Origin of the sequence: Parabacteroides sp. AD58 (assembly GCF_023744375.2) — a bacterium.
GTDB classification, from domain to species: domain Bacteria; phylum Bacteroidota; class Bacteroidia; order Bacteroidales; family Tannerellaceae; genus Parabacteroides; species Parabacteroides absconsus.
In genome coordinates this window covers 863,481-1,324,853 of record NZ_CP146284.1, presented here as the reverse complement: position 1 = coordinate 1,324,853, position 461,373 = coordinate 863,481, and the positions used below count along the sequence as shown (strand labels likewise).

The 461,373-nt window shown below is 43.0% G+C and carries 385 protein-coding genes, 10 tRNA genes and 11 pseudogenes (2 of these 406 running past the window's edge); 219 read left to right on the top strand and 187 right to left on the bottom strand.

From position 1 onward, the window contains the following. Positions 1-955, top strand: the 3' portion of a protein-coding gene (gene serS / locus NEE14_RS05650) for a serine--tRNA ligase (protein WP_251966339.1). Its footprint begins 320 nt before the window's first position; the window shows 955 of its 1,275 coding nt (coding positions 321-1,275); its start codon lies off the left edge, out of view; the stop codon is at positions 953-955. 64 nt (positions 956-1,019) lie between these two features. On the opposite strand, the gene NEE14_RS05645 is transcribed toward serS, so the two are convergent. From NEE14_RS05645 to NEE14_RS05625, 5 genes are all read right to left on the bottom strand, one after another. Beyond that, a complete protein-coding gene (locus NEE14_RS05645; RefSeq protein WP_251966340.1) occupies positions 1,020-3,104 on the bottom strand; it encodes a DNA topoisomerase 3 in 2,085 nt (694 codons plus the stop codon). Between the two features lie 49 nt (positions 3,105-3,153). Beyond that, positions 3,154-3,843, bottom strand: coding sequence for a DUF1847 domain-containing protein (locus tag NEE14_RS05640; RefSeq protein WP_251966341.1), 690 nt, complete (start codon positions 3,841-3,843; stop codon positions 3,154-3,156). 31 nt (positions 3,844-3,874) lie between these two features. Further along, on the bottom strand, positions 3,875-5,248 hold the full coding sequence (locus NEE14_RS05635; RefSeq protein ID WP_251966342.1) for an MATE family efflux transporter: 1,374 nt from the start codon (positions 5,246-5,248) through the stop codon (positions 3,875-3,877). A 140-nt stretch (positions 5,249-5,388) separates the two neighbouring features. Next, a complete protein-coding gene (locus tag NEE14_RS05630; protein WP_251966343.1) occupies positions 5,389-8,805 on the bottom strand; it encodes an AAA family ATPase in 3,417 nt (1,138 codons plus the stop codon). Positions 8,806-8,808: 3 nt separating this feature from the next. After that, the gene (locus tag NEE14_RS05625; RefSeq protein WP_251966344.1) at positions 8,809-10,023 is read right to left on the bottom strand and encodes an exonuclease SbcCD subunit D; all 1,215 of its coding nucleotides are present in this window, start codon (positions 10,021-10,023) and stop codon (positions 8,809-8,811) included. 237 nt (positions 10,024-10,260) lie between these two features. Between NEE14_RS05625 and NEE14_RS05620 the strand changes: the two genes are divergently transcribed. Both NEE14_RS05620 and NEE14_RS05615 read left to right on the top strand, forming a co-directional pair. Further along, positions 10,261-11,028: an SDR family NAD(P)-dependent oxidoreductase gene (locus NEE14_RS05620; protein ID WP_422394698.1), complete on the top strand. Its 768-nt coding sequence runs from the start codon at positions 10,261-10,263 to the stop codon at positions 11,026-11,028. Next, a complete protein-coding gene (locus NEE14_RS05615; protein ID WP_251966346.1) occupies positions 11,018-14,425 on the top strand; it encodes an ATP-dependent helicase in 3,408 nt (1,135 codons plus the stop codon). The genes NEE14_RS05620 and NEE14_RS05615 overlap by 11 nt, the downstream gene beginning before the upstream one ends. A 390-nt stretch (positions 14,426-14,815) precedes the next feature. Here NEE14_RS05615 and NEE14_RS05610 read toward each other — a convergent pair whose 3' ends face one another. The 3 genes from NEE14_RS05610 to NEE14_RS05600 all read right to left on the bottom strand — a co-directional run bounded on the left by NEE14_RS05610 (position 14,816) and on the right by NEE14_RS05600 (position 16,720). Then, positions 14,816-15,802 carry an IS3 family transposase gene (locus tag NEE14_RS05610; RefSeq protein ID WP_338578838.1) on the bottom strand — a complete coding sequence of 329 codons (987 nt, stop codon included), beginning with the start codon at positions 15,800-15,802 and terminating at the stop codon, positions 14,816-14,818. A gap of 8 nt (positions 15,803-15,810) precedes the next feature. Further along, positions 15,811-16,170, bottom strand: a complete 360-nt coding sequence (locus NEE14_RS05605; RefSeq protein ID WP_251968791.1) for a helix-turn-helix domain-containing protein — start codon at positions 16,168-16,170, stop codon at positions 15,811-15,813. A gap of 112 nt (positions 16,171-16,282) precedes the next feature. Continuing rightward, positions 16,283-16,720 (bottom strand): Hsp20/alpha crystallin family protein, encoded by a 438-nt coding sequence (locus NEE14_RS05600; RefSeq protein WP_251968787.1) that lies wholly within the window; start codon positions 16,718-16,720, stop codon positions 16,283-16,285. A gap of 602 nt (positions 16,721-17,322) precedes the next feature. Between NEE14_RS05600 and NEE14_RS05595 the strand changes: the two genes are divergently transcribed. The 8 genes from NEE14_RS05595 to NEE14_RS05560 all read left to right on the top strand — a co-directional run bounded on the left by NEE14_RS05595 (position 17,323) and on the right by NEE14_RS05560 (position 28,830). After that, positions 17,323-18,303 carry a carboxypeptidase-like regulatory domain-containing protein gene (locus NEE14_RS05595; RefSeq protein ID WP_251968786.1) on the top strand — a complete coding sequence of 327 codons (981 nt, stop codon included), beginning with the start codon at positions 17,323-17,325 and terminating at the stop codon, positions 18,301-18,303. A 5-nt stretch (positions 18,304-18,308) separates the two neighbouring features. Further along, a complete protein-coding gene (locus NEE14_RS05590) occupies positions 18,309-19,289 on the top strand; it encodes an IS982-like element IS1187 family transposase (protein ID WP_032536584.1) in 981 nt (326 codons plus the stop codon). A 16-nt stretch (positions 19,290-19,305) separates the two neighbouring features. Beyond that, complete coding sequence (locus tag NEE14_RS05585; RefSeq protein WP_251966909.1) at positions 19,306-21,459, top strand: SusC/RagA family TonB-linked outer membrane protein; 2,154 nt, start codon at positions 19,306-19,308, stop codon at positions 21,457-21,459. Positions 21,460-21,471: 12 nt separating this feature from the next. Beyond that, positions 21,472-23,325 carry a RagB/SusD family nutrient uptake outer membrane protein gene (locus NEE14_RS05580; RefSeq protein ID WP_251966908.1) on the top strand — a complete coding sequence of 618 codons (1,854 nt, stop codon included), beginning with the start codon at positions 21,472-21,474 and terminating at the stop codon, positions 23,323-23,325. A gap of 26 nt (positions 23,326-23,351) precedes the next feature. Continuing rightward, a complete protein-coding gene (locus tag NEE14_RS05575) occupies positions 23,352-24,716 on the top strand; it encodes a DUF1735 domain-containing protein (protein WP_251966907.1) in 1,365 nt (454 codons plus the stop codon). A 66-nt stretch (positions 24,717-24,782) separates the two neighbouring features. After that, positions 24,783-25,907: a hypothetical protein gene (locus NEE14_RS05570; RefSeq protein WP_251966906.1), complete on the top strand. Its 1,125-nt coding sequence runs from the start codon at positions 24,783-24,785 to the stop codon at positions 25,905-25,907. Further along, the gene (locus tag NEE14_RS05565) at positions 25,904-26,695 is read left to right on the top strand and encodes an SDR family NAD(P)-dependent oxidoreductase (RefSeq protein ID WP_251966905.1); all 792 of its coding nucleotides are present in this window, start codon (positions 25,904-25,906) and stop codon (positions 26,693-26,695) included. The genes NEE14_RS05570 and NEE14_RS05565 overlap by 4 nt, the downstream gene beginning before the upstream one ends. A gap of 29 nt (positions 26,696-26,724) precedes the next feature. Next, positions 26,725-28,830 (top strand): DPP IV N-terminal domain-containing protein, encoded by a 2,106-nt coding sequence (locus NEE14_RS05560; protein ID WP_251966904.1) that lies wholly within the window; start codon positions 26,725-26,727, stop codon positions 28,828-28,830. 250 nt (positions 28,831-29,080) lie between these two features. Here the strand turns inward: NEE14_RS05560 and NEE14_RS05555 are convergent, their stop codons facing one another. Next, the gene (locus NEE14_RS05555; RefSeq protein WP_251966903.1) at positions 29,081-30,100 is read right to left on the bottom strand and encodes a branched-chain amino acid aminotransferase; all 1,020 of its coding nucleotides are present in this window, start codon (positions 30,098-30,100) and stop codon (positions 29,081-29,083) included. Positions 30,101-30,261: 161 nt separating this feature from the next. Here NEE14_RS05555 and metF point away from each other — a divergent pair, with 161 nt between their 5' ends. The 5 genes from metF to NEE14_RS05530 all read left to right on the top strand — a co-directional run bounded on the left by metF (position 30,262) and on the right by NEE14_RS05530 (position 35,463). Continuing rightward, positions 30,262-31,212, top strand: a complete 951-nt coding sequence (gene metF, locus NEE14_RS05550) for a methylenetetrahydrofolate reductase [NAD(P)H] (RefSeq protein ID WP_251966902.1) — start codon at positions 30,262-30,264, stop codon at positions 31,210-31,212. 39 nt (positions 31,213-31,251) lie between these two features. Continuing rightward, the gene (locus NEE14_RS05545; protein ID WP_251966901.1) at positions 31,252-31,926 is read left to right on the top strand and encodes an SGNH/GDSL hydrolase family protein; all 675 of its coding nucleotides are present in this window, start codon (positions 31,252-31,254) and stop codon (positions 31,924-31,926) included. A 90-nt stretch (positions 31,927-32,016) separates the two neighbouring features. Next, positions 32,017-34,032: an AAA family ATPase gene (locus tag NEE14_RS05540; RefSeq protein ID WP_251966900.1), complete on the top strand. Its 2,016-nt coding sequence runs from the start codon at positions 32,017-32,019 to the stop codon at positions 34,030-34,032. A gap of 127 nt (positions 34,033-34,159) precedes the next feature. After that, positions 34,160-34,915, top strand: coding sequence for a 3-keto-disaccharide hydrolase (locus NEE14_RS05535; protein WP_251966899.1), 756 nt, complete (start codon positions 34,160-34,162; stop codon positions 34,913-34,915). A 155-nt stretch (positions 34,916-35,070) separates the two neighbouring features. Continuing rightward, positions 35,071-35,463: an A1S_2505 family phage non-structural protein gene (locus NEE14_RS05530; protein ID WP_251966898.1), complete on the top strand. Its 393-nt coding sequence runs from the start codon at positions 35,071-35,073 to the stop codon at positions 35,461-35,463. On the opposite strand, the gene NEE14_RS05525 is transcribed toward NEE14_RS05530, so the two are convergent. Next, positions 35,464-38,235, bottom strand: coding sequence for a family 78 glycoside hydrolase catalytic domain (locus NEE14_RS05525; protein ID WP_251966897.1), 2,772 nt, complete (start codon positions 38,233-38,235; stop codon positions 35,464-35,466). Positions 38,236-39,006: 771 nt separating this feature from the next. On the opposite strand from NEE14_RS05525, the gene NEE14_RS05520 reads away from it, so the two are divergent. Then, complete coding sequence (locus NEE14_RS05520) at positions 39,007-39,546, top strand: beta-class carbonic anhydrase (protein ID WP_251966896.1); 540 nt, start codon at positions 39,007-39,009, stop codon at positions 39,544-39,546. Between the two features lie 115 nt (positions 39,547-39,661). Here the strand turns inward: NEE14_RS05520 and NEE14_RS15850 are convergent, their stop codons facing one another. Further along, positions 39,662-39,832, bottom strand: a complete 171-nt coding sequence (locus NEE14_RS15850; protein WP_422394682.1) for an Sb-PDE family phosphodiesterase — start codon at positions 39,830-39,832, stop codon at positions 39,662-39,664. Between the two features lie 28 nt (positions 39,833-39,860). Between NEE14_RS15850 and NEE14_RS05515 the strand changes: the two genes are divergently transcribed. Continuing rightward, positions 39,861-41,300, top strand: coding sequence for a sulfatase family protein (locus NEE14_RS05515; protein ID WP_251966895.1), 1,440 nt, complete (start codon positions 39,861-39,863; stop codon positions 41,298-41,300). Positions 41,301-41,521: 221 nt separating this feature from the next. Here the strand turns inward: NEE14_RS05515 and NEE14_RS05510 are convergent, their stop codons facing one another. Then, entirely contained in the window at positions 41,522-42,433 is a 912-nt protein-coding gene (locus NEE14_RS05510; RefSeq protein WP_251966894.1) for a cation diffusion facilitator family transporter, read from the bottom strand. 75 nt (positions 42,434-42,508) lie between these two features. Beyond that, positions 42,509-43,432, bottom strand: coding sequence for a DUF5106 domain-containing protein (locus tag NEE14_RS05505; RefSeq protein WP_251966893.1), 924 nt, complete (start codon positions 43,430-43,432; stop codon positions 42,509-42,511). A gap of 123 nt (positions 43,433-43,555) precedes the next feature. Between NEE14_RS05505 and dnaG the strand changes: the two genes are divergently transcribed. The 6 genes from dnaG (at position 43,556) to NEE14_RS05475 (ending at position 49,506) form a co-directional block, all read left to right on the top strand. Then, a complete protein-coding gene (gene dnaG, locus NEE14_RS05500) occupies positions 43,556-45,670 on the top strand; it encodes a DNA primase (RefSeq protein ID WP_251966892.1) in 2,115 nt (704 codons plus the stop codon). A 39-nt stretch (positions 45,671-45,709) separates the two neighbouring features. Continuing rightward, positions 45,710-46,654, top strand: coding sequence for an ABC transporter ATP-binding protein (locus NEE14_RS05495; RefSeq protein ID WP_251966891.1), 945 nt, complete (start codon positions 45,710-45,712; stop codon positions 46,652-46,654). Further along, positions 46,647-47,963, top strand: a complete 1,317-nt coding sequence (locus tag NEE14_RS05490) for an ABC transporter permease (protein ID WP_251966890.1) — start codon at positions 46,647-46,649, stop codon at positions 47,961-47,963. Before NEE14_RS05495 ends, NEE14_RS05490 begins: the two co-directional genes overlap by 8 nt. Before the next feature lie 90 nt (positions 47,964-48,053). Continuing rightward, complete coding sequence (locus NEE14_RS05485) at positions 48,054-48,953, top strand: DnaJ C-terminal domain-containing protein (RefSeq protein WP_251966889.1); 900 nt, start codon at positions 48,054-48,056, stop codon at positions 48,951-48,953. A 17-nt stretch (positions 48,954-48,970) separates the two neighbouring features. Beyond that, positions 48,971-49,279, top strand: coding sequence for a chaperone modulator CbpM (locus NEE14_RS05480; RefSeq protein WP_022455892.1), 309 nt, complete (start codon positions 48,971-48,973; stop codon positions 49,277-49,279). Positions 49,280-49,434: 155 nt separating this feature from the next. Next, a tRNA-Met gene (locus NEE14_RS05475) sits at positions 49,435-49,506 on the top strand. Positions 49,507-49,520: 14 nt separating this feature from the next. Here the strand turns inward: NEE14_RS05475 and NEE14_RS05470 are convergent. Continuing rightward, a complete protein-coding gene (locus NEE14_RS05470) occupies positions 49,521-49,847 on the bottom strand; it encodes a hypothetical protein (RefSeq protein ID WP_251966888.1) in 327 nt (108 codons plus the stop codon). Between the two features lie 79 nt (positions 49,848-49,926). On the opposite strand from NEE14_RS05470, the gene NEE14_RS05465 reads away from it, so the two are divergent. From NEE14_RS05465 to NEE14_RS05415, 11 genes are all read left to right on the top strand, one after another. After that, positions 49,927-50,646, top strand: coding sequence for a DNA-binding domain-containing protein (locus tag NEE14_RS05465; protein ID WP_251966887.1), 720 nt, complete (start codon positions 49,927-49,929; stop codon positions 50,644-50,646). 253 nt (positions 50,647-50,899) lie between these two features. Beyond that, entirely contained in the window at positions 50,900-53,131 is a 2,232-nt protein-coding gene (locus NEE14_RS05460) for a hypothetical protein (protein ID WP_251966886.1), read from the top strand. A gap of 345 nt (positions 53,132-53,476) precedes the next feature. Continuing rightward, the gene (ffh, locus tag NEE14_RS05455) at positions 53,477-54,817 is read left to right on the top strand and encodes a signal recognition particle protein (protein ID WP_251966885.1); all 1,341 of its coding nucleotides are present in this window, start codon (positions 53,477-53,479) and stop codon (positions 54,815-54,817) included. Positions 54,818-54,831: 14 nt separating this feature from the next. Further along, on the top strand, positions 54,832-55,719 hold the full coding sequence (folD, locus tag NEE14_RS05450; RefSeq protein WP_251966884.1) for a bifunctional methylenetetrahydrofolate dehydrogenase/methenyltetrahydrofolate cyclohydrolase FolD: 888 nt from the start codon (positions 54,832-54,834) through the stop codon (positions 55,717-55,719). A 124-nt stretch (positions 55,720-55,843) separates the two neighbouring features. Beyond that, complete coding sequence (locus tag NEE14_RS05445; protein ID WP_251966883.1) at positions 55,844-57,073, top strand: DUF3667 domain-containing protein; 1,230 nt, start codon at positions 55,844-55,846, stop codon at positions 57,071-57,073. Positions 57,074-57,088: 15 nt separating this feature from the next. Next, complete coding sequence (locus NEE14_RS05440) at positions 57,089-58,258, top strand: DUF3667 domain-containing protein (protein ID WP_251966882.1); 1,170 nt, start codon at positions 57,089-57,091, stop codon at positions 58,256-58,258. An 85-nt stretch (positions 58,259-58,343) separates the two neighbouring features. After that, positions 58,344-58,419, top strand: a tRNA-His gene (locus tag NEE14_RS05435). A 32-nt stretch (positions 58,420-58,451) separates the two neighbouring features. Then, positions 58,452-58,527 (top strand) — tRNA-His (locus NEE14_RS05430). Positions 58,528-58,725: 198 nt separating this feature from the next. Beyond that, positions 58,726-59,946 carry a peptidase T gene (pepT, locus tag NEE14_RS05425; RefSeq protein ID WP_251966881.1) on the top strand — a complete coding sequence of 407 codons (1,221 nt, stop codon included), beginning with the start codon at positions 58,726-58,728 and terminating at the stop codon, positions 59,944-59,946. 47 nt (positions 59,947-59,993) lie between these two features. After that, a complete protein-coding gene (gcvT, locus tag NEE14_RS05420) occupies positions 59,994-61,079 on the top strand; it encodes a glycine cleavage system aminomethyltransferase GcvT (RefSeq protein WP_251966880.1) in 1,086 nt (361 codons plus the stop codon). A gap of 123 nt (positions 61,080-61,202) precedes the next feature. Then, entirely contained in the window at positions 61,203-62,231 is a 1,029-nt protein-coding gene (locus tag NEE14_RS05415) for a Gfo/Idh/MocA family protein (protein ID WP_251966879.1), read from the top strand. On the opposite strand, the gene NEE14_RS05410 is transcribed toward NEE14_RS05415, so the two are convergent. From NEE14_RS05410 to rfbC, 9 genes are all read right to left on the bottom strand, one after another. Further along, positions 62,232-63,356: an ATP-binding protein gene (locus NEE14_RS05410; protein WP_251966878.1), complete on the bottom strand. Its 1,125-nt coding sequence runs from the start codon at positions 63,354-63,356 to the stop codon at positions 62,232-62,234. Between the two features lie 372 nt (positions 63,357-63,728). Next, positions 63,729-64,454, bottom strand: a complete 726-nt coding sequence (locus NEE14_RS05405) for an HAD family hydrolase (protein ID WP_251966877.1) — start codon at positions 64,452-64,454, stop codon at positions 63,729-63,731. Between the two features lie 15 nt (positions 64,455-64,469). Beyond that, entirely contained in the window at positions 64,470-65,402 is a 933-nt protein-coding gene (locus tag NEE14_RS05400) for a CDP-alcohol phosphatidyltransferase family protein (RefSeq protein WP_251966876.1), read from the bottom strand. A gap of 23 nt (positions 65,403-65,425) precedes the next feature. Continuing rightward, the gene (locus NEE14_RS05395; RefSeq protein WP_251966875.1) at positions 65,426-66,283 is read right to left on the bottom strand and encodes a hypothetical protein; all 858 of its coding nucleotides are present in this window, start codon (positions 66,281-66,283) and stop codon (positions 65,426-65,428) included. Positions 66,284-66,297: 14 nt separating this feature from the next. Continuing rightward, positions 66,298-66,996, bottom strand: coding sequence for a nucleotidyltransferase family protein (locus NEE14_RS05390; RefSeq protein ID WP_251966874.1), 699 nt, complete (start codon positions 66,994-66,996; stop codon positions 66,298-66,300). Between the two features lie 220 nt (positions 66,997-67,216). Next, positions 67,217-68,263: a YeiH family protein gene (locus tag NEE14_RS05385; protein WP_251966873.1), complete on the bottom strand. Its 1,047-nt coding sequence runs from the start codon at positions 68,261-68,263 to the stop codon at positions 67,217-67,219. A 105-nt stretch (positions 68,264-68,368) separates the two neighbouring features. After that, positions 68,369-69,256: a LysR family transcriptional regulator gene (locus tag NEE14_RS05380; protein ID WP_251966872.1), complete on the bottom strand. Its 888-nt coding sequence runs from the start codon at positions 69,254-69,256 to the stop codon at positions 68,369-68,371. Positions 69,257-69,268: 12 nt separating this feature from the next. Next, complete coding sequence (rfbB, locus tag NEE14_RS05375; RefSeq protein WP_251966871.1) at positions 69,269-70,414, bottom strand: dTDP-glucose 4,6-dehydratase; 1,146 nt, start codon at positions 70,412-70,414, stop codon at positions 69,269-69,271. A gap of 12 nt (positions 70,415-70,426) precedes the next feature. Continuing rightward, positions 70,427-70,984: a dTDP-4-dehydrorhamnose 3,5-epimerase gene (gene rfbC / locus NEE14_RS05370; protein ID WP_251966870.1), complete on the bottom strand. Its 558-nt coding sequence runs from the start codon at positions 70,982-70,984 to the stop codon at positions 70,427-70,429. Between the two features lie 246 nt (positions 70,985-71,230). Between rfbC and NEE14_RS05365 the strand changes: the two genes are divergently transcribed. From NEE14_RS05365 to NEE14_RS05320, 10 genes are all read left to right on the top strand, one after another. Further along, a tRNA-Cys gene (locus NEE14_RS05365) sits at positions 71,231-71,305 on the top strand. Positions 71,306-71,345: 40 nt separating this feature from the next. Continuing rightward, positions 71,346-71,417, top strand: a tRNA-Cys gene (locus NEE14_RS05360). 84 nt (positions 71,418-71,501) lie between these two features. Beyond that, positions 71,502-72,038: a lipocalin family protein gene (locus NEE14_RS05355; protein WP_251966869.1), complete on the top strand. Its 537-nt coding sequence runs from the start codon at positions 71,502-71,504 to the stop codon at positions 72,036-72,038. A 161-nt stretch (positions 72,039-72,199) separates the two neighbouring features. Next, positions 72,200-73,237, top strand: coding sequence for an alcohol dehydrogenase (locus NEE14_RS05350; RefSeq protein WP_251966868.1), 1,038 nt, complete (start codon positions 72,200-72,202; stop codon positions 73,235-73,237). A 37-nt stretch (positions 73,238-73,274) separates the two neighbouring features. Further along, complete coding sequence (locus tag NEE14_RS05345) at positions 73,275-73,835, top strand: flavin reductase family protein (RefSeq protein WP_251966867.1); 561 nt, start codon at positions 73,275-73,277, stop codon at positions 73,833-73,835. A 60-nt stretch (positions 73,836-73,895) separates the two neighbouring features. Next, positions 73,896-74,654, top strand: coding sequence for an arginase family protein (locus NEE14_RS05340; RefSeq protein ID WP_251966866.1), 759 nt, complete (start codon positions 73,896-73,898; stop codon positions 74,652-74,654). Positions 74,655-74,745: 91 nt separating this feature from the next. Then, on the top strand, positions 74,746-75,570 hold the full coding sequence (locus NEE14_RS05335) for a helix-turn-helix domain-containing protein (protein WP_251966865.1): 825 nt from the start codon (positions 74,746-74,748) through the stop codon (positions 75,568-75,570). Positions 75,571-75,705: 135 nt separating this feature from the next. Then, entirely contained in the window at positions 75,706-76,458 is a 753-nt protein-coding gene (locus NEE14_RS05330) for an SDR family NAD(P)-dependent oxidoreductase (protein ID WP_251966864.1), read from the top strand. A 16-nt stretch (positions 76,459-76,474) separates the two neighbouring features. Further along, complete coding sequence (locus NEE14_RS05325) at positions 76,475-77,617, top strand: aldo/keto reductase (protein ID WP_251966863.1); 1,143 nt, start codon at positions 76,475-76,477, stop codon at positions 77,615-77,617. A gap of 201 nt (positions 77,618-77,818) precedes the next feature. Then, positions 77,819-79,171: an MATE family efflux transporter gene (locus NEE14_RS05320; RefSeq protein ID WP_251966862.1), complete on the top strand. Its 1,353-nt coding sequence runs from the start codon at positions 77,819-77,821 to the stop codon at positions 79,169-79,171. Positions 79,172-79,185: 14 nt separating this feature from the next. On the opposite strand, the gene NEE14_RS05315 is transcribed toward NEE14_RS05320, so the two are convergent. After that, positions 79,186-79,686 (bottom strand): 3'-5' exonuclease, encoded by a 501-nt coding sequence (locus NEE14_RS05315; RefSeq protein WP_251966861.1) that lies wholly within the window; start codon positions 79,684-79,686, stop codon positions 79,186-79,188. A gap of 52 nt (positions 79,687-79,738) precedes the next feature. Then, entirely contained in the window at positions 79,739-80,644 is a 906-nt protein-coding gene (locus tag NEE14_RS05310) for an AraC family transcriptional regulator (RefSeq protein WP_251966860.1), read from the bottom strand. A gap of 109 nt (positions 80,645-80,753) precedes the next feature. Here NEE14_RS05310 and NEE14_RS05305 point away from each other — a divergent pair, with 109 nt between their 5' ends. From NEE14_RS05305 to NEE14_RS05275, 7 genes are all read left to right on the top strand, one after another. Beyond that, the gene (locus NEE14_RS05305; protein WP_251966859.1) at positions 80,754-82,235 is read left to right on the top strand and encodes a rhamnulokinase; all 1,482 of its coding nucleotides are present in this window, start codon (positions 80,754-80,756) and stop codon (positions 82,233-82,235) included. Positions 82,236-82,242: 7 nt separating this feature from the next. Beyond that, positions 82,243-83,502, top strand: a complete 1,260-nt coding sequence (locus NEE14_RS05300) for an L-rhamnose isomerase (protein ID WP_251966858.1) — start codon at positions 82,243-82,245, stop codon at positions 83,500-83,502. Positions 83,503-83,504: 2 nt separating this feature from the next. After that, positions 83,505-84,527, top strand: coding sequence for an L-rhamnose/proton symporter RhaT (gene rhaT, locus NEE14_RS05295; protein ID WP_251966857.1), 1,023 nt, complete (start codon positions 83,505-83,507; stop codon positions 84,525-84,527). A 170-nt stretch (positions 84,528-84,697) separates the two neighbouring features. Further along, the gene (gene rhaD / locus NEE14_RS05290; RefSeq protein WP_251966856.1) at positions 84,698-85,501 is read left to right on the top strand and encodes a rhamnulose-1-phosphate aldolase; all 804 of its coding nucleotides are present in this window, start codon (positions 84,698-84,700) and stop codon (positions 85,499-85,501) included. A 13-nt stretch (positions 85,502-85,514) separates the two neighbouring features. After that, positions 85,515-87,266, top strand: coding sequence for an alpha-L-rhamnosidase (locus tag NEE14_RS05285; protein ID WP_251966855.1), 1,752 nt, complete (start codon positions 85,515-85,517; stop codon positions 87,264-87,266). A 23-nt stretch (positions 87,267-87,289) separates the two neighbouring features. Next, positions 87,290-89,869: a family 78 glycoside hydrolase catalytic domain gene (locus NEE14_RS05280; RefSeq protein ID WP_422394681.1), complete on the top strand. Its 2,580-nt coding sequence runs from the start codon at positions 87,290-87,292 to the stop codon at positions 89,867-89,869. Between the two features lie 99 nt (positions 89,870-89,968). Continuing rightward, the gene (locus tag NEE14_RS05275) at positions 89,969-90,607 is read left to right on the top strand and encodes a SagB/ThcOx family dehydrogenase (protein WP_251966920.1); all 639 of its coding nucleotides are present in this window, start codon (positions 89,969-89,971) and stop codon (positions 90,605-90,607) included. Between the two features lie 50 nt (positions 90,608-90,657). Here the strand turns inward: NEE14_RS05275 and NEE14_RS05270 are convergent, their stop codons facing one another. The 3 genes from NEE14_RS05270 to NEE14_RS05260 all read right to left on the bottom strand — a co-directional run bounded on the left by NEE14_RS05270 (position 90,658) and on the right by NEE14_RS05260 (position 95,387). Then, positions 90,658-91,329, bottom strand: a complete 672-nt coding sequence (locus tag NEE14_RS05270; protein WP_251966854.1) for a PepSY-associated TM helix domain-containing protein — start codon at positions 91,327-91,329, stop codon at positions 90,658-90,660. Between the two features lie 4 nt (positions 91,330-91,333). Further along, positions 91,334-92,746, bottom strand: coding sequence for a DUF4374 domain-containing protein (locus NEE14_RS05265; RefSeq protein WP_251966853.1), 1,413 nt, complete (start codon positions 92,744-92,746; stop codon positions 91,334-91,336). Between the two features lie 298 nt (positions 92,747-93,044). After that, positions 93,045-95,387, bottom strand: a complete 2,343-nt coding sequence (locus NEE14_RS05260; RefSeq protein WP_251966852.1) for a TonB-dependent receptor — start codon at positions 95,385-95,387, stop codon at positions 93,045-93,047. Positions 95,388-96,367: 980 nt separating this feature from the next. Between NEE14_RS05260 and NEE14_RS05255 the strand changes: the two genes are divergently transcribed. The 7 genes and pseudogenes from NEE14_RS05255 to NEE14_RS05225 form a co-directional block, all read left to right on the top strand. Beyond that, on the top strand, positions 96,368-97,411 hold the full coding sequence (locus NEE14_RS05255; protein ID WP_251966851.1) for a 6-bladed beta-propeller: 1,044 nt from the start codon (positions 96,368-96,370) through the stop codon (positions 97,409-97,411). Between the two features lie 44 nt (positions 97,412-97,455). After that, positions 97,456-98,886 (top strand): glycosyltransferase family 2 protein, encoded by a 1,431-nt coding sequence (locus tag NEE14_RS05250; RefSeq protein ID WP_251966850.1) that lies wholly within the window; start codon positions 97,456-97,458, stop codon positions 98,884-98,886. After that, positions 98,883-99,818: a DUF4922 domain-containing protein gene (locus NEE14_RS05245; protein ID WP_251966849.1), complete on the top strand. Its 936-nt coding sequence runs from the start codon at positions 98,883-98,885 to the stop codon at positions 99,816-99,818. Before NEE14_RS05250 ends, NEE14_RS05245 begins: the two co-directional genes overlap by 4 nt. Before the next feature lie 46 nt (positions 99,819-99,864). Beyond that, complete coding sequence (gene lpxK / locus NEE14_RS05240) at positions 99,865-100,968, top strand: tetraacyldisaccharide 4'-kinase (RefSeq protein ID WP_251966848.1); 1,104 nt, start codon at positions 99,865-99,867, stop codon at positions 100,966-100,968. Between the two features lie 2 nt (positions 100,969-100,970). Further along, positions 100,971-101,999 carry a thiamine-phosphate kinase gene (thiL, locus tag NEE14_RS05235; RefSeq protein WP_251966847.1) on the top strand — a complete coding sequence of 343 codons (1,029 nt, stop codon included), beginning with the start codon at positions 100,971-100,973 and terminating at the stop codon, positions 101,997-101,999. Between the two features lie 215 nt (positions 102,000-102,214). After that, a tRNA-Phe gene (locus NEE14_RS05230) sits at positions 102,215-102,287 on the top strand. A gap of 222 nt (positions 102,288-102,509) precedes the next feature. Continuing rightward, positions 102,510-103,088, top strand: a pseudogene (locus tag NEE14_RS05225) (phage integrase SAM-like domain-containing protein); the annotation flags it as partial. Positions 103,089-103,270: 182 nt separating this feature from the next. Here NEE14_RS05225 and NEE14_RS05220 read toward each other — a convergent pair. From NEE14_RS05220 to NEE14_RS05200, 5 genes and pseudogenes are all read right to left on the bottom strand, one after another. Continuing rightward, on the bottom strand, positions 103,271-106,165 hold the full coding sequence (locus NEE14_RS05220) for a TOTE conflict system archaeo-eukaryotic primase domain-containing protein (RefSeq protein ID WP_251966846.1): 2,895 nt from the start codon (positions 106,163-106,165) through the stop codon (positions 103,271-103,273). A gap of 3 nt (positions 106,166-106,168) precedes the next feature. Beyond that, on the bottom strand, positions 106,169-106,861 hold the full coding sequence (locus tag NEE14_RS05215) for a DUF3307 domain-containing protein (RefSeq protein ID WP_251966845.1): 693 nt from the start codon (positions 106,859-106,861) through the stop codon (positions 106,169-106,171). Further along, positions 106,854-107,525 (bottom strand): RNA polymerase subunit sigma-70, encoded by a 672-nt coding sequence (locus NEE14_RS05210; protein ID WP_229117911.1) that lies wholly within the window; start codon positions 107,523-107,525, stop codon positions 106,854-106,856. The genes NEE14_RS05215 and NEE14_RS05210 overlap by 8 nt, the downstream gene beginning before the upstream one ends. A 189-nt stretch (positions 107,526-107,714) precedes the next feature. Further along, positions 107,715-108,017: a helix-turn-helix domain-containing protein gene (locus NEE14_RS05205; RefSeq protein WP_251966844.1), complete on the bottom strand. Its 303-nt coding sequence runs from the start codon at positions 108,015-108,017 to the stop codon at positions 107,715-107,717. Between the two features lie 41 nt (positions 108,018-108,058). Further along, positions 108,059-108,238: pseudogene (locus NEE14_RS05200) on the bottom strand (helix-turn-helix domain-containing protein); the annotation flags it as partial. Positions 108,239-108,585: 347 nt separating this feature from the next. Here NEE14_RS05200 and NEE14_RS05195 point away from each other — a divergent pair. Beyond that, a complete protein-coding gene (locus tag NEE14_RS05195; RefSeq protein WP_338578809.1) occupies positions 108,586-108,957 on the top strand; it encodes a hypothetical protein in 372 nt (123 codons plus the stop codon). A gap of 334 nt (positions 108,958-109,291) precedes the next feature. On the opposite strand, the gene NEE14_RS05190 is transcribed toward NEE14_RS05195, so the two are convergent. The 9 genes from NEE14_RS05190 to NEE14_RS05150 all read right to left on the bottom strand — a co-directional run bounded on the left by NEE14_RS05190 (position 109,292) and on the right by NEE14_RS05150 (position 123,353). Further along, the gene (locus tag NEE14_RS05190; RefSeq protein ID WP_251966842.1) at positions 109,292-113,488 is read right to left on the bottom strand and encodes an acyl-CoA dehydratase activase-related protein; all 4,197 of its coding nucleotides are present in this window, start codon (positions 113,486-113,488) and stop codon (positions 109,292-109,294) included. 87 nt (positions 113,489-113,575) lie between these two features. Continuing rightward, positions 113,576-115,213 carry a M64 family metallopeptidase gene (locus NEE14_RS05185; RefSeq protein ID WP_251966841.1) on the bottom strand — a complete coding sequence of 546 codons (1,638 nt, stop codon included), beginning with the start codon at positions 115,211-115,213 and terminating at the stop codon, positions 113,576-113,578. A 199-nt stretch (positions 115,214-115,412) separates the two neighbouring features. Then, positions 115,413-116,870 carry a D-xylose transporter XylE gene (xylE, locus tag NEE14_RS05180; RefSeq protein WP_251966840.1) on the bottom strand — a complete coding sequence of 486 codons (1,458 nt, stop codon included), beginning with the start codon at positions 116,868-116,870 and terminating at the stop codon, positions 115,413-115,415. Next, complete coding sequence (gene xylA / locus NEE14_RS05175) at positions 116,870-118,186, bottom strand: xylose isomerase (protein WP_251966839.1); 1,317 nt, start codon at positions 118,184-118,186, stop codon at positions 116,870-116,872. Before xylA ends, xylE begins: the two co-directional genes overlap by 1 nt. Before the next feature lie 45 nt (positions 118,187-118,231). Then, complete coding sequence (locus NEE14_RS05170; RefSeq protein WP_251966838.1) at positions 118,232-119,719, bottom strand: xylulokinase; 1,488 nt, start codon at positions 119,717-119,719, stop codon at positions 118,232-118,234. Positions 119,720-120,259: 540 nt separating this feature from the next. After that, positions 120,260-121,090, bottom strand: a complete 831-nt coding sequence (locus NEE14_RS05165; protein WP_251966837.1) for a helix-turn-helix domain-containing protein — start codon at positions 121,088-121,090, stop codon at positions 120,260-120,262. 87 nt (positions 121,091-121,177) lie between these two features. Then, positions 121,178-122,200: an aldo/keto reductase gene (locus NEE14_RS05160; protein ID WP_251966836.1), complete on the bottom strand. Its 1,023-nt coding sequence runs from the start codon at positions 122,198-122,200 to the stop codon at positions 121,178-121,180. Between the two features lie 14 nt (positions 122,201-122,214). Further along, a complete protein-coding gene (locus tag NEE14_RS05155) occupies positions 122,215-122,877 on the bottom strand; it encodes an SDR family NAD(P)-dependent oxidoreductase (protein ID WP_251966835.1) in 663 nt (220 codons plus the stop codon). A gap of 23 nt (positions 122,878-122,900) precedes the next feature. Then, positions 122,901-123,353, bottom strand: coding sequence for a flavodoxin family protein (locus NEE14_RS05150; RefSeq protein WP_251966834.1), 453 nt, complete (start codon positions 123,351-123,353; stop codon positions 122,901-122,903). 240 nt (positions 123,354-123,593) lie between these two features. Between NEE14_RS05150 and NEE14_RS05145 the strand changes: the two genes are divergently transcribed. Next, positions 123,594-124,691: a phosphotransferase enzyme family protein gene (locus NEE14_RS05145; RefSeq protein WP_251966833.1), complete on the top strand. Its 1,098-nt coding sequence runs from the start codon at positions 123,594-123,596 to the stop codon at positions 124,689-124,691. A gap of 19 nt (positions 124,692-124,710) precedes the next feature. After that, the gene (locus NEE14_RS05140) at positions 124,711-125,991 is read left to right on the top strand and encodes an MFS transporter (protein ID WP_251966832.1); all 1,281 of its coding nucleotides are present in this window, start codon (positions 124,711-124,713) and stop codon (positions 125,989-125,991) included. 95 nt (positions 125,992-126,086) lie between these two features. Here the strand turns inward: NEE14_RS05140 and galB are convergent, their stop codons facing one another. Further along, positions 126,087-128,594, bottom strand: a complete 2,508-nt coding sequence (gene galB / locus NEE14_RS05135) for a beta-galactosidase GalB (protein ID WP_251966831.1) — start codon at positions 128,592-128,594, stop codon at positions 126,087-126,089. A 119-nt stretch (positions 128,595-128,713) separates the two neighbouring features. Here galB and NEE14_RS05130 point away from each other — a divergent pair, with 119 nt between their 5' ends. Together NEE14_RS05130 and NEE14_RS05125 are read left to right on the top strand one after the other, a co-directional pair. Beyond that, the gene (locus tag NEE14_RS05130; RefSeq protein WP_251966830.1) at positions 128,714-130,024 is read left to right on the top strand and encodes an anaerobic C4-dicarboxylate transporter family protein; all 1,311 of its coding nucleotides are present in this window, start codon (positions 128,714-128,716) and stop codon (positions 130,022-130,024) included. Between the two features lie 6 nt (positions 130,025-130,030). Next, a complete protein-coding gene (locus tag NEE14_RS05125; protein ID WP_251966829.1) occupies positions 130,031-130,465 on the top strand; it encodes a hypothetical protein in 435 nt (144 codons plus the stop codon). 58 nt (positions 130,466-130,523) lie between these two features. Here the strand turns inward: NEE14_RS05125 and NEE14_RS05120 are convergent, their stop codons facing one another. Beyond that, the gene (locus NEE14_RS05120; RefSeq protein WP_251966919.1) at positions 130,524-131,138 is read right to left on the bottom strand and encodes a DUF5715 family protein; all 615 of its coding nucleotides are present in this window, start codon (positions 131,136-131,138) and stop codon (positions 130,524-130,526) included. A 189-nt stretch (positions 131,139-131,327) separates the two neighbouring features. On the opposite strand from NEE14_RS05120, the gene NEE14_RS05115 reads away from it, so the two are divergent. From NEE14_RS05115 to NEE14_RS05085, 7 genes are all read left to right on the top strand, one after another. Next, entirely contained in the window at positions 131,328-133,070 is a 1,743-nt protein-coding gene (locus tag NEE14_RS05115) for a tetratricopeptide repeat protein (RefSeq protein ID WP_251966828.1), read from the top strand. Between the two features lie 162 nt (positions 133,071-133,232). Then, positions 133,233-133,583 (top strand): DUF3244 domain-containing protein, encoded by a 351-nt coding sequence (locus NEE14_RS05110; RefSeq protein ID WP_251966827.1) that lies wholly within the window; start codon positions 133,233-133,235, stop codon positions 133,581-133,583. Positions 133,584-133,604: 21 nt separating this feature from the next. Further along, the gene (locus tag NEE14_RS05105; protein ID WP_251966826.1) at positions 133,605-134,804 is read left to right on the top strand and encodes a hypothetical protein; all 1,200 of its coding nucleotides are present in this window, start codon (positions 133,605-133,607) and stop codon (positions 134,802-134,804) included. Between the two features lie 58 nt (positions 134,805-134,862). Continuing rightward, positions 134,863-135,345, top strand: a complete 483-nt coding sequence (locus NEE14_RS05100) for a porin family protein (protein WP_251966825.1) — start codon at positions 134,863-134,865, stop codon at positions 135,343-135,345. A gap of 28 nt (positions 135,346-135,373) precedes the next feature. Then, a complete protein-coding gene (locus NEE14_RS05095; RefSeq protein ID WP_251966824.1) occupies positions 135,374-136,123 on the top strand; it encodes a DUF4469 domain-containing protein in 750 nt (249 codons plus the stop codon). A gap of 245 nt (positions 136,124-136,368) precedes the next feature. Further along, the gene (locus NEE14_RS05090) at positions 136,369-138,090 is read left to right on the top strand and encodes a tetratricopeptide repeat protein (protein ID WP_251966918.1); all 1,722 of its coding nucleotides are present in this window, start codon (positions 136,369-136,371) and stop codon (positions 138,088-138,090) included. Positions 138,091-138,260: 170 nt separating this feature from the next. Beyond that, positions 138,261-138,983 (top strand): outer membrane beta-barrel protein, encoded by a 723-nt coding sequence (locus NEE14_RS05085; RefSeq protein WP_251966823.1) that lies wholly within the window; start codon positions 138,261-138,263, stop codon positions 138,981-138,983. A gap of 38 nt (positions 138,984-139,021) precedes the next feature. Here the strand turns inward: NEE14_RS05085 and NEE14_RS05080 are convergent, their stop codons facing one another. Next, the gene (locus tag NEE14_RS05080) at positions 139,022-139,243 is read right to left on the bottom strand and encodes a hypothetical protein (protein ID WP_251966822.1); all 222 of its coding nucleotides are present in this window, start codon (positions 139,241-139,243) and stop codon (positions 139,022-139,024) included. A gap of 138 nt (positions 139,244-139,381) precedes the next feature. On the opposite strand from NEE14_RS05080, the gene NEE14_RS05075 reads away from it, so the two are divergent. From NEE14_RS05075 to NEE14_RS05060, 4 genes are read left to right on the top strand one after another with little or no spacing between them, the layout of a single operon-like run. Continuing rightward, on the top strand, positions 139,382-140,371 hold the full coding sequence (locus NEE14_RS05075; RefSeq protein WP_243324267.1) for a PhoH family protein: 990 nt from the start codon (positions 139,382-139,384) through the stop codon (positions 140,369-140,371). A gap of 3 nt (positions 140,372-140,374) precedes the next feature. After that, a complete protein-coding gene (locus tag NEE14_RS05070) occupies positions 140,375-141,325 on the top strand; it encodes a phosphoribosylaminoimidazolesuccinocarboxamide synthase (RefSeq protein WP_251966821.1) in 951 nt (316 codons plus the stop codon). 12 nt (positions 141,326-141,337) lie between these two features. Further along, entirely contained in the window at positions 141,338-142,078 is a 741-nt protein-coding gene (gene ubiE, locus NEE14_RS05065; RefSeq protein ID WP_251966820.1) for a bifunctional demethylmenaquinone methyltransferase/2-methoxy-6-polyprenyl-1,4-benzoquinol methylase UbiE, read from the top strand. A 13-nt stretch (positions 142,079-142,091) separates the two neighbouring features. Further along, positions 142,092-142,835 (top strand): shikimate dehydrogenase family protein, encoded by a 744-nt coding sequence (locus NEE14_RS05060; RefSeq protein WP_251966819.1) that lies wholly within the window; start codon positions 142,092-142,094, stop codon positions 142,833-142,835. On the opposite strand, the gene NEE14_RS05055 is transcribed toward NEE14_RS05060, so the two are convergent. The 4 genes from NEE14_RS05055 to NEE14_RS05040 are packed head-to-tail and all read right to left on the bottom strand — an operon-like array spanning position 142,836 to position 145,893. Continuing rightward, entirely contained in the window at positions 142,836-143,462 is a 627-nt protein-coding gene (locus tag NEE14_RS05055) for a 4'-phosphopantetheinyl transferase family protein (RefSeq protein ID WP_251966818.1), read from the bottom strand. A gap of 2 nt (positions 143,463-143,464) precedes the next feature. After that, complete coding sequence (locus NEE14_RS05050; RefSeq protein WP_251966817.1) at positions 143,465-144,052, bottom strand: gliding motility protein GldD; 588 nt, start codon at positions 144,050-144,052, stop codon at positions 143,465-143,467. Then, a complete protein-coding gene (gene gldE / locus NEE14_RS05045) occupies positions 144,030-145,370 on the bottom strand; it encodes a gliding motility-associated protein GldE (protein ID WP_251966816.1) in 1,341 nt (446 codons plus the stop codon). Before gldE ends, NEE14_RS05050 begins: the two co-directional genes overlap by 23 nt. A 25-nt stretch (positions 145,371-145,395) precedes the next feature. Then, a complete protein-coding gene (locus tag NEE14_RS05040) occupies positions 145,396-145,893 on the bottom strand; it encodes a single-stranded DNA-binding protein (protein WP_251966815.1) in 498 nt (165 codons plus the stop codon). A 331-nt stretch (positions 145,894-146,224) separates the two neighbouring features. On the opposite strand from NEE14_RS05040, the gene NEE14_RS05035 reads away from it, so the two are divergent. Further along, positions 146,225-146,299, top strand: a tRNA-Pro gene (locus NEE14_RS05035). Between the two features lie 21 nt (positions 146,300-146,320). Here the strand turns inward: NEE14_RS05035 and NEE14_RS05030 are convergent. Further along, a complete protein-coding gene (locus NEE14_RS05030) occupies positions 146,321-146,482 on the bottom strand; it encodes a hypothetical protein (RefSeq protein WP_338578842.1) in 162 nt (53 codons plus the stop codon). A gap of 69 nt (positions 146,483-146,551) precedes the next feature. Here NEE14_RS05030 and NEE14_RS05025 point away from each other — a divergent pair, with 69 nt between their 5' ends. After that, positions 146,552-146,860, top strand: a complete 309-nt coding sequence (locus NEE14_RS05025) for a helix-turn-helix domain-containing protein (RefSeq protein ID WP_251966814.1) — start codon at positions 146,552-146,554, stop codon at positions 146,858-146,860. A 356-nt stretch (positions 146,861-147,216) separates the two neighbouring features. Here the strand turns inward: NEE14_RS05025 and NEE14_RS05020 are convergent, their stop codons facing one another. Next, positions 147,217-147,510: a helix-turn-helix domain-containing protein gene (locus tag NEE14_RS05020; RefSeq protein WP_072542224.1), complete on the bottom strand. Its 294-nt coding sequence runs from the start codon at positions 147,508-147,510 to the stop codon at positions 147,217-147,219. After that, positions 147,507-147,788 carry a helix-turn-helix domain-containing protein gene (locus NEE14_RS05015; RefSeq protein ID WP_004326371.1) on the bottom strand — a complete coding sequence of 94 codons (282 nt, stop codon included), beginning with the start codon at positions 147,786-147,788 and terminating at the stop codon, positions 147,507-147,509. The genes NEE14_RS05020 and NEE14_RS05015 overlap by 4 nt, the downstream gene beginning before the upstream one ends. 318 nt (positions 147,789-148,106) lie before the next feature. Between NEE14_RS05015 and NEE14_RS05010 the strand changes: the two genes are divergently transcribed. Beyond that, positions 148,107-148,412 (top strand): helix-turn-helix domain-containing protein, encoded by a 306-nt coding sequence (locus NEE14_RS05010; protein ID WP_251966813.1) that lies wholly within the window; start codon positions 148,107-148,109, stop codon positions 148,410-148,412. Positions 148,413-148,466: 54 nt separating this feature from the next. On the opposite strand, the gene NEE14_RS05005 is transcribed toward NEE14_RS05010, so the two are convergent. Beyond that, complete coding sequence (locus NEE14_RS05005; RefSeq protein WP_251966917.1) at positions 148,467-149,240, bottom strand: PRTRC system ThiF family protein; 774 nt, start codon at positions 149,238-149,240, stop codon at positions 148,467-148,469. 308 nt (positions 149,241-149,548) lie between these two features. On the opposite strand from NEE14_RS05005, the gene nrfH reads away from it, so the two are divergent. Genes nrfH through NEE14_RS04980 form a run of 5 tightly spaced genes read left to right on the top strand, consistent with a single transcriptional unit; the run spans position 149,549 to position 154,941 of the window. After that, positions 149,549-150,109 (top strand): cytochrome c nitrite reductase small subunit, encoded by a 561-nt coding sequence (gene nrfH / locus NEE14_RS05000; RefSeq protein WP_072530483.1) that lies wholly within the window; start codon positions 149,549-149,551, stop codon positions 150,107-150,109. Positions 150,110-150,128: 19 nt separating this feature from the next. Next, positions 150,129-151,604 carry an ammonia-forming cytochrome c nitrite reductase gene (nrfA, locus tag NEE14_RS04995; protein ID WP_072530484.1) on the top strand — a complete coding sequence of 492 codons (1,476 nt, stop codon included), beginning with the start codon at positions 150,129-150,131 and terminating at the stop codon, positions 151,602-151,604. A 5-nt stretch (positions 151,605-151,609) separates the two neighbouring features. Continuing rightward, a complete protein-coding gene (locus NEE14_RS04990) occupies positions 151,610-152,833 on the top strand; it encodes a cytochrome c biogenesis protein ResB (protein ID WP_072530485.1) in 1,224 nt (407 codons plus the stop codon). 16 nt (positions 152,834-152,849) lie between these two features. Then, entirely contained in the window at positions 152,850-153,638 is a 789-nt protein-coding gene (locus tag NEE14_RS04985; protein ID WP_072532060.1) for a cytochrome c biogenesis protein, read from the top strand. Positions 153,639-153,654: 16 nt separating this feature from the next. Then, positions 153,655-154,941, top strand: coding sequence for an alginate export family protein (locus tag NEE14_RS04980; RefSeq protein ID WP_422394680.1), 1,287 nt, complete (start codon positions 153,655-153,657; stop codon positions 154,939-154,941). Between the two features lie 201 nt (positions 154,942-155,142). Here the strand turns inward: NEE14_RS04980 and NEE14_RS04975 are convergent, their stop codons facing one another. After that, on the bottom strand, positions 155,143-155,832 hold the full coding sequence (locus NEE14_RS04975; RefSeq protein ID WP_072532061.1) for a Crp/Fnr family transcriptional regulator: 690 nt from the start codon (positions 155,830-155,832) through the stop codon (positions 155,143-155,145). A gap of 408 nt (positions 155,833-156,240) precedes the next feature. Here NEE14_RS04975 and NEE14_RS04970 point away from each other — a divergent pair, with 408 nt between their 5' ends. The 6 genes from NEE14_RS04970 (at position 156,241) to NEE14_RS04945 (ending at position 161,598) form a co-directional block, all read left to right on the top strand. After that, entirely contained in the window at positions 156,241-156,756 is a 516-nt protein-coding gene (locus tag NEE14_RS04970) for a pyridoxamine 5'-phosphate oxidase family protein (RefSeq protein ID WP_251966812.1), read from the top strand. 14 nt (positions 156,757-156,770) lie between these two features. Then, a complete protein-coding gene (locus NEE14_RS04965) occupies positions 156,771-157,919 on the top strand; it encodes an aspartate aminotransferase family protein (RefSeq protein WP_072542228.1) in 1,149 nt (382 codons plus the stop codon). Continuing rightward, the gene (gene thiD / locus NEE14_RS04960) at positions 157,912-158,784 is read left to right on the top strand and encodes a bifunctional hydroxymethylpyrimidine kinase/phosphomethylpyrimidine kinase (RefSeq protein ID WP_251966811.1); all 873 of its coding nucleotides are present in this window, start codon (positions 157,912-157,914) and stop codon (positions 158,782-158,784) included. Before NEE14_RS04965 ends, thiD begins: the two co-directional genes overlap by 8 nt. 91 nt (positions 158,785-158,875) lie before the next feature. Next, the gene (locus tag NEE14_RS04955) at positions 158,876-159,586 is read left to right on the top strand and encodes a DUF542 domain-containing protein (protein ID WP_022164058.1); all 711 of its coding nucleotides are present in this window, start codon (positions 158,876-158,878) and stop codon (positions 159,584-159,586) included. Between the two features lie 39 nt (positions 159,587-159,625). Beyond that, positions 159,626-160,129 carry an HD domain-containing protein gene (locus NEE14_RS04950; RefSeq protein ID WP_072530493.1) on the top strand — a complete coding sequence of 168 codons (504 nt, stop codon included), beginning with the start codon at positions 159,626-159,628 and terminating at the stop codon, positions 160,127-160,129. A gap of 125 nt (positions 160,130-160,254) precedes the next feature. After that, positions 160,255-161,598, top strand: a complete 1,344-nt coding sequence (locus NEE14_RS04945) for an MATE family efflux transporter (protein WP_251966915.1) — start codon at positions 160,255-160,257, stop codon at positions 161,596-161,598. Between the two features lie 97 nt (positions 161,599-161,695). Here the strand turns inward: NEE14_RS04945 and NEE14_RS04940 are convergent, their stop codons facing one another. Further along, positions 161,696-162,544, bottom strand: coding sequence for a hypothetical protein (locus tag NEE14_RS04940; RefSeq protein ID WP_251966810.1), 849 nt, complete (start codon positions 162,542-162,544; stop codon positions 161,696-161,698). Beyond that, the gene (locus NEE14_RS04935; RefSeq protein WP_251966809.1) at positions 162,493-163,227 is read right to left on the bottom strand and encodes a PepSY domain-containing protein; all 735 of its coding nucleotides are present in this window, start codon (positions 163,225-163,227) and stop codon (positions 162,493-162,495) included. Before NEE14_RS04935 ends, NEE14_RS04940 begins: the two co-directional genes overlap by 52 nt. Before the next feature lie 148 nt (positions 163,228-163,375). Between NEE14_RS04935 and NEE14_RS04930 the strand changes: the two are divergent. Further along, positions 163,376-163,591, top strand: a pseudogene (locus tag NEE14_RS04930) (helix-turn-helix transcriptional regulator); the annotation flags it as partial. A gap of 58 nt (positions 163,592-163,649) precedes the next feature. Here the strand turns inward: NEE14_RS04930 and NEE14_RS04925 are convergent. The 3 genes from NEE14_RS04925 to NEE14_RS04915 form a co-directional block, all read right to left on the bottom strand. Then, positions 163,650-164,432 carry a PRTRC system ThiF family protein gene (locus tag NEE14_RS04925; RefSeq protein ID WP_251966808.1) on the bottom strand — a complete coding sequence of 261 codons (783 nt, stop codon included), beginning with the start codon at positions 164,430-164,432 and terminating at the stop codon, positions 163,650-163,652. Then, the gene (locus NEE14_RS04920; protein ID WP_117652413.1) at positions 164,429-165,130 is read right to left on the bottom strand and encodes a prokaryotic E2 ligase family D protein; all 702 of its coding nucleotides are present in this window, start codon (positions 165,128-165,130) and stop codon (positions 164,429-164,431) included. Before NEE14_RS04920 ends, NEE14_RS04925 begins: the two co-directional genes overlap by 4 nt. A gap of 403 nt (positions 165,131-165,533) precedes the next feature. Continuing rightward, positions 165,534-165,606 (bottom strand) — tRNA-Lys (locus NEE14_RS04915). A 234-nt stretch (positions 165,607-165,840) separates the two neighbouring features. Here NEE14_RS04915 and menB point away from each other — a divergent pair. Next, positions 165,841-166,665 carry a 1,4-dihydroxy-2-naphthoyl-CoA synthase gene (gene menB, locus NEE14_RS04910; RefSeq protein WP_251966807.1) on the top strand — a complete coding sequence of 275 codons (825 nt, stop codon included), beginning with the start codon at positions 165,841-165,843 and terminating at the stop codon, positions 166,663-166,665. Between the two features lie 191 nt (positions 166,666-166,856). Here the strand turns inward: menB and NEE14_RS04905 are convergent, their stop codons facing one another. The 5 genes from NEE14_RS04905 to NEE14_RS04885 form a co-directional block, all read right to left on the bottom strand. Then, positions 166,857-167,237 carry a RidA family protein gene (locus tag NEE14_RS04905; protein ID WP_251966806.1) on the bottom strand — a complete coding sequence of 127 codons (381 nt, stop codon included), beginning with the start codon at positions 167,235-167,237 and terminating at the stop codon, positions 166,857-166,859. Between the two features lie 12 nt (positions 167,238-167,249). Continuing rightward, complete coding sequence (rlmB, locus tag NEE14_RS04900; protein ID WP_251966805.1) at positions 167,250-168,008, bottom strand: 23S rRNA (guanosine(2251)-2'-O)-methyltransferase RlmB; 759 nt, start codon at positions 168,006-168,008, stop codon at positions 167,250-167,252. A 128-nt stretch (positions 168,009-168,136) separates the two neighbouring features. After that, positions 168,137-169,885 (bottom strand): phospho-sugar mutase, encoded by a 1,749-nt coding sequence (locus NEE14_RS04895; protein ID WP_251966804.1) that lies wholly within the window; start codon positions 169,883-169,885, stop codon positions 168,137-168,139. 112 nt (positions 169,886-169,997) lie between these two features. Beyond that, positions 169,998-171,674 (bottom strand): M23 family metallopeptidase, encoded by a 1,677-nt coding sequence (locus NEE14_RS04890; protein WP_251966803.1) that lies wholly within the window; start codon positions 171,672-171,674, stop codon positions 169,998-170,000. A 145-nt stretch (positions 171,675-171,819) separates the two neighbouring features. Then, positions 171,820-171,903 (bottom strand) — tRNA-Leu (locus NEE14_RS04885). A 179-nt stretch (positions 171,904-172,082) separates the two neighbouring features. On the opposite strand from NEE14_RS04885, the gene pncB reads away from it, so the two are divergent. Further along, positions 172,083-173,249, top strand: coding sequence for a nicotinate phosphoribosyltransferase (gene pncB / locus NEE14_RS04880; RefSeq protein ID WP_251966802.1), 1,167 nt, complete (start codon positions 172,083-172,085; stop codon positions 173,247-173,249). Positions 173,250-173,320: 71 nt separating this feature from the next. On the opposite strand, the gene NEE14_RS04875 is transcribed toward pncB, so the two are convergent. Continuing rightward, positions 173,321-173,719, bottom strand: coding sequence for an FKBP-type peptidyl-prolyl cis-trans isomerase (locus NEE14_RS04875; protein ID WP_251966801.1), 399 nt, complete (start codon positions 173,717-173,719; stop codon positions 173,321-173,323). Positions 173,720-174,068: 349 nt separating this feature from the next. Between NEE14_RS04875 and NEE14_RS04870 the strand changes: the two genes are divergently transcribed. Further along, on the top strand, positions 174,069-174,878 hold the full coding sequence (locus tag NEE14_RS04870) for a hypothetical protein (protein WP_251966800.1): 810 nt from the start codon (positions 174,069-174,071) through the stop codon (positions 174,876-174,878). Between the two features lie 431 nt (positions 174,879-175,309). On the opposite strand, the gene NEE14_RS04865 is transcribed toward NEE14_RS04870, so the two are convergent. From NEE14_RS04865 to NEE14_RS04855, 3 genes are all read right to left on the bottom strand, one after another. Further along, the gene (locus NEE14_RS04865; protein ID WP_251966799.1) at positions 175,310-176,635 is read right to left on the bottom strand and encodes a M56 family metallopeptidase; all 1,326 of its coding nucleotides are present in this window, start codon (positions 176,633-176,635) and stop codon (positions 175,310-175,312) included. Positions 176,636-176,648: 13 nt separating this feature from the next. Continuing rightward, positions 176,649-177,023 (bottom strand): BlaI/MecI/CopY family transcriptional regulator, encoded by a 375-nt coding sequence (locus NEE14_RS04860; RefSeq protein WP_251966798.1) that lies wholly within the window; start codon positions 177,021-177,023, stop codon positions 176,649-176,651. A 226-nt stretch (positions 177,024-177,249) separates the two neighbouring features. After that, positions 177,250-178,689: an OmpP1/FadL family transporter gene (locus tag NEE14_RS04855; RefSeq protein WP_251966797.1), complete on the bottom strand. Its 1,440-nt coding sequence runs from the start codon at positions 178,687-178,689 to the stop codon at positions 177,250-177,252. Between the two features lie 252 nt (positions 178,690-178,941). On the opposite strand from NEE14_RS04855, the gene queC reads away from it, so the two are divergent. The 4 genes from queC to proS all read left to right on the top strand — a co-directional run bounded on the left by queC (position 178,942) and on the right by proS (position 182,716). Continuing rightward, positions 178,942-179,622 (top strand): 7-cyano-7-deazaguanine synthase QueC, encoded by a 681-nt coding sequence (gene queC / locus NEE14_RS04850; protein WP_251966796.1) that lies wholly within the window; start codon positions 178,942-178,944, stop codon positions 179,620-179,622. Positions 179,623-179,625: 3 nt separating this feature from the next. Then, positions 179,626-180,093, top strand: a complete 468-nt coding sequence (gene queF, locus NEE14_RS04845) for a preQ(1) synthase (protein ID WP_251966795.1) — start codon at positions 179,626-179,628, stop codon at positions 180,091-180,093. 117 nt (positions 180,094-180,210) lie between these two features. Next, the gene (locus tag NEE14_RS04840; RefSeq protein ID WP_251966794.1) at positions 180,211-181,020 is read left to right on the top strand and encodes a 3-keto-disaccharide hydrolase; all 810 of its coding nucleotides are present in this window, start codon (positions 180,211-180,213) and stop codon (positions 181,018-181,020) included. A gap of 214 nt (positions 181,021-181,234) precedes the next feature. Then, positions 181,235-182,716, top strand: coding sequence for a proline--tRNA ligase (gene proS, locus NEE14_RS04835; RefSeq protein WP_251966793.1), 1,482 nt, complete (start codon positions 181,235-181,237; stop codon positions 182,714-182,716). Between the two features lie 109 nt (positions 182,717-182,825). Here the strand turns inward: proS and NEE14_RS04830 are convergent, their stop codons facing one another. The 4 genes from NEE14_RS04830 to dapF all read right to left on the bottom strand — a co-directional run bounded on the left by NEE14_RS04830 (position 182,826) and on the right by dapF (position 188,317). Beyond that, positions 182,826-183,725: a PfkB family carbohydrate kinase gene (locus tag NEE14_RS04830; protein WP_251966792.1), complete on the bottom strand. Its 900-nt coding sequence runs from the start codon at positions 183,723-183,725 to the stop codon at positions 182,826-182,828. Between the two features lie 129 nt (positions 183,726-183,854). Further along, positions 183,855-186,041, bottom strand: a complete 2,187-nt coding sequence (locus tag NEE14_RS04825; RefSeq protein WP_251966791.1) for a glutamine synthetase III — start codon at positions 186,039-186,041, stop codon at positions 183,855-183,857. A gap of 196 nt (positions 186,042-186,237) precedes the next feature. After that, positions 186,238-187,467 carry an LL-diaminopimelate aminotransferase gene (locus NEE14_RS04820; protein WP_251966790.1) on the bottom strand — a complete coding sequence of 410 codons (1,230 nt, stop codon included), beginning with the start codon at positions 187,465-187,467 and terminating at the stop codon, positions 186,238-186,240. Positions 187,468-187,501: 34 nt separating this feature from the next. Then, positions 187,502-188,317: a diaminopimelate epimerase gene (dapF, locus tag NEE14_RS04815; RefSeq protein ID WP_422394697.1), complete on the bottom strand. Its 816-nt coding sequence runs from the start codon at positions 188,315-188,317 to the stop codon at positions 187,502-187,504. A 315-nt stretch (positions 188,318-188,632) separates the two neighbouring features. Here dapF and gltB point away from each other — a divergent pair, with 315 nt between their 5' ends. From gltB to NEE14_RS04785, 6 genes are all read left to right on the top strand, one after another. Next, on the top strand, positions 188,633-193,150 hold the full coding sequence (gltB, locus tag NEE14_RS04810) for a glutamate synthase large subunit (protein WP_251966789.1): 4,518 nt from the start codon (positions 188,633-188,635) through the stop codon (positions 193,148-193,150). Between the two features lie 29 nt (positions 193,151-193,179). Further along, complete coding sequence (locus tag NEE14_RS04805) at positions 193,180-194,604, top strand: glutamate synthase subunit beta (protein WP_251966788.1); 1,425 nt, start codon at positions 193,180-193,182, stop codon at positions 194,602-194,604. A 97-nt stretch (positions 194,605-194,701) separates the two neighbouring features. Beyond that, positions 194,702-196,366 carry an asparagine synthase B gene (gene asnB / locus NEE14_RS04800; protein ID WP_251966787.1) on the top strand — a complete coding sequence of 555 codons (1,665 nt, stop codon included), beginning with the start codon at positions 194,702-194,704 and terminating at the stop codon, positions 196,364-196,366. Positions 196,367-196,490: 124 nt separating this feature from the next. Next, positions 196,491-197,231, top strand: a complete 741-nt coding sequence (locus NEE14_RS04795) for an NUDIX hydrolase (protein ID WP_251966786.1) — start codon at positions 196,491-196,493, stop codon at positions 197,229-197,231. 21 nt (positions 197,232-197,252) lie between these two features. After that, positions 197,253-198,737 (top strand): xylulokinase, encoded by a 1,485-nt coding sequence (locus tag NEE14_RS04790; RefSeq protein WP_251966785.1) that lies wholly within the window; start codon positions 197,253-197,255, stop codon positions 198,735-198,737. A gap of 108 nt (positions 198,738-198,845) precedes the next feature. After that, positions 198,846-199,964, top strand: a complete 1,119-nt coding sequence (locus tag NEE14_RS04785) for a TlpA disulfide reductase family protein (RefSeq protein WP_251966784.1) — start codon at positions 198,846-198,848, stop codon at positions 199,962-199,964. A 114-nt stretch (positions 199,965-200,078) separates the two neighbouring features. Here the strand turns inward: NEE14_RS04785 and NEE14_RS04780 are convergent, their stop codons facing one another. The 3 genes from NEE14_RS04780 to NEE14_RS04770 all read right to left on the bottom strand — a co-directional run bounded on the left by NEE14_RS04780 (position 200,079) and on the right by NEE14_RS04770 (position 203,577). After that, entirely contained in the window at positions 200,079-200,807 is a 729-nt protein-coding gene (locus NEE14_RS04780; RefSeq protein ID WP_251966783.1) for a phosphatase, read from the bottom strand. Between the two features lie 86 nt (positions 200,808-200,893). Continuing rightward, positions 200,894-202,252: an MFS transporter gene (locus NEE14_RS04775; protein WP_251966782.1), complete on the bottom strand. Its 1,359-nt coding sequence runs from the start codon at positions 202,250-202,252 to the stop codon at positions 200,894-200,896. A gap of 5 nt (positions 202,253-202,257) precedes the next feature. After that, positions 202,258-203,577 (bottom strand): bifunctional folylpolyglutamate synthase/dihydrofolate synthase, encoded by a 1,320-nt coding sequence (locus NEE14_RS04770; protein ID WP_251966781.1) that lies wholly within the window; start codon positions 203,575-203,577, stop codon positions 202,258-202,260. 81 nt (positions 203,578-203,658) lie between these two features. On the opposite strand from NEE14_RS04770, the gene NEE14_RS04765 reads away from it, so the two are divergent. Continuing rightward, positions 203,659-203,913, top strand: coding sequence for a TIGR03905 family TSCPD domain-containing protein (locus NEE14_RS04765; protein ID WP_022455956.1), 255 nt, complete (start codon positions 203,659-203,661; stop codon positions 203,911-203,913). Positions 203,914-203,929: 16 nt separating this feature from the next. Here NEE14_RS04765 and NEE14_RS04760 read toward each other — a convergent pair whose 3' ends face one another. The 3 genes from NEE14_RS04760 to NEE14_RS04750 all read right to left on the bottom strand — a co-directional run bounded on the left by NEE14_RS04760 (position 203,930) and on the right by NEE14_RS04750 (position 208,006). Continuing rightward, positions 203,930-204,751 (bottom strand): hypothetical protein, encoded by an 822-nt coding sequence (locus NEE14_RS04760; protein ID WP_251966780.1) that lies wholly within the window; start codon positions 204,749-204,751, stop codon positions 203,930-203,932. Between the two features lie 112 nt (positions 204,752-204,863). Beyond that, positions 204,864-207,317, bottom strand: a complete 2,454-nt coding sequence (locus NEE14_RS04755; protein WP_251966779.1) for a heavy metal translocating P-type ATPase — start codon at positions 207,315-207,317, stop codon at positions 204,864-204,866. 149 nt (positions 207,318-207,466) lie between these two features. After that, on the bottom strand, positions 207,467-208,006 hold the full coding sequence (locus tag NEE14_RS04750) for a helix-turn-helix domain-containing protein (RefSeq protein ID WP_251966912.1): 540 nt from the start codon (positions 208,004-208,006) through the stop codon (positions 207,467-207,469). 443 nt (positions 208,007-208,449) lie between these two features. On the opposite strand from NEE14_RS04750, the gene hisH reads away from it, so the two are divergent. The 9 genes from hisH (at position 208,450) to NEE14_RS04705 (ending at position 215,886) form a co-directional block, all read left to right on the top strand. Next, on the top strand, positions 208,450-209,040 hold the full coding sequence (gene hisH, locus NEE14_RS04745; RefSeq protein ID WP_251966778.1) for an imidazole glycerol phosphate synthase subunit HisH: 591 nt from the start codon (positions 208,450-208,452) through the stop codon (positions 209,038-209,040). Between the two features lie 4 nt (positions 209,041-209,044). Then, positions 209,045-209,767: a 1-(5-phosphoribosyl)-5-[(5-phosphoribosylamino)methylideneamino]imidazole-4-carboxamide isomerase gene (gene hisA / locus NEE14_RS04740; protein WP_251966777.1), complete on the top strand. Its 723-nt coding sequence runs from the start codon at positions 209,045-209,047 to the stop codon at positions 209,765-209,767. A gap of 16 nt (positions 209,768-209,783) precedes the next feature. Continuing rightward, positions 209,784-210,539, top strand: a complete 756-nt coding sequence (hisF, locus tag NEE14_RS04735; protein ID WP_251966776.1) for an imidazole glycerol phosphate synthase subunit HisF — start codon at positions 209,784-209,786, stop codon at positions 210,537-210,539. A gap of 17 nt (positions 210,540-210,556) precedes the next feature. Further along, entirely contained in the window at positions 210,557-211,150 is a 594-nt protein-coding gene (gene hisIE, locus NEE14_RS04730) for a bifunctional phosphoribosyl-AMP cyclohydrolase/phosphoribosyl-ATP diphosphatase HisIE (protein WP_251966911.1), read from the top strand. A 5-nt stretch (positions 211,151-211,155) separates the two neighbouring features. Continuing rightward, positions 211,156-211,833 carry a cell division ATP-binding protein FtsE gene (locus tag NEE14_RS04725; RefSeq protein ID WP_251966775.1) on the top strand — a complete coding sequence of 226 codons (678 nt, stop codon included), beginning with the start codon at positions 211,156-211,158 and terminating at the stop codon, positions 211,831-211,833. A 68-nt stretch (positions 211,834-211,901) separates the two neighbouring features. Beyond that, positions 211,902-213,218, top strand: a complete 1,317-nt coding sequence (locus NEE14_RS04720) for an aspartate kinase (RefSeq protein WP_251966774.1) — start codon at positions 211,902-211,904, stop codon at positions 213,216-213,218. Between the two features lie 158 nt (positions 213,219-213,376). After that, on the top strand, positions 213,377-214,534 hold the full coding sequence (gene lysA, locus NEE14_RS04715) for a diaminopimelate decarboxylase (RefSeq protein WP_251966773.1): 1,158 nt from the start codon (positions 213,377-213,379) through the stop codon (positions 214,532-214,534). A 5-nt stretch (positions 214,535-214,539) separates the two neighbouring features. Next, a complete protein-coding gene (locus tag NEE14_RS04710) occupies positions 214,540-215,712 on the top strand; it encodes a glycosyltransferase (RefSeq protein WP_251966772.1) in 1,173 nt (390 codons plus the stop codon). Positions 215,713-215,813: 101 nt separating this feature from the next. After that, positions 215,814-215,886, top strand: a tRNA-Phe gene (locus NEE14_RS04705). Positions 215,887-216,023: 137 nt separating this feature from the next. Here the strand turns inward: NEE14_RS04705 and NEE14_RS04700 are convergent. After that, entirely contained in the window at positions 216,024-216,401 is a 378-nt protein-coding gene (locus tag NEE14_RS04700) for a winged helix-turn-helix transcriptional regulator (RefSeq protein ID WP_251966771.1), read from the bottom strand. A gap of 162 nt (positions 216,402-216,563) precedes the next feature. On the opposite strand from NEE14_RS04700, the gene NEE14_RS04695 reads away from it, so the two are divergent. From NEE14_RS04695 to NEE14_RS15845, 3 genes and pseudogenes are all read left to right on the top strand, one after another. Beyond that, a complete protein-coding gene (locus tag NEE14_RS04695; protein WP_251966770.1) occupies positions 216,564-216,947 on the top strand; it encodes a nuclear transport factor 2 family protein in 384 nt (127 codons plus the stop codon). Positions 216,948-216,963: 16 nt separating this feature from the next. Beyond that, complete coding sequence (locus tag NEE14_RS04690; protein WP_251966769.1) at positions 216,964-217,503, top strand: flavodoxin family protein; 540 nt, start codon at positions 216,964-216,966, stop codon at positions 217,501-217,503. A gap of 132 nt (positions 217,504-217,635) precedes the next feature. Next, positions 217,636-217,828 (top strand): annotated as a pseudogene (locus NEE14_RS15845) (IS1182 family transposase); the annotation flags it as partial. Between the two features lie 385 nt (positions 217,829-218,213). Here NEE14_RS15845 and NEE14_RS04680 read toward each other — a convergent pair. From NEE14_RS04680 to NEE14_RS04635, 10 genes are all read right to left on the bottom strand, one after another. Continuing rightward, positions 218,214-218,384, bottom strand: coding sequence for a hypothetical protein (locus NEE14_RS04680; RefSeq protein WP_251966768.1), 171 nt, complete (start codon positions 218,382-218,384; stop codon positions 218,214-218,216). 6 nt (positions 218,385-218,390) lie between these two features. Continuing rightward, positions 218,391-219,299 carry a permease gene (locus tag NEE14_RS04675; RefSeq protein WP_251966767.1) on the bottom strand — a complete coding sequence of 303 codons (909 nt, stop codon included), beginning with the start codon at positions 219,297-219,299 and terminating at the stop codon, positions 218,391-218,393. A 260-nt stretch (positions 219,300-219,559) separates the two neighbouring features. Then, positions 219,560-220,603 carry an ACR3 family arsenite efflux transporter gene (gene arsB / locus NEE14_RS04670; protein WP_251966766.1) on the bottom strand — a complete coding sequence of 348 codons (1,044 nt, stop codon included), beginning with the start codon at positions 220,601-220,603 and terminating at the stop codon, positions 219,560-219,562. 4 nt (positions 220,604-220,607) lie between these two features. After that, the gene (locus tag NEE14_RS04665; RefSeq protein WP_251966765.1) at positions 220,608-221,069 is read right to left on the bottom strand and encodes an arsenate reductase ArsC; all 462 of its coding nucleotides are present in this window, start codon (positions 221,067-221,069) and stop codon (positions 220,608-220,610) included. Positions 221,070-221,123: 54 nt separating this feature from the next. Continuing rightward, positions 221,124-222,134, bottom strand: a complete 1,011-nt coding sequence (locus NEE14_RS04660) for a hypothetical protein (RefSeq protein ID WP_251966764.1) — start codon at positions 222,132-222,134, stop codon at positions 221,124-221,126. A 10-nt stretch (positions 222,135-222,144) separates the two neighbouring features. Further along, positions 222,145-223,113, bottom strand: coding sequence for a permease (locus NEE14_RS04655; RefSeq protein ID WP_251966763.1), 969 nt, complete (start codon positions 223,111-223,113; stop codon positions 222,145-222,147). 111 nt (positions 223,114-223,224) lie between these two features. Next, positions 223,225-223,458, bottom strand: a complete 234-nt coding sequence (locus NEE14_RS04650; protein ID WP_021970629.1) for a thioredoxin family protein — start codon at positions 223,456-223,458, stop codon at positions 223,225-223,227. Between the two features lie 34 nt (positions 223,459-223,492). Continuing rightward, positions 223,493-224,200, bottom strand: coding sequence for an aromatic aminobenezylarsenical efflux permease ArsG family transporter (locus NEE14_RS04645; RefSeq protein ID WP_251966762.1), 708 nt, complete (start codon positions 224,198-224,200; stop codon positions 223,493-223,495). A gap of 11 nt (positions 224,201-224,211) precedes the next feature. Beyond that, a complete protein-coding gene (locus NEE14_RS04640) occupies positions 224,212-224,652 on the bottom strand; it encodes a nitrophenyl compound nitroreductase subunit ArsF family protein (protein ID WP_251966761.1) in 441 nt (146 codons plus the stop codon). A gap of 535 nt (positions 224,653-225,187) precedes the next feature. Then, positions 225,188-225,781, bottom strand: a complete 594-nt coding sequence (locus NEE14_RS04635; protein ID WP_251966760.1) for a Crp/Fnr family transcriptional regulator — start codon at positions 225,779-225,781, stop codon at positions 225,188-225,190. Positions 225,782-226,102: 321 nt separating this feature from the next. On the opposite strand from NEE14_RS04635, the gene hcp reads away from it, so the two are divergent. Continuing rightward, entirely contained in the window at positions 226,103-227,755 is a 1,653-nt protein-coding gene (gene hcp, locus NEE14_RS04630) for a hydroxylamine reductase (protein WP_251966759.1), read from the top strand. A gap of 11 nt (positions 227,756-227,766) precedes the next feature. Then, entirely contained in the window at positions 227,767-228,498 is a 732-nt protein-coding gene (ric, locus tag NEE14_RS04625) for an iron-sulfur cluster repair di-iron protein (protein ID WP_251966758.1), read from the top strand. Between the two features lie 238 nt (positions 228,499-228,736). Here ric and NEE14_RS04620 read toward each other — a convergent pair whose 3' ends face one another. The 14 genes and pseudogenes from NEE14_RS04620 to NEE14_RS04555 all read right to left on the bottom strand — a co-directional run bounded on the left by NEE14_RS04620 (position 228,737) and on the right by NEE14_RS04555 (position 249,536). Beyond that, entirely contained in the window at positions 228,737-229,555 is an 819-nt protein-coding gene (locus NEE14_RS04620) for a carboxymuconolactone decarboxylase family protein (RefSeq protein ID WP_338578802.1), read from the bottom strand. A 65-nt stretch (positions 229,556-229,620) separates the two neighbouring features. After that, on the bottom strand, positions 229,621-230,712 hold the full coding sequence (locus NEE14_RS04615; protein WP_422394679.1) for an alpha/beta hydrolase: 1,092 nt from the start codon (positions 230,710-230,712) through the stop codon (positions 229,621-229,623). A 250-nt stretch (positions 230,713-230,962) separates the two neighbouring features. Further along, positions 230,963-234,803 (bottom strand): annotated as a pseudogene (locus NEE14_RS04610) (TIM-barrel domain-containing protein). Between the two features lie 58 nt (positions 234,804-234,861). Then, positions 234,862-238,209: a transcription-repair coupling factor gene (gene mfd / locus NEE14_RS04605; RefSeq protein ID WP_251966756.1), complete on the bottom strand. Its 3,348-nt coding sequence runs from the start codon at positions 238,207-238,209 to the stop codon at positions 234,862-234,864. Between the two features lie 437 nt (positions 238,210-238,646). Continuing rightward, positions 238,647-241,013: an E3 ubiquitin protein ligase gene (locus tag NEE14_RS04600; RefSeq protein ID WP_251966755.1), complete on the bottom strand. Its 2,367-nt coding sequence runs from the start codon at positions 241,011-241,013 to the stop codon at positions 238,647-238,649. Between the two features lie 31 nt (positions 241,014-241,044). Beyond that, entirely contained in the window at positions 241,045-241,896 is an 852-nt protein-coding gene (locus NEE14_RS04595) for a hypothetical protein (protein WP_251966754.1), read from the bottom strand. Positions 241,897-241,902: 6 nt separating this feature from the next. After that, positions 241,903-243,060 (bottom strand): hypothetical protein, encoded by a 1,158-nt coding sequence (locus NEE14_RS04590; protein ID WP_251966753.1) that lies wholly within the window; start codon positions 243,058-243,060, stop codon positions 241,903-241,905. A 59-nt stretch (positions 243,061-243,119) separates the two neighbouring features. Then, entirely contained in the window at positions 243,120-243,737 is a 618-nt protein-coding gene (locus NEE14_RS04585; RefSeq protein WP_251966752.1) for a ubiquitin-conjugating enzyme E2, read from the bottom strand. Between the two features lie 10 nt (positions 243,738-243,747). Beyond that, positions 243,748-244,065: a hypothetical protein gene (locus NEE14_RS04580; RefSeq protein ID WP_251966751.1), complete on the bottom strand. Its 318-nt coding sequence runs from the start codon at positions 244,063-244,065 to the stop codon at positions 243,748-243,750. A gap of 83 nt (positions 244,066-244,148) precedes the next feature. Then, a complete protein-coding gene (locus NEE14_RS04575) occupies positions 244,149-245,852 on the bottom strand; it encodes a hypothetical protein (protein ID WP_338578796.1) in 1,704 nt (567 codons plus the stop codon). 33 nt (positions 245,853-245,885) lie between these two features. Beyond that, complete coding sequence (locus NEE14_RS04570; protein ID WP_251966749.1) at positions 245,886-246,329, bottom strand: GPW/gp25 family protein; 444 nt, start codon at positions 246,327-246,329, stop codon at positions 245,886-245,888. A gap of 6 nt (positions 246,330-246,335) precedes the next feature. Further along, positions 246,336-247,478: a type VI secretion system baseplate subunit TssK gene (locus NEE14_RS04565; protein WP_251966748.1), complete on the bottom strand. Its 1,143-nt coding sequence runs from the start codon at positions 247,476-247,478 to the stop codon at positions 246,336-246,338. Positions 247,479-247,515: 37 nt separating this feature from the next. Continuing rightward, on the bottom strand, positions 247,516-248,304 hold the full coding sequence (locus tag NEE14_RS04560) for a hypothetical protein (RefSeq protein WP_251966747.1): 789 nt from the start codon (positions 248,302-248,304) through the stop codon (positions 247,516-247,518). Continuing rightward, positions 248,301-249,536, bottom strand: coding sequence for a HesA/MoeB/ThiF family protein (locus NEE14_RS04555; protein ID WP_251966746.1), 1,236 nt, complete (start codon positions 249,534-249,536; stop codon positions 248,301-248,303). Before NEE14_RS04555 ends, NEE14_RS04560 begins: the two co-directional genes overlap by 4 nt. A gap of 240 nt (positions 249,537-249,776) precedes the next feature. Here NEE14_RS04555 and NEE14_RS04550 point away from each other — a divergent pair, with 240 nt between their 5' ends. From NEE14_RS04550 to NEE14_RS04540, 3 genes are all read left to right on the top strand, one after another. Continuing rightward, entirely contained in the window at positions 249,777-251,132 is a 1,356-nt protein-coding gene (locus NEE14_RS04550) for a PEGA domain-containing protein (protein WP_251966745.1), read from the top strand. 149 nt (positions 251,133-251,281) lie between these two features. Further along, positions 251,282-252,724 (top strand): IS4 family transposase, encoded by a 1,443-nt coding sequence (locus NEE14_RS04545; protein ID WP_338578704.1) that lies wholly within the window; start codon positions 251,282-251,284, stop codon positions 252,722-252,724. A 51-nt stretch (positions 252,725-252,775) separates the two neighbouring features. After that, the gene (locus tag NEE14_RS04540) at positions 252,776-253,504 is read left to right on the top strand and encodes a ribosome recycling factor (protein ID WP_251968801.1); all 729 of its coding nucleotides are present in this window, start codon (positions 252,776-252,778) and stop codon (positions 253,502-253,504) included. A gap of 78 nt (positions 253,505-253,582) precedes the next feature. Here NEE14_RS04540 and NEE14_RS04535 read toward each other — a convergent pair whose 3' ends face one another. The 11 genes from NEE14_RS04535 to NEE14_RS04485 all read right to left on the bottom strand — a co-directional run bounded on the left by NEE14_RS04535 (position 253,583) and on the right by NEE14_RS04485 (position 267,221). After that, positions 253,583-255,238 carry an IS1182 family transposase gene (locus tag NEE14_RS04535; protein WP_338578731.1) on the bottom strand — a complete coding sequence of 552 codons (1,656 nt, stop codon included), beginning with the start codon at positions 255,236-255,238 and terminating at the stop codon, positions 253,583-253,585. A gap of 128 nt (positions 255,239-255,366) precedes the next feature. Continuing rightward, positions 255,367-255,756 carry a DUF4280 domain-containing protein gene (locus NEE14_RS04530; RefSeq protein WP_251968517.1) on the bottom strand — a complete coding sequence of 130 codons (390 nt, stop codon included), beginning with the start codon at positions 255,754-255,756 and terminating at the stop codon, positions 255,367-255,369. A 15-nt stretch (positions 255,757-255,771) separates the two neighbouring features. Further along, positions 255,772-257,556, bottom strand: a complete 1,785-nt coding sequence (locus tag NEE14_RS04525; RefSeq protein WP_251968516.1) for a hypothetical protein — start codon at positions 257,554-257,556, stop codon at positions 255,772-255,774. An 18-nt stretch (positions 257,557-257,574) separates the two neighbouring features. Next, positions 257,575-260,922 (bottom strand): phage baseplate assembly protein V, encoded by a 3,348-nt coding sequence (locus tag NEE14_RS04520; protein WP_251968515.1) that lies wholly within the window; start codon positions 260,920-260,922, stop codon positions 257,575-257,577. A gap of 17 nt (positions 260,923-260,939) precedes the next feature. Beyond that, positions 260,940-261,428 carry a hypothetical protein gene (locus tag NEE14_RS04515; RefSeq protein ID WP_251968514.1) on the bottom strand — a complete coding sequence of 163 codons (489 nt, stop codon included), beginning with the start codon at positions 261,426-261,428 and terminating at the stop codon, positions 260,940-260,942. A gap of 27 nt (positions 261,429-261,455) precedes the next feature. Continuing rightward, a complete protein-coding gene (gene tssD, locus NEE14_RS04510; protein ID WP_251968513.1) occupies positions 261,456-261,863 on the bottom strand; it encodes a type VI secretion system tube protein TssD in 408 nt (135 codons plus the stop codon). Positions 261,864-261,969: 106 nt separating this feature from the next. Further along, entirely contained in the window at positions 261,970-262,368 is a 399-nt protein-coding gene (gene tssD / locus NEE14_RS04505; RefSeq protein ID WP_251968512.1) for a type VI secretion system tube protein TssD, read from the bottom strand. A 45-nt stretch (positions 262,369-262,413) separates the two neighbouring features. Then, positions 262,414-262,806: a type VI secretion system tube protein TssD gene (gene tssD, locus NEE14_RS04500; RefSeq protein WP_251968511.1), complete on the bottom strand. Its 393-nt coding sequence runs from the start codon at positions 262,804-262,806 to the stop codon at positions 262,414-262,416. A gap of 43 nt (positions 262,807-262,849) precedes the next feature. Beyond that, complete coding sequence (locus tag NEE14_RS04495) at positions 262,850-264,220, bottom strand: DUF5458 family protein (RefSeq protein WP_251968510.1); 1,371 nt, start codon at positions 264,218-264,220, stop codon at positions 262,850-262,852. 25 nt (positions 264,221-264,245) lie between these two features. Continuing rightward, a complete protein-coding gene (locus NEE14_RS04490) occupies positions 264,246-264,710 on the bottom strand; it encodes a hypothetical protein (RefSeq protein WP_251968509.1) in 465 nt (154 codons plus the stop codon). Positions 264,711-264,782: 72 nt separating this feature from the next. Then, positions 264,783-267,221, bottom strand: coding sequence for an AAA family ATPase (locus NEE14_RS04485; protein WP_251968508.1), 2,439 nt, complete (start codon positions 267,219-267,221; stop codon positions 264,783-264,785). 457 nt (positions 267,222-267,678) lie between these two features. Between NEE14_RS04485 and NEE14_RS04480 the strand changes: the two genes are divergently transcribed. From NEE14_RS04480 to NEE14_RS04440, 9 genes are all read left to right on the top strand, one after another. Then, positions 267,679-269,223: an agmatine deiminase family protein gene (locus tag NEE14_RS04480; protein WP_251968507.1), complete on the top strand. Its 1,545-nt coding sequence runs from the start codon at positions 267,679-267,681 to the stop codon at positions 269,221-269,223. 831 nt (positions 269,224-270,054) lie between these two features. Then, a complete protein-coding gene (locus NEE14_RS04475) occupies positions 270,055-271,335 on the top strand; it encodes an SPFH domain-containing protein (RefSeq protein ID WP_262922391.1) in 1,281 nt (426 codons plus the stop codon). Between the two features lie 21 nt (positions 271,336-271,356). Beyond that, positions 271,357-272,067, top strand: coding sequence for a hypothetical protein (locus NEE14_RS04470; RefSeq protein ID WP_251968505.1), 711 nt, complete (start codon positions 271,357-271,359; stop codon positions 272,065-272,067). Positions 272,068-272,078: 11 nt separating this feature from the next. Further along, complete coding sequence (locus NEE14_RS04465) at positions 272,079-274,019, top strand: hypothetical protein (RefSeq protein ID WP_251968504.1); 1,941 nt, start codon at positions 272,079-272,081, stop codon at positions 274,017-274,019. Between the two features lie 11 nt (positions 274,020-274,030). After that, on the top strand, positions 274,031-274,945 hold the full coding sequence (locus NEE14_RS04460) for a hypothetical protein (protein ID WP_251968503.1): 915 nt from the start codon (positions 274,031-274,033) through the stop codon (positions 274,943-274,945). Positions 274,946-274,951: 6 nt separating this feature from the next. Further along, on the top strand, positions 274,952-275,977 hold the full coding sequence (locus NEE14_RS04455) for a hypothetical protein (protein ID WP_251968502.1): 1,026 nt from the start codon (positions 274,952-274,954) through the stop codon (positions 275,975-275,977). A 3-nt stretch (positions 275,978-275,980) separates the two neighbouring features. After that, positions 275,981-276,961 carry a hypothetical protein gene (locus NEE14_RS04450; protein WP_251968501.1) on the top strand — a complete coding sequence of 327 codons (981 nt, stop codon included), beginning with the start codon at positions 275,981-275,983 and terminating at the stop codon, positions 276,959-276,961. 115 nt (positions 276,962-277,076) lie between these two features. Beyond that, positions 277,077-277,217, top strand: coding sequence for a hypothetical protein (locus tag NEE14_RS04445; protein ID WP_251968500.1), 141 nt, complete (start codon positions 277,077-277,079; stop codon positions 277,215-277,217). 15 nt (positions 277,218-277,232) lie between these two features. Then, entirely contained in the window at positions 277,233-278,141 is a 909-nt protein-coding gene (locus tag NEE14_RS04440) for an AEC family transporter (protein WP_251968499.1), read from the top strand. 2 nt (positions 278,142-278,143) lie between these two features. Here the strand turns inward: NEE14_RS04440 and NEE14_RS04435 are convergent, their stop codons facing one another. Genes NEE14_RS04435 through NEE14_RS04415 form a run of 5 tightly spaced genes read right to left on the bottom strand, consistent with a single transcriptional unit; the run spans position 278,144 to position 280,920 of the window. Further along, the gene (locus tag NEE14_RS04435; protein WP_251968498.1) at positions 278,144-278,812 is read right to left on the bottom strand and encodes an AlkZ-related protein; all 669 of its coding nucleotides are present in this window, start codon (positions 278,810-278,812) and stop codon (positions 278,144-278,146) included. An 18-nt stretch (positions 278,813-278,830) separates the two neighbouring features. Next, complete coding sequence (locus NEE14_RS04430) at positions 278,831-279,565, bottom strand: YczE/YyaS/YitT family protein (RefSeq protein WP_251968497.1); 735 nt, start codon at positions 279,563-279,565, stop codon at positions 278,831-278,833. A gap of 11 nt (positions 279,566-279,576) precedes the next feature. After that, a complete protein-coding gene (locus NEE14_RS04425; RefSeq protein ID WP_251968496.1) occupies positions 279,577-280,062 on the bottom strand; it encodes a pyridoxamine 5'-phosphate oxidase family protein in 486 nt (161 codons plus the stop codon). Positions 280,063-280,069: 7 nt separating this feature from the next. Then, positions 280,070-280,369 (bottom strand): thioredoxin, encoded by a 300-nt coding sequence (trxA, locus tag NEE14_RS04420; protein ID WP_251968495.1) that lies wholly within the window; start codon positions 280,367-280,369, stop codon positions 280,070-280,072. Between the two features lie 11 nt (positions 280,370-280,380). Then, positions 280,381-280,920 carry an HD domain-containing protein gene (locus tag NEE14_RS04415; protein WP_251968494.1) on the bottom strand — a complete coding sequence of 180 codons (540 nt, stop codon included), beginning with the start codon at positions 280,918-280,920 and terminating at the stop codon, positions 280,381-280,383. 448 nt (positions 280,921-281,368) lie between these two features. Here NEE14_RS04415 and NEE14_RS04410 point away from each other — a divergent pair, with 448 nt between their 5' ends. Together NEE14_RS04410 and NEE14_RS04405 are read left to right on the top strand one after the other, a co-directional pair. Continuing rightward, positions 281,369-281,956, top strand: a complete 588-nt coding sequence (locus NEE14_RS04410; RefSeq protein ID WP_251968493.1) for a hypothetical protein — start codon at positions 281,369-281,371, stop codon at positions 281,954-281,956. A 105-nt stretch (positions 281,957-282,061) separates the two neighbouring features. Beyond that, positions 282,062-282,739 carry a metallophosphoesterase gene (locus NEE14_RS04405; protein ID WP_251968492.1) on the top strand — a complete coding sequence of 226 codons (678 nt, stop codon included), beginning with the start codon at positions 282,062-282,064 and terminating at the stop codon, positions 282,737-282,739. A 239-nt stretch (positions 282,740-282,978) separates the two neighbouring features. On the opposite strand, the gene NEE14_RS04400 is transcribed toward NEE14_RS04405, so the two are convergent. From NEE14_RS04400 to NEE14_RS04385, 4 genes are all read right to left on the bottom strand, one after another. After that, the gene (locus NEE14_RS04400; RefSeq protein ID WP_251968491.1) at positions 282,979-284,346 is read right to left on the bottom strand and encodes an MATE family efflux transporter; all 1,368 of its coding nucleotides are present in this window, start codon (positions 284,344-284,346) and stop codon (positions 282,979-282,981) included. Between the two features lie 129 nt (positions 284,347-284,475). Further along, positions 284,476-285,036: an NAD(P)H-dependent oxidoreductase gene (locus NEE14_RS04395; RefSeq protein ID WP_251968490.1), complete on the bottom strand. Its 561-nt coding sequence runs from the start codon at positions 285,034-285,036 to the stop codon at positions 284,476-284,478. 154 nt (positions 285,037-285,190) lie between these two features. Beyond that, a complete protein-coding gene (locus NEE14_RS04390) occupies positions 285,191-287,338 on the bottom strand; it encodes an ADP-ribosylglycohydrolase family protein (protein WP_251968489.1) in 2,148 nt (715 codons plus the stop codon). Positions 287,339-287,349: 11 nt separating this feature from the next. Further along, positions 287,350-288,042, bottom strand: a complete 693-nt coding sequence (locus NEE14_RS04385) for an NUDIX hydrolase (RefSeq protein WP_251968488.1) — start codon at positions 288,040-288,042, stop codon at positions 287,350-287,352. A 426-nt stretch (positions 288,043-288,468) separates the two neighbouring features. Here NEE14_RS04385 and NEE14_RS04380 point away from each other — a divergent pair. From NEE14_RS04380 to NEE14_RS04340, 9 genes and pseudogenes are all read left to right on the top strand, one after another. Continuing rightward, a pseudogene (locus NEE14_RS04380) lies at positions 288,469-288,683 on the top strand (helix-turn-helix domain-containing protein). Positions 288,684-288,690: 7 nt separating this feature from the next. Beyond that, positions 288,691-290,031, top strand: a complete 1,341-nt coding sequence (dndC, locus tag NEE14_RS04375) for a DNA phosphorothioation system sulfurtransferase DndC (RefSeq protein ID WP_251968487.1) — start codon at positions 288,691-288,693, stop codon at positions 290,029-290,031. Further along, positions 290,022-292,169, top strand: coding sequence for an AAA family ATPase (locus NEE14_RS04370; RefSeq protein WP_251968486.1), 2,148 nt, complete (start codon positions 290,022-290,024; stop codon positions 292,167-292,169). Before dndC ends, NEE14_RS04370 begins: the two co-directional genes overlap by 10 nt. Before the next feature lie 6 nt (positions 292,170-292,175). Then, a complete protein-coding gene (locus tag NEE14_RS04365) occupies positions 292,176-292,589 on the top strand; it encodes a DndE family protein (RefSeq protein ID WP_251968485.1) in 414 nt (137 codons plus the stop codon). Beyond that, positions 292,579-295,011: a hypothetical protein gene (locus tag NEE14_RS04360; RefSeq protein ID WP_251968484.1), complete on the top strand. Its 2,433-nt coding sequence runs from the start codon at positions 292,579-292,581 to the stop codon at positions 295,009-295,011. The genes NEE14_RS04365 and NEE14_RS04360 overlap by 11 nt, the downstream gene beginning before the upstream one ends. Next, on the top strand, positions 295,004-297,148 hold the full coding sequence (locus NEE14_RS04355) for a DEAD/DEAH box helicase family protein (protein WP_251968483.1): 2,145 nt from the start codon (positions 295,004-295,006) through the stop codon (positions 297,146-297,148). Before NEE14_RS04360 ends, NEE14_RS04355 begins: the two co-directional genes overlap by 8 nt. 7 nt (positions 297,149-297,155) lie before the next feature. Next, positions 297,156-297,368 (top strand): hypothetical protein, encoded by a 213-nt coding sequence (locus NEE14_RS04350; protein WP_251968482.1) that lies wholly within the window; start codon positions 297,156-297,158, stop codon positions 297,366-297,368. 4 nt (positions 297,369-297,372) lie between these two features. After that, entirely contained in the window at positions 297,373-299,577 is a 2,205-nt protein-coding gene (locus tag NEE14_RS04345) for a hypothetical protein (protein ID WP_251968481.1), read from the top strand. A 4-nt stretch (positions 299,578-299,581) separates the two neighbouring features. Beyond that, positions 299,582-300,085, top strand: coding sequence for a hypothetical protein (locus NEE14_RS04340; RefSeq protein WP_251968480.1), 504 nt, complete (start codon positions 299,582-299,584; stop codon positions 300,083-300,085). A gap of 441 nt (positions 300,086-300,526) precedes the next feature. On the opposite strand, the gene NEE14_RS04335 is transcribed toward NEE14_RS04340, so the two are convergent. After that, positions 300,527-300,955 (bottom strand): HU family DNA-binding protein, encoded by a 429-nt coding sequence (locus tag NEE14_RS04335; RefSeq protein WP_338578793.1) that lies wholly within the window; start codon positions 300,953-300,955, stop codon positions 300,527-300,529. A 509-nt stretch (positions 300,956-301,464) separates the two neighbouring features. Between NEE14_RS04335 and NEE14_RS04330 the strand changes: the two genes are divergently transcribed. Genes NEE14_RS04330 through NEE14_RS04320 form a run of 3 tightly spaced genes read left to right on the top strand, consistent with a single transcriptional unit; the run spans position 301,465 to position 302,926 of the window. Further along, entirely contained in the window at positions 301,465-302,346 is an 882-nt protein-coding gene (locus NEE14_RS04330) for a hypothetical protein (RefSeq protein ID WP_338578792.1), read from the top strand. Next, the gene (locus NEE14_RS04325) at positions 302,347-302,619 is read left to right on the top strand and encodes a hypothetical protein (RefSeq protein ID WP_251968794.1); all 273 of its coding nucleotides are present in this window, start codon (positions 302,347-302,349) and stop codon (positions 302,617-302,619) included. Next, positions 302,594-302,926, top strand: coding sequence for a hypothetical protein (locus NEE14_RS04320; RefSeq protein ID WP_338578791.1), 333 nt, complete (start codon positions 302,594-302,596; stop codon positions 302,924-302,926). Before NEE14_RS04325 ends, NEE14_RS04320 begins: the two co-directional genes overlap by 26 nt. Before the next feature lie 56 nt (positions 302,927-302,982). On the opposite strand, the gene NEE14_RS04315 is transcribed toward NEE14_RS04320, so the two are convergent. Then, positions 302,983-304,425, bottom strand: a complete 1,443-nt coding sequence (locus tag NEE14_RS04315; protein ID WP_338578790.1) for an IS4 family transposase — start codon at positions 304,423-304,425, stop codon at positions 302,983-302,985. A 130-nt stretch (positions 304,426-304,555) separates the two neighbouring features. Here NEE14_RS04315 and NEE14_RS04310 point away from each other — a divergent pair, with 130 nt between their 5' ends. The 7 genes and pseudogenes from NEE14_RS04310 to NEE14_RS04280 all read left to right on the top strand — a co-directional run. Then, on the top strand, positions 304,556-305,518 hold the full coding sequence (locus tag NEE14_RS04310; protein WP_338578789.1) for a DUF4373 domain-containing protein: 963 nt from the start codon (positions 304,556-304,558) through the stop codon (positions 305,516-305,518). Then, positions 305,515-306,210 (top strand): hypothetical protein, encoded by a 696-nt coding sequence (locus NEE14_RS04305; RefSeq protein WP_338578788.1) that lies wholly within the window; start codon positions 305,515-305,517, stop codon positions 306,208-306,210. The genes NEE14_RS04310 and NEE14_RS04305 overlap by 4 nt, the downstream gene beginning before the upstream one ends. Before the next feature lie 196 nt (positions 306,211-306,406). Then, complete coding sequence (locus NEE14_RS04300; RefSeq protein WP_338578787.1) at positions 306,407-306,880, top strand: hypothetical protein; 474 nt, start codon at positions 306,407-306,409, stop codon at positions 306,878-306,880. Positions 306,881-306,900: 20 nt separating this feature from the next. Further along, on the top strand, positions 306,901-307,134 hold the full coding sequence (locus NEE14_RS04295; RefSeq protein WP_338578786.1) for a DUF4248 domain-containing protein: 234 nt from the start codon (positions 306,901-306,903) through the stop codon (positions 307,132-307,134). 646 nt (positions 307,135-307,780) lie between these two features. Next, on the top strand, positions 307,781-307,969 hold the full coding sequence (locus tag NEE14_RS04290) for a hypothetical protein (protein WP_338578785.1): 189 nt from the start codon (positions 307,781-307,783) through the stop codon (positions 307,967-307,969). 577 nt (positions 307,970-308,546) lie between these two features. Beyond that, positions 308,547-308,948, top strand: coding sequence for a D-Ala-D-Ala carboxypeptidase family metallohydrolase (locus tag NEE14_RS04285; protein WP_338578784.1), 402 nt, complete (start codon positions 308,547-308,549; stop codon positions 308,946-308,948). Positions 308,949-308,959: 11 nt separating this feature from the next. After that, positions 308,960-309,046 (top strand): annotated as a pseudogene (locus NEE14_RS04280) (restriction endonuclease); the annotation flags it as partial. Between the two features lie 140 nt (positions 309,047-309,186). Here the strand turns inward: NEE14_RS04280 and NEE14_RS04275 are convergent. From NEE14_RS04275 to NEE14_RS04185, 19 genes and pseudogenes are all read right to left on the bottom strand, one after another. Beyond that, positions 309,187-309,822 (bottom strand): uracil-DNA glycosylase family protein, encoded by a 636-nt coding sequence (locus tag NEE14_RS04275; RefSeq protein WP_251968519.1) that lies wholly within the window; start codon positions 309,820-309,822, stop codon positions 309,187-309,189. Positions 309,823-310,140: 318 nt separating this feature from the next. Beyond that, positions 310,141-311,529 carry a tRNA uridine-5-carboxymethylaminomethyl(34) synthesis GTPase MnmE gene (gene mnmE, locus NEE14_RS04270; protein ID WP_251968520.1) on the bottom strand — a complete coding sequence of 463 codons (1,389 nt, stop codon included), beginning with the start codon at positions 311,527-311,529 and terminating at the stop codon, positions 310,141-310,143. 15 nt (positions 311,530-311,544) lie between these two features. Further along, positions 311,545-312,666: pseudogene (locus NEE14_RS04265) on the bottom strand (DUF362 domain-containing protein). Between the two features lie 140 nt (positions 312,667-312,806). Beyond that, positions 312,807-313,829: a metallophosphoesterase gene (locus NEE14_RS04260; RefSeq protein ID WP_251968521.1), complete on the bottom strand. Its 1,023-nt coding sequence runs from the start codon at positions 313,827-313,829 to the stop codon at positions 312,807-312,809. 14 nt (positions 313,830-313,843) lie between these two features. Next, positions 313,844-315,244, bottom strand: coding sequence for a hypothetical protein (locus tag NEE14_RS04255; protein WP_251968522.1), 1,401 nt, complete (start codon positions 315,242-315,244; stop codon positions 313,844-313,846). A gap of 44 nt (positions 315,245-315,288) precedes the next feature. Next, positions 315,289-317,952 (bottom strand): TonB-dependent receptor, encoded by a 2,664-nt coding sequence (locus NEE14_RS04250; RefSeq protein ID WP_251968523.1) that lies wholly within the window; start codon positions 317,950-317,952, stop codon positions 315,289-315,291. A gap of 284 nt (positions 317,953-318,236) precedes the next feature. Beyond that, positions 318,237-319,145, bottom strand: coding sequence for a tRNA (adenosine(37)-N6)-dimethylallyltransferase MiaA (gene miaA, locus NEE14_RS04245; RefSeq protein ID WP_251968551.1), 909 nt, complete (start codon positions 319,143-319,145; stop codon positions 318,237-318,239). Positions 319,146-319,152: 7 nt separating this feature from the next. Then, positions 319,153-319,716, bottom strand: coding sequence for an IS1096 element passenger TnpR family protein (locus tag NEE14_RS04240; RefSeq protein ID WP_251968524.1), 564 nt, complete (start codon positions 319,714-319,716; stop codon positions 319,153-319,155). Between the two features lie 121 nt (positions 319,717-319,837). Next, positions 319,838-320,626, bottom strand: coding sequence for an acyl-ACP--UDP-N-acetylglucosamine O-acyltransferase (gene lpxA, locus NEE14_RS04235; protein ID WP_251968525.1), 789 nt, complete (start codon positions 320,624-320,626; stop codon positions 319,838-319,840). A gap of 13 nt (positions 320,627-320,639) precedes the next feature. Beyond that, complete coding sequence (locus tag NEE14_RS04230; RefSeq protein ID WP_251968526.1) at positions 320,640-322,025, bottom strand: bifunctional UDP-3-O-[3-hydroxymyristoyl] N-acetylglucosamine deacetylase/3-hydroxyacyl-ACP dehydratase; 1,386 nt, start codon at positions 322,023-322,025, stop codon at positions 320,640-320,642. A 5-nt stretch (positions 322,026-322,030) separates the two neighbouring features. Beyond that, positions 322,031-323,077: a UDP-3-O-(3-hydroxymyristoyl)glucosamine N-acyltransferase gene (gene lpxD, locus NEE14_RS04225; protein ID WP_251968527.1), complete on the bottom strand. Its 1,047-nt coding sequence runs from the start codon at positions 323,075-323,077 to the stop codon at positions 322,031-322,033. A gap of 85 nt (positions 323,078-323,162) precedes the next feature. Continuing rightward, entirely contained in the window at positions 323,163-323,993 is an 831-nt protein-coding gene (pyrF, locus tag NEE14_RS04220) for an orotidine-5'-phosphate decarboxylase (RefSeq protein WP_251968528.1), read from the bottom strand. A gap of 21 nt (positions 323,994-324,014) precedes the next feature. Further along, positions 324,015-325,124 (bottom strand): peptide chain release factor 1, encoded by a 1,110-nt coding sequence (gene prfA, locus NEE14_RS04215; RefSeq protein ID WP_251968529.1) that lies wholly within the window; start codon positions 325,122-325,124, stop codon positions 324,015-324,017. A gap of 65 nt (positions 325,125-325,189) precedes the next feature. Then, positions 325,190-326,359: an AIR synthase related protein gene (locus tag NEE14_RS04210; RefSeq protein ID WP_251968530.1), complete on the bottom strand. Its 1,170-nt coding sequence runs from the start codon at positions 326,357-326,359 to the stop codon at positions 325,190-325,192. A gap of 44 nt (positions 326,360-326,403) precedes the next feature. After that, the gene (locus NEE14_RS04205; RefSeq protein ID WP_251968531.1) at positions 326,404-327,297 is read right to left on the bottom strand and encodes a glucosaminidase domain-containing protein; all 894 of its coding nucleotides are present in this window, start codon (positions 327,295-327,297) and stop codon (positions 326,404-326,406) included. Between the two features lie 179 nt (positions 327,298-327,476). Then, complete coding sequence (locus tag NEE14_RS04200; protein ID WP_251968532.1) at positions 327,477-327,686, bottom strand: hypothetical protein; 210 nt, start codon at positions 327,684-327,686, stop codon at positions 327,477-327,479. A gap of 411 nt (positions 327,687-328,097) precedes the next feature. Then, positions 328,098-329,384, bottom strand: a complete 1,287-nt coding sequence (locus tag NEE14_RS04195; RefSeq protein WP_251968533.1) for a TolC family protein — start codon at positions 329,382-329,384, stop codon at positions 328,098-328,100. A gap of 31 nt (positions 329,385-329,415) precedes the next feature. Then, positions 329,416-332,523, bottom strand: a complete 3,108-nt coding sequence (locus NEE14_RS04190; RefSeq protein WP_251968534.1) for an efflux RND transporter permease subunit — start codon at positions 332,521-332,523, stop codon at positions 329,416-329,418. Between the two features lie 5 nt (positions 332,524-332,528). After that, on the bottom strand, positions 332,529-333,554 hold the full coding sequence (locus NEE14_RS04185; RefSeq protein WP_251968535.1) for an efflux RND transporter periplasmic adaptor subunit: 1,026 nt from the start codon (positions 333,552-333,554) through the stop codon (positions 332,529-332,531). Between the two features lie 199 nt (positions 333,555-333,753). Between NEE14_RS04185 and NEE14_RS04180 the strand changes: the two genes are divergently transcribed. Beyond that, the gene (locus NEE14_RS04180) at positions 333,754-334,644 is read left to right on the top strand and encodes an AraC family transcriptional regulator (protein ID WP_251968536.1); all 891 of its coding nucleotides are present in this window, start codon (positions 333,754-333,756) and stop codon (positions 334,642-334,644) included. 94 nt (positions 334,645-334,738) lie between these two features. Then, positions 334,739-335,218: a cytidine deaminase gene (cdd, locus tag NEE14_RS04175; RefSeq protein WP_251968537.1), complete on the top strand. Its 480-nt coding sequence runs from the start codon at positions 334,739-334,741 to the stop codon at positions 335,216-335,218. 84 nt (positions 335,219-335,302) lie between these two features. Here the strand turns inward: cdd and NEE14_RS04170 are convergent, their stop codons facing one another. Continuing rightward, positions 335,303-336,229 carry a hypothetical protein gene (locus NEE14_RS04170; RefSeq protein ID WP_251968538.1) on the bottom strand — a complete coding sequence of 309 codons (927 nt, stop codon included), beginning with the start codon at positions 336,227-336,229 and terminating at the stop codon, positions 335,303-335,305. A gap of 109 nt (positions 336,230-336,338) precedes the next feature. Between NEE14_RS04170 and NEE14_RS04165 the strand changes: the two genes are divergently transcribed. Further along, positions 336,339-337,229, top strand: a complete 891-nt coding sequence (locus tag NEE14_RS04165; RefSeq protein WP_251968539.1) for a LysR substrate-binding domain-containing protein — start codon at positions 336,339-336,341, stop codon at positions 337,227-337,229. 30 nt (positions 337,230-337,259) lie between these two features. Here NEE14_RS04165 and NEE14_RS04160 read toward each other — a convergent pair whose 3' ends face one another. From NEE14_RS04160 to NEE14_RS04100, 12 genes are all read right to left on the bottom strand, one after another. After that, positions 337,260-339,119 (bottom strand): ChbG/HpnK family deacetylase, encoded by a 1,860-nt coding sequence (locus NEE14_RS04160; RefSeq protein ID WP_262922392.1) that lies wholly within the window; start codon positions 339,117-339,119, stop codon positions 337,260-337,262. A 23-nt stretch (positions 339,120-339,142) separates the two neighbouring features. Continuing rightward, positions 339,143-339,559, bottom strand: coding sequence for a PaaI family thioesterase (locus tag NEE14_RS04155; RefSeq protein WP_251968540.1), 417 nt, complete (start codon positions 339,557-339,559; stop codon positions 339,143-339,145). Between the two features lie 26 nt (positions 339,560-339,585). Next, on the bottom strand, positions 339,586-342,564 hold the full coding sequence (locus NEE14_RS04150; RefSeq protein WP_251968541.1) for a PEP/pyruvate-binding domain-containing protein: 2,979 nt from the start codon (positions 342,562-342,564) through the stop codon (positions 339,586-339,588). Positions 342,565-342,570: 6 nt separating this feature from the next. Then, positions 342,571-343,308 carry a nucleotidyltransferase family protein gene (locus NEE14_RS04145; protein ID WP_251968542.1) on the bottom strand — a complete coding sequence of 246 codons (738 nt, stop codon included), beginning with the start codon at positions 343,306-343,308 and terminating at the stop codon, positions 342,571-342,573. After that, entirely contained in the window at positions 343,305-344,735 is a 1,431-nt protein-coding gene (locus NEE14_RS04140) for a RapZ C-terminal domain-containing protein (RefSeq protein WP_251968543.1), read from the bottom strand. Before NEE14_RS04140 ends, NEE14_RS04145 begins: the two co-directional genes overlap by 4 nt. A 155-nt stretch (positions 344,736-344,890) precedes the next feature. Further along, positions 344,891-346,225: an NADP-specific glutamate dehydrogenase gene (locus NEE14_RS04135; protein WP_251968544.1), complete on the bottom strand. Its 1,335-nt coding sequence runs from the start codon at positions 346,223-346,225 to the stop codon at positions 344,891-344,893. A 379-nt stretch (positions 346,226-346,604) separates the two neighbouring features. Then, positions 346,605-347,213: an HU family DNA-binding protein gene (locus NEE14_RS04125; protein ID WP_251968545.1), complete on the bottom strand. Its 609-nt coding sequence runs from the start codon at positions 347,211-347,213 to the stop codon at positions 346,605-346,607. A gap of 221 nt (positions 347,214-347,434) precedes the next feature. Beyond that, on the bottom strand, positions 347,435-348,322 hold the full coding sequence (locus tag NEE14_RS04120; RefSeq protein ID WP_251968546.1) for a hypothetical protein: 888 nt from the start codon (positions 348,320-348,322) through the stop codon (positions 347,435-347,437). 30 nt (positions 348,323-348,352) lie between these two features. Next, the gene (locus NEE14_RS04115; RefSeq protein WP_251968547.1) at positions 348,353-348,799 is read right to left on the bottom strand and encodes a DUF6108 family protein; all 447 of its coding nucleotides are present in this window, start codon (positions 348,797-348,799) and stop codon (positions 348,353-348,355) included. 10 nt (positions 348,800-348,809) lie between these two features. Next, on the bottom strand, positions 348,810-349,313 hold the full coding sequence (locus NEE14_RS04110) for a hypothetical protein (RefSeq protein WP_251968548.1): 504 nt from the start codon (positions 349,311-349,313) through the stop codon (positions 348,810-348,812). After that, positions 349,310-349,834, bottom strand: coding sequence for an RNA polymerase sigma factor (locus NEE14_RS04105; protein WP_251968549.1), 525 nt, complete (start codon positions 349,832-349,834; stop codon positions 349,310-349,312). Before NEE14_RS04105 ends, NEE14_RS04110 begins: the two co-directional genes overlap by 4 nt. A 290-nt stretch (positions 349,835-350,124) precedes the next feature. After that, complete coding sequence (locus NEE14_RS04100) at positions 350,125-352,074, bottom strand: alpha-L-arabinofuranosidase C-terminal domain-containing protein (protein ID WP_251968550.1); 1,950 nt, start codon at positions 352,072-352,074, stop codon at positions 350,125-350,127. Positions 352,075-352,367: 293 nt separating this feature from the next. On the opposite strand from NEE14_RS04100, the pseudogene NEE14_RS04095 reads away from it, so the two are divergent. Further along, positions 352,368-353,159, top strand: a pseudogene (locus NEE14_RS04095) (aldose epimerase family protein); the annotation flags it as partial. Here the strand turns inward: NEE14_RS04095 and NEE14_RS04090 are convergent. Further along, entirely contained in the window at positions 353,160-354,140 is a 981-nt protein-coding gene (locus NEE14_RS04090) for an IS30-like element IS4351 family transposase (protein ID WP_005794072.1), read from the bottom strand. Between the two features lie 168 nt (positions 354,141-354,308). On the opposite strand from NEE14_RS04090, the pseudogene NEE14_RS04085 reads away from it, so the two are divergent. The 7 genes and pseudogenes from NEE14_RS04085 to NEE14_RS04055 all read left to right on the top strand — a co-directional run. Next, positions 354,309-354,602 (top strand): annotated as a pseudogene (locus NEE14_RS04085) (galactose-1-epimerase); the annotation flags it as partial. A 37-nt stretch (positions 354,603-354,639) separates the two neighbouring features. Next, positions 354,640-355,917 carry an MFS transporter gene (locus NEE14_RS04080; RefSeq protein ID WP_251966562.1) on the top strand — a complete coding sequence of 426 codons (1,278 nt, stop codon included), beginning with the start codon at positions 354,640-354,642 and terminating at the stop codon, positions 355,915-355,917. Positions 355,918-356,011: 94 nt separating this feature from the next. Then, positions 356,012-357,163, top strand: coding sequence for a galactokinase (gene galK, locus NEE14_RS04075; RefSeq protein ID WP_251966561.1), 1,152 nt, complete (start codon positions 356,012-356,014; stop codon positions 357,161-357,163). A gap of 25 nt (positions 357,164-357,188) precedes the next feature. After that, positions 357,189-357,881 (top strand): NUDIX hydrolase, encoded by a 693-nt coding sequence (locus NEE14_RS04070; protein WP_251966560.1) that lies wholly within the window; start codon positions 357,189-357,191, stop codon positions 357,879-357,881. A 110-nt stretch (positions 357,882-357,991) separates the two neighbouring features. Then, complete coding sequence (locus NEE14_RS04065; RefSeq protein ID WP_251966559.1) at positions 357,992-360,025, top strand: transketolase family protein; 2,034 nt, start codon at positions 357,992-357,994, stop codon at positions 360,023-360,025. A gap of 7 nt (positions 360,026-360,032) precedes the next feature. After that, positions 360,033-360,467 carry a ribose 5-phosphate isomerase B gene (gene rpiB / locus NEE14_RS04060; protein WP_251966558.1) on the top strand — a complete coding sequence of 145 codons (435 nt, stop codon included), beginning with the start codon at positions 360,033-360,035 and terminating at the stop codon, positions 360,465-360,467. A 229-nt stretch (positions 360,468-360,696) separates the two neighbouring features. Further along, positions 360,697-361,329: an AAA family ATPase gene (locus tag NEE14_RS04055; RefSeq protein ID WP_251966557.1), complete on the top strand. Its 633-nt coding sequence runs from the start codon at positions 360,697-360,699 to the stop codon at positions 361,327-361,329. Between the two features lie 86 nt (positions 361,330-361,415). On the opposite strand, the gene NEE14_RS04050 is transcribed toward NEE14_RS04055, so the two are convergent. Then, positions 361,416-362,957, bottom strand: coding sequence for an alpha-N-arabinofuranosidase (locus tag NEE14_RS04050; RefSeq protein WP_251966556.1), 1,542 nt, complete (start codon positions 362,955-362,957; stop codon positions 361,416-361,418). A 331-nt stretch (positions 362,958-363,288) separates the two neighbouring features. Here NEE14_RS04050 and NEE14_RS04045 point away from each other — a divergent pair, with 331 nt between their 5' ends. Beyond that, entirely contained in the window at positions 363,289-363,843 is a 555-nt protein-coding gene (locus NEE14_RS04045) for an NADH peroxidase (protein WP_251966555.1), read from the top strand. Positions 363,844-363,933: 90 nt separating this feature from the next. Here NEE14_RS04045 and NEE14_RS04040 read toward each other — a convergent pair whose 3' ends face one another. After that, positions 363,934-364,584: a DUF2490 domain-containing protein gene (locus NEE14_RS04040; RefSeq protein ID WP_251966554.1), complete on the bottom strand. Its 651-nt coding sequence runs from the start codon at positions 364,582-364,584 to the stop codon at positions 363,934-363,936. A 339-nt stretch (positions 364,585-364,923) separates the two neighbouring features. On the opposite strand from NEE14_RS04040, the gene NEE14_RS04035 reads away from it, so the two are divergent. From NEE14_RS04035 to NEE14_RS04005, 7 genes are all read left to right on the top strand, one after another. Then, a complete protein-coding gene (locus NEE14_RS04035) occupies positions 364,924-366,105 on the top strand; it encodes an ATP-binding protein (protein WP_251966553.1) in 1,182 nt (393 codons plus the stop codon). 36 nt (positions 366,106-366,141) lie between these two features. Then, a complete protein-coding gene (nifJ, locus tag NEE14_RS04030; RefSeq protein WP_251966552.1) occupies positions 366,142-369,690 on the top strand; it encodes a pyruvate:ferredoxin (flavodoxin) oxidoreductase in 3,549 nt (1,182 codons plus the stop codon). 254 nt (positions 369,691-369,944) lie between these two features. Further along, positions 369,945-371,342 carry an undecaprenyl-phosphate glucose phosphotransferase gene (locus NEE14_RS04025; protein WP_251966551.1) on the top strand — a complete coding sequence of 466 codons (1,398 nt, stop codon included), beginning with the start codon at positions 369,945-369,947 and terminating at the stop codon, positions 371,340-371,342. 66 nt (positions 371,343-371,408) lie between these two features. Next, complete coding sequence (gene ruvX, locus NEE14_RS04020; protein WP_251966550.1) at positions 371,409-371,831, top strand: Holliday junction resolvase RuvX; 423 nt, start codon at positions 371,409-371,411, stop codon at positions 371,829-371,831. 2 nt (positions 371,832-371,833) lie between these two features. Then, positions 371,834-372,391 (top strand): peptide deformylase, encoded by a 558-nt coding sequence (gene def, locus NEE14_RS04015; protein WP_251966549.1) that lies wholly within the window; start codon positions 371,834-371,836, stop codon positions 372,389-372,391. 76 nt (positions 372,392-372,467) lie between these two features. Next, a complete protein-coding gene (locus NEE14_RS04010) occupies positions 372,468-374,015 on the top strand; it encodes an acyl-CoA carboxylase subunit beta (RefSeq protein WP_251966548.1) in 1,548 nt (515 codons plus the stop codon). Between the two features lie 10 nt (positions 374,016-374,025). Further along, a complete protein-coding gene (locus tag NEE14_RS04005; RefSeq protein WP_251966547.1) occupies positions 374,026-374,352 on the top strand; it encodes an acetyl-CoA carboxylase biotin carboxyl carrier protein subunit in 327 nt (108 codons plus the stop codon). A 109-nt stretch (positions 374,353-374,461) separates the two neighbouring features. On the opposite strand, the gene NEE14_RS04000 is transcribed toward NEE14_RS04005, so the two are convergent. Continuing rightward, complete coding sequence (locus NEE14_RS04000; protein ID WP_251966546.1) at positions 374,462-375,145, bottom strand: queuosine precursor transporter; 684 nt, start codon at positions 375,143-375,145, stop codon at positions 374,462-374,464. 218 nt (positions 375,146-375,363) lie between these two features. On the opposite strand from NEE14_RS04000, the gene NEE14_RS03995 reads away from it, so the two are divergent. Next, positions 375,364-376,899, top strand: coding sequence for a sulfatase (locus NEE14_RS03995; RefSeq protein ID WP_251966545.1), 1,536 nt, complete (start codon positions 375,364-375,366; stop codon positions 376,897-376,899). Positions 376,900-376,965: 66 nt separating this feature from the next. Here the strand turns inward: NEE14_RS03995 and NEE14_RS03990 are convergent, their stop codons facing one another. Both NEE14_RS03990 and NEE14_RS03985 read right to left on the bottom strand, forming a co-directional pair. Beyond that, positions 376,966-377,343, bottom strand: coding sequence for a VOC family protein (locus tag NEE14_RS03990; protein ID WP_251966544.1), 378 nt, complete (start codon positions 377,341-377,343; stop codon positions 376,966-376,968). 45 nt (positions 377,344-377,388) lie between these two features. After that, the gene (locus NEE14_RS03985; RefSeq protein WP_251966543.1) at positions 377,389-379,209 is read right to left on the bottom strand and encodes a YgiQ family radical SAM protein; all 1,821 of its coding nucleotides are present in this window, start codon (positions 379,207-379,209) and stop codon (positions 377,389-377,391) included. A 230-nt stretch (positions 379,210-379,439) separates the two neighbouring features. On the opposite strand from NEE14_RS03985, the gene NEE14_RS03980 reads away from it, so the two are divergent. Next, complete coding sequence (locus tag NEE14_RS03980) at positions 379,440-381,080, top strand: dipeptidase (RefSeq protein ID WP_251966542.1); 1,641 nt, start codon at positions 379,440-379,442, stop codon at positions 381,078-381,080. A 42-nt stretch (positions 381,081-381,122) separates the two neighbouring features. Next, positions 381,123-381,596, top strand: coding sequence for an outer membrane beta-barrel protein (locus NEE14_RS03975; RefSeq protein WP_251966541.1), 474 nt, complete (start codon positions 381,123-381,125; stop codon positions 381,594-381,596). A 63-nt stretch (positions 381,597-381,659) separates the two neighbouring features. Here the strand turns inward: NEE14_RS03975 and NEE14_RS03970 are convergent, their stop codons facing one another. From NEE14_RS03970 to NEE14_RS03960, 3 genes are read right to left on the bottom strand one after another with little or no spacing between them, the layout of a single operon-like run. Then, entirely contained in the window at positions 381,660-382,088 is a 429-nt protein-coding gene (locus NEE14_RS03970) for an acetolactate synthase (protein WP_251966540.1), read from the bottom strand. Positions 382,089-382,122: 34 nt separating this feature from the next. Next, the gene (locus NEE14_RS03965) at positions 382,123-383,427 is read right to left on the bottom strand and encodes a phenylacetate--CoA ligase family protein (protein WP_251966539.1); all 1,305 of its coding nucleotides are present in this window, start codon (positions 383,425-383,427) and stop codon (positions 382,123-382,125) included. Between the two features lie 21 nt (positions 383,428-383,448). Beyond that, complete coding sequence (locus NEE14_RS03960; RefSeq protein WP_251966538.1) at positions 383,449-384,771, bottom strand: Gfo/Idh/MocA family protein; 1,323 nt, start codon at positions 384,769-384,771, stop codon at positions 383,449-383,451. A gap of 188 nt (positions 384,772-384,959) precedes the next feature. Between NEE14_RS03960 and NEE14_RS03955 the strand changes: the two genes are divergently transcribed. After that, positions 384,960-385,460 carry a UpxY family transcription antiterminator gene (locus tag NEE14_RS03955; RefSeq protein ID WP_251966537.1) on the top strand — a complete coding sequence of 167 codons (501 nt, stop codon included), beginning with the start codon at positions 384,960-384,962 and terminating at the stop codon, positions 385,458-385,460. On the opposite strand, the gene NEE14_RS03950 is transcribed toward NEE14_RS03955, so the two are convergent. Further along, positions 385,444-386,961, bottom strand: coding sequence for a cobyric acid synthase (locus tag NEE14_RS03950; protein ID WP_251966536.1), 1,518 nt, complete (start codon positions 386,959-386,961; stop codon positions 385,444-385,446). The two genes, NEE14_RS03955 and NEE14_RS03950, sit on opposite strands and share 17 nt — an antisense overlap. 416 nt (positions 386,962-387,377) lie before the next feature. On the opposite strand from NEE14_RS03950, the gene NEE14_RS03945 reads away from it, so the two are divergent. The 13 genes and pseudogenes from NEE14_RS03945 to NEE14_RS03885 all read left to right on the top strand — a co-directional run. After that, the gene (locus NEE14_RS03945) at positions 387,378-388,070 is read left to right on the top strand and encodes an iron-sulfur cluster assembly scaffold protein (RefSeq protein ID WP_251966535.1); all 693 of its coding nucleotides are present in this window, start codon (positions 387,378-387,380) and stop codon (positions 388,068-388,070) included. 190 nt (positions 388,071-388,260) lie between these two features. Then, positions 388,261-389,262 (top strand): GGGtGRT protein, encoded by a 1,002-nt coding sequence (locus tag NEE14_RS03940; RefSeq protein WP_251966534.1) that lies wholly within the window; start codon positions 388,261-388,263, stop codon positions 389,260-389,262. 343 nt (positions 389,263-389,605) lie between these two features. Beyond that, the gene (locus tag NEE14_RS03935) at positions 389,606-390,823 is read left to right on the top strand and encodes a site-specific integrase (protein WP_251966533.1); all 1,218 of its coding nucleotides are present in this window, start codon (positions 389,606-389,608) and stop codon (positions 390,821-390,823) included. A gap of 81 nt (positions 390,824-390,904) precedes the next feature. Beyond that, complete coding sequence (locus NEE14_RS03930; protein WP_251966532.1) at positions 390,905-391,747, top strand: hypothetical protein; 843 nt, start codon at positions 390,905-390,907, stop codon at positions 391,745-391,747. A gap of 283 nt (positions 391,748-392,030) precedes the next feature. Then, complete coding sequence (locus tag NEE14_RS03925) at positions 392,031-393,122, top strand: hypothetical protein (protein ID WP_251966531.1); 1,092 nt, start codon at positions 392,031-392,033, stop codon at positions 393,120-393,122. A gap of 697 nt (positions 393,123-393,819) precedes the next feature. Next, complete coding sequence (locus NEE14_RS03920) at positions 393,820-394,626, top strand: hypothetical protein (RefSeq protein WP_251966530.1); 807 nt, start codon at positions 393,820-393,822, stop codon at positions 394,624-394,626. 357 nt (positions 394,627-394,983) lie between these two features. Next, entirely contained in the window at positions 394,984-396,003 is a 1,020-nt protein-coding gene (locus NEE14_RS03915; protein WP_251966529.1) for a DUF3871 family protein, read from the top strand. 87 nt (positions 396,004-396,090) lie between these two features. Further along, positions 396,091-396,537: a JAB domain-containing protein gene (locus NEE14_RS03910; protein WP_251966528.1), complete on the top strand. Its 447-nt coding sequence runs from the start codon at positions 396,091-396,093 to the stop codon at positions 396,535-396,537. Between the two features lie 150 nt (positions 396,538-396,687). Then, positions 396,688-397,275 (top strand): tyrosine-type recombinase/integrase, encoded by a 588-nt coding sequence (locus NEE14_RS03905; RefSeq protein WP_251966527.1) that lies wholly within the window; start codon positions 396,688-396,690, stop codon positions 397,273-397,275. A gap of 759 nt (positions 397,276-398,034) precedes the next feature. Next, positions 398,035-398,280, top strand: a complete 246-nt coding sequence (locus tag NEE14_RS03900; protein WP_251966526.1) for a hypothetical protein — start codon at positions 398,035-398,037, stop codon at positions 398,278-398,280. 2 nt (positions 398,281-398,282) lie between these two features. Beyond that, positions 398,283-398,693: a hypothetical protein gene (locus NEE14_RS03895; RefSeq protein ID WP_251966525.1), complete on the top strand. Its 411-nt coding sequence runs from the start codon at positions 398,283-398,285 to the stop codon at positions 398,691-398,693. A 6-nt stretch (positions 398,694-398,699) separates the two neighbouring features. Further along, positions 398,700-399,314: a hypothetical protein gene (locus NEE14_RS03890; RefSeq protein WP_251966524.1), complete on the top strand. Its 615-nt coding sequence runs from the start codon at positions 398,700-398,702 to the stop codon at positions 399,312-399,314. Positions 399,315-399,878: 564 nt separating this feature from the next. Continuing rightward, positions 399,879-400,046, top strand: a pseudogene (locus NEE14_RS03885) (GGGtGRT protein); the annotation flags it as partial. Positions 400,047-400,141: 95 nt separating this feature from the next. On the opposite strand, the gene NEE14_RS03880 reads toward NEE14_RS03885, so the two are convergent. Continuing rightward, on the bottom strand, positions 400,142-400,714 hold the full coding sequence (locus tag NEE14_RS03880) for a flavodoxin (RefSeq protein WP_251966523.1): 573 nt from the start codon (positions 400,712-400,714) through the stop codon (positions 400,142-400,144). Between the two features lie 20 nt (positions 400,715-400,734). Continuing rightward, the gene (locus tag NEE14_RS03875; protein WP_422394676.1) at positions 400,735-401,883 is read right to left on the bottom strand and encodes a carboxymuconolactone decarboxylase family protein; all 1,149 of its coding nucleotides are present in this window, start codon (positions 401,881-401,883) and stop codon (positions 400,735-400,737) included. Between the two features lie 165 nt (positions 401,884-402,048). Here NEE14_RS03875 and NEE14_RS03870 point away from each other — a divergent pair, with 165 nt between their 5' ends. Next, positions 402,049-402,969 carry a helix-turn-helix domain-containing protein gene (locus NEE14_RS03870; RefSeq protein ID WP_251966522.1) on the top strand — a complete coding sequence of 307 codons (921 nt, stop codon included), beginning with the start codon at positions 402,049-402,051 and terminating at the stop codon, positions 402,967-402,969. A gap of 111 nt (positions 402,970-403,080) precedes the next feature. Here the strand turns inward: NEE14_RS03870 and NEE14_RS03865 are convergent, their stop codons facing one another. The 6 genes from NEE14_RS03865 to NEE14_RS03840 form a co-directional block, all read right to left on the bottom strand. Beyond that, positions 403,081-403,872, bottom strand: a complete 792-nt coding sequence (locus NEE14_RS03865; RefSeq protein WP_251966521.1) for a Cof-type HAD-IIB family hydrolase — start codon at positions 403,870-403,872, stop codon at positions 403,081-403,083. Positions 403,873-404,062: 190 nt separating this feature from the next. Further along, complete coding sequence (locus NEE14_RS03860; protein ID WP_251966520.1) at positions 404,063-404,527, bottom strand: DUF4293 domain-containing protein; 465 nt, start codon at positions 404,525-404,527, stop codon at positions 404,063-404,065. 154 nt (positions 404,528-404,681) lie between these two features. After that, on the bottom strand, positions 404,682-405,014 hold the full coding sequence (locus NEE14_RS03855; protein ID WP_251966519.1) for a DNA-directed RNA polymerase subunit omega: 333 nt from the start codon (positions 405,012-405,014) through the stop codon (positions 404,682-404,684). Between the two features lie 27 nt (positions 405,015-405,041). Next, entirely contained in the window at positions 405,042-405,851 is an 810-nt protein-coding gene (locus NEE14_RS03850) for an outer membrane protein assembly factor BamD (protein WP_251966518.1), read from the bottom strand. Between the two features lie 69 nt (positions 405,852-405,920). Beyond that, the gene (locus NEE14_RS03845; protein WP_251966517.1) at positions 405,921-406,346 is read right to left on the bottom strand and encodes an amino acid-binding protein; all 426 of its coding nucleotides are present in this window, start codon (positions 406,344-406,346) and stop codon (positions 405,921-405,923) included. Between the two features lie 21 nt (positions 406,347-406,367). After that, on the bottom strand, positions 406,368-407,669 hold the full coding sequence (locus NEE14_RS03840; RefSeq protein ID WP_251966516.1) for a phenylacetate--CoA ligase family protein: 1,302 nt from the start codon (positions 407,667-407,669) through the stop codon (positions 406,368-406,370). Positions 407,670-408,135: 466 nt separating this feature from the next. Between NEE14_RS03840 and NEE14_RS03835 the strand changes: the two genes are divergently transcribed. Continuing rightward, on the top strand, positions 408,136-409,320 hold the full coding sequence (locus tag NEE14_RS03835; RefSeq protein WP_251966515.1) for an MFS transporter: 1,185 nt from the start codon (positions 408,136-408,138) through the stop codon (positions 409,318-409,320). A 2-nt stretch (positions 409,321-409,322) separates the two neighbouring features. On the opposite strand, the gene NEE14_RS03830 is transcribed toward NEE14_RS03835, so the two are convergent. From NEE14_RS03830 to NEE14_RS03780, 11 genes are all read right to left on the bottom strand, one after another. Then, positions 409,323-409,898 carry a LuxR C-terminal-related transcriptional regulator gene (locus NEE14_RS03830; protein WP_251966514.1) on the bottom strand — a complete coding sequence of 192 codons (576 nt, stop codon included), beginning with the start codon at positions 409,896-409,898 and terminating at the stop codon, positions 409,323-409,325. 14 nt (positions 409,899-409,912) lie between these two features. Then, positions 409,913-410,608, bottom strand: a complete 696-nt coding sequence (locus NEE14_RS03825; protein ID WP_251966571.1) for a helix-turn-helix transcriptional regulator — start codon at positions 410,606-410,608, stop codon at positions 409,913-409,915. A gap of 22 nt (positions 410,609-410,630) precedes the next feature. Next, positions 410,631-411,587, bottom strand: coding sequence for a sugar phosphate isomerase/epimerase family protein (locus tag NEE14_RS03820; RefSeq protein WP_251966513.1), 957 nt, complete (start codon positions 411,585-411,587; stop codon positions 410,631-410,633). 6 nt (positions 411,588-411,593) lie between these two features. Further along, positions 411,594-412,979, bottom strand: coding sequence for a Gfo/Idh/MocA family oxidoreductase (locus tag NEE14_RS03815; RefSeq protein WP_251966512.1), 1,386 nt, complete (start codon positions 412,977-412,979; stop codon positions 411,594-411,596). 46 nt (positions 412,980-413,025) lie between these two features. Beyond that, on the bottom strand, positions 413,026-414,591 hold the full coding sequence (locus tag NEE14_RS03810; RefSeq protein WP_251966511.1) for an SUMF1/EgtB/PvdO family nonheme iron enzyme: 1,566 nt from the start codon (positions 414,589-414,591) through the stop codon (positions 413,026-413,028). Between the two features lie 227 nt (positions 414,592-414,818). Next, positions 414,819-417,917 carry a glycoside hydrolase family 2 TIM barrel-domain containing protein gene (locus NEE14_RS03805; RefSeq protein WP_251966510.1) on the bottom strand — a complete coding sequence of 1,033 codons (3,099 nt, stop codon included), beginning with the start codon at positions 417,915-417,917 and terminating at the stop codon, positions 414,819-414,821. Positions 417,918-417,983: 66 nt separating this feature from the next. Then, positions 417,984-418,616, bottom strand: coding sequence for an HU family DNA-binding protein (locus NEE14_RS03800; protein ID WP_251966509.1), 633 nt, complete (start codon positions 418,614-418,616; stop codon positions 417,984-417,986). A 407-nt stretch (positions 418,617-419,023) separates the two neighbouring features. After that, positions 419,024-419,509: a ferritin gene (locus tag NEE14_RS03795; RefSeq protein ID WP_251966508.1), complete on the bottom strand. Its 486-nt coding sequence runs from the start codon at positions 419,507-419,509 to the stop codon at positions 419,024-419,026. Positions 419,510-419,559: 50 nt separating this feature from the next. After that, the gene (locus tag NEE14_RS03790) at positions 419,560-421,263 is read right to left on the bottom strand and encodes an acyl-CoA dehydrogenase family protein (protein WP_251966507.1); all 1,704 of its coding nucleotides are present in this window, start codon (positions 421,261-421,263) and stop codon (positions 419,560-419,562) included. Positions 421,264-421,266: 3 nt separating this feature from the next. Beyond that, the gene (locus NEE14_RS03785) at positions 421,267-422,286 is read right to left on the bottom strand and encodes an electron transfer flavoprotein subunit alpha/FixB family protein (protein ID WP_251966506.1); all 1,020 of its coding nucleotides are present in this window, start codon (positions 422,284-422,286) and stop codon (positions 421,267-421,269) included. A gap of 10 nt (positions 422,287-422,296) precedes the next feature. Further along, entirely contained in the window at positions 422,297-423,202 is a 906-nt protein-coding gene (locus NEE14_RS03780; RefSeq protein ID WP_251966505.1) for an electron transfer flavoprotein subunit beta/FixA family protein, read from the bottom strand. Between the two features lie 157 nt (positions 423,203-423,359). On the opposite strand from NEE14_RS03780, the gene NEE14_RS03775 reads away from it, so the two are divergent. The 10 genes from NEE14_RS03775 (at position 423,360) to NEE14_RS03730 (ending at position 437,711) form a co-directional block, all read left to right on the top strand. Further along, positions 423,360-425,660, top strand: a complete 2,301-nt coding sequence (locus NEE14_RS03775; protein WP_251966504.1) for a TonB-dependent receptor — start codon at positions 423,360-423,362, stop codon at positions 425,658-425,660. A gap of 100 nt (positions 425,661-425,760) precedes the next feature. Further along, positions 425,761-427,299: a carbon-nitrogen hydrolase family protein gene (locus NEE14_RS03770; RefSeq protein WP_251966503.1), complete on the top strand. Its 1,539-nt coding sequence runs from the start codon at positions 425,761-425,763 to the stop codon at positions 427,297-427,299. Positions 427,300-427,381: 82 nt separating this feature from the next. After that, positions 427,382-428,758 carry a DNA repair protein RadA gene (radA, locus tag NEE14_RS03765; protein WP_251966502.1) on the top strand — a complete coding sequence of 459 codons (1,377 nt, stop codon included), beginning with the start codon at positions 427,382-427,384 and terminating at the stop codon, positions 428,756-428,758. A 38-nt stretch (positions 428,759-428,796) separates the two neighbouring features. Further along, positions 428,797-430,377 carry an NAD(P)/FAD-dependent oxidoreductase gene (locus NEE14_RS03760; RefSeq protein WP_251966501.1) on the top strand — a complete coding sequence of 527 codons (1,581 nt, stop codon included), beginning with the start codon at positions 428,797-428,799 and terminating at the stop codon, positions 430,375-430,377. Positions 430,378-430,401: 24 nt separating this feature from the next. Continuing rightward, positions 430,402-431,004 carry a rhomboid family intramembrane serine protease gene (locus NEE14_RS03755; RefSeq protein ID WP_251966500.1) on the top strand — a complete coding sequence of 201 codons (603 nt, stop codon included), beginning with the start codon at positions 430,402-430,404 and terminating at the stop codon, positions 431,002-431,004. Then, positions 431,001-432,299, top strand: a complete 1,299-nt coding sequence (locus tag NEE14_RS03750; protein ID WP_251966499.1) for an MATE family efflux transporter — start codon at positions 431,001-431,003, stop codon at positions 432,297-432,299. Before NEE14_RS03755 ends, NEE14_RS03750 begins: the two co-directional genes overlap by 4 nt. A gap of 49 nt (positions 432,300-432,348) precedes the next feature. Then, positions 432,349-433,791 carry a hypothetical protein gene (locus NEE14_RS03745; protein WP_317259004.1) on the top strand — a complete coding sequence of 481 codons (1,443 nt, stop codon included), beginning with the start codon at positions 432,349-432,351 and terminating at the stop codon, positions 433,789-433,791. Continuing rightward, the gene (locus tag NEE14_RS03740; protein WP_422394696.1) at positions 433,775-435,154 is read left to right on the top strand and encodes a GDSL-type esterase/lipase family protein; all 1,380 of its coding nucleotides are present in this window, start codon (positions 433,775-433,777) and stop codon (positions 435,152-435,154) included. Before NEE14_RS03745 ends, NEE14_RS03740 begins: the two co-directional genes overlap by 17 nt. Then, the gene (locus tag NEE14_RS03735) at positions 435,151-436,710 is read left to right on the top strand and encodes an MBOAT family O-acyltransferase (protein ID WP_251966496.1); all 1,560 of its coding nucleotides are present in this window, start codon (positions 435,151-435,153) and stop codon (positions 436,708-436,710) included. Before NEE14_RS03740 ends, NEE14_RS03735 begins: the two co-directional genes overlap by 4 nt. A gap of 23 nt (positions 436,711-436,733) precedes the next feature. Further along, a complete protein-coding gene (locus tag NEE14_RS03730) occupies positions 436,734-437,711 on the top strand; it encodes a glycosyltransferase family 2 protein (protein WP_251966495.1) in 978 nt (325 codons plus the stop codon). Between the two features lie 111 nt (positions 437,712-437,822). On the opposite strand, the gene NEE14_RS03725 is transcribed toward NEE14_RS03730, so the two are convergent. Then, positions 437,823-440,951: a GH92 family glycosyl hydrolase gene (locus NEE14_RS03725; protein WP_251966494.1), complete on the bottom strand. Its 3,129-nt coding sequence runs from the start codon at positions 440,949-440,951 to the stop codon at positions 437,823-437,825. A gap of 818 nt (positions 440,952-441,769) precedes the next feature. Between NEE14_RS03725 and NEE14_RS03720 the strand changes: the two genes are divergently transcribed. The 20 genes from NEE14_RS03720 to NEE14_RS03625 all read left to right on the top strand — a co-directional run. Next, positions 441,770-442,765: an AAA family ATPase gene (locus tag NEE14_RS03720; protein ID WP_251966493.1), complete on the top strand. Its 996-nt coding sequence runs from the start codon at positions 441,770-441,772 to the stop codon at positions 442,763-442,765. Positions 442,766-442,852: 87 nt separating this feature from the next. Further along, complete coding sequence (locus NEE14_RS03715; protein WP_251966492.1) at positions 442,853-443,722, top strand: DUF58 domain-containing protein; 870 nt, start codon at positions 442,853-442,855, stop codon at positions 443,720-443,722. Positions 443,723-443,730: 8 nt separating this feature from the next. Next, complete coding sequence (locus NEE14_RS03710) at positions 443,731-444,747, top strand: hypothetical protein (protein ID WP_251966491.1); 1,017 nt, start codon at positions 443,731-443,733, stop codon at positions 444,745-444,747. A 1-nt stretch (position 444,748) separates the two neighbouring features. Beyond that, positions 444,749-445,735 (top strand): vWA domain-containing protein, encoded by a 987-nt coding sequence (locus NEE14_RS03705; RefSeq protein WP_251966490.1) that lies wholly within the window; start codon positions 444,749-444,751, stop codon positions 445,733-445,735. 12 nt (positions 445,736-445,747) lie between these two features. Next, positions 445,748-446,767 (top strand): VWA domain-containing protein, encoded by a 1,020-nt coding sequence (locus tag NEE14_RS03700; protein WP_251966489.1) that lies wholly within the window; start codon positions 445,748-445,750, stop codon positions 446,765-446,767. Between the two features lie 12 nt (positions 446,768-446,779). Then, positions 446,780-447,523: a tetratricopeptide repeat protein gene (locus NEE14_RS03695; protein ID WP_251966488.1), complete on the top strand. Its 744-nt coding sequence runs from the start codon at positions 446,780-446,782 to the stop codon at positions 447,521-447,523. A 29-nt stretch (positions 447,524-447,552) separates the two neighbouring features. Further along, on the top strand, positions 447,553-449,361 hold the full coding sequence (locus NEE14_RS03690; RefSeq protein ID WP_251966487.1) for a BatD family protein: 1,809 nt from the start codon (positions 447,553-447,555) through the stop codon (positions 449,359-449,361). Positions 449,362-449,366: 5 nt separating this feature from the next. After that, the gene (locus NEE14_RS03685) at positions 449,367-450,134 is read left to right on the top strand and encodes a tetratricopeptide repeat protein (protein WP_422394675.1); all 768 of its coding nucleotides are present in this window, start codon (positions 449,367-449,369) and stop codon (positions 450,132-450,134) included. Between the two features lie 3 nt (positions 450,135-450,137). Next, a complete protein-coding gene (locus NEE14_RS03680) occupies positions 450,138-450,839 on the top strand; it encodes a phosphatase PAP2 family protein (protein ID WP_251966486.1) in 702 nt (233 codons plus the stop codon). Positions 450,840-451,034: 195 nt separating this feature from the next. Then, positions 451,035-451,307 (top strand): DNA-binding protein, encoded by a 273-nt coding sequence (locus NEE14_RS03675; protein ID WP_251966485.1) that lies wholly within the window; start codon positions 451,035-451,037, stop codon positions 451,305-451,307. Between the two features lie 199 nt (positions 451,308-451,506). Further along, positions 451,507-452,619, top strand: coding sequence for a universal stress protein (locus tag NEE14_RS03670; protein ID WP_251966484.1), 1,113 nt, complete (start codon positions 451,507-451,509; stop codon positions 452,617-452,619). 236 nt (positions 452,620-452,855) lie between these two features. Beyond that, a complete protein-coding gene (locus tag NEE14_RS03665; RefSeq protein WP_251966483.1) occupies positions 452,856-453,254 on the top strand; it encodes a LytTR family DNA-binding domain-containing protein in 399 nt (132 codons plus the stop codon). Beyond that, positions 453,251-453,907, top strand: a complete 657-nt coding sequence (locus NEE14_RS03660; protein WP_251966482.1) for an FHA domain-containing protein — start codon at positions 453,251-453,253, stop codon at positions 453,905-453,907. Before NEE14_RS03665 ends, NEE14_RS03660 begins: the two co-directional genes overlap by 4 nt. A gap of 139 nt (positions 453,908-454,046) precedes the next feature. Next, entirely contained in the window at positions 454,047-454,298 is a 252-nt protein-coding gene (locus tag NEE14_RS03655; RefSeq protein WP_251966481.1) for a hypothetical protein, read from the top strand. After that, positions 454,295-454,807, top strand: coding sequence for an FHA domain-containing protein (locus NEE14_RS03650; RefSeq protein WP_251966480.1), 513 nt, complete (start codon positions 454,295-454,297; stop codon positions 454,805-454,807). Before NEE14_RS03655 ends, NEE14_RS03650 begins: the two co-directional genes overlap by 4 nt. Positions 454,808-454,819: 12 nt before the next feature. Beyond that, positions 454,820-455,623, top strand: coding sequence for a PP2C family protein-serine/threonine phosphatase (locus NEE14_RS03645; protein ID WP_251966479.1), 804 nt, complete (start codon positions 454,820-454,822; stop codon positions 455,621-455,623). A gap of 46 nt (positions 455,624-455,669) precedes the next feature. Then, entirely contained in the window at positions 455,670-457,562 is a 1,893-nt protein-coding gene (locus NEE14_RS03640; protein ID WP_251966478.1) for a serine/threonine protein kinase, read from the top strand. Positions 457,563-457,581: 19 nt separating this feature from the next. Further along, positions 457,582-458,526 carry a hypothetical protein gene (locus tag NEE14_RS03635; protein WP_251966477.1) on the top strand — a complete coding sequence of 315 codons (945 nt, stop codon included), beginning with the start codon at positions 457,582-457,584 and terminating at the stop codon, positions 458,524-458,526. 18 nt (positions 458,527-458,544) lie between these two features. Beyond that, a complete protein-coding gene (locus NEE14_RS03630; RefSeq protein ID WP_251966476.1) occupies positions 458,545-460,746 on the top strand; it encodes a hypothetical protein in 2,202 nt (733 codons plus the stop codon). A 7-nt stretch (positions 460,747-460,753) separates the two neighbouring features. Next, on the top strand, positions 460,754-461,373 hold the 5' portion of the coding sequence (locus NEE14_RS03625) for a serine O-acetyltransferase (protein ID WP_251966475.1). Its footprint extends 283 nt past the window's final position; the window shows 620 of its 903 coding nt (coding positions 1-620); it begins with the start codon at positions 460,754-460,756; the stop codon falls past the right edge of the window.

Sequence of the window (461,373 nt, the reverse complement as noted above, 5' to 3'; positions counted from 1 at the left end):
CATTCCGAATGTTCCTTACGATGAAGTTCCTGAAGGAAATGGAGCTGAGGATAACCTGGTTGTCAAGATGGGTGGAATGGAAACAGAATTGCCTAAGAATGCATTGCCTCATTGGGAGCTGGCTAAGAAATACAATTTGATTGATTTTGATCTGGGTGTAAAGATTACAGGAGCCGGATTCCCGGTTTATATCGGTCAGGGTGCACGGTTGCAGCGTGCGTTGATCAATTTCTTCCTGGATGAAGCTCGCAGTGCCGGTTATATTGAAGTAATGCCGCCGACGGTTGTGAATGCTGCTTCAGGTTATGGTACAGGTCAGTTACCAGATAAAGAAGGCCAGATGTATCATTGTAATCTGGATGATTTGTATCTGATCCCGACTGCCGAAGTTCCGGTTACAAATATCTATCGGGATGTTATCCTGGATGAAAAGCAGTTGCCGATCAAGAATTGTGCCTATACACAGTGTTTCCGTCGTGAAGCAGGTTCGTATGGTAAGGATGTACGTGGTTTGAATCGTCTGCATGAATTCTCAAAGGTAGAATTGGTTCGTATTGACAAGCCGGAACATTCCAGACAGTCACATCAGGAAATGTTAGATCATGTAGAAGGTCTGTTGCAGAAGCTGGAACTTCCGTATCGTATTTTACGTCTGTGTGGTGGTGATATCAGTTTTACAGCCGCTATCTGTTATGACTTTGAAGTATATTCAGAAGCCCAGAAACGCTGGTTGGAAGTCAGTTCAGTTTCTAATTTCGATACATACCAGGCTAATCGCTTGAAATGTCGTTATCGTGATGCTGATAAAAAGATCCAGTTGTGCCATACGTTGAATGGTAGTGCTTTGGCATTACCGCGTATTGTGGCTGCCTTGTTGGAAAATAACCAGACGGAAGAAGGTATCCGTATTCCGAAGGCACTGGTTCCTTATACAGGATTTGATATGATCAAATAATCGGAAATAACATAGGGAAGAAAAGAGGATGAGGTCACTCATCCTCTTTTTTATGGGTATTAAATTATGATTTTTGCTCTGAAGTATATTGATTGACGATTTGTGTTAACTGCTCATTCGTCAGGTTTTCTCCATAGGTCGCATAATCGAGCCGGAATGTACAGCCGTTTTTATATTCGGAACAACCATAGGCGGTTTTCCCCCGAAGTAACGTCCCTTTATGACAAACCGGGCAGACGGCAGGAGCATTCTCTGCCTTTTTACGAGGCTTGCGTGGTTTCTTTTCTCCAGTTTCCTTGGATGCAGAAACGGCTTTATTCTTTTTCGGCTTTTCTTCTTCTGCCTTTTTTTGTTCGATGGTAATGCTGCGCCCGCTTTGATCAGAGAGAACATTGATGACGATTTGATTGACCATCTGTTTTAATTCTTCTAAGAAGGTACGTGCTTCATACGAACCTTTTTCTATCTGGCGCAGTTTTTTCTCCCATAAGCCGGTTAGTTCTGCACTTTTCAGTAGTTCTTCTTGAATTACATGAATCAATTCCGTTCCCGTGGCTGTCGGGAACAGACTCTTGCGTTCTTTGCGAATATAATTTCGTTTGAACAGGGTTTCGATAATGGCGGCACGGGTAGACGGACGACCAATTCCGTTCTCTTTCAAAGCATCGCGTAATTCGTCATTGTCCACTAACTTACCGGCTGTTTCCATGGCCCGTAAGAGTGTCGCTTCCGTATAGGGCTTGGGTGGAGTTGTCCACGTTTCTTTCAGCAGCGGTTGATGCGGACCACTTTCTCCGATTACAAAGTCCGGTAAAACTTTTTCTTCATCCTGCTGATTCGGATCTGCATCCGGATCTTTCTGATCTGCCCCGAAAACGACACGCCAGCCTGGTTTCAGGATTTGTTTTCCGGTGACTTTGAATTCTACTTTTTCCACTTTTCCCATGACTGTTGTTGTAGAGATCTCACAGTCGGGGTAAAAAGCTGCAATAAAACGTCGTGCCACTAAGTCATATACCTTCCGTTCGTTGTCTGATAAATTCCGCGCAGGAACGCCTGTCGGAATAATGGCGTGGTGATCGGTTACCTTGGAATTATCAAAAACTCGTTTGCTTTTCGGTAACTTGATTCCTTTCAACGGAGCCACCAGTTCGCCGTAGTCCACTAAGCCGTTCAGGGTATTGGGTACCTTCGGATAAATATCATCACTTAAGAAGGTAGTATCTACACGAGGGTAGGTTGTAACTTTCTTTTCGTAGAGCGATTGGATAAGCTTCAACGTATCGTCTGCCGTGAAAGCATACTTCTTGTTACATTCCACCTGGAGAGAAGTCAGGTCGAAGAGACGCGGTGCATATTCCTTTCCTTTTTTCGTAGAAACGTCCGTCACCGTAAAGTCGGATGTCCGCACGGTTTCGAGGAATTTCTCGCCTTCTTCCTTTTGGGTGAATTTTCCTTTGGTAGCTGAGAATGTTACGTCCCTATAGACTGTCTTCAGCTCCCAATAAGGCTCCGGCTTGAAATTCTCTATTTCTTCCTGCCGGTTGACGATGAGTGCCAGCGTTGGTGTTTGAACACGCCCGATAGAAAGCACCTGTTTGTTTTGCCCGTAGCGTAATGTATAAAGACGGGTGGCATTCATTCCTAACAGCCAGTCGCCAATAGCCCGTGACAATCCTGCTTCATACAGCCGGTTAAACTCGGCTTGTTCCTTCAGCTTCTGAAAACCTTCGCGGATGGCTTCTTCTGTCAGTGAAGAAATCCATAAACGATAAACCGGACATTTGGCTCCGGCTTTTTGCATTACCCATCGTTGGATCAATTCTCCTTCCTGCCCGGCATCTCCGCAGTTGATGATCATTTCAGCCTTTTGCATCAGACCTTCGATGATCTTAAACTGTTGTTCGTAGGTTGGATTACTGATTAGTTTGATACCGAAACGTGGCGGAACCATCGGCAGAGAAGACAACGACCACCGTTTCCAGTCGGGTGTATAATCGTGCGGTTCCTTAAGGGTACACAAATGACCGAATGTCCAGGTTACCTGATATCCGTTCCCTTCGATGTATCCATTCTTCTTTTCCGTAGCCCCTAATACCTCGGCTATTTCACGAGCCACACTCGGTTTTTCGGCAATACAAACTTTCATCTTATCTTCTCTAACACGATTTAAATATGGCAAAGTTACATTTTCCGCTTTATTTGGGCAAATTTTCGTTTGAGCCCTCCGCTGACGGGTGACTTATTTTCGGCTCGTCCAGGTTGAATTTCTTCCGATAATACGAATGGGCTGTATAGAGAGGAGCTGCCGGATTATTTCCGGTGACGCGGTCTTTCGTAATCAGTGTTGTTGTATATGCCTCGGAATATTTATAGAATAAACTGTCGTGTCCGACACATAAGCCGATTACTACATTCAGGTCCGTTTGGGCTTCATTCAGCAGTCGTGCCTGAAGGATCGGGTTACACATGGCTGCCCCAATCGATTCACAGGCTTTCGGAATGCCGATAGATGATTTGGCTTTCCCTGCTACCTTACAAATAACTGAATACACTTCGAATCCGTTAGCCCGGAGGATGCGGGCAAAAATACGAGCCTCGTGGATCAGTCCGATACAATTAGCGATACCTATTTTATGAGCTTGTATCTTTCGGGCAAACTCCATGATTTCCTGTACCCGTGTCCATTTACCGTATCCTTCGTATTCCACTTCGGCACTGGCTACCATGATTTCATGATTCCGTTCTTCTTCGTAGCGTTCCAGTGCCCATTGCATATCTTCTTCTTTTAAGTTGGTGGTAAGACAGAAATCCGGATAAGTCCGGTCTTTGTATTTACAGTTCTGTGTTCCGCAGTCGACACAGGTCAGATCTTTTGTATGTTGCATGATGATGTGAATTATATAATGATGAATGAATTTAGTAGGCTTCACTTAGATTCTTTTTCATCCGTTTTAGAATCTTCGGAAATTGTACAGAGAAAATCAGTGTACAGCAGATAGCCGCTGTCGCATCCGAAAAGGCTTCGGCAGCAAAGACGCCGGTTACTCCCATGAAATGGGGGAGAATTAATGCTAAAGGTATGAGTAAAAAGACCTTTCGGAGCAGGGCTATAAAAACGGAAACCTTGGCTTGTCCTAAGGCAACGAACATGTTCTGGCAGGCTCGTTGCAAACCAAAGATTGTCATTCCTGCCAGAAAGATCGGCATGAATTGCTCAACGACAGCAATCAGTTGCGGATCACTGGTAAAGGCAGTTGCCAGGATCTCCGGAAAGAGAATCATGGCAAGTATCAGAAGCATATTGAATGAAAACATGACAATCAGTACAATCTTGAAACACGACTTGACCCGCTCTTTATAGAGATGGCCATAATTGTAACTGACAATAGGTACGAATCCTTGAGCAAATCCGGCTAACGGAACACTGACGATTAGCATGGCACTTTGCATGATAGCCAACGCGCTGACATAAATGTCTCCGAAGTGTTTTAGACTTCCGTTTAATACGAATCCGACTAAGCTTTCTGTGCTGGCCATGATGAAAGGAGAGACGCCCAAGGCTAAAATAGACAGGACAATTTCTTTCTGTAACTTCATATAACGCCTTTCCAGTTTGAGAGAAGCACGATGAGAGGTCAGGAAGGAAATCACCCAGGCGGCACTGCAGGCTTGCGATAGAATGGTTGCCAGGGCTGCTCCTTTTACCCCGAGTCCGAATACGAAAATAAACAGCGGATCTAGCAGAATGTTCAGGATGGCTCCAATCAGAACTGAATACATGGCTATGGCTGGTCGCCCTTGTGTATTGATAAATGCATTCAGACCTACCGAGAGTTCTACAAAGAGCGTACCGATCAGGTAAACGGAAAGATAATCGACCGCATATCCGATCGTCTGTTCTGAAGCTCCGGTCAAGAACAACAAAGGGCGCATGAACAGGTATGTCGTGAGCGAAGTAAGCAGTGTAAAGATGATAAGCAGAATAAATCCGTTTCCGAGGATCTTTCCGGCGCGAACCCGGTCGCCCTGCCCTAAAGCCATGGCTGCCAATGGTGAACCTCCGGCTCCTACAATGGCAGAAAAGGATGATATCAGGATAATGATTGAGCTGGTAACTCCGACGCCAGCCAAGGCGTTGGTGCCGATTTCAGGAATGTGACCGATATAAATCCGGTCTACTAGGTTATATAGAAGATTGACTAACTGAGCGGCGATAGCCGGTAATGCCATTCGGAATATCAGCGGCAACATCCGGTCGGTTCCTAATCGTTCTTCATATACATTTACCATAGACAGTAGATTTGAAATCGACGGCAAAGGTACAAAACTGTTTTTTATCCTGTTTACAAAACCCTCGAGAATCGGTTTTGACTTTCCCGGGAATCAAAACGGATTCTCGTGAGTTTCGTAAAGAGATTTCGTGAGTAAAATCATTCATCCAACAGAGTAATAATTTCACTCCGTGAATTATCGATGCGACGGACTTGTATCTGTGCCTTGATCCGTTCGCGTAGTCCGGAAACGTGACTGATGATTCCTACTTTCTTACCGCCCAGCTGATGCAGTTTTTCCAGTGTATCCATGACGGTCTGCAAGTATCCTTCGCTGAGTGTTCCAAATCCTTCGTCGATGAAAAGCGTATCTACCGATAGACTTTGCTGGCTGATCGAGGATAATCCTAAGGCTAATGCCAGCGAGACTAGGAAACTTTCGCCTCCGGAAAGCGTACTTGCCGGACGGGCTGTTCCTCCTTGATAAAAGTCACGGAGCAGAATTGTCAGTGAACCGGCCTGACATTCCAGTTCATAACGGTCGGTTAACCGCTTCAGATAGTAGTTGGCGCCATGCAACAACTCCTTTAAGACGAAACTTTGGGCAATGTTTCGGAATGTTTTTCCCTTTTCGTCTCCGAAGTAGAAACACAGGCGTTTCCATTTCTGATAGTCGAGTTCCAGTTGCTCCTCGATTTCTTTTTCTTTCCGTAGCCGCTCTTCGTTTTTGCGGTTCTCATCCAGCAGGTTTTGCTTTTGTCCGATTTGCTGGTTGAAATCTTGGATAATCCGGTTCTTTTCCTCGTATTGCTTTTTCAGTTCTTCCAGCGAAACCTCTTCTTCCAGCTCCGGCTTACTCTCCTGATGCTGCTGGATTTGCTGGATTACCAGTTCCAGTTTGGCGCGGACAGCCACACGGGATTCATTCTGTTTCTGCTGCTCTTCCCGCCAGCTTTGGATTTGTTCCGGCGGAAATGCTGCCAGTTGTTCCAGCTTCTCCTGTGTAAATTCCGGATGTTGTTGCAGAAAGTCCTGCAAGGCCTGAGTGCCTTTTTCCTGTAATTCACGGGTATGGAGTTGCGACTGGTGTAGCGTTTTGACATGCGCAAAGAGCTGACTCCAACCTTTACTTAACGCCTGGACAGGCTGCGGATGAAGCGTTCCGGTTTCCCAGTGGGGATATTCTTCCCGGGTTTGCTGCTGCAGGCTTTTCATTTCATCTACTGCCTGTTGGACTAAGTTTCGTTGATTGATGAGAGCTTCTACTCTTTTTTGCTGCTGGGCATAAACAGAAGCTTCCTGCTTCAGCTGGAGAATGAAATCGTCAGGAGAAGTATGCCAGTCCGTTTCCCACTCAGGCCAGCTTATTTGTTCACGGACTGTCTGCAGCGAACGGGTAGCACTTTCCTGGTCGCTACGGATCAGTTCCTGCAAAGTCTGTATCTTGTTGATCTGTTCGGTCCGTTTTTTCTCCGCCTGATTCAGGGCATTCAGACATTGTTCAATGGCTTTCTGCTGCTGGTCCTTCTGCTTTTGTTGTTTGGAAATGGCATCGAGACAGGTCTGTGCCTGCTTGATCTGCCGATTGACCTCCTCTTGCTTGCGATGGATTTCGTCTTGTCTTATCGGTATTTCGGATAAGATATCCGGAGAGATGACTTCATATCCGGCCAGCTTGCTCTGCTGCCTGGCTTCCGATTGCGCTTGCTGACACTTCTTTTCGGCCAAGCTTGTTTGCCGCTGGTTCTGCTGGAACAGAGTGGCAAGACTTTTTCCATAAGCCGTATTCTGTGCTACTTCTGCCAAAACTTCCTCCAGTTGTTTTTTCTTCTCCAGCAGATGTTGATGAACCGGCTCTAATAGAGAACGGAAGTTTTCGTCGGAAGGTAATTCCGTAATTCGCTGACCGCAGACCGGACAGGTATCGCCGGGCTGCAGACGGGAACGGGCTTCTGCCGCCCATTGTTCGGTACATTCCTTTTGTTTCTCGTATAGCTTCTCTGCTTCGTCAAAGGTCTTTTGGTACGAAGTCACTTTTTCTTTCAAGAGGAGATGTTGCTGTTTTGCTTCCTCTAATTTAGCCGCAGTTTCCTGTTCTGCTTTTTGTGCTTCTTGCAGGGTTTGTTGGGCGGAGAAGAAAGCCTGCAAGGTATGAACTGTTTTCGTGAGTTGCATTTCCTGTTCCGACAACCGCTTGGATTCGGCTTGCCGGGCAGGCATATCCATCTCCTGGTATTGCCGGTTCATTTGTTGGAGAAGCGCATCCTGCTGTTCTCCTTTTTCTCTTTCCAATTTCAGCCGGTCGGCTTGTCGGGTACAAGCTTCTTCCATTTGGGGTAAGCGGCTGTTTTCCTGTTCCAACCGCACTTTCCGTTCTTTCTCTTGGGCTTGTGTGTTGAGAATGTTCTGCAAATGCGTCAGGATAGTCTGACTTTGGGCAAACATGTCGGCGAAAGGCTGCTGCGATTCCAGATACTTCCGGATTGTATTTTCTTCCTGTTGCCAGGAGCGTATCTTTTCCTCTTCGTACAAGATTCCTTCGGAAAGATTGATGAATTGTTGAAGATATTGCTGCTCTTCCTGCACTTGCCGGGTGATTTCCTTGTCTCTCTCCTTGTTTTCTTTGAGGAGTTTACGGGCATCCGTTGTTACATCCCATTCTTGGATAAGGCGGCTTTGTTCCCGATATTCATCTGAATGGATTCGGGATTCGATAGCTTCCAGCTGGATTTGATGCTCCTGCCGGGTTTTATGATACTCCAGTTCTTGGCGGAGCCATTCATGTTTTCGGTTCAGTTCTTTGGCAATGACTTCCTGTTGCCGGCTGTCTTGCTTCAGTTGTTCCAACGAAGCGAGGAGAGTTTCTTTTTCTTCTTCACTGAGCAGATGTGTCGCAGCGATCCGTTGGTGCTGCAGATCGTAGGCGTCTTTCTTCTGTTTGGTGATGTCATAGATTTTCATTCCGATCCGGGAATAGATATCCGTTCCGGTGAGTTTCTCCAGGATTTCAGACTTATCTGCTTCACGGCTTTGGAGGAAACGGGTAAATTCACCTTGTGCCAATAAGGTTGTCCGGCAGAATTGTTCGAAGTTCAAGCCGATACACCGCTGGATTTCGTCTTCCACTTCCTTTACTTTCTTCAGCTCTTCACCTGTTTTCCGGTTGGTAAGTGTCCAGGCAACTTTCTGAATGTTACCATCCACTTTCTTTCGTGCTTTTGCAACATACCAGCGAGACAGGTAGGGAATCTCGTTACTTCCGATGAATGAAAGTTCCACCCATGCTTCGGCTGTGTTGCGACGCATCAGCTGGCGGACATCATCAATGTTGATTTCTTCTTTCTTATCCGAAAACGTATGTCCTACGTCTGTATATTTTTCTTTCGGCGACCGTTGCATCCGGGGCGTATCGTTGTAAAGAGCCAGACAGATGGCATCGAGAATCGTACTCTTTCCGGCGCCTGTCTCTCCGCAGATCAAGAAGATAGATTCTTCGGCCAGCGGGCCGTGCTCAAAATCAATGGTAGCTTCTTCAATCGAAGCCAGGTTCTTTATGATGAGTTGTTGTAGCTTCATAGTCTATTCGTTTGCTGATGAGTGAATCTGATTCATGGCTTCCTGCAGCAGGAGGTTCAATTCGTCGTCCATGGTGTTGCCGGTTGTCTCCTGATAATAACGGCGGGCAATTTCTAAAGGCGACTGCTGTTTGAGTTCCTGGATACTGAGGTGAGGCTGCTCCTCGCCGGTTTCCTTCTGCTGGCGGTTGAGTTTGATGTAGCAATACCGGCACGCCTTTCCGCGGGTCGCTTCGGAAGCCCGTTCCTGACAGTCGGGCGACAGATAATTTTCAGACAGGACATTGAGACGGATATAAGCCCGTTTGTCGTCGGGAAACTCTTTCAGCTGCTGCAAGGCTTCTTCAAACGGAAGCGGTTCTGGGGGCAAGGTAAGGCATGGCCACGGATTCTCGATCGGAATGATTTGGATTTCGGGCTGTTTCCCAGATTCAACGGTTACCAACGAAACCGAATGCGGATACGTTTCATCAAAGCTTACCGGATAGGGCGTACCGCAATAGCGAGCGCGTCCGTCGCTTCCTTTTAGGGTTTGCGGGCAATGAATGTGTCCTAAGGCGAGATAATCGTAACCTGTTCCCAATTGGTTCAGGGGAAAATAATCCATCCCGCCAATGAGATCGGTATGTCCGGTCGTATCGGAACCGGTAACAGCCAGATGTGCCATCAGTACGACTGGCAAACCTGTGGTGTTGATTCGTTTCGTCTCATCCAATAAGGTCTGGAAGAAATACGGCATCCGTTCTTCCCGTTTCATCTCCGGATCAGGACTCGGAAAGTTCTGCGGATAAACGTGAGGCACCGGGAGAATGTAGCCGACTGGCCGACCGTCTTTTCCGGTTACTTCGACAATGTGCCGTGTCCATTGGACTGTTTCTTCTTCCCGCTGGATGGAACCTACTACGTGCAAACCGAAACTCTCCCATAAACTTCGGGTGATTTCGAGTTTGGAACTGCTGTCGTGGTTGCCAGCCGTCACGACGATGGTCATCGATGGACACCGCCGGTGAATCTCCAACATGGCTTCGGTGTACATCTTCTGTACGGCTGCCGAAGGCGATGAATAATGGTAAACATCTCCACTTACGAGAAGAGCATCCGGCTGTTCGCGCTCCACGATTTCCGCCAATTGCAGGAGAAATGCCTGTTGCTCTTCTGTTCTGTCGTAATTATATAAGGTATGGCCCAGATGCCAGTCGCTGGTATGAATCAGTTTCATGTCTGTTGCTTTTTGGATGTCTAAAGATACATATTTTTCCGAAGTAAAACTTATTGGAGATAATTGATGCATTCAAAAAAGGTGTATAGTGATTGTGTATATGGAAGAAATGCTTCCAACGTCTGCAGTCGGGTACTTCTCATAAATTATTCGTACCTTGCATCCGTTTAAATCAAGAAAAAGATGGCAGATAATTATATTGAAAGGAAAATGGAAGAGTTGGAAGCCCGCAAGGCGATGCCGAAGAAACCGGTAAGTAATCGTGCCGGACACAAACGCCGGGTGTTTGTAACGGGTGGAGCTTCGGGTATCGGTAAAGCTATCGTGAAGGCTTTTAGTAACGAAGGTTACCGGGTGGCGTTTTGCGACCGCGATGCGGAGCGGGGAAAAGAAACGTCGAAGGAAACCGGGGCGCTTTTCTTTCCGGCGGATGTCAGTGATAAAGAGGCTTTGGAATCTTGTCTGCAGCAACTGTTTGACCGCTGGGGCGATGTGGATATCTTGATCAATAATGCCGGAATCAGCGAGTTTTCTCCTCTGACAGAAACGACGGTGGAAGAATTCGACCGGATTTTATCGATCAATCTGCGGCCGGTCTTCGTGGCTTCCCGTTATCTGGCGTTACACCGGAAGCAACAGACATTTCCAAATCCTTACGGGCGTATTATCAATCTCTGTTCGACTCGTTATTTGATGAGTGAGGCCGGCACCGAAGGATATTCAGCTTCGAAAGGAGGTATTTATTCCTTGACGCATGCGTTGGCTGTTTCTCTGGCGGAATGGCATATTACTGTCAATTCGATTTCCCCTGGCTGGATAGCGACGCATGATTATGACCAACTGACAAGTCAGGATCATTTGCAACATCCTTCAGGAAGAGTCGGGCGGCCGGAAGATATTGCCCGGATGTGTGTCTTCTTGTGTCAGGACGGAAATGACTTTATCAACGGCGAAAACATCGTGATCGATGGCGGAATGACCAAAAAGATGATCTATGTGGAATAATGCTTTCTATTCGGATTTACTGGAGCTGTGCCGGCAGGAAGCACTGGATATCCGGACGAAATATGCTAAGCTGTACCGGATTTTCCTGGAAATATTGAAAGAAAAGACACGCGACTGTTCGTTCGATTTCTCCGGTCCGTTTGCTCGGATGGATTATCTGTGTAAGGAATTGGGCTATGAGGAAGCGGACTATAAGCGGATCAATGCCTTGCGTGCTCGTTGCCGTTCCTTGCATGACGCCAATGAAGCTGTATTGGAGAAAACGTTTCTGCAAGATATGAAAGTCTTGTCGGAGTTCGTTTCCCGTTTGTATCAGGAAAAGATTCCGGAAGAACTGGTAGCATGTTTGCCTGCTACTTATCGCTATGCAGTTAAATCTGCCTCTCCGTTGGGCTCTTATTTGCGTGTGTTGGTCGATTCGTGGGACGATGAATATATTTATGGAAAGACGGAAGCCGAGGAGACCGAGTTCATACAGATACGTTACCGGCAGACCAATTACTTTGGCGACTGGAGTTATCTGCAAGACTTACTGGTGAAAGGTTCGCAACTGAACCTGATTCATCCTTATCGGGTGCAGGACGATATTTATCTGGCGGAACTGATTATCTATGAACCGGATTATCTGATCGATGTATCAGCTATCGCCAATTGTTTTGAGGCTTATGGATGCACACCGCTGACTTATCTGCTGAATAAAATCAAGCCGGCAGCCAACAGCCGGGCGATTCTCTTGGGAAACTTTGCCAGTCAGCTGTTGGATGAAGTAGTGAATGAAAAGAATCCTGATACGCCGGTTCCGTATGCCGAGAGCGTGAAACGTTTCTTTCGTGAGAATGCTCTTAAATTAGCAACGTGTCCGGATATGGATCCTTCTTTCCACGTTGATGCCCAAAAGCAGTATCACATCCTGGAGGAAATGATTCATAAACAGTTCAAGCAGGTCTGTGATTTACATCTTGACCAGATCATCCTCGAACCTTCCTTCTTCTGCGAAATGTTGGGATTGCAAGGACGTATGGACTTATTGCAGGAAGATATGCGGGTATTGATGGAGCAGAAATCTGGTAAACGGGAATACGGAACGAACCGGCATGTAGAGAAACACTATGTGCAGATGCTTTTATATCTGGCCCTTCTACATTATAATTATAACTTGCGGAATGATGAAATCTCCAGTTTCCTCTTGTATTCTAAGTATGAGGACGGACTGATGAAAGAAGGTCCGGCCCCTGAACTGTTGTTTCAAGCCATTGAAGTGCGGAATCGGATGGTTAAGCAGGATTTGTTGTGCAGTGAAGGAGGCGCGGCTGCGCTTTTTGACGGACTGACTCCGGAGGATTTGAATATAAGGCAGATTGACAATCAGCTCTGGAAACGTTACCAGCAGCCGCAATTGGCTGCTTTGCTGAAACCCATTCAGCAGGCATCCGATTTGGAACGGGCTTACTTTTACCGTTTCTTTGCCTTTATCGAGAAGGAACATATCCTATCGAAAGTCGGGACGGCCGAAAAGGAGGGGAGCGGTTTCGCCTCCGTTTGGAATAATTCTCTGGAAGAGAAGAAACAAACCGGGGATATTTTCTGTGACTTGGAAATCATTTCATTAGAGAACAGTCATGAAGCGGTCGAAGGAATCGACCGGATTACCTTGCGTATCCCGGAACAGGAAAATAATTTTTTGCCGAACTTTCGGACGGGAGATGTCGTGATTCTGTATGCTTACCCGAGAGACAAAGAACCGGATGCCCGCAAAACCATCGTCCATCGCTGCCAGGTAGAATCCATCTATTCCGATCATCTGGTATTGCGCCTGCGGGCCTTGCAGCGTAATCAGGCGGTGTTCGACAAGCCGTCAGACGATCGTTGGGCTGTCGAACATGACTTTTTGGAGTCTTCGTTTGGTTTTCTTTTCCGGGCACTGTATGCTTTTTTAGTGGCTAATGCCGACCGTCGGTCGTTGTTGTTGGGACAACGCAAACCGGTGATCGATCGGTCTGTCCGTTTGACGGGCGATTACAGCATGAACGGCGAATGTCCGGAGTTCAACGAGCTGGTATTAAAAGCCAAGCAAGCCCGGGATTATTTTCTGTTAATCGGCCCTCCGGGAACCGGAAAGACTTCTTTTGGTCTGGTCAATATCCTGAAAGAAGCCTTGAGCGAACCGGATACTTCCGTCCTGCTGGTCTCTTATACCAACCGGGCGGTCGATGAGATTTGCAGTAAGCTGGTAAAGGAAAAGATTGATTTCATCCGCATGGGCATGAGCCTTTCCTGTGACGATGCTTACAAACCCTATCTGTTGGAACGGCAGATGGAATCATGCCGGAAGGTGGAGGAAATACGGAATAAGATTCAGAATACGCGGGTTTTTGTGGGAACGACTACCAATCTCAGTTCCAATGTTTCCATCTTTACCCTGAAGAAATTTGCTTTGGCCATTGTAGATGAGGCTTCACAAATCCTGGAACCGCATTTGTTGGCTTTGCTGAGTGCGAAACATGGCGACGAAAATGCCATCGACCGTTTTGTGTTGATTGGCGATCATAAGCAGTTGCCGGCCGTTGTGCTGCAATCGGAAGCCGATTCGGCGGTGACAGATCCTCTGTTGCAGGAAATCGGATTAACCAATTGCCGCCTATCCCTGTTTGAACGGCTGCTGAAATATCAGCAGGAAGAAAACGGTTTGTCGTTTTGTCTGGAGAAACAAGGGCGAATGCATCCGGCCATTTCTTCGTTTCCCAATGAGGCTTTTTACCAGATGCGGCTTCGTCCGGTGCCTCTTCAGCATCAGCAGCAGCCGTTGCCCTGGCATGAATACCTGCCGTCCGGTTTGGAAAAACTGATGGCCACGCAGCGGATTGCCTTTGTGGTGTCTCCGCAACCACCCTTAACCCAGTCGGTGAAAACAAATCTCCCGGAGGCCTGTATGATTGCCAAGATGGTAGAAACCGTTTGGCATTTATATCAGAAGAACGGTCGCCCGTTTTCGTTGGAAAAGAGTATCGGCGTCATTGTTCCTTATCGGAATCAAATCGCTATGATTCGTCATGAGCTGGATCGCTTGGGATTAAAAGAACTGCATGACATCACGATTGATACCGTTGAGCGGTATCAGGGAAGTGAGCGGGAAGTTATCATTTACGGATTCACGATTCAGAAACGCTATCAGCTGGATTTTCTAACCGGAAACGTCTTTGAAGAAGAAGGAAATCGGATTGACCGCAAACTGAATGTCGCCCTGACCCGGGCCCGTGAACAACTGTTTCTTGTCGGAAATCCGTATTTGCTGAATCTCGATCCGCTGTTCCAGCACTTGATTTCCTTTGTGAAACAAGCAGGAATCTACTTAGATGTACCTTACATGGATTTCTGTGAAGACCACTTTCTTTATTAATCCTGAGAACAAATGATCCGGGTTGCATGCTGGCAGTTTGCTGATAACATGCAGTCCGGATCAAATCATTATTTCCGAATCCCCTTTATTTTTTACCGTTCCACCCTTGTGGAATGATCGTTTCACCTATGTGGAACGATCGTACCACCCAGGTGAAACGATCGTATCACCCGGGTGAAACGGTAAATTTGTGTCATTTAACGAATTTGGTTGACTTAAAATCTCTTTATAAATAGAAGGGGTTGACTGTAGTTTAACTTATTTATATACTGAGTTGACTCATTTTTTTGTTATTCACCCTGCAGGTTGTCTTTTCTTATTTTGGGCAAAAATAAACAAAGATCTTTTATCCTGATAAAAATAATGAAAAAACCACCGCGGTGGTTTGCCTTACGGCTGGAGGCGCGAAGCCTCCAAAGAGTTTGTCTCCACCTGGTTGGGAGAAACGAAGGCATTAGACATTTCTCCTTGGATGGCTAATTCCCGATAACTCTTCCAGCGTTTCTTTATTGTTCCCCTCATTGCGGAGGCTTCAGCAGGAGTTATACCGTCCAGACTCAAGTGAGGACGCTCATTGTTATAGAAATCGACCGCTATCCTTATAGCTGATTTAACTTCCGATACGCCGTAAAAGGATTGCCCCAAAAGGAGTTCATTCTTAATTGTATTGTTGACTCGTTCCGCCACGGCATTATCTTTGGGATTGCCGCTTTCGGTCATGCTTATCTTTATATGATGTTCCTTCAACCGGGAGATATAACTGTAACAGGCATATTGGACACCACGGTCCGAGTGATGGATCAATCCATTAAGATCCTTGCCCTTATAATAGGCCAAGGCCATGTTCAATGCGTCCAAAGGATAACGGGCTTCCAGCGTGTCGCCCACACTGTAACCGATGATTTCCTTTGTGTAGTAATCCGTTACTAAAGAAAGATAGCAGAAATCGTACTCGCCCGTTTCCGGCTTTGTCCAGTAAGGTATATAGGTGATATCGCTGACTATCAGCTGGCAGGGACGATCCGGAATGTATGTCTTAATCAGATTCGGATAGACTGGATACTCATGGTCGGAATCGGTTGTCTTGACGCGTCTTTTCCGTTTACGGACTTTCAGGCCATAACGTTCGATGATGTCATAGAAACGGTTATAACCCACGCTATGGGAACCAAACCGGCTCTGGTACATCTGCCAAAGCTTGTTCCCTCCTATGCCCGGATCTTTCCCTCGGATTTCCTTGATAAACTCCACAACGAAAGATTCTTCCATCAGACGTTGCAGTACCTTGTCCTCATGCTTATAGTAGGCTTGTTTACTCACACCAAGCAGACGGCACAGGGGAACGACCTTATACCGTTCCCTGTCCCTTTCATGCAGCCTACGGACTACTTGGTGCCAGCTTTTTTTAGCTTTATGCCATACACTTCCTCGCCATAGGCGACCATCTCTTGGTAGAAATCTGCGCGCAAACGCTCTTCGGCCAATGCTTTCTTCAGTGACGACAACTCTTCGAGGAGCTTCTTGTAGTCTTCCGGCGTCACGTCTTTTCCTTGCTTTTTCATGAGTTCTGCTTCTAGAGGATTTTCTCGTTCAAAGGTAGCTATTATTCGATAAATGCTCGAACGACTTACTCCATATTGTTGAACCACTTCCTGGATGGAGACGTTGTCTTGCTTTACCAAACGGAAAATCTCTCTTTCCTGATTCTTCCGAAACTTCTCTTGTTCATAATTGCTTTCTTTCATCTTCTTGTTTTTTAGGAGTCAACCTTATTTACAAAAAGACATTGTGTCATTTTTACATAAAAAAAGAGGGTGTCTCATTTCTGAAACACCCTCCTGAATTAGATAATATGATTTAATGAATTTCAATTACCCGATTGACTTTAGCTTTCTCTTCAGGAGTACGTTTAGGCAATTCAATAGTCAATACACCATCACTGACGTTTGCATTGATTTTATCTTTGTCAACATCGTCCGGAAGAACAAGAGCCTGCTGGAATTGAGTATAAGAGAATTCACGACGCAGATACTTTTTGTTCTCTTTGTCTTCTTCTTTCGTCTCATTCTTCTTTTCCATTGAGATAACCAATTCATTATCTTCACTCAGATGAATATTGAAATCATTCTTTGTCATACCTGGAGCCGCAACTTCAACTTTGTAATCCTTATCGCTTTCAATTACATTGATTGCAGGTGCTGTGGCATTAGCCTTAACCATCCAGTCATTATCAAAGAAATCATTGAAAATACTCGGAATCCAATTTTGATTATTATACTTTCTCATCGGTGTCATAGTTGTAATCTCCTATATTTAAATGTTTATTATTCAATTTTTCTTTGAACCCCTCCGCCTTTCGGTTTCGCGATTCACCTATGATTCTGCAAACGGCGTGCCAGAAGGAAAAATTGTCATGAGGCGGATTTGGAATTTAAACCCTCGAAAACTCTTTTAAACCTACCCCGGATGATTTTAAACTTCAGTAAAGTTCGTTGAGATAATAAGATGACATTTTGTAATGTATCGATAGACAATCTGTCATTATTTAATCTGACATACTTCGATTTTATAAGAGAGAAGACTAGTATTTGGTATCTATTTGTATGATTTGTTTTGTTTAGGAAAGAAGGATAAATCAATCCAATTTAAAAACACTGTTCTAAAACATGCAAAATGTCAACGTAAAATATCTATTGGTATGCCATTCTCTAAGTTATACTTATTTTACAAATTAAGGAATGATTTAGCCATTGTCTGCTTATTCCTAAGTTTATTGCCATTAAATACGTGCTAGTTTAACAATTATTTAGCCTCAAAATATTGAAATAAATAGAATTTTTATTTAATATTGCATTTGTTAATTCTTACCATAATGTTTAATATTTAATGCTGATAGCATGAAAAAAGTAGGGTGTTTAGTGCGAATAGGTTGCATGCTGCTATTATGTAACCTAACGGTAGATTCCGTAGTGGGGGAAATTTTACCGATAACAGAACAAGTGAAAAAAGAGACCGAGTTGAGAGGGCGAGTAACTGATGCTGCGACAGGAGAGGTTATTATTGGAGCGTCCGTTATGCTTGAAGGGACAACGATTGGTGCCATCACTGATTTGGATGGAAACTATTCTATCCCTTATCCAGGAGGAAGACATACCGTTGTTGCTTCCTATTTAGGTTATAAAGAAGCACGGGCGGTTATCACAGAGCCACAGATCTTGGATTTTAATTTGCATGCGGATGTTGTGGAATTGGAAGAAGCAGTGGTAGTAGGATATGGCTCTCAACGAAAGATGAGTGTGATTGGAGCTATTACGACGGTAGATGTGGCCGACATTAAAGTTCCGACAGGACAAATCAGTAACAGCTTGGCTGGACGTTTGGCCGGAGTGGTTGCTGTACAGCGTAGTGGAGAACCGGGGCAGAGTTCTAATTTTTGGGTTCGTGGTATCAGCACATTTGGTGAAAATAAAAATCCTTTGATATTGGTAGATGGAGTGGAGCGTAGTTTGGATTTGTTGGATCCGGAGGATATCGAGTCATTTTCCATATTAAAAGATGCGACAGCTACAGCGGTTTACGGAGTAAGAGGAGCGAATGGTGTTATTATCGTCAATACGCGTAGAGGAAAGGAAGGACAGCCCAGTGTAAATGTGAAAATACAGTCAGGAATATTGACTCCTACCAAACTTCCGCAAATGGCTAATTCTGCTACTTGGGCAAACATGTATAACATTGCAAGAACTTCCAGAGGAGCAGCTCCATTATATACAGCAGAAGAAATAGAAAAATACAGAACGCAATCCGATCCTTATTTATACCCATCTGTAGATTGGCTGGATGAATTAATGAAACCCGTTGGCGGAATTAATTTAAGTTGATAAATATGAGTAAAAAGTTGTACATGTCGCTGATTTTTAGTAACTTAGTGGTGATTAAAACATTAAGTTCAAACCATCGTATGTACAACCTTTATGCAAAATTCGTCAAAATACTTGAGATATGCAAGCAATTCTCTGAAAATCTCGTCAATGATTCGGGTAATGTTCCACGTCGTGGTCCTGTTCCCAAGTTTTCGGATTTGGAAGTGGTGGCGCTATCCCTGACGGCAGAGACCGAGAGCATTGATAGTGAGAAGTGGTTGTTCGACTATAAATTGCAAGAATACAAGGACAGCATTCCCAATCTCATATCAAGGAGACAGTTCAATGACCGCAGGAAGAAAACGTCAGGCCTGTGTGAGGAACTGCGCAAGCGGATTGCCATGGAAATGGATGGCGGAGAGGAACAATTCTTTGTTGACTCCAAGCCGATAGAGGTCTGTAGGGTTGCAAGAGGAAAACGTTGCAAGATGGGGCGTGCCGGCAATTTCTCGCAAGCTCCCGACTTCGGCTTCTGTGCTTCGCAGAACACGTATTATTTTGGTTATAAGTTACACGCTCTCTGTGGGTTAAGTGGAGTTATCCATTCCTATGATCTGTCAAAGGCAAGTGTGGCTGACCTCCATTATATGAAGGATGTAAAACATACTTATCACGACTGTAGCATCTATGGTGACAAAGGGTATATTGGAGCTGACGTACAGCTTGACTTGTTCGAAACCGCACACATAAGACTGGAGTGTCCGTATCGGCTCAACCAAAAGGATTGGAAACCGACATTCATTCCGTTTGCAAAGGCAAGAAAGAGGATTGAGACAATATTCTCACAACTTACAGACCAGTTCTTGGTCATCAGGAACTACGCGAAAATAACGAATGGTTTGTTTGCCAGAATCATTGGCAAAATTAGTGCACTTACCATTCTGCAATACGTAAACTTCATTAACGACAAGCCCATTGGCAGAATTAAGTATGCACTAAATTAATTCCGCCAACAGGTTAATGAAAGATTATACAACAGCTCAGCGTGTAAATCTGAATGTTACAGGAGGAGGTAAAGTCGCGCGGTATTACGTCTCAGGTTCATTTTATAATGAAAATGGCTTGTTTATTTCTGATCCAAGTCATGAATGGAATTCTGAAATTAATTATAAGCGTTATAATTTTATTTCAAATATTGATGTAAGTCTGCATCGGACAACAACATTAAAACTGAATGTCAATGGCGCTTTGGAAATGAAGCATCAGCCTTATTCCAGCCTTAGTGATATTTTTAGTCAGGCCGTAAGTGTCTCTCCTAATACGGTTCCTCTGTATTATCCGGATTTGGATGAATTTGGAAAGATACGCTACGCAGAAATGCCGGGAGGTACCAGTAATCCGTATAATACATTAACACAGAGCGGTTACAACGATAATTGGTGGACAAAGATCAATGCTATTATGGCATTGGAACAAGATTTCTCTGAATTGATTACTCCGGGATTAAAGGCTACTGTTAAATTCTCATTTGATTCAAACAGCTGGAATCAGATATTACGACAGGGTAGTCCACATACCTGGTATGCCAAAAACAGAGATGCCAATGGCCAGTTAATTTATGAAGAAGGTAATTTAGGCTCTAACACGCTGACATATACATCTTATGCAAATGGAGAAAGAGCTTTATACTTAGAAGGGAATATTACTTACAACCGGGTTTTTGATGATAAACATAATGTAGGAGGTTTGTTGCTCTATAATCAGAGAGACTATCAGATTGCAGCAGGATCTTCCATCGAGGCATTACCTTATAGAAGTCAGGGGTTGGCAGGTCGTTTAACTTATTCGTATGATGACCGTTATTTTATTGAAGGTAATTTCGGATATAACGGATCTGAGAATTTTGCCAGAGGACATCGTTTTGGTTTCTTCCCTGCTGCCGCTATCGGATGGGTTGTCTCCAATGAAAGTTTCATGAAAGATAAGACTCCTAATGTGGAAATGCTGAAGTTGAAAGCTTCGTTGGGTCAATCCGGTAACGATCAGATTGGTGGTGGTCGTCGATTTGTCTATTTGCCAACGATTGTGGGTGCTAATGGCACGAACTGGGGTACATCCAATACATGGGTAAATGGTATCGCTGTTGGTGAATATGCTAACGAAAATGTTTCTTGGGAGACTTCTACTAAATTTAATGTAGGTATAGAATCTCAGTTATATAATTCATTCCGTATTCAAGTGGATTATTTCCGGGAAAAGCGAGATGGCATTTTTGTTCAGAGAAAGTCTATTCCTGACTATGTCGGAGTAACAACCATGCCATGGTCGAATGTCGGAAAGATGAAGAATCAGGGTATCGATGCTACCTTGGAATATGACAAGCAGATTGGTGATTTATATCTTTCTGCACGTGGAACATTTACCTTTGCAAGGAATATACAGGTAAATGATGACCAGCCGGATTATATTGATAAATACAGAAACAGAAACGGACAACGTTATGGTCAGCAGTACGGACTGGTGGCTTTGGGCTTGTTCCGTACGCAGGAAGAAATAGATAACAGTCCTTCTCAATTTGGTGTATCTTATTTGAAGCCGGGTGACATTAAATATAAAGATATTAATGGCGATGGTGTTATCGATACAAACGATGAAGTTCCTATTGGATATTCTGATATTCCAGAAATTGTATATGGTTTTGGCCTGAGTGCTAATTATAAAGGATTTGACTTGTCTGTATTCTTCCAGGGTATAGCCAATACGACATTTTTCTTAGGTGGTGCTTATTTCCCGTTTAATTATCCGAATATTGGTCAGACTTCTTTCTTGGCTGCTTTGGATGGAAAATTCTTTGATCCGGAAAAACAGAATTTTGATGCTGAATTACCATTGTTATATAGTGAAGGATGGCATGGTAGTAATTACCAGAATTCTACCTGGTGGCAGCGGAGTGGAGCTTTCCTGCGCTTGAAAAATGCGGAAATAGGATATAGTTTGCCAAAATCGGCTACGGATAAATTATTACTTCGTTCTTTGCGCATATTCCTGAGTGGAGAAAATTTATTGACTTTTTCACCAGATATTAAATACTGGGATCCGGAGACTGGTTCACAAGATGGTCGCGGTTATCCTTTAATGCGAACAGTGAACTTAGGGTTAAATATTAATTTTTAAAGTATTAGCATGATGAAATCGAAATTTTTTATATATTTTATGTGTTGTTTAGGACTGGTTTCCTGCAATGATTACTTGGATAAGCAGCCTGATGACATGCAGACAATTGAAGGTGTTTTTGAGAAAAGATCTTCAACCGAACAATATTTGGCAAATGTATTAAGCTATTTACCACACCAATGGGATAATCTTTGTATGCAGACATATAGTACCTATGGCTGGCCTTTTACTCCAGCCAGTGATGAAGCAGAATGGGGTGCTGTACGTGCTTATGCCGTCATGCAAAATGGATCGCATTCAGCAGCTTCTCCTGCAATCAATTTCTGGACACCATTATATAGAGGTATTCGAGAGAGTAATGTCTTTCGGCAGCATGTGGGTGAGTGTGCAGAATTGTCGGAAGATGAAATAGCTTTATGGACAGCTGAAGCCAGATATGTGAATATCATGTGCCATTATTGGTTGGCAATGCTTTATGGTCCTATTATTTTGGTTAAGGATGAGGTTATAGACGTGAATGAAACAATTTATAGAGAGCGTGATTCTTGGGAAGACTGTGTCAACTGGATTACAGAAAGTTTACGGGAAGTTGCTGCTGATCTGCCAGCCAAGCAGGAAGAGATTTATGCAGGTAAACCCACGAAAGCTGCAGCATTGGCTTACAGATCAAGGATGTTGCTCTATTCGGCCAGTAAATTGATGAATGGAAATCCTTACTATGCTTCTGTAACGAAAGAAGATGGAACACCGTTGTTCTCAGTAAAGGCTGATCCGGAGAAATGGCGTATTGCTGCTGATGCCGCTAAGGAAATTATAGACATGTGTGAATCGGGTACCATGCCTTATGGACTTTATACCAGCGATTCTGAAGAAGAATGCAAAAAGGGTATTGCATACAAAAAGGTATTTACTGAAAACTGGAATATGGAACTGCTTGATGCAAAAGATTTGGGAGATGATGTTTATTTCCTTGATTTAACTCCTGCTCCTAATGGTGAAAGATTCAAAGGACATGCAACGGCTTGTGTTACACAACAACAGGTAGATGCCTATGCCATGAGTAACGGACGGTATCCTATAACTGGTTATCAGAAAGACGGAAGTCCGATTATAGATGAAACAAGCGGATATACAGAGGAAGGTTTTTCAATATTTACGGTACCTACATTTAATACGACAAATAGTGGATATACCGGAGAAGCCTATAATATGTATAAAGATCGCGAACCCCGCTTTTATGCCAGTGTTGCTTATAATGAAGGTGTCTGGCCCAATACTTCAACAGATGCTCCTATTTATCTGAATAAGTATGGTACAGAAGGCTCTTCAAACTCGGATTATAACAGAACAGGTTATTTGGTAACTAAATTTACCCATCCTTCTTCATCTGTTACGAATCCGTACGCGTTACAGTGGCGGCGCTGCTGGCCTAATTTTAGATATGCAGAAATTTTATTGAATTACGTTGAAGCGAAGATTGAATTAGGTGAAACGGCTGATGCCTTAGTTTATTGGAATATGGTTCGTAAACGTGCCGGTGTTCCTGATATTGAAAGTGTCTATCCGACGGTTACTACAGATAAAGATTTGGCTACTTTCTTAATTAGACGGGAACGTCAGGTTGAATTTGCCTTTGAAAATGTACGGTGGTTTGATTGTAACCGGTGGATGATTTCAACCGAAACAAATCATGGTAATGCTTATGGAATGAATGTAAATATTTCTTCTTTAAATAATATGCGTGCGGAATATTATAAGAGAACGGTTTTCGAAACACGCGTATTTTTGGAAAAACAATATTTACAACCGATACCTCAGTCTTCTATGACGAAGAATTTGAAATTAAAACAAAATCCGGGTTGGTAATTAGTTGTATTCTAAATTAGAAAGTTATGAAAATAAAAAATATAATTTATTTGTTATTCTTGATAGCCGGTTTTGCCTGTGAAAATGACGGTATAAATCAAGAAAATTTGGAGCAGGTGCAATCAAAAGTCTATCTATCCAAAACGGGAGAGATTGTTTATTCGACATTTGATTTTGGTGAGAGCGAATTGACATACGATGTGTATGTTAATAAAAGTGGATATTTGGATCAGGAAGTAGATGTGTATTTTGACTCTGATATTTCTTTATCAGAAAATTCAGGTGTAGACACAGAGTCTATGAAAGCTTATCCTTCTTCTGCTTATTCTTTCGACTCGGATAAGATTCATATGGATGCTGATGAGACGATTGCTAAAAATACCGTTCATATCGATTTGAATGAAGTACGGCGATTAGCAGCTGAGAATCCGCAATGGAAATATATTATTCCAATCCGGATTACAACCCAGGAAAATTCACTTGTACAGGTGAATGAAACAAAGAGCAGTTTATTTTTGAGTATCGATTTGGTTGTACCTAATGTGGAATTGGTGAATAAGGGTTCTGTTACGGACTATGCTTTTGATCCATTTAGAAATGCAGGAGAGAAAGAATTGTCACTGCCAATGGAAATAAATATACCATTTACAAATACGACATTTGATTTTAACTTTGTATCAGAGGCTGATCCTGCTTTATTGATTGCTTATAATGAACAATATGGAACAGATTATGAAATGCTTCCAGAAGGTAGTTATACCATACCTGAAGTATCAATGAGTGAAGGAGAAGAAAGTAAGAAATTCAACATAACGGTAGCTCTTGATGCTTTGGATAAAATTAATGGTGGTAAATACTATTTGTTGCCAGTTAGGATTGTTAGCAGTGGAAATGATCAGATACCGATGGAAGACGGAGCTGTTTGCTATTTCAGAATTAAACAAGCGTCTAAATGGACGGGTCGCTGGGATAATACAATTAGTGCTGGAGAGACTGGATTGTCAACAACTCCAGGAACGACGTATAGTACTGCGTTGTATTCTCGGATAGATGCTTTAGAAAATTTCACGGAGAGTACGATTGTCGCCGCATTCAATGTAATAACAGATAATGACGCTATCCTGTGTCCGGGCTGGGGTGGAACTATGTTTGAACAATGTTCTCCCATTATAAAGATTACGGATCAGGATGCCGGTAATGGAAAGAAAGTGGTAGAAATTCTAGCTGGCTGGGCAAGAGAAGGTGCTGGCTGGGAACCTGTGACTACTGCCAATAATATGAGTACTTATGATCCGGCAACGAATGAGATTTATTTGGATTATACAGGAACCTATAGTTGGGGTGACTATCATATACAACGTACATACAGTAATCAACAGGCTTTGGATTAAGTCCTTGTCGCATGGATAGAGTTTTATATCAATACAAATGGGTTTGGATAATAAAAATAGAGACAGATGATTAGGAATTTATTTTTAAGACTCAAATTCTTGTGTGCTTTGAGTTTTGTACTTGGTAGCTTTTTTATGGCTTCTTGTTCAAAAGAAACAGATGAATTTGAAGATCAGAAGGAGGTCACTGCTGACGACGAATCAGATATAGCTTCTGAACGTGATGTCTGGAGTTTTGATGTGAAAGTGATGCTGGATAGGGCAACTTATAAATTGTATTTTTCTGATGCTGATATTGTGAAAAAGAAGTTGCAGGAGCGTTTTGACGATGTGGCAGCTTTATACAAGGGGAAAAATGGCATTAACTTTTTTGATGCGGATATAAAATTTAATCCGATATTTGACGAGTCGAATGTTTATGATTCTTCTTCAGAAGATGTATTTGTGAACGGCCTAACATATCGAGGTGATTATCCATACCTTTTAATCATTGATGGTTGTATTGGCGATTATGCGGGTGAACGGGTTCATTCAGATTGGACTGGTTGGGGGCAGGAGATAGTTTGTCTGTTTGATAATGGCCTAAGTGCAGCTGATGACGGAAAGACTGTCTATGATATTTTGAGTAAATATAAAACATCTGAAGCCATAACTCATGAATTGGGTCATGCCAGAGGCGTTCCTGATATCTATGCCATGGAAGTAAAAACGAATCCTATTTGTAATTTAATTTTTTCTCCGGTAAAATGTATTATGAATGTTTGTTGGGGTGGCGATTCATGGTCTGAATATGCACAATTACTTATAAATAGGAATAAAGATTTGGTAAGAGGCGAGCCTGGCTTTTGTCCGTTAGAGGAACCTCCTTTCCCGGAGACGCTGACTTTAAAGATGTTAAAAGGTGAACAGCCGATTAGTAATGCAAAAGTGAATATATATGGATCAGTAATGTATTCGTATACTGTTGAAAATAATAGTGTGTCATCGTATACAACGGATGAAGACGGATGCATTCAGCTAAATCCCGAATCATTGTTTACAGGAACAAATGGAGATTATAAATACGGGGTTGTCTTATTAGAAATAGTCAGTTCAGAAGAAAAGTATTACGATTTTTTGCCTGTCTATGAAGTGCAAATTCCTTACTTAAAAGAAGCAAAAGATAATATACAGCTGGATATAGTTACATGAGTTATGCCGTAATAACAGGTGCTTCGTCGGGATTAGGCTTGGAGTTCGCCCGGCAGTTGGCTGAACGTGGATATGGTATTATAGTAGTCAGTAACCAGCCGGATGAGAACCGGCTGGTTGCTGAAATGCTTTGTTTGCAATATCAGGTGGATGTTCGGGTGATAGATATTGATTTAACAGTTTCTGACGCAGCTGAAGGAGTTTACCGAATGGTAAATTCTTGGGGACTTGAGGTGGAAGTTCTGGTAAGTAATGCGGGTATGCTTCTTTTTTCTACCTTGGTGCGGACTCCACTTGAACGGTTAGAACAGATTGTTCGTTTGCATTGTACAACTCCTGTTAAGTTAATCCGTCTCTTTGGTGAGGATATGCAGAAACGACAGAAAGGATATATCTTGATAACTTCTTCCTCAACAGCCTGGATGCCTTATCCGACGATTTCGCATTATGCGGCAACAAAGGCTTTCCTGAAGTCTTTTTCCCGATCGGTTTGGTATGAATTTAAGCGGTATGGAGTGGGAGTCACGGCTTTATTCCCCGGTGCCGTGGATACGCCTTTGTATCATCTAAGCGAGCAGAAGAGAAAATGGCTTAGGAGATTTGGGGTGATGCAGTCTCCTCGGGAGACAGTAGCTGTGGCTTTGCGGGCATTATTTCGGAAGCAATATAGCTGTATACCGGGTTTTTTTACGAAATTTACAGTTGTATTGTGTACATTTGTTCCCGTATGGGTGTTATTATTAATCCTGAAAGTACCTGTTATAAAACGATTGTATGAAAGTGTTTAATTGTAAGTAATTCTAATAGAAAAACATGTATGAATAAACGTATTTTTTATGTATGTTGCTTGTCACTATTACTTCCGTGGGCTGCAGCAAAGGCCCAAGTGACAAAAGCGGATTATCAGCGGTCTGATACAATCTTGAAGTTGGAAAACAAGGTGTATTCTTCTGCAGTCAAGCCGCATTGGTTGGGTGATTCACATTTCTTTTGGTATCAGAATCGGGAAAAGACAGGTACCGTCTTTTATTTGGTGGATGCTGAAACTGGAAAGAAAAATAAAGCGGTGGATAAACAGGGTCTGGCTGTTTACTTAAAAGGTAAGAATAAGCCTTTAGTAGATGAGCTGATGAAGGAAGAAGAGAGACCTCGGTGGGATTTTTGGCGAAAGAACGATAAACCGGTTGCATCGCCTGATAGTTTGTGGGAAGCGTATATCCAGGATAATAACCTCTATGTCCGTAGTCGGAAGAATAAGGAGGAAGTAACGGCACTGACGATGGACGGTATCCGGAATTATACCTATGGAAGCCGGATTATGTGGTCTCCGGATTCAAAGAAAATTGCTACAGTCAAAACTCGGGAAGTGGAAGAACGACGCATTCCGTTGTTGGAATCACGCCCGTCTACTCAGTTACAACCAATCTTGCAATGGCGGAATTATGCCAAGCCGGGAGATGTTTTGCCAGTATCAGTTCCTGTCTTGTTCGATTGGGAAAAGAAAAAACAAATTCCATTGGAAACAAATTTATATGAGAACCAGTTTGATTTATATTTGACAGGTTGGCGGAGTGACAGTAGGGCGTTTACGTTCGAGTTTAACCAGCGTGGTCATCAGCGCTATATCGTAGGTGAGGTTAATGCCGAAAATGGTAAGATTACACATTTAGTGGATGAACAGGTTCCAACCTTCTTCTATTATAATAATCGTTTCCGCTATGATTTGCAGGACGGGAAACAGATGCTTTGGATTTCCGAACGCGACGGTTGGCGTCATCTTTATCTGTTTGGCAATGACGGGCAAGTGATCCGTCAGGTAACGAAAGGTGAATGGGTTGTTCGAAACGTGGAATACATAGATGAAAATGCGGGAGTAATTTATTTCCGGGCTTCTGGTTTCCATGCTGACGAAGATCCGTATCATTTACATCTTTGCCGGATTAATTTGGACGGTACAGGTTTTAAAGACTTAACACCTGAGAATGCCAATCATGAGGTGACTTTGTCGGCCGATCATCAATATATTGTAGATGCATATTCGCGTGCAGACATGCCTTATGTATCTGTGTTGCGGAAAGTATCAGATGGATCTGTGGTGGCTTCGCTGGAAAAGAGCGATATAAGTGAATTAGTAGAATATGGATGGCAATTACCCGAAGTTTTCCATGCTAAAGGACGTGACGGAAAGACTGATATTTGGGGTAAGATCATCCGTCCTTCTACTTTTGATGCTTCCCGTTCATATCCGATTGTAGAGATGATTTATGCAGGACCACATGACTCGCATGTTGAGAAATATTTCCGGGCGACCGATCATCTTTGTTCCCGATTGGCTGAACTGGGATTCATCGTGGTTAAGATTGACGGAATGGGTACGGCCAACCGTTCTAAAGCCTTTCACGATGTCTGCTGGAAGAATCTGAAAGATGCAGGTTTCCCTGATCGTATTGCCTGGATTAAAGCTGCAGCTGCCAAATATCCGTATATGGATATCAATCGTGTCGGTATTTATGGCTGGTCTGCTGGTGGTCAGAATGCTATGGCGGCTTTGCTGTTCCATAATGATTTCTATAAGGTTGCTGTAGCTCTGTGTGGTTGCCATGATAACCGGATGGATAAAGTATGGTGGAATGAACAATGGATGGGTTATCCAATCGATGAATCTTATAGTGCCTCATCAAATGTGGATAATGCTTGGCGCTTGAAAGGAAAACTCCTGTTGATCAATGGAGAATTGGATGATAATGTCGATCCGGCTTCTACGTTGCAGGTTGTAAGTGAGTTGATGAAGGCAAATAAGAATTTCGATCAGCTCTATTTGCCGGGTAAGACACATAGTTTGGGTGGTCCGTTTGAAATGCACAAGATGCACGACTTCTTCGTTAAGAACTTGATGGGTGTTGAGCCACCGGCTTGGGATTAAGCATTTCAAAAGTGAATATTATGAAGACACGGTTTACTAATTTCGGTGAATCGTGTCTTTTTTACTATCTGTTGGGATAAATCCGTTGTGTATATAGGAAATGAAGACAAAAGTTGATTTGCGATTTCTGCATTCGTTGATAAAAAAACAGAGGCATGGAATAAATTAATCTCATGCCTCTGTAGTTTGTTAAATATAGTTGTTTCGGCACAAAACCGAAAACATATGATTTCCTCTAGTAGAAAAAGAATTATTCAATGATGGTGATCCAGCCGTAGTTATCAGGTTCGTCTCCATATTGGATAGCACGCAATTTATGATATAATGTTTCACAAACTGGACCTGGTTTGCCATCTTTAGCGATAACATACGATTTGTTTTCATCCAAGTCGTCAATCTGTGAGATCGGAGCGATCACAGCAGCTGTACCACATTCTGCTGCTTCGTCGAATGTTGCGATCTCCTCTAACGGAACAGGGCGGCATTCTACTGTCAGACCCATGTCTGCTGCCAACTGTTGCAAACTCTTGTTCGTGATAGACGGCAGGATAGAATGAGATTTCGGAGTGATATAACTGTTTCCCCGGACTCCGAAGAAGTTGGCTGGACCGCATTCGTCTAGATATTTCTTTTCTTTCGGATCCAGATACAACACAGCTGCATATCCTTTGGAATGCGCAATTTCGCCTGCTACCAAGCTGGCTGCATAGTTACCACCGACTTTGATCGTACCTGTGCCGTTAGGAGCAGCGCGGTCATATTCACGCAAGATGCAAACTTTAGACGGCTGGAAGCCTCCTTTGAAATACGGACCAACTGGTGTAACGAATACGACGAACATATATTCAGGAGCTGGCTTTACACCAACTTGTGCACCCAAGCCCAACATCAACGGACGAATATATAAAGCAGCACCGCTTTCATATGGAGGTACAAAGCGTTCATTCAGTTTTACGACTTTGCGGATTGCTTCTTCAAAGAGTTCAATTGGCAATTCTGCCATTTTAATTCCTCTACTGGAAGATTGCATACGTTTTGCATTCTCATCCATGCGAAAGACACGAATCTTTCCGTCTTTTCCGCGGAAAGCTTTCAAGCCTTCGAATGATTCCTGTCCGTAATGCAGGCAAGTAGCAGCCATGTGGATATTCAATATTTCAGAAGAACAAACTTCTAATTCTCCCCATTTTCCATTCCGATAATAACATCTGATGTTATAATCCGTTCTGATGTAACCGAACCCAAGTTCAGACCAGTTTAAATTTTCCATGATTTCTTAGTATTTGATTTTGTTGCAAAGGTATTATTAAATAGTATAAATTGTTCTTTTTCGCTTACGTTTTTTAAGTCTTTGGGCATTTTATAGGAATTTGTTTTACGATGTAGCTGAAAACGGATACAAATTCGTATTTTTGTGAAAAAAAAGAGAAGATGAACGTAGTAGATTTGATTAATAACCATCAAGGGACAGCATTTACCTTTGAAATTCTGCCTCCATTGAAAGGTAATAGTATACAGAAAGTTTATCAAGTTATTGATAAGCTGCGCGAGTTCGATCCGAAGTATATCAATATAACTTCACATCATAGCGAATACATTTACAAGCCTCAGCCAGATGGAAGTCTGCGAAAGGTGAACATCCGTAAACGTCCGGGGTCAGTGGCTATCGCTTCTGCTATTCAAAATAAATATGGAATACCGGCTGTGCCTCATATTATATGTAAGGGCTTTACAAAAGATGAGACAGAATATGCGTTGATCGATTTGAATTTTTTAGGTGTGCATAATCTACTGCTTTTGCGGGGTGATATTAAAACATTGGAAGTCGAACAGCATCCGGAACAGTATCATGAGCATGCTACCGACTTGCAGCAGCAGGTAAACCGCTTTAATGAAGGAATTGCATTAGACGGTTCACGGATTGAAGGCATTGATACGCCATTTTCGTATGGTATGGCTTGTTATCCTGAAAAGCATGAAGAAGCGCCCAATATGGATTCTGATATTTATTACTTGAAGGAAAAAGTAAAGAATGGCGCCAGTTACTTAGTAACGCAGATGTTCTTTGACAATGAAAAGTTCTATGCTTTTGAGAGTCGTTGCCGAAAAGAAGGGATAAATGTACCGATTATACCAGGAATTAAACCTATTGTGTTCCGAAACCAATTGACGGTGCTTCCTCGTGTGTTCCGTTCCGATATTCCTGAGCCATTTGCTGCCGAATTACGGAAGTGCAAAACTGATGATGAAGCGAAGGAAGTTGGTGTAGAGTGGTGTATTCAGCAGTGTAAGGATTTGATTGCCCACGGTGTTCCAAGCTTGCATTTTTATACGATGATGGCTTCAGAAAGTGTGCGTCGGGTGGCGAAAGAAATTTATTAAATGAATTAGTTGACAAAGTTTTCTTTAAATAATAACATCATGAAACATTTATTTATTGCAGCCTTGTGTATAGCGGGCTGCTTGCAGTTAGCAGCTCAAGAGCCATTGAAAGATTGGGCTAATTTTGGAAGATATCAGGAGGCTAATGCTTCTATTCAGCAACCTGTAAAAGCTGTGTTTATGGGAAATTCTATTACCGACGGCTGGCCAGTGGCTGATCCGGATTTCTTTACGAAGAACGGCTATGTAGGAAGAGGAATCGGAGGACAGGTTTCTGCTCAGATGTTAATGCGTTTCCGTCAGGACGTTATTAATCTGAAACCTCAGGCCGTTGTTATTTTGGCTGGAACAAATGATTTAGCCCATAATGATTATGCTGTGACTCCTGAACAGACATTTGATAATGTAGTTTCTATGATTCAGTTAGCTCAGGCTAATGATATCAAGGTAATATTATGTTCCACTTTACCTGCTTATCAGTTTGGATGGCGTCCGGAGTTGAAACCGGCAGAAGGAATCAAGGCATTGAATGCGAAGATGAAAGCGTATGCCGATGCTCATAATATTCTCTATGTAGATTATCATTCAGCAATGAAAGATGAACGAGATGGTTTGCCTGAGAAATATTCAAAAGACGGTGTGCATCCAACTTTGGAAGGTTATAAAGTCATGGAAAAATTGGTACAAGAGGCTTTACAGAAAGTTGTTAAATAAAGAGTTAACAAGATTTGGTCTACAAGGTTTCAGGGTTTGTTATACTTGAGACCTTGTTATTTTTTACTTGTCAACTAAACTCATAATATTGTGGATTTTACTATAGACACGAACAATAAGGAATTTCAAGAAGCCCTTCAGCTGATTTCATATACTCGTCAGTCTGTTTTTCTTACAGGGAAAGCCGGAACGGGAAAATCTACGTTCTTGAAGTACATCTGTCAGCATACAAAGAAAAAACATGTTGTACTGGCACCGACTGGTATTGCAGCCATTAATGCAGGAGGAATGACATTGCATTCATTTTTCAAACTGCCTTTTCGCCCGATGTTACCTGACGATCCGGACTTGAGTTTGAAGAATGGAAGGATTTTTGACTTCTTCAAATATAATAAAGAGCGGAAGAAGATTATAGAGGAGGTCGAATTGGTAATCATTGATGAAATTTCAATGGTGCGGGCTGATATTATTGATTGTGTCGATCGGATCTTGCGGGTATATTCGGGTAACATGCGTTTGCCTTTTGGTGGTAAACAGCTTCTTTTTGTAGGTGATGTTTTCCAGTTAGAACCTGTTGTTCCGTCTGATCAGCGTGAAATCTTGAATCTTTTTTATCCGAATCCTTTTTTCTTTTCTGCTCGTGTGTTCCATGAGATTCATCTGGTCCCAATTGAATTACAGAAAGTTTATCGTCAGCGCGATCCGGTATTTATTGATATTTTAGATAAGATTCGGACAAACGTGGTGCGTCCGTTGGATTTAAATGTTCTGAATGAACGTTGTTTTCCGCAGTTTGAACCGAAGAATGAAGATATGTACATTACTTTGGCAACCCGACGTGATCAGGTTGATTATATTAATGAGCGGAAACTGGAAGAACTGCCTGGTGAAGAGTTTGTTTCGAAAGGAGTAATTAATGGGGATTTTCCGGAGTCTTCATTGCCTACAGCCTTGAATCTTTCTATTAAGGAAAAAGCCCAAGTAATTTTTATAGAGAATGATCGGGACAAGCGATGGGTGAATGGAACGATTGGCATGGTCTCAGGTATTGATGAAGATGGGAATGTATATGTCCTTTTGGAGAATGGGAAAGAATATCTGGTAGAACGTTCTTCGTGGGAGAATTGTAAGTATAAATATAATGAGAAAGAGAAACGGATTGAAGAGGAAGTTATAGGTACGTTTGAACAGCTTCCTATTCGTCTGGCTTGGGCAATTACGGTACACAAGAGTCAGGGCTTGACTTTCAGTCGTGTTGTTGTGGACCTGAGTGGTGGCGTTTTTGCCGGAGGTCAGACTTATGTGGCTTTGAGCCGGTGCACTTCTCTTGAGGGTTTAGTATTGAAAGCACCTGTTGTTCTTCGGAATATTTTTATCAGAAAAGAAATAGTAGATTTCAGTCGTCAGTTCAATGATCGTCGGCTTATAGAACAAAGCCTTCGGGAAAGTGAAGCTGAGATGCTTTATGTAAAAGCCGCGCAGAGCTTTGATAAACGGAACATGCAGGAAGCTGTTGAGGCATTTGCTTCAGCTCTCAAAAAGCGGAATGAAATGGATAGTCCTTCCGTGCAGCGCTTGATCCGTTTGAAGCTTCAACGACTTGTGAACCAAAAGGAGAAAATCAAGGCATTACAGGAAGAACTGCATGAGATGAGAGCTGTTATGAAAGAATATGCTCACGAATATTATCTGATGGGGAATGAATGTGTCACCAAGGTTCATGATTTGGAAGCAGGTCTCCGGTGTTTTAATAAAGCTCTTAAGATGAATCCGACTTATGTGGATGCCTGGGTACGAAAAGGTGTGACATTATTCGATATGGGTGACGACTATGAAGCGTTGGTCTGCTTTAATAAGGCAATAACCTTAGATTCGCAGTCATTCAAGGCTCGCTATAACCGGGGAAAGACATTTTACTATCAAAGACATTATGAAGAAGCATTAGCCGATTTTATTAAAGCATCTCAAGTAAAGCCGGAACATATTGCAACACATGAATATCTAGCTGATTTATTTCATCTAGCTGGCGATGAGGACATGGCAGAACGTCATTCTCTCTTGGCAGAGAAATTGCGCTTGAAGGGAAAAAAGAAAAAAAGTAAATGATCAATCGTGTAGAAAACATTTGGCTATTTGGAAAGTTTTGTATTATTTTGTTATCAGATTCCATGAAAAATGCCTTATAAAAACGGAATTTATTATTTAATTTATTGCTAACTAAATATTTTATTGTATGAAAAAAGTACTTATGCTAATCAGCTTGATTTGCGCTTTTACGACAATGAGTGCGCAAGAAGGAGGACATGTTGCTCCAGAATGTACAGAATGGTATTCTCCGCAGCCTCCTAAAGTTCAACCGGGTGACAAACCAGGAAATCCGCCTTCAGATGCGATCGTCTTGTTTGATGGTAAAGATTTGTCTAAATGGGTTTCTTTGGATAAAGACGGAAAGGAAGTAGATGCCAAATGGAAAGTAGAAGACGGAGCTATGGTTGTCGTTCCTGGAACTGGCACAATTCAGACAAAAGAATATTTTGGAGATTGCCAGCTGCATATTGAATTCAAGACTCCGAAGCCAGGTCCTAATAATACTTTACAGATGAAAGGTAATAGTGGTATCTTCTTACAGAGTATTTATGAAGTACAAGTCTTGGACGGCGAAGATAATCCGACATATGTCAATGGTATGGTTGGAAGTATTTATAAACAGCAGGCTCCGGCTGCTAATGCATTCACTGGAACAGAAAAATGGCAGGTATATGATATCTATTGGAAAGCTCCTCGTTTTGGGACAGATGGTGTAATGGAGTCTCCGGCTATGATCACAGTGGTATTAAACGGTATTTTAGTTCAGAACAATTATATTTTGAAAGGAAATACTCCATATATTGGTTTCCCGACATACAAGCCTCACGGACGTTTGCCGCTTTTGTTGCAGGATCATGGTGTTCCTGTTGCTTATCGGAATATTTGGATTCGTAATTTATAAATCAGATGAGGCAGCCGTCAGGTGCGGCTGTTGAATCTTTTTCAGAGTATGTTACAAATAGTATGCTTGGATTGGCTATATTTGTAACATACTTTTTTGTTATAGATGTACCTGGCTGAAAGCAGAAGGGCTCAAAAACTTATAAACTTAAATATATGGATACTCAACGCATAACAAGTAATTGGATTCAGGAACTGAAGCCGAATGAAATCTTTGTGTTTGGCAGTAATCTGGAAGGACAACACGGCGGTGGTGCTGCTTTATTGGCATATCGGAAATGGGGTGCTGTCTGGGGACAAGGCACAGGCTTGCAAGGTCAGACTTATGGTATTCCAACGATGCATGGTGGAGTAGAGGCTATTCGTCCGTATGTAGATGAATTTATAGCTTTTGCCAAAGCTCATCCTGAATACACATTCTTGGTAACTGAGATAGGTTGTGGCATTGCCGGTTTTAAGCCAGAGGAAATTGCTCCTTTGTTTCGGGATGCCATTTCCGTTGGGAATATTTGTCTTCCCGAACGGTTCTGGCAAATCCTGAATGCTTGATTAGTTCTTTGGTGGAATTGGGCAACTGAACAAATAGGTTCCGGATGGAATTTCTATCCAGCAGTGGTCCGATTCTTCCCGTATGATTTGTATGAGGGAAGAAGAAGCGATACTTTCTCCGCTTTCTTTTATGAATGAAGATTTATTAGGAATAAATACTTGAGCTTTTGTATTGGCGGGAATATGTACCTGAAGCGTATAAGTTCCATTTTCTTTTTTCCATTGACAGGTGATTTTCCCGCGTGATGATTCATAGCTACTATTAACCCATTGTAGATCACCACTTGCCTGAGGATGAATACTTATCTGTTTAAACCCGGGAGACAAAGCTTTAATTCCAGCCAGTGACTGATACATCCATTCGCCGACACTACCGAACATCGGGTGATTATGAGAGAATACGTTGTCTGAATACTTCCATGTTTCCCATAAAGTTGTTGCGCCGGAAGATAACATATGGCCCCAGCCTGGAAAATCTGTTTGTGTAGCCATCTGATAGGCGATGTCATTTAAGTTCAAATCACTTAAGACGGTAAGGACGATCGGTGTACCGAAAATACCAGAGGTTATGTGGTTGTTCCGGTCGGAAATGGCCTGAAGTAATTGTTGGATTACTTTTGTTCTTATGTCTTCAGGGATAAGTCCGTAGTATAAACCGAAGGCCTGTTCTGCAGGTGTTCCGTTGCCAATCTTTCCTGTGCTGGTTTGAACAAACTTTTGGATGAATGCTGTTTTGATCTGCCGAGCAAGTGACTCATATTGCTGCTGGTCGGCTTTCCGATTTGTCAGTTGGGCAAATTCCGTTATCAAAAGGACGTGGTGATAAAAGTGTGCCGTGGCAAACAAGGCTGGAATACGCTGGTCCAGGCTTTCGTGATCGTTGATACAACGGTCAATAATATAGTTCTCCGCTTTTGACGCCAGGAAGTCTACTTGCCTTTTGAGTTGAGGATAATAATTCTCTATGATTTGTTTGTCTCCGTAATATTCGTAAAGCTGTTTTTGCAGGAATGCAAACGCCAGTTGCCAGCCAATCGGACCGGAACCGTCTCCCAAACCTTGATCGGCTATACCATTATAAGGTGCTGTTTCCGTGAATCCTCCTAAAGGACGTTGATCGTTGGCAAAGTCCCGAATCGCTTTTGCATAGAAATTATGCATGTCATAGAAATAACAGAATGTACGTGAAACACCTACGATGTCACCACCATATCCAAACTTTTCACGAGCCGGGCAATCTGATTCTACACTGAAGACGTTACTGAGAAATGTATAGTCCAAAACCCGGTGTAAGCGATTAAGCAATTCGTTTGATGAGGTGAACTGCCCTGTGGTTTGCAGGTCTGCACTTAATCGGATTCCTTCAATGTTATCTAATGTAGGTCTTCCGGGCCAGCCTGTAATTTCAATATATCGAAATCCGTGGAAGGTGAATCGCGGCATCCAGATTTCCTCACCTTCTCCTTTTAATATATAGGTATCTTCCTGCCAGGCAGTAGGTGGAGCTCCGGCCGCTTCCTGATTGGCATTCCAGACAGTTTTATGTTGTCCGGCAACAGATGTCATCACATTAAGGCTTCCATCGGAATAGACATCTTCTCCATACCGGATGGTAACACGTGTTCCTTTCGGGCCTTTTACTTTAATTCGGGCAACTCCCGCCATGTTTTGCCCGAGGTCAAAGACAAATTCTCCTCGTCGTGTTTCCGTCATACGGGTTGGATGTATGATTTCACGGATACGGATGGGTGGTTGCATTTGAGCTGTCAGTTTTCCTTGTGGCGGTGTTGGTACAGGAACTGCCTGTTTCCATTGATCATCATTGTAAGTAGGCTTATCCCAATCTCTGATTTCTTTTCGGGCATCGTATTTCTCGCCTAAATAAACATTATTACGCAGGACAGGACTATCGGCATAGGTCCAACTGGAATCAGAATAAATCCATTCTTGTTTTCCATTTTCATAAGTGATCAGTAATTGGGCTTTCAAACAGGGTTGACCGATCGTCAGATATTCACGCAGATTCTTGAATATCGGCATGGGAATCGGATTATAAAAGCCATTACCCAACACAACGCCCAGGCAATTTGTCCCAGTTTGAATCATGTCGGTAATATCATACGTGCTGTATAGAATTTCTTTGTCATAGTTCGTCCATCCGGGATCCAGCAATCTGTCACCGATCCGTTGACCATTCAGGCTGGCTTCGTAATATCCGATACCGGCTATGTACAAGCGGGCTGATAGAATTCCTGTTTTGGCTTGGAAGGTTTTCCGGAATAGGGGAGCTGGATTGTCTTTATAGAAGTCATTCGGATCAGACGGAGCCTGGCTTCCATCATAGATCCACGCTGCTTTCCAATCGTCGGCTTTTAACATGGCGGTTTCCCACCAGGCCGTTTCACTCCAATCGGATGCTTCTCCCTGTTGGTTATAAACCCTCACTTTCCAATAATAACGGGTAAATGATTTCAGCTTCTTTCCAGTGTAGGGAATCAGAATGGTTTCATCGCTTTTTATCCGTCCGCTGTTCCAGATATCAGCTTTCCCTTTTTCCAGTTTTTCTCGGTCGGTCGAAACCAGAATCTCGTAAGCAGACTGGTATTGATTTCGCTCGTCTGATTCCAGCTTCCAGCTTAGCCGCGGTTGTAGCTGGTCGGTTCCCAATGGATTTTGGATATGTTCGCAAGTCAGATGATATACTTTTAGTGGGGCAGCATAACTGATGCAGTTATAAATTAGCCAACCGATAAGCAGACAGAATTTTTTCATATGAGTATACGATTAGATGATTCTATACAAAGAAATGGAAAATAAAGAAATTGGACTTTATAAATTTGATAGAAGATTTATCAAAAATGGGCTTGGCATCATCTGTAATTCAGAGAATTTGAATGGCTGGTAACTGTATTCGGTAAGAAAGGCATAAATAAAAAAAGGGATATGATCAATAACTGCCATATCCCCATTTCATCAGTTCCAGTCTGCCGATTACTGTCAACCAGCTGGAAGAGAGTTTCATCCATTTTGAAACCAACCTTTTCATACTTTTAATTTTAAACAACCTTTTGACGTTTGTAAAGAAGATTCAGTCAAAATAAAACCTAAAATACAATATGAATCAACCAATATTAAAATCGAAAACCTACCTACTAAAAACCTTTCCGAATCTTCTTTCTCCTGTCAATTATCCTAAACAATCTTTTTGCTCTTTACTAAAGTCAAGAATCAACTCAGAATTTCTAAGCTATCCTTGACTGGTTCTTTGCAATGACGCTTCATTGTTGTTATGAAAGAAACCTATTCTAACTTTTCCTTTGTGCTTAACGGTTATGTTTTACGACACAAAAGTACGACTGATTTTTATATGATGTATGCTTGTTTCGTGTTTTTTTTATGGTAAAAAAGTTTTCTTGATTTAAGGCAAAAAATATGGCCGTTAAAATGTTTTAGTACAGAAGAAATACAGTCAAGCTGAAATCTCGCTAATTTTGAACGGTTTTCACCTCATACTTATTGTAGAATCAAACAGACGAAAAATCCATGTTAGAAGATATTTTAAAGTATAACCGGGAATTTGTGGAACGGAAAGGATACGAAAAGTATATAACCAACAAATATCCGGATAAGAAGATTGCCATTGTTTCGTGTATGGATACGCGATTGACAGAACTGCTGCCGGCAGCATTAGGGTTGAAGAACGGTGATGTTAAAATCATTAAGAATGCTGGAGGAACAATTTCTCAACCGTTCGATAGTGTAATCCGTAGTTTATTGGTGGCAATTTATGAATTAGGAGTAAAGGAAGTGATGATTATTGGTCATACTGATTGCGGTGTTCAACACATGGACAGCGACGTGATGATTCATCATATGATGGAACGCGGCATATCGAAAGACCATATTGATATGATGCGTTATTGCGGGATAGATTTCGAATCGTGGCTGAGTGGATTCGACGATACCGAGAAGGCTGTTCACGAGTCTGTTGAGCTGGTACAGCATCATCCGTTGATTCCTTCTGATATTGTGGTGCGTGGTTTTATCATGAATTCTGTTACCGGGGAACTGACTCAGTTGTAACAGTTCTGTTTATAGAGGATAAAAGAATAAGGCTGTCTGATTATAGGTTTGTTTTCAGACAGCCTTGCTTATTGAATATATAAGAAAAGAGTTGACGTTACTTATAACGAATTGCTTAAATGTCGTAAGAGTAGGGCAGGCCTTTGTTTGGAGCAATCCATAAATTGGTAACTTCGAAGTTGACTTTCCCGGATTTTACTCCCTCATTGAGCTGGATGGTGATTGTATGTTTGTTGCTTTTATTCGAATACTTTTTTACTTTCGTATGCAAAAGAAGAATATACATTATATTATTAACGTAAAATCTATATATCATGAATAGGAAATGGCTTTTGGGTACGTTGCTTTCTGCCGGAATGATACCAGTGTTAGCGGCGGATTATACGAATATTATTCTGGTGAATCTGGATGATGTGGGGTACGGTGACTTTTCTTGTAACGGAGCTTATGGTTACAAGACACCGCAAATTGACTTACTGGCGGCGCAGGGAGTCCGCTTTACGCATTTCCTGGCTGCCCAGCCTATCAGCGGAGCTTCGCGGGCCGGATTGCTGACGGGTTGCTATCCGAACCGTATTGGCTTTTCAGGTGCTCCCGGTCCTGATTCCGATTATGGAATTCATCCGGATGAAATGACATTGGGTGAAGTCTTAAAGCAGAAAGGATATAGTACGGCTATCTTCGGAAAATGGCATTTGGGAAGCCAGCGTGCTTTTCTTCCGTTACAGAATGGCTTTGACGAATATTATGGTTTGCCTTACTCGAATGACATGTGGCCGTTTCATCCGCAGCAGGGTGAGATATTCAATTTCCCGGATCTTCCTACTTACGACGGGAATGAGGTGGTAGGTTACAATACAGACCAAAGCTGTTTTACTACCGACTATACGACGCGTTCCGTTCAGTTTATCCGGAAGAACAAGAATAAGCCTTTCTTTCTTTACCTGGCACATAGTATGCCTCATGTCCCTCTAGCTGTATCTGATAAATTTAAAGGTAAGAGTGAGCAGGGCCTTTTTGGGGATGTGATGATGGAAATAGACTGGAGTATTGGTGAAGTCTGGAAGACGGTGAAGGAACTGGGTTTGGAAGAACAGACACTGATTGTCATTACTTCCGACAATGGTCCGTGGGCGAATTACGGAAATCATGCCGGTTCGGCTGGCGGATTGCGGGAAGCTAAGGCCACAACTTTCGACGGTGGAAACCGTGTCCCTTGTATTATGTATTGGAAAGGCCATACGAAAGCCGGAACGATTTGCAACAAACTGGCCTCGAACATTGATTTGCTTCCTACTTTTGCCGAGATTGCTGAAGCATCGTTACCTCCCAGGAAGATTGATGGTGTCAGTATCCTGCCTTTGATTGAAGGTGATGAACAGGCAAATCCACGGGAATCGTTTGTGTATTATTATAATCGGAATGATTTGGAGGCAGTTACCGATGGTGAATTTAAACTGGTTTTCCCACATAAGTATGTAACCTACGGAGCTTATGCCCCGGGCAACGACGGAAAACCCGGTAACCTGGCAACGGTCGAACTGCGTGCTAGCGAGCTGTATGATTTGCGTCGTGATCCCGGAGAGCGTTACAATGTGTTGCATCAGTATCCGGAGCGGGCCGTCAAGCTGATGAAGATCGCCGACGAAAAGCGTAAGGAATTAGGCGATAACCTGACGCGTGCCAAAGGAACTGAGGTGCGTGAACCGGGATTGGTATCAGTTTTAGATGGAAAAGACGGGCAACAGAAATAGATTGTCGTTAGAAATTAATTCAATTCTCATTAGAAATTAATTCGATTCACGTTAGAAAGTAATTGTTTGACAGATGTGGTAAAGCTTTTTCATATAGGTCAAAAAGCTTTACCACATATATGGAAAAGCTTTACGACTACTGTCAAACAATTAAAAAGTAACGAGATTCGTATTAGAAAGTCACGAGTTTATGATCAAGAGGTCATATAGAAAGAATTGAATTATGAGCATTCCTGTTCATGGCACTGGCAGGAGGCCGATTCAAACTCGATGGTGCTGTGTGAGATTCCGGCAGAGCTGAAAATCTGCTTGATACGGGGTTTGACCGTCTCCATTTCTGCAATATTGTTCAAAACAATATGGACCGTGGCCGCATTTTCGGTAGTACTGATTCCCCAGATATGCAGGTGATGCCAGCTTTTTACTTGAGGAAGAGCTTCGATTTCCTGCTGGATGGTTTCCAGATGAACTGAAGCCGGGACAGCATCCATAGAAAGGAAGAGACTTTCTTTCAATAGTCCGAAAGTAGATATAAGAATGACTGCGGCAATGAGCAGACTGATAATCGAATCAATCCAGTTCCAGCCGGTGAAACTGATTAAAATACCTGAGATTACAACTCCTACGGAAACCAATGTATCCATCATCATGTGGAGAAATGCTCCTTGTACATTCAGGTCTTTCTTCCGGTCTCGCATCAATAGCCAGGTAGTCAGTCCGTTGATGAGAATACCTATACCTGCTGTCCAGCTGATGGCTTCGCCCGATACTGGCTCAGGGTTTTTTAGTTTATAAATACTTTCAATCAGAATGGCACCTACGGCAACCAGCAATATCATGGCATTTGCTAATGAAATCAGAATGGTCGCTTTTTTGTATCCATAGGTAAAATGATGGGTGGCATGGAGCTTTGCCATCCGAAACGCCACGAGTGCGAGCAGCAGACTGAATACATCGCTCAGGTTGTGACCGGCATCAGACAGTAATCCCAATGAATTGTAGATAAATCCGACGCCAGCTTCGATTATGACGAACAGCAAGTTAAGCGCGATGCAAAAGATGAATATTTTGTTCAGGGAAGCCGGCACTAAGTGGTGCTCGTGATGATGTGAATGTTCGTGATGGTTTGCCATTTCTCGTTTGTTTAATATTATATATTTGTTTCTGACCCAAGCAAAAGTAGAAAGACCTTCGTCGTTTTACAATACCTATTTATGTGTATTTTCGTTGGCCCCGAAGTATTCTTCTAAAGCTGTCAGACTGGCATCTTTGAGTATGACAGTTTTGTGCTGGTCCAACAGATACATGGACGGGAAACCCAGAATATCATACAGCTCTTTGTTGTAGATCGTCTGTGATTCGTCCATTCCTATTTCCCATGTCGGAAGCATATGCTGTGCCATGGTTTGCCATAAGCGTTTGTTTTCTCCCGGATAAACGGCCAAAACGGTTAATTGCCTGTCGGCAGTCAACAGGTTAAGCACATCAGTTTTCTCCAGTCGCATAATGACCTGATGGCAATCGTCGCATTCCGGATCGAAGAAAAGGAGCAGGATGAGTGGAGTCTGCAGTTCGGAAAGCCGGTGCCGGCTGCCATCGGGCTTCGTATAACTGAAGTCGGCTGCCATACTGCCTACTTTGTTTTTGCTGACCGACTTCAACAGCATGGCAGGTCGCAGCTTGTCGTCATCACTCAGCTTGTTTGAAGCCATCATCTTTTGGAGAACCGGAATAAAAAGTGCCTCGTTCCGCATCGGCGAAGTCGCATCGTAAAGATATTTCTCCAAAGTATTGTAAAAGAATAAGAATCCGTTGAGAGTAACGGATGCCTGATCCATCAGAGCCGACAACGAGTTTTCGGCTTCTGCTGCCGGAACCAGGCGGAAAAGATCTACATAGTCGACCACAGCCTGCTCGACCATTTCCGGCTGGTTCATGAATTGCAGGCTGTCGGCAAACGAGAAACGGTCCCAGTAGTGCGCTACCAGATAAGAAGAACGCGACTCAACTGTCTGAAGTGTATCCGGAATGGCAGGAAGTGTAAAGCCGTTTGTTGCCGACTGGGCCATTAAATCAGAGGAAATAAACAAATGGCCGACAATCCCGATTAATAGGGGTAATAGCTTATTCATAGAAGTCGAGTTTATATGTTGTTTTTGCTTGTATGTTTATAGTTCCGACAAAAGTAATATTAAAACGGTTTGTTTGTCAAATAATATCGTACATTTGTCTATAAAATAAGGAAACAGTAAAAGATGATAGATCAACCTACCATAGACCGGATATTGGATGCTGCGAACATAGTGGACGTAGTTTCTGAATTCGTTACACTTCGGAAGAGAGGAGTTAATTATGTAGGGCTTTGTCCTTTTCACGATGATAAGTCTCCGTCGTTTTATGTTTCTCCGGCTAAGAATATATGTAAATGTTTTGCTTGTGGAGAAGGTGGAACGGCTGTTCATTTCATTATGAAGCATGAGCAGCTGGGGTATTTTGACGCGCTTCGTTTCCTGGCGAAGAAATATAATATAGAGATACAGGAGCGGGAATTGAGCGATGAAGAGAAACGCATCCGCAGCGACCGCGAAAGTATGTTCATTGTGAATGCCTGGGCACAGCAGTATTTCTCGCAGATGCTGCATGAACATGTGGAAGGTAAGACAGTCGGCATGCGGTATTTCATCGAGCGTGGTTTCCGCGAAGAAACCATTCGGAAGTTTCAGTTGGGATATAGTCTGGACCAGCGGGACGCTTTATACCAGCAAGCCATACGGAAGGGATATAAGAAAGAATATCTGGAGAAAACCGGACTCGTAATTGCCTACGAGAACGGGAATGTGAACGACCGTTTCCGCGGACGTGTTATCTTTCCGGTCCATTCATTGAGTGGAAAAGTCGTTGCTTTTGGCGGACGCGTTTTAAAGAAAGATGAGAAGACAGCCAAGTATGTCAATTCGCCCGAAAGTCCGATTTATCATAAAAGCAATGAACTGTATGGTATTTATTTTGCCAAGCAGGCCATTGTGAAAGCCGACCGCTGTTATCTGGTGGAAGGTTATACGGATGTGATCTCCATGCACCAGTCGGGTGTCGAAAACGTGGTGGCTTCGTCGGGAACCGCCTTGACACATGGACAGATTCGCCTGATTCATCGGTTTACCAATAATATTACGGTATTATATGATGGCGATGCTGCCGGTATTAAAGCAGCCATTCGTGGTATTGATTTGTTGCTCGACGAAGGGATGAACGTAAAAGTCGTCTTGTTGCCCGACGGAGAAGATCCCGATTCGTTTGCCCGCTCGCATACAGCAACGGAGTTTGCTGAATTTATCCGTCAGCACGAAACCGATTTTATCCGCTTCAAGACGAAACTGCTGTTGGCAGATGCAGGGAACGATCCGGTCAAACGGGCTGCCTTGATTGGGGATATTATCCGGACCATTTCGATTGTACCCGATGATATAACCCGTACGATTTATATCCGGGAATGCAGTGCCATGATGGAGATTGATGAGCAGGTTGTTCTGAATCAGGTGAACAAATTGCGCTTGTCGAAGAACGAACAGGCTCAGCCGTTACCTGTCACAAACCGGGCTGCTACAGAGATTTTGCCTCCTGATTATTCAATTACGGGAGCTTCGGAGCCGATACAGGAAAAGCCGGTGGCTGAGGCAGAGGCTGTTTCCGAACAGTTACCTCCTGATTTTCCGCCACCTCCAGAGGAAGATTATCCAAGTTCCAGCGAAATGCCGGAGATGCCGCCTTCGGCTCCGGTGGAAGAGACGCAGGTAGTCAGCCGGCAGCGTTCGCCGTATGAAGCATTTGAAATTGCTTTATTGCGCTATGTCGTACGTTATGGAGAGCGGATTTTATATGATTATGTGGATGAAGAGACGAAAGAACATGTCGTGATCCGGGTAGCTGAATTTATTCGGGATGATCTGGAACGGGATGATTTGTCGTTTTATACACCGATATTCAAGCAGATGCTGGATGAGGCTGCCAATCGCTGTGGTGAGGAATCGTTTATTGCCCATCGTTACTTCCTGGCGCATCCCGATCCGTTGGTGAGCCGGATAGCAGCCAATCTGATGAGTGAGAAATACCAGTTGAGCAAATATCATTTCAAGTTCCGGGAAGTAGAGCAGGAAGAAGATAAACTGGATCAGTTGGTGGTACGTGATTTATTTGCCTTTAAAGAGGCCTACATTCTGCGTCGGATAAAGGATAAACAAGAACAGTTGAAGCAGCTTTCGTCTGCTGATTCTGAGCAGATTCTGGCAATCATGAAAGAAATTGCCCAGCTGAATGAAATCAAAAAGGTCCTTTCGAAAGAATTAGGAGAGCGGATTGTATTGAAAATGTAATGGATAGAGAAGAATAAACTATAAAAGTAAAAGATAAAGATGGAGTATTTATTAGAGACCCAAGAGGTGGTCAAGCAATATGCCAATCATCTGGCGCTCGACCACGTCAGCATTCAAGTGCCAGAAGGTCAGATATTCGGATTGTTGGGGCCGAACGGAGCCGGAAAAACAACACTGATCCGAATCATTAACCGTATTACGGCACCCGACAGCGGTACTGTATTGTTCAACGGTCGCCCCTCTGTGCAGGATGATATTTATCAGATCGGCTATTTACCGGAAGAACGCGGTTTGTACAAGAAAATGAAAGTAGGAGAGCAGGCTATTTATCTGGCTCAGCTGAAAGGTCTTTCCTATCAGGAAGCCAAGAAACGTCTGCAAGCCTGGTTTGAGAAGTTTGACATCATGCCCTGGTGGAACAAGAAACTGGAAGAACTGTCTAAAGGAATGCAACAGAAGGTTCAGTTTATTATAACAGTTGTTCATGAGCCCAAGCTTCTGATTTTGGACGAACCTTTCAGTGGTTTCGATCCGGTGAATGCAGAATTGCTGAAACAGGAAATCCTTGAACTGAAAGATAAAGGACATACGATTATTTTCTCAACCCACAACATGGGTTCGGTAGAAGAAATATGTGACCATATCGCACTGATCAATCATTCGCATGTAGTATTGAATGGTTCAGTGCAGGAAGTTCGCGAGCAGTTCAAGTCTTATCAATATGCCTTACGGGTAAAACAGGGGGCGGAAGCCTTGCCGACACTGAATTCTTCCCTGTTTGAAGAGCAAGGCCGGAAAGAACTGACAGGCGGTGAATTGGAAATCCGTATAAAAAAGCAGAAAGGAGTTACCAATTCCGAGTTGCTCCGTCAGCTGGCCGATCAGCTGGAGATTGTTTCTTTCCAGGAAGAAATTCCGTCAATGCACGATATTTTTATTCAAGTAGTAGCCAATCATCCTTTAACATCAACCGATCATGAGTAAATTAGGACTAATCATCAAACGTGAGTATTTACAGCGTGTAAGTAAGAAGTCTTTCCTTTTATTGACTTTTTTGGCGCCTGTTCTTTTTGCGGCCATGGTGTTTGTGCCGCTTTGGTTGGCAAACCTGAAAAGTGATGAGGTGAAGAATATTGTGGTGTTGGACCAGGTCGGTAAATATGCCCCGGCATTCAAGAATACCGATGAATACCGGTTTGTTCCGGCAGAAGGCGACATGGAAGAATACCGGAAGAGTGATGACAAGGAAGTGGAAGCATTTCTCTTTATTACGGATGATCTGCTGAAACAGCCTCATGCAGCCACCTTGTATTCCAAGAAACAGATTCCAATGGGATTGAAGCGGGAAGTAAACAGTCAGCTGTCGGCTATGCTGGAACAGGAAAAGCTGGATTCCTATCAGATACCGGATTTGAAGCAAATCATCGATGACTGTAAGGTATCGTTCGATGTCCAGACAGTCAAGTGGGATGATGATGGCTCGGAAAGCAGTTCTTCTGTAGAGGTTATGACTGTGATCGGGTTTGTGTCTACCTTCCTGATTTATATGTTTATCCTGATGTATGGTTCGATGGTGATGCAGGGCGTGATGGAAGAGAAGACCAACCGTATTGTCGAGCTGATGGTTTCGTCGGTGAGACCTATTGAGCTGATGATGGGTAAGATTGTCGGTATCGGCATGGTCGGGTTGACTCAGGTCTTTCTGTGGGCTGTCTTGACGACAGTGCTGGTATCAGGCAGTTTGTTCCTCTTTGGCGGAGATGCTACACAAACGGCCGACATGATGATGTCGGGCAACATGAATCAGGCGGCTATGATGACTTCGGTTGATCCGACGGTGTTGAAGATACAGGATATCATTCATTCTATTCCGATTGCTACCTTGGGCATCAACTTCCTGCTGTACTTTATCGGTGGTTATATTTTGTATGCTTCTCTGTTTGCGGCTATCGGTAGTGCCATCAACCAGCCGGAAGATGCCAACCAGTTTATGACTCCGATGATGATCTTTATCCTGTTCGGTTTCTATGCCGGTATTTACAGTGTGGAGAATCCTGACGGCCCGTTGGCTTTCTGGTGTTCACTGATTCCTTTCACGTCGCCGATCGTGATGATGGTGCGTCTGCCTTATGACATCCCTTTGTGGGAGCACATTCTCTCGTTGGTCTTGCTGTTTGTGACCGCCTATGGATGTGTTTGGGTTTCCGGCAAGGTCTATCGGACGGGCATATTGATGTACGGAAAGAAGCCGTCTGTGGCAGAAATTATCCGTTGGATTAAGTATAAAGCCTGAAGCTGGTCCTCTTTAACGATATTTATACGGCCGGACGATGCATTTGGAATATTTCTTGTAGAAGTTATTTAATAAATAATTGATTTGAGTATGGCTTATATAGATTATTACAACATTCTTGGTGTGAGCAAAGATGCTTCTCAGGAAGACATTAAAAAGGCTTTCAAGAAGCTGGCTCGTCGGTATCATCCGGATTTGAATCCGAATGATCCGGATGCACATCGGAAGTTCCAGGAAATAAATGAAGCCAACGAGGTCTTAAGTGATCCCGAAAAACGGAAAAAATATGATGAATATGGCCAAAACTGGAAACATGCCGATGAATATGAAGCTCAAAAGCAGGCTTATGGTAATCAGCAGAATGGAGGATTCCATACTTCGTTCTGGTCATCTTCAGGAGAGAATGAGGGCGAATTTTCTGATTTCTTTGAATCATTGTTCGGTTCGCGTAGAGGCGGCAGGCGGCAAGCCAATTATGGATTTCGTGGACAAGACTATACGGCTGAGTTACATCTGACTTTGCGTGAGGCTGCAGAAACGCATAAACAGATTCTGACAGTAAATGGAAAGAATCTGCGGATTACGGTTCCGGCAGGTGTAGCCGATGGGCAGACCATTAAGTTGGCTGGCCAAGGTGGACCGGGTGTAAATGGTGGTCCGGCAGGTGATTTGTACATTACTTTTGTCATTACACCGGATGCTCAGTTTAAACGTGAGGGCAATGATTTGTACACTACCGTATCACTGGATTTGTTCACAGCCATTTTGGGGGGAGAACAGATTGTAGATACGTTGAATGGAAAGGTTAAGTTGGCAATCAAGCCGGGTACGCAGAATAATGCGAAAGTCCGCTTGAAAGGAAAAGGATTCCCTGTCTACAAGCAGGAGGGTTCGTTTGGTGATTTGATTGTTACCTATACCGTCAACATTCCGACAAACTTGAGCGAAGAACAGAAGAACCTGTTCCGTCAGATACAACATCTTTCATAACTTAATACGTAGGAATTATGGATACAGAATATGTTATTGTCAGTGAATACTGCCAGAAATGTCATATCGATCCGGAGTTTATCCTGTTGCTGGATGAAGGCGGACTGATTGATTTAAATGTTGTGAATGATGAATCATACTTGCCAGTTTCACAATTGAAAGATGTTGAACAATACACGCGGATGTATTATGATCTGTCCATTAATCTGGAAGGTATAGATGCCATTCACCATCTGTTAAAGCGGGTTGAACAACTGCAAGATGAGATCTTCAGACTGAAAAACCGCTTGCATTTGTATGAATCGGATGAATATCCTGATTATTGATAATATTTAACACGGATATAAGTGTTTGATAGCATGGTTGTTGATTTCTTGATTGCGGTGGATGAGAAGAAAAAATACGTGAAATACTTGACAAAGTAAAAAATGTTTTCTACTTTTGCACCCGTAATCAAGAAACAATGATTACAAGGTGTGATCGCGGAGTGGAGCAGTGGTAGCTCGTTGGGCTCATAACCCAAAGGTCGTCTGTTCGAATCAGGCCTCCGCAACTAAGGAAGAGGATTCACATTGAATCCTCTTTTTTTATGTCTTTTCTTTTTCCGGCAAGTTCCGTTTTTCGGAACACATTTTTTCTCTCGTTTTTTTGCCTTCTCTGATAAAACCTTATATTTGCGACAGACAACAAAAAGAAAATGACAATGCCGCTTTTGAATACCACAAATATTCCTCGAAGATTAACATCTTTTACCGCTAATGATTTGGTGGTGCGAGATAATTGTGTAGCAAGCAAGCAAGCAAGCAAGCAAGCAAGCAAGCAAGCAAGCAAGCAAGCAAGCAAGCATAGTCTATAATAGAGAAATAGTTCGAGCGAAAGCCCGGCTGGTTTCATTTGCCGTGGGATGTATCCCATGGCCGATGAAGCCGGCCGGGCTTTTTGCGTTTTTATTCATTCTTAAAATTAAAATGCCATGGCAAATGTATTGAAAGGTTGGTTGGCCGACAATACCGTCACGACCGACAACAAAGACGACAAAATCCTGGTGCTGGAATCGGCAGGTAGTTTAACCGAGAAAGACATCCTCGAACGGATGATGCACGAAATCACGGGTCTGAAAGAAGAAACCCTCAACCATGCGGTGACCCTCTACAACCGGATCATTATGGAAAGCCTCCTCAATGGCTACACCGTCAACACGGGGCTGTTCTACGCTTCGCCTTCGTTTCAGGGGGTGATCGACGGGGGTACCTGGAACAAGGAAAAGAATTCCATCAAGGTGAATTTCCAGCAAGGCAAGACTTTGCGTGAGGAAATTGCCCAGACGAAGGTCGAAATACTGGGCGAAAAGGCGGATATCATGTACGTGATCGAAGTGGAAGACAAGAAGACCGGTCTGAAAGACGGTACAGCCTCTCCCGGGTTCGGCTTTGTCATCAAGGGACGCAACCTCAAGGTGGGTGGCACCGACGAGGCCGTGGGTGTTTACCTGATCAGCGAATCACAGTCGGCCGAGAAACTGCCCGACTACCAGATCATCAAGAACATGCCGTCCGAACTGATTATCCAGATCCCGACCGGTTTGCTGGACGGGCCTTACACCCTGCGCATTACGACGCAATATAGCAGTTCGAATGCCAAGCTGAAAGTCCCCAAGACGCTCGATTATCCGTTGACGCTTGTCAATGAATAGTTGTCAAAAAACGTCCCTCAGCTCTAAGGGAGAACCTCCCTCCGGGTTGATGGACGCTTTTCCTTCGGGCTGAGAGACATCTTCCCTTAGAGTTAAGGGAGACTCTCCCTTAGGGCGGAGGGTGATTGCTCTTCAAAACGAAGAAGAGAATAAAACCACAGAAACAAGCGGTCTTTGAAAGAAGGTATTCTTTCTCTTACGCTTTGTTTCTGGGTTTAAAACAGAATACTAACAATTAAACTTAGAAACACGTATGAAGAAAAGATTTTTACAAATGGTAAAGAAGCGGGTACTTTCCTTGCGGTTGTTCCCGCTTTTGGTATGTTTAGGCTTTTTGATCCCAACAGTGGGCTGGGGGCAAGCAGGGACTCCAGAGGGTGTTTGGACGGATTATGCCGCCAGTAGTTTTGCCGGAGGTGCCGGAACAGAAGATGAACCGTATCAGATCGCCACTGCGGAGCAGCTTGCCAAGCTATCCAAAGACGTCAGCGAAGGAACTTCGTATCAAGGGAACTATTTTATTCTGACAGCTGACATTGATTTGAGCGCCTACCGTTGGGTTCCTATCGGAATTTACAAATGGATGTCTAACGGTACTTCTATCGAGAAAAGTTTTTGGGGCTATCTTGACGGAAGTAATAAGACCATTAGCGGAATGGTTGTAGATGAAAGAGGAGATCAGAACAGTGCGGGTTTTTTTGGAAGTATCAGAAATGGACAAGCAGGAAACATAGTGGGGGCAAAAGATCTAACTATTTCTGGTGCGACTGTTTATTTGAGCGAAGACGGACTGATGGAGTGTAGTGGTGGTATCTTGGGAGGTGATATTATAGGAAATGAAAACTCCATGGTTGTGTTTGAAAATATTCGCGTGTCCGGTTCTGTTGAAGTAAACAGTACCTATGGTAACAACAAAATCGGTGGTATGCTCGGATATGCAAGCTGGGTAAAAGCGATAAACTGTCATGCAGAGAATGTTTCTATTTCCGGTGCAAGCAACAGCGGTGGTTTTGTAGGGAATGACAACGGTTCTGTTTTTGAAAATTGCACTACATCGGGTACGGTATCCGGCAGATGGGGGTTAGGCGGATTTGTGGGATATACAACTAGCACTGTTTTAAATGAAGCTGTCGGTGTTTCTACCTATACCAATTGTTCTGCTGATGTAGATGTGAGCGGAAATGATTGGAGGCTGGGAGGTTTTGTCGGCTATGCAGAATATGGCGAGTTCAATAACTGTGTTGCCTACGGAGATGTGGATAGCAGCGTTGACGGATGGGATCCGAAAGTCGGCGGCTTTATGGGCGAAGACAACAGTGATGTAATCACAACTGCCTGTCATGCGGCGGGTACTGTAACCTCTGCATCTTCTGATTATGAGGCTGGCGGTTTTATCGGCGCTTATTCCGGAGGTACTCTTACGGACTGTTCCTTTGACAAAGAAAAGAATCCTGGCTTGAACGCCGCAGGAGAAGGAAATCTTGATTCTGGTGTAACAGGAGAAGAAAGCTCTGTGGTGCTGGGAAACATCTGTGAAGATTATTACGGTAGTCATCAGTTGACCAAGACAGAAAAGAAAGCTGCCACGTGTATCGAGGATGGTAACATTGAATATTGGACTTGCGAAAGGTGCGGTAAGCATTTCAGTGATGCTGAGGGTAAGAATGAAATCACGGAAGTGGCAATTTCTGCCCTTGGCCACAACTGGGGCGAACCTGTTTACACATGGAGCGATGACAACACGACTTGCACAGCTAAGCGGGTATGTAAAAATGACGCATCGCATACCGAGACTGCGACTGCGACCGTGACAAGCGAGCAAACCAAAGCCCCTACTTGTACTGAAATGGGCGAAATGACCTATACAGCGACATTCACTGAGGAATGGGTCGTGGAGCAGACAAAGACGGAGGGTATTCCTGCCACTGGGCACCACTATGTGAATGGCTATTGTACGGAGTGCGGTCATCGTGATCCCAATTATGTAGATCCCATCAGCTATTACAACATCTATGTAGAAGACGTGTGCGACGGGGTGGAAGTCACCACCAGCAAGAATGTGGTGCGCGAAGGCGGTTCTATCAGCCTTTATGTCGAGAAAGACACAGCCAACTATACCTTCGATAACTTCAAAGTCTATTACAAACGCAGCTACTATGGCTATTGGGAAGAATTGAAGGAAGGCACGCAACCTGGCGAATATTCTATTAATAATATCTGGACCCACATCTACATCAAGGCCCAGGGAGCTGAAGAAAAGGAAGACCCGACAGGAATCGAATCTATTGAGGGCGTGAAGGTCTATACGAAGGATGGAAGTCTCTATGTCCAGACCCCGCAGCGCGAGCAAGTCATCATCGTCAGCATGAGCGGCGCGGTAGTGATGAACGAAGAGCAGATAGGCCTGAAGCAATACCACGGCCTGCAACCCGGCATCTACATCGTGCGGGTAGGAGACAAGGCGTACAAACTACGATTGAATTGACAATTGATAATTGACGATTGACAGACAATAAATATTAGGCACGGAATTCACGGAAAACACGGTTTAAAATAAATATTTACCTTGTTAATCCGCGAAATCCGTGCCTATTTATTAATTTTCAATTTTCATTGATTTGTATGAATTTATATATTCGTCTGTTCTTACTGAATCTGTTTTCTGATTTTGAATGTTCGACTTTTTGTAGAAAGGCTGGCATGAATTTAGGAAAAGGTAGGCATGATTTTGTGTTTTTTTGTACCTTTGTTCCCTATTAATGAAATAGAAGCGGATGAAGGTCTTTCCTGAAACGCATTTTTGTTGGATAATCGAAAAATAGATATTTATATGTTTGACAATCTGAGTGAACGCCTCGAGCGTTCGTTTAAGTTGCTGAAAGGTGAGGGTAAAATCACCGAAATCAATGTTGCGGAAACATTAAAGGATGTACGTCGTGCGTTATTGGATGCCGATGTTAATTATAAGGTTGCCAAGACGTTTACGGATAAAGTAAAGGAAAAGGCTTTAGGACAGAATGTGCTGACTTCGGTTAAACCAAGCCAGCTGATGGTAAAGATCGTCCATGATGAACTGGCTCAGTTGATGGGTGGAACTACTGCAGAACTGAATCTGGAAGGCCGTCCGGCTGTTATCCTGATGTCGGGTTTGCAAGGTTCAGGTAAAACCACATTCTCAGGCAAGCTGGCCAATATGTTGAAGACCAAGAAAAACAAGAAACCGTTGCTGGTTGCCTGCGACGTTTACCGTCCGGCAGCTATCGAGCAGTTACGGGTGCTGGGAGAACAAATTGGTGTACCGGTTTATCTGGAAGAAGAAAATAAGAATCCGGTTGAAATTGCCCAGCATGCCATTGTGGAAGCAAAGGCTAAAGGCAATGACCTGGTGATTGTCGATACAGCCGGTCGTCTGGCTATCGACGAGCAGATGATGAAGGAAATCGCCGCAATCAAGGCTGCTATCAATCCGAATGAAACTTTGTTTGTTGTGGATGCTATGACCGGTCAGGATGCTGTCAATACAGCGAAGGAATTCAATGATCGGTTAGACTTCGACGGCGTTGTCTTGACTAAGTTAGATGGTGATACTCGTGGAGGTGCGGCATTGTCTATCCGTACAGTTGTAGACAAACCGATTAAATTCGTCGGAACCGGTGAAAAGATGGATGCGCTGGATATATTCCATCCTGAACGTATGGCCGATCGTATCTTGGGAATGGGTGATATCGTTTCGTTGGTAGAACGTGCCCAGGAACAATATGATGAAGAAGAGGCTAAGCGTCTGCAGAAGAAAATCGCCAAGAATCAGTTTGACTTCAATGATTTTATTGCCCAGATCCAGCAGATCAAGAAGATGGGTAACCTGAAAGAACTGGCATCCATGATTCCGGGTGTTGGAAAAGCCCTGAAAGATGTGGATATCGATGATAATGCATTCAAGAGTATTGAAGCGATTATCTATTCAATGACTCCTGAAGAACGGAAAAACCCGGCTATCCTGAATGGTTCGCGCCGTCAGCGTATTGCCAAAGGTAGTGGTACTTCCATCCAGGAAGTAAATAAATTGCTGAAGCAGTTTGACGAGACTCGCAAGATGATGCGTATGCTGACCAATGCGAAGTCTGGAAATATGAAACTCCCGAAAATGCCGGGATTTGGATTCAGAAGATAAATTAATCAGATATCATGGAATATAAATTGTTAGACGGAAAGGCTACTGCTGCCCAGATGAAGCAGGAGATGGCCGAAGAAGTGGCCCGCATCAAGGCAGAAGGTGGCAAAGTACCGCATTTGGCTGCGATTCTGGTAGGACATGATGGCGGGAGCGAGACGTATGTGGCCAGCAAAGTGAAGACTTGTGGTGAGATTGGCTTCAAGTCAACCTTGATCCGTTACGAAGCGGATGTAACGGAGGAAGAATTACTTCGTAAGGTGGATGAACTGAATAATGATCCGGATATAGATGGTTTTATTGTCCAGTTACCTTTGCCGAAACATATTTCTGAACAGAAGGTGATCGAAGCTATTGATTACCGCAAGGATGTGGACGGTTTCCATCCGATCAATGTCGGACGTATGTCGATTGGTCTGCCTTGCTTCGTTTCAGCTACACCGGCCGGTATTTTGGAGTTGCTGAAGCGTTATCATATTGAAACCCAAGGAAAGCATTGTGTCGTATTAGGACGTAGTAATATTGTAGGCAAGCCGATGGCTTCGCTGATGATGCAGAAGGCTTATCCTGGTGATTGTACGGTAACGGTTTGCCACAGCCGCTCGAAGAATCTGAAAGAGATGTGTCTGCAGGCAGATATTATCATCGTAGCTTTGGGTGTTCCTGAATTCCTGAAGGGCGATATGGTGAAAGAAGGAGTAGTGGTTGTGGATGTTGGTACAACACGTGTGCCTGATCCAACCCGTAAGAGTGGTTTCCGTCTTTGCGGAGATGTGAAATTCGATGAAGTCGCTCCAAAATGTTCGTATATTAGTCCGGTTCCGGGCGGAGTAGGACCGATGACGATTATTTCACTGATGCGAAACACCTTGCTGGCAGGAAAAAAAGAGATTTATAAGTAAATACGAGCTGTAGTAAGTTTTAATCGGTGATTTTTCTGTGTAAAGAGAGTATGGAAAGATTGCCGATTAAAACTTTTTCATGTATTGGTTACCATGAAAATATAAATCTAAGTTGATTTTAACAATGAAAGGCAAAACGCTCTTCTCTAAATTGCAAAAGCACAAAGAGAAAATTCTCCGCCAGATCGAATACAGGCGTTTGAGGCGTGTACGGCGGAAGAAAACTCCCCAATATACCTATTGTAAGAATTGCGGAACCAAACTGGACGGCATGTATTGTTACCAGTGCGGGCAATACGCCTTGGATATCGAGCAACCCTTTTGGAAATACATCCTTCAATACTTCGAGAATGTTTATCAATTCGACAGCAAGGTTTGGCTTACCTTATATTATCTCTTTACCCGTCCCGGTTTTCTGACGCGTGAGTTCAATGCTGGTAAGATCAATTCTTATGTGCATCCGTTGCGTTTGTTCATGTTTCTGTCGTGCTTGTTTTTCCTGTTTTTCTTTGCCTTGATCCCCAGTTCGCTGGATAGTATAAATTGGTCTGTCGAAGGAGAAGTAGGAGAACCATCTGAAGTATCTGCCGGTGATGTGATTACTCAGATGGAATTATCAGAAGATGTAATAGATTTCTGGTATGACGATTTGAGTGCTGAGGATCGTGCCGCTGCTGTAGATACCACCATTTATTTCTGTGGAGATTCGGTCATGCAGAAGACGATGCGACGCGTAAGCAAGCCGTTGCCGTCAGAATTGGGTGATACCTTGCGTTTTTCGGTTCCGAAAATCCTGCTGGAGAAAGGATATCTGTTACCGATAACGGCTGAAGATAGCGTATATGCTTTGGCTGAAGACGAGACTTATTTCGGTTCAGAACCAGATGAGGTGAAAAAAGAACTGAATAAGATCGAGACAGAGATGAACTTCGGCGCTTTTGTGTCGTGGTACTCAACTTATCTGCCTATTATCCTGCTGCTCTTGATTCCGGTCTTTGCCCTTTTGCTGAAGCTGTTCTTCCGAAAAGAGAAAATGACTTATATGAAACATTATGCCTTTGCCCTGCATTTGCATTCCGTGCTATTGTTGCTGGTAGCGGTAAATCTGTTGTGGGCTTATTATGTCAAGACTCCTTATACGAAGGAAGTATCACTCGGTCTGATGAATCTTTTCCTGTTGTATATGTGGATTGCTATTCATCAGGTTTATGAACAGACCGGTTGGGTGAAAGCATTCATAAAAACGGGTTTGCTTTATGTGCTTTATATGGTAATTTTAGGCAGTGTGTTTATCGGTACTTTAGTTTGGTGTGCCGTCCATCTGTTCCATGTGGATTTTACAGAGTATATGTAAAGGGAGGAAAGTGAAATGAAGTTAGCTATTTGGAAAGAGAAAATCCGGAAGCGGAAAGAGGCATTGTCCCGTCAGATTGAATACCGTCGCCTGAAACGTGTCCGTCGGAAACGGACTCCGGCTTATTCCTATTGTAAGAACTGCGGAAAGAAACTGAAAGGAATGTATTGTTCGCAATGTGGCCAGTATGCGTTGGATATCGAGCAACCTTTCTGGAAATACCTGCAGCAATACGTTGAGAATGTCTATCAGTTCGACAGTAAAGTCTGGCTCACCTTATATTATTTATTCCGTCGTCCGGGCTTCTTGACCCGCGAGTTTAATGCCGGAAAGATTAATTCGTATGTGCATCCGTTGCGCCTGTTCATGTTCTTATCTTGTTTGTTCTTCATCTTTGCCTTTTCGCTGCTCGATGACTGGAAAGAGATGCAGACACATACCGAGAAAATGGCAGAATGGGAGATCCTGAAAAATGCGGAAGAAGCGGGAAATAGGACTTCGTATGAAACCGTTATGGCTCAGTCTGGTCTGGAAGATACGATTATCTGGACTGTAACAGATACGGCTATGCTGTCAGTATATAAGCCTGTGCTCCGTACATTGGAATCTCCTTATAAGGATACGTTTCGGATACAGTTGGCCCAAGTGGTTTTTCAGGAAGACTTTCAGGCCTGGGAGAAATCGGACACCATTTTTGTGTTGGAAAAAGATTCGCTTCACCAGGCACGTGTTGATGTAGCCAAGCAACAAAAGCGGGAGCTGAAAGATCTGCGCTCGGAATGGAAATACAACCGTCTGGTTTCCTGGTATTCCTCTAATTGGCCATTGATTGCCTTACTTCTGATTCCGGTCTTTGCCCTGCTGTTGAAGTTGTCTTTCCGAAAAGAGAAGTTAGGCTACATGTCACATTTGGTATTTGCCTTGCATCTGCATTCGGTATTGCTGATTATTATGGCGGTCATGCTATTCCTTTGGTGGTTAGGTTGTCATTGGGGAACACTCTATGGGCTTTTATGGATTTACTTCCTGGTATATAGCATCATGGCTGTTCGCCGGGTTTATTCACGGAGCAGTTGGGGCAAAGCTGTCCTTAAGACATTTCTGCTTTATGGCAGTTATGGGATTGTCTGGCTTACCGTGTTTATTTTGTCTTTGGTTTGGATTTCGGAGCATGTATTAGAATAAAAAATACGCGAAATATTTGCAGAATTAAAAAATATACTTACCTTTGCACCGTCTTAAAGAAACAGCGTCTGCTGAAGACCAATATGGTGAATGTAGCTCAGTTGGTTAGAGCATTGGATTGTGGTTCCAAGGGTCGTGGGTTCGAGCCCCATCTTTCACCCCGCAGGCGGCGAGGTTCATTTAAGATTAATATGGTGAATGTAGCTCAGTTGGTTAGAGCATTGGATTGTGGTTCCAAGGGTCGTGGGTTCGAGCCCCATCTTTCACCCTGCAATAAAAAGGATCTTCAGCTGAAGATCCTTTTTTTGTTTGTATCAGTTTGTCCGCTTTCTGTTGCCTTCCTTTATCTTTTCTTAATTTTCCTCTTTTCGCTCGAGCTGTCATTCGGTTTATTTGGTTAATTCATCCGCTTTTTCTAATTTTAGCCCTGATAATGAAAATCGATAAATATTTAATACCGAATAAAGATGACAGTAGTAGATAGATTTCTAAAATATGTAACTTTTGCCACCCAGTCGGATGAAGAAACAGGTGTGACGCCGAGTACTTCCGGACAACGTGTGTTTGCAGAAGCACTGGTAAAAGAACTGGAAACTCTGGGCCTGGAAGACATTTCACTGGACGATAATTGTTATTTGATGGCAACTTTACCGTCGAATATGGGAAATAATGAAGTGCCGACAATTGGTTTTATTTCTCATTTGGATACAAGTCCTGATATGTCGGGCGAAGGGGTTAAACCACGGATCGTTGCATATGCAGGTGGCGACATCGTATTGAATGAAGCCGAGAATATTGTTCTTTCACCGCGTATGTTTCCGGAAATGGAACAATACATCGGACAGGACTTGATTGTTACCGACGGAACGACTTTATTAGGCGCCGATGATAAGGCCGGAGTGGCTGCCATTATCTCAGCCGTGGCTTATTTGAAGGAACATCCGGAGATCAAGCATGGCAAGATTCGGATTGGTTTTACGCCGGATGAAGAGATTGGTGCCGGAGCCGATCATTTTGATGTAGCAAAGTTCGGTTGTGAATTTGCCTATACGGTTGATGGAGGAGAAATCGGAGAGTTGGAATACGAGAACTTTAATGCGGCAGCAGCTAAAATAGTTTTCAGCGGACGGAATGTACATCCGGGAACAGCAAAAGACAAGATGGTGAATGCTTCTTTGCTGGCGGTCGAGTTTGCTTCGCAGTTGCCGGCCAACCAACGTCCGGAAACAACCGACGGTTATGAAGGATTTTTCCATCTGACTACGATGGTCGGTAGTGTGGAACAAGCCGTTTTGCAGTACATTGTCCGGGATCATTCCCGTGAGTTGTTCGAACAGAAGAAGCAGTTGTTGGAGCAGATCACCGCACAGCTGAATAAAAAGTATCCGGGCATGGTATCTTTGGAAATGCACGATCAGTATTATAACATGCGCGAAATCGTGGAACCGAAGAAATACATCGTAGATCTGGCTTCGGAAGCGATGGAAGCTGTCGGTGTGAAACCGCAGATCAAGCCGATTCGTGGCGGAACCGATGGCGCACGCCTGTCGTTTATGGGCTTGCCTTGTCCGAATCTGTTTACCGGAGGTCATAATTTCCACGGACGTTATGAATATATTCCTATTCCTTCTTTGCAGAAGAGCATGGAAACGGTTGTCAAGATTGCAGAATTGGTGGCAACGAAGTAATTTTGTAAACAATATTATCTATTAGAATAAATCTAAATCGTGAAAGAATGAAAACAACTCCTTTTACAGACGTGCATATTGCACTGGGTGCTAAGATGCATGAATTTGCAGGCTACAATATGCCGATTGAATATACAGGTATTATCGACGAACACATGACGGTTGTAAACGGTGTCGGTGTGTTTGACGTATCTCACATGGGTGAATTTTGGGTAAAAGGCCCGAATGCCTTGGCGTTTATTCAGTCGGTTACTTCCAACGATGCTTCTGTTCTTCCTATCGGTAAGGCACAATATACTTGTTTCCCGAACGAACAGGGCGGTATCGTTGATGATTTGCTGGTTTATCATTATGAGCCGGAGAAATATATGCTGGTAGTAAATGCGGCCAACATTGAAAAAGACTGGAACTGGTGTGTCAGCCATAATACAGTAGGCGCCGAATTGGAAAATGCCTCTGACAACATTGCTCAGTTGGCTATTCAGGGACCGAAGGCTTTGCAGGTATTGCAGCGTCTGACTCCGGTTGATTTGTCGGCTATTCCGTATTATGCCTTTACGACAGGTGAATTTGCCGGATGTAAGCAGGTGATCATTTCGAATACAGGTTATACTGGAGCTGGCGGCTTTGAGCTTTACTTCTATCCGAGTGATGCGATGACGATCTGGAATGCCATCTTTGAAGCTGGCAAGCCGGAAGGAATCAAGCCGATTGGTTTGGGTGCTCGTGATACACTTCGTCTGGAAATGGGCTTCTGCCTGTATGGCAATGACCTGGATGATACAACTTCTCCGATTGAAGCTGGTTTAGGCTGGATCACGAAGTTTGTCGATGGCAAGAACTTCACGAACCGGGCTGAACTGGAGCGTCAGAAGAAAGAAGGCGTTACCCGTAAGTTGTGTGCCTTTGAATTGGTAGACAAAGGTATTCCTCGTCATGGTTATCCCATCGTGGATGCTGAAGGCAAAGTCATTGGTACGGTTACTTCCGGAACGATGTCGCCGGTATTGAAGAAAGGTATCGGTATGGGATATGTTCAGACTGCTTATTCGAAGGTCGGTTCTGAGATTTATATTCAGGTTCGTAACCGTAACTTAAAGGCTCAGGTAGTGAAAGCTCCTTTCCGTAAATAATCAGTTTGACGATAAGATACGGTGAAAATAGGTAAACCAGGTTGTTAGATAGATCCTGTCTAAAGCCTGGTTTACTTGTTCTTGTATGTCATTGTCTGTAAAATCCTATTAATTGTTGTATCTATGAATAAGATTCGTTTTGGTGTCGTTGGTACGAATTTTATAACCGACTGGGTGATTGCCGGAGCAAAGCAGGACGAGCGCTTCGAACTGACGGCTGTTTGTTCTCGTACGCAGGAGAGAGCAAATGAGTTTGCGGCCAAGTATGATATTCCCTATACATTTACTTCGCTGGAAGAGATGGCGGCAAGTCCGCTGATCGACGCCGTTTATATTGCCACTCCGAATTATCTACATGCGGCTCAAAGTATCTTGTGCATGAAGCATGGGAAACATGTCTTGTGTGAAAAGCCGATGGCTTCGAATGCCTACGAAGTGAAACAGATGATCGCCGCTTCCCGCCAATATGGTGTTACTTTGATGGAAGCCATGAAACCGACTCTGACTCCAAACTTCCAGGTATTGCGTGAGGCGTTGCCGAAGGCTGGTGTGATCCGGCGTTACTTCGCTTCTTACTGCCAGTATTCTTCCCGTTATGATAAGTTTAAGGAAGGAATTGTTCTGAATGCCTTTAAACCTGAGTTGTCGAATGGAGCGATGATGGATATCGGCGTTTATACGGTCTATCCGATGGTGGTCTTGTTCGGTAGGCCGAAGAAGGTAAGTGCTTCGGGTGTTGTCCTTTCTACCGGAACCGACGGACAAGGTGCCGTGAACTTTGAATATGAAGGGATGAATGCAACGATTCTGTATTCGAAGATTGCCAATTCGTCTTTACCGACGGAAATAGAAGGGGAGGACGGGAATTTCATGCTGGATAAGATCAACCAGATCAGTCGCGTCACCTGGCAGGCCCGCCCGGTAGCTTCGTCGGGAAAAGGCCCGTTGACACCGGTTGAAGATATTTCGGCTGTAACGGACAAAGACGAGTATTATTATGAAGTGGCCGAGTTTATCAGTCTGGTGCAGGCCGGAAAGCTGGAATCAGAAATAAACAGTCACGAAAATTCCCTGATTACGATCGAGATTATCGACGAGGTTCGCCGTCAGTTAGGAATTGTATATCCGGCTGATCATACGAAGACCGTCTGATCAGCGGCGGATCAATACCGTTATTTTCAAGGCAAGGTCGAAGAAGACCATCTTGGGATTGACGTTTTGGGTGATGTGCAGCTCAGCTTTCGCCAGTTCGTCCATCATGTCAATGACATTGCGTTCGTTGACGTAAGGGGAGAACTTGACGGCGAAAGCCGCCTCATCCCGGTTCATGTAGTTCAGTTCGGGTGCCTGGAAACGATAGACAAAGTTTTCACGCACCAGCCGTTGGCAGTAAGCTAAGTAATTCTTTTGTTTTTCCCTTCCGATTGAGGCCAGTACATCGGCCTGTTCCTTCATGGCCTTTACATTACGGGCCCACGAGTTTCGCATCACGGTCTTGAATTGCTCGAGGAAGAATTGTGTTTCTTCGTTGACACTGATGGCTTCGACCGCCTTCAGAAAACTTCCGTTGGCTAAATGCGAGACATAGTGGGCATCTTCGGCTGACAGACCGTAGCGGCTTTGCATGGCTTTTGCCAAGTCTTCCGGCAGAATCCGCGGGATATTTATGCGCTGCGTACGCGACTGAATGGTTCCGAGAATCAGATCCGGCTGTTCTGATACCATCAGAATGATTGTATGAGCTGGCGGCTCTTCAATGATCTTCAGAAGTTTGTTGGCACAACTCAAGTGCAGCTTTTCCGGAAGCCAGACCAATAAGACCCGATATTCGGCTTCATAGATTTTCAGACTCAGTTTATGGATGATTTCATCGCTCTCTTTCGAGTAAATGAGGGCCTGCGAATTGCCGGCATCTATGAAGTCCAGCCATTGATCCAGGTTGAAATAGGTATGTTCGTGCAGAAAAGCCCGCCATTCCTGCAGGTAGTCGTCGCAGATTTCTTTTTTCTTCTCTTTCTTGGCTACGATCGGAAAGACAAAGTGCAGGTCGGGATGAGCCAGTTCATCGTATTTCAAGCATGACGGACAATGTCCGCAAGCGTCGGTATCCGTCCGGTTCGGGCAGTTCAGGTAACGGGCGTAAGCCAGTGCCAACGCAAAGGCCCCCGTTCCGCCTTGTTCGGTAAACAACTGGGCATGAGGCAATACTCCCGATTGTACCGTCTGTATCAAATGCTTCTTGATTTCCTCTTGTCCGATGATATCCTTGAAATACATATCTTCCCCGTTTTACAAATTCTTACCCATGCAGGCAAACAAAGGTACATTATTTTGTGGAGAATACCAAGCTTGTCTGTTCTTCCCGGCAGAAGACTAAGGCTTGTCTGCCGAGGCATTAGCAGCAAACTGACGACTTATTATCTTTCCTACAGCCGGAGGATGACTTTCCGACGATCGGAGGAAACTATTCCGCTGATCGAAGGATATCCTTCCTCCGACCGTCGGAATGATAATAAGTCGGATGCTTGTGATTAGTTTCCCGTTGGAAAAGAGTTAGTCTTTCGGAAGAAGACATAAAAAACGGGCTGATGGGAGAATGCCAATCAGTCCGGATTTATCTTATATAGAGAGGATTTGTTCTTGATGCCTTTATCGGAGGGAGAAGACCGTTTTTAGTTCCTGGAAATCGGTGATAACGACATCGGCGGTTTCTTTGCCGGTGTACGGATTCCAGCCGATACTTTTCAACCAGATCGTCTGACAACCTAAGGTCGTTGCCGGGACGATGTCTTTATCGTATGAATCGCCTATAACTACGATCTCATCGGCTTTTGCGTGCAAGGCGTCTATACCCAACTGGAAAATAGCCGGGTCCGGTTTTCGGATTCCTACGACAGCCGATTCAATGATCGTCTGAAAAAGATGATCCAGCCGGAAGTCTTTCAGGACGGATGCGATGTTTCCGTAGAAGTTCGATACCAGGACTAACGGATATCTTTGTGCCAATTGTTCCAGAATGGGGCGAGCCGTGTCGATATATTTCCGTGCATAGGCATAACTCCATCGGGCAATATCTTCCTTCTTCTGCGGAGAGGCGTTGGCAGGAGAGATGAATCCTTCATCTTTCAGCCATTCCAGTTGCAGGTCGATCTTGATACGCAGCATATCGAGGAACGTATGTTCGGGTTTGACCAGTGGATTTTTCCCCATCGTCCGTTCGCCGTAAACGAATGCGTTTCGGAAGTCGGCTTTCCCGACTGTTACTTTTTCTGCTTCATAAGCTTTCCAGATGACTTCAGCCCAGTGCAGGCCGTTGCTGTCGATGGTTCCTCCGTAATCGAAGATGATTCCTTTTATCTTATCTGTTGTAAGCATAACCATTCTTTTTTATCATGAGTTTGTTTGACAACGCTCTTTTAATTCTTGGGTAAACCCTTGGCAAATGTGTTCGTGACGCCTGATCATATAGACCAGCATCGCATTCAGAACGATGATCTCGAAAGTGAAGTAAAGCCACGGCATATCGATGAACAAGGAGACGAACAAAGCAATGACACGCGTATTAAACGACAGCATATTGGTATATTTCATGAGCGGCAGACTCTTTTCCCGGAAGGCTGTCCGAAACCATTCAGGAGCCTGGTCATGATAATCCTGACGAATGATCTGCATCATACGCTGGAACTTCGGTGTCAGCCGCTCCTGTCCGACGGTGTAATTGATATAGAAGGTTTCGAACAACTTGTAGATGAAGTCTTTTTTCCAGCTCATCTTTTTGTAGTTCTCTTTCAGAACAGGTGAATGAGACAGCTCGCTTCCGGCCTTTCCTTTCAGGAAGAGCAGATGAATGTTCCGGTAATAGTCGGCCATCGCCGCCTGTTTGCTGTGGAAGAAACCGGTTAACAAGGCGAAAATCCAGATCCAGATGCCCCATTGTGGTGTGAGTCGTGCACAAATAGCCGCATAAATGGAGATAAACCAGATATCGCCTGCTGTTCCATCCAAGATACGTCCGAGCGGAGTCTTCTTACCCGTCATTCGTGCCAGCTGACCGTCGGCGCTATCATACGAATTGGCCCAGATCAGCAGTAGCATACCTATGATATTCATCGTCAGGTTATGCGGATAAAAACAGATACCAGCTGCCGCTCCGATAAAGATACTGGCAATGGTAACAGTGTTGGGTGAGATACCCAATTTGTTGAAGAACAAAGCCCATCGGTATCCGATTGGCCGGTAAAAATGTATATCGATAAACTCCTCAGTATCCATCGACTTGAGTGTCGATTCGAGGGTCGGTTTTTGTTTTGTTTGGGTTGCCATGATTATATGATTTGTCTTCCGGTTTATTTCGTGATTAATTCGTAAATCCGACGGGCGATATAAGGCGCCGCTTCTTCCCGGCATGGGGCAAAGCTGGGCCAATCGTTGAAATCGATGATATGGATTTCTCCTTCTTCCGATATGATGCAGTCGCCTCCGTAGATATGGACGTTCAGAACGCGGGCTGCTTCATTACAGATTTGTTGCATATCGTCCTGACTGAACGGAATGCCATGGGCTGTCCCGTTGATGGTTTCCAATCCGAACTTACTGTAATGCCTGTTGGAAGGATAGAACCAGTAAAAGAAATCCGTTCCGGTAACTCCGTAAAATTTCACTAGGTCGCCTACAAGATGTTCGTTGATAACCACCGATGGAATCCCACGGATGGCATATTCTTTCAGTATGCTTTTAGCTTCTTCCCGGTTGCGTACATACGTTACATCTTCGCGATGGATCGCGTGGAAGTCGCCCCGTTTGATCCAGCAATGATCCAGTCCAGCTTCTTCAATTGCTTCAGTCGGATCTGCCTGAGTTGATAGGAATAAACTGGTAGGATGCGGAATATGATGGTCAAGCAGAAGGCGCGTCATCTTCTCGCGTGTACAGTTCTCAATCCCGTAACCCGAATTGATTACAATATGTCCCTGATCTTCCAGTTCCTGCAGTTTGTAAATCGATTTCCAGTCACGGACCATATTGAAGATGGCCTTCTCTTTCAGGTCATGCAATAATAAGTCTGATTCAATGTATTCGTTGACTTGGCAACCTGATTCCCTTAAGTGTTCTGCAGTCAGACTGAAGATGGCCGCATCGTTTCCGATATGGTTGGGCGAAAGACGGTTTCCCCGACGGATACCGGCAATGGTCATTTCCTCCATGTTTTTGTAATCTTTTATTTGGATGTTACAAACTGTTCGGCTTTTCGGATGTCGTCGGCATGATCAACATCAATGATTTTACTGAAAGGATACGCTTTGATCGCCAGTCCTTCTGCAATGAGTTGGCGCTGGTAGTTACGCATTCTCGACATGCCCTGCTCGATGCAGCGGGATAAAACCTGAATGGCCGGACGTCTCAGGCAATAGATTCCACCAGAGACATATTGAGGCGTTTCTGTCTGATCCAGAAATGCCTGGATGAACATGTTGCCGTCAGTTTTTACATGCAACGGCTTTTCGTCGTCGATATAATCGGTAACGGCCATCAGTCCGTCTAATTCCGAAGCTAATTGGAACTCACGAATATATTGGGAAAATTCATCTTCAAGGAAGATCGTATCAACCGTTGTGAGACAAAGTTCTTCTGTTCCAAAATGACGGCTTAATTCATAGAAACTGTGCATTGAACTGGGGGTCGACTTAATCAGCAGATGAAAAGGAACCGGCAGTTCCAGTCTTTTCAGATGTTCTTGAACTTCAGTCATCTCTTCATTGACAATGATGCGGATTGAAGATGCATCATTCTTCAAGAATATGTTGATTAGTCTGTCGATTAGAGGTATGCCGTTTAACCGGACAAGCGGTTTGGGCCATTTAATACCTTCTTGTACTAAGCGAGAACCTTCGCCAGCAGCTATAATTGCATAATCCATAACTTTCCTTTTAACGTAAAAAAAGACCAAAATCATAGATAGTTACTATCTGAATTTTGGCCGACTTGAAGTTTTACAAAGGTATGTCAATTTATTAATATGCCGGAACAGTTTTATGGAACTTAAATGGTTCGTTTGGTAGTTTTATTGTTCAAAAAGGAGAATAAAGGTTGTTTTGTCCCTTATTCCCCTTTTCTGAATATCTCTTGTAACAGACTGTTTATCCTAAAATAGGTGTCACATATTTAGCCAGCAAGTAGCCACCGCCAAGTAACCAGATATACAACAGGGCTGCCAGCAGGAAGGGTTTGGCTCCGGCCTTCTTGAATTTCTCGATGCTGGTTTCAGTTCCGAGTGCCGTCATAGCCATCGTCAGCATAAATGTATCAATGTTATTGATGGTCGTAACAACCGGAGTCGGCAGCAGATCCAATGAATTGAAACCGATAACTGCCAGGAAACCGAAGGCAAACCAGGGAATGGTGATCTTGCGTCGTTCGTTGGTTGCCTTGCCTGCATTGCTGACTGCTTTAACAGCCGTACGGGCCAGCATGAAACTCATCACTACCAATACCGGCGCCAACATCATGACACGGATCATTTTTACAATGATGGCTGCATCAGAGATTTCTTTTCCCATCGCGTTTCCTGCACCTACTACGTGTGCTACTTCGTGTAAGGTAGAACCGGTGTAAATACCCATCTGTTCAGGAGTCAGGTCGATGATGCCGGCACGATATAAGGCCGGATAGATAAACATAGAGATGGTACCGAAGATAACTACGGTAGATACAGCAACGGCCGTTTTATGTGCTTCGCTTTTGACTACGGGTTCGGCACCGAGGACAGCTGCTGCTCCACAAATGGCACTACCGGTTGATGTCAGCAAGGCCAGGTCTTTATCCATTTTTAATACGCGGCCCAGGAAGATTCCCAACAGGATTGTAGCGATAACGATGATGGAATCAATCAGGATCGCCGGCAGACCGATGGCCAGGACACTTTGGAAAGTCAGTTTAAATCCGTAGAGTACGATACCGGCACGCAGGATTTGTTTGGTACAAAACTGAATACCCGGAACCCAAGTCTCCGGTAAATGGTTTCGCAGGCTGTTAGCATACAGCATACCCAAGATGATACCTACGATCAGTGGACTGAAAGAAAGATTCTTGATGAAATCAAATTCTGCAATGTAGAATGCTGAGCAGGAGAATAGGGCGATCAGCAAAATTCCGTGAAGTACGTTTCCTCTTTTTTCGCTAAACATATCTTTTTACTTTTATGATGTTACTTGTTTTCGGGAGACAAAGGTACAGTAACTTATTCATAAAAGCGAACGGTAAATTTTTATAGCTTATAACTTCAGGTTATATCACGTGGCGTTACGGAGGACAAAGCGGATAAAGTTCTCGTCTAATCCGCTGTTCCGTCCTAAAGGCCGTACAAAACTGAATTCGCGTTCCATCTTTAAGTCCGGAACATCAATGACTTTAAAATCTCCGGCTACGATTTCACGGGCTACGGAACGGATGGATACAACACTGAGGGTATCTGAATTGGCCAGGAATAATTTGATGCTTTCCGTACTTCCTAACTGGATTAGGATATTCAGCTGTGATAATTTTATTTTATGATCAGACAGAACTGATTCCAAAACCTGCAAGGTACCGGAACCGTTTTCCCGCAATACAAAGGGAAGTGAACGGAATTGGTCGAGCGTAAGCTTGTCGTGGATAGCCAAAGAAGAAGAGGTATGCGTAATCACAACGAGCTCGTCTTTCATAAACGGTTCGTAGTGCAGGGTATTTAAATGAGCACAGCCTTCCACGAGTCCTACATCTATTTTTCCTTCAGTTAGGGCGCGCTCGATGTCATTGCTGTTCCCGTTTAAAAGAGACAGCTTGATGTCTGGGAATTTCTTCATGAATTTAGCCAACAACGGAGGCAATACGTACTGCGAAATCGTAGTACTGGCTCCTAAACGGAGTTCTCCGGAAAAATGATTGGTCAGCAGATTCATTTCGAAGTTCAACTGCCGGTAAGCTGCCAACAGCGACTGGGCATGCGAGAGCAGTAATTCTCCCGCACGCGTCAGTTGTATTTTGTTTCCATTACGTTCAAACAAAGGTGTCTCAAAACGTTGCTCCAGTTCCCGGATATGCTTGCTGATAGCCGGCTGACTGATGAACAGCTCATGCGAAGCCTTGGTAAAGCTCAGATTGGTAGCTACACTGTAAAACACCTTTAATCGGAAGTCCATGGTAATTTGTTTTTAGAGTTCGCGTCCTTTATACATCCGTTCGTAATATTGCATATAATCGCCTCCGGTGATATCTTCCACCCATGCCTGGTTTTCCAGATACCAGCGGATAGTCTTGACAATACCTGTCTCGAAGCTGGTTTCCGGAAGCCAACCCAGTTCTCTCTGGATTTTGGAAGGATCAATGGCATATCGCTGGTCATGTCCCAAGCGGTCTTTGACGAATGTGATCAGGTCATCATTGATCCAGTCAATAGAAAGCTGTCCGTCTGCACCCATTTCCTTTTTCTTCAGTACATTCCGATATTGAGGTTCCTCTTCCATTAACTGGCGGATGGTACGAATAGTCAATTTAACAATTTCCAGGTTGGTCTTCTCGTTGTGTCCGCCTACATTATAAACTTCACCGGCTTTGCCTTTATGGATCACCAGATCGATGGCTTTACAATGGTCTTCTACATACAGCCAGTCGCGGACATTCGAACCGTCTCCATAAACCGGCAGTTTCTTTCCTTCCAGAATATTCTTGATAATAAGCGGAATCAGTTTTTCAGGGAAATGATAAGGACCGTAATTGTTGGAGCAGCGTGTAATGCTGACTGGCATTTTGTAGGTATCGGCATAAGCCTGTACAAACAAATCTGCGCTCGTCTTGGAAGCACTGTACGGACTATGCGGATTAAGAGGTGTCGTTTCCGTAAAATATCCGGTAGCACCTAAGCTGCCATATACTTCATCGGTAGAAACCTGGTGGAAACGAACATCGGTACGCCATGTCGGATATCCGGTCGCATCCTTGCCTGTTGTCCAGGCTTGGCGGGCAGCATCCAGCAGATTCTGTGTACCTAAGATATTGGTTTGCAGGAAGAGCTGCGGATTCTCAATACTACGGTCTACATGACTTTCAGCGGCAAAATTGACTACATAATTAAATGCGTATTTGGCAAACAGCTGATCAGCCAATTCGCGGTCGCAGATATTTCCTTTGACAAAAAAGCAACGCTTGTTGTCGATGTCGCTGGCAATGGTTCCTAAATTGCCGGCATACGTTAACAAATCAAGTACAACAATTTGGATATCGTCGTACTTAGCCAGCATATATTTGATAAAGTTGGCACCGATAAAACCGGCGGCACCTGTCACTAAATAAGTCTTCATCTGGATTGTTTCTTAAAAGGTGAAATTAATATCGGCGTCTTTCAGCCACGGAGCTTTCATGTCTTTTTCTGAAAGATTGACTTCCTCAGGTGATTGAATTCCCCAGTTAATCTGAATGTCGGGGTCATCATACCGGATGCTTCTCTCTACCGATGGCGTATATGGATTATCCACTTTGTATGTAAAGATGGCTTCATCGCTCAAGACATGGAATCCGTGGGCAAAACCCTGTGGAATAAAAAGCTGACGTTTGTTTTCGTCTGACAGCTCTACGGCTACGTGTTTACCAAATGTTGGAGATCCTTTTCGGATATCGACAGCTACATCCAGCACACATCCTTTAATGACGCGTACCAGTTTGGCCTGTGAATAAGGAGCCTGCTGATAATGCAGTCCGCGTAATACACCTTTAGATGAGCAGGATTCATTATCCTGTATAAAGCGGGTAGGACCAATATGCGCGTCAAATTCTTCTTGTTTGAATGCTTCCATAAAATAACCGCGGGCGTCTTTGAATACTTTCGGTTCAATGATCCACACGCCTGGAATTTCCGTTTCTGTATAAGTCATGATTCTTTTTATCCATTAAAAATATACGATTGCAAATTAACTCTTTTTTTTCTACTTATTCAAATAATCGGGTTAGTATAATGCTTTTATCAGTTCAGAACCGTTGAGCCTGCAAAATGCTAAAAGCTACAAAAAGAGCGTAGAATGAGTCAGTAGATAAAAATATCAAGGAAAAATTTGGCAGATTCAAAACAATTTCGTTCCTTTGCAATCGCAAAAGAAAAACAACAGGGTTGTTGGTGATTTGGTTCCTTGGATGAGTGGCTTAGTCAGCGGTCTGCAAAACCGTTTACGGCGGTTCGAATCCGCCAGGAACCTCCAGTTTGAGGTGATAGTCTTTTGTGTAAATTAAAATATAATTGGTTCCTTGGATGAGTGGCTTAGTCAGCGGTCTGCAAAACCGTTTACGGCGGTTCGAATCCGCCAGGAACCTCTAAGAAAAGATCTTGTTACAGGATGAAGTAGCAAGATCTTTTTTTATATTTGCCAGTACTGAATCCTGTTTAAATCATTGCTTATGAAAAATCTGCTTCTTTTATTTTGTGCTTGCTTCAGCATAAGTGCCTGTGGCTTTTCTAAAAGTAATCCGATGGATACGATTGATAACCATACAGTACAGTCGTTAGATCTGAATCGTTTTATGGGGCGCTGGTATGAAATAGCCCGTTATGATCATCGTTTTGAGAAGGAAATGACTCATGTTTCGGCAACATATTCTTTGCGGGAAGATGGAAAAATAGAAGTACTGAATGAAGGTTGGAAGGACGGAGAACTGAAACAGATCAAGGGAAAAGCCAAGCAACCTGATCCGAATGATCCCGGAAAACTGAAAGTATCGTTTTTCCTTTGGTTCTATGCCGATTATTATGTGTTGGAAATAGATCCCGACTATCAATATGTATTGATTGGGAGCAGTTCGGATAAATATCTTTGGATTATGAGCCGCAACAAGACAATACCCGATACGCTCCGGGATGAATTGCTCCGTAAATTACAAGCCAGAGGTTATGATACCGATCGCCTGGTTTTTGTTGACCAGCAAACTGCGAAGTAAAATCTAACGGGATTTGAAAGTAATTCTCGTGAGAATCGAAAACGAAACTCACGAGAATTATTTTTAGGTCTCATGGCTTATCCAGGAAAGTAATAAAGAGTTGTATTATCCGTGTAGCTGTATTATCTTTGTTCGTAGGATACAAATAAGAAAATGTAATTATGTTAGCTTATACTTATTTGGAGCAAGGCAGATTTGCCTTGTGTGAGAAGCCGAAGCCTCAAATACAAGATAGCCGGGATGCCTTGGTCCGTGTTACGTTGGGAAGTATTTGTACCAGCGATTTACACATCAAACATGGAAGCGTTCCGCGGGCTGTTCCAGGCATTACGGTTGGACATGAAATGGTCGGTGTCGTGGAACAAGTAGGTTCGGATGTGGTTTCGGTAAAACCGGGTGACCGGGTAACGGTAAATGTCGAGACATTCTGCGGTCATTGTTTCTTTTGTCGTCATGGTTATGTCAATAACTGTGAGGATCCGAACGGGGGCTGGGCATTGGGTTGCCGTATTGATGGCGGACAAGCTGAATATGTTCGGGTGCCGTATGCCGATCAGGGCCTGAATCGTATTCCGGATAAAGTAACTGATGAACAGGCTTTGTTTGTAGGTGATATCTTAGCCACTGGATTTTGGGCTGCCCGTATTTCGGAAATCAAACCGGAAGATACGGTTCTGATCATCGGAGCAGGACCAACGGGTATCTGTACGCTGCTTTGTGTGATGTTGAAACATCCGCGCCGGATTATCGTTTGTGAGAAATCGGAAGAACGCATTCGTTTTGTGCAGGAACATTATCCGGAGGTACTTGTTGTTGAACCAGACAATTGTCAGTCGTTTGTTGGTGAGCAAAGTGAGCATGGAGGAGCCGATGTGGTGATTGAAGTAGCCGGATCTGATGATTCTTTTACGTTGGCGTGGAAATGTGCCCGACCGAATGCCATAGTAACGGTCGTTGCCTTGTACGATCGTCCACAGGTATTACCGTTGCCAGACATGTATGGAAAGAATCTTACCTTCAAGACCGGCGGAGTTGACGGATGCGATTGTGCGGAAATCCTGCGTTTGATCGCGGAAGGGAAGATAGATACAACACCTTTAATTACGCATCGTTTTCCGTTGCGTGAAATAGAAGAAGCCTATCACATCTTTGAGAATCGGAAAGATGGCGTAATCAAGGTGGCAATCGAAGGATGTTGAAAATATATATAACCAGAAAAAGAAAGGAGAAATAGAGATGAGAACGAATTTTGGTGTTAAAACATGGTTGTATCCTATGCCGGTTTTCATCGTGGCAGCTTATAATGAAGAAGGAAAACCTAATGCCATGAATGCAGCCTGGGGTGGTATTTATACGGACGATATGGTGTGTCTCTGTCTGGCTAAAGAGCATCAGACGACACATAATATTCTTACATCTAAGGCCTTTACAATAAGTATGGCGACAGCTGATCAGGTAAAGGCCTGTGATTATGTGGGTCTCGTATCGGGTAAGAAAGAACCGGATAAAGTAATGAAAGCGGGTTTTCATACGACGAAGGCTGAATTTGTCAATGCTCCGGTAATAAACGAGTTACCTATGACTCTGGAATGTGAGCTGGTGTCGTATGATCCCGAAACTTGCCATTTGGTAGGACGTATTGTCAATGTATCGGCAGACGACTCAATCTTGTCTGAAGATGGAAAGATTGATCCGTCTAAACTGAAACCAATTACTTATGATCCGATTCATCATCATTATCTGGTGATTGGAGAGAAGGTTGGAAATGCATTTTCGGAAGGAAAATCTTTGAAGTAATGAATCCTATGCCTGTAGAAACAAAACTGCAGGCATATTTTGTAATAGGCATATAATAAGATGAAACCGAATATTCTTTTGATGAATTTCACGCATGTGTACGAACAGGAGCGTTTTATTCGGAATCAGCGTTTCCAGTGGCTTGATTGTACAGACTTAAATGGTACGGATTGCTATTGCGATGAAGAAGCCGCCTTGAAACTAAGGCAACGAATGGATCCATTTGCTCCAGATGGTATTCATTTCATTGATTCCGGGAATTATCATTATGTCAGTAAGTTCTGGACCGACAAAATCAAACAGCCTTTTTCCTTGGTTGTCTTTGATCATCATCCGGATATGCAGCCTTCCTTATTTGAAGAAATGCTTTCATGTGGTTCATGGGTAAAGGAGGTTATTGATACGAATCTTTTTCTTCAGAAGGTATTGATTGTCGGGGCAGACGAACGTCTTATACAGGCCATACCTGAGGCTTATTCTTCTCGGGTAAAGTGTTACAGCGAGGCAAGCTTCTCCCACGAAGAAACATGGCGTAACTTTTCACGAGAGCATGTTAACGAGCCCGTTTACGTTTCTGTTGATAAAGATATACTGAATAAGAAAGCCGCTGTTACGAATTGGGATCAAGGAAAGTTTTCATTAGCAGAATTGGAGCAGCTGCTGGCTATTATCTTCCGGCAGGAAAAGGTTATCGGCGTTGATGTCTGTGGAGAAACATCTTATTCGTTAGATCTTTTTGAAGTACAGCATGATTTGCAGATAGATGGGGAAGCAAACCGGGAGCTGTTAAACTGGTTTTTGTCGCAAACAGACCATTAACATTCAAGTCAGGAATTATGAACTTTATAGCAAAATAAACTTATTTTCCTTTTTCTAAATTTGTCTTTAATGTCAAGACGATCGGTAGCTTATGGAAGAGTTGAAGGTACATAATTATTCAAATGTTTTTATAGCCAGTTATTTTACTGATAACTGTGAGTGTTCACATGCAAATAGTGAACATACTCTGTTATATCTTTGCTCTGGAGAATTGGAAATAGATCAATATGGTAAGAAAAGTATATTACATCAGAATGAATGTGCTTTTATGCGCCGTGATAATCGGATGTTACTGCAGAAACGAGTAAAAGAAGGAGTTCCTTATCGTTCGGTAGTACTCAAATTTTCCAGGGATTTTTTGCGGATGTTTTATCAGAAACTGGATAAAAACAAGCTTCCTCGATATGCACAACGAGACAAAAGCAGTTTATATATGTTACCGGCTGGACGCCCCGACATTAAAAGCTTGTTTGAATCAATTTTACCTTATTTTGATTCAACAGTACAACCTGCTGAAGAAGTTCTGCAGCTCAAAATGGTGGAAGGTTTGTATATATTATTGAATACCGACATAAACTTATATGCTTCCTTATTTGATTTTGTAGATCCATGGAAAATAGATCTCATGGATTTTATGGAACATAACTACATGAATGATCTTTCTTTGGAAGAAATGGCCGGTTATACGGGCAGAAGTCTTTCGACATTCAAGAGAGACTTTAAGAAGTATAGTAATCTTTCTCCTCAAAAATGGATTATCAAGCGCAGGCTGGAAGCCGCTTATGAGCAATTAAGTAGCAAGAAAAAGAAAGTATCGGAAGTGTGCATGGATGTAGGCTTTAAGAATTTATCTCATTTTTCCCGTATCTATAAAGAAATGTATGGCCTTACTCCAACTGAAATGTTGGTAGAATAAATGGTTCTTGTTTTTGTTGAAAACATCATTCTTTCATTTGGGCTTCAGAGAAAAATCATTTGAACTTTACAGAAAAGTTGTTAACGTATATCACTTGTATTTTTGTTCTCGAAAAATCAATTAAATGAATAGAAGATGGGAACAACAGAAACAAAAGTAGCACTTGTAACGGGTTCTGCGATGGGTATAGGATTGGCTTGTGCGAAGGCTTTTGCACAGGCTGGTTATACAACAGTCCTGGCAGATATTAAAGAACCTTCTGAGCAGGCTTTAGAATTGAAAGAGAAAGGCTTTCTTGCCGAATCTTATTGTTGTGATGTCTCGGATGTGCAGGCCGTTAAGGAAATGTTAGATTGGGTTTCAACTCGTTATGGACGATTAGATGCAGCTTTAAACAATGCGGGCATACAAACACCGCAACGTCCGATGGCAGAAATAACTGATGAGGAATTTGAACGCACTGTCGCTGTCGATTTGAAAGGTGTATGGAATTGTATGCGTTATGAAATTCAACTGATGCTGAAACAAAATGAAGGAGCCATTGTCAATACATCTTCGCAAGGAGGAGTAACCGGATTTCCTGGTCAGGCGGCTTATATAGCTTGTAAACATGCGGTAATAGGCTTGACACGTACAGCTGCCATTGATTATGCAGCTAAAGGAATACGGATTAATGCTATATGTCCCGGAGTAATTCTTACTCCGATGGCCGAAGAATTAATACGTCGCAATCCTTCTCTAAAACAGGAATTGTTGCGGGATATTCCAGCTGGACGAATGGGACGACCGGAAGAAATCGCAAATGCAGTTTTATGGTTATGCAGTCCGCAGGCAAGTTTCGTAGATGGACATGCCCTTTTGGTTGATGGTGCATTTTCTATACATTAATTAAACTGAAAGCCATATGAATCGCCGGGGATTTTTACAGACATCTATGACTTTGGGAGCAGCATGGAGTATTTCTTCAGCAAATGAGCAAATACAGGCAATAACACCATCTGCTGTCTCATTGAATCACGTTGAAAGTAAGGAAAATATTTCTGTTTCTACTCATCGTGTATTAGGTTCTGGAGAAAATGCGTTAGAAGTTTCAGCTTTAGGATTAGGGTTGATGGGTATGACTTATAACCGGAGTCAGCATCCGGATAAGAATCAATGTATCCGTCTGATACATCAAGCTGTAGATCGTGGAGTCACTCTTTTTGATACAGCTATTATTTATGGTCCTCTTAACAATGAGTTGTTAGCTGGAGAAGCACTTGCACCTTTTAAAGGACAAGTGAATGTGACGACAAAATTTGGTCATGAAGTGATTGACGGAAAAGCAACTGGACGGCAGGATAGTCGTCCAGCTACTATTCGGCGGTTCTGTGAAGACTCATTGAAACGCCTGCGTATAGACTGTATTTCTTTGTTTTATCAACATCGTTTTGATCCGACGGTGCCTGTAGAAGATGTGGCTGGAACAATCTCGGACTTGATAAAAGAAGGAAAAGTATTGCATTGGGGTATGTGTGAAGTGAGTGCGGATACGATTCGGAAGGCTCATGCTGTTTGTCCGCTGACCGCCATTCAAAGTGAATACCATCTGATGCATCGGTTGGTTGAAGAAAATGGAGTATTGGATGTGTGTCAGGAATTAGGAATTGGTTTCGTTCCTTACAGTCCGCTGAATCGGGGATTTTTAGGTGGGTGTATTAATGAATATACCCGTTTCGATACTCAGAATGATAATCGTCAGACGCTTCCTCGTTTTACTCCGGAAGCCATTCGGTCCAATTTAAGAATTGTGAATGAGTTACAGCAATTCGGACGGACGCGAGGCATGACTTCTTCGCAAGTAGCTTTGGGCTGGTTATTGCAAAAATCACCATCGGTTGTACCAATTCCGGGAACTACTAAATTAGCTCATTTAGAAGAAAATCTTCGTACATTGGATTTTGAACTACGGCCTGAAGAATGGATGGATTTGGAAAATACAGTGGCAACGATACCTATAATAGGTGATCGTTATAATAAGGAACAGCAGAAACAAGTCGGTTTCTAAATAAAATGGACTGAAAGAAACCAACTGGATTATTTGATTACTTCCTCGATTCATTATACATTTGCAGGACATAAGAAAAAGGAGCGTTTTGTAATCCTCATCGGAGGGCGAGATAGGAGCCGGATAAGATGACTGGGTAAAACCAATCAGCTTATCCGGCTTTCTGTTTGCTCATGTGTTTTTATTAATAACTTGAGATGTATGAAAGAGCTGGACTTGACGCAAGGAAATGTGATTAACGTATTATTCCAATTTGCTTTGCCGTATTTGTTGGCAAACGTGTTGCAAGCCTTATATGGTGGAGCCGATCTTTTTGTGGTTGGGCAGTTTGATGATGCGGCAAGTGTGTCGGGTGTGGCCATCGGCAGCCAGGTTATGCAAACCGTTACCGGCATCATCTTAGGATTGACAACCGGAATAACAGTCCTTATAGGTATTGCTACCGGTGCCCGAAATTATAAGGAGCAGGCTGCTATTATAGGCTCGTCCGTCTGGTTGTTTGCTATGATTGGCATCATACTTACTTGCATAATGTCGGTGTGTCATAATCCGATTGCTTCTGTTATGCATACACCAGTTGAGGCCATGCGAGACACACGGGCGTATTTGCTGATTTGTTCATTAGGCATACCTTTTATTATAGGTTATAATGTGGTATGTGGCATTTTACGAGGGTTAGGAGATTCTCGTACACCTCTTTATTTTGTGGCATTGGCTTGTGTCATAAATATCCTATTAGACTTTCTACTGGTTGGCGGTTTACATTTACGGGCAGCAGGTGCTGCATTGGCAACAGTTTCATCTCAAGGAATTAGTTTCATGACGGCCTTATGGTTCCTGCATCGTAGAGGCTTCAGTTTTCCATTTACCCGAAAAGATATCCGTTTAAATGGTATTTTATCGCAACGTATTGTTACCTTGGGAGCTCCGATAGCGTTACAAGATGCGTTGGTGAATATCTCTTTTCTGATAATAACAATACTTGTAAACCAGATGGGTGTCATTGCGTCGGCTGCTTTGGGTGTGGTGGAAAAGATAATCGTTTTTGCCATGTTGCCGCCAGTAGCTATTTCGTCGGCTGTTGCTGCCATGACGGCGCAGAATTACGGAGCCGGACTGATAGAGCGTATGAATCGTTGTCTGTATGCCGGAATAGGCATGGCCTTGATTTTTGGCGTTTCTATGTGTATTTATTCTCAATTTCTCCCGGAAACATTGATTCGTATATTTACTGGAAATGAGGCTGTCGTTGCGATGGGGGCAGATTATTTACGAGGCTACAGCATTGATTGTATTTTGGTGAGCTTTGTTTTCTGCATGAACTCCTATTTTAGCGGACAGGGAAATTCCTGGTTCCCCATGCTGCACAGTCTGATTGCCACCTTTGTGTTCCGTATTCCGTTATCCTGGTTATTCAGTCATATTGATACGACATCACTTGTCTGGATGGGATATGCATCACCATTAGCTACAACTGTGTCCTTATTGATATGTATTATCTATTTGTCCCGCTGGAAAAAGAAATTATCGTCCCGGAAGTTACTCAGCGTCTGAACAGGGATCCGGCATTAGGGGTTGATGATTTGTAAGGCAATCCATGCACAGGCTTCTGCATCTGCCAGCGCATGATGATGTTGTCTCAGGTCGTAACCACAATGGGCTGCAACTGTTTGCAGCTGATGGTTGGGTAACTTTTTCCCAAATACACGTCGGGAAGCTCTGCAGGTGCATAGAAAAGTATAATTGGGATAATCCATTTCATATTTCTGAAAAACAGCTTTCAGGCAACCCTCATCGAATGGTGAGTTATGAGCAACGAGTGGGAGATCGCCGATATGTGGTGCTATTTCAGCCCAGACTTCAGGAAATGCTGGTGACTGGGCTGTATCAACTGCGGTTAATCCATGGATTTTAGTATTCCAATAGCTATAATAGTTGGGTATCGGGTGGATCAGACGATACAGCCGTTCCTGTATTTTCCCGTCTTTTACAATGACAATGCCAACACTGCAAACGCTGGAAGGTTCACGGTTGGCCGTTTCAAAATCAATGGCAGCAAAATTGTTCATTTTAATTCCTAATAAATAATAGGTCGTATCGAAGCTCGGATTGGCTGCTGATTTATTCTTTTGAGTTAGCAGCAGAAATCCAGTCTCTGTATTCTTTCGGTGTCAGTCCTTCTCTTTTCTTGAAAAAGGTAGAAAATTGTCCGCCGTTTTCGAAATGTAACTGATAGGCAATTTCTGTAATATTCAGAGAAGTCTGACTTAATAACTCTTTGGCCCGGATTAAACGTAGCTGAATCTGGTATTGGGCTGGTGAAACACCTGTATAGTCTTTGAATGTCCGGCGAAACCAGGAATAGCTTAATCCTAATTGAGCCGCTATGTCTTCCGGAGATGAAGGATGTTCAATTTCAGCTTTCATGATTCTGCGGGCTTCTGCCAATTTCTCCAGAATATAGGCATCCGCAAATGACTGGTTTTTATTCTTGTAGTAGATCGTGCTGGTGATGTGTTGCAAGATACCTGCCAGCATAATTTGGAAACCTGCTTTTTCGTTGTTGGCTGTTTGCAGCAAATCTTCATACAAACTGACGAGAGAACAGCTGATGCCTAATTCTAAAACAGGATTTTCCGGAGAAAAGAAGTGTTTGTTCATCAGGTAATCCATATAAGCGCCTTTAAATCCTACCCAATATTCATCCCAGCCGGAATCCACATCCGGGTAGTAATTGTGCCACTCACCCGGAAAGAGGATTAACAGATCTCCGGTTTTGACAGCCTGCTTCTTTTTATGGTTAGAAACGAATTGTCCGCTACCTTTTACAATATAGACAAACTGATATTCATTTAGAATGCGTCCGTTTTGCGGACAGAAGTTATAACTCTTGGGATGTTGCGATGGTGGATATACGGCGTGCGGTGAAATCCGTTGGAAACCAGCTGTCGTAATAATGGTTCCCCAAGCTTCATCATTGGCACTGTATGTCAAATAACATAGCTGATTGTTTATCTGAGTATTCATTTGTATCAGAATTGAAAGGTTTAAAATCAATATCTATATATGTTTTCTCCGGAAACCGGATAAATTTGTCCAAAAATAAGAAAAAACTTCAAGTAACGGATAAATTATCATGGAAGTAAACACATTTTTATCATTCGACATAGGTGCTACGAGTGGCCGGGCTGTTTTAATGACTATTTTAAAAGATCAATTTGAAATGAAGGAAATTCACCGGTTTTCAAATAAGATTCTGGAAATACAAGGCCGCTATTATTGGGATATCTACCATATATATCAGGAACTGAAGGAAGCTTTATGTTATTGTGGAAAAGAAAAGATTTCGTTGAGATCAATCGGTATTGATACCTGGGGAGTTGATTTTGGATTGCTGGGTGCAGACGGGGTTTTGTTGAGTTTACCTCGTGCCTATCGGGATCCTTTTACGGAAGGCGTACCCGAACATTTTTTCCAGCAGCAGATATCGCAACAGGATGTATATAAGAAAACTGGTATTCAGATAATGAACTTCAATAGCCTGTTTCAGCTTTATCAGATGAAACAGGAAAAATATTCACCGCTGGAGCAAGCCGACAAAGCGTTGTTTATTCCGGATTTGCTTTCTTATTTACTTACAGGCAACCGGGTTTGTGAATATACAGATGCTTCTACTGCCCAATTGGTAAATCCGTATACGAAAACAATGGATCCGGATTTGTTGTCTGCTGCCGGCGTTTCTCCGTCTCTCTTTGAGAAAATTGTATATCCAGGAACAGTCGTTGGTACGCTCACTGAATCATTAGGTAGAGAAACTGGTGTCGGGCCTGTTCCTGTTGTTGCTGTAGCCGGGCATGATACCGCTTCGGCTGTGGCTGCTGTACCGACAACAGACCGGAATTTTGCTTATTTGAGTAGTGGAACATGGAGCCTGATGGGTATTGAAACCGACGAACCCATTATCTCGGAAGAATCTTTTCAGGAAAATTTTACCAATGAAGGTGGTATTGATGGAACGATCCGTTTCTTGAAGAATATAACAGGCATGTGGCTATTGGAACGTTGTCGGGAAGAGTGGAAGCGGGAAGGCAATGATTATTCATATGCTGAGCTGTTGAGTTTGATGGAGAAGGCTACTCCTTTCCGGAATTTGGTAAATCCGAATGCCCCTTGTTTCTCAAATCCCCTGGATATGCGAAATGCTATTTGTCAGTATTGTCAGGAAAACGGTCAGCAAAAGCCTTCTTCAGTGGGTCAGTATGTCCGGTGTATCTTTGAAAGCCTGGCTTTTAGTTACCGTAAAGTACTTGGCTTTTTGGAACACGTCGCTCCATTTCCTATTCATCGGCTACACGTTATCGGTGGAGGAGCAAAGAATGATTTCTTGAATCAATTGATAGCAAATGTAATACAATTGCCCGTAGTTGCCGGCCCTTCTGAAGCAACGGCTGTGGGCAACGGATTGATACAGGCTCGGACTGCAGGTTTCATTCATGACCGTTGGGAAATGAGGCGGTTGATTCTGTCGAGTGCGGCACCCAAAGTGTTTGTTCCCCAAGTTCCTTTTTCAACCTATGAACGGGCTTATAAGAAGTTTTTAAGTTTAACCTCAAAATAATTTCATCATGACGAACGAAAAAAATATAAGACAGAGTTACGAAATTGCAAAAGAAAGATATGCTTCTTTAGGTGTGGATACAGAAAAAGCGATGGCTCAGCTTCAGCAGATAGCCTTGTCATTGCATTGCTGGCAAACAGATGATGTCATGGGATTTGAAAACCAGGCTGGTGCATTGACCGGTGGTATTCAGGTGACTGGTAATTATCCGGGTCGGGCGCGAACCATTGACGAAGTCCGTTCTGATATTATAGAGGCTACATCATTAATTCCGGGGAAACACCGCTTGAGTCTGCATGCAATATATGGTGATTTTCAAGGAAAGGTAGTCGACCGGGATGAAATAGAACCTTGTCATTTCCAGAGCTGGATGGAATGGGCGAAAGAACAGGGCATGAAGCTGGATTTTAACAGTACATCGTTCTCTCATCCGAAAAGTGGAAACCTGACATTGGCCAATCCGAAGGATGAGATCCGTAATTTCTGGATTGAACATACCAAGCGTTGTCGCTGGATTAGTGAAGAGATGGGTAAATTCCAGGAAGATCCGTGTATCATGAACCTCTGGATTCATGATGGTAGCAAGGAAGTTCCTGCCAGCCGGTTGAAATATCGCCAGATTTTGGAACGGTCATTGGATGAGATATTTTCCGTTGACTATAAAAATATGAAAGATTGTATCGAAGCAAAACTTTTTGGTATTGGCCTGGAAAATTATACGGTCGGTTCGTATGACTTTTATTTGGGTTACGGGGTGAAGAATCAGAAGATAGTGACTTTGGATACAGGACATTTCCATCTGTCGGAAAGCATTGCTGATAAAATATCTTCTTTGCTGTTGTTCACTCCCGAGATTATGCTGCATGTCAGTCGCCCGGTACGTTGGGACAGTGACCATGTAGTCATCCTGAATGATGAATTGCTGGATCTTTCGCGTGAGCTGGTCCGTTCGAATGCCTTGAATAGAATCCATATTGGTCTGGATTATTTTGATGCAACCATTAATCGGATCGGGGCATATGTCATTGGTGTCCGGGCTACTCAGAAAGCATTGTTACAGGCATTGTTGGAACCTTCGGCATTATTGCAGGAATATGAAGAGAAAGATCTGCTGTTCCAGCGCTTGGCTTTGCAGGAAGAAGCCAAAAGCTTGCCCTGGAATGCTGTCTGGGATATGTTCTGCCTGAAGAATGATGTTCCCGTAGGTGAAAGTTATATGGCAGACATTGAGAAATATGAAGCCGATGTAACCAGTAAGCGAGGATAATTATGGATATTCTTGTTGGCTTGCTGATCATTGCTATAGGTAGTCTGGGACAGAGCAGTTCGTATGTTCCAATCAACAAGATTCAATCTTGGAGTTGGGAAAGTTTCTGGCTCGTTCAGGGTATCTTTGCTTGGCTGGTTTTTCCGCTGTTAGGTACATTTTTAGCTCTTCCAGAAGGAATTGGACTGATGGATCTGTTTCAGATGGAGGGCAGTTTGAAGGCGATTGTATATGGTATGCTGTGGGGCGTTGGAGGATTGACCTTCGGTCTGAGCATGCGATATCTTGGAGTGGCCTTAGGACAGAGTATCTCTTTGGGAACCTGTGCCGGATTCGGTACACTCTTTCCGGCCATTTTAGGTGGACAAGATTTACTGCATGGCGAAGGTCTTATCCTGTTATTAGGCGTTTGTATCACCTTGGCGGGTATTGCCATTATCGGATATGCCGGAAGCTTACGGGCCCGGAACATGACAGACGAGGAGAAAAAAGCGGCTGTTAAAGATTTTGCACTGACCAAGGGACTGGCCGTGGCTTTATTGGCCGGTGTTATGAGTGCCTGTTTTAATTTAGGGCTGGAAGCGGGTTCTCCCATTTCCGATTTCGTACGAAGCCGTGGCGCTAACGAATTGTTTGTGCTTAATCCTGTTATCTTGCTGGTAACTACCGGTGGGTTTCTGACGAATGCCGTGTATTGTCTGTTTCAGAATAAGCGAAATCATACTGGAGGTGAATATTTTTCAGTTTCGACTGGAGTTTTGTGGAATAATGTCTTATTTTGTGCTTTAGCCGGACTTTTATGGTATTCACAATTCTTCGGTTTGGGAATGGGGAAGAGTTTCTTTGCCGATTCTCCGGTGATGTTGGCTTTTTCATGGAGTATTCTGATGTCGTTAAATGTGATTTTTAGTAATATTTGGGGAATCTTATTGAAGGAATGGCAAGGCGTTGACCGAAAAACGATTGTCGTTTTGATTTTGGGAATGTGTGTATTAATCCTTTCACTAATTTTCCCCAATTTATAAGGCTTTTGACAAGGGCCAAAAAGCCGGCGTATTTTATGGAAAAGCTGGCGTATTTTAGTAAAAAGCCGGCGTATTTTGAATAAAAACTGGCGTATATGAAAAAAGATCCCGTCTGTCGTTAAAAACAGACGGGATAAAAGATAAATGCAAAAACTATAAACTGATTGAAAATGGAACAATTAAGAAGCAATGTCGCTTTAATGGAAGAAATAGGTCGTATAGCCGAAGTTGCAGGTTATTTGTGGACGAAAGGCTGGGCTGAACGTAATGGTGGTAATATTTCTGTCAATGTAACTTCTTTGTTGACTTCGGCCGATTTGGCTTTGCCTGCACTGGCTTCGGCCAAACCATTGCCTGAAAAAATGGAAGCTTTGGCCGGTCATGTATTTTATGTGACGGGCACAGGAAAACGGATGCGCTATGTCGCTCAGGCTCCGTTTGAGAATGGTTCACTGATTCGTGTAACCACTGATGGGTTAAGCTATGAGATAATAGCAGAACAACCCATTCAACCGACCTCTGAACTGCCATCTCACCTGATGATGCATAATTATGTCCGTTCGACAGGACGCGATAATCGGGTCGTTTTACATACCCATCCGACAGATTTGATCGGTATGACTCATTGCAAGCGGTTCCTGAATTCGGATTATCTGACAAACGTTCTGTGGAGCATGATTCCTGAATGTCGGATTATTGTTCCGAAAGGAATCGGTGTTGTTCCGTATGAAATACCTGGTACTGTCGAATTGGCTCATGCTACTATCAAACAGCTCGAGAAGCATGATGTAGTTTTTTGGGAGAAACATGGAATCCTGGCTGTAGGAGAAGATGTGATAGAATGTTTCGATGCTATCGATACGTTGAGTAAATCGGCTCAGATATATTTCAGTGCCCGTCTGGCTTCTGGTGAAGATCCGGAAGGAATGACTCAACAGCAGCTGGATGATCTGGTACCTGCTTTTGGACTTTAAAACAAAGTTAGATATGAGGAAAAGCTGGTTATTAGGTGTAATGTCGCTGTGTTTTACAGCGGCATTCGCCCAACAGCGAGATAGTCGGATTCGCGAATATTTATCTCCTGTTCGGATTGTATGGCAGCAAGACAGTGTCCAAATTGAAAATGAACATTATTTGTTGTTGCCCGGAAACGGACAGGCTGATTTATCGAATAGCCGGGTATGTGTGATTAGAAGTACTGACACTCGGCATCCGGCATTATTGTTGGATTTCGGAAAAGAAATACAAGGAGGAATACAGTTTGTGACGGGTATGCCGGCGAGTCAGAAGCCTGTACGCATCCGGGTACGTTTTGGTGAATCGGTTAGTGAAGCAATGTGTGAAATCGACGGAAAGAACGGGGCGACAAACGATCATGCTGTCCGCGATTTCCAGTTGTCTTTGCCGTGGTTGGGAGTAGCCGAAGTGGGGAATTCAGGATTTCGCTTTGTTCGGATCGATTTGCCGGATGATTCAGTTGAGTTGCAGCTGAAAGAGGTGCGGGCGATTGCTACGTATCGGGATATTCCATATAAAGGTTCGTTCCGGTGCAGCGATGAACGGTTAAATCAGATTTGGCAAACGGGAGCATATACGGTTCATCTGAATTTACAGGAGTATTTGTGGGACGGCATTAAGCGGGATCGTCTGGTATGGATTGGAGACATGCATCCGGAAGTTATGACCGTGAATACCGTCTTTGGATATAATGAGGCGGTTCCTAAAAGCCTGGATCTAACTCGGGATATTACTCCGCTGCCAAACTGGATGAACGGGATTAGTTCGTATTCAATCTGGTGGCTGTTGATTCAGCGGGACTGGTTCCGTTATCAGGGCGACTGGACTTACCTGCAGTCGCAGAAAGACTATCTGATCGGTTTGCTGAAAGTCTTGATCTCGAAAGTAGATGCTTCTGGTCGGGAACACCTGGACGGAATGCGTTTCTTGGACTGGCCTTCTAATGAGAATCCGGAAGCGATCAATGCCGGCTTGCAGGCTTTGATGGTGCAGGCTATGAAATATGGAGCTGAACTTTGTTCTTTATTGCAGGAACCGGAATTAGCGGATACTTGCAGGGAAACAGAGGCCCGTTTGCGGAAAGCAGCACCTGAAGTAGTGAAACCGTTTTTGGCATTGAAGAAGAAACCGACGGAGCCGGGCATGAAACAGGCGGCTGCCTTGTTGGCTTGGGCCGGACTGATGGATGCGAAAGAGGCAGACCAAAAATATCTGTCACAGGAAGGTGGTCATGGTTTTTCTACGTTCTATGGATATTATATGTTGAGGTCGATGGCTTTGGCTGATAATTATTCCGGGGCGTTGGATATTATCCGTTCTTACTGGGGCGCGATGCTGGATATGGGAGCAACTACTTTCTGGGAAGACTTTAATTTAGACTGGTTGCCGAATGCAGCTCCTATAGACGAACTGGTGCCGGATGGCAAGAAAGACATTCATGGAGATTTTGGAGCCTACTGTTATAAAGGTTTCCGCCACAGTCTGTGCCATGGCTGGGCTTCCGGACCTACTTCCTGGCTGACGGAATATGTGTTGGGCGTTCAGGTCATGGAACCGGGATGTCGGGTACTTCGGATAGTTCCACATTTGGCCGATCTGGATTGGGTGGAAGGAACTTTCCCCACGCCAAAGGGTATTGTCAAGATCCGACATGAAAAGCAACCGGATGGTTCAATCTCCTCGAAGATCGAAGCGCCGGAAGGTATTGTTATTAATAAATAAGTAATACAAGATTAGTTCTCAATATGAAAAGGAATATATTGCTGATTATGACGGCAACAGCCGGATTACTGGCAAGCTGTGTGCAGACCAATGAAAGAATTGTGCCAGTCGGTTTGCGAACTGAATACCTGGAAAATCCGATCGGTATTGATACGAAGGCCCCACGATTCACATGGACGTATGCGGGTGAAGATACGACGTTTGTTCCGTCTCGTTATGAAATCCGGATCGGAACGTCGCCGACAGATTTGAAAGTATATAATGAACAGACCGAATTGAAGCCGGAAACCCGCTATTATTGGCAGGTGACTGTCTGGGATCAGGATGGAAATCCCTGTCGGACTTCCGAAGTGGCAAGCTTTGAGTTAGGAAAAGGGGAGAATGCCGACTGGCAGGCCAAGTGGATTACCGACGATAATGACAAGGAATACGAACCGGCTCCCATGTTCCGTAAAGGATTTGTGATAGATAAACCGGTCAAGGAGGCAAGGTTGTATGTGTCGGCTGCCGGATATTATGAAATTTTCCTCAATGGAAAACGGGTAGGAGAGAATTTCCTGGATCCCGGATATACACATTTTGATAAGCGGAACTTGTATGTGACGCACGATGTTACTTCTCTCTTGCAGAAAGGTGATAATGCCGTAGCAGCAGTCTTGGGCAATGGATGGTATAACGAACAGTCGGTGGCTGTATGGAATTTCCACGAGGCCCGTTGGCGTGATCGTCCGCGTATGTTGTGTGAACTGCGGATTGACTATGAAGATGGCACACAACAAACGGTAGTATCTGATAATTCCTGGAGAACGGCATGTGGCCCATATACTTATAATAATATTTATAGTGGCGACCGTTACGATGCCCGTCTGGAACCGGAAGGCTGGAAGCTCGCGTCGTTTGACGACAGTGCTTGGCAAACCGCAGTAGAAGTAGCCACGCCTTCGGCTTTACTGGTAGCACAGGAAATGCCGGGAATCCATGCAACAGAAGAATTGAAACCGGTCTCAATGAAAGCCTTCAGTGACCGATTGTATGTTTATGCTTTTCCGAAGAATATGGCTGGTCTGTGCCGACTGAAAGTAAAAGGCGAAGCCGGTACACATATCACATTGAAACATGGTGAACTGTTGAAGAAAGACGGGCGACTGGAACAGGGAAATATCAACGTGTATTATCATCCTGTGAAACCGGGTGAAGTATTCCAGATGGATGAATATTACCTGAAAGGGACGGGAGAGGAAGAAACCTTTGTTCCTTCGTTTACTTATCATGGCTTCCAATATGTTGAAGTAGAGAGTGACAAGCCTATTCAGCTGACGGAAGAAAGCCTGACGGCTCTTTTCGTGCATACGGATCTGAAACCGGTGGGTTCATTCAGTTGTTCGAATGAGACGTTGAATAAGATCTGGAATGCAACTATGCAGGCATACCAGAGCAATTTGCATAGTATACCGACAGATTGCCCTCAGCGGGAAAAGAATGGCTGGACAGCTGATGCACACATTGCCATTGATTTGGGGTTGCTGGGCTTCGATGGCATTACGTTCTACGAGAAATGGATGGACGACATTATCGATAACCAACGGGCTGAAGGCGACATCTCCGGCATCATTCCTTCGAGTGGCTGGGGATATGGCGAATTCCCTGGTCCGGTGTGGGACGCCGTGATGTTCATCATTCCGAATGCGTTGTATAATTATTATGGTACAACAGAAAGCATCGAGAAACTGTATCCTACGATGGAGCGTTATTTAGCCTATCTTCAGACAAAAGAGAAGGATGGATTCCTAACCTTTGGGTTGAGCGACTGGGTGTACTGGAAGTCGACAACCAACAACGAATACACTTCTACGGCCTACTATTATTTGGATAATCAGCTGATGGCTCGTTTTGCTTCTCTCTTGGGGAAAGATCCGAAACCGTATGCCGAGAAAGCGGAAGCATTAAAGGAACGTATCAATCAGAAGTTCTTCCATCCTGAAACTGCTACGTATGCTGAAGGTACACAGGCAGCACAGGCTCTGGCGTTGTATTTGGGTCTGGTTCCTGAAGGAAAAGAACAGGCTGTAGCAGATAAGTTGCATCAGCTGGTAGCCGATAATAATTATTTCCTTGACTTTGGTCTGATCGGAACAAAGACGGTTCCGGCTATGCTGACTCGTTATGGCTATTTGGAAGATGCGATGAAGATGATTACAAAACGGGAAGCTCCTTCGTGGGGATATTGGGTAGAAACAATGGGTTATACTACGTTACCCGAAACTTGGACGTTGAGTCCGGAGTTCCGAGATGCTTCGTTGAACCATGTCTTTATGGGCGATGTCTCTGCCTGGATGATGAATCAGTTGGCAGGTATCAATTATGACGAACAGCAACCCGGGTTCCATCATATCCGTTTCACTCCGTATTTCCCGGCAGATATGCAGTGGGCGAAAGGTTCCTATGATTCTGTAGCCGGTGAAATCAGCAGTGAATGGAAACGAACCGAGGATGGCAGGATCCAGCTGACAGTAAAGGTTCCATTGGGTTGTACGGCCGATTTAATCCTTGATGGAAAGACGGTGGCTTTAACGGCTGGCACGCATCAATTGTATGTACAATAATCTGATATAAACTTGAAGGTGAATCTGGGCTAATACAAGTTTTTGTGTTATCTTTACGACGAACAAAAACCAGTTTTAATCATGAAAAAGAAGAACACAATGAAAAACTTTGTATTTGCCATGATGGCAGCTTGCTCCATTTTCGGGGCAAGTGCCCAGGACTTGCATGGAATCTCGCTGAATGCTCCGAGTAAACAGTGTGGCACAGACGTGATGACTGCTTTTGCTAACCGTCAGTCGTGCCGTTCGTATGCCGATAAGGAGCTTTCTCTGCAACAGCTTTCGGATTTGCTTTGGGCTGCCAATGGCGTAAATCGCCCGGAGAAGGGAATGCGTACGGCGCCCAGTGCATTGAATTATCAGGATGTTGATATTTATGTATGTACGGCAAAAGGTGCTTATTTGTACGATGCCAAAGCTAACAAATTGGTACCGGTGACGGCTGAGGACCTGAGAAAAGATGTTGCGAAAGGACAGGACTTTGCTGCTGTTGCTCCTGTTTCGTTGGTTTTGGTAAGCGACTTGTCGAAGATGCGGGGTGGCGATACACCGCAGAACCGCTTGACGGGAGCGCTGGATGCAGGAATCGTTTCACAGAATATTTCGATCGCTTGTGCCGGAATGGGATTGGCTACGGTGCCACGCGGGACAATGGACAAGGAAGTTCTCGCCCAAAAGTTGAAATTGAAAGCAACACAGGTGCCGTTCTTGAATCATCCGGTCGGTTTTGCTAAATAATAAAAGGGGCGAAAAGCCCCTTTTGTATTGTAAATAGATTGTGAAGTCAATTATTTCCGTTTCTGTTTCTTCCACCACAAATAATAACCGCTCAGCGGTAATATTCCTCCAATCAAAGCCGCGAGGAAATAGAGAATCCGCGTTGTCAATCCGCCCCATGTGCCTGTATGCAGAGAATAGAAGAATCGTCGGAGATTATCTACCGGCAGGCCGGAGAAAAGATCGTACATGAAAGTCCGATAACCGGAAAAAGACCAGGTCAGGCCTGTCAGTGCCATAATGAGTAGAAACAGTGTACTGTAAAAGCCCAAGGCTACGTGACTGTCGTACCAAAAACGACGCCAGCCTTTCGTGCAGGATATTTGTAGTCGGTTCTTCAGTGTACGACGGTTTCGCGGAAACCAGATAATCACCCCGCTGATCAGGATGACGGTCATTGCTACGGTAGTGATACCCACTACTGTTTTCCCGGCAGATGACTCACCCTTTTTGGCTGGCGCGTCGAGTAACCAGCGATGCAGGGCGCGTACCTGTCGGAAAAATTCAGGGCGTTGTTTCCTGCCATGTTGCCCTTCAACCTGGGTTGTCCGGGTTTCAGGATACATTATCTGTGTAATTTCCTTCTCGAACACTAAGATTGCACCAGTCAGACAAATCACCGAGATCAGTATTCCTAACGGGATGGACAACCAGAGATGAATCTGATGAAAAAACTTACGCATCGGATTATTCAGTTACATAGTATGTCAATTTTCCAACACCCGAGATCTGTTCCGATTCAACAGTCAATCCTTTGGTGGCTGTCGCAGAAGTAGGATCAATCTGGTAAATGGCCGGTTGGCTGCCATCGGTAGTAGTTACAGCGACATAAACCATTCCGTTTTCTGTATAAGGTGTATTCCCGAATCCGGAGATTACGCTGGCTTTAGGCATACCGCTTACGTAGGTCAGTTTCTTGTCTTCTCCCTTGAAGATAGCCATTTCTTTGGCGGCGAATCCGGATTCAGTGAGTGGACGGTCATACATCAGGAGCAGAAAATAATCGTCGGAGATATGCCAGCAGCGCAAGAACGACTTTCCACCGGTCTGTTCTTCCAGATTGCAATAATAATCGTCATCGAATGTATCTGTTCCCGCTTTTATGCGCACGACACCTGCCGGCAACGTCGTCTGCTGGCGCGGATCGGTCATTGTTTTGGCATAGCTGGGTGAGAAGACATATATATCGCCATTATCGGCAGACCAAATAGTCTGATAATACTGTGATTTATTCCGTCCGCAGGCGTAGCTGATCTTGTCGGTCTTGATCAACGTCTTGTTCTGGAATGATTCATCACCGAAGATTGCTACCCAGCATTCGTTCGGGTATTGCGTCCATTGCAGTTCGCCCTTTTCATAGGAGCTGCTGCCGCTTCCTCCCGATTCCTGTTTAACCAGATCGGGATAAATGACATATTTCCCACCTTCCGCTTTAACTCCATACTGGCTCAATCCCATCGGAACGGCCACACTGTAAATCTTATCGTTGGCTTCGAGGATACCGGCCAGTGTTACGTATTCTCCGTTGCCTAAAAAGTTCTCCGAGTAGCTCACGTCGCTGTTTGTCTTAAAGGTCTCATTTTCTACATCCAGATAAGAGAAAAGAAAACCTTTGGGCAGATAGCCGTTCTCATCCGCATATGCTTGAGACAGATCGCCGGCTGAGGCAGTGATGATATAATTCTTATAAGTACCATACGAAGTGAAACGTTTGATCTCGTAAGTATTGTCACGTTCTTCCACTTTACCTGCCGCATTCAGGATATAAGAAGAAGTGACACCGGCATTTCCCTGGTTGTAAACCAGCCGGTAGAGATATTTATCCTGATAGAAAATCCATTGGGTTCCGCTTTCGGTCGTCAATCCGTTATTCTTGGCAGAGATGGTGCCTTCTGTCAGCGTATCAGCTGTCAGCAGATAATTGGCATTGCTTACGGAAGCCGCTACTACATAGTTTGAGATAACTTCGGTGGTGGATGTGCCGTTGTTGTTATCTCCGTTGTTACCCGGAGTTACCGGATCATCTTCGCTACAAGAGGTCAACACAAATCCGCACATACATACGGCAGCGCAACTTACGGTTAGAAGTCTTCTTTTCATATTGTTCTGTTTTAATGATTGTTTATCTTGAAATGTTTGATTGTTGTTTATTTCTAATTTATTGGGTTCCAATATCCTATATGTACGACTTATGATTCCTGAAAAAGCTAGGCAGGTTTTCCTAAAAAGGTAGGCAGCTTTTAGTCAAAATACGCCGGCTTTTTAGAAAAAGATAGGCAGCTTTTCAGATGAAACCAACGAGAACCGATTTTGATTCCTACTGGTTTCGTTTTCGATTCTGCTTAATTTCGTTTAGCCTCCTTTTATGGTATCTGAAATCCATCTGTCGAATGCCTGATTAATTCCCGAAGCAAACCCGGATCTTGCCATAGAAAGCTCTTCCAGCCTTTTGCAGACTGAAGTTGTCATACAGTTTCTCGTTGGTGAAGTTCCGGCATTCTACCGAGAAATTATACCGTCCGTTCTGCAGGCTGTAGGTGAGAGTCAGGTTGTGCGAGAATTGTGTCGGCACCACATAATCTGATTCACTACCCAAAGCTTCCGAATAAAGCGGGAAACTGTGCATATACAGGTTGTCGTACGTCAGCGTCAGTTTGTTTCTTTTCTGGAGCAGGTTGTTCCAATAAAAGGAAATATCCGAGTTGGCAAACTGATAAGGTAAGTTCGGCATACGGGCGCCGTATGTCAGACTTTCCTGGCTGGAGCCGCTGTCGACGGTCTTGACATTGTCGCGGACGTTCATTTGGGTAAAGTTTCCTCCTAGGCTCAGCCATTCACCAAATCCATAACGGACAGAAAGATTATAACCTTTTGTCAGAACCTTTCCATGATTCACATAGGTTGCTCCGTATTTTCCGCCACTCAGGTCGGTAAGGCTGCGCTGGATATAGTCTTGGGTATTCCGGTAAACCACGCCTCCTTCCGCATATACCGAATGCCGTCCGAAAGTCTGATTATAACTCAGGTTGAGGTTTACGTTGTCACTCTTTTCCGGCTTCAGCGATATATCACCGGTTTCGAGGTCTTCGTCTCCAAACATCTCTTCATTGGTAGGCAGACGATATGCTTTTTCATACGATAACTTTGCCTGGAAACCTTTTCCGATGAAGTAGGTGCCGGCTGCTCCATATCCTAAGGCACTGACTGAATTGGTTGTCTTTACATAATTGTCCTGTGCTGTAGACGTCGCTACCGGGCCCGCATTATACTGGTTGTAATACTTCCCGAATACCGACACATTCCATTTCTCGTTTGGCATCAGGCGGTAAGAGAGTCCGCTGATGTTTTTATGCGTTTCTTTCGGGATGGCATTAGCTTCTGAGTCTTCATACAGCATAGACTGGTTGGTTCGCGTAAACATATTCAGTACATGGTTGAAGGTAAACGTATGGGCTTTTCCCAACCGATAATTCAACGTCACAGAGCCGTTCCAGTTCTGATTGTCAGAGCGGGTATGCTGATAGGATTGTTCTCCGGGCGACTTCAGTGGACGCATTTCTCCCCGCCAGTTATATTCATAGGTCGATGTATCGACGTTGTGCGTGATGTTCTTGTTATAATTGGCTGTCAATGTAACATCCAGCCCCTGGGTGAAGAGGTTCTGTTTGCGGTATTCAAGAGAAGGCATCAGGGAATGACCTTTCTGGTATTTACCTCCGAACACGACTTCCTGCCGGACTCCTGTCTGGATGTCCTTGTACATATTCGACCAGGTAAAGCCGAACATCAGCCGGTCGGCCCAGGGCTTATCGGTAATGCCGACCTTGGCAACTACCGCTTCGTTATGGTACATATCGTGGAAACGACGGACATGCTCAATCTTCTTCTTGTTGATGGCGCCGGTCTCAAAGTCTTTTACGGGTGTATCCACATAATAATCGTTGTCCGAATAGTTCTGAAAAGCATTAATCGAATAAGTCAGCCCATTCTTGAAGGTTTGTCCGAAGTTGATGTATGATTTGTGCGTATTGAACGAACCATACGAATAAGAAGCATCGGCAAACCAGCGGTCGCGGTTCTTCCGGGTAATGATATTGATGACACCACCAATCGCATCGGTTCCGAAACCAACGGGTACGACACCTTTGTAAATTTCAATCCGGTCGGCATAATTCACCGGAATGTTATTTAATCCGAAAGAACTGCCAACGCCTTCCTGAGGCACACCGTCAATAAATATCTTGATATGTTTGCCGCTGAATCCGTCCATCATCAGTTGCATGTCTGAACCGACACCTCCTGATTCACGCAGTTTCATGCCCGGAGCCTGAGCCAAGGCTTCACTCAGGTTTTGAGTGGAATTCTGCAGGATTTTTGTATCTAAGGCAATGGCATTGAATGCCGACTTTTTCACCCGGCTTACTCCATTAGACACAACGACAACCTCATCCAGTTCCTTTGTATCCGTTGAAAGGCGAATGCGCAACCGCTGTTTCTCTCCACTTTTGGCCTGGATCGTCTGTTCGGCCGTCTGATAACCCACAGCCGAGACAACTAAGGTATATTCTCCTTCGGGAACTTTCAGGTGGAAAAGACCTTTATCATCGGTCGTGCATCCGATATTTGTTCCTTTCAAATAGACAGATGCAAAATCAACTATGCCCTGGTCGGACGAAATGACTTTCCCCGACAGCACAGCCAGGGATTGCGCCCAAAGCGTACTGGTACAGATTAGCCACATAAACACAACATAAACAGCTCTTATTGTCTTACTCTGATTCATTTTATTTTTAGCGTTATTTTTCGTTTGCAAAAGTACCGGTTGGACGAAAAAGTCGCAATCACCATTTTTTGGTAACTTAAACCTTGATATTTCCTTTCGTTTAATCATTTGTAGGTATTCAGGAATCATCTTGTGGATAATAAAAGAGGAGAAAGACCAAGATCTTTCTCCTCCGACTTCTTTTTTCTCGAGTTTCTCAACGGGAGAAAAACATTCATATACTAAAAAACATTCACAAAAAAGCCTGTTAGACTTTCTTGCAGGTATTCTTTCGTTTCTCAACGTGGAAATACCTTGTGTATAAAAAAGAAATATTAATTATAAAAATAGATTCTATCCAATGCATCATCATTTATAGCCTGAGTTCTTGTAAGACTTTTTCTATTTGATACAGATTTCTTGCACATTTCATCCCCATCTTAAGCAGATGAAAAATGAGTGTATTTTACCCATGCTAAGCATCCTGCACCCAACAATAAGGCCTTTTTTTGAAAAACACGCTTTTATTGGCAGATCAATGGGATGATTGTGTTTATTTACATGTTTCATCAGGAAACAAAAGGAAGGTTCAGGCTACAATTGTGAATTCGCCTGATAACAAAACCTTCGTTTAGAGGAGAATAATCCTTTTGTCGGTTACTGGAAAAGGTATTTTTGTAACAACTATCGTATTGTCTGCTGACAAAAACATAATCTCCTCATCAACCTTACTTTAGCAACATGCAGAAACAAAAATTGTCAAATATCGCCTTTGTATTTTGAAAAACTAACGTAGTCTTACAAGAACTACCCATCGTCTCTCAGATGAATACACGACAAAATAAGTAAAAATAATTGAGAATAGATGTATCCTGGCACTGTTTTTTTTCATCTTTATCTGTGATTAGATATACTAAATCTGTTTTCTTACCGTTTTTTATATGTAAAATCTGACGAAAATGAAACAGATCACTTGTATCATATTAGCGGCTATGCTGCTGCTTTGTGGAGGTTTCGGTTATGAACATCTATTGGCGGGAAGAAGTACAGATATAAATCGGAATGGAGAACTTTCGGATATTGCCGAGTCGGTTACTGCTATTCCGTTGAAACCGATTAACGGCCGGTCTCTGACAGAAGCCCATGATATCCAAAAGGAAGGGAATGATTTGTTTCTCATCAGCCAAGGTGTGTTGTACCGTTTCAACCGGCAAGGTGAGCTGATCTGCCAGATAACAGATCCGGAGGAAATCCAGGTAGCTGGTTATCTGGTTCATTCGCTGAAGAGACAGCTGATTGTATTGGGAAATGTAAACGACATTTATTATTATACGTTTGATGGGGAATTACTTTTCAAAAAGAAACTCCGGAAAGATTTCAATGAAGAACAGCTGATGTCGGCCGTACTGCACCGAGGAAAGATATATACAGCCGAACGGGTGATGGCTACTGATACGCTACGGCGTCCGTGTATCAAACAGCAGGTGCAGGTATATGACACCTATTTTCGTCCGCTCGAATCTCATCCCATTGTTGAAACCGCTTTATCACATCCTGTCTTATCGCCTAATACACAGTCTGTCTGTCTGCGGGTATCGCCAGGCGGACGTATCTATGCCTATAGCGCTCCTTGTGAGTCGGAACATTTATTGCGTGATTCACTGTATCTTCATCAGCAGGGTGAAATGATGGGTGTCAATGAAGATGACGTTCCGCTGTTGCCTGTCAGTTTGGGAAGTCGGTATTGGCTGGCAGTCAACCAGCATGCTGAAGAAGCTGACCGGCGGTATGTATTCTGCTGGGACTGTTATGATAATCAGGCCTGGGAGCTGAATGATGGATTTACCGACGACTTTTTCCAGACCGGCTCGGTGGCAGCATTAGAGCCGATGGACTTGTATGGACACACCTATTCGTTTACAAAGCGGGGCGAAACGTTGCGACATGCTTTTCCGGAGGCGGCCGATTCGACTGTCGTATTCATTGTGCGGATGAAAGCCTGAAAAGTCAAAATCCTTTCTTATTTTTGCCTTAAAAATAGAAATTCATGGAAAAACGTATCACCTGTTTTGTCATGCGGCAAGATCCGGCTGTTGCCCGGATGAACGAAGACGCGTTTCTGTCGCAGGCATTGGTAAGCAATGTAGTTGTTTTTGATATGCCTCAAGGACCGTCGGCCTGGAGCCGCGAGTTGCTGAACGATCTTGCCGTTTCGGCGCAATCTGATTATATATTATTGAGTTTATCACCAGACAGGTTTGTTTTGGGTGCGTGGGCATTGGAACGTATGTGTGAGATTGCCGATTCAACCGGAGCTGATTGTCTGTATGCGGATTATTATGACGAGAAAGACGGCCAGCTGATTCCTCATCCACTGATTGCCTGTCAGACAGGAAGTCTGCGGAATGACTTTGATTTTGGAAAGTTGCTGTTCATCCGCTCTTCTGCCTTTGTTCAGGCTGTGAAAGCAATTCAGCAAGACTGGCAGTATGCGGCACTTTATGCCTTACGCCTCAATCTTTCGGAGAAAACTCCGCTTGTACATGTGAATGAGTTTCTGTATCGGGCAGAGGAACACGACTGGCGGAAAAGCGGTGACAAGATATTTGATTATGTAGATCCGCGGAATCGGGCTGTTCAGCTGGAAATGGAGCAGGTGTGTACCGGATATCTGAAACGCATCGGTGCGTATCTGAAGCCCGAGTTCAAGGCGATAGATTTTTCAGAAGAATCGTTCCCGGTAGAAGCATCGGTGATCATTCCGGTTCGTAACCGGGTGCGCACGATTGAAGACGCCATCCGTTCCGTCTTGAATCAGCAGACAAATTTCCCGTTCAATTTGATTGTTATTGATAACCATTCAACTGACGGAACTACGGAGGTGGTCGATCGCTATCAGTCGGATTCCCGTTTGATTCATCTGATTCCGCAGCGGACGGATTTGGGTATTGGCGGATGCTGGAATGAGGGAATCCATCATCCTCGATGTGGAAAATTCGCTGTTCAATTAGATAGTGATGATTTGTATAGCAGTGAATCTACTCTGCAGCAGATCGTAGATACATTTTACCAGCAGCAATGTGCGATGGTGGTTGGTACGTACCGGATGACAAACTTCAAGCTGGAAGAGATTCCGCCGGGAGTGATTGATCATCGGGAGTGGACACCAGAGAATGGTCGTAACAACGCTCTTCGGATTAATGGCCTGGGCGCTCCGCGTGCCTTTTATACACCGCTTATCCGTCAGATTAATTTCCCGAATACCAGTTATGGTGAAGATTATGCCGTTGGTCTGCGGATCAGTCGTGAATATCAGATAGGACGTATTTATAATGTCCTGTATCTGTGCCGCCGCTGGGAAGATAATTCGGATGCGATGCTGAGCCGGGAGAAGATGAATCAGTATAATGTATATAAAGACCGTATTCGAACCTGGGAACTGGAAGCCCGTATACGGAAAAACCGGCAGAGCCTATGAGTGCCTTACAAGATGAAGTCCTGCGTATGCTGGAGCGGCAGCTGAAGGAATGGAGCCTGGCTGCCCAGAATTATGAAGCCCTGAACCAGGTTATGACACACGAAGTGTCGCTGGGCGATACGACGGTTCGTGTGCAGTTCAATCCGGCACGGAGTGTATTGACGGCGGCGAAGGTCGACAAGGAAAGTATCAGGCTGCGGCCCTGTTTCCTGTGTCCGGATCATTTGCCTTCCGAGCAGTTGCGCCTGTCGTTTCAGAACCGTTATCTGATTTTGTGTAATCCTTATGCGATATTCCACAAGCATCTGACGATACCTGCCTGCGAACATGCTCCGCAGCGCATTCAGACTCGCTTGGCTGATATGTTGGAGCTGTCTCGACTGTTGCCTGATTTTACTCTCTTTTATAACGGTCCGCGTTGTGGAGCTTCTGCTCCGGATCATGCCCATTTCCAGGCAGCTTCTTGGGGCGACATGCCGATTGACCGAGAAACGGATACTCACACCCGGCTTTTATTGGAGAGGAAAGATGCTTCCTTATATGCCTTGCATCTGGGCAGCCGGAATGGTTTTGTCATTCGTTCTTCTTCCATACCGGAAGCCGTCGGCCTGTTTGACAGCCTCTGTTCGTGGCTGCCTGTTCCGGCCGAAGGAGAAGAACCGATGATGAATCTGTTTGCGCATGCAGACGAATCGGGCTGGCGGCTGACGGTGCTTGTCCGCCGATGTCACCGTCCGTGGCAATATACAGCCGCAGAGCCTGGACGTTTTTTATCAAGTCCGGGTGCCGCCGATTTGGGTGGCGTATTCATTACCGTTCGTGAATCTGATTTTCGTCGGGCTGATGCCACGATGATCGACGACATTTATCAGCAGGTCTGTTTTCGTGCGGAAGAGCTGGAAAGGCAAATAGCAGAGAAAATTGGCAAATGAATATATAATTACTTACCTTTGCGCAAGATAGTTGTAATATGTATATATGTCAGATAATTTTTCTACTAATAAATATGCTTTCTGGTTGTGGCCTTTTACTTTTCTCTACGGAATAGGGGTTTTCGTTCGGAATCAGTTGTTCGACTGGGGAATCAAGAAAAGCCATAGATATCCTGTGCCGGTTATCTGTGTGGGTAATTTGGCTGTTGGAGGAACAGGAAAGACACCGCATATTGAATACCTTGTGCGGCTGCTGAAAGAGAAATACCGGGTGGCTGTTGTCAGCCGGGGATATAAACGTACAAGCAAGGGGTTTGTATTGGCTGCCCCGCAACATACCTACCGGGAAATAGGCGATGAGCCGTATCAGATCTACCATAAATATCCCGATATCTTGGTCGCTGTAGACGGAAACCGTTGCCGGGCTATCGAAAAGCTGTTAGCTTTGCCCGATCATCAGCGGCCGGAGGTAATTTTGCTGGATGATGCCTTCCAACACCGGTATGTAAAACCTTCATTTTCAATTTTGCTGACAGACTATAACCGGATGTTCTATCAGGATCGTCTGTTACCGGCAGGGCGTTTGCGTGAGCCTGCCTCGGGCCGTGAACGGGCGGATGCCGTAGTTGTGACCAAGACTCTGCCTGATTTAAAGCCGCTTGAATTTCGGATAACGGAGACAAACATGCAGCTTCAGGCACATCAGCAGGTCTTTTTTTCATACGTGGGTTATGATCCGGTCTGTTCCCTGTTGTCGGCGTCGCAAAAACTTCCTTTTATCCCCACTGCCGATGATGCGGTATTGGTGGTAAGTGGTATAGCGAATCCGGAACCTTTTGTGGCCGAAGTACGGAAATGGAAATGGCAGGTTGAAACACTGTCTTTCCCGGATCACCATGATTTTAAGGAAGCGGATGTCCGTTCTATTATGCAGTCTTTTCAGCGTCTGAAAGGAAAGCATAAAATCATTTTGACGACCGAGAAGGATGCTGTCCGGCTATTGCATAACAAATACATAACCAGGGAACAGAAAAAATGGATTTATTTTCTTCCGATCGCCATTTCTTTTTCAGACAAAGAAAAGGAAGCTTTTGATAATATGATAATAAAACATATACAAACATTCCAACAGAATAAAATTTTGTGGTAATTATGAGTGCAAGAACAGAAATAGCAACATTGGGCGAATTTGGATTGATTCGTCATCTGACTGAAAATATAAAACTGAAGAATGACAGTACGTTAAAAGGCGTTGGTGACGATGCGGCGGTACTGGATTATGGGGATAAACTGACGTTGGTGACAACAGATCTGTTGCTCGAAGGCGTTCATTTTGATTTAACGTATGTCCCGTTGAAACACTTGGGATACAAATCGGCGGTAGTCAACTTCTCCGATATTTATGCCATGAATGGCCGTCCACGGCAGATTACGGTGTCAATCGGTCTGTCTAAGCGTTTTTCTGTTGAAGACATGGAAGAACTGTACAGTGGCATTCGTCTGGCCTGCGATGTATATGGCGTTGATCTGGTTGGTGGTGATACTTCTGCGTCGCTGACAGGCTTGAGCATCAGCATTACATGCATCGGCGAGGGCGAGAAAGGCAAGGTGGTGTATCGGAATGGAGCGCATGAAACCGATTTGATCTGCGTTTCGGGCGATTTAGGCGCTGCTTATATGGGACTTCAGTTATTGGAGCGTGAAAAGCGCGTTTTCCAGGGAGAAAAAGATTTTACTCCTGATTTTTCAGGAAAGGAATATTTGCTGGAGCGTCAGTTAAAACCCGAAGCCCGCAAGGATATCATTGAAAAACTGCGGGAGGCGAATGTCCTGCCGACGGCCATGATGGATGTCTCTGACGGCCTGTCTTCCGAATTGCTGCATATTTCGAAGGAAAGCCATGTTGGCTGCCGGGTTTATGAGGATCGGATACCGATTGATTATCAGACAGCTGTGATGGCAGAACAGTTTAATATGAATCTGGTTACGGCTGCTTTGAACGGGGGAGAAGATTATGAACTGCTCTTCACCGTGCCTTTGACAGATCATGAAAAGGTATCTGAGATGGAAGGTATAAAGGTGATAGGTCATATTACAAAGCCGGAACTGGGGAGTTATCTGGTAGGTCGTGACGACGGTGAAGTGGAACTGAAGGCCCAGGGTTGGAATTCCCTGAGCTGATAAACGGAAATTATGCTTGAAACTGAAAAATCAGGCATAATTTCTTTATATTTTAAATCTTTGTGATGCAGTTGTTTATGCAATTATTTCAAGCTGTTCTGAAAAAATAGATGCATTTTTCTGCAAAAAAAGTTGATCGAACTATTGCATATTCAAAAAAAGTCCCTACCTTTGCACCCGTAATCGAAACGATAACGGTTACAACAACAAAAAAAGGTGCCATAGCTCAGTTGGTAGAGCAAAGGACTGAAAATCCTTGTGTCCCCGGTTCGATTCCTGGTGGCACCACATAGAATCCTGATTTCCAAGCGAAATCGGGATTTTTTGTTTTCCCCAGGCTCGTAAAAAACGGCAAAATATTACCGTTCGAGGTGGAGCAAAAGGTGGAGATAAAAGGTGGAGCAAAAATCTCCACCGAATAAGAGTCTTTCTCGCTGATTTGCAATATTTTGCGTATCAAGAAAACGTGGTCGGTTTCCTACTTTTGTCCAAACTAAAAACTGTAGGAAAATGAAAAGAAGTTCATTCAATGTGCTTTTCTTCTTGAAGAAGACCAAGCTGCTGAAAAACGGAGAAGCATCCGTGTGTATGCGTATCACTGTAGATGGTACGCGAGTAGAAAACAACATCCGCAAAAGCATTGACCCGTCTCTTTGGAGTCAGGCAAAGGAATCAGCCAGAGGTAAAAGCCGCAAATCATGCGACCTGAATGCCTACATCGAAAATGCGAGAATCAAGTTACATCAGATTTTTTGTGAGCTGGAAGAACAGAACCAGTCTATAACGGCACGTCTGTTACAGGAAATATTTTTCGGACAGGACAAAGAACCGGAAGCGGTCCGCACCCTCATTGGCACCATGCAGAAACACAATGACCAATGCCGTGCCCTGATCGGTAAAGACTACGCCCTGATTACCGTTCGCCGTTATGAAAGCTGCAAGCGCTATCTTGCCAAACTTATCAGACAGAAATACGGAAAGGATGATCTGCCGCTAGCGGAAGTCAACGGTGAGCTGGTACGTGCCTTTAAATTTTATCTGAAGGCGGAAAAAGAATGTCAGCAGAATACCGTCATCCGTTATATGAAAGAAGGATATTTTTTAGAAATGCAATAAAATGGGCAGACGGTAAACTGCGCTCCCTCCAGAAAAATCAATTTTTGTTTTCTGCGACTTTGGCTGTTATTCTCATCTGTTCGGCAAGAGTCATCATATTTGGGATACTGTCATGCGAGAGTAAAACGATGATTTTTTCCACTTATTTGTTTTTTCTATTTTCCGCTATTGTAAATGACATCAAGTAGCTCATTTGCAAGTTTCACATCTGTGATTTTAATTATATTGTCTTCCTCTGTTACATAGCCAAGTATATTGATACTGCCATACCAGACTGTGGACTTATCTATGACGCACGAGGATAATGATAGTTTCGGTACAATCTTTACATATAATCCCAAACTTTTTAGATAATCCGTCTGACTGTTTTCCTCTGATGTGAGAATTGATACTTGAATACCACTCGCATGAAACTCTCTGAGTGTTTTAACAAATGTGTTTCGTTCTGTACGATAGAGTTTTGGAGAGGATATGACAATAGATTGTCTTAAACTTTTCAAATTTTCCATAAATGCCAAGCGGAACGTACTGCCATTGAAAATCTGTCCTTCACATGACGATGTGTACAAGTTTTCTGTGTCATCAAACAATGTCGGATTATCTTTTGACAGTACACGATAACCGATGGCAGAGTATCCTTTCAGGCGTTTACGATACATGCTCTCACAAACAGGTTCGTGTATATCAATATAGTCGTAAATACGGACATCTTTTTTCCCCTCATTCTCACGGTGCAAACGTCCGGCATATTGTGCCACCAATCCTTTCCATGAGATTGGCAGTGCCAAAAACAGTGTATCAAGTCGTGGATAGTCAAATCCCTCTCCTACATATTTTCCCGTGGCTACTATTACAAGAGGGGCATCTTTGGGTATATCCTGTAACTTTTGTAGCGTTTCTCTCCTATTTTTTGCAGTCCCTTTTCCTGTGAGTTGTATGATGTTGGCTACATGCTGCTTCAACATTTCGGCAAGCAATTCTACATGAGAAGTTCTGGCAGTAAGTATTATAGGTGTTCGGCCTGCAGCCACGACATTAAGAACATCCTCTATTATAAGATTATTCCGTATTTTCGATTCAACGAGGGATTGTGATAGTGCCGTAAACGATTGTTTATCATCGGTAACAGGTCTATAAGATGTAAATCTCGGCACAAGATAACGTTGGAGCGACTGCTTCTGTATCTGTGCCTTGGCATCGGCAGAAAAACGAATCGGACCGCATTGCATAAAGATAATAGGCTGCAAACCATCTTTACGGATTGGAGTGGCAGTAAGTCCATAGACATAATGTGCCGTAACGTGTTTTAATACATTCTCAAATGTTATGGAAGATACGTGATGACACTCGTCTACAATGACCATCCCGTATCCTTTTACAAAAGGCTTGACTTCGTCATTTTCAAAACACGACTGCATAAGGGCTATATCAATAACACCATGCAACGTGTTAGAGGTAGAATCAAGACACCCGACTGGAGAAAATGCCTTCTTCCTTCCTCGGTTCTTGGAAATCTCATCTTCTGTAAAATCTATGTCAAGAAATTCTGACAGACGTTCATGCCATTGCATAAGCAATGCCTTGGAGTGTACCAGAATAAGTGTATTTGTCTTTCTTCGGGCAATCAGAGCCGCGGCTGTAATAGTCTTTCCAAAGGCTGTCGTTGCAGACAACACACCGTTGGAAAATGGCATGAGGGCATTGATAGCGTCCAACTGTTCATCGCGTTCCTTTCCTTTGAATGTTACGCCAATAGGTTTACCATGATTTGTATTATCAACTATTTCATAATCAATTTTGAGAGAATACAGCATGTTGATAATGGCATCCTCACACCCCCGAGGCATTGCAAGATATTCATCGGTAAAATCTGCACGGCAGATAATACGAGGAATGTTATATGTGGAAATACGCATCGCCTGTTTGCTGTAGAATTCAGGATTTTTGAACGCCGCAATATGTTTCAAATGATTACTAACCTTATCTGAAATAGATTTTAAAGGAATATATATCCTGTCTGATTTATGTATTATAAGTCTGCCGTTAAAGTCTTCCTGGGTCACATCTTGTATGACTGGTATTTCCCACAGTTTATTTTCCGAAGATGTGGCCAATGTTCCAAAATCTTCCTGCTGATGCTGTGTCAATAATGCATCTACGGTACCTTCATCTATTTTTCTTACATTGTATAGGTATGCCCATTGATCGTGGAACGGAAGAAACTGCTCATCTACAAAAACGCTGTTTCCTGCTTTCCTGGCTTTTCCCTGCAATGGTAACGCAATGAGATTGCCGAATCTGCCTTCCGGTACTTTATCCTGATTGGGAAAGAAACGATCGTATGAATCGAATGTAATCCGTCCATTGCGCTTCATGGCTTCCGTAAGAATTGTATTGCCTAATTTCCTTACTTTACAGGCCGGTATGGGTTCATTAAAGAAAATCCACACATGCGCACCATTTCCAGAGCGTGAGCGTTCTATACTGAACGGAATTCTCCACTCTCTACAAATGGAAATAAATGCCAATACATCGTTCTTATATCCATGAGTGCAATTTTTGTCATCAAAATCAGCACACAGGAAAGAACATTTATGATCAGAAGTAACGACGTACAGACCGATAACATCGCATCCGTTCTCATCCTTGCCTTCCAGATGTCGGTATATGTCTTGATGGGTTAACGGGGCAAAATTGCGGTTAGGACACTCTGCACATTTATGCTTTTTCTTGTCACATATTCCTCTGCGCCATTCGTTGATACATACTGGTTGGTAACCACCCTTTTCTGTGGCTTTGTTGAACCATCGTCGTGCAAATACATCATCTCGTCCCTTGAAAAAGTTACGGAACAATGCTATTTTCTCATCAAGAGATAGTTTGATTGGAGGATATATTATGGAAGAAAATACTGTACTTTCATCAGCACGTTTGATGGAGGAATACACTATACCATGCTGTGAAAGTATTGACTTCAGTTCTTCATTTTCGGCAAGCAGGGCATTGTATTTAATGACAAGCGCATTGTATTTCTCTTGAAAATTGTCCATCTGTTATTTTGTTGCCATTAAACCACACAGCAATGCAATTCCAAAACTCAGAAACGTTCCGGCAAGGACATATTCTGTTTTTGCTGTATCCGTGTCTTTGAATCGAAGTATGGATTTTGCCGCTATAATAAAACCGATTGCTTCATATTGTCCAATGATAACGAATATGATTGTAAGAATACGCTCTAAATTTCCAATTAACGCTCCTGCATTTTTGATATTTTCACAAGACGGTGTCTCTCCAACTTGATATTTCTTTAAGACCAACTTAATCAGGATGTTTGCAGGCTTGATGCACAATAGTAACGCCAATATGAACAGAGGTATAGAGTAACTGCCATTGTAATCCATTGATTGGATTGGCAACTTTGTTGTAGTGTCAAAGGAAAATGTTACTATAATCAGTATCGCCAAATGAGAAATCTGATCAATCACAAAATTCCATAATCCTTTGGGGCTATATGTTTTGATAACATCTATCACCAGATGAGAAAAAGCAATGGCAAGGGCATAAAATCTGAATTCATAAACAGGAACAGCTGCCCATGACACCCCGCCTATGATAAGCGAATGCACATACAGAAACCAGCTTTTGAATTTCCTTTCCTCTTTCTGTGCACAGTATTTATCATTTTGCAGGTAAAAATCACCTATAACATGTGCCAATAACAGACTTAAAAACAACCAACTATTCATATTCTTCAAAATTTATCTGTTCAAAATATTTTATGGATTCTTCTATACAATACCATTTTGTAGCTGTAGAAGCATTATTTACACTGGCTTGGGATATACCCAGTTTCTTGGCAATGTCTGCCTCTTTGAAACCAAGTAGTTTATAGTAAACGACTTCACTTTGGCGCATAGTCATATCATTTAATATGGCATCGGTCAATAGGGCTATAGTTTGTAAAGGGGCAGATAATTGCTTTTTACTTGTATGAACAGACATCGTTCCCTTATTCAGGGAACTCATTTCCTCAAGCGCACGTCCTGATAGATATATGGCCTCACCATCCCAAATGCCTTGTTCGGTATTCACGATTCTCATACCTCCGATACCAATGGCTATCCGTATTCCGTATGTATGGAAATTTTTCGTCTTTTCATTTTTAGCTGTGGAAAAAGATTTGATGCAGGATTTGATTATAAAGGCTATCCGGAATACGTTTGATACATTTTGCATTACACACTCTATATAGTCCCCTTTTATTTGGCGACCTTCAAAATCAGGATAACTCACTTTTAGCAAGCCAAATAATGATTCTATCCTTTGCTTTAATCCTATAGTTTCATTCACAGACAAGGAAGTGGATGCTACTATATCCGCTGAAATTGTTGCAAACATATTATAGTTCATTGATTTGATGACGAATGTATGAATTTTCTTTTATTTCGCCAAAATTATAGATTAAATAGTCTATAATTATAGAATATAGATAAATTAATCTATAGTAGCGATTTATATATAATATGAGCTATAGCAAAAATCTGCACCATTTCATAGACAAATGATGCAGATTATACAGCAAGACAAACATATCCATTATTACCTGTTCCTGTATGTCTCCTTGTATCCTTTCATCAGTGTCTTTTCTATGTCGGAAGCCCGGTAGAGAATCTTACCGCCTACTTGTGTGTAAGGCAGAATACCGTTGTTGCGGTAGTCCTGCAAAGTCCTCCGGCTCACTTTCAGCAGGTATGCCACTTCCTTGTCCGTCAGCAGTTCATCGCCATAGGCAGACGGTTGCCGTTTCTCCAACAACTTCTCGAGCAGAGCCAACAGTCTGTCGAAATTCGAGTGGAACGCCTTTACCCACTCATGGTCCTTTTCTCTGATTTCATTACTCATACATGTTTGATATTGGGTTATACACTATTCTTGAAACTCACTCAAATGGTCTTGCCTTTCCAACGGGCTTCCTTGCGTTTATCTTCCACGTTTCCGACCACATGCTCTACGTCATCGGGACGGTAGTAAGTCCGGTTTCCGATTTTGGTAAAGGCAAGCGTTCCGTTATCCCTCAGGGTCTGCAAGGTTCTCGGACTGATACGCAACCTGCGGCAGACACTTCTAGGTGGAGCAAAGGTCTCTTCTGCTAAACACTCCAGCAAGAGAATGGGTGGTTGGGATTTTCAGGCAAGAATCCGGTCATTCAAGTCCGAAAAGTTCAAAAAGTTCAAAAAGTTCACTGTGCCCTCCACGGATGAACCGAAGTGTAAGCAGGCATTCATGGCAGCAAGGATGTGGAAGCGTATGCAAGCCTGCTTTGCCCAGGGGATTATTAATCGTGCTTGTGGCCTGTCACTTGCGAAAGTTTTCATGAGTGATAGATTATTCTTCCCCTGATTTTTGTAGCTTTGCGGCCGAATTAAATTAAGCGAAAAACAAGATGAAAACTAAAGATGTGTTTAAGAGAATGGCTCTGCTTGTATGGGTAATGGCTTTGGCTATTGGCTTCACGGCATGTTCAAGCGATGATGATGAGCTGTATGTGGTAACTTATGATACTGCAACGTCCTTGACAGCGTCGGGAGAGGATGCTTTATCAGCTCCCGTAAAAGCTATTTCAGATTATAGTACTGCGCTCAAGCAAGTGATGGGTGGTAGCTTCTGTACGGCAGACAAGGATGCTGAAGTTATAGAGGCTTGCGATAAGGTGTTCGAAAAGCATCAGGCCCTGTATCCTTCTTTGAAAGGCTATGTTGAAATCAGAAAGACTGTTGGTACCACGTCTTCACCTGATGAGGAACTCCCGAGCACAGTTGTAAAAACTTATACTTATGAATAATTCAGGCTTTGTAGCTGCATTTTGAGTGCGATAATCTTGATTATTCCGCCAGGGGCACAGTGAACTTTTTGAACTTTTTGAACTTTTCGGGCTTTTTGGAACCTTTTCCGTCTGAAATCACCTTGTGAATTGTTCATTTCATAGGCAGAAAAAGAGAAAAATGCGCCGGCTTTTGAAGAAAAGAACCGACCTTTTTCAACTGGATTTTTGTGGGTACTTCTTGGGGTGAAAAGGAAGGAGAGAAGAAGTCTGGATATAAAAAACCGGTCCGCTATTCGATAAAAACGGCGGTCCGGTTTTTTTATGGTGAACAGTTCTGTTCTGGAGAGCTGTCCTATTTCAAATGATCGATGAACAGCAGCAAGCGGTTGGTGATGTTAACATCGCTCACGCCGCTGTCGAAGTCTAATGACAGCATGTTCATCTCGGGATAGAATGATTTGATCCGCTTCTCAATACCTTTCGATACAATGTGATTGGCAATACATCCAAACGGTTGCAGGCTGATGACGTTGTAAATGCCCTGGCGTGCATACGACATGATTTCGGCCGGGAGCAGCCAGCCTTCTCCGAACTGGGCATTGAGCGAGATGACTTTTTGCGCTTCGTCTGCTTCTTCAAAGATATCTTTGAATGGCAGGAAGTAGCGGAATTCCTTACCCACCTGATTGAATTTCTCGATCTGTTTGCCGACAATCTTATAAGCAGATTTATAGACAAAGTCGGGCAGGAATTGCTGTTGGATACACGATTCTACTCTGACTTTCCGGTTGACGAAGTTCTGCATGAAGAAATCGGTCAGTACCGAGGGCACGACTTCTATGCCCTGTTCAGTGAGCCATTCAATGACGTTTTTCTGGGCAAACGGATTGAATTTGAGGAAAATTTCTCCTACGACACCTACTTTCGGGCATTCCCGTTCCTGGCAGATTTCGTTGAACTGTCTGGCCGCAGCCGATAAACAGGCGCGCAGGTCTTTTGTCCGGTACGCCCGGATCAGTTTTTCCCCTTCCTGCAGGTAGAAATCGCGCAAGCGGGCTGCCTGTCCGGGTTCTTTTTCTCGTACGGCAGCGGCATAATAGAATTTTGAAATACAGTCGCTATAAAGTACCGAACGCAAGGCTACGGGCAGTATCTTCAGCCAGTTGACTTTGAATCCGGGCTGGCGGCCGTCCAACGAGCCACCGAAGGTGAGTGAAATCACCGGTGTTGAAGGATAGCCGGCCTCTTCAAGGGCTTTCTTGATGAGCGAAATATAATTGCTGGCACGGCATTGTCCGCCGGTCTGCGTCATGGCTACCACGGTTTCATCCGGATTGTATTTGCCACTCTTGAAGGCCTTGATCACGTCGCCCACGATCAGCGTAGCCGGATAGCAGACTTCATTGTTGGCGTATTTCAGTCCCCATTCACATGACTCCGTATTGCTGAGGGCCAGATTCTCGGCGTCATAACCTGCCAGGCTCATGATGGCCGGTATCAGCGGCGAGATGAATGGCGTGAAGAACGGAATCAGGATTTTCTTGTGCCGCAGATCGGAGCGGCTGGTCAGCAGACCTGTCGCTTCTTTCTTCTCTTTGGGAGCACTGTTGTGTTCGTGGAACAGTTTCATGCTTTCAATCAGTGAGCGGACACGCAGTTTCATGGAGCCGATGTTGTTGATATCATCGAGTTTGAGCAGCGTAAATGTCTTGCCGTTGCGGATGAGGACATCGCGCACTTCATCTACCAGAAAGGCATCAGGACCGCAGCCGAACGACGTCATTTCGATGAACTGCACATCCTGTCCCTGTTCGATGCTCCATTGGGCTGCTTTCAGAATCCGGTTCGGATACGACCATTGTGCCAGGAAATGGACATCGTCTTCAAGCGGTTGAGTCTGTTCGCGCACCACATCGTCGGTGATGACATCGATTCCCATTTCAGCCAGGATCTCCGAGATTTTGTGCTGGATGAGCATATCCGTATGATAAGGGCGACCGGCCAGCAAGACAGCCCAGCGCCCTTTCTTGCGTGTCTGTTCCAGCAATTGCCGGTTATGTTCGGCCAGGGTGTGACCGAATGATTCCTGTTCGCGGGTAGCTTTCTCGAAAGCTGCCTTGATTGTATTTTCATCCACACCCAATTTGGTGAGGTATTTGCTGCATTGTTTATAAAGTAATTTCCGGTTCTTGAATGAGATAGCCGGCGAGTCGATTGGGATTCCTTCAGCCTGTACGCTTTTCACCACTTCCGAGTAACCGGTTACAACCGGGCAGTTATAGCTGTTTTGTTCATCTCCTTTGCGTTCGAAGATGACGAAAGGCAGGAAGATCCGATCTACTTTCTGTTCAATCAGGTTCTGTACATGGGCATGTACCAGTTTGGCAGGGAAGCAGATATTATCCGACATGACCATACGGGCATTCCGTTCGTAGGCCGCATAATCAGATTCGGCGGAAAGCTGAACCTGAATACCGCAGGCGGTGAATAAGGTATGCCAGAACGGGAAATTCTCATACATATTCAGACTCCGCGGAATACCGAGTGTCAGCAGCGGATGTTCCACTTGCGTCTGTGCCCGGCCGAAGAGGAGTTCGTTCTTAAACCGGTAGGCATTTTCGCCGGGCTGTTCTTTGGCACCATTGGTAAACACCTTTTCGCATCGGTTACCCGAGTAATAACTCTGTCCGTTGGCAAACCGGTAGCGGAACACCTGGCACTGGTTGTTACAACCTTTGCAGTGCAGTTCGTGTGTCGTATATTCGGCCTGCGACAAGATATTGTCTAAAGAGATATCGGTATGATGATATTTCTGGGCATACAGCGCACACCCAAAAGCTCCCATCAGTTCAGGCAGGTCACATCGGGTCACTTCGGCGCCCGTCAGTTGTTCGAGAGCACGTACCACCGCATCATTCCGCATGGTTCCACCCTGTACAACAATGTGACGGCCCAGTTCGGATACATCCTTCAGCTTCAATACCTTATACAGGCAGTTCTTCACGACCGAATAAGCCAGTCCGGCTGCAATATCATCTACTGTTGCTCCTTCACGCAGCACTTGTTTCACCTTCGAATTCATAAAGACGGTACAGCGCGAGCCCAAGTTGCAGGGCTGAGTAGAACGGCAGGCCGCCTGTGCAAAATCGCGGGCCGTATAGCCCAATGTGTTGGCAAAGGTCTCAATAAAAGAACCGCAGCCCGACGAGCAGGCTTCATTGATTTCAATCCGGTTGATGATGCCTTCCTCTACGAAGATGGCTTTCATATCTTGTCCGCCGATATCGAGAATAAAAGAAACATCTTTGTCGAGATAATGAGCCGCCATGTAGTGAGCCATGGTCTCTACGATGCCTCCATCCAGCTGGAATGCTGCCTTGATCAGGTCTTCGCCATAACCGGTTGAGCAGCTGCCCTGGATGTTCAGGATGGTTTGAGACTGACGGCACTGTTCCTTGAGCTGGTTCAGACCTTCCGCTACGGTTTCAATTGCATGTCCTCCGTTGGGTTTATAGAAAGTGAAAAGGATGCGGTTATCCGGATCGATGGCTACAATCTTGGTTGTAGTTGAACCCGAGTCGATACCAATAAAAACATCCTGTTTCCCCGGTTTGAAAACTGACTTCTGGAGCTGATGGCTCGAAATCCGTTTTTCCCAGTTCTCATAATCAGCAGCACTGCTGAAAATAGGTTGCAATCCATACGAATGATACGTCGTATTTGTTTCTGTTGTCAGTCGGGTAATTAAGTCAGACAACCGGCAGGTCGGGTCTTTCTCTGTTCTTGACAGAGCAGCTCCGGTAGCCGGCAGGAGTGTGCCGTTGGCAGGCAATATCAGATCATTCTCCTGTAAATGAAGATACTCCACAAAAGCCTTGCGAAGAGCCGGGATGAATGTCAGCGGTCCGCCACAGAAGAGAACTGGCGGCTTGATGTCCCAGCCGTGCGCCAGTGTGACCACGGTCTGCACAGCAACGGCATGGAAAATAGAAGCGGCAATGTCTTCCCGGCTTACATTCTTGGCAATCAGATTCTGGATATCTGTTTTACAGAATACGCCGCAGCGAGAAGCGATCGGATAAATCCGTTGGGCTTTCAGAGCCATCCGGTTCAGTTCATCCACATCTGTTCCTAAAATAACGGCCATCTGGTCGATGAAAGCACCTGTACCGCCGGCACAGTTTCCGTTCATACGCAAGTCGGCCGCTTCTCCTTTTTCAAAGAATACGATTTTGGCGTCTTCTCCACCGATATCAATCATAGAAGCCACCTGTGGATAGTCCTTCTGAATAGCGCGGGTTGCTGCCACGACTTCCTGAATAAACGGAAGTGAATACCGTTCCGACATTCCCATTCCTACAGAACCGGTGATACAGACGCTGACGTCGGCATCACCTTTTTCTTCCAAAAGCTCTTTCAGCAGGCTGGCTACTACTTCGCCAGCCTTCGCATGGTGCCTTTTATATCTTGAAAACAAACTGTTACCTTGTTCATCCAATACGACCACCTTGACGGTTGTCGATCCTACATCAATTCCTATCTTGAACATGTTTTTACGTCTTTACACTCTTGCACGATGCAAAAGTAGAGAACATGTTTGATCTGAAGATTACGGATAAAAAACAATTAACATAATTTATTCCTTAGTAGAAAGCTGTTTGTTGACGAATCGCGGACGTGGCAACGGACGGGTCATGGCCGACGAGGCACGCGTGGTATACTTCGCTTGAGCCTGTATGGGCAGATCGAATGCTACAAAATCCTCGTATGTCGGTTCCTGCTGCATGGCCCGCTTCATGACCATATCATACATTGCTTTCCGGGAAGGCGCGTTGAACCCATTGACATTGCTGTTCATCATACTTTCGTAAGTCGGACGATATACACCGGAAATGTACGTACAGGCACCTTCGTAAATGCCAATTCCTTCAGAGGCATAACGGCTGTCGTGCAGGAAATCACTCCACAGCACTTCATTTTCATCCGTCGTAAAATCGACATTCAGTGCCCAGTTCAAGGCTTGCAGCTCTTGCACTTTTTTGATTTCTGAGGCCGGAATACTGCCGTTTTCCTCATAGCTGTATTCATCTTCCAGTTTCGTAAATCCGTGCCCCACTGCTTCGTGTACCAGTACTTGACGGAAGCTTTCACTTTCCAGATTATCGATGACCGGGCAATAGGCGACAGCAAATTCAATAGCATTTGAATTATTGCTGTAACCAAAGTAGGTGGTACCTGCGTAATCGGATGAATTAAGGATGACAACAGCCAGTGTCTCTTCCAGATCAACCCCATCAATGCTTCCGGCATATTCCATAACAGCCTCGTCGTCGCCAGAGATTCCGGTGCTTGTACCACCTTCTAATTCACAGCTGAAGGCTGTTTCGAATCCGTTGCCGAAATTATTATTCTTGGATACAGCCGTAATGGCATAGACATTGAAGTAATCACGTAATGACTTGAGCGGTTCTTCGGTGAATAGATTCTCCATGGCTTTGTCCATGACTTGGTCGTACGTGCCGTCAGCAATTTCTGTATCGATAAATCCGTCTCCCATAATGACGATGGGCAGCCCTTTTCCCAAAGTTGCCTGTTGCAAGATGCGTACTTGCTTGTCTGCCGAATAATCAGTAGATGTACCCGAAGACGTACCTTTCTGTACAATGGTGACGGTGTTCAATAATGTCTGTTTTCCATCGGCTTCTTTATAGAAGAGCACATAGGCTGTTCGGGAACTTTTTTCTGTGTTGGGCAAAGCGCGCAGACTGATGATATATGAATTGGTGGAACGAGTTCTTGTATCTTGTACCAGCCAGTCGGCTGCAGTTCCATAAATACTCAGTTCGTCATCCTCTACATTGGTCAAAAACTGAATATTTACTATATCACCGGCTGCCGGAATTTGATACGTTTCTTGTTCGAGTGCCACAAAATCGCTGGCCGATTGCTTGACAGTGATTTCATGTGTCAGTGTTAAAGAAGTCAGCAGCACGGTAGCACTTCGTGTTGTGCCTGTCGCATTTTCGCTTGTTGCTGTCAGCGTGATCCGCTGGGAACCGGCTTCACCTGAAGAGGGAGAGATGCTCAGCCAGTTGCTGGTAGTTGTTGCTTCCCATTCCCGGCTACTTGAAAAGCTGAAAGTGGTTTCGGAGTTGGCATCTCCTTCCAAAGTAATCTCTTCCTGTTCGTTGGTAAAAGAAAAATTAGGTTCGATTTCTTCCTGGCAACTCAAGGTAAAAAGAAGGAGGAAGAAAAACACGATAGTCTGTTTCATACTTACTCTATTAAATCATTCATTCAAAATAAGGTAAGATTTTTGAAGTTTACAAGAAAAATCGACTAATTAGGAAAAAATATCTATGAAACTGATTGTCCGGATTCTCTCTTTTGGTATTGTGGTGAGTATAAAAAATAACAAAGTAGGGTTTCCACTCGGGGCAGAAACTCTACTTTGAAACTTTACTTATATGTCCTTATTTTTTCTTCCAGAGCGCATTCATTTCTTCCAATGTCTTGCCTTTGGTTTCCGGAACACAACGCCAGACAAACAGGGCAGCGATGACGCAGACAATGCCGTAGAGGCTGTATGCAAACATCGGACTAAAATCATACAATGCCGGGAAGGTCGACGATACCAGATAATTGAAGACCCATTGGAAGGCAACGGCAATTGCTACAGCCTGGCCACGAATCGTATTGGGGAAAATCTCGGCTATCAGCACCCAGCAGATCGGCCCCCACGACATCATGAAGAAGGCCGCATAGACGATGATCGACAAGACTGGAATGATTCCTTTGATTCCCCAGTTATCGCAGATGGCAACCAGGAAGGCTCCGACGGCCATGCCGATGGAACCGATGATCAGCAGCGGCTTGCGTCCGAAGCGGTCGACGGTAACAATCGCTACGACGGTAAAGATGATGTTGACAATTCCCATGATGACTGTCTGCATCATGCCTCCACCTTCAGCTCCGGCGCTTTCAAAGATACGCGGGGCATAGTATAGAACGGCATTGATACCAATTGCCTGCTGGAACACAGAAAGCATGATACCGATGAAGATAACGGCAAATCCGTAGGTAAACAGCTTCTCAGTCTTTTCTGTGGCTGTAGCCTTGATCTCGGTCAGGATTTCTCTTGCTTTATTGACTCCGTTGATCCGTTCAAGAATAGACAGTGCTGTCTGGTGTTGTCCGGTCATAACCAGGTAGCGCGGTGTCTTCGGAACCGTAAAGAGCAATAAGCCGAAGACGGCTGCCGGAATGGCTTCCGAACCGAACATATAGCGCCAGCCCTGCTGAACGGTCCACATATCCGATTCCGGGCTTAATGAATAAAGTCCTGTGGCCGCATCTTTCAGAACAATCGGGTTGGTGTGATCTCCTAAAATCAGGTAATTCACAAAGTAGACAACCAGCATACCGAAGATAATGGCAAACTGGTTGCAGGAGACGAGTGTTCCTCGTATTTCAGAAGGGGCAATCTCTGCAATATACATCGGGCAGATGGCCGATGCCAGACCGACACCAATACCGCCGATGATACGATAGAAATTGAAGGCTAACAGCAAATTCATGTTGGCTTTCCCATATTCCAGAAACGGGAATTCCGGATAATAGGAACCTAAAGCCGAAAGGAAAAACAGGACGGCTGCCACACGCAACGAGTTCCGTCGTCCTAACCAGGTGGCAAAGTAACCGGAAATGGCTCCACCGATTACGCATCCGATCAGGGCGCTCGATGAAGTAATGCCGTGCATTACTTTGTCGTAGTGGAAATCGGTTGCGGTCAGGAAGAAACCTTCCAGTCCTTTTTCGGCTCCGGATATAACGGCTGTATCATATCCAAACAACAGGCCGCCGATGACGGCGACCAGTGTAATGGAGTACAGATACAGTTTGTTTCCTTCTGTAGTTGAATGCGCAGTCATCAGCAATACATATTGACGATTGCTTCATACAATTCCTGCTTACCGCTGATCTGCTTCGGTTCGCCTTGAGTCTTGGCATAATCTACCAGTTCTTCCAAGGTCATCTTGCCTTCTTCAAATTCTTTGCCTTTGCCGCTGTCGAATGAAGCATACCGGTCGGCCAGCATCTGTTTGTAAGGTGATTCTTCCAACAGACGGGCTGCATTTTCCAAAGCGCGTGCCATGGCATCCATGCCGGCAATATGAGCGATGAAGATATCTTCCAGATCTGTTGAGTTACGGCGAGTCTTGGCATCGAAGTTGGTACCGCCGTTACCCAGTCCGCCGTTGCGGATGATCTGCATCATGGCCTGGATCAATTCGAAGTTGTCGATCGGGAACTGGTCGGTATCCCAGCCATTCTGATAATCACCACGGTTGGCATCAATAGAACCTAACATGCCATTATCAACGGCAACTGCCAGTTCGTGTTCGAAAGTATGACCCGCCAAAGTAGCATGGTTCACTTCGATATTTACCTTGAAGTCTTTATCCAGATTGTGTGCTTTCAGAAAGCCGATAACGGTTTCTGTATCGACGTCGTACTGATGCTTCGTCGGTTCCATGGGCTTTGGTTCAACCAGGAATGTGCCGGTGAAACCTTTGGCACGGGCATAGTCGCGGGCCATGGTCAGCATCTGAGCCAGATGTTCCTTTTCGCGTTTCTGATCCGTATTCAGGAGGGAAGAATATCCTTCACGGCCGCCCCAGAATACATAGTTCGTTCCACCTAATTCAATGGTAGCATCCATGGCATTCTTGATCTGAACAGCTGCACGGGCAACGACATTGAAGTCAGGATTCGTAGCTGCTCCGTTCATATAGCGGGCATGACCGAATACATTGGCTGTGCCCCACAACAGTTTGATACCTGTTTCAGCCTGTTTCTGTTTGGCATATGCGACGATTTCCTTCAGATTAGCTTCATATTCTTCGATGGTATCGGCTTCGTCACATAAATCTACGTCGTGGAAGCAATAATATTCGATACCTATTTTCTGCATGAATTCGAATCCGGCATCCATCTTTTCTTTGGCAGCCTGCAATTTGTCGGGATTACCTTTCCAAGGGAATTTCTTGGTGCCGCCACCAAACTGGTCGCTTCCTTCTGCACAGAGTGTATGCCACCAGGCCATCGAGAATTTCAACCAGTCTTTCATCTTCTTGCCCATGATGACTTTATCAGCATCATAGTAGCGGAATGCCATTGGGTTCTTACTGTCTTTACCTTCAAATTTGATTTTTCCTATGCCAGGAAAATATTCTTTTGTTTCCATGATATAAAATGTTTTTATGATTGTGTTTAAATAATTGATTCCTGTTTATTTGACGCGGGCATCCAGTTCTTGCTTCCAGTGTGCATAAGCCTCCTGATAAGCGTCTGCCTTTGATGCGTCGGGCTCGATAACTGCGATGCGTTCAAGGTTTGAAAAAGCCTCTTCGGTGCTGTGGTAGATACCGGCACCCAAACCGCTTCCACGGGCTGCTCCGGCAGCACCGTCGGTATCAAAAAGCTCGATGGTGGCGCCTGTAACTCCGGCTAATGTATCCCGGAAGACGGGACTCAGGAACATATTCGCGTGGCCCGCATGAATTTTCTTAACAGGTATGCCCATGCTCTCCATGATGTCAATGCCGTATTTGAATGAAAAGACGATGCCTTCCTGGGCTGCGCGTATCAAGTGGCGCCGGTCATGCCGGTTGAAGTTGACATTCAGTAACGAACATCCGGTGTCTTTATTCTCGAGCATCCGTTCAGAACCATTGCCGAAAGGCAGGATACATACTCCTTCGCTGCCTACCGGTATTTGATCAGCCAGCGCATTCATGGCTGTATAGGAAAGACCGTCGGCTCCAACCATTTTTCGAATCCAGGAATTCAGAATACCCGTTCCGTTGATGCAGAGAAGCACACCCAAGCGCGGGTTTTCGGCGGTATGGTTGACGTGGGCAAATGTATTTACCCTTGATTTCGGATCGTAATTGATCTGTCCGTTAACTCCGTAGACGACTCCCGATGTTCCTGCGGTCGAAGCAATTTCTCCCGGATTGAATACATTCAATGACAAGGCGTTGTTCGGCTGATCGCCAGCCCTATACGTAATCGGAGTGCCGGCTTTCAGTCCGAGTTCAGCCGCCGCGGTCCTAGAGACTTCGCCCTGCAGACCGAAGGTCGGCTTTACATCGGCTATCAAAGATGGGTCTATGCCATAGTAATTCAGCAATTCAGCAGCCAGGGCATTGTTCTGGAAATCCCAGAACATGCCTTCTGACAAGCCAGAGATGGTTGTACAGATATCACCGCTTAACCGCATGGCGATGTAGTCGCCCGGAAGCATGATTTTGTATATGTGAGTAAATAAGTTAGGTTCGTTTTGTTTTACCCAGGCCAGTTTGGATGCCGTGAAATTCCCCGGCGAATTGAGCAGGTGAGACAGACAATAGGTCTCACCTAAATCCTGGAAGGCTTTCTGACCGATGGCAACGGCCCGTGAATCGCACCAGATAATTGACGGCCGCAATACTTGCTGGTTTTTATCTACACATACCAGTCCGTGCATCTGGTAGGAGATGCCAATGGAGCGGATGTCGGCCGGCGTAATTTTTGATTCATTCAGCACAGCAGCAGTTGCCAGTTTGAGGTATTCCCACCAGCTTTCGGGGTTTTGTTCTGCCCAGCCGGAACGGACGGCGATAATTTCTGCTTCTGTTTTGGGATAAAACGCTGAAGCAACGCATTTCCCTGTTTCGGCATTTATTAAACTCGCTTTCACCGACGAGCTGCCAATATCATATCCTAATAAATACATAGCATTATATTTAAGTTTATACGGATTTTTCAGAGGTTTGTCAGCCTATACAAAAATCATCATTCATGCTAACAAAGATAAAAGATATGCTGGCAAATTGTACTTTGTACAAATATGTTATTGAGCACACTCGCTGTAATTTGTTGTTATATATATAATTAATATTGGCTGTCAAGGTATTTGTCGGGCTTGATCAGTATCCTAAGTGCATGATTCAAAACAGATTTCTGTGCTGTCTGACTGAAAAAGAAAGCTCGTTCCGGTGCCAATTGATGATTTGGTGAGGAAAAATTAATCATTTTCTTATTCATAATTAATTGATTCATATTAGTGAATTAATTAAATCATATAGGTGAATTGATTGCATTACAATTGTGATTTAATTAATTCACGAATGTGATGTAATTAATAATTATATTGTTTTTTATTTGTTTTAGTAACCTATGGCAAAAAATTAAACCAGTCCGAAAAGAAAATGATACAGATTCTTTTAAGACTGGTCAAATAAAGTGCTATGGCGGGATATTCCATTTAAAACTTTCAAAAACAGATTGTACTAATTTCTCCCGGCGATATTCCAAACTGCCGCTTGAATGCGCTGAAGAAATGTGATCGGTTCTTGAATCCTACCGCTGCATATACATCGGAAGGCCTGATGTTTCCTTTTGATAACAGTTCGTATGCCTTGTCGAGCCTCTTTTTTATAAGCCATTTTTCAGGCGAAAGATCGCTTACCTTGGCGAAGTCACGCTTAAATGTAGAGAGGCTGCGCCCCGTATAGGTGGCAAATTCGTCGAGTGTCATATCCTCTGTGTAGTTTGCTTCCATAAAGGGCAGCAAGTCTATCTTCCACGACTCGTTGAAGTCGAACAATGTAGGGTAGAACCGTTCGTCTGTATCAAGCAGGCAATAAAGAGCCTCTTGCATCTTCAAGTGAATGATTTCGTCTTTCGGTTTGACATGGGCATCGGTATATGGAAAGAGTGAAAGAAATAAGCTTTGCAATGCTGGTGTTTGAGGCAGCAGAAAGGCTGATTCGCGGATACGTCTCACATCATTAGGCAGCGCTTTCTTGTTCAATGTACCAAAGAAGTTACGCAAGAAATTACGCTCAAAACGGATGCTGATGGCTTTGTAAGGAGCATCTTCCACGGCATGCTTCAGTAGTTTTACTTGATGGTCACGTTTGAGGAAGACGTAATTCCCTTCTCCAACTTTCAGTGTATGTCCGTTTTCGTCTACTTCCATTTCTCCTGAATAGACGTAAATAAGAACATGGACGGGCATCCGGTATTCCGACAGTATCTCGTGCGGCACGAAACAGCTGTACACAATGTCCCAATAGCTATATACTTGTGATTCTTTTAGCATGACGGTACAAAATTAAGTCTTTACCACCAGTTAAACAAATTGGCTTCTCTGCCAGGCAATGCTCAAAAACACCCATGTGGAAAACTGCTACAGCTTGGGTACACCTGAACTGCCATAAAGCTTGGTGCGTAATGCTCCCAATTCAGCAATCTGTTTATCCGTACGGTTTCCATACACTTTCAGTTTGTTCAGTTCGGCGGTGAGTATGCCATATTCTTCATCAGTAAGCAAAACATCGGCTGCCCCTAAATTTTCCGCAATACGGGCATCACTCCGCATACCGGGAATGGGCACGATATGTTCCTGTTTCATTACCCATGCCAAGGAAATTTGTGCCGGTGTACATTGTTTTTCTTTGGCATAACGCATCACAAGATCAACAATAGGCTGGTTGGCCGTGACATTTTCAGGCTTGTAACGCGAAATGACCCGACGGATGTCATCGCCTTCGTAGTGTTGTTGCGCTGTATATTTGCCACTTAGCAGCCCTCCGGCCATCGGAGAGTAAGCGACAAAACCTATCCCTAACTCCCGGCATAGTGGAATCACATCGTTTTCCCACTGCCGTGCCATCATGGAATATTCACTTTGTACGGCTGTGATCGGCGTTATGGCATTGGCTTTACGCACCTGTCCGACAGTAGCTTCCGATACGCCCCAAGCTAGGATTTTACCCTCACGGATAAGTTCTCCAAACCACCCTGCCATTTCTTCCACATCTGCTTCCTTGGGCACACGGTGTGCGTAGTAAAGCTCCACATGATCAGTCTGCAATCGTTTCAGACTGTTCTCAATGGCAAAACGTAGTCCGTTCCTGCTGAGTTTTCCTCCTTCGATATGTTCTTGTCCCATAAGGGCTGACGGTGAATACTTCGTGCTTAGTATGATCTCGTTGCGGATAGGTTTCAAGGCTTTTCCCACGAGTTCCTCGTTTCGGTAAGTGGCATATATTTCTGCCGTGTCGTAAAAGTTGCAGCCCCGGTCGTGTGCCTCACGCATCAGCCGAATTGATTCTTTTTCTTCGGGTATTTTACCGTAAGCTGTGCTGAATCCCATGCAGCCCATGCCGATGGCTGATACCTCCAAATTTCTAAGTCGCCTCGTTTTCATGATAGCCTCCTTTCTTATTTGTTTGTTTCTACGTAAACAATTTCACATTCACTTCGTTCGTTGTACATCTTCCAATAGCTCTCAGCGATGCGTGAGGGTGCAAAGAAACCGTCTCCACCGATAGCTCCGCAAACTGTAACGGTACCGACAAAAATACCTTGTGATTGCAATTCTTTATGCAAGGCATACGCCATCGCCCGAAGTGTAGCTTTGTCGAGCGATAAAGTCAGGTAAGCCGCACTTGGATAAAGGGCAAGTCCGCCGCCGGTTAGGATGATGGTGCCATTCTTCCGTCCGAATTCCTCATTGGCTGCTTGGCGGATACAATGGTAAGCACTTGCTACATCTACTTGATAATGGTGCATCAGTTCCTGATTCTCTATTTTTCCCGGTTCGTCGGGTGTCGTGATTCCTACATTATAAATCAAGACATCCGGCGCATCGAATGTCCTTTGCACCCATTGGAGAGCTTCCGTGAGCGTTTCCGGTTTGGCCGCATCCACAGCATAGGTATAGGTTTCAATCCCTTCGGTTGTAAACTGCTGTTTGTAGTCTTGTAATGACTGTTCGTTGCGTGCCATCAGTACTGCACGAAAACCTTCTTTTCCAAATCGCTTGGCTATGTGGTTGCCCAGACCTTGTCCGGCGCCTACCACCACGATTGTCTTTTTATCCATAATCTGGTTGATATTTATATGCGTTATAAGTTTATCCCTAACTTTTCTGCTTCATTACTATTGGTAGCCATGCCATAATAGTGCAGACCGAACAGACGACAAAAGACACTCATCGTATAGTTCCCTGCCTCAAGCATGGCTGATGACGGCCCGGCACCTTGGAAGATGAAATAAAGGTCTTTCTCTTTTAACTGATGTTTCAGGGGAGTTGCATAAATGCGGTCAAGCAACGTGCGGAACTGCCCGGTCATGGAGTGCCAATAAACAGGACTACCCATGACAAGTACATCTGCTTCCAGTATCCGTTGCATAACTTCGCTGAATTGGTCATCATCGAAAGATTGTCCCAAGGGATAAATCTTGTAATCAACGAGATTCAATGTTTCATATTTTTTGCCTGCGAGCATTTGCTTTGCCATAGCCGTGGTATTACCATTACGATTAGGGCTTCCATTGATGAATAATATTCGTTTCATATCTTTCTGTTCTTTTGAGTTTTACGGTTGCAAATGTATGGCAGAAATAAAATAGAGGAGTTGTTATCCGGCTCAAATGGATGTTGCCTTATAGCTCATTTTAGGGTATGTAACAGTAACAGATAGTAATTATCCTAACTTTCTAATTATTAAGTCTTGTTGTATTAATCTCCAGCAAATCGGCGGTTATTCCAGATTTTTTCTGTAAGTTTGTCCCTATAATGTATAAAATCAAATATCATGGCAAAAACAAAGGAAGAATTGCTGGCCATCTTGAGTCAGTTCGACTTGCAGGAAAAAGTCGTTTCTGCAGAGCCTTTTGGTAATGGACATATCAATGATACGTTAAAAGTTACAACCGAAAAAGGAGAAATCAAATATGTATTGCAGCGGATCAATCATTTGGTATTTACCAATGTGGATATGTTGCAGCACAATATTCATGTCGTAACAACGCATATTCGTGAGAAGCTGGTGGCGAAAGGAGAAACCGATATCGACCGGAAAGTGCTTACTTTTTTGCCGACTAAGGATGGCAAGAATTATTATTTCGACGGCGACAGCTATTGGCGTGTGTGCCTGTTTATCCCGAGAAGCAAGAGCTACGAAGAGGTTACTCCGGAATTATCCTACGAAGCAGGTAAGGCTTTCGGTGATTTTCAGCTGATGCTGTCAGACCTGCCGGAAGGAACGTTGGGTGAAACGATTCCGAATTTCCACAATATGGAATTCCGCCTGCAACAGTTCCATGAAGCGGTTGAAGCAAATACCGCCGGACGTCTGGATGAGGTGAAAGATTTGGTAGACGAGATTGAGAAACGGGCTGAGGCCATGTGTATCCAGGAACGTCTGTATCGGGAAGGGAAACTGAAGAAACGTACCAACCATTGTGATACGAAAGTGAACAATATGTTGTTTGATGCGGATACCGACAAGGTGTTGTGCGTGATCGATCTGGATACCGTAATGCCTGGGTTTGTGCTGTCTGATATCGGCGACTTTATCCGTACGGCGGCAAATACAGGAGCTGAAGATGATGAAAATCTGGATCATGTAAATGTAAATCTGCCTATTTTCGAGGCTTATACCCGTGGATATATGGAAAAGGCCAAGGATTTTCTGACTCCGTTGGAGATCAAAATGTTGCCTTACGGTGGCCGGTTGCTGACTTATATGCAGACCGTCCGCTTCCTGACAGATTATCTGAACGGCGATACGTATTACAAGATTCACAGTCCGAAGCATAACCTGATTCGTACAAAAGCACAGTTTAAGCTGTTGCAGAGCCTGGAAGCACATGCGGCAGAAATGGATGGATTTATGAACCAGTGGCTATAAACTCTAAACAAAAACAACGATGAATACGAATCAGCCAAAACATAAAATATCACCGGTGGCTTGGGTGCCGACCGTATATTTTGCAATGGGAATGCCCTTTGTGGTATTGAATATGGTGACAGCCCTGATGTTTAAAGGGCTGGGTGTTTCGGATGCCAAGATTGCCTTCTGGACATCGGTGATTATGTTTCCATGGACGATCAAGCCTTTATGGAGCCCGTTCCTGGAAATGTTCAAAACAAAAAAATTCTTTGTCGTACTGACACAGTTCTGTTCAGGTATCTTTTTCGGATTGGTGGCATTGTCTTTGCAGTTGCCTAACTTCTTTGCGATATCCATTGCTTTACTGGCTGTGATTGCCTTCAGCGGGGCCACGCACGATGTGGCTACCGATGGTGTCTACATGGCCGTTTTGGATAAAGACGAACAAGCCAAGTACATCGGCTGGCAAGGGGCGTTTTACAATGTGGCCAAACTGGCAGCGACGGGTGGTCTGGTTTATCTGGCCGGTTATCTGATTGAACGTGTCGGAGTCGTAGATGCCTGGATGCTGATCATGGGTTGCTGTGGCGCGATCATGGTCTTGTTAGGCTTGTATCACTGGAAGATGCTTCCGAGCGATAAGGCCGTATCTGAAAACCGTGTAACTTCAATATCGGATACATGGAAAGCTTTGAAAGAAGTGATTCTTACGTTCTTCCAGAAGAAGTATATCGCCTTATATATTATCTTCATCATTCTGTATCGCTTTGCCGAAGGATTGGTGATGAAGATCGTTCCTCTGTTCCTCAAAGCTCCTTTGGCAGATGGCGGATTGGGCTTGACCGAACAACAGATCGGATTGTATTACGGTTCGTTCGGGGCAGCAGCCTTCGTGCTGGGCTCTTTCCTGGCAGGTTATTATATTTCCCATAACGGCTTGAAGAAGACCTTGTTCGTTTTGTGCTGTGTCTTTAACTTTCCTTTCGTGGTATATCCGCTGCTGGCCTTCTATCAGCCGGATTCTCCGCTTCTGATCGGTGGTGCCATCACGTTTGAATACTTCGGATACGGATTCGGTTTCGTCGGACTGACGTTGTTTATGATGCAGCAGGTAGCTCCCGGAAAACATCAGATGGCGCATTATGCCTTTGCTTCGGGAATTATGAACTTAGGCGTAATGATTCCGGGAATGATCAGTGGTTTCTTGAGTGACTGGTTAGGATATGCGCAGTACTTCATTGTCGTGCTGTTTGCGGCTATACCGGTTTTGGTGCTGGTTCGTTTCCTCCCGTTTACCTATCCTGATGAAAAGAAGTAAATAATCAAAAGGGAATTATCTGGTTCCCGGATATAATTCAGGCACGAATTTCACCCGTTTTTGCGCGTGAAGTTCGTGCCTTTTCTGTTAAAACCTTATTCGGCTTTCAGGGTCAGTTTCGCACTCTTTACGCCGGGTGCAGAAGCTTCGAATGTAATTGTTCCGGCTTCTTCCGCCGACTGTACGATGGCGGTGAGCTGTCCGCTGAATAACTTCATCTGTGGCTCCTGGAACGATTCCAGACTGACGCTGTTTCCGTTGGCTACAGCCCGGAAGGTTCCGGCGCCTTTCACCTTGAATTTGATTTGTCGGGTTTCGTTTGGACAGAAGTTTCCGTCTTTGTCCACAATCTTGACATTGATGAACGACAGGTCTTTTCCATCAGCCTGAAGCTGGTTGCGGTCGGCTGTCAGGACGATATGATGCGGTTTGCCGGCAGTATGGATTTCTGCTTCATCTACGGCCTTTCCATTTTCATCATAAGCAACCACCTTTACGGTGCCCGGTTCGTATTTCGTATCCATCCACATCAGGCGATAGCGTTTCTGCCGTTCGAAGCTCTTTTGAGCCGCTTCGGTATAACTGCTGTCTATTTCAACGCTGAGGTCTTTTGTCCGTTTGCCCTGGCTCTTTCCGTTGATGAACAGTTCAGCCGAAGGATAATTGGTATAGACAAAGACAGGTGTTATTTCGCCTTCGCGTCCTTCCCAGTTCCAGTGAGGCAGGATGTGCAACGTCTTTTCGTCTTTATTCCAATGAGAGCGGTACAGGTAATAGCGGTCTTTTGGAATACCGGCCAGGTCGATAATACCGAACAAAGAGCTGTGGCTGGGCCAGTTGGTATAATACGGAGTCGGTTCACCCAGGTAATCAAATCCGGTCCATACAAATTCGCCCATGCAATAGGGCAGGTCTTCGTGCTGGATAAAGTCATCTTCCGGCAGGTTTGACCAGCTGCAATGTTCTACGTCGTACGACGAACTCTGATGGTCATCATAAACGGCCATGGCTTTCCGTTCAACCGGGAATTTATAGACGCCTCTTGAGCTGACGGTCGAAGCCGTTTCACTTCCCAAAATGACTTGTTGCGGCAGTTTGGCGTAATTGGTCTGATAACGGAACGGACGGTAATTGAAGCCCGGGACATCCATGACGGCGGCAAAGTTGTTGTTAACGACAGCATCCGGAGCATCCATGCCTTGCGTAACCGGTCGGGTCGGGTCTTCCCGGTGACAGATATCTTGCAGGAAGCGGGCCGTTTTACAGCCACCTTCATCCCATTGAGTCGGGACTTCATTGCCGATACACCACATCACGACACTCGGGTTGTTCCGGTAATGATGGATCAGGTTTGTCAGGTCTTTTTCGGCCCATTCATCAAACACGGTGTGATAACCGTTGGCACACTTCGCCTTATCCCATTCGTCGAAGCTTTCGGCCATCAGCATGATTCCCATCTCGTCGCAGGCGCGGACCAGTTCGGGTGCCGGCATGTTGTGGGAAGTACGGATCGCATTACAACCCATGTCTTTCAGCATCCGGATTTGCCGGCGGATGGCTGCGTCGTTGACCGCAGCTCCTAACGGACCTAAGTCGTGATGATTACAAACGCCTTTGAATACGGTACGTTGTCCGTTCAGGAAGAAACCTTTGTTGGGGATGATTTCGATCGAGCGGATACCGAACCGTGTCGTATATTCATCCTTCAGCTGATCTTCTCCTTTATATATATTCGAAACGGCTGTGTATAAAGTAGGATGTTCGGGCGACCAGAGTTCCGGATCTTCGACGATGAACTCCTGCACCATCACGCCTTTGTTGTAAACGATATCGGTGAGAGGCTGCATCTTCTCTGGCAACCGGCTTCCGTCAGGTTTGCATAAGATGGTCTTGATACGGTATTGGCTCGGATCGGCCTGCTCCGGCAGATTGACTTTTGTCTCTACTCTGACGCGGGCAAACTTATCATTCACCTGCGGAGTCGTGATGTAAGTTCCCCAGATGGGAATATAAGCATCTTCCGTTACGACCACATGTACGTTCCGATATAAACCGGCGCCCGGATACCAACGGGAAGATTCCGGCATGTTTTCCAGACGGACCGCTAAGGTATTGCTTTGTCCGGCCTGGATGTAGGGCGTGATGTCGAACCAGAACGAATTATATCCGTAAGGCCAATAGCCTACTTTCTTTCCATTGATATATACTTGGGCATGACTCATTGCCCCGTCGAAGAGGATAAAAGCCTTTTTACCGGAAGTAAACTGAGGAATATCCAATGTGGTCCGGTACCAGCCGACGCCGACAAAAGGCAGACCGCCGGTTCGCCCGGCATGTTCCATGGCTTCCTTTTGCCCGTCTTGCGAGATTGCCACATGCTGTTTGTCATTCTGACTGCTGAAAGGACCGTAAATGGCCCAGTCGTGCGGAACGGTAACCGACTGCCACTGGCTGTCGTCAAATGCGGGTTGGACGGATTCCGGGTTATCTTCACGGGTAAATTTCCATCCTTTTTCCAGCAGGAACTCCGTTCTTACCTGGGCGGAAACGCTGGTCAGAAAACCGGCGATTCCCAACAGGGATAGCATACAAGTTCTTTTCATACGAGAGTTGAGTTAATTAGTTTATTTGTCTATCCTACAAATATAGCGTATATTTGCATACTCGCAACACAAATGTGGCATTTCGCCCGGTTGCATGCAATGCTTAAATCATTATTTATATGCTGTTACAATTATTTTTCGTGCTGGTGGCCATCGTGATTGGTGCCCGGATCGGTGGAATTGGATTAGGTGTGATGGGTGGAATCGGACTGGCTGTCCTGACGTTTGTCTTTGGATTGGCTCCAACGGCTCCTCCGATTGACGTGATGTTGATGATTGTTGCCGTCATTGCGGCAGCCAGTTGTATGCAGGCGGCCGGAGGTCTGGACCTGATGGTGAAATGGGCCGAGAAGTTGCTCCGGAAGAATCCGCAGCAGATTACGCTGTTGAGTCCGCTGGTGACCTACTTCTTCACCTTCGTGGCGGGAACCGGACATGTAGCTTATTCAGTTCTTCCGGTGATAGCCGAGGTGGCACGAGATACAAAAATACGTCCCGAACGGCCGATGGCGATAGCGGTGATCGCTTCGCAGCAGGCTATTACAGCCAGTCCGATCTCGGCGGCGACTGTCGCTTTGCTGAGTTTGCTGGCCGGCTATGATATTTCATTGATGGATATCTTGAAGATCTCGGTGCCTTGCACGTTGTTGGGTGTTTTGGCAGGCGCCTTGTATTCACTGCGGGTAGGAAAAGAGTTGAAAGACGATCCGGAATACCAGCGCCGGTTGGCCAATGGCGAATTGTCGTCGGGTCATTATAAGGCCAAGGAAGTGACCGATCCGAAGAAAGCGGGTTGGGCTGTGGCGTTGTTCCTGCTGGCTACTTTGGGTATTGTCTTATTTGGTTCGATGGAATCCTTGCGCCCCCGGTTTGAACTCGAATCGGGTGTTGTAGTCATGGAAATGTCGCATATTATAGAAATCCTGATGCTGACGGCTGCTGCACTGATTTTGTTGGTGACGCGGACGGATGGAATCAAGGCGGCACAAGGCTCGGTCTTTTCGGCCGGTATGCAGGCAGTCGTGGCGATCTTCGGTATTGCCTGGATGGGCGATACTTTCATTGCCGGTAATATGGCAGAACTGAAGAGCGGAATTGTCGATATCGTGACGCAGATGCCCTGGTTATTTGGCCTGGCCCTGTTTGTCATGTCCATCCTGTTGTTCAGTCAGGCGGCAACAATCCGGGCGATGCTGCCGTTGGGCATAGCCTTAGGTATTTCGCCGATGATGCTGATCGCCTTGTTTCCGGCTGTGAACGGTTATTTCTTTATCCCGAACTATCCGACCGTAGTGGCTGCCATCAACTTCGATCAGACCGGAACCACGCGGATCGGGAAGTACGTGTTGAATCACTCTTTTATGATGCCGGGATTAATTTCCACGCTGGTATCGGTTGTTTTAGGCTTATTGTTTATCCAGCTGTTTTAACGAAGTATGCCCTATCGAGTAAGCAGAAATACATTATTGCTTTGCGCCGGCCTTTTCTGGGTGGTGGCGGGAGCCAATGTATTGCGTATCGGAATCCGGTATTGGATGGCCAATCCGGATTATTTCCTGTTCAAGCTCTCTGAAATGCTGGTGATTTTCTTTGTCTTTTTAGGATTTATCTTTCATAATCTGTTTCGGAAGCATTCGGTACGGATCATCCACAAACCGGAAAAGAATCCTTTCTTTGCGTTCTTTGACTGGAAAAGCTGGCTGATTGTCGCCGTCATGATTTCATTGGGCATAAGCGTGCGGATGTTTGAATTGCTGCCCGGTTCGTTTATTGCTGTTTTCTATACCGGCTTATCGTTGGCACTGATTGTGACCGGCTTCCGTTTCCTGTTGTTCTGGTGGTTTTACCGGAACCGCCGGGGCGAAGGTTGAAAAGCCGGCGAATCAGGATAACTCGAATCCTGAAATGCCGGTCTGTCGTTTTGCTTTTTTACTCTCCGTCTTTTACGGTAATGTGGAAACAGCCCTGTCGGCGTTCGTGCTTGACGTAGCAGCGGTCTTCCCGTTTCAAGTCACGTAAGACCATGGCCAATACCATTTTCAGCTCGTCTTTATCGATATTCAGGGTGTCTTTTTCATCTACCTTCGTATAGCGGACCCACGAAATATCGAATGTCGTACCATACTGGTGGGTAGAATTGACCGACGAATTGGAGTTCCTTTTCTTTAGTTTCTTGACGTCTGTAATAGTGCGGGTAACGCTGGTTACTTTGACCTTGTAGAGAGACGCATTCAGGTTAGTCAGCGAGTCCTGGAAGTTTTTCCCGATGTCGTGCAACAGTTCGGCGGCTTGCGGAATCAGGTACGGAATCGAGTGGGTGAGTTCTTCTACCTCGTAATACTCATTGGTCTTGATCTCTTCCATTTCGTGTTTTACCTCTTCGGCTTCTTCGCGGGTTGTGGCAGGCTTGATTCCTATCTTCTTGGCCATTTCCAGTTGTACATCGTTCAAGTCGTTGAAGTCGCGGTTATAACTTCCGTTGTACCAGATACGTTTCAATGGGCCTCGTTCTTCCTTACAAGCCGGCAGGAGCAGGCAAATCATAATACCTGCCGAGAGCGCCCATAAACATGCTTTCAAGTTCTTCATTTTGTCATTCATTATTCAGTTATACCCTGCAAAAATAAGAAATAAGTTTTAAGTTTTTGAGTTTTTACTTTTTGAGCTTGCTGCCTGTCGTGCGAAAACTATCCTCTTTCGTATTTAGGAAATCGGGAAAAACGCTCTATCTTTGTGCCCATGAGAATCTTCCTGGCACTTTTAGTCATTGCTCTGGGCTGGATCATGCAAGGCTGTACGAATGAAGCAGACCGTAATGCTATCCGGCAGATGGAACAGGCAGCTCCTTTGATGCAGTCTGATCCCGAGGCGGCTCATGTCTTGTTGGCAGACAGTGTTGCCCATCCGGAGCTGTTAAGCCCGGAAGTCAATGCCCGCTGGTGCCTGATGTTATGCCAACTGGCCGATTCGATTGGCACGCCGTTGCCCCTTATGGATGATTTGGATCGGGCCCGGTATTATTGGGAAAGGAAAGGGAATTCTCATAAACAAGCTTTAGCCAACTACTATCTGGGCAGGAAACTAAAGGAGGAAAAATTGATAAAACCAGCTTTGAAGATTCTATTGGATGCAGTCAAATTCTGCTCTGAAGGAAACGACATAGAGCTATTAGGTTTTATCTATACCTATATTGCAGAGTTATACTATGAGCAATATGATTTCCAGTTGGCAAAAGATAAGTTCTTAGAAGCTGCATCTTATTTTGAGAAAGCGGGAAATAAAAGAAGTAAAGCTTTTGCCAAAGTAAATGCAGCCCACATGTATGCGGCAATGGATTCCATGCAGATTGCGTTTGCATATATGCACCAGGCGGATTCAGTCTTGTGTGCATTGGGAGATTCGAGCGATTTATCAACATTGTATAATAATTGGGGAAATATCTATGCGATGCAAGGCGAACTGGATATAGCCAAGGCATATTTACAGAAATCGATTGCTTACAGTCCGGAAGAATCGGCACATACATATTCCGCGCTAGGCAGACTTTCTTTAGAAACAGATAGTATCGAACAAGCCGAACAGTATTTTGAAAAAGCGAAGGGGCCAACAGAAAACCCTTATACGCATACCGAGTTATACTATCATTTGTCGGAATTAGAAGAAAAGAAAGGAAATATAAACCAGGCATTGGCATATATGAGGCAATATGCAGATTCTACCGAAGCAGATATCTTAGCAAGAAAAGAGATAAATTTGCAGGAAGTAGAAACCTTGTTCGACCGTAAACAAATGATGTATGAGAACAAACGATTGCAAGACAAGTATCATCAAGTTCGAAATGGGCTGGTCGTGATGGCTTTTCTTTTATTGATATCGATTTCGCTCTATCAATATAGATTGGATCGTAAAAACAAGAAGATGAACCAGCAGACTCACGAACTCTTGGAAAAGAAAATGCGGATGTCGAAATTAGAATCCGATTTACAGAATTTGGATGAACAATTAAAGATTACGCAGGAATCCAACCAAGAAAGGATCAAACAATTGCAACAAGAGCATGCACAAAAACAGCTAGAAGTGAACGAATTGAACCAACAATATGCGAAACAATCCCTGTTTGTCTTTCTTCACTCTGATTTATACAATAAGATAGGAAAATTAGCCGCCAAACCACCACGCCCCGATGGAAAAGGGTTGCTGACCGAAAAAATGTGGAATGAAATATTTGCTTATTTGGATATTTTGTATCCAAATCTGGAAGCTTTTCTATCAATCAAGGGAATTACCCCTGCCGAGAAACGATATTGTTATTTATCCTTCTTCCGTCTGGAAGCAAAGCAGGAAGCCCTGCTGTTGGGGGTACAAGTGGATACTCCTCACAAGAACCACACACGTATCCGACAAATGCTATCTGTGACGGGTTCTGACAAGAGATTATATGAGGTTTTATTAGAAAAAGAACTTAATCGTCTGTAAACCATTGTATTTCTTATATATTTTCAAAACTGCTTGTCCTGATTGATATTTGTAACTTATTGATTATCAATTAGGCTTGTCCTGCATAAAAAACAAGATTTCTTTGCGTTATATCCGAAAAGGCTATTCCTTTGCCCCCGAAATTTAAAAAGAATAAATGATATGACAAAGAAATTTTTGGTGGCGATAGCCTTGATGTTATGTCCTTGGTCTGCATTTTCCAAGGGTATTCATTGGATAGGAGAATGGGGAATCGGGCGTTCTGTAAGTTCCATCATACCGATTATCGGAAATGTAGAAGAAACAACCAAAGAACTTACGTTAGAGTTTGCAGAAGATTTGGGCGATGTAGTAGTAACTGTGACGGATGCGTCTGGAAAAATTGTTTATCAGGAAACAGTATCTACCGGCAATACGCCTACTTGGACGGTATTCTTAGATGAGTCTGTTCAGAATGGCACTGTTTCTATAACGGATGGAATAAATTTAGTGTATGGAGAGATTAGTTTTTAATAATGTAAAATGAAAGTAAAAATGAAATTATTCAAGGTTTTAACAATGGTTGCTTTTGCAGGATCAATAGTATCTTGCTCAAAAGAAATGTCAACAGAGGATATTCAACAAATCAATGGGAAAGTTGAAACAAAATCTATTTCAAATCCATTAAATGTTTTAGAAATATCAAAATTGGTGTCATATATAGAAAAGGATGATGCTATTTTAGAGGAAGTGAGAACAGGAGTTGAACGTTCTTTAAAATATGGTTTAGGAGAAACTTATCGTTTTAATGATATTTTAGAACCCCAAGAGAGCAAATTAGTTCGGACTTTAGATTTATCTAGTTCTTTTGCAGATGCGTTAAAAAATACTTATTCAAATTTAAGAGAAGAACAATCGATTGCTATGTCCAATGACGATTTTTTCACTATTTTGGGTAATAGCAATTTTATGATCAGATGGCCATATTTTGAGAATTGGAATGGTGTGGATAAACCTATTGTTGGTTTTGCTTCAGAAGACGGAACAGAATTATATAGTCCAAAATTAAATTTAAATGGAACGTTTTCTATTGATACAATACTTGTTTCTGATGAGTATTTAAAAGAAAATCCAGTTTGGCTTATTACTGAAAGTAGTTTATCTTACGATGAACTTCCTGATTTTGAAAATGGTGAATTTGTAAATAAAAATGGAACATTTTTTTATAGTGATTATGCTGTAGAAAAACGGAAATCAAAAAGGACTACTTTGGAAAGAAAAGGGTTATATATAGAAAATATATGTTTTAAAGAAACATACGAAAGTGCGATAAAAGGAAATGGCGAAATAGAATTTTTATGGCAATCTTTACCTAATGGCATTGGTAGATCTCAAAATATAATGCATTACACTATTACTTCTGGGAAATTAAATGATGAACTACAAGTAGATTGGAGTGTGTCTAATGCTTGGACTGATAATCAAGAGTTGGACAATGGCCTAGTTGTACTTGAAAAAGATGGAGGGAAAGATAAAACAGGAGTTCAACATTTACGTTATGGTAATTTGTTGAGTGGTAATGTTAGAACTATAGAGGTCTCCTTTTCTTATGAAAAAAGAGATGAAATCATAATGAATTATGGATGGGGTAAAGATTTACTCTGTACTGATTCAAATATAGCTGGCGATGGAAAACCTAAAAAATATTATGGCTTACATGATAATTTTTGGATTACATTTCGATTCTATGAATAATTAATAACTATCACGAGATAAGTGTTAATAAATTATTCTCTCCAAAAATATATCAAAAATGAAACAGATAAAATATGCAGTAGTCTTAATCCTTTTATCCATAATAGAAATAAATATGGTTTCTGCCCAAGAAAAAAGTATTGAATTTATACCGAGAATAGGTTTTTCAATAGGAAATTCTGATATATCAAATGAATTAGGATTAAATCTTGGAGGTCAATTATCTATTCCTATTGTTCAACGCTTTTCTATTGATCCTGGTGTGTCATTTATATGTATGAAATCCAGCGCTGAAAACATGAATACATTATTAATTCCAGTTTATGCTTCATACAAAATTCCTATTCAACAAGTAAATTTAGATTTGAAAGTTGGACCTTGTGCTCAATTTACTCATTCTATGGATGTGGGTGCATCTGCAGAAATAGGAGTAGTATACCAAAAATGGGTTATGGCTGTCAATGGATATTTAAATTTTATTGATGGCAAGAATCCATCTGTATTTAGTTTATCCTTTGGATATAAATTCTCTCTAAAATAATTTATTAACTTTCTAAATCCATTCTATTATGGCTGACGAAAACAAAAAACAAGAGTATGTTTGGCCCGTGGAGCTGCGGGAAAACAAGATTACGGAACGGACGGACGATTATACCGCTTCCGTCAAGACATTCAGTGATACCAAGTCGCTGGAGTACATCGCCAAAGAGATTGTACGCGAACGTACTGAATATCGAGAGGATACCATCCTCAGCATCATGAAGCTGGTGGAAGAGAAGATCCGCCACGTCCTCTATTCCGGCTATCCGGTCATGACCGAGAACGTGCGTTTCTCGCCCACCATCACCGGCTCGTTCGACTCGCACGGAGAGGTGCTGGACGACAAAGGCATGAAATGCGGGGTGAATGTAACCGTCAACCAGATTGTAAAAGATGGATTGGCCGGCGTGAAGCTTTACATTGACAGCGTGCAGGAACTGGGCGGCGCGAAGATCGACCGCGTGAAAGACCTCACCACCGGTAAGACCGACGGAACCGTCACACCGGGCGGCATGGTGGAAGTTACCGGCTCGAAGATCAAATGCCTCAACGAGGATGGTAGCGGTATCGGCCATTTCCGCTTGTATAATGAAAGTGAATCAGCCGAAGAAGTGAAAGTATTAGGAGTGAATGATCCGTCGAAAATCATCTTCATCTTCCCGACCGGTTTATTGGCAGGCAATTACCGGCTGGAGATTGAGACCTATTTCTCAAACACATCCACTATGTTGAAAAATCCACGCACACTGGTTTGTCCGGTGACATTGAAAGTCGAATAAAAACCACGCTACATAGCGTTGGGTGTCGACGTAGTATTGCGTCGATGCCCGACGCACCATTGCGCTAACACCCGACGCACCATTGCGCTAACACTCGACGCAACGTTACGCTAACACCCGACGCACTATTGCGCTAACACTCGACACAACGTTGCGTTTACACTCCAAAAGTTATTTCGAACGATAAAATGTTTTTCAAGTTTTACAAACTAAGATAGATAAAGAAAGTTTCTATCTTTGTGCCCATGAGAATCTTCCTGGCACTTTTAGTCATCACTCTGGGCTGGATCATGCAAGGCTGCACGAATGAAGCTGACCGCAACGCCATCCGGCAAATGGAACAGGCAGCACCTTTGATGCAGTCTGATCCTGAGGCGGCTCATGTCCTGTTGACAGACAGTGTTGCCCATCCGGAATTATTAAGCCCAGAAGTCAATGCCCGATGGTGCCTTATGCTATGCCAACTGGCCGATTCGATTGACACGCCGCTACCCTATGTGCCCCAAATGAAGCGGACATACCGGTATGTGAAACGACACGGCACAGTAGATGAACAACTGCAAACCGCCCTTTATTTAGGCCGTACCTATATGGACGATCTGGATCAGGAAGCTGCCTTGCGGACTTACACCGAAGCCCTGCAACAAAGTATTCTGGAAAACAAGCCGAACCAGTCGGGTTATATCTCCAGTTATATGGGCGATGTGTATCAGTTTCAAGGCATGTACCAGCAGGCTGTCGAGAAATACCTAACGGCTTCCCGTTATTTCCAGCAAGCCGAAAACTATCGAAGCCAAGGTATTGCATATATAGATGCCAGCCGGAATTATACATTACTAGACTCGCTGGATATCGCTTTGAAGTATATGCTACGTGCAGATTCGATGGTGGTTTTGTATGGGGATTCTGTGGATAGGGTAGGCACATTGAACGGATTGGGGAATATTTATAGGGAAAAAGGTGAATATCCAGTTGCTGAATCTTATTTGAAAAGGGCGATTCAGTTGGATTCAACATGTTGGGTTCCCAATAACTTGGCGTTAGCTGACCTTTATTTGGAACAAAGTAATTTAAAAGACGCTCGTAAATGTCTGGAGCGTATTTCTCATTTGTCTTCCGATCAGCATGTTCCTGTTGACTGGTTCTATCTGTCTTTTTTATTGAACAAAGAAGAAGGCAGTTTACAAGGGGCTTTGGATGCTTTAGAGCAATATGTGGATACATCTTATAGTCTTTTAGATGCTCGCAATAAAGTACAAATACAAGGATTGGAAGAAAAGTACGCATACACAAGAGTTCTTTCTGAGAACATGCATCTGCGGGAAGTCCGTTCAAATCAATTCAAACTTTTGCTCATTGCCTTATTGATTATTTTATGTATGGCTTTAGCTTATCGATTATTAATTGTCCGCAAGAATCTGAAAATAGCTCAGCAAGCTGATGAATTGCAGGAGCAGAAAAGTCATTTGCTCGAACAACAAATGGCGTTGGATAGTCTTTCCCGCCAACTAAAAGCTGCCCAACAGGACAATCAGGAAGAGCTACGCCAGAAACAAAGTGAATACGATCAGAAAGCACAAGAAGTGGAAATGCTGAAGCAGCAATATATTCAACAACGGCAATATTTACTACAGGAATCAACTATCTACAAGAAGATACAAAAATCGGTATCTACACCAAATCCCGATCATAAAGAACTATTGACTGACAAAGACTGGAAAGCCCTTTATAAATGTATAGACACGATGTATCCCAGTTTGTCCGAACGTCTGGTTCTGGCCGGTATTACCCCGACCGAAAAGAAATATTGCTACCTGTCGTTTTTCCAACTAGACTCCAAGCAAGAGGCTTTCCTCTTAAACGTAAACATTGATACACCCTATAAAAACCGCACGCGTATCCGCCAGAAGCTGAAAATAACCGGTTCGGAAGAAAAATTGTACGAACATTTAGCCTTATGGGGATAACGCTTTGATAACTAACTGATCTTAACGAAAGAAGAAGAATACGTTGTCCTGCATCTTTCTTTTAACTTCTTGATAATCAAACATACCTTGTCCTGTATAAAAATACAGAAAACTTTGGCTGTATGCGGATAGAATTGTTCTTTTGCCATCGAATTTTAAAACAAAAATGTATGTGTAAGATGAGAGGATTAGTTATTGCGGCATTAGTCGGATTCATGGCCACTTCTATTTATGCTCAAATCCAAATAACACCTGAAGTTGGTACGAGCATCTATAAAGAAGGAAACTCAAAAGAGAAAGCTGCAATTTCTCCGCGGATAGGCGTTGGAGTTGATTATTTCTTCAATCAACAAAAAAGCGGGTGGGGATTAATGTCCGGTCTGTATTTCTATCAAAAAAAGGATGATTATACATTGGTGTGGAGCACCTATCAGAATGAGAAAGGAGACAGATTTGATTTTCCAACGGGTTTATACGATGAGTTGAAACCGACGGATGAGATGACATTAAAGAAAGTAACCTCCGATGATACCTATACACGCCGCGACTATTTACAACTCCCCGTAATGGTTAAATACAAGTGGCAGCTCAACGATACGTATGCCATCTCGGCGGCAGTGGGCGGTTACGTGGCTTTAGGTATAAGCGGTAAACATCAAATTGATGAATATAGTTTCTCGGTCGACGAAAAGAAACAGGATTATCAACACATTCAATACGACTCGCCGTATGAACTGTGGATGTATGACCGTTTTGACGCCGGGCTTAGTTCTCGTCTTTCGGTCCATGCCAAGAATTTGTCAATCAACCTCAACTACGAGATGAATCTGTATCACCGCAATCAGAATGTCCACGAGAATCTGATTTCTCTCACAGCCGGTTATACATTTTAAAGATTGATAAAGAATAAGGTATCTCGTTTGCTGATACCTTATTCTAAATTCTCATATTCTTGTTTGCCCGGTGCCATTGAAAGTTGAATAACCACTAAGTAAGCGAAGGCGGTCTTCGCCCCATTGCGAACGATGTCTTCGCTTAATTGCGAACGGTGTTTTCGCTTAATTGCGCTATGGGTTGACGCAACACTGCGTCTCCTTATAAAAATGCTAATTGCTTCTCTTTCTTCCAAAACTCTTATTTCTTTCTCTGCCATAAATCCTTATCCGAACCACATCGGCGACACTACGGAATATTCCATCCGGAAGCGACTAATTTTGGAAATTTATTTTTAATTTTGCCTATTCAAAAAAGAAAGCAACGTGCATTTCTTTCTAACTAAAATAAAAACTGAATGATTGAACGAATTTATATTCTTGAGACGGTTGATCCGGTCATATTTTATGGTGTGAATAACAGCAATATGCAGCTCATCAAGACGCTGTTTCCCAAACTTCGGATTGTGGCCAGAGGCAACGTGATGAAAGTAATTGGTGATGAAGAGGAATCGGAACTGTTTTTAAAGAAGATTCGTGAAATTGAAAAGTACTGCGAAGAATTCAACTCGCTGAGCGAGGAAGTCATCATCGACATTATTAAGGGAAAAGGACCGACCGTAGTCAAACAGGAAAATCTGATTATCCACGGGATGAATGGCAAACCCATTACCGCACGGACCGAAAACCAGCAACTGCTGGTCAAGGCATTCGAGGAAAACGACCTGGTCTTTGCGACGGGGCCTGCCGGATCGGGAAAAACCTTTGTGGCCATAGCCCTTGCCGTGAAAGCCCTGAAGAATAAGGAAGTGCGCAAGATCATCCTGAGCCGTCCGGCGGTGGAAGCGGGAGAGAAGCTGGGATTCCTGCCCGGAGAGATGAAAGACAAACTCGATCCGTACTTGCAACCGCTCTATGATGCCTTGCAAGATATGATTCCGGCTGTCAAGCTGAAGGAATATATGGAAAACAATGTCATCCAGATTGCCCCTTTGGCTTTTATGCGTGGGCGAACCCTTAATGATGCCGTCATTATCCTGGACGAAGCCCAGAACACGACCACCCATCAGATCAAGATGTTTCTGACACGTCTCGGCATGAATGCCAAGATGATTGTGACGGGCGATATGACACAGATCGATTTGCCGGCCTCGGTTACTTCCGGATTGAAGGAAGCGATGGGCGTGTTGAAGAATGTGCCGGGCATCGGACGGGTAGAATTCAACAAGAAAGATATTGTACGGCACAAGCTGGTACAGCGTATTGTGGAGGCTTACGACAAGTTTGACAAGAGTAAGCTTCGTGCTGCAAAAAAGGATACAAGTCATACAGAAAATAAAATAGATTAAGTTATGAAAACAGCTTTAGTAAAAACAGATTTTCACTTTCCAGGTCAGAAGAGTGTTTATCATGGTAAAGTACGTGATGTGTACAGTGTAGGTGACGATTTACTGGTCATGGTAGCTACCGACCGTATTTCGGCATTCGACGTTATTCTGCCTGAAGGTATTCCGTTCAAGGGACAGATGTTGAACCAGATTGCTGCCAAGTTCCTGGATGCAACAACGGATATTTGCCCGAACTGGAAGTTGGCTACTCCCGATCCGATGGTAACAGTCGGTGTACGTTGCGAAGGATTCCCGGTAGAAATGATTGTCCGTGGTTATTTGTGCGGAAGCGCCTGGCGTGCTTACAAGAGTGGTGTGCGTGAAATCTGCGGCGTAAAGCTTCCGGAAGGCATGCGTGAGAACCAGCGTTTCCCGGAACCGATCATTACCCCGACTACCAAAGCTGAAATCGGAGAGCACGATCAGGATATCTCGAAGGAAGAAATCCTGGCCCGTGGTTTGGCTACACCGGAAGAATATGCTTTGTTGGAAAAATATACTTTGGCTTTATTCAAGAGAGGTAGTGAAATCGCTGAAAAACGCGGCTTGATTCTGGTTGATACCAAATACGAATTCGGTAAGCACAACGGTGAAATCTATCTGATGGACGAAATCCATACACCGGACTCTTCTCGTTACTTCTACCTGGAAGGATACGAAGACCGCTTTGCCAAAGGCGAACCGCAGAAGCAGCTTTCAAAAGAATTCGTTCGTGAATGGTTGATGGATAACGGATTCCAGGGCAAGGCCGGACAGACAGTTCCGGAAATGACTCCTGAAATTGTAGAAGGCATCAGCAATCGTTACATTGAGTTGTATGAACACATTACCGGTGAAACTTTCGTGAAGGAAGATACCGATAACCTGGCTCAGCGTATCGAAAAGAATGTAACTGAATATTTGAACAAACGATAAGAAAATGACGATATGACACAGTACGGTTCGGAAAAGATTTTACCCTACAATCAGGATGAACATAAAGGAGTACAGGTCAGACGTATGTTTGACGCGATCGCCGGAAAATATGATTTGCTGAACCATACATTGTCATTCGGTTTTGATAAAGGGTGGCGCAGAAAGGGGATTCACTTTCTGCGCCCTTATTCACCGAAGCAGATCTTGGATATTGCGACGGGAACTGGGGATTTGGCTATTGCGATGCAGAAACAACTGCACGCAGAAACAATTATCGGTGCAGATATATCGGAAGGTATGATGGAAGTAGGACGGCAGAAGGTGAAAGAGGCCGGCTTGCAAGATCATGTCTCATTCGAATACCAGGATTGCACCGCATTGACATTTGCTGATAATACATTTGATGCAGTGACGGCTGCCTTCGGTGTACGGAACTTCGAGGACATAGAAAAAGGATTGCGGGAAATGTACCGGGTAACGAAACCCGGAGGGCACCTGATGATTCTCGAACTTTCCACACCCGAATCATTGCCGATGAAGCAGCTTTATCAGCTTTATTCGAAGGTGGTCATCCCGACGGTCGGTCGGTTTGTCTCGAAGGAAAAGGCTGCATACGATTATTTACCAGCGTCAATACAAGTAGTTCCGCAAGGTAAGGTAATGACTGATTTGTTAACCAGAGTCGGATACAAAGAGGCGAAAGCGCGTACTTTAACTTTCGGAATATGTTCGTTATACACAGGAACTAAATAATAATAGATTAGTTATGCAGAAGTATGGTTTGATAGGATATCCGTTGGGACATTCTTTTTCCTGCAACTACTTTAACCAGAAGTTTGAATCGGAGAAAATCGATGCCCGATACCTTAATTTCGAAATTCCGACGATTAAGGACTTTAAAGAAGTATTGAAAGAAAATCCGGAACTGAACGGTCTGAATGTGACGATACCTTATAAAGAACAAGTAATACCGTATTTGGATGATCTGGATGAAGACGCCCGTCTGATAGGCGCCGTAAACGTGATCAAGTTTACGAAAGGTCTTTTTGGAAAGACCAAACTGGTGGGTTATAATTCGGATATTATCGGTTTCAAGCAGTCTATTGAACCACTGCTGACAGAAAAGCACACGAAAGCCTTGATTTTGGGAACAGGAGGTGCTTCCAAAGCTGTAGCTCAGGGTTTGAAGCAATTGGGCGTTGGCTCTACTTTCGTTTCTCGTACCAAGAAGGAATATTGCATTACGTATGAAGAGATTACTCCGGAAGTCATGGAGCAGTATAAGGTTATTGTCAATACAACTCCGTTAGGCATGTTTCCGAATGTAGATGCTTGTCCGAATATCCCGTATGAATTACTGACACCGGATCATCTGTTGTATGATTTACTCTATAATCCGGATGAAACCTTGTTCATGCGTAAAGGAAAGGAACAGGGTGCTGTCGTTAAGAATGGTTTGGAGATGCTGCTGCTGCAAGCCTTTGCCGCTTGGGAAATCTGGCAGCGCTGATCAGGAATTCTTTACCCAAGTAATGACGAAATCTTTCTCTACGCGATACTGAAGAACAACGTGCTTGGGCGATTCACTACAGGTATCGAAGGCAATCAGTGTGCCTTGTTCTGCGTAGGAGAAAGGCTGAATATGTAAATGCCGGCAGGAGTCCACTTCCTGCCGGTTTATTATTTTGTATAAGGTCTCTTTCGCACACCAGCAGATAAGCAGATGTTCTGTTTCGTGAGCCGGATCAATGAATAGTTCTTCTTCGGCATTGAGAAACCGGCTTCTGACTTTCCGGACGCGCTCTGACCGGTATTCGATATCAATCCCTGCTATGTGGGTGACATCTGTTAGCATGATGGCAACAAAATCTTTGGTGTGCGAGATACTGATCTGCTTCTTTTCCGTTTCAGATAGGAAAGGAGCTCCGTTCGGATGATGATGAATAATGGCTTCGTGTCCGAGCATTTCTTTCAGCAACAAGCGGGTGGCGAGCCATTCCTTCTGGCGCTGTTCCGCTTTAAGCCGACTGAATTCCAGCTGATACCAGGCTTGGTGCTGGAGGAGATACCACATTTCTTCGGTCGTTTCTTCCATCTTCCAAATGCCAACGGGCGGTACAATTGATAAAACGGACATATCTATTCTTTCCAATTAAAAGTTTCCATCAGGTGCATGACATCCTGAATCAGATATTGGGTAACCGGAGCAATGGAATCGGCTTTTGGTTCGAATGCGTAATACACGGCGCCTCGGAAAAAATGACTGGTGCTGTCTGTCAGATGGAACTGAATAGGAGAGATACAGTCTCCTTTTAAGAGGAACAACGAACCATATACCTGTTTCTCCGGATTTTCGAAGACTTTTTCTTGCATATCCTGGATGCGCTGTTGCCTGTCGACCAGCTTATAACTGTCCTGCAGGAATTGTTCAACAGGTTTTCCTTCCTCGTAACTGCAATAAATCGTGGCATGCAGCTCGGGATACATGAGGTTCATCCATCCTTTTCTTTCCTTCAGGGCAGTTGAATCAACCTTCGCTTCTTGGGAACACTCGAAAGAATAGGGCAGGTCTGGCATTTCCAACGGCGTATAAACTGCCTTTTGCGGTTCAATCCGAAAATATCCCCGTGGCTTTGGGCTGTAGTTGGTACAACCGGCCAGCAAAATCAAAGATAAATACAGTCCTGCGGCCGTTACCGCGCTCTTATTTCTCTTCTTCTTTGCCATCTTCTGCCGGATTGATCAGGTTGAATTTTACTTTCAGAATGCGGCGATTGTCCATCTCCAATATTTGGAAACGATAGTTCTTGTATTCAATAACTTCCCGCCGACGTGGAAAGTCTCCTTTGATTTCAAGCAGTAATCCAGCCAAAGTCTCCACTTCTTCAGTGATCTTTTCGAAGTCGGCCGGATCCGTATCAGTAGCCCGGAAGAAATCCGTAAGCTGGATTTTTGCTTCAAAGATATAACTGCCGTCGGCCAGTCGGATGTACTGTTTTTCATCCTCATCATATTCGTCTGAAATTTCACCGACAATTTCTTCCAGAATATCTTCCATGGTTACGATACCCGAAGTACCTCCAAACTCATCCACTACGATGGCCATGTGTATTTTATTGGTCCGGAACTCTTCCAGCAGGTCGTCAATCTTTTTCGTCTCGGGCACAAAGTAGGCCGGTCTGATCAGACTTTGCCACCGGAAGGTTTCAGGCTTTTCCAGATAGGGCAGGAGGTCTTTGATGTACAAGATACCTTTGATATTGTCTTCCGTTCCGGAATAAACCGGAATACGTGAATAACCGCATTTGATAATCGTATCGATGACTTCCTTGAAATTGGCCTTGATATCGAGATCTTCCATGTCCAGGCGCGAAGTCATGATCTCATCGGCAGTCTTGTTATAGAACTTGATGATTTCAGCCAGCATCTCTTTTTCTTCCGGAATAGCTTTGGAAGTCAGTTCAAGAGCTTTGCTTAATTCGTCTACCGAAATATCATATTTCTTTTTGCCTAATGATTTGTTGATAGTAGAAGTTGAATGAACCAGTAATGCAGCCAGAGGTTTACAGAACTTGCGAAGAGTCAGCAAGGTAGGAGCAGCCTTATGGATGAAAGACAAGGCATTTTGCTTTGCGTATATTTTAGGCATGATCTCCCCGAATAGCAGCAAGAGAAATGTCAGGACAATTGTTTCCAAGATAAATCCAAGCATGGGTACATTCGAGAAGTCCAGCCATTCATTAATACCATACGTACATAACATGACAATGGCCACGTTGACAAAATTATTGGCTATCAGGATGGTCGCCAACAGATACTCGGATTTGTTGAGTAAATCGAGGATTACGGAATCAGAAGGATGATTTCCTTCTTTGATCCGGTTGATGTCGTTGGGTTCTAAGGAGAAAAAAGCAACTTCGGAGGCCGAAATGAAGCCAGAGGCAAATAAAAGTAATATTGCCAGTGCCAGGGCAATGGCAGGACCTGTTGTCAAATCCTGCACATTCACCTGGCGGAATAATTCTGATATATAATCTGAGTCCAAGGAATACAGTTTTAGTTAAACATGATCAAAATGGCAGGTCATCCGCTTCATTTGATTCTGAAAAAGGTGCAGTGGGCGACTGAAGTGTCGTTCCTCCTTGCTGATAACCGGTGTTAGGTTGTACGGGTTGAGTCATATTGTTTCCCGTATTGGTACTTGCCTGCGTTGTTGATGAATCGGCAGGACGCGAACCATTGTTGTAAAACTCAATACGATCAGCATGGATTTCGGTTACATAGCGCTTGATGCCATTCTGGTCATCATAGTTTCTTGTCCGTATTTTCCCTTCTACGTAAAGACCGGAGCCTTTTTTTACCCATTTTTCAACGAAAGAGACTAAATCTCTTCTTACTACGATATTGTGCCACTCCGTACGTTCAGGAATAACAGTTCCATTAGCTAAGGTGTATCCTCTTTCAGAGGTGGCGAGTGGGAAGCTGGCTATGGCAGCACCGCTGTCGAAGTAACGGACATCCGGATCTTTTCCCACATTTCCGATAAGAATAACTTTGTTTAAAGACATATTGTTACTTTAGATTTAATGAATGTACAAAGAAACACAAATTTGGTTAGTTTGACAAATCTAACGAATGAAAAACACAGCCCTTTTCTTGAAGAAAGTGCTACTTCTATTATGGAAAGACGGAGTAAGCCGGTAGCTGTGATATCACTTGAAATTAGAAGATAGTTTTCCATGAAAATAAATATATTTTTTATTCTTCTGATTTATAGATTATTACTAAGAATGATAGAAAGTATTTCAAAAAAAGTTGGTCAAAAGTTTGGAGGTTCAAAAATAAGTCGTACCTTTGCATCGCAATTGAGAAACAAACAAACACTCAATGAAAGCAAAACGGGGTGTAGCGCAGTCCGGTTAGCGCACCTGCTTTGGGAGCAGGGGGTCCCAGGTTCGAATCCTGGTACCCCGACTTATAAGGCTCAACTATTAATTAGTTGGGCCTTTTCTCTTCCAGGAAAATGACAATGTCGGTACTACTTTCCTTTATATCTGAGATGATGAAATAATCCAATGTCCCTTCCGGAAGAAGGAAACGATAACCGTTGGTTTCCATAACTGATAATGATTTGATTTTATCGAATTTACCCCTCATATTTTTACGTTGATCCAAAAACGCCCGAGAATGAAATAGAGAAAGCGTTAAATCTAAAAAAAGAGTATTATGCAAGCAAATCCAGATGTACATAGTATGGATGCCGTATTGGATAAATTGTATGGCGAAGTCGGATCTCCTGAGCGTGAAGCATTCCGCCAAGAAGCATATTCTTATTGCATAGGGCAACTTATACAGGAAGCCCGCAAACAAGAAAAAATAACCCAAAGTGAGCTGGCTAAAAGGGTAGGAACGAATAAGTCTTATATCTCAAAAATAATGAATGGCACTGTAGAGCCAGGAGTTAATTTGTTCCTTCGTATTGTTAATGCTCTTGGCCTTAAGTTTGACATAGTAAAGCCAATCGTCCAGATGTGATAAAATTTTGATTTTGTCAGGGGTACGAATAAGCCACTATTTTTTGTCTGTCAGTGACCTTTTCGTGGCAGTTAGGGTAGCCAAAAGGTAATAAAAAAAGTCCTACAAAATATTGATTTTGTAGGACTTGTCTTTTTGTTGTCGCCTTTTGGCTTTTCTTCTGGTGATCCGCTTGGGGGCGGAACCTTATATTTTTTTATCGCTAATAATCAGTTACTTATCTTGCTGTTTATCATTTAGTCCACCTATTTCACCTCGATTGAACTTCTTTGTTCTGCACTGATATACAACTCTTTGTCAGTACTGCAAAGATACGGATTTTTGCTTTGAAAATCAACGAAAATTCCAAGAAATGTTTAACGGAATGCTTCCTGTCTGTTTTTCTCAAGAAGTTCTTCTATATCAGATTCCCGATATAAAATTTTACCTCCAATCTGATAATAGGATAAGATTCCATTATTTCTATATTCTTGTAAAGTGCGTCTTGATACTTTAAGGTAATTTGCCAATTCTGCATCATTCATATATCTATGCCCATTAAGTGTTGGGTTGTTGCTCTTCAGAATATTTTCGAGTCTTGTTAGCGTATCTTTTAACCTATTGTATATCTGAATAACTTGCTCATTATCTTGGGTAATTACTTTGCTCATAATTTTCTGTTGTGTTTTTCAATGAACTTCTGAATATCTTCTTTTTTATAATAAATCTTTTTTCCAATTTGAGAATAAGAGATTTGGTCTGTATCTCTAAGATTCTGTAATGTTCTGGGAGAAATTTTGAGAATCAGACAAACTTCTTGGTTATCCAACCATTCCCCTATTGTTTTCTGCGAAGAAGCTGTTATCAATTTATCAATGGTATCAAGGAAGTTTTCAATTTCCTTTAATGTCTTTTCATATGTAGCTGTTTCAATTCCAATGATTTCCATATCCAAAAAAGTTGAGTTTGTACAAATGTATTTTGAATATGTATATGATACAAAATGTTGTCATTAGGTGTCGTCAGGTAGCATCAGATGTCATTGTTGGTGCCTGTGTTAACCGGTTTCCAATTCTTTATTATATAGTTTACACTTTTAGTTTATACTAAATATTAAGTAATGAATTTTATGCACCTGATTATCAGCGGTTAGCAAACTTATTAATCTTTATCTCAGATTTAGGCATACTATTTTCACTACTATAAGTATATACTCTTGAGTGCGCACGAAAAGAGTATCGATTTATTCACTTATAATATTGGAATTATGTCATATATAGATAATGAGATACTCGAAAGACTGATAGGAACCATGGTAGAGGGATTTGCCCGCATTGAAAAGAAACTGGATCAGATGAACCGTCTGAAAGAATGTATGAATGGGGATAAACTGCTTGATAATGTGGATCTGGCAGAACTCCTTGGTGTGTCACAAAGAACTCTGGCACGTTACAGGCAAGAGGGCAAGATTAAATATTACTCGGTTGAAAAGAACGGGAAATCATTCTATCTCGCCTCAGAGATACAGAGTTTCCTGCTCCAGCGTGGTAAGAACGTAGTAAATAGCAAGTAGCTAATGGAATAAGTGGCCGTATTCTGATGGAAAGATGATACGGTCACTTATGCATTATACCGGGATTGAGGTCACTTTCAATGTATCCAGATTGACATAGGCACCGCGATACAGTGTCTTTCCTTCCTTGAACATTCTCCATAAAATGTCACATCCGATATGTGCCAGTGTAGAGTTAATGAACAAATCCTGTTTTTCCAGGGCTTCCGCCAGAGAACAGCTTGGTCCTGATTCTTTTTCCTTGATTTTTGCATAGTCCACTTCCTCGGTGATGACATTCATTTTAGGCATAGGAATATATTCCTGTGAAGAAGGTTGGAGAACTTTCTCACGTACTGTTCCGATGATGACCTGTCCTTTTGTCTGGCTGTTCCCGAAATCCATCCAATATATGGGAGCCGAATGGTCACTGAAGTTTTCTTTGCGGACTTTCTTCAGGAACTTCCAAAGCGTAAGACGTGAACGTATATTGTCCGTACAGGTAATGATGATATTTGCTGTGCTGTCTTCAGAAAAATTCCTGGTAGGAAAACATTGCGGTTCTGCAGTCCATGCGTATCCGAAGAAACGGTTGATGCGTGTGACAAGTGATACGGCCTTGTTCAGTCCCAGTTCCGTCTCGCTGAAAAGCTGGCGTCCTATATTGGCCTGGCTTACTGTGTCGGGATCGAATACGGTGACATGCAGTCCGGGATGGCCCAATGCTTGAAGTGCCATACTCATGCTTGCCAGATTGGTTATCACTTGTGAGCCGGTACCTCCGGCTCCGATGACGAATACCGTTACCGGATGATGCGGATTGAGCAGATAGCGGTCGGTAAAATGTATTGGTTAAAATTATAGTGTTATATAACGATAGCCTCCTTTTGATTATACGGCTAGCATCATGTTGCTTGTAGTTAATTCCTATAATCTTCATTTTAATTTTAATCAGTTTACTACCACATTTTTTCAGATGAATTTTCAAGGCGATAGTCATAAAGAAAATTCTCCTTAAGAAAGGAACAAATACGATTATAAAGCAGTATTGGAATTTATCTTTAATGGAATAGATAACTTAAAAAATAATGCAAGTGTCATATTTCTTACACTGATTATTTCGATAAAATGTTTTTTTTGCAAAAAAATGTATATATATGATATTATCTAAAAGGCAGAAAATAATAACAGCCATCATGGCTGGAACTATAGTAGGAGGTGGATTATTTTTCCTTTATATGTTGAGGGCGCATACTTATCTTACTGATGAACCTTCAGCTTGTGTGAATTGTCATATTATGTCCCCTTATTACGCTACATGGATGCACAGTTCTCATTCAATAAATGCTACTTGTAATGATTGTCACGTTCCTCATGAGAACTTTGTAAAGAAATGGACTTTTAAGGGAATGGATGGAATGAAGCATGTTGCAGCTTTTCTGACAAGTTCTGAACCACAGGTCATACAGGCACATCCTGCAAGCTCACAAGTAATAATGAATAACTGTATACGATGCCACCAGCAACTTAATACTGAATTTGTGGAAACAGGACGTATAGACTATATGATGTCTGAAGTTGGAAAAGGGAAAGCATGTTGGGATTGCCATAGGGAGGTACCTCATGGAGGTAAAAACAGTCTCTCTTCCACTCCCAATGCGATAGTTCCACTACCTGAATCACCCGTACCGGAATGGCTTAAGAAAATGAAGAAATAATAAAATAAAACTATAGTATATGAACAATAATTTTAAATCTTGGCATGGATGGTTGTTGTTTGGTGTTTCAATGACCGTTGTTTTTTGTTTGGGACTTGCTGTTTCTGCATTGTCTGAACGCAGGGCAGAAGTGGTAAGCATATTTAATAACAGAAAAAATCCTATGAAGGGTATTGTACCTCAGAATGAGAAGTTCCAGAGTGATTTCCCGAGAGAATATCAGACTTGGACAGAAACTGCCAATACTGATTTTCAGAGTGAATTTAATGGAAACGTAATGGTTGACGTCCTAGAACAACGTCCTGAAATGGTCATTCTTTGGGCTGGTTATGCTTTCTCAAAGGACTATTCTACACCGCGTGGACATATGCATGCAATAGAGGATATACGAGCAACATTACGTACTGGTTCTCCGGAAAACGAAAATGACGGTCCCCAGCCTTCTACATGCTGGACATGCAAGAGTCCTGATGTCCCACGTATGATGCAGGAAATAGGTGTTGATTCATTCTATAATAATAAGTGGGCTGCTTTTGGCTCTGAGATTGTAAATCCTATAGGATGTTCAGACTGTCACGATGCAGAGACTATGGATCTTCATATAAGCCGTCCGGCTTTGATTGAAGCATTTGCACGTCAGGGAAAAGATATAACAAAGGCAACACCGCAGGAAATGCGTTCTTTGGTCTGTGCGCAGTGCCATGTGGAATATTACTTCAAAGGGGATGGAAAATATCTGACATTTCCTTGGGACAAGGGTATGACAGTGGAAACAATAGAACAATATTATGATGAGAACAATTTCTCTGACTATACACATGCCTTAAGCCGTGCTCCTATTATCAAGGCACAACATCCTGATTATGAAATATCCCAGATGGGAATTCATGGACAGCGTGGGGTATCATGTGCAGACTGCCACATGCCGTATAAGAGTGAAGGTGGTATGAAGTTCAGTGACCATCATATCCAGAGCCCTCTTGCCATGATAGACCGTACATGTCAGGTTTGCCACCGTGAAAGTGAGGAAACTTTGCGTAATAATGTTTATGAACGTCAGCGTAAGGCTAATGAAATAAGAAACCGTCTGGAAGAAGAACTGGCTTCTGCACATATTGAAGCCAAATTTGCATGGGACAAGGGAGCTACGGATAATGAAATGAAGCCTGTTCTAAAGCTTCTTCGCGAGGCACAGTGGAGATGGGACTTTGGAGTAGCATCACACGGAGCAGCATTTCATGCGCCTCAGGAAATACAGAGAATCCTTTCGCATGGACTTGACAGAGCCTTACAAGCGAGATTGTCTATTTCCAGGATATTGGCAAAGCATGGATATACGGACAATGTACCTATGCCTGATATTTCAACCAAGGAAAAGGCTCAGAAATTTATCGGATTGGATATTCCAGCAGAGAAAGCTGCAAAGGAGCGTTTTATGAATAAGACTGTACCAGGTTGGTTGAAAGAGGCAAAGTCTAACGGACGTATTATTTGATATTTATGTGGAAGAATACTTGGGGAGTAAAAGAAGGAATAATGACCTGTGGCGGATTGATAGCCATAGGTCTTATTTTGCATCTATTTACGGGGGCTGTTGACTGGAGCAGTTTTGCTTGGCCACTTAATATCTGTATTTTAACAGTGTATGTAGTGGTTTTGATAATGCTTTATATTTTAAGGAAAAAGCTATATTTTGTTCGTTGGACAATGTCGTATAATGCAGCTGTACCATCATTGATAGCAGTTGTATTTCTGACATTCCTTATGGGGATGATAAAACAGATGCCGTCTTCTGTTTCTTCGGACGGATTTTCCATATTTAACAGTATGCTTTCTTTTTGGCCTTTCATTCTGGTTTATATTTGGATGACTTCAATAGTGGGGCTAGTTTCTATAAAATATTTGTTCTCATTTCGTGTTGCCAGAATACCATTTCTGCTAAATCATTTAGGGTTGTTTATAGCTTTGGTTTCAGCTACTTTGGGAAGTGCTGACATGAAGAGGCTGACTATGAATACCCGTATTGGTCAGACTGAATGGCGTGCTACAGACATTAACGGGAATTTACATGAATTGCCGTTAGCCATAGAACTAAAGGACTTCAGTATAGACGAATACCCACCGAAACTGATGCTGATAGATAATTCTACAGGAAAGGCTTTACCATATGATAAACCTGAACACCTTTTGCTGGAAGATGGGGTAAATTCAGGTAAGCTGTCAGAGTGGAAGTTTGAAATATTGGACAGAATAGAAATGGCTGCATCAGTATCAGGAGAAGATACTGTAAGGTATGTTGAATGGCCAAGTACCGGAGCCACTTATGCTGTAAACGTGAAGGCTGTTTCCTGTGATGGGAAACGAACTGCAAGTGGTTGGGTAAGCTGTGGAAGTTTTCTGTTCCCATATCAGGCTCTTCGCCTTGATAGTATTTGCAGTCTGGTAATGCCGGATAGAGAACCCAGACGTTTCTCTTCAGATGTAGTTATATATACAGAAAGCGGAAAAAAACAGGAAAAAACAATAGAAGTAAACAAACCTGCAGATATAGAAAACTGGAAGATTTATCAGTTGAGTTATGATGAAAGCAAAGGACGTTGGAGTGATATAAGTGTTTTTGAACTGGTTTTAGATCCTTGGCTTCCGGCTGTTTATGTAGGAATTATAATGATGATGTTTGGTGCTGTGTGTATGTTTGTCACTGCCCAAAAGAAAAATAATTAGAAAATAGGGAAATATGATGAGTTGGGACTGGTTTATATATTTTGCCATAGCGTCTGTATTGTTCTGGATTATAGGTTCATGGAATGCTTTTAAAGAATTCAAAATACGAGCATGTACATTTACTTTTATAGGACTTCTTGTCTTTGGAACATTTATAGTCTTGTTGTGGTATTCATTGGAGAGACCTCCTTTGCGCACAATGGGAGAGACCCGTCTGTGGTATTCTTTTTTCCTGCCATTTGCTGGGTTGATTACCTATATGAGATGGAGGTATAAATGGATACTTGGATTCAGTACTATACTGTCTGTAGTATTCATTTGTGTAAACATTCTTAAACCTGAAATTCACAATAAGGCTTTGATGCCTGCGTTGCAAAGCCCATGGTTTGCTCCTCATGTCATTATATACATGTTTGCTTATGCTATGCTTGGGGCTTCGGCCATAATGGGAATTTATCTTTTATGGATAAAGAAAAATCAAGGCGATGTCAAAGAAATGGCCTTGTGTGATAACCTGGTATATGTCGGATTGTCATTCATGACTCTAGGTATGTTGACCGGAGCATTATGGGCAAAGGAAGCATGGGGACATTACTGGTCATGGGACCCAAAAGAAACATGGGCTGCAGTTACATGGTTTTCATATCTCACATATATACATATGAGGATAGGAATGCATAATAAACGGAAAGCATCCTTGTATGTTTTACTGTTATCGTTTGTGTTTCTGCAGATGTGCTGGTGGGGAATAAATTATTTGCCGTCTGCACAAGGTAGCAGTATACATACTTATAATATGAACTGATTAAACCTTATGATTTATGAGAAGAAGAAACTTATCTATGTTGATAGCATTCTTATTTATAGGAAATGTATCAATCTCTTATGCCCAGGAAGAAAATAACGAAAAAGACAAATTTTTTGTTTCGGCCCAGATTCGTACAAGAGGTGAATACCGTAATGGAGCATTGTATCCGCGTAATGAAAGTGATTTGCCGTCCGGTTTTATAAATGAACGTGCCAGACTTTCATTGGGATATGAACGTCAACGCCTTTCTCTGAAATTCTCTGCTCAGCATGTAGGTGTATGGGGACAGGATGCCTTGGTGGATAAGAACGGCCGTTTCATATTGAATGAAGCATGGGCTGCATTTGAATTTAATGATTATTGGTTTATGCAGTTGGGAAGACAGGCTCTTTCGTATGACGATGAGCGTATTCTCGGAGGGTTGGACTGGAATGTAGCCGGACGTTATCACGATGCTCTGAAAATTGGATATAGAAAAAATGGGCATCAGCTTCATGGTATATTTGCATTTAATCAGAATGACGAGAATGTTATAGGAGGAACATTCTATGATAGCAGCAAGACAAAGCTGTATAAGAATATGCAGACTTTATGGTATCATTATGATTTTGCTTCAACCCCTTTACAGTTTTCAATTATGGCAATGAATCTTGGCCAGGAGGGAGGCGATGCTGAGTCAAGAAAATCTGACACTCAATATATGCAGACATTCGGAACATACATTAAATATGCTCCCGGCCAATGGAATTTATCCGGTGCATTTTATTATCAGTTCGGCAAGAATGTATCATCACGTTCAGTATCAGCTTTTATGGGTAGTGCACGTGCTTCATATAATATAAATAAAAGCTGGTCTGTAAATGTTGGAACTGATTACTTGAGTGGAAATGATAAGTCTGACGGAACATATAAGGCTTTCAACCCATTATATGGAACACACCATAAGTTTTATGGGGCAATGGATTATTTCTATGCTTCTGATTTTATTGGAGGTTATAACCCAGGGCTTTCCGATACTCAGATTGGAGTTGGTTATAAGGTGTCTTCTTCAGTATCGATGGGAATGAATTATCATTATTTTGCTACAGCTGTGAAACTTGAAAATCTGGAACGTTCATTAGGATCTGAAATTGATTATCAGCTGGACTGGAAGATAATGAAGGATGTAAGTTTGTCTTTAGGCTATTCTGTAATGTTCGGGACTTCAACAATGGATATTGTAAAAGGAGGTAACCATAACAGCTGGCAAGACTGGGGATGGATATCACTGAATATAAACCCACAAATCTTTTGTAAGTGACGATTCCTGTATGAGTTTTGGTGGTAATTATTCTGAATTCAAGTTTCGATAATAAAATGTATATTAAACAGAACGCTCAATTGAGTAAATTACATATAATTTACTGTAAGTAGAAAATAGAAGACCTGGCAAATAGTCATGAAATAAAAGTAAATGAGCTATTTGTCAGGTCTTCTATTATAATTGAAATTAATCTTGATATTATATGGGCCTTTTAATTTTAGCCAAGTTTAATTCTATGTTACCATTAGGTATTCTTTTTATTAATCCTTCCTTTTCCATTTTATTGAATTCAGTTGATAATGCAGGTCTTGTAACATTCAAATATTCAGCCAGCTGCGTTAAAGTATGAGGCATCTTAATGATATTAGAGTCTTTAGCCTGCTTTTTAAACAGATATACTAGGATACGTTCTCTAATTGTTTTTCTGGATAAAACATCCAAACGTACAGTTGTACATATATTACATTTTCCGGATACACAAAGAAAACTTCTTAAAATATCAGGACATTCACTGATGAGACGGAATGTGGAATCCTTTGTAGCTGTCAGAAGTATAGATTCTTCAATCGTTTTAAATGTTGCGGGGAATCTGTTGTCTTCTTTAAACAAATGAGGAGTTGCAAATGCACGTGGGGCCACAATATTTTCGATTAGAACCTCATTGCCATTTGCATCAATAATATTGACCTCTAATTCTCCTTTTAATAAGATATATAGCCTGGAACAGGCTTCTCCTTGTTCTGCAATTATTTCATTATTTTGAATCTTGAATAAATTAAAATCAAGTTCCTGAATGAGTCTCTTTTTTAATATAGTATTTAAATCACGGAATAGTGGTATTGAGAATAATATATCTTTATAATAGTCATTAAATTCAATTGTCTCCATAATCTTATTCTTTTTGAAAATGTACAAAGTTAGTATTTTCTGCCGACATTATGAAACTTTATCCGGACTAATATCCAATCTGATTATCAGATTACTGAGGATTATGTGAACATAGTGTTTTATTCATAGATGAAGTTTCATGTATGTATATTATATGCTTTTCAAAAGTTTAGATTTGAAATATTCGCTGAATAAAACATACAGTTAAGAATGAAAATGTATTGGATTGATTATTTCATCAGGTATTTTCTCTAATAAATATCAATGGTGTCATTTTTATTACATCGTATTTTTTTCATCTAAGGTAATTTTGTCGTATAGTTATAGAATATTTTATACCTAGGTAATAGAACAGAGGTTGTTCTTACCTGTAATATTAGGCAAATATTTAAGCATATTTAGAACTTTATGAGAAAAGTAAGTAGGGAAATGGACAGCAACTGGGCATTGGAAATAATGCGCAAAGCTCCATATATAACGGTTAGTTTTACAAGACCGGACGGTACTGCATATGGAGTACCATTATCTTTGGCCAGTAATGGTGATGATATTTGGTATTTTCATTGTGCTCCAGAAGGTGATAAACTTGATGCTATAGCAGTAAATCCAGAAGTATGTCTTTCTGCTGTTACAAAATGCCAACCTACGGTTGGTCCTAAAGATGGAACTTTCACTCTTCAGTACCGTTCGGCTATTGCATTTGGAAAAGCTGAGGTTGTTACTGATAATGAAGAAAAGATTTTGGCATTGAGATTAATTAGCCAACGCTTTCTGCCAAAACACATGGACGCTTTTGAGGAAGCAGTTAAAAGAAGCCTTCATCGTACAGCTGTAGTCAAAGTAACCTTGTCGACTCCTCCAACAGGCAAGCGTAAACAATACGATAAGAATGGCGATGAAATGAAGTATGGAAGGATGGAGTAGTAAAATATTAGATTATGAATTTGTTTGATGTTTATTCTATATTCCCTATAAATATTGTTAGGGGTTCTGGTTGTTATGTTTACGATGACAACGGTAATTCATATTTGGATTTTTATGGTGGACATGCTGTAATATCAATAGGGCATTCTCATCCGTACCTTGTAAAATGTATGTATGAGCAGATGCAGAATCTGATGTTTTACTCTAACTCAGTAGTTAATAAACTTCAGGAGAAGCTTGCATATGAATTGGGGGAAATCTCCGGGTATTCTGATTATAGTGCATTTTTTGTAAATTCTGGAGCTGAGGCAAATGAGAATGCCCTTAAACTAGCCTCGTTCCATACCGGAAAGAAAAAGGTGATAGCATTCAGAAACTCTTTTCATGGTCGTACATCAGCAGCAGTAGAGGTAACAGACAATCCTTTGATCACAGCTCCTCTTAATTGCAATGATAATGTATATTTTTCAGGAATGGATATAGCTGAGGTGGAAAGTGTATTGCGTAGCGGAGATGTTTGTGCTGTAATAATAGAAGGTATTTCTGGGGTTGGTGGAATAAGAGTTCCAGAGGATGATTTTCTTAAAGAATTGCGTAAGCTGACTATACAATATGGCGCAATTCTAATTATGGATGAAATACAGTCTGGCTACGGGCGTACAGGAAAGTTCTTTGCTCATCAATGGAGTGGCATTAAACCGGATATCATTACTGTAGCCAAAGGTATAGCCAACGGCTTTCCATTTTCAGGTGTTCTGATAAGTGACGTTTTCAAACCTCGTAAGGGAATGCTTGGAACTACATTTGGCGGTAATCATCTTGGGTGTGCTGCTGCATTGTCGGTGATACAGGTCATGAAAACTGAAAACCTGATAGAAAATGCAAATAATGTGGGAGATTATTTCATACACAAACTGCGTTCTATTGAATCGCCATTAATCACTGATGTTAGAGGACGTGGGCTAATGATAGGAGTTGAGTTTGCCATATCTGTGTCAAAGATCCGAGAGATGCTTCTGTTCAATCACCATATCTTTACCGGATATTCTGGTAGGAATATTCTGAGAATATTGCCTCCATTATGTATTACAAAGTCGGAAGTTGATTATTTCATTGATAAGTTAGTATGTTGTTTGGATAAATTAGGATGTAAGAATGATTAAGGAAGGAAAGGTCTCTTACAGGGTTTTTGTTATAGCAGGTAGTGAACCTCTTGGCTCTGCAGGGATACAGGCAGATGTCAAGGCAATATCTGCATGTGGAGGATACGCTGCAGGGGCTATCACATGTGTTGTTGATGAAGATACAGAGCATGTAAAGGATGTTTGTTTAATACCTGTTGATATGGTAGTGTCTCAAATACAGTCTTTTATGGAGGATGTCGAGGCCGACTGTATTAAGACTGGAATGCTGTATTCGAAAGATTTGGTATTGAAAGTCTCTGAGACGATAAAAAACTATGCTGGTATACCGTTGGTGGTAGATCCTGTTATGGTTAGTTCCTCGGGTGATCAACTTCTTGAAGATGAAGCTATTTTTTGTTATAAAAAGAAACTGATGCCACTAGCCACTATCATTACACCTAATATGCGAGAGGCAGAGATTCTACTCGGGCGAAAATTGAATATACATGGGATTCTAGACGACTTGAAGGAACTTTCTATTTGGGGTAATTCTGTGATAATAAAATCTGTGCCATATAAAGATAAACTTGCAGATTATTTTTATTGTCCACAAAATGGTGATTTTAGGGAATATATTAAACCTATAATTAAAACAAAGAATGTGAATGGAACGGGTGATATGTTCGCATCATCTATTGCTACTTATTTAGCAAGAGGATGGAATATTATTGATGCAATAGATAAATCTGAAGATTTTATTCATAAGGCCATAAGTTATGGAGCAAAATTTTCTTTCGGGACAGGTTTTGGGCCGGTTTTTCCATTCTACAAGAATTATACTAAATTACAGAAAGAAAATCTCAGATATAGAATGAATATCTCTCAAGACAGAAATAATAGGTGATATATTGTTTGATGTTATTAATTATCTAGAGTGTGAAATCTTGATATATAAAATGATTATTGCATAATATTTTAAAGTAGATATTGATTTTATGGAACTTAGATGTAAGAAAGTAAAGGATATTGTCTTAGAAAACTCTGCAAGTGCGTCTGTTTTCTTCAGATATGGGATAGACTATTGCAATGGAAATATGAGTTTGGAAGATTTATCTGGAGAAAATAGCGCTAATATAGATGAAGTCCTCCACGATTTGGAAAATATATCACATCAGGGAACACCATTTTATTTATGGCCTTTAGATTTGCTTTTAGATTATATTATAAAGTATCATCACAGGAATACAAAGGAAAAAGGGGCTTATCTTCTTTCTATGATTGAGAATGTGAAGGACAATTATGGAATGGAATATCCTGAATTAAATGAATTGTTTAATCAGGTTAAGTTGTCAATGCACGACTTGGAATCGCATTTTCAGAAAGAAGAGAGTGTGTTATTCCCATATTTGTATGAATTGTTCGATGCTTCACATAATGAAGAATATATAGAGACTATGCATTGTGGAACAATTTCAAATCCTATCAGAGTAATGACAATGGAGCATGAAAATGAAAGGATGCGCTATATGCATTTGAGAAAGATTACAAACGGTTTTAGAGTACCGGATGAAAATCTTTGTATAAATTATGAACAGATGATGGTTGAACTGGAAACGTTTGTAGAGGATTTATTTGAGCATATATTCATTGAAAATAATATTCTATTTCCTCAATTTGAGAAATTGGAGAGAGAATGGGTAAGATGATTAATTATGACGTAAATCCTATTTTTACAGAATGAAATTATGAATACAACACATTTGCAGCTAATTTCCTCTATGATAGAATACTATCGGGGTGATGCTAAACGAATACAACATTTTATCAAAGTATATAATTTTGCTTCATTGCTTGGAAGACAAGAACAATTGGACGAAGAAACTCTTTTTATTCTTGAAACAGCAGCAATTGTTCATGATATTGGCATACGTATATGTGAACAGAAGTATGGAGTTTGTGATGGAAAACACCAGGAACTTGAAGGTCCGGCAGAAGCGGAGAAACTCTTGATAAAAACAGGTAATTATACATGTGAACAGATAGAACGGGTTTGTTGGTTAGTCGGTCATCATCACACATATACAAATATCAGTGGAATAGATTATCAGTTGCTTGTTGAAGCAGACTTTCTTGTTAATATATTCGAGGATGGATTCTCTGCTGAAATGATTGAGAATGTAAGAAATAAGATATTTAGAACACAATCAGGAATACAATGTTTAGAAGATATGTATTTGAAAGCTAACTGATTTTATGATATAGCTTGAGAATACTGTTTTTATATTGTAGTAAGATCTAAATGAAGGAATCCCCTGTCTGGGGGATTTTTTATTTAGTAGTCATTTTTAAGTATATAAATTCTGGTATGTTGAAAATAGCAAGTAATAGAGATATGACATCTGGATCTCCATTGACTGTTTTGATTAATTTTACAGTCCCTCTTTTGTTGGGCAATCTTCTCCAGCAGACATACTCTATAGTTGATGCAGTAATAGTTGGTAAATTTTTAGGTATAAACTCTCTTGCGGCTGTTGGTGCAGGTACTTCTGTGATAACCCTTATATTGGGATTTTGTACAGGCTGTTGTTGTGGTTTTGGAATCCCTATGGCTCAGAAATTTGGTGCACATGATTATTTGACATTGCGTAGATATATTTTTATTAGTCTGAAGATTTCAGCAGTAATGTCTATAATGATTGCCATAATAACAAGCCTGTTGTGCTCGGATATATTGGGTTGGATGAAAACTCCTGAAAAGATAATGAATAAAGCTTATATATATTTGCTCATTACATTTTTGGGTATTCCATTTACTTTCTTCTATAATCTTTTTTCAAGTATTCTACGTGCTATTGGAGATAGTAGAACACCTTTTTTGTTTTTGGCTTTATCAACTCTGATAAATATATTATTGGATTTATTGACTATTCTCTTATTGGATTGGGGTGTAACTGGTGCAGCTATTGCAACGGTGCTTTCACAAGGAATATCAGCCTTACTTTGTTATATATACATTTACAGAAAGTATGATATACTTAAGGGTTCCAAACACGATAAAAAATTTGATTTAAGAATTGCAAGGCAGTTATTGTATATAGGTATTCCTATGGGACTGCAGGTTTCAATAATAGCTATAGGGATGATTATGCTGCAAAGTGCCAATAATTCTCTTGGAACTGTTTATATTGCTGCATATACTTCCGCAATGAGAATTAAAATATTTTTTGTCTGTTTGCTTGAAAGTCTTGGTATAGCTATGGCTACTTATAGTGGACAGAACTATGGTGCCGGAAAACCTGAAAGAATATGGTTAGGAATAAAATCAGCTTTAAAAATAGTAATAGTATATGTTTTAATATTGAATATAATTGTTTGGAGTTTCTCAAAAGAATTGGTTCTGTTGTTTATTGATTCCTCAGAGATTGATGTTATTGAGAATGCAGCTTTGTTCATAAGGATTTCTGCAATATTCTTTATTGTATTGGGAGTTTCATTTATATTCAGATATACTATCCAAGGGGTAGGTTATACTCGACTGGCTTTGTTTTCCGGAATATCAGAAATGCTGGCAAGGACATTTGTTAGTGTTTTTGCAGTCCCCATATTCAAATTCTGGGCTATTTGTTTTGGAGACCCCATTGCTTGGACGTTTGCTGTATTATTTCTTTTACCTGCATTTAAGTTTGTTAATAGAAAATCGTTGTTAATAAATAACTGAATTTTATATCCATTATACGGAACAAGTATTGTCTATTATAAAAAGCATAAACAATACTTAATTCCGTATATCCCTATTTATATGATAAACTTTAAAATTATTTATATACTTTCTTTATATAAGAAGTTGCACTCCTAATAAAGCATTTTAATTTACTTATTTTCCAACCGCTTATAAGAATTATAATAATTGTGATACCTAATATGCATGGTATTAGTAATGTCATGATTCCTAAAAAGGTAACAATTCTGCCAGTATGTATTTCTAAAGACAGATTCCATAGTGACATTGGCCTTGTTTTGTATTTGTCTGGCATTTTGATAAAACCATTTTTAGATTCGATTGTGCTAGCTCCATTATTATAATCAAATAGTATTGTTTGCTCATTGTTGTAGAAAACAAGACCTGATACTTGATTATTAGAGAAAGGTAAACCATAACTTTGAGCTTCTATATTGTTGTTTAAAGCATCATAATATGTTTCAAAAGTTTTATTCCATATATACAGGCCACTAAAGGAGCCTATAATCCATTCATCTTCATTGATTTGCTCCATTACGTTTAATCCCATGACGCTTATGGGTGGAGTATTTAGTCTTGATATTCTTTCTGAGGTCCATAAGTCTTTAAATTCATACATTCCATCTGAAGTATATATTAACCAACTATTGTTATACTTGTCATATCTAATAGCCCTAAGCAGATCCTTCCATTTGTTTTCTGATTCCATGTTTGTTCCTGGTATAGGAGCTATTGATGAGTTTGCAACAAATAGCAGAAATGGAGGTCTTAAGAATGTTCCTGAAATTGTAATTATTATAAATGGAATAAGTAACCAATATCCCCATTTGTCGTGGTATTTATAATACCAGGCAAAACGTTTCCGTACATCTTTTAGGCTTCTATTATTTGATTTATTTCTTTTGATTTTTTTTTGTATAACCAAATCATAAATCCTGAGAAACTTATAAAAAGAAATAATAGTCCGATAATATCAATAACAATTCTTCCGGTTATCCCCCATAAAGATCCAGAATGCAAATCCCATATAAATTTAAAAAGAGAATGTTGTCTTTCATATTTTGTAGTAGGATGTAAATCATGAACAGTAAATGATAATTTTTGTTGCTGATCATTCACTAATCCCACATAATAGTTTGAACGCGACAATATAACTAAAGTATCTGCTTTTGACTCAATGTCAATAAATAAATCTTCAGATTCGGGCAAATCAACTTTCGCCCATTGCATTTCACCCATCTTAAATCGGTATAAATGATATGAAGAAATAGCAAATATTTGATTATTGGATGTGCGAATGATGCGATGTATTTTTCTTTGATCTGCATTTGGATCAATTCCCTGGTTACACTCTGATATAACCGAATCACGATTTGATATCCATACACCTTCTGTTCCATACAACAAGATTCTGTTAGAATCTAAAGGCAATCCATTTTTAAAGAAGCCATAATTCCAATTTGAATATTTATATGAATCTGGAAGTATACTGCGTGGTACATCAAATTTACTAAACTGTTTTCGATGATTTAGAACAATCCCACTACAAACAAGTAGAAAAATGATTGGAAATAAAAAGAGCCCTAAATATTTGTGGATATTACGCATAATTTAATTTTTGTGCAAAGAAACTGCTTAATGTTTAAAGTTGCTGTAAGATTAATGACAGATGAAATAAATCTTGTTAATTAAATTTGTATTTAAACATACAAAAATCTCAATCTCAGTGATTAATATAATATATAGAAGTCTTAATAACTGTCTGAAAGAATGTATGAACGGAGACAGACTGCTTGATAATGTGGATCTGGCAGAACTCCTCGGTGTGTCACAAAGAACCCTGGCACGTTACAGGCAAGAGGGCAAGATTAAATATTACTCGGTGGAAAAGAACAGGAAATCATTCTATCTTGCCTCAGAGATACAGAGTTTCCTTCTTCAGCGTGGTAAGAACGTAGTAAATAATAAGTAGCAAATAGAATAAGTGACCGTATTCTGATGGAAAGATGATACATACGGTCACTTATGCATTATACCGGGATTGCGGTCACTTTCAATGTTTCCAGATTGACATAGGCACCGCGATATAGTGTTTTTCCTTCCTTAAACATTCTCCATAATATGTCACATCCGATATGTGCCAGTGTGGAGTTAATGAACAGATCCTGTTTTTCCAAAGCTTCCGCCAGTGAGCAGCTTGGTCCCGATTCCTTTTCCTTGATTTTTGCATAGTCCACTTCCTCGGTGATGACATTCATTTTAGGCATGGGAATATATTCCTGTGAAGAAGGTTGGAGAACTTTCTCACGTACCGTCCCGATGATGACCTGTCCTTTTGTCTGGCTGTTCCCAAAATCCATCCAGTATATGGGAGCCGAATGGTCACTGAAATTTTCTTTGCGAACTTTCTTCAGGAACTTCCAAAGTGTAAGACGTGAACGTATATTATCCGTACAGGTAATGATGATATTTGCTGTGCTATCTTTAGAAAAATTCCTGGTAGGAAAACATTGCGGTTCGGCAGTCCATGCGTATCCGAAGAAACGGTTGATACGTGTGACTAGTGATACGGCCTTGTTCAGTCCCAGTTCCGTCTCACTGAAAAGCTGGCGTCCTATATTGGCCTGGCTTACTGTGTCGGGATCGAATACGGTGACATGCAGTCCGGGATGGCCCAATGCCTGAAGTGCCATGCTCATGCGTGCCAGATTGGTTATCACTTGTGAACCGGTACCTCCGGCTCCGATGACAAATACCGTTACCGGATGACGCGGATTGAGCAGGTAGCGGTCGGTAAAATGTATCTTTTTCATGGAAGTATGTCTTTAAGTTTTTTATTCATGGGCTTGAGTTCGTTCATGTCGAACGGATTGTTTCTTATGTTCTCGGTAACGATGACAAGATTTGAAACGGTAGGATTCACATTTCCTCCCAGATGGGAGAATTCAGTCAGCCAGAACCGTTTTTCCCAGTATTCCAGCAGGGAAAGGAAAGTCGGGTTCTGTGGTTTTTCCAGAGAACTGCTGCCAAGGCAGACACTTGATCCGGTCACGTTGAAGAACGGGGCACGGAACAGCGGAGTTGTCTCCACCGGACGTTTTCCCTTGAAGGCGAATACGTCCATGCTTCCGTTTTTTACATGGTAGACAATTCCCGGCAGATTGAACATGCCGTCCTGTATATTGAGATCCTTGTGAAAGAACATCTGTCTCTTTCCGGGCGGATTGTACCAGATATATTCTTCCTGTCCTTTTCTTGGATTGCAGGCCAGCATGTTTTCGGGGACTCTGCCTGCCGGTATCCCGCTCATTTCCTCCGTATAGGATTCCAGCAGGGTATTCATGAATTCGTATGTGACGGGGATACCTGCTCCCATCTGTCCGTTTTTTCCGATGGGACGCAATTCTATGAAGTACCTGGTATCAAAATTTCTTCTGTCTTCATATTTGTAGGCTATGATAGCCGCCTTCGGTACCATCATTTTCTGTATGTTTTTTGTCAGTTCATTCATGATGTTTATAAATTATAGGTAACATGTTCTACAAATTTCTCAAACCAACTGGAGAAACGCTCCGGATAGTTGTCCGGTTTGAAAAGTTCCTCTGTTTCCGGTGTGATGAAGGTAAATGATACGGGAGTCTGGTTATATGTCTCCTGACAGTCAGTACTGAAACTTTGTTTTTTAGTTGGTGTAAAATTACATGTTTTGAAAAGAGTTTGCATTATGCAAAACACAGAGAATCAGTGAAATATGATACATATAGGTGGACTTTTTTTTAAGTGAAAATCAAGTCCACCTATTTCACCTCCTTTGGGATGGCGTATTCTGCCTCAATTTGCAGTATGGATAAAAAGAAAAACCGCTGATAATGATTGATTATCAGCGGTTTTCGTTGTTTTGCTTTTTGTTTGAGTGATCCGCCTGGGGCTCGAACCCAGGACCCCAACATTAAAAGTGTTGTGCTCTACCTGCTGAGCTAGCGAATCAAACCTTTGTGCAATTGTTTCCTGATTGCGAGTGCAAAGATATAGACTATTTTTGAAAGGACCAAATTTTATCGTTAATTTTCTTTGTCTGCATTTGAATATTGTTCCTATCGCATAAGACTTCTCCGGCTTTTTAGGGTTATATGGAAAAATAAAACGGTGTTTTGCCGGGTTGGGAAGGCTTTCCGAAGAAAAGCATTATCTTTGTCTACAGCTAATAAAATGAGAAATAGTATGGAGCAGAAACGAGAATGGAAACCGATAAAAGAGTATAAAGAGATTCTTTTTGAGTTGTATAATGGAATCGCCAAGATCACAATCAATCGGGAGCGGTACCGGAATGCTTTTACGCCGACTACAACGACGGAGATGAGTGATGCGTTGTATATCTGCCGGGAACGCCAGGATATCAATGTGGTTGTCCTGACGGGCGCTGGCGACAAGGCTTTTTGTGCCGGCGGTGATATGCATGTGAAAGGTCGAGGCGGCTATGTCGGAACAGATGGTGTTCCGCGCTTGAATGTGCTGGATGTACAGAAACAGATCCGCTCGCTGCCGAAGCCGGTGATTGCCATGGTAAACGGATATGCTATCGGTGGCGGACATGTATTGCATGTGGTTTGCGACCTGACGATTGCTTCCGAGAATGCGCGCTTCGGACAAACGGGTCCGCGTGTGGGAAGTTTTGATGCCGGTTTTGGTTCTTCTTATCTGGCTCGTTGCGTCGGACAGAAACGGGCTCGTGAGATCTGGTTCATGTGCCGCCAGTACACAGCGCAGGAAGCCTATGAAATGGGCATGGTGAATAAGGTAGTGCCTCTGGAAAGACTGGAAGATGAAGTGGTGGAATGGGCAGAAACGATGATGCAGCACAGCCCGTTGGCTTTGCGAATGATCAAGGCCGGATTGAATGCCGAGCTGGATGGCCAGGCCGGTATTCAGGAATTGGCCGGTGATGCCACGATGTTGTATTACCTCACGGATGAAGCACAGGAAGGCGGAAAAGCATTCCTGGAAAAGCGTCGTCCGCGGTTTGAAGATTATCCTAAGTTCCCCTGATGCGTTTCCGGCGAAGCCTGGAATCAAAAGATACGGGAATTGATTGGGAAACTCCCGGGAATCGCTTTTGAAACCAGTGAGTTTGGAATGCCGGTCATGATAGGAGAGAAGATTGTATAAAAAAGGCGTGCCCTAAGAATCGGAATTATTCTTGTGGCACGCCTTTTTCCTATGAGGAGCGATGTTTGCTATTATGCTTTAACAGCTATCACTTCTACTTCTACCAAAGCGTTTTTCGGCAGTGTCTTTACGGCTACAGCCGAGCGGGCTGGGAAATCACCTTCAAACTGAGAAGCATAGATTTCGTTCATTGCGGCAAAATCAGCCATGTCGGCCAGATATACCGTTGTCTTTACCACGTCGTTGATCGAGAAACCGGCTTCTTCCAAGATTGCCTTTACGTTCTGGAATGACTGGATGGTCTGCTCTTTTACACCGCCTTCGGGAAAATTGCCTGTGGCCGGATCCAAGCCGAGTTGGCCTGAAGCGAACAACATGTTTCCTACCTGAATAGCCTGATTATACGGACCGATAGCTGCCGGTGCCTTGGTTGTTGCAATTACTTTTTTCATTGTTGTCTATATTTATGATTGTTCATGTTCTGTTTTGTTCATTCGCTGGCGTACAACTTCATATATCAGGATGGATGAAGCCACGGATACATTCAGTGAACCGATCGTTCCGAATTGCGGTATCTTGATCATGGCATCGCAGATACGGAGATTCTCGTAGGATACACCGGTGTCTTCAGCTCCCATGACGATGGCTGTCGGACCGTCGTAGGCGATATGTGTATAATTCTCGGCCGCTTTTTCGGAAGCCGCATAGACTTTCACTCCGCTTTGTTGCAGGAAGCGGATGGCCTGGTTGATGCTTTTCTCCTTGCATACCGGCAATACGTGCAAAGCTCCTGCCGAAGTCTTGATGGCGTCGGCATTGACGCTTACACTTCCTTTGGCCGGAATGACGATGGCGTCTACGCCGGCACATTCACACGTGCGGGCAATGGCGCCGAAGTTACGGACATCCGTCACGCCGTCGAGCAAGACAATGAAAGGATCGCGGCCCTGTTCGTAGACAAAAGGAACGATATCTTCCAGCTTTTGGTAAGTAACGGCTGATATAAACGCAATTACGCCCTGATGATTCTTACGGGTATAACGATCCAGCCGTTCTTGCGGCACCCGTTGTACCTGAATGGCTGTCCCGTGCAATACGTCAAACAGTTCTTTGGCCAATTCTCCTTGCAGATCTCTTCTGATCAGGATTTTGTCTATTTCCTTGTCTGCTTGTATGGCTTCAATCACGGCACGAATGCCGAATATCATTTCATTCTCTTTCATAAAATAGGATTACGGTTGAAATACTGTCATTCGACATTGCAAACTTACGGAAATTCGGCGGAATAATCTAATAAAAAAGCCGGAAGAAGAACTCCCGGCTTTTCTTTATAAGAGATGATCTTTGGTTATCAGATACCTAAAGAAGCTTTGATGGCTTCAATCTTTTCGGTAGCTGCCTTGTCGGCTGCCGGCAGTTCATCTACGCTGTTTACTTTAGAATGTACTTCGCAGTAGAACTTGATCTTCGGTTCTGTTCCGGAAGGACGGATAGAAACCTTGGTTCCGTCTTCGGTGAAGAACTGCAGTACGTTCGAAGTAACCGGCATATCCAGTGTCAGTGTTTCGTTTTCCAGATAATCAAATCCTTTCAGGGTAGAATAATCATGGAATAAAATCACTTTAGAACCGGCTATTTCCTTCAGCGGGTTTTCGCGGAAATGCTTCATCATCGCTTCGATTTCTTCAGCACCGCTCTTACCTTTCTTCACGACAGAAATACCTTTTTCCTTTGAGAATCCGTATTCAACATAGATCTTCTGCAGCAACTGATACATTGACATGCCTTGATCTTTTGCCCAGGCAGCGATTTCAGCCAATACGGCACAAGCTGAAACGGCGTCTTTATCACGAACGAAATCTTCGCACAAGAATCCGTAGCTTTCTTCACCTCCACCGATATATTTCAACTTGCCTTCGTTCTGCTTCATGACGTTGGCAATCCATTTGAATCCGGTATACACATCATAGAAACCAACACCGTTGCGGTCGGCAATAGTCTTGATCGTTTCTGTTGTTACAATCGTCTTAACGATGTATTCCTTACCTTGGATCTTACCCAGTTCTTTCCAGCGGGTGATCAGATAATACACGAACATCAGGGCTGTCTGGTTACCGTTCAGCAATACCCATTCGCCTTCGTTGTTCTTGACTGCGGCACCTACACGGTCGGCATCCGGGTCAGAAGCCAATACCAGTTCTGCGTCAGTTTCTTTGGCTTTTGCAACAGCCATGGCCAAAGCTGCCGGTTCTTCCGGATTCGGAGAAACAACAGTCGGGAAGTCACCACTGACAACATCCTGTTCCGGAACATGGATAATATTCGTGAATCCAAAAGCCGCCAGGGCACGCGGGATCAGTTTGACACCTGTTCCGTGGATCGGTGTATAGACAATCTTCATGTCATGATGGCGCTGGATCGATTCTTTTGACAGAGACAAAGTCGTCAGGTCATTGATGAATGCGCTGTCGATTTCTTCGCCGATGATTTCAATCAGCTCCTTGTTGCCATTGAATTTGATATCAGCGGCTGAACGGATTTTATTTACTTCAGCAATTGTATTCTTGTCGTGCGGAGATATCATCTGAGCTCCGTCATCCCAATAGGCTTTGTAACCGTTGTATTCTTTCGGGTTATGAGAAGCTGTCAGGATAATACCGCTCTGGCATCCTAACTTGCGGATTGCGTAAGACATTTCAGGTGTCGGACGCAGGCTCTCGAATAAATACACTTTGATGCCGTTGGCAGAGAAGATGTCTGCTGATATTTCAGCAAACTTGCGACTGTTATTACGGCAATCATGGCCGATAACGACTTTAATCAGGCCAAGATCTGCAAATTCCTTCTTCAGGTAATTGGATAATCCCTGGGTAGCTGCACCTACTGTGTAGATATTCATACGGTTAGAACCTACACCCATAATACCACGCAGACCTCCGGTTCCAAATTCCAGATCCTTGTAGAATGCTTCAATCAGATCCGTCGGATCTTCTTTGTCTAATAAAGCTTGTACAGCTGCTCTTGTTTCAGCGTCATAACTGTCAGTAAGCCATCCTTGTGCCTTACTTCTTACTGTTTGTAATAATTCATTGTTTTCCATGTCTTGCACAATGTTATTTTGATTGAATTTCCTTTCTAAATTTATAGAGAAACAAATGTACAAATTTTTCAGTCATCTCCAATCTTTTTCGTGAAAAACTGTATCTATTTCTTTACCAGGCAAAGGAATAGTTATATTCCGACGTGTTTCCGCAAGCGTCGGTTACGACCAGGTGTAACTGATGTTTTCCCGGCTTGACCTGTTCCTTGTTGAGCTGGCAGCTGATGACGGAGCGGTTGTTCATCGAGAAGAGCACGAATTTCCCGTCGATAGTTCCTTTATATGTATTTACACCACTCAGGTTGTCGGTCAGCTGGAAGCGGATGGTGCGCTGTTTGCTCCATTGGGCGGGCTGTACTGGTTTGATTCCCGGCGCCTGGGTATCGGCCGCAATGGTGTAAGTGCCCAGCTCGCGGATGTTTCCGTCTATCCATCCGTTTCTGTATGTGCCGCCAATCCATGCGCCCCGTTTTCCTTTCCATTGTACGATGCCGTATTGTTTTTTGTCGGCGATAGTATCGCGTAAGATCCGTAAAGACAGTTTGGCATTTTGATGCAGCGGAACGGGTTCGTTATGCAGGATGTGGATGTCGGCCAGTCGGCCGGCTTCTTCTTTGGCCCGGTAGACGAAGTTCAGGTCTGTATACAGATTTCCCTTCGGGATGAACAGCCGGATACCCTTGGCGCCAAACTGGTTGCTGCAGTGCCAGTGAAACACTTCGCTTGCGGCAGTCTTCGTTTCGGGAATGTCTTGTTTTTTCCCGACGACTTTCATGTTTAACTGGGTCTGATTACCGAAATCGTCTGTCAGGGTGAAAGTAAAGGTATATGTCTTTTCTTCCTGTATATCGATGATTCCCCGGTTCTTGGCCGAGAGGAACCGCAGCCGGTTGCCCGGATCGATATAGCATTTGGTGTAAAACGAACGGTGTTTGTTCCAGTAAGAATAATCGATGAGGCTGTTGAGGTAACGCGTTTCTGAAAAGGCAAAACGGTCCAGGTCAGAAAGAAAGAGGGTTTCGTCGCCTTCCGACAGCCTGATTCGGCGGACACCGTACACATTGCCTGTTTCGTTCATGTAGTCGTTGGCTTTGACGGCAAAACCGATTTTTCCCCAGGCGGTAATCTGGGCATTGATCACCGGGTGCTGTTTGGCGTCGTAAGTGACCTTCACCTCGGTTTTCCCGGTTTTCCCGTTCGCAATGCCGCTGCCGGGTTGCGGACAGATCAGGATGCCGGCAAACTTGGGCGGTTTGTTGTCTTTGATCAGGTGCTTGTAATAGGGCAGCGGGTCCATGACTTCTTCTGTTTCTGTATCGCGGATTTCGAAATGGACGTGCGGTCCTCCCGAACTTCCGGTGTTTCCGCTGTAAGCAACGATCTCGCCTTCTTTGACCGGTATCTGATCGGGTGTGAGGGTTAAATCTACCTGAAACCGTTCGAGCTTGTATTGCTGCTGATGAATGTAATCGGCTATCTTCGGAATGAAATGATCGAGATGTCCGTAAACAGTCGTCGTTCCGTCGGGATGAGACAGATACAGGGCGTTTCCGTATCCCCACGGACTGACCGACAGGCGCGAGACATATCCGTCTTGTACGGCATGAACGGCTTTTCCCGTTACGCCTTGTGTTTTCATATCGATGCCTGAATGAAAATGATTGGCCCGGAGCTCGCCGAAATTACCGGCCAGGTAGAGGGGAAATTCCAGCGGATTCTTCCATTTTTCCTGGCTCCAGCCCAAGGTAGTACAGCAGGCCATTAAAAGAATGAGATAGGGTTTGTACATGTTGCGTTTTATTTTTGCCGGCAAACTTACGGAATTTTTGGGATTCTGTTTCTACGTGTGCCTATGGATTCTGGAAGGAAAACGGATAAAACAGGCGGGTGAGGAAATAAAAAAAGGCCGATTCTCGTGAACCGACCTTTTTGTGTGCCCAGAACAGGACTCGAACCTGCACGACCGCAAAGCCACTCGCACCTGAAACGAGCGCGTCTACCAATTCCGCCACCTGGGCAACAATGTTGTATTGTTTAGCATTTTCTCTCAAATGCGCTGCAAAGGTAATGCTTTTATTTGTTTCTGCAAATGTTTTGGTATGTTTTTTTGTTTGGAAGGTGAATTTTTATCGGAAAATGAACAACCATAAAGAAACTTGAAGTATTTTTACAAAAAGAATAAAAATTTCATTGGATTATGATTATAAACAGTCTTTTGGATACAGATTTATACAAGTTTACCACATCTTATGCATATGTGAAGCTATTCCCCAACGCCTGGGGTACATTTACTTTTAAAGACCGCGACGAAACCATTTGCTCGGATAAATTCGTTTCCCGACTCAAGGCAGAAGTGCACGACTTGGCTTGGGTACATTTACGGCCGGAAGAACTCGAGTATATGAGTTCGCACTGTCGCTTTGTGCCTCGTGTCTACTGGGAATGGCTTTCATCATTCCGCTTTGATCCGGAAAAGATTCAGATTTTTCTGGACGAGGAAAAGCATCTTCATATTGAAGTGACCGATTATTTATATAAGGTAACGCTGTATGAGGTTCCTCTGCTGGCAATTGTCACTGAAATACAGAATCTGATCTCGGGCAATGTGGCCGATAAGGAACAGATGCTGGCCAAGTTGTATGAGAAGGTAGAGCTTTCCAATAAGAATCACTTATCATTTTCAGAGTTCGGCACGCGCCGCCGTTTTTCACTGGAAGTTCAGGATGCCGTGATTAATTATCTGAATGAGAATTCTTTCTATTGTACGGGTACTTCCAACTGCCATTTCGCCATGAAGTATAACATGAAAATGATGGGTACGCATCCGCATGAATGGTTTATGTTCCACGGGGCTCAGTTTGGGTACAAGCATGCCAATTACATGGCGCTCGAAAACTGGGTGAATGTATATGACGGCGATCTGGGAACGGCTTTGGCCGATACATATACGTCGGAATCCTTCCTGACAAACCTGAGCCGTAAGCAGGCCAAGTTGTTTGATGGTGTCAGGTGTGATTCGGGTGATGAATATACCTTCGTAGATGAACTGGTGCGCCGCTATCGGGAGTTTGGCATCGATTCGACTACCAAAACGATCATCTTCAGTAACGCCCTCGATTTCGACAAGGCCCTGCGTATCCAGCAATATTGTAAAGGAAAAATCCGCTGTGCTTTCGGAATCGGAACGAATCTGACCAACGACGCGGGTTACAAGCCGTCGAATGTCGTCATGAAACTGGCCCGCTGCAAGATGAACGTAAACCAGCCGTGGCGCGAATGCGTGAAGCTTTCCGACGATATGGGCAAACACATGGGCAGTGACCGCGAAGTGGAAGCCTGTCTGTATGAACTGGGACTGAAATAATATCAGACGGGATAGAAACCATCCCGATTGTCTGTCAGGGGAAATAAGTGGGGAAAATATTATTTCCCCTTTCAGGCAATGCCCAATAATTCGATCTCGAAAATGAGGGTTGAACCTCCGGGAATGCCCGGTTGCGAGAATTTCCCGTATCCCATTTCGGCCGGAAGATAGATTTCCCATTTGTCGCCGATGCACATCTGCTGCATGGCAATGATCCATCCTTCAATCAAATCGCTCAGGCGGAAAGCAATCGGTGTGCCGCCCCGGCTGCTGTCAAATTCCTTCCCGTCGATCGTCCATCCGGTATAATGGGCCGTGATGATGCTTCTCGGCGTAGGATGTTTTCCATCGGCCTTGCCGCTCGACAACACTTTATAATAAATACCTTTCGGAAGTGCCTGAACGCCTTCTTCGTGTGCCTTTGCCGCCAGCCATTCCTGGTTGGCCTGGATATATTCTTTCTTATTCATCGTGATATAGGATTGTTTACGGGATAAAATTAACGGATTTTCCGGAAATAAGCCGAAGGATCTTCTTTTAATTTATGTTTGAAACGAAACATACGAGGATCGGAACTGAAACCAATAGGAATCTATTTTAAAACCGACGGGAATCCATTTTCAAACCTATAGGCTTTTCCTTGAAAAGCCGGCGTAAATTGATGAAAAGCCGGCACGAATGAAGAAAAAGCCGGCGTGTTTTCAGGAATTGGCAGGCATGAATTTTTTTTGCGTGACTGCCACTTTTCTTCCTCAAATAATTGCCAGATTAAAAAAATGTTTTTATTTTTACTTATTGTTTAATTAAAAATAAGTAACTATGAAAGCACTGGAGACTGATGAAGCGCCAGCTTGTCCTCTATGCACGAACGTATTACGCGTGCATGATTATTTGTTGTCACCCGACGAATTGATTATTTTTGATTCTTTGGTCGTGAAAGCCATATCATTTCATTATAAAAGATTCTTTTATTCCCAGAAACGGATCGAGAAGGAGACGCGTGTGAAACGGACCCGTTATGAGGCAATCATCAAGAAGTTTGAGGAAATGGGGTTTCTGCAAACCTATGTTGACAAGATGCCGAATTCGGAAGGACAGATCCGTTATTTTTATGTGAATTTCCAGAAACTGACTGAAGAAGAGGTGCTGACTAAGTTGGTTCGGGAAAAATCGACGTTGCTCGAGGCGATGCGTGCTTATATGGAATATCATGCTGATGAGGAGTTTAAAGTTCTGTGTCCTTCGGCTGTTAAGGAAAAACCCAAGAAAAATCAGGAGGAAAAACGGATTGAAGAAATCCGGGAGATGCTGGAAAAGACATTGAATGAACGGCGGGAAATGTATAATAAAGGAGAGCTGGATATAAAGCCGACCCGTAAGCTGCATCCGACAACAGTGGCATTGACGAACCAGCAGAAACGAGGTTTTCTGGATCTGGAAACCCGTTATGGGATCGAATCGATTCATCAGGCTTTTATTGCTTATTGTGACGAAGTGCTGGAAGGGGTGTGTAAACCCAAGAATTTATTCAATTATTTCCTGACGCGAGACCGCTTTCACCGTGATTACTCGATTTTTATCAATAGTTTAAACAGCTATATGATAAAATATTCCTCTCCACTCAAATAAAAGTTGTCATCATAAGTGGCTTTCAGCTGTACTTATTACGGTTTTTTGCATTCAAAATTGCCATTTTTGTAGACATAATGGGCGTTTTTGCGGTAATAATCCGGGTTTCTACAGTAATAATGTAGGTTTTTACCGTGAAAATGCCCATGTGTGGTTGTCTTCATGGCCGTTTTTAGGGGAAAAAGTAGTTGTTTTCAGCAAAGGGTATGTTGATTCCGACAAAGCCACCTGTTGAATTCAGCAAGGGATGTGTAGTTTCCTGCAAGTAAAGTATATTAAAAGAATCATTTATATATAAACAAGATCTATAAAAAAGAATAAGAAACTCGGAACAGAGTCGTACCGAATTTCTTTTTCGTGTGAGAGAGAGATCAAATCATATCAATAAAAATGAATTTTCGATCTTACCCGTTTGCCGCAATAGCGTTGTTTTACTCCTCATTGGATTGAGGTCCATATCCCACAATAACGATATCGGTATCTGATTCTGTTTGTACATGTAAATCACTACCTTCAACTTTAAATATGAAGCCTAGAGGAATTTTGTATTCAACCGCTTTTCCGGCAAGTTTTGCCGGCTCCCATTTCGGCGTCTTTTTAATGACACGGATTACTTCTGCATCTAGTGCAGGATCCACACTCTGGGTGATTTCAACCTCTTTTATTGTTCCGTCTTCCCCAATAGTTGCGAGGCATGCAACACGACCTTGTTTACCAGCTTCCAGCGCGAGAGTCGGATATTTTACGTTACGGGCCAGAAATTGGAAAAAAGCATCATCGCCGCCCGGAAACTGTGCTTTCACTTCCGGGGTTTTTTCTTGTGGAATTGTCCACAAATCTGTAACTTTGGCTTTTGTTAGGACGGCTGATACGTCTGATACTTCGGGACGGGCAAATGCCATCACCGATAAGGCTGCCAGTGGAAGTATATAGATGTACTTCGCACGAGCCTGCGGGCTTGATTTTTCTTTTAACATCATAGTAATACGTTTTTTTAGTGAACTGTGATTGAAGCTGTTGGCCATAGTGTAGCGACTGGTGCCGACAGCTTTTTTAATAAGCAATAACTGATAGGACTTGGCATCGATCCCGGCGGCAAGCACGGCATTATCGGCTTCGTATTCGTGTACCGACTGCATTTCCTGTTTGAGTAACCAGGCGGCCGGATTAAACCATTGCAGCAGAATGCCGATGTCTGCCAATAACAGATCCCATGAATGGTGATGGCGGATGTGTGCCATCTCGTGCGTTAAGATTTCCGTCGGATTTTCCCGGTAATCTTTTTCTGACAAGACGATGTAATGCATCCAGCTGAATGGAGGTTGATTTCCTTCGGTCAGAATCAGATGAAAAGGTTTGTTTTCAATACGCCGCCCTCGCCGGATGAGTAAATAAAGTCGGGTCCACGAAACAAGCTGTTTACTTGCGATCAAGACAACACCTACTATATATCCTGTACAGATCAGCCACGCTAAAATAAGGGCGTGATGATCGGTATTGGTTTCCGCAGAAAGAGAAATGTTCGTCAGTGAATTCAAGATTGCCTGCCGATTTACATCCAATCCTGCATACAAATCCGTGTTTCCCCATTTGATTAGCGGGATGGCCGGAAGCAGGAATGCTAAAACCCAGAAACCAAGCAGCATGATCCGGTTCACTCGGAAAAAGGTCTCTTTTGCCAGTTGCCATTTATATAATAGGTAGAACAATAGCAGGCAAAAGCCGGATTTAATCATATACGCAATGAAAATTCCCATGGCATGAATCGTTTTATGGGTTGGATGTGCGATGTGCGTCTTCCACTTCCTGAATAAGCTGTTTCAATTCTTCTACCGAAATTTCTTCTTTCTTGACCAGCGTAGAAACGGCGCTGAGGTAGGAGTTATTGAAGTATTTACTGATCACACCCTTGAGTGTTTTGGATCGGAACTCATCTTGCGAGACAGCCGCAAAATACCGGTATGTATTCCCAAAAGCTTCGTGTGCCAGATATCCTTTTTCTTCCAATCCTCTCACAATAGTCGACAAAGTATTGAAATGCGGCTTCGGATCATCGTAGAAAGCCAGTAATTCTTTTACGAACAAGGGACCTTTCTCCCAGAAGAATCCCATGATTTCTTCTTCTTTTGCTGTTAATCCTTTCATGACTTTTCTCTTTTTCTGTAAATAACGAGAAAATATAGTTTATGAACTAATTTTTATAGTTAACATAAACTAAAGGTTTTAGTTTGATAGGATAATCTATGTGCGTTTTTTATGATAATAGCCTTATTATAAGTATGATATATTGCTAAGTAGCAGAAATAAAAAAAGGACAACTCGCGGCGAGCTGTCCTTTCGTTTGTCCGATTTTGGAAGAATCGGCATTATTTTAAAAATTGTATGAAATTCCGATAGCGGGCATCAGGGCATAGGCATTATAGTGGCCGCTGAAAGTACGCGGCAAACCTAACAGGTCGGTATCCGTGTACGAACCGTCACGGCCGAAGCCTGTCACATACGAGAAGGCGAAATCAACAGACAGCGGCTGGATCGGTCGGAAGCTCAATCCGGCTGTGATTCCCAATTTGTTCATACTGGGCGTTTCCGGATTCAGATATTCATCTTTTACCGGAGATTCGTCATAATACGCTCCGAAACGTACATCCAACCGGTTGGTGGCGGCAAATTGCGTACCGATACGGTAGATGCGCGTATTCTTGTATTCTTTGGCCGCCTTGATGTTATACTGACCTAATTCGGCTGCCGGCTCAAAGTTGACATCCAAAGACTTATAGGCACTCCATCCAACAAACTGTACTTCTCCGGAAACCGTCCAACGGTTGGTGGGGCGATAAGTTAAACCCACATTCCAGTTGTCGGGCAAAGGCAATTCGGCCGAGAAAGTACCGCTTTCCAGCGGAGGCACATGAATGCCGTTCTGAGGCAAATTCGGAATGCCCATGGCAGCAGCCGTCTGAATCAATTGATTGACATTGCCCAACAAGGCTTCCAGATGTTCTTTGTTGGCATACCGCAGGCTGATATCTCCTTCTTTTACTTTCGCCGTTACTTTGGAACGATAGGAGAGACCCACGGTAAATTTATCGTTGATGTCGAACATGGCGCCTACATTGAAACCTAACCGCAGTCCGGCTTTACCTTCCAAAGAAACCGAAGCTGCCGAAGCATCATCGTAGCGTTGCATTTCAGTCAGGATCGGTTCAACCATCGGCTTGAACATCGGATATTTTTCCAAAACCGGTCCCATCATGCTGTTGGCCATATTCGTCATGGCACCCGGACCGATCAATGCACGGTTGAGGGTGATGTTACCAAACTCCATCATCAAACCGGCACCGATGCTTAACCGGTCTGTGATTTTCCAGGAAACCGTAGGCTGTACATTGAAGGCTTTCAAGGCAATATCCTGTACCAGATGAGCACCGGCCCAGTCGTTACCCCAGTTGATGCTGCTGCCGTACGGTGTATTGATCATAATACCCGCAGCTAAGTTATCATAAATCTTGAAACCAGCATTGATGTAAAGCGGTGTACTCGGTGTATTATTTGATTTATAGGTCTCATTTCCCGTCTGGCATTTAGCATAGGCAAATACTCCCGAAACGCCGGCCGACAATTCGACGGCATTATTCATATAAACCAGTCCGGCTGGGTTGAAATGCATACTTTCTGCTCCTAATTTTAAGGCAGCACCTACGTGTCCCATACCGGCCTGCTTTGTACTCTGGGCATTTACTTGGAAGCCTTCGGCAGCTACCTGCGAAAAAGGCAGCAGGGCAAGGCTGGCTAATGCGATAATTTGCTTCATAAAAATATGTTATTAGTTTGTAAAAAAGTTCCTCATACGTGAAAAACGGTGGCAAAGATAAGCGACTTTTTCGAATATCTGCACATTATGGCCAAAAATGTGCGGCACAAAATGCGAGAATTTGTGCAATCTGCTTGATTTCTAAACCATACAACCGGTTTTATTTTATAAAACTTTGTATCTTTGTCTCCCGAAAAGAATCGTTTTCTTTTCCGTGTGCTTGCTAAACCACGTATTAAAAACAAGAATTTTATGAAGAAAGAAGAAGCAGCAATGGTATGCTTTTCCGGCGGACAAGACTCTACCACTTGTCTTTTCTGGGCCAAAAAGCATTTCTCGCATGTCGAGGCGGTGTGTTTCACGTATGGGCAGAAACACGCATTGGAAGTAGAAGTAGCTAAAAAGATAGCAGCCGATGCCCAAGTTCCCTTTCATTTACTGGATGTTTCCCTGCTGAGTCAGTTAGATTCGAATTGTTCGTTGGTGAATGACCAGATTGTCATGGATCAGGAAAAACCAGCCGATACTTATCCGAATACATTTGTTCCGGGTCGGAATATGGTTTTTCTGACCTTCGCGGCTATTCTGGCACGGAGCAAAGGAATTCATCACCTGGTAACTGGTGTGTCGGAAGCCGATTATAGCGGTTATCCGGACTGTCGGGATACGTTTATCCGGTCTCTGAATGTAACGCTTAACCTGGGCATGGACGATCAGTTTGTCATTCACACACCGTTGATGAACCGTGACAAGAGCGAAGTATGGGAATTATCCGATGAATTAGGCGTGTTTGATCTGGTCCGTACCCAGACACTAACGTGTTATAATGGAGTGATGGCCGATGGCTGCGGGCATTGTCCGTCGTGCCGGTTGAGAAAGGCCGGGCTGGAAAAATACCTGGAACGGAAAGCGGGAAAACATCACAACGATTGAGATATGGATACAAGAAAAGAAGAGCACGAATTGCATTTGCTGGGTGGAAACACCGTATATCGCCAGGATTATGCGCCGGAGGTACTGGAAGCCTTCACCAACAAACATCAGGAAAATGACTACTGGGTGCATTTCAATTGTCCGGAATTCACGAGCTTATGCCCGATTACCGGTCAGCCTGATTTTGCAACCATCTACATCGATTATATTCCGGATGTGAAAATGGTGGAAAGCAAGAGCCTGAAGTTATATTTGTTCAGTTACCGGAATCACGGCGATTTTCATGAAGACTGTGTCAACAAAATCATGAAAGACCTGATCAAGCTGATGGACCCGAAATACATTGAGGTGACAGGTATCTTTACGCCTCGTGGAGGAATCAGTATTTATCCTTACTGTAATTATGGGCGTCCGGGTACAAAATTCGAGAAATTGGCAGAACAGCGTCTGTTTAATCATCAGATAAAATAATTCATTGGGGAAGCGGGGGTGTTAAATTGTGATAATTTATGCCCCGCTTTGTACATTTATTAAATAATAATTCTACATTTGCGCATAATAAAAGTGCTATAAAAATCTTTATTTACCATGAAAGGAAAAAAACTTACAGTAAAAATGATGTTGGCAGCGTTCGCCTTTGCTGCCTGTATGAGTGCTCAGGCACAAGATAAGAAACAAGAGTTTGTCATGCCAAAAGGTTATGCCGGAATCACGCATGAAATGTCAGAATTCTATGAACCTGTTCCTCCAGTAGTAACGCCAGGAACTGATTTGGCCGGTGGTGGTTTTACCGCTCCCTCTGACGCTATTGTCCTGTTTGACGGCAAAGATCTTTCACAATGGGAAAGTGCCAAAGGCGGACCTGCAGAATGGGATGTGCATGATGGCGTTTTCACCGTCAATAAAAAGAAAGGCGATATCCAGACCAAGCAGAAGTTTGACAGCTTCCAGCTGCATATTGAATGGCGCGTTCCGGAAAATATCACCGGTGAAAGCCAGTTAAGAGGTAATAGTGGTGTTTATCTGCAGGGAATGTATGAAGTGCAGATTCTTGACTGCTACAACAATCCTACGTATGTAAATGGTCAGACCGGTAGCATCTATAAGCAGACGGCTCCATTAGTTAATGCCATGCGTAAACCGGGTGAATGGAATGTGTACGATATCATCTATAATGCACCGACGTTCAAAAAAGATGGCAGTTACCGGACACATCCGACTGTAACCATCATCCAGAACGGTGTCGTTTTACAGAATAATACAACCATATTGGGAACAACAGAATGGATAGGTTTCCCACAGGTAAAAGCACATGGCGCAGGCCCGATCCTGCTGCAGAGCCACGGCGATCCAAGCGAACCGATCAGCTTCCGGAATATCTGGATTCGTGAATTATAAACATCTCTTTTTAGGAAAACAAATTATAAAAAATATATAAAAGGAGGCACAAACAGACGGTGGCACACAGTGCCGTTTGTTTGTGCCTTTTCGCATTTTGTCAGGATAAGAACGGTTGTTACGCAAAAGCTAAGTCTGCAGGCATGGATTCTGCAATATATTTTATACCTTTGCAAGCTGAATGACAAGAATAATACAATAAATAGAATATACAATGGCAAAAGAACTGAAAGAACTGACTCCGAGGAGTGAAAACTATTCACAGTGGTATCAGGATTTGGTAATCAAGGCTGATCTGGCTGAAAACTCTGCTGTGCGCGGATGTATGGTCATCAAGCCTTACGGATATGCAATCTGGGAGAAGATGCAGCGTATTCTGGATGATAAATTCAAAGAAACAGGACATGTGAATGCTTATTTCCCGTTGCTGATCCCGAAATCTTTTTTGAGTAAGGAGGCCGAACATGTAGAAGGTTTCGCTAAAGAATGTGCGGTGGTTACTCACTATCGTCTGAAAACCAACCACGATGGTACAGGCGTAGTAGTGGATCCGGAAGCCAAGCTGGAAGAAGAACTGATTATCCGTCCGACATCAGAAACAATTATCTGGAATACTTATCGTAACTGGATTCAGTCTTATCGTGATCTGCCTATTCTGTGCAACCAGTGGGCCAATGTGATGCGTTGGGAAATGCGTACCCGTCTGTTCCTGCGTACGGCTGAGTTCTTGTGGCAGGAAGGTCACACAGCTCATGCAACCCGTGAAGAAGCAGAAGCAGAAGCTAAGAAGATGCAGGGTGTTTATGCTGATTTTGCCGAGAATTACATGGCAATGCCGGTGATCCGTGGTGTGAAATCAGAGAGCGAACGCTTTGCCGGTGCTTTGGATACATATACCATCGAAGCGATGATGCAGGATGGAAAAGCACTGCAGGCCGGTACTTCTCACTTCTTAGGTCAGAACTTTGGAAAGGCTTTTGATGTAACATTTGTAGATAAAGAAGGAAAGACCGATTATGCCTGGGCTACTTCGTGGGGTGTTTCAACCCGTCTGATCGGTGCGCTGATCATGTCTCATTCAGACGACAATGGTCTGGTATTGCCTCCGCATCTGGCTCCGATCCAGGTCGTTATTATTCCGATTTATCGGAGCGAAGAACAGCTGAACCAGATTCGTCAGAAGGTAGACGGCATTGTGGCAAACCTGAAGAAGCTGGGTATTTCAGTCAAGTTTGACGATGCTGATAACCGCAAGCCGGGATGGAAGTTCGCCAATTATGAATTGAAGGGTGTTCCGGTACGTCTGGCGATGGGCGGACGAGATCTGGAAAATAATACCATTGAAGTGATGCGCCGTGATACCTTGGAAAAAGAAACTGTTTCATGTGATGGCATCGAAACCTATGTACAGAATCTGCTGGAAGAAATCCAGAAGAACATTTTCCTGAAAGCGTTGAAGCGGAGAGAAGAGAGAACCATCACGGTGGATACTTATGATGAGTTCAAGGAAAAGATCGAACAGGGTTATTTCATCATGGCTCATTGGGACGGAACGCCGGAAACAGAAGAACGGGTTAAAAATGAAACAAAAGCAACCATCCGTTGTCTGCCTTTGAATGGGGATATGACACCGGGCAAGTGTATGGTGACAGGCAAGCCTTCTGCCCGCCGGGTGCTGTTTGCTCGTGCTTATTGATTTAGGTGACGTTACTATATAAAAAAGACAGCCTGTAAAACCAGTCTCAGAACTGAGTTTTACAGGCTGTTCTGTTATTCTATCATTCTATCCGAGTAGACCGTATGTATTATAAACTGGGAAATGTCTGTTCTGCTTCAACCATACAACGCTCGATGTCTGAACGGCTTCCGGCAAAAGGACCCATGGCTTCGATCTTCAAGGTCGAAATGGCGGCAGCAAAACGTCCGGCTTCATCAATACTTTTATTTTTAGCCCGACAATATAAGTAGCCTGTCATATATGTATCACCACAACCTGTGGCGTCGACAACTTCTTTGGGTTTATAGGCTGGGATCAGATGGAACTGTGTACCGTCGAAGATAACCGAACCATTACTTCCTAACGTCAGTAAGACTTCTTTTACTCCCCAGCTGTAAAGTTCTTTGGCTGCTTTCTCAACGTCATTGTAGCCTGTGAGGGAAAACATTTCCTGTTCGTTGGCTTTCAGGAAAGTGGCATATTTCAGGAATTCATGTTTCTGCTCCCAGTCAACCGGGAAAACATCCGTGCCGCGTACTTCCCGTAAATAACCCTGAGAATCGATGGAGAGTTTTCCTTTTCCAGACAGATATTCTACGACTTCAAGCGAGAAATCGTCGGCCAGTAAACTTCCCAAGTGGAAAATATTGGCTTCAATATTCTGCAGGTAGTCGATGGTAAACGGATCTGCCTTAGCCAAAACACGCTGTGTCCGGTTATCCTGGTTCTCTCCGTAAATATTCTCAAAATAGACCGACTGCCGGCTTGGCATGACTTCCACCTGCAAGCCAGACTGGCGCATTTCGTCTACCACATGCATATCTTCTTCTCCCAGCGCTGTAATCAATGCGTAATCGATGTCATCAAACTGCTTGATGGCATGCGAAAAATAAAAGGAAGTGCCACCAGGCATATGCGCCGTTCTTTTGGGCGTAACGATTTTATCGTGTGTAATGTGCCCGATGCAACAAAGTTCGTGTTTATTCATTTTGTCATATTTATTTCATGCGTGCAAAAGTAGGAAAAGAATTGTAAATGACAAAAAAAGAGGACGCTTCTCAACGTCCTCTTCCCCTTTAAGAAACAAAACAATCGATAAAACAACTGTTATAATATATTAGCGAATAAATAACAGCTCTCTGTATTTAGGTAATGTCCAGATCTGATCATCGACTGTCAATTCCAGTTTGTCGATGTGATAGCGGATAGCTTCCATCAACGGAATGATATTGTCGTGATAAGCGATGGCTTTTTCCCGTTCTTCCGGGATCTTGTTGGCCACTTTGCGCTTTTCGATCATTTCATCTACTTTCTCCTTGATAAAGATGGTATGGTTGGCGATCTCTTCGATAATTTCCATGTTTTTCGAAGACAGATGCTCTGCTTTATCTGCAGGGAAAAGACCTTTCATCTTGTACACATTGTCAATCAGAGATGACTGGTACTTGATAGCCATCGGGATGATATGGTTCATAGCCAGATCACCTAAGACACGTGCTTCGATCTGTACTTTCTTGGTGTACATTTCCCATTTCACTTCATTGCGGGCAACCAGTTCTTTCCGGTTCATGACGCCTGTTGATTCGAACATGCGGATGCTACTTTCTTTCAAGTAAGCATCGAAGATACGCGGAACGCTTGTCTCACAATCCAGACCACGGCGGGCAGCTTCAGCTTTCCATTCTTCGCTGTAACCGTTGCCATCAAAGTGGATAGCCTTACATTCTTTTGTTACCTGACGCAATACTTCAACAATAGCAGCAAACTTATCCATACCGGATGCGATCTTGGCATCGACAGCCACCTTGAAATTCTTTAATTGTTCGGCTACAGCAGCATTTAATACCAGCATGGCAGAAGCGCAGTTGGCTGATGAGCCGACAGCACGGAACTCAAAGCGGTTGCCGGTGAAGGCGAAAGGAGAAGTACGGTTACGGTCCGTATTATCGATCAGCAGTTCAGGAATACGGGCGATATCGAGCTTCATGCCTTGCTTTCCTGCCAATATAAAGTTTTCTGTATCACTGTTCTCTAAGTGTTCCAAGACGGCAGAAAGCTGAGTTCCCAAGAAGCAGGAAATAATTGCTGGAGGAGCCTCATTCGCACCCAGACGATGAGCGTTGGTTGCTGATGAGATGCTGGCTTTCAGCAATGCGTTATGTGTATGAACAGCTTTCAGGACATTGACAACGAAAGTAACGAAACGCAGGTTTTCTTCCGGAGTCTTGCCCGGTGCCATCAGCAATGTTCCTGTATCAGTACCCAATGACCAGTTGTTGTGTTTACCTGATCCATTTACACCTTTGAAAGGCTTTTCATGCAACAGTACACGGAAACCATGCTTACGGGCAATGTTTCTCATCAGAGCCATTACAAGCAGGTTGTGGTCGTTGGCTAAGTTACATTCTTCGAATACCGGAGCCAGCTCGAACTGATTAGGAGCTACTTCATTGTGACGGGTCTTCAAAGGAATACCTAATTTGAGTGATTCGATTTCCAGTTCTTTCATGAATTCAAGAACACGTGGAGGAATAGCGCCAAAGTAATGGTCTTCCAGCTGCTGGTTCTTTGAACTTTCATGTCCCATCAGGGTACGACCTGTCATTAGTAAGTCTGGACGTGCTGCATATAATCCTTCATCCACCAAGAAGTATTCCTGTTCCCAGCCTAAATAAGAATAGACCTTTTTCACAGCCGGGTCGAAGTAATGGCATACATCAACAGCTGCTTTGTTGACAGCTTCCAATGATTTCAGTAAAGGAGTTTTATAGTCAAGTGATTCACCAGTATAGGCAATGAAAATAGTTGGAATACACAGCGTGTCTCCTACGATAAATGCTGGAGATGACGGATCCCATGCCGAATAACCGCGTGCTTCAAATGTATTACGGATACCACCGTTCGGGAAACTGGAAGCATCAGGTTCCTGCTGAATAAGTAATTTTCCATCAAATTCTTCAATGACACCCCCTTTTCCATCAGGTTGAATAAAGGCGTCATGTTTTTCAGCTGTGCCTTCAGTCAGGGGATGAAACCAGTGTGTATAGTGTGTAACACCCATTTCAAGAGCCCAGCGTTTCATGCCGGCAGCTACAGCATTGGCCGTTTCACGATCAAGCGGTGTATTGTTATCAATACAATCGGTTAGTTTCTCATATACCTTTTCAGGAAGATATTTGAACATCTTCTCCCGATTGAATACCAAAGACCCGAAATATTCAGAAGGTTTTTCGGTGGGTTCGGTAACCGCGATCGTCTTCTTTTCGAAGGCCGATTCCACAACTTTAAATCTTAACTTAGACATAATACCTATAATATAATATTTAATAGTTACTTTATTCTTTCTTGAAAAGATGCGAGTAGTGTGTGTTATTCAGCAAGTGTTGCCTGACAAACCTGGGATAACAGGTGAAACATTTTATATAAGTACCGGTTAAAGTTATGGGTATGAATAAACGACACAACTATCGCATCTTCCTATTTCTTGTTTATTATTGTTTTTATCTCATCCAGTGTTGAATACGTTGGATCGCTTCGAGGGTATCTTTATGATCACCAAAAGCCGTTAATCTCAGATATCCTTCACCGCTCGGTCCGAATCCGACACCAGGTGTACTGACGATATATACTTCATAGAGTAATTTCTCGAAGAATTTCCACGATGATAATCCGTCGGGAGTCTTAACCCACAGATAAGGAGCATTTTCTCCTCCATATACTTGCAGGCCACAGGCTTCAAGACCTTCTTTCATCAACCGTGCATTGTTCATGTAGTAATTGATGGTCTGACGGACCTGTTCTTTGCCTTCCGGACTATATACCGCTTCAGCTCCTCGTTGAGTAATGTAACTTGTTCCGTTGAACTTCGTACATTGACGGCGAAGCCACAGCTTGTTCAGAAAAACCCGTTCGCCCTTCAACGTTGTTGCGCTGACTTCTTTCGGAACTACAGTATATCCGCAGCGGACGCCTGTAAAACCAGCTGTTTTTGAAAAGCTCCGGAACTCAATGGCTACTTTTTTAGCTCCTTTGATCTCATAGATGGAATGAGGAATGTTAGGATCCTGAATATAGGCCTCATAAGCTGAGTCATACATGATGATGGCATCATTCGCTAATGCGTAATTGACCCACTTTTTCAGCTCTTCTTTCGTCAGTGTCGTTCCTGTCGGATTATTGGGATAGCATAAATAAATGATATCGACACGACGGGAAGGTAATTCTGGTATGAACTTATTTTCCGCTGTACAAGGAATATAGACAACATCACTCCAGGTTCCGTTTTCCCATGTTCCCGTTCTACCGGCCATTACGTTTGAGTCAATATATACCGGATAAACAGGGTCAGTCACACCGATACTGTTGTCATGACGTAATAGATCTCCGATATTTCCGCAGTCACTTTTAGCTCCGTCACTGATAAAAACTTCGCTTGGCTCTAAAGATACACCTATACTTTCATAATCATTTTTGATGATGGTATCAATCAGGAAAGGATAACCTTGTTCGGGACCATATCCATGAAAGGTCTCACGCGAAGCCATTTCATCAACCGCTTTGTGCATGGCTTCAATCACGGCCGGTGCTAACGGCTGAGTTACATCACCAATACCCATTCGGATGATTTTCTGTTTCGGATGTGTCACTTTGAAGCTGTTAACCTTCTTTGCAATGTCCGAAAACAGATAATTACTTTGTAATTTCAGAAAATGTTCATTCACTAATGCCATAATTCGATTGTTTTATTGTTTTGTTTGTTCATTCCTAAAGTTCAATGGTTCCTTCGAATACTGTCACGGCATTACCCGTCATATATATATGGCCGTTTTCAGGATTCCAATCAATGGATAATGTTCCGCCATCCATGTGAATCAATATTTTTTCGCCTTTTTGTGCTTTTTTGTGTGCGATTAAGGCCACAGCAGAAGCACAGGCTCCCGTACCACAAGCTTGGGTAATTCCGGAACCACGTTCCCAAACTCTCATCCGGGCATTTCCTTCAGACAGTAATTGTACAAATTCGATATTCGCTCTATCCGGAAAATGATTATGATGTTCAAGCTGAGGCCCTACGATAGGCAGATTCACTTGATTCATATCATCAACAAATGTTACAAAATGTGGATTGCCCATTGATACGAATGTTCCTGTATAAGTACCATCGGCGATAGACAAATCCAATGATTCTTCCAGGATTTCCGGCATACCCATATCTACGGTAACTTCTTGTACTTTTCCGTTTTTGACATGCAATTCAAGGTATTTTATACCTGATAAAGTTTCCAAAGATATCTGCGTTTTCTGTGTCAGCTTTTTGTCGTACAAGTACTTACCGATACAACGGGAGGCATTTCCACACATTTTCGCTTCTGAGCCGTCGGCGTTAAAAATGCGCATACTGAAATCTGCAATCTTTGACGGTCCAATTAGAACCAAGCCGTCGGATCCGATTCCTGTATGGTAGGCACTCCATTGAATAGCTAATTCTTTTGGGTTTTTCACAGGTTGATTAATTGTATTTACATATATATAATCATTACCCGCACCTTGCATCTTTGTGAATTGGAATGTCATTTTGATTAATATTTCGTTGTTTGTTTAACTATCTGATTTAATTTTCTGCAAATATATATCATTATTACAATAAACGTAGGTGAATGAGTGTTTATTCTGAATTTATTTTTGCTAACTTATAATTATAAATGAAAATAGATTGTTGTGCTTACACTTTTATATATATTGAGACTTAAATGTTTTAGATTGTTATATTGAAACTTTTCTGATAAAGAAAAAAGTAAATATTTTACTTATTTGTTTGACTATATGAAAGCATTATTTATTTTTGCGAGACAATTTGATATTAATAAAAGACAATTGCAAAACAATAGATAATATATGAGACGAATAGATGAACTATTGCAAGACAAAAAAGGCTTGTATGATTCAGCCTATGAACACGATGCTTGTGGCGTTGGAATGTTAGTGGATATTCATGGGCGGAAATCTCACCAAATTGTTGATTCTGCATTGACTGTACTGGAAAATATGAGACACCGTGGTGCAGAAGGTGCGGATAATAAGAGTGGTGATGGTGCAGGTATTATGGTACAAATACCTCATGAGTTTATTTTATTACAAGGTATTCCGGTCCCAGAAAAGGGCCGTTATGGAACGGGGTTAGTCTTTTTACCTAAAGACCAGGAAGCTCAAAAAGCTTTTTTGCAAGTAATTAAGGAAGAAGTAGAAGCTAAAGGTCTTTCTTTTTTATGTATACGTGATGTTCCTGTCTGCTCCGAAATCTTAGGCGAAGAAGCTTTGTCAACCGAGCCTGCCGTTAAGCAGTTGTTTATTGTCGGTGGCGAAGATCAGCAGGAACTTGAGCTAAAACTCTATTTGGTACGCAAAAGAATTGAAAAGAGGATTAGTGAATCGTCCTTAACGGGGAAGAAAGACTTTTATGTCGTGTCCTTATCTACTCGCAGGTTGATATATAAGGGTATGCTGGAATCCATGCAGCTTCGGAAATATTTTCCGGATTTAACCAATGAATATTTTACAACTGCTTTGGCATTGGTTCATTCCCGTTTTAGTACGAATACGTTTCCAACGTGGAGTTTAGCCCAGCCTTTCCGCTTATTGGCTCATAATGGTGAAATTAATACAATCAGAGGAAATCGAGCATGGCTGGCAGCTCGTGAAAGTGTCTTAACATCTCCACGCTTACAGAATATGGAAGAGCTCAATCCTATTATTCAGCCGGATATGAGTGATAGTGCATCGTTAGATAACGCATTGGAATTCTTATTGGCCTCGGGACTGAGTTTGCCTCATGCAATGGCTATGTTGGTTCCCGAAAGCTTCAATGAAAAGAATCCGATCTCTGATGATCTGAAAGCTTTTTATGAATACCATTCTATTTTGATGGAACCGTGGGATGGACCTGCAGCTTTATTGTTCAGCGATGGCCGTTATGCAGGTGGAATGTTAGACCGAAACGGTTTGCGTCCTGCCCGGTACATGGTAACTAAAAAAGGCTGGGTGTTGGTTGCATCAGAAGTAGGTGTTTTGGATATCGATCCGGAGGAAATTCAGGAAAAGGGCCGTTTGCAACCTGGAAAGATTTTATTGGTTGATACAGAAGCCGGGAAAATATATAGAGATCAGGAATTAAAGCAACAGTTGGCAGATGCTCATCCGTATAGAAAGTGGATTCAGGATAACTGTATTGAATTGGATGAGTTGAAATCAGGAAGAAAAGTATCTAGCAAGGTTGACGATTTTGAACGTAAATTGCGGGTATTTGGATATACAAGAGAAGATATTGACCGGATTATGGTTCCTATGTGTACGAGTGGTGCTGAACCAGTTGCTTCAATGGGTAATGATACGCCATTGGCAGTCCTTTCTACACGGCCGCATTTGTTATTCGATTATTTCCGTCAGCAGTTTGCACAAGTAACCAATCCGCCTATTGATCCTATTCGCGAAGCTTTGGTAATGAGTTTGGTTGAATATATCGGTGCTGTTGGAAACCATATATTAGTACCGGATGAGTCGCATTGTAAAATGGTACGTTTGCAGTGTCCGATTCTGACAAATACCCAGTTGGATATTTTGTGTAATATCCGATATAAAGGATTTAAGACCGTAAAGCTTCCGATGTTGTTTGATGCTTCAAAAGGTGAAGCCGGTTTGAAAGAGGCGTTAGACCATTTGTGTAAGGAAGCTGCTCAGGCAGTAACAGAAGGCGCTAATTATTTAGTGTTGACAGACAGACAGGTGGATGCTTCGATGGCTGTTATTCCTTCTGTTTTGGCAGTAAGTGCAGTTCATCATTATCTGATTTCTGTTAAGAAACGTGTACAGACAGCTCTGGTTGTTGAAACAGGTGAAATGCGCGAGGTCATGCATGCAGCCTTGCTGTTAGGATTTGGTGCCAGTGCGGTGAATCCATATATGGCATTTGCAGTTCTGGAAAATTTGGTGGCAAAACAATCTGTCCAATTGAATTATGAAACCGCCGAGAAGAATTATGTCAAGTCTTTATGCAAAGGATTGCTGAAGGTTTTGAGTAAGATGGGTATTAGTACCATCCGTAGTTACCGAGGTGCTAAGTTATTTGAAGCCGTAGGTCTGAGTGAAGATCTGGCTACGAATTATTTCGGAGGCATATCCAGCAAAGTTGGCGGAATCGGTTTAAAGGAAATTGCTGAGGATGCTGTACGCATGCATGAAGCCGGATATGAACATGAACTTTCTGCTGTATTGGAACATAAAGGTATCTATTCTTATCGAAAAGACGGCGAAAAGCATGCTTGGAATCCGGAAACAATTTCTGCACTGCAATTGGCAACCCGTTTAGGCAGTTATAAAAAATTCAAGGAATATACAAAATTGGTTGATGAGAAAGAGGAGCCTCTCTTTTTGCGTGATTTCTTGGATTTCAAACGGCAGTCGCCAATTCCTCTGGAGGAAGTAGAACCAGCGTCGGATATAATGAAGCGGTTTGTTACCGGAGCCATGAGTTTTGGATCTATTAGTAAAGAAGCTCATGAAACGATGGCAATGGCCATGAACAAGATTCACGGACGCAGCAATACGGGTGAAGGTGGTGAAGACGCTGATCGTTTTACGGAAAAGATCGACGGATTGTCATTGCGTTCTGCAATCAAGCAAGTGGCTTCCGGTCGTTTTGGTGTTACAACCAACTATTTGGTAAATGCTGATGAAATACAGATCAAGGTTGCTCAAGGAGCAAAACCTGGTGAAGGTGGTCAGTTACCAGGTTATAAAGTAAATGATATTATTGCTAAAACTCGTCATTCAATACCAGGTATCTCTCTGATTTCTCCTCCACCTCATCATGATATCTATTCTATTGAAGATTTGGCTCAGCTGATATTTGACTTGAGAAATGTCAATCCGAAGGCTGAGATTAGCGTGAAGTTGGTATCTGAAAGTGGTGTGGGTACCATTGCCGCAGGTGTAGCGAAGGCAAAGGCAGACCGGATTGTGATTTCTGGTGCAGAGGGAGGAACAGGAGCGTCTCCGATGAGTTCTATCCGTTATGCGGGACTGCCTCCTGAGATTGGTTTGTCAGAAACACAACAAACATTAGTATTAAATAATTTGCGCGGTCAGGTTCGTGTACAGACTGATGGACAGTTAAAGACAGGACGTGATATTTTGCTGATGGCCTTGTTAGGGGCAGAGGAATTTGGTTTTGCCACATCCGCTTTGATTGTTTTGGGATGCGTGATGATGCGCAAATGCCACATGAATACGTGTCCGGTAGGAGTCGCTACGCAAGATGAGACTTTGCGTAAGCGTTTTCATGGTCGCTATGAATATTTAGTAAATTTCTTCACTTTCTTAGCTGAAGAGGTTCGTGAATATCTGGCAGAAATGGGATTCCATAAATTAGATGAAGTGATTGGCCGTACCGATTTGATTGTACGTAAACCAAGTGACGGCATTCATAAACATGATTTATTGGATTTCTCTAAGATTGTATATTTCCCAGAAGCGTTCAAGGATCATCTGTTGCATCATGCGGGCGAGTTGATTCATTTAACAGCAGGAGTAAAAGATCAGCAACTGATTCAGGATGCTAAATTGGCGCTTGATGGTAAGCAAGATTTGTTATTGAGTTATCCAATTCTAAATACGGATCGTTCGGTAGGAGCTATGCTTTCTGGAATGATAGCTCAACGGTATGGGGAAGCCGGTTTGCCGGAACATGCCTTGAAAGTCCGTTTCAATGGATCTGCCGGCCAAAGTTTTGGAGCCTTCTTGGTACATGGGGTTGATTTCCGTTTGGAGGGCGATACCAATGACTATTTAGGAAAAGGATTAAGCGGTGGACGTATTGTGGTTGTTCCTCCGGTACGTTCCGATTTTAAACCAGAAGATAATATCATTGCAGGTAATACATTGTTGTATGGAGCAACAAGTGGTGAAGTCTATTTGAACGGTCGGGCTGGTGAACGATTCTGTGTCCGGAATTCTGGTGCAATAGCCGTCGTAGAAGGTGTTGGTGACCACTGCTGTGAATATATGACAGGAGGACGGGTTGTTGTCTTAGGGCCGACCGGACGAAACTTTGCTGCAGGAATGAGTGGTGGTGTTGCCTATGTATGGAATCCATCGGGAAACTTTGATTTCTACTGCAATATGGAGATGGTAGAACTTTCATTAGTGGAAGACAGTAGTTCGCGGAAGGAATTGCATGAATTAATCCGTAAACATTATCATTATACGGGTAGTCCATTAGCCGGGCGTATGCTTGACCATTGGGATCGCTTCGTGGATGAATTTATAGAAGTCGTTCCGATTGAGTACAAGAAAGTTCTTCAGGAAGAGCAGATGAAGAAATGGCAACAGAAGATTGCCGCAATGCAGAGAGATTATTGATGGTTATACAATTTCAAATGAATTAGAAAATGGGAGATCCAAGAGCATTCCTAACGATACACCGCAAAGAAGCGGGATATAGACCGGTTCATGAACGAATCGATGATTTTAGTGAAGTAGAACAGACTTTAAGTACAGGCGACCGCCGTATACAGGCGTCACGATGTATGGATTGTGGCGTTCCGTTTTGTCATTGGGCCTGTCCGCTTGGAAACAAGCAGCCGGAGTGGCAGGATATGTTATATAAGGGTAATTGGCAGGATGCCTATCTGGTATTGTCCGCCACATGTGATTTTCCGGAATTTACCGGACGCATATGTCCTGCATTATGTGAGAAAAGCTGTGTGTTGAAATTAAGTTGTGATGAGCCTGTAACAATTCGGGAGAATGAAGCCTCTATTGTTGAAGTCGCTTTTCGGGAAGGATATATTAAGCCGGTACATCCGGTTCGCAATGGCAAGCGGGTAGCCGTTGTTGGCAGTGGTCCTGCCGGATTGGTAGCCGCTAATCGTCTGAATCATAAAGGTTATGAAGTAACTGTATTTGATAAGCATGAGAAACCGGGTGGATTACTCCGTTTTGGTATTCCTAATTTTAAGTTAGGGAAAAATATTATCGACCGCCGCATCCGTCTGTTGGAAGATGAAGGAATTATTTTCCGCATGAATACTTGTGTAGGGCTGGATATTACTACTCGGGAACTGATTGATCAATTTGATGCGGTATGTTTGGCAATTGGTTCTGAAGTTCCTCGAGATTTACCGATTGAAGGCCGTTCTTTGAAAGGCGTACATTTTGCATTAGAACTTTTAGCTAATCAGAATCGTCTGTTGGAGGGAATTTCCGTACCTGAAGAGGAACGCATTTCTTGTAAAGGGAAAAAGGTTCTTGTCATTGGCGGTGGTGATACCGGTAGCGATTGCGTGGGAACAGCCAATCGTCATCATGCTGCTCAGGTCATGCAGATTGAAATTATGCCACAGCCGCCAGTTGGATATAATCCGGCAACGCCATGGCCGATGTATCCTCAAGTACTGAAAACAAGTAGTAGTCACGAAGAGGGTTGTATTCGCCGCTGGAATCTGGCTTCCAACCGTTTTATTGGAGAAAATGGAGTGTTAAAAGGAGTGGAAGTCGAGGAAGTTGAATGGATTCCGGCAGTCGATGGCGGACGGCCACAGATGAAGAAGACTGGGCGTACGGAAATTATAGAAGCCGATCTGGTCTTTTTGGCCATGGGATTTGTTCACCCGGTGCAAGAAGGCATAATAGCCGAGCTTAATTTATCGGTCGACGGCAGGCAGGATATAGCCGTTGATGCTTGTTCGAAAACGTCGGTTGATAAAGTTTTTGCTTGTGGTGATGCCGTAAGCGGCGCGAGTCTGGTTGTCAAGGCTATGGCATCTGGCAAAAAAACTGCAGCAGAAATAGATCGCTATTTGTCTGGGAAATAATCTCTTTCAAAGAGAATAATCTTGCCAGTTCTTATAATTCTATTAATATAAAATAAAAGAGACATTAATTAAAAGAAATTTAGAAAGGAAATAAAATATGTGTGGTATTACAGCAATATTTAATATTCATGAAGGTGCAGAAGCTATGCGTCGCCAAGCGTTGATTATGAGTAAAAGAATTCGTCACCGCGGACCGGATTGGAGTGGAATATATCAAGGAAAAACTGCTATTCTGGCGCATGAGCGTCTTTCTATTGTCGATCCAGCTTCTGGAGGACAACCATTAAAGAGTAAAGATGGAAAACTCATTCTTACTGTCAACGGAGAAATTTATAATCATCAGGCTATTCGCGAAGAGTTAAAAGGTGAATATGAATTTCAGACAGGATCAGATTGTGAAGTAATTTTAGCTTTATATCGGAAGAAAGGAGTACATTTCCTGGATGATCTGAATGGTATCTTTGCTTTTGCTCTGTATGACGAAGAAAAAGATGTATTCTTGATAGCACGTGATCCGATTGGAGTGATTCCTTTGTATATCGGATACGATAATGCAGGTCATTTGATGGTTTCTTCTGAATTAAAAGGTTTGGAAGGTTATGCTGTACATTACGAGCAGTTTAAGCCGGGTCATTATTACTATAGCGAAGATAAGGAACTGACCCGTTGGTACAAACGTGATTGGATGTCATATGATGCCGTTAAAGATAATCCGGCATCAGTGGAAGAGCTGCATGATGCATTGGAAGCTGCTGTAAAGCGTCAGTTGATGTGTGATGTTCCTTATGGTGTATTGCTGTCTGGAGGTTTGGATTCATCTATCACATCAGCCGTAGCTAAGAAATATTCATCCAAACGTGTGGAGACAGGCAGTCAGTCTGAAGCCTGGTGGCCACAGCTTCATTCATTTGCTGTCGGTTTGAAAGGTGCTCCTGATTTAGCTGCAGCCCGGAAAGTAGCTGAAGCTATTGGAACTGTTCATCATGAAATCAATTATACAATTCAGGAAGGACTGGATGCTATCCGTGACGTGATTTATTACATTGAGACGTATGATGTAACAACCGTTCGAGCTTCGACTCCGATGTATCTGTTGGCCCGTGTTATCAAGAGTATGGGTATTAAGATGGTATTGAGTGGTGAAGGAGCTGATGAAGTATTCGGAGGATATCTGTATTTTCATAAGGCTCCGGATGCGAGAGCATTCCATGAGGAAACACTTCGTAAGTTAAGCAAGTTGTATTTGTATGACTGCTTGCGTGCCAATAAGAGTCTTTGTGCTTGGGGTGTAGAGGGTCGTGTTCCTTTCTTGGATAAAGAGTTTTTGGATGTAGCCATGCGTTTGAATCCGGCAGCCAAGATGTGTCCAGGCAAGACAATTGAAAAGAAGATCTTGCGTGAAGCCTTCCAAGGTATGCTGCCTGATGAAATCTTGTGGCGCCAGAAGGAACAGTTCTCCGATGGCGTAGGTTACAGCTGGATTGATACACTGAAGAAGGTTACTTCTGAAGCTGTTACCGATGAAATGATGGCACATGCTGCTGAGCGTTTCCCGATTAATACTCCGATGAATAAGGAAGAGTATTATTATCGTTCCATTTTCGAAGAACATTTCCCAAGTGAAAGTGCTGCACGTTCTGTCCCGTCTGTACCGAGCGTTGCTTGTTCTACTGCTGAGGCTTTGGCGTGGGATGCTTCTTTCAAGAATATGAATGATCCAAGTGGTCGTGCTGTGCGGGATGTCCATGAAGCCGCATATTAAAAAGATTCATTGATAGAAACCGAAAAGGAGAAGAATACAGTCTGGTAAAAAATCAAACGAAAGTGTGTTCGTTTTGAGAAAATATGCCATAAATAAGTTATCTTTGCAAAAAGTTAAAATATATATGGAGAACCAGAAAGAATGTATTTCTTCTCCTTTTTGTCCTTATGTGTCAGTTGACTGCGTTTTACTAGGGATTAATGAGGATAAACTTTCGGTTCTATTGGTAGAACGGAAGTTATTAGAAAATAATGCGGTGGGATATAAACTACCAGGTAGTTTGATATATGAAACCGAAGAGTTGGATGATGCTGCTCTTCGTGTAATGAAAGAGGCTGTCGGACATACTCAAATGTCGTTGAGACAATTCCATACATTCGGTTCTGTTGCCCGTACAGCTAAAAAGGAAGATGTCTTGTGGCTCGAGAAAGAGTCACACATCAAGGTATCAAGAATTGTTACTGTTGTTTATCTGGCTTTAAGTAAAAAGGGCAAAACTGTTTCGGGACTGGATAAGAATGAAACTTTACGCTGGTTCCCTGTAGAAGACTTGCCCGATCTGCCATTCGATCATAAATCGATTGTTGAGGAATCTGTGAATGAGATTCGGAATTGGGTCGAGCGCGAACCGGCCATTGTCTATGAGTATTTGCCTTCTAAATTTACAGCTTTCCAATTGCGTCGGACCTATGAAATTATTTATAATAAGAAATTTGATGTCCGGAATTTCCAGAAAAAGATGAACCTGTTGGGCTACATTGTGCCTACAGATGAAATGGAAGTTGGCGTGCCTCATCGGGCTGCCCGTTATTACCGTTTTAATAAAATCAAGTATAACAAGCTGCGTTCAAGCTTGAATAAATAAAGAAAGGGTGAAAGGTGCGATATGTATTTGTTGGGTTGTGATATAGGTTGTTCGTCAGTAAAGGTCTCTATTGTGGATGCAGAAACAGGTTTGCCTGTTGGCTCCGATTTTTATCCGAAAGAAGAGGCTCCCATTCTTGCAGAACGTCCCGGCTGGGCAGAGCAGAATCCGGACGACTGGTGGCTTTATGTGAAGAAAGCTATTCAGGGTGCACTGGGAAAGTCTGGTGTGAAAGGAGATGATATAAAGGCAATAGGAATTGCTTATCAGATGCATGGCCTGGTAGTTGTTGATAAGAATAAAGTAGCTTTACGACCTTCTATTATTTGGTGTGACAGTCGGGCTGTCATCTATGGAGAGCGGGCTTTCCATGCGATAGGAGAGAAACGGTGTTTGTCACATTTGTTGAATTCTCCTGGTAATTTTACAGTTGCCCGACTGGCATGGCTTAAAGAGTATGAACCGCAAACTTATAATCTGATTTATAAGGTTATGTTGCCGGGTGATTATATTGCTATGCGTATGACTGGCGAGATACATACCACCATACCAGGCCTTTCTGAAGGAATAGCGTGGGATTTTCAGGATAATTGTTTGTCGGAAGACTTACTTCGCTATTTTGGCATATCAAAAGACTTGGTTGCTGATGTGGTCCCGACTTTTGGTTTGCAGGGCGAATTACTGGGAAGTGTAGCTACCGAGCTTGGGCTGAAAAAAGGAACGCCGGTGACCTATCGTATGGGTGACCAAAGCAATAATGCCTTGGCTCTAAATGTGCTTCGTCCCGGAGAAGTGGCTGCTACGGCAAGGACTTCGGGCGTTGTCTATGGTGTTAACAGCAAGTTGAACTATGATGTCCGTTCGCGTGTAAATGTTTTTGCCCATGTTAATCATACGGCTGAGCATCCGCGTTTGGGTGTTCTGTTATGCATCAATGGAGTCGGTATTCTCAATGCGTGGGTAAAAAAGACGATTGCCCGCAATGGCATCACGTATGACCAGCTGAATGACCTGGCTGCAAGTGTTCCGATTGGTTCCGAAGGATTGTCAATCCTGCCGTTTGGAAATGGTGCGGAGAGAATGTTGGAAAACAAGCAGGTTGATTGTTCTATCTTCGGGTTGAATTTCAATATCCACCATGCGGCTCATATTGCCCGTGCTGCTCAGGAAGGCATTGTGTTTGCATTCAAGTACGGCATGGATATTATGAGTGAGATGGGAATCGATATTGAAGTGATCCGTGCCGCTCATTCGAGTATGTTCCTGAGTCCGATTTTACGAGAGGCTTTAGCTGGCGTAACAGGTACTTATATTGAGCTTTATGATACGAATGGAGCAATTGGAGCCGCAAAAGGTGCGGGCATTGGAGCCGGTATTTATGCTTCTTTTGAGGAGGCTTTTTCTTCATTGAAAAAGATTGCTGAAATTGAACCTGATGGACTGAAAGCTGATAAGTATTGCGGAGCATACGAAGTCTGGAAAGAAAGATTGGAAAAAATATTATAGATTTGAATAGGTAGAAAACTTGTTGAGTTTTGGTTTGGATGCATACCGTAACTTATAAACTTAAAAACTTAAAAACTCAAAAACTCAAGAACTTAATAACTGATTTATATGAAGAAAATGTTAGTCTTGGCAACTTCAGCGTTGATGCTGGTTGCATGTAGTGAAAAACCTGGGTATGAAATCACAGGTACAGTCAATAATCCGGCACTCGAAGGTAAGTGCGTTTATATGTATCCGTATGGTGACGCCGAAGCTGCACCGATCGACAGTGCAGTTGTAACGAATGGTTCTTTTGCATTCAAGGGGACACAGGATTCAGCCGTATTGCGTACCTTGAAGTTTTCTGAAGAAGTTGTGCCTCGTTCGTATGGACCTGCTGGTGAAAGCGGAATCTTTACTGCTACATTTGTATTGAGTAATGCCAAATTGCAGGCGACATTAGATTCTCTGTCTGATGTAACAGGAACACCTGATAATGATGCTGTAGCTGCATTCCGGAAAGAAATCCGTTCCATGCGTGCTGAGCAGGAAACGTTAGTGGCTGCATTGAAATCGGAAGATGAGGCTGCTAAGCGTGAGGCTGAACAGAAATATGATGCTATCGACCGGGCCGTAGTTGATAAAGCGGAAGCATTTATTGGGGAAAATATCAATAATGCCTTGTCTGGTGTTGTTTTCTATTCTTTCCGTTATGAACTTCCGGAAGATGCACAGAATCAATTAGTGGCAAAAGCAGGTGATGTATTCAAGTCTGTTCCGGGTATCAGCCAGATTATGGAACGTCTGGAGAATCTGAAGACAGTGGCTGTGGGCAAGAAGTTTACAGATTTCCCAATGAAGGACGTGAACGGAAAAGACAGAAAACTGTCTGATTATGTAGGTAAGGGCAAAGTCGTGTTGATCGATTTCTGGGCCAGCTGGTGTCCTCCTTGCCGCCGGGAAATGCCGAACCTGGTAGAAGTTTACAAGCAGTATAAAGCTAAAGGTTTCGAGATTGTCGGTGTCTCATTAGACAGCAAACAGGAGGCTTGGGAAAAAGGTATCAATGATTTGAACATCACTTGGCCGCAGCTGTCTGACTTGCAGGGTTGGAAGAACAGTGGTGCTGCACTGTATTATGTCAACAGCATTCCTCACACGATTTTGGTTGATAAAGATGGAACAATCGTTGCTAAGAACCTGCATGGTGAGGATATTGAAGCGAAGGTGGCTGAACTCTTGAAATAATCCTTTGGAAATAATCTTTCCGAATAAATTCGGAATGGTAGGTAAAAGGGAAGAACGTGGACTGTTGTCTGAAGTTCTTCCCTTTTATTATGAATAGCAAATAATAGGTTTGTATCAGGCTGGCAGCGGTTTTAGAAGCTGTTTGAATAAGTTGGGTTTGTCATTTACAATCAGCCTATCTGGAAAGTCAACTTCTTGCAGTAGCGGATAGATATGATCATATTGAGCAATGGAAAATGAAATGTGCGCGTCACTTCCTAAAATAACCGGTATCTCATATTGTTTGCAGAGTCGGAGGATTTCAAGATTGTTGTCGTGCGCCTTGACTTTGTGTCGAACCGGATTCAGTGAGCTGTTATTAATTTCCAATAACGTCCCTGTTTCTTTAGCTGCCTGGACGATGGGTTCAAACAGCAAATCGGCTGTTCCGTCGCCGGGGTGACTGATGATCTGTACATACGGATGGTGAATCGCTCCTAACATGGCCGCTGTATTTTGCTCTACTGTTCCGTTCTGGTAACATAAGGAATGGATTCCGGCAATACGGATGTCGAGCATCTTCCAATAAAACTCTTCCAGATCGATATGGCCTTCGTAGTCCAGAATATTCAGTTCGGCTCCTAACAGCAATTCGACGCCATACATGTGCCGGGGTACGACGTGCAGGTTTCGGAAGTAAATCGGAGCACATGTTCCCGGAATACCTGGTGCATGTTCTGTAATTCCCAGTATCTTCAATCCTTTGTCTGCAGCAGCATGTACCATTTCCTGCAGGCTGCTGAAAGCATGTCCACTGGCAATGGTGTGCGTATGGACATCCAAAAGTATCTGTTCAGGTTTCATTTCTTTTGAGTTAAAATGGCAGACGCAGGCCTATGTGTTTCATGGCCTGCGTCTTAATATAATCGGAATAAAGTAAAATCAGTAGGTTATTGCTTGATATTGGGTAATTCCAAACCGTAACCTTTTTTCTTGTCTTCCCGTTTCAGCATTACGGCAATGAACAAAGCCACGATACCGAAGCAACAGAAAATAATCATCGGCAGCGTATAATCGTAGGCCGGACCTCCGTTGGTGGTATCAAGCTTGCAGTAGGTATCCAATACCCAGCCAATCAATGCCGGAACGCCCATCAGTCCCCAGTTCTGTACCCAGAAGATCAAGGCATAAGCTGTTCCTAATTGCTTTTCCGGAATGATTTTTGGAACTGAAGGCCACATAGCCGACGGAACCAGTGAGAAAGCTATACCCAATACGATCATTACCAGTGTAGCAAACCACCATTCATTCAGGATTGGTAGGGCAAACAGCAGATGCACACCGATTAGCATAACCGCACCGATGATCATGATGGTTGCTCCTTTTCCTTTCCGGTCATACAGATTACCGAAGAACGGCGTAAGGAAAAGTGTTCCCAGTGGCAACAGACTCGGGATAAATCCGGCCAGTTCCTGTTCGACGTGGTATTTGTTGACCATCAGGTCCGTCGCATATTTGATGAATGGGAAAACAGCTGAATAGAACAAAACGCACAACAAGGCAATCAGCCAGAATCCTTTGTTCTTGATGATGAGGAATACATCCGACATACGGAACGGTTCTTCTTTTTCTTCCTCTTCGGCACTCATCGAAGCTTCCAGCTTGCGGTCCATTACAATGTAAACCATGTATGAAATCGTACCGATACAAAGCATGATCAGACAAAGCAATACCGGTGCAGAAACACTCTGGAAGTATTTGGCGAAAGGAACGGTTACTGCCATGGCCAACATGGTTCCGATACGGGCCGTTGCCATTTCCAGTCCCATAGCTAATGCCAGTTCTTTCCCTTTAAACCATTTTACGATGACTTTGGATACGGTGATTCCTGCAATTTCTACACCGACACCAAAGATTGCATAACCTAAAGAGGCGAGAGCAACTTGGGATTTCCATCCGAAGATTGTTCCTTCAGCACCAATATATCCGGCTACAGCAGCGTATTTTATGGCACATCCGATCAGCATCAAGCAGCAAGCTCCCATACCGGTGAAACGAACTCCCATCTTGTCCAAAATCATTCCTCCGAAGATCAGCATCAGGAAGAATACATTAAACCAGCCGTAGGCACTGGTAAAGATACCAAAGTCTGTACTGGTCCAGGCCAGTTCTTCTTCGAGCATGGGTTTTAGTGGCGACATGACATCCGTCAGGAAATAGCCGCAGAGCATGGTGAAAGCCACAATCGCTAAGGCAGTCCAGCGGGCCGCCTTCGAGTCACTTAGTTTTCTTTGAATTAGTTCTGTCATAATTATTACAATTTTTGATTATTGGCAGTTGGTTGAAAAAGCGGATAGGCATCCGCTACGATGAATGTACTTCCTCCGATAAAGATAAAGTCGTCTGTATGGGCATCTTGTAAAGCTGACCGGACAGCAGCTTCAACCGTAGGATAAACATTCCCGCTTAAGCCGTGTTGCCGGGCCAGTTTGGCAAATTCTTCTGCCGGCAGTGCCCGGGCAATCGAAGCCTGGGTAAAATAATACGTTGCATCTTTCGGCATCAATGCTAAAACACCGTTGATGTCTTTATCGTTGACCATACCGACGATCATCCGTAACCGGCGACAGCGTTCGATTTGATTATTGAGCTGTTTGGAAAGGATTTCCCATCCTCCGGTATTATGACCGGTGTCACACACAACGCGAGGTGATGTGTGTACGGTCTGCCAGCGTCCCATCAGTCCGGTTAATTCTACAACATGAGCAAATGCTTCTTCGACGTTTTTGGGCGAGATATGAACGCCTCTCGTTCTTAATACATCCACCGCTGTTAAGACAGTGGTGGCATTCCTTGCTTGGGCCAGTCCTCCCAGTTCTCCGATAATAACATCGAAGTTTTTCGTTACAAAGCGCCATTTCGAATCGGCTCCTAACAGAAAATCGATGATTGGTTTTATTTCTGTGGATGCATACAAAGGGGCATTCACTTGGGCCGCTTTGTCCTTGAATACTTGCATGACACTGGGCTGTTCTACATCTCCGATAACAACCGGAACTCCGGGTTTGATAATACCAGCCTTTTCCGAAGCAATGGCTTCTAAGGTATTCCCTAGGAACTGGGTGTGATCCATACTGATGTTGGTAATCACACTTAAGATAGGCGTAATAATATTGGTACTATCAAGCCGTCCGCCCAGTCCAACTTCAATTACAGCGAAATCAACATGCTGATCACGAAAATAGTCGAAAGCCATGCTGGATGTCAATTCGAAGAAAGAAGGTTTCAAGGGTTCGAATACCGGACGATACCGTTCCACAAACTGAACTACGTAATCTTTGGATATCATTTTCCCGTTCACTCGGATTCGTTCCCTGAAGTCTACCAGGTGAGGAGAGGTAAACAAGCCGACTGTATATCCGGCCTCTTGCAGAATGGCAGCCAGTAAATGACTGGTTGAACCTTTGCCATTGGTGCCTGCAACATGAATCGTTTTATAATCTTTATGGGGATTTCCCAGATAATCATCTAAGGCTTTACTAGTTCCTAATCCGGGTTTATAGGCGGAGGCTCCGCTGTGCTGAAAAACCGGAATGCTGGTGAACAAGTAATGCAATGTCTCTTCGTAAGTCATTTGTTTATTATTTATAAAGGGCAAAAGTAGCGAATTTAATTTATATCTTTGCAGCCCGATTATAAAAAGGAGATAAGATAAATGGAAAAACAACGAATTACGTACATTCCTCAAGGAGGAGTTTGTTCTAAGATGATGATTGTGGATATTGCTGATGGCAAGATCGAGAATGCACAAGTGATTGGCGGATGCGATGGCAACCGGCAGGGCATGTGTGCTTTGTTAAAAGGTATGTCGGTAGAAGAAGCAATCCGTCGGATTGAAGGCATTGACTGCCATGGCCGTGGCACTTCTTGTCCCGACCAGATGGCTCAAGCCTTGAAGCAGGCACGCTAAGACAGCGTGAACCTGCTTATTGGATAAACTGCGTAGCGTAAGCTTTTTCCAGCTTCGGATAATCGGTCTGGTATTTCTCCGTAACGTCTTCCTTTAATCCGTAAACCAGACTGTCTGTGTTAGCAGACAAGCTCCATTCATCGTAATCAGCTGAAGTAATCGTCTGTGTTGTACCGGAAACGGACAGGGCATAATAGAATTTTTCTCCGGATGTCAGCTGGATACTTAATTGCTGATAGGTCTTTCCGTTTTCATCGTATTTGACTTCCCGCCGGAATGTCCCTTTCTGGGCCTGCGTGGTTGCGGACGGATAAATGATAACTTCACCTTCTGTGCTGTCGGGCACCATGTATGAGAAGTAATATTCTCCATCAAGGCTGACAGACTTATTCTTCAGTATTATTTCGCTCAGCTCTCTTTCCTCTTTCTGGGTAATCTCGTCTCCGATCACTTCTGCTCTTAGGCCAATCACATGGAAAGAACGGGAAGGATAAGCTACTTTTATCTTCAGGAAATAGACATGCGACTTGGCATCCCGTATGGAAATGATGGATTCTCCCTGGAGTAAGGGTTTGAAGGTGAGTGTCGAGTTTCCTTCGATTACTTCCACGACTTCTTTATTGCTGTTTTCGACCGTGAACGGTGTTTCTGCTCCGTAGATATAATAGGATTCTCCTTCGCTAAAAGGCGAAAGTTGCAAGGTATAATCAGAATTGATGGGCTGCTGGTTTTCATCGGTTGGCGTTAATCGGATAGATTCGTCGTCATCACTACAAGCTGGCAGGCAGCAGGCACTGATAGCCAGCATACACATCATAAGCCATTTCATTGTTTTCATAAACGAATTTATTTTATATGAATAATGGTGCCAAAGATAGAATGTTTTCTTTGACACCATCCTGATTTAGCTTATTTTAAGCTATGTGTTCTAGCCGGCTGTTTCCCCGGTTTTACTTCTCATGAATCGTATAACCGTCGTCGGTCAGTACGGCCTGCAATTCATCCAGCGACTTTTCGCCTTGTGTAAACTCAATGGTAGCTACCGGCGGATTCAATGTGACTGAAGCCTGTACGCCTTCCAGCTGATTTAAACTCTTTTCTACGCGCATGCGGCAATGGTTGCACATCATGCCTTCAATAACATACTCTTTTTTCATCGTCTTTGAATTTGTATTTATAGAATCATTTGTTTGTATCTTTTTCCTTTTCAGTCGCAGACTGTTGCTGACGACGCTTACGCTGCTCATGGCCATGGCGGCTCCGGCAATCATCGGGTTGAGTAGGAAGCCATTGATCGGGTATAAAATACCGGCGGCTACCGGAATGGCAATCAGGTTATAGATAAAAGCCCAGAACAGATTCTGACGAATGGTTTGTACCGTCAGGCGAGAAAGCTGGATGGCTTCCGGAATCTTCTGCAAATCGGAAGAGATGATGGTCATTTGTGCTACATCAATGGCAATGTCGCTTCCTTGTCCCATGGCAATGCTCAGATCGGACTGGGCTAATGCGGCGCTGTCGTTGATGCCGTCGCCTATCATGGCTACTTGTTTCCCTTCTTGCTGCAGCCGCTTGACGAATTCGGCTTTTCCCTGTGGTGTCATACCTGCCTGATAATGCCGGATACCGGCTTGCTCGGCAATTGCCTTGGCCGTTGTTTCCTGGTCTCCGGTCAGCATCCATACCTGAATACCCATTTTCTGTAAGGTATGAATGGCATTTATGGAAGTAGGTTTGATCCGGTCTGTGATGGCAGCAACGGCCAATGCCTGTTTTGAGTCGGCCAACCAGATAACGGTTTTCGAGGCTTGAGCCAGTTCGTCTGCCTGTTTTTGCAGGAACGGGTCAATGGTAATGCCTGCCTCGAGCAGCAGATTCCTGTTTCCGGCCCGGTAAAGGACGCCGTCGATGACGCCCATGATACCTTTTCCCGTCAGACTTTCGAAGGATGTTACCGGAAGAACTTCTGTGTTCAAATACCGGCAGACGGCGTCAGCTAACGGATGTTCTGAATGTTTTTCCAGTGAATGGAAGACGGCTGGCAAAGGTTCCTGACCGGGCAGCCAGACCAGATCGGTTACTACTGGTTTGCCTTCTGTGATGGTTCCGGTCTTGTCGAGGAGGATTGTATCTACTTTGCGGGCCGATTCAAGACTTTCGGCATTTTGGATCAGGATGCCGGATTCGGCACCTTTTCCGATGCCGACCATAATGGCTGTCGGCGTTGCCAGTCCCAATGCGCACGGACAAGCGATAATCAGCACGGTGACTGCTGCCAACAGTCCGTGTGTAAAGCCTTCGGTTGGGGCCAATACATACCAGGCGATGAACGTCAGTAACGAAAGCGTGAGGATGGCAGGTACAAAGATCGCGGCTATCTTATCGACCAGCCGTTGAACAGGGGCTTTACTGCCTTGTGCCTCTTGTACCAACCGGATGATATGGGCCAGCAGGGTTTCGTGTCCTACTTTTTCTGCCTGGAAAGTAAAACTTCCTTTCTGATTGATGGTGCCCGTATAAACTTTATCTCCTTTCCGTTTGGCTACCGGAACCGGTTCACCGCTTAACATGCTTTCGTCGATGTAAGATTCTCCTTCCAACAAGATACCATCCACGGCTATTTTCTCGCCGGGTTTGACTAAAATATGGTCGCCTTTACCGATCTTTTCCACCGGGACGCACTCCGTCTTTCCGTCGGGGAGAAGGCGGTTCACCATTTTCGGTTGCAGATTCATCAGCTTCCGGATAGCAGTCGATGTCTGGTTCTTGGCTCGGGCTTCGAGCAGTCTGCCCAACAAGATAAAGGCAATGATCACACTGGCCGCTTCAAAATAGACATGCGCTTCGACGCCTCGCTGCTCCCAGAATTCCGGGAAGAAAAGATTGAAGAGGCTGAACAGGTAAGCAATCCCGGTACTGTTGGCTACCAGCGTATCCATATTGGCCGACCGGTGCTTCAGCTGTTGCCAGGCATGGATGAAGAAGTCGCGCCCCAGCCAGAAGACAACCGGAGTAGAAAGAATCCAGGCGATATATCCGGTATAAGGCATATCCATGAAAAACATGCTGATCACGGCTACCGGAAAGGCCAAAAGAATGGCTCCAATGGTTTTCCGCTTGAGTTTCTGGTAATCCTGGTTTCGGATTTGTTCGGCTTCTTCGGCTGTTTCTTCTTCCTTGCCGATCAGCAAATCATACCCGGCATCTTGTACGGCTTTCTGCAGGGCTTCCGGCGAACAGACGAGCGGATCGTATTCCACCGTCGCCGTAGCTGCCGCATAATTCACCTGTGCCTGGCTGACACCCGCCTGGTGGTTCAGGGTTTTGTCCACCCGGTTGGCACATGCCGCGCAACTCATTCCCATCACCGGGAAGGTAGCTGTTGTTGTTTTCGTATTCGTCATAGAAAATTCTGTTTGTCTGATTTCGGAAACAAAATTAGTATGAACAATCCGTCGGGGCTTTATAGAATTTTGGATAGATTTTATAGGATTTGAATGCCATGACCGGAATGCCGGGAGGAAATAAATCGTCTTTTGTGTTCTGACTGTTTTTATATTTGGTCCAGCGGTTTGCGCATTCCGCTTTCCTGCTGCTTGAACTGGGTAGGAGTCATGCCGGTTACGCTTTTGAACTGAGCACTCAGGTGAGCTGTGCTTGAATAGTTCAGAAGCAGGGCTATTTCACTTAATGAGAGCTCGTTGTAGGCCAACAGTTCTTTGACCCGTTCGATCTTCTGATGAATGAAATATTTCTCGATGGTGATTCCGCATACTTCCGAGAAGAGCTTGCTCAGGAAACTGTAGTCGTGATGGCATTGCTCTACCAAAAAGTCAGACAGGTTTACTTTCAGCTCATTGTTCTCCTGATGAACCAGTTCGATAATGCTCCGTTTGATCTGTTCGACAAGCTGCTGCCGCTGGTCTTCCAGCAGTTCAAACCCGATAGACTCCAGTTCGCTTCTCAAAGTCGCTTTTTGTTGGTCTTTCAGCGGTTGTTTCAGCCAGGCTTCGCCTAATTCCACTGAAAGATAAGGAATCTCCAGCTTGTCGAGTATTTGCCGGACAGCCATGATACACCGCGGACAGACCATATTCTTAATATGAATCCGGTTCTTCTCCACCTTTTCCGGAGTATTTTGTGTTGCTTTGAGCTCAGTCATGTTTTTACCTTTTTCATGAAACCGGAGGTAAAGATAGTAATTTTATCGGATGGTTATTCTAAGGTCCTTTTGGGAAGATGTAGAAAACTCGGCAGCTTTTTATCGTTCCACCCGGGTGGAACGATCGTCTCACCTATGTGGAACGATCGTTTCACAAGGGTGAAACGGTCGTATCACAGGGGTGAAACGATAAAAATAAAATGAGTTGGAGAAATAAAGTCATGTTATTCGCTAGGTGTTCTTCTCGAAAAAGCAAGGATACATCTCCAAATTATTACAAAAGCATTCTGTTAGGGAACTTTTATTCTATATTTTCTCATTTGTAATATTAATTTGTTACTTTTGCAACCTAACTTCAAAAAGCTTGATGAAAAATGAATGTTGCCATCATAAAATATAATGCGGGAAACATCTATTCGGTAGATTATGCCCTCAAGCGTTTGGGCATTACGCCGGTGATTACCGCTGATCCGGAACTGATCACCAAAGCGGATAAAGTGATATTCCCCGGAGTTGGAGAAGCTTTTACCACGATGGAATATCTGAAAGCACACCAGATGACGGATTTGATACGCGGACTGAAGCAGCCGGTGTTGGGAATCTGCCTGGGCATGCAGCTCATGTGCCGTTATTCGGAAGAAGGAAATGCCGATTGTCTGGGTATTTTCGACGTGGATGTCAAGCGTTTCATCCCGCAGCGCCATGAAGATAAGGTGCCGCACATGGGATGGAATACAATTACCGACCTGAAAGGCGGTTTGTTCAGTCCGGCGCTCGAGAATCAGTTCGTTTACTTCGTACATAGTTATTATGTACCGCTGAATGCTGATACGGCCGCAACGACCGAGTATATCCTGCCGTTCAGTGCTTCTTTGCATAAGGATAATTTTTATGCCACGCAGTTCCATCCGGAAAAGAGTGGTTCGGTAGGTGAACAGATATTAAAGAACTTCCTTAATCTGTAAGCGTATGATTGAACTGATACCAGCCATAGACATGATAGAAGGGAAATGCGTCCGACTGACGCAAGGGGATTATCAGACCCGGAAGGTCTATAATGAAGATCCGCTGGAAGTAGCCAAACAGTTTGAAGATCATGGTATCCGTCGCCTGCACATGGTGGATCTGGATGGTGCCAAGGCCGGGCATATCGTTAATTACAAGATGCTGGAAAAGGTGGCCGGGCATACCGGTTTGACGATCGACTTTGGCGGTGGGTTGAAGCGGGATGAAGATTTGCGTATTGCCTTCGACTGTGGCGCACAGATGGTAACGGGCGGAAGTATTGCCGTGAAGAATCCAGATAGCTTTTTATCCTGGCTGAAGCAATACGGCAGCGAGCGGATAATCTTGGGCGCTGATGCAAAAGACCGGAAGATTGCGGTGAACGGCTGGGAAGAAGGCACGGCCCTCGACTTGATTCCTTTCATCAGCGATTATCAGGAGAAAGGAATCCGGAAGATCATCTGCACGGATATCGGAAGAGACGGAATGTTGCAGGGACCGGCAGTCGACTTATATAAGGAAATACAGGAACAGGTTCCGGACATTTATCTGATTGCCAGCGGTGGCGTCAGTTCGATAGCCGATATCGAACGCCTGGCAGAAGCAGGTATTCCGGCCGTGATTTTCGGAAAAGCCATTTATGAAGGGCGGATCCGTCTGGAAGAGTTAGAACAATTTAGTAACTGATTAATCAAAAACATATATGTTAGCCAAGAGAATTATCCCCTGTTTGGATATCAAAGAGGGAAAGACGGTAAAAGGAGTCAACTTCGTGAATTTCAGGGATGCCGGTGATCCGGTTGAACTGGGAGCCGCTTATAGCCGGGCCGGTGCGGATGAACTGGTGTATCTGGATATTACCGCATCTCATGAAGGACGGAAGACTTTTACGGAATTGGTTAAGAAAGTGGCTGCCCATATCAGTATTCCTTTTACCGTAGGTGGAGGAATCAATGAATTGCAGGATGTAGACCGCCTGTTGGGTGCCGGCGCTGATAAGGTTTCCATCAATTCGGCTGCTATCCGGCGTCCTGAATTGATTGGAGAAATTGCCTCGCATTTCGGCAGTCAGGTTTGTGTGGTAGCGATTGATGCCAACTGGGAAAACGGAGAATGGATCTGTTATCTGAACGGAGGCCGCATCCCGACCGACAAGCGTTTGTTTGACTGGGCGCGGGAAGCTGAAGAACGGGGCGCGGGCGAAATCCTGTTTACCAGTATGACGCACGACGGCGTGAAGGAAGGTTATCCAAATGATGCTTTGGCGCATCTGGCAGATACCTTGCATATTCCGGTCATTGCCTCCGGTGGTGCCGGAAAGATGGAACATTTCCGGGATGCATTCAGTGTGGGAAAGGCCGATGCGGCTTTGGCAGCCAGTGTATTTCATTTCGGAGAGATCAAGATTGAAGAATTGAAGCTATATTTGCAACGCGAAGGAATAAATGTAAGATTATAATAAGGTATAATAATATGTTGAATTTGGATTTTGAAAAAATGGGAGGCTTGCTTCCCGCAGTTATTCAGGATGAGAATACAAATAAAGTATTGATGTTGGGCTTTATGAATGAAGAAGCCTATCAGAAAACATTGGAAACAAAGAAAGTGGTCTTTTTCAGCCGTACCAAGAATCGTCTGTGGATGAAGGGAGAGACGAGTGGAAATTTCCTGCATGTCGTTTCAATTGTTCCAGACTGCGATAACGATACCTTGCTGATCCGTGTCAATCCCGACGGACCGGTTTGCCATACAGGCGCCGGAACATGTTTCGGTGAAAAGAACGAAGAAGACATCATGTTCCTGAAATATCTGCAGAAGTTTATCGAACGCCGCCGTATGGAAATGCCGGAAGGTTCGTATACGACTTCTCTGTTCCAGAAAGGTGTGAACCGGATGGCTCAGAAAGTAGGAGAGGAAGCTGTTGAGACAGTTATCGAAGCAACAAACGGTACAGAAGACCGGTTGGTGTATGAGGCATCCGACCTGATTTATCACCTGATCGTTCTGCTGACAAGCAAAGGGCTTAGCATTGAAGACTTGGCCCGTGAACTGAAAAAACGTCATAAATAAGTAAGATGGAAGAAGGCGTACTACTTCAACTGGAAAACGTAGATATATGCAGGAACGAGAATGTGATCTTGCATCAGGCTTCCTTGTCGTTGCATCAGGGAGAGTTTGTGTATGTAATCGGCAAAGTCGGTTCCGGAAAAAGCAGTCTGCTGAAATCGCTCTACTGTGAAATTCCGATTTGCGGTGGAGAAGCTTTTCTGCTGAACTATAATTTACGGAAGATCAAACGGAAAGATGTACCGTATCTGCGCCGGAAATTAGGTATTGTATTCCAGGATTTTCAGTTGCTGACCGACCGTTCGGTGAATAAGAACCTGGAATTTGTCTTGAAGGCTACCGGCTGGCGCAGTAACAAGGATATCCAGAACCGGATTGAAGAAGTACTCCAACAGGTAGGCATGCAGAACAAGGGATACAAGATGCCGCACGAACTTTCGGGAGGTGAGCAGCAGCGTGTTGTTATTGCGCGAGCCTTGCTGAATACTCCCGACATCATCCTGGCCGATGAACCTACGGGTAATCTGGATCCGGAGACAAGCGGACAGATTGTACAGCTTCTGCACGAGATCTGTAAAAAGGGAACGGCTGTGATTATGACGACGCATAACTATACGTTGGTTCATAATTTCCCGGCACGTATCGTTAAATGCGAGAATGCCTGTTTAAATGATGTGGATAAGTAAATTATTTATAACTTTGCACCACATCCTTGTTAGTTGAATGAGAATAAATAAATTATAAGGTAAAAGAAATGAAAGTATTAAAATTCGGCGGTACTTCTGTGGGATCTGCACAGAGAATGAAAGATGTTGCCAAGCTGATTGTTGGCGAAAAGAACCTTATCGTGTTGTCTGCCATGTCTGGAACAACCAATTCATTGGTCGAGATTTCAGATTATTTGTATAAGAAGAATCCGGATGGAGCCAATGAGATCATCAATAAGTTGTCTCAGAAATATTTTGGGCATATCGAAGAGCTGTATGCAACGGAAGAATACAAGGCTAAGGCTCGTGAATTAGTGACCTTCCATTTTGATCACATTCGTTCTTTCACCAAAGACTTGTTTACTTTGTTTGAAGAAAAAGTGGTGTTGGCACAAGGTGAACTGATTTCAACAGGCATGATGAATCTGTATCTGAAGGAACTGGGCGTGAATTCAGTATTGCTTCCTGCACTCGATTTTATGCGTACAGACAAGAATGCTGAACCGGATCCGGTCTACATCAAAGAAAAACTGACTCGTCTGCTGGAAGAAAATGCCGAAGCTGACCTGTATATTACGCAAGGTTATATCTGCCGAAACGCATACGGTGAGATCGATAACTTGCAGCGCGGCGGTAGCGACTATACAGCTTCTTTGATTGGTGCGGCTATCAAGGCAGAAGAGATACAGATCTGGACAGATATCGATGGTATGCACAATAACGATCCGCGATTCGTAAAAGGAACGTCTCCGGTTCGTCATCTGCATTTCGAAGAAGCGGCAGAACTGGCTTATTTCGGGGCGAAGATCTTGCATCCGACTTGTATCTTGCCGGCTAAAATCAATAATATCCCGGTTCGCTTGCTGAATACAATGCAGCCGGATGCTCCGGGTACCTTGATTTCGAATGCTACTGAAAAAGGCAAGATCAAGGCTGTAGCTGCCAAGGATAACATTACGGCTATCAAGATCAAGAGCGGACGTATGTTGCTGGCAACAGGTTTCTTGCGGAAAGTATTTGAAACATTCGAAAATTACCAGACTCCGATTGATATGGTAACGACTTCTGAAGTAGGGGTTTCTGTTACTATTGACAACCGCAAGCACTTGGATGAGATTGTAAATGACCTGAAGAAATATGGTACAGTATCTGTCGATGAAGATATGGTTATCGTATGTGTGGTAGGTGATCTGGAATGGGAGAATGTCGGATTTGAAGACAGTATCGTTCATGCCATGAAGGATGTGGCTGTACGTATGATTTCTTATGGCGGCAGCAACTACAATGTCTCATTGCTGGTTAAGGCTTCCGACAAGCAGCGTGCTCTGCAGGCTTTAAGCGATCATTTGTTTAATAATAAATAAACCCTGAAAAAGGTTGTGTCAGACAGGTAGTTGGGGAGACAGACGATGATGAACTGATTCCTGATGCCGGGTGCCTGACTCAACCTTTTTCTTTGTTCTGTCTCTGGGGCATACAGAAACTCTGGAGGCAAACTTGAATCATTATAGTATATAGGCTTATGTTGAAAGGTAAATTTCCGATTGATAAATTCAAGGAGCTGAAGACTCCTTTTTATTATTATGATGTTGACTTGTTGAACGAAACCCTGCAGACAATTCAGGCTGAATCCGGAAAATACGGATATCATGTACATTTTGCCATCAAGGCAAATGCCAATCCGCGTCTGCTGTCAATAATTGCTGCGGCAGGCTTGGGCGCTGATTGTGTGAGCGGAGGTGAAGTTGAAGCTGCCATCAAGGCTGGTTTTCCGGCAGAAAAGATCGTCTTTGCCGGAGTAGGTAAGGCTGATTGGGAAATCAATTTAGGGCTTGATGAGAATATCTTCTGCTTCAATGTAGAATCGTTGGCTGAATTGCGTGTTATCAATGAACTGGCTGCAGCCAAGAACAAGGTGGCTCGTGTGGCTTTGCGTATTAACCCGGATGTAGATGCTCATACCCATGCTAAGATAACTACCGGTCTGAAGGAAAATAAATTCGGTATCAATTTGGGATTATTAAATGGCGTACTGGATGAAATGAAAGCCATGTCGCACGTACGTCTGATTGGTATCCATTGTCATATTGGTTCCCAGATAACAGATATGTCCGCTTTCCGTAACTTGGCTATTCGGATCAATGAGATTCAGGAAGAATTGGAAAAGAAAGGCATACAAGTAGAGAACTTGAATTTAGGAGGTGGTTTGGGCATAGATTATTATCATCCGAACCATTTGTCAATACCTGCCTTCGATAATTATTTTGCTGTCTTCCACAAACTGCTGGATTTGCGTCCAGGTCAGCAGGTACATTTTGAACCGGGCCGTTCGGTAGTAGCTCAATGTGGCTCATTGATTTCTCGGGTATTGTATGTCAAGGAAGGAGAAGTCAAGAAGTTTGCTATTCTGGATGCCGGTTTTACCGATCTGATTCGCCCGGCCATGTATGATGCCTATCATCGTATCGAAAATATTTCCAGTGACAATGATGTAGAAGTTTACGACGTAGTCGGTCCGATCTGTGAATCATCAGATGTCTTTGGAAAAGATGTTGAGCTGAACGAAGTTCATCGGGGTGATTTTATTGCCTTGCGTTCGGCAGGAGCTTATGGTGAGGTGATGGCTTCTCAATATAATTGCCGTCAGCTTCCTGCAGCATATTTCTCGGATCAATTATAACTGAAATGAGTCTGTTACAATTCAGCCATCTGGAACTTGGTTTGGCAGGATTTACAGCGCTCCTGTTTTTAATAGTCCTGCTTTATTGTCTGGTGTTGTATCGTCGTCCGTGGCGACTGCGTTCTCAACAGCCTGCAATGAAGCAGGATTTGTCCTCTTGTCCTTCGGTGTCGGTGGTGGTTTATGCCCACGACAATGAAGAAAGCCTGGAAAAGCATTTACCTGCCTTGCTGAATCAGGATTATCCGGATTTTGAGGTTATTGTTGTCAACGACGGCATGTCGGAAGTCTGCAGCAACCGGTTAAGTCTGTTTAAGCGTGACTATCCTTATTTATATTATACATTCATACCCAAAGAAGCACGTTATATCAGTAAGAAAAAACTGGCATTGACCTTGGGCATTAAGGCCGCACGTCATCAGGTAATACTGTTCACCGAGGCCGATTGTGAGCCGATGACTACCAATTGGATACGTGCAATGGTGTCTTCTTATAAAGAAAAGACAGGAATTGTATTGGGATATGCTTCCTATCCATATCAGAAAGGATGGATGAATAAGCTGATAGCTTATGATAATCTGAAGTTTGGTTTGCAGTATCTCTCGGCCGCCTTGTTGGATCATCCTTTTTCGGGTTCAGGAAAAAATCTGTCATATACGAAGTCTCTGTTCTTTAAGAATAAAGGATTTTATAATCAGCTGTTCCTGAAAATAGGAGAAGACAGTCAGTTTATTGATGAGGTGGCAACGGCACAAAATACAGTAGTCAATTATTTACCGGATGCTTTGGTGAAAAAAGAAGAATATTACCGGTTGAAGAAATGGTCGCAGGAACGTATAGGGTTGATTTCAACCCGAAGCCATGCCAAAAAGCGTTTTTACCGGCTTTTCTTATTCGAGAATTTATGTTATTGGCTTTTCTGGATAGTCGTAATTGCATCTGTTGTTGTTGGGTGTATGGGAAATTTTCTACTATCAGTGTATGCCGGTCTGCTTTTTATAGCTTATTATATCATCAAAGGCTATTATTTTATGCAGTCGTCTCGGATGTTGGCACAAAAAATTTCATTTATCAGCTTTTTCCCACTGGATGTAGCTGATAATATTTATAGTCTTTATTTAGATATAGTTAGCTGTTTCAAGAAGAAACAGAATTATGTATTTCTGATAGAGAAATGAATAAAAAATAAATTTTTTCTGTCCAAAAGTTTGCATATTCAAAAAATGTCCCTACCTTTGCACCCGTAATCGAAACGATAACGGTTACAACAACAAAAAAAGGTGCCATAGCTCAGTTGGTAGAGCAAAGGACTGAAAATCCTTGTGTCCCCGGTTCGATTCCTGGTGGCACCACATAGAATCCTGATTTCCAAGCGAAATCGGGATTTTTTGTTTTCTGGTAATATGCAGAAACCAATCAATCAGATCAACTGAAAAACTCAAAAGTTCATAAAGTTCAAAAAGTTCACTGCGCCCTTGCGGATGTAACTTTATGTTTCCTTTGGCTGGTGATAACCTGCTTTTTCCCCATATTTCCGTTCAAATAAATCCGTATTTCGATTTCCCCATTCGATCATGGCATCAATAATAGGCAGCAGGCTCCGTCCTAAATCGGTCAATGCATATTCTGTACGTAGGGGAACTTCGTTATAGGTAGTCTTGTGCACTAATCCATCTTCCACCAGTTCTTTCAGCTGAATGTCGAGTACGCGCGGTGTCGCTTCTGGGAAGATTTTATGCAGCTCGCTCGGACGCAATGATTTATGCCTCAGTTCATCCACTATACATGATTTCCATTTGGAACCTATCAGGCTCATGGTCAGCCGGAGCGGGCAATCCAGATCTATGGGTATTTTTCTTTCGTACATGATTTATGGGTAATTGTTTACACAATACAAAGATACATATAACTCCCTGAATACGGTATACCGAATAATTTTTCGGTAAGTGAATAATTTTTCGGTACTTGTATGGATCATTCCCGACACATACATTTGCATCTGTTAATAATCCGCTAAGATATTATTATTATGAGAGCAAGTATCGAAGAATACGAGGCTGTAGAAAAGGCAGCCATGAAGTTTGTGAAGAGTGTGGCTGAGGGTAACAGCAGCTATGCGAAAGATCTGTTTATCGACGAAGCTGTGTTATTTGGCTATCTGGATGGAAAACTGGAGCATGGCAGTATCCAGCAGTTTTATCATAATGTAGACACTGTTAGAGCTGGCGAAGATTTCAAGGCACGCATCGATGTGGTGACGGTAGAAGAGACCTTGGCTGTTGTTCGTGTGCTGGAAGAAAAATGGGGTGGTCGTATTGACTTTACTGATTATCTGTTGTTGATGAAGATGAATGGCGAATGGAAATGCGTAGCCAAAGCTTATAATCAGAATTCGGACACGATTCATAAATAAAAAGGAGGATTTGAATATGAAAATTGTAGTGATTACAGGCAGTCCGCGTAAGAACGGGAACAGTTTTGCCATGACCGATGCGTTCATTAAGGAGGCAGAACAGAAAGGTCATACCGTGAGTCGTTTTGATGCTGCCTTCTTGAAAATTGGTGGTTGTCATGCCTGCATGACCTGTTATAAGACAGGTAAAGCCTGCTCGTTTGATGATGATTTCAATCTGATCGCTCCTGCTATTCTAGAGGCAGATGCAGTCGTCTTTAGCATGCCGGTTTACTGGTATTCCATACCGGCGCAAATCAAGGGAGTGATAGATCGTTTGTTCTCACTGGTAGTGGGCGGTAAGGATATTGCTGGTAAGAAATGTGCCTTAATTACCTGTTGCGAAGAAGACGACATGACGGTAATGGACGGTGTGCGTATTCCTATAAGGCGTTCGGCAGCGTTGTTAAAATGGGATATTGCAGGCGAAGTGGCTGTGCCCGGTGTACTGAATGTTGGAGATATTGATAAGACAGACGGTTGTCGTCAGGCGGCAGAGCTGGCCGACAAATTATAAGGCTAAAGGTTATGGTTATGAAGGGTGTCAAAAAGCACACCTTCTTTTTTAGCACAAAGCCCCGACTTTCACAAGCAGGGGCTTTGTTATTACCTAAAGATTTTGTATCTTTAAGCATAAAGATTTATACATATGGCAAAGATACATTTTCGTCCTTATATTCCCTATCAAAGGGCCCTTTTTTTACAAAGGATCGATGGAAATATCGCCGACAATGATCTGGCGCGTATGGTTGATGCTTTGGTTGAAAGCCTGAATCTTGATAGAAGGAGGCAGGAAGTTATGCAAAGAATGTGGCCGTAATCCATACTATCCTAAGTTGATGACCGTTGAGTGAAACCGTGAACGACTGATGAAGAAAATCCGTGTTCTGTTAAGCCAAATAGATGACGTCATTGCTTAGGAAAAAGCTTAGGAAAACAACGAGGAAATTGGGTTTACCCTTTCCATACTAACAGAAATAGTGGAAGAATTACGCAAAACACAGAGGGCAAGGTGTATAGAAGATGAGTAAAGAGGGCAAAATTGGCTAATTAAACACTTTTGCGGCCTTATTACCGCTTATTTTAACTATTGGGTCAAATCGAGAATATCTTTAGAATATCGCTGCCTGAAAAAGTTAACTACACTCTTATCGCAGATAAAGAAAAGAGGGTAAATCGCGTATTACGATATACCCCCTTAATATATTACACCTTAGGATGTGAGTACTAACAGCATCCGCAAGAGCTGTCATCATTTTCTTTCTTATCTTCTTCCGTTTTAGATTTTTCTTCTTTCTTTTCCTCTTTTATTTCTTCAATCTGAGGTCCGCAACAACAACATGATTTTGGTGCGAATAAAGAAGCCCAAAATCCTTTCTTTTCTTCTTTTTTGTCCATAAGTTCTTATAATAAAATGTTAAACAAATATCCTGATACAACAGCTGTCAGGAATATGACCAGCACAATCATGGTAACAAGTTTCTTCTTGAATATACTTGCCAGCATAGTCATTTCCGGTATGGCCATTCCTGCACCTCCGATAATGAGTGCGATAACAGCTCTTATACTCATACCCTTACCCATTAATGCAACTCCGATAGGTATGGCAGTTTCAGCACGTATATAAAGAGGAATACCCAATACGGCAGCTACAGGTATAGCAAACGGATTGTCCGGACCTGCAATATTCATTACAAAGTCTTGTGGCATATAACCGTATATACCAGCTCCGAGAGCAACACCGATCAATAGGTAACCCATTATTGGACGAAGACTGTCCCAAGCATTTGCAAAGGCTATTTTCAACTTCCCTTTGAATGGAAGAGCCCTTTTATCAACGATATTGTTACTTCCTGAACAGCATGAAGACGGTTTCAAACGTACATTTTTGACATACTTTTGCATACCCATTTTCTCCATTACAAAACCAAAAATAACGGAGCAGAGGAATGCTATGACAAAGTAGGCTATCATTGCCTTTATTCCAACTATTGCACCAAGCATTCCTATGATTATCGGGTTAAGTAACGGCGAGGCTATCAAGAATGACATGGTTGATCCGAAAGGAACACCCGCATTCAAGAATCCTACTGTCATTGGGATTGTAGAGCAGGCACAGAATGGGGTCAAAGCACCGAATCCGGCTGCTATTACATTACCGAACATCCCGGCACCGGACAGCCTTTTACGTATTTTCTCTTCCGGTACATACATGAGAATTATTTCAACCAATGCACTGATAAACATAAACAGTGCAACCAACTCAAAGGTTATCAGTACGAAATACTGAAGTGTTCCAATTAATGTATTCATAATGCTAACTTGTTTTATATTAACCATTAGTTACCGCAACATCCAACAGTCTGCATATATTAATGCCTGTATATCTCTCATTTTTATGATTATAGCAGCTTACTTACCACAACCGAAACTATATTTGATGTGCTCCTTTTATTCACCCGAATAGATAAGTGTACTTTCCGGACATAAGTTCCTGTAACCTTGACACCCGTCAACGCTCACTTCCGGTACGTTTTCAAATCTGCCCGACATGTTATTTGTTTTGTAAGCTTTTATTGTTTAAAGTATTTCCTGGTGTTGTTGGCGATCCTAACAAGCGAGAGCATGACAGGCACTTCTACCAACACACCGACTACTGTTGCAAGTGCCGCTCCGGACTGAAGACCGAAAAGCGAAATTGCAACCGCCACGGCCAGCTCAAAAAAATTGCTCGCACCAATCATTCCTGCCGGGGCAGCTATATTATGAGGCAATCCGGAAACCTTTGACCATCCGTATGCAAGGAAGAATATGAAGAATGTCTGTATGATCAAAGGCACGGCAATCAACAGAATATGCACCGGATTGGCAAGGATGGTCTCTCCCTGAAATGAAAACAGGATAACCAGTGTCAGAAGCAGCCCTATGATAGTCGCATTGTCGAACTTCTTCACGAATACATTATTGAAATAGTCTTCTCCCTTTTTCGATATTACAATGCGGCGTGTGATTACACCACCAGCAAGAGGTATGACAACAAACAGAACTACAGAAAGTGTAAGCGTGTCCCAGGGTATGGTTATTCCGCCAACACCGAGAAGAAATGCCACTATCGGAGCAAAAGCTACCAGAATAAGCAAGTCATTCACCGCTACCTGTACCAGCGTATAAGCAGCATCGCCTTTGGTAAGGTAACTCCATACAAACACCATCGCCGTACAAGGTGCGGCACCCAACAGAACTGCTCCGGCCAGATATTCTCCTGCAAGTGCTTCTGGTATCCATTGTTTGAATATCACATAAAAGAATATCCACGCAATACCGAACATTGTAAAAGGCTTAATCAGCCAGTTGACCACACAGGTTATGAATACTCCCTTCGGCTTTCTGCCCACATTCTTGATACTCTGAAAATCCACCTTCATCATCATGGGATAAATCATCAGCCATACAAGAATTGCTACCGGTATGGATACATTCGCATATTCAAACTTTCCGAGTGTTTTGGGTATGGCAGGAAACCATTGCCCTATGGCTATTCCCACTACAATGCAGATAGCCACCCACACTGTCAGATATCGCTCAAAAAAACCTATTCCTTTTTCCCCTTTCTCCATATCCTTATTTCTTAGCAGTTACCGCCGCAGAGCATTTCGGCAATTCCTCCTTTCTGATTTCTGTAATGTAGAAACGGGCAAAGGCATTTCTGATTTCGTCACGAACACGGCGGAACTCCGAATCGATGAATTCCGGTGTACCTGTAGCATGTGACGGATCATCAAAGCCGATGTGCATACGTTTGCCGACCTTTCCTATAAAAGCAGGACAGCTTTCATTGGCACCACCGCAAACGGTTATTACATAATCCCATTCCTGATCGAGATAAGTGTTTACGTGTGTAGGTACATGAGAACTGATGTCTATTCCTGCTTCCTTCATCACTTCCACAGCCTTAGCATTTACCTGGGCTGCCGGTTCGGTTCCACCTGAATATACTTCTAAATTTTTGTCGAATGACTGTAAGAAGCCGTGAGCCATCTGGCTGCGGCAGCTGTTTCCTGTACAAAGAATCAATATTTTCATTTATTCTGTTTTTTTATTGGTTTGACTTAAAATAGGAATGTTCCCCTATACTATTTATATCTTACATTCCACACTCAGGAGAAGATAATTCTCGCGTCTTCCGTTCCTGGCTTTCCAGCTCTGGTAGTTTGGTGAGATTCTTACTTGTCTAATGGGGGAATATTCAAAACCACCGATAATCGTGTGCCCTTCAGTGACATTGTTTGTGCGTTTACCCGTCGCATCGAGCAGGTCAAAACGTCCGAACAGATGCATTTTGCGTGCTATATTTACGGTCGTGTAAACTGAATAACCGTTCACATTTGTTCCGGATGAGAACTTATAGTTGAATGCCCGGTTATATTCCACTCCCAGTGAAAACCGGCTGTTGCTGTATCCGGCAAAAGCCGCTACCGAATACTGGTCTTTCTGCACGCCTGCATCCGTTTTCAGATACTCCGGTGTGTTATATATGTCACCGTATATCCTGAACATGAACCCTTTTGCCGGTTTCGATGTGATGCCGGCACCATACTTATACTTGTTGTCCATATTCTTGAACTTACGTCCTTCACCATTTGTCAATGCCAGATCAGCCGATATAACCGGTGAAAACTCATAACCGGCCACCACACCTATATCCTCACAAAAGGCGATGCCGTATTCTTCCTGAAAGGACTTGAAAATGTATCTGTGCCCCCAAAAGTTCTCCTGCTCTGAAAACTGTCTCAGGTTTACCAGTCCGGCAGACACGAAAAATCCGTTTCCTTTCCAGTCTATCTGTGCATTCTTCAGATATCCGTTGAACTTCGTTTTTCCGTTTTCATCGGCCACGGTTTCCACATTCATGAGGATTTTTGCGGAGAAACCTTTGGTAAAGAATCCTTCATAACCGACAAACGTACGATCGAGGTTGAATCCGCTGTTTTCATTCTTGTGTCCAAGCCCGGCCTTGTAGTTAGAAAAAAGAGTGAGCACAGGTTTTCCGGAAAAAGCCTTTTCACTCTCCTGCGCCACGGCTGGCTGGAGAGAAATGGCGGTCAGCATAACCGCAGGCCACCATTTCCTTAATTGTTTTCCAATCATCGTCAGCCCCCTACAGTATATAGTTAAACAGATAGCCCGACAGAATGATGAAGAATGCCACCGTTCCGAAGAATATGCCGATAAGCCTCCATGTCATTACTTTCTTCAGCAGGGTGGCTTCCGGCAGGGAAAGGCCGACGACCGCCATCATGAAAGCTATTGCGGTTCCGATGGGAATACCTTTTGCCACAAACACTTCGATGACAGGCACGATACCTGCGGCATTGGCATACATCGGTACGGCAAGTATAACAGACATCGGCACGGCATACCAGTTGTCTTTCGACATGTATTGCTGGAAGAAGCCTTCCGGCACAAAACCATGCATGAAGGCACCGATACCGATACCAATCAGGATGTATATAAGTACACCGCTGACAATCTTCCAGGCATCACGGACAATGGTTGGGAGTCGTTTGATAAAGGTGGTCTGGTCTTTTTCCCATTCATCGGCCTGGGCAGATGAGTGGGCTTGTATCTGCTTTACCCAGTCGCTCAGATAAGGAGCCAGACGCATACGGCCGAGTACGATACCGCCTATTACTCCCAACAGAATCCCGCTGATGACGTAAATCAGTGTCACTTTCAGGCCAAATGAGCCGAGGAACATGGCTACAGCCACCTCATTCACCAACGGCGAAGTAATCAAAAAGGCGAAGGTAACCCCCAAAGGGATGCCGCCTTTCACGAAACCGATGAACAGCGGTATGGATGAACACGAACAGAACGGGGTGATGGCTCCGAAGAATGACGCCAGCAAGTATTGCAACCCGTACATCTTGTGTGTGACGAGATAGTTCCGCAAACGCTCTATCGGAAAATAAGCGTTGACGATGCCCATCAATACACTGATGAAGAATAAAAGGATTAAAATCTTTATAGTATCATAAAAGAAGAAGTTTACGGCAACTCCTATCGGAGTATCGGCACTCAGTCCGAACAACCCGTAAACGAGCCAGTCAGCAAAATCCTGTATCATTTCTATTCTATTCTATTTTAATTCGTCTAAATACGAACAACCTGTTCGTTAAAAGAGCGGCAGATTCCACCACGGTTATCTCTGCCGCCCACAGTTAAATCATTCTGTGTCTCAGATGCCCAGCAGTTTCTTTACCTCGCTTTCAGTTGGAACCTGTCCTTTCATCTTCACCACCTCGTCAATCACCACGGCCGGTGTGGTCATGATGTTGTAGTTCATCATTTCCATGATGTCGTCCACCTTGGTCAGTTTCGCATCGATGTTGTTTTCTTTCAATACTTTCTCAATTACATTATAGGTTGATTTACATTTGGCACAACCCGGACCTAAAACTTTAATTTCCATGTTTGTAAATATTTGGTTTGTTATCAGATTCGTTTTATAAATACATTATCCAGCAATAATAGACGCCGACGAGGATAAACACCACGCCCACAATCAGGTTCATCCATTTCTGCACCTTCAGCATCCTGCCGTAGAAATTTCCCATCTGCTGTACACTGAAGGCAAGAATCCATGCAACGGCAAGTACAGGCAGGGAAGTGGCAATGGCGAATACCACAGGCAGCAGATAACCGGCTGTCGCTGTGGCTGACATCGGTATGAGCATACCGAAATAGAAAACACCACTTGTCGGACAGAAAGCCAGGGCAAACAGTATTCCAATCATCAGGGAACCCCATCCACCTTTTCTGGCGAGACCTTCCGCATTTCCGTGGAAGCCAAACTGCGGGAGGTTCAGTTTGTCGCCAAAGAGCATGAACAGACCTATCCCGAGCAGAAGCGGACCCAGCACAAGTTCCCCCCATGTCCCGATGGCCTTCTGTATGCCGAACATGCTGGAGCCTTCTTTCAGAACCATAATCAGTACTGCTCCGAGCAGGGTGTATGAAAGGATACGCCCCAGCGTATAGAGCAGGCCGTTCCGGAAAACGCGCTTTCTGTTTTCAATGTCTTTTCCGATAAAGCCGATGGCTGCGATGTTCGTTGCCAGCGGACAAGGTGACAGCGCGGTCAGCAGTCCGAGCAGAAACGCCGTCAGTACGGGAGTGGAGCTGTTATCCAGCAATGTCTGTAACCAGTCCATAACCTTTTCCGTTATTTAAGCATTTCATTGACAGCCTTGACCACCCCAGCCTTGAATACATCCGGCGACTTGCGGGCATTTCCGAAAGCAAATTCGGTCATATTCTCGTATGTTTCCTGTCCGTTCTTATATTTAACGACAAACAGTGATGACCAGGTTACCTCATACTTTTCGGCTATCTTCTCATTCTCCTTCTTGCTGATGTCTATTACCTTAAAAACAACCTCACCCCTTTTGAGCTGTTCAGCAAAATTTTCTTCCATTGCAGCTTTTGTATTGTTTTCTATAGCCATACAGGTTGCGCAACGCTGCTTTCCATGAAAATACAATACTTCTACATGGTCTTTTACTGTCACTTCTTTTTGAGCCTGTGCTTCAGTTCCGTTCTTTGCGTTGATGTTGTAAGAGATAAAGGCGAAACATACAGCAATTAAGAATAAAATCTTTTTCATGTCTTTCTATTTTTTATTGTTAGGTATTCGCAAAACCACGAATTAATTCTTCAAAAAAAAGAGCTCACTTATAGCAGCCCTCTTTCTTGCATATAGGTTGTCCAGAAAATTGGCAAACATATTTTTGCGGTTCCCTAGTTTTGTTTGTTGTTCGCAAAAGTACGAATATACTTTGATTAATCAAATGAATTATCATATTTTAATATTAAAAACATTTATTATCCCTCTTTTCAAAGAAAAATTCTAATCTTGATTTGCTAAACTAATGATTATACATAGGAGCCAGTGTATTTATGGAAATGTCCAAGATAGAAAAACAACTGAAGGAGCTGACTTTTCCATATCTGAATTGAATGGTAATTTACTCTATTATAAAATAGTGGAATGCTTCATTATAAGGGGCGTCAGAGGATAAAAAAATTACGTAATATTTTGCTGCTGGATATTTTCCTGATAATCTTGAGGAAATATGCGAATTATTTATTTGCTTGAATTAAAAATTATAGTTGCAAGATAGGCTGTATTATTAGGGTGCTTATCCTTTCTTTATTTTGTTTTCTGCAATCAGTTCAGATAGGGCACGAGCAAGAGATGGGCGTGTGACACCAAGACGTTGGGCAACCTCCCGTTGATTATGTATATCCGGATTCTTTTCGAGGTAGGCCAATATACGCGTTTTGAGGTTTTGCAATGCGAATTCATTAACTTTTCTACTTAAGAATACTCCTCGATCGGAAATATCTCTGAGGAAGTTTTCAAGCATGACTGGATGTTTGTGCATAAATTCAAGAAAATGAGCCTTACCAATAATATACAATTCACATGGAACTAATGCTTCCACATTTACCGGGAAACGATTCTCTGTCGCAAAGATAAATGCTGATGCAAGAATACACGGCGCAGTCATTTCATCGACAGTTATCTCCTTGCCGTCATCTCCACTCATACTACATCTGACGCGTCCCGATATAAGGATATAGGCACCTCGGCATAAATTGCCTTGACGAGCTACGGAGTCACCTGCATTGTAACGTCTTAAATTACTCGGAGCTCCGTACAGGAATTCTACAACATCTGTTTCATTCAACCCTTTAAAAAGAGATATTTTGAGTAGTTCAGTCAACTGCATATCTTATTTAAGTTTTATAGAATCGAAGTGTAACATATAGTATGCATGATGTACAGCAAAGTGTCTTTGTACAAAAGTAATAATTAATGTTGGAATGGGCGAAGATTTAAATTAGAAAGCTCAAAACATTACATTAATTGCCAAAATTAATAAAGACAAGTGTCTTCAGAACAATCTCTTTCAGGTTGTATTTTATTTTTCTGAGCCTTTAAAATAGCATTTTTAAGAATTGTTATGGACAGGTGTAACATATGGTACAGATTAAGCTGAAGAAGACCTCTATTTTTGTCGAATAAATAAGATAACTAAATACATTTTTATATGAGTAATATGTTTTGTTTTCAGTGTCAGGAGGCCGCAAAGGGTATCGGCTGTACTTTAAAAGGTGTTTGTGGAAAGAATGACACAACTGCACGTGCAATGGATCTGTTGCTTTTTACCGTACGTGGCATCTCGATCGTTGCTACAGAACTTCGTAAGAACGGCAAACAGCCTTGCGACAAACTTAATACTTTCGTAACCGATGCATTGTTCTCGACCATTACTAATGCAAACTTTGATGACGATAGCATTTATACACGTGTGGATGAGGGATTTATCAAACGTAATAAACTCATAGGGAAAGCTTTGGAAATGGGCATTTCTCTGCCTGAAATCGATGAGTTGAAGTGGAATGGTACTCGTGAGCAATACGACGAGAAGGCTGCTAAAGTAGGCGTAATGCGTGAAACAAACGAGGATATACGTTCATTAAAGGAGCTTATTGTCTATGGTCTAAAGGGAATGGCCGCTTACCTTGAACATGCAAACCGTCTTGGCTATAACGACGTATCCCTGCATGCATTTATTCAGAATACATTGGCTACTATCACCGTGGATAATCTTTCTACTGAAGAACTTACAACTCTGGCTCTTAAGACTGGCGAGATGGGTGTGCAGACCATGGCACTACTTGATACAGCAAACACATCAAGCTATGGTCACCCAGAGATTACAAGTGTAAGTATTGGTGTTCGCAATAATCCCGGCATTCTTATCAGTGGTCACGATCTGCACGACTTGGAACAGTTACTCGAACAGACAAAAGATAGAGGCGTGGATGTTTATACCCACGGCGAGATGCTTCCTGCCCATTACTATCCAGCGTTCAAGAAATACCCTCACTTTGCCGGAAACTATGGTAACGCATGGTGGAAACAACGTGAAGAGTTCACAGCTTTCAATGGCCCAATCATTTTTACTACTAATTGTATAGTTCCGCCACTGCCAGGCGCAAGCTATACCGAACGTATGTTCACTTCAAATTCGACAGGCTTCCCCGGTTGCAAACACATTTCAACGGATGAGAATGGCCACAAGGACTATAGCGAAGTGATTGCTATCGCCAAAAATTGTGCAGCTCCTACTGAGATTGAACATGGAGAAATTGTTGGAGGTTTCGCCCACAACCAAGTGATGCAACTGGCCAATAAGGTGGTAGATGCAGTAAAGAGCGGTGCTATCCGTAAATTCATCGTAATGGCTGGTTGCGACGGACGTATGCGTGGTCGCGAATACTACACATCATTCGCTGAGCAACTGCCAAAAGATACCGTTATCCTTACGGCCGGTTGTGCTAAGTATCGCTACAACAAATTGCCTCTTGGTGACATCAACGGAATTCCCCGTGTGCTCGATGCCGGTCAGTGTAACGACAGCTACTCATTGGCTGTTATCGCTTTAAAGCTCAAAGAGGTATTCCAGCTGAATGATATCAACGAACTGCCTATTGTCTATAATATCGCTTGGTATGAGCAGAAGGCTGTTATCGTATTACTGGCTCTTTTATACCTCGGTGTGAAGGAGATTCACCTTGGTCCTACATTACCAGCATTCATTTCTCCAAATGTGGCTAAGGTGCTTGTCGAAAATTTCGGCATCAATGGCATCGGAAGTGTAGAGGGAGATTTACAGAAATTTGGTCTGAACAGATAAAATAAATAATTATGATAAAAAGAGATTATAACTCATACACTGTCGGTCAGATTGTAGCCGGCAACTTCACTGCCTCCCAGATATTCGCTCGCTATCGCATCGATTTCTGTTGCCATGGCAATGTTCCCTTCATACGGGCTTGCCAAAATAGTAATGTAAAACCTGAAAATGTGGCAAAGGAACTTGATGAATTGCAGGATCGTTCTGCAGGTGGTACCTATGATTTTGTATCGTGGCCATTGGATCTACTATTGGATTATGTGCAGAAAATTCATCATCGTGGCATTCGAATCAATGGTCCTCAGATTGCCGAATTACTCGATAAGGTGGTTCTCGCACATGCTGAGAAGCATTCAGAACTGTTGCAGGTTCAGAAACTTTTCCATGATTCACTCAATGACTTGTTAAGCCATCTTTTGAAAGAGGAGGATGTACTCTTCCCTTATCTCTATGATCTCTTTAATGCAAGTGCATCAGGAACAAAGATTGAACGTTTCCATTGCGACACGATCCAGTATCCAATCCATGTAATGGAGCTTGAGCACAGTGGTGAGGGTGAGCGTTATGAAATTATCTCAAAACTCACTAATGGATTTACAGCTCCAGAAGATGCATGTGCAAGCTATCGCTTGGTGTTACTGCAACTTAAGCAGTTCGAAGCAGCACTTCATGAGCATATCCATCTGGAAAATAATATTATCTTTCCTCGTGCATTACAGCTGGAGAATGAGTTGGTAATGTAAGTTTATAATATAACATTGAAATTTCATTGAGAAAGTTATTTTCAGGATATGTATGTTTCAATTGTATGGAACATCAGTAAAAAGTATATCAAAGATTAATTTACATCTCCAAATTGTTCTAATCACTTTACTTTACTTTGCAACACAATCTGCGAAGGATAAAGTAAAGTGATTAGTATTATATATATTTACCGTCGGTTTGATTAAAATGCCTCCTGATTATGGCATTTGTTCTTATTTAAAGCTTGCTGTATTCTTCATCCGTAACTGGTTCCAACCATTCATTTGAAGTATTTTCTCCTGCTACTTCAAATGCCAGATGAGCGAACCAACTGTCAGCTGCAGCTCCGTGCCAGTGTTTGACGCCTGCCGGGATATGGATGACGGTTCCTGGAAGAATCTGAACTGCCGGTTTTCCTTCTTCCTGATACCAGCCACGTCCGGCAACGCCGATGAGCATCTGGCCTCCGCCTTTTGTAGCCCGGTGAATGTGCCAGTTGTTTCTGCAGCCAGGTTCGAAGGTTACGTTAAATACTGGAACTTGTTCGTTGGATACCGGCGCCAGATAGCTGTTGCCTGTAAAATATTTTGCATAAGCTGTATTGGGCTCACCAATGGGGAAGATCATTTCCCGCTGGAAGATTGCTTTCGCATCTTCGGCGCTTGCATCTTCTGCCCACACTTCTTTCGCCAGGCGAAAGGCTGCCCATGCTTTCGGCCAGCCGGCATAAAAACTGATATGGGTGATGATTTCGGCAATTTCAGTTTGTGTGATTCCGTTTTGCTTGGCTGTCTGCAGATGATAGGTGAGTGAACTATCTGTAATACCTTGACTGATCAGTGAAGTGATGGTTACCAGGCTACGGTCACGCAGTCCGAGTTTATCTGTTCTGCTCCACACTTCACCAAAAAGGACATCGTCATTAAGTTCTGCAAATTTTGGAGCAAATTCTCCCAGCTGATTCCGGCCAGCTGTCTGTTTTATTGTTTCTTGTGCCATGATTGTTGTACAGTTTATTGTCATTGCGATGATCGCAAGGATTGTTGTTATTTTCATATAATTGCCATGTGTTTGTTTATTAATAGTCCTGTTATGTGCTGATTATGATGCAATGCATTGCTTTACTTCAGATATGTTTGCATGAATTTTACGATCTGATCAAATGGGATGACTTGAAGATTATCATATAAATCTACGTGATTGGCTCCGGGGATAATGAGTAATTCCTTGTTGTCTCCTGTTAACTTCTTGAATGCATCTTCGCTGAAATAACGTGAATGAGCTTTCTCTCCATGCAGCATAAGTACGGCACTACGTATTTCACTGCTGTAGGCAAGTAAAGGCATGTTCATGAATGACAATGAGGAGGTCTTATTCCAACCGTTATTTGAATTGAGTGAGCGTGGGTGATAACCTCTGGATGTCTTGTAATAAGCATAATAATCTTTTACGAACTGCGGAGCATTGTCGGGCAGTGGATCCACAACACCGCCGGCTAAGGCATACATTCCGTTCCGGTAGTCTTCCGTGCGTTGTGCATTCAACTGTTTGCGGAGTTCATAGCGCTGGTCAGCCTGCATCGAATCGAAATATCCGTTAGCAGTTACCCGGCTCATGTCGTACATCGTACTGGTAACAGTCGCTTTGATACGGGTATCGATGGCGGCAGCGTTGAGGGCAAAACCTCCCCAGCCACAGATACCGATGATTCCGATACGACCGGGGTCTACATCAGGACGGGTACTGAGGTAATTAACGGCAGCGCAGAAATCTTCGGTGTTGATATCGGGAGAAGCAACATAGCGTGGTTCGCCACTGCTTTCACCTGTGAAGGACGGATCGAAAGCGATGGTCAGGAATCCGCGTTCTGCTAACGTTTGAGCATACAGACCAGAAGACTGTTCCTTGACTGCGCCAAACGGACCGCTTACAGCAATGGCCGGAAGTTTTCCTTCTGCATTTTTAGGAATATACAAATCAGCAGCCAATGTGATGCCATAGCGGTTGTGGAAAGTGACTTTCGAATGATTGACCAGGTCACTTTTGGGGAATACTTTATCCCATTCTTGTGTAAGATTTAATTTTGTTTCCATAAAGCTACTTTTTGTGTTATTGATTTCTGTTGTTTCAGTATTAGGGTTTTCTGCATGGAGATTGCCCAAGAGACAGGCTCCAAACATGACTGAACATAAATAGAATGACAGTTTTCGCATAGACTATATAATTTTAGTTGATTGAGCTTTTATATCTCATGACAAAAGTAGCGTGGTTTTTCTTCGTGTTTTGTAGATATTTTACGGATTCTTACCCGTGTGAATTACCTTAATTACGGATTTTATCGATGAGGAAGGGTTATAAACCAAAAAGGCGCGGCCTTCAACGATATGTGAGGAATGATTCCTTATTGTAATCGTTGGGACCGCGCCTATCCGGATGTTCAGCCAGTAGTAGTTAGGAAGATTATCAGAACTTCTGTGTATTCAGAGTCCTGTCGATCAACAGGCCGTCTGTCGGGACGAGTGAAAACTTCGCCTTACGTTTCGCTTGGAAAGTAAGGATGAAAAGATCATTCGAACCTGAAAGTACAGGCTTATCACCTAAATTGACGAAGGTTGGATAGAGAACTTTCTGACCGTTGGTATGCAAGCGGTCGTAAGTCAGATTTTCCATTTCTTCCATGCCCGTGGTTTCTACTCCAATGAACTGGAAGTCTTGCTGGTCATACGGAAGTGCAAAACTCAGGGCATTGACAGCACAAAGGTCAACTCCTTTAACTCTGATCCGGACAGTATCGCCTGCTTGTACGGCCTGCGTCTTGTCGAGACTGAATGCCAGTTGGCCGGAAACTTTATCTTGTCCCGGATCTTCGATACCGTCTTCCAGTTGAGTTGCCACAACTGAGATATCATATGCATCAATCAGATTATTGCGGTTGATATCTCCAGCACTGACATAGTCGAAGTCGGCGTCGCCTTTCCGCAGGCCGGTATAGTTCATATAAGAGGTAAGGTCGTTGTTGTCGATCTTACCGTCGTTATTGATATCACCCGGCAGATAACTTTCCGTTCCCGGTACTTTGAAGACATACAGTTCACGGCCCGACCCATAATTACCGGCTGCTTCTGTCACATGTAGTTTGATATAACGTGCCTGTGGATGATCTTTGAATTCGAAGATCTTCACATCGCTGTTACGTTTCCAGACAAAGGAATCAACGGTAGCCCAGTGTTCTTTATCAAGACTGTAAGCAACTTCTCCCCGGAGAATTGTACCGTTACCGCTGTCAAGTCGGGGAAGGTAATGAAATTTATCCAGCTGGCTATAATTGCGCAGATCAATGATCAGATCGAAAGGCACTGCTTTCTTTCCATATTCCGAATGCCAGATGTCACCTGTTTCTGCCCAGTCGAAGAGACGACTAACTTCAAATCCTTCCTGCGAAGGCGCAGAAGATTCTCCCCGGATGCCCTTTATGGCAAATTCCAATGGGTTTGATTTGGTTTTCACGGCAAAAGACGCCCAGTCTGATGTACCTTCCTGATTGACGGAGCGTATCTTGAAGTTGTAATCTGTCTCTGCTTCCAGCCCCTCAAAGAGCAGTGATGTATTTTTGATGGACGTGTAAAGCATGTGATTGAACTCTATTTCGTAGTAGTCGGCATTCTCTACCTTGTTCCAAGTTGGAGTGACGCTATAGGCTTCCCGGTTTTCGTCTGTTACTTGTGCTTTTGGCGCTGTGAGGCTGCCCTGTGAATGGAAATACGAATTACCCATATCGAAGTGATATCCCTCAATCATCAGTTCTGTAGCTGAAGCGGTGATATCGGCAGTCTCCAGTTTGACCCGTAATTGTGGATTCCTGTGAATGGAAACCTTAGCAAAGTCACTGCCCGGTGTTGCAAATCGGTTCCATTCGGGACTTGCTTCATAAAAGAATACATTTACACTCTTTCCGAAGGCCTCGGGCGAAGTTACTTCAGTCAGTTTTATCTTACGGCCTCCTAATTGAGCTGTCACTTTTCGGGGCTTTTCTGATACTTGTACCCGGAATTCAGTCTGTTTTTCCTTCTCGAAACCGGTGAAGTTTCCGGTTGTCGGAGCAATTCGGACGGTTACTTTCCCGTTGTTTTCCTCCATGTCAATCTGCGTAGTAGTACTTTCGCCCAGCCGATAGGCTTCCGTGCGGCCATCATCGTCATATTCTGTGAATGAGGTCCGGCCTGCCGGATAAAGTTCATATATGCGGACATGCTTGTTGATCTCTGACACATGGTTGTTGGGATTCGTCATCGGAATGATTGCTCCGGCTTTTACAAAGACAGGCAGTTTCCAGATGGGTGCTTCCCAATTATTCACTACTCGGTTTCCTTCATATTTTTCCCCGGTAAAGTAATCAATCCAGGTTCCTTCCGGCAGATAGATGCCATCGCGGATATCATTTCCTTCTTCATCGGCTGCCGTATTCTTGTAAATCGGGGCAACAAGGAAGTACGGGCCATATAAATACTGGTATTGTGTTGCTTTACCTAAGGTATAAGGATTCGGGTATTCCAGAAACAGAGCCCGGATCATCGGTAATCCGTTTATTGCTTCGTGAGCGATGCTATATGTATATGGTATCAGTTCTGATTTCAATTTCAGATATGACCGGTTGATGGAAGTTGCAGGTTCACCCAAGGCATGCGGATATTTCTCGTTAACCATCCATATTGAGCTGCATCGGACTCCAGGTTTTCCATTGGAAGTCGCGCATATTGACTACCGGATTCTTTCCGCCGAAGATACCATCCATGTCGGAGGTGATATTCGGTTGTCCGGATAAGCCAGAACCAATATATGTCGGGATATGGAAACGGATGTATTCCCATTCGCCTCCAGTCTGGTCGCCCGACCAGATGCCGGCATAACGCTGTGTGCCAGCCCAGCCGTCTAAAGAGATGATGAACGGGCGTGCGTCATTTCCGTAATAAGGCATGATGTGAGCCACGTCAGCTACTCCGTTCAAGCCGAATGAATAGCCGTCGCCAACCCAGGCAACGTCGGTTTTGAGGACACGGACTCCGGCGTCACGTACTTCCTTCACAATATCCCGTTGGAGCAGTGCGCTAACTTCTGGCTTCGGATGCAAATCCGATTGCGTCCAAAGACCGATCTCCACACCCTGCTGATGGGCATACTCGGTCAGGCTCTTCAGGTTCTGGATATTTCCGTCGAGTGTTTCTGTCTGACCATAACCTGCGCCATAACCGTCGTTCGGAAGAAGCCATCCTAATGGCATATCATGTGCTTTATAGCGGTCGATTACGGCTCGTGCCGAGAACTGATAATTACCTTTCTCACCATTGAGCGATTCTTTGATACCACCGTTATCCTTTTGGCTTTCCTTATACCGTTTGCCGTCTTCGAAGAGGATTCCTTTTTCATCTTCTTTCCAGAAATCACGGTTGTAGGCATTCAGATGTCCTTGATAAAATCCGAATTTAGGCAATAATACTGGATTTCCTGTCAATTGATAGAAATCATTTAGTAGGGGAACAGCTCCGTCGTCTATCATAAAGAATACATCCAGATAATTTGTCTCGTGTGAAAGAGAAACTTCACCTTTCTGTGTAGCACCAAAGTCATATTTGCCTGGCTTGAAAGTATACCACATGAAACCATATCCGGCTGTAGACCAGTAGAATGGAGTAGGAGATGCCACACCGCCGTCGGTCCAGCTGTTCTGATTAACTATGGCGATACTCTTTCCTTTGTGAGAGAATCGTCCGTTTTGCACACCACCGCCATAGAAGTATTCGTCCGGTTGTTCCTTAAGGTTTAGGCAGGTCCTGTTTTTCTCGTATGAGACAGGTCGTACTTCTTCCACTACGGTATGCTGTGTTACCCGGTTGATGACTTTCATTCGGCCGTCTTCTTTGGCGAATTGCAATTCTATCTGATCGGTGAAGATGCTGATTCGTTCGTCTTTGTCTTCTATTTGGAGTACAGAAATCGGTTTTCGGGGTTGATTTACTAAGATTTGAGCCTCCGGCCGTGCTTCCGGATCCCGGATAATACCTCCCTGATTATCCTGAAACATCCGAAAGATGTTCGGCCCGTAAAAGTCGAATGTCATCCGTTGGCCATTACTGAACACGAGATCGACGGTTGTCGGATTAATCTGTTGGGCACAGACTATCGGGGTGATAGCACTAACTTCTACAGAAGTAAGCTCTGATGGTTGGACGGCAAGCATAGGGCTTGCCATCAGCAACATCGGGAAAACCCAGGTAAGCAGTCTGGGTTGTTTGTCCGTTTTTTTCATATGTAATGTCTCTAAATAATTGTTCTCATTCTGATTGGACCATTTCTTAGTGCAAAGCTTATAATGACTCCATCTCTTCTAAGATGCTGCAAGCTGCGGCTACGGTCGGAACGTCTTTGATGATGATGCTCCTTTTGCCGTTGGCTTCTTTCAGGTTGCAGAAACGAGGATGCTTCTGGATGTATGCTAATAACTGACCAAAAGCCCGGCTCTGGTAATATGGGCTGTCTTCTGCCGATACCAGATACAGGTTCATCTGTCCTTTCTTCAGGACCACTTTCTCGATACCCAGCGACCTTGCCATCCGGCGAAGACGAACGATGCGTATCAGCTCCTTTCCTTCTTTTGGGATCTTTCCGAAACGGTCTTCCAAGCGGGCACTGAAGGCTTTTATGTCTTCTTCCCGTTCCATATTATCCAGCTCGCGATACAACGAGATACGTTCGGAATCGTTTGGAATATAGGTCGGAGGGAAGAGTATTTCCAAATCGCTTTCGATGAATGTTTCCTTGACGAAGTCTTTGCCGTCTTTCTCTTTGCCGTCCGACAGTTCGTTGTACAGATCCGAGAATTCGTCGGTCTTCAGTTCATCTACAGCCTCTTCCAAAATCTTCTGGTAGGCTTCATATCCTAAGTCGGCGATGAAACCGCTTTGTTCGGCTCCCAGCATATTGCCGGCCCCACGGATATCGAGGTCCTGCATGGCAATATGAATGCCGCTTCCTAATTCAGAGAAGCTTTCGATGGCTTGCAAGCGGCGGCGGGCTTCCTGGGTGAGCGAGCTCAATGGCGGTGACAACAGATAGCAGAATGCCTTCCGGTTGCTTCTGCCCACACGTCCGCGCAGCTGATGCAGATCCGACAAGCCGAATTGCTGGGCGTTGTTGATGATAATGGTGTTGGCATTTGGTACGTCGATGCCGCTTTCGATGATGCTTGTCGCTACCAGTACGTCGTATTCGTAGTTCACGAAGTCGAGAATCTTCTTTTCCAGTTCTTCAGGTTCCATCTGTCCGTGTGCCACACAGACACGGGCATCGGGAACTTCCCGTTTTACCAGGGCTTCTATCTCGTAGATATTCTGAATACGGTTGTTGATGAAGAAAACTTGTCCGTTACGGCTCATCTCGAAGTTGATGGCTTCGCGGATGATGTCCGGATTGAAGCGTTCCACTTCCGTCTGTACCGGATAACGGTTGGGCGGAGGCGTCGTGATACTGCTCAGATCTCGGGCACCCATTAGCGAGAATTGCAGGGTTCGTGGAATCGGCGTTGCCGTCATCGTCAGGGTATCCACGTTTGTCTTGAGCTGGCGGAGCTTTTCTTTGACAGATACGCCGAATTTCTGTTCCTCATCGATAATCAGAAGGCCCAGATCCTTGAATACGACATCTTTGCTGACGATCCGGTGCGTCCCGATCAGGATATTCACGGCTCCTTCCTTGACATCTTTCAGGATATGTTTGATCTGTGCCGTCGTACGGGCCCGGCTGATATATTCGATGCGGCAAGGGAAATCCTTGAGTCGTTCGGAGAATGTCTGGAAATGTTGGAAGGCGAGCACGGTGGTCGGTACCAGCACTGCCACCTGTTTGTTGTCTGATACGGCTTTGAAGGCTGCCCGGATGGCAACTTCGGTCTTACCGAAACCTACATCACCACAGATCAGGCGGTCCATCGGCCGCGGACTTTCCATATCGGCCTTTACTTCGGCTGTCGCCTTCATCTGGTCGGGTGTATCTTCGTAGATGAAGCTGGCCTCCAGCTCTTGCTGCATGAAACTGTCGGGGCTGTAGGCAAACCCCTTTTCCTGTTTGCGCTTGGCATAGAGCAGGATGAGGTCGCGGGCGATGTCTTTCACCTTCTTTTTGGTGCGTTCCTTCATCTTTTCCCACGCGCCAGTGCCTAACTTGCTTAATTTCGGAGGCTCGCCGTTGTCTTTCCCTTTGTATTTGGAAAGCTTATGCAGCGAATGGATACTGACAAAGATCGCATCGTGGTTCTGATAGATCAGTTTGATGGCTTCCTGTATCTTTCCGTTTACTTCCATGCGTACCAGTCCGCCAAACTGTCCGATACCGTGATCGATGTGTACGATGTAATCACCCGGAGTAAATTGATTCAGCTCTTTGAGTGACAAGGTAATCTTCCCGCTGCGGGCCTTATCGCTTTTGAGGCTGTATTTATGAAAACGGTCGAACAGCTGGTGATCGGTGAAACAGCAGATTTTCAGCTGGTCGTCGGCAAAACCACTGTGAATGGTTTTATTGACAGCTGTAAAAGGTATATCTTCTTTCCGATCTTCAAAGATGGCATGGATGCGGGCCGCCTGTTTTTCTACATCACTCAGAATGTACAGGGTATAACCTTCTTTCAGATATTGTTGGAAAGTCGTACTTACCAGGTCGAAATTCTTGTGGAAGATTGGTTGTACCTGCGTTTGGAAATTGATAGTGGCGTCGGGCGTTCCTGTCGTATGGGTTCCAAACTGGATTCGTTTTAGATCGAGAGCCGCGTGCATGAACAAATCCCATTGCACCAGCTTGGAATGCATCAGGTCGGCACTGGTAAACGATTCTTCGTCGGCTACCACCGGTTCTTCGTTCCAGATGGCTCCGATCCGTTCGCGGCACCAGTCCAGATCATGAACTACCAGATGAGTCTGCGATGGGAGAGTTTCCAGCAGACATTTGCCTGTCGCATTTTTCTTGCTGACTTCCGAAACGATATAGATGCTGTCCAATTTATCTTTCGACAATTGGCTCTCGACATCGAAGCTGCGGATGGTTTCTACCTCATTCCCGAAAAAGTCGATACGATAGGGAAACTCGAACGAATAGGAGAATACGTCGAGGATACTACCACGGATGGCATATTGTCCCGGTTCGTAAACATAATCGACCTGTTCAAAGCCATAGCTGTCGAGTACGTCTGCGACGAACATATTGTCGAGTTTCTCTCCCGTATGAATTTGTAACGTATTTTGCTGCAAAGTATCCTGTGAAACCACTTTCTCGGCTATTGCTTCCGGATAAGTGACGATGACAAACCGTGCTTGCGGATCTTGCAACACACTCAATGCTTCTGTGCGCAGAATCTCATTGGCTGCGTCGATATGTCCGTATTTAATATCCCTTCGGTAGGCCGATGGGAAAAAATAAATAGCGTCATCGCCGGTTAGTTGTTTCAGGTCGTTGTAGAAATAACCGGCCTCTTCAAGGTCGTTCAGCAGACAAACAAAACGGTTATTCCCTTTTTTGAAGAGAGCGGCCACCATCATCGCCGGAGCAGAACCATTCAGTCCCTTCACGCTGATATTCCGTTCATTGTCATTCTGTATCAGTTTGTGAAGCGCTGTTATTCCACTATGCGAGGTGTATAAGTTGAGTAATTCTTGTATATCCATAAAATATATTCCGGAGGACAAGATTCGTCCGTTTTATGTTTCTATTGCAAAGGTAGGAATTATCTGCCAATCTCAGGTTGCATCCGCTTGGTTTTGTTTGCCTGTCGGTTGAATGCGTGTTTAATTGAATCCTGAAAAAGCCAGCTTTTTATAAAAATATATTGGCTTTTTCTTTCAAATCTAACGTATATCGAAAACGATTCCCTTGAGGATTGAAAATGATCCTCGTTTCTTTCGACGGGAGAAAAAAGATACTAAAAAAGTCTATTTGGTTGTGGGTTTCGATACTTAGTCATTATCTCGAATAATATACTTAAAGTTAATATATTAATATAGTTTTTGAAATTTGCCTTCTATGGCTGGTTTCAGCAAAACTTCATGTGGAGATGTGAAAGTAGGAGATAAATGCCTTTTAGTAACATTTATCTCCTAGTCTATTAGAGATCTTTCTCTATGTAGGTGAAGAGCGTTTTCCCAATCATAAATTTAGTACCATGGTAGAGTCGTTTCTTTGTGTTTGGTTTGAGAGGTTTTTTGTCGACCATGGAGACACCTTCCTCAGTTGCAAATAGATAGATATTGCCATTGATCATTCGGATCTCCGCTTGTAAAGGAGCGATTTTACTAGTTAGATCCCACGACATTTGCAGGTCACAATTGACAGACTTGCCGATTGTTATCCGTTTGTTCCGGATTCTATTGTTCATCCATTTGTAAATTGCGATGTCCATCTCCTTAATTGGCCCTTCCACTCGTAAGAAATAACGCTCCGATTTAGGACAAGTTGTAGCTACACTAATGGCAAATCCGACACAATAGATTATGTAGCTTAGGAGTAAGAACTCACGAGTGTCAATTTGCGAGTTGAAGGCAAACGTCCACAGATACATCGAGCTCAATCCGAAGATGATGGAAATGACGGCTCCGATTAATGCTTTTTTTAGTTTAATATCCGTTCCGTAAGTGACTGCTAAAGTAATGACGAAACCACTTAGCATCCATGGAATCCAATCTACAAGGAATGAATTATTGTTGAAATTCAGAGTGATGGAGATGATACATCCGAGGAGAAAAGATAAATAGCTGAACAGGCCTCCAACAATGGCCTTGGCAACGACTAGTAGGATTCGTTTCCATAGCCAACGACCGTGGCTAGTTAGCAGACTCAAGAAGAAGGTTAGGAAGAAACCTATGTTTAGACCATAAAATGGCAAAAGGTAAAGATGGCTGCCATATTCTTCCATTAACACGGCTGCTTGAGGAGAGTCAGGATTGACCCCAAACATGAGTTGGATAATATTTATCAAGAAAAAATTTTCATGACTATGAGCATTCGCAGTGAAGCAGATCCAGGCAACCAGTCCAGCAATTGCTCCAGAGATGATCCAAGAGAGATAGAAAGATGCGTTATGCTGGTCAAATAAATTTTTTCGGTTATAATAAAGTCTCCCGGTTTTACAGTTTCGTCCATATTCAGGACATTTATATTCATTTTCTTCCCAACAAGATTGGTGGAGTACATGTTGGCATTTTACAACGATTTTATCGCCAATTTCGAAGGGGGCTTTACAATAGTAGCAATCAGGTCCTACAAGGATACCATTGTAACTCATATTTTTGCCAATATACCGGGTGACATATTTTTTTCTGAAAACCAAATAATGAAAGCAAGGAGTGATGAATTGAAAAATTATGTAAAATAATACTAATGTAAGGATTCCGAACAAGCTGCCTTGTAATATTACTTGTAAGGTTGTCAATCCATTGATGATGACTGGATTATAGATGCTCCCTACGTAGTAGTTGATGTTGTCTGAAGCGATTAATTTATCTCCTTGGTAGCAATTAAGTTGTAATGTGTGTTTTTTTCCTCTATAGATTTTCTGAGCGGGGTTAATGAATGAAAAGCAGTAATTAGCGTATTGTTTGTCAAATAAGTTGAGTATGACGGTTTGATCGTATGAGTTGAGATATTTGCCGTTGGTTTTTTTGCATAAGAATTGCATAAGAGTTTCAGCTTCGTTTGTTTGGCCGTGTTCTTTTGTTTCCAGATTGATGTAGAAAATTGGAATTTGTGTGATTGAGTCGGATTCTTGAATAATTTTCCTCTGTAAAGCAAAGTGATCAGGATCGAGAGGCATATCTTGATTATAAACCTTACCATCCGAGAGTATGATTAAAACATTTTGTTTGGATGTAAGATGCTTAAAAGTCGTGTCTTGCTGGGCATTCGGGAAATAGGTAGACATGCTCCCTTTGATCTCATCTATTTTTGAGAGGATAGAGCGATAAAGGTATTTCTTCCCAGGATCTGCTTGGAAGTAATTGGCTAGAACATAGTCGGTCGCTGGCAAGGTTTCTGAGACCGTTTGATTCTTAATGAAGGCAATATGAAGATTGTCAGGAGGAAGCAATTCTTTTAGCTCTTTAATTGCCTGTTTTTGGTTCTCTATCTTCATTGAGTCAAGTGTCAGGTCGACCAATGTCAAGATATTCAGGTTAAGATTCGTAATTTTTTTCTGAATATTTACCAACTTGGGCTGGGTTCTGGGATCTAACAGATTGTTTTGCATGTATTCTTCAACATGGAATTTGATAGTTGTATCGTTGAGCAGCAGAAGCGCGACGATACTGTCGTTGAGTTTGACATTTGCATGAAAGTTTTTGTACTTCGGTTCAAATTCGAGGTCCAGGATGTTGAGGTTATTGTCCTCTTTATAATTCTCTCTGATAGGCATGAGATCCTTACAGCCTGAAAGAATTAAGGCCAGAACTAACAAGAGTGATATCTTATAAATATTCATCGTGACAAATAATTATCAGGTTATTTATTCGTTATATTGTAGGATAATCGTTCTCATCCTTCATCATTTGGCTAAATTTCTTCGCATTTTCTCGGGCTTGCTTTAGGGCCTTGATCTTGGCTTGTATCATATTGATGTACATAAGAATTATCGTAACAGCGGCTAGACCGTATAGATAATCCTTAATTTTTTGGAACAAGGGCTTATATGCTTGGGCCTGAATCTTATCGGAACAGTTTTTCAACATTATAAAGTTTTCTTCTATTTCTAGAAATCGAGGTTGTAATTCGTTGAATTCTTGGGTAATTCCTTTTGCTGTCTCGTACTTTGCTTGGAGGTCGGAAAATAACAATTGTTCTTTTCCTTTAAGAGCCTCAAGCTGGGGAGCTAGTTGCTTTAGTAAAGAATATTTGACAGCAGTTTCGTAGAATTGTTGGTAGACACTGTCTTGAGATGTGATAAATTGTTCTGCTTGGTCGAAATTGGCTAGCGCATCTAAATAATGAGCCTTGTATGAAATGGAGTCCAATAAGGCTTGTTTGGTCTGTTGATAGTTCGCGACAATCTGTAGGAGAGAGTCATCGTTTGCAATTTCAGATTGCCTACTTTGACAATAAATCTCCCATTTGTTATCGATAGCTAAGACCTGTTGTTTAGTCTTTGAGATATTTTCGGCCGTATTGAGCGGAAGCTTATTAGTAATTTCTTGTAGCTGGTTATAAAAATAGAGCATACGATTCTCAATCTCGAGAAGTTGTGTCTCCTCGATAAATAAATCCTGTTCTCCATTTTGCCCGCAGAGATTAGAGCTGTGTAATAATGTCCATAAGAAAAGGGCAATCAACAGCCATTTATTAGGGTTTATTCTTTTCGTATTGTCCATAGAGCTCTATTCTTTTGCGCAGATTCGGTGGTAATAATCTTTGGCTTTGTTAAAGACTGTAATAGCTATTTTTTGTTTTGCGTTGATTCGAGTCTTATGGTTAATGTGTGACTCAATTGTGTTGATAATCTTCTCGCATGATTCTTTCAGATCTCTTTTTTCAATGGGATCTGATGCAAATAGCCATTTGTTAGTATTATAGTCTATTTCCCGTGCTATCATTAGGATATAATCTGCACTCAAATCTAGGTCCTGCGGCTTTTTTTGTTCTTGGATCTTGATTTGAAATGGACTTTTGGACAATTGAATAGAATCGACATAGCTGTTGTAGATATCAATATTTGTTTGAATTTCCGGACATGGGTTTACCTCTTTTGCTTTGGGAAATTGTTCTTGTAAGAGGGATTTCATCTCACAAAACAGTTTGTCGCCTTCGGGCGTATTAAGACTATTGGAGTTTTTAAATTTCTGGTTAAACGTGAGGAAACTCGTCTGGATGTTTTTGACACGAGTAATAGAAGCCTGTAAGGCCTCTTCTTTTCCTAAACAAGGATTCCGTTCGATCGTGATCTCATATTTCCTGTTGAGATCAGTCTGAAAGAATAGATCGTATTTCTTTTTCTTTGGGGTTATTTCCTCGTTCATCACTAGGATATCCCTTAAGGTGATACTGATGGGAGCCTCTTTATAAAGGATATCGAATTTCTGTTCTATATAATCGTTTACCATCTTATGGTCAATCGGTTGAGGCTGAATGCCTTCATACTCGATCCAGCGCTTGAAGATATGTTTCCTTCGGGGTTTGATGGATTTTCGAAGAGACTTAGTCAGTTTGTATCTAGCCTGCTCGTCCGATTCTACAACATAAGAGAGCTTATTTGGGCGAAGTTTAAAGCACCAAACAGCATGTGAGTAACGTGTGTTGTCTTGGAATACGAATAGCTTTTTATAGGATATGAGGTTTACTATAAGGGTGTTGTTAGGTTCATCAAATGTAAATTTTACTAAAAGGTCCATATCGGTACTTCCTTCTGTGAGATATATATGGTCGACATAAGGCTCATTTCCGTCAATTTCAATTTGTTTGGTTGTTTGGGCAGTGGCAAACAGACTGAATTTGATGAGAAATAAACTGGATAATATGATTTTATGTAATATGTTCATATTTTTGTATATATGGACAAAAATACAAAAAAGAAATGAGATTTAGCTATTTTAATACCTTATTTTCTGCTTTCCAAAGCGGGTTGATCAAAGAATATCCATTCATTGGGTTCTCCTTGTTGAATGACCCATTTCGCGACTTTGGGATCTTCGGGATAAGGTGGTTCTTGAATGGCATGATAGAGTTCATAACGTAGGTAAAGCGCGGCTCGATCGATACACCACGCCAGGCTCGTATGAGTATTTAGGGCGTTGAGGCAAACCCGACCTGCGAATTCACCGAAATAACGGATGTTGGGATGCCAAGGATGGGGAATCTTATTACCTGTGGCGTCGTGGGTTAGGAAACGGAACTCCGCAGGTCCGTCAACACAGGGGTAATTGATTGGGAGACTGATCTGCATCTGGAAGGTTGAGGCAAAGATGGGCCGGTTAGACTCACCCGGTTGATTCAACCAGTCGATTCGCTCAACGCCTTGGATAGAGTAGATATAATATGTAATGAGATATTCTGTTGGCAAACCTTGCGTGTTGCGTTTAGCTATTTGGTATTCGATCTCATTCCTTTTCTCCAAAGTCTGGTCTAGATTGATCCATTCGTGGAGCAATCGCCTATTTCGTCCACTCAGTTGTTTGGGATCGAATAAACGCCAATCGGGGGCTAAAGACTCATTCATCATAGTACCTTTATCCAGGGAATGGGTCGGGGATGAGAAAGATCGTGTCGCCATTATTGACGTTATAGTCCGCCAATGTTTGATCGGCTTTACCTATCCTGGGGCGTAGAACACGGATTTCGTTGATGATTGGATCCTCTTTTCCAAAGAAATAATCCAATGGTGCACCAGTTTGGTCGATCGATGGAAAATCGAAGATCAACCGTCCGTCTTTACCGATCGCGTGACGCAGATTGTTCATTAATGTACTAAGTGGTGCGTGAGGGTTCACGACACGAAACTTGACTCTTTTATCTTTATATACGATATCTAAAAAGAAATCTTCCATTCGCATCAGTTTTATATTGGTACAAAAGTAATAAATTATTTAAATCTTTTGTTATTCGTTGGCAGTACTTCCTTTCCTCAATTTTATACATTCTTCGACAAATCTGATTGTTTCACCTCGATATTGACGACGACAGGGAAGACGTTTGTGCTTCTAACTTCGATCATTTTTTGGAGGATTAGTTCAGTCATTGGAATTTTATCCAGAAAGTTACGTTTAATGTAGGCATTATCTGTTAGGGAAATATAGATACGTGTCTCAAATCCATAATGATGATGTTCTGCTTGCTGAACCTGTTTTACCTTGATGTTGGTAATCATTTCACTTGTGATACCGAAACGTCTATCCAGTTCGTTGTAGCATAAGATTTTGACATCGGCAGGCGTGACGATACGGTCATTCGTGATCATATAATAACGAGCGAGGTTGCTTTGAGCATTTTCATTTTGGATCTCATCGTAACCTGGCATTGGGTTTGCCAGTTTCCGGACACTTTGGATGTAGGCATTTGCCAAAGGTGAAAAGTTACTTTTGGCATTTAAGCTGGAATTGACCGAACTACCGTCAGTCGTCAGATAATTGACTTGGAGACTTACTTCTTTTGGATGAAATCCCCGGTCGTTCCGGAGTAGGAGATAAACGCTGGAGGTAAGTTCTGATGAGGATTTAGAGAGACCTTCCGAGATTTTTTTCAGCAAGGCATAGAATTGCTCCATAAACTTGCCCTCACGCAGTGTCTCGATTTTCTGGAATGCGTAATAATCGGATGAGAAGCGGCTGATCAGCGTAGAGGCCAGCCGTGTTAGACGTTCGGCATTGAACCGGTCAGTGGCGACTCGCCGGATCTCGATTGGTGTCTCATGATAGAGCTGGTTGTCGTTAGGCGCGATCAGATGCAGGAATTGTTGCATGTTGTTCTCTCCGGATAGCCGGGCGATGGGCGAGTTTGAGGAGAGTGTGATCGAGTGTTGGGTTACATTGGCCAGGATCGTCGCGTTCAACAACAGTTGTTCTTTGTCGAATGTGAACTGGTCGTCAATCCCGATGAACTCAAAGATCAGTTCCTGCTTATCGAATGGCATATCGCTTCCTTTGTAACTGTCGATATAAAACAGCCGGGCGTTCTGCTGAGCGAACAGGTCGAACCATGTATTGCTGGCCTGGAAGGTGAGCGATTTGTTGTAAATCATATTATTGAGTGAGAAACACTCGTTGAGTGGAAGGTCTGTATAATCCCATGGCTTGATGAGCGGCAGCATGACACCATTGGCGTAAAGCTTCAGGTCCTGGAAATGGGGATTGCCAATTAGAAAAGTCATTCCTGAGAGCTGTTTGATCGCTCCCTTGAGTTTGAGACTGACTTTCCAGCGACGGTTGTCAACTCGTACGACAGATTGAACCTCGCCGTTAATTACCCGGGTCTTTAGTAGTGGAATAAACCCGTAGTTTGTATCGGGTAGGAGGAAACCACTTTGTTGGTCAAGTGGTAGTTCCGGTATCCTGTCGTCAAGCTGGACTTCTACGAGCGAGGTCGCTGGCAGGGGATGAGTTTTCTCGTAAGGAATGAACATGCGGGTCAGTTCATCGAGAATCTCTTCTTGAAGCTGCTCAACCTCATTGTCGATCTCGTTGGCCTGATAGGCGAGTGCGGTCAGGAATAGGGAGAAAACCGGATCCTGTTCGATGCCTTCCAGCTGCTCGCTGTTGAAACCGTGCTGCCAGATGGTAACAGCTTCTTTGATGATCTCTTCCGCTCTTTGGCGGGTGTTGAATATGCTTTGTTTCATTTACTTCAGTATTTGATGTCATGAGGGAAAATGTCAGTTCCAAATGTTGAGGCTAGTCGTATATTTGTAGGTCTCGTTTGTTTCCTGGAATGTTCCCTCGATATTGACATGTATTTTTTTTAGGTTCTTGATATAACTCATCGTGACAGAGACATTGGTAAGCCGTTTCTCGTAGGTCTCGATGGCTTTTTTTAGTTCGATTGCGAAGGTGTTGATACTTTTAGAAGAACCGGAAACCTTTTTATCGTAAAGTCCCAAATCCTCTTCCTTGGTTGCTGAGTTGTAGATGACTCCTTCGTTCTCGTTGAAGATCTCAAATTTTAAATTATTGAAAATAAAACCGAATTGACGATCAGCAATGCAACTTTGACATGGTGTGGTCAATAAAAGTTCAATGAACGTGTCGATCGCTTCTTTGAGATTCTTAGCTCGGGTCAATTGGCCTTTCTCAATTTGTAATGGTAACAGGATACTCATAGTTGTCTAAATTAATGGCATGAATTCCTTTTCCTCCTCTTTCTCATCAGGCACGTATAGTGCTTTGTAAAGGCTGTCGTACAATGCCTTGAATAATTTTTCGAAGAGTTCTTCCGACAGTTCACCGGCCAATAGGTCGTGTAGCTCACTTTTGAGTCGGTTGTTGACATAGTCAGTCAATTTGAGGATCAGGTCGTCTGTAATTTCAGTATAAAGTTTCTCCTTGAGTGTCCCGTAGAGCTTATCGTGTAGTTCCGGATAGAGCCTTTCGTAAAGTTCCGCTATAATTTGTGCTTTTAAAGCGTCGAAATCGATGCTGTGATCCTCAAGAACAACTTTATCCAGGATGGAGATCGCCCCTTTGGCATATTGCTCGAGCCATCCCAACCAACGGACGATGTCGTACTCGTTATAGGATTGGAGTTCAGTTAGTGTCTCGGTGTTTGGCTTTACGATATAATAGTCGATCGCCTGGACAATCTCATTGGCTAGCTGGATGAAATGGGCAGTTCGGTTTTTCATGTCGTAGCCTTTTAACAGGTAGGCATAACGCTGTAAAGCCCTCTTGCCTTCTCCGGATTCCAGGTTGGCGTGCTCGGCCACTTGTGAGATGGTTTCCGACAGCTGTTTGAGATAGGGCTGGAAGCGGCTGTCTGACTGGAGGTGCAGGCAGGGAGGAATGTAGTCGGGATCAATCGAGAAGATGCCATCCTTAACCTTGAATTTCATCACCGGAAAACGGTCGCTTCCCTCCAGCTCATTCAGAGAATAGATCCCGAACTGGTATTCGGGGCGAACGAAAGGGACCGCCTTTACATCGAAAACAGTTTGTCCATCACCAAAGCCGCAGGCCAGGTAATATTCGTCGCCATAGACCAAAGGTATGGTAATTACAACCTTCTCGTCTATGTGAAGGATCTTTCCCGAAGGAAGAAGCGCCATGCATTGTAGCCGCTCGATCTCCAGCTTGTTGCGGACGAATCCTCCTTGGCAGTTAAATTCCGTGAAGGGGATAAGCCCGAATTGGTTGCCGTTGATGGTCCGGCTCGCAACCTCTTGCCGACGGGAGAGGTTCTCGTCCATCTCGATGAAGGTTCGCTCGGAGATCGCCATACCGGCTTTCCAGTCTATTCTTGAGTTAATATTCATAATTGTTCCTCTTGTGTCAATATACTTTGATATATCTTTATTGCCCGATCTCAGTGTTGTAATCCAGTGTTAATGACTCTCCAATGGTAAACGGATGACCGTGTTGCTTGATGTCGATGACGCAATGGGTATCGAAGGGGATGAACCATTCGATAAGGAATTCCCGTAATGGCGCGATCGCCTTGTCCAGCTTGTCATAGGTCTTAGCTGTCAGGTTAGGGACGATTAGCTGGAATTCGATGGCCGGACTGGCGCAACGCTCGTCTTCTTCCCAGGTATAAAGACCTCTGTGTATCTCAACCTTGTGGTTAAACAAACATGCGAGCAGGTCGCCTATAAAGCCGAAATTTGCCCGCAACTGGCTGATGAAAAGCAGGAAAGGAGCTACTCTCTTGATGTAGGGATCCTTTTCTCGTGTAATATCATAGAGAAAATAATACTTTAACAAGAAAGCCAGTTTCTTCTCCGAGAGCTGGGTTACCTGATTCTCGATGTGGAGCCGGAAACGGAAAGCAAGCGTGTCGACAGGTTTAAAAAGTAATCGCAGTAGTTCCTCCTTCTTTTTCAAGCGCTCATACTTTTGTTCGAAGTTGTTTCCTTTTAGGGCGTTATCATCGGATATCAGACCTTGGGGTAACAATCGCAAGAAGCTGTCACGAGCTAGGAGTATATTAGCTTTTTCCTCGTCAATTTCCAATATGTCCTCGCTGTAATTCCTGTAAAAAGTTCCGGCACAATTCACTTGCCATCGGTCCATCTGATTCGGATAGAGATGATTTAGCAAGAATTCGGCACTAATGTCGTATAGGTTTGTCTCGTTCATCATAATCCTTTTCTTTTAAATAAGGTCTCTGAATAATGATGCTCATCGGCTAGTTCAACATAATGGTCTTCCTGTCTGGTACTGATGTGAAGTACGTCCCATGCAGGAATACCGATTTTACTCAAAGTCAATTCCTTGTATGGAAAACTGGAATCTATTTGCTTGATCTCATGTTGAAACAAAGCATTAAAAGGAAGACAAGACAATGTGGGGTCATTTTCCACGAATGTTCCGATTGCGTGATCCGGTTTCATGACAATAAATTTTCGTTCGTTCTCTTCTCGTGTGACGAGATAATCCACAAAGGCGTGATCTCGCAAATGAATTGTCACTTCTTGTTCTCCTAATAACTTTGACAGCAGCTCTAGTACCTCGTCGATCCGCAAGCTGGTAGTCAGTTCCGATTGTTTGATTGGTGCCCATTGCTCGTGAACCGGACAATCCTCGTCGTATCCGATAAAATCTACAATTCGAGAGGTCAAGTGCTGTCCCTCGTAGTAAAACATCTTACCACAAAGAGAGGATAGTTGCCCGTTAGACAGTTCGTTAGGATACAACAGTTTGATAGCCTCTTGTGCTTCAACTGCCCCAATGATAGAAGCCACGATTGGTGTTGTTGGTACATGACCGGCTTGTTCGTTCCGTTTAATTGCTGAGGCACAGGATAGGCGGTATGACAGATCTTTGAGTGCTTCCGGCCCCAAATTACAGGCATAGCAATTTTTACCCGGAATGAAGACTCGGGCAGTTCCTTCAAGACCGTCTATGCCCCCATCCACCCATGTTACGTTGGCGCGCATGCATAATCGATTCAGACAATAACGAGCCCAACGGTTGTCCACACAACTGACGACGACGTTCATTTGTCGTAAAAGACCTAACCCGACGTCGTGGGTGATGTCTCCTGCCAGAGGTAGAACTTGGATTTTTGGATTGATTTCTCGAAGTCGTTCGGCAGCTACTACTACTTTAAGACGTCCCAATTGGGCATCAGTCTGATTGAATAGTATAGAGCGAGTCAGATTCGAAGGCTCTACAGTATCAAAGTCAACAATCACCAAGTGGCCGACTCCAAACAATGCCAAATTCTTAAGCACCTCATTTCCTAAAGCACCACAACCTACCACCATGACGTTAGCTGTTCTTAGCTTGTCCTGCTTGAAGCACGAGAGGTGTAGATTGGAATCCGTCTCAGAAGGTGTGACAAAGATCGGGGTGGAATAGTCTACTTTCATTTGGGGTACTTATCTATTTTCTTGCCCAAAAATAGTAAATATTCAGAAAAGTACCTACATCCAAAGTGAATTTTCTTGCTCAATGAATAGATTAGAGTTAAGGATCTAGTAATAGGTATATCGATCCGTCGCTGGAAACTTATTTGTGAAAATGTTATCCAATACAAATGAATCTGTATTTTAGGAATATCTCACTGATTTTTCGTAAGTTTGTATTCGGTATTATGAGTTCTCTGGAACATGAGATATTGGTGGATCATATTATGGTGTGTGTGGACTATCCCTTTGATAGCCCAGCGAATGCGTGTCGAGGATTTTGGGCAATATAAGAAGTCATTCCTACGAAAAGCATCGTTTGCTGTTGATAAGCGTTTCGCTTTGCTAGATTTAATCACGAACGAGAAGGGTTTTGAGTTCTCGGTGGGTGGTATGATTGTTGAGGTAGCTGAGGGCGATGGTCTTGTTACATTGGCCTTGCCCCATAAGTGTGACTTCTTGACGATCAAGCATCCGGTTTATGGGCAATATACCTGGAAAACGCCCGAGGCGTTGAAGAGGAAAAAGCATTATCAAGCCTATCTCTATACGGAGAGCCTGGAGAAGGAGTATCGGCAGGAAAAGCAATGGGTTCTGCTCACGGTGCGACCGGAGCGGGCGATTGTCTATCTGGATAGCGTGATGCATCAAATTCAGAACGGACAATTGTCGCTTTACTTGCCTATCGGTAAGCATGCCTGTCGGATTGAGTCCCCATTTTATAAGCCTTTGAGCGATACGATTGAGTTGACGGATTCCGCTCGGCTCGAGAAGCGGTTTATCCTAGAGTCTTTTTATGCATATCTGACGGTCGAAACCGACTTGACCGATGCCCGGATCTTGTTGGACGGGAAGCCGATTGGCTCTGTGCGGGCTGAAACGGGGCGATTGAGACCGGGGCGTTATCGGTTGACCATTGAGAAGGGCGATTGGACCTATTATGAACGTCTGGTTGAGATCGCCAATGCAGAACGGAAGGTGATTGATTTGCGAGGTGTGGCTTTACGTCCGTCACGACGGGGCGAGCCGCTGCCGGAGCAGGTCTCTCTCTTGTCGGATTCTTCGTTGGTAACTGAAGTTGTGTCTGAGGAGGGAAAAACTTCGACTCCCGTCTTGCGGGGTGATACAACTCAAGCGTCAGTCGTGTCGGATGTTCATATCACGGCGTTCGACGCGGAGACGGAGATCTGGCTTAACCGCGAGTTAGTTGGGCGAGGTGAGTGGCGAGGAGAGTTGGCGCCGGGGTTCTATTCTGTCAGCTCGAGGAAAGAGGGACTGGAGTCACGAACCGATTTCTTTTGGGTTGAGGCGGGCAAGATGGTGGAATTGAACCTGATCTCGCCGAAAGCAGATTATGGTCTGTTAAATGTCACGTGTGATGAGATTGATGCGGCGATTTTCCTGAATGGATTGGCGGTGGGATTCACTCCTTGTGTATTGCGCAACTTACCAATTGATCGGACCTATCGTATCCGTTTGGTAAAAGGAAGGAAAGAGGTAGAACGTGTGATCCACTTGCGAGGAAACGATATCGTGAACTTGAACTTGAAGTTGAAATAGAAGAAAGAGTATTGATGGAATTGAATGTAATAATATTCAAGTTTCGCAAGTACTCAAATAATGTAATAAAAAAAGGCTAAAGAGTTTGATAATTCAATGATTATCACTATATTAATGTCGCCAAACAAACAATATAGCACCCTTTAGCCATGAACAAAAATAGACATATTATCGGTGAACTCCAAGAGTTTTTTGCAAACAATGACTCCAGCAAGGCAATAAACAGCATCTCAACCATTATGAACAGCATAAGAATACAAAGTAGAGTCATCGGGTCAATTAAGAATCCGAATTGCAAATTCACCTGTCTTCAGGTGTTGCAGTTGCTTGTTCTGTTCCCGTTCTTTTCAATTAAAAATGCAGCCAACTATTCGTCTTCTGCTTTGGGCAGGATGTTTGTCTGCCACAAAGATATGTTCTATCGTTTCATGAACGACGGCAACGTCAATTGGCGACGTATCATCTATTCGATTTTCAGGCAATTGTATTCACGTGTGAAACGCAGGACGACATTGAAGTCGGACATCAGGTGTGTCATCATCGATGATACAGACCTTCCAAAGACCGGATTCAAGACCGAGAAGATTGGCAAGGTATTCTCTCATACCCAAATGAAGTCTATACTTGGCTTCAAGGCAATGTTCCTCTGCTTTACGGATGGTGTATCCCAGTTTCTCCTTGACTTTTCTCTCCATGGAGAGGAGGGAAAACGAAGCGATAAGCCACAGGGGTTATCCAAGAAACAGACGGAGGCTCGCTATTGCAAGGAACACTCAGGGGATGAGCGTATTGCCAGGCGTAGCGCTGAGTATTTTGCAAGTAAGATTGAGACGGCCATCAGTATGCTCAAACGCTCAATCATAGAGGGTGTACGTTTCGATTATCTTCTTGTTGACAGCTGGTTTACCTGCTCTGAACTTTTGAAGTTCGTAGTCTCAAGGCACTTTGGATGCCACCTTATCGGAATGATAAAGATGGGCAAAACCAAGTATGAGACAGATCTTGGAAACAAGACAGCGCCTGAACTTATCAAGATTTTCCAGAAATCCAGGAACGTAAAGTATAGCCGCTCAATCGGTTACTACACAGCAACTGTATCTGCTAAAATCTCCGGCATTAAGGTCAGTCTGTTCTTTTACAGAAGAGGCAAGAAGGGCAACTGGAATGCTCTACTTACCTCTGACCTTAAACTTGATGCCAAAGAAGCCTTCAGACTTTATTCAAGAAGATGGGTTATCGAAGTGGCTCACAAAGAGATGAAGCAAAACCTGAAACTCGGAAAGAACCAGTGCAGAGACTTCGCCGGACAGATTGCAGGCATATCATTGTGCGTACTACAGTACAATATACTCAGTTATGTCAAACGCAATGAATCATACGAAACTATCGGAGGACTCTTTGCCGAAATTTCAAAGAACTCTGTCGAACTTTCAGTAGCAGAAAAAATCTGGCTGCTGATTGTAGAAGTTATAAACGTCATTGCCGAGGTACTTAACTGTGATGCAATGGTTCTGACTGAACAAGTAATATCAAACGATAAACAAATCAAAGCTGTGAAGCAGGCTTTCGACAGGCTGACACCAGCCGCCTGAGGAGCTACACTTTACTTGCGAAACTTAAGTAATAATATATAAGGAAAGGATATGAGAAGATCGGTTTATAATCTGTTGCGTGAGGTTCAACAGAAGATGAGCGGTTACGCAGTGTTTATGAATTACCAGTTTATGCACTTCGGTGTAAAGGCCGAGCCGGCCGCGCTCTTGTCGGTCGAGGTTGAGTTGGGCGATGAGTCGATGAACCTTGAGGATGTGGCTGATGTGGCGATACCTCAGGACGATCAGTTTGCCTTGATCCCTAAAGAGCAAGACAGCCTGTTCGCTATTTGTAAAGCGGTCTCTCAGGCTCATCCGGACTATAAGATAGAGCAGAAGTCGATGAACGAGGAGGAAGAGGGCTTAGAAGAGGCCGAATCGGAAGAGGAAGACGATAAGTATGTCTTGTGTACGATGCCCGAGGTGAACGACGATCGCCACGATGCGGGTATGGACTACGTGAAAGCCGTTTACGAGGAGATGACAGCGAAGATCGAGGCGGCCAACGCAGCCTATGATGTAAAGATCGCTAAGCAATTGGTAGGCGCCAAGCCCGAGGAGATCGATGAGGCGAAAGAAGAGCTCAAGAAGTTGTACGACCAGATTATGGAGATCTGTAAGTCTTATCGGGAGGAAAAGGAGAAACAGATTGAGACAGCTTATCAGGAATACCTGACGAAAAAGGCGGAATCTGAAAAAGCGGAGAGTGAACGACAAGCCGCCCGTGGTGAGGACAAGGGCTCTAAGCTGGATTTGAGCCAGCTCGTTGGTGGGGAATAGATATAATGAATGAGGGTGTGTCGTAATACGCGATTCACCCTCTTTTCTTTATCAACGATAAGAGCGTAGTTAACTTTTTCAGGCAGCGATATTCTGAAGATAATCTCGATTATTTTGTTCCCAATAGCTTAAATGAGCGGTAATAAGGCCGTAAAGGTGTTTAATTGGCCAATTTATACCCTCTTTATTCATCTTGGTACACATCTTTTTTATATTGAAGGCGATGGCCAGGAAGCAAAAGTCCATGAGAACCTTGTCCTTTCCAAAATGACGGAAGCGCTTGTAGTTCATGTTGTATTTTATCTGTCCAAATACAGCTTCCGGTTCTATACACCTTTGCCCTCTGTGTTTCAGCCCTTCTTCGGAACAAAGAAGTTCCCGGGCTTTCTGTTTGTATATCCTGAGTCGGTGATTCAGTTCTATCGTCCTGTTTCCTTTAGCTTTAAAACACAGACATCTTAACGGACATCCTTCGCATCTGACAGCCCTATACCTGGCATATTCGACTACATATCCGGATTCGGTTTTCGTATGCCTGGTACCTACCCTCTGCATCTTTTGTCCCATTGGACAGACACAGTAATCCTGTTTTTCATTGTAGAAAAAGTTTTCGGCTTTAAAAGGATTCGGTTTAAATCTTGGCCGCTGCTCCATATGGAAATAATTGTATTTGACGTATGCTTCCATCCCGTTTTCCGACATAAAGTGGTAATTCTCTTCTGATCCGTAACCGGAATCAGCAACCACCGTATGAGCCAACTGGCCGTATCTGTCGGCAAAGGACTTCAGGAAGGGGATCATCGTCAAGGTGTCAGTCGGATTCGGGAAAAGAGAATAATCGATAATGAATTGATTTTCCGTAGCAATCTGAAGATTATATCCGGGCTTTGTCTGACCGTTGCGCATGGCATCCTCCTTCATTTTCATAAAGGTGGCCTCTTTGTCTGTCTTGGAATAAGAGTTGCGGTCCTGAAGATTGTCCAGATGGTTATTGTATTCCTGAAGCTTATCTCTATGTGCTTCCAGTTCTTTCAGTTGCCTGCGTTTCTTTCTCAGTGCAGATTTCTGCTCTTTCGTGGATGGTTCTGAAGTCTGTTCAAGGGCATTGCGTAATTCTCCCGCCATTTCTGTCAGCATGGAAGGTGTAAACTCAATTTCCTCGTTGTTTTCCGAAGCTTTTTCCTGAACGATGACGTCATCTATTTGGCTTAACAGAACACTGATTTTCTTCATCAGTCGTTCACGGTTTCGCTCAACGCTCTTCCGCCATACAAAAGTATATTTGTTGGCCTTGGACTCAATCTTTGTTCCGTCAATATATTCCACATTCAGACTGATGAAACCTTTGGATGAAAGCAGAAGTACGGTTTGGGTAAACACTTCGTTAATCTCATTCTTCACCCGGTTACGGAAACGATTGATAGTAATGAAGTCCGGTTTCTCATAACCGGCTAACCAAATGTAATGGATATCACGATGAAGAAGCTTTTCTATTTTCCGGCAGGAGTATATATTGTTCATATAGGCATACAAGATAACCTTTAGCATCATCTTGGGATGGTAAGGACTGCGGCCGCATTCTTTGTATAACTTCCTGAAACCTTCAAGATTCAGGCTTTCAACCAAAGCGTCAACCATGCGCACAGGATCGTTTTCTGCAATATCTTCATCGATTCTTTGCGGAAAAAGTACCGTTTGGTTGGGAGTGTATGGACGAAAATGTATCTTTGCCATATGTATAAATCTTTATGCTTAAAGATACAAAATCTTTAGGTAATAACAAAGCCCCAGCTTGTGAAAGTCGGGGCTTTGTGCTAAAAAAAGAAGGTGTGCTTTTTGACACACCTTCCTATGATGAGATTTTATTTCCCTTGCGAATCGCAGGTATGACCGGGCATTGTGATAGAAATACTACCGCCATAAGCGCACATCAGCTTACAGTTGTCGAGTAGGGCTGGCATATTGGTGATCAACTCTTTGCCACCCGGAGCCCAAGGAGCTACAATAGCTGGAATACAGGGCATAGGTGTCAATACGCCCATTGCGGCAGCAGTCGCTGAGGCTACCGTAGGATTACTTGGCGACTGGCACATACCGAAAGGTAGGATGTTTACCAATGGGGCGAAATCCATGATGGTGGCTTTCGGCTTGTTTTGGATCATCGGTCGCAATGGAACCGTGACCATCAATGTGGAGGGCGTCATTCCGAAGGTACATTTCAGGGTCGCGCCCATACAAACATACTTTGCCATATTCTTTCTCTTTTATTATTTATTGTTCGACTTCAATTCCTCCTCATTCAATTTAACGCTTAGTTTTGCGGTAGAAGGTGCTCCCGGAACGGATATGCCTTCGGTTGTGTAAGGCGTTTTGAATGATGTCTGTACCTTGAGGTTCTTCATATCGACTGTCTCCGCAGTGACATTAGACTTGAAGGTAACCTTTCCTTGCAGGGTGGTTTCGCCATAGAAAGTGGTCTTACTGCCGGACAGAGAAGCGTCGCCACCGCTCAGCTGAAGGATCGCCTTGCCATCTTGCTGGAGCTCGACAGTCGTATCGCCAAAGAGACCCACCTTGTCGGAAGCCACCTGCACGCTTTTGCTCTTGGTCTTCTTGTCTTTTGACCCGGCATAAACCTTTTCTGCCAATAGGAGCAGGGTGCTGCCCGCGGCCAGGCTCTTGTCAGTCCGTTTCTCTTTGTCCACGTCCATTGCCTTGACCTCAACCGCCTTGGCGTTGGCGGCGATCGATCCGGTTGCCTTGCCATCCGTGTCGGTAGCGTTGAGGTTGATCTTCTCTGCCCGCACGGTGAACGAGCCCTCTTTGGTCAGGCTCTTTTCCTCGGTCTTGCCGTCTTTCGTCTCGTAGTCCACCGCTTCGACCTCAATCGCTTTCGAGACGACGCGCACGTTGCCTTCAGCCGGCAGATCGACGTTCTTGTCAGATATTTTGGGATTGGCGGTATTAATCTCTACCTCTTGAGACCCCATGAAGATGCCGCCTTCCTTGATCAGGGCGCCGTCGTTGCCGTAGGATGTCAGGCAGATTTGCTTACCCGCCAGTCCGATGCCCGCACCGTCGTTGGTTCGCAGGTTGCCTTCGCCGTCGGTCGAGGTCAGGCTGATGTTCTCGGAGCGAAGAGAGATGAAGGTGTCCGTCGTCTTCTCCTTGAAGGACGACTTCATTTTGTTTACCTCCTCCTTCTGTTCCTTGATGCAATCCAGCTGCCGGTTCGCCTCGGCTAGACGCGAAAGGATGTTGAAATAGTCGGTCATCGTGCTGTAGAGGCTGCTCGAGAGCTGGCTGAACTCTGTATGTAACTCCTCGATGTCGAGATAGTTGGTACGGGTGGTTATTGCGTCCAGGTTCATGATGTCCTTGTTGACTAACATTTTCATCTTCGACATGAGGGATGCGGTTGCCGATTTTACATTTTTCATATCTTCCTTAAGGTCGCTGACGATTGTCTTTAGTCCTTTCTCCAGATTTTCCAGCTGCTCACTTTGCGTCTCACTGGATTTGGTGGCGTCGATGCTGACCATGCTGTTTGATGAAAGGTGAATTCCAGTACCAGCAGACGGGGCGCTGGAGGAAAAAAAGCCTTCGGCGTCATCGCTTCTTAGCGTGAGGTTCCGGGCCTGGGAGACAATCTCGGAGGTTGGCTTGACGACGCTTTCCGTGCCGTCTATGCCCGGATCAACCGCGATTTGCCGTATACTCGCTGCCCGGCTGATGATGCTCCCGGTATCTGTTGCCCCACTCCCGACGCCTTCTAGGTTGATGTTGTTGGCTCGGATGATGACACGCGAGCTGCCGTTCAGAAGCATTCCGCTTTTGTCGGTGTCGCCTATGATTATCTCCGGAGCGGAAATGATAATCCTGTTTTCGTCGCGGACATAACGTCCCTGGCCAAGATGGTCGATCAGGTCGATTTTCATTTGCCGGACCTCAGCCTTATGTTGCCGGATTTCTTCCAGTTCCTTCTCGATGTTTTTTTGGAAATCTTCCAGGGCGGTTTGCCAATTTTCGAATTGTGCCAATAATATATTCATATGTTTAACCTTTTTGGATTAAATACTACTGAGTAATCTCTTTAAATCAGTTATTATTTGACTTAAATCTCGAGAGGCATCATAGGGGTGAACCGTGTTGTTTAAGAACTGCAATGTTGTCCCTGCGTCATCTGAAAAAAGGATTTTTCCGTCTTCAGATTTGTCCCAGACATATTGATCGAACATACCTTCAGTACCGGCCGCCTTATTGAAAAATTTCATTCGCTCGCTGTTTAATTTCCTATTGAGCTGTTCTGCTTCTTCGACTTCGATTTGAAGCAAATTGCTATTGGAAAAACTTCTCCAATCATTATCCGAGTAAGAATTGGGAGAACCAGTTAATGTGATTTTCCGATAAAGATTACTTCTTTGGTCATCAATAAGCCTCCTTAAAATAGCGAATACAGCTTTCCTTTTATTTTCTGTGTCGATGGTACTATTGTTATCCACTACTTGTTGTTGGTTCCCTCGCTTTTCATAACATACTGGATTGTAGCAATCTTTTATAAGAATTTTTATATTATCATCATTGACCACCTTTTTTATCGCAGGAGAAAGATTTTTGGTCTTATTTTTCCAAACAGTATCTTCCAATGTGTTAGGTATGTATTTTTCTGCCACTTTTACAAATATGTTATAAACCCGAATTGGATCTTGGTTTGGGTTTATAATATTATGTTTTATAGATTCGATCTTGTTTTTGTTTTTCACTTTCGTATATAAAGTATCCCAATTTGGTTCTGCTTTAGGTCGTATTTCCCTAGGCAAATCATCGAACACTATACCATAGGTATTTTCCTTATCTATTAGGTCGAGATATACTTTTTTGTGCGCTTCAAATATAGCTTGGATGAAATTGACAGCCTCGTTCAACAAGTTATAAATATGTGGACTATAAATGGTTGTCGCTCTGGAAAATTCTTCTCTAAGTGTTAAACCTATGGATTTATAGTTGGAGAATTTGCTTATTAAATCCCGGTTCAAGACGTTAGTTTCACCTTTGCCTGCTTCCAGCCGCAGGTAGCGGTTGGATTTTATGAGTAAGGTGCCGCCCACAGGTCGCAGAAACGTTTCCATTACGCAACGGACGAGCTCCATGTCAATAATTTGAAATTTGCCGAGTAATGTATTTCCTGTGTCTTTAAGTTGGCTGAAAAACGAATGCCCTGTAAAGGGCCAAAAGTATGTTCCCTTGTTGATTCCCGACTCGATTGTTACATTATTACCTGCGGCAAGCGTAATGTTTTTTCCCTCAATCCGGATATTCCCATTTGGCGCGCTAATCTTGATGCCGGTAAAGGCGTTGATGCTTACGCTTCCCAAAGGGGAGTCGATAGAAATAGCTCGCTTGTTGGACGACATGGAAATGGAGTAGAGGCCATATTCATCCGTAAGCTCGATGCCTCCGGTTGCTTTTTGCATACTTTTCGAACCATCGAATTTCAATACGGGTACAAAACTGTTGATCGTACTCCACAACGGGGAGAGGCTTAATGCGTCGTACCCTTTTTTGTTGTCTGTGAAAATGATCGAGTGGCCGTTGCGGGAAGATATGGAACGCATGTTGTTTTTCTTATAAGTGTACGATGGTTTCCGGTCTGCCGAATAGAGGAGCCCTTCAACATAGGGCTTCTCGATGTTTCCGTTCTCGAAGTTGACGATCGCCTCGTCTCCATTCTCAGGGATGAAATTGAAGCCGCTGTCTTCCGATGCCATAGGAAGGGCTATGCGTATCCAAGGAGAAGGGTCATCTTCATCTTTTTGCCAAGGGAAGCGAACACGAACCCGGTTCATCCGCATCGGGTCGTTGTTGGCTGCGACAAATGCCCGTTGTGCGCTGACTGTACGGATTGGACTTACTGGGGCGAGAGGCGGATAAAATTTTTTAGAGACTTTCGGTAGTATCTCGATTTGAACGGATTCCGTGTCTGATGTGATTTCGCCATTGATTCGGACGACGATATACGAAGTACCTTCGAACGTGACCTCCGCTCCCAAGGAGAGCTTTTCGTAAAAATTCTCTCTCAGGTCGATAAAGGCGCGCCCTTGTTCTGCTTGCTTCATATTCTGTTCAATCTCCGTATAGAAAGTCTGGCTGAAGGGCTCCTGTTCCGATGAGACGGTCGTGCTGTAAAGATGGATATTATCGCCGTCTAGCCGTTCCTTGTATTCTGCGCTTTGAGACTCTCCTTCTTTCTTATTCTCTGGGAAAAATTCATCCTCATATTTGTCGTTGGCATCGGTGGAGGCATATGAACTACTTGAAATTGTCGCAGCTTTTGTAGTTATGAATGTTTCGGTCATATCCAGCAGCGTTTTCTCATTCAGCATTTCTGAGACCGTTGAAACCGCGAAAGCACCGGGCATTAGGGCGAATTCCTCCATGCTTGTATATTTGTTCTTGGGAGGAATGGGCGTCAGATTCTCGTCACTCGCAATCTCTGAGTTCACGTTGAGGGAGGAACTGATGTTGTTTCTTGGACGATTTTTATAGTTCTTTTCCGAGTTAACATCCAGATAATTGTAGTTATCGTGCACGACTCCGATCTTATTGTTTTCCCAAGCGGAGTAGATGGATTGTGAGAACCGTGCTGCAGCATATTTGTCAATTGAAAAACTGTCGCTTGGTTTCCATCCGAAATGGAATTTACCATTCTCATAGAAAAAGAATTCTCCGCAACGGCTCATAACCCTCACGAGGAAATCGAGGAAACTTTCGTTGTATTGCACCAGATAGGGTTGGATGTATTCCTTGCTTGTTGTTTCATCGGAAGAAAGGTGTTGGGGAGCGTACATGATCAGGCTGGTATCTATTTTCTTGCCTGTTTCGCTGTCTGTCGTTTCTGTCGTTCCTTGTTTTTTTGAATAATCTTTCGTGATTTCATCCGGCAATTGGTTCGGCCAATTCTGCTTGTCACTTACGATATCATGAAGGAGTTTTTTACCGGTATAAGCCTTGCAATACTTGTCGAGAGCGAGATATTTATCAGGGCTATAAGCGACTATAGTCAAGTCTATGGCGCTGGTCGACTCGCTCTTGATTTCCGGTTGGATGTCGAACAAATGGTATTTGATCGCAATGTTTTGTGATTTCTTCTCTCCACCAAACAAGTTAATATAGGTATTTTGGAATTGCTTAAAAATATCTGTGATATTTGGTCGTGATTTACCGCTCAGATGGAGTTTGAAGCGGACGACTCCTGGCTGATAAACTGCTTTGGCAAAATGAATCTCCAATAATTTGCACGTAAGAGATATACCGCTAATATTGATTTGGGCGGAAGCGTTTCCGACTTTGTCGTAAGTCAGACTCAAGAAAGTATTGCTGTCACTGCTTTTACATATATCTAATGTGTAAGTTGCCATAATCTTTTCTATGTCGTTTAGAAGTTGATGTTCAATGTTGTTTTCATATTGCCGCTTCCGACATAAGTGATTGATTTCGTCAGAAACTCGACATCTGTCATCATCAGATTAGCGGTTGCTTTTGAGGTTTGGGGACCTTCGCCATAGGATTCGTCAACACTAATCACGAACCCAGTTATGATTAGGGCGCTATCGTAATCGCTTAGCGTGTTTTCCCCATTCTCGTCCATCCGAAAGGTCGCGTTAAAAACGATCGAGAAGCTTGAGTCGGTATTCTCATCCAGCCGTTTGTAAACCTCTTTCAGGTAACCGTCCGGTAATGATTTGATCAGGAACTTTAAAACGGTTGTTTGTGTCGGGCCATAGGGCATTCCCATGTTGTTTCTCTTCCGGGAACATTCGTAGTTGAATTGTTGTAGCGTGAATCCCTGTTCTTTTTTGACTTTGATTTCACTGAAGTCGTCGAAAAAGAGGGTTGCTTTGATATAATTTGAGATATTTTGCATACAAGACCTAAATTGGATGATTCGCTTTTATTGGAATGTTTTCTCGTCGATCTCCAGTTTTTCCATCATAATCCCCAGTTTGAGCTGATGGCGATTGGTATCGTTGATATCATACGACTCTTCGATCGAGAAGCATTTTGCATCCTCGAATTTGAAAGTTCTCTCCGTTATGTCATATTTGGCCGATTGGTTGGCCAGATCAATTATGATTTTCCCGGAGAGCGAGGTTTGGTCGATGTACCATTCAAATAGCTCCAGGTCATTTTTACTTGGGGCAATGACAGATAGGATTACTTGATCACATCGCGGATCGCTATCGGGCATGTAGGCTTCATATTTTCTCGATACCTTAACCTGGCATCGGACTACTTGATACATTTTCGTATAATTACCAGAGGCGTTATCCCCAATATATAAGTTCGCGAATAAGGACATAGCGATATCTTTTTAGTTTGGTTTATAGAATCATTTCCCCGGCAAACGATAAGTTTGCCGGGAAATAATGGGGCGTGAAGCCTCTTCTTTATATGGAGTCCAATTTTTATTTCCAAGGATTTTGGAAGTCGACAGGACCGTTCTTCAGCTCTTGGCAAACGATTTGCAGTTGCTCAAAGTGCTCTTCGCCGTCTTCCCATTTTTCCAGGTAGTGTACGCAATAGCATCCAGTGCCTTCCAGTTCCTTCATAGTAGAGCCGTCGATTGTATTATAGAAGGTGATCTTTATATCGCGTGGATCATTCGGAGAGAGCATCCATTGTAATAATTGGTTGTTGCCATCGTTCATGGCCTTGACGCGAATATCGATACGTCCACCTCTAGGAATACCAGAGATTTGACCTTCACGATCTGTAGTTTGTGAAAACGCGTAGTCAATCATCATGACCTCACGAGTCTCGAAATCTTTTACCGATAATTGTACCGGTGTGATATTTTCTGCCATAGGTTTTCAATTGTTTTAAATTAGACATTACATTTTGCTTAAGGCTTAAGCCCAATCATTTTCAAAAATGACAGATTCGAATTCAATCTTTTGACACGTGATTTCGATCTCTTCGAAATGACCTTTCTTATCTTCCCATTTTTCCTCGAAATTGACACAATAACCATTCGTGAATTTAATAGTCTTCATATTTTTTCCAGTTTTTGTCTCGAGGAAAGTGATTACACCATTCTTTGGTAAATTACGCTCTACCATCCATGCAAGCAGATCAGGAGTACCATCATTCAAGGCTTTAACACGGATATTGATTTTACCGCCACGTGGAATACCGGACATTTGTCCTTCTACATCAGTCGCTTGGTCAAACTCATATTTAACCATCATGACTTCTCGTTCCTTATAGCCATCAACTTCTAATTTTACGGGTGTCTTTGCCATAATTATACGTTTAAAAAATTAGTAATTCTAGTTAATTAATATGTTATGCCATTTGGGCATCTTTGTCTTTTTTGTCAGCCGAAACTTTGATGATGAAGTTCTTTGCCGAGTAGAAAGGCGTCAGGCTGATGTCGCAAGTGATACGTTTTGTAATTGGGTCTTGCGTCGGTTCCTTGATCTCATAGTTTTGGAACAAGTTACCATAACCCTTATAGTCATTTAGGAATGCTTGGATCTTTGCTTTCAGGTTCTTTGGAGAATTATACGGATCCCAATTTTCAAGGGCAACTTCATGCACGTAGTTCATCAAGACCTTCTTAACCCAGTCGAATACGCGAACGATCGGATACTCTTTCATGGCCGTATTGTCACCATTGTAAAGAGTGGTGTTGTTGAAGGCCATAACCCGTCCTTCAGAATAAACCATAGGAATTACCTGGTTATCCATCAAAGCCGCGATCTCAGATTTCAGCAGGTCGAGTTTGACGCCTTTGACGCCATCCAATGTTCCGTATTTCTTACCGCCTGCACCTTGTGCCATGTTTGCACTCTCGTCATATAACTTACCGGCCAACGCACCCGATCCATAAACATAGAATGCAGGAGTATCTTTTTCGTCTTCCGACATTTTCTCGGAATCACGACCGACAAGCCAGTTCGCTGTCATGATCACATTTTGTAATTCGATATCGCTATCATGATACCATTCTGTATTTGAGTAAAGATCGTCGAACGAATATTCGTCTGCATGGTCAGTAATCAGCATGACTTTATATTTGAAAGCGATCTTCGCCCATTGTAACAGTGTAGGCTTGTCTTGGAAAACATTACCCGGAACAACCAGTAGGCTGTAGCAATCCTTTAGGCTCAAACGATCGAAACCATTCCGTAGTAAAACCTCTACTTCATGCGCGAAGCCTGAGTCATTGTCTGCTATATCGTCTTTATAGACGTTAATCAAGCGCAGGTTTTTTACTTTATCTGTATTGGCATTCTTGAAGAAACCGTCGAGTGCCCGATAAGAACGTTCCAAGTTGGCTGTAGCATAAAGCGCGTCAGTGATACCTTGGCTTAATACCTTCGTGTATTTCTCTTCTTTTTCTTTACATGCGTCGGCAAACTCGGTAGCGCTCTCATGCTCCTCGTCGAGGATCTCGAGCCAACCCTTGATGTCGTTAATCAGGTTTTCCCTCTTTTCCTTGAAACGTTTATCTGACAAGAAGACTGCTTTTGCAGCCTTACGTGCAGGATTCAGGTTGTCTGCGTCGGGCATGAAGCCGCGAACAGCATTAAAACCTCCAAAGGCTGATAACAACTGTGATATGTCTTTTGACGGTTGCTTGGGTTTTGCTTCGCCTGCGCCTGAAGCTGCTTGCGACGCTATGTTACTTTTTTGTAATTCTGTTTCTGCCATGATAATTTAATTTTTATTCGTGTGGTTATTTATTATTTTCAAGTTCCTCGAGCATAGCTCGTAACATCTCTTTCAGTTCCTCTTTTGCTGAATTGTCTTTTAGGATATCCCTAAGCTTACGATTTTGCTCAATACTCTTCCTGATCTTCGCGTTGGTATCAATTTTTTTCTTGATGCCAGAAAGGAATTGACTGTTCTCAACCAATCTTCCTTTGCCACCTTGCGCTTCAAAATCACGTAGTTCACTGAAATGAAGGACCTCGTTGACTGATCCGCCTTCCTCATCAATGAAATCAACTTCAACTGAAGGTTTGAAGTGTGCGAACGCGTCGTTTATTGTTCGGATATCTTCAACGAATTCAGGGTTTCCTGGTTCAACGTTTGATGTGTATTGGTCAATCATCAGCGTTTTGTTGTTATCAATAGGGTTGACTTTCGCATTGGATTCTTCATCTGGAGCCATCGAGATGAAATTCTCTTTCATTGCCATAATTCAGTCTTGTTTTTTAATGATTCTATTTTACTATTCTTAATTCTTATTTATGTGTTAATACGTATAATGTTACTTTACCACAAATTCAGGTACGCCTTCTTTCATCTGGACCTCGACCGTATTGCCCGACTTGATTTTGCCGGAGATGATCAGTTTCGATAATGGATGGCGAAGCTCTTTTCGGATAATACCGATGACGGGACGTGCGCCGTATTGCGGATTGTAGCCCATCATGGCAATTTGCCGTTTGACATCCTGGCTAATTTCAAGCTTGATTTCTTGCTCTTCCAATAGTTTGAGTAATCCTTTCAAATGAATGTCGAAGATTCGTGTGACGGTCTCTTCCGTGATCGGCGAGAAGGGAACTATTTCCGTCAATCGACCGAGAAACTCAGGCCTGAAATAGTTCTGCATGATCTCCATCAGATCGTTGTTTTGGGGAATTGTTCCCTTGTTAAACGAGTCGACGATAAATTGGCTACCAATATTGGAAGTGAATAGAATTAATGCGTTTGAGAAATCGCCCACACGCCCAAGACGATCGTGTAGTTTCCCTTCGTCAAGTATCTGTAGGAACAAATCGAATACAGACTTATGTGCCTTCTCAATTTCGTCGAACAGGACGACCGAGTAGGGTTTTTGGCGGATTTTGTTTACCAATAAACCGCCCTCTTCATAACCAACGTAACCTGGAGGCGCTCCGTAAAGTAGAGCTACGGAATGTTCTTCCTTAAATTCTGACATATCAAAGCGGATAAGAGCTGATTCGTCTTCAAACAGGAAAGCTGCCAGCGCTTTTGATAGTTCTGTTTTACCGGTTCCTGTCGGTCCAAGAAAGAAGAAGGAACCCATTGGTTGTCCTTTCTTGTTCAGGCCCGAACGTGATTCGAATACGGCGTCCAGTACGATTTTTACGGCATGATCCTGACCGACGACCCGTTTCTTCAAGGTTGTCTCTGCATTGATTAACCGATCTCGCTCTTTTGATTGCACTTTCCCTAAAGGAATACCGGTTTGTTTCGCAATAACGGCAAATAGATCTGCACTTAAGAGCGTTGTTCGTTTCTCTTGGCTCAGTTTTCCCAGTTGATCGAGTGTTTTCTGGAGGTAATCAATGCGCTCCTTTACTGTTACGATCTTACTGAAGTCAACATCGGCATCCAATTGGGCCATTAGGATACAACTGACTTGGTTCATTAACTTGTAATGCAGCCATTCAAGTTCCGTCATTAATTGACTGTCTTCTTCGTTACCTTGTTGGTCGGACAATGTTGATAGTTCTTCCTTGAGAAGAGAGATATCGTTGGTAGACATGTCGTTCATCATTTTGACGAGAGCCATTGTTCGATCAATCAAGTCGAATGCAGAGTCTGGTAGTGCCTTTTCTGTCAGGTATCGTTTAGCCAGACGTATAGCTTCTCTCATGACAGGTTCCTCTATTCCTAAATGATGATATTCGGAATAGGAGCCCAGTGCGCCTTTTAATATGCGTAAACAGAGATTTGCATTTGGTTCTTCAAGAGTGATCTTCTCGAGCTTCGTGACAAATTCCTTGTCTGTTTCTATATTCTTTGTATAACCGTCGATCGAGGCTGTACAAAGCAGAAGTAAACCTCCTTTTGCCAATTCTTGCTTGAGAATAGCTGAGGCGCCATAAAGATTACTTTGTTTATCGAATAATTTGTCAATCGACTCAATAATCAGTATGGCATTGGGCTGTTCCTTGATTTCACGGATGAGATTCTTGAAACGGTCCTCCAGTTCTCCTTTGTAGGAGGCGTCGGCACCAATACCTGCGAGATCGAGTTCGTAGGCGCTCGCATTGTCGAGGAAAGAGGGGATGTGTCCTTCATTCAATCGCTTGACAAAAGCGTTTATCAGTGCTGTTTTTCCGACACCAGCTTCACCCGTGATCAACAAGTTTGATTTCGTCTTACGTCCAAGAATCTCGAAAATGGTCGATATCTCATTTTCAAAACCGACGACAGCTCCAATCTTTCCATTACGAGCCTCTTCGATTTTGTTGATACAGTATTTACTGATAAGACCATCGTTCTTGGATGGCCCTTTGGAGTTTGTGCTGTTCGCAGGCGTAGAAGCGGATGGCTGTCCAATTCGTTCGCATATCTCTGCAGCGTTGAGCGGCAGGGTTTTTAATTGCTCGAATGTGAATCCGACTCCGGGTGTTACCAACGAGGCCAATACACAGACCGGCTCGCGTTCGCTCATTCCAAATTTTTCCTTGTAGGCGTCGGCCTCTTCCATGACCGCTATCGCATCCTCAGAATAATCAAGGTCTTTCAGGGGCCTTGGTGCTCGTGGAGATAATTGCATCTGTACGTCGGCCCATTCTTGAAGATAATAATAATCCTTGTCAAGTTCACTCTCTATGAAATGAACCAGGCCCATACTTTTGTGTAGAACGGCCTTGAACAGGTGAGATGGGTAAATCGCGTCACTGCAATATTCTTCTGCGAAGGAATTTGCTATGTCTTTAAAGTTGTTCATTGTATTTTGGGTTGAACAAGTTGAACAAATAATTATTAGCTATTTGCAAATATAAAAGAAATATTGGAATATTCATAAAGTAATTTGTCTAATTTAAATTATTGCTGAAATACGCCGGCTTTTCTTTCAAATCTAACGTATATCAAAAATGATACCCTTGAGGATTGAAAATGATCCTCGTTTATTTTGACGAGAGAAAAATGATACTAAAAAAGAAGGTGTGCGACAATCGAAATATGTATTAGAATATAATTCTTCTGCTTCAAATACTCCGAGGATATTAAGTACCATAGAGACTGAATATGCACCGCAAGTACTGTCTAAATCGTCCTATTTGAGCTAAAATATCACGTCTTAAGCAAAATAAATGACGATTTCGTCAATGCTTTAAGTGAATTCTTTGTAAATTAGTGCATTATTTGATGTTGGAAGATTAATGTATAAAGTATAAATATAAATGATAACAAAACTCAAAGAATTAATGTCTCTGAATGCTGAAATGAGTTCAGAAGAGATAGAATTGCGGTTTACTCAAATAGCTAAATTACTCTTTGAAAATTTTGCGATACAAAAGGGAGAAAAAATCTATCTTTTCAAAGAGATTGAGTTTTATTTCTATAATAAGCATCATCGTGACATCATCACTCATCCTCGTTTTTCTGAATCTTTGTGTTGGTATATAAACGATTTTGGAGGGATTGATTTTAATTTTTCAAGTGAGATTTGCAAAATTGATGAGACTGACTCTCATGGAAAAAAGGTAAAGAAGTACATATTGGATGACAGCTCTTGTTTTGGAGGTATTTTGATCCGCCAGTTAATCAGCGAGGATAAACACGAAATTTTAGAAGGACCTTGGGCTTGTGCAGAGCTGTTCAGACTCCATCATGCGATTGAACAGGACTATAATTTTCCTATTCTTGTAGAGCACAATAACGGTATGATTGGATATATTTGTAGACCCAGATTAAATCTTCTAACTGGTAAGCAGACTATCGAAAAGAAAGTGGATTATATACTTGGAGATTATCTATCGTATCCTGACCGGGAGGATTTATACGAGGAGTTTTCCAACTTTAAGGATAAGCGATACAGATATTTGCGGTGTGACCAGTTGCTACATGACAGTGAAACAAATGAAGTCTATTTGTCACCCTGGCTGAAGGATAAGCAGGAAGGACATCCAGAATTTTATCAGCGCCTGACTAATCTTCTGAAGAATTGCGGCATAGAGCCCATAGAGTTGAAATACACCAAAGATTATTGGGTACGCGACTATATGCCTATTCAGTTGAATGAGAACGAATTCTTGAAGTATCAATATTATCCTGATTATCTGATGAAGAGCAATAATCCAGAGGATGCTGGAACACGAACTGAATGTACTAACGTACTACGTGGAATGGAGATAAATTGTCGTTCAACAAAGCTAATAATTGACGGCGGAAATATGGTCCCATGTGGACCTTATATTGTGATGACGGATAAGGTGTTTATCGAGAATGGTAAAGAAAAAGAGGATGCAGTGTTCAAAGCGGAGTTAGAGTCAGAACTTGGGCATCCAGTGATTATAATTCCATGGAAAATGCACGGTGACTTTAATGCTTGTGATACTGATAAGTACGGTCATTCGGATGGGTTTGTCAAATGGTGTGGTGGCAACCGTATCCTGATGGGCAATCATGGAGATCAATACCCGGAAGAAGCTGCTGCTATCCGACACATCCTTGAAGAATATGGCTTTGAAGTCACAGAGATGCGATTTGCAGATAAGGTGTCTTCTCAGCGGAGCGACCTGAATTGGGCTTACATCAATTTCCTGCAAGTCGGTAACAAGATTATCATGCCAATATTCAATATTAAAGAGGATGTTATTGCTTGGCAATATATACATGAAGCATTCCCTGATTGCGAGATTCATCAAATTGAAATGGCTGAAGTAGCCGAAGAAGGTGGGGCCCTACATTGTATCAGCTGGAATATTAGACGATGGAGTGTATAGGTATATTGAGAGATTATATCATTCTTTACTAATTAATTATATATAGATATGAATTCTGTCTTAGCCTAAAAAGGTTGACTGTTTTTACATTAAACCTGAAGTCAGTAGACTTCTTTATTTTATCTCTATAGTTTGTCATAAACTACTTCTTCATCCTTGCTTAGTGATAAAGCCAAGAGGATTTCATGGGCATCTTTATGACGCCGACTTATGTATCCAAAGATAAGCATTCATTTGAAACAAAGTTATCCGGTTGTAGATTTTTTTATAACAGTATCTCTATAACTGGTCCATCCTTTCTTAATTTCACCTGTATGTGTAGCGACTTCCTTTGGTGTCATCATATTTATACTCATATATTTGTAATAAGCCTGCTTTGTTACATCAAGTAGTACATAAAGATCTCCCATATGATATCTGTGACTGTTCTTTGTGTGCAGGTCCAATACTACTTGGCTCCAGATTTTTTCGTATTCGAATCTTGAAGTGGCGTTCAGCTATTATACAGTTCTGCTTTAATCTCCTCATTGGACTCTGTATGGGGCTCCCAGCTGTAGACTGCAAAGATAGCCAGTCAGCGCTTAATTGTAACATAACTGAGCGAAAATGTTCGTGATATATGTCCGATACTATAACCTAATTCAGTATAAAGACGGATCACTTCCGAATAATATCGCTCCTTCTTCCGTGTCTTATTCTCTTTCATGACATTTTAAATTCGTCAACTTTTTTTCAGTCAAAGACAATTAATTGATTATTATTTGTTCAGACTTAAATATTTTCCTATATTTGTAATATGTGTTATTATTGTTAATATTAAATTCTACTACAATGGCTATAATTGATAGTGTTAGGTGGGCGCCTCAAGGTGATGAGACTATCTATGCATGGCGTTACCCTGAGACTAATCTGAGTACTTACACTCAGTTGATAGTCGCAGAATCCCAAGAAGCGGTATTGTTCTCAAAAGGTAGAATAATTGCCAAGTTCGGTCCAGGAAAACACACTCTGAATACAGAGAACATTCCTATTTTACGTTCTTTATACGGATTGCCTTTTGGTGGTAAGAATCCGTTCACAGCAGAAGTCTGGTTTGTAAATAAACTGCAACCATGTAATATTGAGTGGACTGCCAGTAGTATGTCAATACACGATGTTGACTACAATACCCAGTTACCTTTAAAGGTATCCGGGCAGTATGGTCTTAAAGTGGTTGATGCGGAGAAGTTCCTCATAAAGATAGTTGGTACGAAAAGCCAGTTTACGGAATATGATCTTACTGAACACTTCGCCGGAGAATTTAATACCAAGTCAAAGTCGGCCATAGTGCAGTATATGATGAATAATCGTATAGGTTATAAACAGATTTCAGCTTTTCTTGACACTATATCAGAATATCTTAAAGGTGTAATGTCTGCTTTTTGGAATGAATATGGTTTAAGTCTCCTGAAATTTTATGTCACTTCAATTGACATAGATGATTCCACTATTGAAGGCCGTAGAATTAAAGACGCTATATCACGCCAGAGTTCAATGTCTATTACCGGTCATACTTGGCAACAGGAACAAATTTTTGATACAGCTAACAATGCCATCGGAAATCTTGGCTCTGGAAACGTGGGACTGCTTGGCGGACTTCTTGCCATGAACATGATGAGCAATATGGGAGGTGGCATGAGTTCCAGAATGATGCAGCCACAATACAATCAGCCTACATTCGGTGGAAACCAGAATCAGGGATCTGCTTCAGGTATGAGTGGACCTCAACCTACCATGGGTGGTCATGCTGAGAAAATGGTGTATTGCTCAAATTGTGCGAAGAAATTCCCGAGTACAATGAAATTCTGTCCGCATTGTGGAGATCCTTACAATCCGTGTCCTCACTGTGGTACAGACAATGATTTGAATGCCAAACGATGTATTAGTTGCGGTGCGCCGTTGCAGTCCACAGAATCTTTTTGTCCTTATTGCAATGCTCCCCTTACTCCGGGTAGTTCATTTTGTGGAAATTGTGGAAAACAGGTTATCACGAGTGATACGTGTAGCCGGTGTGGAGCCACATTTCCTCCAAACGCAAAATTCTGTCCGAGGTGTGGAAATAAACGTTCATAATTGTTCATAAAACTTTTCATTATGAATACAAAAGATATCTTATCATGGCTGGCTTTGGTGTTGGGAGCTGCCATTATCATAGGTTTATTTTTCATTTTTCTGAAAGATATGCCTGACGATTTGTTTGTGCTTAATCTTTGTGTTTCTCTTTTAGTCTATGCACTGTTTTATGTCGATGTGCTTGTTCCGTGGGTGGATTGGCGAGATAAATCTAAAAGCCGTATAGGTTCCATAGGTCTAAGGTGGACTGTGACGTGGATATATGCCATTCTAGCCATTGGCTCTATGGTTGTGTGCAACACGATTTTTAATGTTGGGTTTTCCGCACAATTGATAATACATGGAATGCTCTTGCTGATACTCATATTAGGTATATCAGGAGCTTTGCATGCTTCTGATAAGGTTACTTCTGTTTATAATAAAGAGATGGCAGCGCAAAAGGGGATAACTGAAATGCGTCGTGCTTTTGGTGAACTAAAACAAATGGTCTATAATTCCTCTAATATACCGCAAGAAGTTCGAAGCAAAATAGAGAAGATTGAAGAAGACCTTCGCTATATATCACCATCGGAACATCCTGAGGCAGCCGCTTTGGAAAAGCAATTTTCGGAGATGGTACGTGATTTCTGTATAAATGTCAACAGCTATTCTGAGAACAGTGACAGAGTTATGAGTTTGCTTGAAAAAGTTGATTATATTTTAAAAAGTAGAAAATCAATATATTCACTTTAAAATCTAATTCTATGTACGGTAAAATTTTTCCAGAGTCTGGTAGTATTTATCAAGACCAGGCCAAAATTCTTTTTGACTATTATCAGCAGGCTGCCGAAAGAATTGTAGCAGAGGAGGAGCGTATTGAAAAGGAAATACGCATACTTGAAGAAGATAAGGTGATGCTTGAAAAAGAAATTTCCGGTTTGTGGGTGTGGTTTCTTACCATAATCTTGTTCTTTGTATATTTTATCAAGAAAAACGGACTTCAGAAAAAGGTTGACGAGATTGATTTACGTATCAATGAGTTCAAAAAGCAGCATAATGAAATTTTTAGGGACTATAAAGTTACTAAATTGGGAGTAGCTTATGTTCCTATTGCAGAGCAAATGAGATATGCTGACAAGAGTTTTATTGTCGATTATACGGGATGTGTACAGGAGTCGGAACTGACTATGCAATTGTCACGCCGTAATGATTTGCTCATTGAAACTATTGGCAAGCTTGAACAGTTGTTTGGTGAGGCTCCGATTGTTGAATCTTCTGACGAGACAGAAACTATTGAGACAGATGATTATTCAACATCAATCCAGGAGTTAAATCAGCATAATTATATAGGAAACATGGAGCGTTCCTTGCGTACCATTGCCTATTGTATGGAGGACCTTGATACCACTTCCGTGTCGCTGCCTCTTGTACCAGAAGGAAGTGGTTATCAGCAGTTTCTGAATGATTTTGCCACACGAGAAATACCTGAGGACGCGCAAGTGGTTTCTGTGTTTGATAAGGAACGTTATGCCGACAGTATAGAGAAGTTTCAGGAACTTAATAAACTGAAAGATTCACTTTCTACAAAGACTCAGCAGTTTGAGGACGTGTTGAAGTCGCTTATGATGACAATGGCTAATTCCGTACAGGCTGTATCTGCATTGAAAATAGCTTCGGTTGATAAAGTTGTATTTGAGTCCAACAAACTTCTTTTCAATATACTGAAGGCCCCTTATAACCATTATTCCCCCATGTTGGAATTTGACGAGATTGAACGTATCAGAAACGAGAAATTTGATTACGGAGAGGATATACAGAATTATGAGCCGTTTAAATTGAAGCAGAGTTCACGTGTGAAGTTTAACTTGTTAACAGGTATGTGGACAGCTGAAGATGGAAGTACAACGAACATGCCTTTTGGCGTCCATCAGATTTATGAAGAAATTGTAGCTCCTGTAGTGCAGAACCTTATGATGGAGAATAGGATAGAACGTCTTAAGATTTACAATCATATCAAGGACCAGAAGATAGATTACCTCAACAAGTGGCATCAGGATACGGACGCTTTTTATAGAGCGAATCGTGCTGAAAGTTCTGAAATTATAAATCTGATGCAGGAAAGCTTACGAGAATATGTGGCATCATACAATACACTCATTTCATTGAAACGTACAGAAGACAGCATGGCTAAGTCAAACGGAGAGCTTGACAGCACAGTGGTAAATGTAGTGGACAATACAGAAGAAACACTTGCGGCGTTTGAACTCCAGTCACAAGAATTCCAGAATACCCAGGCAAGTTTCGAGGATTATATGGAACGCCTGAAGGAAGACATAGACATGAAGGCAGAGAAGTTCGGCCACGTGGAATACTACGATGCGAAACTTCGCGATGGATATTCAAACGAGGTGGCAGTTGCCGCAAGCGAGATCCATAACCTGGACGAAAGGCGCAAGTTGTTGGCCGAAGTTAACCCGTTGTTGGCTAAAACATCTGAGCTTCTCCCTCGCCCTAATGTGGAAGATATCACTTTCGAACATATATCACTCAACCTCCCTGCAATGGCAAGAAATGTACTTGAAGAGCTTGAGGCATCTAAGGATGGTGCTGAAAATGATACCGAAAAATCCGAAGCAGCGGAATGTACAATTGATGGTGAAAAGCCTGTAGATTATTCTGCGTCGAAAGAAGAAAATAACGATTAAACACTTGAATCATGGCACGAATAGATTGTTTGATAGACACCAATCCGATGGCAAACGAAATGAGATCGGTGTCAAGAAATATTCAGGGAACAACAGTCGCCATTGTTGGAATGAAAGCTGCCGTGATCAAGGCAGAGCAAAATGCAGCCGACCATGTATGCAGAAATGTAAACAAAGGTTTTTATACGCTGATACATTCGCAGATATCACAGAAAATAGCTAAATTGCAGAGCGAGGTGGATTCCCATATCATGAAGCTGAACCAGCTTCGCAAACAGTTGCTTTCCATTAAGGAACGAATGGAAAGAGACTATGGAATGATATCACAGAGATATATCAAACTCTTCAATGGGCTTAACAAGAACCTTGAGCAGCGTGTTTACGAACTTGACAAGCCTATCATGGAATTTGCGATGAAAGACATTAATACCATATCCAATAGGAAAAAACACATGACAGCCACGGTACCCACGTCGCAGAAAGAATCACTGTCAATAAGCCAGAAGATACTTACTTCCAACATGAAGTTTCAGGGAATGAGAGTGATAGATTCCATGTCAAGGTTTCTGATGGATATGAAAAAGCAGGATGAACTGACTCAGAAAATCCTTCTGAATACATCATCTTTAGAAAAAGATGCTTGTTTGATGGTGCCAGTAATCATCAGCGAATCAAGGTATGACAAATACGGGAATACCCGTCTTGATGTAATTCCTCCTTCTGAAGGTCTTAGTGGAAAGGCTCAGGAAAGTATTTGCTCGGCGATTAGTATGGTAGCGATGAAATTCGATTGGCAGGAAGAATCGTTGAGTAACGAGATTAAGAGTGAATTTAGCAAATATTTGTCCTCATCATCAGCCCCGCAGCGAGTAAAGGATATGGCAAATAAACTCTTTTCCTCAAATAATGTCCAAACCATAAAATAAAGCAGCATGAGTTATAGTCGATCATTTTCCAAAAGAATAGCCATGCATTATTCCGGTACAGTGCATTATCCACCATCTAAGGATGGCGGCTCAGTTCCATTTAGCGGTACCGTATATGAGGATGTTCATGTTAATGTAGAAGTTGACACTTCTGCTTTTGACAACAGTGTAGGTGAATGCAACAATACGGTAGGAGTACTTACCGGTTCTGTAGTGGCAACAGAAGCTGCTCAGACCGCTTCCATCCGCGACAAGGCAATGCAGGTGGGAGATACCATTATAAATGGTTTCTTCAAAACTGTACGCTCTGAGATAAGCCAGCAGATAGTGGAGCTGAAGAACAGAATTGATGCTACATTACTTCACCTCAATGCCCTGTCAAAACGATGTGTTGAAAAACAGCGGCAGATGCAAAATGACTATCAGAGACTCACCGGACAGTATCTTAAGATATTTACTGACCTGAACAACGAATTGAAGAATCGTATATATGAACTCGACAAGCCTGCATTCCTGTTCAAGCAGGAAAGCGACAAGAGTTCGTATCATACGCTTAGTAGTGACATGGTAAGTACCGTAGCTGTGTCAGGAGCCGAAAGTAGCAGAGTAGAAGCAATGATAAGTGCATCAGTAGCAAAGAAAAGTGCTTTAAGAACTATAGGAGTTGTAAATGCTTTCCTTGACAAACAGAGAAAGACTGACAATATCCTGCATAACAGTATCCACAATGAGAAAATGGATGCTGTATATTATATCCCTGTGTGTTACATCGAGATAAATGGTAATGACAACCGTATTGACAGAAAGGTATATCATCCGCAGACGATTGGTACCATTAACGAAAAACTACTTCTCGAAAGTTTTAATAACATGGAAAATTGGAAGGACTTTTTTGGCGATAATGCCGAACAGATAAAGCTTAGTTTTAATGCAGAACTAAGCAGCAAATATCAAACTTCCGATGTCCATCAAGTGCGTGTAAGAGACTGTATGGTACGTATGTTCAACAATAATCTCATTAAAATGTTATAATTTATGAAAGAACTGAAAGAAATTCGTTTTAACGAAACAGATATAATGTTGCAGGATAACTTAGTAAGAGGATCTATCCTGCCGGAAAAGATTGCGGAACTGAACCGAAACATTATTTTCAAAGGGAATAATGTCGTAGAGGGACCGGTATATGCATATCGTCTTGAAGTTCGTGAAGGTGATCTTGATATACAGGGTTCGGTATTTGCACAGCATGAGCTGTATGTCAATTCTGACGCAAAAGGTAAGATTGAATTCAAAAAATGTGTCGGTTCTGCCAATTCCGTGGTCTCCAGGGCTTCTAATTGCAAATTGATGTTTTATTCAGATATAAATGCCAAATCTATATCTTTGAACAATGCTTTTGTGGCGGGAAGTCTATATGCCGACGATATAGTACTTGAAAATTGTGTGGTGATAGGTGGCGTATTTGCTACACAGGAGCTTAATTTGAGGAATTCTATAGTGGGAACATTCAATGCGCCAATTGTGAAAATCTCCGAAATAGTTAATCTGTTGTTGCCTAGTGCTTTCTCCATAGAAAGAATTTATTCAGCTGCTAATTCCAAACTCTATAATCTCAGTCTTGCCGATCTTGGTTCATTATACCGTGGAAAGCCTGAAGCTGCAGATTCCGGAAGAATAGAAATAAATCTTGAAGCAGACGAAGTGAAGAGTAAACTGGTGAATAAGGATGTCCAGAAGACTCTTCGAAGCTATACAGTGGTAGGGAAGGTTCTTGCGGCAGACCTTTTGGATACAGACAAATTCCAAAATCATTTTCTGTTGACAGCTGCCAGCCTTGGTACACAGCTGCTTAAGACTTATGATTTAGAAACAGATAATGGGAAAAGTATTCCTTTAACAGTAGAAAATATCCGTAATTTCTTTTTCCAAATCCTTACAGGCAAAATCCAGGTTCGTGACATGGACGGTAAGTTTGATATCTCACAGATAGCTGGGCCTTGGGCTGAAAAAAGTTGAACAAATCAAAATGTTATGAAAGTGTATTAGACACGGAAGAAGGAACGATATTATTCGGATAGGCACTGAATTTGTCTAGTCCTAAAATACTGTTATACCTAAAAGGAGTAACAGAATGAAAAAGAAAGAAAAGGAAGAATGCGATCTTACATCAATCATGAATACCCCATGTGAAACTATCGGTATGGCAAACCTGAAAACTTCATTTTCGTTTGTCTCTGCGCCCGGCATTCACTATCTTTGCGCGATTTTTTAAGGTAAGAAGATAACAATGGATGCAATCGTTACACAGATGATTATCCTGTTTATTCTGGTAATCGTCGGTTATTATTTGAGTAAGAAGAAGATGATGGATGCGGATTTCGACCGCAAACTTTCGAGAGTTGTTATTAACGTGACGTGTCCCAGCCTGATCCTTTCGTCGGTGATGGGCGACACGCTCCCCGACAAGGAGCTGATTCTTCCCCTGCTTGTGGTGGGCTTTTTCACTTATGTCATTCTGATTGGGGCCGGATTCCTGCTCCCGCGTTACTTACCCGTCAAACCGTCGGAACGGGGTATCTACAGTTTCATGCTGGCTTTTGGTAATGTGGGTTTCATCGGTTATCCGATCGTGGCTTCCATTTTCGGAGCCAGTGCGGTGTTCTACGCCAGCATCCTCAACTTTCCCAGTACGCTGCTGATCTTCGTGTTCGGAACCTTGTTCATCTCGGGAGGTGAGGGCAAGATGCGTTTCGACTGGAGCACGCTTTATTGTCCGCCCATGATAGCATCATATCTGTCCATTCTGATTGTGGTGACAGGCTGGGTTCCGCCCCGTGTCATCAGTACTCCGTTTATCCTGCTCGGAAACGTCACCGTGCCGGCTGCCCTGCTGATTATCGGTTCGTCGATTGCCCAGGTTCCCATCCGCCGGATGTTCGGCAATGTGGCCATCTATCTGATGTCGGCCTTGCGCCTGATACTGATTCCGCTGGTTATACTTTATCTCTCAAGGCTTTGTCAGGTCGACGAGGCTATTGCCAATATCAATGTCGTGTTGGCCGCCATGCCGGTGGCTTCGTATGGAACCTTGTTCTGCATCCAGTATCAGCGGGGTGAGATCATCATGGCTGAAGGCACATTCCTGACCACCTTGCTCTCAGTGTTGAGTATTCCGTTGCTGACGGCGTTTCTGTAGATTTATTTCAGTAAAGCCGCAAATACTTTCTCTGGTTCGTTCGGCAGGATCTTCCGGAGCTGGCCGAGTATCCGTTCACGCGATTCCTGCGGAGAACGGTCGGGATGACAGGCTTCGCGTCCAAACAGCGTTTCGGGCGTGGTGAGCAGTGACCAGCCCCAACCATATTCCCGTCCGTGGCGGTCGCGCGGATAGACAAAGTCTTCTGTAACCACATAACTGCCCATTTCCAGCCGGGTGACGTACGCGTCGAAACGGCTTCGCATCTTCGGCCCCGTGAAGCCGCAGGCCGCACGCAGTTCCCTTGTAATCAGGCTGCCGTTGTGTTTCAGGGTGAAGAGAATGGTCTCTTCAATGCTTCCTTCTTCCGGATAAGGAAAGATGCTCCGGCGATAATTGCAGAAGTCGGGCCACCATTCGCGGCTGATGAATGCCGCCTTGCCGTTAAAGAACTTGCCGTATGCGCAGCCACTTTCCTGCAGGATAGAGCCTTTCCATTCCCAAAGCGGCCATTCCCATCCGCCATCGGGCAGTTGGGTATAATGGCAATCTTCGTCGGTTACTTCTTCGGCCGACCATCCGGCGATTCCCATCGGCAGCAGAGGCAGAAAACCGACCTCTTCGATGTACTCAATCAGTTTGGGGCAAGAGTCAATGAGTTCTTTTTCCATATTTGTCATTTTTCATAACTATTTCCGGTAAATATACCTCGCCAGTCCGTAAATATATCTCCGGAAGCCTGGCCGGTATCTGAGCAGGCGGTCGAACCAGTGCAGGTGATGACTGACAATACGCACGGTCCATCCCACATAATACATGGCAAACAGCGTACCCGGCCCGATGATGTGCCATTGCCATTTCCCGAAAAAGATGTAACTGCAGACAACACCTAAAAGTACAAGCGAGACATCGACTGCAATCTTGACTTTCGGGAATTCGATGCCTGTCACATGGCTGAGGGCAACGGGAAACCCTTCTCCTGGCATAGTGACACTTCCGCATCTCACTTCGAGTGCGACGCCGACAGCTAAAACCGTGCATCCGGCCAGTTGGGCGACGGCTTTCTCCCAGATCGCTTCCGGTTGCAGCCAGGAGATAAGGAAGAGGTTCAGATCGATCAGCATTCCGAACACAAAACCGACAAGCAGCTGGAAGAGCTGAACCGGATCGAACTTTCGGCGAAGTACACTTATCTGGCCAACTACCAGCAGGGCATTCATCAGGAAAGTATATTGTCCGATACTCAGGGCCGGAGTCAGTCCGCTTGTTCCCGCATCATGAAACACGTAGGGCAATACACTGATGACACTGGCTCCCAACATGCTTTTAACGCAGAGGGAAATACCTAACGTCATGATGTAAAGGGCTATGAACAGCAGCCCATGTTGCCATGCAAACGAGATTATCTTATCTTTTCTTGTCATATAGTTCTTTTTCAGAACCGGAAATGGACGGGTCTGGCAAATTCAGCTTTCTGTTCCAGCCCTTTCACATGGCCTAAGTTGGTCATCCATCCGTCGATGTTCTTCAAATAAAATACCTTGAAGATGGGGTTGTTGCGCATATCCTTATAGAGCTCGTGTACGATGGCGCTCTTCTCGATGATGGCATCCCGGATGTCCTGGCGTTCTTCAAAGACGGCTTCGGCTGAAAAGCGGATCCAAGGTGTCTGGATCTCGTTTTCCTCCAGCTTGCATCCGCAGAGTTCGAGAGATGGATTGGCCTGGAGTTCAGCATATACCTCCTTCTTTGCATTGGTACAGAACCACAATTTCCCGTCTTCCAAAACCATGTATTGCATGGGGCGTACTTTCGGCTTGCCATCCAGACCGATGGTAGCCATAAACTGAATGCCGATGCTATCGAGATAATCGGCTACATCGCGCAGGGTAATATCTTCGTTCATTGTCGTTTCTGGCATATAAGTGTTATTTCAAGAAAGGATCGAGGCTGGATAGTAGTTCAGCTTTCGGCATCGCGCCGCTTGTCCGCCAGAGCGCTTCACCTTTGCGAAACAGCATGAGGGTAGGAACAGACTGAATCTGATATTGCCGCGAAAGGCTCTGATGTGTATCAACGTCGATTTTGATGATACGGATACGGTCGCCCAATACATCTTTTACCTGTTTCAATACGGGGTGCATCATCTTACAGGGCTGGCACCACGTGGCAAAGAAATCAACCAGAACAAGCTGGTCGCCTGCTATTACGTCATAGAATGTTTCCATCGCTTCTATATTTAGTTATTCTGTTCATTATGATTTTCCTGCAAGGAACTCAGTCCCCACATATCGTTGAGCATCGAGATAGCCGACTCCGAGCGGAACACATTTTCGCGAAAGGCGATGATGCCTTCTTTTGAAACCTGGTCTTCGAACGAGTTGACCAGGAAATCGGCTTCCAGCAAGATGCGGTGATCTTTAGACACAACACCCGTATAAGTATGATGATGCGCTATCAGCCAGCAGATTCTTTCGGTCTGCGCTTCATCAAAACCTCCTGTTTCAGCCAGGACTTTCCGGGCCTCAGCCGGTCCGAGTTCTTCCTGATACCTGCCGGTGCAATTTCCATACTTGGCTTCAGCCGCATGTATGCCAACATCATGCAGGATAGCAGCCGCTTCGAGTACAAACAGCTCTTCGTCAGTCAGGCCTTCCGCCACGCCGATTGTTCGTGCAAAATCATGTACTTTCACGAAATGCTGGATACGTGGCACATCGCCACCGTCATATTTAATCATTGCCCTCATCAGTCGGGCCAAAGTAGTTTGTCTTGTCATAATCATTGATCTAATTACAGATATTCCAACCTTATTCACCAGTCTTCTATCCGGTAGGCAAAGGTACAAAAAAACGTGGTAGTTCTTTTGGATGTAACGCCTAAATACAGGAAAGGAATGCTTCAGAAGGATGAAGAGATATATGATTAATTATACACTTTCATAACATGTTGATCTAGCCAATTTTTTCAGACCAAGATAATTGGGATAAACGGAAATATTCTGTTATATTTGTAAATAAGATGGATAAGATATTAGCATTGTTTCTGAGACCAGAAGCCGATTCCAGGCCATAGTGGCAATGATTTGATATCAGAAACAGTTGTCAGTACCCTTTAATTATCGGACGGACAATTTTGCCGGCTATAAGGTAAATGTGAAAAACTTACAAGTATAAGATAAGGACATCCGAAAATAGTACATGAATTAATAAACACGATAAGCAGATATGGAAGGTGGATTGTTTTTAAAGGTAAATAAAAAAAGTCTCACCAGTGCTTTTAAGGCATTATCAGCTGGGGCTAAGATGCACAGAAAATATGCAAAGGTATATTCTATAGCATTTATGGTTAGTGAACCCGGAAAATTATCAGTACAGGTTCCTGGCGGGGAATACATAATTGATGCAGAAACATCAGGGAAGGGTTGTTTCTCGTTAAATTATAAGCAGTTTAAAATGTTGGTGCAGGATTGTAAGAAGAAAAATCTGGAATTGAAGATTGAATCCGGACTACTGACGGTTAACCACTGTGTATCAGTGCGGGTAAAGCGATGTGCAGGCAGCATAAATGTGCCATTGTCCTTGTCGTATTCAGCGGCAGAACTTGCCCGGATGGATCTTGCCCGGATTGGAAATGAAGTCATAGATTTTTGGGGATTGTCTTCTCAAATTGAAGACGCTAAATCGGAGATTGACAATGCCCTCGACAAGGCTTATATGCAGCTGGGAAAATATTGGCCGCCCACACTGACTTCGGATGATTTTAAAGTGCTGTTAAAAGATAAAATGTTATTCAACCACGAGAATCGTAAATAGGAGGGCGGGGACTGAAGCAGTTTTGCTTGTCGTTTGTCTGTGATTTGTATTTCCGGGATATGTTTGGAGTGTTAGGTATTATAGGAAAATTAAAAGGTAAGAAATATGTGTAACAGAATAATAGCCATAGGTGATATACATGGTTCAGCAAAATGGAAGGACATCGTTGATGAGAATAAGAATGCGACGATCGTGTTTTTGGGGGATTATTTAGATCCGTATCACATTAATGACTATGATGAGCTTTGGAATAATTTTGTTGATATCATCCGTTTTAAGCAGGATAACATAGATCGTGTCGTGTTACTTTTGGGAAATCACGATTTACACTATTTCTGTGACGATATGTCAATTGGTACCCGGTATAATTTTCTGCTGGCTGAGAGAATACGACGGATGTTTCTCGACAATCGGGAGTTGTTTCAATATGCATATCAGGTAAAAAATATCATATTTACTCATGCCGGAATATCTCACCCTTGGTTTGTAAACGATTTTAAAGGAGATATTCACGGAGATATTGCAGCCCAGTTGAATGCCCCGGACGACAGGCAGGTCCAGGCTTTGTTCCAGGTTGGTGCAGTTCGGGGTGGAGATGCCGGCCTTATGGGTGGAATATTCTGGGCAGACCGGTCTGAACTGAATGATCCGCTACATGGATTTGTTCAGGTGGTTGGGCATAATCGGGTAGACGATGTCATAGAGTTAGCCTATGCGGACCACAACAAGATAATATTTTGTGACTGCCTGTGGAACGGTAAGTTTTTCAAAATAAGTATTTAAATCAATAATTATCATGATAATAAAGAATTTTAGTAGTGATCTTTTCGATTCCGATGAAGAAGAAAGTTTAGGCGAAAGTTCGAACCGTTATACCGGGTTTCCTTTCAGAGAGAGATTGCTGGCCAGCATAAGAAAATAGAGGAACTGGAGCAGCGTTGTAAAGTAGAGCAACATCTTGCTCTGAGCTGCTTTTGGGGCCTGAAACATATGGAAACTTCCCGGGTGAAGGCTGTGGACAGTCACGAATTGGCCAGAACCTGGTTTCTCTTTCTGCTTTCTTTCAACTGCCGGTAGACATAGAAAAAGGCCGGAATCAGGAAAAGGTTGGCAAACAGCCAGGCCGTCGGATCGCCCATGCAGACACCCAGGAATTTAAAGGCTGGCACGAGAAAGAGACTGACCAGCACGCGGGCTATCATCTCGGAAACGCCTGAAAACATGGATAACCGTGTATAGCCTACTCCCTGAATGCTGTAGCGGAAAATACTCAGCGATCCTAACAGGACAAAGAACGATGTATTGATATGCAGGAACAGCACTGTATCTTTCATGATCTCTGTCTCGTCGGGCGAGATGAACAGCAGGGCAAACTTATCAGCCAGTCCCCACATGATTGCAGCAATTGCAGCACAATAAACTACCATCATCAGGGTGGCCGATTTGACACCCATCCAGATGCGTTCAGGCTTGCCGGCGCCATAGTTCTGTCCGGAGTACGTAGCCATGGCCATACCCAAGGCATCGAGCGGACACATTACGAACATCTTGATACGCATGGCTGCGGTAAAGGCCGCCACACAGGCCGTGCCCAATGCGTTGTTCGCACTCTGCAGCATGATGCTTCCAATGGCTGTGATAGAAAACTGCAGGCCCATCGGCACACCAATCGCCAGAAGCTGGCTGGCCAGTTTTTTCCGGAAAATACGGTCAGAAGGCTCGGTTTTCAGAATATCAAACTTGCGGTACATATAGAGATAGCACAGCAGTGCAGAAACTCCCTGGGAGACGACCGTGGCAATGCCGGCGCCAGCAACGCCCCATCCTAACGTAATGATAAAGAACAGGTCGAGGATAATGTTCAGTATGGTAGAAAGCAGCAGAAACCAGAACGGCGTCTTGCTGTCGCCCAATGCACGGATAATACAGGAAAGCAGGTTGTAGAAGAACGTACAGGGTACGCCAATAAACGTGATGAGCAGATAAATGTAAGCCCCTTGGAAGATATTTTCGGGTGTCTGCATCGTCCGCAGTATGAATCCGCAAAGCAAACTGGTAATGACGGCCACTACGACCGACATGACAGCCGTCAGTTTCAGACTGACCGACACATAGCGCCGCATTGTCACATAATCGTGTGCTCCGAATTTCTGGGCCACCGGAATACTGAAGCCACCGCAGCATCCATTACAGAATCCCAATATCAGAAACACGACAGATGTACTGGCACCCACAGAAGCCAGAGCATTGATACCCAAAAATTTTCCAACGATAGCGGCATCTACCAGCGAATACGTCTGCTGAAGCAAGTTGCCGAGCAACAAAGGTAAGGTAAAATTCAAAATCAGCGGCAGACTCGGCCCTGATGTCATCTCTCTCAGTTGTGCCATATATATCCTTTCACGTTATCCTTTATTCAATTGTATGCAAAATTATGCGAAAGATGTGAATCGGGAGGGTATCACTGCGTTAAATAAGGTATATGGACATAACAACTGAAAAGCGCTGCAAGAATTTTATTACTCCATGCTTTTCAGCTTCTCTACCAGCCGATGGGCATGAAGAATGGATTTCTCCTTCATCCGGGCCAGTTCCTTCTCGTCGTGCCGGCTTGCATACGAGAGTCCGCCGCTATACACATAGCCACACCACTGCAGTCCGCAAAGATTGGCCATCTGTTTATAAGGTGTCAGGAAGTCGTCGATGAGGTGCTGCTGCGGTCCGTCGTAGCTGTACATTTCTTCAGGAGCACCGGTTGTAAAAGACAGCACCAGTTGTTTGCCTTTCAGCTTGTCGCCCGACTTGCCGTGTGAAAATCCATGGGTGAAGGTCTTTTCTATCCAGCGATGCAGGAGAGAAGGCGCTGTGTACCAGAACAGCGGATATTGCAGCACGATGATGTCAGCGCGGAGCAGACGTTCCTGTTCTTTCGGTACATCGATACAGAAATCCGGATAGAGTTTGTCCAGGTAGGCAATTTCTGCATCCGGCAACAATTTATGCATTTCTTCCAGTATCGTTTTGTTGGCAAACGAATCATTCAGGTCGGGATGTCCCGATACGATTAAAATCTTTTTCATGATGTTCGGTTTTTAATAAATCTATCTGTTATTTTAATCTTACCCTGCAAATTTACAAGTTTGCAGTTAGGCGGACAACTTTTTCAGGTTGGTCTTGATGTATTCAAAATCAAATCCTTCTTTCATGATGAACAGCATCAGCCATGTCTCTGCATTATTTCTTGCTTTCACTCTTGAATAAACCTGTTGAATGATTGTCCTGTTTTAATCCGACAGGCTTCATTTCCCAATAACGCTCATACCACTGTTTTCGATCTGGAGTATCAATCGGAGTAGACATGTCGATTTTAGAATTTGTAGTCAAGTCATCTGCCAGGGCAAGTATAATGTTTGAAAGCTCAATCGTGTCTTCAAACTTTTTCCCTTCAGGACAGAACAGATTTTGCCGCTTGATCTCCTCGTAGCCATAGATGGCTCCCATGATATTGCCGGTAATTGATCCGGTGGAATCACTGTCTCCATTGTGATTGACAGAAGCAACAATAGCATCATGTATACTGTCTATATGCCTGATGGTGCAGAAAAGAGATATGGCCCAGGCTTCTTCGCCTGTCCATCCTTCTCCTAATTCCTCTATTGCCTTGTAGTCATCTGTGTCTGATTGTGCCAGCCTGATGGCTTTTCGTGTCAGTTCAGCCAGATAATGTTTGTCTGATGCGTATTCACCTGGATATACATCATCGAGGGTTTTAATGGTGTCTTCCGCAATGTCACAGATTCTCTTTTTTGCTTCATCCGGATTCAGTGGAACTAATTTGAATATGAGTTCTGTCATCATGCCTGCAGGAAGGAATCCTAACGGATGCAGGTGTGTTGCCTTGGCTATGTATGCTCCAGCTTCAAACATCCTGGGAATAGAGTATGAACATTTTCCCATTCTTGCTTTATCAGCAGCAAGCAGAAGTCCCATAGGAGCCACACGCATGATGCCGCCACATCCTTTGCTGTTGTTCTGAACTGTTTTGAAGTCCAGCCAGTCAGCACAGGCGCTTAAGCATGTATTCCCAGGTGCACGTCTGTTGGCCATTTCAGGTAAATTTCTGATCCAGGTGAAGGGTGGCCTTCTGAATTCCGTTTCATTTGTCTGCGTATAATACCAGTCAATATATGCCAGATTTACATAAGTTTCTGGTATACCACCTATACCTCTCATACAGCCGCGAGTGATACCCGACAGCATACCGTTGGCGGTGAACAGTGTCATCTGGGTATCATCACTTACCTCAGCTTTTCCGTTACTGTCAAGTTCAAAGGTTGTGATTCCTCCGGGGCCATATTTATCCAAGATGCTTCTCCGGCTCATGAACTCAACCGGATACCCAAGTGCATCTCCGGCAGCGCCACCCATCAACGATCCGCGTATGCAATCGTTAATGTACTCTACACTCGCCAAGTCTTCGCTATTCTGGTCGTTGGGATGTTCATCTGCAAAGACGGTTTCTTGGTCGTCATTTACTTCAGGAGACTGATTCCGTGGGCGGTTTATGAAGGCTAAGAACTTATCGTTTATATCCAACAGATCATCAGGCAGCAGTTTACGGCATATGTCTTTAATCCTATCGGGCAGCATGCTGCTGCTTATCGTAAACGGTCCATTCACTGCGGCAATAGACGCGGTCATACATCCAATTGTATCAGAATCTCCACCCATGGATATAGCCAGCCGAATAGCCTTTTCTACACTGTCGGGTGCTTGTAGATATGCCATGATAGCAATTGGCACACTTCCCTGACAGGTGACATCAAAGTGATAGTCGTCTCTAATTTCCTTCAGATCCACATCCAGATTATATCCGAAATGTTCTTCGATGTAACGTTTGATTTTTGTTTTTACATCAAACTGCTCCGTACGTTTCAAGTAGATGCACGCCGCAATGGCTTGTGCTCCTTTGATTCCTTCGGGATGATTGTGCGTTACCGACGCTGTAATGCGAGCCAATTCCAATGCCTCTTCCATCGAACTGGCATACATTCCTACAGGGCTTACCCTCATGGCTGATCCATTACCAAAACTTCCGTAAGGCTGAGGATTCTCCGTGTACAGCCACTTGCGGAACATGCCACCATAACCGGCATGAGGATATTCTCTGCCTAACTGCTGCAAACATTCAATGAGCTTGGTTTCGGTGTGCAGCGGATCAGTCAGAAGCCACTTGGCGACAGCCAGAGTCATCACCGTATCATCCGTAAAGTGGCTTCCTAATGGCAACAGCTCGAAATCTTCTGTCTTTATATTTTTCCTTTCGCGTGTGGAGCCGATGATATCACCAACTATTCCACCTAAAATCTTATTACAATACATATACAGTCTTCTTAAAATTCCAATTTAAATCCTTTGTGCTTTAACTCGGCGTACTTCTCAGGATTGAAACAATATTTGACCGGCACTCTCAACGGTGTATTGGCTGGACGTTTCCCAGCTTCTATGAGCAAACCTGATTTTCGTATCTTGTTGTAAAAGTTCCGTCTGTCAAACTTAACCTCCAGAATGGCTTCGTAGAGGTTTTGCAGTTCACTCATGGTGAATACTTCGGGTAGCAGTTCAAAGCCTATCGGTTTGAAGCAAATACGCTCTTTCAATACTGAAACTGCTTTACGAAGTATTCTATCATGGTCAAAGGCAAGACGGGGAATTTCGTTGTAGGGAAACCAGCGGGCATTGGCTGCATCATCTCCGCCTCTGACATCTGCCATTCTTACCAATGCGTAGTGAGCTATGGTAATGACTCTTTCTCTTGGATCGCGGTCAACTGTCGAGAACGTATAGAATTGTTCTACATCCACATTTTTCAATCCGGTTTCCTCTTCCAGTTCCCGCCTGGCACCCTCTTCTGCCGTTTCGTCCATCTTCAGGAAACCACCGGGAAATGCCCAGGCATCTTTATAGGGTTCCACACCTCGCTGAATAAGTAACACGTTAATTCTTACACCGTCAAAACCGAAAATCACGCAATCGGTTGTGACTGCCGGATGCGGATATTTATAGTGATACTTTAACTCTTCCATATCTGTTACATTTGATTGGCGTAAAATTAAATATATTTTTTCAGCCAATAAATTTATTTGCGTAAAATTTACGCAATAAGTTACAGATGCCATTTGGAAATAGCTTCATAGGTTAATTAATAAGTGCAACCAGTTATAGCGATTTTGCCATAAAACATCTGCAACCGGAGCACTTTGTTTCAAATGAATGCTTATCTTTGGGTGCATAAGTCGGTGACACAAAGATACCTATGAAATCATCTTGGCTTTATCACTAAGTAAGGATGAAAGGTGAGTTGATGGCAACGAACAATAGGGTAGAATAGAGCAGTCAACTGACTTCGGGTTTGATGTAAAAACAGTCAACCTTTTTTAGACTAAGACATAATAAAGAAATATAGTTAATATTGTATCTTTGCATATTCTATATAGAAAATTACAAATCATATGTCGAATAATCAACAGATTAAAATGAACAGAATAAAGGTTATTCTAGTTGAAAAGGGCAAAACAAGTAGATGGTTAGCTGGTAACTGGGAAAAACAGATAATACTATATCAAGGTGGTATCTTAATAAATCACAACCATCAATAGAACAAATGAGTTTAATAGCTGGATTGTTAGATGTAGATGTAAGAACATTACTATCACCTACTAAATGATATAAGAATGGCAAAAAGAATAGATTATATAATTGAAGATATAAAAGAACAGTATTTAGAATCTGACAATAATATACCGTGGATCATTGGTTTCAGTGGAGGTAAGGATTCAACTGTTGTCTTAACGCTAGTATGGAAAGCTCTTTTACAAATAAAAGAAGAAAAAGGGAAAGACTATATGCAAAGATCTGTGTATGTTGTAAACAACGACACTTTAGTAGAGAATCCAATTATATCTGATTATGTTATAGAGGTGTTAGAAATCATAAAAAGAGCAGCCATACAACAAGATTTACCATTAAAAGTGCAAGTAACATTTCCAAAACTAGAAGACAGTTTTTGGATAAGTTTCTTAGGTAAGGGGTATCCTGTACCTAATAATACTTTTAGATGGTGTACCGAAAGATTAAAAATAAAGCCTACTACCCAATTCATATTAGACAAAATCGATCAAATGGGTGAGGCAATCGTGATCATAGGAACAAGAAAATCTGAAAGCGCAACGAGAGCAAAAACAATATCTAAGCATGAGATAAAAGGTAAGAGATTAAGCAAACATCCATTAAATCCTAACGCTTATACTTATGCTCCGATTAAGGAACTATATCTAGAAGAGGTCTGGTATATATTAAGAAATGAGGAATCCCCTTGGGGATATGATAATAGCAAATTATTCCAAATATATTCAGATGCTAGTGCAGATGATTATGAATGTCCAACGGTTATAACAGATAAAACACAACCATCTTGTGGACAAAGTAGATTTGGCTGCTGGGTTTGTACGGTAGTAAAAGAAGATAAGTCAATGACCGCCCTTGTAAAAAGAGGAAATGAATGGATGAAACCACTGTTGGACTATAGAGATGAAATGGTGGAAGGACGAAACATATCTGAAAACCGATCAGCAACAAGAAGGAATGGGCAGCAAGCTGTAGATTCAGATGGACATAACTTAGGTAATTATACATTTGAATATAGAGTAAAGATGCTGGCTAAATTATTAAACGTTCAAAAACAAATACAGGAAACGCATCCACATATGGAATTGATTTCAAATCAAGAGCTTGTGGCTATTCAGATTAATTGGTATAGAGATGGATATTTCCACCCTAAAGTCACAGACATCTTTAATGAGGTGTATAATAGAAAAATGCCTTTTGAGAATATGCAATATCAAGAAAGGCTACTATTAGAAAAAATTTGTAAGGATTATCCTGACGATTATCATCTAATCAATGATTTAGTATCACTACATAAGAATAAAACAATATTAATGAATAACAATGGCTTGCAAGGAGATATAGAAAAACGATTAGATAATTATATAAAAGAGAAGCAATGTTTATAAATTCAATCATATTAAAGAACTATAGATCTTATAAGGGAATCAATAAAGTAACATTTAAGGATGGTACTAAAAATGTATATCTTATAGCTGGGAATAATGGCTTTGGGAAAACAACATTTTTAACATCATTGGTATGGTGCTTTTATGGGAAGCTAATGGTAGATGTAGATGAGAGGTTTCGTAGGGAAATCAACGATGCGCAAGGATATAAAAACTATGCAAGAATGAATTTAAATAAGCAGTTGATTCCTGAAGTTTCTAAGCTAAATATAACATCAGAAGAGAAGAAATTTCTTCAGAAGAATGGATATGTGGGTAAGTATGAAGATTTGCAGGATGAAACACAATATTCTGTAGAAATAAACTTATCAGATGTATTCATTCCATCCATACCTTGTAGAGAAATAAGAATTAAAAGGACATACGACTTATTGTTAGAAAATGAAACAATAGAGGTTCTTATAGATGAACAAACAAATGAGCTAGCAAAAGAGGTAGGTTATGATATATTTATTAACGATTTCATCTTATCTAAAGACATAGCTAAGTTTTTCTTTTTTGATGCTGAAAAAATAGTAAATCTCGCTGAAACAAAAAGTGTAGAAGAAAAGAAAAGATTAAGTATTGCGTATAGTGAAGTTTTAGGAATAAAAAAATATGAAGATATAAAACGTAATCTGGAGAATCTAAGAATTAAATTCAGAAAAGTTAGTGGAATTAATATTTCTGAAAAAAAATTAGATAAAATGACTGATGAAGTTGAATCATTGGAAAAGGAGATTACGATATTAGAGCAGTTAAGAGAAGAAAAAGAATTATTATTAACACAATATCGTCACGAAAAAGATAGCTTACAGGTCCAATTAATTAGAGAAGGTAACGCTATGAGTATTGAGGACTTGAATAAGAAGAAAGAATTACTCAATACATTAAAAGCTAAAGTAGAAACATTGAAAAATGATCTTAAGGATATGCTAGATTTAGCACCTTTCGCTATATCTGGTAAATTGTTATATTCACTTTATGAGCAAGTAAATTCTGAGGATAAAATAAAGAATGGATTAAAGGATGCAGATGCTATTAATGCTTCATTAAATAAAATTTATAGCACTATAATTGATAAGTTAAACAAGATAAATTTATCAGAGAATCAATCAAGAAAAGTAAGACAAATACTTGATGATTCTTTATCTGAATGTGAATGCAAGGATGAAGTGGAGTCTGAGAAAGTACAAGGGAAAATATTATTGGATTTCAATCAAATCGAAAGTCGTGACTTTAATGCCCTATTCGATAATATTCGTTACTCATTTAATTCAACATTCAAGCAACTGGTGAGGGAAATAAAAACTACGAATAACTTTATAGTTAAAACCCAAAAGATAGTAAGTGCTGCTGAATATGATAATAAGGATATACAGATAAAAGAAATTAGAGAGAAGAAGGCATTGGTTGAATCAAATATAGTATATTTAGAAAAAGAAATAAGAAGCATATCAGAGAAGTTTGGTGTAAAAAACAAAGAGTTGACAATTAAAAAGAAAAACTTATCAGAAGTACTGAAAGCAATAAAGATTGAAGGCTATGAAAAGGAAAAGGATGAAATAGCAGAAAGGCTTATAAAAGAAATAACATTATTCCTTAATAAATTAAAAGAAAAAAGAAAGAACTCAATTGAAATGAAATTGAAAGCTGCGATTGCGTCATTAATGCATAAATCTGATTTTATAAAAGATGTAAGAGTAGATTTGTTGTCAGATACAATTGAGATAAACCTATTAGACGATAAAGGACAAAATATAAAAAAGGACAAATTGTCAAAGGGGGAACAGCAACTGTATGCAACATCTATATTAAAAGCTTTAGTCGATGAATCAGGAATCGATTTTCCTATTTTTATTGATAGCCCTTTACAGAAGTTTGATAGCATTCACTCAAAGAATGTTATAAAAAAATTCTATCCTAATATAGCAAGACAAGTTGTTATATTCCCTTTGTTAGGTAAAGAACTATCATATAGTGAATATGAACTACTATACCCATATATTAATAAAACATATTGTATTATTAATAAAAATGGTGTATCAATGATAAATGAAGTAGAACCATTAAATTTATTTGATTATATAACAAAGTGAGAGGTTATGTTTACACAAATCAAGACTTCAAAGAAAAATAAAGAAGTTGTGACTTTACTTAGTCGCAATTTCAACTTGGGGGCTGAAAATATTGTCGCTAGAATAGCTTTAGCTTATTCTTTATCATCTGGGAAAAAAATGAATTTATCTGATATACAAGATTCTCAAGGTAAAGAATACTCTAAAAGTGTTTTGTTCGGTAACTTTATTAATTTCTATATTGGACTTATATGTGTTCATTATAATTTATATAAAACTGATAAAGATATACCTAAATATATCAAGATGCACATAGACGATGGTCTTGAAATGATGAATAAAGAGATGAAAGAGAATCCCAATCTTAATGGAATGGATTATCTGATTGATAAAATAGAAAAAGGTCTTGAAAGTTTTTTAGAATTAACGAATGGAGAATAGATTAATATCATATCTATACGATGAAGGAGAAATATCTGGAGAAACTTATCTCTATTGCATTGAGAATGATATTGAAAGTATAGATGATGTAAGATTAAATGATGTTCCTGAAGATAGAGCCTGTATATATAAGGAATTACAGGCTCTACAAATCTCTATTGCGGGAAATGAAAATGATTTACCACTTGATAATTCCAAGGACAATCTGAAGGATGGTTTTAAAAATATAAATATTAATGTAAGTGAAAGTCTAGTTAAGCAAGATGAAGAAGAAGGTGTCTATAGGATTATTTATGAGGAAGCTTTAAAAAAAGTAGATACAAGAGCAAAAAATGTTCTTAACGGGATAAAATCGAGATGTTTTACAGATGAAGAATTTTATGAATTCATTCTTGATTTTAAAGATGAAGTGACACATCCAAAAGTAAGAAACGCTGGTAGAAAAACCATATTACAAATACTTAATATTGCAGATGAACTACGTAAAGCAAAGGGAATAACATTGAAGTCAGAAGACACAAATGTACAAAATCACGAAGTAGCACTAACTATAAATTTGGATAGCATTTGGCCAATGATAAGTTCAGAAATAAAGAAATTGTCAGTTAGATCTCAAAATGCTTTTAATACCCTTCTTAAAGGCTGTCATAATTCTTTAAACGAGTTGTATATTAAAATATCTGATTCAAAGTTTTCCATCGGAGACATAAAAAATGTAGGGGAGAAAAGTATACCAGAACTTACAAATTTTTTTCAATACATCAAAGAGATAGCATCAAAAGTAAATGATGAAACAGAAGAGAGTAGAAACGAACTTATTGAAAAGCAAAAATTTGTGTCTGACAATATTCTTTCGGTATCCAATATTGATATAATATTCTCAGAAAAAAGGAGATTGGGGCATCTTCCTATATTTGAGATTATACAAATGTATTTGAACAGCTTAAGCGCTAGGGATAAAATAATTTTAGAAGGACAGATAAACATTTATGTAGGACAAGTCTTAAAATCAAGAGATGAGCTGATCACTATGCTTGATCTGACTGGTGAAAGAATTAGGCAAATAAAGTTCAGTATATTTGATAACTTAGAAAGCCGAATTAAATATATATCTAGCAAAGAGTATATAGATCTTTCATATTATGATAACAATACTATTAAATTTGTTAATTCTAATGAATATACAAAATTCAAAAATAACTTCTTATTGTGGGTGTTATCTATAATATCCAATAATTATTATATTTTAGGAAATGCAAAAGAAACATTGTTAAACCCTGATAATAAAAGACTTAATCTTAATATTGTTCCGGAAGAGTTAAATCAGATATTTGACTTTCAACTATTTCTTCAAAATTTTAATGAGGTTTACAACGACAAACATAATCAAGACTATAAGTTAAATCTTAATGGATATATTCTTGATTTCTTTAGAGGAAATATCCAATATGAATATTTTGAGAAAATAGAAAAAGCTTGCAGGTATATACTAGCAAGATGTTATGATTGTTTATTTGATGGCAACTATATTATTATAGAAGCTAACTCTTATAGAAATATACCTGATATAGTAGAAGATATAATAAGGGATCACGGCTCAGCAATGAGCAAAGATGAAATTTACGAAGTCTTTGTCAAAAAATATCCTGACAGAAATGTTACTATAAGTAGTATAGCTGCTTCAATAAATATTAATACCAATTTAAGTGCCATCGGAAGAACGAGTACATATACTCTCAAAGAATGGAATAAAGGATACAAAAGGGGAGGAACAATCAGAGAATTTGCATTAGAGTACATTATGCAGACAACTGAACATATAGCTTCTGTGAATGATTTAGTTAAATATATTAAAAAATACAGGCCTTCAACGAGTGAGAAAAGTATTGTTTCTAATCTGCAAGCTGAAGCAAATAAATTATTCTCTGTATATATTAAAGATGGAGTAAGATATATAGGAATAACAAAAGAAGAATATAATTCATGTTATGAAAGGTTATCAGAAGACATTGAAAGAAGGGATTTCAAAACAAGTATTGATTTACTAATAGCATTCATTTTAAAAAATAATAGATTCCCGTATAATTACTCAACAGCAGACGACTCAGAAGTTAGACTGAATAGATTCTGGAATGTTCAAAAAAAGAAAAAAGAAAAAGGAACATTATCAGAAAAAGAAAAAGAACTTTTTGACTTGATAATTGATCAATATGGAGATTTAGATATATCATATGCAGATTATATGTGGAGAAATAGATATAATGAATTGACTGAGTATTTAAGAGAAAAAGGAAATAGGTATTTACCTGAACATTTAAAACGATGGTATTATAAGAATAATACCATATTTAATAATGGTGAACTAAAAGATTGGCAAGAGGAATTATTTATTAACATTATCTATTTATGGAATAATGCTTAAAGATTTAAAACTATATTACATATATTCATCAAGCGGGACGAAAAAAACACCAATAGACTTTTTTACTGATTGTTTAACAAACAGTGAAAAATTTGATATGGGATTAGGATTCTTTAGCTCCGCTGGTATAAATGTACTCTCATATGGATTTGCTTCGTTTATATCAAACGGAGGTATAATGCGATTATATATAAATCAATATGTATCTGAGGAAGACTTTACTGCGTTTACTATAGAACCTAAGAAATTTATAGAAGACAAGTTTCTTACCGACTTCAAGACTTTATATAAGATTCTATCGGAAAGAGATGAACATTTCTTTAATTGTTTATCATACCTTATAAGTAAAAAACGCATTGATATAAAAATTATAATACCCAAAACGGGTGGAATAGCTCATCAGAAATTTGGAATATTTACTGATAGACAGGGAGATAAAGTAGCATTTAACGGTTCATTAAATTTTACGGCTAATGCTCTAATGTCAAAAAACATTGAAACCATATCATGTACATTCTCCTGGAAAGATATTGATTCAGTTATAGATTATGAAAGTCAGTTTAATGCTTATTTTAATGGTGAGATTAAGGATGTAGACGTATTTAGTGCGAAATTTTTAACAAAAGAAATAACAAAATCATTTCCAGCAAAAGATATAAAAGATCTCCTTTCTAAAGAGGAAGAGTTTATTAAACAGGAAAAATATAAAAGAGATGACATGAATACAGAATATGTACCTAAATTCCCGTACGAATCTGGACCAAGAGAATATCAGATTGAAGCCTATAATAAATGGTTGGAACATAAATGTAATGGAGTATTTGCTATGGCAACAGGAACTGGTAAAACTATTACATCGCTTAATTGTGTATTAGAAGAATATAAAAGGACTCAAAAGTATAAAGTATTAATTCTTGTTCCTACTATAGACTTAGTATATCAATGGATAGGGGAGATTAAAAAATTTTGTTTTTCGAATATATACATAGTAAATGGGGAAACAAATTGGAAAAAGGATTTAACAGAATTAAAAAATGATATAGGCTGGGGAATAGATAATAATTTCATTATCATATCAACTTATGCATCTTTTAAAGACACTTTATTTCAAAAACTAATAAATGAGTTAGCTAAAGATGATTCCATGATTCTGATAGCCGATGAAGCTCATAATGTGGGAAGTAAAGGTGTTCTTGAATGTTTTAAAAATCTCACGATAAAAAAGAGAATAGCATTATCAGCAACACCATCCAGGGCTTTTGATGAGGAGGGTACACAATATATAGAACAATGCTTTAATGATTCACCACCATATTGTTATAGCTTTTCTATGAGAGAAGCTATAGATAAGGGTTATCTTGTGAATTATTTATATTATCCTCATATTGTGTATTTGAATGACGAAGAAATGGATAAATACATTTACTATACTAGGATTTTATTACAATATTTTGATAGCAAGACAGGTAAATTTAAAGAAGAACCTGAAGTGCAAAATTTGTTAATGACTAGAAAACGAATTATTCATAAGGCACAAGACAAATATAAAGTATTTGAAGATATTATTGATGAACTTCATTTAAAACAACATCTTAAATATTGTTTTGTGTATGCTCCTGAAGGCATCGATTATCAAACTGAAAATCTAGAGAGTTTTATTATGAGACTTAAAAGTATAGTAGATCAAAAATATCCAGAAATCAAAACAAATACATTTATTGGATCAGATAAAGATAACAAAGAAAAGCTACGGGCATTTGCAGAGGGAAAAATAGATATGTTATTTGCAATGAAATGTCTTGATGAAGGAGTAGATGTACCAAGGGCGGAAGTAGGTATATTTACTTCAAGCACAGGAAATCCTAGGCAATTTATACAAAGAAGGGGACGTTTACTTCGACAACATAAAGAAAAGGCATTTGCGTATATTTATGACATGGTTGTAGTTCCTGATTATAGGAAAACGAGTAATCAATTTTATGAAATGGAAAGGTCTTTGGTTAAGAAAGAACTTATGAGAGTAGCTTACTTTGCTGATCTTTCTTCAAATTATAATGAAGCTGTTGAAAATTTAAGTGAACTTTTGCAGCATTATGAATTAGAAATTAGTATCTTAATCGATGAAATAAATAAATAACATAATAATGACAACAAAAGAACTACTTAAAGAGGTTTTAAAAGACCCTATTCTGAGAGAAAAATATAATATTCCAGAAAGTGTCATTCAGAATGTTACATTTGATAAAGAGTCAGAGTATAAGATTATTGAGATTTTAAAGGAGATTATTCGCCTTAAGACTCAGAATATTCCAGATACACAGGTGTATAAGTCTATTAAGATGAAATTTGATATTTAAAAATATGGCAACAATCATAAATAGATTCGCATTCAAGAACTTCTATAACTATTATGGCGACTATGCTCAAAATAGTTATTACTTTAAAACAGGATTGAACATTATCAATGCTGATAATGGTATGGGTAAATCAAAATGCTTTAATGGCATTCTGTGGATTCTAAGAGATCAAATCTATGATTCGGACACAAGATCTATAAAATCTGCTCGTCTGGAACCATTAAAAATGTTATCAGATAGAGCTAAACTCTGTGAGATCTCACCTGAGTGTGGAGTGATTATAGAGTTTGAAGATGATAGATTTCGATATTCTATTGAGAAAAGAATCAAATTCACAAAGAAAGTGGATGACGCCAGCACAAGTAATCCGGACGACTGGAATATTTCAGAAGCTTTTATCGACATTAATAAAACAGACCTATATACAAACAACTCAACTTGTGTTTATGATATAGAGGAACAAGAAGAAATTATAAAGAATAAGCTCATTAATAGCACTATTCAACCATACGCATTACTGCAAGGTGAAGCTATCGATGAGATTGTTGATTTATCAAATTCTTCTAAATTAACAAATACGATAGAAACTCTTACAGACATAAAAGAATTGAATGTAATAGAAAAATCGTGTACATATTTTAGTAAATTATCACGAACCGACTTAAAGAAAAAACAAGAAACATGTACTGAGAATAGAGCACAGTTTGAAGATTTACAAAAGAAAATAGATGATTTAGAGAAGAAGAAGGATAATATAGAGTTGCAGATTAGCAAATATAAAGAAGAGTTGCAAAAAGCAACAGAAAAAGTAAAGTCTATACAATCACAAATTGCCAACACTGAAGAAAGGGTAAAATATCAGACCTTGTTCAAAAAAATTGAAAAGGAAGAAGATGAATTACATTTGCAAATAGAGAACAAATTAGCAACAATTAATGAGAATATTTTCAGAAGCTACATTCCTTGGATTTTGATAGGAACAGAAGGGAAAGTCGGTATATTCACCGAGATAAAAGAGAAATATAGCGAAGAAAGATTAAAAAGAAAAATAAAAAACAACCCTACTGAATTGATTTCTACGCTGGGTATCCTCCCAGAAGGAAGCCCTGATGATGTTTCATTAGAGAAAATGCTTAAAGAACATATATGCTTTGTGTGTGGTAAACCTTTTGAGGAAGGTGATGATTCTCATAAACATATTCAGATGTTAAGAAACCGTTCTAAATCTCTAAGTTTAGCTTCGGAGAAAAAAGAATCTGATATGCATAATTTCTTTGATAGCATCCATACATCAGTAGCCAAATACATTAATACAGATCATATCTTTGGTTCAATAGCCAAAGAAAGAGTTGCTATTAAAGAATTACAGAATAAACTTAAGAAGAAAGAAGAAGAGAAAGAGGATGCAAAAAGCTCTTTTTTTAATTATGGTGGAAATAAAACATCATTGTTTGGAGAAAGTGATCAGAATCTTTTAAGTTTATATAACAAAGCATTATGGGACATTGAGCACTATAAAAAGTGTATTACAGAAGCCCAAAACCATATAAGTGAAATAGCTAATAATATAAAAAATTATGAAGACAAACTCTCAAATTTGGGGGGAGATAAAGTACCTGCACAATATGCAGAATTAGTCGATGTAATTTCAGACGCTACACAGATTTTCGATAATACTAAGAAGAGAATCTATGACGAAGTTATATCAAACTTAGAAAAGAAGTCTAATGAATATTATAAGCTTCTAACAGAAGGAAACAATGTGCTTGGAGGAACAATGCGTTTTGAAAAGACGTCATACGATGCCATTGAAGTTAAAGTTATAAATGATAAAGGTGATGAGTTATCTGGTGCCTCTGAAGGATTCCAAAGAATGAAAAAGATAGCTGTTGTTATGGCTATCATATCTTCTAAAATAGGAGAGAAAAAATTTAATTATCCGTTTATAGCAGATGCTCCATTCTCTGCATTCGGTAAAAATTTCATTAACAATTTCTTCAAAACTGTGCCAAGCGTGTTTAACCAGAGTATTATCCTTATAAAAGATCTATATGATATAAATGACAAAATATATCTGTCGGATGAAGGACGTAATATATTAGAAAAAATGAAAAATGGTGAGATGGAAGGAACATTCTATGTGAATTTTATAGAAGAGGAATCCGACCCAACAAAATTAGAAACTAAAATTCTTATTTATAAAAAGTAATTATATGAATAGTCATGAATTTCGCCAAGAAATTGAGTCAAGGAAACCAAGATACTTGGCAATTTATCAGTCATTTATAGAAATAATATCAACAAAAGGGTCTAAAAATGGTGGTGACTACATCAAGTTTGGAGCGTATTATCAAACTTATATGTATGCTTTTATGATCGGATATAAAATTGGGCAATGTACTCCTATTGCAGGAGGTGGGGAGACTAAAGATTTTGCACCTATAGTAAATTGGAAACCTATTGACTTGGTAAATTATATCTTAATGCTTATCTTCTCAGAGGATAGAGATAAAATTGGATTTGATTGGATAGAATTAGAAGATATGTCTGATGAAGAATGTAAATCTTCAATTACAACTATTGTCAGGAGAATAGAAGGATATGCGAATACAGGATTTGAATATTTGTACAAACGATTTACTGAAAGTAAAAATGAATTTTCGGATCCTTTTGTGTACACCAATATATTAAGAGAACTATCTAACAAACAGTTATAATTGAAATCAAGCATAATTCTGACAGTAGTAAATTTATGTGATTATGGTTTAAGTGTCTTAGTCTGAAAGTAGTTGACCAAATCAAAATGTTATGAAAGAGTATAAGACACGGAAGAAGGAGCGATGTGATTCGGAAGTGATCCACTTTTATACTGAATTAAGTTATTGTATCGGATATATATCACGAATATTCTCGCTCAGTTTCTCGAAATTCAGGTATCTTTTTCTCGTAAACCAAGCGCACTTAATCAACAGAATGAATGGGATTTTGGGCTTCTTTAACCCTGAAAAGGCCATCCGTTCTGTTGATGAGAAAAGTTCTTTTCATCCGTGAAACAGAAAAACAAACCGGCCTCCCAAAAGCGACTGATAAAACAGCCAGTCTTTTAGGAAGCCGGATTTAGGCACGAACAGTAAAATCAGAAAAGATGGGGGCTTTTGTTACACGCCCCCGCCGCCATCTGCGCCCTCGTCTTTATCGACGGTGAAGCGGGCGAACTTGGCGACATCGCGCATCTCCTGCAAGCGTTTGCCCGGGTGGAACACCACTTTTGGTTTGCGGAGCATGGTCGCAGTGAACTCTTCAGGCGTCGACGCTCCGGAACTGCCCACAGCGATGCGGAAGTTACCCAAATCGCCGAACTGAACGATCTCGCTGTTCTTCAGGTGTGTTACCATGCCCCAGATCACACGGTCTAAGACCGCCTTGATGTCGGCCGACGTCAGCGTACAGGTTTCAGCGATCTCATCGCACAAATCATCGAAATCCACCCGGCGCGTGCTCACTGCCTGGGCATAATACAACTTTGCGCCTTCCAACGCGCCCTTACTCATGTCTTTTCGCTGCACTAAGGTATAAGAAATTGCCATAACTTTATCGGGACAAGTTTTTTACAGGTTCGGCAACCGCGCCTCTTCCTCTCTTGTCACACTACAAAGATACAACACCCGAAAACCGTACTGTTGACGTGTGTCGCCCAATGTCGCTCAGTGTCGCTCAATGTCGCCCAAAAGGATAAAAAAAGTATTTGGGCATTCATTTTTCCGACAGGATTTCTCCCCAATTTCCTGCCTGGCTTTTCCCCAAAAGACGCCGGCTTTTTCTTAAAAGACGCCGGGAAATCATCAAAATACGCCGGATATTTTCTCTTCTTTCTTTACCTTATTTTATTTAATATATAAATAGGTAATTAACCAAATAAACATGAACTAAATAAATCGATATTAGGCTTAAAATACCATAAAACATGAATAAATGACTAATTAATATGCTATTTTATTTGTTAAAAAGAAAAGTATTAATTACATTTGTAATGTTGATTCATGAATAAACAAAGTGATTGTATTAATGTTTTTAGTAACAATTTTAAGTAATAAAGATGAAAACAAATAAAGAAAGCAATGCCTTGGCATTGCAACCTATGGAAAATTTACAGAGTGCCTTGAATCTGTCTGTTACGACAAACGCCGAACTAAAGAAACGGGGTGAAGAAATTTTGAATAGCGTAAATTTGAGCACCAAATCTGACGTGAAAGAAGTTGCGGTTGAGCTGTCTGAATTTGTGCAGGAGTGTAAAGACGAGGTAGTGCGGATGCGTTCGCTCAGAAAGCCTTATACTGATAGGCTACTGGCGTTGCAGAAAAAATTTACGTCGCTTGAGAGTGAGATCGATCCGCTTAAACCGGGCTCGATCGCTCATGCTTGCCAAAGCCGTCTGCGTGAATTACTCCGCCAGGAATGGGAACGGAACAAACAGGTAAAAGAACAGTTGCGAACCAACTACGAACGCCAGCTGAAGCGGATTGACAAACGGAAGGTATCTGACGAGAAGAAAGAAGAAACCCGTTTGAATGCCCGTAAAAAGCTGTTGGAAGAAGAACGTAAGTTGTCTGATATTCAGGTACAAAAACTCCCGGTACCGAACGATCCGTTAGGTTTTATCGAACTCTTCAAATTCTGGTGGGAACAAAAAGGCCAGTATTTGCCCCAGGAAGACATGGAGCGTTTCTTCAAACTCCCGCTCACCTTTGCCCGTCAGCCCAGCGGCAATTCGGAAATTATCAATATCTATGCCGGTTTCCGGACGGAAACCACGTGTCCGATCAATCTGGCGGTGCGCGTCAATACCGGCAAAGATTCGTATGAGTGGCTGGAGCGCCTGATGGAAGACTTGTCATTCTGCGAACGCGAAGCCCTGCTGTATATCACGAAAGGAAAGCGGTTTGAATCGGATTCGTTCATCACGGTACAGGCGAATTAAATGGACGACGAGGTGCGTGACCGGCTTTTGCCCGGTTGTCTGATAGAAACGGCGGCAGCCCGCTGTTTCTTCAACTTAGTGGACGGCGAACGAGGTTCGCGGACTTACCGATACGATTCCAAGCAAAGCGAATTTGGCTACTTTTATGAACCGTGGCAAGAACGATGGGTTGTTTTTGACAACCGCATGGGAGCACTTTTTGTCACCACGTGTAAAACAGTCGATGAAGCGACTAATTTATTAATAGATGGAGAAGAACTTTTCACCCCTTGAACGGGCAATCTATAACCTGACAGGTTTGGAAACCAAGCGCGAATACCGTTTTCACCCCACGCGCGAATGGCGCTTTGACTTTGCCATACCGGCAGTTCACGTAGCCATCGAAGTGGAAGGCGGCGTTTGGAACGGCGGGCGTCATTTCCGTCCGGAAGGTTATTTGCGGGATATGGAAAAGTATAACGAGGCAGCCGCTTGCGGCTGGCTTGTTATACGCACCATTCCGTCCGAATTATTGCGGGTAAAGACGATCCAGCAGATAGTCAGAGCTTGCAGAAAGAAATTGACTACCGTCAGTTTGTAATTATAATCAACTAATAATCAATAATAACTTAAGTTTCGCAAGTAAATTGTAGCTTCTCAGGCGGCTGGCGTCAGCCTGTCGAAAGCCTGCTTTACTGCTTTGATTTGTTTATCGTTTGATATTATTTGTTCAGTCAGAACCATTGCATCACAGTTAAGTACCTCAGCAATGACGTTTATAACTTCTATGATCAGCAGCCAGATCTTTTCTGCTACCGAAAGCTCGACAGAGTTCTTTGAAATTTCGGCAAAGAGTCCTCCGATAGTTTCGTATGACTCATTGCGTTTGACATAACTGAGTATATTGTACTGTAGTACGCACAATGATATGCCTGCAATCTGTCCGGCGAAGTCTCTGCACTGGTTCTTTCCGAGTTTCAGGTTTTGCTTCATCTCTTTGTGAGCCACTTCGATAACCCATCTTCTTGAATAAAGTCTGAAGGCTTCTTTGGCATCAAGTTTAAGATCAGAGGTAAGCAGAGCATTCCAGTTGCCCTTCTTGCCTCTTCTGTAGAAGAACAGACTGACCTTAATGCCGGAGATTTTAGCAGATACGGTTGCTGTGTAGTAACCGATTGAGCGGCTATACTTTACGTTCCTGGATTTCTGGAGAGTCTTGATAAGCTCAGGCACTGTCTTGTTTCCAAGATCTGTCTCATACTTGGTCTTGCCCATCTTTATCATTCCGATAAGGTGGCATCCAAAGTGCCTTGAGACTACGAACTTCAAAAGTTCAGAGCAGGTAAACCAGCTGTCAACAAGAAGATAATCGAAACGTACGCCCTCTATGATTGAGCGTTTGAGCATACTGATGGCCGTCTCAATCTTACTTGCAAAATACTCAGCGCTACGTCTGACAATACGTTCATCCTCCGAGTGTTCCTTGCAATAGCGAGCCTCCGTCTGTTTCTTGGATAAACCCTGTGGCTTATCGCTTCGTTTTCCCTCCTCTCCATGGAGAGAAAAATCAAGAAGAAACTGGGATACACCATCCGTAAAGCAGAGGAACATTGCCTTGAAGCCAAGTATAGGCTTCATTTGGGTATGAGAGAATACCTTGCCAATCTTTTCGGTCTTGAATCCGGTCTTTGGAAGGTCTGTATCATCGATGATGACGCACCTGATGTCCGACTTCAATGTCGTTCTGCGTTTCACACGTGAATACAACTGCCTGAAAACCGAGTAGATTATACGTCGCCAATTGACGTTGCCGTCGTTCATGAAACGATAGAACATATCTTTGTGGCAGACAAACATCCTGCCCAGGGCAGAAGACGAATAGTTGGCAGCATTCTTAATTGAAAAGAACGGGAACAGAACAAGCAGCTGCAACACCTGAAGACAAGTGAATTTGCAATTCGGATTCTTAACTGACCCAATGACTTTGCTTTGTATCCTTATGCTGTTCATAATGGTTGATATGCTGTTTATTGCCTTGCTGGAGTCATTGTTTGCAAAAAACTCTTGGAGTTCACCGATAATATGTCTATTTTTGTTCATGGCTAAAGGGTGCTATATTGTTTGTTTGGCGACATTAATATAGTGATAATCATTGAATTATCAAACTCTTTAGCTTTTTTTATTACATTATTTGAGTTCTTGCGAAACTTGAATAATAAAAAGAAAAAACATGGCACTCTCTATAAAGGGATTACAATATTTCCCTCTCGATGTAAACTTTTTTGAGAACAACAAAATAGCAATTATAATCAGCGATTACGGATTGGAAGCCACCGCAGTGGTTCTTAAACTGTTTTCCCAGATTTACAAATCCGGTTATTATATGGATTGGAACGAAAAGATAGGAAAAATATTCTCTGCCTCTTTCCACACTAAATATTCGTATGCAACCATAATGAATCTGGTCAATTCGTTGGTAGAAGAAGATATTTTCAATAAAAAAATGTATGAAGAGTATCACATTTTGACGTCTGAAAAAATTCAAAATTGCTACTTCTCAGCCACTGTTCGGCGGAAAAAACAGAAAATCTCGAATCCTGAATATTTGTTAATTGCAGACATGATATCGAGTTCAACTACCCCAAAAGAGCATTTGAACGACAATTCTGTCGACAAAAATCCAAAAATTGCATGCAATTTTCAACAAAGTAAAGTAGATAAAAGTAAAGTAGATAAAAGTAAAGGAAAGGAAAGTATAAATAATCACACACACATCGCGCGCGAGAGCGAAAAAATTCGATCACTAAAAGCCGAATGGGATCAGTGGAAGATGGAAATGCTGAATGATGAAGATTGGTGCGCTACACTGGTTCGATATAGCGGAAAAGGTATTTTGATACTCAATAACGCTTATCAAATTATGAAATGCTTCGATGATTACGTTATTTTGCGATCCAGCGAAAATACTATTCAGACAAAAAAAGATTACCAGTCCGGACTTTTTGGCTGGTGGCGATATAACAATTGGGAAACCGATTTGCAAATCCTGACCGGCGCAAAAGCTGCTATGATAGAAAACAAATGTTCCGCGCCGCGAACAACACAAAAAACATCCAAAATAGAAGAAGCGATGGCTGTTGCCGAACGTGCTTCTGAAATGGCTTATCAATTAATGCAACAAAACCCGTTATGAATTTAGATATATTTACCAACAAGATGCGGATGGCGTTTCAAACGCCCCGCATTACTGATATTATGCCCAAAGATCTAACAGACTTTGCAAGTGCTCAGATTATACAATGTTACATCATAGTCGGTTACCTGACCTACGATGAAAAGGATATTAGTGTATTGGCAGCTAAACTTTGTTCGGATTTAAGAGAATCATATCCGTATTTGCATCGTGGCGAAATCGTTATCTGTTTCGAACTGGGCGCCAAAGGCGAGTACGGCGATTATACAGGCGTCAATCTGCGCACATTTTGCAAATGGCTGAAAGCCTACAAAACCAGCGACTTGCGTTATCAGATGATCAAGCAGATGGAGCAGGAAAAAGAAGTCAAAGCCTTGCCGGCGGTGAGCCGCGAATACAACGAGCAGAGCATGAACCGACTGATCATCAAGCGGTTTCACGAATACAAGAGCCGCCCGGACTTGGAAATCCCATTTGCCAGCATCTTGTATCAAGAACTGCAAAGCCGCGGTTTTATCCGCAACAGCCTGGAAGAAAAGCTCAGCGCGATGGCGCAGTTTTCCCGTTGGCGGCCACAAAACAACCTGCACGTCAGCGAAGATTACCGCCAGGCTATGATCAAACTCAAAGCCCAGGAATGGCTGTTGAAACAATATTTCAATTCATTGGTGCGCTTGCCGTTTGAAAGATAAGTCGGGAGCTGGTGCGGAGATAGTTTATGGAGCGGTTTATGTAGTTATGCTTGCTTTCTTTGGCTTTATCGCATGAATGATATTCTTTTCCCCCTTTTGGGCGACACTGGGCGACATTGAGCGACACTGGGCGACACACGTCAACATTACCGAAATCCTGTATTATATCTTTGATGTAAACTTTAAAACAAACGATATGAGACAGCATGTGATTTCCATTTGGATGTGTGCATTGGCACTGACGGCGTGTGAAGCCAGTAAAGAAAGCGTAGTAAACCAACAGAAGGCGGATTGGGGGCAACAGTCTTTCCGCGAGACCTTGCAAACGCAGGTCGTCCCGATGAGCGAGGCGAATCTGGCAATCCCGGTAGCCGAATTGAACGACTTGCCACCCATAGCCGCCTTTCACCAGAGCAGCGGACAAGCCCATGTTTCGGTCCGACTGGTGCACGACACCCTGTTTGTCGAATCCCGTTGCGACAGCCTGATGCAATTGGTGTACCAGTACGAGAACCAGATCAACCAATGGCAGCAGGAACGGCAAAACGAGATGGTGCACCAGGAACGGGATGTCGGTTGGAAAGGGCCGATAATCGGAATCATCTTCATGATCGGGCTTCTCATATTGCTTGGTTGGATTTGGATAAAAAACAAGTCACCAGGCAGGTAATCTATCAGAAGAATTGTTTAATGAATAAAGATTATATTGTGTATATGAAAACACAAGCACTATGCACAAAAGAATTAGCTACGATGTACTTTGCGAACTGTTCGCCAAGGTCAGCCACAACGCAGCTAAGGCGTTGGATCAGACGAAATGAACCCCTGAAAAACGAATTGGCTGAAACCGGATACAAAGAAGGGCAACGGGTGTTTACCCCGCGCCAGGTAGAATTAGTTTTTCGTTATTTTGGGGAACCGTAAATCAATTGACAATTGACAATTGAGAATTGGCAATTAATTTGGCACAGAATTCACGGATAACACGGAAATTATAATTATCCGTTGAGTTTGGAAAATGGCTGTAGAGGCGCAAAACAATTGAGAGTTGAAAATTGAAAATGGAAAATGACTGTAGAGGCGTAGCGCTGCTGCGCCTCAAACCGGAATTTCGTAATAAAATGGCAATCAATAAAATAACAAACAATTATATGATGTTTTTCGCCATTTTATCCCATGGCATTGGGCTGAGGCGCAGCAACGCTACGCCTCTACAGTCGCAAGGTCGGTTTTTATGGATAAAATTGTCCATATTCTATAATTTTCAATTATCCATCATCAATTATCAATTGGACCGACCGGCCTCATCTCAATAGAAGAAGGACCGGCCTAACGGAGGAGGCGTGAAGCGGCTGACCGAGCGGAGCGTCAAAAAATCTCGGCTGTTTGAGCCGAAGGCGAGTTTTCCGAGATTTTAGCGCAGCGACCGAAGCCGTAGCCTCCGCAGTGTGAGCCTTGACTTCTTTGGTTCTTTCTGGGTCAAGCCAGAAAGAACGTACACGTTGGGTCAAGCCAGAAAGAACATACACGAATAAGATTACAATTACGAATCAAAAAAAGAAAAAACGATATGAAACTACAATTAATCATTGCCACCCTGCTGTGCCTATCCGGAATAACCCTGTTATTCTTAGGCTTTTGGATTCCGCCGCAAGGAGAAATTGATCCATCGGTATTAGTTGCCTTTGGCGAGACATCCACCTTTGCAGGCGCTTTATTCGGGGTGGACTATAGATATAGGCGGAAAATTGAGAATTGAAAACTTCTAAAATTGAAAATTGAAAATTGACAATTAATTAGGCACGGACTTCATCAATTGAAAATTGAGAATTGAAAATTGAAAATGACAGTAGAGGCGTAGCGCTGCTGCGCCTCATACCAAACGCCACAGGAAAAAACAGGCGAAAAACATAATAATATTATTCGTTATTATATTGATCGCCATTCGGTTGTGCAATGCCGTTTTGAGGCGCAGCAACGCTACGCCTCTACCGTCGCAAGGTCGGTTTTTATGGATAAAATTGTCCATATCCTATAATTCTCCATTATCAATTATCAATTGTCAATTGGATCGGTCTCATCTCAATAGAAGAAGGACCGGCCTCGTTCTGGTGAGCGTTAAGCGTAGGAACGAAGTGGAGCGGCCGGAGCGTCGCTGTTTGAGCCGAAGGCGAGTTTGCGGCGCGCACAGCGTAACGAAGTGACGGAGTAGCTCAGCAGACGCAGCCTTGACTTCTTTGGTTCTTTCTGGGTCAAGCCAGAAAGAACATACACGTTGACATCAAGCCAAAAGTACAATACGATCTTAAAAATAAAAATCAAACATTTATACCCATATGAAACTATCCAAAAATTTTACGTTGGACGAATTTACCCATAGCCAAATGGCTATCGAACGGGGAATATTGAATGAACCCGACGCCGAACAGCGCGAGGCCATCGGGCAGTTAGTAGATCATTTGTTGCAGCCACTCCGGGAACGAATAGGCGAAGCCATTGCCATTACCAGCGGTTTTCGGAATCAGGAAGTAAACCGCCTGGTGGGCGGTGTTCCCACAAGCCAGCATACAAAAGGCGAGGCCGCCGATTGTTACTGTGCATCCGGTCCGGAACAGTTGTTGCAAGTCTTACTTGAGAGCGGCTTGCCATTCGATCAGGCGATTGTCTATCGGCGGAAACGATTTCTGCATCTTTCGTATCGGCAAGGACGGTGCCGGAAGATGGTGTTGTATAAATAGGGGAGAAATAGCAAGCAAAACGATATGCATTAGGCAATAATGTTAGACGTAATGAGGTGCAGAGCTTTGTAGGATCTGTTGCAGGGACTCCATGGAAGATGATAAATGACAACATATATTGCTCTTTTAATTTTTGTAGTTTAATGTGACATGCTGATTCTGTATGTCACATTAAACGCTCAATAGTTGAAATCTCCAAGTCATGGAGAATATGCGCAAAGCTTTTGTTTCATTCGAATTAGGCGGGGATTAAATCGTTAAGAATCTTTTTCATGTAATCTAAATACCTGAGAAAATTTCCGTTATAGAATTCTTTACGTATGCTTGGTTGGTGTGGAAATGGGAAAATAGGACGATGTAGGATATTCTGAATGGGGGAATTATAATGAAATCCACAGTCGTTATAATTCCAATAGTCATGAACTTTTTCATTTGAGTTAGTAAGAAGCTTTAGAACAGGCTCTCCAAGTGTTATTATTGGACATTCTTCAAAGTCAGATAATTCAGATTCTAATAATTTAAGATTAGGTTCCAAATGACGCTTTAATACATCCAGATTATCTGCGGGTGGAAATGTATAGAAGTATTTATAAATATTCGTAGCATATATATTGTCTAAAGACAAATCAAGTCCAGCACAAATTTTTTCAATATATTTTCTTAATGGACTTTTATTATTATCGAGATTGAGTGCATACTGAATTTTACTACGTTGTTTTATATTTCTGATTGTAGGATCTTGCCCAAGAATAATCAGCTTAATTGTTTTCTTACCGCAGAAGGGTGGAATCGGAGCGAGTGAATAATCAATCAAATTTGATGATTCTTGAGGTAAACTATCACGTATAGCTATAACTTTTTCTATAATATCCATGGCCATTTTGATAAATGAAACTTTTTAATTCCCGAAATTAGAAAAACAAAGTATTAATTGAAATGTAAGTCAATAAAATACTAGAGAATTTCCGTATTTTCATTTGCTGAACAGAGGGAAAATAAAATTAATTCTTTTCCCTTTATTCGGCTTAATTTTAATTAACGTATATATGAATATGGGAGTAAGGTAAAACTATTGAGAGAGTACACAAGATGCACAAAAAATGGCGAAAAAGGATTAGCAACAATTATCAACGATACTTGAGCAACAAAAAAGGCGCCCGTAAAGAGCGCCATATACCATATACATTGTGCATTATTTCCCCACACAAAAGTGCTTGAAAATATTCCCCAATACTTCATCGGTTGTGACTTCACCAACGATGTCTGACAGATGGAAGATGCATTCTCGGAGATCTTGAGAGATGAAGTCTCCTGACAGGTCGTTATTTAATCCTTCCTGCACGCGGTGAATTGCCTCTAAGGCATGACTGAGGGCTTCGTAATGCCGGACATTGCTCACTATGACGTCGTTTTGCGACAGCGAAGGGATTTGAGCGGATTCGACCAGCAGGTCCTGGAGCTTGTTGATGCCTTTTTTCTGTTTGGCCGAGATGGAAATGACCCGCGTTTGTTGGGGAAATCCGGCAAGACTGGGTGTCGGATTTTCTTCTGCAAGATCCGATTTATTGAATACCAGTATGAGCTGTTTGTCCTGGCACAGGGGCAGGATTTTGCCCGACAACTGGGCGATCTGCTGGTTTGCCTCCGACTGGTCGATTACCCACAAGACGATGTCTGCCTGCTCGAGTTTCTGGAAGGTCCGTTCGATGCCTAAGCTCTCGATGGTATCGTGCGTCTCGCGTATGCCGGCGGTGTCGATAAAACGGAACTGCTGGCCGTTGATGTACATCGTGTCTTCGATCACGTCGCGTGTTGTTCCGTGGATGTCACTGACGATGGCCTTCTCTTCATTCAGCAGGGCGTTCAGCAGGGTTGATTTTCCGGCATTGGTTTCTCCGATGATGGCCACCGGGATGCCGTTTTTGATGGCATTGCCCACCTTGAACGAGCGGACAAGGCGTGAGATGACCTTTTCGATTTGTTCGGCCAGTTCTTTCAGTTCACTCCGGTCGGCAAACTCCAGTTCTTCGTGGTCGGCAAAATCGAGTTCCAGTTCCATCAGCGATGTGATGTGCAGAAGCTTGGTGCGCAGATCTTTCAGTTCCTGGCTGAAGCCGCCGCGCATCTGGCTCAGGGCGAGCCGGTGTTGGCCGGCCGAAGTGGAGGCAATCAGATCGGCCACCGCCTCGGCCTGGCTTAAATCCATTTTCCCATTCATGAATGCCCGTTGAGTAAATTCTCCAGCCCGGGCAAGCCGGCAGCCGGTGGCTATCAGCAGTTGCAGTATCCGCTGCTGGATGTAGATGGAGCCATGGCAGGTGATTTCGACTGTGTCTTCGCCGGTGAATGAATGCGGGGCACGGAAGAGCGCCATCATGACATCGTCGACTGCCTCGCCATGCTCTACGATGGTTCCGTAGGTGAGCGAATAGGCGGGTTGCGTGGCGAGCGATTTTCCGGCCTTCCGGGGTTGGAAAATGCGGTCGCAAAGCGGAATGGCTTCTTCTCCGGATACGCGGATAACGGCAATGCCTCCCACGCCGGGAGCCGTCGAGATGGCACAGATGGTTTCGTTTGTCATGTCGGGAATATTTTATTACACGGTTATCAATTCATATGCCTGGGTTCCGATACCGATTTTCTCGGCATGCTCCAGACCAGCCTGCCAGTTTGTATCCGGGTGAATGATGTGGAACTTGTCGGCTCCTTCGAGATGTTCGTGCGGATGTTTCTTCGACAGGCAGTTGTCGGTCTGCAACGTAGGTGCGTTGATGACCATGTCGGCACAGGCCTTGTCGAGGGCAACCGGGTCGAACGAAGCAGCGATACCCAGGTCGGGCACGATGGCGGCGTCGTTGTGGTTTCAGCAGTCGCATTCGGGTGATACATTCATGATAAAGCTGACATGGAAGTTCGGCTTGTCGAACAATACGGCTTTCGTATATTCAGCAATCTTGCAATTCAGGTTTTCGGAAGTATCCCATGAAGCCAGCACGGCACCGTCGTATTGGCAGAGAGCCACACACTGTCCGCAACCGACGCATTTCGTATAATCGATCACGGCTTTGTGCGTTTCGTCGAGGTGGATGGCATCATGGCGGCAGTGTTTCACGCACATGTTACAGCCTTTGCAGTGATCGCGGTCGATTTTAGGCTGTGAAGCACCGTGGAGTTCCAACTTTCCGGCCACGCTGGCACAACCCATTCCCAAGTTCTTCAGGGCACCGCCGAATCCGGTCTGTTCGTGTCCTTTGAAATGGTTCATCGTGATGATGATGTCGGCATCGGCAATGGCAGCACCAATTTTAGGAGCCTTGCAGTATTCGCCGTCGATTTCGATCTCGCGGCATTCAGTACCTTTCAGTCCGTCGGCGATGATCACGTCACATTGGGCAGAAATGGGGTTGAATCCGTTTTCCATCGCGCTCTTCAGGTGATCTACAGCGTTGGCACGGCGGCCTGAGTACAAGGTATTACAATCTGTCAAGAATGGTTTTCCTCCCAGTTCGCGTATGATGTTCGCCATACGGGCAGCATAATTGGGGCGGATATAAGCCAGGTTACCCGGTTCGCCAAAATGAATCTTAATCGCTACAAATTGTTTCTGAAAATCGATGCCAGCAATACCGGCACGTTTGACAACACGTTCCATTTTATCAAGCAGGTTGCTGGACGGTGTTGTTCTCAGATTGGTAAAATAAACTTTTGAAGGTTCCATATCTCTTATTGGTTTTGGTGGCAAAGGTAATAAATTTTCGGGTATGTTGCTTCCGTTCGTTGGCTTAGATTCGGACGGGAAAAGGAGGGTGGTGGGGAAGATGCAAAGAGGCAGCCTGTTAGCCGCCTCTTTGTGTTGATTTATTTCTTCAGACTATACTGGTAAAGGATTTTCCCTTTGCTGTTATAGAGGAAGAATGTCAGTTCGTTGTCGTTGACGGAGAAGAGAGTGAAACCTGCCTCCGGACTGCAGAACTGGGTGCCTTCGGTCTGATTGACCTTGCGTGCCAGCGAACCGGAACTGTTGACCAGGTATTCTACCTGACTGCCGGCCGGCTTGATGTGCTGGAAATTGTGGATGTGTCCGCAAAGGTACATATCGACACCATACTTGTCGAGTATGGGTTTGACGCGTTCCTGCATGTCCTTGCGTTCGGTATCCGACTTGCTTGTATCGGCGAAGATCGGGTGATGACCGACAACCAGTTTCCATTTGGCTTTGGATGCTGACAGGGCTTTGTCTAACCACTTGAGCTGTTCTTCTATGTTTTGCTTGCCGGCATCCGGATATTTCTCGGTATTCTTACGATATTTGTCGATGAGCGGCGGTGTATCGATGAAGAATATCTCTAATGCCTCGTTTTCTCCCGCTTCAAATACTTTGCTGTAGTAGCGGGCCGGGGCAATCCAGCGGCGGCTTACCTTGCTGTAATCCTGTACGGCCTGTGTGTTGCCGCGGTACTCGTGGTTGCCGTTGATGGCAAACCAGTCGAGCATCAGTTCCGGATGGCTGTAAACCAGCTCGTAGTTGGTCATCCAAAGCGGATCTTGTGTGCTGGCCACTCCGTTGAAGTGGTGTGTATCGCCGGCTGCCACGATAAATTCCAAGTCTATTTTCTCGGCTAAGTTACCCATCAGTTCGGCAATCGGCTTCTGTTCGTAGTATCCGTTGCGTCCCAGGTCACTGACCAGATAGAAGTTGAGATTGTCTTCCGGGATGTTCGGCACATCAAAAGATGCGTTGCCGGGCAGAAGGGTAGCGGCTTTATCCGCCTTGTCTGAAAGTTTTTCCTCTTTCCGCTCCATCGAGCCCTGGGAACAGCTTCCCAAGGCAGTCGTGGCGAAAAGAGCAGTCAATGCTTGTAAATATGTTCTTCTGTTCATTTTTTCCGATTTGTTTAATTAGCGCCGAAAGCACCGAATTGAGCCTGTACGGCCGGAGATGTATAATTCTTTCCATTTACATTCAATCCGCTGGTGCCGAATAAAGGAGTAGCAAACGCGTCACTGCCGCTATAAGCCCCTGTTAAGACCGGAGAACCGGCATTGACATGGAAATCCCAAGCTGAATCATAGGTGTAGCTGGTCAGAGCCACCTCGTTGATATCGAAGTTCACGAACTGCGGGTCTTTTGAATCAGTTTCGGTAGCGATCACACTGTTTGCATCGACTACACCTTGGTTATAATTTTCGTGTTCGTAGTTATAACCGGCCCAGGCATATGCTACACCGCTTTCTTCTTCAAAGGTGATGTCGCTCTTCTGGCTGCCTGATGCATAGTAGTTATAATCGATCACAGAAGCATCGGCATATCCTTCTTCCGGATCATTGGGAATGTCGAAGCTAGGAGTCATGGCACGGAACTTACAGTTGACGATCAGGTTGTTGAATACATTGGCCAACGCATTCTTCTCAACGTAGATGCAACCGCCTTTTTCGCCGTCACGACGCCAGCCGGCATTGATGATGGTATTGTTGTAGGCCTGGATTTTAGCCTGACCACGGTTTTCGCTCTGGCCGGAGCTGGAGAGTTTCAGTCCATTGGTGTTCGGGCTGAACATGATGTTGTTGGCAACGTCTGCCTGGCAGCCTGCTTTTACGTTAACGGCTTCGGCACCGTCGTATCCGTTTGCGGCGAAGGTATTATTGGCGATGATGGCCTGTCCGCCCATCAGATAAATTCCATCCGACCAGCCATTGCGGATGATGGAGTTGGTGATGACATATTTGCCGTTGATGTTGTTGGTCGTAATCTGAGGATATGCATCATCACCTGCGGTATAAATGCCATTGGTAGCTGCCGGAGAACCTTCGATGACCTGTCCGCCCGTGTATTCGATGATTGTATGGTCGATCAGCATTTCGGCGCACGTGTTGGATGCCACGATACCGCCCCATAAACCGGCAAAGGTATTGGCTTCGGTACGGTCTTCTTCAGCCACAGTCAGGCGGATCGGGTTTTCGGCTGTACCTTCGCAATACAGGTTACCGTCGACGGTGAATTCGATAGGAGCATGGTTGGCGCCCACGCCGGCATCGTCGAAGATCACTTGTACACCTTCTTGAATGGTCAGGCTTTCACCTTCGGGAACGACGATGTGCCCAGACACTTTTATAACGCTGTTGGCTTCCCATACACCTGATACGTCCCCTTCTACGGTTTCTTCTGTGGGTGTTTCAGTATCTGGCGTTTCTGTATCCGGCTTGTTATTGTCCGGATTTACTGGATCATCTTCACTACAAGCTGCTAAAGTCATTGAAGCGATAGCTGCACTAATCAAATAAGCATTCCATTTCATAATGTTGGATCAATTTGTTTGTTGTTAATATCTTTCTTTTGTTTTTAAAGTTTGTATCTGATTCCGATCATGAATGACTGTCCGTGCCATTCTTTCCGTTCGATGACGTTTCCGTCGTGTCGTTCCGACTGGACGCTCTCTGTATGCGGACCGTTCTGGATGAAGCGCAACAGAGGAATATCCAACAGATTGGAAGCTTTGGCAAAGATGCTGATGCCATTCTTGAAGCTTTTTTCTACGGAAGCGTCGAGCTGTGAGTAGCCGGCTTCCCAGATGTCGTCGTTATACCAGTTGGATATATCGCTGAGTCGTTTTCCGGTGTAGCTGAAGGCTAACTGGCCTTCCCACTGGTATTTGGTCTCTTTGAACAGGAGTGACAGATTCGCCACATGAGCTGCCTGGCCGAACAAGGGGCGGCTCTGCAGGACTGAGGTTACTTCTGATCCGTCCATCAGCCGTTTGTCTGTCGTGACTTTCGAGTGTGTATAAGTATAGTTGGCTTTTATGCCGAACCAGTTGAAGTACTTCATGATGTCGATTTCTGCACCGAGGTTGGTCGCATTACCGAAGTTCATCGGTTTGTAGTAAGTATCCTGACCTTCGTTCAGCAGACCATATTCGATCGGGTTGTTTAATTTCTTATAGAACAAACCAACCATAAACTGTTCGGATGATTTGGGGAAGAACTCATAACGCAGGTCGATGTTGTCGGCCACCGTATGTTTCAAGTCCGGATTTCCCTTTTCCTTATAGTCTTCGTTGATGATGCTGTATGGGACAATCTCGAAGAAGCTCGGGCGGTTGATGGAGCGAGCGTACGAGAAACGCAGGTTGGCGTTTTTATGCACGTTGTATTTGGCATGGAAGCTGGGCAACACGTCGGTATATTTCTGGTTGCCTTCCGGATCAACGTCGCGGGCGAATTTCAGGACATAACCTTGGTCGGTATGTTCTACACGTACGCCGCCGATGAATTCCCACTTGTTCCAGGTGTATTTTACCATACCATAGCCGGCGCCGATCTTTTCCGTAGCATCATAATTCAGCGGATCTCCGATATTACCGTATTTGCGCGGAGTAAACTGGATCTCGTCGAAGTTATACCAGTCCTGGTTGATGTATTGCGGATCTTTGGAACCGGTGGCCGAATCGAAAGTATATTCGTTGAAGAAACTGTCGCGCTTTTTATCGCGGTACATACCACCGGCCGAGAAGTCGAAGGAAGAACCGTTGTCGAGCTTCAGCTTATAAGACAGATCTACATATCCGGCTTTGTCTTTGTCGGAGTTGTGCTCCCAGCGACGGATCGCCGCTCCCGAAGTCTGGACGTGCGAACCCTGCATATATATTTCAGCATTATCGGGTGTCTCGCTATAGGCTTTTGAGATGACGGCCGACCAGTTCAGTTTGAGGATGCCGTCTTCGAGGAAGAGATGTTCGCCTTTCAGGGTCGAGTTGATGATGTACTGCCGATTCCATTTCATGCGGATGGCCCGTTCTTTCTCGTCTTCCCCGTCGCGGACTTCGGCTTCCCTCATATCCATATAGCCGTTGTACCAGGTGAGTTTATTGTTGGGATTGATATGATAGTCGAATTTGGCGTGTGCTCCGATACGCGTCTGCTGGGATGAATAGTTACGGTCTTCGATGCCGTTGTGTGTCGTTCCCGGTTGATAATAAATCTGGCTTTCCTTTCCACGGTAGGTGTTGAGATAGCTGGCTGCCAGCATTACTCCCAATTTATTCTCGAAGAAACGGTCGCCGTAAGAAAATCCGCCGGTGATGTCGGGCATCGGCTTTTTCCACTTCATGTGCAGGTTGGAAGTCGTGAAATCGCTCATCGAGACTTTATAGTCTTCCGGTTTTCCCATGGCTTCATACGGAGACTGCTTCTGGATGGCTCCGTAGTTGAACGACTGGAAGTCGCGGCCGAAATACATCGCATTATATCCTGTAGAAAGATTGGCTGTGAGCTGACGTTCGGTTGGCGCATCTTTCATAATCAGATTGACAGCTCCTCCGATGCCATCACCTTCCATATTGGCTGTCAGTGATTTGGTTACTTCCAGCCGGTCGAGCATTTCGGAAGGGAAAATATCCAGCGGGACAAAGCGGTTCTTATTGTCGGGGCTCGGAATCTTCACTCCGTTGATCAGCGTATAATTATAGCGTTTATCCATACCGCGCAAGATGGCATACTGGCCTTCGCCACTGCTGTTACGCTCGATCGTGACACCCGACATACGCTGAATCACATTAGCCACCGTGATATCGGGAGACAACTCGATAGCCTTGGCACTCATGACGTTCACCACGTTCATGGCTTGTTTCTCGATGCCGCGGGCTCCGGCTTCGGTGCGTCCCGGATTGTGGGCGATTACTGTAACATCACTTAAAACTTGCGTATCCGAATCGAGATTGAATAAAATAGGATCGGAAGTAGAGGCGTTTACTACCTTTTCGGTCGTTTTGTAACTGATGTAACTACATACAATCGTTACGTTTTTGGTTTCAGGCACATTATCAATGGTGAATGAGCCGTCTAATCCCGTTGTGGAACCGATGTTCGGATATTCTTTGATAAAAATCGTTGCTCCAATGAGTTCTTCTCCTGTTTTGGCGTCTTTTACAATTCCCTTGTATACTGAGGCGCCAGCTTCTGTGATTGATAAAATAACGAATGCGAATGTAACAATAAGCGGTTTCATTGTTCTTGTTTAGTTTTCTGCGGCAAAAGTACTGTGTCGGTGTAACGCTTTATTTTCAAATCCGCTACAAAGCCGTTTCCAGACTGTTACAATCGCATTACAGGTGATGATGTTTGTGCATCCAGACAGAAATGAAAGGCATAAAATGAAGTATCCGGTTAAGTCTGCCTTTGAAACTCGTGAGAATCAGAAATGAAACTCACGAGAATGAAAATTGATCTTCGTTGGTTTTGCCGGTTCTGATAAGGAGAGTCGTAATAGTAATTACTGAATCCGACTGCTGCTTATTGGGCTTGAGAGAGCTGCTGGTCGATAAATTGCATGATTTCTGTTTCCTGATCCGGATGGAACCAGGTGATATCCGGATTCCGTTTGAACCAGGTCATTTGCTTGCGGGCATAAACCCGGCTGTTGCGTTTGATCTTCTCGATGGCGAAGTCGAGTGTCCATTCGCCGTCAAAGTATTGGAAGAGTTCTTTGTAGCCGACAGTATTCAGTGAGTTGAGATGGCGGAAAGGATAAACCCGGCGGGCTTCTTCCAATAATCCGTCGGCCATCATCTGGTCGACCCGTCGGTTGATGCGTTCACACAATTCTTCGCGGTCACGTGTCAATCCGATTTGTATGATGCGGAACGGGCGTTCTTTGTGCTGACGCGTGCGGAAGGAAGAGTAGGGCAGTCCGGTCTGCCGGCAAATCTCTATTGCATGGATAACCCGTTTGTAGTTGTTGCGGTCTACTTCCTCATAATGGACCGGATCAGCCGCTTTCAGCTCTTCCAGCAGAGGCGCCAGTCCGTTGTTGGCATAATCATTCCAAACCGCTTCCCGGATTTCTGGAAGCACGGTCGGTATGTCGTCAATACCTTTCACGACGGCATCGATATACATCATGCTGCCTCCCGTCATAACTGCGACCGGATGCGTCTGAAAAAGCTGGTTGAGTAAGGATAAGACATCTTCTTCGAACTGGCTGGCACTGTAATAGTCGGTGAGTGCAAGCGTACCAACCAGATAATGTTTGACGCGCGCCATCTGGGCAGCCGTTGGAGCTGCCGTACCAATGGGCAGGTCTTTATAGAGCTGGCGGGAGTCGGACGAGATAATCGGCGAGCCGAAATGTTCGGCCACCCGAAGGCTCAGCTCCGTCTTTCCGACTCCTGTCGGCCCCAAGAGGATGATCAGGGAATTCATAGACGAATCAGTATCTGTCGTCGTCATACGGATTATCTATTATGCTGTCATCCAGACCTTCAAATCCGTTTCTGTCGAGTTCGTCCATGTCATATTCTGAATCTCCGTAAAAGTCTTCGCCAACGTCGGTCGATGCGTTCATCTTGTTGTCGAACTCGTCGATCGGCATGATCTGTACTGGAGGTTCACCTTTTGATTTGGTACAAACAGCTTCTTTCAGGTGTTTGTTCGGAATTATTTCTCTCAGTTCCATGAAAAAGGCTCTGTCTGTCATGTAATCGAATACATACAGCAGTTTCTGGTGTTCTTCTTCAAGCAACTCGTCCAGATGTGTATCTTCCATTATATAATTATCTACATCTGAAGATGTATCCATTTCAACCAGGGTTACTTCTGTCTTTTTGCTCCAGTCGTCTTCACATACAAAGAAGGAAGCCATCTGGTCTTTGGTATAACCCACCGAATCTAAAATGGCATTATGTAAATCCAGAAATGTAGCTTCTGAATCAATCTGAATCTCACGTTTGAAGTCATCCACCTCATCTGATAAAAGTAGGAATCTAAATACCATAGTTGTTTTGTTTTTATATTGGCTCAAAGGTAGTAAAAATTTAAAAGATTCGCATATATCGCAAATAAAAAAGTCCAGCTCGACAGGGCAGGACTTTTAACTCAGCTATTTATGTGTTTGATTACATTTCATCGATGGATCCTCTGACGATACCTCGTTTCGACGATTTGATAAAGTTGAGAATCAGATCGCGTTCAACACTGGGTTCGTATTCGGTCTCTATCGCTTTCAGTGCATCCGAATTGTTCAATCCGCGCGTATAGAGTGTACGATAGATATCCTGAATCAGATATACTTGCTGGTTCGTGAAACCTCTGCGGCGAAGTCCCACTATATTGATACCGCAATAGACAATCGGGTCACGGCCGATCAGTGTATAAGGCGGAATATCTTTTCCTATGCGTGAACCTCCCTGAATCATGACATGCTTTGAGATACGGGAAAACTGGTGAACCAAGGTTCCGCCACTGACGATGGCATAATCATCAATATCCACTTCGCCCGCAATCTGCGATGCATTGCCGATGATGACGTGATCTCTGACAACACAGTCGTGGGCAACATGCGAATAGGCCATGATCAGACAGTCATTTCCGACGATTGTCTTTCCCTTCGAAGCCGTTCCGCGGTTCACGGTTACACATTCACGAATAGTCGTGTTGTTTCCGATCTCGGCGGTGGTGATTTCTCCTCTGAACTTTAAGTCCTGAGGTATTCCGGCTATGACAGCTCCCGGAAAAATCTGGCAGTTATTGCCGATGCGTGCGCCATTGAGAATTACGGCATGCGGGAATATATGACAATTGTCTCCGATGACAACATCTTTCTCTATCACGGCAAAAGGATCAATCTGGACATTCTCGCCAATTGTCGCTCCGGGATCAACTACTGCTAATGGTGAAATATTCATCTTGTACTATAAGTTATTTGTTCTTAATGATCTGAGCCATGAATTCGGCTTCACTGACCAGCTTATCACCTACAAAGACATATCCTTTCATGGTCGATATTCCCCGACGGATCGGAGCCAGTAATTCCAGACGCAGGATTAATGTATCACCCGGAACTACTTTCTGGCGGAACTTGACGCCGTCTATCTTCATGAAATAAGTCGAATACCGTTCTGGTTCGTCGACTGTGTTCAGCACCAGCAGACCGCCTGTCTGGGCCATTGCTTCAACCTGCAGAACACCCGGCATAACGGGTTCTTGCGGGAAGTGTCCCTGGAAGAACGGTTCGTTGGATGTGATATTCTTTACACCGACGATGTAGTTCTTACCCAGTTCGATGATCTTGTCGACCAGGAGGAACGGATAGCGGTGCGGCAACAGTTCACGGATGCGGTTGATATCCATTATCGGTTCAGCATTCGGGTCGTATACAGGTGCCTGCACATCATTCAGCTTGATCTGTTTGCGGATGATACGGGCCAGCTTGGCGTTGATGCTGTGTCCCGGACGGGTTGCAATCACACGGCCTTTGATGGGTTTGCCGATCAATGCCATGTCGCCAATGACATCCAGCAGTTTGTGACGGGCCGGTTCGTTGTCGAACACCAGCGGTTTATGGTTGATATATCCTAATTCCTGGATATTCTGATGAGGCAGCTGCATCATATCGGCCAATTTGTCGAGAGCTTCCTGAGAAACTTTCTGGTCGTAAATGACAATCGCGTTATCCAAATCTCCGCCTTTTATCAGATTGTTCTGTAGGAGCATTTCAATCTCTCTGACGAAGACAAAAGTACGTGACGCAGCAATCTCGGTCGGGAATTCATCTACATTGTTCATCGTCGCAAACTGATTGTTCAAGACGGGAGAATCAAAAGAGATCAGGGTATTCACGCAGAAATGATCGTCAGGTAAAAGCATGATGGAAGCTCCCGTTTCTTCGTCTTTCACTTCCACCTTATGTTTTACGATGTAAAAGTCTTTAGCCGCATTTTGTTCCTGCAGGCCGACTTTCTGTATTTCTTCTACATAATAACGGGCACTTCCGTCGAGGATGGGAAATTCCGGTGCATTGACTTCCATCAGGCAGTTGTCCACGCCCATGGCATACAAAGCTGCCAGTGCATGCTCGATCGTACTGATTTGAACATTATTCTTCCCGATAACGGTTCCACGTTGTGTGTTTACCACATTCTCAGCCACCGCGTCAATAACAGGCTGGTCCGGTAAATCGACACGCTTAATCTTGTATCCGTGGTTTTCAGGTGCTGGATTAAAGGTTGCTTGAATATTTAATCCAGAATGTAAACCTTTGCCTTGCAAGCTAAAACTTGCTGCTAATGTATTTTGCTTCAGCATAGTCTTTATTCTTTATTTATTAGTTTCTTTAATTCTGCTATTTCCCGTTGTAATTGGCCCATTGTCCGATACATATCCGGCAACCGGTTGAAGATGGCACTCGAGCGCATAAATGCTTTGGCGTGAATAGCCGGGGCACCTAATACTGTTGTCGGTTCTTTTATATCACTAATAACACCCGATTGCGCACCAAAGTTTACATGGTCTGTAATTTTGATATGTCCTGCCAGACCTACTTGTCCGCCGAACATGCAATGTTTTCCGATTTTGGTAGAGCCTGCAATTCCTACTTGGGCTGCCATTACCGTGTTTTCTCCTACTTCTACATTATGGGCAATTTGGACCAGATTGTCGAGTTTGACACCTTTGTGGATAATGGTTGAATCCATTACAGCCCGGTCGATCGTCGTGTTTGCTCCAATTTCAACATCATCTTCCAGAATAACATTTCCCAGTTGCGGTATCTTCTTGTAAAGATCTCCTTCGGGGGCGAATCCAAATCCGTCTGATCCGATTACGGAACCCGCATGCAGAATAGCATTGTTACCTACTACACATCCCTCGTAAATGGTTACGTGAGGATATAGAATGCAATTATCACCAATTGTCACATTGTCACCGATATACACATGCGGATAAATCCGGCAGTTCATTCCGATAGTTGCATGCTGGCCGACATAAGCGAAATGGCCGACATAACAATTTTCTCCGACAGAAGCGCTTGTGGCGATAAAAGCAGAAGAATCGATACCTGTCTGCTGTTTTTGCTTGTGCTGTTCTACGACGTTCAGCAAGACAGCCAGTGCCGTATAGGCATTTTCTACACGGACCAGTGTGGCAGGAATCTGTCCTGTAGGAGTAAAGTCGTTGTTCACCAAAACAATACTTGCCTTCGTGTTATATATATAGTGTTCATATTTGGGGTTTGCCAGGAAAGTCAGTGTGCCTGGTTTCCCTTCTTCTATCTTCGAAAAGCTTTTCACTTTTACTTCCGGGTCGCCTTCAACGGTCCCGTTTAGAAAGGCTGCGATTTGTTGGGCTGAAAACTCCATTACTTTCAATTCATTTATTTATAACAATGATGCATACAACCAGTCTTTTGTTGCATGGTTGTATGCAAACATCTCAAATTAGTATTTAAATTAAACCTTTCTCTTTTAAATATCCGGCCATTTCCTGTTGAACAGCTTTGGCTGCTTCACGCGAAGCTGCAGCAAAGTTTTCAGTCTTGTCTACATAGATGATGGCTCTTGAAGAATTGACCAGCAGACCGCATTGGTCGTTCATGCCGTATTCGGCTACTTCTTTTAAGCTTCCGCCCTGTGCGCCTACACCCGGAACCAGCAGGAAGTGATTGGGAGCGTATTTACGGATGTCGAGGAACATCTTTCCTTGTGTAGCACCAACCACATACATCATTTGTTCGTCTGACGCCCATTCCTGGGATTTCTTCAGCACCTTTTCGAACAAGCGTTCTCCGTTGGCATCTTCAGTTAATTGGAAATCGTGTGATCCTTTGTTGGATGTCAGAGCCAGCAGGATTACCCAGGCTTCCGGATATATCAGGAAAGGCTTCACGCTGTCTTCTCCCATGTAAGGAGCTACGGTGACTGCATCGACCTTGATGTGGTCAAAGAACGAACGGGCATACATTTCAGATGTGTTGCCGATATCGCCTCGTTTGGCATCCGCAATGATAAACTGGTCGGGATAGTTTTCCCGCAAATATGAAACTGTCTTCTCGAAAGCCATGATGCCTTTCACGCCTAAGCTTTCATAAAAGGCCATATTCGGTTTGTAGGCTACACAATAATCGGCAGTCGCGTCGATAATTGCTTTGTTGAAGGCAAAGATCGGATCTTCTTCCTGCAGCAGGTGTTGCGGGATTTTCTTGATATCCGTATCCAGACCAACACATAAGAACGATTGCTTCTTCTTGATATTTTCGAATAATTGTTGCTTGTTCATTGTTGTAATTTTTTGAATGTGTTATAATTCGGATTCTTTCAGCCTTTCTGCATTTTCAGCTACAATCAGGTGATCAATGCAATCCTGGATGTCTCCATCCATAAAGGCAGAAAGATTATAAATCGTATAGTTGATCCGATGGTCGGTAATGCGCCCTTGCGGATAATTATAGGTACGTATTTTAGCAGAACGGTCGCCCGTCGACACCATTGTTTTACGGCGGCTGGCAATGTCGTCGATATATTTCTGGTGTTCCTTGTCATAAATGAATGAACGCAGGCGAGTCAGTGCCCGTTCCTTGTTTTTGGGCTGGTCTCGTGTTTCCGTACATTCAATCAGAATTTCTTCACTCACTCCAGTAATAGGATTTTTCCAGACATAACGCAGGCGGACACCCGATTCAACCTTATTGACATTCTGGCCGCCGGCGCCACCTGAGCGGAAGGTATCCCATTTGATTTCTCCTTCGTTGATCTCCACATCGAATTCGTCGGCTTCGGGCAAGACTGCCACAGTTGCTGCCGACGTGTGTACGCGTCCTTGGGTTTCTGTAGCCGGTACGCGCTGTACACGGTGGACACCCGATTCATATTTGAGCGTTCCGTATACTTTTTCTCCTGTTACCGAGAAGATGATTTCCTTGAATCCTCCGGCAGCGCCTTCGTTGAAGCTTGATACCGCAATTTTCCAGCCTTTGGATTCGCAGAACTTGACGTACATCCGATACAAGTCTCCGGCAAAGATGGCTGCTTCATCGCCTCCGGTTCCTCCTCTGATTTCAACGATGGCGTTTTTGTCGTCTTCCGGATCGGCTGGAACCAGCAGGAGTTTGATTTCTTCTTCCAGTTCTGGAATGCGGGTCTCGCAGGCGGCCATTTCTTCGCGGGCCATTTCCCGGAGTTCCGGATCGTTTTCGCTCATCATCTGGCGTGCTTCCGACAAACCGTTCAGGCATTGCATATACTCTTTGCGGGCTTTCATGATCTCACTCAGGTCTTTATATTCCTTCGTAAGCTTGACATACCGTTTTTGGTCGGCAATGACATTCGGGTCTGTAATCAGCGTTCCGATTTCATCAAAACGGGAAACCAGTCCGTCTAACTTTTCTAATAATGTATTGTTTTCTGCCATTACGATCTTTTAGCTCATTTGTTATATCGGATATTTGCGCTCTTCAAAACCAGGTAAACTCTATGTTAGTATCTGAATTCACCGAATTCTGACCGGATGATCAGTTCCTTCTTGTCACTCTCTTCAATGCGGCCTACAACTTGGGCGTCGATGTTGAAAGAGCGGCTGATGCTGATGACTTCTTCGGCATATTCGGCCGGCAGATAGACTTCCAGGCGGTGGCCCATATTGAACACCTTGTACATTTCAGCCCAATCTGTATTGCTTTGTTCTTTAATGGTACGGAACAGCGGCGGAACCGGGAAGAGGTTGTCTTTAATAACCCGGCAATTATCTCCTACAAAGTGCATGACTTTGGTTTGTGCGCCCCCTGAGCAGTGTACCATTCCGTGAATTTGCGGACGTAAGGCATCCAGCAGTTTCTTTACAACCGGAGCATAAGTACGGGTTGGCGAAAGAACCAGCTTGCCGGCATTAATGGGCGAGCCTTCTACGCTGTCGGTCAGTTTCAGGTTTCCTGAATAGACCAGTTCTTCCGGCACGGCTGCATCATAACTTTCCGGATATTTCTGTGCCAGGTATTTGGCAAATACATCATGGCGCGCACTGGTCAGTCCGTTGCTGCCCATACCGCCGTTGTATTCCTTTTCGTAGGTTGCCTGTCCGAAAGATGCCAGACCAACGATGACATCACCCGGCTGGATGTTGGCATTGTCAATCACATCGGCACGTTTCATACGACAGGTCACTGTGCTGTCGACGATAATTGTGCGAACCAGGTCGCCTACATCGGCTGTTTCACCTCCGGTGGCATAACATCCGACACCCATCGCGCGCAGTTCAGCCAGCAGCTCGTCTGTTCCGTTGATGATGGCCGAGATGACTTCTCCCGGAATCAGCAGTTTGTTTCGTCCGATAGTGGACGACACTAAAATATTGTCAACAGCACCTACGCAAAGCAGGTCGTCAATGTTCATGATCAAAGCATCCTGGGCAATACCTTTCCATACCGAGAGATCGCCTGTTTCTTTCCAGTACAGATAAGCCAATGATGATTTTGTTCCGGCTCCATCTGCATGCATGATATTACAATATTCCGGATCACCCCCTAAGATATCCGGGATGATTTTACAGAACGCTTTCGGGAAAATACCCTTGTCGATGTTCTTTATCGCATTGTGAACATCTTCTTTCGATGCGGATACACCGCGCAAATTATAACGTTGATCGCTCATTGTTTATATTGTTAGGACTGCAAATATACTGTTTTTTATCTTATTTATCTAAGTTTTAGAACATCTCCTTCTTCAGGAATGTAATCTTTGTCTTTTTTATTCAATTTATAGAGACTTTTTACCTGGATACCATATTGCTGGGAGATGCTGTGCATTGATTCTCCGATTTGTACGACATGGTCGTAATGCGGTTTATCTGCTTTGCTTTTCTTCTTTTCCAGGTAGATGATGTCGTTGGCCTGTAATGGGAAATCTTTCGGGATTTCGTTGTACTTGCTTAGTTTACGGGTACTGATTCCTACACTTTTGGCTATATCTTCCAGCGAATCTCCCGGTTTGGCATGGACATAAAGCAATCCATGGCTTTTGTAGATGGTATGTTGTACGACTGCCTTTTTCTGCGTGTTCTTCCCTTTCTTGGCCGAATCGTATTTATAGAGTTCGTAATCTTCGATGACTTTGATCAGTTTGTTGGCATATTTACGGTCGGTTGCGTAGCCGCATTTTTGTAATCCTTTGGCCCAGCCTTTGTAATCGCGGATATTTAAGCGGAACAGCGAGGCATAGCGCGGTCGGAGAGCCAGAAACTTCGAATGGTCTTCGTACGAATCTTTCACGCTGCTGTATTTGCGGAAGCATTCGCCCCGGAGGTCATCGTCGTGATAGACGCGTTTTCCTTTCCAGTCATGACATTTAATACCGAAGTGATTGTTCGAGCGGCGGGCCAGGTCGCTTTGTCCGGCTCCTGATTCGAGCAATCCCTGCGCCAACGTGATGCTGGCCGGAATTTTATACTTGTGCTGCTGGTCGATGGCGAGTGATTTATGTTCGTGAATATATCGTTTGTATGACATCAGTTTGTGCTGACTTTCCGCGCTTGCGACCTGCACAACCGACCATATCAGTAATATGAAGAGAATGTGTTTCTGTAATTTCATGTATGAAGACTTTGTAATTTATCTGCAAAGATAGAAGATTAATCGGTCGTTAATAGGATTTCTTTATAAAAACTGAAGCTTCACACCCAAAGAAAGGCTCAAATAGTCCTTGGGCTTCAGGTACCGGTTGGTCGCCTTGCTGATCCTGTACCCAAACAGTCGTGAACGTCAGGAATTCGTTAGCCGTTTAAGACGTAATAGATTCCTTGTTCGTTCCGGTCTTGTTTGATTTTGTTTTCTTGCATCAGCTGTACCAATGCCAGGCATAATTCGGTATTCCCCAATTGGCAGATCTTTTGCAGTTCGTTGAATGTATAGTGTACCATCTGATACATACAAGCATATACTTTCTTACTATTGTTGATGATTGTTTGTTTGTTGAGTGCCATAATCTAAAAAGTTTTAGTATGTCTTTTGGGCGCCTTGCCAAAAAGACTGTCGTTTGAATTTTGTTATAGCAAATATACGTGGGGAAGCGATAGGCATAAAGGTCTATTTGGAAAGAATAATGGTTCGTTTGAAAGCCGGTCATGTTATTAATTCGGAACGTCTGTTTAATTAGTCTTTATCATTTGATCTCGAAAAATAAAGGATGCGACAAAGTAATGTAAAACTAACTATTTTTAAGCTTTACCATAGTTGTCGTAAAGCTTTTCTATATATGTGATAAAGCTTTTCGACAAATGTGGTAAAGCTTTTTGACAGATGTCAAACAATTACTTCTTAATAGGATTTATATTAAAATCTGAGAAGTTTAGCTTAGAAAGCCTATAACGCTGTGACCGGGTGCTGCAGACGTATTATCGTCCGGTAGCCTGCAGATATTCCCGTTTCTTGACTTCATATTGGGCAAAGGCTTCCACGTATTTGTCACGACTCTGCTGGAACAGCGTCTGTGCGTCGAGCCATTCGCTCATCGTACAGGTACCGGCACCATAATAATCCGTTTGCAGGCGCAGGTTTTCGGTAGCCTGTTCAATCGAAGAAAGGGCAATGCCGACCTGCTTGTAGGCATCATTCAGGTCGTTCCAGGTCTGTTGCATGCGGATCATCAGCATCTGGCTCTGATCTTCCAACTGGTTCTCGGCATTTCTGACCTGGAGCTTTTGCTTTTTGATGTCGTGTGAACCGCCCCACCAGGCAGTAAGCGGAATGGAAACTGTAGCGAAACCCATCCAGAAGGTATGGTCTTTGTCCATGAGGTTCTCATAGAAATATCCGCCGCCCAAAGCAACGGTAGGCAGATTCTTGCCAACTGCGATATCTTTTTGCAGGCGACTGGCTTTCAGATTCTGTTGTAACAAGTGGTATTCGCTGGTACGGACCAGGGCATTCTCGGGAACTTCGAACAGACTCGACGGGTTTTCGGGCAACTGGTTATTCATCGGGAAAGCTACATCTACACTGTCAACTCCCAATCCCATATATTGAGCCAAGAGATTCCGCGAGAGAGCTAAGGCGTTTTCTACCTGAATCCGGCTGCTTTGTGTCTCATTCTGGCGGAGACGGATTTGCAGCAGATCGTTGCGTGTCGTTATTCCGGCCTCGACCGACGCTTCAACATCTTTGGTCAGTTGTGCCAGTTGTGTTTCGACAGCGGCAAGTGTCTGAAGCTTTTCCTTCAGGGTAATGATTTGCCAGAAATAGTTTTCGGTAGTCAGTCTGACTTCATTCTCCGACATATTATATTGTAGGCGGCTGACTTCTTCTCCCACTTCGGCCAACTTGTTTCCATTGACGATTTGTCCGCCCGTGAAAATGGGCATCGAGGCGGATACGCCTCCGATAACTCCATTTTTCATAAGCGACATTTGCATTTCCGGACTCATCTCAAAATTAAATAGACCGTTACTGGCGATGAACCCGCCTCCTGTCGCACTCACGGAAGGAAAGTATTTTGTAAAAGCATTTTTCTTGTCTTGTGCAGCAATATTCTTATTGTTCTCTGCATTTTTCATGCGGACATTGTTGGCGAGTGCCTGCTGGAGGCACTCATCCAACGTGTATGTCCGCTGGGCATAAACGGAACCCAGCGAAACGATACAAGAAGAAAGCATGAAGAAGAATATTTGGATTGTATGTTTCATTGTTCGATGTATTTAATAATTTACTGTCAGATTATTCATTTTCGAAGGCAGCCTGTTGGGCTCGTTTACGGGTTGAACCGCTGAAGATGAGCCAATAGCTTACCGGAAGTACAGTCAGCAGCAGGACCATGGTGATGAGTGTGCCGTAACAGATGACGGTTCCCATCGGCATCCACAGGCCGCTTTTCCCTAGAATCATCGGGATCACTCCCATAGAAGCGGCGGCCGAGGTCAGGAAGATAGGCCGCATACGGCGGCGGGCAGACTGATAAATGGCATCTCGCACACTGAGCTTCTCTGTTTTACGAAGCTCTTCGGCGTAGTCAATCATAATGATACCATTACGGACAATGATACCCATCAGGCTAATCAGGCCTAACACACAGGTAACGCTAAAATCAACTCCTTGTATCGAGATGCCAATAGCCGCACCAAAGACACATAAAGTCATGCTGGCGAATATCAGCAGCGCGATATTGATCTGATGGAAATGAACCACAAGAATAAAGAATATGATGGCGGCAGCTACGACAAGGGCATTCATGATCGGCGGCATCTTCTCTTCGTATTCCTCCAAGTCTCCTCCGATATTGACCTTTATGCCCGGAGTGAAATCCATATTGTCGAGTCTGGTCTGTATGCTCTCGATCATCTTCATTGAATTTATACCCCGTTCGACATCGGCCAGAATACTGATTGTATAAACCCCGTTCCGGCGGACGATTTGTCCGTTTTCCCAAGTGGGTTGGATATCGGCAATTTGCCGGAGTGGAACCGTACTTAATCCGCCTTGTACGGGAATCTGTTCGTTGGCTAAATCCTGTGGAGTAGCCCGGTCTGATTTCTTGTTTTTCAGTACAACCGGGATATCATAATCGCCTTCCCACGTATTTGTAATAGGCAGACCTTTTCCGTAGCGCATGGCCAAGGTCGTTTCGACTCCGATGTTATTGACTCCTAACCGAGTAGCTTCGTCTTCTTTCAATACTACTTTCGTGGCAGCCTGTGGTTCGTTGAAATTCGTATGAATCAGTTTCAGTTGAGGTATCTGATGCAACATTTCTACAACCTTATTAGCATTTTCTGTTAAGATATCTACTGAATCTCCGCTCAACCGTATTTCAATCGGATAAACTGACTGGCTGTAACTGAGCTGCTTGAAACGGATAGATGCTTCAGGGAAATAATCCATATACCGGGGCGTATATTCGTCGAGCAATTCTTCCGTAGCTTTCGTTCCGGTGGTATTGACAATAAACTGGGCATAGTTTGTCCCGGCAATCTGCGGAGCGTAGGTCGTATGGAAACGTGGCGAAGCGCAACCTTTAAAGGATGTGACTGAAAGCACTCTCGGGTCTCTTTGCAGAATATGCGAAAGACTGTCGGCGATGTCGCTTGTCTTGTTGATAGCTGTTCCGGTAGGAAGCGTGATTTCAACAGCGAACTGATTCCGGTCGGCTGTCGGCATCAGCTTCTGTGGCAGGTTCGACATCAGACATGTTCCGGCAACGACCGAAAGTATGCCCAAGGCAACGGTAGTTCGTGGCCAGTGGAAACAGACGTCTAGTAACCGGTTATAACTTTCCTGCAAAGTGTCCAGGAAAGAGAATTTCTTTTTCCCATCGTCTTTTATTGAGCTGTTCAGAGGTTTCCGGATGAAATAGAATTGCATGAATGGAACCAATAGGGTAGCGACAAGCAGCGAGATGCCGAGAATCAGCGTAATAGACCACGGGAAACTCAAAATGAAGTCGTGGATCATGCCCGTCGTCATGAATAAGAATGGGAAGAAGGTGATACTGATGGCTAAGGTAGCCGAGATGATAGACTTCAGGAAATGGGTGGTACTTTCAATTGAAGCATGCCAACGCGATTGTCCTTCGCTGATTTTCTCCAGATAATTGTCGATGATAACGATCGAGTTATCCACAATCATTCCTAAAGTAACGATCAGAGCGGCCAGCGTCACTGTATTCAGTTCGATACCGAAAGCATTGAACAGACCAAGTGAGATGAAGATGGTAATCGGAATGGTTGATGCAGCTACCAAAGCAACCCGGAAGGGCAACAGCAACATGACGACGATGATAACGGCTACAATGGCGATCACCAGCTCTTTCAGGAAGTTGGTTACACTATCATCGACCACCTGACTCTGGTCAGTAATGCGGTAGATATTCACTTCCGATGGTATAGCCTGCTTGAAGGATTCAATAGCCTGATTGATTTCATTTCCCATCTTGACAATGTTCTGTCCTTTCTTCATTTCTACACTCAGCAGAATACATTTCTTGTCGTTATTACTGATGTAGCTGTCCGGTTCCGGATATTCTTTGACGACACGGGCAATATCTTTCAGGCGTATGTTGTTGCCGGAAGGATCGGTGTAGACGATTTGCTGCTCGACATCATATACGGTGTTGAAAGATTGGGCCACATAAACAGGCTGTACATATTCGTCACTTTTGAGTTGCCCGCCGGTTGTAGTAAACCCTTTGGCAAAGAGGGTGGTGGCCAGCAACTGGTCGTTGAGTCCGTATTGGCTCAACCGGTTGTTATCTAAATAGACCGAAATCTGTTCTTTCTGCAATCCACTCACACTCATACGCCCGACACTGGGAATTTGCCGCAAGCGGTTCTGCAGCTCTTCCATGTACTTATCAAGTTCACGGTAGGTTTTCTCTTCACTTTCCATCGTAATCAGCAGGGCAGAAGTATCACCGAAGTCATCAACTACCTGTACGGCAAGTACATTCTGCGGTAACTCCGATTTGAAGACTGCAACACCATGCTTGAACTTACTCCAGAATTCATCTTTATTGTTCAGATCATCATTCAATTCAACCTGAATATAGACGATCCCGTCGCGGGTTGTTGAGTATGTTTTGTTCTTTTTTACTTCTTTATAGGTGAATATATAATCTTCAAGCGGTTTAGTGACTTGTTCAACCATTTCTTCCACGGTGTTGCCCGGAGCTACCGCAACAACAAGCCCCTGGCGAATGGTGAAGTCGGGAAATTCATTCTTTCGCATGTTCGGTAAGCTGTAAATACCGAAGGCGATGAGGCAGCAGACTACCAGGATAACAATTTGCCGGTAGTGCATGGCCCATTCGATTGCGTTACGTTTCTTTTCCATAATGATTATAAGCTGAGCATTGTATTTTCACAGACCTTCTGCTGGCCTTCGGTGATAATCTCGTCTCCATTGTTTAATCCGGACAAAACGATCACACCTGTTGCCGTATAGTCTCCACAAGAGATGAATCGCCTTTTGGCTGTTCCGTTTTCATTTATCCAGACAAAAGTCTGATTCTTTTCGTTCAGTTGAACGAGATGTGCCGGTAGAATGAACTGGCTGTTCCCGTCAGTATTCGTCAGACTAACTTCCGTTACCATACCGGGCATCAGTTCTTTATCGGCTTCGTTTATCCGGATCTTGACATCATAGGAACGAGAGAGCGGATTAGCTACAATCCCTTTCTCAATGACTGTGCCCTGAAAGGTCTGTCCGTTCAGGGCTGGCACTTCGATTTGTGCCGGTTGCGATAGGCTGATACTGGCAATCTCTGTTTCAGGAACAGCCACTTTTACCTTGAGTTGGTTAACGGCCACCAGTTTGACCACGGACATTCCGGGCATCGTATTCTGACCACTTTCAGCCGTCTTTTCTGCTATGACGCCATTAAAAGGTGCATATAGATTGCAGTCTTCCAGATTCTTTCGGGCAATTTCTTCCATAGATTGAGCCTGTTGTAACTTACTCTGTGTTTCAATCCATTTGATTTCAGGCAGGCTTCCTTTCTCATAAAGCTCTTTCATACGCTTGTAGGCATCTTGGGCTTGTTCCAGTGAAGCCTGTGCCGCCTTATAGCTGCTGTTATAAGACGCCGCATGAATTGTTGCGATTAACTGTCCGGCCCTGACATGATCACCTGTCTGTACATTGATTTGTTGGATGGTTCCGGCTACTGCAAAACTTAGAGACGTTTCGCTGGATTCTTCAACGGTTCCTGAATATGTCTGGGCATGACTGTTCCCAGCGGAACGAATCTGCATGACTTTCACTTTGACGGGCGATGCCTGATGAACGGTTTCTTGCGAATCCGATTGACAATTGGTCATCCATAAAGGAAATGACAACAGCGTTACTAAAATTAATTGCTTCATCTTTTTATTGCTCATTTAAATTTGCTGCAAAGAAACAGGCTTTAATGGAAAATGGAGCTTCCTGATTTTCCTTGTAACTGGTCTCTTTTTCCGGGGAAATTGATAATAGGAAAAATGGATGAGTGTTATAGAAAAATATACTACTGAGAGGAAAGTTATATTTCGTTATTTTGCATTCCGAAAATAGCAATAGATTATTATGGGAAAAGATTTTATAACAAAGGATTTTAATGACAAAGAAGTGGGTAAAATTGCGGATTATATTGACGAGCGCATGATTTTTGTTGAGAACCTGCAGCATTTAGATCCTAAAATGAGCGTTAGAGTAGAGGCTTTTGTGGTTGTATTATGCCTGAAAGGAAAAGCATCTTTATATGTTAATGATCAGTTTTATGAAATACATGCCAATGATCTTTTCATCAGTCATCCCAATATCATTCTGGAGAGTAGCATGATTAGTATGGATTTTGAATGCCGCTGTTTATGCTTGTCTCCGGAATATGTCAGACAGTTGTCCGTTATTAATAGTGACAGCTGGGATGCACGTATGTTTCTCGAGAAGAATCCTGTTTTATCATTAACGGTGGATGAAGTGAATACTTTTTGCTGGTATTATAATTTGCTGAAATCGAAACTGACCGGACCAAGTTGTAAACATCGTAGAGAGTTGACAGATGCCTTACTGCTTGCTTTCTTGTATGAGTTTTATGATACAATGGAGCGTTTTGTCCCTTTAATGCCTTCCTCATTTAAATCAGCAGATAATCTGTTTAAGACCTTTATCGATATCATATCTTCCAGTTATCCGAAGAACCGTTCCGTGGCTTATTATGCAGATCGGTTACATGTGACACCCAAATACTTGTCGGCTGTTTGCAAGGAAATATCCGGGCAACCTGCTTCTGATCTGATTGACCAATATGTCATGAAAGATGTTTTGTTTCTACTCCGGAAGAAGGAAATGAGCATCAAGGAAATAACCAATGAGTTGAATTTCCCTAATATTTCTTTCTTTGGCAAATACGTCAAGAAACATCTTGGATTATCACCTCGACTTTATCGGGAGAAACAGGAAAAAGAAGGTTTATAGATTGTCTGCCAAGTCTCCATCGGTCGATTTTGGGGTAAAACTGTTGTGAGTTTATGCTCTTCTATGTATCTTCGGGAAATAAAATCAGTTTTATATGAAAGAGCAGCAAATACAGATCAGGTATTTAACCGTCCCTTTATCCGAATTATCGGATTCAGACCGAAGTTTATATGAATCGGCATTGAAGGCTTCAGAGCGGGCATATGCTCCGTATTCTCGTTTTCAGGTGGGAGCTGCAGTCTTATTGGGCAACGGAACGATTGTAACAGGAGCCAACCAGGAAAATGCCGCTTATCCGTCTGGTTTGTGTGCAGAGCGGGTGGCTTTGTTTTCGGCTGGAGCCAGTTATCCGGAAGAGCCTGTCGTTGCGTTGGCCATTATTGCCCAGTCGGAAGGAGAGGTGAGAGATCAGATATCACCTTGTGGTGCATGTTGTCAGGTATTATTGGAGAGTGAAGCTCGTTCTAAGCGGCCCATGCGTATTTTATTATGCGGCAAAGACTCTGTTCGGATCATCGGTTCGGTTGCGTCACTTCTTCCATTTAGTTTTTCACCGGCAGATCTGTTGAAATAAAAAGGACCGTTAGTAGCGCATGCAAAGCTGGTATGCTATCGTCTTTGCATGAAGTCACTAACGGTCGTTTATTATGGTTGTCTGTTATTTACAGCAAGATGCTTCTTCTTTTTTACAGCAAGACATTTCTTTTTTACAGCAAGATGGTTCTTTAAGAATGAGAACGCGGCTGTTGGGAAGATCAGGAATGTACATCCATCCGTCTTTAACTGTCATATCTGCCGGTCCGATCAGATTCTCCGGAAGATGAACGCACAAAGGAGAAAGACTTCCATCGGATAAGTTGATGCGGCTGATTTGTGCCGGCGTCCAGTTAGTTACATATAATGATTTTCCATCCGCAGCTAATGCAATGCCATCATACTGACCTGTAGTTTGAGTCAGCTTCTGTACAGATGGATTTTCTAAGTTCTCAACACGGTAAATGACATTTTCTGCTTTCGTTACTCCATCTGCCGGATAAGAAGCCACATACAGAATGTCATCGTGGATCAACAATCCGTTCGGTCCGCTGATGTTCAACCATTCTTGAGGCTGGCCTGGCTGAGCCGGATTACTGATGTCTATACGGAATATTTTATCCGTGTTTGTTACTGAGGCGTACAGATGATTGTGTGAGTCGGCTGCCAGATCATTCACAAACAAATTGCCTTCCGGTAAACGCAAGACCTGCGGTTTCTGCATTTTGTCAGAGAGGTTATAAACGACAATCTTGTTGACGTCGCATACATACAGATAATTATTTCGTACAAACATACCTTTCGGGGCAGACAGATTTCCGTCGGCTGGAAGCATTACTTCATTTTTCCCTTCTTTATAAAAGACAATATAGCCTTTCCCTTCCGAATTTAACGGGTTCAGTTCTTCAGTACCGAAGTTGGCTATCAAAAGTCCGTCCTGATATGGATAAGTACTTTCACAATAACGGATGCCATCATTTACTTCTTTTACAGTTTGAGCAGACACGCTCATTGCCAGGCAGGCAAACAATAAACTAACGATCTTTTTCATAAGTCAAATTCCTAATTATTTTTAGCAAAGGTAAACAGCGGAAAAATATTTGGCTATATTTGTAAAATTCATTTTTCCGATATGATTTATAGACAAAAACGATAAGAGAATGGAATTACGGCAATTGAAATATTTTAGGGCAGCTTGTGAGCGGCAAAACTTTTCAGAAGCAGCTCGTTTGTTACATATCTCTCAAAGTACGCTATCACAACAGATTAAACAACTGGAAGATGAACTAGACGTTCTGCTTTTTGACCGGATTGGCAAACGAATTGTACCGACAGAAGCAGGCTGGGCTTTTCTTCCTTATGCCAGTAAAGCAATCCTGGATGCAGAGAATGGCAAGCAGATTATTCGTGATTTAAAGGGAGTAGAAACCGGGACTCTTCATATTGGTGTTACTTATAGTATGAGTCATCTGCTGATAGCAGCTTTTGCCTTATTCACAAAAGCCCATCCGAAGATACAGGTGAAGGTTTCGTTTGCGACTTCTGAAGAGCTGTTAAAGTTATTGGAAGATAATAAACTCGACTTTGTCCTTTCCTTTAAGCCGGAAGATGTATCAGATCAGTTCGAGACGGTTGTCTTATTTTCTTCCCGACTTTATTTTATCGTTCATCAGTCACATCCATTGGCTGATTTGACGTCGATTACATTAAAGCGGTTGTCTGAAACACCTTTGATTTTACCGGAACAGGGATTTGCTACGCGGAAGAAAGTGGATGAATTATGCCGGAAACATCATATAGAGCCAGTTGTGAAATTGGAAATGAATGATGTACATACCATTATACATACCTTAAGGAACGGTTGTTTGGGAACGGTTTTGACGCAAGCTGCTGTTCGTGGTGAGGCAGATCTGGTACAGATCCCTATATTGTATGCGGACAAGCTGACGTCTCAGGGCTGTCTTTTCTGGCCGCAGGGAAATTATCGCAAAAAGTCGGCCCTTGCTTTTGCCGACTTTTTGCTAAAGATTACAGCCGAAAGCCGTAAGTGATATTATTTCCCGGTTGGAAGGTTACCGGCTTTAAGGAAGAGCAGGTAAAATATATTTCCATATCAGGTTGATTTCGGCCTGCATGTCTCCAATATTGGCTGTGGTAACAATAACGGCATCTTTTTCCGGCAGGACAATGATATACTGTCCGTTGGCTCCGTCAGCGCGGACTGCGTTATGCCGGCAGCGCCACATCTGATAGCCATATCCTTGCAGCCAGTCGCTATTTTTGACCGTCACTCCTTTTTCCTTAAGCTCTTCCGGACGTACGCCGGCTGGAACGGATGCAATGTGAGATGTCGTTGCTTCGTTTATCCAGCTTTCAGGCAATAACTGTTTCCCTTTCCATTGTCCTTTCTGAAGGATGAATTGTCCCATTTTGGCCATGTCTTCTGTCCGGATGTAAAGTCCCCAGCCTCCACAATTGATGCCTTGCGGACTTTCGTCCCAGTGAATACCGGTAATGCCTAACGGGCGGAATAGGCGAGGATAGAGGTAATCTATGACTTTCTGTCCTGTCACTTTCTGGACGATGGCTGAAAGCATGTATGTGCCCAGACTGTTGTAGCAGAAGAATGTTCCGGGTTCATGCTCAAAAGGTGTATTTAAGAAGGCCTTTACCCAGTTGCTATTTTCGGAAGAACGTATTTTCCCGCTCGGATCAGTGTCATGTCCGCCAGACATGGTCAGCAGATGGCGGATTTCCAGTTTCTCTAGGTTTGGACTGATGGTGGCCGGGCATTCATCCGGGAAGAAAGAGATGACTTTGTCGGTCACTTTCAGTAATCCTTCCGCAACCGCGAAGCCTACTGCTGTGGCAGTAAAGGTCTTGCTGACTGAATTCATAACGTGAGGCTTGTTCCAGGCGCCTTCGCTCAGCCAGTGTTCAGCAATGACTTGTCCGTGTTGAAGAACCATGATGCTATGCAAGTCTTGGTTTTCCTTTGCAACTGCTTGCAGATACTTGTCAATTGCCTTCGTCAATTTGGGTGTAGCTTCGGCACGTGGCAACGACTTTGTTAGGTCATTGTAACTGATCAGACGGATATTTCGTTTCTGGATTTCCTCTTTGACACGCGGATTGGTAAATAAGTCCGTTACACCCTGGCGGTCTTCTGACACATTTTCATATCCGATGTGGCCAACCGTTTTCATTTCCTCATTATCCAGAGCCGGATGGTCGATAAACATATAGTTCTTATTCGGTTCCAGCTTGTCGAGCATCTTGATGAAGCTGGCTTCCTTGTCGGCTGCCGTTTTGTTAGAGCCTTCGTAGCCGGCGTATGAGAAATTATATTCTTTCATGGCATTGACCCGGTCTACGGCTGGCAAATTATATTCATCGGCAAGGCGATGTACCAGTTCGGCTACTTTCGGATCAAATCCCGTTGAAAGCATGTGACCGGAAAGATGGCTGATCTGAGGAATATTTTTCAGCGCCAGTTCGATCTGAGCTCTGAACTCCTGTTCTATTTCAGCCAGATTCCATTTGTTTTCCATAATGGCCAAACCCGGATAGTTAGGATTGGCATTCATCATGGGGAAAAAATATCCGTTGCTGTCTACGAGACTTGGGCAATGGGTTAAAGGTCTCCATTTGATGTTGTCCCATTCGCTGGTGATGGTCAGATGCAGACCGACATCGACGCCCGGATTTTCTTTGAGCAGTTTGGCTGCTTCCGGAAACCAAGGAGCCACAGCCATAACTTCAATAGATGTTTCAATTCCGTTTTTGTACCCTTCTATGCAGGCAATGTTTGCTGCACGGAATGACCCCATGTCGTCAGCCCGGATAATTAGATTCGGACCTGCGGATTGTCCCCATCCAGCTGTTGCCAGACAGATGAAGGCACATCCGCTGATTACTTTGATAATACTATGTTTTGTCATGATATATAAATGATATAAATTGATTAGTCTACTTGCGATTCGACCACGCAAAACGTGCCTGAAGCTTTTCCTACCAATTTGTCGTCACAATAGATTTCGCATTCGCAGAAGTGCAACCGTCGTCCGGGTTTGATGACAAAGCCTCTGGCAATGAGCTCATAGCCCCAAGCAGCCCGCAGAAAAGATATTTTCAGCTCGGCTGTCAGTACGTCTTTGTCTAACGGAGTCATGGTATAGGCCGCAAATCCGGCAATCGTATCTGCTAAAGCTGCCAGTACGCCGCCATGCGTAACACCGCTGTATTGCCGTTGTTCGTCACGTAAAGGCATGTGAGCTTCAACCAGCCCGTCTTCAATCTTGGTGAAATGTATTCCGAGGAAATTAACGTACGGATTTGTTGCAATCCGTTCTTTTATCTTGTCTAAGATTTTTGCATCCATATCAATTCTACTTAATTTATCTGTAATTATTGTTCTGTGTTATTCTGAGGCTTCATGACAACACCCAAACTCCGTTTGCCGTCCATCTTTATAATCATAGGCGATTCCAGTTGTACATGACGCAAATATTCTGTCTCTTCTATCGCAGGCATCTGATTCAGATAGGATTCATCAAACCAGCCTTCGCCTTTAAAAGGATTGATGGTAAAATAGCCTACGCCAAACGACGTCAGGTTCTGGAAAAAGTGTGTACCCTGACTCGGATCTACCCGGTAGTTCTCCAGCCCGCATTCAACAATGACTTTGGCATTGCTGATATGTGGCCATTTTACCGGAATGCCCAGCCACGGGTCGCTGCTTCCCCAACGTCCGGGTCCGACTAATACATAGTTCTTGTCGGTACCTGTAAACTGGCGGTTCATTTTCTCGATTTCGTAGGCAATCAACTGATTGTTGGCCGCATTGAAAGCTCCGGTTTTCACATAGATGATATCATGAACATCATTGATAATTCCGTGTCCCAATACACTGGTTGAGGATAAAATCGTATCTTTCTGTTGAATCACAGAGAGGTCTTCATTCATCACCTCTTTATTATCTACGATTGGCCGGATCTGTAATAAGAAGAACGATGCCTTCCGGGGATCTTGTTTGTTCATGTTGATGGCGAACTCAATTTCTACCGGACGTCCCATTTCCTTTTGTCCGATCTGCAATAACTGATCCAGCGTGCTGGCCAGTGGAAATACGTCATGCTGCAGGACATTGACAAACGAAAGGATTTTCCGGCCACCCGGATAATATCCGTCCCGAATGATCATGTCATACGGATCATAGGTCGAAGTGATGAATTTGAGGGAGCCGTCGGCATCGGCATCTTTCAGAGTCAGCTTTTTCAGGTTGAACGCATCGTCGACCGAGAATTTATTGGCAATATTTTCCGGGTTCAGATCCAGCGCATAAAACCGGGTTTGTGTTTCCCGCAAGGCAAAATCCGTCGTACTCATTTGCAGAATATTGTGCGGATGCCGTGGAGAAAAACGCAGTGTCAGTCCTCCATCGACAATGTATTTGCCTAAGCCCAGCGCGATGTTGGCGATTCCGTCTTCCGCTTTTTCATTTCCGATCGGATAGAAATTCAATGAACGAGCCACACCCGAGATCGTTGGATAATAATGGTCACCATATTGTGTGCCGACTACTTCCTGCAAGACGACAGCCATTTTTTCCTGATCGATCAAGTTGGAGGTCGCTGTCATATAAGCCTTGCTGTCCCGATAAAAGACAGAAGCATAAACAGCCTTGATTCCATCACTCAGGGAACGCAGCATTTCGTATTTGTCTTCATGCTTCGGAATCATGTAGGTTGAATAGATTCCGGCAAAAGGCTGGTAGTGCGAATCTTCAAGCAGACTCGACGAACGAATGGCAATCGGACCTTTTACTACTTCCGAAAAGGCCATCAGGTCTTCGATGAGCCGGGATGGCAGACTGGCACGGAGGAAGTATTTGAGGATTGTGTCATCATCTACATCGCTGAGTGCTACCGGATAGAGCTCGTTTGTCTCCATAAACTCATCGAAGATATCCGTACAGATAACGACTGTTTTCGGAATATTGACCTCAAAATTCTCCTGCTCCAGTTTGGGATAACGCTTGATCATGGCTCCGATGAAGGCTAAGCCACGGCCTTTTCCTCCTAAAGAGCCATCACCGATGCGGGCAAAGTTACTATATTCGTCGAATCGTTCTTTCTTGTAGATTGCCACCACGCCGGAGTTTTTCATCCGGCGGTACTGAACGATCAGGTCGAAAATCAGTTTCCGGGCTTCGTCCATATCCTTGTAATCGCTTACATCGACGTTTTTCAGGAATTCAGCAGGTGGAAACATGGCGCGTGAATAGAAGAAACGGGAAAAATGATTCCGGCTCAAATGATAGACTAAAGAGTCATCGGGTATTTGGAATACCTTTTTCTGCAGGTCTTTCAAATCCTTGATGCGCATGATTTCTTCTTTTGTCTTCGGGTCTAAGATGACAAAATCACCAAACCCAAACCGCTGCATGATGTTTTTCCGCAAGTCTTGCGGGTAGCTCTTGGAATTCTTGTCGATGAATGAAGCTCCCAATTCGCGGGCATATACTTCATTGGCCGATTCCGACGATTCGAGGATGAAGGGAATAATCTTTCCGGTTTTCCGTACGTACTGTCCGAACTTATAACCGGCATATGGATCTTTAACTCCGGTGTGCATGAAGCTCATGTCGGAGATAATTCCCAGTATGTTGTTCTGATATTGTTCGAATATGCGGACGGCTTCTTCGTAGGTACGTGCCAGTTTGATTTTGGGGCGTCCGCGCATACGCAATGTCTGTTGGTGCGGATTCAGTGCTTCTTTGGCAAATTCCAGACTTTGTTCCAATACGAATTTATACAGATGCGGAAGAGCCGATGAATAGAAACGGATAGAATCTTCTACCAGCATAATGATCTGTACGCCGACGCTGGCAACATCGTCGGGAGCATTCATCTTGTCTTCAATCAGCTTGATGATGGCCATCAGCAATTCAGAATTACCCAACCAGCTGAATACATAATCGATGGCACTCAGGTCTTCGTTGGCAACCCGCTTGGAAACCTCTTTTGAGAAAGGCGTCAGCACGACGATCGGAATATTCGGATACTGCGACTTGATTTCTGTTGCGGCTGCGAATATATCCCGGTTGTCCATGTTCGGCATGCAGATGATCAGCTCGAAGTTTCGGCTTTTCAATTCATTGAGCGCTTCCTCTTCGGTCGTCACTTGTGTGAACCGCGGAGGATAGCGAAGGCTCAGCGCCGTATATTCGTTGAAGATCTGTTCGTCTACGCGCCCGTCGTCTTCCAGCATGAAGGCGTCATATTTGGTAGCGATCAGCAATACATTATATATACGCTTGTTCATCAGGTTGGCAAAAGGCGTATCTCTTAATACCAGATCTCGTAAATTAGGAATACCACTCATGATCAGTTACAGATTTTCTTTGACCCATTCTTCGGCCAAGGTTAATGTTTCTTTTTTACCTACGTCGAGGAGTTTTAATCCGGGTACTTCGTAAGCCTGGATATTGGTTTTCGCGCAGATGGACAAATAGAACTGGATAATGGAGAATTTACCTGTCCAGTCTTCCATCCAGCGGAATATCTCAGGTGAAATAACGTGAATACCGCTGAAAGCAAACTGCTGGTACTGGTCCGGATTGAAGTAGGGGTAATAAGATTTGACTTCTCCGGTTTCCCGGTTTCTCCATCCGCAGAGCTGGTTCTCTTTGTTGAACAGCAGGTAACGGGATGTTTTCCGTTTGCTGACGAGCAAGGTAGCCAGCGCCTTGTTCTCCAGGTGGCGGTTGTAGAGCTCCTTCAAATCAATATTGGAAAAGATGTCTACGTTGTGAACCAGGAAAGGCTCATTGCCGTTCAGAAAGTGTTCGGCATGTTTGATTCCGCCGCCCGTATCCAACAGATATTCGCGTTCGTCGGAAATATGGATATCAATTCCGAAGTTATTCTTTTCCTGCAGGAAGTCGATAATTTGTTGTCCCAAATGATGAATGTTAACCGTAATATCGGTAAATCCTGCTTCTTTCAGTTTAAGGATGACATGTTCCAGCATAGGTTTTCCTCCTACTGGAACTAAAGCTTTGGGCACGGTGTCAGTGATAGGTTTTAACCGATTGCCCAAGCCTGCTGCAAATACAAGTGCTTTCATAGGTTAGACTCAAATATTTGTTCTATATTTTGTTCTCTGTGTGTTAAATGAATTTTGACTCCGAATTTCTGATTCAGATGTTCTGCTAAATGCTGGGCTGAATAAACGGACCGATGTTGTCCGCCTGTGCAGCCAAAACAAACCATTAAGTTGGTAAATCCACGGTCCATATAGCGTTTGACGGAGGCGTCGACGATGGTAAAAACGTGTTCCAGGAAATGGGTGATTTCTCCGTCTTCCTCTAAAAAGCGGATAACGGGCTCGTCCAGTCCGGTGAAATGATTATATCGTTCATATTTGCCCGGATTGTTGATGGCGCGGCAGTCGAACACAAAGCCTCCTCCGTTGCCGGTAGGATCGTTGGGTATTCCTTTTTTATACGCGAAACTGACGATACGGACCTCTAAGGTTCGTTTCTTGATGTCGTCAGAAAATTGTTTTAGCTCTGTGAGTTTCCGTAACAGATGGCTCAAGTATGGATATTCTGGATAGTCTTCTTTCAGCAGTTGGCGCAAGTTCTCGATGGCAAACGGGACACTTTGGATGAAATGCGGCTTTTTCTCAAAGTATCCGCGGAATCCATAGGCTCCTAATACCTGTAATATGCGGAACAAGACAAAATGGCGCAGCTGACTCATGAAGTAGCGTTCGTCGACCGGTGTGTATTGTCTTAGCGCGTCCATATATTCCTGCAGGAGTTCCTGGCGGAGTTCTTCAGGATATTTGGCTTTGGCCTGCCACAAGAAGGAAGCTACGTCATAATATACCGGCCCTTTCCGTCCGCCCTGGAAATCAATCAGCCACGGTTCTCCGTCTTTGATCATGACATTGCGCGACTGAAAGTCCCGGTACATGAAGGTGGCCGAGGAACTGCGTAGCAAGACATCCGCCATTTTCTGGAAGTCGTCTTCCAGGCGGTCTTCCTGGAACTCCATACCGGTTGCCTTCAGGAAGCAGTATTTGAAGTAATTCAAATCCCATAAAATAGAGCGTTGGTTAAACTCGGCTTGCGGATAACATTGGCTGAAATCAAAACCGTCGGCTCCGACGAACTGGATGGTGGGCAACAGACGGATCGTCTTATGCAAGAGCCGTCTCTCTTCTTCGTCGAATACGCAGCTTTTCCGCCCTTTTTCTATGGCGTCGAAGAGGAGCGTATTGCCTAAATCTTCCTGGAGATAAAAAAGATAGTCGGCCGAATGGATGAAAACTTGCGGAACCGGAAGTCCTTTCTCCCTGAAATGGACTGACATATAGATGAATGCTTTATTCTCGTCGGGTGCTGTTCCGCTAACCCCGATCAAAGTCTGAGGTCCTGTCAGTCGGAAATATCGCCGGTTAGAACCTGATGAGGGCAGTTCGGTAATGCCTTCTGCGGGTTGACCGACGTACGACTGGTATAAATCTTTCAGAATCGTTGTTACCATGTGCTTTGTTTATTTATCGGCTAAGGTAACAAGAATCGGTGAAAAAAGAAACACTTCTGCTTTTTCTTACAAGAGAAAAAGTATATCAGACGAAAGAAGCAAGCCAAAATGACTTCGGCCTGCTTCTTCCATATAGTGTATTTTCGTATTTCTGCTTATAAAATACCTTGTGCCATCATCGCTTTGGCTACTTTCATGAAGCCTGCCACGTTCGCACCTTTTACATAGTTGACATATCCATCGGGCTGTGTACCATATTTTACGCACTGCTCATGGATGTTCTGCATGATGCTCTGCAGTTTCTGATCAACTTCTTCGCTTGTCCAGCTTAACTTCTGGGCATTCTGTGTCATTTCCAGACCAGAGACAGAAACACCACCGGCATTGGCTGCTTTACCCGGAGCGTACAGAATCTTTGCCTTCAGGAATTCTTCGATAGCTTCCGGAGTAGAAGGCATGTTGGCTCCTTCTGATACGGCAATACATCCGTTTGCCAATAAGGCACGGGCGTCGTCGCCGTTAATCTCATTCTGGGTAGCACTCGGCATGGCGATGTCGCATTTTTCGTTCCAGGGGCGTGCTCCCGGTACATATTTTACGCCATATTTTTCAGCATATTCGCGGATACGGCCTCTGTACAGGTTCTTCAGTTCCATGATGTAATCCAGCTTTTCGCGGTCAATACCGTCCGGATCATAAATATATCCGTCAGAATCAGACATGGTGACTACTTTCGCTCCCAGCGTGATTAACTTTTCTACGGTATATTGGGCTACATTACCTGAACCAGAAACGGTTACGACTTTCCCTTTGATGTCGATATTGCGTGTCTTCAGCATCTGAAGCAGGAAATATACGTTACCATAACCGGTTGCTTCGGGGCGAATCAGTGAACCGCCGAATTCCAGCCCTTTTCCGGTGAATGTACCTGTGTTTTCGCGGGCCAGTTTCTTATACATACCATACATGTAAGCTACTTCACGACCGCCTACACCTATATCGCCGGCAGGAACGTCGGTATCCGGACCGATGTGGCGCCATAATTCCAATACGAATGCCTGGCAGAAACGCATGATTTCAGCATTACTTTTACCACGCGGGCTGAAATCAGAACCTCCTTTGCCACCACCCATCGGCAGGGTCGTCAGTGAGTTCTTGAAAGTCTGTTCGAATGCCAGGAACTTCAGGATAGACAAGTTTACGGAAGCATGGAAGCGGATACCACCTTTGTACGGACCGATCGCGTTGTTATGCTGGATACGGTAACCCATGTTTGTCTGTATTTGTCCTTTATCGTCCATCCAGGTAACGCGGAATGAGAAAATCCGGTCGGGGATACAAAGACGCTCGATCAAGTTGGACTTTTCGAATTCGGGATGTTCATTGTATACCTCTTCAATCGTACCTAATACTTCTGAAACTGCCTGATGATATTCAGGTTCGTTCGGGAATCTGCGTTTCAGTGTGTCTAAAACTTCACTTGCTTTCATTTGTCTTTAATAATATAAAATGTAATACCTTTGTGAATTATCCTAATTTGTCATGTTCTCAACTGGAGAACACTGCAAAGGTATATTATTATTTTTTAAATGCAAACAAATCGACGTAAAAATTATCTTATTTATAACAAATCTCTTTTTTAATCGATTATAAGTTACGATTTGTTACCATTCCGACTTCTTATGTTCTTATAGATGGGGACGAACACAATGATACCTGACGCAATAATGGCAAATATGGTTTCACTGGTTATTTCTTTGCTGTAAGTCAATAACATATAGCATAGAATTCCCCATAGCAGGGTGAAGCATACAATTTGACTATTTGATAGTTTTCGCTTGGCCATAATTAGTAGTTCCTTTCATTTTATTATTCGAAGTTTCCTTCGGTTGGTTTATATACTGGGAAACGGTACAGACCGATGTTTTGTAACTTTCCGGCTTGTACGAGTGTTTTTAACCGGCGGCTGGCGGTCGTGCGGGTATAACCGGTCAGTTGTTCAAATTCATTCCGGTTGATTGATTCGTGGGTCTGAAAATAAAGTTTCAGAAGGCTGTCCAGTTCTTCGGTTGTATATTCTTTCGAATGTGCTTTTGTTTCAGCTCGTTGAAAGTGCGTATCTTTCAGCTGTTCCTTGAGTCTGACTTCCGGACGGAAGGCCACCGATTTGAAATGAATAGACTGCGCCCGTGTTTTGTCGGTATTTTCTACTTCCGGGCATGAAAGGGTGATCTGCAAATACCCGAGTCCGTCAATATATACACGGTTTCCGCTTTTCAGTTCCTCCACGATGACATCGGAAAGCGAGGCGAGCACTCCTTTTACGTCGGCTGTCGTTACTGTACAGCGTGCATGGATTTTGCGGGCAAGTTCGTCGGTTGTAATGGTTCGGTTCGTAACCACCCGGGCGTGATAGCGTGTTTTTTCGGTACTATCTTTCTGTTTCGGGTTTTTGTAAAAGTCATAAATTGCGGTCATACGGCTCTTTTTTGTTCAGGTTGTTTTTGTATTTATCGGTTAATCCTACCAGAATTTTATCGTTTCACCCTTGTGAAACGATCGTACCACCCCTGTGGAATGATCGTTCCACCTTCGTGATACGATCGTTCCACCTGGGTGGAACGATAAAAATGTTTAAACAAAGGTATATGTTTTTAACGTACTCTGCAAATAAATCCGGTGGTTTCTTCCTTGTTTGTTTACATGAAAAGGCTTATACCTGTGGTGAACGTCTGGAATTCGGGTCCGAAATCGGTATTCAGGACATGGCAGGGAGAATAACGGACATAAGCACCGATGGCATGGAAAATCAGGTGGGCTTGCAGATCGACGCTGACTTTCTGCTGATGAATGTTCTTGTCAAGCAGTTTGACTGCATTACCTTCGGCATCTTTGTAGTGGGTTTTCATGCTGCCGTAGGTATTGATGCAGAGTTCCGGTCCTACGCTGAATGAAAAATTACGTCCCAGATCGCGGGCATACATAAACGGAACCGTCAGGCTGAAAAGTTTTAAGCGGGAGAAATCAATGTCGGCATTGTCGGGATAAGAGCCGATGCTGATATGCTGGTTATCGTCTTTGATAAAACGGGAGTAGCCGTTCATGCGGTAATTGCGCCAGCGCATGCCGAAACCTACCGAGAAGCGGTTCTCGTCTTTCCAAGGACGCAAGCCGAAATTGATAATGTTTCCGCCGATTTCATACGAGCTGCTCATATTGACGTTCATGGCTTCGGGTGCTCCCGTAGCGCTGACAAATCCGAAATAAATGCCACCGCAGAAAACTTCGTCGGAGCTGTATCTGTTTTTCCGGTTCTTCTTTTCTTTGCTGAACGGGATGTGAAAATTCCAGTTGCCGGTTTTCTGCTGGGTGACGGCATAATTATCATCGTTGAGAGAGATCCGTTTGACATACGAGTAATCGGGATTGTTCTCACTTCCTTCTACACGTATTTCCTGTTCTTTGTCGTTTGTGATAATGGTCACTTTATGCGGACGGTTGATCACAATACTGTCGTTTTCCTGATATTGGGCACCAGCGGGCAAAGTGAAAGCCAGCAGGGCGATTCCTACCATTAACTTTTTCATTTTATCTTGTTTTTTAAGTTTATAATCGGTTTATTCAAACATTTGTTTTAATTCTTCGAGGGTAGCTGCGCCTTCCATGTAGATGACGATTACTTCCGGATAATCGGGGTTACGCAGCGAAGCGTTGCGGAAAAACAGGTACTGGTTGGGTTCTTTCCCGTTGCCAGGGAAACAGAAGAAACCATAATAGAGTTTTCCACCAATGCTGCCTGTTTCTTTTTCGGCTGCATGCTTGGCATCCGATTCGACCAATCCTGAAATTTCAGCAATCTCGTCTGGGGCAGCCTGCAAGGTGAGGCTCCGAAACAAAGTCAGGTGATAGGGCGTGAGTTTCTTGCCTTTGACCAGAACTTCTACTGCCCCTTCGCGGTTGTTGTAGCGGCCGTCGAAAAGCGATGCCGAGCGGAGCTTCTCCTGCGCGTGAAGCTGGCCGCAGACAACCATCAGACTACATAATAGTAACCATACATATTTCATATACATTATATTATTTATTATCGTTCGTAATATCCATCTGTTCATCTTCGGCCGTATCAAACAGGCTGCCTAACTGGCTTTCGATGCTGAAGTCTTCCGTATCCTGGCTTACCTGGTTCATTGACAGTTTCATGTGCGACATAACGAGTTCGCTGTCCGTACACCGTTGCCCGTTGATATAGGCAATGCACTGATTGCTGTCTTTTTGTTTCAGCAGGTACAACGAACTGGAAAGCAGGCAACAGAAGAAAACGGCCGCGATGCTTCTCCATTTCCATACCTGCCGGGAAATTGGTCTGCTGTTTTGCTGCTGATGCAGTCTTTTGCCGACGGCCAGATAACCCATGACGGCTTTCAGTTCGTCGAAAGCCGGGTCTTGTGCTTCCGGAGTAGCCAGGAAAAGTCTCAACAGTCTTTCTTCCTCATCAGAAGTCTCGGCTTCAAAATATTTTTCGGCGAGATGTTTCCATTCCTCTTGTGTCCGCTTGGGGAGTTGTAAATGCTGCTGTCTCATTTGCTTCTTTCCTCCATTCTTTGGTATATTTCTCGAATCGTTTTACGGGCTCTGCTCAGCTGGACCCTGACAGCCGCAGGCTGCATATTCAGGTCGTGGGCGATATGCTCATAGTCTTCTTCTTCAAATTCCTTCCGGCGCAGGATTTCCTGCTGGATGGGCGTAAGTCTAGACCGGATAATCCGTTCGACAGCTGCATAGGTTTCATCTCTTTCCAGCTGTTCATCCAGACAGTCGGTTATGCCTCCGTCGCGATCCGGATCGATCTCTACTGTCTGATACCGTTGTTGCTTACGCCAGGAATCAATACAGACGTTTTTTACGGTGGTTGTCATCAGCGCTTCTGCCTCTTTGGGTGAATGAATCGTGTCATGATGAGGCCACAGTTTGCAGAAAGCTTCCTGTAAGGCATCTTCAGCATCTTCTTCATTGGGAAGAAAGCGCAGGGCAAAACGCTTGAAGCGTTCTTGCAAATGCGAGAAGGTGACAACCAGTGTGTCTTTATTCTTGTCGTTCAACATCCGATTTTATCAGTTATCTTTTCTTGTTTCATAAGGAAAACGTACATACTCGAATTTTGTAACAAAGGAAAAGCAAATTTTTTTAGGATTACTTGTGCAGGGCCGGAAGTTGAATTGCGGGCATAAAAAAAGGCTATCCTCACGGACAGCCAATCTTCATTGTTAACCTTAAATCTAATACCATGAAAAACACGATGCAAATATATAGACTTTATGTTATGTAACATAGCCTTTGATCAGTTTTTCTTTGTATTTTAACAAGGTTTAATATTATAATGTCCAATCTTACGCTATAACTGGATTCTGTAGACGGTGAAACTGCAAGGCTGGATAGTCAGTTTTGCTTTAGGAACTTCCAGTTCGATGCTGGATTCGACAGGCGTAAGCTGGGTGTCACTTAAATCCAGTGATTGCAGGGTTTGTACCTTCGCTGTCCGTTTGCCGTCGGCAAAGCCTTCCAGATTCCAGGTGATTCTGCGTTTGTACAGTCCGCTGTTCACTACCTTAATGATTAATTCGTTGGTCTGTTTGTCGATTGCCGCTGTCGCGTATAAGTCGTTTTCGCCGGCAACCGGCTGATTATTTCGGGTCAGTTTTACCACATCCGTTCCTTTGTTCTGCGAATACATCTGCTGTACATAATAATTCGGTGTTCTGAAAACCGATAAATTATCAAACCAGATCAGGTCGGGGCGCCATTGCCAGGCATCAACATGAGCAAACAAAGGCGCATACGTACATAAATGAACTACATCGGCATTGCGCTCCAGTCCGGTCATGAATGCAGCTTCACAAAGAGCCGCCAGAAAACTGTTGGCTTGCGTATCGGTATGGCAGGCATATTCACCGGCAAAGACTTTCGGTGCATTCCGGTCATACGAATCATATCGCTTGGCATTCGACAGGAACCATTCGGGCTGGCGGTAATAATGTTCGTCCACCAGATCAACCTTCAGTTTCTTCATTTCCGGCCACAAATAATCAAATTCTTCTCCGGAAGCTTGCGGGCCTGCTCCGCCAACAATCTTTATATCCGGATATTTGGCCCGGATGGCTTCCACAAATGGTTTGAGTCTTTCTACATAAATAGAACCCCATTGTTCATTACCGATGGCAATATACTTCAGGTTAAATGATTCGGGATGTCCCATTTTCGCACGGATTTTACCCCATTTTGAAGTCGCCGGTCCGTTGGCAAATTCAATCAGATCGAGTGCGTCCTGGATATAAGGCTGCAATTCATTTAGAGGAGCATGTTCGTCCATATCGTCGTTTTCATACTGGCAGGAAAGTCCGCAGTTGAGAACAGGCAGCGGTTCTGCTCCGATATCTTCGCTTAACAAGAAATATTCATAGAAGCCAAGTCCCAGTGACTGGTAATAGTCCGGGAATTTCCGATATGAGAATGTATAGAACCAGCGGTTAATGTTTGTAGGTCGGTTTTCAACCGGACCGATTGTATTTTTCCATTGGTAGCGGGTTTCTCGGGTCGTTCCTTCAACTATGCAACCGCCCGGGAAACGGAAAATGCCCGGATGCAATTCTTTCAGCGCTTCAACCAGGTCGGCTCGCAAGCCGTTTGCACGTTTCTTATAGGTGTTTTCCGGAAATAAAGAGATATGATCCATGTCGATGGTTCCGGCATCTTTCAGGGTGAGGCGCAGATGAGCCCGTTTTTCGGTATCTTCGGGTGTAAGCGTGACCGTATATTTTTTCCAGTCTTTCCCGGAAATGGTCATTTCCTTGGTCTCGAAAATCTCATTATCCTCGCTGATCAGTTCAATACGGAGGCGAATAGGAGCGGCCGACTGGGTGCGCGCATAAGCAGAAAGGAAGTATGATTCTCCGCCTTTAATGCCCATGCCTTTGAACCCTTCGTTTTCCAATCCGGTCTGGGTGATTTCTTGGTTATAAGACAGACGAACGTAATGAGGATTGCGCTCGAAACAGGGATCTTTTTCAAGAATCTGTACAGTCCCGAAAGGAATCCAGCCCATTAGTGGTTCCTGAAACTCAAAAGAACGGTTTTTTACCAATTCTGCATACAATCCACCGTCAGCTCCAAAGTTGATGTCTTCAAAGAAAATGCCGTACATGGTAGGTCGTATAGGGAATAATGTCTGACCAGTTTGTATATCAAACTGAATTTCCCGGTTGTTGTCTTGGGCTAAAGCGGGCAAGACACTCAGTCCTGCGCTCAAACAGCACAGGCAAGCAAACTTTTGGAATTTTGTTTTCATATTCATGTATTCCTTTAAGGTGTATTTTTTACATTTGCCAAGATAAAAAGAAAAAATGGATTGGCAATAAAAAATTTTCGTATATTTGACCACTCTTTTGATGAACTGTAAGATAAGAGATGTTTATACGAAAATATTTGTTGAGAAAATGTACATAAAACAATTAATACTCAACTGAATATTTCCTTTTTTATGTAAGAAAATATAAATTAATGTTATATAACATCTTTCTTTCTGGTGCAACATTGAAAGAAGAATTTTACTTTTACAAGCAGTTTATAAACTTAATACGCATGGAAAACGAGAAAACAAAGTCTGGTTTATGCTTTGAAGCTTTTAAGAAGCAAGTTGATGGAAAAGAAACTTCAATTTGTGTCCTCTCCAATAAAAAAGGTGCTGAGGCTGTCATAACTAATTATGGTGCCAAAATAGTATCATTAATGGTTCCTGACAATAAAGGTAAATGGGTAGATGTTGTACTGGGGCATGCCTCTATCGATGATTATCTGTCATCGGGCGAACCGACCTTTGGTGCGACTTGTGGCCGGTATGCGAACCGAATAGCGAAAGGCCGTTTTGTTTTGGATGGAACAGTTTATGATCAGCTGGCAATCAATAACGGTCCGAACAGTCTGCATGGCGGTCTGCGCGGTTTTCATTTCCGGGTATGGGATATGGAACAGGTCGATCCGCAGACGGCACGTTTAACTTATGTAGCGGCTGATGGGGAAGAAGGTTATCCCGGAGAATTGACGGCTGTCGTTACTTATCATCTGGCAGATGATAACGAAATGGTCATTTCTTATCAGGCAAAAACAACGAAACCTACGGTTGTTAATTTAACCAATCATTCTTATTTTAATCTGTCGGGCGAAGGCGACCGTTACATTGGGGATCATATCCTGATGATTGATGCGGATGCTTATCTGCCGACTGATGAGACAGCCATTCCTTACGGCCCTCAGGAAAAAGTAGCAGGAACGCCGATGGATTTCACTCAACCGCATGAAATAGGAGAACGGATTAACGAGAGTTTCCAGCAGTTGATCTTTGGAAAGGGATACGATCATTGCTATGTGCTGAATTCAACTTGCAAATGCAACAGAATTCTGATTAATAATTTGTTTAAATTTTTCGTTTGGCGTGAGGTATCCAAGTCTTTTACGAGGTCGATTATTGAGTTTATTTTCAATCCACTTAATCTGTTTGTTGGTTACTTCACTAAAGTCCTTACCCTTTGGGATATACTGCCTGATAAGCCCGTTGGTGTTTTCATTGGCACCACGTTCCCATGAGTGGTATGGTTTGCAAAAATAGAATTTTATTTCCAATTTTTGCGCAATTTCCTCGTGCTTTGCAAACTCCTTTCCATTGTCAGCCGTAATTGTGTGTATTAAGTTTTTCACTTTCCGCAGTGCCCATACTGCAATCTTAGCTACCGGGATGGCTTCTTTTCCCGACAACTTGCGTATCCAGACCCTGCTTGTTGCTCTGTCGTTAATGGTAAGAATGGCACCTTTGTGGTTCTTACCAATAATTGTATCTATCTCTAAATCACCAAATCTCTCCTTCAGTTCCACTATCTCGGGACGCTCATCAATATCCACCCTGCCTGGGATAAATCCTCGCCCTGCATTTTTAGAACCACGTTTGGCATACCTGCGACCTTGTCTGCGAAGATATTTGTGCAGTTTGCCACCCCGCCGCTTATCCTCCCAAATCCAGCGATATATCGTTTCGTGAGATACCATCGCAATTCCCTCCAAGCGGCTCCTGCCGACAATCTGCTCCGGGCTGAATCCTTTCTTCAACAGCTTTATTATCCGTTTTCTCATTGCCGGTGTAAGCACTTCCTTGCGATGTTTTTGCTGCTTGCGCCTGTCTGCTTTTCGCTGGGCAAGCTCCATGCTATAGCTACCACTTCGGGCGTCGCAATTGCGCTTTATCTCCCTGTAAACAGTGCTTTTATCTACTCCGATAGCTTCCGCTATTGCTTTTTTGCTCATCGGTATTTGCAACATCATAGAAATTGCATACCTTTGTTCCTCGGTTATATGTTTGCTCATCTGCAACTTTTTTTTCTTTGGACGGACAATTAAAGCAAAGATAGCAAACTTTATCCATTCAGAGTGAGAGAAAGGGGGACATTGTCTCTCTTTCCTCTCTGAAAAATAAATGTTTTTATTGCTTATTATCCGCACCCAAAAAGTTGCATTTATAAGTTGAACTCAAGTGTATTAAATAAGGAAGGGAATGAAATGGCACTGGCTTCGCGCTGCTATTCTCCTAAAACAGGTATTGTGATGGAAACCTATACTACAGAACCGGGTATTCAACTTTATACAGCCAATTGGTTGAATGAATCAATCATTGGTAAAAACGGTCATCCTTACCCAGAACGCTGTTCTTTCTGTTTGGAAACACAACATTTCCCCGATAGTCCGAACAAACCGGAATATCCATCAACTGTTTTGCGCCCAGGAGAAATCTTCCAGAGTCAGACAGTATATAAATTTAGCGTAGAATAATCAATAAAACATTAATAATTAAACGACTTAAAAACAAATGAATTCAACTAATCAGAAAAATTACACATTGCCTATCATTATGATGGTGGCATTGTTTTTTATGATCTCATTCGTAACGGGTCTGCAGAATCCGTTCGGAGTCATTGTTAAACACCAGTTTCAGGCAACAAACCTGATGTCGCAGTTGGGTAACGCCGCCAACTTTATCGCTTATGCGTTTATGGGTGTGCCTGCCGGTATGTTGTTGCAGAAAATTGGTTACAAGAAAACAGCTTTATTAGCCATCATCGTTGGCTTTGTAGGTGTATTTATTTCTTATTTGTCAGGCTTGGCAGGAAGCTATGCTGTTTATTTGACAGGTGCTTTCGTTTCAGGTTTCTCTATGTGTATGCTGAATACCGTAGTTAATCCGATGTTGAACACCTTAGGTGGTGGCGGTAATAAAGGGAACCAGCTGATTCAGGTCGCAGGTTCTGTTAACTCCATCGGTGCAACAATCGTTCCGGTATTGGTAGGTTATTTAATGGGTGATGCTGCTCAGGCAACGATTAGTGATGCAGCTCCGGCTCTGTTCTTGGCAATGGGTATCTTTGCTTTGGCATTTATCGTATTGATCAGTATGAACATTCCGGAACCAAGTCTGGAACGTCAGCAGAAAAGTTCAAGTTCGTCAGACAAGCATAGTGCTTTCTCTTTCCGTCACTTTATTTTAGGAACGGTTGCCATCTTTATTTATGTAGGTGTTGAAGTTGGTATTCCTAACTTTATGAACCTGTTTGCAACGAGCGAAGAGCTGGGTATTGACCCGACAACCGCAGGTAGTTTGGTAGGTACTTACTGGTTCCTGATGATGGTAGGACGTTTGTGTGGTGCTTCTTTAGGTGCTCGGTTCTCAAGTAAATCTATGTTGACTTTGGCTTCAGCAGTAGGTCTTGTATTTATCTTGATTGCTATTTTTGCTCCGATTACAACGAAAGTGAGCATGCCGGTATTCTTGTCAAGCTTGTCATTCGGTATGGTTGAAGTTCCAATTGGTATCATGTTCTTGGCTCTTTGTGGTTTGTGTACATCAATCATGTGGGGTGGAATCTTCAACTTGGCTGTTGAAGGCTTGGGTAAATATACAGAAGCTGCTTCCGGATTCTTCATGGTAATGGTTTGCGGTGGTGGTATTCTGCCGTTGATTCAAGGTGTAGTTGCTGATAATGCTGGTTTCCAGGCAAGTTATTTCGTTATCTTGGTTGGTTTGGCTTATCTGTTGTACTATGCGTTAATTGGAAGTAAAAATGTCAATAAGGATATTCCTGTTGATTGATTAAGCGAGAATAAAATTATAGGGTAAAAGTAGCTAAGTAGGGTTACTATTCTACTTAGCTGCTTATTTTTTTAATTGAATATTATTTGTCATTATGAAAGAGAAGATCAGTAAGAAATTCGAGGAACTGTTTAATACAACGGGTGCTTTTTATGCTTCGCCAGGTCGTATTAACTTGATAGGTGAACATACAGATTATAACGGAGGTTTTGTTTTCCCTGGTGCCATCGATAAAGGCATGATTGCAGAAATCAAGCCTAATGGAACAGGAAAAGTACGTGCATTTTCGATTGATTTGAATGATTATGCAGAATTTGGCTTGACAGAAGAGGATGCACCAAAGGCCAGCTGGGCGCGTTATATCTTTGGTGTATGCCGTGAAATCATCAAACGAGGTGGCAATATTCAGGGATTTGATACCACATTTGCCGGAGATGTTCCTTTAGGAGCAGGCATGTCTTCTTCTGCTGCTTTGGAAAGTACTTATGCCTTTGCCTTGAATGAAATCTTTGAATTGAACATTGACAAGTTTGAACTGGCAAAGATCGGTCAGGCTACAGAACACAATTATTGTGGCGTGAATTGTGGTATTATGGACCAGTTCGCTTCTGTTTTTGGTAAGAAAGGCCATCTGATCCGTTTGGATTGTCGTTCATTGGAATACAAATATTTCCCGTTTGATCCGGAAGCCGCTGGTTATAAACTGGTCTTGCTGGATTCAGTAGTTAAACATGAACTGGCTTCATCTGCCTATAACAAACGCCGTCAGTCTTGTGAGAACGTAGTTGCAGCCATTAAGCGTAATCATCCGGAAGTGGAATTCCTGAGAGATGCTACGATGGAAATGTTGAATGAAGTGAAGGCTGATGTAAGTGCTGAAGACTATATGCGTGCTGAATATGTCATCGAAGAAATTCAACGCGTATTGGACGTTTGTGATGCATTGGAGAAAGGCGATTACGAAACAGTCGGAGAAAAGATGTATGGAACGCACTACGGCATGAGTAAATTGTATGAAGTTAGTTGCGAAGAACTTGATTTCTTAAATGATATTGCCAAGGAATGTGGCGTAACTGGCTCTCGTGTGATGGGAGGAGGTTTCGGTGGTTGTACCATCAATTTGGTAAAGGAGGATAAATATGATGCTTTTGTGGCGAAAGCTTTTGCTGAATATACAAAGAAATTCGGTCATGAGCCTAAATTATACAATGTAGTTATCAGTGATGGTGCCAGACGTCTGGCTTAATACACGTTTATAATTCCTAAATATTATGTCAACATTATATTATCAGGGTGAGTCTAAATTCTTTGTTGCTGTCGATTGTATTTTGATCGGATTCGATAACAGAGAACTGCATGTACTGTTGTATAAACGTTCTTTTGAACCTCTGAAAGGTTCATGGTCTTTGATGGGCGGATTTGTCCGTGAAGGAGAAAGTGTATCTCAGGCTGCTAACAGAGTCCTGACAGATTGTTCTGGAGTTGACAATTTATTTATGGAGCAAGTAAGAGTTTATGGAGAGATAACCCGCGATTTAGGAGAGCGGGTTATCTCTGCTGCTTATTATGCACTAGTCAATATGGCTAGTATAGATGTAGATACCCTGAAAGCCCATGATGCTGTTTGGGTTAAAATTACCGAACTGCCAGAACTGATTTTTGATCACAAACAAATGATAGAAGACTCAATAGCTATTTTGCAGCGCAAGGCAGCTACTCATCCAATTGGATTTAATCTTCTTCCCGAGAAGTTTACTTTGCCACAATTACAAACATTGTATGAAGCCATTTATCAGGCACCCTTGGACAAGCGAAATTTCCGCAAGAAAATTAATTCTATGGATATATTGGAAAAACTGGAAGAAAAGGATAAAAGCTCATCTAAGAGAGGTGCTTTCTATTATACTTTCAATAAGGAAAAGTATGATGATTTGCAGCATAAAGGTGTTTGTTTTTCTTTGTAATTAGTACAAATGTCAATTTTATTTTCATAAAAAGTAGCTCATTCGTGTCAAAGCGATTGTTTTGCTGATGAATTATGTTTAAATTTGCAAACAAATTAACGAATAGCGATATGAACGACATTAAATTAATGAATAGAGCAGCTGATAATATACGTATTTTGGCTGCATCCATGGTTGAAAAGGCTAAATCAGGACACCCGGGCGGTGCAATGGGCGGCGCAGACTTTGTCAACGTATTGTTCTCTGAATTTTTAGTATATGATCCGCAGAATCCAAGATGGGAAGGACGTGACCGTTTCTTTTTGGACCCGGGACATATGTCTCCGATGTTGTATTCTGTACTGGCTTTGACCGGTAAGTTTACAATGGATGAATTGAAAGACTTCCGTCAGTGGGGCTCTGTCACTCCCGGACATCCAGAAGTAAATGTAGATAGAGGTATTGAAAATACTTCAGGTCCGTTAGGCCAGGGGCATACATATGCAGTAGGAGCAGCTATTGCGGCTAAGTTCCTTCAGGCCCGTTTAGGCAAAGAAGTAATGGATCAGACTATTTATGCCTATATTTCTGATGGCGGCATACAAGAGGAAATATCTCAAGGAGCAGGACGTGTTGCTGGTACATTGGGCCTGGATAATTTGATTATGTTCTACGATGCCAACAATATTCAGCTTTCTACGAAAGTAGACGAGGTTGATAATGAAAATGTCGCTTTAAAATATGAGTCATGGGGTTGGAAGGTTATTTCGATCGATGGTAATGACGCAGACGCTATTCGTCAGGCTTTGAAAGAAGCAAAAGCTGAGAAAGAAAGACCTACTTTGATTATTGGTACAACTGTTATGGGCAAAGGCGCATTAGGTGCTGATCATAGCAGTTATGAAAATAAGGTTTCCACACATGGCCAGCCATTATCAGCCGCCGGTGTTTCAATGGAAGATACAATTAAGAACTTGGGCGGAGACCCGGAAAACCCATTTGTCATTTTCCCTGAAGTGGAAGCTTTATATGCAAAAAGAAAAGCTGAATTGAATGAATTAATGGCCGAAAAGAAAGCTGTTAAGGCGGCTTGGGCAGAAGCTCATCCGGATTTGGCTGTTAAAATGGCAAACTGGTTTGCTGGTAAGATTCCTGAAATAGATTGGGCCGGCATTCAACAGAAAGCCAATCAGGCAACTCGAGCTGCTTCTGCTACCGTATTAGGCGTATTGGCTTCTTCGGTAGAGAATATGATTTGCGCTTCAGCCGATTTGTCTAATTCGGATAAGACAGATGGTTTCTTGAAGAAGACACATGCCTTTGTGAAAGGCGATTTCAGTGGAGCCTTTTTCCAGGCAGGTGTGGCTGAACTGACGATGGCTTGTATCTGTATTGGTATGTCATTGCATGGTGGTGTCATCGCTGCGTGCGGTACGTTCTTTGTCTTCTCAGACTATATGAAACCTGCTTTGCGAATGGCTGCCTTAATGGAACAGCCAGTTAAGTTCATCTGGACACATGATGCTTTCCGTGTTGGAGAAGATGGTCCGACTCACCAGCCGGTTGAACAGGAAGCACAGGTTCGTTTGTTGGAGAAGCTGAAGAACCATAAAGGACAGAATTCTATGTTGGTACTTCGTCCGGCAGACGGTGCTGAGACTACTGTTGCATGGAAAATGGCGATGGAAAATATGTCAACGCCGACTGCGTTAATTTTGTCCCGTCAAAATATAACTGATCTTCCTGCGAAGGGAAATCGATATCAAGAGGCATTAGGAGCAGAAAAGGGTGCTTATATTCTGAATGAGGATGCCAATCCGGATGTTACGTTGATTGCGTCAGGTTCTGAAGTATCTACTTTGGTGGATGGTGCTGCTTTATTAAGAGCTGACGGTGTTAAGGTTCGTATCGTTTCTGTTCCGTCAGAAGGATTGTTCCGTGCTCAGCCGAAAGATTATCAGTATTCTGTCATTAAGCCGGACGGTAAGAACTTTGCATTGACAGCCGGTTTGCCGGTAAGCATGGAAAGCTTGGTAGGTTTCAATGGTCGTGTATGGGGAATGAATTCATTTGGTTATTCCGCTCCATACAAAGTATTGGATGAAAAATTAGGCTTTACAGGCCAGAATGTATATAAACAGGTAAAAGAGTTACTGGCTGAATAAATATTCTATGAAAACAATTGGATTGTGTTGCGATCATGCCGGATTCCCTTTGAAGGAATTTGTAAAGAAAGTTTTAAGAGAAAGAGGTTGGGAGTTCAAAGATTTCGGGACTAATTCTGCTGATAGTTGTGATTATCCCGATTTTGCTCATCCTTTAGCAGAGGCAGTAGAAAAGGGCGAAGTTTATCCGGGTATTGCTATCTGTGGATCTGGTAACGGTATCAGTATGACATTGAATAAGCATAAAGCAATTCGTGCAGCTCTTTGCTGGAAAGAGGAACTGGCTGTTTTGGCACGTGCGCATAATGACGCCAATGTCTTGGTTATGCCGGGTCGTTTTATTTCAGAAGAAGAAGCATTGAAAGTCATGGATGCTTTTTTCAGTACACCTTTTGAAGGCGGACGTCATCAGCGTAGAGTAGAAAAAATATCTGAATTCTAATTATACATAGAATAAAATACATTGAATCCTTCTTGTGGTTTTCGCAAGAAGGATTTTTTTATGCTCTTCTCAGTTTCATTTAGCTCATTACAGACCTTTCTTTTATCTGTCAAAATGAGGAAAACGGCTGTTTAAAATTCCAATTGGTTTTTCGTAATTAAAATTTGCTTTCTTGGAAGAAAAAAGATAGATTTGCGATATAGGTTTGATTGAAAAATACGGAAGGAAAATGGAAGATAACAAAAATAGAATGATATTGACCATCGGTCGTCAGTTTGGAAGTGGTGGCCGTGAAATTGGCATGAAATTAGCGAAAGTCTTGGGAATAGGCTATTATGATAAGGAACTGATAGCCGTAGCTGCCCGTGAAAGTGGCTTATGTACCGAAGTCTTTGAGAAGGCTGATGAGCGGGCATCAAGTGGTATGGCTTATGCTTTTACGATGGGTTATCCGTATATGGGCATGTTTATGCCTTATAATGATATCCTGTCAAATGATGAGCTGTTCCGTATCCAAAGCGAAGCAATCCGGAATCTAGCGGCGAAGGAGTCGTGTGTGATGGTTGGCCGTTGTGCCGATTATATCTTGCGGGATGACCCGGCTTGCATCAGTTTCTTTATTCATAATAATCCGGAGATTCGTGTTCAGCGTATTGTTGAGAGTATGGGCGTTTCTGTTGAAGAAGCGAAGAATCTGATGACGAAGACAGATAAAGGACGCGCATCTTACTATAATTATTATACAAATAAAACATGGGGTGCTGCCGCTTCCTATAATCTTTCCATTGATGCTTCGATATTAGGTATTGATGATACGGTTGATTTCATCAAGACATTTGTGGAGAGAAAGCTAAGGAAATAATTCCAGTTAAGCTGGTTTATATAGAACTTCCACTTCTGCATCCGCTCTGTTCGGATAGAAGTGGAAGTTTTTTGTATGGGAAATACTTATTTTACTTCGAGAACTACAATCGACTGGGCGGGCATTTGGACATGCAGCAAGCCGTCTTTGTCAATTTTTGCTCCTTTGAATTCTTTCGGTTCTACCTGATGTGGCTGATCAAATGTGTTATGGGCATTGATGTTGCTGCCAGCCAGGATACGACCATTGACTTCCTTGAGTTGTAATCCTTGTAAGTCAATTTGTACGTCTTCTGTCTGTTCGAGGTCTACATTTGCCAGGCTGATGTGTATTTTACCGGCTTTATCTTTCGAGGCCGAAACACTGAGCATCGGGACTGTACGATCATCTCTTACTTTTACCTGATCACAAATCAGATCCAACGGCAACCAGGTTGCGTCCTGATGTACTTTATACATTTCGAATACGTGATAGGTAGGTGTCAGGAGCATTTTCTTTCCGTTTGTCAGAATAACAGACTGGAGTACATTAACGATCTGGGCAATATTCGTCATCTGGATGCGATCACAGTATTTGTGGAACAAATTCAATGTCAGTGCTGCCACAAAAGCATCACGCATGGTATTCTGCTGGTAAAGGTGACCGGCGTTGGTTCCCGGTTCAACGTCCCACCAAGTTCCCCATTCATCTACCATCAGGGCGATATTCTTTTTCGGATCATATTTATCCATGATTTGGATATGCTTTTGGATGACCGGTTCGATTTCCAGACATTTTCCCATGGTCCAGTAGAAGTCATCCGGATCGAAATCGGTGGCCGAACCTTTACTTCCGTCCCAGCCGGTTACTGTATAATAATGTAAAGAAATGCCATCCATGCGTCCACCGATGTTTTTCATCAGGACTTCTGTCCAGTTATAGTCATAATCACTGGCTCCGCTGGCTACTTTGAATAGCTGATTTCCGTCGTAATTCCGGCAATAAGTAGAATATCGTCTGTATAAGTCCGAATAGTATTCCGGACGCATGCTTCCACCGCAGCCCCAGCTTTCATTGCCGACACCGATGTATTTTACTTTCCAGGCTTTGTCTCGTCCGTTCTGTCTTCTCAACCGGGCCATCGGACTGTCGCCTTCAGACGTCATATATTCGATCCATTTGGCCATTTCTTCCACACTTCCGCTACCGACATTGAGGCTGACATAGGGTTCGCAACCGATCAGTTCACACAGATTGAGAAATTCGTGTGTACCAAAGCTGTTGTCTTCGATGGTTCCACCCCAGTTGTTATTGACCATTTTGGGGCGTTGCTCTTTAGGGCCGATGCCATCCATCCAGTGATATTCGTCGGCAAAGCAACCTCCGGGCCAGCGAAGAACAGGAACTTGCAGTTTTTTCAACGCTTCGAGGACATCGGTTCTGTAACCTTGCGTATTGGGAATATCGCTGTCCGGACCAACCCAAAGTCCTCCGTAAATACAACTTCCCAAATGTTCGGCAAAATGTCCGTACAAGTTTTTGTTGATTGTGGTTGTACCTTTGTCCGGATAAATGCGGACTGATGCATCTCGTTGTGCCCATGCCGGTAATGCAACGGCAGCTAATAGTAATAGAATTGCTTTCTTCATGGAAAAATGTTTAAGATTGTTATTATTGGCAAATATACACTTTCTTTATAAATGCACAAGTATAAATGGGAGAAATTGTGTGATAATGAGAAATAAAAGTCGGATTCGGTAAAAATAAAACAAACGGGAATCGTTGTCGAAACAAACGAGATTTATTTGTGGAATAAACGAGAATCATTTGGAGTTATAGGCAGCCCGAAGCCGATAAATATTTTTGATATCGCAATAAAAGAATTCAATCAAAAGTTTCTTGATGAATTCGAAAGTAGAGATTATCTTTGCAATAGAAAAAATGAATTAATAGTAATAACAACCAATAAAATTAGCGATTATGAAAAAGAAATGGATTTGTACAGTATGTGGTTATGTTCATGAAGGTGATGAAGCTCCAGATTTCTGCCCGCAGTGTAAACAACCAAAAAGCAAGTTCAGAGAATTAATTGAAACAACAGGTACGCTGTCTTTTGCAGACGAACATGTTTTAGGCGTAGCAAAAGGTTGTGATGATGAAATGATCAAAGATTTGAACGCTCATTTCATGGGAGAATGTACAGAAGTTGGTATGTACTTGGCGATGAGTCGTCAGGCTGATCGTGAAGGTTATCCTGAAGTGGCTGACGCTTTCAAACGCTATGCTTGGGAAGAAGCTGAACATGCAGCTAAATTCGCTGAATTGTTAGGTGATGTTGTATGGGATACTAAGACTAACTTGGAAAAGCGTATGAATGCTGAACAGGGTGCTTGCGAAGATAAGAAACGTATTGCAACACGTGCAAAACAGTTGAACTTGGATGCTATTCATGATACAGTTCATGAAATGTGCAAAGACGAAGCTCGTCACGGTAAAGGCTTCGAAGGTTTGTTCAACCGTTATTTCAAGAAATAATTATATTATTCGGTTCTGAAGCCGGTATTCTTAGGTAGTAGAAATTACTTCCGGGAATACCGGTTTTTTTGTGCCCAAAAGAAAGCCCTGTCAGAAGTGATGAGAGAAGGTCAGCCCAATTCCTTGTGGAGCATTAACCGGATCGGGAGCATATAGAAAATGATACCGGTAATACAATTGGATCTGATTGCGGGGATTCAGCTGGTAGTCACATCCGGCCGATAGGCGAAGGCGGTCGAGAGCCAGACTTCCTCGATAGGTATTGTTGAAAGTCTCTGCATATACAAACGGATAAAAATCAGATTCCGGGATGTGATATTGTATTGTAAGCATAGATCGCAAATAGCTGGTTGGTTGTTTTTTATGCTTGGCATACGTACTCTGGAAACGCTCCCGGATAGAAAATACAAACGGACCGTACGGCTGCTTGGCCGTTGCATATAATAAATAGCGATGCCGGTGTTGTGTGTTATCATACAGATTGAGCAGATGCATATAAGCTATGCCAGCCTTTATCTGGGCATGAATCTTATAGTTGAGTTCGGCTGTGCCCAAAAGCCATTGCATTTGTGAAAAGTCGATAGCCGATCGCAAGTCTTCCTCCACCACAAATGATAGTTTTTTATAAATCTTTCCCGTCAGACTGATTTTTAACGCCTGGCTGAATCCTTCTTCCCCCCAGACATAAAAAGGCAACAATATATGCATGCAGCTAAAAAGATACAGTAATCGTTTCTTCATGTTTTTTGCGTTTTATGCTTTGCGCGATCTTCTTACAAAGATAAGATATTTCGTTGGCCTGGATGCCTGTTTTGCAGCAGTAAATGGATTACTGGGTATTTATATTTAGGTTTTCCCTTAGAAGTTTACCGTTCCACCTTTGTGGAACGATCTCTTCACCCGGGTGGAACGATCTCTTCACCTGTGTGGAACGATCGTTCCACAAGGGTGAAACGATAAATATAATACGAGTAAGTATGAAAATTGGTTTCTCAAGAAGGTAAAATTGTAATCTCTGCTTTGCAATTTTATAGAAGTTGTATATCTTTGCGCTGTTAATGATAAAGCGAGAAATAGCAGGTGGAATCATTTTTTCGTACACATAAATATCTGGTGGAACATTTGCAACCGTCCGTGCGGCGCGAGTTGATGGATGAGATCAACTGGAACGATCGGCTGATTGGCATTAAAGGTTCCCGGGGTGTTGGAAAAACAACTTTCTTGTTGGATTATGCCCGTGAATACTTCGGAGCAGACAATAAGAAATGCCTGTATGTAAATTTGAATCACTTTTATTTCACCGCTCGAACATTAGTCGACTTTGCAGATGAATTTCAGCGGAACGGTGGGGAAGTCTTGCTTATTGACCAGGTTTTTAAATATTCGGGCTGGTCAAAAGAGTTGCGGTATTGTTATGACCATTTCCCTAATCTGCGTATTGTTTTCTCCGGTTCATCGGTGATGCGGCTGAAAGAAGAAAATCCGGATTTGGCCGGAAAAGTCGTTTCCTATAATCTGCGGGGATTTTCTTTTCGGGAGTTTCTGAATATGATGGCAGAACAGAATTTTCCTTCGTATACGCTGGATGAACTGTTGGCCAATCATCGGCAGATAGCAGAGGAAATATCCGCCTGTGTCAATCCGTTGGATTATTTCCAGGACTATATGCATCATGGTTTTTATCCTTTTTTCCGGGAGAAACGGAATTTCTCGGAGAATTTGCTGAAGACCATGAATATGATGCTGGAAGTAGATGTACTTTACATCAAACAAATCGAACAAAGTTATCTGCCAAAGTTAAGAAAATTACTATATTTGCTTGCTGTATATGGGCCAGGATCGCCGAATGTAAGTCAGCTGAGTAAGGAAATAGAGACTTCGCGGGCAACCGTGATGAATTATATCAAATATCTGGCTGATGCCCGTTTGGTTAACATTCTGTATCCAAAAGGAGAATCGTTTCCTAAGAAACCTTCAAAAGTCTACTTGTACAATTCGAATCTGATGTATCCGATTTGTCCGGTAGAAGCGGTCAACAGAGAGGTCGCGAGAGAATCTTTTTTCTTTAATCAGCTTCAGAAAGACAACGAAGTAAACGCAGGAATTAAGAATGCTCATTTTTTGGTGAACCGTTCATATCCTTTTCGGATAGAAGATAATATGAAATTTAAAAACAGTGCAGATATGTATTATGCCGTTGATCAGACAAAGATAGGTGAAGGAAATGCAATCCCGCTTTGGCTTTTCGGCTTTTTATATTAATAACGATGTCTTTACATACTAATAGTTTATAGATCTATGACAAAAGAAAAGAAATTTATCACATGTGATGGTAATGAAGCAGCTGCTCATATTTCATATATGTTCAGTGAAGTTGCTGCGATTTATCCTATCACTCCGTCATCTACCATGGCAGAACATGTAGATGAATGGGCAGCAGCTGGCCGCAAGAATATCTTCGGTGAAACTGTAATGGTTCAGGAAATGCAATCAGAAGGTGGTGCTGCTGGAGCTGTTCATGGTTCTTTGCAGGCCGGTGCATTGACTACTACTTATACGGCTTCTCAGGGTCTGTTGTTGATGATCCCGAACATGTATAAGATCGCCGGTGAATTACTGCCTTGCGTATTCCATGTATCTGCTCGTACATTGGCATCTCATGCTTTATGTATCTTTGGTGATCATCAGGATGTCATGTCTTGCCGTCAGACAGGTTTCGCTATGTTGTGCGAAGGTTCTGTTCAGGAAGTGATGGATTTGGCTGGTGTAGCTCACCTGGCAACATTGAAATCTCGTGTGCCATTTATTAACTTCTTTGATGGTTTCCGTACTTCTCATGAAATTCAGAAAATCGAGAAATTGGATAACGAAGATTTGGCTCCGCTGATCGATCAGAAAGCTTTGGCTGAGTTCCGTGCTCGTGCCTTGAATCCTCAGAAACCGGTAGCTCGTGGTATGGCTGAGAATCCGGATCACTTCTTCCAGCACAGAGAATCTTCTAATCCGTTCTATGATGCAGTACCTGCAATTGTAGAAGAATACATGAACGAAATCAGCAAGATTACAGGTCGTAAACACGGATTGTTCGATTATTATGGAGCTGAGGATGCAGATCGGGTTATCATCGCTATGGGTTCTGTAACAGAAGCTGCTCGTGAAGCGATCGATTATCTGACAAGCAAAGGTGAAAAAGTAGGTTTGGTTTCTGTACACTTGTATCGTCCGTTCTCTGCTAAACACTTCTTGGCTGCTGTTCCTAAGACTGTAAAGCGTATTGCTGTTCTGGATCGTACGAAAGAACCGGGTGCTAACGGCGAACCGTTGTATCTGGACGTTAAGGAATGTTTCTACGGTGTAGAAAATGCTCCGCTGATTGTAGGTGGTCGTTATGGTTTGGGTTCTAAGGATACAACTCCGGCTCAGATCCTGGCTGTTTACGAGAACCTGTCTCTGGCTATGCCGAAGAATCAGTTCACTATCGGTATTGAAGATGATGTAACTTTCACATCTCTGCCTAAGAAAGAAGAAATTGCTTTGGGCGGCGAAGGTATGTTCGAAGCTAAATTCTATGGTTTGGGTGCTGATGGTACAGTAGGTGCAAACAAGAACTCTGTGAAAATCATCGGTGACAATACCAACAAATACTGCCAGGCTTACTTCGCTTATGACTCTAAGAAGTCTGGAGGTTTCACTTGTTCTCACCTGCGTTTCGGTGATCATCCGATCCGTTCTACTTATTTGGTAAATACACCGAACTTCGTTGCTTGCCACGTTCAGGCTTATCTGCACATGTATGATGTGACTCGCGGTTTGCGTGAAAACGGTACCTTCTTGTTGAATACTATCTGGGAAGGCGAAGAACTGGCTAAGAACTTACCAAACAACGTAAAACGTTATTTCGCTCAGAAGAATATCACTGTTTATTATATCAATGCAACTAAGATTGCTCAGGAAATCGGTTTGGGTAATCGTACCAATACCATCCTGCAGTCTGCATTCTTCCGTATCACAGGTGTAATTCCTGTTGACTTGGCTATCGAACAGATGAAGAAATTCATCGTTAAGTCATACGGTAAGAAGGGTGAAGATGTGGTTAACAAGAACTATGCTGCCGTTGACCGTGGTGGTGAATATCATCAGTTGACAGTTGATCCGGCTTGGGCTAATCTGCCTGCTGATGAAAAGGCTGCCAACAACGATCCGGATTTCATCAACGAAGTAGTTCGTCCGATCAATGCACAGGATGGTGACCTGTTGAAGGTTTCTGCATTCAAGGGTATTGAAGATGGTACTTGGCATCAGGGTACTGCTAAATATGAAAAACGTGGTGTAGCTACTTTCGTTCCGGTATGGAATGAAGCTAACTGTATCCAGTGTAACCAGTGTGCTTATGTTTGTCCTCACGCATCTATCCGTCCGTTCGTATTGGATGAAGAAGAACTGAAGGGCGCAAACTTCGCTACAATCGCAGTGAAGGCTCCGGCTACTATGAAGGGCATGGCTTTCCGTATGCAGGTTGACGTAATGGACTGCTTGGGTTGTGGTAACTGTGCTGATGTTTGTCCGGGCTTCAAGGGTAACAAGGCATTGTCTATGGTTCCGCTGGAAGGTCAGGAAGCAGAAGCTGCCAACTGGGATTACTGCGTAGCTAATGTGAAGTCAAAACAGCACTTGGTTGATATTAAATCAAATGTGAAGAATTCACAGTTCGCTACTCCGCTGTTTGAGTTCTCAGGCGCATGCTCTGGTTGTGGTGAAACTCCGTATGTAAAACTGATTTCTCAGTTGTTCGGTGATCGTGAAATGGTTGCCAATGCAACAGGATGTTCTTCTATCTATTCAGGATCTGTTCCTTCTACTCCTTATACAACCAACGAAAAGGGTCATGGTCCGGCTTGGGCTAACTCATTGTTCGAAGACTTCTGTGAGTTTGGTTTAGGTATGGAGTTGGCTAACGAAAAGATGCGTGCTCGTATCCAGAAGACAATGGAAGCCGCTATCGCAGCTGAAGGTACTCCGGCAGAATACAAAGAAGTATTCCAGGCTTGGATCGATAACCAGAACGATGCAGACAAGACGAAGGAATTAGCAGAAAAGATCATTCCGATGGTTGAAGCTGCTAAAGATAAATGTGCTAACTGCGCAACTATCGCTGAGTTGTCTCACTTCCTGGTTAAACGTTCTCAGTGGATCATCGGTGGTGATGGTGCTTCTTACGATATCGGTTACGGAGGTTTGGATCATGTAATCGCTTCAGGTAAGAATGTAAATATCCTGGTATTGGATACAGAAGTATATTCAAATACGGGAGGTCAGTCTTCAAAGGCAACTCCGGTAGGTGCTATCGCTAAGTTTGCTGCAGCAGGTAAACGTGTACGTAAGAAGGATCTGGGCTTAATGGCTACAACTTATGGTTACGTATATGTTGCTCAGATTGCTATGGGTGCTGACCAGGCTCAGACACTGAAAGCTCTTCGTGAAGCAGAAGCTTATGATGGTCCTTCTCTGATCATTGCTTATGCTCCTTGTATCAACCACGGTTTGAAGAAGGGTATGGGTAAATCTCAGGCAGAAGAAAAGGCTGCTGTTGAATGTGGTTACTGGCATTTGTGGCGTTATAATCCTGCTTTGGAAGCTGAAGGCAAGAATCCGTTCACACTGGATAGCAAAGAACCGGATTGGAGCAAGTTCCAAGACTTCTTGAAAGGTGAAGTTCGTTTTGCCTCTGTTATGAAACAATATCCGGCTGAAGCAGCAGAATTGTTCCAGGCTGCAGAAGATAATGCTAAGTGGCGTCTGCGTAGCTATAAGCGTATGGCTGCTGAAAACTGGAATGTTGAAGCTTGATTTTAACTTTTAGCCTGTAATATTATTCCTTATTTTAAGGTAGAAATATATCATAAGGCTGTATAAATAGTAAGGTGTGTCAAATGGAAGTTTTGCTTCGTTGGCACACCTTATTTTTTTTGTTGCGTTTTTACTGGCGTGAACCAGCTTTATCTCAAACCGGATTATTCATATAGAATCTTCTGTTTTTATAAGAAGCCTTCTTGCTCGCTCAAAATATTTAGGTATATTTGTGTTACAATAAATGGGAAGAAATGGAATTTGACAAAAGACATAGTTATTTAATTCAATGGCTGATCGGGATTGGAGATCTGGTAGTATTGAATATCATGTTTATTGTGGTGTATATGCTGTTGGGCTCGTTTTATACGAAAGCCATAGCGTATAATATTCGGGAAGTTTTGTTGTTGTTGAATTTCTGTTATTTTTTGTCGCTGTATTTTATCCCGATTCAGTTACATAAATCTATCGTTTATCTGGACAAAGTCGTTCAGCGGGCTTGTGGTTTGATTACTTTGCTGATTTTCTTGTTTAGTACCTGCCTGATATTCCTGAATGTAGGCGATGTACTTGCTACCTTTTTATTGGTGTATTATGTATCTACTTTGGTTGTCTTTTCATGTTGGCGTGTCTGTGTCAGGATGCTGCTGAAGTTTTACCGCCGAAAAGGATATAATTTCAAGAAAGTAATTATTGTGGGTGCCGGAAAGAACGGTATGGAACTGTATCGTGTCATGAAGGATGATATCTCATCAGGTTTTAATATCTTGGGGTTCTTTGACGACAATCTGGCACTTAAAGATATTTTGCCGAACTATTTAGGAACAACTGATCAGGTGGAAAAATATGCTGTAGAAAAGGATATTGATGAGATCTATTGTACGTTGCCGGGAACAAATGATGAGAAAATTCTCCGTTTGCTTAATTTCTCGGAAAAGAATATGATTCGTTTCTATATGGTTCCTGAGATATACAGGAATATCAAGAAGAGTATGGTGATGGAAATCCTGGAATCAATTCCGCTTTTGACGTTGCGTCGTGAGCCATTGCAGGCATTTTATAACCGGGCTTTGAAGCGGGCTTTTGATATTGTCTTTTCATTATGTATTCTTTGTACGATTTTCCCTATTCTATATATTGTTATTGGCTTCTTGATTAAGCGGAGTTCTCCGGGCCCCATTTTCTTTAAACAAAAGCGTACTGGCTTATATGGTCGGGATTTTGAATGCTACAAATTCCGGACGATGCGTGTGAATGCTGAGGCAGATACGATGCAGGCCGTGAAAGATGATCCGAGAAAAACGAAGATTGGAGATTTTTTACGAAGGACGAATTTGGATGAGTTTCCTCAATTTATCAATGTCTTGAAAGGCGATATGTCGGTGGTAGGTCCTCGTCCGCATATGTTAAAACATACAGAACAATATTCGGCTTTGATTGACAAATATATGGTACGTCATTTGGTTAAGCCCGGTGTAACCGGTTGGGCACAGGTGACGGGCTATCGGGGCGAAACCAAAACATTGGAACAAATGGAAGGGCGTGTTAAGCGGGATGTCTGGTATATTGAAAACTGGTCTTTCTTCCTTGATCTTAAGATTATAGTCGTAACATTGCTGAATATGTGCCGAGGAGAGAAGAATGCTTATTGACAAGCAATGCACAGATTTTCTGCATTTGTGTAATCTTGTATTTATAAATATCGTATCTTTGCAGCCATGGGAAGAATTGTAGCAATAGATTACGGCAGGAAACGGTCTGGAGTGGCTGTGACAGACACTTTGCAGATGATAGCTAATGGTTTGACTACTGTACCGAGTGGAGAACTGGTGAAGTTTTTATCAGATTATGTAGCGAAAGAACCTGTTGACCTGTTTGTAGTAGGACAGCCTAAACAAATGAATAATGAGCCTTCGGAAAATATGAAATATGTGGAGGCTTTCGTTACTCATTTGAAAAGATCGATTCCGCAGATCCCTGTTCAATATTACGATGAACGCTTTACATCGGTATTGGCACACAAGGCCATGTTGGACGGAGGATTGAAGAAGAAGAAGAGACAGGAGAAAGCTTTGGTGGATGAAATCAGTGCTGTTATAATTCTTCAGGCATATTTGGAAAGTAAAAAATATCAGTTATAAAAATGATTTTACCCGTATATTTATATGGTCAGCCTGTTTTAAGAAAAGAGGCTGAAGCCGTTCCTCAGGATTATCCTGATTTAAAGCAGTTGGTAGCTAATATGTTTGAGACGATGTATCATGCTGATGGGGTTGGTTTAGCTGGACCTCAAATTGGTTTGTCTTTGCAAATCTTGGTGCTTGATGCAGACGTTCTTAAAGATGATTATCCGGAGTGCAAAGGCTTTAAGCGTGCAATGATTAATCCGGTATTTTTGGAGAAAAGCGAAGAAACGGTTTCCATGGAGGAAGGTTGTTTAAGTTTGCCGGGCATTCATGAAAAAGTGGCTCGTTCTGTAAAGATTCGAATCAAATATTTTGATGAAAACTGGCAGGAACATGAAGAGGAAGTTTCAGGTTTTGCTGCTCGTGTGGTGCAGCATGAATGCGAACATTTGGCCGGCCATGTTTTTATAGATAACATTTCAGCTATCCGCCGGCAATTGAACAAATCGAAATTGAATAATATCATTAAAGGTTCAGTACGTTGCTCGTATCGGGCAAAGGCTGTTGGGAAATAAAAAGATATAGTTAGCGCCTTGTTTAAATAGTAACCACTATATGAACAAGGCGTAGTAATTTATAAATATTAGTTTTATGACAGATTTAAGTAAAAACATTCAGGCCCTCAGAGAAAAGAAAGCTGTTGTGGAAATGGGTGGAGGCGAAGCTGCTATTGAAAAGCAGATCGCTATGGGTAAGATGACTGCCCGCGACCGTATTCTTTCTTTGTTGGACAAGAATTCTTTTCACGAGTATGACTTGTTTGTAAAGCATGATGGTCGTGATTTCGGTATGGACAAGAAAGACCTGCCGGGTGATGGCGTAGTGACAGGTACAGGTACAATTTTCGGTGCCCCAGTTTGTATTTATGCACAGGATTTTACTGTTGCTGGTGGTTCATTGGGATTGCAGCATGCTCGTAAGATTACAAAGATCATGGATCATGCCTTGAAGATGAAGTGTCCGATTATTGGAATCAATGACTCAGGTGGAGCTCGTATTCAGGAAGGAGTAGGAGCTTTGGCAGGTTATGGCGAGATTTTCTATCGTAATACAATTGCCTCTGGTGTTATTCCTCAGATATCATTGATTTTAGGACCGTGTGCAGGTGGTGCTGTTTATTCTCCGGCTCTGACAGACTTCGTCTTTGTAGTTGAAAATATTTCTAAGATGTTTATTACTGGCCCGAACGTAATCAAGACTGTTTTGGGAGAAGATATTTCAATGGAAGATCTGGGTGGAGCTCGTGTTCATGCTGAAATTACTGGTAATGCTCACTTCTATGCCAAGAGTGAACAGGAATGCTTTGAACAGGTAAAGCGTCTGGTAAGTTTCATTCCTTGGAATAATCAGGAACGTGCCAAGATGGTTGAGGCTAAGGAGCCGACAGCGATGTTGAATATTGAAGAGATCGTTCCATCAGATCCGAAACAGCCTTATGATGTGCGTGATGTGATCAAATGTATCGTTGATGATTCAGACTTCCTGGAAGTACAGCAGATGTGGGCTGCCAACATTGTGATCGGTTTTGGTCGTATGGGTGGCGAAACAGTTGGATTTGTAGCTAATCAGCCGATGGTATTGGCCGGTGTATTGGACTGTGATAGTGCTGATAAAGCTGCCCGCTTTATCCGATTCTGCGATTCATTCAATATTCCTATTATCACATTAGAGGATATGCCGGGTTACTTGCCAGGTGTTGATCAGGAACATGCGGGTGTTATCCGTCACGGAGCGAAAGTATTGTATGCTTATTCTGAAGCTACTGTTCCAAAGATCACTGTTATTCTGCGTAAAGCTTATGGTGGTGGTTATATTGCCATGAATTCTCGTCACTTAGGTGCTGACTTTATGTTTGCATGGCCGAGTGCTGAAATTGCAGTTATGGGACCGGAAGGTGCTGCTAATATTATTTTCCGCAAGGAGATTATGGCTGCAGAAGACCAGGAAGCAATGCGTCAGGAAAAAGTAAAAGAATATATCGAGAAGTTTGCTAATCCATATGTGGCTGCTTCGCGTGGCTTTATTGATTCGGTAATCGAACCGAAGGAAACTCGTTCGTTGTTGCTGCATGCGTTGAAGTTGTCTATTTTGAAAGAAGAGTACAGACCGGCCAAGAAGCATGGTTTGCCTCCATTCTAATTAGCGGTATATGGAAGAGAACAAAAAGGAATTGGTCGATTTTGTAGTTACAGCCCGTAAATATAAAACGACATTAACAGAAAAATTCAAGAACCGTCCGGTTTGGCATAAGCCATTTCCGGGAGATGTTATTTCTCATTTGCCGGGAACAATTGTTGAGCTGGAGGTTAAAGAAGGCGATGAAGTGGAAGCTGGTCAGCTTTTGTTAATTCATCAGGCTATGAAGATGTTGAACCGTGTTGTTGCTCCGGTAGCCGGTACAGTTGAAAAAGTAAATGTTCAAATCGGAGAACAAATACCGAAAGATCATTTGATGATTCGTATCAATCCGAAATAGTTTTCAGGTTGGGTTTGGAATAGAAAACCGGGATGTTGCAGTTTTGCAAGTCCCGGTTTTTGTATATAAGAATTGTGAAATAAGCGAGATGTAATCCGAATAATTCAACTTAAATGTCTTTTACATGTAATATATTGTAAGAAATGTGTTTGTCGTAGACATCGCTGCCATCTACTTTCTTAATGTAACGGACAATGCAAATGGTTAGCGGGAGAATAATGACCTCATATAGAGATTTAAGTACAGCCTGGGTTAAAATCATAATCAATAGTTCGCTGCCTGGAATTAGTCCGCCAAAAGCAATAGGGAAGAAAATAAGTGAATCTGCACTTTCTCCAACCAGAGTCGAAAGAACGGCTCGCAGGGAAAAGTTTTTCCCTTGTGACGCCAGCTTCATCTTGCTCATTACATAGGCATTGAGGAATGATCCAACTAAGAATGCCAGTAAGCTGGCAAAAGCAATACGCGGAGCTAAACCGAATACGAAATTGAAGGCTTCTTCTCCTTCCCAATAAGGAGCCGCCGGGAGAGCTGTTGCTATTTGTGCAAAAGCAATTACCAGAAAGTTAGAAGCGAATCCACTCCATATAATCAACCGGGCCTTTTTATAACCCCAGACTTCAGCTATACAGTCATTGATAATATACGAGACGGGAAACACAATCAAACCGGCAGTTGCTGTTACTCCGGCAAATTGGATAACTTTTGTTTCTAATAGATTGGCTGCGACTAGGCAGACATTGAAAAGAATGCCCAATAGCATAAAGGGCACACTAACAGTTGTTCTTTGCATATATCTTGTTTTTAACGAGGTTTATCAAGCACTCGACTGCAAAGGTACAGCGTTTTATTTGTTCATGCAAGCTTTTTTATTCGATGCCGTTTTAGGGATAAAAATAAAGGGTAATTAGCTTTTTTGTATTGTGTTTTGATTCATTTGAGGAAATCGGGCTTGAGGATAGAAAATATTTCTCTATTTTTGTTCTTTAGTTAATGCAAAAGATAATAACGATGAAGAAGACTCTTTTATTTTCGTTGGCGATGCTGCCGTTAGTGAATGGAATGGCCCAAGGGCAAGAAAAGAAACCGAATATTATTCTTTTCTTGGTGGATGATATGGGATGGCAGGATACGTCACTTCCATTTTGGAATCAGAAAACGATGTATAACGAACGGTATGAAACGCCCAATATGGAGAGGTTGGCTCGCCAAGGAATGATGTTTACACAAGCCTATGCCAGTAGCATCAGTTCGCCAACACGATGCAGTTTGATGACTGGATGTAATGCTGCCCGGCATCGGGTAACAAACTGGACTTTAGAAAAGAACAAAAGTACGGATGGTGAAACAGATGTATTGAATCTGCCGGATTGGAATGTAAATGGAATTGCGCAGGTCTCAGGAACAGACCATACTTTTGTTGGAACTTCATTCGTTGAGTTGTTGCGTGAAAATGGTTATCATACAATTCATTGTGGAAAGGCTCATTGGGGTGCAATTGATACTCCGGGAGAAAATCCTTGTCATTTCGGCTTTGAGACCAATATCTGCGGACATGCAGCTGGAGGATTGGCTACTTATCTGAGTGAGCAGAATTATGGCCATGATGAGAACGGAAATCCTACGTCACTGATGGCAATACCCGGATTGGAGCATTATTGGCAGACAGGAACCTTTGCAACTGAGGCCTTGACTCAAGAGGCCTTGAAGGCTTTAGACAAGGCGAAGGCATATAATCAGCCATTCTATTTGTATATGTCTCATTATGCTATTCATATTCCAATTGATAAAGATATGAGATTCTTCGAGAAATATAAGCAGAAAGGTTTGTCGGATAAAGAAGCGGCTTATGCTTCCTTGATTGAAGGAATGGATAAGAGCTTGGGTGACATCATGGACTGGTTAGAGAAAAACGGTGAGGCTGATAATACCATCATTCTGTTTATGGGTGATAATGGTGGTTATGCCAGTGGATCTGGTTGGCGGGATGAACCTCTGTTTACCCAGAATTATCCGCTGACGGCAGGAAAGGGTTCTGCTTATGAAGGCGGAATTCGTGAACCGATGATTGTGGCTTGGCCTCATGTGGTAAAGCCAGGAACACGTTGTGACAAGTATTTGATGATTGAAGATTATTATCCGACAATATTGGAAATGGCCGGTATTAAAGATTATCATACACCGCAGCCGATTGATGGTATCAGCTTTGTACCGTTATTGAAACAGACTGGTGATCCTTCAGATGGGCGTAGTTTGTACTGGAACTTTCCGAATATATGGGCCGGTGAACACGGACCGGGCATTGCGGCCACTTGTACTATTCGTCAAGGAGATTGGAAATTGATTTATTTTTATGAGACAGGAAAGAAAGAGCTGTATAATATTCCTGATGATATCAGTGAGAAGCATGACGTAGCGGCTTCACATCCGGATATAGTCAAACAATTGTCTGCTGATCTTGGTGCATATTTGCGTTCGGTAGATGCCCAGCGACCGGCTTTTAAGTCGACTGGAAAATTAGTACCCTGGCCCGATGAGGTAGAATGAGAAGCCAGAAAGAAGTCCGTTGGTCGTTGAGTGTAACCAACGGACTTCTTTGTTTTAGTACTATCTTTATTTCATTGGGAGAACTTCAATCCAGTAGTCGTCCGGATCGTTGATAAAGTAAAGTCCCATGGCTTCATTCTCGAAGCAGACACATCCCATCTCTTTATGATAAGCACGGACTGCTTCATAATCTCCAGCTACCCGAAAACATAAATGGCTTTCGTTGTCGCCTAATTCGTAGGCTTCTTTCCGGTCTCTGAGCCAAGTTAGTTCCAAAAGGAAATTTTCTTGGTCATCTGCCATATATACTAAGGTGAAGGAACCATCCGAAGCTTCTTTCCGGTGATGCTCTTTCAATCCTAATGCTTTCTCATAAAAAGCGATACTGCGCTGTAAGTCCAGCACATTAATGTTGAAATGGTCGAATCTTGCTTTAATTTCCATAAGTTGCTTGTTTTTATTGTTGTTGATTCGTTCTCAAATATCTTTTTATTTATTCCTACGGAAAAGTTTGTCTATCAAGTCCCGCCGTTTCATCTTCTGTAATTCCTTCATGATTTGTTGCCGGTATTCCGGTTTGTACCAGAAGAAGAATTGGCGTTGAGCTAACTTCTGCTCTTTAGTCCGTGCCGTATAAACTTTCTCTAAAGTGTACGGATGATAACCGGTGTAATACATCTCGGTAGCCAATGTCATAGGAGTAGGAGTGAAGTCCTGTACTTGTTCCAGTTGGAAATGAAGAACTTTTGTGATGACGGCAAGTTCTGCCATGTCGAGTTCGGTACAGCCCGGATGACTGGAAATGAAGTACGGGATGAGTTGCTGGTTCAGTCCGTGCTGCTTGTTTACTCGGTCGAAGATCTTCTTGAACTGTTCAAAGAGCTTGAATGACGGTTTACGCATCTGTTTCAGTACTTCGTCTTGAGTATGTTCTGGAGCTACTTTCAGACGGCCGGAGACATGGTGGGCAATCAATTCTTCCATATACTTGTGGGCAGACTGGTTTAATGCATCATTATCATAACGATGGAGCAGGAGATCATAACGTACACCACTGCCAATGAAAGATTTCTTGATTCCCGGAATCTTATCTACTTCTTTATATAGTTCCAGTAGAGGTGTATGGTCGGCATTCAGATTCTTACAAACAACCGGGGAAATACACGATGGCTTCTTGCATTTGGCACATATATCCGGATTCAGTCCTTTCATGCGGTACATATTGGCCGATGGCCCACCTAAATCACTCAGATAGCCTTTGAAGTCGGGCATCTCGGTGATCGCCTTGACTTCTTTTAGGATAGATTCTTTACTTCTGGAGGCAATGAATTTTCCCTGATGTGCGGATATCGTGCAGAAAGCGCAACCCCCAAAGCAACCTCGGTGGATATTCACTGAAAACTTAATCATCTCAAAAGCCGGGATCACTTTGCCTTTGTATTTTGGATGAGGCAAACGAGTGTAAGGAAGATCGAAACTGGCGTCGATCTCCGCTTCTGTCATAGGAGGAAATGGCGGATTGACAACGATCGTTTGCTGTCCGCACCGCTGCAGAATGCGCTGGGCGTGCTGTTTATTCGACTCTTCTTCGATATGACGGAAGTTCTTGGCCTGTTTAAGTTTGTCTTTCAGACATTCCTCGTGAGAAAATAGAAGGATGTCACTTGTTTCTGGTTGAATTGAAGGAGACAGATAAACCGTCTGCGGAATATCCCGGATCTCGTGAAAGGATGTACCGGATTGCAAACGGTGAACCAGTTCCTGAATTGGTTTTTCACCCATGCCATAGATCAACAAGTCTGCCGGACTGTCGATGAGGATGCCTGGCCGAAGCCGGTCTTGCCAGTAATCATAATGAGTCAGTCGCCGCATAGAAGCTTCAATGCCACCTAATACGACGGGAACATCTGGATAAAGCTCCTTCAGTATTTTCGTATAAACAATACTTGGGTAGTCAGGACGCATTCCGGCTCGGCGATCGGGTGTATATGCATCGTCGCTTCGAAGACGCTTGTTGGCAGTGTAATGGTTAATCATTGAATCCATTGCGCCTGCCGAGACGCCAAAGAAGAGGCGTGGAGTCCCTAACTTCTTGAAATCACGGAAATCTCCTCGCCAATCGGGTTGCGGAACAATGGCCACCCGCAGTCCCATTGCTTCCAGTGTTCGTCCGATTACGGCGGCACCAAACGAAGGATGATCTACATACGCGTCTCCACTGAACAGGATTACATCAATATAATCCCAGCCACGCGCTTCTACTTCTTTTTTAGTTGTAGGCAACCAAGCCTCTGGTCTGTAAGTTTTCATGCTGCAAAGGTAATTAAAATCTGATACATATTTTTATTCTTGCCGGTTGATGGCCGTTGTTAAATCAGAGCTTAGCTTATGTTAGTATTTAATTCTTCTTTTTGTGTTGTTTCTCTGCTTGTTGAGGACGTTAGCTTTCGGGCCAGAAGGTCATTATGTTTGGTTGATTTGCAAGAGAACGAAGAATCATCTACTTTTGCACTGGAAAGAAATACATTAAATAAGAATATATGAAAAAGTTTTGGATTACATTGGCTGCCTGTTTCGGCTTGGCTTCGACCGCCGAAGTGATGGCATGTACGGGTTTGTTGGTCGGGAAGAAGGCTTCGGTTGACGGCTCGGTGATGATCAGTTATGCTGCTGACTCATACACTCTTTATGGTGAGTTATATCATTGGCCGGCAGCTGTCTGGCCGGAAGGAGCAATGCTTGATATCAATGAATGGGATACAGGTAAACATTTAGGACAAATTCCACAGGTGCGTCAGACTTACTCGGTGGTAGGTAATATGAATGAACATCAGGTGGCAATTACAGAAAGTACTTTTGGCGGACGGCCAGAACTGGTCGATACAACAGGTATTATGGATTATGGAAGCCTGATTTACATCGCTCTACAACGTTCGAAGTCAGCGCGTGAAGCAATTCAGGTAATGACGGATCTGGTTGCCAAGTATGGTTATTACAGTAGTGGTGAATCATTTTCTATAGCAGATAAGAATGAAGCCTGGATTATGGAGATGATTGGAAAAGGTACGGGCAATAAAGGTGCTGTCTGGGTTGCTATCCGCATTCCGGATGATTGCATTGCTGCCCATGCGAACCAGTCCCGCATTCAGCAAATCCCATTTGATGATAAGGGAAACTGCATGTATTCACCTGATGTAGTTTCATTTGCTCGTGAGAAAGGTTACTTCAGCGGAAAGGATAAGGATTTCAGCTTTGCGAAAGCATATTGTCCGTATGATTTCAGTTCACTTCGTATCTGTGAAGCCCGTGTATGGTCATTCTTTAACAAGTACAACAAAGATATGGGCAAGTATCTTAACTTCGCTAAAGGAGATGTCAATGCAGAACCGATGCCTTTATATATCAAACCGGACAGAAAACTGTCGGTTTCAGATGTGCGTGACATGATGCGTGATCATTATGAAGGTACGGAATTGGATATGACTAACGATCCGGGAGCAGGTCCGTTTAAGGCTCCGTATCGTTTCCGTCCACTTACTTATAAAGTAGATGGCGAAACTTATACCAATGAACGTCCAATCTCTACACAGCAAACGGGTTTTGTCATCGTTCCACAAATGCGTAGCTGGCTTCCCGATGCAATCGGTGGTGTTCTTTGGTTTGCTGTTGACGATGCCAATACGACAGTCTTTACGCCGATCTATTGTTCTTCTACGGATGTTCCTGAGTGTTATCGCCAGGGAAACGGTAGTATGATGCAGTTCTCGTGGACATCGGCTTTCTGGATTCGTAACTGGGTGGCTAATATGGTATATGGTCGTTATAACCAGATGATCGGAGATGTCCGTAAGGTGCAGTCAGAATTGGAAAACGGTTATTTAGAAATGCAACCGGCTATTGATAAGGCTGCTTCTGAACTTTATCAGAAAGATCAGAAAGAAGCCGTTAAGTTCCTGACTTGGTACAGCACTTCGACTGCTGATGAGTCTGTTGCCCGCTGGAAGAAATTAGGAGAATTCCTGATTGTGAAATATTCAGACGGAGTGGTTCGTAAAGAGAAAGACGGAAAGTTCCTTGATAACGGTTATGGGCAGGGAGCGGCTCCAGATTCTCCGGGTTACAGTGAAGAATTTTACCGGGCTATCGTTAAATCGGCTGGAGAACGTTTGAAAGTAAAATAAAATCCGTATCTTGGCGTCATTATTCATTAAAATGACAGGAATATGAAAAAGTTATTTCTCTTACTAAGCATGATTTGTCTGAGTTTGACTGCATTTGCTCAGACAGATAAAGGTCGTTCTTCGATTGGCTTTAATTTAGGGTATGCTTTCGACAGCGAACAGGCCACATTAGGATTGGATTATCGTTATTGCCTGACTGACGAGGTCCGGTTGAATCCAGGCTTGACTTATTTGGTAAAGAATCACGGCTTGAGTGCCTTTATGATTGATGTCAATGCGCATTATGTGTTTAAGTTAAGCAGTATGTTCGGATTCTATCCGTTGGCCGGTGTCAGCATGTCGTTCTGGAACTGGGAAGGTCCGCATGATGGTGTTACCCGTTTTGGTGCGAATATCGGTTTGGGTGGAGAAGTTTACGCAACACCTGAGTTTTCATTAGGATTGGAAGCCAAATACAATATCATCAAGGATCTGGATCAAGCCATGATAGCACTTCGTGCTGCTTATTGTTTCTGATGTATAAAAATACTATCAATAAAAAAGGGAGCCGAAAAGCTCCCTTTTTTATTGAGATCAGTATCAGTCCATCTTCAGCAGATCGCTTTCCGTCAGATATTCCATGTTCTGACGGCGAATTACTTCACGCGCTGCTTCACGGTTGTTAGTCCGCAGTATCAGTATGGATTTATCTTTGATAGAAAAACAGTACATATATTCGATACTCAGTCCGGCTTTTGTGAAAGCCTGGAGTGTCTGGGCGAATCCAGCAGCTTCTGAGTGGGTAACAATAGCCAAAACGTCCGTCAGGTTGGCACTTACGTTATTGTCTTTGAAGATTTGGAATGCCCGTTGCGGGTCGTTCACGATGATGCGGAGAATACCATATTCTGAGGTATCAGCTACGGTAGCAGCAATAATCCGGATCTTGGCTTCGGCCAGTAACATCAGTATTTCAGACAACTTGCCGTATTTGTTCTCCAGAAAGATTGATATTTGATTGACTGTCATAACGGATATTATTTAAAGTTTAACAAATAATGAGTTAACACAATTTTCTCAAATCTTTTACTCTGACGGCTTTTCCGCCTTCAGGTGCAGGCAGTGAACCTTTTCCAACCAGTCTGACACGTGGTGTCAGCAGCAGTTCATCCTTCAGCTGGCGGGTTACTTCTTTTGCCAAACGCTCCAATGCGCTGTAATCATCCGTAAACAAGTCACTCAGTTCAACTTCAATCAGCATTTCATCGTTGTAACCCACTGTTTCGATTGTGATCAGGTAATTGCTTCCCAGTTCCTTGAAGTTCATCAGAATCTTTTCGATCTGAATCGGGAAGATATTGACTCCTTTCAGAATGATCATATCATCACTTCTGCCGACGAAGCGAGCCAGGCGGCGGTGTGTTCTGCCACAAGGACATTCGCCCGGAATAAAACGGGTCAGGTCTCGTGTGCGGTAACGCAACAGCGGCATTGCCTCGCGGTTGATTGTAGTCAATACCAGTTCGCCGATTTCGCCTTCCGGAACGGGTTCAAGCGTAGTCGGGTTAATGATTTCGGGGATGACATAATCTTCCCAGATATGAAGACCGTTTTGTTCCGGACATTCGAAGGCCACACCCGGACCATTCATTTCCGACATACCAAAACAGTTGTAGGCTTTGACGCCCAATAACTGTTCGATGCGTTTCCGCTGTTCTTCAGAGTGCGGCTCGGCTCCGATACATACCGTATGAAGTTTGGTATCCCGGCGCGGATCAATGCCCATTTCATACATCACTTCAGCCAGGCGGGTTGCATAGCTCGGAATGATGTGCAGGCAAGTTGTCCCGAAGTCAGTAATGAACTTGATCTGTCGTTTGGTGTTTCCTGCTGCCGCTGGAACTGTGAGGGCGCCCAACCGTTCGGCTCCGTACTGGAATCCCAGTCCGCCTGTAAACATACCGTAGCCGGAAGTGTTCTGGAAAACATCTGTATCCCGAAGACCGACCATGTACATACAACGGGCTACCTGATTGGCCCATTGATCCAGATCTCGGGCAGAATGCAGTACCACTGTCGGATTTCCGGTAGTACCACTGGATGAATGGATGCGGACACATTTCTGAATAGGTATGGCGGCCATGCCGAATGGATAATGTGTACGCAGATCGTTCTTGGTGGTAAAAGGAATTTTCTGCAGGTCATCCAATGTCTGGATAGAGTCGGGGGTTAGTCCGTTCTTCTCAAATACTTCTTTATAAAATGGAGAATTGACCGCAAGTTTTACGGTCTCTTTCAGACGTTTCAGCTGAAGTTCTTGCAGCTGTTCGCGTCCCATCGTCTCGATGTCTTTTTGCCAGTATTCCATGTATGTGATTATTTATATATTTTATAGTTCAGGTAATTTCCACGGTGCTCTGTAATGAGCTTTCGACAAAGCCGTTGCTTCTTCGTCGTTGATGAAAAGATGCTTTTCGTCGTCCCATCTGACTTCCCGGCCGACACGGCAGGAAATGTTGGCCAGGTGAGCCATCTTGGCTACGCGGGCACCAATGGCGATATCAGCGTGTGGAAGTTCCCGGCTTTTTATACAAGACAGCATGTTGCCGACGTGGTTGTATAAACCTTTCCCTTCTCCTTTTTTGAAAGGAACGGCTTCCATGCGTGCATCTTTTCCTACGACAACAGGGATAACTTCCCATCCGGCGCGGTCAAGCACGAGTGTGCCGTTTTCTCCATAGAAAGCCAGTCCTTCACGCCGGTCATATAAGCCGTGATTGATACCACAGGCATGATCCCAGATAATGTTGAATTCCTTGTATGAATAGGTTGCCATCAGTGTGTCGGGCGTTTCCATGGCATCATTGGGATAAGCGAACTTGCCTCCGCTGCCGTACACGTGACTGGGCAGATCGGCATTCATTCCTTCCAACGCATAATCCAGTAAATGTACGCCCCAGTCAGACATCAGTCCGCCGGCATAATCCCAGAAAAAGCGGAAGTTATAGTGGAAGCGATACGGATTAAATGGCCGCTTGGGCGCCGGACCAAGCCACATGTCGTAATCTACGCCGGCAGGAGGCGGGCAATCTGGTTTGACAGGCAAGGTCGGTTTCCCGTCTTGATACGCCCATACTTTCACTGTCCGGATGCGTCCGATGCCACCTTGTTTCATAAAGTTGGCTGCTTCGTCCCAATGAGGATCGCTGCGTTGCCACTGGCCGACTTGTACGATGCGGTTGTATTTGCGGGCAGCCTTGACCATCAGATCACATTCCTCGATGGTATTGGCAAGCGGTTTCTCAACGTAGACATCTTTTCCTGCCTGGCAGGCTTCAATGGTCGGCAGGCAGTGCCAGTGGTCGGGAGTTCCGACGATTACAAGATCTATATCCTTATTGTCAATTACTTTTCGCCAGTCTTTATAAAGATTGGGAACTTTCTTTCCTGTTTTCTTCTCAACGTCGGCGGCTCTTTTCTGCAACCACTCGTCATCTACGTCACAGAGGGCAACACATTCCACTTCCGGATATTGAAGAAAAGTACTTAAGTCTGCAAATCCCATGCTTCTGCAGCCAATAAGAGCTACTTTTACCTTATTGCTGGGAGCTGCTGCTCCGTATATAGATGAGTAGGATGAACCGATAATAGGCCCTAAGCCAAGGCCTACAGCCGATAAGGCTGTTTTCTGTAAAAAGTTTCGTCTGTTCATGGTAATAGTAAAAAGTGTTTATTACGTTGCAATGTTACAAAAAATAATTCTACTTTGATATGGATTTGTCATAAAATCGTGAATTCCTCTTTTCTTTTCGGAATAACGATGTTTTTCGTCGGATGAAAAGCCGGTTATTAGAATCGGAATGTTACCTTTGTACTGGGGAAGAAAGAAAAAGAAAAGAAATGCAGCAAATAGAAGTAGACAATCTGAAATGGTATGTTTTGTATACGGCTCCGCGGGCTGAGAAGCAGGTGGAAAATCGGATCCGCGGAATGGGTGTGATTTGCTGGCTTCCTTTGCACAAGTCTCCTCGAGCCTGGTCTGACCGGGTGAAGATTGTGGAGATGCCTTTGTTTCCTTCCTATATATTTGTGAAAAGCCGAGAAGCTGATCTGTACAACTTGTTGCGCATTCCCGGCGTTTCACGTATCGTATATTATAATGGTAAGCCTGCAGTTGTCCGTGAAAAAGAGCTGGATACCATTCGTGCTTTCTTGGAAGAAGCAGCCAATCACCCGCTGGTGGAAGGTGAAGAGGCTGAGATTGTCTGTGGCGTGATGAAGCATGTTTCCGGAAAAATCCGCCGCATCCGCAAGAAGTACCTGCTGCTTTACCTGGCGCAGCTGGGTGCTCATGTATGCGTATCGCTCGAGAAAGTCTATCCCGTCAATCGGCTTCTGTAGTTCCGGCTATGCGGTAAATATAGTCTAAGTCCGTATGGCTGCGCACCCAGTCGGCCAATTTATCGTATTGTTCTTCCTTGAAACGGGCATAATCAAACGACGAAGAAGCCTTTGCCGTATCGAAACCCGCTGCCAGGCTGTCCAACACTTCTGGATTATCTAAGATGCCGTGCAGATAACTTCCCCAGCAATGGTCGTTCAGGTAATAACCATCCAGTCGGCCGTCTTCCAATAATGCAACAGGCCGTGCCGGTGCATCGCCGATAGTCTCGGTTTTTCCCATATGGATTTCATACCCTTTACACGACAGAACCGGCTGTTTTCCTTTCATTTCCTGCAGGAAGGCAAAATGGCTTTGCTTGGTTACCTTTTCCTGTTCAATGGTGGTTACCTGTGGCAGCAGTCCGAGTCCGGGAACAGCCTTCAGGTTTCCTTCTATTCCTTCCGGGTCTTCCAGGCGTGCGCCCATCATCTGATACCCGCCGCAGATGCCGATTACCTTTTTCCCGTTCTTGTAAGCTCTGACGATGGCGTCGGCGGCTCCGTTGGCCCGGATACTTTGCAGGTCGGCCAGGGTGTTTTTGGTACCGGGAAGCAAGATGATATCCGCTTTCTCTATTTCCTCTACATTATTCGTATAATACGCATTAAAGCGGCTGTCCATTTCCAGTACATCGAAGTCGGTAAAGTTCGACATCCGTTTGAGCAGGATGATGGCCACGTTGATTTTCCCGTTCTGATAAGTATTGTTCTTTGTCTCGAGTACGACCGAGTCTTCTTCTTCTATCTTGATATTCTGGAAATAAGGGATAATACCTACAACGGGAATCCCGGTCAGTTCCTGAATGATTTTCCTTCCCTCGTCAAATAAGGAAACATCTCCTCTGAACTTATTGATGAGGATGCCCTTTATCAGTTTCTTTTCTTCCGGTCGGAGCAAGGCAATGCTTCCGTAGACCGAGGCAAACACGCCGCCACGGTCTATATCGGCCACCAGATAGGTATCGGCCTGCGCATACATGGCCATCCGCATGTTGGTGATATCGCGGTCGCGCAGATTCACTTCCGAGATGCTTCCGGCTCCTTCCAGCACAATCGGGTTGTAGCGGCTTTTCAACCGTTCGAAAGCTGCCTGAGCCTCTTTGAACAAGTCTTCTTTTTGCTGCTTCATGCCGAAATAATCCCGAGCCGACATGTTTCCGATCGGGCGACCGTTCAGAATCACCTGCGAACCTTTGTCGCTGGTTGGTTTCAGCAGCACCGGGTTCATGTCGGTGTGCGGCTTTATTCCGCAAGCTTCGGCCTGAACAACCTGAGCCCGTCCCATTTCGCCTCCTTCGGGAGTTGAGAACGAATTGAGCGACATGTTCTGCGCTTTAAAAGGGGCAGGAGAGTAACCATCTTGTTTGAAGATACGGCAGAAGGCAGCGTTAATCACACTTTTACCGGCGTCAGAGCAGGTTCCGACAAACATAATGGGCTTTAATATCTTATTTTTCATGAGTCAATTCTTATTAAGCGGAGACAAACCTACAAAAACTTTGGAAAAGAAACAGCCTGCGGTGGACAAATTTGTGTAAAAACAGGCAGTTATTTGTCTGTTTGCGGCAGGAAATTCTTGCAGATCCGGTAGTCAATTCTTTAGTTCACGGCGTGAACTAAGTAATCCACGGCGTGAACTAAGTAATTCACGACGTGAACTAAGTAATCCGCGCCGTGAACTAAAGAATAAGTAGTGAGTATTACATTTATATATAATCTGTTTCAGAAAATACCTTGTGTGAAGAAAATTTATTCTGCAGAGCAAACTTTTCTACGCTATTGCATGAAAAAAGAAAAAGCCTTATATTTGCATGGTCTAAAAAAAGAAGAGCGATATAAAGTTTTTATTATCATTAATATAATAAATTAGCGATTATGATTTATTCACAAGAAGTTCAACACATGTGTGTTGTTAAAAAGGGCGCTAATCACCCTTGCGCTCCGATTCCAGAAGAAGGAAAATGGGTTAGAGCAACTCAGATCTCAGACATTTCAGGTTTGACTCACGGTATCGGTTGGTGTGCTCCAAAGCAGGGTGCATGTAAACTGACTCTGAACATCAAAGAAGGAATCATTCAGGAAGCTTTGGTTGAAACAATCGGTTGCTCAGGTATGACTCACTCTGCTGCCATGGCATCAGAAATTCTGCCGGGTAAGACATTGTTGGAAGCTTTGAATACAGACTTGGTTTGTGATGCAATCAATACAGCAATGCGTGAATTGTTCTTACAGATCGTTTACGGTCGTACACAATCTGCATTCTCAGAAGGCGGTTTGGTAATCGGTGCATCGTTGGAAGACTTAGGAAAAGGTTTGCGCAGCCAGGTTGGTACTATGTTCGGAACATTGGCAAAAGGAACTCGTTACCTGGAAATGGCTGAAGGTTATTGTACTCGTATGGCTTTGGATGCTAACGACGAAGTAATCGGTTACGAATTCGTACACCTGGGAAAATTCATGGATATGGTTAAGAAAGGCATGGATGCCAATGAAGCTTTGGAAAAAGCAAAAGGTTCTTATGGCCGCTTCAAAGATGCCGTAAAATATATCGATCCTCGTAATGAATAAGAAAACATTAACACGTATCCTCATCGGGCTGATTATACTGACGGCCGTAGGTTTCACAATTGCCTATTTCGTCTTGAAAGGTGAGAGACCTTGGTTGGCCTTCTTTGTAGCTTGTTGTGGCGGCGTGCTTGTTTTCAATTTTCTGATTTCATTATTTTTCGTAAACAAGAATTTTAAAAAGTAAAACAATATGGCTTTATTTGAAAGTTACGACCGCAGAATCGATCATATCAATGCGGTTTTGAAAGAATACGGTATCAATGGCATCGAAGACGCAAAAGAAATTTGCGCAGCTAAAGGTCTTGACCCATATACAATGTGTAAAGAAACTCAGCCTATCTGCTTCGAAAACGCATGTTGGGCTTATGTAGTTGGTGCAGCTATCGCTATCAAGAAAGGATGCACAAGCGCTGCTGATGCTGCTGAAGCAATCGGTATCGGTTTGCAGGCATTCTGTATTAAGGGTTCTGTAGCTGATGACCGTAAAGTTGGTTTAGGTCACGGTAATTTGGCAGCTCGTCTGTTGCGCGAAGAAACAAAATGTTTCGCATTCTTGGCAGGTCACGAATCATTCGCTGCAGCTGAAGGTGCTATCAAGATTGCAGAAATGGCTAACAAAGTACGTAAGACTCCGTTGCGCGTTATCTTGAACGGTCTGGGAAAAGATGCAGCTAAGATCATTTCTCGTATCAATGGCTTTACATATGTTCAGACTCAGTTCGACTATATGACTGGCGAAGTAAACGTAGTTGAAGAAATTCCTTATTCAACTGGTTTGCGTTCAAAAGTAAAATGCTATGGAGCTGACGATGTTCGTGAAGGTGTAGCTATCATGTGGAAAGAAGACGTTGATGTTTCTATCACAGGTAACTCTACAAACCCGACACGTTTCCAGCACCCGGTAGCAGGTACTTACAAGAAAGAACGTGTATTGGCTGGTAAGCCTTACTTCTCAGTAGCTTCAGGTGGTGGTACAGGTCGTACTTTACATCCGGATAACATGGCTGCTGGTCCTGCATCTTATGGTATGACAGATACAATGGGTCGTATGCACTCAGATGCTCAGTTCGCTGGTTCTTCATCAGTTCCTGCACACGTAGAAATGATGGGCTTCTTAGGAATGGGTAACAACCCGATGGTAGGTGCTACAGTAGCAGTAGCCGTTGCTGTAGAAGAAGCAATGAAGAAGTAATATAAGTTATTTCTGATATATAAACTCCTGTAATCGTTATGATTGCAGGAGTTTTTTTGTTTGGTGTAATTTATATTTATGGATGCTCTAATAGTCTCATCGTTGGTTATTATGTCTTATTAAGTAAGAAGAAAAATAAGGCTATGATAACCTAAAATCTGGTTTCTCCAAAGGCTATTGCAGTCCAGCATAAAGCAAGTCAATTATCACTTGTTAGGCTCAATAAAAGTGATTTTTGCAGCCCATTTGCAGCCCAATTTGCCATTTTCAAAAATGGGCTGCAAAAACTTATATAATCAGCTATATTACAATGAGATATACTCCATTTTACAATCATTTTAATATGGAAAAACATTGTACGATGGTTTACTTCACATTGAGAGAAAGTAAGCAAAACAAGAAAGGTTTATCACCTATTGAAGTTTCTATCTCCACTAACGGAAAAAGAATCTATTTCAGCACAGGCAAATATGCACGTTCAACAGACTGGAATAGGGAAAAACAGTTAGTAAAAGGTAAGAGTGAAGAAGCTCAATTAGTAAATAGCTATCTTACACAGCTAAGAAACAAAATATACCAGAAAGAAATAGAGCTACTTCAAATGGGCTACCTAATTACAGCAGAGCTACTAAAAGAAGCTGTTACAGACAAAGTAGAAGCATTGAACGAAAAAAGTCTGTTTGAAGTCTTTGCAGAGCATAACAGAGAACAGGAAAAGCTGGTTGGTAACGGAGTTTCTAAAGCAACCTTCTGGATTTCCGTTTATACGGTAAGACTGCTCAAAGAGTTTGTTCAACAGAAATACAAACGAGAAGATTTATACCTGCGTGAACTGAATTTGAATTTTATTCAATCCTTTCATTCATTCCTGAGAATAGATAAGGGGATGGCTCAAAATTCATCTACCAAACACTTAAAGCTACTTAAAAAGATAATTAACCTAGCAGTAGCTAACTCATACATGACTACCAATCCGTTCATTACTTATAAGATAGAACGTGAACCTGTGGAAATAGATTTCTTGGATGAAGAAGAATTGAGAAAGATTATCAACTTTGATACTCCATTGCCCAGACTAGAACGAGCAAAAGACATGTTTCTCTTTGGATGTTTCACAGGACTCAGCTACATTGACATCAAAACCTTAGCACCAGAACATTTTGAAAAGGACAATACAGGTAGAATTTGGATTAAGAAACGTAGAGTTAAGACAGGAGTTCTATCACGCATTCCTCTACTCCCTATTGCCAAACTGATATTGGATAAATACAAAGGTGGAGAGAAATTACTTCCTATCCAAGACCCTGCGGATATAAACAAATACCTAAAGGATATAGCTATTTTATGTGGCATTAAGAAGCGGATCACATTTCACACAAGCCGTCACACATTCGCTAGTACCGTTACTTTAGCTAATAATATCTCACTGGAAGTCGTTTCTAAAATGCTTGGTCATACTAATACCAGAATGACTACCCATTATGCCAAACTAATAGATAAGTGCATAGGAGAGCAGATGGATAAGCTCATGGATACATTTACTGGAGATTCCAACTACTAAACCTTACAAATTACGATTATCCCACTTGTGGTTATTGTGAGTGGGATTTTCTTTTTTAATTTTGCTCCAAACTAAAACATCATGGAAAAGCTAAAGGAAAACTATATAAATATTGATACTCGTTTGGAATACATGGAAGCCATAGCAGTCAAATTTGTTCCAGACGTAGACATAGACCTATCTACAGGAGAACAATATATCTGTGGTACTACCGCCTTACCTATATTTATAAGAAGATATAATCTGAATAAACTATATGGTAACTTCACATACGAAGATTATATAACCAATGAGGATATACAAAATACTTTGAAAGGTTTAGGAGTTGATATAGATAAATTCTGGTTTCTGCTTCTGTTCGTCTTTGATTATACTTGTGGAACGTGCTTGGATGGAATGAAAGCTACTGGCATAGGAATAGAACAGCTCACCAAATTCGCCAAAGCCATAGCTGACAACCATAAGGAGATTAACCAATTTGGAGTAAGTTTTAAAAAGCCTATCACAGTCTCTGTGAAAGTGGAGGGCAAGCATCAGATAGTAGTTGATAATGAAAATGCCATAGGATATTTGGCTGCTACCATTGCCAATAACTTAAAGGATATGGAGCAGCACCCTTGGATGCAGAGCCAGCAAGTCTGCATAAGTACCCACGCAGAAGAAAAGGAATCCGTTCAGATATACCTATTCTATAAGATGTTCAATGACTTCTTCAATTTAGAGCCATATAACAAGCAGTTTAATGTCAGACAAAAGAAAGGAAGTGCCATATCACTTAGTAAAACATTACTCATATCAAGGCTTATCCACTTCACCAAGCTGTCCACTAATAAGAATTTCTCAGAAGATGAATTTACCTTAAAAGGCTATATCAAGCAATATAAAGACAAAAGAATTGATACAGCGAATAGCATATACTTCTAATAAACTTCTGATAATTAATACAGTCCTGCTTCATACCATTAAGAGAGTACATGAAAGCAGGACTTTTTTTCTCTCTTTTAATCCTACCATTATATCCCATCTTTGCAGCGTCAAAACGATAACGGACGAGCTACCAATTAAGAGGGGAAGTAAAACCACTCATTAATTTCTCTCTTTTAATCAGCCCAGAAGCAAGTAGTTTTGCAGCGTAATCAGAAAGCCAAGTGTACATAGGTTTGAGGATTACACAGAACATTTTAATAACAATTAAAAATAAACGAATATGACAACATTAAATGTAAATACTGTAGAAATGGTAAACAACAGTGTAGAATCAAATAACGCAATTATGGGTAACATAGAAGAACTGACTAAAGTCTTTGAGCAGGAAGAGAAAGAACTGAACCGCCTTGTAAAAGGCAACAGAAACGAAGCTGTAATAGCAGCACAACAGAAAGTCGTTGATGAAGCCAAAAACCAAATGGAACAGGCAAAGGAGTTTGAAAGAATATCTAAGGAGAAAGCTGTCAACAGTTCTTTCACATTCTCTGTAGTGGATGATGAAACAGGTGCAAGAACAGAACAACAAAAGAAGATAGCATTTGTAAAGAACAACAGACCTGTAAGCTCTAAGAAAGTGGACGGTTTTATAGCCTTGATAGCCGCCAATAAATATGACAAGGCTTTCCCCATTATTGTAATGGAAGCGTCCAAACTGATTGAAGAAGGTTATACTGTAACGGACATCAATGGAAAGGAACTGACTAAGGAAGAAGCCAAAGACTACTTCGTTATCCTAGATGGGCAGCATAGAAGTACAGCATTCGCCAAACTGATTGCAACAGGGAAATATCAGAATTTGATTCCAAATGTTCACGTTAGGGATATTGAGAATGTTGGTGAATACTTGGTTGATATTAATAATGTAGGCACCAGTTGGGATAAAAAAGACAGATTGGTTGTAGCTTCTTTGACTTCTAATAATGAACTATTCCAAAATGTAGCAAAATTGCTAAACGAAGGGTTCAATCCAACCACAGCTATGTTGATTTACACAGGTAAAAGTCTATCTGACAAACAGGTAAACAATGTGTTACAAGGAGGAGAATTTATACTTCCCAAAGATGCAAAGGTTGACATTGAAAGAGGAAACAAGTTCATCAACTTATGCAAAGCAGCCAAGATGGATGTTTCTTTCATCACTAAACGTTACTTCATCAAAGGCTTCAACAGTCATGCCATATCTATAAGTGAAGAACAGGCATTTAAAGCTCTTGACAATCTAAAATACAAGAACTACAAAGAAGATAAGTGGAAAGGGGTTAAATCAGAGAATGATTTCATTAAGATATTGAAAGAAGCTCTGGAAGCATAAAGTACCAACTGCAAAGCCCATACGGCAGGTGGGCTTTCTCTCCCCAACTTCTTAGACATTCTGAATAGTCCAAAGTCTGGTTTTTAAATGTGTGGTCTTATCATTAGTTCCCCACTCATGGAATTATTATCTTTACAGTACTACAAGTAGATAATCCCACCATATAGATGAGCGGACTACAAACTATTCAGAATATCTAAAATGGAAGAACTTACTTATGAACAGATAAGGGCTAAGGCTCTTAAACAAGGAGTAAAAGATAACAGAGTTCATATTGGATTGTGGGCTAATATTAATAACTACCTAAAGACAAGGAGAAAGAAAAATGGAAAGGTTACTACCTATTATATCTCATTGCAGAAGTTGGCTTACTGACAAGATAAAATTTGAAGCAGAGAGATTCATATTGTTAAATTTGGGAGGTGTGCTTATTCACTTTTTACCCCGTGCCTAAACACCCCATCTCTACACTCCTACACTACAATCCAATAAGACCCATGCAATGTCCTAAAGGACACCGCACAGGTAATCTGTAAGCTGGAAGTGACTAAAATCAATGATATGTGGATTTATAACAACAATTCTTATGACAAGCTGAGCGAACTTAGAAAATCCAACAGGTTAAGTTCCTCTAAAATGAGATTCTTATTAAAGACCAACCAAATTATTTTAATTAAACATATTGAGCGATTGCCTTATGGAGCTACCATTCAAGAAATATACAGTAATGAGCAATAATCTGATTCAGAAATTGGGTTGTGCTGATGTTTACAGGACATACGTGTTACTACTGACAACAGACAAATATACATTGACTACTGACACCACGATAGACCAACTTGCATCATTCGTTGGTGATAAACCTGCCAACTATAATGGTGGTAAGAATTCCAAAACATTCAATGATAAGTTAAGAGCCACAGGGGAAGTTGCCATACAGAATAAGGACAGTGGCAGGAATGACAGGACTTGGACTGATTATATATTCTCTCCAGTCAGCTTTGGGCATTACAGAAGAATTGACAGAGAGTTCTACGATTCATATAACAATACTTTGGATTTAAAACTCAGAGGATTCATCCTTAAACTGTTCTGTGTAGCAGCTCCCCACAGCCATACTATTACCTTATCTGTTAGAAAACTGAAAGAACTAATTCACATGGGACATGGTACTATCTCCAACTATATAGAGCAACTAAGGGATATGGACTTATTGGATGAAGTTGGAGATTCAATCATTTTAAAAGCCAAAGGTCTTATAATAGACCTACCCAAAGATAAATATGTGGAGGAAGTGAAAGCAGTCTTTGAACACATGATAGCATTTAACGAGAGCAGAGGAAACCCCATTTCAAGAGAGTGCATGATTTATAAGAAGTACAAGGAGAATAACTTTGAGGGAGTTAAAAATATGCACGCTCTTATGAAATCATTATCAAGTGGATTGGTAGGTAGGAAGCAGGAGGTAAAGGGCAAGGAGGAACTTCCAGATTTATACCTATGAATCAGCCAAGCAATCATCAATAAGCGTAGCATTGGCAGTGTTTCTAATTCTAAAGAGTTATACACGAGACACTTCTATCCACATAAACGCCCCCTCATAGCTCTAAAATAAAAAAGAATGCTTTAATGATGCAGTCTGATAGCTGACTGAAATAAGCATTCTTATTAATTCAAGAACAGGCACGATGCACTATTACCATAGCCAATTAACATTTTACTATTACTCTTAACTTCCTTTGAAAGAATCTTTAGGGAAAGACATAGGACAGCCTAAGATGCAAGCGAAGAAATTCACTTGTGTTTTAGGCTTGTTCCTATTAAATCCATTCAATCAATAATCATTTAATTCAATTACATTATGAGAGATTTAGTAATTATGCCAGCTATGGCGCAGCGTAGAGAATCATTAAACATGGGTGAATTTGCAGAAGATGCTATTATTGTGGAAGAAACAAGCGCACCCAAGAGAGTGAACCATTTCATTGAAGCCAATACACAGGAGGTAACCTTGCAGCACCTACAACAAGACTGCATCATTCCAAGTTTTGCATCAATGGAAGAAACAATCAGTCATCAGTCCTTTATAGGTGTAGTAGTAGATGCAGCTAAAGATTACTTTCATGGGGAACAGTTTGATATACCAGAGATTAGAATTTCACATCCCATTAATGGAAGAATCCCAAGTGCTTTAGGTAAGAAAGCTTCTGAACTGACAGATGAAGAGAAAACTTTATTCTATCAGAGAATGTGCTTCTGCTTTGAAATTCCATCCATTGTACATGATGAATATGGTAATCGTCTGGCTTTATCCATTGGTGGAGTAAGGGCATATAACGAGATTAATCTATATAGTAAGAAATCTGTGGAGAAATTTAAAATTTTCATAGGATTTCGTAATCGTGTGTGCTCAAATTTAATGCTTACTACTGACGGCTTGCAGGATAAGATAGAAGTCCTAAACGTACAGGAACTATATGCAGCTGCGTTGAATCTGTTCCATGCCTACAACCCATCTAAAGATTTGCACCTACTAAGGACATTAGGGCAGATGTCAATCTCCACAAGTGAGTTCTGTCAAATAATAGGCAGGATGAGGTTATATCAAGCTCTTACACCCAACCAACAGAAACGATTACCTCGTCTATTATTAGGAGACAGTCAGATTAATGCGGCTTGCAGAGCATTCGTTTCTGATGTAAATTTCAAGAGTACAGGAGACAGCATTACAGGTTGGCAGTTGCTTAACTTACTAAATGGTTCAGTGAAGTCAAGTTACATAGATAACTTTTTGGAGAGGAATCTTAACTGTACAGAGTTTGTACAAGGCATCCAACGTGCGAAATTAGGAGATAGTGAATACGCTTGGTTCTTGGGCTGAGTGGATTGTTGATTGATAGAGGAAAGGGCAGCTATTCAGTTAGTTGTCCTTTCTTTATTTTTCCCAACTTGTAAAATATCACATATTATGAATATAGATTATACGATAGGTGAAGTAGAGTTGTCCTATAAGCCCAACTTCAGAAGTTTGCATAAAGCAACCTGTTCCGAGGATGCTTACAGATATTTGCTGTCTACATATAGAGAGGGTACAATCTGTTACAAGGAATATTTCAAAGTCTTGTTCCTGAATCAAGCCAATCAAATTTTAGGATATACTCTAATTTCAGAAGGAGGAATCACTGAAACCTGTGCTGATGTCAGAGTTATTCTGCAAGCAGCATTGCTTACTAATTCAGTAGCTATTATTCTTGCACATAACCATCCAAGCGGTAATCTGAAACCAAGCAAACAGGATATGGAAATTACTAAGCAGGTCAAGGATGCAGCCCAACTTATGAGGATAAAAGTCTTAGACCACCTCATCATTTCAGATGCAGGATATTACAGCCTCGCAGACGAGGGACTATTATAATAAGGTAAAGGGCACTCAATTTTCAAGTTGGGTGTCCTTATCATATTCACTTCTACTATTAGTGAATGTTTCGTTATAAATCAATAAGTTAGTAAATCCAACTCAGAATTAATATTCACTTTTATTCATTTTATTATAAAACAGAACATTATGTCACTCAAATATTCAAGCACAACGGCGGACTACCTTATATGGTCTGATGCAATGAACCTCATAAGGAAGTTAGCCAAAGACGAGAATTATATAATCTCACTTCTTATAGCTTTAGGTTGTTTCACAGGATTAAGAATATCTGATATTCTATCTCTAAGGTGGAAACATATATTAAACACTGATGAACTTACGGTAATTGAGAAAAAAACTGGTAAAGTAAGAACTATAAGGCTAAATCCACAATTACAAGAACATATCAAAGAATGTTACGAGCATATAAAGCCAGTTGGAATAAATGCACCTGTCTTAATAAGTCAGAAAGGCACTATCTTCACGGTTCAGAGAATCAATATCATTCTTAAAGAGGTGAAGAAGAAGTACAGGCTAAAGATTAAGAACTTTTCTTGCCATTCACTTAGAAAGACTTTTGGCAGGCAGGTCTATAACATGAACAGTGACAATGCAGAGCTTGCTTTAGTAAAGCTAATGGAACTGTTCAATCATAGCTCTGTTGCCATTACTAAAAGATACTTGGGATTACGACAGGAAGAAATCTTACAGACTTATGATTGTTTGAGCTTCTGATGATTGGGACAGGATTATTAAGATTCATCTTTATGGTGATCTAAATGGTTCTGTCCCCAATCCATGAGATATAGAGCTTAGATATATCTCAGGTCTGATTTTTTTTAGGCTTGCCATTTCAGCCTTATAGAAGTAAGTCAATTCCATAAGTTTTTAGACTTTAGAATCACCTCAAGTCTTATAATCTATACCGGAGATAGCTGTTTGTAAATAGCCAAAGATATGTTGGAATAAAGATGAATAATGTTTGATAGCGGAAGATTTACTATTTATTCTCACATCGTATAGACTTATTTAAAACCTTTCGCTAACTTTGCAACAATTTCAGTGAGTTATAGTGTTAGCAAATTGAAAGGACATAATTAACGAAAGGTGTTATTGAAATTATCTTCTTGTAACAAATCTCGCAAATTTGAAACGCTGTGAAGATGATGGCAGTAGCACCCCACCATTGATATATCCATACCTTATGTTTATAGGGCTTAGATATTGTCAAATTGGTGTGGGTTGCTATTGTTTTATCCACAGCAAAGGCAATGCGAGAGCCTGTTACAAGGATAAAGCAAATAGTGTTCCCCACACCTTTTTTATATTAACAGCTTATCTATGGGGACTGGAAAGCATAAATATTATAATTATGACAAAAATGCACTATGATGGAAAAGGTCCTCAGTTATCAGAGTTCTTTATTTTCTTTATAGTTATGGTAATAATTGGAATAGTTGCATGGCTATTCTCCTAATAATTAAAAGATATACTATGAATATATTTGCCAGACTATTTTGTTTCAAGAATCATTCAAGAAATGATGAAGCATATAATGTTGTTGAGAGCATGGCTAAAGCTAAGAAGCTATATAAAGAGCTTATAAAACAAACCCACCCAGATAAGCATCCAAACAAAAAAGATGTAGCAGAGGAACTAACAGCAATGATCAATAACAACAGATTCAATTACAGAGAACTGTTAAAGATTAAGGATATAGTACAAAATAAATTAGCATAATTATGGGCATTATTGATTTCTTTAAAAACTTATTAAATTCTTTAGTCGGCACTTCATTGGAACGGATGAAGTTGATAAGCACAATGAATCAGAATTTTAAAGATAGTTACTGCTGCGGTGAATTAGATAGATTCTGTAAAGTGTCTGTAACTATTGGAGATGTAAACTATGCACATGAAATGAGTGCATTCTTTATAAGAAGTGGATTTAGAATATCCATAGAGAACGATAGTAATTTGAAAGATTCTGAAATCAGAGAGATTTCTCAATATATACTATCCAACAAACCTTTTATCAGGCAACTAATGACTTTAGGTTTTGATACTCTTTTAGTGGGTGGAAAACATTCAAAAAAAGAAATTCAATACTGTTTAAAGAGCTATACACAATTAGGAGGTTTTTCATTAGAATAATTTATTATGTGGGAAGTTATAGATATTTACTCTACACATATTAATGACTTGTTCAACAGTCTGCGCAATATAGAGCGTATTCAAGGAGTAATTGAACAGGATTTCTTTATAGGTAGAAAAGAAGTCAGTAAATGGTACTTTTCTAATAAAGCAATAGAGGAAACAAGAACAATACAGCTTGAGCATAAAATAATTCTTTCTAATGGAAGAATAACGAAATGTGACACTATATCTCATTATGGAAATAATTTATCTACATTATTAGTGAGAGAATTTGATTCTAATCATGTGCACATTAAAGAATACAGACAACAAGTAGAGTTTTGGGGTTCCACAACGGAAGATGTTACTCCTTATATTGAACCAGAAGAGAATAAAGGACAATTAGCTGAAAAAACTATAATTTCTAATTGGGAGGATGATAATGGCATAAAGAAACAAACTATCATCAAATATAATTATTTTGAGCATATAGTCTTATACGATACTTGGTGGAATGGGAAGAGAATAAAGAAAGAATTTGAATACCAATATGACAATCTAAATAATTGGGTAGAATGTAAAGAATATCATGATGGAAAATTTGTTTATTTGCATCTACGTCAATATAAATACAAATAAACTTCAAATAGATTAATTCAAATGATACGAATAAGCATATTATTTAGTTGCATTATTACAATGACAGCTTGTAACTCAATAAAGTAAAATGACATTCAAATTTCCACCATCATAGACAATACTTTACAATCTAAAGTTGCTTCTATCTTAGAGAACAAGCTATCAGAACTAAATACTTTATATATAAAGCCTTCATTTAATAAACAGCATTTGAGGAAAAACTCTTATGCTGTTTTCTTTTTATTGGACTACTACATTTTAGGAAAATATCCTGATTATAAGCCTTAAGAGATAAAATATTGCTGTAAAAACAACATGATTTAAAGGTAGAATTACTATCTTTGTTTATAATAATGATGGCTATTCCTTAAGAAAAAGCCAAGGTCTCAATCCAAGCATGGATTTCTCTTGTAAACGGAATTGCATTGGGAGTTTGACCATAATGCAGCCCTTTTTTATAATTAGTTCTTTTATTTATTTACACGGAGTTTATCTATTGTAGATATAAGTTTGATTTATAGTTTATTAAATAGATTTCGAGGATGCCTTGTTGTTGCTCTTAACGGTATGACAGATACAATGGGTCGTATGCACTCAGATGCTCAGTTCGCTGGTTCTTCATCAGTTCCTGCACACGTAGAAATGATGGGCTTCTTAGGAATGGGTAACAACCCGATGGTAGGTGCAACAGTAGCAGTAGCCGTTGCTGTAGAAGAAGCAATGAAGAAGTAATATAAGTTATTACTAATATATAAACTCCTGTAATCGTTATGGTTGCAGGAGCTTTTTTGTTTGTGGGGATGGGCTATATGTGACTATTAAATAATTTACAACTTATTTGTTATACCGTTTACCCAATTCTGGATATCACTTCGGCTACTTCTATTCAGTAGTTTGCCGTTCTGCCATTCTAAGTTAGGATAAGTCTTCTTTAACTCTTTTACGCTATTATTTATTCCGCTTCCTCCGGAAGTGGCAAACGGTATGAGCGTCTTACCTTCCAAATCGTGACTTTCGATAAACGTATTGATAATTCGCGGGGCCTGATCCCACCAGATGGGATAACCGATGAAAATGACATTATAATCACGGACATTCATCTTTGTTTCCTTTAGTGCTGGGCGAGACTTTGGATTATTCATCTCTACCGAACTGCGCGACTGTCTGTTGTTCCAATTTAGGTCATCAGATGTATATGGCTGCTGTGGCACAATCTCATACAGTGTACAATCTGTAATGTCTGCAATCATCCGGGCGGCCTTGGCAGTTGTTCCTGTCGCAGAAAAATATACGACCAACGGTTTGTTTTCAGTTTCCATATTCTTTCCTCCTTTGTTTTGGGCGCAGGCAGCAAAACTCATGGTCATTACTGCCGCCAATGTCATCATAATTTTGTTCATAATCTATTATTATAATCATGTTATTTGATTTTCAATCCTGGTATTAGTGGTTTCACATCCACTAACTCCAATTCCTTGACCATCGAAAGTGTACCCTGTTTATACTTCTGGAAATGCGGTGTTTTCAGATGGCTTTCGTATGCATTACGGTCAGCATAGATTTCGAGGATGGTTACTTTATGCGGTGCGTCCTTCTCTGCAGTGGCATAGAGCGTCAATACACCTGGTTCTAACCGCATGGAGGCTTCTATTTCTTCTTTTAGAAAGGCATTGTAGTCATCCAATTGGATTGGGTCAACGGTAATCTTTGACAGGCGAACCAGATTATTTTCAGCAGAAACCGGTTTGGTATATTCCTGCTTGATGATACGCAACGCCTTGATAGCGGCAGGAAAACCAATGTAAGGTAAACACTGAATGACAGCAGCAGTTAATGTTTCTGGCGTGTTGCCTACATTGATGTTGCCATGATAATGCGAATGGAGTTGGCTTTCTGCTTCCAAAGTTGTCAGCACGCAGTAGCCTAACAATTCGCGTGTCTGCAAATCTAATGAACCGCGGCTGTATATATCGCCAAAGAAATAATCCGTAAGGAATTGTTCCACATTCTTACCCAAGTCGTCGGGTAATCCTTCCATTACCGAAGCAATACCGCCTGGATAGAGTTTGTCTTGAATGGTTTTACCCGTTTCGTGACGTGTTTCTTCTGTTACTGTACTTTGACAATCTAATGGCAGAGAGATACCTCGCTCCTTAAACACTTCATTCACCGTAGTTACAGCATTCAGCATTTTAGGAAAGCCAATGAACGGTGCGGTGAGATACATAACTTCGCGCAGTTCTTCGGGAGTGACACCGACATTCAGTGCTGCTCCGGCATGGGCTTTCAGTTGCGGAAGCGTTTGCATGGTGGCAAGGGTAATGCAGGTAATCATCTCACGTTGCTTCATAGTCAATTTACCCGTTTGGAATACTTCTCCGAAAATAAACTTCTGCAGAATGTCCATCATCTCAGGATCTGTACCTTGTCTGGTAAGTGCTTCACCTCCGAACAGTCTGTGATAATTCTGCTTACATGCATCAATTCTATTCATAATGTCTGTTGTTTGCGCCATCGTGCACAGATTTCCTGCCAGCGCGAGAGCGATTATTCCTATTACTTTTCTCATATTATCACTGTTGTTTCTCATTATCAATTTCATTGGATACTTTATCTGGTGTAAAATTACATAAGATCATGCTGGAAGCTTGTATCCATAAAACGGCAAACTGTACCATTTTTACAGAATTTGCAATCTGTGTAAAACATTATCTGTTAAATATTTTATCTTTGTATGGACATAGTAAGAAAGGGAATGAGCCATATATTGAAAGTAAGAAATGTAAATGATTATGGAAGTTACATCGGGTGTCCCGTAAGACATCCATTGGTTTGCGTAGTGGACTATGCCGAGGTGTCACCCATACGTCATAGCCTGAACAACTACAGTGTGTATGGGCTGTTCTTGCGAGATGATGCTGATGTAGACTTGGACTATGGTTGCGGCAAATATGATTACAACAAAGGTACGTTACTGTGCGTGGCACCCGGACAAATTGGCGGTAAAGAGGATAATGGCGAACGTGTATCTATTACGGGTTGGGCGTTGCTTTTCCATCCTGACCTGTTGCATGGCTTCCCGCTCGAGAAGCGTATGAAGGAATATTCTTTCTTTGATTACCGTGTCAATGAAGCCTTGCATATGACGGATGAGGAACATGATATACTTGTCTCTCTCATGCGTCAGATTCAGGACGAGCTATGCAAGAAACCGGACGAACTCCAGAATGCTATTCTTGTGGGATACATTGAACTGATGCTCAACTTCTGTCTGCGGTTCTACAATCGCCAGTTTCTAACCCGTAAGATAGAGAATTCCGATATTCTTGTCCGTTTTGACCGCCTGCTTCGTGATTATTTCGACAACAAGTTGCAACTTACGCTTGGTCTGCCTACCGTGCAGTATTGTGCAGACAAGCTGTGTTTATCTCCAAATTATTTCGGTGACGTCATTAAGAAAAGCACTGGAGACACGGCCAGCAATCACATCCGTCGGTTTGTCATCCGACTTGCTAAGAACGGATTGGCTGCTGGTGAAACGGTGTCACAGGTATCTGACAGGCTTGGTTTTGAATATTCCCAACATTTCAGCCGTATGTTCAAGAAGCAGGAAGGCATTACTCCTTCGGAATACTGCCAGAAACTCCACTCTTAGCAAACAAGCAGTCTGCATTTTTCCATAGAAATAAGTCTGTATATTCGGCAAGTTCCTTGTCGAAAGCAGAAATATGGTATGCGTTCAGCGTGTGGAGTGGACAGCAGTCCTTTATTTGTCGGATTGGAAAATCCAATGATCAAGGGCTTTACTGATTCCGTCTTCGTCTACGCTTGCTGTGATATAATCGGCTACGTGTTTCAAGGATTCATTCGCATTTCCCATGGCGATGCCGATTCCGGCTTCTTGGATGATGGGAATATCATTTCCTCCGTCTCCGAAGGCGATTGTTTCTTCTTTCTTTAAGCCCTGATGTTTCAGCATGGCTCTGAATCCTCTTCCTTTGTCTGTATTCAGAGCTGTTATATCGGCAAAGTCAGGATACCAACGGCTGGAGGTGCAGTGTGGAAGCTTGGGCGTGATGAGCTTTTCTTCCTCCTCTGATATCACGGGAGTTAATTGAAGAACAGGCTGGTGATGGATAAAATCGACCTTATTATCTTCTTTCATGTTCTGTACATTCAGCAGCTGTCTGAAGATGTAATCGACTTTGTCATTGCTGTTATACATGACCAGGTCTTTTTCTCCGACAACCATGCAGGCGAAGTTCATCTCATCGGCTAGCTGGATGAGTGTCAGAACATCCTCTGTTGGGATGGGATTGCAGGAAATAAGCTGTTTCCCGATGAAACAATAAGCTCCGTTTACCGTAATATATCCATCAATCAGATGGCTTATTTCCTGTAAGTTGTTGATAAGAGAATAAGGCCTGCCTGTCGATATATACACTTGCATGCCTTGTTGTTTGGCTTTTGTTATGGCCTGGATAGTGGAAGCGGGTATTTTATGTGTATTGAAACTAACCAATGTTCCGTCGATATCGAAAAATAAAGCTTTGATCATATACTGAATAATTAAGATTGAATTTCGTTCAAAGATAACGAAAGCGAAGAGAGTCATTGCTATCTCTTTTTGAGTTTTCTGGAATATGGCAGAAATTATTGCGTTGAATCAAGTCTGTCTGAAAAAGAAAGAGACTGCGTCTTTCAGAAAAGAACACAGCCTCTTTTATCAGATAGATATTGTCTTTTATTTACCGTAAGCGATCTAATGAGCGGACCAAGGCTTCATCTGCTCCGATATTGCGGATAGCCAAATAATCCAGGATTAAGCTGATGAACGGGAATGTCAAAGCTATTTTCCCTGTTATGGAAACATCTCCCAAATCTTTTGATACGTTCCATACATAGAAAGCGTACAGGCCATAGAAGCCTAACATCAGGATCGCATTGAAAATACACAAACGAATTTGCAGAATACGTTTGCGGTAAAGGAAAATAGTCACCAGCGAAATGATGGCAATGGCGGCTGTCAAGGCAAACAGGCTCCATGTCGGATAAAGTAATTCCGGCTGATCAGTCAGCATGGTTGAGATGCCTGATGCATCAAACGAGCACATAGAATCTCCTGCCTGCAGGATTGTCAGCGGCAAGAACAGCGTGGCAATCATCAAGACGACGATAGCCAGCAGATAAACAGTTTGTATTCTTTGTATCATAAGTATTATACTTTATTTGTTTTAAGCGTTTGAATCTGGAAATGAAAAGAGCAATTAATAAAGGAAATTTCCTGTCTGGCTGACTGAAAAGACTTTATTAATTGCTCTTTTATGGATTCAAACTGTCGTTAGCAATTCAATATTCCGACAATTATTAGAAATTATTCTTTTCTTTCGCAGGATTTCTGTAATAGATTTTACCATCCTCATACTCTTTGGCTGCAATCAAAGTTGGTTTAGGCAGCTTTTCATAGTAACGAGAGATTTCGATCTGCTCTCTGTTTTCGAACACTTCTTCCAGATTGTCGTTATAAGAGGCGAACTCTTGGAGTTTCTTTTCCAGATCTTGTTTCATTTCAACACTAATCTGATTAGCCCGCTTTGCAATAATCGCTACCGTTTCATACACATTACCCGTATCGGCACAAAGCTTCATCATGTCGCGGGTGATTGTATTCGTCGGCGCGTTCGTTTTTCTGTAATCCATACTTCGTTTTATATATTGATAATTCGTTTAATACGTATTCGTTATTCGCTTGCTGGCATAATTGAAATACTTGGTTGCTTCTTTCAAATACTTACCTTCGGGATATTCGTTGATGTAGTTGTAATATTCATCTACGACGTCACGATATCTTCCTTGTAACTTTTCGTCGACACTTACCAAGGCCAATTCATACTTGGCGCGCAGCATGATGTACATAAACTCTTCGCGATACTTGGAATACGGGTAGTTTTTCAACGCGTTCTCTGCGGTGATGACGGCAGACAAGTAGTTGTTTCCCATATATGTTCCCAAGTTGAAATAGAGTCGGGTAGCCAGAAGTTCTTTCAATGCCAGTTTTTCCTGGAGTTCAAACAGAATTTTCTGGGCTTCTTCCGCTCTTTCGCTCTGAGGGTAGTAATCCATATACAACTGTAACTGCTCGATGGCTTTGTAGGTCTGCGACTGGTCCAGTTTCGGATCCGGAGAGTCTAAGTACAAACCATAGCCTGAGTAGTAACGGGCCAGTTCAGCAAACTCACCTTTCGGGTAAGTCTTGTAATAAGTCTCGAAATATTGCGAAGCTGTCTGGTAATCTTTTTGCCCATAGTAACTTTGGGCGAGCAGATACAGAGACTCTTCTGCATAAGCTGTTCCTTTAAAGATTGTAACCAATTCATCCAACAGCGTCGCTGATTTGGAGTATTGTTTCGCGTTGAAATACTTCTTGGCGTACGAATACTTCAATTCATAGTCTGTGCTTTTTAAGATCTTGTTATATTCTCCGCAGGAGGTAAACAAGACGGCACTCATCATCCATAATAATACAATCTTCTTCATTCAACCATACGTTTAGCGCGCAAAGATAACAATTCTTTGTGAAATACAAGGCTGTTAGCGTATTAAAAATTACAATTTGTACAAATCGCTGGCTGCAATCAGTTCGAGTTTGTTCTCTTTCAGCACTTCAGCACACCGTTCAATATTGTCGGGACGGATGATCACGTTGGCTGCTTCGCCTTGTGAAAAGGCATACATGTATTCCACAAAGATGCCGGCTGCCGTGATGATCTGCATGGCTTTTGCCAGTGCTCCGGGCTGATTCGGGCAGTGAAGACATACGACATCGGCTACACTTACGGCATATAAGTGATCGCGCAATACTTGAATGGCCTTGTCGGTGTCTGACACGATCAGGCGGAGAATTCCGAAATCGGAGTTTTCAGATACCGTAAATGCCGACATGTTTATGCCTGCCTCGCCTAATATATTGGCTACTTCCGTAAAACGGCCTTTCTTGTTCTCTAGGAAAATAGATAATTGTTTGATCAGCATAATCAATCCTTTTTAAAGTTATTATTCGAATTTACGCTTGTCGATGACGTGCTTTGCCTTGCCCATACTGCGCTCAATACTGCGCGGTTCGACAATCTTGATATCCGGCTGCAATCCGATAACGCTTTGGATGCGGTTGGTTATCTTTTTCTTCAGCGCGATCATCTTGTTCATTTCGTCTGAGTAATATTCCGGACGGACTTCTACCTGTATCTGGAATGTATCGGTATTGTTGACACGATCTACAACGATCAGGTAGTGGGCCTCGAATTCCGGCAATTCCAAAATTACAGATTCTACTTGAGATGGGAAAACATTTACGCCACGAATAATCAACATATCGTCGCTTCGGCCTAAAATACGTCCCATTCGGACTGCTGTACGGCCGCATTCACACTTCTCGTAAATCAGATGAGTCAGGTCGCGGGTACGATAGCGAATCATCGGCATACCTTCTTTTGTTAATGTAGTGAAGACGAGTTCGCCCATCTGGCCCGGTTCAACCGGTTGCAGGGTTTTCGGATCGACTATCTCGGGGAAGAAATGGTCTTCCCACAGGTGTGTTCCGTTCTGGCATTCGCATTCTCCGCCGACGCCCGGACCACAGATTTCTGTCAGTCCGTAGATATCGTATGCCTTGATGTGCATTTTCTCTTCCAGTTCTTTACGCATATTCTCGGTCCACGGCTCAGCTCCGAAGAAACCTGCGCGCAGCTGGAATTCTTCCAAAGGAATACCCGAGTTGTGGATGGTTTCTGCCAGATACAAAGCATACGAAGGCGTGCAGGCCAAGGCCTTGGCTCCGAAGTCGTGCATGAGCTGAATCTGCTTCTGGGTATTGCCGCTACTCATCGGGATAACGGTTCCTCCGATGTTCTGTACGCCACCATGCAGGCCCAAACCTCCGGTAAACAGTCCGTATCCATAAGATACTTGTACGGAGTCGTTCTTCGTAATTCCGCCGGCTGTCAGGCAGCGAGCTACCACTTCTTCCCATATTCCTAAGTCCTTGCGGGTATATCCCACAACAATAGGCTTGCCGGTTGTACCCGAAGAGGCGTGAAGGCGGACGATTTCTGACATCGGTACAGCCATTAATCCGAACGGATAATTATCACGTAAGTCTTGTTTGACAGTGAAAGGCAGCTTGGTAATGTCGTCGATCGACTGGATATCCTGTGGCACTACGCCAAGTTCCTGCATCTTTTTCCGGTAGAAAGGGGAGTTATGATAAACGTGTTCAACCACTCTTCTCAGTCTGATGCTTTGCAGTTTCCGCATCTCTTCACGGTCCATGCATTCTATTGTCTCATTCCAAATCATAGTTTTTCCTGATATTGATGTTAAGTTTAATTCTATAATTGGGCGAAAAGTAATAACTTTTTCAGAAAACGCCAAAGAAATTTACGAAATGTTTATCCTTCTGTGGCTTTTATTTCGGGCGGAGGGACAGCGTGCCGTGATTCTATGGGTTGCCTTGTTTTCTTTCATCTGTTCTGCCTAAAGCTTTCTCTCTGCTGAAGAAAACTATACAATCTGCCGGGAAACTCTTTAGTTCACGGCGTGAACTAAGTAATCCACGGCGTGAACTACTTAATCCACGACGTGAACTAAGTAATCCGCGACGTGGATTAAAGAATTCTTCCCGGCTTTCGGATTTTTATGCCGGCAGATAGAAAAGAATGATTCCCTGCTTTTGTTTTTATATCCGCAGGCCTGAAAAGTGTGGCAAAGACAAATTAATTCGTAATTTTGTATGCTTGAAAGAAGAATCAAGGGAAATAAGCTTATGAATCGGAATATTCTGGCGCTGTATCTGGTGAAACTTTCGAAATGGTTTTCGCTGGTGATGCCAATCATTGTGTTGTTTTATGAAAAACATGGCTTGGGCTTGCATGATGTTTTTGTCTTGAAGAGTGTGTATTCGGTAGCGGCTGTCACGCTTGAAATACCTTCCGGCTACTTGGCCGATGTCTGGGGGCGGAAGAAATGCCTGGTTTCGGGCTGTATACTGTTTTTTATCGGTTATCTGGTTTACTCGTTTACCTCCTCTTTTACTGCCTTTTTGGGAGCCGAATTGCTTTTAGGTATCGGACAGACACTCGTCAATGGCGCCGATTCTGCTTTATTATATGATACGACGGTACATTACAAGCGGGAAAATGAATACTTGAAATATGAAGGACGGATTACGATGATCGGAAATTTCGCCGAGGCTTTTGCCGGTATTTTCGGTGGTTTGCTGGCTGTTTATTCATTGCGTTTCCCGTTTTATGCCCAGGCTTGTGTGGCTTTTATCGGCATACCGGCCGCTTTTTCCCTGCAGGAATTCAATACAAAAGGAAAGATCCAGAGTCCGGTGACCGAGATCGTCCGAATTATCAAGTACTCTTTGTTTACGAATCGCCGGCTGTGTTGTAATATCATGTATTCGGGCATCATTGGAGCGGCTACACTGACGATGGCCTGGTTCGTACAACCGGTCTTGATGCACCTCGATACGCCGACTTCGTGGTTTGGTGTTATCTGGACTGTGCTGAATCTGACGGTGGGTGTTGCTGCCTTGTATTCTGATAAGATAGAGCACCGGTTGGGAATGAACAAGATGAATCTGCTGATTCTGGTCTTCATTGCCGGCGGTTATCTGGCCTTAGCTTATAACCTGACGTATTGGGGTCTGGCCATTCTGCTACTGTTCTACATTGTCAGAGGTTTTGCTACTCCGGTCTTGAAAGGATATATCAACCAATTGACGTTTTCCGACATGCGTGCTACGGTCTTGTCTATCCGTAATTTCATTATCCGGCTGATGTTTGCCGGCGCGGCCCCTTTTGTAGGCTGGCTCAATGATATGTATTCGCTGAAGACGGCCTTGCTGGCCTCGGCAGGGATTATTTTCCTGCCTGGAATTATTTTCCTGGTTCTGAGTTTTGAGGTGAACCATAAAAAGGAAGAGACGGAGAAAACGGAATGATCTTACAGTTCGATCTCGTCGCCCGATATCAGTCCGTTCATGATAGCGTAGAACGTAAGTCCCGAAACGGTTTTAATGCCTAATTTGGCTGTAATGTTCTTGCGGTGGGAGAGAACCGTATTTAGGCTGATATTAAGGTGTTCTGCTATTTCCTTATTGGTGTGTCCGCGTACGATCTGCTGGAGTACATCTATTTCCCGGCCGGATAGATCTTTGTTGTTGATATCTGTTGAACTGCTGGTATTCTCGGCCAGTAAGACAGATTCGAGCAGTTCGATGGTCGTTTCTATCGAACTGCGGGTTGAAATCATGTTGGTGACCGGCAGATTCGTATCCGGTTTGTCTACCAGAATAATCACCTTATTCCGTCGGGGCAGAAAATAATCCCAATAAATCAGGAAGGTCTGCGCGTCTGTAAAATAGAAATCAAACAGGTCGGGCTGTTTCTCGATCAGCGAGAGCATATCGGGAAAATAACGAATCTGCAAGGGCGAGAAATATTCTTTCAGCAGACAGTCGAGTCCGTAAAACTGCAGCCTGTCTGCCAAGATGATGGCTATTTGCTTATTCTTGGCCATTGGGATACAAAACTTTAATGCATATTATTGAGAAGTTCCATTTTATGTACGAGCGGAGACAGGATCCGGTATCGGATCCGGTTGTGCTGCTTGATGTCTTTCTCCAGACTGCTGACAGCAAAGATCACGGCATAGCAGAGGTTTTCATCGAAGTCACCAGACAGATGTTTGATCATGATACTCTTCAGGTCGGCAAGAACGGCCTCCAGACTGTCATCTGCGGTCTCATTATCAGAGAAAGAACGCATCTCTTCCTGATTGAATGAAACATTATGCTGTAATTGCCGGCTCAGCTGCAGGCAATAGGGGAACCATTCAGTAGCATCTTTCCTGATTTGTTCCGTGAGCTGTTCTTTAAACGACTGGAAGAATTTACCGATCAGGCTCAAGGTCGCATTGTTGGATTTGCTATGCGAGATGAAAGACTCCAGATGCCGGGCAATGTTCGGTATCTGAAAGCGTAAATAATACTGGTTGGTTTTGCTTAGGTAGTCGATGATTTGAGAAACATGAAATGCCTGAAGTCGCTTCTCCGGAAAATACTCTTCGTTCAGAAAAGTATTGATGATGATGAGCAGAAAATCCGTATCAATCTGATGATCTTCACAGATCTCACGAACGGTTTTGTCCTGCAATCCGAGCCGGATACCTAACCGGTTGATAACAGGAATGAGCGAAGTGTTTTCTTCCACCACTTCGCTCATTGGCATATTCGGTTGAATTAAAGCCATATTATGCTTCTTCCCACTGTTTACGTAATAAATTCAGGGCATTGACAACTGCTGCTGCGCGGTCTTCGCTCTGGCAGCCGCATTCGAAGCTGACGAATTTGTTGTAGCCAATAGCCTTCAATCCTTTGAATCCATTTACATAATTGTCGGCATCGCCGTCTTCACCAGGCATGCTTCTACGCTTACGGCTGGCTACATGCACGTGCTGCAAGTATTCTCCTGCTGAGATAAATGCGCCCATGTCTGAAGTCTCTTCCCAAGTCATGTGCCAGAAATCGCCCATGCAACGGACACCCGGATTATTGATGTCGCGGCAAATTGAAGCGGCATCAGCTACTTGACGCAGATAGAAACATTCTTTACGGTTCAACGGTTCAAAGATAACTGTCGTTCCATGCTCTTTGGCGAAGTTACCCATTTCATTGAACTGTTCGCACAAGAAGTCACGTGTTTCCATTGTATGCGGCATAACCGGAACCTGGTTATTGAAAGCCGGCACAATGATAACCCCCGTAGAACCAAGTTCGCCTGCAGCAGCAATGATTTCTTTCATCGTATCCATGCATTGCTTCCGAACCGCAGGATCAGTAGACAGAATGAATCCTTTGAATCCGGCGCAAATGGCACTGATCTTGATGTTTCGTCCGTTCAATGCCTGTTTGAATTCATCAACACGAGCTGCTAAGTTGCCACCGCCAGGTTCTAAACCGACAACTCCATTCTTTTCCATGAAGTCCAGTTTCTCATTCAAACTTTCACCCGGAGCGACGCCTTCCTGCAAAGACAGGTTCAATTGTGCAGCACTGTTGTATTGAATGCCGGCAGCCTTTGGCTGAGCAGTCGCTTCAGCAGATGTTTCTGCCGGTTTGCCTGTACAAGAAGCAATGGCTGTACTGCCTACAGCCATTGCAGCGCCTGAAAGAGTTGCTTTCAGGAAGTTTCTTCTATTGATAGTCATACGCCATTATTTCTTGTCAACCGGTTTGCCAGGAACTGGAACTACAAATCCGCTCATATCCATCTTACCCAGATTCAAGTCTTTCGGCGTGTAATCCAAAGCAGAAGCAGTCATTGCGTCCCAAGTAGTTTCTGCACCTGTATAAGCAGATTCACGACCCATAATAGCAGCCATGTTGGCAACAGCTGTTTCAGAAGCCTGTTCAATTGGTTTGTTTGCACGAATACAATTTACCCAGTTTACATGCTCCAGTACATACGGATTTGTCTGTTTGTATGTGTTCTTTTCAGCGTCACTGTCGTATTTCCAAACTACATTGCCAGCCAAGTCTTTGATTTCCATTGTAGAGCTGTCCCAAGAACCTTTTGTTCCTTGGATGAATTCACTTACATTGTTGGCGCAACCATCAATCTGACGGCACATACTATGCAGGTGAATACCATTTTCCATTGTGAAATCAACACTGAAGTTATCGTACTGGTCGCCTGTCAAACGGCGCTGACGTGAACCAAAGCCCACTGCCTTCACAGGTTTCAGACCACTGAACCAAGTAAATACATCGATGTTGTGAACATGCTGTTCTACGATGTGATCACCAGACAACCATTTCCAGTTTACCCAGTCTTTAATCATCCATTCACAGTCGCTCCAGCCTTGCTGACGTTCACGATACCAAAGCATGCTCTGGTTCCAGTAAACATTACCGCCTGTAATTTCACCGATAGCACCTTCCATAATCTTCTTGTAAGATTCAACGTATGCACGCTGGTGATGGCGCTGTGTACCAGTAACAACACACAGATTCTTTGCTTGAGCCTGCTTGGCCGTTGCCATGATTGTTCTGTAACCTGCCGGATCAACACAGATAGGTTTTTCCAGGAAGCAGTGTTTGTTCTTTTCAACAGCATATTGGAAATGAACCGGACGGAATAGAGGAGGAGTTGCAACGATAACAACATCTACACCACTATCGATAAGCTGTTTGTAAGCATCCAGTCCGACAAATCTTTTATCTGCAGGAATATCGATATTCTTCTCTGATTTCAATTTATCAGCCAAAGCATCAACTCTCTCTTTGAATGTATCGGCCAAGGCAACAATTGTAACACCGTTGGCGGCACTCAGGAAGTCAAAAGCAGCACCAGAACCACGACCGCCGCAACCAATGACACCGGCTTTCAGTTCTTTTCCGTCAGTAGCCATATCAGGCAATTCAGGAATGTAATAAGTTCCTGGTTCCTTTAATGCTTTAGGCGCATCAGCTGCTGTATTTCCACCACCACAAGAGGTTAATAATGTTGCAGCACTACCGCCACCAATGGCACTCAATGCGCCGGCCATAGCTGAACTCTTCAGAAATGACCTTCTGCTAATTCCATTTTCCTTCTTCATAATATTGTTTGTTAAGTCAGCAATTATGTTTTATGTGTTTTATTTGTTATTTATCATATTCGCATACCACGCGGAATCCGATACCTTTAATATCTGAATACCACCAGATACTCTTCGGTTGCTGCGGGTCTGTCTTTAACCAAGCTTCATGCTGTGTGCAAGCACGTGCCGCACAACGGACGTCAGCAGCATCGGAAGTATAGTTTCCTCCTCTCACTACCCATTCATCACCTTCTGTGCAGATCGGATTTGAAACCTTTTCTCCGCCTTGCTTGTAAGCATCCGGATTATATTTGTCGGCACAATATTCCATTACATTACCCAACATGTTCTTCAAGCCAAACGGGTTTGCCTTTACCTTTGAAGGTTCCTGTGTCTTGTTCTCACTGTTCTTTGCATAGATGACATACGAGCTGATACTGTCTGTCTCTGCATCAAAAAACTTTCTCCAGAATCCCTGATCCGAGAAGTCTTTTGGATTACCTTCAAAGAAGTAAGGCGTTTCTTTTCCTCCTCTGGCTGCGTATTCCCATTCCGCTTCTGTCGGCAGACGGTATTTCTTTCCTGTCTTCTTCGATAACCACTGGCAGAATGTTTCAGCTGCATAGTGAGTCATAGTGATGGCAGGTCTGTCGCCGCTTCCCCACCCTTGATCCGGGAATCCGAACGGAGGAGTAGGACCGGAGATGGCATCCACATCTGGATTGCTGTTGTTGGCATATACTTCTTCAGGCGGAGTACGTCCTTCACTCATTGTATTAGCAAAGAAGGCCCAGTACTGATCCCATGTTACTTCGAATTCAGCCATGAAGAACTTATTCAATGTAACTTCACGAACCGGAGATTCGTCTGCTTTATGGAACGGTTCTTTCTCTGTACTTCCCATCTTGAATGTACCGCCTGGGATAGCAATCATCTTAAATGAAACGGTTGTTCCAGGAATCTTTTCCGTGAAGTTCTCGAATGCCGTAATTGGTGTTGCTTCTTTATAGAAAAGACTTGTATCCACTACGCTTGTCATAGAGTTTGCTCCAGGAATACCCGTCATCTTGCCGTGGGTATAATTCGGATTGTAGTGACCAGCGTCTAAGTGACAACTGATACATTGCAGATCCAGTTTCTTTTCATTCTCTTCGTAATAGAGGTGAGCTGTGATGCCATCGTTCGTGATGCCTTCCGGAAACAGATTCTGGTGACAATCCTTACATGACTCATTAGGAATGTATTTTACGGCGTGCTCCAATTCAGACTTCAGCTCCCAATTAAAGTCGGCACTGTCTTTTGTGAGATACGACCATACATCTTTTAATCCCAATTTTGCTTTAGCCGAATAATGTTTCCAAGTATTTGACTGTGGTGGAAGGTGGCAAGCCACGCAATGAGTAGTAACTCCACTTCCGTTGTTTACGTGTTTGGATAATTTCCAGCTATCGTAAACATGGGGATGAACGTGACACATCATACAAGATTCGTCTGAAGAAAAGTATACAGATGCTTTGTATGTACCAATCATTAAGCCGGCACCTATTCCAATGCCCACTATGAATATAAATGGTTTCCTTTTAAAAAAGTTTTTCTTCTTTTCAGAATTTGAACTGTTTCTCTGGCTCATTTTTCCGTTCGTGTTAAATAATGGTATTCTTAAGTCAATTTTATTCTCCGCTTTCTTTTTTTCTTGAGATCATTCTCCTTACTTTTTGAAGCGGATTGAATGTTTTTCTCTTTTAATTTGTCTGCTAAAAAACAAATCGGGAATAAAAGTAATATTTTCCTTATTAAAGAAAAACTTTTATCCCCGATTTAACGTAAAATAATAAAATGATTATGTTTTTTTAAGCACTATAACGCATTTTGAATAGGTTTGATGACGAATGTGAAATCATAATCCTGATAAGGAACCATGTACTTTTCGAGTGGTAAAGCTCCCCAGCTGTTAACACAACCCAAACCCATTTGTACTTTATCAATGCAGAAGTTAACATAGTCTGTCTGCGGAACCAGTTCTGAGTGGCGTTGATCTTTTTCCAGACCATCGTCGAGTGATTCCATGGTGTAGTGCAGAGCGCTGGCAGAGAACGGAGCTTTTCCTACGAACTGAATTCCGTTGCCACCTTTGTTGGTCTGGTTCCACCAGCGGATATCTGTCTTCGTTCCTGTTTCCTGCGGACGGATGTAAGAATAGAACTGCTCATCTACAGTCTGAACATATTTACCGATATTGGTACAATTGTTTCTATCTACATAGTTTTCGATCGGACCGCGACCATAATATTGGATATTGGCCAGCTGTTTGTTCAGTTCTGTACGCATACCGAAGCGGAACATATTAGATACCTGTGCATTCTTATCGGTTGTCATGCTTTGTGTCACCTCGATTGCTCCCTGCTTGTCAATCCGGTAAGTCAGTGTCAGTTTAGCTGAAACACTTGGCATATCGTATTTGGCTGTTACAACAACCAGATTATTTTCTGTTGTATGCTCCAGGCTGGTCAGTTTGATTTCCGGGTTCTTCCAAGCCAGGTATTTCTTCTGCAGGCCAGCTCCCATGTCATTGTCGGTCGGAGCGCGCCAGAAGTTCGGTGTCAGTTGGGCACCTTCGTTCAGGATTGAAAGGCCATTAACTTCATACAAACTCAGATAACCGTTGCTGCGGGCAAAATCCAAATGGAAATTGTCGCCTTTGACAATCAGATAGTATTCGTCATTGTCTTCTACCACCGGAGTTGAAGTATAATCGTGCGCGATCTTCTTTTCAGTCAGCAGATTTTCCGGTGCTTTGTATTCACGGACGGTCAGCTGCTGATAAGCTACTTCGTGTCCAGCCGGAAGCAATGTCTCGGCATTTTTCAACTTGAAGGCTACGTTCAATAATACTTCCTTACATGGGCAGATGTTGTCTAATGTATAGTTCAGCTTTTGATTGACAGTCTGCTGCGGACCCACTTTCAGGTCGTTGATAATGCCCGACTGCAATACTTCTCCGTTTGCCAGCAATTGCCATTCAACATAGAAGTCGCTCAGGTCTCTGAAGAAGTTCTCGTTATAAATACTGATTTCTCCCTTCTGCAGGTCGACCGGTTTTACCCAGATGTTCTGATAAATGTAACCTACTTCATAAGCATGTGGATTCGGAACGCGGTCCGGACTGATTAGACCATTATCCTGGAAGTTATTGTCAGACGCGTCATAGCGGTTGAAGTCACCTCCGTAACCGTAGAATTCTTTACCGTCTTTGGTGAACCATCTGGCTGACTGGTCTACAAAGTCCCAGATAAAGCCACCCTGATATTTCGGATATTTGCGAACCAGATCCCAGTATTCTTTGAATCCGCCTTGCGAGTTACCCATTGCATGTGCATATTCACACTGGATAAGCGGTTTGTCAATATCACCTTTGCAGTATTCTTCACAGCGGTCGTACGGAAGATACATCGGGCAATAAATATCGGTATATTCGTTGGTGCGGGCCTGTTCATACTGAACGGCACGGCTCTGGTCTTCTGCTTTGATCCATTTGTAGCACGCTTCGAAGTTCGGACCGAAACCGGCTTCATTACCTAATGACCAGAAAATAATAGACGGATGATTGTATCCGCGCTGTACATTTCGCTGGTTACGTTCCAAATGGGCTTTGGCAAACAGCGTATTTTTAGCTAATGTCTCGTCGCCATATCCCATACCGTGTGATTCGATGTTGGCTTCGGCTACTACGTAGATACCGTATTCGTCGCACAGATCGTACCACAAGTTGTTGTCCGGATAGTGACAGGTTCTGACAGCGTTGATGTTTAATTCCTTCATCCGTTTGATATCCTGGATCATGCGTTCCTTCGAAACGACATATCCCTTGTCAGGATCCATTTCATGACGGTCGGCACCTTTGAACAATACAGCCTGGCCGTTGACCAATATCTGACCGTTTTTCAGTTCGATCTTGCGGAAACCTACCTTGATAGGAATTGATTCGATGATTTTCCCGTTCTCCTGCAAGTTGGCAACCAAGGTGTACAGATTGGGCGTTTCGGCTGTCCATTTTTCCGGATTGCTGACGTTCATGGTAGCTGTCTGCTTACCCGAACCCTTTACCTGAGCAGTTGTAACTTCTTTTCCTGCCTTGTCGAGCAACTTCAGGTCGACTGTTCCTTTCCCTTTCATCTGAACAGCGATCTGGAGTGTACCATCTTTGTATTGGGCATCCAGGTCGGGAGTGATGCGGATGTCTTCAATATGATTGGTTGTACGGGTATATAAGTAGCAGTCACGTCCTACACCTGAGTAGCGGAAGAAGTCCTGATCTTCCAGATACGTACCATCACACCAGCGGAATACCTGGAAAGCAATGACGTTTTTACCCGGACGGAGATATTTGGTCAGGTCAAATTCGGCTTCCAGTTTGCTGTCTTCGCTGTAACCTACAAATTTACCGTTCACCCATAAGTACATATTGGAAGTAACCGAGCCGAAATGAGCCATGATCTGACGGCCTTTCCAGTCGGCGGGGATTTCTATTACCTTGCGATAGGAGCCTACGTGATTGTTTACTGTTGGCACATAAGGCGGATTGTTCTTGTACTGGCTTCTCCAAGGATAACCTACGTTGACATAAATCGGATCGCCGTATCCGTTGAGTTCCCACACGCCAGGAACCTGCATGTCGTCCCAACCTTTGTCATTAAAATCGGCTTTATAGAAATCTGTCGGGCGCTGGTCGGCATTTTCTACCCAGTTGAATTTCCATGTACCGTTCAGTGTCATGTAATTGTCTGAAGCCAGGCGGTAGCCTTTCAAAGCAGCTTGTTCAGATTCATAAGCGAAATAGTTGGTGTGCATGGGCGCACGATTAATGGCATTGACATTTGGGTCTTGCCATTCCGGTTGTTGTGCAAATGCGGTGAGCCCTAAGGAGGCAATGGCGCAAATTAGTACTTTACGTGTCATGATATTGTATTTAAAAATTTATGCAAAAATAAACATAATGAGGAAATATGCAATAATAAATGTACCTTATTCATTTTTTCTTTTTACGTACACTTTATTCGTTCCCATACCCGAAATTGTGATTCCGCTGTTCGGATCCTGGCGGAAGCGTTGTAGTTCGCGGGTCGCTGTTGTCCGGCTAAGGCCGGTAAGCTGCGCATAATCGGCGATACGCATCAGCGTATGTGTCGATAAATACTGCTGCGCCAGGGCTAACCGTTCCTCTTCTGTGTAACGCGAATGGTGCAATACATTGCTTCCTCCCCGTTTCAGGTTACAATGTCGGTTCGTTCGTCTGATCAGTTCCTGACTGGCTCTGAAGTTGACGCCGTTTACTTCAATGCTTCGGGCGTTGCGTTCGCTATTGTCGTCGTCGGTAATATCTGTCTCCTTGTCTTGCGAAAGCCCCAAGGCGGGTTTGAATGTTCCCACGCCGTCGATCGTCACCGTGTAGCCCTGTCCCATGTAGAAGGCTAATTTTTCAGCCATATTACTCAGGACGTGCAACACGCTTCCCTCGCTCAGTCCTGATCCCGGCTGAGCTAATTCACTGACAAATTCCCGCATATTGATGCGCTGATACGTTTTCATTCGGTAGAAGGTCCGTCTTTTTCCGGAGCCATCCAGATCATTCATTTCCTGTTTGATGTATTCTGCCATGATATATGATTAGGTTAAAATAAAAATGGAAAAGACAGGAATATGTCTTTCCTACTGGGTAAAGATATAAAATATTCTGGAGAAAAATGAGGATCCTACTGTAAATTCTTTAGTTCACGTCGTGGATTACTTAGTTCACGTCGTGGATTACTTAGTTCACGTCGTGGATTACTTAGTTCACGCCGTGGATTACTTAGTTCACGCCGTGAACTAAAGAATTTATGCTGAAAAATATATTTTATTCTCTGGCCAATAAAAAGTTTATATAGGAAGAGTTTGCAGAAAATGAAAAGAGACGAACGAAAAGGATGGGTTTGTATTGGTTGTTGAATATAAAAAATAGGCTGTCAGCCTTTTGACAGGAGACAGCCTATTCTTTGTATGAACGAAAAAATGTCTAACGAATGTTACTCACGTTTTCCTAATTTGTGATCGATGATACCATAGTGATGATCACCATAGTTCTTCAAGTCGTCCAAAATACCTTTAGCTGTTGATTCTTCTTCTACCTGTTCGCGAACGAAGCCGAACAAGAAGTCTCTCGAAGCATGGTCCTTGTCTTCCTCTGCAATATTAACCATATTGTCGATCAGTTCAGAAACGTGCTGTTCGTGTTTGTAAACATGTTCAAATACTTCTACTGGAGAACCCCAGGCAGTCGGAACTACATTAACCTGGCCGATAACGATGTCACCACCACGATCGATACAGTAGTTAATCAGTTGGTGTGCATGAGTCAGTTCTTCACCGGCTTGTTTTTCCATCCAATGAGCAAAACCGTTCAAACCTTCTTTTTTGAAGTAAACTGCCATAGACAGATACAGGTTTGATGACCACATTTCAGCATTAACCTGCGCATTAAATGCTTCTGATAATTTAGTACTTAGTAACATGACATACAAGATTTAATAGTTCATTATATTTTACGAATGCAAATGTCGCATTAATGTTTGTAATAAGCTAATTCTTCACGATTAAATTTGCTTATGAACGTATAAATTTTATCTATTTCTGCTTCTCCATAATTGACATATACTTCAGCAGAACGGCGATATGCGTCATCTTTGTTTGCATCTTGCAGCAACAAATAGCCGAATACGCAATGAGCGGCTGCTTCAACCAGACGGCGGGCGTGGAAGTCGATGTATTCAGTATCTTTCGTTCCTGCAATCTTTTCAACCAGTTCGGCATACTTGGCCGTCATGGCCTGCAAGCGGGTCTGCAGCGGTTTCAAGTCGTCTTTGTATTCGATCTTGTCGTATTCGTGCAACTGGTTGAGATAAGTTCCGGTTGTGACGTGGCGGATGGCTGCTACAACCTGCAACTGAGTTGTTCCTTCGTAAATATTAGTGATGCGGGCATCGCGGTACAGACGTTCGCAAGTATAGTCTTTCATGAAGCCGGAACCACCATGAATCTGGATTGCATCATAAGCATTCTGGTTGGCAAACTCGGTTGTCATGCCTTTTCCCATCGGAGTAAAGGCGTCGGCCAGTTTGCTGTATTTCTTCATTTCCTGGCGTTCCTCCGGAGTCAGTTTACGCTCTTTGGAAATATCGTCGAGTGCTTTGTACATATCTACGAAACGAGCTGTCTCATACAGCATGGCGCGAGATGCATCAGCTTTGGCACGCATCAGCGAAAGCATTTCATAGATTGCCGGGAACTGTATGATAGCCTTACCGAACTGTTTACGGTCGAGGGCATAAGCATAACCTTCGCGGTAAGCTGCTTCACTTAATCCGACTGCCTGAGCCATGATACCTAAGCGGGCACCGTTCATCAAAGCCATGACATATTTGATCAGACCTAACTTACGGTCGCCACAAAGTTCGGCTTTGGCATTCTTGAATACCAGTTCGCAAGTAGGAGAACCTTTGATACCCATCTTGTTTTCAATACGGCGGACGTTCACACCTCCGTTACGTTTGTCGTAAATGAACATAGACAAACCACGACCGTCGTGTGTGCCTTCTTCTGAACGGGCCAGTACCAGATGAATATCTGAGTCACCATTGGTAATGAACCGTTTTACACCGTTCAGATACCAGCAGTTATCGGCTTCACTGAAGGTTGCTTTCAGCATGACCGACTGCAGGTCAGAACCGGCATCCGGTTCGGTCAGGTCCATTGACATCGTTTCGCCGGCACATACGCGTGGAATATAACGCTGACGCTGGTCTTCGCTGCCGAATTCGTACAAGGTTTCGGCACAGTCCTGCAAACCCCAGAGGTTTTCAAAGCCGGCGTCTGCACGAGAAACCATATCGGCTGCCATAATATAAGGTACAATAGGGAAATTCAGTCCGTTGTAACGGCGCGGCATGGCGATACCCATCAGGCCGGCTTTCCGGACGGCGTCCAGATTTTCTTGGGTTCCTTTGGCATAAGTCACACGACCATTGGCTACAGAAGGACCTTCATGATCTACGCTTTCAGCATTAGGAGCGATGATGTCTCCGCAGATCTCACCAACGATCTCCAATACTTTTTCGTAACTGTCCATGGCATCCTCAAAATCCTGAGGTGCATAATCATATTTATCTTTGTCGGCAAAGCCGCGTTCTTTCAGCTCCACAATACGCTCCATCAACGGGTGATGCAGGTGATGCTTCAGGCTGGGATTATCTAAATAAAAGTTAGCCATATCTTATTTACTGTTCTTTTTGTAATACTTGATCATCTTCGGAATCACTTCTTCAACGGTACCGTTGATTACATAGTCGGCGATCGCATTGATCGGTGCGTTTTCATCATTATTGATCGAGATGATGATGCCTGCATCCTGCATACCGGCGATGTGCTGGATTTGCCCGGAGATACCACATGCAATATATAATTTCGGACGAACCGTTACACCGGTTTGACCGATCTGACGGTCGTGTTCACAGAATCCGGCATCGACAGCCGCGCGGCTCGCTCCGACTTCTGCGTGAAGTTCCTTAGCCAATTCGAACAACATGTCGAATCCTTCTTTTGAACCCATGCCGTAACCGCCGGCAACAACGATAGGAGCGCCTTTCAGGTTGTGCTTGGCTTTCTCGATATGACGGTCGATGACTTTCACAACGAAGTCTGTCTCCGGAACATATTTCGCTACATCATGACGGATTACTTCGCCTTGATAGTTCGGATCCAGAATCTCTTTCTTCATCACACCTTCACGGACAGTTGCCATCTGTGGGCGATGTTCTGGATTGATGATCGTAGCCACGATGTTACCACCGAAGGCCGGACGAATCTGGTACAGTAGGTTTTCGTATGTCTTTCCGGCTTTCTTGTCTTCGTGAGAACCGATTTCCAGAGAAGTACAATCGGCCGTCAGACCGCTGGTCAAGGCTGAAGAAACACGCGGACCCAAATCACGTCCGATTACCGTAGCGCCCATCAGGCAAATCTGCGGTTTTTCTTCTTTAAACAGATTGATAAGAATAGATGCATGAGGCAAAGTAGTATAGGGGAAAAGGCCCGGAGCATCGAATATATGTACTTTATCAACGCCATACGGAAGCACTTGGCTTTCAACGCCAGTCAAATCTGTTCCTGCGATGATGGCTTCCAACTGACAGCCTAACTGATTGGCTAATTTCCTGCCTTTTGTCAGGAGTTCGAGACTTACATCAGCAACGGTTTTGCCTTCAAGCTCACAATATACAAATACGTTGTTCATAGGTATATTTTTATCCAATCGTGTGATTGGCTAACAGTTCAACAATCAAATCTTCAATATCTTTATCCGAGCTGGTCAGTGTCTTGCTTTCCTTAGCCTGGAAAACAATGTTCTGAATAGATTTCACCTTCGTAGGAGAACCTGACAAACCACATTGTTTCAAATCGCCGTTTACATCAGCAACGCTCCATTCCGGAATGTTCAGATAAGGGCGAGTCTCATACAGTTCAGCATATTTAAGAGCCGGTGTTCCATCAGGATGGCAAGCTGGAGCCGGAGCTTTTTCCTGTTTGCCCAAAGCTCGTTTGTATTTCTGTACCAGTTTTGCATTGCGCGGGCGGCAAGGAGCAGCCGATCCATTTACCGTAATCACAATAGGCAGCGGTCCTTCAACGGTTTCTACGCCACCGTCGATATGGCGTTTTACGGTGATGCGACGAGCTTCTTCGTCAACATTCAGGATTTCTTCGGCATACGTGATCTGTGTCAGGCCTAATTTCTCTGCTACTTGCGGACCTACCTGAGCCGTATCTCCATCGATTGCCTGTCGGCCGCCGATGATCACATCATAATCTTTGATCTTCTTGATGGCTGTAGCCAGGGCATACGAAGTTGCTAATGTGTCGGCTCCGGCAAACGCTCTGTCTGTAAGCAGATAACCGCCGTCGGCACCACGGTATAAACCTTCTCTGATGATTTCTGCAGCACGACCAGGACCCATGGTCAGCAGCGTGACAGTCGATCCCGGATGTGTGTCTTTCAGGCGCAAAGCCTGTTCTAAGGCGTTCAGGTCTTCAGGATTAAATATGGCGGGAAGTGCGGCACGGTTAACAGTTCCGTCTTCTTTCATGGCATCCTTTCCGACGTTTCGTGTGTCGGGAACCTGCTTCGCTAATACAATAATTCGTAAACTCATTTTATTGGATATTATATTCGTTTTTTCTTTGGTTGCAAAAGTAATTATTAAATTGAGATTAGGAAAGAATGAACCGAAAAATCACTAATAGTAGTGATTGCCTGTTTGGTCGATTTGTCTTTCCTTTGCAACCGTAAACAATATACCAGTAGTGGAAATGAAAAGAGAACAAATGTTGATGGTGGCAATTCTGTTGGCAGGCTCAGAAATTGTCATGGCGGATGAAATCAATCCGAAAGATACGATTCGTACATATAATATAGAGGAAATCATTCTGACATCCTCCACAAAAGAGACAAATGATTTGCGGAAACTTCCGGGTTCCGTAACCGTTTTATCTCCTCAGCAGATTATCGGACGGCAGATTGATGCCCTGAAAGACATCAGCTCGTTTGTTCCGAACCTTTATATGCCGGATTATGGTGCTAAATTGACATCGGCCATTTATATCCGTGGCATTGGTGCCCGAAGCAGCGGTCAGTCTATTGGCATGTATGTCGACAATGTTCCTTATCTTGACAAGAGTACCTTCGATTTTGAATTGACCGATATTCAGCGGATTGAAGTATTGCGTGGTCCGCAAGGAACCTTGTACGGACGTAATGCGATGGGCGGTATTGTTAATATCTACACGATTTCACCTTTTGATTTCCAGGGAAAGAAACTTTCTGTTTCGGCCGGGAATTATGGACAGGTGAAAGTCAAAGCTTCCCACTATGGTGTGATTAATGATAAATTCGGTTTTACCGCTGGTGTGTATTATGATCGTAACAGTGGTTTCTTTACGAATGAATATACGGGGAAAAAAGCCGATAATGAGCAGTCGGTGGGCGGACGGATCAAGTTGGAAGGACGCTTTAATCCGAATTTCCGCATGGCTTATACGCTGTCGGCTGATTATTCGGATCAGGGAGCATTTCCTTACGGACTGTATGACGCTGCTTCCGGCTCGGTGGCCCCGGTAAATATCAATGATCCTTCGTCGTATAAACGGACAATGGTGGCAAACAGCTTATTGTTGGAATATAAGACCGACCAGATTCTGTTGAGCAGCACGACCGGATATCAGTATCTGAATGATGACATGCATATGGATCAGGACTTCTCTCCGAAATCGATCTTTACGCTGAACCAGAAACAGAAACAGCATGCTTTCAGTGAAGAGGTGGCTGTAAAGAGCAATACAGACCGGAACTATCAGTGGTCGTTTGGATTGTACGGATTTTACAACAGTCTGAATACAGACGGACCGGTTACATTTAAAGAAGATGGTATTAAAGAAGTACTGCAGCCCGTCTTTGATCAGATCAAGGAGAATTCGAATAATCCGAAAATGCCTGCTTTGAAGATTACGGATAAAGAACTGTATATCCCGGGTAATTTTGATACACCTTCGTTTGGTCTGGCCCTTTTCCATCAGTCTACCTATAATAATCTGTTTGTCGACGGTTTGTCGCTAACGGCAGGTGTTCGTCTGGATTATGAGAAACAGAAATTAGGCTATACCGGTGAAGCGAAGATGAACATGTCGGCCAGCTTTGGAGAAATGGAAATTCCGTTGGATTCTTTTTATGGACCGACAGTGATGGATGTACACGCTTCGCAGGATTTTTGGGAGGTTTTGCCCAAAGTATCCTTGAAATATGAATGTTCACCTTCAACTTATACGTATGTATCCGTAGCCAAAGGTTACAAAACGGGTGGTTATAATGTACAGATGTCGGCCGATGTGATGCAGGCTCAGATGAAATACGACATGATGTCGGCTTTCAGTTCGATGATTCCCATGGAACTGGAAAAACCGACGCCGGTTGAAGACGTGGCAGCCTATAAACCGGAAAAGAGCTGGAATTATGAATTGGGTATCCGGAGCGAACTGATCAAAGACCGTCTCAGTACGGAGCTGACAGCTTTCTTGATGGACATTCAGGATTTGCAGATCACCAAGTTTGTCAATAGTGGTAACGGACGTGTGCTGGCGAATGCCGGAAAAGCCCGCAGCTATGGTGTTGAAGCGTCTCTACGTGCTTTATTGATGACTGGCCTGACTGCTGATCTGAATTATGGTTATACGCATGCTACATTCCGTGATTATAACAACGGAAAGGAAGACTTTAAGGGGAATTATGTACCGTACACACCGCGCCATACCGTCAGTCTGGGGTTACAGTATACGAAGAGCCTGCAGGGAAAGTGGCTGGATCAGGTTTATGCTTCGGCACAATTGAACGGAATCGGAAAAATATTCTGGACTGAATACAATGATATTTATCAGGATTTCTATCTGACACTGAACGCAAGGGCCGGAGTACGCAAAGACAAGATCAACTTGAGTGTCTGGACCAAGAACTTGACCAATACAACTTATTCGGCATTCTATTTTGAGTCGTTTGGCAATCCGTTCATACAGCTTGGAAAACCGTTGCAAGTAGGCGTAGAAGTATCATTGACATTGTAGGAAAAGGTTCTTTTGTAATATTTTCTGCTTTTCTTGGGAGAAAAGGATAGTCATTGGCGTTTTAGTTTGTACTTTTGTGCGGTTAAATACACAGATTGTGATGGAACAACATACTCAAAACATTAACAAAGTAATTGTCCGTCCGTTGCAGATGACGGATTATAAACAGTTGGCTCAGTCGTTCAGACGTGTTTATTCTGATGGTTCAGATGTGTTCTGGACGAAAGAGCAAATCGAAAAATTACTTACTATTTTCCCCGAAGGTCAGGTTGTGACGGTTGTTGATAATAAGATTGTCGGTTGTGCCCTTTCTATTATCGTTGATTATGACCGTGTCAAGAACGATCACACTTATGCTGATGTTACGGGAAACGAAACATTCAATACACATAATCCAAAGGGTAATATCCTATATGGTATTGAAGTCTTTATACATCCGGATTATCGGGGTTTGCGTCTGGCCCGTCGTATGTATGATTATCGGAAGGAACTTTGTGAAAGCCTGAATTTGAAGGCAATTATGTTTGGCGGGCGTATTCCTAATTATCATAAGTATGCGGATACCATGCGCCCGAAAGAGTATATTGATAAAGTCCGTAAGAAAGAGATTTATGATCCGGTACTGACGTTCCAGCTGTCGAATGATTTCCATGTGCGTAAGGTGATGACGAATTATCTGCCGAATGATGAGGAGTCAAAGCATTATGCGACCTTGTTGCAGTGGGATAATATTTATTATCAGCCGAAACCGGAAGTAATTGCCACGAAAACGACGGTGCGTGTCGGTCTGGTTCAATGGCAGATGCGTCCGTACAAAAGCTTGAACGACGTATTCGAGCAAGTCGAATTCTTCGTCGATGCCGTGTCGGATTATAAAAGCGATTTCATCCTTTTCCCCGAATATTTCAATGCACCGCTGATGGCTAAATTCAATCACATGAGCGAATCAGAAGCGATCCGTGAGTTGGCTCAGTACACGGATGAAATGCGGAAGCGCTTTGTTGAGCTGGCTATCAGTTACAATATCAATATCATTACTGGAAGTATGCCTCAGATGCGGGGAGACGGATTGTATAATGTTGGATTCTTGTGCCGTCGTGACGGTTCTTATGAGACGTATGAGAAAATTCATATTACTCCGGATGAAGCCAAGAGCTGGGGACTTTCGGGCGGTAAGAAAGTACAGACTTTTGAGACTGATTCTGCCAAGATTGGTGTCTTGATCTGTTATGATGTGGAGTTCCCGGAATTATCCCGTATCATGGCCGAACAGGGAATGCAGATTTTGTTCGTTCCATATTTGACTGATACGCAGAACGCCTATTCACGTGTACGGGTCTGTGCCCAGGCTCGTGCAATTGAAAATGAATGTTTCGTCGTTATTGCCGGTAGTGTAGGTAACTTGCCGCGTGTACATAATATGGATATTCAGTACGCTCAGTCGGGAGTCTTTACTCCGTGTGACTTTGCCTTTCCGACAGATGGAAACAGGGCCGAAGCAACCCCGAATACAGAAATGATTCTGGTATCGGATGTCGATTTGGATTTGTTGAGCGAATTACATACCTATGGAAGTGTACGTAATTTGAAAGATCGCCGAAATGACTTGTATGAAGTCCGGTTGAAGAAGAATAAATAAGTATTTAGACAGAGACACGGAGATGGCGTCAGTCGTATGAACACGCCGGGCTTCGTGTCTTTTGTATTTAATATAAAGGTAAATGGCAAAGACGAAGACGGTTTATGTTTGTTCGAATTGTGGTGCCGATTCTCCGAAATGGTTGGGAAAGTGTCCAAACTGCGGAGAATGGAATACCTATGTAGAAGAAGTAGTGACCAAAGAAACACCTGCGGCTAAACGGCCGGTTCCTTCTGGATTGAGCGAGAGAGGACAGGCGCGTCCGGTATTGCTGCGCGACATTACGGCGGAAAAGGAAGACCGGCTGGATATGAAAGACCAGGAACTGAACCGTGTGTTGGGCGGTGGTCTGGTGAAAGGGTCTTTGGTCTTGATTGGCGGTGAACCGGGAATCGGAAAATCGACCTTGGTTTTGCAGACCATCCTCAAGCTGCATGATCTGAAGGTTCTGTACGTTTCTGGGGAAGAAAGTTATCGTCAGCTGAAAATGCGTGCGGACCGTCTGGCGCCTGAAAGCCAGAATTGCCTGATCTTGTGTGAGACCAATCTGGAGCAGATCTTCGTACAAGCACAGAACATCCAGCCTGATTTGTTGATTATAGATTCCATTCAAACGATTTTTACCGAGCTGGTAGAATCTTCTCCGGGTAGTGTTTCCCAGGTTCGTGAGTGTAGTGCAGCTATTCTTAAATATGCCAAGGAAAGTGGAGTACCGGTATTGTTGATCGGCCATATTAATAAAGAGGGAAGCATTGCCGGACCGAAAGTCTTGGAACATATTGTAGATACTGTTTTACAGTTCGAAGGCGACCAGCACTATATGTACCGGATTCTGCGTAGTATCAAGAACCGTTTTGGTAGCACGGCTGAGTTGGGAATATATGAAATGAGACAGGAAGGTTTGCGGGAAGTAAGTAATCCGTCAGAACTGTTGCTTACGCAGAATCATGAAGGACTGAGTGGCGTAGCCATTGCCGCTGCTATTGAAGGAATTCGTCCGTTCCTGATTGAAACGCAGGCTTTGGTAAGCTCGGCCGTTTATGGAACACCGCAGCGGAGTGCTACCGGTTTTGATATCCGACGGATGAACATGTTATTGGCAGTCTTGGAGAAACGGGCAGGATTCAAGTTGGCTCAGAAAGACGTTTTCCTGAATATTGCTGGTGGTTTGCGTGTCAATGATCCGGCAATCGACTTGGCTGTGTTGGCAGCTGTCCTGTCGTCAAGCTTGGATATTTCCATCGAACCGGGTGCTTGCATGGCCGGTGAGGTGGGTTTGTCGGGTGAGATCCGTCCGGTAAACCGGATTGAACAACGGATCATGGAAGCAGAAAAGTTGGGCTTTTCCCGCATTCTGATTCCTTATAATAATCTGAAAGGTTTTGATGCGAGTCGTTGCCGGATTCAGATTGTGCAGGTTCGGAAAGTAGAAGAGGCGTTCCGGCAGTTGTTCGGTTAGTCTCGGTATAATTTATCATTGATTAATGATTGACTTACATGATTAAAGAAATACAATTACGCATATTGCCTGAAGAAGCAGCCAACGAGCAGGCTTTAAAGACGGTGCTTTCCCGGGAGTTGGCTTTATCGGTAAAAGACATTCATGCTGTCCGCATTCTGAAACGTTCGATTGATGCCCGACAGCGTACGATATTTGTGAATCTTAAAGTACAGGTTTTTATCGAGGAAGATCCGACGGAACCGGCTTACCAGTCGGTAGCATACGGAGATGTTTCGTCGGGAAAGCCCGTAGTGATTGTGGGCGCTGGACCTGGAGGCTTGTTTGCTGCTTTACGGGCTATCGAACTGGGACTTCGTCCGATTGTGGTAGAACGAGGCAAGAATGTACGGGAAAGGAAGAAAGATATTGCCCGTATTAGTCGGGAACATTTGGTAAATCCGGAGTCGAATTACAGCTTTGGTGAAGGAGGAGCCGGCGCTTATTCAGACGGTAAGCTTTATACTCGAAGCAAGAAACGGGGTTCGGTTGAGAAGATCCTGAATGTATTCTGCCAGCATGGTGCCAGTCCCTCGATCCTGTCGGACGCTCATCCGCATATTGGAACGGACAAATTACCACGTGTGATTGAGAACATGCGTGAACAAATCCTTCGGTCGGGCGGAGAAGTGCACTTTGAAACCCGTATGGACCGGCTGATCATCCGGGATAACGAAGTGATCGGTATAGAGACACAGACAGGTGAGACATTTATGGGACCAGTTATTCTGGCTACAGGGCATTCTGCGCGTGACGTCTATTATTATCTGTATAATGCTCAAATCCCGATTGAGGCAAAAGGTATTGCCGTGGGAGTTCGTCTGGAACATCCGCAGCAACTGATTGACCAGATTCAATATCACCGGAAGGAAGGTCGTGGTAAGTATTTGCCGGCGGCCGAATACAGTTTCGTCACACAAGTACAAGGACGTGGTGTCTATTCATTCTGTATGTGTCCGGGAGGTTTCGTTGTACCGGCAGCCAGCGGTCCACGGCAAATTGTTGTAAACGGAATGTCGCCTTCTACTCGTGGTTCTTATTGGGCCAATTCAGGTATGGTAGTAGAAATTCGTCCGGAAGATTATCCCGAACTGATGAAAGGACAGGAAATGAAAGTACCGGCTGATTCGCCATTGGCATTGATGGCCTTTCAGGAACGGCTGGAAGAACTCTGCTGGCTCAACGGAAACCAGCGGCAGACGGCTCCGTCGCAGCGGATGGATGACTTCATCCATAAACGCCTGTCGGCTGATTTGCCAGTCACATCCTATACGCCCGGCGTATTATCTTCGCCCCTTCATTTCTGGATGCCGGAATTTATTACCCACCGGTTGCGTGAAGGATTCTGTCACTTCGGAAAAGTATCCAGAGGCTTTTTAACCAATGAAGCGCTGATGATAGGTGTGGAAACCCGAACATCGTCGCCTGTACGTATTTTACGCGATAAAGAACGCCTGCAGCATGTTACTTTGCGTGGCCTTTTCCCTTGCGGGGAAGGTGCCGGATATGCCGGAGGTATTGTATCGGCTGCTATCGACGGTGAACGTTGTGCCGAAATGGTAGCTGAGTTATTGAAATAAGAGGAAGAAAAGAATATAGACATTATGATAACCTATTTGATTTTAGGAATAACGGTAGTTGTCTCTTTCATCTGTTTCGGAAATCAGACGCTGGCTATGAAACTGGCCTTGAGTCCTTACCAGGTGATCCATAGGAAAGAATGGTATCGAGTCTTTACCCATGGTTTTGTACATGCCGATATGACTCACCTGTTGGTAAATATGTTTACCTTCTGGTCATTCGGTACCTATATGGAACAATACTATCAATACGTAGGACTCGGAAAGTGGGGCTTTCTTCTTTTATATTTTGGTGGAATGATATTTTCTTCATCATTTGATCTGGCAAAACAGAAAGACAATCCCTATTATCTGTCTATTGGTGCTTCAGGAGCCGTTTCTGCCGTTTTATTTTCCTCGATCTTCTTTGATCCGTGGGGGAAAATATATTTCTTTGCCTTGTTACCTATTCCGGGTATATTGTTTGGTGTTGTGTATTTATTGTATTGCCAGTATATGGCCAAGCAGGCGAGTGATCATATCAACCATAATGCCCATTTCTTAGGAGCTTTGTTCGGCTTTTTACTGCCTGCTTTGTTGAATCCTTCGTTGGTGAAGTTATTTGTAGGAGCATTGATGGGAAGATGAACAAACGGATATTGGGACTGGCTGTTCCTTCGATTATATCAAACATTACTGTTCCACTGCTCGGTTTGGTGGATGTTTCCATTGTGGGACATTTGGGCTCTGCTACTTACATTGGAGCCATTGCCGTGGGTGGTATGTTGTTCAGTATGATCTATTGGATTTTCGGCTTTCTGCGGATGGGAACCAGTGGACTAACTGCCCAAGCCTATGGAAGGCGTGATTTGGCTGAAGTCATCCTGTCGTTTGTCCGTTCAGTAGGAATAGCCTTTGGATTGGGTTTATTGCTGATTCTGTTACAATATCCAATCCTTAAAGTCGCATTTATGTTGATTGATGCCACACCAGCAATCAAAGAACTGGCTTCTCTTTATTTCCGGATTTGTATATGGGGCGCTCCGGCTGTATTGGGTTTATACAGTTTTGCGGGCTGGTTTGTGGGAATGCAGAATTCCCGTTTTCCGATGTACATAGCTATTACACAAAATGTGGTCAATATAGCAGCCAGTTTATTCTTTGTATTTGTCTGGAACCGAGGAGTAGCAGGCGTTGCCATGGGAACACTGGTTGCCCAATATGCCGGATTACTGATGGCTTCGTTATTATGGTATGGTTATTATCGCCGATTATGGCCAAAATTGAACTGGAAAATGTTGACTGACTATGAGGCCATGCGTTCCTTTTTCATATTGAATCGGGATATTTTCTTTCGGACCTTATGTCTGGTTGCGGTGACGACTTATTTTACTTCCCGGGGAGCTGAACAAGGTGATGTCATCTTGGCGGTAAATACGTTGTTGATGCAGCTGTTCACTTTATATTCATACATCATGGATGGCTTTGCTTATGCTGGAGAAGCCTTGACCGGTCGTTATGTTGGTGCACATAATCGGGCGGACTTGGAACGTATGATCCGAGCTTTGTTTGCTTGGGGCATCGGATTGGCGCTTACCTTTACCTTATTATATGGTATAGGAGGAAGTTCGTTCTTAGGTTTGTTGACGAACGAACGAGAAGTATTAAATGCCTCTTCAGACTATTTCTATTGGGTGTTGGCTATTCCCTTAGCCGGTATGGCGGCCTTTTTATGGGATGGAATCTATATTGGTGCTACAGCTTCCCGTCAGATGCTGTATTCGATGTTGGTTGCTTCAGCCTCATTCTTCATTTTACAAGGATTGTTACAGCAACAAATGGAAAACCATGCTTTGTGGATGGCATTTATCGTTTATTTGTTCTTGCGTGGGTTGGTACAAACCGGACTGGCACGAAAGATTCTGTTGAAATCAGAGAGGTGAATTAAAATAGATTATCTATTTTTGCGGACTTAATAGGAGATTTGAATTGATGATTGTAGAAAATCGGTTAAGCAGGTTATTACTGCTATTATTTCTTACATTTGTTTTCTGTTGTGCATTCTATTATTTGCCTGAAAAGATTGCCGGTTTTCAGGTAAAACATATTGATTTGTTTTCTGATTTGAGAGAGAAATCAATGATAGCAGCCATAGATACGATGCAGCAGTCATGGTTGGAAGAAGATACTTTAGCTGTTGATTCCGTTGCTTTACAGCGTCTTGCCCAAGAAAAAGTAGGAATTGATTCTGCTGCACTGGCTTTGCGAGATTCTTTATACAAAGCCTTGTATGCTGTTGACGGGGCTGATTCTACGGGGATACGGATCGAAGACTATTCTGTTGGTCATATCGGATTGAACCGTTTCTTTACGGCTTTGCGGAACCGGACATCTTTAAACCGACCGGTACGGATCGGCTTTATGGGCGATTCGTTTATAGAAGGAGATATTCTGGTGGCTGATTTGCGCTCATTGATGCAGAAGAGGTTTGGTGGCCGCGGTGTTGGCTTTGTGCCTATTTCTTCTCCAGCAGCCCAGTATCGGCCGACGGTAAAGACAACTCCTAAGGGCTGGACAACCTGGTCGATGCTGACGGATCATGAACACGCCTATACATTGAGTTGCCTGACCTTTGAAGCGGAAGCTGACAAGGCTTCTTTCTCGATAGAGTCGACAAATAAGTACCCTGAATTGGATTCTGTTTCTTCCTTAAAACTGATCTATGAGAATAATCTTTCGACGCAGGTTAGTGTTTCGATTGATGGAAGGTCGGATTCTTTGCGAGTCAGTTTACCTTCCACACAGATAATGGCTCAGTATGAATGGAACGGTATCATTAACAAGGCTAGCTTTGATTTTTCTCAGGCAACGGGATTTAGGGCTTTAGGTGTAGCGATGGAAAATGCAGAAGGTGTTGTTATTGATAACTTCTCTATGCGTGGGAATTCAGGTCTGATATTGGAACGGCTGGATTCGGTACGCTGTCTTGCGCTGAATGATATTCGTCCGTACGATCTGATCATCTTGCAATATGGCTTGAATGTAGCTAACGACAGTGTTATGCAATATGGATGGTATGGAAAGCGAATGGAGAAGGTAATACATCATATCCGCCATTGTTTTCCGACGGCCGACGTGATGTTGATGGGTGTTTCAGATCGGAGTCGTCAGGAAAACGGAACCTTTTATACCATGCCTTCCGTTTTGGCACTCTTGCATGCCCAGCGACAGGCCGCCAAAAGAGCCGGAGTGCCGTTCTGGAATACGTACGGTGCTATGGGCGGGAAAAACAGTATGGTCCGTTATGTGGAAAATAATTGGGCAAGTAAAGATTATACGCATCTTGGATTTGGTGGTGGACGGCAGTTAGCCCGTATCCTGATGGATGCCTTAATGTCTGAAATGGAGTTTTATGAAAGTGCAGGACAGGAATAATTGGTTGCGAATTGGAGGTGTCGCCGTTGGTATTATATTTACTGTGTCAGTCTGGGCTCAGTCGTTACTACATTCTCAGCAAGATGAATCTCGAAATGTGGAGCCAACAGCCGTAGAACTTCCTTTACCGCTGCCGGGAATGTTGGTGGAAGGATGTGATACTTTATCATTTCCGTCGGATAGTACACATTCCTTGATGCACTTCTTTTCTCTGCTTGACTCGTTGAAGGCAGGAAAAGATACGGTATTGACAATCGTTCATCTGGGTGATTCCCATATTCAGGCCGGCAAATACAGTGGTAAAGTCATGCGCTTGCTCCAGCATGAATTCGGAAATGCCGGCAGAGGCTGGGTAGCTCCGTTTAAGTTAAGCCGTACGAATGAGCCGGATGACTATTTTATTACCTCTTCTGTTCGGGATTGGATTGCCGGGCGCTGCATCCAGCGGAAACGGAAAACCTCCGTTGGAATGGGTGGAATAGGAGTCAGGAGCATGTCTTCTTCCATTAATCTGAATGTGCGGATGGCTCCGAATAATGGGGCAGGTTATGCTTTTAATCAGGCTATTTTGTACCGGCGTTATAATGCCATGCCCATGCTTCCTACGGATGAGAGTAAACAGATAGCGGAAGCGTCTTTGGCTGATTCTGTATATACTGGAGTAAAAGCAGATACTTTCCGATTGAGTCGTATGACCGATACGTTGCTGCTTCACAGTACGCGGCGTAAGCAGGGCACAGATGTGTTGTTGCCGGCTTCGTCGTTTAATAATACCTATTATGGGTTTTCATTGACAAATGGCAAGCCTGGCATTCTGTATCATTCGATTGGTGTGAATGGGGCTATGTATGTGAATTACACGGATAAGGAATATCTGCAGCGGCTTTCTTTGCTTAGGCCTCAGCTTTTGATCATATCGCTTGGAACGAATGAAACCTTCGGTCGGAATTTCTCCGGTCTTGAATTTAGTGAACAAGTGCATCGGTTTCTGTCGCTGGTGAAAGAAGTCATGCCGCAGACCGAGATTCTGCTCACGACTCCTCCAGAATGTTATAAAAGAACCTATGTCAAGAAAAAACGGGTTTATGTCAGGAATGTAAATACTGAAAAAGCAGCTGCTGCCTTGAGGCAGATAGCCCGTGAAGAAGGCATTGCCTGCTGGGATCTGTTTACGGCTACTGGAGGAAAGAACTCATGTCGCAAGTGGTACACTCAGCATTTGATGAGTAAAGACCGGATTCATTTTACTCAACGTGGTTATGAGGATCAGGGTGTATTATTGTATCGGGCATTGATGAATGCCTATAATGCTCATCTCGGGCAAGATGTAAAACTAAATCAGCAAGTGGAGGGTGAATTATGAATGCATTAATGATGATGCAGACGGGACTTTTTGACGGACTTTCGTGGAGCAAGCTGGGTGATCTGTTGGTATATCATCCCGAAGAACCGATGTTGTTCAGCAGCGGATTGTTTTTCTGTTTGTTCTGTATATTCTCTTTATTCTACGTGGCATTGTGGAAACATACGCTGGCACGGATTATATACGTGACTCTGTTCTCTCTTTATTTCTATTATAAGAGCAGTGGCTTGTGGTTTGGACTACTGATCTTTACGGCCAGTTCTGATTTTCTGATCGCCCGGATCATGACGCGTCTGGATGAAACCTGGAAGAAAAAGTGCATGGTGACGCTGAGCCTTTGTGTCAATTTAGGAATGTTAGCTTATTTCAAGTATTTCAATTTCCTGTTAGATTTGGGTTCGTCTTTCTTGCGCGAACTGGGTGTGTGGTTTCATTACCAGCCTTGGGCTTCGCTGGAAGTTGCTCCTTTGCAGATATTTCTCCCTGTAGGAATTTCTTTCTTTACTTTTCAAAGCATCAGTTATGTAATTGATGTGTACCGGGGCCGTATCCAGCCTCTTAATCGCTGGATCGATTATGTGTTCTATGTATCGTTTTTCCCGCAGTTGGTGGCGGGGCCGATTGTGCGGGCACGTGATTTTATCCCGCAGATCTACCGGAATCCGATTGTGACGAGAGATGAATTTGGCGAAGGCATATTCCTTATCGTTTGCGGTTTGTTTAAGAAATGTGTGATATCCGACTATATTAGTCTGAACTTTGTTGACCGGGTTTTCGATGCTCCGGCTTTGTATACGGGGTTAGAGAATCTGATGGGTGTATATGGATATACATTGCAAATCTATTGCGACTTTTCCGGCTATTCGGATATGGCCATCGGAATAGCTCTTCTTTTAGGATTCCGCTTTAATATCAACTTTGATTCTCCTTACCAGTCGGCAACGATTACTGAATTCTGGAGGCGGTGGCATATTTCATTGTCGAGCTGGCTGAAAGACTATTTGTATATCTCGCTGGGCGGAAACCGGAAGGGAAAAAGGCGCACCTATGTCAATCTGATCCTGACCATGTTGTTGGGCGGTCTGTGGCACGGCGCTTCTGTGCGTTTTATTCTTTGGGGCGCCTTGCATGGCGTAGCCTTGGCCATTCATAAAGCTGTTATGGCTGCTTTCTCCAGTTTCAAGAAAGTTGGAAATGAAATGACGCCCTTGCGTCGTGTCGTGGGTGTTTTTATCACCTTTCACCTGGTCTGTTTCGGATGGATTTTATTCCGGGCTGATTCGATGCAGAAGGTAGGAGAGATGCTGACTCAAATAGTCTCCAACTTCCATCCGGAAGTCTTTCTCCAGTTTGTTTCGGGTTACAAAGGTGTTTTCGCGTTGATGATAATAGGCTATGTCTTTCATTTTATTCCTAAGCGGATTGAAATGTACTTGCAAAAGTGGGTCACCGATTCGCCTTTGGTGGTGCAGGCCTTGCTGTTGTCGTTGGCGATCTTGACCGTTGTCCAATTTAAGAGTGCCGGTGTTCAACCTTTTATTTATTTTCAGTTCTGATGTGAGCTATGGAGAATTTGACCATGAAACATATACCTCGGTTGTTACTCATCGTTCCCTGTTATAATGAAGAGGAAGTCTTACCGGAGACCATTCATCGTCTGACTGATATGCTGGCTTTGCTGAAGCAGCAGCAATTGGTATCTGTCGGACATATTCTTATTGTCGATGATGGCAGCACCGACAACACCTGGCAGATGATTGAGGCATTTGCGCTGAAGCATAAAGAAATCTCCGGATTGAAGTTGGTGCATAATTCCGGACATCAGCAAGCGTTGTGGGCCGGATTGGAATATGCTGTTGACCGTTCGGATGTGACTATTTCGGTCGATGCCGATTTACAGGATGATATTCGGGTGATACCTCAGATGCTGACGTATTATTTGCAGGGTATTGATATTGTGTATGGCATCCGGAAAGAGCGGAAGTCAGATACTTTCTTAAAGCGTTTTTCTGCCCAGCTGTTCTATAAAGTAATGGGCAGCCTGACCGGAGACATTATCTATAATCATGCCGACTTTCGCCTGATAAGCAACCGGGCTTTGCAGGCGTTGCTGCAATATCCTGAGCGGAATCTGTTCTTGCGTGGTCTGGTCAGTTCTTTGGGTTTCCCGTCGGCTATGGTTTATTATGACCGACAGAAAAGACCGGCCGGCCAATCCAAATATCCGTTGTGTAAAATGCTGAGTTTCGCGGCTGAAGGCATCACTTCTTTTTCCATACGTCCTTTGCAGGGCATCGTTCTGTTGGGCCTTTTGTTCATCCTGATCTCTGTCGGTGTGATCATTTATGCGATTGCAGTTTATTGGGAAGGTGAAACTATTCCGGGCTGGACTTCCATATTGGTTTCGTTGTGGCTGATTGGCGGCTCGATGATGACGGCTATCGGCATTATCGGCGAATATATCGGGAAAATCTATAAGGAGGTGAAAAAACGGCCTCGCTATCTGGTGGATAAAACGACTGAATGGCAGGATGATAATCAGGAGAAAGAGTCATAGCCATTTTCGGTATTGCTGTGATTCCTATAATATTAAAACGAGGATACGTTAAGAGCAACGCATCCTCGTTCTTCGTCGCGACATACACGACTGCGTTAAGGCTTCATACATTTATTTACTCCAGTTTTTATTTGGTTTCTCACTCATTTCCAAAACCAGACTTCCTCCTTTCAGTAATTCAGCTGCCGGAAACTTAAATGAGTTCAGTTCCTTTCCATTAAGCACGGCAGATTGTATATACTTATTCTTTCGGGAAGCATTTCTGGCTTCGATGATAAATTCTTTTCCTCTTCCATACCGATGATCGAGATGGAGAACTATCTTTTCATATAGCGGACTGGCTATTTCGTAAACAGGTTCTGTCTGGCAACCTCCATCTGTCTGGAAAAGTCCGACAGCTGCCATAATGAACCACGCGCTCATTTGTCCCTGGTCTTCATCTCCAAGATAGGCATTGGCTATACCAGAACCATAATAACGGTCAATGATGGACCGGCTCCATTTCTGGGTAAGCCAGGGCTTTCCGACCCAGTTAAACAGGAAGGCAAAATGCATGGACTGCTGATTGCCCTGTACGACCGGAAAATCCCAGTATTGATCGTTGGGTGCGTTGTATCTCCAAGGTTCGCTGGCTTGAAATCCCCATTCCAGCCGTTCGATGAAGCGGTCTTTGCCAATGGCTGCTGCCAATGCCGGGACATCTTGTGGAACGAAATAGGTGAGTTGCCAGGCATTCCCTTCTACATAATGGTGATTAGCTCCTGAACGGAACGGGTCAAAGTCGGCGGCCCATTTTCCTTTGCTGTCTTTCAAGGTAGCAAAGCCTGACTTCGGTTCAATTACATGTTTCCACCACGAGCCGCGTTGGTTGAATTCCTTATAAACCTTTTCGTTTCCGATGGCTTTGGCAAATTGGCCGACTGTCCAGTCGTCGAAAGCATATTCCAGGGAATTGGAGAAACGGCCCAAGTCGGATGGCACATATTGATATTTGAGATAGGCTTCCAGATCACGGTTCCCGGCATATCCGGCAAATACTTTCTGCGAAGGTGTCGTTTGCATCTTTATCATGGCTTCAAGAGCTTTGTCTGTATCAAAATCCTGAATGCCCATTTGATAGGCGCCTACAATCAGTGGTATTTCGTGCTCGGCAACCATCACCGGAATATAATTCATGCCTGCCGGACCTTTTGCCAGCCATCCGTTGGCATCGTACATGGCAAGTTGAGAGTTCACCCACCGATGACTCCATTCGGGAGTTACCAAGTTCCAAAACTGGTTCAAGTTCCAGAATGTATTCCAGAAGGCGTCACATCCTAAGGCTACGTCGTCCTGGTTGGCCAGCTGATGAATTTTCTTATCTGTCGAGATCCATTGACCATTTACATCGCTCCATGTGTTCCGGCTGCAGAGCGCCCGATACATATTATTATAGAAACGAACTTTCTCCTGGCGGTCGGCTGTAAAGATTTCCACGCGGCCGAATAATTCGTTCCAGACAGCTCGCTGGTGATCTCGTACGGCTTCGAAGCTCCAGCCGAAGGGTTCGCTGATTTCTGTCTTCAGATTGAGAGCGGCATTCTCGAGGCTTACTAACGAAATACCGGAACGGACCTGTACAACTGGGTTCTCTCTGACGTCAAACTGCAGAAAGAGACCGGCATCTTTCAGGTCTTTTCCTGTCAGATGGTCTGTCTTGACGACTGTTCCGTCTGTCCATCCGCCCATTTCCTGAATAGGCTGGTCGAATTCCAGCACGAAATAAAGCCGGTAATCCTGGTCGGCATCATTGCTCCATACATTGCGTGACAGCTGATGACTGACACCTTCAATCCGGTTCGGTCCGACTTTCTTTATTTCGATATCACTTAATACATAATCATATTCAGTAGGAATGTGAAGATCGACCAGCACGCGGGCGCCATCCCGGTCTTGTGGAAATGTATATCGCTGGAATCCGCAGCGTGTCGTAGCCGTCAGTTCTGCGTCGATATCATAATCATCCAGATGGATGGCATAGTATCCGATGCCTGCCTGTTCGGTTTGCTTGCGGATACGAGAGCGGTAACCCGAATCCGGATCCATTTCATCTCCTTCCTGAATAACCAGCTTTCCGTTGGTCGGCATCAGTCCGAGCCCGCCTAACGTCCATTCATGGATGTGACTGAAGCAACCGGTGTTTTCGAACGTCGGCTGATAACCCGCCTGCCAGCCTGCATTCTGGTTGTCGGGGCTGAGCTTTACCATGCTGAAAGGCATCCACGGCCCGGGTGCGATCATCCAGCGGGAGTGTCCGGTACCGATGCGGGTATCTACGTAGTCAGCATACGTTTGGAGTCGTTGAGGTTCACGAAGAACCGTACCTTTTTCTACCATTTTCCCGTCGATCCGGATGCAATATTGGCTTTCTTTGGGCGCAGTTACTGCCGGCATCGGTGCTTCAAAGACATAACGCGCCGTATCCAACCGCTGGCTGAAAATAGATTTCCCGTCGAGTTCAACGGATAGACGCGGTTGTTTATCCAACTCTTCCACATCAATCAGCAAAGGTTGGAAGCGTTGTCCGTTTTGTTCTATTTCGTATGCGGCAGCAGATGCGCGGCGAATAAATGCCTTTTGGGGCTTTTGCAAGCGAACACCTTCCGGACTGTCCAGACAGATCTGGTCGAAAAGAATCCACGAACCTTCCAGAACGGATAGACGGATTTCGTTACCGCCCTGATGAATGAGGGCATTGTCGATAGGAATTTCTATCCGGTTTTCTTGTGTTCCGTTCAAATCTCCTTCGATTGACCGGGCATTTTTGCCGGCGGGTAACTGGAATTTCCAGGATTCTCCGTTGATTGTTACTTTCAGAAGCGGAGGTTGTTCAACCGCATTGTCGAGCACATCAATTATCAGTTTCCAAGTGCCAGCATCCGGTTTCTTGTCTATACCGAATAGAAGCGTGGTTTCATGTGTCCGCCAGCCGGAAGTTCCGCCAGTTCCACCCCAACTGTCGGCCGGACCTGGAATAACATACGGAAAATCTTTCGAAGCATCCGAATATCCGATTAAGAAATAACGGTCTTCATAACCGAAGTCGTGAGCCAGAAAGTCCTTATATTGATCGGGAGCTAAGGCAAAGCCTGTCGCCTGATTATCGTTCTGACCAATTGTCCAGAGTTGTTCTGCTTGAGCTGTGGCAACGCCAAAAGCTAATCCAGATACAAACAGAAGAGATGTAAGGTAAGTATGCATATGTCCTATTTTTTATTGCAAATTAATGGAAGATTTCTCAGATGACTGTGATATTATATTTTGATATACTTATATAATATTCCGATGGGTGTACGATGGACAAATAATGCTTTATATGAAATTTTTTTATATAAGAATTATAATTTTCTATGTTATAGAATATGTAAAATAGTTTTGGAGATTAAAAAACTACTGCTACATTTGCATCATGAAAAATTAATCAAGGAGCCAATTCGGTTTATAAGAGCTAATTTTTCATAGTTAAGGTTTTGGTAGGGAGGAAAATCGTTGTGAAACGGGTTTCCTCTCGTTTTTATATATAGCCCACTCATTACAAAAGCCTATTCCGCAAAATTAATCAATTATTTCCTTAATTTCATTTTCTCAGTTTACGTATCGTTTATGAGTTAATTGCTGCCTGGCAATTCGTGTTTTTCTGCCTTGCTTTTAGATAAAATGTTATTGCATATTATCTTTCCGCCGATCGTCGGAAATCTTTCCTTCGTACGTCGGAAACTTATCCGCCGACCGTCGGAATGATATCCGGCGTACGCCGGAAAAATAGATATTCATTATCCAGCGGATAATAGTCCGGGAAAAAGAGCTAAGTCTTGGATAGGAAAGTGGTCAATTCTTCTGAATATTCTGCCGGAAAGAGGATGAAAAAGAACTGTATAGAATTTAAAACACTGTGAAAAAAGCGCTGTCGGCATGTGGTTTAGTATTATTTAACTGCAAAAGTTCAACATACGGATTTAACATTTCTAATTTTGTGCAGCTTAAAAAAGAGAATAATATAACACTATATATTTTTATTTATGAGTCAGACTGTGGATATTCGCGAATTAAATGAGCGAATTGAGAGTAAGAGTTCCTTCGTAAATATGATTACGATGGGTATGGACCAGGTTATTGTAGGTCAGAAACATTTGGTTGAATCGTTGTTGATCGGTTTGCTTTCTGATGGACATATCTTGTTGGAAGGTGTTCCTGGTTTGGCAAAGACTTTAGCCATCAAAACATTGTCATCATTGATTGACGCACAATACAGCCGAATACAGTTCACCCCGGATTTGCTGCCGGCCGACGTAATCGGTACCATGATTTATAGTCAGAAAAGCGAAGAATTCCAAGTTAAACAAGGTCCGGTCTTCGCTAATTTTGTATTAGCCGATGAAATAAACCGTGCTCCGGCCAAGGTACAGAGTGCTTTGCTCGAAGCCATGCAGGAACGCCAAGTAACTATTGGTGAACGGACATACAAGCTGCCGGAACCATTCCTGGTAATGGCTACACAGAACCCGATCGAACAGGAAGGTACTTATCCGCTGCCTGAAGCTCAGGTGGACCGTTTCATGCTGAAGGTTATCATCAGCTATCCGAAGAAAGAAGAAGAAAAACTGATTATCCGTCAGAATATATCAGGCGTTAAACCGGACATCAAGCCGATCTTGAAGAAAGAAGAAATCATGGAAGCCCGCAAGGTGGTTCGTGAAGTTTATCTGGATGAAAAGATCGAGCGTTACATTGTCGATATCGTCTTTGCCACTCGTTTCCCGCAAGAACACGGATTGCCTAATCTGGCAAATATGATTTCCTTCGGAGCTTCTCCGCGTGCATCCATCAGTTTGGCATTGGCTGCCCGTGCTTATGCCTTCATCAAGCGCAGAGGTTATGTCATTCCGGAAGATATCCGTGCCGTTTGTCACGATGTATTGCGCCATCGTATCGGATTGAGCTACGAGGCTGAAGCGAACAATCTGACAACGGAAGAGGTAATCAGCGAGATTCTGAATAAGGTTGAAGTACCTTAATCGTTAACTTTAGCAACGGAGAGGGTGCGGTCCGGCGAGGAAACGCGTCATTCTCCTAAGTCAATTTTCAATGAGTAAGTTGAGACAATGGAAACAAGTGAACTGTTAAAGAAAGTCCGTCGGATCGAAATCAAGACTCGTGGCCTTTCACGTAATATTTTTGCGGGGCAATACCACTCAGCATTCAAGGGACGTGGTATGGCTTTCAGTGAAGTGCGTGAATACCAGTACGGGGATGATATTCGTGACATTGACTGGAATGTGACTGCGCGCTATATCCGTCCGTATGTAAAAGTCTTCGAAGAAGAGCGAGAATTGACCGTGATGTTGCTGATTGATGTATCGGGCAGCCGCGATTTCGGTTCCGTCAATGTGATGAAGAAAGAAATCATCACGGAGATTGCCGCGACATTAGCTTTTTCGGCCATACAGAACAACGATAAGATCGGGGTGATTTTCTTCTCAGACAAGGTGGAAAAATTCATTCCGCCGCAGAAAGGAAGAAAGCACATCCTGTATGTCATCCGTGAACTGATCGATTTTCAGCCGGAAGACCGCAAGACGGATATCAGTCAGGTGCTGAAATACCTGACGAATGCCATCAAAAAGCGCTGTACGGCTTTCCTGATCTCTGACTTTATCAATAAAGACAGCTTCAAGGATGCTTTGACGGTAGCCAACCGCAAGCATGACATGGTAGCTATCCAGGTATATGACCAGCGTGAGACAGAGTTGCCTTCGGTTGGTCTGATGAAGATCAAGGATGCTGAAACCGGAAAAGAACAGTGGATTGATACATCATCGTCGCGTGTCCGCCAGGCATACAAGGAATGGTGGGAGAAACGGCAGGAAGCAATGGATACGACATTCAAGAAATGCCGCGTCGATTCGGTCTCCATCCGTACGGAAGATGATTATGTGAAGTCGTTAATGGCTCTTTTCGAAAAACGAAATTAAAGAGGATCATGAATGTATTGAATAAAACTATATTGGTATTTTCGATGGCTGCCGGTTTGGTGGGCGGAAAGATCCAGGCACAGCAGTCGCTGATTGACGTGAAGCTTGATTCGGCTGCTATCCTGATCGGAGAGCAGACCAAGCTGCATGTGTCGGTTACTGCCGATAAGGATCGTCCGGTACAGATCGTTATTCCCGCAGATACCTTGATGCGTGGGGTAGAAGTATTGGATGTTTCCAAGCCGGACTCATCGGTAATCGAGAACGACAGGCTGCTGATCAAACAGGATCTGTTGATTACCTCGTTTGATTCGGCCTTGTATCTGCTTCCGCCGTTGAAGGTGATTGACGGCTCAGATACCGTTTACTCGAACCAGGTTGCCTTGAAGGTATCGACAATTCCCGTAAATGTAGATAAGCCGGACGAGTTTTACGATATAAAGGATGTATGGAAACCTCCTTTTGTGTGGGCCGATTATTACCCGATTATCTACGGTGTTTTACTCGGCCTGCTGTTGCTTTGTATTATTATATATGTAATCAAGCGACTGAAGAACCGGAAGTCTATTTTGCCGTTCTCGGAACCTGTCGAGCCGAAACTTCCTCCTTTCGAGCAGGCCATGAAAGAACTGGATGCCTTGAAGGAAAAGAAACTGTGGCAGCAGGGACTGAATAAGGAATATTATACTGCGCTGACAGAAACACTCCGTCGTTATATTGTGGACCGTTTCGGTATCAATGCGATGGAGATGACATCCGGGGAAATATTGGATATCCTTCGGGGCGTAAAAGAAGCAGCACCGGTTTATGATAAGTTGCAGCAGATTCTGGGGCTGGCAGACTTTGTCAAGTTCGCCAAACTTCATCCGCTGCCTGACGAAAACGACCGGAGTATGGCAAACGCCTATCAGTTTGTGACGGAGACGAAACCTGAAGAAGTTGTTCCGGAAAAAGATGCTTCTGGAGCGGCAGAAGGGGAAGATGAAAAACAGAGTGAAACAACTGATTCTAAAATGAAAGAATAAGATGGTATTTGCAAATCCTACATATTTATATTTGTTGTTGTTACTGGTCCCGTTGATTGGCTGGTACATCTACAAGTTACATAAGAGTCAGGCCAGTTTGCAGGTCTCTTCATCAGAAGCTTTTCAGTTGCCGGGAACGTCATCCTGGAAAGTTTATCTGCGACATCTGCCATTTGCCTTGCGTATGTTGGCAATAGCCTTGTTGATTGTAGTGCTGGCTCGTCCGCAATCAACCAACAGCTGGCAGAATTCTTCTACGGAAGGTATTGATATTGTGATGGCCATGGATATCTCAACCAGTATGCTGGCTGAAGATTTGAAGCCGAATCGTCTGGAAGCTGCCAAAGATGTAGCGGCGTCGTTCATTAATGGCCGGCAGAATGATAACATCGGTCTGGTTGTTTTTGCAGCAGAGAGTTTTACACAGTGTCCGTTAACCATTGATCATGGTGTTTTGCTGAATCTGTTTAAAGATATACAACCGGGTATCATTCAGGATGGAACGGCCATCGGCTTAGGCTTGGCAAATGCCGTAAGCCGTATCAAAGACAGTCAGGCAAAGTCGAAGGTGATCATCCTGCTGACGGATGGTGTAAACAATACCGGCGAGATTGCTCCAGTAACGGCGGCCGAAATAGCGAAAACTTTCGGTATCCGTGTTTATACCATTGGTGTAGGAACACAAGGCGAAGCGCCTTATCCGATTCCGACAGCTTTTGGTGTGCAATATCAGAATATACCGGTAGAAATTGATGAACAGGTATTGAAACAGATTGCCTCGACAACAGGAGGGCAGTATTTCCGTGCGACGGACAATTCAAGCCTGAAAGAAATCTACTCGGAGATTGATCAGTTGGAAAAGACGAAAATCAGTGTACAGGAATTCAGCAAGAAACAGGAAGAATATAAAAACTGGGCTTTGCTGGTATTTGCCTTGTTGCTGGTGGAAGTTTTGTTGAGAAATACAGTGTTAAGAAATATTCCATAAAAACAGAAAGATATGTTTCGTTTTGCAAATCCGGAATTTTTGTATCTGCTGTTGGTATTGCCGGCATTGGTTGTCTTTTACATCTATGCCGTCATTCAAAAGCGGAGAGCAGTAAAGCGTTATGGTAATCCGGCCTTGTTGGCTGAATTGATGCCGGATGTATCGCCCAAACGCCAGCATTTGAAGTTTTGGCTTTCATTTGCAGCCATTGCATTGATCATATTTGTAATAGCCGGTCCGCAGTTTGGCTCCAAGCTTGAAACGGTTAAACGTCAGGGTGTGGAAATCATGGTCTGTCTGGATGTCTCGAATTCCATGTTATCAGAAGACGTGTCGCCCAGCCGATTGGATAAAGCCAAACAGATGCTGGCCAAATTGACCGACGGTCTTTCAAATGACAAGGTAGGTATGATTGTCTTTGCAGGTGATGCCTTTACACAGTTGCCCATTACGTCTGATTATATATCGGCCAAGATGTTCTTGTCGTCTATCAGTCCGGAAATGATCTCAACACAAGGTACGGCGATTGGAGCTGCCATTAACCTGGCTGCCCGTTCGTTTACCCCCAATGAAAGTTCAGATAAGGCTATCATCGTGATTACAGATGGTGAGAACCACGAAGATGATGCTGTCGGTGCGGCCAAGATGGCGTCCGAAAAAGGTATTCATGTGAATATTGTCGGTATTGGTGATCCGAAAGGGGCACCTATTCCAATGGGTAGTGCAAACAATTATCTGAAGGATAATGCCGGGAATGTGGTTATTACGAAGCTGAATGAACAGATGTGCCAGGAGATTGCCGCAGCCGGTAATGGCATGTATGTACGGGCTGATAATACCAATTCGGCCTTACGTGCCTTGCAGAAGGAGATTGAGAAGATGAATAAAACAGAAATGGACAGTAAAGTCTATTCAGAATATGACGAACAGTTTCAGATTCTGGCGTGGATCGCTCTGGTTCTGTTGATAGCCGACGTGTTAACGCTCGACCGGAAGAACCGGATCTTCAAGAAGATAAAATTGTTCTCTTAAATCTTTAATGAAATGAAATCGGTACGTAAATCAATAATAGGGGTTGCGGTTCTGCTTTCAGGCAGCATGCTCTCTTCGGTTTATGCCCAGAAAGCAGAGCGGAAGCATGTGCGTGAAGGCAATGAATTGTATAAGACAGAGAAATATACGGAAGCTGAAGTAGCCTACCGGAAAAGTCTGGATGTTAATCCGCGCTCGGTAGAAGGAACGTATAATCTGGGAAATTCGTTGTATAAGCAGGATAAACTCAAGGAAGCCGGTGAACAGTACCAGTTGCTGGCCGGACAGGAAGCTAAGATGAAAGAAACACCTGAAGGACGGGCCCGATTAGCTGAGATTTATCATAATATGGGTAATATCAGTATGAAAGGGAAAGATTATGCCCAGAGTGTGGAAGCGTATAAGCAGTCGTTGCGCCTGAATCCGAAGGATGATGAGACCCGTTATAATCTAGCTTTGGCCCAGAAACTGTTAAGTGATCAGCAGAATCAGGATCAGAGTCAGAATCAGAAAAACGAGGAGAAACAGGAAGATAAGGAAAACAAAGATCAGCAGCAACAGCAACAGCAGCAGAAGCCTGATGATCAGAAACAGAATAAGACTCAGGAAGAACAGCAGCAAAATGAACAGATGAGTCAGGACAATGCCCAGCAGATGCTGGATGCTTTCTTGCAGGATGAAAAAGATACGCAGGAAAAAGTGAAGAAGGCCCAGCAACAGCAGCAGCAACGTCGTAAAACGGAAAAACAATGGTAATGAAGCTAAATAATAAAACTACAGGAATAATGAGAAAGTGTTTTTTCTTGTTCTTTCTGCTGACGACACTCGGTTGGACGATCAAGGCGGATGATCAGGTATCGTTCAAGGCATCTGCTCCTCAATCTGTCGTGATGGGAGAGCAGTTCCGTCTGACTTTTGTGGTGAATGCAGAAGGAAAGGATTTGAGAGTGCAGGAAATGCCGGACTTCGAAGTACTGATGGGGCCTTCTCAATCGACGTCTTATAGCAATAGTTGGGTCAACGGGAAAAGCTCCAGTCAGACAACTGTCAGTTATACCTACATACTGATGCCGAAAAAGGAAGGTACTTTTACAATCGCTCCGGCTACCATCAAGGTAAAGAATGCGACGTATACGTCGAATGGACTGACCATTAAAGTGCTTCCTCCAGATAAATCCGGTAAGGCAAGTGCGGCTGAGAGTGCTTCTTCAACAACAATCAGTAATGACGACTTCTTTGTGCGCATGATAGTTTCAGATTATGATGTGTATGAACAGGAAGGGCTTTTGGTGACATTCAAATTGTATGCGGCTCGTCCGTGTCAGATTAACGGGGTGAAGTTCCCGGAATTCGAAGGATTCCTGGCTCAGGAGATTGATTTGCCTAACAAGCAGTGGGTACAGGATCGTTATAAAGACCGGAATTATTTTACGGTCGATCTGCGGCAGGTTGTTCTGTATCCTCAGCGTTCAGGGAAACTGACGATCGGTAAAGGAACGTATGATGCGGTGATTCGTATTTCTACACCGCAGAAAGCCCGTAGTATCTTTGATGATTTCTTTGATACGTATCGCGATATTAATAAGGAACTGGTTTCTCAGCCGGCCACGATTAATGTCAAGCCGTTACCTTCAGGAAAACCGGCTTCATTCTCGGGAGCGGTCGGTAATTTTACTATGACAGCTGATATCAGTACGGATCATGTGAAAGCCAATGAAGCCGTTACTGTAAAGGTGAAGATTTCTGGTAACGGAAACTTGAAGTTGGTGAAGAATCCGGAAGTTGCGTTCCCGAATGATTTTGATATCTATGATCCGAAAGTTGAATCGGATACTAAAACAACAACGGCCGGTGTTTCTGGAAGTAAGACGATTGAATATATGGCTATTCCGCGGTATAGTGGAGATTTTGAGATTCCGGCCATTCAGTTCTCGTATTTTGATACGAAGTCGAATACCTACAAAACACTTGCTTCAAATGCTTTCAATCTTCATGTAGAAAAAGGAGAAGAAGGTTCTTCAACGGCTCCGGCTGTTTCTAACTTCGCAAACAAAGAGTCTGTCAAATATTTAGGCCAGGATATTCGCTTCCTGAAGACAAAGGGCATTCATTTCATCAATAACCGGGATGATTTGTTCATAGGTACTTTCATGTATTTTATGGCTTATATTGTTCCGCTGATTCTGTTTGTAATTTTCTTTGTCGTTTATCGGAAACAAATCAAGGAAAACTCAGATCTGGCTCGTGTACGTACGAAGAAAGCAAATAAGATTGCTGTTAGACGTCTGAAAAATGCCGGAAAACTGCTTCAGGAAAATAAGAAAGAAGAATTTTATGATGAAGTACTCCGGGCTTTGTGGGGATATCTGAGCGATAAGCTGAATATACCGCAGGCAGAACTGACTAAAGACAATGTGGAAACAGAGCTGGCAAAATACGGCGTTGACGAAACATTGACAAAAGAATTCATGGACATTCTGAATACTTGTGAATTTGCCCGCTATGCACCGTCGCAAGGTTCAGAGGCAATGGATAAGCTGTATGCACAGACTGTTGATGCAATTGGTAAGATGGAAAATACCATTAAAAAGTAAGGAAAATGAGAACAAGATCATATATGAAAACATTATGGCTGGCTATTCTGATCCAGTGTTTGGTATGGCCGGTATTTGCTCAAGATGCTTCCATCAAAGAAGCTGAAGTTGCATATACCAAAGAAGATTATGCAACGGCAATTCAGTTGTACGAAGGTCTGTTGAAGAATAACGGTGAGTCGGCTGCCATCTATTATAATTTGGGAAATGCTTATTACAAGAACGGACAAATAGCGCCGGCCATTCTGAATTATGAACGTGCTTTGCTTCTGCAGCCAGGAGACAAGGACATTCGTTTTAACTTGCAAATGGCCAAAGGCAGAGCTGTTGATAAGATAGAACCTGTCGGTCACTTCTTCTTGACAGATTGGTTTAATGCTATTCGCGATCTCGCAAGTGCAGATACATGGGGAACAGTAGGCATTATCTGTTTTCTGCTGTTCATCATCTGTTTGGTTGTCTTTTTCTTCTCAAAGATCAGACGTTTCAAACAATTAGGTTTTTATGCGGCTTTAGTCCTGCTGCTGATCGTTGTCTTTTCCAATATTTTAGGTTTCAGTCAGAAAAATGAATTGGAGAATCATCAGGAAGCAATTGTCTTTGCGGCCAGTACAACGGTGAAAAGTTCACCTGATGTGAGTGGTACGGATTTAGTAGTCTTGCATGAAGGAACTAAAGTTGCCGTCAAGAGTACTTTGGGTGAATGGAGCGAAGTCGAACTGGAAGATGGAAATGTAGGCTGGATGCCAAGCAAGGACATCGAAAAGATTTAATACATGTTAGAACAAATCTTAGTATGGGAACGGGATCTGTTCCTGACGCTTAACGGCTGCCATACGCCTTATTGGGATGAAGTCATGTGGCTTTATTCGGGTAAGGCAGTTTGGCTGCCGTTAGCCATTTTTATTATAGTCGTTTTATCCTATAAGAAGAACTGGAAGGAAGTGGTTTTTATCCTGTTGGGAATCGCTTTGACGATTACATTATGTGATCAGTTTGCTTCCGGTATCTGCAAACCCTTGTTTCACCGTTTCCGTCCGACTCATCATCCAGACTTTATGGATGTGGTGCAAACGGTATTTGGTTATCGCGGCGGGAGATACGGATTCATATCCAGCCATGCGGCGAATGCTTTCGGTTTTGCCATGTTTATGACGCTGCTTCTTCGGAACAAATTGCTGGGCATAACACTTTTTATTTGGGCAACAGTCAATGCCTATACCCGAATTTATTTGGGTGTACATTTTATTTCTGATATCGTTCCTGGTATTCTTTCCGGATTGTTCTTCGGATATATTTCTTATCATATTTATAAGTGGGCACGTTATCATTTTCTGAGAGCTTCGGTTTTCCCATTTTACTCCGAGCCGACACAGATGTATCAGGGAAAAAGAGTTCAGGCAATCACGATAGCTGTATGGATGATGTTTGCCATTCTTTTGTGCTTTTCAAGTGTATTTGTTCCATTTACTCATTAAATGCCGTTTAGGCTTCCAGAAAACTGGTTCTATTTGTTTGATATGTAATATCATATGTCGGATATTACATTTATATGTCGTTAAACATACATTTTTGTTACCAAGTTTTTACTAAATAATTTGGCTTTTACGGGCAAAATGCATAAGTTAGCGGTATAATAATTAACAAAAGTGTAACTTTTAAAACTAATAATCATGCCTAAGACAATCACATTTAACGAACTTCGTAAGATTAAAGATAGCTTACCAGATGGTTCAACACATCGTATTGCAGACGAACTGGGTCTTTCTGTTGAAACTGTAAGAAATTACTTTGGTGGACAGAACTTCCAGGATGGAAAGAGTTGTGGTGTTCATATTGAACCAGGTCCAGACGGCGGTTTGGTAGTATTAGACGATACAACAATTTTAGATCGTGCTATGCAGATCTTAGCTGAAAGCCAAGAAGCTGCAGCACCAGAAGCGTAATGAAACGCTTTCTTCTTATTGACACAAATCCCAAGGTAATGAACAGTTATAAGAAACTTACCTTGGGATTCGTAGTTTTCAACCAGGACAATCGGTCTTACCCGTATCTGTGAACGTGTTACTGTCTGGTAATACGCAAAAAGCAGAGGTTAAGGGTATTCCGATTGATTATTAGTAATCACTTTTAATAGAAATGAGTATGGAAGATAAATTAGTAACATTGGCTATTCATACTTTTGAAAAGGCCCAAATGCTCAAGATGATTCTTGAGTCAGAAGGTATAGAGGTGTATATTCATAATGTGAACCAGATACAACCAGTTATATCGGCAGGTGTGCGAGTAAGAATTAAAGAAAGTGATTTACCTCATGCTTTGCGTATTATAGAAGACAGTAAATGGCTTGAATCGCCAGCTGAAGCTGAAAAAGAAATCGCTGACAAGGGAAAGAGAATCTTGGTGCCGGTCGATTTCTCCGACTATTCATTGAAGGCTTGTGAGATTGCTATTCATTATGCGGCAAAGGTGGATGCAGAAGTAATGATCATGCATGCCTATTTCAGCCCTTATTTCCCATCGGCTATTCCTTTGGGCGATACGATGGCCTATCAGGCAAACGAAGAGAGTTCACGCCAGATGCTTGAGCGGGTACAAACAGATATGGGAACGATCTGTACGACGATTGATCAGATGATGAAAGACGGGAAACTGCCTTCTGTCAAATATGATTATACCTTACGAGAAGGATTACCCGAAGAAGAGATTATAGCATTCGGTAAAGAATATCGCCCGGATCTGATAGTCATGGGTACACGAGGGAAGGACCAGAAGGATGTTGATCTGATTGGAAGTGTTACTGGGGAAGTGATCGAAATGAATAAAGTCCCGGTACTGGCTATTCCGGAGAATGTTCCGTTTACCGATTTGGGTGAAGTCAAGAACATTGCGTTTGCCACCTCATTCAGTCAGCGAGACTTGGTCGCTTTCGACCGTTTTATGGAAGTTATTAAAGGCTATGATGTACATATCCATCTGTTTAATATCTCTACAAGTCGGGATGAATGGAATGAAATTCGTCTGACAGGAGTCCATGAGTACTTTAAGCGTCAATATAAGGATGCACAGATTACGCATACTGTTCTTGATGACGGAGACTTACTGCTGGCAATTGAGAAGTTTGTACGCGATAAACAGATAGATCTGATAGCCTTAACAACTTACAAGCGGAATATCCTGGCCCGTATCTTGAATCCGAGTATCGCCAAACGGATGCTGTTTCATACAGATACACCTTTGTTGGTTATGCATGCATAGCGCTGTGCCGAAACTCGGGAACTTTGTTTTTGATTCTCGTATATTTTGAAATCAATTCTCGTATGTTTTGATTTAGAAATATCATATAAAAATGAACATCTGTATCTGGTTATTCCGGTACAGATGTTTTTATTGAGAGAAAAGTCAGGACTAAAATAGATTTATCAGGAAAAGACGTTAATTTAAAAATAATTCGTACATTTGTTTTTGCATAAACCGAAAAAGAGTAAGAAGCAATGGATCGATATTTAATGATAAAGACGAGAGATGAGCTGCTTCGTATTAAAATTGGCCAAATCTTGTATTTTGAAGCGGATCGAAATTATACGAAATTGTTGTTGTCAAATGGTATCCAATTTACATTTGCTATCAATATCGGAAAAATAGAAGAACTCTTGGAGAAACAGGTTTCAGGCAGTAATGATATGCTGGTAAGAGTAGGTAAAAGTCATATTATAAATAAAACACATATTTTACAGATTAATTTACCGAAACAGAAGTTGTTGTTATTGACGCAGGAAGGAAAGCCTCGGGAACTGATCATCTCTAAAGATCCGCTAAAACAGCTGAAGGAATCGTTGGAAAAGGAAGTGGAAAAAGGACTGGATGAAACAAAAGGAGACGCGTTGTCATGACTGTAATTACGATAGGAAAAGCGCCTGATAATGACTATGTGGTTAATCATCCGCAGGTGAGCAGACATCATGCACGCCTGGTGTCGGATGAACAAGGATGCTGGTTCCTGGAAGATCTGGATTCTTCGAATGGTACTTTTGTCAATGGCGTTCAGATAGTCAGGAAAAGAGTAACTCCGGCAGATACCATCCGGCTTGGAGCTGAGTATTCGTTAAACTTTTCAGAAGTGTTGAAGAGCAAGAATGACTATACAGCTGAATTCAAGGCACTGAAAAAGGTATATGATGATTATGCTCGGGAAAAAGTAAAGATACAATCTTCCAATCAATTCAAGACGCGTTTGTTTCAGTCGCTTCCCTTTGCTTTACCAGGAATCATAGGTTTGATTGTCAGTGTTGCTGGCAACAGTAATCATGGCTGGGTAATAGGAAGTTTGTTGCTAACAGTTTTGGCTCCGGTTGCCGGAATTTATTTAGGAGCCCGTCAGTCGGCTAAAATACCTCAGCAGTTGCAAGATCTGACCAATCAGTTCAAGATCGATTATGTCTGTCCGAAATGCGGTACTTTTTTGGGGGATATACCTTGGGAATCTCTTCGGAATAAGAAACATTGTCCAGTTTCTTCCTGCCAGGCGAAATGGGCAGACGATTAGTTGGATAAGGAAACCGGGCTTTTTGTACATAAAACCTGAATGTTAGATTATAGGGGATAATTATTGCAGGAAATAATTATCCCTTTTATTATTTTTGCGTAGGGATAAAATAATAATTTAATGAGGAAGGGATAGTATTATGCATGAGAATGATTATACATTCGTTACCATTGATAATGGAGAGGATGCTCCATTACTCTCTGATGCGGTGGTAGTGGATGTAGATGGAGGCGATGGCATGCTGGATGCAGTGATGCTTGACGATGTACCAGTTGATGGTACAGACTTTATCACTTTATCGGATGATTCAGTGGTAATGCCTGATTCAGACGATGTGTCTGATTTTATATCGATTGATGTAGATGGTTCTGATATATCATTTATTTTATGATTTCGATTAAATGTCCACATTGTCAGGTAGGTTTGAAAGTAGACGAGGGGAAACTTCCCCTCGGAATTACTTCCTTCAAATGTCCCAATTGCAAGAATGCTATACCCGTTTCTCTGGTTACAGCTGGTCAGCATAATTCGGATGATGCCGAGACGGTGCTGGTTCATCCGGTAGTTCAGCACATGGGGCGGTTGACTGTTCTCCCTGATGCCAATACACCGGAGCAGCATTTCCCTTTGGTCGAAGGAGAACATATCATAGGTCGTAAATCATCAGCTTCGGGTGCTGATATAAAGATCGAGACAGCCGATAGATCCATGAGTCGCGAACATATTCGGATTGAAGTAAAAAAAGACGAACATGGAGGCTATAAACATTTCCTTTCAGATAATAATAGCAAGAATCATACGTTATATAATAGCAACTATCTAGAAACTGGCGAAAAAGTGGTGTTGAATGACAATGATGAAATCATAATAGGCCATACGATACTGCGTTTTAACTATTAATTCTGGAACGCTATGAATATAACTTTGGGAAAACCTTTAGCAGTAAGCGACAAAGGCAGACGTAGTAATAATGAAGACTGTGTTTTTCCATTATCTGAAATAGTGTCGGCTACCGATCGTTTGTATATGGTTTGCGATGGAGTGGGAGGATCCAGTCGTGGAGAAGTGGCAAGTTCGATGGCTTGCGATGTAATCAATACTTTCTTTTTGACGTTCTTGAAAGGAGAACCTGATGCTGATTTTGTCAATAAGGCAATACAATATGTAGAAACATGCTTTGACACATATACCAACAGTCATCCCGAAGCGTATGGGATGGCAACAACATTGGCGTTGACTTATGTGATGCCATCGGCTGTTTTGGTGGCTCATGTGGGTGACAGCCGCGTTTATCAGTTCCGCAAAGGGAAAATCATTTATCGGACAGAAGATCATTCATTGGTTAATTCGTGGCTGAAGCTTGGTATGATAACGCCTGAGGAAGCAGTCAATCATCCAAAGAAGAATATAATTCTGCGAGCTATTCAGGGGAAAAAGCGTCCGACAGAAGCCGAAGTCTCGGTAATAACCGACATACAGCCTGGAGACATATTTCTGCTATGTTCGGATGGCGTTATAGAAGGCTTTACGGATGAAGAGTTGGAAGAACTGTTCTCTTCTCGTTGTCCTTTAGATAATTATAAAGAAGTCTTGGTGGAAAAATGCCTGAACAAAAGTCGAGATAATTTTTCTTTCTATCTGTTGCCTGTTGAATCTGTTGAGAAAACAGAAAGTTTAAAACAAAATTTCCTCTCATTCCTTTATTCTTTTATGTAAATGTTTTAATTTTGGCAATTAAAACAAGTGGTTTGAATGTTGTTTTATGAATTTGCCAAACGGATATTTACTTCAAAAAGGGAAATATAAGCTCAAGCAAGTTATTGGTCAAGGCGGCTTTGGGATCACATATAAAGGAATATGGTATACAGAAGTAAAAGGTTCCTTGGGTGCCATGAGAACCGAAGTGCCTGTATGCATTAAAGAATATTTCTTTAAAGATTATTGTGCCCGTGATGCTTATTCATTCCGTGTGAAGGTGCATTCTGATACAGGAAAGCTTTTATTTGATAAGTTCAAGGAAAAACTGATCAAGGAAGCGAAGATCCTTTCGGAAGTGCATCATCCGTATATTGTAAATGTGCTGGAAGTCTTTGAAGAGAATAATACGGCCTATATCGTAATGGAATATATAGCTGGTAGTTCACTGAAAGATAAGTTGGCAAAAGAAGGTATTCTGCCTGAAGCTGAAGTACTGCGCTACATACATCAGATAGGCGAAGCCTTGCAGTTTGTGCATCAGAAAAATATTCTCCACCTGGATATCAAGCCAAGCAATATCTTGATCGACAAGGATAATAATGCCCGTTTGATAGACTTTGGCGTGAGCAAACGCTATGATGTTGGAGAACAGGAAACAAGTACCACCATGCTGACTCTGTCGAAAGGCTTTGCTTCGATAGAACAGTATGATAATGAAGGAATCCAGTCTTTTTCTCCTTGTCCGGATATCTATTCCTTAGGTGCTACGATGTATAATTTGCTGACGGGAAAAATTCCGACGGAATCTATTCTGCGGGCTACGCGTCCGTTGGTTAGACCGCGGGAGTTAAATCCGGCCATATCCGAGCAGACAGAGCAAGTTATCTTGAAAGCCATGGAGATCATTCCGTCTAACCGGTATCAGTCAGTTGAGGAAATGATGAATGCTCTGGGCGGATTTGATTATAAGAAAACGACTGCATCGGCTCATCTGGCAATGTCGGCAGGCGAAACAGAGGAAGAGACTACTTTGCTTTATACTACCACGGCGCCTGAGGATGATCAGGAAGAGACTGTGCTAAACTCATCGGAAGACAGAGTAGCTGGACAAGTACGAGAGAAAAAATCTTCTCATAAGATGGTTGCTGTGACTACAAGCGTTCTTATGTTGGTGGCCGGTAGTGCAGCGGGATTGTATTATTATGAGGGAAAAAAGAATCCGCCTGAACAGATTGTGGATCAGCCTGTCAAGGAAGAGGAAACAGATAGCCTGGTAGCGGAAGATGCTTCTGTAGAGGAGGCTGTGGAGAAACCGGCTGCTGACCCTCGCACTACTTATCCAGAGAAAAAGGCAGAAACGTCTGTAGTGAAAGAGCAAAAAACGGAAAAAACTGTGCGGAAAACGGAAAGCCAGGTTAGCAAACCGATGGCTAGTGAACAAATAGCTGTAGCCGGAAATGCAGATAAGAAGGTGGAAGGCAAACAACCTGCCGATGTGAATTTGCATACAGACAAACCGGATGTTACAGTACCTTCTCCTTCGGAGGAACAGATTACTTCATTTTATAATCGTCTGCTGGCTTCTGGAAAAGAGAAGATGAATGCTAAAGATTATTCGGGAGCCAAGAATGATTTTACATTGGCAAAAGACCAGATGATTACGGAAGAAGTCATGCGTCTCCTGATTGCATGTGATGAGAAGATAGAAGAACAACGCGTTGCTGATAAAAAAGCACAGTATGAAGAGAAAATGCCGTTTGGCCGTTATACGATTGTGCGAAAAAAATCGAACAACCGTTATGGAGCGATTGATAATAACGGAAATGAACGGATTCCTTGTAAATATCTGAGTGTGGGAAAAGCCGACAAAGGAAGGGCTTTTGAGCGGGAAGATAATTTGTATGATATATATGCTTCTGATGGTTCTGTAATTACTCAGGGAGCGACTTATTATTGATTATTAGGAGAAATACGATATGAAATTGTTAAGAATCTTGATAGTGTGTATGATGTTTCCCTGGGCTGTGTGGGCTCAGCAGCAGACGGAATACAACCGAAAAGGTGATGACGCCTTGAAAAGGAAGGATTATCGGGATGCCAAAATGTGGTTTGAAGAAGGCGTTTCTTATTGTGATGCTTATAGTATTGACAGGCTGACTGAAATCTGGCTGGCTAACGAACGGATGAGGCCTTCTATGAGAAGTCTGATGAATAAATGCCTGAACTGCCTAAATGTGCGGGGAACGGAACAGGATACGACAGCCATGCACCAACTGATTCTCTATTATGAGAAGGGAATAGGGACACCAACTAATGATGAATTGGCGCAATACTGGACCGAAAAACTGACAGAGGCCAGAAAACAGGCTGCCTATTTATCTTATGCTGCCGAACAGGAAGTGAATCCGAAAGAATCCATGTCGTTTTTTGTTGGTTATCATTATTCGATAGAAGCTCCTTATGGATTAACTGTGGGCGGTATGGGAAAACATTTAGGCTGGTATGTGCGGTTTAAGACAAACATGGCTTTTGATAAGCATACGGCGGAATGTTCTGACCGGAACGGAGGTGAAATCATAGGAATTTCGTCTGACCAGAGTTATTATTTTACAGGAAATAAGAAGAAGAACAGCTTTGGAATAACGGCAGGCATGGTCATCAAATGTACGGATTGGTTATATACTTCCGTGGGTTTGGGCTATGGATCTCGTTCGCTGCTATATGAATATCGCTTGGTTGATCAGCAGACGGCAAAGGAAGAAGATGCGGCATGGGCTAAACATTTGGATGCTTCAAGAACGGGTGTTGCTGCTGATTGGGATGCGATTGTGAAGTTTGGAAAGTTTTTTATCAGTGCGGGTTGCAGTACAATCAACTTTAAATATGTTGATCTGAATGCGGGCGTCGGAGTTTTCTTTTAATAAAAGGAGGCGGAATTAATGAATAAATTTATACGCTATATTTTGTTCTTGGTCTGTGCAGGCGGTTTGATTGTCACAGGTTGTATTGAAGATCCGGAAATGTCAACCGATATCCGGAATGCCTCTGTTCCTGACGTCATTTTACTGACAGGTACAGGCGATGAATATGAAATACAGAAAACAGCAACCACTATTACGATACAGGCTGAAGTGCTGAGTGCAAATGGCGCTCCTGTAGAGAAATATGGAATTTGCTGGGGCTTGAATTCAAATCCGACAGTTGAATCGGGCGATACGGTTATTGCGGGCAAAGGCATCGGCGAGTTTTCTGCTACGGCTGTCCAGCTAAATAGTAGTCAGGAATATTATATCCGTCCTTATGCGACGAATAAGAAAGGGACCAGCTATGGTGATGAATTACTTGTATCAACGGCTGATGGTCTGGGTGTTGTTCGGACATTGGTTCCGACAGAGCGTGATATAAAGGCAACTGCCATTACTTGCGGTGGCAAGATCATTGATGCAGGAGAAGGGGAAATTGAAGAGCGGGGTGTTCTTCTGACAACCCAGAAAGAAGATGAGCAGGCACAGGAATATCCTTTTACTATGGAGACCGATTCATTCTATCAGGAAATCACAGGACTGAAACCTCTTACAACTTATTACATTCGGGCTTATGTCAAGAATTCGTTTGGGCGTTTTGTCGGAGAATGGCAAACGGTTACTACGACTGACGGAAAACCTGTTTTTGCCTCTTTTAAATTACTGTCTAAAGATTATTCTTCAGCCGACTTTGTGGCTGTCCTCAAATCCCAGGGTGATGCTGATGTCACTGCCAGTGGTTTCTGTTATAGTGAATCGAATGAAATACCGTCGGTAGAAGATGAAAAAGTGGCATGCGTGTTACAGAATGATTCACTGATCTCCGGCAAATTGCAGGGGTTAAAGCAACAGACTCGTTATTATGTCCGTGCTTATGCCGAAAATTCTTTTGGTATTTCATATAGCAGCGGCGACCCGATTGTACTGATTGTGAAAAGTCAGGCGCCTACTGTTACTACCTCTGAAATTGAAGCGGATGATTTGTCGGTCGGCTCTGTTTCGGTGAGTGGAGTTATTCAGGGTAAAGGTGAGAGCGATATAGTGGATGCCGGCTTCTGCTGGTCGTCTACCAAGAGCGAACCAACGATCCTTGATTCGAAGATACAGACTTTTAAGGGCGACAGCCTGATTACGGGTGTGATTACTGGCTTAAAGGGGGGAACAAAGTATTATATTCGTGCTTATGCCACCAACTCGGTGGTGACGTCGTATGGCGAGACGCGAGAACTGACAATTCCCAATATTATTACGTCATTGACGGCATATCCCGGTAAGAATGTGACGGAAGCTGCGGTGTGCGTCAGCAATGGTATTGGATATGTGATGGGTGGCGACTTAGGTGGAACTCGTTCGACGGAGATGTATGCTTATGATGCTCAAACGGGAGCTTGGCAGAGTAAAGCTCCAGCGAAGGTTGGTGTGAAAGGTGCTACTTTCTTCCCGCTGAACAGCTTCTCTATTTTGTGCCTGGGTGGAAAAGACGATCGTGATGCCGTGTCGAATGCTTTCTACTATTATTCGGTGCAGCGGAATGAATGGAATGACTTAGGTGGTAATGATACACACATTTATCTCTATGATGCATCCGGAATTTCCATTGATAATGATGCGTACTATTTTGGTGGAAGTGCCAATGATACGATAAACTCCCGGATCCTGAAGTTCAGTGGCTGGACGGAATCATGGAGTGAAGTCGGCACGTTCCCGGAAAAGCAACTGGGTAGCGTAGTGGAAGAGATCGGTGAGAACGTGTATGTCGGTTTGGGAATGACAGGTACCGGGCTTTCCGGCGTGTCATACAGCAAGCGTTTATGGGCTTCTGCTTCTTCTGATATGTTGTCGTGGACAGAGAAAACTCCTTGTCCGACGGAAGCTCAGGGTCTTGTCTGCGGAACAAAGGCTGGTAATAAATTATATGTGCTGGATACGAACCTGAATATGTGGGTGTATAATCCGGCTGATGATTCATGGGCAAAGAAAAATACGGCTTTTGCCTCTAAATTGTCGACCGACAATTTGAACAGCCTGTTTATGTATTCGGTCGATTCTTATATTTATATAGGGATGACTACAGGTTCCAAGACATTCATTAAATATGATCCGCAGTGGGATAATTAAGAATAATATGGATAGAAACGATATACTGAAACAAATACAAGAGAACGTCCGGTTGTTGTCGGCTTATGATGCTCCTGAATATAAATACATACCATTGCATCAGAAGCCGTCTCCTTCGGTCGTCCGCATTCAGGAATTGATGAATTTGCTTCGCTCGGTTATTTTCCCCGGCTTTTTCGATGATGTCCAGGAAATACGGGAGGAATCATTGCCCTATTATCTGGGTGTGTATTTAGAGCAGATTTATGACCTGCTTCACGAACAGATTTATCACGGACTGTGCTTTGAAACCGACGACTGTTCTTGTTCGGTGAAGCAGAAAGCTTCTGAGCTGGCTATCGGTTTTATCAATCGGATTCCGTATGTGAAATATCTGTTATCGACAGATGTGAAGGCGATTCTTGATGGTGATCCGGCAGCTAAGAGCGTGAGCGAGATTATTTTTTGCTATCCGGCCATTTTAGCTATGTTGCATCAGCGGGTAGCACACGAACTGTATGTAGCGGGCATTCCGGTCTTGCCGCGTATCATTACTGAGATGGCTCACTCGCGGACTGGGATAGATATTCATCCGGGTGCATGTATAGGTGAGTATTTCAGTATGGATCATGGAACAGGTATCGTTAT

Coding starts and splice junctions, on each gene's coding strand:
- NEE14_RS04000 (WP_251966546.1), bottom strand. CDS start 375,145: ATGCAAAGAACAACTGTTAGTGTGCCCTTTATGCTATTGGGCATTCTT.
- NEE14_RS05480 (WP_022455892.1), top strand. CDS start 48,971: ATGGATACAGAATATGTTATTGTCAGTGAATACTGCCAGAAATGTCAT.
- NEE14_RS05245 (WP_251966849.1), top strand. CDS start 98,883: ATGAGTGCCTTACAAGATGAAGTCCTGCGTATGCTGGAGCGGCAGCTG.
- NEE14_RS03895 (WP_251966525.1), top strand. CDS start 398,283: ATGGGCATTATTGATTTCTTTAAAAACTTATTAAATTCTTTAGTCGGC.
- NEE14_RS03940 (WP_251966534.1), top strand. CDS start 388,261: ATGGCTTTATTTGAAAGTTACGACCGCAGAATCGATCATATCAATGCG.
- NEE14_RS03990 (WP_251966544.1), bottom strand. CDS start 377,343: ATGGAAATTAAAGCAAGATTCGACCATTTCAACATTAATGTGCTGGAC.
- NEE14_RS04710 (WP_251966772.1), top strand. CDS start 214,540: ATGAGTCTGTTACAATTCAGCCATCTGGAACTTGGTTTGGCAGGATTT.
- nifJ (WP_251966552.1), top strand. CDS start 366,142: ATGACAAAAGAAAAGAAATTTATCACATGTGATGGTAATGAAGCAGCT.
- lpxD (WP_251968527.1), bottom strand. CDS start 323,077: ATGGAGTTTTCAGCCCAACAAATCGCAGCCTTTCTAAACGGGACCGTT.
- NEE14_RS03750 (WP_251966499.1), top strand. CDS start 431,001: ATGAACAAACGGATATTGGGACTGGCTGTTCCTTCGATTATATCAAAC.
- NEE14_RS04925 (WP_251966808.1), bottom strand. CDS start 164,432: ATGAAAAAGATACATTTTACCGACCGCTACCTGCTCAATCCGCGTCAT.
- NEE14_RS05595 (WP_251968786.1), top strand. CDS start 17,323: ATGAAAAAAGTAGGGTGTTTAGTGCGAATAGGTTGCATGCTGCTATTA.
- NEE14_RS04780 (WP_251966783.1), bottom strand. CDS start 200,807: ATGAAACCTGAACAGATACTTTTGGATGTCCATACGCACACCATTGCC.
- NEE14_RS03925 (WP_251966531.1), top strand. CDS start 392,031: ATGACAACATTAAATGTAAATACTGTAGAAATGGTAAACAACAGTGTA.
- NEE14_RS05535 (WP_251966899.1), top strand. CDS start 34,160: ATGAAAAAAGTACTTATGCTAATCAGCTTGATTTGCGCTTTTACGACA.
- ffh (WP_251966885.1), top strand. CDS start 53,477: ATGTTTGACAATCTGAGTGAACGCCTCGAGCGTTCGTTTAAGTTGCTG.
- NEE14_RS05555 (WP_251966903.1), bottom strand. CDS start 30,100: ATGGAAAATTTAAACTGGTCTGAACTTGGGTTCGGTTACATCAGAACG.
- NEE14_RS04240 (WP_251968524.1), bottom strand. CDS start 319,716: ATGGTATTTAGATTCCTACTTTTATCAGATGAGGTGGATGACTTCAAA.
- proS (WP_251966793.1), top strand. CDS start 181,235: ATGGCAAAAGAACTGAAAGAACTGACTCCGAGGAGTGAAAACTATTCA.
- tssD (WP_251968513.1), bottom strand. CDS start 261,863: ATGTCCTTATTCGCGAACTTATATATTGGGGATAACGCCTCTGGTAAT.
- NEE14_RS05140 (WP_251966832.1), top strand. CDS start 124,711: ATGAATACGAATCAGCCAAAACATAAAATATCACCGGTGGCTTGGGTG.
- NEE14_RS04205 (WP_251968531.1), bottom strand. CDS start 327,297: ATGAAATTACAGAAACACATTCTCTTCATATTACTGATATGGTCGGTT.
- ubiE (WP_251966820.1), top strand. CDS start 141,338: ATGACACAGTACGGTTCGGAAAAGATTTTACCCTACAATCAGGATGAA.
- NEE14_RS03995 (WP_251966545.1), top strand. CDS start 375,364: ATGAAGAAGACTCTTTTATTTTCGTTGGCGATGCTGCCGTTAGTGAAT.
- NEE14_RS04775 (WP_251966782.1), bottom strand. CDS start 202,252: ATGACAGAACTAATTCAAAGAAAACTAAGTGACTCGAAGGCGGCCCGC.
- NEE14_RS04575 (WP_338578796.1), bottom strand. CDS start 245,852: ATGAAACAAAGCATATTCAACACCCGCCAAAGAGCGGAAGAGATCATC.
- NEE14_RS04755 (WP_251966779.1), bottom strand. CDS start 207,317: ATGACGAATACGAAAACAACAACAGCTACCTTCCCGGTGATGGGAATG.
- NEE14_RS03825 (WP_251966571.1), bottom strand. CDS start 410,608: ATGCCAATGAGCGAAGTGGTGGAAGAAAACACTTCGCTCATTCCTGTT.
- NEE14_RS03650 (WP_251966480.1), top strand. CDS start 454,295: ATGATTTCGATTAAATGTCCACATTGTCAGGTAGGTTTGAAAGTAGAC.
- nrfA (WP_072530484.1), top strand. CDS start 150,129: ATGAACAATAATTTTAAATCTTGGCATGGATGGTTGTTGTTTGGTGTT.
- NEE14_RS04275 (WP_251968519.1), bottom strand. CDS start 309,822: ATGGATATTATAGAAAAAGTTATAGCTATACGTGATAGTTTACCTCAA.
- NEE14_RS03800 (WP_251966509.1), bottom strand. CDS start 418,616: ATGGCAGAATACATCAAACAGGAAATGAATGATCTGGATGGCTCCGGA.
- NEE14_RS03850 (WP_251966518.1), bottom strand. CDS start 405,851: ATGAAGAAGATTGTATTATTATGGATGATGAGTGCCGTCTTGTTTACC.
- ruvX (WP_251966550.1), top strand. CDS start 371,409: ATGGGAAGAATTGTAGCAATAGATTACGGCAGGAAACGGTCTGGAGTG.
- NEE14_RS04590 (WP_251966753.1), bottom strand. CDS start 243,060: ATGAACATATTACATAAAATCATATTATCCAGTTTATTTCTCATCAAA.
- NEE14_RS04535 (WP_338578731.1), bottom strand. CDS start 255,238: ATGGCAAAGATACATTTTCGTCCATACACTCCCAACCAAACGGTACTT.
- NEE14_RS05615 (WP_251966346.1), top strand. CDS start 11,018: ATGTGGAATAATGCTTTCTATTCGGATTTACTGGAGCTGTGCCGGCAG.
- NEE14_RS03680 (WP_251966486.1), top strand. CDS start 450,138: ATGTTAGAACAAATCTTAGTATGGGAACGGGATCTGTTCCTGACGCTT.
- NEE14_RS05020 (WP_072542224.1), bottom strand. CDS start 147,510: ATGAGCAAAGTAATTACCCAAGATAATGAGCAAGTTATTCAGATATAC.
- NEE14_RS04615 (WP_422394679.1), bottom strand. CDS start 230,712: ATGCGAAAACTGTCATTCTATTTATGTTCAGTCATGTTTGGAGCCTGT.
- NEE14_RS05025 (WP_251966814.1), top strand. CDS start 146,552: ATGCAAGCAAATCCAGATGTACATAGTATGGATGCCGTATTGGATAAA.
- NEE14_RS03665 (WP_251966483.1), top strand. CDS start 452,856: ATGGATCGATATTTAATGATAAAGACGAGAGATGAGCTGCTTCGTATT.
- NEE14_RS04460 (WP_251968503.1), top strand. CDS start 274,031: ATGGCACGAATAGATTGTTTGATAGACACCAATCCGATGGCAAACGAA.
- NEE14_RS04405 (WP_251968492.1), top strand. CDS start 282,062: ATGTGTAACAGAATAATAGCCATAGGTGATATACATGGTTCAGCAAAA.
- xylE (WP_251966840.1), bottom strand. CDS start 116,870: ATGACTGCGCATTCAACTACAGAAGGAAACAAACTGTATCTGTACTCC.
- NEE14_RS04760 (WP_251966780.1), bottom strand. CDS start 204,751: ATGAAAACAATGAAATGGCTTATGATGTGTATGCTGGCTATCAGTGCC.
- NEE14_RS04435 (WP_251968498.1), bottom strand. CDS start 278,812: ATGGAAAAAGAACTCATTGACTCTTGCCCCAAACTGATTGAGTACATC.
- NEE14_RS03965 (WP_251966539.1), bottom strand. CDS start 383,427: ATGGAATACTGGCAAAAAGACATCGAGACGATGGGACGCGAACAGCTG.
- NEE14_RS04570 (WP_251966749.1), bottom strand. CDS start 246,329: ATGAGTATCCTGTTACCATTACAAATTGAGAAAGGCCAATTGACCCGA.
- NEE14_RS04345 (WP_251968481.1), top strand. CDS start 297,373: ATGGCAACAATCATAAATAGATTCGCATTCAAGAACTTCTATAACTAT.
- NEE14_RS04675 (WP_251966767.1), bottom strand. CDS start 219,299: ATGAATACATTAATTGGAACACTTCAGTATTTCGTACTGATAACCTTT.
- NEE14_RS05350 (WP_251966868.1), top strand. CDS start 72,200: ATGTTAGCTTATACTTATTTGGAGCAAGGCAGATTTGCCTTGTGTGAG.
- NEE14_RS05410 (WP_251966878.1), bottom strand. CDS start 63,356: ATGTATTTCAAGGATATCATCGGACAAGAGGAAATCAAGAAGCATTTG.
- NEE14_RS04690 (WP_251966769.1), top strand. CDS start 216,964: ATGAAAATTGTAGTGATTACAGGCAGTCCGCGTAAGAACGGGAACAGT.
- NEE14_RS03720 (WP_251966493.1), top strand. CDS start 441,770: ATGAGTCAGACTGTGGATATTCGCGAATTAAATGAGCGAATTGAGAGT.
- NEE14_RS05220 (WP_251966846.1), bottom strand. CDS start 106,165: ATGGACAATTTTCAAGAGAAATACAATGCGCTTGTCATTAAATACAAT.
- dnaG (WP_251966892.1), top strand. CDS start 43,556: ATGATAGATCAACCTACCATAGACCGGATATTGGATGCTGCGAACATA.
- NEE14_RS03745 (WP_317259004.1), top strand. CDS start 432,349: ATGATTGTAGAAAATCGGTTAAGCAGGTTATTACTGCTATTATTTCTT.
- NEE14_RS05260 (WP_251966852.1), bottom strand. CDS start 95,387: ATGTGGCTAATCTGTACCAGTACGCTTTGGGCGCAATCCCTGGCTGTG.
- NEE14_RS05565 (WP_251966905.1), top strand. CDS start 25,904: ATGAGTTATGCCGTAATAACAGGTGCTTCGTCGGGATTAGGCTTGGAG.
- NEE14_RS03845 (WP_251966517.1), bottom strand. CDS start 406,346: ATGCTGATCAAACAATTATCTATTTTCCTAGAGAACAAGAAAGGCCGT.
- NEE14_RS05605 (WP_251968791.1), bottom strand. CDS start 16,170: ATGAAAGAAAGCAATTATGAACAAGAGAAGTTTCGGAAGAATCAGGAA.
- NEE14_RS05125 (WP_251966829.1), top strand. CDS start 130,031: ATGCCCTATCGAGTAAGCAGAAATACATTATTGCTTTGCGCCGGCCTT.
- NEE14_RS05275 (WP_251966920.1), top strand. CDS start 89,969: ATGAAAAACTTTGTATTTGCCATGATGGCAGCTTGCTCCATTTTCGGG.
- NEE14_RS04550 (WP_251966745.1), top strand. CDS start 249,777: ATGAGATATTGGTGGATCATATTATGGTGTGTGTGGACTATCCCTTTG.
- NEE14_RS03870 (WP_251966522.1), top strand. CDS start 402,049: ATGGACATAGTAAGAAAGGGAATGAGCCATATATTGAAAGTAAGAAAT.
- NEE14_RS04870 (WP_251966800.1), top strand. CDS start 174,069: ATGAAAGCACTGGAGACTGATGAAGCGCCAGCTTGTCCTCTATGCACG.
- rhaT (WP_251966857.1), top strand. CDS start 83,505: ATGGATATTCTTGTTGGCTTGCTGATCATTGCTATAGGTAGTCTGGGA.
- NEE14_RS05470 (WP_251966888.1), bottom strand. CDS start 49,847: ATGAAACCAGCCGGGCTTTCGCTCGAACTATTTCTCTATTATAGACTA.
- NEE14_RS04050 (WP_251966556.1), bottom strand. CDS start 362,957: ATGAAGAAAGCAATTCTATTACTATTAGCTGCCGTTGCATTACCGGCA.
- NEE14_RS04680 (WP_251966768.1), bottom strand. CDS start 218,384: ATGGACAAAAAAGAAGAAAAGAAAGGATTTTGGGCTTCTTTATTCGCA.
- NEE14_RS03855 (WP_251966519.1), bottom strand. CDS start 405,014: ATGGATTACAGAAAAACGAACGCGCCGACGAATACAATCACCCGCGAC.
- NEE14_RS05170 (WP_251966838.1), bottom strand. CDS start 119,719: ATGTATTTATTAGGATATGATATTGGCAGCTCGTCGGTGAAAGCGAGT.
- NEE14_RS03860 (WP_251966520.1), bottom strand. CDS start 404,527: ATGATACAAAGAATACAAACTGTTTATCTGCTGGCTATCGTCGTCTTG.
- NEE14_RS05515 (WP_251966895.1), top strand. CDS start 39,861: ATGAATAGGAAATGGCTTTTGGGTACGTTGCTTTCTGCCGGAATGATA.
- NEE14_RS04125 (WP_251968545.1), bottom strand. CDS start 347,213: ATGACCGCAATTTATGACTTTTACAAAAACCCGAAACAGAAAGATAGT.
- NEE14_RS04285 (WP_338578784.1), top strand. CDS start 308,547: ATGAAACTATCCAAAAATTTTACGTTGGACGAATTTACCCATAGCCAA.
- NEE14_RS05015 (WP_004326371.1), bottom strand. CDS start 147,788: ATGGAAATCATTGGAATTGAAACAGCTACATATGAAAAGACATTAAAG.
- hisH (WP_251966778.1), top strand. CDS start 208,450: ATGAATGTTGCCATCATAAAATATAATGCGGGAAACATCTATTCGGTA.
- NEE14_RS03830 (WP_251966514.1), bottom strand. CDS start 409,898: ATGGCCAAGAATAAGCAAATAGCCATCATCTTGGCAGACAGGCTGCAG.
- NEE14_RS04980 (WP_422394680.1), top strand. CDS start 153,655: ATGAGAAGAAGAAACTTATCTATGTTGATAGCATTCTTATTTATAGGA.
- NEE14_RS04385 (WP_251968488.1), bottom strand. CDS start 288,042: ATGGAAGAGTTAAAGTATCACTATAAATATCCGCATCCGGCAGTCACA.
- NEE14_RS04875 (WP_251966801.1), bottom strand. CDS start 173,719: ATGAATAAGAAAGAATATATCCAGGCCAACCAGGAATGGCTGGCGGCA.
- NEE14_RS04765 (WP_022455956.1), top strand. CDS start 203,659: ATGGAAAAACAACGAATTACGTACATTCCTCAAGGAGGAGTTTGTTCT.
- NEE14_RS05330 (WP_251966864.1), top strand. CDS start 75,706: ATGGGAACAACAGAAACAAAAGTAGCACTTGTAACGGGTTCTGCGATG.
- NEE14_RS05585 (WP_251966909.1), top strand. CDS start 19,306: ATGAAAGATTATACAACAGCTCAGCGTGTAAATCTGAATGTTACAGGA.
- NEE14_RS04180 (WP_251968536.1), top strand. CDS start 333,754: ATGGGAAAAGATTTTATAACAAAGGATTTTAATGACAAAGAAGTGGGT.
- NEE14_RS04975 (WP_072532061.1), bottom strand. CDS start 155,832: ATGGAGACAATTGAATTTAATGACTATTATAAAGATATATTATTCTCA.
- NEE14_RS04325 (WP_251968794.1), top strand. CDS start 302,347: ATGGACGACGAGGTGCGTGACCGGCTTTTGCCCGGTTGTCTGATAGAA.
- NEE14_RS05625 (WP_251966344.1), bottom strand. CDS start 10,023: ATGAAACTGATTCATACCAGCGACTGGCATCTGGGCCATACCTTATAT.
- NEE14_RS04890 (WP_251966803.1), bottom strand. CDS start 171,674: ATGTACAAACCCTATCTCATTCTTTTAATGGCCTGCTGTACTACCTTG.
- NEE14_RS03945 (WP_251966535.1), top strand. CDS start 387,378: ATGATTTATTCACAAGAAGTTCAACACATGTGTGTTGTTAAAAAGGGC.
- NEE14_RS04560 (WP_251966747.1), bottom strand. CDS start 248,304: ATGATGAACGAGACAAACCTATACGACATTAGTGCCGAATTCTTGCTA.
- NEE14_RS05120 (WP_251966919.1), bottom strand. CDS start 131,138: ATGATTTGCCTGCTCCTGCCGGCTTGTAAGGAAGAACGAGGCCCATTG.
- rpiB (WP_251966558.1), top strand. CDS start 360,033: ATGAAAACAATTGGATTGTGTTGCGATCATGCCGGATTCCCTTTGAAG.
- NEE14_RS03730 (WP_251966495.1), top strand. CDS start 436,734: ATGAAACATATACCTCGGTTGTTACTCATCGTTCCCTGTTATAATGAA.
- NEE14_RS04830 (WP_251966792.1), bottom strand. CDS start 183,725: ATGAATAAACACGAACTTTGTTGCATCGGGCACATTACACACGATAAA.
- NEE14_RS04120 (WP_251968546.1), bottom strand. CDS start 348,322: ATGAAAAAGTTAATGGTAGGAATCGCCCTGCTGGCTTTCACTTTGCCC.
- NEE14_RS05510 (WP_251966894.1), bottom strand. CDS start 42,433: ATGGCAAACCATCACGAACATTCACATCATCACGAGCACCACTTAGTG.
- NEE14_RS03980 (WP_251966542.1), top strand. CDS start 379,440: ATGAAAAAGTTTTGGATTACATTGGCTGCCTGTTTCGGCTTGGCTTCG.
- NEE14_RS04485 (WP_251968508.1), bottom strand. CDS start 267,221: ATGAACAACTTTAAAGACATAGCAAATTCCTTCGCAGAAGAATATTGC.
- NEE14_RS03910 (WP_251966528.1), top strand. CDS start 396,091: ATGAATATAGATTATACGATAGGTGAAGTAGAGTTGTCCTATAAGCCC.
- tssD (WP_251968511.1), bottom strand. CDS start 262,806: ATGGCAAAGACACCCGTAAAATTAGAAGTTGATGGCTATAAGGAACGA.
- NEE14_RS04545 (WP_338578704.1), top strand. CDS start 251,282: ATGAACAAAAATAGACATATTATCGGTGAACTCCAAGAGTTTTTTGCA.
- NEE14_RS05490 (WP_251966890.1), top strand. CDS start 46,647: ATGAGTAAATTAGGACTAATCATCAAACGTGAGTATTTACAGCGTGTA.
- NEE14_RS05445 (WP_251966883.1), top strand. CDS start 55,844: ATGAAAGGCAAAACGCTCTTCTCTAAATTGCAAAAGCACAAAGAGAAA.
- NEE14_RS05390 (WP_251966874.1), bottom strand. CDS start 66,996: ATGGATTATGCAATTATAGCTGCTGGCGAAGGTTCTCGCTTAGTACAA.
- NEE14_RS05085 (WP_251966823.1), top strand. CDS start 138,261: ATGTGTAAGATGAGAGGATTAGTTATTGCGGCATTAGTCGGATTCATG.
- nrfH (WP_072530483.1), top strand. CDS start 149,549: ATGATATTATCTAAAAGGCAGAAAATAATAACAGCCATCATGGCTGGA.
- NEE14_RS04790 (WP_251966785.1), top strand. CDS start 197,253: ATGTATTTGTTGGGTTGTGATATAGGTTGTTCGTCAGTAAAGGTCTCT.
- NEE14_RS03915 (WP_251966529.1), top strand. CDS start 394,984: ATGAGAGATTTAGTAATTATGCCAGCTATGGCGCAGCGTAGAGAATCA.
- NEE14_RS04355 (WP_251968483.1), top strand. CDS start 295,004: ATGCTTAAAGATTTAAAACTATATTACATATATTCATCAAGCGGGACG.
- NEE14_RS05415 (WP_251966879.1), top strand. CDS start 61,203: ATGAATAAGATTCGTTTTGGTGTCGTTGGTACGAATTTTATAACCGAC.
- def (WP_251966549.1), top strand. CDS start 371,834: ATGATTTTACCCGTATATTTATATGGTCAGCCTGTTTTAAGAAAAGAG.
- NEE14_RS03815 (WP_251966512.1), bottom strand. CDS start 412,979: ATGAAGAAGGAAAATGGAATTAGCAGAAGGTCATTTCTGAAGAGTTCA.
- NEE14_RS04430 (WP_251968497.1), bottom strand. CDS start 279,565: ATGACAAGAAAAGATAAGATAATCTCGTTTGCATGGCAACATGGGCTG.
- NEE14_RS04255 (WP_251968522.1), bottom strand. CDS start 315,244: ATGAAATGGAATGCTTATTTGATTAGTGCAGCTATCGCTTCAATGACT.
- NEE14_RS04165 (WP_251968539.1), top strand. CDS start 336,339: ATGGAATTACGGCAATTGAAATATTTTAGGGCAGCTTGTGAGCGGCAA.
- NEE14_RS03760 (WP_251966501.1), top strand. CDS start 428,797: ATGATTAAAGAAATACAATTACGCATATTGCCTGAAGAAGCAGCCAAC.
- NEE14_RS04365 (WP_251968485.1), top strand. CDS start 292,176: ATGTTTACACAAATCAAGACTTCAAAGAAAAATAAAGAAGTTGTGACT.
- NEE14_RS04530 (WP_251968517.1), bottom strand. CDS start 255,756: ATGGCAAAGTATGTTTGTATGGGCGCGACCCTGAAATGTACCTTCGGA.
- NEE14_RS05080 (WP_251966822.1), bottom strand. CDS start 139,243: ATGGCAGAGAAAGAAATAAGAGTTTTGGAAGAAAGAGAAGCAATTAGC.
- folD (WP_251966884.1), top strand. CDS start 54,832: ATGGAATATAAATTGTTAGACGGAAAGGCTACTGCTGCCCAGATGAAG.
- NEE14_RS03655 (WP_251966481.1), top strand. CDS start 454,047: ATGCATGAGAATGATTATACATTCGTTACCATTGATAATGGAGAGGAT.
- NEE14_RS03865 (WP_251966521.1), bottom strand. CDS start 403,872: ATGATCAAAGCTTTATTTTTCGATATCGACGGAACATTGGTTAGTTTC.
- NEE14_RS04170 (WP_251968538.1), bottom strand. CDS start 336,229: ATGAAAAAGATCGTTAGTTTATTGTTTGCCTGCCTGGCAATGAGCGTG.
- pyrF (WP_251968528.1), bottom strand. CDS start 323,993: ATGAACAAGCAACAATTATTCGAAAATATCAAGAAGAAGCAATCGTTC.
- NEE14_RS04065 (WP_251966559.1), top strand. CDS start 357,992: ATGAACGACATTAAATTAATGAATAGAGCAGCTGATAATATACGTATT.
- NEE14_RS03835 (WP_251966515.1), top strand. CDS start 408,136: ATGAATCGGAATATTCTGGCGCTGTATCTGGTGAAACTTTCGAAATGG.
- NEE14_RS04045 (WP_251966555.1), top strand. CDS start 363,289: ATGAAAAAGAAATGGATTTGTACAGTATGTGGTTATGTTCATGAAGGT.
- NEE14_RS05645 (WP_251966340.1), bottom strand. CDS start 3,104: ATGAAAGTTTGTATTGCCGAAAAACCGAGTGTGGCTCGTGAAATAGCC.
- NEE14_RS04195 (WP_251968533.1), bottom strand. CDS start 329,384: ATGAAACATACAATCCAAATATTCTTCTTCATGCTTTCTTCTTGTATC.
- NEE14_RS04795 (WP_251966786.1), top strand. CDS start 196,491: ATGGAGAACCAGAAAGAATGTATTTCTTCTCCTTTTTGTCCTTATGTG.
- NEE14_RS05465 (WP_251966887.1), top strand. CDS start 49,927: ATGGCAAATGTATTGAAAGGTTGGTTGGCCGACAATACCGTCACGACC.
- NEE14_RS04700 (WP_251966771.1), bottom strand. CDS start 216,401: ATGTACGAAAGAAAAATACCCATAGATCTGGATTGCCCGCTCCGGCTG.
- NEE14_RS04390 (WP_251968489.1), bottom strand. CDS start 287,338: ATGTATTGTAATAAGATTTTAGGTGGAATAGTTGGTGATATCATCGGC.
- queF (WP_251966795.1), top strand. CDS start 179,626: ATGGATACAAGAAAAGAAGAGCACGAATTGCATTTGCTGGGTGGAAAC.
- tssD (WP_251968512.1), bottom strand. CDS start 262,368: ATGGCAGAAAATATCACACCGGTACAATTATCGGTAAAAGATTTCGAG.
- NEE14_RS04565 (WP_251966748.1), bottom strand. CDS start 247,478: ATGAATATTAACTCAAGAATAGACTGGAAAGCCGGTATGGCGATCTCC.
- NEE14_RS03905 (WP_251966527.1), top strand. CDS start 396,688: ATGTCACTCAAATATTCAAGCACAACGGCGGACTACCTTATATGGTCT.
- NEE14_RS05300 (WP_251966858.1), top strand. CDS start 82,243: ATGACGAACGAAAAAAATATAAGACAGAGTTACGAAATTGCAAAAGAA.
- NEE14_RS04990 (WP_072530485.1), top strand. CDS start 151,610: ATGTGGAAGAATACTTGGGGAGTAAAAGAAGGAATAATGACCTGTGGC.
- NEE14_RS05250 (WP_251966850.1), top strand. CDS start 97,456: ATGGAAAAACGTATCACCTGTTTTGTCATGCGGCAAGATCCGGCTGTT.
- NEE14_RS05165 (WP_251966837.1), bottom strand. CDS start 121,090: ATGCTAAAAGAATCACAAGTATATAGCTATTGGGACATTGTGTACAGC.
- NEE14_RS04360 (WP_251968484.1), top strand. CDS start 292,579: ATGGAGAATAGATTAATATCATATCTATACGATGAAGGAGAAATATCT.
- NEE14_RS04260 (WP_251968521.1), bottom strand. CDS start 313,829: ATGAACAGAAGAACATATTTACAAGCATTGACTGCTCTTTTCGCCACG.
- NEE14_RS03755 (WP_251966500.1), top strand. CDS start 430,402: ATGATAACCTATTTGATTTTAGGAATAACGGTAGTTGTCTCTTTCATC.
- NEE14_RS04110 (WP_251968548.1), bottom strand. CDS start 349,313: ATGAGACAGCAGCATTTACAACTCCCCAAGCGGACACAAGAGGAATGG.
- NEE14_RS05545 (WP_251966901.1), top strand. CDS start 31,252: ATGAAACATTTATTTATTGCAGCCTTGTGTATAGCGGGCTGCTTGCAG.
- NEE14_RS04250 (WP_251968523.1), bottom strand. CDS start 317,952: ATGAAACCGCTTATTGTTACATTCGCATTCGTTATTTTATCAATCACA.
- NEE14_RS04200 (WP_251968532.1), bottom strand. CDS start 327,686: ATGGCACTCAACAAACAAACAATCATCAACAATAGTAAGAAAGTATAT.
- NEE14_RS04805 (WP_251966788.1), top strand. CDS start 193,180: ATGGGAGATCCAAGAGCATTCCTAACGATACACCGCAAAGAAGCGGGA.
- NEE14_RS04040 (WP_251966554.1), bottom strand. CDS start 364,584: ATGAAGAAACGATTACTGTATCTTTTTAGCTGCATGCATATATTGTTG.
- NEE14_RS04720 (WP_251966774.1), top strand. CDS start 211,902: ATGAAAGTATTAAAATTCGGCGGTACTTCTGTGGGATCTGCACAGAGA.
- NEE14_RS03950 (WP_251966536.1), bottom strand. CDS start 386,961: ATGAAAAATAAGATATTAAAGCCCATTATGTTTGTCGGAACCTGCTCT.
- NEE14_RS05630 (WP_251966343.1), bottom strand. CDS start 8,805: ATGAAGCTACAACAACTCATCATAAAGAACCTGGCTTCGATTGAAGAA.
- NEE14_RS04305 (WP_338578788.1), top strand. CDS start 305,515: ATGAATTTAGATATATTTACCAACAAGATGCGGATGGCGTTTCAAACG.
- trxA (WP_251968495.1), bottom strand. CDS start 280,369: ATGGAAACATTCTATGACGTAATAGCAGGCGACCAGCTTGTTCTGGTT.
- NEE14_RS04465 (WP_251968504.1), top strand. CDS start 272,079: ATGTACGGTAAAATTTTTCCAGAGTCTGGTAGTATTTATCAAGACCAG.
- NEE14_RS05525 (WP_251966897.1), bottom strand. CDS start 38,235: ATGAAAAAATTCTGTCTGCTTATCGGTTGGCTAATTTATAACTGCATC.
- NEE14_RS03920 (WP_251966530.1), top strand. CDS start 393,820: ATGGAGCTACCATTCAAGAAATATACAGTAATGAGCAATAATCTGATT.
- NEE14_RS05195 (WP_338578809.1), top strand. CDS start 108,586: ATGGCTCTGCTTGTATGGGTAATGGCTTTGGCTATTGGCTTCACGGCA.
- cdd (WP_251968537.1), top strand. CDS start 334,739: ATGAAAGAGCAGCAAATACAGATCAGGTATTTAACCGTCCCTTTATCC.
- NEE14_RS04825 (WP_251966791.1), bottom strand. CDS start 186,041: ATGTCTAAGTTAAGATTTAAAGTTGTGGAATCGGCCTTCGAAAAGAAG.
- NEE14_RS04415 (WP_251968494.1), bottom strand. CDS start 280,920: ATGACAAGACAAACTACTTTGGCCCGACTGATGAGGGCAATGATTAAA.
- NEE14_RS05495 (WP_251966891.1), top strand. CDS start 45,710: ATGGAGTATTTATTAGAGACCCAAGAGGTGGTCAAGCAATATGCCAAT.
- NEE14_RS03790 (WP_251966507.1), bottom strand. CDS start 421,263: ATGGCTAACTTTTATTTAGATAATCCCAGCCTGAAGCATCACCTGCAT.
- NEE14_RS04160 (WP_262922392.1), bottom strand. CDS start 339,119: ATGACAAAACATAGTATTATCAAAGTAATCAGCGGATGTGCCTTCATC.
- NEE14_RS05090 (WP_251966918.1), top strand. CDS start 136,369: ATGAGAATCTTCCTGGCACTTTTAGTCATCACTCTGGGCTGGATCATG.
- NEE14_RS04920 (WP_117652413.1), bottom strand. CDS start 165,130: ATGAATGAACTGACAAAAAACATACAGAAAATGATGGTACCGAAGGCG.
- NEE14_RS05320 (WP_251966862.1), top strand. CDS start 77,819: ATGAAAGAGCTGGACTTGACGCAAGGAAATGTGATTAACGTATTATTC.
- NEE14_RS04140 (WP_251968543.1), bottom strand. CDS start 344,735: ATGGTAACAACGATTCTGAAAGATTTATACCAGTCGTACGTCGGTCAA.
- NEE14_RS04005 (WP_251966547.1), top strand. CDS start 374,026: ATGGAAGAGAACAAAAAGGAATTGGTCGATTTTGTAGTTACAGCCCGT.
- pepT (WP_251966881.1), top strand. CDS start 58,726: ATGACAGTAGTAGATAGATTTCTAAAATATGTAACTTTTGCCACCCAG.
- NEE14_RS04470 (WP_251968505.1), top strand. CDS start 271,357: ATGAATACAAAAGATATCTTATCATGGCTGGCTTTGGTGTTGGGAGCT.
- NEE14_RS03715 (WP_251966492.1), top strand. CDS start 442,853: ATGGAAACAAGTGAACTGTTAAAGAAAGTCCGTCGGATCGAAATCAAG.
- NEE14_RS05570 (WP_251966906.1), top strand. CDS start 24,783: ATGATTAGGAATTTATTTTTAAGACTCAAATTCTTGTGTGCTTTGAGT.
- NEE14_RS04965 (WP_072542228.1), top strand. CDS start 156,771: ATGAATTTGTTTGATGTTTATTCTATATTCCCTATAAATATTGTTAGG.
- NEE14_RS04895 (WP_251966804.1), bottom strand. CDS start 169,885: ATGGAAAACAATGAATTATTACAAACAGTAAGAAGTAAGGCACAAGGA.
- NEE14_RS04855 (WP_251966797.1), bottom strand. CDS start 178,689: ATGAAGCAAATTATCGCATTAGCCAGCCTTGCCCTGCTGCCTTTTTCG.
- NEE14_RS05095 (WP_251966824.1), top strand. CDS start 135,374: ATGGCTGACGAAAACAAAAAACAAGAGTATGTTTGGCCCGTGGAGCTG.
- rlmB (WP_251966805.1), bottom strand. CDS start 168,008: ATGAAAGAGAATGAAATGATATTCGGCATTCGTGCCGTGATTGAAGCC.
- NEE14_RS04860 (WP_251966798.1), bottom strand. CDS start 177,023: ATGAAAGGATTAACAGCAAAAGAAGAAGAAATCATGGGATTCTTCTGG.
- NEE14_RS04950 (WP_072530493.1), top strand. CDS start 159,626: ATGAATACAACACATTTGCAGCTAATTTCCTCTATGATAGAATACTAT.
- NEE14_RS03810 (WP_251966511.1), bottom strand. CDS start 414,591: ATGAGCCAGAGAAACAGTTCAAATTCTGAAAAGAAGAAAAACTTTTTT.
- NEE14_RS04080 (WP_251966562.1), top strand. CDS start 354,640: ATGAATTCAACTAATCAGAAAAATTACACATTGCCTATCATTATGATG.
- NEE14_RS05305 (WP_251966859.1), top strand. CDS start 80,754: ATGGAAGTAAACACATTTTTATCATTCGACATAGGTGCTACGAGTGGC.
- NEE14_RS04100 (WP_251968550.1), bottom strand. CDS start 352,074: ATGAAAACAAAATTCCAAAAGTTTGCTTGCCTGTGCTGTTTGAGCGCA.
- xylA (WP_251966839.1), bottom strand. CDS start 118,186: ATGGAAACAAAAGAATATTTTCCTGGCATAGGAAAAATCAAATTTGAA.
- NEE14_RS04410 (WP_251968493.1), top strand. CDS start 281,369: ATGGAAGGTGGATTGTTTTTAAAGGTAAATAAAAAAAGTCTCACCAGT.
- NEE14_RS04935 (WP_251966809.1), bottom strand. CDS start 163,227: ATGCGTAATATCCACAAATATTTAGGGCTCTTTTTATTTCCAATCATT.
- NEE14_RS04660 (WP_251966764.1), bottom strand. CDS start 222,134: ATGATTGGAAAACAATTAAGGAAATGGTGGCCTGCGGTTATGCTGACC.
- thiD (WP_251966811.1), top strand. CDS start 157,912: ATGATTAAGGAAGGAAAGGTCTCTTACAGGGTTTTTGTTATAGCAGGT.
- NEE14_RS05385 (WP_251966873.1), bottom strand. CDS start 68,263: ATGTTTAGCGAAAAAAGAGGAAACGTACTTCACGGAATTTTGCTGATC.
- NEE14_RS05530 (WP_251966898.1), top strand. CDS start 35,071: ATGGATACTCAACGCATAACAAGTAATTGGATTCAGGAACTGAAGCCG.
- NEE14_RS04230 (WP_251968526.1), bottom strand. CDS start 322,025: ATGCTGAAGCAAAATACATTAGCAGCAAGTTTTAGCTTGCAAGGCAAA.
- NEE14_RS04495 (WP_251968510.1), bottom strand. CDS start 264,220: ATGGCAGAAACAGAATTACAAAAAAGTAACATAGCGTCGCAAGCAGCT.
- NEE14_RS04655 (WP_251966763.1), bottom strand. CDS start 223,113: ATGATACAGGATTTTGCTGACTGGCTCGTTTACGGGTTGTTCGGACTG.
- NEE14_RS03675 (WP_251966485.1), top strand. CDS start 451,035: ATGCCTAAGACAATCACATTTAACGAACTTCGTAAGATTAAAGATAGC.
- NEE14_RS05280 (WP_422394681.1), top strand. CDS start 87,290: ATGAAAAGGAATATATTGCTGATTATGACGGCAACAGCCGGATTACTG.
- NEE14_RS05010 (WP_251966813.1), top strand. CDS start 148,107: ATGTCATATATAGATAATGAGATACTCGAAAGACTGATAGGAACCATG.
- NEE14_RS05050 (WP_251966817.1), bottom strand. CDS start 144,052: ATGGCAAAGAAGAAGAGAAATAAGAGCGCGGTAACGGCCGCAGGACTG.
- NEE14_RS03805 (WP_251966510.1), bottom strand. CDS start 417,917: ATGACACGTAAAGTACTAATTTGCGCCATTGCCTCCTTAGGGCTCACC.
- NEE14_RS05265 (WP_251966853.1), bottom strand. CDS start 92,746: ATGAAAAGAAGACTTCTAACCGTAAGTTGCGCTGCCGTATGTATGTGC.
- NEE14_RS05310 (WP_251966860.1), bottom strand. CDS start 80,644: ATGAATACTCAGATAAACAATCAGCTATGTTATTTGACATACAGTGCC.
- NEE14_RS03840 (WP_251966516.1), bottom strand. CDS start 407,669: ATGATTTGGAATGAGACAATAGAATGCATGGACCGTGAAGAGATGCGG.
- NEE14_RS05215 (WP_251966845.1), bottom strand. CDS start 106,861: ATGAATAGTTGGTTGTTTTTAAGTCTGTTATTGGCACATGTTATAGGT.
- NEE14_RS04320 (WP_338578791.1), top strand. CDS start 302,594: ATGGAGAAGAACTTTTCACCCCTTGAACGGGCAATCTATAACCTGACA.
- NEE14_RS04955 (WP_022164058.1), top strand. CDS start 158,876: ATGGAACTTAGATGTAAGAAAGTAAAGGATATTGTCTTAGAAAACTCT.
- NEE14_RS03785 (WP_251966506.1), bottom strand. CDS start 422,286: ATGAACAACGTATTTGTATATTGTGAGCTTGAAGGCAAAACCGTTGCT.
- NEE14_RS04350 (WP_251968482.1), top strand. CDS start 297,156: ATGACAACAAAAGAACTACTTAAAGAGGTTTTAAAAGACCCTATTCTG.
- thiL (WP_251966847.1), top strand. CDS start 100,971: ATGAGTGCAAGAACAGAAATAGCAACATTGGGCGAATTTGGATTGATT.
- NEE14_RS04135 (WP_251968544.1), bottom strand. CDS start 346,225: ATGAAAGCAAGTGAAGTTTTAGACACACTGAAACGCAGATTCCCGAAC.
- NEE14_RS05205 (WP_251966844.1), bottom strand. CDS start 108,017: ATGAGTAATGAAATCAGAGAAAAGGACCATGAGTGGGTAAAGGCGTTC.
- NEE14_RS04290 (WP_338578785.1), top strand. CDS start 307,781: ATGAAACTACAATTAATCATTGCCACCCTGCTGTGCCTATCCGGAATA.
- NEE14_RS04340 (WP_251968480.1), top strand. CDS start 299,582: ATGAATAGTCATGAATTTCGCCAAGAAATTGAGTCAAGGAAACCAAGA.
- NEE14_RS03900 (WP_251966526.1), top strand. CDS start 398,035: ATGAATATATTTGCCAGACTATTTTGTTTCAAGAATCATTCAAGAAAT.
- NEE14_RS03975 (WP_251966541.1), top strand. CDS start 381,123: ATGAAAAAGTTATTTCTCTTACTAAGCATGATTTGTCTGAGTTTGACT.
- radA (WP_251966502.1), top strand. CDS start 427,382: ATGGCAAAGACGAAGACGGTTTATGTTTGTTCGAATTGTGGTGCCGAT.
- NEE14_RS05100 (WP_251966825.1), top strand. CDS start 134,863: ATGAAACAGATAAAATATGCAGTAGTCTTAATCCTTTTATCCATAATA.
- prfA (WP_251968529.1), bottom strand. CDS start 325,124: ATGGCAGAAAACAATACATTATTAGAAAAGTTAGACGGACTGGTTTCC.
- lysA (WP_251966773.1), top strand. CDS start 213,377: ATGTTGAAAGGTAAATTTCCGATTGATAAATTCAAGGAGCTGAAGACT.
- NEE14_RS05315 (WP_251966861.1), bottom strand. CDS start 79,686: ATGAACAATTTTGCTGCCATTGATTTTGAAACGGCCAACCGTGAACCT.
- NEE14_RS05440 (WP_251966882.1), top strand. CDS start 57,089: ATGAAGTTAGCTATTTGGAAAGAGAAAATCCGGAAGCGGAAAGAGGCA.
- NEE14_RS05105 (WP_251966826.1), top strand. CDS start 133,605: ATGAAATTATTCAAGGTTTTAACAATGGTTGCTTTTGCAGGATCAATA.
- NEE14_RS05345 (WP_251966867.1), top strand. CDS start 73,275: ATGAGAACGAATTTTGGTGTTAAAACATGGTTGTATCCTATGCCGGTT.
- mnmE (WP_251968520.1), bottom strand. CDS start 311,529: ATGACAAACGAAACCATCTGTGCCATCTCGACGGCTCCCGGCGTGGGA.
- NEE14_RS04310 (WP_338578789.1), top strand. CDS start 304,556: ATGGCACTCTCTATAAAGGGATTACAATATTTCCCTCTCGATGTAAAC.
- NEE14_RS05325 (WP_251966863.1), top strand. CDS start 76,475: ATGAATCGCCGGGGATTTTTACAGACATCTATGACTTTGGGAGCAGCA.
- NEE14_RS03960 (WP_251966538.1), bottom strand. CDS start 384,771: ATGAACAGACGAAACTTTTTACAGAAAACAGCCTTATCGGCTGTAGGC.
- NEE14_RS04070 (WP_251966560.1), top strand. CDS start 357,189: ATGTCAACATTATATTATCAGGGTGAGTCTAAATTCTTTGTTGCTGTC.
- rfbB (WP_251966871.1), bottom strand. CDS start 70,414: ATGAAGACTTATTTAGTGACAGGTGCCGCCGGTTTTATCGGTGCCAAC.
- NEE14_RS03635 (WP_251966477.1), top strand. CDS start 457,582: ATGAAATTGTTAAGAATCTTGATAGTGTGTATGATGTTTCCCTGGGCT.
- NEE14_RS04820 (WP_251966790.1), bottom strand. CDS start 187,467: ATGGCATTAGTGAATGAACATTTTCTGAAATTACAAAGTAATTATCTG.
- NEE14_RS05075 (WP_243324267.1), top strand. CDS start 139,382: ATGATTGAACGAATTTATATTCTTGAGACGGTTGATCCGGTCATATTT.
- NEE14_RS04525 (WP_251968516.1), bottom strand. CDS start 257,556: ATGAATATATTATTGGCACAATTCGAAAATTGGCAAACCGCCCTGGAA.
- NEE14_RS03640 (WP_251966478.1), top strand. CDS start 455,670: ATGAATTTGCCAAACGGATATTTACTTCAAAAAGGGAAATATAAGCTC.
- NEE14_RS05155 (WP_251966835.1), bottom strand. CDS start 122,877: ATGGATAAAAAGACAATCGTGGTGGTAGGCGCCGGACAAGGTCTGGGC.
- NEE14_RS04210 (WP_251968530.1), bottom strand. CDS start 326,359: ATGAGCGATCAACGTTATAATTTGCGCGGTGTATCCGCATCGAAAGAA.
- NEE14_RS03935 (WP_251966533.1), top strand. CDS start 389,606: ATGGAAAAACATTGTACGATGGTTTACTTCACATTGAGAGAAAGTAAG.
- NEE14_RS05355 (WP_251966869.1), top strand. CDS start 71,502: ATGAAAAATCTGCTTCTTTTATTTTGTGCTTGCTTCAGCATAAGTGCC.
- NEE14_RS05580 (WP_251966908.1), top strand. CDS start 21,472: ATGAAATCGAAATTTTTTATATATTTTATGTGTTGTTTAGGACTGGTT.
- NEE14_RS05380 (WP_251966872.1), bottom strand. CDS start 69,256: ATGGACTTCCGATTAAAGGTGTTTTACAGTGTAGCTACCAATCTGAGC.
- NEE14_RS04750 (WP_251966912.1), bottom strand. CDS start 208,006: ATGGTCTGTCCGCGGTGTATCATGGCTGTCCGGCAAATACTCGACAAG.
- rhaD (WP_251966856.1), top strand. CDS start 84,698: ATGGAACAATTAAGAAGCAATGTCGCTTTAATGGAAGAAATAGGTCGT.
- NEE14_RS04330 (WP_338578792.1), top strand. CDS start 301,465: ATGAAAACAAATAAAGAAAGCAATGCCTTGGCATTGCAACCTATGGAA.
- mfd (WP_251966756.1), bottom strand. CDS start 238,209: ATGGATATACAAGAATTACTCAACTTATACACCTCGCATAGTGGAATA.
- NEE14_RS03735 (WP_251966496.1), top strand. CDS start 435,151: ATGAATGCATTAATGATGATGCAGACGGGACTTTTTGACGGACTTTCG.
- NEE14_RS04650 (WP_021970629.1), bottom strand. CDS start 223,458: ATGGAAATTAAAGTTTTAGGTCCGGGTTGTGCCAAATGTAAATCAACC.
- NEE14_RS03660 (WP_251966482.1), top strand. CDS start 453,251: ATGACTGTAATTACGATAGGAAAAGCGCCTGATAATGACTATGTGGTT.
- queC (WP_251966796.1), top strand. CDS start 178,942: ATGAAGAAAGAAGAAGCAGCAATGGTATGCTTTTCCGGCGGACAAGAC.
- NEE14_RS04865 (WP_251966799.1), bottom strand. CDS start 176,635: ATGGGAATTTTCATTGCGTATATGATTAAATCCGGCTTTTGCCTGCTA.
- NEE14_RS05335 (WP_251966865.1), top strand. CDS start 74,746: ATGGAAGAGTTGAAGGTACATAATTATTCAAATGTTTTTATAGCCAGT.
- NEE14_RS03630 (WP_251966476.1), top strand. CDS start 458,545: ATGAATAAATTTATACGCTATATTTTGTTCTTGGTCTGTGCAGGCGGT.
- NEE14_RS03700 (WP_251966489.1), top strand. CDS start 445,748: ATGTTTCGTTTTGCAAATCCGGAATTTTTGTATCTGCTGTTGGTATTG.
- NEE14_RS04025 (WP_251966551.1), top strand. CDS start 369,945: ATGGAATTTGACAAAAGACATAGTTATTTAATTCAATGGCTGATCGGG.
- galK (WP_251966561.1), top strand. CDS start 356,012: ATGAAAGAGAAGATCAGTAAGAAATTCGAGGAACTGTTTAATACAACG.
- NEE14_RS04475 (WP_262922391.1), top strand. CDS start 270,055: ATGGCTATAATTGATAGTGTTAGGTGGGCGCCTCAAGGTGATGAGACT.
- NEE14_RS04585 (WP_251966752.1), bottom strand. CDS start 243,737: ATGAATGAGTCTTTAGCCCCCGATTGGCGTTTATTCGATCCCAAACAA.
- NEE14_RS05395 (WP_251966875.1), bottom strand. CDS start 66,283: ATGGAGGAAATGACCATTGCCGGTATCCGTCGGGGAAACCGTCTTTCG.
- NEE14_RS03890 (WP_251966524.1), top strand. CDS start 398,700: ATGTGGGAAGTTATAGATATTTACTCTACACATATTAATGACTTGTTC.
- NEE14_RS04520 (WP_251968515.1), bottom strand. CDS start 260,922: ATGGCAACTTACACATTAGATATATGTAAAAGCAGTGACAGCAATACT.
- hisF (WP_251966776.1), top strand. CDS start 209,784: ATGTTAGCCAAGAGAATTATCCCCTGTTTGGATATCAAAGAGGGAAAG.
- NEE14_RS05600 (WP_251968787.1), bottom strand. CDS start 16,720: ATGACACCGATGAGAAAGTATAATAATCAAAATTGGATTCCGAGTATT.
- NEE14_RS05055 (WP_251966818.1), bottom strand. CDS start 143,462: ATGTCCGTTTTATCAATTGTACCGCCCGTTGGCATTTGGAAGATGGAA.
- NEE14_RS04515 (WP_251968514.1), bottom strand. CDS start 261,428: ATGCAAAATATCTCAAATTATATCAAAGCAACCCTCTTTTTCGACGAC.
- hisA (WP_251966777.1), top strand. CDS start 209,045: ATGATTGAACTGATACCAGCCATAGACATGATAGAAGGGAAATGCGTC.
- NEE14_RS04665 (WP_251966765.1), bottom strand. CDS start 221,069: ATGAAAATATTGATTCTTTGTACAGGAAACAGCTGCCGCAGCCAGATG.
- NEE14_RS04480 (WP_251968507.1), top strand. CDS start 267,679: ATGATAACAAAACTCAAAGAATTAATGTCTCTGAATGCTGAAATGAGT.
- NEE14_RS03875 (WP_422394676.1), bottom strand. CDS start 401,883: ATGAGAAAAGTAATAGGAATAATCGCTCTCGCGCTGGCAGGAAATCTG.
- NEE14_RS04455 (WP_251968502.1), top strand. CDS start 274,952: ATGAGTTATAGTCGATCATTTTCCAAAAGAATAGCCATGCATTATTCC.
- metF (WP_251966902.1), top strand. CDS start 30,262: ATGAACGTAGTAGATTTGATTAATAACCATCAAGGGACAGCATTTACC.
- NEE14_RS05160 (WP_251966836.1), bottom strand. CDS start 122,200: ATGAAAACGAGGCGACTTAGAAATTTGGAGGTATCAGCCATCGGCATG.
- NEE14_RS03775 (WP_251966504.1), top strand. CDS start 423,360: ATGAAAAGAGAACAAATGTTGATGGTGGCAATTCTGTTGGCAGGCTCA.
- NEE14_RS04115 (WP_251968547.1), bottom strand. CDS start 348,799: ATGAAATATGTATGGTTACTATTATGTAGTCTGATGGTTGTCTGCGGC.
- NEE14_RS04300 (WP_338578787.1), top strand. CDS start 306,407: ATGAGACAGCATGTGATTTCCATTTGGATGTGTGCATTGGCACTGACG.
- NEE14_RS04635 (WP_251966760.1), bottom strand. CDS start 225,781: ATGCAGTTGACTGAACTACTCAAAATATCTCTTTTTAAAGGGTTGAAT.
- gcvT (WP_251966880.1), top strand. CDS start 59,994: ATGAAAACAACTCCTTTTACAGACGTGCATATTGCACTGGGTGCTAAG.
- NEE14_RS04695 (WP_251966770.1), top strand. CDS start 216,564: ATGAGAGCAAGTATCGAAGAATACGAGGCTGTAGAAAAGGCAGCCATG.
- NEE14_RS04840 (WP_251966794.1), top strand. CDS start 180,211: ATGAAAGGAAAAAAACTTACAGTAAAAATGATGTTGGCAGCGTTCGCC.
- NEE14_RS04055 (WP_251966557.1), top strand. CDS start 360,697: ATGGAAGATAACAAAAATAGAATGATATTGACCATCGGTCGTCAGTTT.
- NEE14_RS04400 (WP_251968491.1), bottom strand. CDS start 284,346: ATGGCACAACTGAGAGAGATGACATCAGGGCCGAGTCTGCCGCTGATT.
- NEE14_RS05400 (WP_251966876.1), bottom strand. CDS start 65,402: ATGGCAACCCAAACAAAACAAAAACCGACCCTCGAATCGACACTCAAG.
- dndC (WP_251968487.1), top strand. CDS start 288,691: ATGGCAAAAAGAATAGATTATATAATTGAAGATATAAAAGAACAGTAT.
- NEE14_RS04185 (WP_251968535.1), bottom strand. CDS start 333,554: ATGAAGCAATTAATTTTAGTAACGCTGTTGTCATTTCCTTTATGGATG.
- NEE14_RS04620 (WP_338578802.1), bottom strand. CDS start 229,555: ATGAAAATAACAACAATCCTTGCGATCATCGCAATGACAATAAACTGT.
- NEE14_RS05255 (WP_251966851.1), top strand. CDS start 96,368: ATGAAACAGATCACTTGTATCATATTAGCGGCTATGCTGCTGCTTTGT.
- NEE14_RS04155 (WP_251968540.1), bottom strand. CDS start 339,559: ATGGATGCAAAAATCTTAGACAAGATAAAAGAACGGATTGCAACAAAT.
- NEE14_RS04315 (WP_338578790.1), bottom strand. CDS start 304,425: ATGAACAAAAATAGACATATTATCGGTGAACTCCAAGAGTTTTTTGCA.
- NEE14_RS04450 (WP_251968501.1), top strand. CDS start 275,981: ATGAAAGAACTGAAAGAAATTCGTTTTAACGAAACAGATATAATGTTG.
- NEE14_RS04440 (WP_251968499.1), top strand. CDS start 277,233: ATGGATGCAATCGTTACACAGATGATTATCCTGTTTATTCTGGTAATC.
- NEE14_RS05030 (WP_338578842.1), bottom strand. CDS start 146,482: ATGAGGGGTAAATTCGATAAAATCAAATCATTATCAGTTATGGAAACC.
- NEE14_RS15850 (WP_422394682.1), bottom strand. CDS start 39,832: ATGTATATTCTTCTTTTGCATACGAAAGTAAAAAAGTATTCGAATAAA.
- NEE14_RS03725 (WP_251966494.1), bottom strand. CDS start 440,951: ATGCATACTTACCTTACATCTCTTCTGTTTGTATCTGGATTAGCTTTT.
- NEE14_RS04295 (WP_338578786.1), top strand. CDS start 306,901: ATGAATAAAGATTATATTGTGTATATGAAAACACAAGCACTATGCACA.
- NEE14_RS05110 (WP_251966827.1), top strand. CDS start 133,233: ATGACAAAGAAATTTTTGGTGGCGATAGCCTTGATGTTATGTCCTTGG.
- arsB (WP_251966766.1), bottom strand. CDS start 220,603: ATGGAGAAAGGGGAAAAAGGAATAGGTTTTTTTGAGCGATATCTGACA.
- NEE14_RS04150 (WP_251968541.1), bottom strand. CDS start 342,564: ATGAGTGGTATTCCTAATTTACGAGATCTGGTATTAAGAGATACGCCT.
- NEE14_RS05130 (WP_251966830.1), top strand. CDS start 128,714: ATGCTGTTACAATTATTTTTCGTGCTGGTGGCCATCGTGATTGGTGCC.
- NEE14_RS04640 (WP_251966761.1), bottom strand. CDS start 224,652: ATGAAAAAGATTTTATTCTTAATTGCTGTATGTTTCGCCTTTATCTCT.
- gltB (WP_251966789.1), top strand. CDS start 188,633: ATGAGACGAATAGATGAACTATTGCAAGACAAAAAAGGCTTGTATGAT.
- NEE14_RS04010 (WP_251966548.1), top strand. CDS start 372,468: ATGACAGATTTAAGTAAAAACATTCAGGCCCTCAGAGAAAAGAAAGCT.
- NEE14_RS05145 (WP_251966833.1), top strand. CDS start 123,594: ATGGCAAAAACAAAGGAAGAATTGCTGGCCATCTTGAGTCAGTTCGAC.
- NEE14_RS04555 (WP_251966746.1), bottom strand. CDS start 249,536: ATGAAAGTAGACTATTCCACCCCGATCTTTGTCACACCTTCTGAGACG.
- NEE14_RS05190 (WP_251966842.1), bottom strand. CDS start 113,488: ATGTTCAAGATAGGAATTGATGTAGGATCGACAACCGTCAAGGTGGTC.
- pncB (WP_251966802.1), top strand. CDS start 172,083: ATGATTATAAACAGTCTTTTGGATACAGATTTATACAAGTTTACCACA.
- NEE14_RS04970 (WP_251966812.1), top strand. CDS start 156,241: ATGAGAAAAGTAAGTAGGGAAATGGACAGCAACTGGGCATTGGAAATA.
- NEE14_RS03695 (WP_251966488.1), top strand. CDS start 446,780: ATGAAATCGGTACGTAAATCAATAATAGGGGTTGCGGTTCTGCTTTCA.
- menB (WP_251966807.1), top strand. CDS start 165,841: ATGGAGCAGAAACGAGAATGGAAACCGATAAAAGAGTATAAAGAGATT.
- NEE14_RS03685 (WP_422394675.1), top strand. CDS start 449,367: ATGAGAACAAGATCATATATGAAAACATTATGGCTGGCTATTCTGATC.
- NEE14_RS04905 (WP_251966806.1), bottom strand. CDS start 167,237: ATGAAAAAAGTAATTGCAACAACCAAGGCACCGGCAGCTATCGGTCCG.
- NEE14_RS04090 (WP_005794072.1), bottom strand. CDS start 354,140: ATGAGCAAACATATAACCGAGGAACAAAGGTATGCAATTTCTATGATG.
- NEE14_RS05150 (WP_251966834.1), bottom strand. CDS start 123,353: ATGAAACGAATATTATTCATCAATGGAAGCCCTAATCGTAATGGTAAT.
- NEE14_RS04985 (WP_072532060.1), top strand. CDS start 152,850: ATGAGTTGGGACTGGTTTATATATTTTGCCATAGCGTCTGTATTGTTC.
- NEE14_RS03670 (WP_251966484.1), top strand. CDS start 451,507: ATGGAAGATAAATTAGTAACATTGGCTATTCATACTTTTGAAAAGGCC.
- NEE14_RS04105 (WP_251968549.1), bottom strand. CDS start 349,834: ATGTTGAACGACAAGAATAAAGACACACTGGTTGTCACCTTCTCGCAT.
- NEE14_RS05560 (WP_251966904.1), top strand. CDS start 26,725: ATGAATAAACGTATTTTTTATGTATGTTGCTTGTCACTATTACTTCCG.
- NEE14_RS05485 (WP_251966889.1), top strand. CDS start 48,054: ATGGCTTATATAGATTATTACAACATTCTTGGTGTGAGCAAAGATGCT.
- NEE14_RS04725 (WP_251966775.1), top strand. CDS start 211,156: ATGGAAGAAGGCGTACTACTTCAACTGGAAAACGTAGATATATGCAGG.
- NEE14_RS04335 (WP_338578793.1), bottom strand. CDS start 300,955: ATGGCAATTTCTTATACCTTAGTGCAGCGAAAAGACATGAGTAAGGGC.
- NEE14_RS05405 (WP_251966877.1), bottom strand. CDS start 64,454: ATGCTTACAACAGATAAGATAAAAGGAATCATCTTCGATTACGGAGGA.
- NEE14_RS03795 (WP_251966508.1), bottom strand. CDS start 419,509: ATGTTACTAAGTACTAAATTATCAGAAGCATTTAATGCGCAGGTTAAT.
- NEE14_RS05460 (WP_251966886.1), top strand. CDS start 50,900: ATGAAGAAAAGATTTTTACAAATGGTAAAGAAGCGGGTACTTTCCTTG.
- NEE14_RS04190 (WP_251968534.1), bottom strand. CDS start 332,523: ATGGAAAAGAAACGTAACGCAATCGAATGGGCCATGCACTACCGGCAA.
- NEE14_RS04600 (WP_251966755.1), bottom strand. CDS start 241,013: ATGAATATTTATAAGATATCACTCTTGTTAGTTCTGGCCTTAATTCTT.
- NEE14_RS05635 (WP_251966342.1), bottom strand. CDS start 5,248: ATGGTAAATGTATATGAAGAACGATTAGGAACCGACCGGATGTTGCCG.
- NEE14_RS04645 (WP_251966762.1), bottom strand. CDS start 224,200: ATGGACTGGTTACAGACATTGCTGGATAACAGCTCCACTCCCGTACTG.
- hcp (WP_251966759.1), top strand. CDS start 226,103: ATGAGTAATATGTTTTGTTTTCAGTGTCAGGAGGCCGCAAAGGGTATC.
- NEE14_RS05505 (WP_251966893.1), bottom strand. CDS start 43,432: ATGAATAAGCTATTACCCCTATTAATCGGGATTGTCGGCCATTTGTTT.
- NEE14_RS05620 (WP_422394698.1), top strand. CDS start 10,261: ATGCCGAAGAAACCGGTAAGTAATCGTGCCGGACACAAACGCCGGGTG.
- NEE14_RS05590 (WP_032536584.1), top strand. CDS start 18,309: ATGAGTAAAAAGTTGTACATGTCGCTGATTTTTAGTAACTTAGTGGTG.
- NEE14_RS05210 (WP_229117911.1), bottom strand. CDS start 107,525: ATGAACTATAATATGTTTGCAACAATTTCAGCGGATATAGTAGCATCC.
- galB (WP_251966831.1), bottom strand. CDS start 128,594: ATGAAAAGAACTTGTATGCTATCCCTGTTGGGAATCGCCGGTTTTCTG.
- NEE14_RS03820 (WP_251966513.1), bottom strand. CDS start 411,587: ATGACTATCAATAGAAGAAACTTCCTGAAAGCAACTCTTTCAGGCGCT.
- NEE14_RS03930 (WP_251966532.1), top strand. CDS start 390,905: ATGGAAAAGCTAAAGGAAAACTATATAAATATTGATACTCGTTTGGAA.
- lpxA (WP_251968525.1), bottom strand. CDS start 320,626: ATGAATATTTCACCATTAGCAGTAGTTGATCCCGGAGCGACAATTGGC.
- asnB (WP_251966787.1), top strand. CDS start 194,702: ATGTGTGGTATTACAGCAATATTTAATATTCATGAAGGTGCAGAAGCT.
- ric (WP_251966758.1), top strand. CDS start 227,767: ATGATAAAAAGAGATTATAACTCATACACTGTCGGTCAGATTGTAGCC.
- NEE14_RS04370 (WP_251968486.1), top strand. CDS start 290,022: ATGTTTATAAATTCAATCATATTAAAGAACTATAGATCTTATAAGGGA.
- NEE14_RS05575 (WP_251966907.1), top strand. CDS start 23,352: ATGAAAATAAAAAATATAATTTATTTGTTATTCTTGATAGCCGGTTTT.
- NEE14_RS03970 (WP_251966540.1), bottom strand. CDS start 382,088: ATGACAGTCAATCAAATATCAATCTTTCTGGAGAACAAATACGGCAAG.
- NEE14_RS04580 (WP_251966751.1), bottom strand. CDS start 244,065: ATGGAAGATTTCTTTTTAGATATCGTATATAAAGATAAAAGAGTCAAG.
- NEE14_RS05520 (WP_251966896.1), top strand. CDS start 39,007: ATGTTAGAAGATATTTTAAAGTATAACCGGGAATTTGTGGAACGGAAA.
- NEE14_RS03710 (WP_251966491.1), top strand. CDS start 443,731: ATGAATGTATTGAATAAAACTATATTGGTATTTTCGATGGCTGCCGGT.
- NEE14_RS04540 (WP_251968801.1), top strand. CDS start 252,776: ATGAGAAGATCGGTTTATAATCTGTTGCGTGAGGTTCAACAGAAGATG.
- NEE14_RS03880 (WP_251966523.1), bottom strand. CDS start 400,714: ATGAACAAAATTATGATGACATTGGCGGCAGTAATGACCATGAGTTTT.
- NEE14_RS03770 (WP_251966503.1), top strand. CDS start 425,761: ATGGAACAACATACTCAAAACATTAACAAAGTAATTGTCCGTCCGTTG.
- NEE14_RS04395 (WP_251968490.1), bottom strand. CDS start 285,036: ATGAAAAAGATTTTAATCGTATCGGGACATCCCGACCTGAATGATTCG.
- NEE14_RS05640 (WP_251966341.1), bottom strand. CDS start 3,843: ATGCAACATACAAAAGATCTGACCTGTGTCGACTGCGGAACACAGAAC.
- NEE14_RS04770 (WP_251966781.1), bottom strand. CDS start 203,577: ATGACTTACGAAGAGACATTGCATTACTTGTTCACCAGCATTCCGGTT.
- NEE14_RS05185 (WP_251966841.1), bottom strand. CDS start 115,213: ATGAAACAGACTATCGTGTTTTTCTTCCTCCTTCTTTTTACCTTGAGT.
- NEE14_RS04445 (WP_251968500.1), top strand. CDS start 277,077: ATGAAAAAGAAAGAAAAGGAAGAATGCGATCTTACATCAATCATGAAT.
- NEE14_RS03955 (WP_251966537.1), top strand. CDS start 384,960: ATGCAGCAAATAGAAGTAGACAATCTGAAATGGTATGTTTTGTATACG.
- NEE14_RS03985 (WP_251966543.1), bottom strand. CDS start 379,209: ATGAAAACTTACAGACCAGAGGCTTGGTTGCCTACAACTAAAAAAGAA.
- NEE14_RS04785 (WP_251966784.1), top strand. CDS start 198,846: ATGAAGAAAATGTTAGTCTTGGCAACTTCAGCGTTGATGCTGGTTGCA.
- NEE14_RS03705 (WP_251966490.1), top strand. CDS start 444,749: ATGGTATTTGCAAATCCTACATATTTATATTTGTTGTTGTTACTGGTC.
- NEE14_RS04425 (WP_251968496.1), bottom strand. CDS start 280,062: ATGCCAGAAACGACAATGAACGAAGATATTACCCTGCGCGATGTAGCC.
- NEE14_RS04490 (WP_251968509.1), bottom strand. CDS start 264,710: ATGGCAATGAAAGAGAATTTCATCTCGATGGCTCCAGATGAAGAATCC.
- lpxK (WP_251966848.1), top strand. CDS start 99,865: ATGTCAGATAATTTTTCTACTAATAAATATGCTTTCTGGTTGTGGCCT.
- NEE14_RS03645 (WP_251966479.1), top strand. CDS start 454,820: ATGAATATAACTTTGGGAAAACCTTTAGCAGTAAGCGACAAAGGCAGA.
- NEE14_RS04145 (WP_251968542.1), bottom strand. CDS start 343,308: ATGAAAGCACTTGTATTTGCAGCAGGCTTGGGCAATCGGTTAAAACCT.
- miaA (WP_251968551.1), bottom strand. CDS start 319,145: ATGAATTCCCTGATCATCCTCTTGGGGCCGACAGGAGTCGGAAAGACG.
- NEE14_RS05040 (WP_251966815.1), bottom strand. CDS start 145,893: ATGTCTTTAAACAAAGTTATTCTTATCGGAAATGTGGGAAAAGATCCG.
- NEE14_RS05340 (WP_251966866.1), top strand. CDS start 73,896: ATGAAACCGAATATTCTTTTGATGAATTTCACGCATGTGTACGAACAG.
- rfbC (WP_251966870.1), bottom strand. CDS start 70,984: ATGACTTATACAGAAACGGAAATTCCAGGCGTGTGGATCATTGAACCG.
- NEE14_RS05070 (WP_251966821.1), top strand. CDS start 140,375: ATGAAAACAGCTTTAGTAAAAACAGATTTTCACTTTCCAGGTCAGAAG.
- NEE14_RS05270 (WP_251966854.1), bottom strand. CDS start 91,329: ATGCGTAAGTTTTTTCATCAGATTCATCTCTGGTTGTCCATCCCGTTA.
- NEE14_RS03690 (WP_251966487.1), top strand. CDS start 447,553: ATGAGAAAGTGTTTTTTCTTGTTCTTTCTGCTGACGACACTCGGTTGG.
- NEE14_RS05285 (WP_251966855.1), top strand. CDS start 85,515: ATGAGGAAAAGCTGGTTATTAGGTGTAATGTCGCTGTGTTTTACAGCG.
- NEE14_RS05060 (WP_251966819.1), top strand. CDS start 142,092: ATGCAGAAGTATGGTTTGATAGGATATCCGTTGGGACATTCTTTTTCC.
- NEE14_RS03780 (WP_251966505.1), bottom strand. CDS start 423,202: ATGAGTTTACGAATTATTGTATTAGCGAAGCAGGTTCCCGACACACGA.
- NEE14_RS04595 (WP_251966754.1), bottom strand. CDS start 241,896: ATGGACAATACGAAAAGAATAAACCCTAATAAATGGCTGTTGATTGCC.